Annotated in this window: 377 protein-coding genes, 3 tRNA genes, 1 other RNA gene, 6 pseudogenes and 1 riboswitch (2 of these 388 only partly in view); of the genes and pseudogenes, 203 read left to right on the forward strand and 184 right to left on the reverse strand. The window is 45.5% G+C overall.

What is annotated here, in order from left to right; translation table 11 throughout:
- From mnmG to hemE, 5 genes are all read right to left on the reverse strand, one after another.
- A protein-coding gene (gene mnmG / locus H3S82_RS01355) for a tRNA uridine-5-carboxymethylaminomethyl(34) synthesis enzyme MnmG (RefSeq protein ID WP_198233413.1) crosses the window boundary here: on the reverse strand, positions 1–744 show its beginning. Its footprint begins 1,128 nt before the window's first position; only the first 744 of its 1,872 coding nucleotides appear in the window; its start codon is at positions 742–744; the stop codon falls past the left edge of the window.
- A gap of 234 nt (positions 745–978) precedes the next feature.
- Positions 979–2,286: a tRNA uridine-5-carboxymethylaminomethyl(34) synthesis GTPase MnmE gene (mnmE, locus tag H3S82_RS01360; protein ID WP_198233414.1), complete on the reverse strand. Its 1,308-nt coding sequence runs from the start codon at positions 2,284–2,286 to the stop codon at positions 979–981.
- Positions 2,287–2,652: 366 nt separating this feature from the next.
- Positions 2,653–3,918 (reverse strand): transcription termination factor Rho, encoded by a 1,266-nt coding sequence (gene rho, locus H3S82_RS01365; protein WP_075869915.1) that lies wholly within the window; start codon positions 3,916–3,918, stop codon positions 2,653–2,655.
- A 141-nt stretch (positions 3,919–4,059) separates the two neighbouring features.
- Positions 4,060–4,605 (reverse strand): protoporphyrinogen oxidase HemJ, encoded by a 546-nt coding sequence (hemJ, locus tag H3S82_RS01370; RefSeq protein ID WP_077973383.1) that lies wholly within the window; start codon positions 4,603–4,605, stop codon positions 4,060–4,062.
- Positions 4,602–5,627 (reverse strand): uroporphyrinogen decarboxylase, encoded by a 1,026-nt coding sequence (hemE, locus tag H3S82_RS01375; protein WP_198233415.1) that lies wholly within the window; start codon positions 5,625–5,627, stop codon positions 4,602–4,604. Before hemE ends, hemJ begins: the two co-directional genes overlap by 4 nt.
- Before the next feature lie 413 nt (positions 5,628–6,040).
- On the opposite strand from hemE, the gene H3S82_RS01380 reads away from it, so the two are divergent.
- The 8 genes from H3S82_RS01380 (at position 6,041) to H3S82_RS01415 (ending at position 14,673) form a co-directional block, all read left to right on the forward strand.
- Positions 6,041–6,862, forward strand: a complete 822-nt coding sequence (locus H3S82_RS01380) for a pyruvate, water dikinase regulatory protein (RefSeq protein WP_077973686.1) — start codon at positions 6,041–6,043, stop codon at positions 6,860–6,862.
- 21 nt (positions 6,863–6,883) lie between these two features.
- Positions 6,884–7,480 (forward strand): Maf family nucleotide pyrophosphatase, encoded by a 597-nt coding sequence (locus H3S82_RS01385; protein ID WP_198233416.1) that lies wholly within the window; start codon positions 6,884–6,886, stop codon positions 7,478–7,480.
- 1 nt (position 7,481) lies between these two features.
- The gene (locus tag H3S82_RS01390) at positions 7,482–8,339 is read left to right on the forward strand and encodes a shikimate dehydrogenase (protein ID WP_198233417.1); all 858 of its coding nucleotides are present in this window, start codon (positions 7,482–7,484) and stop codon (positions 8,337–8,339) included.
- Positions 8,340–8,927: a dephospho-CoA kinase gene (coaE, locus tag H3S82_RS01395; protein WP_198233418.1), complete on the forward strand. Its 588-nt coding sequence runs from the start codon at positions 8,340–8,342 to the stop codon at positions 8,925–8,927.
- 341 nt (positions 8,928–9,268) lie between these two features.
- The gene (gene dnaQ / locus H3S82_RS01400) at positions 9,269–9,970 is read left to right on the forward strand and encodes a DNA polymerase III subunit epsilon (protein WP_198233419.1); all 702 of its coding nucleotides are present in this window, start codon (positions 9,269–9,271) and stop codon (positions 9,968–9,970) included.
- 646 nt (positions 9,971–10,616) lie between these two features.
- Positions 10,617–13,565 carry a DNA polymerase I gene (gene polA, locus H3S82_RS01405; RefSeq protein WP_198237090.1) on the forward strand — a complete coding sequence of 983 codons (2,949 nt, stop codon included), beginning with the start codon at positions 10,617–10,619 and terminating at the stop codon, positions 13,563–13,565.
- A 121-nt stretch (positions 13,566–13,686) separates the two neighbouring features.
- On the forward strand, positions 13,687–13,839 hold the full coding sequence (locus H3S82_RS01410; protein WP_188317740.1) for a hypothetical protein: 153 nt from the start codon (positions 13,687–13,689) through the stop codon (positions 13,837–13,839).
- A 255-nt stretch (positions 13,840–14,094) separates the two neighbouring features.
- Entirely contained in the window at positions 14,095–14,673 is a 579-nt protein-coding gene (locus tag H3S82_RS01415) for a hypothetical protein (RefSeq protein WP_198233422.1), read from the forward strand.
- Between the two features lie 47 nt (positions 14,674–14,720).
- On the opposite strand, the gene H3S82_RS01420 is transcribed toward H3S82_RS01415, so the two are convergent.
- Positions 14,721–14,918 carry a DUF2892 domain-containing protein gene (locus H3S82_RS01420; protein ID WP_077969633.1) on the reverse strand — a complete coding sequence of 66 codons (198 nt, stop codon included), beginning with the start codon at positions 14,916–14,918 and terminating at the stop codon, positions 14,721–14,723.
- Between the two features lie 251 nt (positions 14,919–15,169).
- Entirely contained in the window at positions 15,170–16,390 is a 1,221-nt protein-coding gene (locus H3S82_RS01425) for an argininosuccinate synthase (protein ID WP_198237091.1), read from the reverse strand.
- A 184-nt stretch (positions 16,391–16,574) separates the two neighbouring features.
- Between H3S82_RS01425 and H3S82_RS01430 the strand changes: the two genes are divergently transcribed.
- Together H3S82_RS01430 and H3S82_RS01435 are read left to right on the forward strand one after the other, a co-directional pair.
- Positions 16,575–17,216 (forward strand): LysE family translocator, encoded by a 642-nt coding sequence (locus H3S82_RS01430; protein WP_198233428.1) that lies wholly within the window; start codon positions 16,575–16,577, stop codon positions 17,214–17,216.
- Between the two features lie 164 nt (positions 17,217–17,380).
- On the forward strand, positions 17,381–18,067 hold the full coding sequence (locus H3S82_RS01435; protein WP_198233425.1) for a fumarylacetoacetate hydrolase family protein: 687 nt from the start codon (positions 17,381–17,383) through the stop codon (positions 18,065–18,067).
- Positions 18,068–18,334: 267 nt separating this feature from the next.
- On the opposite strand, the gene H3S82_RS01440 is transcribed toward H3S82_RS01435, so the two are convergent.
- Entirely contained in the window at positions 18,335–18,886 is a 552-nt protein-coding gene (locus H3S82_RS01440) for an SH3 domain-containing protein (protein ID WP_077969639.1), read from the reverse strand.
- Positions 18,887–19,077: 191 nt separating this feature from the next.
- Between H3S82_RS01440 and H3S82_RS01445 the strand changes: the two genes are divergently transcribed.
- Positions 19,078–20,085: a D-glycerate dehydrogenase gene (locus tag H3S82_RS01445; protein ID WP_198233426.1), complete on the forward strand. Its 1,008-nt coding sequence runs from the start codon at positions 19,078–19,080 to the stop codon at positions 20,083–20,085.
- Positions 20,086–20,567: 482 nt separating this feature from the next.
- Here the strand turns inward: H3S82_RS01445 and H3S82_RS01450 are convergent, their stop codons facing one another.
- Both H3S82_RS01450 and H3S82_RS01455 read right to left on the reverse strand, forming a co-directional pair.
- On the reverse strand, positions 20,568–21,440 hold the full coding sequence (locus H3S82_RS01450; protein ID WP_198233427.1) for a 3-hydroxybutyryl-CoA dehydrogenase: 873 nt from the start codon (positions 21,438–21,440) through the stop codon (positions 20,568–20,570).
- Positions 21,441–21,455: 15 nt separating this feature from the next.
- Positions 21,456–22,016 carry a cob(I)yrinic acid a,c-diamide adenosyltransferase gene (locus tag H3S82_RS01455; RefSeq protein ID WP_078038762.1) on the reverse strand — a complete coding sequence of 187 codons (561 nt, stop codon included), beginning with the start codon at positions 22,014–22,016 and terminating at the stop codon, positions 21,456–21,458.
- A 221-nt stretch (positions 22,017–22,237) separates the two neighbouring features.
- Here H3S82_RS01455 and H3S82_RS01460 point away from each other — a divergent pair, with 221 nt between their 5' ends.
- Together H3S82_RS01460 and H3S82_RS01465 are read left to right on the forward strand one after the other, a co-directional pair.
- On the forward strand, positions 22,238–23,203 hold the full coding sequence (locus tag H3S82_RS01460) for a YihY/virulence factor BrkB family protein (RefSeq protein WP_198225532.1): 966 nt from the start codon (positions 22,238–22,240) through the stop codon (positions 23,201–23,203).
- Positions 23,181–23,666 carry a YaiI/YqxD family protein gene (locus H3S82_RS01465; protein WP_246785220.1) on the forward strand — a complete coding sequence of 162 codons (486 nt, stop codon included), beginning with the start codon at positions 23,181–23,183 and terminating at the stop codon, positions 23,664–23,666. The genes H3S82_RS01460 and H3S82_RS01465 overlap by 23 nt, the downstream gene beginning before the upstream one ends.
- 70 nt (positions 23,667–23,736) lie before the next feature.
- On the opposite strand, the gene H3S82_RS01470 is transcribed toward H3S82_RS01465, so the two are convergent.
- A complete protein-coding gene (locus tag H3S82_RS01470; RefSeq protein WP_369459058.1) occupies positions 23,737–24,297 on the reverse strand; it encodes a TlpA disulfide reductase family protein in 561 nt (186 codons plus the stop codon).
- 175 nt (positions 24,298–24,472) lie between these two features.
- Between H3S82_RS01470 and argH the strand changes: the two genes are divergently transcribed.
- The 6 genes from argH (at position 24,473) to H3S82_RS01500 (ending at position 31,487) form a co-directional block, all read left to right on the forward strand.
- Positions 24,473–25,873: an argininosuccinate lyase gene (gene argH, locus H3S82_RS01475; RefSeq protein WP_198233406.1), complete on the forward strand. Its 1,401-nt coding sequence runs from the start codon at positions 24,473–24,475 to the stop codon at positions 25,871–25,873.
- Positions 25,874–25,958: 85 nt separating this feature from the next.
- The gene (locus H3S82_RS01480) at positions 25,959–26,147 is read left to right on the forward strand and encodes a lipoprotein (RefSeq protein ID WP_077969654.1); all 189 of its coding nucleotides are present in this window, start codon (positions 25,959–25,961) and stop codon (positions 26,145–26,147) included.
- The gene (gene lysA, locus H3S82_RS01485; protein WP_198233405.1) at positions 26,148–27,422 is read left to right on the forward strand and encodes a diaminopimelate decarboxylase; all 1,275 of its coding nucleotides are present in this window, start codon (positions 26,148–26,150) and stop codon (positions 27,420–27,422) included. It abuts the gene before it with no gap.
- 150 nt (positions 27,423–27,572) lie between these two features.
- Positions 27,573–29,978 (forward strand): TIGR02302 family protein, encoded by a 2,406-nt coding sequence (locus H3S82_RS01490; protein ID WP_198233404.1) that lies wholly within the window; start codon positions 27,573–27,575, stop codon positions 29,976–29,978.
- Positions 29,979–30,803: 825 nt separating this feature from the next.
- Positions 30,804–31,187 carry a DUF305 domain-containing protein gene (locus tag H3S82_RS01495; protein WP_255519350.1) on the forward strand — a complete coding sequence of 128 codons (384 nt, stop codon included), beginning with the start codon at positions 30,804–30,806 and terminating at the stop codon, positions 31,185–31,187.
- An 84-nt stretch (positions 31,188–31,271) separates the two neighbouring features.
- Complete coding sequence (locus H3S82_RS01500) at positions 31,272–31,487, forward strand: hypothetical protein (protein WP_198233403.1); 216 nt, start codon at positions 31,272–31,274, stop codon at positions 31,485–31,487.
- 11 nt (positions 31,488–31,498) lie between these two features.
- On the opposite strand, the gene cysK is transcribed toward H3S82_RS01500, so the two are convergent.
- Both cysK and H3S82_RS01510 read right to left on the reverse strand, forming a co-directional pair.
- Entirely contained in the window at positions 31,499–32,470 is a 972-nt protein-coding gene (gene cysK / locus H3S82_RS01505; protein WP_198233402.1) for a cysteine synthase A, read from the reverse strand.
- A 266-nt stretch (positions 32,471–32,736) separates the two neighbouring features.
- The gene (locus tag H3S82_RS01510; RefSeq protein ID WP_198233401.1) at positions 32,737–33,693 is read right to left on the reverse strand and encodes an aldo/keto reductase; all 957 of its coding nucleotides are present in this window, start codon (positions 33,691–33,693) and stop codon (positions 32,737–32,739) included.
- A gap of 258 nt (positions 33,694–33,951) precedes the next feature.
- Between H3S82_RS01510 and H3S82_RS01515 the strand changes: the two genes are divergently transcribed.
- Positions 33,952–34,278 carry a hypothetical protein gene (locus H3S82_RS01515; protein ID WP_246785221.1) on the forward strand — a complete coding sequence of 109 codons (327 nt, stop codon included), beginning with the start codon at positions 33,952–33,954 and terminating at the stop codon, positions 34,276–34,278.
- Between the two features lie 17 nt (positions 34,279–34,295).
- Positions 34,296–35,069 (forward strand): methyltransferase domain-containing protein, encoded by a 774-nt coding sequence (locus H3S82_RS01520; RefSeq protein ID WP_198233400.1) that lies wholly within the window; start codon positions 34,296–34,298, stop codon positions 35,067–35,069.
- A 247-nt stretch (positions 35,070–35,316) separates the two neighbouring features.
- On the opposite strand, the gene H3S82_RS01525 is transcribed toward H3S82_RS01520, so the two are convergent.
- Together H3S82_RS01525 and H3S82_RS01530 are read right to left on the reverse strand one after the other, a co-directional pair.
- The gene (locus H3S82_RS01525; protein ID WP_198233399.1) at positions 35,317–35,766 is read right to left on the reverse strand and encodes a cyclic nucleotide-binding domain-containing protein; all 450 of its coding nucleotides are present in this window, start codon (positions 35,764–35,766) and stop codon (positions 35,317–35,319) included.
- 113 nt (positions 35,767–35,879) lie between these two features.
- On the reverse strand, positions 35,880–36,563 hold the full coding sequence (locus tag H3S82_RS01530; RefSeq protein WP_077969668.1) for a response regulator transcription factor: 684 nt from the start codon (positions 36,561–36,563) through the stop codon (positions 35,880–35,882).
- Between the two features lie 73 nt (positions 36,564–36,636).
- On the opposite strand from H3S82_RS01530, the gene H3S82_RS01535 reads away from it, so the two are divergent.
- Positions 36,637–37,251 carry a L,D-transpeptidase gene (locus tag H3S82_RS01535; RefSeq protein ID WP_198233398.1) on the forward strand — a complete coding sequence of 205 codons (615 nt, stop codon included), beginning with the start codon at positions 36,637–36,639 and terminating at the stop codon, positions 37,249–37,251.
- A gap of 600 nt (positions 37,252–37,851) precedes the next feature.
- On the opposite strand, the gene H3S82_RS01540 is transcribed toward H3S82_RS01535, so the two are convergent.
- The 3 genes from H3S82_RS01540 to H3S82_RS01550 all read right to left on the reverse strand — a co-directional run bounded on the left by H3S82_RS01540 (position 37,852) and on the right by H3S82_RS01550 (position 40,249).
- Positions 37,852–38,814 (reverse strand): acetyl-CoA carboxylase carboxyltransferase subunit alpha, encoded by a 963-nt coding sequence (locus tag H3S82_RS01540; protein ID WP_198233397.1) that lies wholly within the window; start codon positions 38,812–38,814, stop codon positions 37,852–37,854.
- A gap of 80 nt (positions 38,815–38,894) precedes the next feature.
- On the reverse strand, positions 38,895–39,833 hold the full coding sequence (locus tag H3S82_RS01545; RefSeq protein ID WP_198233396.1) for a site-specific tyrosine recombinase XerD: 939 nt from the start codon (positions 39,831–39,833) through the stop codon (positions 38,895–38,897).
- On the reverse strand, positions 39,830–40,249 hold the full coding sequence (locus H3S82_RS01550; RefSeq protein ID WP_198233395.1) for a hypothetical protein: 420 nt from the start codon (positions 40,247–40,249) through the stop codon (positions 39,830–39,832). Before H3S82_RS01550 ends, H3S82_RS01545 begins: the two co-directional genes overlap by 4 nt.
- Before the next feature lie 134 nt (positions 40,250–40,383).
- On the opposite strand from H3S82_RS01550, the gene H3S82_RS01555 reads away from it, so the two are divergent.
- The 3 genes from H3S82_RS01555 (at position 40,384) to H3S82_RS01565 (ending at position 44,649) form a co-directional block, all read left to right on the forward strand.
- Positions 40,384–40,953: a shikimate kinase gene (locus H3S82_RS01555; protein WP_246785222.1), complete on the forward strand. Its 570-nt coding sequence runs from the start codon at positions 40,384–40,386 to the stop codon at positions 40,951–40,953.
- 13 nt (positions 40,954–40,966) lie between these two features.
- Positions 40,967–42,082 carry a 3-dehydroquinate synthase gene (gene aroB / locus H3S82_RS01560; RefSeq protein WP_198237093.1) on the forward strand — a complete coding sequence of 372 codons (1,116 nt, stop codon included), beginning with the start codon at positions 40,967–40,969 and terminating at the stop codon, positions 42,080–42,082.
- Positions 42,083–43,281: 1,199 nt separating this feature from the next.
- Positions 43,282–44,649 carry a serine hydrolase gene (locus H3S82_RS01565; RefSeq protein WP_077969681.1) on the forward strand — a complete coding sequence of 456 codons (1,368 nt, stop codon included), beginning with the start codon at positions 43,282–43,284 and terminating at the stop codon, positions 44,647–44,649.
- Positions 44,650–45,103: 454 nt separating this feature from the next.
- Here H3S82_RS01565 and grpE read toward each other — a convergent pair whose 3' ends face one another.
- From grpE to hrcA, 6 genes are all read right to left on the reverse strand, one after another.
- Positions 45,104–45,790, reverse strand: coding sequence for a nucleotide exchange factor GrpE (gene grpE / locus H3S82_RS01570; protein WP_198233391.1), 687 nt, complete (start codon positions 45,788–45,790; stop codon positions 45,104–45,106).
- Positions 45,791–45,941: 151 nt separating this feature from the next.
- A complete protein-coding gene (hemC, locus tag H3S82_RS01575; RefSeq protein WP_198225518.1) occupies positions 45,942–46,895 on the reverse strand; it encodes a hydroxymethylbilane synthase in 954 nt (317 codons plus the stop codon).
- Positions 46,896–47,150: 255 nt separating this feature from the next.
- Positions 47,151–47,918, reverse strand: a complete 768-nt coding sequence (locus tag H3S82_RS01580; protein ID WP_077969687.1) for an ABC transporter permease — start codon at positions 47,916–47,918, stop codon at positions 47,151–47,153.
- A 65-nt stretch (positions 47,919–47,983) separates the two neighbouring features.
- Positions 47,984–48,769, reverse strand: coding sequence for an ABC transporter ATP-binding protein (locus H3S82_RS01585; protein WP_210326718.1), 786 nt, complete (start codon positions 48,767–48,769; stop codon positions 47,984–47,986).
- A gap of 47 nt (positions 48,770–48,816) precedes the next feature.
- Positions 48,817–49,887 (reverse strand): ABC transporter substrate-binding protein, encoded by a 1,071-nt coding sequence (locus tag H3S82_RS01590; protein WP_198237094.1) that lies wholly within the window; start codon positions 49,885–49,887, stop codon positions 48,817–48,819.
- Between the two features lie 170 nt (positions 49,888–50,057).
- Positions 50,058–51,128 carry a heat-inducible transcriptional repressor HrcA gene (gene hrcA, locus H3S82_RS01595; protein WP_078040279.1) on the reverse strand — a complete coding sequence of 357 codons (1,071 nt, stop codon included), beginning with the start codon at positions 51,126–51,128 and terminating at the stop codon, positions 50,058–50,060.
- A gap of 107 nt (positions 51,129–51,235) precedes the next feature.
- Here hrcA and rph point away from each other — a divergent pair, with 107 nt between their 5' ends.
- From rph to hemW, 3 genes are read left to right on the forward strand one after another with little or no spacing between them, the layout of a single operon-like run.
- Complete coding sequence (gene rph, locus H3S82_RS01600) at positions 51,236–51,955, forward strand: ribonuclease PH (protein WP_198214323.1); 720 nt, start codon at positions 51,236–51,238, stop codon at positions 51,953–51,955.
- Positions 51,956–51,968: 13 nt separating this feature from the next.
- A complete protein-coding gene (rdgB, locus tag H3S82_RS01605; protein WP_198214322.1) occupies positions 51,969–52,613 on the forward strand; it encodes an RdgB/HAM1 family non-canonical purine NTP pyrophosphatase in 645 nt (214 codons plus the stop codon).
- A complete protein-coding gene (gene hemW / locus H3S82_RS01610) occupies positions 52,613–53,773 on the forward strand; it encodes a radical SAM family heme chaperone HemW (protein ID WP_198232429.1) in 1,161 nt (386 codons plus the stop codon). Before rdgB ends, hemW begins: the two co-directional genes overlap by 1 nt.
- Before the next feature lie 118 nt (positions 53,774–53,891).
- On the opposite strand, the gene mce is transcribed toward hemW, so the two are convergent.
- Genes mce through H3S82_RS01630 form a run of 4 tightly spaced genes read right to left on the reverse strand, consistent with a single transcriptional unit; the run spans position 53,892 to position 60,031 of the window.
- Entirely contained in the window at positions 53,892–54,299 is a 408-nt protein-coding gene (gene mce, locus H3S82_RS01615; protein ID WP_198232431.1) for a methylmalonyl-CoA epimerase, read from the reverse strand.
- Positions 54,300–54,342: 43 nt separating this feature from the next.
- Entirely contained in the window at positions 54,343–56,481 is a 2,139-nt protein-coding gene (gene scpA, locus H3S82_RS01620; RefSeq protein WP_198232432.1) for a methylmalonyl-CoA mutase, read from the reverse strand.
- 2 nt (positions 56,482–56,483) lie between these two features.
- Positions 56,484–58,490: an acetyl/propionyl/methylcrotonyl-CoA carboxylase subunit alpha gene (locus H3S82_RS01625; protein ID WP_198232434.1), complete on the reverse strand. Its 2,007-nt coding sequence runs from the start codon at positions 58,488–58,490 to the stop codon at positions 56,484–56,486.
- Positions 58,491–58,498: 8 nt separating this feature from the next.
- Positions 58,499–60,031 (reverse strand): acyl-CoA carboxylase subunit beta, encoded by a 1,533-nt coding sequence (locus H3S82_RS01630; RefSeq protein WP_198232435.1) that lies wholly within the window; start codon positions 60,029–60,031, stop codon positions 58,499–58,501.
- 276 nt (positions 60,032–60,307) lie between these two features.
- Here H3S82_RS01630 and H3S82_RS01635 point away from each other — a divergent pair, with 276 nt between their 5' ends.
- A complete protein-coding gene (locus H3S82_RS01635) occupies positions 60,308–61,726 on the forward strand; it encodes a short-chain fatty acyl-CoA regulator family protein (RefSeq protein WP_198237095.1) in 1,419 nt (472 codons plus the stop codon).
- A gap of 589 nt (positions 61,727–62,315) precedes the next feature.
- Here the strand turns inward: H3S82_RS01635 and H3S82_RS01640 are convergent.
- The gene (locus H3S82_RS01640) at positions 62,316–63,305 is read right to left on the reverse strand and encodes an aldo/keto reductase (RefSeq protein WP_198232439.1); all 990 of its coding nucleotides are present in this window, start codon (positions 63,303–63,305) and stop codon (positions 62,316–62,318) included.
- A gap of 132 nt (positions 63,306–63,437) precedes the next feature.
- On the opposite strand from H3S82_RS01640, the gene H3S82_RS01645 reads away from it, so the two are divergent.
- On the forward strand, positions 63,438–64,328 hold the full coding sequence (locus tag H3S82_RS01645) for a LysR family transcriptional regulator (protein WP_198232440.1): 891 nt from the start codon (positions 63,438–63,440) through the stop codon (positions 64,326–64,328).
- Positions 64,329–64,736: 408 nt separating this feature from the next.
- Here H3S82_RS01645 and H3S82_RS01650 read toward each other — a convergent pair whose 3' ends face one another.
- Positions 64,737–66,653 carry an AMP-binding protein gene (locus tag H3S82_RS01650; protein ID WP_370541270.1) on the reverse strand — a complete coding sequence of 639 codons (1,917 nt, stop codon included), beginning with the start codon at positions 66,651–66,653 and terminating at the stop codon, positions 64,737–64,739.
- A 202-nt stretch (positions 66,654–66,855) separates the two neighbouring features.
- Here H3S82_RS01650 and argB point away from each other — a divergent pair, with 202 nt between their 5' ends.
- From argB to lepA, 4 genes are all read left to right on the forward strand, one after another.
- Positions 66,856–67,761: an acetylglutamate kinase gene (gene argB / locus H3S82_RS01655; RefSeq protein ID WP_077969725.1), complete on the forward strand. Its 906-nt coding sequence runs from the start codon at positions 66,856–66,858 to the stop codon at positions 67,759–67,761.
- On the forward strand, positions 67,758–68,444 hold the full coding sequence (locus H3S82_RS01660) for a pyrimidine 5'-nucleotidase (RefSeq protein ID WP_078038789.1): 687 nt from the start codon (positions 67,758–67,760) through the stop codon (positions 68,442–68,444). The genes argB and H3S82_RS01660 overlap by 4 nt, the downstream gene beginning before the upstream one ends.
- Positions 68,445–69,341, forward strand: coding sequence for a DMT family transporter (locus H3S82_RS01665; RefSeq protein ID WP_198237097.1), 897 nt, complete (start codon positions 68,445–68,447; stop codon positions 69,339–69,341).
- Between the two features lie 289 nt (positions 69,342–69,630).
- Positions 69,631–71,436: a translation elongation factor 4 gene (lepA, locus tag H3S82_RS01670; protein WP_077969731.1), complete on the forward strand. Its 1,806-nt coding sequence runs from the start codon at positions 69,631–69,633 to the stop codon at positions 71,434–71,436.
- A gap of 829 nt (positions 71,437–72,265) precedes the next feature.
- Here lepA and dapD read toward each other — a convergent pair.
- The gene (gene dapD / locus H3S82_RS01675) at positions 72,266–73,114 is read right to left on the reverse strand and encodes a 2,3,4,5-tetrahydropyridine-2,6-dicarboxylate N-succinyltransferase (protein ID WP_198232443.1); all 849 of its coding nucleotides are present in this window, start codon (positions 73,112–73,114) and stop codon (positions 72,266–72,268) included.
- Between the two features lie 98 nt (positions 73,115–73,212).
- On the opposite strand from dapD, the gene H3S82_RS01680 reads away from it, so the two are divergent.
- A complete protein-coding gene (locus H3S82_RS01680) occupies positions 73,213–74,055 on the forward strand; it encodes an LOG family protein (RefSeq protein ID WP_198234982.1) in 843 nt (280 codons plus the stop codon).
- 458 nt (positions 74,056–74,513) lie between these two features.
- Here the strand turns inward: H3S82_RS01680 and H3S82_RS01685 are convergent, their stop codons facing one another.
- Positions 74,514–74,819 (reverse strand): hypothetical protein, encoded by a 306-nt coding sequence (locus H3S82_RS01685; protein WP_198232445.1) that lies wholly within the window; start codon positions 74,817–74,819, stop codon positions 74,514–74,516.
- Positions 74,820–75,350: 531 nt separating this feature from the next.
- Here H3S82_RS01685 and dnaK point away from each other — a divergent pair.
- Positions 75,351–77,273 carry a molecular chaperone DnaK gene (gene dnaK / locus H3S82_RS01690; protein ID WP_077969743.1) on the forward strand — a complete coding sequence of 641 codons (1,923 nt, stop codon included), beginning with the start codon at positions 75,351–75,353 and terminating at the stop codon, positions 77,271–77,273.
- Positions 77,274–77,474: 201 nt separating this feature from the next.
- The gene (gene dnaJ, locus H3S82_RS01695) at positions 77,475–78,635 is read left to right on the forward strand and encodes a molecular chaperone DnaJ (protein WP_198232447.1); all 1,161 of its coding nucleotides are present in this window, start codon (positions 77,475–77,477) and stop codon (positions 78,633–78,635) included.
- Between the two features lie 185 nt (positions 78,636–78,820).
- Here dnaJ and dapE read toward each other — a convergent pair whose 3' ends face one another.
- The gene (dapE, locus tag H3S82_RS01700) at positions 78,821–80,008 is read right to left on the reverse strand and encodes a succinyl-diaminopimelate desuccinylase (protein WP_198232448.1); all 1,188 of its coding nucleotides are present in this window, start codon (positions 80,006–80,008) and stop codon (positions 78,821–78,823) included.
- A gap of 165 nt (positions 80,009–80,173) precedes the next feature.
- On the opposite strand from dapE, the gene H3S82_RS01705 reads away from it, so the two are divergent.
- From H3S82_RS01705 to tenA, 7 genes are all read left to right on the forward strand, one after another.
- On the forward strand, positions 80,174–81,478 hold the full coding sequence (locus tag H3S82_RS01705; RefSeq protein WP_078038795.1) for an MFS transporter: 1,305 nt from the start codon (positions 80,174–80,176) through the stop codon (positions 81,476–81,478).
- A gap of 36 nt (positions 81,479–81,514) precedes the next feature.
- A complete protein-coding gene (locus H3S82_RS01710) occupies positions 81,515–82,699 on the forward strand; it encodes a M20 aminoacylase family protein (protein WP_198232450.1) in 1,185 nt (394 codons plus the stop codon).
- Positions 82,700–82,748: 49 nt separating this feature from the next.
- Positions 82,749–83,912, forward strand: a complete 1,164-nt coding sequence (locus tag H3S82_RS01715) for a M20 aminoacylase family protein (RefSeq protein WP_198232451.1) — start codon at positions 82,749–82,751, stop codon at positions 83,910–83,912.
- Positions 83,913–84,279: 367 nt separating this feature from the next.
- Positions 84,280–85,452 carry a M20 aminoacylase family protein gene (locus tag H3S82_RS01720; RefSeq protein ID WP_246785223.1) on the forward strand — a complete coding sequence of 391 codons (1,173 nt, stop codon included), beginning with the start codon at positions 84,280–84,282 and terminating at the stop codon, positions 85,450–85,452.
- 142 nt (positions 85,453–85,594) lie between these two features.
- A complete protein-coding gene (locus tag H3S82_RS01725; RefSeq protein ID WP_077969753.1) occupies positions 85,595–86,305 on the forward strand; it encodes a L,D-transpeptidase in 711 nt (236 codons plus the stop codon).
- Positions 86,306–86,480: 175 nt separating this feature from the next.
- On the forward strand, positions 86,481–86,843 hold the full coding sequence (locus tag H3S82_RS01730) for an MliC family protein (RefSeq protein WP_198232454.1): 363 nt from the start codon (positions 86,481–86,483) through the stop codon (positions 86,841–86,843).
- On the forward strand, positions 86,843–87,523 hold the full coding sequence (gene tenA, locus H3S82_RS01735; protein ID WP_198232456.1) for a thiaminase II: 681 nt from the start codon (positions 86,843–86,845) through the stop codon (positions 87,521–87,523). The genes H3S82_RS01730 and tenA overlap by 1 nt, the downstream gene beginning before the upstream one ends.
- 174 nt (positions 87,524–87,697) lie before the next feature.
- Here the strand turns inward: tenA and H3S82_RS01740 are convergent, their stop codons facing one another.
- Together H3S82_RS01740 and H3S82_RS01745 are read right to left on the reverse strand one after the other, a co-directional pair.
- Positions 87,698–88,384 (reverse strand): M48 family metallopeptidase, encoded by a 687-nt coding sequence (locus tag H3S82_RS01740; RefSeq protein WP_225867937.1) that lies wholly within the window; start codon positions 88,382–88,384, stop codon positions 87,698–87,700.
- Between the two features lie 329 nt (positions 88,385–88,713).
- Entirely contained in the window at positions 88,714–89,487 is a 774-nt protein-coding gene (locus H3S82_RS01745; RefSeq protein ID WP_198232457.1) for a carboxylesterase, read from the reverse strand.
- 322 nt (positions 89,488–89,809) lie between these two features.
- Between H3S82_RS01745 and infC the strand changes: the two genes are divergently transcribed.
- The 3 genes from infC (at position 89,810) to H3S82_RS01760 (ending at position 93,091) form a co-directional block, all read left to right on the forward strand.
- Positions 89,810–90,346, forward strand: a complete 537-nt coding sequence (infC, locus tag H3S82_RS01750) for a translation initiation factor IF-3 (protein WP_198232524.1) — start codon at positions 89,810–89,812, stop codon at positions 90,344–90,346.
- A 216-nt stretch (positions 90,347–90,562) separates the two neighbouring features.
- A complete protein-coding gene (locus H3S82_RS01755; RefSeq protein ID WP_198232459.1) occupies positions 90,563–92,014 on the forward strand; it encodes an amino acid permease in 1,452 nt (483 codons plus the stop codon).
- A gap of 111 nt (positions 92,015–92,125) precedes the next feature.
- A complete protein-coding gene (locus H3S82_RS01760; RefSeq protein ID WP_198232461.1) occupies positions 92,126–93,091 on the forward strand; it encodes a hypothetical protein in 966 nt (321 codons plus the stop codon).
- Between the two features lie 140 nt (positions 93,092–93,231).
- Here the strand turns inward: H3S82_RS01760 and H3S82_RS01765 are convergent, their stop codons facing one another.
- A complete protein-coding gene (locus H3S82_RS01765; protein ID WP_198225496.1) occupies positions 93,232–94,923 on the reverse strand; it encodes a rhamnan synthesis F family protein in 1,692 nt (563 codons plus the stop codon).
- A 300-nt stretch (positions 94,924–95,223) separates the two neighbouring features.
- Here H3S82_RS01765 and H3S82_RS01770 point away from each other — a divergent pair, with 300 nt between their 5' ends.
- On the forward strand, positions 95,224–97,047 hold the full coding sequence (locus H3S82_RS01770; protein ID WP_198232463.1) for an ABC transporter ATP-binding protein: 1,824 nt from the start codon (positions 95,224–95,226) through the stop codon (positions 97,045–97,047).
- 196 nt (positions 97,048–97,243) lie between these two features.
- A complete protein-coding gene (locus H3S82_RS01775; RefSeq protein WP_198232465.1) occupies positions 97,244–98,257 on the forward strand; it encodes a zinc-binding alcohol dehydrogenase family protein in 1,014 nt (337 codons plus the stop codon).
- A 192-nt stretch (positions 98,258–98,449) separates the two neighbouring features.
- Here the strand turns inward: H3S82_RS01775 and H3S82_RS01780 are convergent, their stop codons facing one another.
- From H3S82_RS01780 to H3S82_RS01820, 9 genes are all read right to left on the reverse strand, one after another.
- Positions 98,450–99,301: an NlpC/P60 family protein gene (locus tag H3S82_RS01780; protein WP_198232467.1), complete on the reverse strand. Its 852-nt coding sequence runs from the start codon at positions 99,299–99,301 to the stop codon at positions 98,450–98,452.
- A complete protein-coding gene (locus tag H3S82_RS01785; RefSeq protein ID WP_246785224.1) occupies positions 99,301–100,692 on the reverse strand; it encodes a M17 family metallopeptidase in 1,392 nt (463 codons plus the stop codon). Before H3S82_RS01785 ends, H3S82_RS01780 begins: the two co-directional genes overlap by 1 nt.
- Positions 100,693–100,699: 7 nt before the next feature.
- Positions 100,700–101,695, reverse strand: coding sequence for a type I pantothenate kinase (gene coaA, locus H3S82_RS01790; protein WP_077969781.1), 996 nt, complete (start codon positions 101,693–101,695; stop codon positions 100,700–100,702).
- On the reverse strand, positions 101,688–102,011 hold the full coding sequence (locus tag H3S82_RS01795) for a phosphoribosyl-ATP diphosphatase (RefSeq protein ID WP_077969783.1): 324 nt from the start codon (positions 102,009–102,011) through the stop codon (positions 101,688–101,690). Before H3S82_RS01795 ends, coaA begins: the two co-directional genes overlap by 8 nt.
- Positions 102,008–102,802, reverse strand: coding sequence for an imidazole glycerol phosphate synthase subunit HisF (gene hisF, locus H3S82_RS01800; protein WP_077969785.1), 795 nt, complete (start codon positions 102,800–102,802; stop codon positions 102,008–102,010). Before hisF ends, H3S82_RS01795 begins: the two co-directional genes overlap by 4 nt.
- Positions 102,799–103,557: a 1-(5-phosphoribosyl)-5-[(5-phosphoribosylamino)methylideneamino]imidazole-4-carboxamide isomerase gene (hisA, locus tag H3S82_RS01805; protein WP_078040281.1), complete on the reverse strand. Its 759-nt coding sequence runs from the start codon at positions 103,555–103,557 to the stop codon at positions 102,799–102,801. The genes hisF and hisA overlap by 4 nt, the downstream gene beginning before the upstream one ends.
- Complete coding sequence (gene hisH / locus H3S82_RS01810) at positions 103,554–104,204, reverse strand: imidazole glycerol phosphate synthase subunit HisH (protein ID WP_198232469.1); 651 nt, start codon at positions 104,202–104,204, stop codon at positions 103,554–103,556. Before hisH ends, hisA begins: the two co-directional genes overlap by 4 nt.
- Positions 104,205–104,208: 4 nt before the next feature.
- Positions 104,209–104,805: an imidazoleglycerol-phosphate dehydratase HisB gene (gene hisB / locus H3S82_RS01815; protein ID WP_077969792.1), complete on the reverse strand. Its 597-nt coding sequence runs from the start codon at positions 104,803–104,805 to the stop codon at positions 104,209–104,211.
- A gap of 200 nt (positions 104,806–105,005) precedes the next feature.
- Entirely contained in the window at positions 105,006–106,013 is a 1,008-nt protein-coding gene (locus tag H3S82_RS01820) for an asparaginase (RefSeq protein WP_198237150.1), read from the reverse strand.
- A 264-nt stretch (positions 106,014–106,277) separates the two neighbouring features.
- Here H3S82_RS01820 and hslV point away from each other — a divergent pair, with 264 nt between their 5' ends.
- A complete protein-coding gene (gene hslV / locus H3S82_RS01825; RefSeq protein WP_075869579.1) occupies positions 106,278–106,835 on the forward strand; it encodes an ATP-dependent protease subunit HslV in 558 nt (185 codons plus the stop codon).
- Positions 106,836–106,914: 79 nt separating this feature from the next.
- Positions 106,915–108,225 (forward strand): ATP-dependent protease ATPase subunit HslU, encoded by a 1,311-nt coding sequence (hslU, locus tag H3S82_RS01830; protein WP_075915317.1) that lies wholly within the window; start codon positions 106,915–106,917, stop codon positions 108,223–108,225.
- A 95-nt stretch (positions 108,226–108,320) separates the two neighbouring features.
- Here the strand turns inward: hslU and H3S82_RS01835 are convergent, their stop codons facing one another.
- The gene (locus H3S82_RS01835) at positions 108,321–109,337 is read right to left on the reverse strand and encodes a YeiH family protein (protein WP_198232477.1); all 1,017 of its coding nucleotides are present in this window, start codon (positions 109,335–109,337) and stop codon (positions 108,321–108,323) included.
- Positions 109,338–109,441: 104 nt separating this feature from the next.
- Between H3S82_RS01835 and H3S82_RS01840 the strand changes: the two genes are divergently transcribed.
- Both H3S82_RS01840 and H3S82_RS01845 read left to right on the forward strand, forming a co-directional pair.
- Positions 109,442–110,323: a LysR substrate-binding domain-containing protein gene (locus tag H3S82_RS01840; protein WP_198232479.1), complete on the forward strand. Its 882-nt coding sequence runs from the start codon at positions 109,442–109,444 to the stop codon at positions 110,321–110,323.
- A gap of 84 nt (positions 110,324–110,407) precedes the next feature.
- The gene (locus tag H3S82_RS01845; protein ID WP_149867383.1) at positions 110,408–111,232 is read left to right on the forward strand and encodes a transporter substrate-binding domain-containing protein; all 825 of its coding nucleotides are present in this window, start codon (positions 110,408–110,410) and stop codon (positions 111,230–111,232) included.
- Positions 111,233–111,488: 256 nt separating this feature from the next.
- Here the strand turns inward: H3S82_RS01845 and H3S82_RS01850 are convergent, their stop codons facing one another.
- The 6 genes from H3S82_RS01850 to H3S82_RS01875 form a co-directional block, all read right to left on the reverse strand.
- Positions 111,489–112,226, reverse strand: coding sequence for a hypothetical protein (locus tag H3S82_RS01850; protein ID WP_198232481.1), 738 nt, complete (start codon positions 112,224–112,226; stop codon positions 111,489–111,491).
- A 671-nt stretch (positions 112,227–112,897) separates the two neighbouring features.
- Positions 112,898–113,386: a signal peptidase II gene (lspA, locus tag H3S82_RS01855; protein WP_198232483.1), complete on the reverse strand. Its 489-nt coding sequence runs from the start codon at positions 113,384–113,386 to the stop codon at positions 112,898–112,900.
- Positions 113,383–114,234: an RNA methyltransferase gene (locus H3S82_RS01860; RefSeq protein ID WP_078038818.1), complete on the reverse strand. Its 852-nt coding sequence runs from the start codon at positions 114,232–114,234 to the stop codon at positions 113,383–113,385. The genes lspA and H3S82_RS01860 overlap by 4 nt, the downstream gene beginning before the upstream one ends.
- 1 nt (position 114,235) lies before the next feature.
- Positions 114,236–115,165 carry an RsmD family RNA methyltransferase gene (locus H3S82_RS01865; protein ID WP_198232527.1) on the reverse strand — a complete coding sequence of 310 codons (930 nt, stop codon included), beginning with the start codon at positions 115,163–115,165 and terminating at the stop codon, positions 114,236–114,238.
- A 688-nt stretch (positions 115,166–115,853) separates the two neighbouring features.
- Entirely contained in the window at positions 115,854–116,189 is a 336-nt protein-coding gene (locus H3S82_RS01870) for a lipopolysaccharide assembly protein LapA domain-containing protein (RefSeq protein ID WP_198225482.1), read from the reverse strand.
- Between the two features lie 4 nt (positions 116,190–116,193).
- The gene (locus tag H3S82_RS01875; RefSeq protein WP_078040284.1) at positions 116,194–116,475 is read right to left on the reverse strand and encodes an integration host factor subunit beta; all 282 of its coding nucleotides are present in this window, start codon (positions 116,473–116,475) and stop codon (positions 116,194–116,196) included.
- Positions 116,476–116,880: 405 nt separating this feature from the next.
- On the opposite strand from H3S82_RS01875, the gene lptC reads away from it, so the two are divergent.
- The 7 genes from lptC to H3S82_RS01910 all read left to right on the forward strand — a co-directional run bounded on the left by lptC (position 116,881) and on the right by H3S82_RS01910 (position 123,500).
- Positions 116,881–117,528, forward strand: coding sequence for an LPS export ABC transporter periplasmic protein LptC (gene lptC / locus H3S82_RS01880; protein ID WP_078038820.1), 648 nt, complete (start codon positions 116,881–116,883; stop codon positions 117,526–117,528).
- A gap of 56 nt (positions 117,529–117,584) precedes the next feature.
- Complete coding sequence (locus H3S82_RS01885) at positions 117,585–118,241, forward strand: LptA/OstA family protein (RefSeq protein ID WP_198232487.1); 657 nt, start codon at positions 117,585–117,587, stop codon at positions 118,239–118,241.
- 73 nt (positions 118,242–118,314) lie between these two features.
- Positions 118,315–119,052 carry an LPS export ABC transporter ATP-binding protein gene (gene lptB, locus H3S82_RS01890; RefSeq protein WP_149867498.1) on the forward strand — a complete coding sequence of 246 codons (738 nt, stop codon included), beginning with the start codon at positions 118,315–118,317 and terminating at the stop codon, positions 119,050–119,052.
- 875 nt (positions 119,053–119,927) lie between these two features.
- Positions 119,928–121,490: an RNA polymerase factor sigma-54 gene (rpoN, locus tag H3S82_RS01895; protein WP_198232489.1), complete on the forward strand. Its 1,563-nt coding sequence runs from the start codon at positions 119,928–119,930 to the stop codon at positions 121,488–121,490.
- Between the two features lie 153 nt (positions 121,491–121,643).
- The gene (hpf, locus tag H3S82_RS01900; RefSeq protein ID WP_077969828.1) at positions 121,644–122,228 is read left to right on the forward strand and encodes a ribosome hibernation-promoting factor, HPF/YfiA family; all 585 of its coding nucleotides are present in this window, start codon (positions 121,644–121,646) and stop codon (positions 122,226–122,228) included.
- Between the two features lie 124 nt (positions 122,229–122,352).
- Complete coding sequence (ptsN, locus tag H3S82_RS01905) at positions 122,353–122,820, forward strand: PTS IIA-like nitrogen regulatory protein PtsN (protein WP_198225478.1); 468 nt, start codon at positions 122,353–122,355, stop codon at positions 122,818–122,820.
- 50 nt (positions 122,821–122,870) lie between these two features.
- The gene (locus tag H3S82_RS01910; RefSeq protein WP_198232491.1) at positions 122,871–123,500 is read left to right on the forward strand and encodes a hypothetical protein; all 630 of its coding nucleotides are present in this window, start codon (positions 122,871–122,873) and stop codon (positions 123,498–123,500) included.
- A gap of 424 nt (positions 123,501–123,924) precedes the next feature.
- Here H3S82_RS01910 and H3S82_RS01915 read toward each other — a convergent pair whose 3' ends face one another.
- The 4 genes from H3S82_RS01915 to H3S82_RS01930 all read right to left on the reverse strand — a co-directional run bounded on the left by H3S82_RS01915 (position 123,925) and on the right by H3S82_RS01930 (position 126,829).
- Positions 123,925–124,356, reverse strand: a complete 432-nt coding sequence (locus tag H3S82_RS01915) for a hypothetical protein (RefSeq protein ID WP_198232493.1) — start codon at positions 124,354–124,356, stop codon at positions 123,925–123,927.
- A 26-nt stretch (positions 124,357–124,382) separates the two neighbouring features.
- Positions 124,383–125,612, reverse strand: coding sequence for a 23S rRNA (adenine(2503)-C(2))-methyltransferase RlmN (gene rlmN, locus H3S82_RS01920; protein ID WP_198232495.1), 1,230 nt, complete (start codon positions 125,610–125,612; stop codon positions 124,383–124,385).
- Between the two features lie 150 nt (positions 125,613–125,762).
- Positions 125,763–126,260: an invasion associated locus B family protein gene (locus H3S82_RS01925; RefSeq protein WP_198232496.1), complete on the reverse strand. Its 498-nt coding sequence runs from the start codon at positions 126,258–126,260 to the stop codon at positions 125,763–125,765.
- A 179-nt stretch (positions 126,261–126,439) separates the two neighbouring features.
- Positions 126,440–126,829 carry a YkvA family protein gene (locus tag H3S82_RS01930; protein ID WP_198232497.1) on the reverse strand — a complete coding sequence of 130 codons (390 nt, stop codon included), beginning with the start codon at positions 126,827–126,829 and terminating at the stop codon, positions 126,440–126,442.
- A 244-nt stretch (positions 126,830–127,073) separates the two neighbouring features.
- Here H3S82_RS01930 and H3S82_RS01935 point away from each other — a divergent pair, with 244 nt between their 5' ends.
- From H3S82_RS01935 to H3S82_RS01945, 3 genes are all read left to right on the forward strand, one after another.
- The gene (locus H3S82_RS01935; RefSeq protein WP_198232498.1) at positions 127,074–127,895 is read left to right on the forward strand and encodes an ImuA family protein; all 822 of its coding nucleotides are present in this window, start codon (positions 127,074–127,076) and stop codon (positions 127,893–127,895) included.
- Positions 127,783–129,381 (forward strand): DNA polymerase Y family protein, encoded by a 1,599-nt coding sequence (locus H3S82_RS01940; RefSeq protein ID WP_198232499.1) that lies wholly within the window; start codon positions 127,783–127,785, stop codon positions 129,379–129,381. Before H3S82_RS01935 ends, H3S82_RS01940 begins: the two co-directional genes overlap by 113 nt.
- 156 nt (positions 129,382–129,537) lie before the next feature.
- A complete protein-coding gene (locus H3S82_RS01945) occupies positions 129,538–132,738 on the forward strand; it encodes an error-prone DNA polymerase (RefSeq protein WP_198232500.1) in 3,201 nt (1,066 codons plus the stop codon).
- A 665-nt stretch (positions 132,739–133,403) separates the two neighbouring features.
- On the opposite strand, the gene H3S82_RS01950 is transcribed toward H3S82_RS01945, so the two are convergent.
- Positions 133,404–134,936, reverse strand: coding sequence for a YifB family Mg chelatase-like AAA ATPase (locus H3S82_RS01950; RefSeq protein ID WP_198225470.1), 1,533 nt, complete (start codon positions 134,934–134,936; stop codon positions 133,404–133,406).
- A 335-nt stretch (positions 134,937–135,271) separates the two neighbouring features.
- Here H3S82_RS01950 and H3S82_RS01955 point away from each other — a divergent pair, with 335 nt between their 5' ends.
- The 4 genes from H3S82_RS01955 (at position 135,272) to H3S82_RS01970 (ending at position 143,886) form a co-directional block, all read left to right on the forward strand.
- Positions 135,272–137,236, forward strand: coding sequence for an autotransporter assembly complex family protein (locus H3S82_RS01955; protein WP_198232501.1), 1,965 nt, complete (start codon positions 135,272–135,274; stop codon positions 137,234–137,236).
- The gene (locus tag H3S82_RS01960) at positions 137,236–141,930 is read left to right on the forward strand and encodes a translocation/assembly module TamB domain-containing protein (protein ID WP_198232502.1); all 4,695 of its coding nucleotides are present in this window, start codon (positions 137,236–137,238) and stop codon (positions 141,928–141,930) included. The genes H3S82_RS01955 and H3S82_RS01960 overlap by 1 nt, the downstream gene beginning before the upstream one ends.
- A 78-nt stretch (positions 141,931–142,008) precedes the next feature.
- Positions 142,009–142,548, forward strand: a complete 540-nt coding sequence (gene thpR / locus H3S82_RS01965) for an RNA 2',3'-cyclic phosphodiesterase (RefSeq protein ID WP_198232503.1) — start codon at positions 142,009–142,011, stop codon at positions 142,546–142,548.
- 318 nt (positions 142,549–142,866) lie between these two features.
- The gene (locus H3S82_RS01970) at positions 142,867–143,886 is read left to right on the forward strand and encodes a glycosyltransferase family 2 protein (protein WP_198232504.1); all 1,020 of its coding nucleotides are present in this window, start codon (positions 142,867–142,869) and stop codon (positions 143,884–143,886) included.
- 1,112 nt (positions 143,887–144,998) lie between these two features.
- Here the strand turns inward: H3S82_RS01970 and H3S82_RS01975 are convergent.
- The 5 genes from H3S82_RS01975 to rfbA are packed head-to-tail and all read right to left on the reverse strand — an operon-like array spanning position 144,999 to position 152,206.
- Complete coding sequence (locus tag H3S82_RS01975) at positions 144,999–148,823, reverse strand: glycosyltransferase (RefSeq protein WP_198232505.1); 3,825 nt, start codon at positions 148,821–148,823, stop codon at positions 144,999–145,001.
- A gap of 32 nt (positions 148,824–148,855) precedes the next feature.
- The gene (gene rfbD / locus H3S82_RS01980) at positions 148,856–149,713 is read right to left on the reverse strand and encodes a dTDP-4-dehydrorhamnose reductase (RefSeq protein WP_198232506.1); all 858 of its coding nucleotides are present in this window, start codon (positions 149,711–149,713) and stop codon (positions 148,856–148,858) included.
- Between the two features lie 15 nt (positions 149,714–149,728).
- Entirely contained in the window at positions 149,729–150,763 is a 1,035-nt protein-coding gene (gene rfbB, locus H3S82_RS01985) for a dTDP-glucose 4,6-dehydratase (RefSeq protein ID WP_198232507.1), read from the reverse strand.
- Complete coding sequence (gene rfbC / locus H3S82_RS01990) at positions 150,760–151,332, reverse strand: dTDP-4-dehydrorhamnose 3,5-epimerase (protein ID WP_198232508.1); 573 nt, start codon at positions 151,330–151,332, stop codon at positions 150,760–150,762. Before rfbC ends, rfbB begins: the two co-directional genes overlap by 4 nt.
- A complete protein-coding gene (gene rfbA, locus H3S82_RS01995; RefSeq protein ID WP_198232509.1) occupies positions 151,325–152,206 on the reverse strand; it encodes a glucose-1-phosphate thymidylyltransferase RfbA in 882 nt (293 codons plus the stop codon). Before rfbA ends, rfbC begins: the two co-directional genes overlap by 8 nt.
- Positions 152,207–152,520: 314 nt before the next feature.
- On the opposite strand from rfbA, the gene ahcY reads away from it, so the two are divergent.
- From ahcY to H3S82_RS02035, 8 genes are all read left to right on the forward strand, one after another.
- Positions 152,521–153,918 carry an adenosylhomocysteinase gene (gene ahcY, locus H3S82_RS02000; protein WP_075869610.1) on the forward strand — a complete coding sequence of 466 codons (1,398 nt, stop codon included), beginning with the start codon at positions 152,521–152,523 and terminating at the stop codon, positions 153,916–153,918.
- A 132-nt stretch (positions 153,919–154,050) separates the two neighbouring features.
- Positions 154,051–156,534 carry an ATP-binding protein gene (locus H3S82_RS02005; protein WP_198232510.1) on the forward strand — a complete coding sequence of 828 codons (2,484 nt, stop codon included), beginning with the start codon at positions 154,051–154,053 and terminating at the stop codon, positions 156,532–156,534.
- Positions 156,531–158,018, forward strand: a complete 1,488-nt coding sequence (gene tsaE / locus H3S82_RS02010) for a tRNA (adenosine(37)-N6)-threonylcarbamoyltransferase complex ATPase subunit type 1 TsaE (protein ID WP_198232511.1) — start codon at positions 156,531–156,533, stop codon at positions 158,016–158,018. Before H3S82_RS02005 ends, tsaE begins: the two co-directional genes overlap by 4 nt.
- 4 nt (positions 158,019–158,022) lie before the next feature.
- Positions 158,023–158,742: a nucleotidyltransferase family protein gene (locus H3S82_RS02015; RefSeq protein WP_198232512.1), complete on the forward strand. Its 720-nt coding sequence runs from the start codon at positions 158,023–158,025 to the stop codon at positions 158,740–158,742.
- Positions 158,739–161,825: a double-strand break repair protein AddB gene (gene addB / locus H3S82_RS02020; protein WP_198232513.1), complete on the forward strand. Its 3,087-nt coding sequence runs from the start codon at positions 158,739–158,741 to the stop codon at positions 161,823–161,825. The genes H3S82_RS02015 and addB overlap by 4 nt, the downstream gene beginning before the upstream one ends.
- Positions 161,822–165,304: a double-strand break repair helicase AddA gene (gene addA, locus H3S82_RS02025; RefSeq protein ID WP_198237098.1), complete on the forward strand. Its 3,483-nt coding sequence runs from the start codon at positions 161,822–161,824 to the stop codon at positions 165,302–165,304. The genes addB and addA overlap by 4 nt, the downstream gene beginning before the upstream one ends.
- Before the next feature lie 79 nt (positions 165,305–165,383).
- Positions 165,384–165,707, forward strand: a complete 324-nt coding sequence (gene trxA, locus H3S82_RS02030) for a thioredoxin (RefSeq protein ID WP_077969890.1) — start codon at positions 165,384–165,386, stop codon at positions 165,705–165,707.
- A gap of 657 nt (positions 165,708–166,364) precedes the next feature.
- Entirely contained in the window at positions 166,365–166,661 is a 297-nt protein-coding gene (locus H3S82_RS02035) for a helix-turn-helix domain-containing protein (RefSeq protein ID WP_077969891.1), read from the forward strand.
- Positions 166,662–166,854: 193 nt separating this feature from the next.
- On the opposite strand, the gene H3S82_RS02040 is transcribed toward H3S82_RS02035, so the two are convergent.
- A complete protein-coding gene (locus H3S82_RS02040) occupies positions 166,855–168,429 on the reverse strand; it encodes a peptide chain release factor 3 (protein ID WP_077969893.1) in 1,575 nt (524 codons plus the stop codon).
- A 245-nt stretch (positions 168,430–168,674) separates the two neighbouring features.
- Positions 168,675–170,339 (reverse strand): lysine--tRNA ligase, encoded by a 1,665-nt coding sequence (locus H3S82_RS02045; RefSeq protein ID WP_198225453.1) that lies wholly within the window; start codon positions 170,337–170,339, stop codon positions 168,675–168,677.
- Between the two features lie 122 nt (positions 170,340–170,461).
- On the opposite strand from H3S82_RS02045, the gene H3S82_RS02050 reads away from it, so the two are divergent.
- Positions 170,462–170,872 carry a tellurite resistance TerB family protein gene (locus H3S82_RS02050; protein ID WP_198232516.1) on the forward strand — a complete coding sequence of 137 codons (411 nt, stop codon included), beginning with the start codon at positions 170,462–170,464 and terminating at the stop codon, positions 170,870–170,872.
- 127 nt (positions 170,873–170,999) lie between these two features.
- Here H3S82_RS02050 and H3S82_RS02055 read toward each other — a convergent pair whose 3' ends face one another.
- Positions 171,000–171,587, reverse strand: coding sequence for a hypothetical protein (locus tag H3S82_RS02055; protein WP_077969895.1), 588 nt, complete (start codon positions 171,585–171,587; stop codon positions 171,000–171,002).
- 443 nt (positions 171,588–172,030) lie between these two features.
- On the opposite strand from H3S82_RS02055, the gene H3S82_RS02060 reads away from it, so the two are divergent.
- The 3 genes from H3S82_RS02060 to H3S82_RS02070 all read left to right on the forward strand — a co-directional run bounded on the left by H3S82_RS02060 (position 172,031) and on the right by H3S82_RS02070 (position 173,344).
- Complete coding sequence (locus H3S82_RS02060) at positions 172,031–172,267, forward strand: Lrp/AsnC ligand binding domain-containing protein (RefSeq protein ID WP_075869935.1); 237 nt, start codon at positions 172,031–172,033, stop codon at positions 172,265–172,267.
- Positions 172,268–172,310: 43 nt separating this feature from the next.
- Positions 172,311–172,682, forward strand: coding sequence for a hypothetical protein (locus H3S82_RS02065; protein ID WP_198232517.1), 372 nt, complete (start codon positions 172,311–172,313; stop codon positions 172,680–172,682).
- Positions 172,683–172,801: 119 nt separating this feature from the next.
- Positions 172,802–173,344 (forward strand): copper chaperone PCu(A)C, encoded by a 543-nt coding sequence (locus tag H3S82_RS02070; protein WP_198232518.1) that lies wholly within the window; start codon positions 172,802–172,804, stop codon positions 173,342–173,344.
- A 214-nt stretch (positions 173,345–173,558) separates the two neighbouring features.
- Here H3S82_RS02070 and H3S82_RS02075 read toward each other — a convergent pair whose 3' ends face one another.
- The 4 genes from H3S82_RS02075 to H3S82_RS02090 form a co-directional block, all read right to left on the reverse strand.
- Complete coding sequence (locus H3S82_RS02075; RefSeq protein WP_198232519.1) at positions 173,559–174,170, reverse strand: alpha-ketoglutarate-dependent dioxygenase AlkB; 612 nt, start codon at positions 174,168–174,170, stop codon at positions 173,559–173,561.
- A gap of 533 nt (positions 174,171–174,703) precedes the next feature.
- Positions 174,704–175,231 carry a peptidoglycan-binding protein LysM gene (gene lysM, locus H3S82_RS02080; protein ID WP_198232520.1) on the reverse strand — a complete coding sequence of 176 codons (528 nt, stop codon included), beginning with the start codon at positions 175,229–175,231 and terminating at the stop codon, positions 174,704–174,706.
- A gap of 118 nt (positions 175,232–175,349) precedes the next feature.
- The gene (gene arfB / locus H3S82_RS02085; RefSeq protein WP_198225446.1) at positions 175,350–175,787 is read right to left on the reverse strand and encodes an alternative ribosome rescue aminoacyl-tRNA hydrolase ArfB; all 438 of its coding nucleotides are present in this window, start codon (positions 175,785–175,787) and stop codon (positions 175,350–175,352) included.
- A gap of 80 nt (positions 175,788–175,867) precedes the next feature.
- Positions 175,868–177,463, reverse strand: coding sequence for a phosphoenolpyruvate carboxykinase (locus H3S82_RS02090; protein WP_077969905.1), 1,596 nt, complete (start codon positions 177,461–177,463; stop codon positions 175,868–175,870).
- Positions 177,464–177,833: 370 nt separating this feature from the next.
- On the opposite strand from H3S82_RS02090, the gene H3S82_RS02095 reads away from it, so the two are divergent.
- The 7 genes from H3S82_RS02095 to H3S82_RS02125 all read left to right on the forward strand — a co-directional run bounded on the left by H3S82_RS02095 (position 177,834) and on the right by H3S82_RS02125 (position 184,084).
- Positions 177,834–178,556, forward strand: a complete 723-nt coding sequence (locus H3S82_RS02095; protein ID WP_077969906.1) for a response regulator transcription factor — start codon at positions 177,834–177,836, stop codon at positions 178,554–178,556.
- Positions 178,557–178,696: 140 nt separating this feature from the next.
- The gene (locus H3S82_RS02100) at positions 178,697–180,484 is read left to right on the forward strand and encodes a sensor histidine kinase (RefSeq protein WP_198232521.1); all 1,788 of its coding nucleotides are present in this window, start codon (positions 178,697–178,699) and stop codon (positions 180,482–180,484) included.
- 29 nt (positions 180,485–180,513) lie between these two features.
- Entirely contained in the window at positions 180,514–181,005 is a 492-nt protein-coding gene (locus tag H3S82_RS02105; protein ID WP_198232522.1) for an HPr kinase/phosphatase C-terminal domain-containing protein, read from the forward strand.
- Positions 181,006–181,135: 130 nt separating this feature from the next.
- Positions 181,136–181,543 carry a PTS sugar transporter subunit IIA gene (locus H3S82_RS02110; protein WP_198232523.1) on the forward strand — a complete coding sequence of 136 codons (408 nt, stop codon included), beginning with the start codon at positions 181,136–181,138 and terminating at the stop codon, positions 181,541–181,543.
- A 22-nt stretch (positions 181,544–181,565) separates the two neighbouring features.
- A complete protein-coding gene (locus H3S82_RS02115; RefSeq protein ID WP_077969910.1) occupies positions 181,566–181,844 on the forward strand; it encodes an HPr family phosphocarrier protein in 279 nt (92 codons plus the stop codon).
- A 499-nt stretch (positions 181,845–182,343) separates the two neighbouring features.
- Positions 182,344–182,967, forward strand: a complete 624-nt coding sequence (locus H3S82_RS02120) for a trimeric intracellular cation channel family protein (protein ID WP_198225440.1) — start codon at positions 182,344–182,346, stop codon at positions 182,965–182,967.
- Positions 182,968–183,064: 97 nt separating this feature from the next.
- Entirely contained in the window at positions 183,065–184,084 is a 1,020-nt protein-coding gene (locus H3S82_RS02125; RefSeq protein ID WP_198233528.1) for an NADP-dependent oxidoreductase, read from the forward strand.
- A 78-nt stretch (positions 184,085–184,162) separates the two neighbouring features.
- Here the strand turns inward: H3S82_RS02125 and H3S82_RS02130 are convergent, their stop codons facing one another.
- The 5 genes from H3S82_RS02130 to def all read right to left on the reverse strand — a co-directional run bounded on the left by H3S82_RS02130 (position 184,163) and on the right by def (position 188,886).
- Positions 184,163–185,017, reverse strand: coding sequence for a transporter substrate-binding domain-containing protein (locus tag H3S82_RS02130; RefSeq protein WP_198233527.1), 855 nt, complete (start codon positions 185,015–185,017; stop codon positions 184,163–184,165).
- A gap of 88 nt (positions 185,018–185,105) precedes the next feature.
- Positions 185,106–186,038, reverse strand: a complete 933-nt coding sequence (gene ppk2 / locus H3S82_RS02135) for a polyphosphate kinase 2 (protein ID WP_295962607.1) — start codon at positions 186,036–186,038, stop codon at positions 185,106–185,108.
- A gap of 643 nt (positions 186,039–186,681) precedes the next feature.
- A complete protein-coding gene (gene truA, locus H3S82_RS02140; protein WP_198233526.1) occupies positions 186,682–187,425 on the reverse strand; it encodes a tRNA pseudouridine(38-40) synthase TruA in 744 nt (247 codons plus the stop codon).
- A 1-nt stretch (position 187,426) separates the two neighbouring features.
- Positions 187,427–188,356: a methionyl-tRNA formyltransferase gene (gene fmt / locus H3S82_RS02145; RefSeq protein ID WP_198237099.1), complete on the reverse strand. Its 930-nt coding sequence runs from the start codon at positions 188,354–188,356 to the stop codon at positions 187,427–187,429.
- Positions 188,356–188,886, reverse strand: coding sequence for a peptide deformylase (gene def, locus H3S82_RS02150; protein WP_198237100.1), 531 nt, complete (start codon positions 188,884–188,886; stop codon positions 188,356–188,358). Before def ends, fmt begins: the two co-directional genes overlap by 1 nt.
- Before the next feature lie 101 nt (positions 188,887–188,987).
- Here def and H3S82_RS02155 point away from each other — a divergent pair, with 101 nt between their 5' ends.
- Positions 188,988–190,178, forward strand: a complete 1,191-nt coding sequence (locus tag H3S82_RS02155) for a DNA recombination protein RmuC (RefSeq protein WP_198237101.1) — start codon at positions 188,988–188,990, stop codon at positions 190,176–190,178.
- A 238-nt stretch (positions 190,179–190,416) separates the two neighbouring features.
- Here the strand turns inward: H3S82_RS02155 and H3S82_RS02160 are convergent, their stop codons facing one another.
- Entirely contained in the window at positions 190,417–192,015 is a 1,599-nt protein-coding gene (locus H3S82_RS02160; protein WP_198237102.1) for an autotransporter outer membrane beta-barrel domain-containing protein, read from the reverse strand.
- Positions 192,016–192,185: 170 nt separating this feature from the next.
- On the reverse strand, positions 192,186–192,848 hold the full coding sequence (locus H3S82_RS02165; RefSeq protein ID WP_198233565.1) for a hypothetical protein: 663 nt from the start codon (positions 192,846–192,848) through the stop codon (positions 192,186–192,188).
- Between the two features lie 183 nt (positions 192,849–193,031).
- Between H3S82_RS02165 and H3S82_RS02170 the strand changes: the two genes are divergently transcribed.
- Positions 193,032–193,619 (forward strand): hypothetical protein, encoded by a 588-nt coding sequence (locus H3S82_RS02170; protein WP_198234907.1) that lies wholly within the window; start codon positions 193,032–193,034, stop codon positions 193,617–193,619.
- Between the two features lie 136 nt (positions 193,620–193,755).
- On the opposite strand, the gene H3S82_RS02175 is transcribed toward H3S82_RS02170, so the two are convergent.
- Positions 193,756–194,373, reverse strand: coding sequence for a hypothetical protein (locus tag H3S82_RS02175; RefSeq protein ID WP_077969922.1), 618 nt, complete (start codon positions 194,371–194,373; stop codon positions 193,756–193,758).
- Positions 194,374–194,856: 483 nt separating this feature from the next.
- On the opposite strand from H3S82_RS02175, the gene H3S82_RS02180 reads away from it, so the two are divergent.
- The 4 genes from H3S82_RS02180 (at position 194,857) to H3S82_RS02195 (ending at position 197,982) form a co-directional block, all read left to right on the forward strand.
- On the forward strand, positions 194,857–195,777 hold the full coding sequence (locus tag H3S82_RS02180) for a DMT family transporter (RefSeq protein ID WP_198225433.1): 921 nt from the start codon (positions 194,857–194,859) through the stop codon (positions 195,775–195,777).
- Between the two features lie 180 nt (positions 195,778–195,957).
- Positions 195,958–196,536, forward strand: coding sequence for a hypothetical protein (locus tag H3S82_RS02185; RefSeq protein ID WP_198233511.1), 579 nt, complete (start codon positions 195,958–195,960; stop codon positions 196,534–196,536).
- Positions 196,537–196,791: 255 nt separating this feature from the next.
- Positions 196,792–197,382 carry a DUF992 domain-containing protein gene (locus H3S82_RS02190; protein ID WP_077969926.1) on the forward strand — a complete coding sequence of 197 codons (591 nt, stop codon included), beginning with the start codon at positions 196,792–196,794 and terminating at the stop codon, positions 197,380–197,382.
- A 231-nt stretch (positions 197,383–197,613) separates the two neighbouring features.
- Positions 197,614–197,982, forward strand: coding sequence for a hypothetical protein (locus H3S82_RS02195; RefSeq protein WP_149867390.1), 369 nt, complete (start codon positions 197,614–197,616; stop codon positions 197,980–197,982).
- An 8-nt stretch (positions 197,983–197,990) separates the two neighbouring features.
- Here H3S82_RS02195 and H3S82_RS02200 read toward each other — a convergent pair whose 3' ends face one another.
- The 6 genes from H3S82_RS02200 to H3S82_RS02225 form a co-directional block, all read right to left on the reverse strand.
- Entirely contained in the window at positions 197,991–199,301 is a 1,311-nt protein-coding gene (locus tag H3S82_RS02200; protein ID WP_198233512.1) for a hypothetical protein, read from the reverse strand.
- 282 nt (positions 199,302–199,583) lie between these two features.
- The gene (locus H3S82_RS02205) at positions 199,584–200,954 is read right to left on the reverse strand and encodes a hypothetical protein (protein WP_198233513.1); all 1,371 of its coding nucleotides are present in this window, start codon (positions 200,952–200,954) and stop codon (positions 199,584–199,586) included.
- Between the two features lie 227 nt (positions 200,955–201,181).
- A complete protein-coding gene (locus tag H3S82_RS02210; protein ID WP_077969932.1) occupies positions 201,182–201,682 on the reverse strand; it encodes a hypothetical protein in 501 nt (166 codons plus the stop codon).
- 33 nt (positions 201,683–201,715) lie between these two features.
- On the reverse strand, positions 201,716–202,045 hold the full coding sequence (locus tag H3S82_RS02215; RefSeq protein WP_198225428.1) for a hypothetical protein: 330 nt from the start codon (positions 202,043–202,045) through the stop codon (positions 201,716–201,718).
- 763 nt (positions 202,046–202,808) lie between these two features.
- On the reverse strand, positions 202,809–203,057 hold the full coding sequence (locus H3S82_RS02220; RefSeq protein WP_077969936.1) for a DUF1150 family protein: 249 nt from the start codon (positions 203,055–203,057) through the stop codon (positions 202,809–202,811).
- Between the two features lie 17 nt (positions 203,058–203,074).
- Positions 203,075–203,503: an Hsp20 family protein gene (locus H3S82_RS02225; RefSeq protein WP_198225427.1), complete on the reverse strand. Its 429-nt coding sequence runs from the start codon at positions 203,501–203,503 to the stop codon at positions 203,075–203,077.
- A 115-nt stretch (positions 203,504–203,618) separates the two neighbouring features.
- Here H3S82_RS02225 and nth point away from each other — a divergent pair, with 115 nt between their 5' ends.
- The 10 genes from nth (at position 203,619) to glpK (ending at position 215,626) form a co-directional block, all read left to right on the forward strand.
- A complete protein-coding gene (nth, locus tag H3S82_RS02230) occupies positions 203,619–204,359 on the forward strand; it encodes an endonuclease III (protein ID WP_198233541.1) in 741 nt (246 codons plus the stop codon).
- Positions 204,360–204,564: 205 nt separating this feature from the next.
- Positions 204,565–205,617, forward strand: coding sequence for a bifunctional transcriptional activator/DNA repair enzyme AdaA (locus tag H3S82_RS02235; RefSeq protein WP_198233542.1), 1,053 nt, complete (start codon positions 204,565–204,567; stop codon positions 205,615–205,617).
- 137 nt (positions 205,618–205,754) lie between these two features.
- Positions 205,755–205,958: a 50S ribosomal protein L35 gene (gene rpmI, locus H3S82_RS02240; protein WP_075869939.1), complete on the forward strand. Its 204-nt coding sequence runs from the start codon at positions 205,755–205,757 to the stop codon at positions 205,956–205,958.
- A 26-nt stretch (positions 205,959–205,984) separates the two neighbouring features.
- Complete coding sequence (gene rplT / locus H3S82_RS02245; RefSeq protein WP_075869652.1) at positions 205,985–206,386, forward strand: 50S ribosomal protein L20; 402 nt, start codon at positions 205,985–205,987, stop codon at positions 206,384–206,386.
- 87 nt (positions 206,387–206,473) lie between these two features.
- A complete protein-coding gene (locus H3S82_RS02250) occupies positions 206,474–207,295 on the forward strand; it encodes a serine/threonine protein phosphatase (protein WP_198233532.1) in 822 nt (273 codons plus the stop codon).
- 15 nt (positions 207,296–207,310) lie between these two features.
- Complete coding sequence (gene pheS / locus H3S82_RS02255; protein ID WP_078038876.1) at positions 207,311–208,396, forward strand: phenylalanine--tRNA ligase subunit alpha; 1,086 nt, start codon at positions 207,311–207,313, stop codon at positions 208,394–208,396.
- 42 nt (positions 208,397–208,438) lie between these two features.
- On the forward strand, positions 208,439–210,853 hold the full coding sequence (pheT, locus tag H3S82_RS02260) for a phenylalanine--tRNA ligase subunit beta (RefSeq protein WP_198237103.1): 2,415 nt from the start codon (positions 208,439–208,441) through the stop codon (positions 210,851–210,853).
- 886 nt (positions 210,854–211,739) lie between these two features.
- Positions 211,740–213,242 (forward strand): glycerol-3-phosphate dehydrogenase, encoded by a 1,503-nt coding sequence (gene glpD / locus H3S82_RS02265; protein ID WP_198233236.1) that lies wholly within the window; start codon positions 211,740–211,742, stop codon positions 213,240–213,242.
- A 56-nt stretch (positions 213,243–213,298) separates the two neighbouring features.
- Positions 213,299–214,072, forward strand: coding sequence for an MIP/aquaporin family protein (locus H3S82_RS02270; RefSeq protein ID WP_198233237.1), 774 nt, complete (start codon positions 213,299–213,301; stop codon positions 214,070–214,072).
- A gap of 45 nt (positions 214,073–214,117) precedes the next feature.
- Positions 214,118–215,626 (forward strand): glycerol kinase GlpK, encoded by a 1,509-nt coding sequence (gene glpK, locus H3S82_RS02275; RefSeq protein ID WP_198233238.1) that lies wholly within the window; start codon positions 214,118–214,120, stop codon positions 215,624–215,626.
- Positions 215,627–215,742: 116 nt separating this feature from the next.
- On the opposite strand, the gene H3S82_RS02280 is transcribed toward glpK, so the two are convergent.
- The 8 genes from H3S82_RS02280 to H3S82_RS02315 form a co-directional block, all read right to left on the reverse strand.
- The gene (locus H3S82_RS02280) at positions 215,743–216,024 is read right to left on the reverse strand and encodes a hypothetical protein (protein WP_075869658.1); all 282 of its coding nucleotides are present in this window, start codon (positions 216,022–216,024) and stop codon (positions 215,743–215,745) included.
- Between the two features lie 513 nt (positions 216,025–216,537).
- Positions 216,538–217,557: a complex I NDUFA9 subunit family protein gene (locus H3S82_RS02285; RefSeq protein ID WP_198233239.1), complete on the reverse strand. Its 1,020-nt coding sequence runs from the start codon at positions 217,555–217,557 to the stop codon at positions 216,538–216,540.
- Positions 217,558–217,673: 116 nt separating this feature from the next.
- Positions 217,674–218,993, reverse strand: a complete 1,320-nt coding sequence (locus H3S82_RS02290; protein WP_198233240.1) for a folylpolyglutamate synthase/dihydrofolate synthase family protein — start codon at positions 218,991–218,993, stop codon at positions 217,674–217,676.
- Between the two features lie 6 nt (positions 218,994–218,999).
- A complete protein-coding gene (gene accD, locus H3S82_RS02295) occupies positions 219,000–219,896 on the reverse strand; it encodes an acetyl-CoA carboxylase, carboxyltransferase subunit beta (protein ID WP_198233241.1) in 897 nt (298 codons plus the stop codon).
- Between the two features lie 38 nt (positions 219,897–219,934).
- The gene (gene trpA / locus H3S82_RS02300) at positions 219,935–220,765 is read right to left on the reverse strand and encodes a tryptophan synthase subunit alpha (protein WP_198233242.1); all 831 of its coding nucleotides are present in this window, start codon (positions 220,763–220,765) and stop codon (positions 219,935–219,937) included.
- A 16-nt stretch (positions 220,766–220,781) separates the two neighbouring features.
- On the reverse strand, positions 220,782–221,948 hold the full coding sequence (trpB, locus tag H3S82_RS02305) for a tryptophan synthase subunit beta (protein ID WP_083639792.1): 1,167 nt from the start codon (positions 221,946–221,948) through the stop codon (positions 220,782–220,784).
- 64 nt (positions 221,949–222,012) lie between these two features.
- A complete protein-coding gene (locus tag H3S82_RS02310) occupies positions 222,013–222,663 on the reverse strand; it encodes a phosphoribosylanthranilate isomerase (protein ID WP_198237104.1) in 651 nt (216 codons plus the stop codon).
- A 67-nt stretch (positions 222,664–222,730) separates the two neighbouring features.
- Positions 222,731–223,435, reverse strand: coding sequence for a sulfate transporter family protein (locus H3S82_RS02315; protein ID WP_198233244.1), 705 nt, complete (start codon positions 223,433–223,435; stop codon positions 222,731–222,733).
- Between the two features lie 112 nt (positions 223,436–223,547).
- On the opposite strand from H3S82_RS02315, the gene H3S82_RS02320 reads away from it, so the two are divergent.
- Positions 223,548–224,552 carry an adenosine kinase gene (locus H3S82_RS02320; RefSeq protein WP_078038887.1) on the forward strand — a complete coding sequence of 335 codons (1,005 nt, stop codon included), beginning with the start codon at positions 223,548–223,550 and terminating at the stop codon, positions 224,550–224,552.
- Positions 224,553–224,895: 343 nt separating this feature from the next.
- Here the strand turns inward: H3S82_RS02320 and H3S82_RS02325 are convergent, their stop codons facing one another.
- Positions 224,896–226,200 (reverse strand): serine hydrolase, encoded by a 1,305-nt coding sequence (locus tag H3S82_RS02325; RefSeq protein ID WP_198233245.1) that lies wholly within the window; start codon positions 226,198–226,200, stop codon positions 224,896–224,898.
- Between the two features lie 162 nt (positions 226,201–226,362).
- Positions 226,363–227,739, reverse strand: a complete 1,377-nt coding sequence (coaBC, locus tag H3S82_RS02330) for a bifunctional phosphopantothenoylcysteine decarboxylase/phosphopantothenate--cysteine ligase CoaBC (RefSeq protein WP_198233246.1) — start codon at positions 227,737–227,739, stop codon at positions 226,363–226,365.
- Between the two features lie 247 nt (positions 227,740–227,986).
- Between coaBC and H3S82_RS02335 the strand changes: the two genes are divergently transcribed.
- Entirely contained in the window at positions 227,987–228,742 is a 756-nt protein-coding gene (locus tag H3S82_RS02335) for a S1C family serine protease (protein WP_078038890.1), read from the forward strand.
- Between the two features lie 361 nt (positions 228,743–229,103).
- Here the strand turns inward: H3S82_RS02335 and ubiB are convergent, their stop codons facing one another.
- A complete protein-coding gene (gene ubiB / locus H3S82_RS02340) occupies positions 229,104–230,684 on the reverse strand; it encodes a 2-polyprenylphenol 6-hydroxylase (protein ID WP_198233247.1) in 1,581 nt (526 codons plus the stop codon).
- Positions 230,685–231,467 carry a bifunctional demethylmenaquinone methyltransferase/2-methoxy-6-polyprenyl-1,4-benzoquinol methylase UbiE gene (gene ubiE / locus H3S82_RS02345; RefSeq protein WP_198233248.1) on the reverse strand — a complete coding sequence of 261 codons (783 nt, stop codon included), beginning with the start codon at positions 231,465–231,467 and terminating at the stop codon, positions 230,685–230,687. It lies immediately after the preceding gene.
- Positions 231,468–231,629: 162 nt separating this feature from the next.
- Between ubiE and upp the strand changes: the two genes are divergently transcribed.
- Complete coding sequence (gene upp / locus H3S82_RS02350; RefSeq protein ID WP_075869670.1) at positions 231,630–232,256, forward strand: uracil phosphoribosyltransferase; 627 nt, start codon at positions 231,630–231,632, stop codon at positions 232,254–232,256.
- Between the two features lie 637 nt (positions 232,257–232,893).
- Positions 232,894–233,166, forward strand: a complete 273-nt coding sequence (locus tag H3S82_RS02355; RefSeq protein WP_198233249.1) for a PepSY domain-containing protein — start codon at positions 232,894–232,896, stop codon at positions 233,164–233,166.
- Here the strand turns inward: H3S82_RS02355 and H3S82_RS02360 are convergent, their stop codons facing one another.
- Positions 233,167–233,673: a Fur family transcriptional regulator gene (locus H3S82_RS02360; RefSeq protein ID WP_198225411.1), complete on the reverse strand. Its 507-nt coding sequence runs from the start codon at positions 233,671–233,673 to the stop codon at positions 233,167–233,169.
- 161 nt (positions 233,674–233,834) lie between these two features.
- On the opposite strand from H3S82_RS02360, the gene H3S82_RS02365 reads away from it, so the two are divergent.
- The 6 genes from H3S82_RS02365 to H3S82_RS02390 all read left to right on the forward strand — a co-directional run bounded on the left by H3S82_RS02365 (position 233,835) and on the right by H3S82_RS02390 (position 239,532).
- Positions 233,835–234,755 carry a metal ABC transporter substrate-binding protein gene (locus H3S82_RS02365; protein ID WP_077969993.1) on the forward strand — a complete coding sequence of 307 codons (921 nt, stop codon included), beginning with the start codon at positions 233,835–233,837 and terminating at the stop codon, positions 234,753–234,755.
- Complete coding sequence (locus H3S82_RS02370; protein WP_370541201.1) at positions 234,752–235,588, forward strand: manganese/iron ABC transporter ATP-binding protein; 837 nt, start codon at positions 234,752–234,754, stop codon at positions 235,586–235,588. Before H3S82_RS02365 ends, H3S82_RS02370 begins: the two co-directional genes overlap by 4 nt.
- Positions 235,589–235,593: 5 nt before the next feature.
- Positions 235,594–236,445: a metal ABC transporter permease gene (locus tag H3S82_RS02375; protein WP_077969995.1), complete on the forward strand. Its 852-nt coding sequence runs from the start codon at positions 235,594–235,596 to the stop codon at positions 236,443–236,445.
- Positions 236,442–237,350, forward strand: coding sequence for a metal ABC transporter permease (locus tag H3S82_RS02380; RefSeq protein WP_198233250.1), 909 nt, complete (start codon positions 236,442–236,444; stop codon positions 237,348–237,350). Before H3S82_RS02375 ends, H3S82_RS02380 begins: the two co-directional genes overlap by 4 nt.
- 61 nt (positions 237,351–237,411) lie before the next feature.
- Positions 237,412–238,188 (forward strand): glycosyltransferase family 25 protein, encoded by a 777-nt coding sequence (locus H3S82_RS02385; RefSeq protein WP_198233251.1) that lies wholly within the window; start codon positions 237,412–237,414, stop codon positions 238,186–238,188.
- 723 nt (positions 238,189–238,911) lie between these two features.
- Positions 238,912–239,532, forward strand: a complete 621-nt coding sequence (locus H3S82_RS02390) for a L,D-transpeptidase (RefSeq protein WP_077970002.1) — start codon at positions 238,912–238,914, stop codon at positions 239,530–239,532.
- Between the two features lie 249 nt (positions 239,533–239,781).
- Here the strand turns inward: H3S82_RS02390 and H3S82_RS02395 are convergent, their stop codons facing one another.
- Positions 239,782–240,165, reverse strand: coding sequence for a YbaN family protein (locus H3S82_RS02395; protein WP_198225407.1), 384 nt, complete (start codon positions 240,163–240,165; stop codon positions 239,782–239,784).
- Between the two features lie 172 nt (positions 240,166–240,337).
- Between H3S82_RS02395 and H3S82_RS02400 the strand changes: the two genes are divergently transcribed.
- Entirely contained in the window at positions 240,338–240,730 is a 393-nt protein-coding gene (locus tag H3S82_RS02400) for a septal ring lytic transglycosylase RlpA family protein (RefSeq protein WP_198225406.1), read from the forward strand.
- Positions 240,731–240,780: 50 nt separating this feature from the next.
- Here the strand turns inward: H3S82_RS02400 and H3S82_RS02405 are convergent, their stop codons facing one another.
- Positions 240,781–241,353 carry an HdeD family acid-resistance protein gene (locus tag H3S82_RS02405; RefSeq protein ID WP_198233252.1) on the reverse strand — a complete coding sequence of 191 codons (573 nt, stop codon included), beginning with the start codon at positions 241,351–241,353 and terminating at the stop codon, positions 240,781–240,783.
- 191 nt (positions 241,354–241,544) lie between these two features.
- Between H3S82_RS02405 and H3S82_RS02410 the strand changes: the two genes are divergently transcribed.
- A complete protein-coding gene (locus tag H3S82_RS02410) occupies positions 241,545–243,005 on the forward strand; it encodes a phospholipase D-like domain-containing protein (RefSeq protein WP_198233253.1) in 1,461 nt (486 codons plus the stop codon).
- A gap of 186 nt (positions 243,006–243,191) precedes the next feature.
- Here the strand turns inward: H3S82_RS02410 and H3S82_RS02415 are convergent, their stop codons facing one another.
- Positions 243,192–244,070, reverse strand: coding sequence for an endonuclease/exonuclease/phosphatase family protein (locus H3S82_RS02415; RefSeq protein WP_198225404.1), 879 nt, complete (start codon positions 244,068–244,070; stop codon positions 243,192–243,194).
- A gap of 220 nt (positions 244,071–244,290) precedes the next feature.
- Here H3S82_RS02415 and H3S82_RS02420 point away from each other — a divergent pair, with 220 nt between their 5' ends.
- The gene (locus H3S82_RS02420) at positions 244,291–244,650 is read left to right on the forward strand and encodes a DUF2794 domain-containing protein (protein WP_077973394.1); all 360 of its coding nucleotides are present in this window, start codon (positions 244,291–244,293) and stop codon (positions 244,648–244,650) included.
- A gap of 181 nt (positions 244,651–244,831) precedes the next feature.
- On the opposite strand, the gene H3S82_RS02425 is transcribed toward H3S82_RS02420, so the two are convergent.
- The 3 genes from H3S82_RS02425 to H3S82_RS02435 form a co-directional block, all read right to left on the reverse strand.
- Positions 244,832–245,602 carry a Bax inhibitor-1/YccA family protein gene (locus H3S82_RS02425; RefSeq protein WP_198233254.1) on the reverse strand — a complete coding sequence of 257 codons (771 nt, stop codon included), beginning with the start codon at positions 245,600–245,602 and terminating at the stop codon, positions 244,832–244,834.
- Between the two features lie 165 nt (positions 245,603–245,767).
- The gene (locus H3S82_RS02430) at positions 245,768–248,344 is read right to left on the reverse strand and encodes an ABC transporter permease (protein WP_198237105.1); all 2,577 of its coding nucleotides are present in this window, start codon (positions 248,342–248,344) and stop codon (positions 245,768–245,770) included.
- Positions 248,341–249,030 carry an ABC transporter ATP-binding protein gene (locus H3S82_RS02435; protein WP_198233256.1) on the reverse strand — a complete coding sequence of 230 codons (690 nt, stop codon included), beginning with the start codon at positions 249,028–249,030 and terminating at the stop codon, positions 248,341–248,343. Before H3S82_RS02435 ends, H3S82_RS02430 begins: the two co-directional genes overlap by 4 nt.
- 73 nt (positions 249,031–249,103) lie before the next feature.
- Between H3S82_RS02435 and H3S82_RS02440 the strand changes: the two genes are divergently transcribed.
- Positions 249,104–249,823 (forward strand): arylesterase, encoded by a 720-nt coding sequence (locus H3S82_RS02440; protein WP_198233257.1) that lies wholly within the window; start codon positions 249,104–249,106, stop codon positions 249,821–249,823.
- A 179-nt stretch (positions 249,824–250,002) separates the two neighbouring features.
- Positions 250,003–250,506 (forward strand): MmcB family DNA repair protein, encoded by a 504-nt coding sequence (locus tag H3S82_RS02445; protein WP_077970018.1) that lies wholly within the window; start codon positions 250,003–250,005, stop codon positions 250,504–250,506.
- A 226-nt stretch (positions 250,507–250,732) separates the two neighbouring features.
- Here H3S82_RS02445 and H3S82_RS02450 read toward each other — a convergent pair whose 3' ends face one another.
- From H3S82_RS02450 to hrpB, 3 genes are all read right to left on the reverse strand, one after another.
- Positions 250,733–251,293 carry an ActR/PrrA/RegA family redox response regulator transcription factor gene (locus tag H3S82_RS02450; RefSeq protein WP_077970019.1) on the reverse strand — a complete coding sequence of 187 codons (561 nt, stop codon included), beginning with the start codon at positions 251,291–251,293 and terminating at the stop codon, positions 250,733–250,735.
- An 83-nt stretch (positions 251,294–251,376) separates the two neighbouring features.
- On the reverse strand, positions 251,377–252,669 hold the full coding sequence (locus H3S82_RS02455; protein WP_198233534.1) for an ActS/PrrB/RegB family redox-sensitive histidine kinase: 1,293 nt from the start codon (positions 252,667–252,669) through the stop codon (positions 251,377–251,379).
- Positions 252,670–252,785: 116 nt separating this feature from the next.
- The gene (hrpB, locus tag H3S82_RS02460) at positions 252,786–255,281 is read right to left on the reverse strand and encodes an ATP-dependent helicase HrpB (protein WP_198237151.1); all 2,496 of its coding nucleotides are present in this window, start codon (positions 255,279–255,281) and stop codon (positions 252,786–252,788) included.
- Positions 255,282–255,428: 147 nt separating this feature from the next.
- Here hrpB and H3S82_RS02465 point away from each other — a divergent pair, with 147 nt between their 5' ends.
- From H3S82_RS02465 to gyrB, 3 genes are all read left to right on the forward strand, one after another.
- The gene (locus tag H3S82_RS02465; protein WP_198233433.1) at positions 255,429–256,424 is read left to right on the forward strand and encodes an ornithine cyclodeaminase family protein; all 996 of its coding nucleotides are present in this window, start codon (positions 255,429–255,431) and stop codon (positions 256,422–256,424) included.
- On the forward strand, positions 256,421–256,774 hold the full coding sequence (locus H3S82_RS02470) for a RidA family protein (protein ID WP_077970022.1): 354 nt from the start codon (positions 256,421–256,423) through the stop codon (positions 256,772–256,774). The genes H3S82_RS02465 and H3S82_RS02470 overlap by 4 nt, the downstream gene beginning before the upstream one ends.
- A 594-nt stretch (positions 256,775–257,368) precedes the next feature.
- Positions 257,369–259,798 (forward strand): DNA topoisomerase (ATP-hydrolyzing) subunit B, encoded by a 2,430-nt coding sequence (gene gyrB / locus H3S82_RS02475; protein WP_198233432.1) that lies wholly within the window; start codon positions 257,369–257,371, stop codon positions 259,796–259,798.
- A gap of 1,178 nt (positions 259,799–260,976) precedes the next feature.
- On the opposite strand, the gene pncB is transcribed toward gyrB, so the two are convergent.
- From pncB to H3S82_RS02490, 3 genes are all read right to left on the reverse strand, one after another.
- Positions 260,977–262,281, reverse strand: a complete 1,305-nt coding sequence (gene pncB, locus H3S82_RS02480) for a nicotinate phosphoribosyltransferase (protein ID WP_078040292.1) — start codon at positions 262,279–262,281, stop codon at positions 260,977–260,979.
- 117 nt (positions 262,282–262,398) lie between these two features.
- A complete protein-coding gene (locus tag H3S82_RS02485) occupies positions 262,399–270,993 on the reverse strand; it encodes a GH36-type glycosyl hydrolase domain-containing protein (protein WP_198233431.1) in 8,595 nt (2,864 codons plus the stop codon).
- A 330-nt stretch (positions 270,994–271,323) separates the two neighbouring features.
- Positions 271,324–273,618 (reverse strand): NADP-dependent malic enzyme, encoded by a 2,295-nt coding sequence (locus H3S82_RS02490; protein WP_077970029.1) that lies wholly within the window; start codon positions 273,616–273,618, stop codon positions 271,324–271,326.
- A 375-nt stretch (positions 273,619–273,993) separates the two neighbouring features.
- Here H3S82_RS02490 and mutS point away from each other — a divergent pair.
- Positions 273,994–276,663, forward strand: a pseudogene (gene mutS, locus H3S82_RS02495) (DNA mismatch repair protein MutS); the annotation flags it as partial.
- 308 nt (positions 276,664–276,971) lie between these two features.
- Here mutS and H3S82_RS02500 read toward each other — a convergent pair.
- From H3S82_RS02500 to H3S82_RS02525, 6 genes are all read right to left on the reverse strand, one after another.
- Entirely contained in the window at positions 276,972–278,144 is a 1,173-nt protein-coding gene (locus H3S82_RS02500) for a thiolase family protein (protein WP_198233429.1), read from the reverse strand.
- Positions 278,145–278,146: 2 nt separating this feature from the next.
- Positions 278,147–279,700: an AMP-binding protein gene (locus H3S82_RS02505; RefSeq protein WP_198232584.1), complete on the reverse strand. Its 1,554-nt coding sequence runs from the start codon at positions 279,698–279,700 to the stop codon at positions 278,147–278,149.
- A 149-nt stretch (positions 279,701–279,849) separates the two neighbouring features.
- Entirely contained in the window at positions 279,850–281,688 is a 1,839-nt protein-coding gene (gene ilvD / locus H3S82_RS02510; protein WP_198225391.1) for a dihydroxy-acid dehydratase, read from the reverse strand.
- A 143-nt stretch (positions 281,689–281,831) separates the two neighbouring features.
- Positions 281,832–282,467, reverse strand: a complete 636-nt coding sequence (gene bluB / locus H3S82_RS02515; protein ID WP_198232585.1) for a 5,6-dimethylbenzimidazole synthase — start codon at positions 282,465–282,467, stop codon at positions 281,832–281,834.
- Between the two features lie 502 nt (positions 282,468–282,969).
- Positions 282,970–283,045, reverse strand: a tRNA-Ala gene (locus H3S82_RS02520).
- 138 nt (positions 283,046–283,183) lie between these two features.
- Entirely contained in the window at positions 283,184–283,585 is a 402-nt protein-coding gene (locus tag H3S82_RS02525; RefSeq protein WP_198232586.1) for a TIGR02300 family protein, read from the reverse strand.
- A gap of 302 nt (positions 283,586–283,887) precedes the next feature.
- On the opposite strand from H3S82_RS02525, the gene aroA reads away from it, so the two are divergent.
- The 3 genes from aroA (at position 283,888) to rpsA (ending at position 287,711) form a co-directional block, all read left to right on the forward strand.
- Positions 283,888–285,216, forward strand: coding sequence for a 3-phosphoshikimate 1-carboxyvinyltransferase (aroA, locus tag H3S82_RS02530; RefSeq protein ID WP_198232587.1), 1,329 nt, complete (start codon positions 283,888–283,890; stop codon positions 285,214–285,216).
- Positions 285,213–285,860 carry a (d)CMP kinase gene (gene cmk / locus H3S82_RS02535; protein ID WP_198232588.1) on the forward strand — a complete coding sequence of 216 codons (648 nt, stop codon included), beginning with the start codon at positions 285,213–285,215 and terminating at the stop codon, positions 285,858–285,860. Before aroA ends, cmk begins: the two co-directional genes overlap by 4 nt.
- 150 nt (positions 285,861–286,010) lie before the next feature.
- A complete protein-coding gene (rpsA, locus tag H3S82_RS02540; protein WP_077970046.1) occupies positions 286,011–287,711 on the forward strand; it encodes a 30S ribosomal protein S1 in 1,701 nt (566 codons plus the stop codon).
- A 744-nt stretch (positions 287,712–288,455) separates the two neighbouring features.
- Here rpsA and secB read toward each other — a convergent pair.
- Both secB and H3S82_RS02550 read right to left on the reverse strand, forming a co-directional pair.
- Positions 288,456–288,935, reverse strand: coding sequence for a protein-export chaperone SecB (gene secB / locus H3S82_RS02545; RefSeq protein ID WP_077970048.1), 480 nt, complete (start codon positions 288,933–288,935; stop codon positions 288,456–288,458).
- Positions 288,936–289,059: 124 nt separating this feature from the next.
- Positions 289,060–289,581 carry an FxsA family protein gene (locus H3S82_RS02550; RefSeq protein WP_198232589.1) on the reverse strand — a complete coding sequence of 174 codons (522 nt, stop codon included), beginning with the start codon at positions 289,579–289,581 and terminating at the stop codon, positions 289,060–289,062.
- A gap of 184 nt (positions 289,582–289,765) precedes the next feature.
- Between H3S82_RS02550 and H3S82_RS02555 the strand changes: the two genes are divergently transcribed.
- Together H3S82_RS02555 and H3S82_RS02560 are read left to right on the forward strand one after the other, a co-directional pair.
- A complete protein-coding gene (locus H3S82_RS02555; protein ID WP_198232590.1) occupies positions 289,766–290,455 on the forward strand; it encodes a Tim44/TimA family putative adaptor protein in 690 nt (229 codons plus the stop codon).
- 64 nt (positions 290,456–290,519) lie between these two features.
- Positions 290,520–291,077 carry a Smr/MutS family protein gene (locus H3S82_RS02560; RefSeq protein ID WP_198232591.1) on the forward strand — a complete coding sequence of 186 codons (558 nt, stop codon included), beginning with the start codon at positions 290,520–290,522 and terminating at the stop codon, positions 291,075–291,077.
- A 333-nt stretch (positions 291,078–291,410) separates the two neighbouring features.
- On the opposite strand, the gene H3S82_RS02565 is transcribed toward H3S82_RS02560, so the two are convergent.
- The 5 genes from H3S82_RS02565 to H3S82_RS02585 form a co-directional block, all read right to left on the reverse strand.
- Positions 291,411–292,364, reverse strand: a complete 954-nt coding sequence (locus H3S82_RS02565; RefSeq protein WP_198232634.1) for a DUF1402 family protein — start codon at positions 292,362–292,364, stop codon at positions 291,411–291,413.
- Positions 292,365–292,497: 133 nt separating this feature from the next.
- Positions 292,498–294,567 (reverse strand): transglycosylase domain-containing protein, encoded by a 2,070-nt coding sequence (locus H3S82_RS02570; RefSeq protein WP_198232592.1) that lies wholly within the window; start codon positions 294,565–294,567, stop codon positions 292,498–292,500.
- Positions 294,568–294,971: 404 nt separating this feature from the next.
- Entirely contained in the window at positions 294,972–296,012 is a 1,041-nt protein-coding gene (locus tag H3S82_RS02575; RefSeq protein WP_198232593.1) for an Hsp33 family molecular chaperone, read from the reverse strand.
- A gap of 182 nt (positions 296,013–296,194) precedes the next feature.
- A complete protein-coding gene (gene argF, locus H3S82_RS02580) occupies positions 296,195–297,118 on the reverse strand; it encodes an ornithine carbamoyltransferase (protein WP_198232594.1) in 924 nt (307 codons plus the stop codon).
- 10 nt (positions 297,119–297,128) lie between these two features.
- The gene (locus H3S82_RS02585; protein ID WP_198232595.1) at positions 297,129–298,328 is read right to left on the reverse strand and encodes an aspartate aminotransferase family protein; all 1,200 of its coding nucleotides are present in this window, start codon (positions 298,326–298,328) and stop codon (positions 297,129–297,131) included.
- 572 nt (positions 298,329–298,900) lie between these two features.
- On the opposite strand from H3S82_RS02585, the gene H3S82_RS02590 reads away from it, so the two are divergent.
- Both H3S82_RS02590 and H3S82_RS02595 read left to right on the forward strand, forming a co-directional pair.
- On the forward strand, positions 298,901–299,467 hold the full coding sequence (locus H3S82_RS02590; RefSeq protein WP_077973402.1) for a GcrA family cell cycle regulator: 567 nt from the start codon (positions 298,901–298,903) through the stop codon (positions 299,465–299,467).
- A gap of 155 nt (positions 299,468–299,622) precedes the next feature.
- Complete coding sequence (locus H3S82_RS02595; RefSeq protein WP_369459004.1) at positions 299,623–300,729, forward strand: PLP-dependent cysteine synthase family protein; 1,107 nt, start codon at positions 299,623–299,625, stop codon at positions 300,727–300,729.
- A gap of 515 nt (positions 300,730–301,244) precedes the next feature.
- On the opposite strand, the gene H3S82_RS02600 is transcribed toward H3S82_RS02595, so the two are convergent.
- Positions 301,245–301,856 carry a transglutaminase-like cysteine peptidase gene (locus H3S82_RS02600; protein WP_198225382.1) on the reverse strand — a complete coding sequence of 204 codons (612 nt, stop codon included), beginning with the start codon at positions 301,854–301,856 and terminating at the stop codon, positions 301,245–301,247.
- A gap of 342 nt (positions 301,857–302,198) precedes the next feature.
- On the opposite strand from H3S82_RS02600, the gene H3S82_RS02605 reads away from it, so the two are divergent.
- Positions 302,199–303,299, forward strand: a complete 1,101-nt coding sequence (locus H3S82_RS02605) for a GNAT family N-acetyltransferase/peptidase C39 family protein (RefSeq protein ID WP_198232596.1) — start codon at positions 302,199–302,201, stop codon at positions 303,297–303,299.
- Positions 303,300–303,305: 6 nt separating this feature from the next.
- Positions 303,306–304,781, forward strand: a complete 1,476-nt coding sequence (locus H3S82_RS02610) for a RimK family protein (protein WP_198232597.1) — start codon at positions 303,306–303,308, stop codon at positions 304,779–304,781.
- 253 nt (positions 304,782–305,034) lie between these two features.
- Here H3S82_RS02610 and H3S82_RS02615 read toward each other — a convergent pair whose 3' ends face one another.
- From H3S82_RS02615 to ccmA, 5 genes are all read right to left on the reverse strand, one after another.
- Positions 305,035–305,637, reverse strand: a complete 603-nt coding sequence (locus H3S82_RS02615) for a DsbE family thiol:disulfide interchange protein (protein WP_198232598.1) — start codon at positions 305,635–305,637, stop codon at positions 305,035–305,037.
- A 5-nt stretch (positions 305,638–305,642) separates the two neighbouring features.
- Complete coding sequence (ccmD, locus tag H3S82_RS11150; protein WP_246785225.1) at positions 305,643–305,858, reverse strand: heme exporter protein CcmD; 216 nt, start codon at positions 305,856–305,858, stop codon at positions 305,643–305,645.
- A complete protein-coding gene (locus H3S82_RS02625) occupies positions 305,855–306,625 on the reverse strand; it encodes a heme ABC transporter permease (protein WP_198232599.1) in 771 nt (256 codons plus the stop codon). Before H3S82_RS02625 ends, ccmD begins: the two co-directional genes overlap by 4 nt.
- Positions 306,626–306,716: 91 nt before the next feature.
- Complete coding sequence (gene ccmB, locus H3S82_RS02630) at positions 306,717–307,382, reverse strand: heme exporter protein CcmB (protein ID WP_198232600.1); 666 nt, start codon at positions 307,380–307,382, stop codon at positions 306,717–306,719.
- Entirely contained in the window at positions 307,382–308,005 is a 624-nt protein-coding gene (gene ccmA / locus H3S82_RS02635; protein WP_198225375.1) for a heme ABC exporter ATP-binding protein CcmA, read from the reverse strand. The genes ccmB and ccmA overlap by 1 nt, the downstream gene beginning before the upstream one ends.
- A gap of 298 nt (positions 308,006–308,303) precedes the next feature.
- Between ccmA and acnA the strand changes: the two genes are divergently transcribed.
- The 11 genes from acnA (at position 308,304) to H3S82_RS02690 (ending at position 321,872) form a co-directional block, all read left to right on the forward strand.
- Positions 308,304–310,997, forward strand: coding sequence for an aconitate hydratase AcnA (acnA, locus tag H3S82_RS02640; RefSeq protein WP_198232601.1), 2,694 nt, complete (start codon positions 308,304–308,306; stop codon positions 310,995–310,997).
- A gap of 210 nt (positions 310,998–311,207) precedes the next feature.
- A complete protein-coding gene (gene rpsT, locus H3S82_RS02645) occupies positions 311,208–311,474 on the forward strand; it encodes a 30S ribosomal protein S20 (protein WP_077970082.1) in 267 nt (88 codons plus the stop codon).
- A gap of 905 nt (positions 311,475–312,379) precedes the next feature.
- Positions 312,380–313,879, forward strand: coding sequence for a chromosomal replication initiator protein DnaA (gene dnaA / locus H3S82_RS02650; protein WP_198237106.1), 1,500 nt, complete (start codon positions 312,380–312,382; stop codon positions 313,877–313,879).
- Between the two features lie 197 nt (positions 313,880–314,076).
- Positions 314,077–315,195 carry a DNA polymerase III subunit beta gene (gene dnaN / locus H3S82_RS02655; RefSeq protein WP_077970092.1) on the forward strand — a complete coding sequence of 373 codons (1,119 nt, stop codon included), beginning with the start codon at positions 314,077–314,079 and terminating at the stop codon, positions 315,193–315,195.
- Between the two features lie 7 nt (positions 315,196–315,202).
- Entirely contained in the window at positions 315,203–316,486 is a 1,284-nt protein-coding gene (gene recF, locus H3S82_RS02660; RefSeq protein WP_198232603.1) for a DNA replication/repair protein RecF, read from the forward strand.
- Positions 316,487–316,540: 54 nt separating this feature from the next.
- The gene (aroQ, locus tag H3S82_RS02665) at positions 316,541–316,978 is read left to right on the forward strand and encodes a type II 3-dehydroquinate dehydratase (RefSeq protein ID WP_077970099.1); all 438 of its coding nucleotides are present in this window, start codon (positions 316,541–316,543) and stop codon (positions 316,976–316,978) included.
- Positions 316,979–317,249: 271 nt separating this feature from the next.
- Entirely contained in the window at positions 317,250–318,230 is a 981-nt protein-coding gene (cyoA, locus tag H3S82_RS02670; RefSeq protein WP_198232604.1) for a ubiquinol oxidase subunit II, read from the forward strand.
- 80 nt (positions 318,231–318,310) lie between these two features.
- Positions 318,311–320,329 (forward strand): cytochrome o ubiquinol oxidase subunit I, encoded by a 2,019-nt coding sequence (cyoB, locus tag H3S82_RS02675; RefSeq protein WP_078038939.1) that lies wholly within the window; start codon positions 318,311–318,313, stop codon positions 320,327–320,329.
- Positions 320,326–320,997 (forward strand): cytochrome (ubi)quinol oxidase subunit III, encoded by a 672-nt coding sequence (locus tag H3S82_RS02680; protein WP_077970105.1) that lies wholly within the window; start codon positions 320,326–320,328, stop codon positions 320,995–320,997. Before cyoB ends, H3S82_RS02680 begins: the two co-directional genes overlap by 4 nt.
- Positions 320,997–321,452, forward strand: coding sequence for a cytochrome o ubiquinol oxidase subunit IV (gene cyoD / locus H3S82_RS02685; RefSeq protein ID WP_077970107.1), 456 nt, complete (start codon positions 320,997–320,999; stop codon positions 321,450–321,452). The genes H3S82_RS02680 and cyoD overlap by 1 nt, the downstream gene beginning before the upstream one ends.
- Before the next feature lie 249 nt (positions 321,453–321,701).
- Entirely contained in the window at positions 321,702–321,872 is a 171-nt protein-coding gene (locus H3S82_RS02690; protein ID WP_198232605.1) for a hypothetical protein, read from the forward strand.
- 889 nt (positions 321,873–322,761) lie between these two features.
- Here the strand turns inward: H3S82_RS02690 and dps are convergent.
- On the reverse strand, positions 322,762–323,250 hold the full coding sequence (gene dps / locus H3S82_RS02695) for a DNA starvation/stationary phase protection protein Dps (protein ID WP_077970111.1): 489 nt from the start codon (positions 323,248–323,250) through the stop codon (positions 322,762–322,764).
- Between the two features lie 900 nt (positions 323,251–324,150).
- Here dps and tsaB point away from each other — a divergent pair.
- From tsaB to truB, 16 genes and pseudogenes are all read left to right on the forward strand, one after another.
- Positions 324,151–324,819, forward strand: coding sequence for a tRNA (adenosine(37)-N6)-threonylcarbamoyltransferase complex dimerization subunit type 1 TsaB (tsaB, locus tag H3S82_RS02700; RefSeq protein WP_198232606.1), 669 nt, complete (start codon positions 324,151–324,153; stop codon positions 324,817–324,819).
- Positions 324,816–325,307, forward strand: a complete 492-nt coding sequence (rimI, locus tag H3S82_RS02705; protein ID WP_198232607.1) for a ribosomal protein S18-alanine N-acetyltransferase — start codon at positions 324,816–324,818, stop codon at positions 325,305–325,307. The genes tsaB and rimI overlap by 4 nt, the downstream gene beginning before the upstream one ends.
- A gap of 31 nt (positions 325,308–325,338) precedes the next feature.
- A complete protein-coding gene (gene miaB, locus H3S82_RS02710; protein WP_198232608.1) occupies positions 325,339–326,703 on the forward strand; it encodes a tRNA (N6-isopentenyl adenosine(37)-C2)-methylthiotransferase MiaB in 1,365 nt (454 codons plus the stop codon).
- A gap of 131 nt (positions 326,704–326,834) precedes the next feature.
- Positions 326,835–327,971, forward strand: a complete 1,137-nt coding sequence (locus H3S82_RS02715) for a PhoH family protein (RefSeq protein WP_210326716.1) — start codon at positions 326,835–326,837, stop codon at positions 327,969–327,971.
- Positions 327,968–328,438, forward strand: coding sequence for an rRNA maturation RNase YbeY (ybeY, locus tag H3S82_RS02720; RefSeq protein WP_077970121.1), 471 nt, complete (start codon positions 327,968–327,970; stop codon positions 328,436–328,438). The genes H3S82_RS02715 and ybeY overlap by 4 nt, the downstream gene beginning before the upstream one ends.
- Positions 328,439–328,557: 119 nt before the next feature.
- Entirely contained in the window at positions 328,558–329,565 is a 1,008-nt protein-coding gene (locus H3S82_RS02725) for a hemolysin family protein (RefSeq protein WP_198232609.1), read from the forward strand.
- Positions 329,566–329,697: 132 nt separating this feature from the next.
- Complete coding sequence (gene lnt / locus H3S82_RS02730; RefSeq protein WP_198232610.1) at positions 329,698–331,320, forward strand: apolipoprotein N-acyltransferase; 1,623 nt, start codon at positions 329,698–329,700, stop codon at positions 331,318–331,320.
- A 116-nt stretch (positions 331,321–331,436) separates the two neighbouring features.
- Positions 331,437–331,850 carry a helix-turn-helix domain-containing protein gene (locus H3S82_RS02735; RefSeq protein ID WP_077970127.1) on the forward strand — a complete coding sequence of 138 codons (414 nt, stop codon included), beginning with the start codon at positions 331,437–331,439 and terminating at the stop codon, positions 331,848–331,850.
- A 287-nt stretch (positions 331,851–332,137) separates the two neighbouring features.
- Positions 332,138–333,403 carry a methionine adenosyltransferase gene (gene metK / locus H3S82_RS02740; RefSeq protein WP_077973406.1) on the forward strand — a complete coding sequence of 422 codons (1,266 nt, stop codon included), beginning with the start codon at positions 332,138–332,140 and terminating at the stop codon, positions 333,401–333,403.
- Positions 333,403–334,122, forward strand: a complete 720-nt coding sequence (locus H3S82_RS02745) for a tRNA (guanosine(46)-N(7))-methyltransferase TrmB (protein WP_198232611.1) — start codon at positions 333,403–333,405, stop codon at positions 334,120–334,122. Before metK ends, H3S82_RS02745 begins: the two co-directional genes overlap by 1 nt.
- Positions 334,123–334,316: 194 nt before the next feature.
- Positions 334,317–335,009, forward strand: a complete 693-nt coding sequence (gene rimP, locus H3S82_RS02750) for a ribosome maturation factor RimP (protein WP_077970131.1) — start codon at positions 334,317–334,319, stop codon at positions 335,007–335,009.
- 42 nt (positions 335,010–335,051) lie between these two features.
- Positions 335,052–336,695, forward strand: coding sequence for a transcription termination factor NusA (nusA, locus tag H3S82_RS02755; RefSeq protein ID WP_198225362.1), 1,644 nt, complete (start codon positions 335,052–335,054; stop codon positions 336,693–336,695).
- Positions 336,696–336,712: 17 nt separating this feature from the next.
- Positions 336,713–337,346: pseudogene (locus H3S82_RS02760) on the forward strand (RNA-binding protein).
- Complete coding sequence (gene infB / locus H3S82_RS02765; RefSeq protein WP_198232612.1) at positions 337,343–339,976, forward strand: translation initiation factor IF-2; 2,634 nt, start codon at positions 337,343–337,345, stop codon at positions 339,974–339,976. Before H3S82_RS02760 ends, infB begins: the two are co-directional and overlap by 4 nt.
- A 185-nt stretch (positions 339,977–340,161) precedes the next feature.
- Positions 340,162–340,560, forward strand: coding sequence for a 30S ribosome-binding factor RbfA (rbfA, locus tag H3S82_RS02770; protein WP_077973407.1), 399 nt, complete (start codon positions 340,162–340,164; stop codon positions 340,558–340,560).
- 6 nt (positions 340,561–340,566) lie between these two features.
- The gene (gene truB / locus H3S82_RS02775) at positions 340,567–341,529 is read left to right on the forward strand and encodes a tRNA pseudouridine(55) synthase TruB (RefSeq protein WP_198232613.1); all 963 of its coding nucleotides are present in this window, start codon (positions 340,567–340,569) and stop codon (positions 341,527–341,529) included.
- Between the two features lie 580 nt (positions 341,530–342,109).
- On the opposite strand, the gene H3S82_RS02780 is transcribed toward truB, so the two are convergent.
- Positions 342,110–343,741: an MFS transporter gene (locus H3S82_RS02780; RefSeq protein ID WP_198232614.1), complete on the reverse strand. Its 1,632-nt coding sequence runs from the start codon at positions 343,739–343,741 to the stop codon at positions 342,110–342,112.
- 531 nt (positions 343,742–344,272) lie between these two features.
- On the opposite strand from H3S82_RS02780, the gene rpsO reads away from it, so the two are divergent.
- From rpsO to H3S82_RS02800, 4 genes and pseudogenes are all read left to right on the forward strand, one after another.
- Positions 344,273–344,542, forward strand: a complete 270-nt coding sequence (rpsO, locus tag H3S82_RS02785; protein WP_198232615.1) for a 30S ribosomal protein S15 — start codon at positions 344,273–344,275, stop codon at positions 344,540–344,542.
- 207 nt (positions 344,543–344,749) lie between these two features.
- Positions 344,750–346,885 (forward strand): annotated as a pseudogene (gene pnp / locus H3S82_RS02790) (polyribonucleotide nucleotidyltransferase); the annotation flags it as partial.
- A gap of 556 nt (positions 346,886–347,441) precedes the next feature.
- Positions 347,442–348,443: a class I SAM-dependent methyltransferase gene (locus H3S82_RS02795; protein WP_198232617.1), complete on the forward strand. Its 1,002-nt coding sequence runs from the start codon at positions 347,442–347,444 to the stop codon at positions 348,441–348,443.
- An 85-nt stretch (positions 348,444–348,528) separates the two neighbouring features.
- Complete coding sequence (locus H3S82_RS02800; RefSeq protein WP_198237159.1) at positions 348,529–348,675, forward strand: hypothetical protein; 147 nt, start codon at positions 348,529–348,531, stop codon at positions 348,673–348,675.
- Positions 348,676–348,973: 298 nt separating this feature from the next.
- Here the strand turns inward: H3S82_RS02800 and fabI are convergent, their stop codons facing one another.
- From fabI to fabA, 3 genes are all read right to left on the reverse strand, one after another.
- A complete protein-coding gene (gene fabI, locus H3S82_RS02805; RefSeq protein WP_077970157.1) occupies positions 348,974–349,792 on the reverse strand; it encodes an enoyl-ACP reductase FabI in 819 nt (272 codons plus the stop codon).
- A gap of 47 nt (positions 349,793–349,839) precedes the next feature.
- Positions 349,840–351,060 carry a beta-ketoacyl-ACP synthase I gene (fabB, locus tag H3S82_RS02810; RefSeq protein WP_077970159.1) on the reverse strand — a complete coding sequence of 407 codons (1,221 nt, stop codon included), beginning with the start codon at positions 351,058–351,060 and terminating at the stop codon, positions 349,840–349,842.
- Between the two features lie 61 nt (positions 351,061–351,121).
- Entirely contained in the window at positions 351,122–351,631 is a 510-nt protein-coding gene (gene fabA, locus H3S82_RS02815) for a 3-hydroxyacyl-[acyl-carrier-protein] dehydratase FabA (RefSeq protein ID WP_077970160.1), read from the reverse strand.
- Positions 351,632–351,915: 284 nt separating this feature from the next.
- Between fabA and irrA the strand changes: the two genes are divergently transcribed.
- Positions 351,916–352,341, forward strand: coding sequence for an iron response transcriptional regulator IrrA (irrA, locus tag H3S82_RS02820; protein ID WP_198232618.1), 426 nt, complete (start codon positions 351,916–351,918; stop codon positions 352,339–352,341).
- Between the two features lie 335 nt (positions 352,342–352,676).
- Here the strand turns inward: irrA and H3S82_RS02825 are convergent, their stop codons facing one another.
- The 6 genes from H3S82_RS02825 to ffs form a co-directional block, all read right to left on the reverse strand.
- Positions 352,677–353,654 (reverse strand): cation diffusion facilitator family transporter, encoded by a 978-nt coding sequence (locus tag H3S82_RS02825; RefSeq protein WP_077970163.1) that lies wholly within the window; start codon positions 353,652–353,654, stop codon positions 352,677–352,679.
- On the reverse strand, positions 353,655–354,899 hold the full coding sequence (locus H3S82_RS02830; RefSeq protein ID WP_198232620.1) for a lytic murein transglycosylase: 1,245 nt from the start codon (positions 354,897–354,899) through the stop codon (positions 353,655–353,657). It abuts the gene before it with no gap.
- 3 nt (positions 354,900–354,902) lie between these two features.
- Positions 354,903–355,508 (reverse strand): recombination mediator RecR, encoded by a 606-nt coding sequence (gene recR / locus H3S82_RS02835; protein ID WP_075869749.1) that lies wholly within the window; start codon positions 355,506–355,508, stop codon positions 354,903–354,905.
- Between the two features lie 448 nt (positions 355,509–355,956).
- Positions 355,957–356,280: a YbaB/EbfC family nucleoid-associated protein gene (locus H3S82_RS02840; protein ID WP_198232622.1), complete on the reverse strand. Its 324-nt coding sequence runs from the start codon at positions 356,278–356,280 to the stop codon at positions 355,957–355,959.
- 5 nt (positions 356,281–356,285) lie between these two features.
- Complete coding sequence (locus H3S82_RS02845) at positions 356,286–358,265, reverse strand: DNA polymerase III subunit gamma/tau (RefSeq protein ID WP_198232623.1); 1,980 nt, start codon at positions 358,263–358,265, stop codon at positions 356,286–356,288.
- Between the two features lie 190 nt (positions 358,266–358,455).
- An RNA gene (gene ffs, locus H3S82_RS02850) (signal recognition particle sRNA small type) lies at positions 358,456–358,553 on the reverse strand.
- A gap of 68 nt (positions 358,554–358,621) precedes the next feature.
- Here ffs and H3S82_RS02855 point away from each other — a divergent pair.
- Together H3S82_RS02855 and nudC are read left to right on the forward strand one after the other, a co-directional pair.
- On the forward strand, positions 358,622–359,032 hold the full coding sequence (locus H3S82_RS02855; protein WP_246785226.1) for an HIT domain-containing protein: 411 nt from the start codon (positions 358,622–358,624) through the stop codon (positions 359,030–359,032).
- Positions 359,033–359,050: 18 nt separating this feature from the next.
- On the forward strand, positions 359,051–359,965 hold the full coding sequence (gene nudC, locus H3S82_RS02860) for an NAD(+) diphosphatase (protein WP_198232625.1): 915 nt from the start codon (positions 359,051–359,053) through the stop codon (positions 359,963–359,965).
- Positions 359,966–360,350: 385 nt separating this feature from the next.
- Here nudC and H3S82_RS02865 read toward each other — a convergent pair whose 3' ends face one another.
- Both H3S82_RS02865 and H3S82_RS02870 read right to left on the reverse strand, forming a co-directional pair.
- The gene (locus tag H3S82_RS02865) at positions 360,351–361,211 is read right to left on the reverse strand and encodes a prephenate dehydratase (protein WP_198232626.1); all 861 of its coding nucleotides are present in this window, start codon (positions 361,209–361,211) and stop codon (positions 360,351–360,353) included.
- Entirely contained in the window at positions 361,208–361,948 is a 741-nt protein-coding gene (locus H3S82_RS02870) for a 3-deoxy-manno-octulosonate cytidylyltransferase (protein WP_198232638.1), read from the reverse strand. The genes H3S82_RS02865 and H3S82_RS02870 overlap by 4 nt, the downstream gene beginning before the upstream one ends.
- Positions 361,949–362,065: 117 nt before the next feature.
- Here H3S82_RS02870 and H3S82_RS02875 point away from each other — a divergent pair, with 117 nt between their 5' ends.
- From H3S82_RS02875 to H3S82_RS02900, 6 genes are all read left to right on the forward strand, one after another.
- Positions 362,066–362,611: a cytochrome c family protein gene (locus tag H3S82_RS02875; RefSeq protein WP_198232627.1), complete on the forward strand. Its 546-nt coding sequence runs from the start codon at positions 362,066–362,068 to the stop codon at positions 362,609–362,611.
- A 59-nt stretch (positions 362,612–362,670) separates the two neighbouring features.
- Complete coding sequence (locus H3S82_RS02880; protein ID WP_198232628.1) at positions 362,671–364,494, forward strand: extracellular solute-binding protein; 1,824 nt, start codon at positions 362,671–362,673, stop codon at positions 364,492–364,494.
- Between the two features lie 168 nt (positions 364,495–364,662).
- Positions 364,663–365,769, forward strand: coding sequence for a microcin C ABC transporter permease YejB (locus H3S82_RS02885; protein WP_198232629.1), 1,107 nt, complete (start codon positions 364,663–364,665; stop codon positions 365,767–365,769).
- The gene (locus H3S82_RS02890; protein ID WP_198232630.1) at positions 365,769–366,929 is read left to right on the forward strand and encodes an ABC transporter permease; all 1,161 of its coding nucleotides are present in this window, start codon (positions 365,769–365,771) and stop codon (positions 366,927–366,929) included. Before H3S82_RS02885 ends, H3S82_RS02890 begins: the two co-directional genes overlap by 1 nt.
- Positions 366,926–368,551, forward strand: a complete 1,626-nt coding sequence (locus H3S82_RS02895) for an ABC transporter ATP-binding protein (RefSeq protein ID WP_198232631.1) — start codon at positions 366,926–366,928, stop codon at positions 368,549–368,551. Before H3S82_RS02890 ends, H3S82_RS02895 begins: the two co-directional genes overlap by 4 nt.
- A gap of 435 nt (positions 368,552–368,986) precedes the next feature.
- Positions 368,987–369,220 (forward strand): hypothetical protein, encoded by a 234-nt coding sequence (locus H3S82_RS02900; protein WP_198232632.1) that lies wholly within the window; start codon positions 368,987–368,989, stop codon positions 369,218–369,220.
- A 160-nt stretch (positions 369,221–369,380) separates the two neighbouring features.
- Here the strand turns inward: H3S82_RS02900 and H3S82_RS02905 are convergent, their stop codons facing one another.
- Positions 369,381–370,148 carry a molybdopterin-synthase adenylyltransferase MoeB gene (locus H3S82_RS02905; protein WP_198232633.1) on the reverse strand — a complete coding sequence of 256 codons (768 nt, stop codon included), beginning with the start codon at positions 370,146–370,148 and terminating at the stop codon, positions 369,381–369,383.
- A 98-nt stretch (positions 370,149–370,246) separates the two neighbouring features.
- On the opposite strand from H3S82_RS02905, the gene gshB reads away from it, so the two are divergent.
- The 7 genes and pseudogenes from gshB to H3S82_RS02940 all read left to right on the forward strand — a co-directional run.
- A complete protein-coding gene (gene gshB / locus H3S82_RS02910; RefSeq protein WP_198237107.1) occupies positions 370,247–371,185 on the forward strand; it encodes a glutathione synthase in 939 nt (312 codons plus the stop codon).
- Positions 371,186–371,326: 141 nt separating this feature from the next.
- A complete protein-coding gene (locus tag H3S82_RS02915; RefSeq protein ID WP_198232795.1) occupies positions 371,327–372,376 on the forward strand; it encodes a PstS family phosphate ABC transporter substrate-binding protein in 1,050 nt (349 codons plus the stop codon).
- Between the two features lie 56 nt (positions 372,377–372,432).
- On the forward strand, positions 372,433–373,917 hold the full coding sequence (gene pstC, locus H3S82_RS02920; RefSeq protein ID WP_198232796.1) for a phosphate ABC transporter permease subunit PstC: 1,485 nt from the start codon (positions 372,433–372,435) through the stop codon (positions 373,915–373,917).
- A complete protein-coding gene (gene pstA, locus H3S82_RS02925; protein WP_198232797.1) occupies positions 373,914–375,206 on the forward strand; it encodes a phosphate ABC transporter permease PstA in 1,293 nt (430 codons plus the stop codon). Before pstC ends, pstA begins: the two co-directional genes overlap by 4 nt.
- A 68-nt stretch (positions 375,207–375,274) precedes the next feature.
- Positions 375,275–376,033 (forward strand): phosphate ABC transporter ATP-binding protein PstB, encoded by a 759-nt coding sequence (pstB, locus tag H3S82_RS02930; protein ID WP_198232798.1) that lies wholly within the window; start codon positions 375,275–375,277, stop codon positions 376,031–376,033.
- A 17-nt stretch (positions 376,034–376,050) separates the two neighbouring features.
- Positions 376,051–376,773, forward strand: coding sequence for a phosphate signaling complex protein PhoU (gene phoU / locus H3S82_RS02935; protein WP_077970200.1), 723 nt, complete (start codon positions 376,051–376,053; stop codon positions 376,771–376,773).
- A gap of 876 nt (positions 376,774–377,649) precedes the next feature.
- Positions 377,650–378,417 (forward strand): annotated as a pseudogene (locus H3S82_RS02940) (cell wall hydrolase); the annotation flags it as partial.
- A gap of 760 nt (positions 378,418–379,177) precedes the next feature.
- Here the strand turns inward: H3S82_RS02940 and H3S82_RS02945 are convergent.
- Both H3S82_RS02945 and H3S82_RS02950 read right to left on the reverse strand, forming a co-directional pair.
- Complete coding sequence (locus H3S82_RS02945) at positions 379,178–381,547, reverse strand: membrane-bound PQQ-dependent dehydrogenase, glucose/quinate/shikimate family (protein ID WP_198232800.1); 2,370 nt, start codon at positions 381,545–381,547, stop codon at positions 379,178–379,180.
- A gap of 393 nt (positions 381,548–381,940) precedes the next feature.
- A tRNA-Gly gene (locus H3S82_RS02950) sits at positions 381,941–382,014 on the reverse strand.
- Positions 382,015–382,279: 265 nt separating this feature from the next.
- Here H3S82_RS02950 and H3S82_RS02955 point away from each other — a divergent pair.
- The 5 genes from H3S82_RS02955 (at position 382,280) to H3S82_RS02975 (ending at position 387,679) form a co-directional block, all read left to right on the forward strand.
- Positions 382,280–383,485: a DegT/DnrJ/EryC1/StrS aminotransferase family protein gene (locus H3S82_RS02955; protein ID WP_198237108.1), complete on the forward strand. Its 1,206-nt coding sequence runs from the start codon at positions 382,280–382,282 to the stop codon at positions 383,483–383,485.
- A gap of 8 nt (positions 383,486–383,493) precedes the next feature.
- The gene (locus H3S82_RS02960; RefSeq protein WP_198232802.1) at positions 383,494–384,429 is read left to right on the forward strand and encodes a glycosyltransferase; all 936 of its coding nucleotides are present in this window, start codon (positions 383,494–383,496) and stop codon (positions 384,427–384,429) included.
- Positions 384,413–385,369 carry a WxcM-like domain-containing protein gene (locus H3S82_RS11270; protein ID WP_198232803.1) on the forward strand — a complete coding sequence of 319 codons (957 nt, stop codon included), beginning with the start codon at positions 384,413–384,415 and terminating at the stop codon, positions 385,367–385,369. The genes H3S82_RS02960 and H3S82_RS11270 overlap by 17 nt, the downstream gene beginning before the upstream one ends.
- A complete protein-coding gene (locus H3S82_RS11360; protein WP_198221258.1) occupies positions 385,366–385,776 on the forward strand; it encodes a GtrA family protein in 411 nt (136 codons plus the stop codon). The genes H3S82_RS11270 and H3S82_RS11360 overlap by 4 nt, the downstream gene beginning before the upstream one ends.
- A 61-nt stretch (positions 385,777–385,837) precedes the next feature.
- The gene (locus H3S82_RS02975; RefSeq protein ID WP_198232804.1) at positions 385,838–387,679 is read left to right on the forward strand and encodes a glucosyltransferase domain-containing protein; all 1,842 of its coding nucleotides are present in this window, start codon (positions 385,838–385,840) and stop codon (positions 387,677–387,679) included.
- Positions 387,680–387,823: 144 nt separating this feature from the next.
- Here the strand turns inward: H3S82_RS02975 and H3S82_RS02980 are convergent, their stop codons facing one another.
- Positions 387,824–388,921, reverse strand: a complete 1,098-nt coding sequence (locus H3S82_RS02980; protein WP_210326714.1) for a 2'-deoxycytidine 5'-triphosphate deaminase — start codon at positions 388,919–388,921, stop codon at positions 387,824–387,826.
- 79 nt (positions 388,922–389,000) lie between these two features.
- Positions 389,001–389,066: riboswitch (SAM riboswitch) on the forward strand.
- Positions 389,067–389,216: 150 nt separating this feature from the next.
- Between H3S82_RS02980 and H3S82_RS02985 the strand changes: the two genes are divergently transcribed.
- The 3 genes from H3S82_RS02985 to H3S82_RS02995 all read left to right on the forward strand — a co-directional run bounded on the left by H3S82_RS02985 (position 389,217) and on the right by H3S82_RS02995 (position 393,221).
- Positions 389,217–390,410 carry an O-succinylhomoserine sulfhydrylase gene (locus H3S82_RS02985; RefSeq protein WP_198232805.1) on the forward strand — a complete coding sequence of 398 codons (1,194 nt, stop codon included), beginning with the start codon at positions 389,217–389,219 and terminating at the stop codon, positions 390,408–390,410.
- Between the two features lie 164 nt (positions 390,411–390,574).
- Positions 390,575–392,440, forward strand: a complete 1,866-nt coding sequence (gene mutL / locus H3S82_RS02990; protein WP_198232806.1) for a DNA mismatch repair endonuclease MutL — start codon at positions 390,575–390,577, stop codon at positions 392,438–392,440.
- A 541-nt stretch (positions 392,441–392,981) separates the two neighbouring features.
- Positions 392,982–393,221, forward strand: coding sequence for a DUF2093 domain-containing protein (locus tag H3S82_RS02995; protein ID WP_075869960.1), 240 nt, complete (start codon positions 392,982–392,984; stop codon positions 393,219–393,221).
- A gap of 68 nt (positions 393,222–393,289) precedes the next feature.
- Here the strand turns inward: H3S82_RS02995 and lpxK are convergent, their stop codons facing one another.
- The 10 genes and pseudogenes from lpxK to H3S82_RS03045 form a co-directional block, all read right to left on the reverse strand.
- On the reverse strand, positions 393,290–394,312 hold the full coding sequence (lpxK, locus tag H3S82_RS03000; protein ID WP_198232807.1) for a tetraacyldisaccharide 4'-kinase: 1,023 nt from the start codon (positions 394,310–394,312) through the stop codon (positions 393,290–393,292).
- The gene (gene waaA / locus H3S82_RS03005; RefSeq protein ID WP_198225331.1) at positions 394,302–395,624 is read right to left on the reverse strand and encodes a lipid IV(A) 3-deoxy-D-manno-octulosonic acid transferase; all 1,323 of its coding nucleotides are present in this window, start codon (positions 395,622–395,624) and stop codon (positions 394,302–394,304) included. The genes lpxK and waaA overlap by 11 nt, the downstream gene beginning before the upstream one ends.
- An 11-nt stretch (positions 395,625–395,635) precedes the next feature.
- Positions 395,636–396,391 (reverse strand): lysophospholipid acyltransferase family protein, encoded by a 756-nt coding sequence (locus H3S82_RS03010; RefSeq protein ID WP_198225330.1) that lies wholly within the window; start codon positions 396,389–396,391, stop codon positions 395,636–395,638.
- A 226-nt stretch (positions 396,392–396,617) separates the two neighbouring features.
- A complete protein-coding gene (locus H3S82_RS03015; protein WP_077970212.1) occupies positions 396,618–396,863 on the reverse strand; it encodes a DUF4170 domain-containing protein in 246 nt (81 codons plus the stop codon).
- A gap of 45 nt (positions 396,864–396,908) precedes the next feature.
- Complete coding sequence (locus H3S82_RS03020; RefSeq protein WP_198232808.1) at positions 396,909–397,709, reverse strand: 3'(2'),5'-bisphosphate nucleotidase CysQ; 801 nt, start codon at positions 397,707–397,709, stop codon at positions 396,909–396,911.
- Complete coding sequence (locus H3S82_RS03025) at positions 397,696–399,027, reverse strand: TldD/PmbA family protein (protein ID WP_198232809.1); 1,332 nt, start codon at positions 399,025–399,027, stop codon at positions 397,696–397,698. The genes H3S82_RS03020 and H3S82_RS03025 overlap by 14 nt, the downstream gene beginning before the upstream one ends.
- Positions 399,028–399,462: 435 nt before the next feature.
- On the reverse strand, positions 399,463–400,791 hold the full coding sequence (locus H3S82_RS03030) for a pitrilysin family protein (protein ID WP_246785227.1): 1,329 nt from the start codon (positions 400,789–400,791) through the stop codon (positions 399,463–399,465).
- A gap of 8 nt (positions 400,792–400,799) precedes the next feature.
- Entirely contained in the window at positions 400,800–402,272 is a 1,473-nt protein-coding gene (locus H3S82_RS03035) for a M16 family metallopeptidase (RefSeq protein ID WP_369458988.1), read from the reverse strand.
- Positions 402,273–402,298: 26 nt separating this feature from the next.
- On the reverse strand, positions 402,299–402,856 hold the full coding sequence (rsmD, locus tag H3S82_RS03040; protein WP_198232831.1) for a 16S rRNA (guanine(966)-N(2))-methyltransferase RsmD: 558 nt from the start codon (positions 402,854–402,856) through the stop codon (positions 402,299–402,301).
- A gap of 583 nt (positions 402,857–403,439) precedes the next feature.
- A pseudogene (locus H3S82_RS03045) lies at positions 403,440–404,780 on the reverse strand (pseudouridine synthase); the annotation flags it as partial.
- A 175-nt stretch (positions 404,781–404,955) separates the two neighbouring features.
- On the opposite strand from H3S82_RS03045, the gene H3S82_RS03050 reads away from it, so the two are divergent.
- Both H3S82_RS03050 and H3S82_RS03055 read left to right on the forward strand, forming a co-directional pair.
- Positions 404,956–405,405 (forward strand): nucleoside deaminase, encoded by a 450-nt coding sequence (locus tag H3S82_RS03050; protein WP_198232812.1) that lies wholly within the window; start codon positions 404,956–404,958, stop codon positions 405,403–405,405.
- Entirely contained in the window at positions 405,405–406,238 is an 834-nt protein-coding gene (locus tag H3S82_RS03055; RefSeq protein ID WP_198232832.1) for an aldo/keto reductase, read from the forward strand. Before H3S82_RS03050 ends, H3S82_RS03055 begins: the two co-directional genes overlap by 1 nt.
- Before the next feature lie 714 nt (positions 406,239–406,952).
- On the opposite strand, the gene H3S82_RS03060 is transcribed toward H3S82_RS03055, so the two are convergent.
- From H3S82_RS03060 to H3S82_RS03095, 8 genes are all read right to left on the reverse strand, one after another.
- The gene (locus H3S82_RS03060) at positions 406,953–407,582 is read right to left on the reverse strand and encodes a hypothetical protein (RefSeq protein ID WP_078040306.1); all 630 of its coding nucleotides are present in this window, start codon (positions 407,580–407,582) and stop codon (positions 406,953–406,955) included.
- Positions 407,583–407,844: 262 nt separating this feature from the next.
- Positions 407,845–410,760 carry an isoleucine--tRNA ligase gene (gene ileS / locus H3S82_RS03065; protein ID WP_198232813.1) on the reverse strand — a complete coding sequence of 972 codons (2,916 nt, stop codon included), beginning with the start codon at positions 410,758–410,760 and terminating at the stop codon, positions 407,845–407,847.
- Between the two features lie 242 nt (positions 410,761–411,002).
- Positions 411,003–411,752: an outer membrane protein gene (locus tag H3S82_RS03070; protein ID WP_198232814.1), complete on the reverse strand. Its 750-nt coding sequence runs from the start codon at positions 411,750–411,752 to the stop codon at positions 411,003–411,005.
- Positions 411,753–412,260: 508 nt separating this feature from the next.
- Positions 412,261–412,998, reverse strand: coding sequence for an outer membrane protein (locus tag H3S82_RS03075; protein ID WP_077970224.1), 738 nt, complete (start codon positions 412,996–412,998; stop codon positions 412,261–412,263).
- Between the two features lie 200 nt (positions 412,999–413,198).
- The gene (locus H3S82_RS03080; RefSeq protein ID WP_198232815.1) at positions 413,199–413,819 is read right to left on the reverse strand and encodes a ribonuclease D; all 621 of its coding nucleotides are present in this window, start codon (positions 413,817–413,819) and stop codon (positions 413,199–413,201) included.
- 10 nt (positions 413,820–413,829) lie between these two features.
- The gene (locus H3S82_RS03085) at positions 413,830–415,212 is read right to left on the reverse strand and encodes a dipeptidase (RefSeq protein ID WP_198232816.1); all 1,383 of its coding nucleotides are present in this window, start codon (positions 415,210–415,212) and stop codon (positions 413,830–413,832) included.
- A gap of 143 nt (positions 415,213–415,355) precedes the next feature.
- Entirely contained in the window at positions 415,356–416,231 is an 876-nt protein-coding gene (gene mutM / locus H3S82_RS03090; protein ID WP_198232817.1) for a bifunctional DNA-formamidopyrimidine glycosylase/DNA-(apurinic or apyrimidinic site) lyase, read from the reverse strand.
- A gap of 563 nt (positions 416,232–416,794) precedes the next feature.
- Positions 416,795–418,039, reverse strand: coding sequence for an aminopeptidase (locus H3S82_RS03095; RefSeq protein ID WP_077970231.1), 1,245 nt, complete (start codon positions 418,037–418,039; stop codon positions 416,795–416,797).
- A gap of 250 nt (positions 418,040–418,289) precedes the next feature.
- On the opposite strand from H3S82_RS03095, the gene H3S82_RS03100 reads away from it, so the two are divergent.
- Positions 418,290–419,234 (forward strand): 2-hydroxyacid dehydrogenase, encoded by a 945-nt coding sequence (locus H3S82_RS03100; RefSeq protein ID WP_198232818.1) that lies wholly within the window; start codon positions 418,290–418,292, stop codon positions 419,232–419,234.
- A 439-nt stretch (positions 419,235–419,673) separates the two neighbouring features.
- Here the strand turns inward: H3S82_RS03100 and moaA are convergent, their stop codons facing one another.
- From moaA to H3S82_RS11330, 7 genes and pseudogenes are all read right to left on the reverse strand, one after another.
- A complete protein-coding gene (moaA, locus tag H3S82_RS03105; protein WP_198232819.1) occupies positions 419,674–420,681 on the reverse strand; it encodes a GTP 3',8-cyclase MoaA in 1,008 nt (335 codons plus the stop codon).
- Positions 420,682–420,693: 12 nt separating this feature from the next.
- Positions 420,694–421,635, reverse strand: a complete 942-nt coding sequence (locus H3S82_RS03110; protein ID WP_210326712.1) for a peptidylprolyl isomerase — start codon at positions 421,633–421,635, stop codon at positions 420,694–420,696.
- 26 nt (positions 421,636–421,661) lie between these two features.
- Positions 421,662–422,384 (reverse strand): respiratory nitrate reductase subunit gamma, encoded by a 723-nt coding sequence (gene narI / locus H3S82_RS03115; protein WP_077970234.1) that lies wholly within the window; start codon positions 422,382–422,384, stop codon positions 421,662–421,664.
- A 13-nt stretch (positions 422,385–422,397) separates the two neighbouring features.
- Positions 422,398–423,096 carry a nitrate reductase molybdenum cofactor assembly chaperone gene (gene narJ / locus H3S82_RS03120; protein ID WP_198232820.1) on the reverse strand — a complete coding sequence of 233 codons (699 nt, stop codon included), beginning with the start codon at positions 423,094–423,096 and terminating at the stop codon, positions 422,398–422,400.
- On the reverse strand, positions 423,096–424,634 hold the full coding sequence (narH, locus tag H3S82_RS03125; RefSeq protein ID WP_198232821.1) for a nitrate reductase subunit beta: 1,539 nt from the start codon (positions 424,632–424,634) through the stop codon (positions 423,096–423,098). Before narH ends, narJ begins: the two co-directional genes overlap by 1 nt.
- On the reverse strand, positions 424,631–428,377 hold the full coding sequence (locus H3S82_RS03130; protein ID WP_198232822.1) for a nitrate reductase subunit alpha: 3,747 nt from the start codon (positions 428,375–428,377) through the stop codon (positions 424,631–424,633). The genes narH and H3S82_RS03130 overlap by 4 nt, the downstream gene beginning before the upstream one ends.
- Positions 428,378–428,401: 24 nt before the next feature.
- Positions 428,402–431,115: pseudogene (locus H3S82_RS11330) on the reverse strand (nitrate/nitrite transporter).
- A gap of 207 nt (positions 431,116–431,322) precedes the next feature.
- Between H3S82_RS11330 and H3S82_RS03145 the strand changes: the two are divergent.
- The 3 genes from H3S82_RS03145 to msrA all read left to right on the forward strand — a co-directional run bounded on the left by H3S82_RS03145 (position 431,323) and on the right by msrA (position 433,137).
- On the forward strand, positions 431,323–432,024 hold the full coding sequence (locus tag H3S82_RS03145; RefSeq protein WP_198232825.1) for a cyclic nucleotide-binding domain-containing protein: 702 nt from the start codon (positions 431,323–431,325) through the stop codon (positions 432,022–432,024).
- Positions 432,025–432,152: 128 nt separating this feature from the next.
- Positions 432,153–432,491, forward strand: a complete 339-nt coding sequence (locus H3S82_RS03150; protein ID WP_198232826.1) for a hypothetical protein — start codon at positions 432,153–432,155, stop codon at positions 432,489–432,491.
- Positions 432,484–433,137, forward strand: coding sequence for a peptide-methionine (S)-S-oxide reductase MsrA (gene msrA, locus H3S82_RS03155; protein WP_198232827.1), 654 nt, complete (start codon positions 432,484–432,486; stop codon positions 433,135–433,137). Before H3S82_RS03150 ends, msrA begins: the two co-directional genes overlap by 8 nt.
- A 280-nt stretch (positions 433,138–433,417) precedes the next feature.
- On the opposite strand, the gene H3S82_RS03160 is transcribed toward msrA, so the two are convergent.
- Genes H3S82_RS03160 through H3S82_RS03170 form a run of 3 tightly spaced genes read right to left on the reverse strand, consistent with a single transcriptional unit; the run spans position 433,418 to position 435,008 of the window.
- Entirely contained in the window at positions 433,418–433,621 is a 204-nt protein-coding gene (locus H3S82_RS03160; protein WP_370541271.1) for a SlyX family protein, read from the reverse strand.
- Positions 433,621–434,043, reverse strand: coding sequence for a group III truncated hemoglobin (locus H3S82_RS03165; protein ID WP_078038999.1), 423 nt, complete (start codon positions 434,041–434,043; stop codon positions 433,621–433,623). The genes H3S82_RS03160 and H3S82_RS03165 overlap by 1 nt, the downstream gene beginning before the upstream one ends.
- 5 nt (positions 434,044–434,048) lie before the next feature.
- Positions 434,049–435,008, reverse strand: a complete 960-nt coding sequence (locus H3S82_RS03170) for a hypothetical protein (RefSeq protein ID WP_198232828.1) — start codon at positions 435,006–435,008, stop codon at positions 434,049–434,051.
- Positions 435,009–435,231: 223 nt separating this feature from the next.
- Between H3S82_RS03170 and H3S82_RS03175 the strand changes: the two genes are divergently transcribed.
- Positions 435,232–435,307: transfer RNA gene (locus tag H3S82_RS03175), tRNA-Thr, on the forward strand.
- Between the two features lie 520 nt (positions 435,308–435,827).
- Here H3S82_RS03175 and H3S82_RS03180 read toward each other — a convergent pair.
- From H3S82_RS03180 to H3S82_RS11365, 6 genes are all read right to left on the reverse strand, one after another.
- Entirely contained in the window at positions 435,828–437,027 is a 1,200-nt protein-coding gene (locus tag H3S82_RS03180; protein WP_198232974.1) for an NnrS family protein, read from the reverse strand.
- A 4-nt stretch (positions 437,028–437,031) separates the two neighbouring features.
- Complete coding sequence (locus tag H3S82_RS03185; protein ID WP_198232973.1) at positions 437,032–437,763, reverse strand: ATP-binding cassette domain-containing protein; 732 nt, start codon at positions 437,761–437,763, stop codon at positions 437,032–437,034.
- Complete coding sequence (locus tag H3S82_RS03190; RefSeq protein ID WP_198232972.1) at positions 437,760–438,575, reverse strand: ABC transporter permease; 816 nt, start codon at positions 438,573–438,575, stop codon at positions 437,760–437,762. Before H3S82_RS03190 ends, H3S82_RS03185 begins: the two co-directional genes overlap by 4 nt.
- On the reverse strand, positions 438,575–439,561 hold the full coding sequence (locus H3S82_RS03195; protein ID WP_198232971.1) for an ABC transporter substrate-binding protein: 987 nt from the start codon (positions 439,559–439,561) through the stop codon (positions 438,575–438,577). The genes H3S82_RS03190 and H3S82_RS03195 overlap by 1 nt, the downstream gene beginning before the upstream one ends.
- Positions 439,562–439,667: 106 nt before the next feature.
- On the reverse strand, positions 439,668–441,134 hold the full coding sequence (locus tag H3S82_RS03200; protein ID WP_198237110.1) for a TonB-dependent receptor domain-containing protein: 1,467 nt from the start codon (positions 441,132–441,134) through the stop codon (positions 439,668–439,670).
- A complete protein-coding gene (locus H3S82_RS11365) occupies positions 441,092–441,994 on the reverse strand; it encodes a TonB-dependent receptor plug domain-containing protein (protein WP_198232969.1) in 903 nt (300 codons plus the stop codon). The genes H3S82_RS03200 and H3S82_RS11365 overlap by 43 nt, the downstream gene beginning before the upstream one ends.
- A 299-nt stretch (positions 441,995–442,293) precedes the next feature.
- On the opposite strand from H3S82_RS11365, the gene H3S82_RS03210 reads away from it, so the two are divergent.
- The 5 genes from H3S82_RS03210 (at position 442,294) to H3S82_RS03230 (ending at position 449,525) form a co-directional block, all read left to right on the forward strand.
- On the forward strand, positions 442,294–443,961 hold the full coding sequence (locus tag H3S82_RS03210) for a hypothetical protein (protein WP_198232968.1): 1,668 nt from the start codon (positions 442,294–442,296) through the stop codon (positions 443,959–443,961).
- A gap of 252 nt (positions 443,962–444,213) precedes the next feature.
- On the forward strand, positions 444,214–446,286 hold the full coding sequence (locus H3S82_RS03215; protein WP_198232967.1) for a tetratricopeptide repeat protein: 2,073 nt from the start codon (positions 444,214–444,216) through the stop codon (positions 446,284–446,286).
- Between the two features lie 106 nt (positions 446,287–446,392).
- Positions 446,393–447,070: a YaiO family outer membrane beta-barrel protein gene (locus H3S82_RS03220; RefSeq protein WP_370541272.1), complete on the forward strand. Its 678-nt coding sequence runs from the start codon at positions 446,393–446,395 to the stop codon at positions 447,068–447,070.
- Positions 447,070–448,098, forward strand: a complete 1,029-nt coding sequence (locus H3S82_RS03225; RefSeq protein WP_077970277.1) for a HEAT repeat domain-containing protein — start codon at positions 447,070–447,072, stop codon at positions 448,096–448,098. Before H3S82_RS03220 ends, H3S82_RS03225 begins: the two co-directional genes overlap by 1 nt.
- Positions 448,095–449,525 carry a glycosyltransferase family 2 protein gene (locus H3S82_RS03230; protein ID WP_078039010.1) on the forward strand — a complete coding sequence of 477 codons (1,431 nt, stop codon included), beginning with the start codon at positions 448,095–448,097 and terminating at the stop codon, positions 449,523–449,525. The genes H3S82_RS03225 and H3S82_RS03230 overlap by 4 nt, the downstream gene beginning before the upstream one ends.
- A 72-nt stretch (positions 449,526–449,597) precedes the next feature.
- On the opposite strand, the gene H3S82_RS03235 is transcribed toward H3S82_RS03230, so the two are convergent.
- From H3S82_RS03235 to H3S82_RS03245, 3 genes are all read right to left on the reverse strand, one after another.
- Positions 449,598–450,599 carry a 4-hydroxyproline epimerase gene (locus H3S82_RS03235; RefSeq protein WP_198232965.1) on the reverse strand — a complete coding sequence of 334 codons (1,002 nt, stop codon included), beginning with the start codon at positions 450,597–450,599 and terminating at the stop codon, positions 449,598–449,600.
- Position 450,600: 1 nt separating this feature from the next.
- Positions 450,601–451,842, reverse strand: coding sequence for an FAD-binding oxidoreductase (locus tag H3S82_RS03240; protein WP_198232964.1), 1,242 nt, complete (start codon positions 451,840–451,842; stop codon positions 450,601–450,603).
- Positions 451,843–451,979: 137 nt separating this feature from the next.
- Positions 451,980–452,945 (reverse strand): dihydrodipicolinate synthase family protein, encoded by a 966-nt coding sequence (locus tag H3S82_RS03245; RefSeq protein WP_198237111.1) that lies wholly within the window; start codon positions 452,943–452,945, stop codon positions 451,980–451,982.
- A 200-nt stretch (positions 452,946–453,145) separates the two neighbouring features.
- On the opposite strand from H3S82_RS03245, the gene H3S82_RS03250 reads away from it, so the two are divergent.
- The 6 genes from H3S82_RS03250 to H3S82_RS03275 all read left to right on the forward strand — a co-directional run bounded on the left by H3S82_RS03250 (position 453,146) and on the right by H3S82_RS03275 (position 459,362).
- On the forward strand, positions 453,146–453,793 hold the full coding sequence (locus H3S82_RS03250) for a GntR family transcriptional regulator (protein ID WP_198232962.1): 648 nt from the start codon (positions 453,146–453,148) through the stop codon (positions 453,791–453,793).
- A 749-nt stretch (positions 453,794–454,542) separates the two neighbouring features.
- Positions 454,543–455,355 (forward strand): transporter substrate-binding domain-containing protein, encoded by an 813-nt coding sequence (locus H3S82_RS03255; RefSeq protein ID WP_077970286.1) that lies wholly within the window; start codon positions 454,543–454,545, stop codon positions 455,353–455,355.
- A 161-nt stretch (positions 455,356–455,516) separates the two neighbouring features.
- Positions 455,517–457,331, forward strand: a complete 1,815-nt coding sequence (locus tag H3S82_RS03260; protein WP_198232961.1) for an aconitase X — start codon at positions 455,517–455,519, stop codon at positions 457,329–457,331.
- Entirely contained in the window at positions 457,318–457,983 is a 666-nt protein-coding gene (locus H3S82_RS03265) for an amino acid ABC transporter permease (RefSeq protein WP_077973414.1), read from the forward strand. The genes H3S82_RS03260 and H3S82_RS03265 overlap by 14 nt, the downstream gene beginning before the upstream one ends.
- A 13-nt stretch (positions 457,984–457,996) precedes the next feature.
- Positions 457,997–458,647: an amino acid ABC transporter permease gene (locus tag H3S82_RS03270; RefSeq protein WP_198232960.1), complete on the forward strand. Its 651-nt coding sequence runs from the start codon at positions 457,997–457,999 to the stop codon at positions 458,645–458,647.
- Complete coding sequence (locus H3S82_RS03275) at positions 458,640–459,362, forward strand: amino acid ABC transporter ATP-binding protein (protein ID WP_198232959.1); 723 nt, start codon at positions 458,640–458,642, stop codon at positions 459,360–459,362. Before H3S82_RS03270 ends, H3S82_RS03275 begins: the two co-directional genes overlap by 8 nt.
- A 533-nt stretch (positions 459,363–459,895) precedes the next feature.
- On the opposite strand, the gene H3S82_RS11370 is transcribed toward H3S82_RS03275, so the two are convergent.
- The 3 genes from H3S82_RS11370 to H3S82_RS03285 form a co-directional block, all read right to left on the reverse strand.
- Entirely contained in the window at positions 459,896–460,033 is a 138-nt protein-coding gene (locus tag H3S82_RS11370; RefSeq protein WP_370541208.1) for a hypothetical protein, read from the reverse strand.
- 15 nt (positions 460,034–460,048) lie between these two features.
- Positions 460,049–460,243 carry an antibiotic biosynthesis monooxygenase gene (locus H3S82_RS11375; protein ID WP_370541209.1) on the reverse strand — a complete coding sequence of 65 codons (195 nt, stop codon included), beginning with the start codon at positions 460,241–460,243 and terminating at the stop codon, positions 460,049–460,051.
- Positions 460,244–461,070: 827 nt separating this feature from the next.
- Positions 461,071–461,373, reverse strand: partial view of an MFS transporter gene (locus H3S82_RS03285; protein WP_198232958.1) — the 3' end only. It continues 909 nt past the right edge of the window; only the last 303 of its 1,212 coding nucleotides appear in the window; its start codon lies off the right edge, out of view; its stop codon occupies positions 461,071–461,073.

Raw genomic sequence — 461,373 nt, forward strand, 5'->3', positions numbered from 1 at the left:
GGTTTTGTGATTCGTTCGGGTAACCGCACAGTCAATTTGTGGTTGGCGAATTGTTTCGGTTAAAAATGAAAATGGTACAGGATCGTCGTCAGCAGTCTGCTTTGGAAGATTGTCCCAATCAATTGTCTTTTTACTTAACCTTGAAGGGGTACCGGTTTTCAATCGCCCTAACCGGATACCATATTGTCCAAGCCGTTCACCAAGGAGATTGCTCGGTTCTTCGCCCATTCTCCCCGCAGGCCATGTCTTTTCGCCAATATGTATAAGCCCACGCAAAAATGTACCCGTTGTCAAGACCACAGCACCGGCTTCAAGCTGCCCATGAGCCTTACAGATAACGCCCGTTACAGCGTTATTTTTTACAATAATATCAATGACTTCGTCTTCTATGACCGTGAGATTTGGCTGTTCCGAAATCAATGTCTGCATAGCTTTTTTGTATAATTTTCGGTCTGCCTGTGTACGCGGTCCCCTAACGGCTGGTCCTTTTCTCCGGTTAAGCAAACGAAACTGGATTCCGGCTTCATCTGCTGCACGCCCCATCAGCCCGTCGAGTGCATCAATTTCTCTCACAAGATGTCCTTTTCCGAGGCCACCAATTGCGGGATTACAAGACATTGTTCCAATTGAAGCAAAATGGTGGGTAACGAGTGCGGTTTTTGCACCCGTACGAGCCGCTGCAGAAGCTGCTTCGCATCCGGCATGTCCGCCCCCAACAACAATCACATCAAATTTATCAGTCAATTTATTATCAACACCATTATTTTAATCACGTTTCACGTGAAACAATAGAAGAAACACCTTTTTCCGGAGAACTTCTAACCAATTAATAGTTCTCTAACATATGAGATGTTTCACGTGAATCATTATTTTTGAAGATTGAACATCTAATTTCCAAAATGTTTCACGTGAATCCTTATTTTACTGTTTCACGTGAATCAATTTTTCGAAAATCAAGTTCCAATTATTTTGAACGACTCATTTGCCTATGCAAAATTGCGAAAAAATCACGTCCAAAATATCTTCCACATCAATATCGCCGGTAATACGACCCAGTGAATCTGCAGCAAGTCGTAAATGTTCCGCTCTTAGAGATAAATCGCGGTCTTCATATCGAATCGCGTGATCAATTTCGGAGATCGCCGTTTTCAAAAGCATTAATTGCCTTTTGCGAGCAGTGACGACTTCTCCGACATCATATGAAAAACTCGAGCAGAAAGAAGCAATCGCTTTTACAAAAGCATCAAATCCTTCACCGGTTTTGGTCGAAAACTGGATCGGCCATTTTTCAAATGACCCCTTTGCCAAATCAACTTTATTTCCCACATGCCAAATTTCCGCGCTTGTTTCTGGAAGTTTGATTGCAACCGGATTTGACAAGTCATCAACCAGCAAGACAAGATCGGCGTCTTTTAGCCGATTATAGGCAACCTCTATACCGAGTTTTTCAACCTTGTTCTCTGTCTCTCGCAATCCGGCTGTATCGGTCAATAGAATTTGATATCCATCAATTACAATACGCGTTTCCAAAGCGTCCCGTGTTGTACCCGCCTCGTCGGTTACTATAGCAACATCAAAACCTGATAACTTATTGATAATACTAGATTTTCCTGCGTTTGGTGCACCTGCTATGACAATGTTTATACCGTCCCGCATGGAAGCTACGCGTTCACTTTTCTCGACAAATTCGGAAATTGACCGGCTTAAATTTCGTAAATTATCCCAAACAATCTCGCTCACAGAACCCGGAACATCTTCCTCATCGGAAAAATCAAGCTCCGCTTCTATCATGGCGCGGGCTTTGATAAGATCGTTTCGCCATTCTATATAAAGCGCTGCAAGTTTGCCCGTCGCTCCCATTATGGCTAGTCTTCTTTGGCTTTCGGTTTCCGCTTCGATTAAATCAGCCAGCCCTTCTGCTTCTGTCAAATCGAGCTTGCCATTGATAAACGCCCGCCTTGAAAACTCACCAGGTTCTGCCAAACGACATGAATCGAACTTCGCAAGCTCGTTCAAAAACCGGTCAACAACGGCCTTGCCGCCATGAAGATGAAATTCGGCACAATCTTCACCGGTAAAACTATGTGGTGAGGGAAAAAACACTGTTAATGCATTGTCCAGAAATTCGCCTTCTCGAGACGTAAGTTTGCCATATGTCATTAAACGCGGTGCCGGAACCTTACCGAGCAATGTCTTGACGATCGTTTTGGTCATATCTCCCGAAACGCGAATGACTGCGACCCCAGAGGGAAGTTTTCCGCTTGATAAAGCAAAAATAGTATCCACTGTTGTTATCCTCGTTCGTCAAAATGTCTTATTGAAGCTATGTCCCACATTTAGCAACGCAGAAACGCATTATAAAAAGCCGGCCAATGATCTACAAATCATTTGAAGCAGAACTTTATAACCATTTTTGACAAAAACTTCGTTCCGCTTCGCCATACCAATTATGCTACCGCAGATATATAAAAACCGCCCGAAAAATTTTCCGGACGGAAAAAGCTACATATGTATGTTTTGAAAAACACCTGTCAGACATGACCCGACGGGGAACATTCTCGATCAAGTGATCGGAGATCAGCAGTTCTCCGATCATGTATTTCCAAATCATGTATTTCCAAATCAGGTATTCCCGAATTACGTATTCCCGAATTACGTATTCATTGAGTCGAAAAATTCGGCATTGGTTTTTGTCTGCTTCAATTTATCAATCAAAAATTCGATCGCGTCGGTTGTGCCCATCGGAGCCAAAATACGACGCAAAACAAATATTTTCTGCAAATCCTGACGGGAAACCAACAAATCTTCCTTGCGGGTTCCGGATTTCAAAATATCCATTGCCGGGAAAATTCTCTTATCGGCCACTTTCCGGTCGAGCACAATTTCAGAGTTACCGGTTCCCTTGAACTCTTCGAAAATGACTTCATCCATACGGCTACCTGTATCAATCAATGCCGTAGCGATAATTGTGAGCGAACCGCCTTCTTCAATATTGCGGGCTGCACCGAAAAAGCGCTTGGGGCGCTGCAGAGCATTGGCATCAACACCGCCGGTCAATACCTTACCTGATGAAGGAACGACAGTATTATAAGCGCGACCGAGACGGGTGATCGAATCGAGAAGAATGACAACATCGCGTCCCTGTTCAACAAGGCGCTTTGCCTTTTCAATGACCATTTCAGCGACCTGAACGTGACGGGATGCCGGTTCGTCGAATGTTGAAGAAACAACTTCGCCTTTCACGGAACGCTGCATATCGGTCACTTCTTCCGGACGTTCGTCAATAAGCAACACAATCAGAAAACATTCCGGATGATTGGCCGTAATTGAATGGGCAATGTTTTGAAGAAGAACTGTCTTACCGGTTCTTGGTGGTGCAACAATCAGCGCACGTTGTCCTTTACCTAAAGGCGAGATGAGATCAATAACCCTTGCCGACATATCCTTGTTTGTCGGGTCACTCAACTCCATTTTCAACCTCTCGTTCGGATAGAGAGGTGTCAAATTATCAAAATGGATTTTGTGACGGATTTTCTCCGGATCTTCAAAATTGATCGTATTGATTTTTAATAGCGCAAAATAACGCTCGCCTTCTTTAGGACTGCGTATCGGTCCTTCGACCGTATCGCCGGTTTTTAATGAAAACCGCCGGATTTGGGAGGGTGACAGATAAATGTCATCGGGGCCCGGAAGATAATTGGCATCGGCCGAACGTAAAAATCCGAAGCCGTCCAGCAAAACTTCCAGAACACCTTCACCGATAATTTCAACATCCTGAAGGGCAAGCTTCTTCAAAATGGCAAACATCAATTCCTGTTTGCGCATTAACGAAGCATTTTCGACTTCCAGTGTTTCGGCAAAAGCTACAAGTTCAACCGGCGTTTTGCTTTTCAGCTCTTGTAGTTTCATCTGTTGAATATTCTGCATCCAATATAAACTCTTGTGATTATGGAAAAATATTTTCCTTGAAAAAGTGCCTTATTCAGAAACTTTGGAAAATAAAAAAGGAGGGTAAATTCCATCTACCCCCCTTGCCTTAAGAAATCAAGCCATTTTCACTCAGAACGGTTTTACAATGACATCAATCACAGCGATGATCATGAGCACTGTGGGCACTTCATTCAAAATCCGCCATGTCTTTTCGGAAAAGTTATTTCTATCCTCGGCAAAATGGCGAACTCCGCGGGATAACAATCCGTGATAGCCGGAAAGAATAACCACAACGAGAAGTTTCAGATGCAGCCAACCACCCTGAAGTGCATAAACTTCCCATGCCAACCAGAGTCCCGTAACCCACGATGCAATCATCGCAGGATTGATAATTGCCCGCAACAATCGTCTTTCCATAACTTTGAACGTTTCGGATTGTTTGGATCCCGCTTCTGCCTGACAATGGTAGACAAACAAACGTGGCAGATAAAACATACCGGCCATCCAGCAGATGATAGAAATCACATGAAAAGATTTAATCCATAACGTCGATTCCGGATATTTATCAGGATTCACGTGAAACAATGCCCATAAAACAACCACGACAATCAATAGCGAAACGATGGCGCGAAGCCAGATTGTCCCCGTTGTCATATGCGTTTTAGAATTCGTCATTTGTTAAAATTCCTCACCAGTTTGACCAGTCTTTCGACGTTTTTGATAGGCGTTTGTGGTGTTATTCCATGCCCCAAATTAAAAACCAAGGGTCCATTCCCGAGATTTTCCAGAATAGTCTCTATTCCTTTTTCAAGAGCAGTACCACCCGAAACCAGCCGCAATGGATCAAGATTTCCTTGTACGGGTGTTATTTCTTGTAGTTTTTTGGCAAAGGAAAGCGGTATAGACCAATCAAGTCCGATGGCCGTTACCCCTGTTTTTCGAGCAAAATTTTCGTAAAGTGCACCGGCACCTTTTGGAAAACCGATTATCGGAACTTCCGGAAAAACTTTTCTAATCCGCCGGACCATCCGGTTTATCGGATAAATAACATATTCATCAAAACTCTGTTCATCCAGAACGCCGGCCCAGGAATCAAAAATCTGTAAAACCTCAGCTCCCGATTTGACCTGATTGACAAGATAGTCAGCCGAAACATCGGCAAGAAGTTCAAGAAGAGTTTTCATTGCTTCCGGATGATTGAAGCCGAACAATCTGGCAGGGGCCTGATCCGGAGTGCCATGTCCGGCAATCATATAGGTTGCAACAGTCCATGGAGCTCCACAAAATCCGATCAGTGTTGTGTCATGAGGTAAAGCATTTTTGAGAAGAGAGAGAGTTTCAAAACTCGGGATCAGTTTTTCCTGAGCCTTTTCGACATTTAAATTTTCAATTTCGTTTACCGATAGAGGATCAAGAATTGGTCCCTTTTTTTCTTCAAAACGTAAATTCCTTCCTAAAGCATGGGGTACAACGAGTATATCCGAAAAGAGAATTGCTGCATCAAAACCGAATCGTCTGATCGGTTGCATTGTGACTTCAAAAGCAAGTTGAGGGTTATAGCAAAGATCAAGAAAGCTTCCCGCTTTTTCCCTAACTTCTCGGTATTCCGGCAGGAATCTTCCAGCTTGCCTCATCAACCAGATTGGTGGGGGAGATATTGTTTTACCACTTAGGACTTCAAGAACTTTTTTTGTCATGGCTTATGTTGGCTTTTCCAAAGGAGGGTTTCAATAAAGAAATTATTTTGAATCTTGGATTTTGATTCTTAGAGTCTGTGTTTTCTGTTAATTATTTATTAACCTTTTTTTATCCACAGAATTGGCGAGATTTTTGTAAGCCGGAAAAACCTGCTCACAGCAACCTTATATTTACCCGATTAATTTTAATTTGATACATAAAAACAGCGACTTTCTTCAAATTGTGAAATAAAAATCGTAAAGCCGTTGAAATTCCAAAACAGAAGGTTTTCCCCGTAATTCAATTGCCCGCTTTTGAATTTCCCACAATGGCTTGGCTTGTGTATAACATCATGGAGTTATCCTCACATTTTTTTGGTGTGCACAAAATGATTGTTCATTTGCACATCTATCAACAAGGGCCTGTGAATCCTGTGACAAAAGAAAAATTGGACTTTCATTTATATATGATTTCTGATGCGACCGGAGAGACTCTCCTCTCGGCAGGTCGCGCAGTGGCCTCCCAATATGTAGAAGCAAACGCTATTGAACATGTTTATCCGCTTATTCGCAATGAAGCCCAGTTGCAGGAAGTAATCGGCCAGATCAACCGTGAGCCGGGAATTGTGCTTTATACGATTGTGGATGAAAAAATCGCACATTTACTGCATTCGGCATGTGAAAAAATGGGTGTGCCTTCGGTTTCTGTTCTTGATCCGGTTTTCAAAGCATTCCATTCCTATTTGCGGTTGCCGGCAAACAGGCGCGCCAGTGCCCAGCACGAGCTTAATGCAAATTATTTCAAACGAATCGAGGCGCTCGATTACACAATGGATCATGATGACGGCCAATTGCCGGATGGCTTACAAAATGCCGATGTGATTCTTGTAGGAATTTCGAGAACGTCAAAAACGCCGACGAGTATTTATCTTGCCAATCGTGGCATCAAAACAGCCAATGTTCCACTGGTTCCGGGTGTTGAACCACCCAATCAGCTCTTTTTGTCGAAAAAACCTATGATCGTCGGTCTTATCGCTTCTGCCGACCGGATAAGTCAGGTGCGGCAAAGTCGTAACATTGGTGGCGGGCTTTCAACAGAAAGCTATATTGACCGGGCAAATATCGCGCAGGAACTCAATAATGCCAAACAGATTTGTATGCGTAACAATTGGCCGGTTATCGATGTTACACGCCGTTCTATCGAAGAAACAGCAACTGCGATTCTCGAACTTTACCTGCGCGATCATCAAATCTGAATTTTAATAAAAAGAAAAACCATGTCTCATAAACCGCTTATTCTCGCATCTTTAAGCCCGTTCAGAAAATCGATTTTGGAAAATGCTGGTCTCGAATTTGATGTTGAAGGAGCAAAAATAGATGAGCGTCAGCTCGAAAAAACTCTAGGTAAAATCACACCGGAGGAGCTTGCCAAAGAATTGGCAATAAAAAAGGCAGAAGATGTTTCCCGCCGGTTTCCAAATGCACTTGTTATCGGATGCGATCAAACACTGGAGCTTGAAGGAAATGCACTTCATAAAGTGGCAAATCTTGAGGAAGTGCGTCAGCGTCTTGCCGCCTTATCAGGTAAAACACATTATCTTCATAGTGGCATCGCTTTGGTAAAAGCCGGTAAAGCCGATTGGGTCGGGCTTTCAACGGCGAAAATGATTGTCCGTTCATTATCGCCCGAATTTATTGATTATTATATCGATAAAACAGGAGATGACGTTCAATCAAGTGTCGGTGCCTATCAGGTTGAAGGCTTGGGTATCCAGCTATTTGATAAAATAGAGGGTGATTATTTTACCATTATCGGTTTACCCCTCTTATTATTGTTGCAGAAATTACGCGAGACAGGAATCATCATTCGATAAGATGACAAATTTAATACCAGAAATACCCCATGCTTTTGTAACCGGTTATCCGGTCGGACACTCCCTTTCACCTCAAATTCATCGCTTTTGGCTCAAAAAATATAACTTGGCCGGAACTTATGATGCAGTCGAGGTTAAGCCGGAAAATTTTGAAACATTTATCACTTCGTTGCAAAAAAAAGGTTTTTGCGGTGGCAATGTTACGCTGCCTCATAAAGAAGAAGCCTTTCGCCTTTCCGAAAAAAAAGATCAGGCTGCAACAAGGATAGGAGCCGCCAATACATTATGGTTCGAGAATAACATACTTTGTGCAAGCAATACCGACGGTTATGGTTTTGAAGCCAATCTTGACGATTTTGCTCCCGGCTGGGGTGGAAATGCGGCACTTGTCATCGGCGCTGGTGGAGCGGCGCGCGCAGTGATCTATACGCTTGAACAACGCGGGTTCGAGAACATTTATCTTGTAAACCGGACGAGATCACGTGCCGACAAGCTTGCCGGTTATTTTGGTCATCAGGTAAAAGCACGCAATTGGAACGAAATTGATGATCTCGTTCCTCTGGCAGATCTAATCGTTAATACGACCTCTCTGGGGATGACAAATAATCTTATTAAAAAAGACAGCGAACCGTTTATTCACCTTGATCAGGCAAAGCCGTCGGTTCTCGTGACAGATATTGTTTACACGCCTTTGATGACGCCAATTCTCTTACAGGCCAAAGCTAGAAACCTCAATTATGTTGACGGAATCGGAATGTTGCTTCATCAGGCTGTACCGGGGTTTGAACGGTGGTTTGGAATAAGACCTGTTGTGGACGATGAATTACGACAAGAAATACTGGGTAAAATGGGCCAATAAATGATTATCCTCGGGCTTACAGGTTCTATCGGCATGGGAAAAACGACGACAGCCGGCTTTTTTGAAGAAGCCGGTGTTCCCGTTTATAATGCTGACAGGGCTGTTCATGAACTTTATGAAAGTAAGCCGGTTATTGAAGATTTAAGCCGTATTTTCCCTGATTGTTTGACAGATGGCCGGATAGACCGGTCAAAATTATCAAAAACAATTGTCAAGGATCCGTCAAAACTTGTCCTTTTGGAAAAGTTCATTCACCCGCTGGTGCGAAAAAAGGAAAAAGACTTTGTAAAAATGCACCGCGATCGGGGTGACCCGCTTGTGGTTCTCGATATTCCTTTGTTATTTGAAACAGGGCCTGAAGGGCGGGTTGATAAAATAGCAGTTGTTTCGGCACCAACCGAAATTCAGCGGCAACGAGTACTTGCCCGAAGCGGCTGGGATGATGAAAAATTAAACCGTATTTTGTCGCGTCAGATATCGGACGAAGAAAAGCGAAGGCGTGCCGATTTTGTTATTGATACGGGCAAAAGCCTTGATGACGCCAGAGAACAGGTAAAACATCTGATTTCCCGTTTGACATTGAAATAAACCGCCCGCCCATGAGAATGTGGATATTTTCGGCGCTGTTTTTGTAAAATTGAAATGACGGCTCAATCGCGAATTTTAGCAACGTTATATCCGGATTATCCATAGTTTCTTTCAAAGATATATAAATGTAAAAATCGTCAAAATGATTTTGCGTCGACTATTTTTGATAGCTAACCTTCCGGTCGTATTCACGCGAATATAGGCGCCAACAGTACCGGAAACAGGATTTGTTGTTTATTGCGTCTTCAAAACGCAAGAAAGATGGAAAATAATCCATTAAGAAGGTGTAATTCGTGCAAAAATGCCGGAGCAATTTAAAGGGCTGATGAGAGCAGATTTTTATGAGAGAAATTATTTTTGATACTGAAACAACAGGCCTTCACAAAGAAACAGACCGTATTGTCGAAATCGGCTGTGTGGAGATGGTTGATCGCTATCTCACTGATAAAACTTTTCACGTCTATCTCAATCCGCAAGGGGTGATTATTCCCGACGAGGTTGTAGCAGTCCACGGTCTTACCAATGAGCGCCTCAAGGACGAGCCGAAATTTGAAGAAATAGCCGATGATTTTCTTTCCTTTATCGAAGGCGCGACATTAATTGCCCATAATGCAAACTTCGACCTTGGATTTTTGAATGCAGAATTGGAGCGTATCCATAAGCCCCTCATCAGTGTTGATCGTATTATTGATACATTGGCAATGGCGCGACGGAAATTTCCGATGGGGCCTAATTCTCTGGATGCTTTGTGCAAACGTTTCGGTATCGATAATTCACGCCGGACGCTACACGGTGCTTTGCTCGACTCTGAAATTCTTGCCGATGTTTATATCGAACTGATTGGCGGCAAACAGGGGGCTTTGGGATTTGATGGAGCAAATTCAGATAGCAAATCCAACGAAAATGATGATCAGAATAAAATTGTTCTGAAAACGCGCCCCAAACCTTTGCCAAGCCGTTTGAGCGAAGAGGATAAGGCGGCCCATGACGCATTGCTTGCAAAAATCGGCGAAAAAGCCATGTGGAGCCACATAAAAAATTGAAGTGTCGGGAAAACCGGCAATCGGAGAGACCGGAAATATCCTGATGCCAGCCAAGTTGGTTTTCATAAAATCTGTAATGAAGATTATATCGGCATCCGGACTATCCGGAGTTTATGATAGCGGGATATAGCACTTGAAAATTTAAGGAAAAAGCGGACTTTGATTTTAACGCCCGCATTCAAATCTGTATGATTATTCAAACTTCAATAATAATTTTTTTCGCATCCCTTCGTAAAACCGCGCTTCAAATCGATCTGATCAATATCTTCAGGGGCTATTTTCGGAAAATCAGTTTAAAAAAATAGACCGTTGCGGAGAGGGGGGAACCACAACGGTCTTTTTTACTGCACTCACTCAACAGTCCGGAGAGGGAAAGTAGACTGTTGTATCCGGTAAACGGCGGGGGACAAAGCCGGACAACCGGACATATCGACGCAGTGTCGATAGGTCATATAAAAGAATTTAAAAATGGCTTTTCAAGGGCAACTATATTAACATTTTGTAACAAATGCGTGAAAAATGTTTAAAAAGGCTAACGATAAATTTTGCCTGCACCACATTTTCTATCGTTTGCTCATGGGCTTTTCGGGTTCAATGTGCTTTTAAACTTATATAATGTTTTTAAAATTCAATGTCAGGATTGACGATGCAAAAAAATGATCACCTTTTTCTCGTTGACGGTTCAAGCTATATCTTTCGCGCCTATCATGCCTTGCCGCCATTAACACGGAAAAAAGACGGTTTGCCGGTTGGCGCGCTGGCCGGTTTTTGCAATATGCTGTGGAAATTGCTGTGCGATGCGCGTGATACTGCAGTTGGCGTGGTGCCAACGCATTTTGCGGTCATTTTTGATTATTCGTCGGAAACATTCCGGAAAAAGATATATCCCGAATATAAAGCGAACCGCCCTACTCCGCCCGACGATCTTATTCCCCAATTCAGCCTTATCAGGCAGGCAACCCGCGCTTTCAATCTGCCATGCATTGAAAAAGAAGGTTATGAGGCAGACGACATCATTGCAACTTATGCTTCTGAGGCCACCCGAAGTGGTGCAAAAACCACAATCATTTCTTCCGACAAAGACCTCATGCAACTCGTCAATCAACAGGTTGGGATGTATGACAGCATGAAAGACCGCCCGATCGGAATTGAGGAAGTTGTCGAGAAATGGGGCGTTCCGCCTGAAAAGATGATTGATTTGCAATCGCTTACAGGTGATTCGACCGATAATGTTCCCGGTGTGCCAGGTATTGGCCCGAAAACAGCAGCCCAGCTTCTTGATGAATTCGGCGATCTTGATACGCTTTTGGCTCATGCCGGCGATATCAAACAAAAGAAACGTCGGGAAAATATTATCGAATTTGCCGATCAGGCAAGATTGGCGCGTCAGCTTGTAACCTTAAAAACCGATGTTCCGCTTGAAACCGGTCTTGATGGCCTCCTGTTGGAGCCAACCGACGGGCCGCGCCTTATCGGCTTTTTGAAAGCAATGGAATTCAATTCTTTGACGCGCCGTGTTGCGGAAGCGACCAATTGTGATGCAGCTTTGATCGAGCCGGTCAATCTTGAGGTTGAATGGGGAAAAAGTGCCCATGGGCCTGATCTTGAGGAAGGTTCCGATGTTGGCGGAGCGCCGGACGTGCGTGGCAATGTTCAAGAAGAACAAAAAAACGGCTCCGACGAAGCACAAGAAAACACCCCGCAGCTTCTTGCAGAAAAACGTAAAAAAGAAGCGCTCACAGAAAAAATAGATACGACCGCTTATCACACTATAACCGACGAAGCCGAACTGAAACAATGGCTCGACCGGGCAAAGGAGCAGGGGTTCTTTGCATTCGATACCGAAACGACCTCGCTTGACCCGATGCAAGCGGAACTTGTCGGCTTTTCTATAGGTCTTAAACCCGGTGAAGCGGCTTATGTGCCACTTAACCATGTCGATGGTAGCAATGATTTGCTGGGCGGTGGACGCTTAAAGGGACAACTTGATACACAAAAAGCGGTCGCTTTATTGAAGCCGGTATTGGAAAATCCGGCGATTTTAAAAATTGCGCAAAATATGAAATATGATTGGCTGGTGATGCGACAGTATCATGTCACAATCCGGTCTTTCGATGATACGATGTTGCTTTCCTATGTTCTGGATGCCGGAACATTGACCCATGGAATGGACGCATTGTCCGAACGCTGGTTGGGGCATAAGCCGATTACATTCAAAGAGGTTGCCGGAAGTGGAAAAACGGCAACCGGTTTTGCTGCTGTCGATTTGAAACGGGCAACCCAATATGCGGCCGAAGATGCCGATGTTACGTTGCGACTTTGGCGGGTTTTAAAACCCCAAATTGTCGCCCGCGGTGTTACCCGTGTTTATGAGCGTCTGGAGCGGCCATTGGTAACTGTTCTTGCCCGTATGGAAGAACGCGGTGTTCTGGTTGACCGGCAGTTACTGTCGCGATTATCCGGTGAGCTTGCCCAGTCGGCAGCAGCATTGGAAGATGAAATTTATCAACTTGCCGGAGAAAAATTCAATATCGGCTCGCCGAAGCAATTGGGAGAAATTTTATTCGGCAAAATGGGTTTGCCGGGAGGCTCGAAAACCAAAACTGGCCAATGGTCGACATCGGCTCAGGTTCTTGAAGATCTGGCAGCAGAGGGGCATGAATTACCCCGCAAGATTGTTGATTGGCGCCAGCTCACAAAATTGAAATCGACCTATACCGATGCACTCCCGAATTATATTTTACCTGAAACAGGGCGCGTTCATACGAACTATTCAATGGCTGCAACGTCAACCGGACGGCTTGCCTCGTCAGATCCGAATTTGCAAAATATTCCGGTTCGCACACCGGAGGGAAGAAAAATCCGTGCCGCTTTTATAGCCGGTCCCGGTAATTTGCTACTGTCTGCCGATTACAGCCAAATTGAACTGCGTGTTCTTGCCCATGTCGCCGATATCAAAGCTTTGAAAAAAGCATTTGCAGACGGCCTTGATATTCATGCAATGACCGCATCGGAAATGTTCGGTGTGCCGATCGAGGGTATGCCACCGGAAGTTCGTCGTCGTGCCAAAGCGATCAATTTCGGCATTATTTATGGCATTTCCGCTTTCGGACTTGCCAATCAATTGTCGATTCCGCGCGAGGAGGCAGCCCAATATATCCGCACTTATTTCGAACGTTTTCCGGGCATTAAAGACTATATGGAAAAGACCAAAGCTTTTGCGCATGAGCATGGTTTTGTCGAGACAATTTTCGGACGGCGTGCACATTATCCGGATATCAATTCCAAAAGTGCACAAGTGCGGGCTTTTAACGAGAGGGCTGCAATCAACGCACCAATTCAGGGGGCTGCCGCCGATATTATCCGTCGTGCCATGATAAAAATGGATGATGCGCTGAAGGAAGCCGGCTTATCGGCCAAAATGTTGTTGCAGGTTCATGATGAACTGATTTTTGAATTGCCTGAAAGCGAAGTTGAAAAGACCACCGCACTTGTAAAAAATGTGATGGAGAATGCGACAATGCCGGCACTATCCTTATCTGTGCCACTTAAAGTCGATGCACGCGCAGCTAAAAATTGGGATGAAGCCCATTAAAATGAGCCATATCGAAAGTATTATTCTGCTTATTGTGAATTGAAAACCGGCTGATGCTGCACTTGAAATAGAAAATAATGCTCCATATTGCTCCCTATTACTTTCACTAGGGAGCAATTTGATGAACCGCAATTTCCTTTTTCTTATTATCGGCGTTCTTATCGTTGTTGTTGCGGGCTTGGGTTATAAATTTTACCAACAGAAACAACAGCAAAAACCATCCGGCATCGAAATGACAATCGATAAAAATGGTGTTTCGGTCGATCGTCACTAGTGTTCCGATAAAACAATATTTAAAGAATGATAACAGCTAAAGGCAACGTGTTTTTCACTCGTCATAAATCTTGTAATTGCATTGTTGTTCACACCCCCGTCCCGATCAAGATAATAATATAGCTCGATTGGGTTAAGGATACTATTCTCTAAAAGAGGGAAGTCTGGTATCTTAAAAAAGCTTTTTGAAAAGGCGGAATTATTCACAGAAGTTTTGTAATTACTCGAACAGCAATTTAGGGAAGAAGTAATAGAAATGTTAAGTTACATTTTTTCTATTAAAGGTTTTGTTCTTTCACTGGATGGACTTCTACTTTCGTTCCTGATTGGTGCTGTGCTTGCCTATTTTACCAATATCAGTTTGAAGACGCTTTATCGCATTCCCTATATGTTCATGCTTGCCGTTGCGTTTTTGGGCTATGTTTTATTAACTTATGCAATCAATTTGCTAGTGTTCAGATTAATTGGCACATTGCCACTGGCATTTCTGGTATTGCTAGCAGCTGTCCCGCCATTTCTGTTCGGTTATGTCGCCATGTACCTTTCTGTTTCCCGTGCGCGGGACGGATTCGGTAAAAAAGGCGCTGCCTGGCTTCTGGTCATACCACTTCTCAATCTTGGCTTATTCATTGTCACGCTTGATGATGATCCGGAAGACAAAGAAGAAAAGCCGATCAACCGGAACCCGATTGGAACACCGGCTTTTATGAATGGTGCAACCGGTGTCATCGTCGCAACAATTATTTTCATATTGAGTTTCACAGGCGGAATGATGTTGGTGACTTATCCGAGCATCTACCGAATTCCGGAACTACTGTACATGGGAACCCGCTAACGGAATGATGTTTTTAGGTTAATGTACCAAAGCGGCGAATCTTTTTATCAGTGTTTCAACGGGCAGCTTGACAAGCCGAATATTTTGTAAAGCGGGCAAAAACCGATAATTGCGGTGAGAAGTGGTATAAGGCCGATCAAGCCAAACCAGCGCGCACCACTATCAAGAAAGAAAATAAGAGAAAGTAGAACAATACCGATAATGATACGGATAATGCGATCAACGCTACCAAGATTTTGTGTCATCCGAGAAGCCTTTCCAATTTAGTTCTCTTGTAGATTTAGGCCAGCATAAGGAAAAAAACAATCCATCCGCACTTATTTTGGCTTTTTACATATGGGTGGGAGTTTATGAAAACTGCTTTATTGGCTTGTTGTTTGTTTTTCAGAGCGTAGTTCTTGAATCTTGGCTGGTAAATTATGCAGGCGACAAAACGACAATAAAAAGCTCCGGAAGATTCATTCCGGAGCTTTTGTAAAATATGGATAAAATCTGCTTATTTGCGGTCGCGCGCAGCAAGAGTGCGAAGACGCAAAGCATTCAATTTGATGAAGCCGGCGGCATCTTTCTGGTTATAGGCACCGTGGTCATCTTCAAATGTCACAAGCGAACTCGAATAAAGCGATTTGTCACTCTTGCGACCTTCAATGATGACATTGCCCTTATAGAGTTTCAGCTTGACTTCCCCTTCAACATTTTCTTGCGACAGATCTATTGCTGCCTGCAACATTTTGCGTTCCGGAGAGAACCAGAAACCGTTGTAAATCAACTCGGCATAACGCGGCATCAATTCGTCTTTCAGATGCGCTGCACCGCGATCAAGCGTGATCGATTCAATAGCGCGGTGGGCTGCGAGCAGAATTGTACCACCGGGAGTCTCGTAGACGCCGCGTGACTTCATGCCAACAAAGCGGTTTTCAACCAGATCGACACGACCAATTCCGTTATCATGACCATATTTATTAAGTTCGGTCAGCAATGTTGCCGGCGACATTTGTTTGCCATTGATTGAAACAGCGTCGCCTTTCTTGAAGCCGATGGTGATAATGGTCGGTTTATCGGGTGCATTTTCAGGAGAGACAGTGCGCAAATGCACATATTCTGGAGCCGGAAGTGACGGGTCTTCCAACACTTTGCCCTCTGAAGACGAATGTAGCAAATTCGCATCGACCGAAAACGGCGCTTCGCCCTGTTTATCTTTCGTCACGGGAATCTGGTGCTTTTGGGCAAAATCCAGAAGTTCTGTACGGCTCTTGAAATTCCAGTCACGCCATGGCGCAATGATCTTGATGTCGGGGTTCAAAGCATAAGCTGAAAGTTCGAAACGAACCTGATCATTGCCTTTACCTGTTGCACCATGAGCAATCGCATCGGCACCGGTTTTTTTGGCAATCTCGATCAGATGTTTTGAAATGAGCGGGCGGGCAATCGATGTTCCAAGAAGGTAGACACCTTCATAAACTGCATTGGCGCGAAACATCGGAAATACGAAATCGCGAACAAATTCTTCGCGCAGGTCTTCCATGAAAATCTGTTTGGCACCAAGCATTTCGGCTTTGCGGCGTGCCGGATCAAGCTCCTCTCCCTGCCCCAGATCGGCTGTAAAGGTGATGACTTCAGCACCAAGCTCGGTTTGCAACCATTTTAATATGATTGAAGTATCAAGGCCGCCTGAATAGGCCAGTACAACTTTTTTAACGTCTTTCCACTTTTCCATTTTTTCTGTCCGATAATTAATGGCCCCAATTGATTGACCCGATTGAATTGATATGAGCTGTTTTATCAGGAGATAGCAACCATGCAAGCAATCAAAAATTTTTTCTTACATAAAACTTATAAAAACAGATTGAAATGGTTTGATAAAACAATAAGACAAAGATGATTAACGAGAGATCATGATCATGTCTTTCTTGCCAGACGCCCATGTGTTTTTGGAATTTGCCGGTGCAGCAATCATTTTGACACTCATTCCGGGGCCGGATATGGCGCTTTTTGTCGGCCGTGCTATATCGCAGGGAAAAGCGGCTGGCCTTGCCTGCATTGCCGGTTGTACAACAGGCATTATTATTCAGGTTTTTGCGGTCTCTGTCGGCCTCTCGGCGTTGATAATAGCCTCGCCAATGGCGTTTTTTATTCTCAAAGTGGCCGGTTCCGTCTATCTCTTATGGCTTGCACTACAAGCGCTTTTGAACCGGTCGAATTTTTTTGTCGACGGAAAAAAGCAGAAGAAACTCAGCGTAAAACGGAATTACCTTACCGGTCTTGCGATCAATTTGTTAAATCCGAAAGTTCTTCTCTTCAATTTGACCTTTTTGCCGCAATTTGTCGACGCGCTCGACCCGCATGCACCTGAAAAAATATTTTTTCTCGGAGCTTCTTTCATTCCGATATCCCTTCCTTTCACGGTTTCGATGGTTTTGGCTGCCGACAAATTTGCCAAAGCCTTAAAAGAAAATCCCCATTTTATAAGAATACTTGATTTTTTAATGGCCGGAATTTTCACAGCCTTTGCAGTCCGGCTGATCGTGACCGAAGTTAAATAAATATCGGCTTCATCTCATCGGGGAAAATGGCTATAAATTTGAAGGTTGCAAAAATTTGTATTCGGAAAAACGGTTAAAAACTTTATAAAATTCAATTTTCCATTGAATCCCGTTATCCGGCTTTTCCGGCCTCGAAAATTTCTTTTAAACGAGAGGATAAAGAAATGAGTGATTTCATATTTACGCCACCTGCAATTGTCGGTATCCCGATCAAAGGGAGTAATAAAGTTTTTCCGGTTCACAGGATTTATTGCGTTGGTCGCAATTATGCAAATCATGCAATAGAAATGGGGCATGACCCGTCAAAGGAAGCACCGTTCTTTTTCCAGAAAAATCCCGATAATCTGGTATTTGATGGTGTTTTCCCTTATCCGCCGAAAAGCCATGATGTCGAACATGAGATAGAGCTCGTTGTTGCTCTTCAAAAAGGTGGACAAAATCTGACAACGAAAGAGGCGCAGGATTGTGTGTTCGGTTTTGCTGTCGGCCTTGATATGACAAGGCGTGATTTGCAGGCAGAACTTAAAAAAGCGGGGCGTTCATGGGAAACGGCAAAAGCTTTTGAACATTCGGCTCCCTGTTCTCATTTGATTGAAAAATCTGAAACCAAAGACATGAACGAAGGTTCGATTACCCTTTCGGTGAACGGAAAAGGTCGCCAATCGGGCAATTTGAACGAGATGATCTGGAAAATTCCTGAAATGATTGCCTATTTGTCGCAATTATTTGTGTTGCAGGCGGGAGATATTATCATGACGGGAACGCCGGCAGGCGTGGGGCCGGTGCAAAAAGGTGACGAATTGGTTGGCCATATTGACGGGCTGGATGATCTGGTCGTGAAAGTGAGTTGAGGGGTGAGACACGCACATCCCAAAAAGTGTGAAACGGTTTTTGGATAAGATGTGCGTGCACTTAAAAAGCCACATCCCAAAAAGTGTGAAGCGGTTTTTGGATAAGATGTGCATATATTTTAAAAGCTGCATCCCGAAAAGCCGGTATGGTTTTTTTGAAAACTGTGAGCGTTAAACCGACTTCCTGATAGATTAAGGACGCGACGGACATGAAAACCGGATGATTCTGGCGGGCGCAATTTGAAAGCCGCTATCAGTGGCGGAACATCAGTTCTTGACGGTCTCTCCGGGATAGGCACCCCAAAGTTGATCTTGGGCAACATAGCCGCGTGTATGGTTGACATCAAGTTCGCACCATTTACCGTCACATTTATGAATTGTGGCGATAACACCGGGCTCGAGTTCGGCAGCGAGTGGTGCATTTTCACTCGGTTCCCGACGCATGGGGGCAAGCTTGGATTTGTCTTTTTGCCAAGGCGTTATCATTGCTGTGCGATGGCCCGATAAAAGGGACTGATAGACCCAACCTTCATCGCCATCCGAGTCGCGAATTTTACGCCATTGGTCATATTCCTGTGTAATTTCCACAGGCAATCCCTGTTTTTGATAAGAGAACACAACCGTATAATTACGTCCGGGACCAACGCGTACGTTGACACGCGCCGGTTTGATAGAAACAAAACGCGGCAATGGCAAACCGCTAGGCCCCACATTTTGGGAAGCTTCCTGAGCCGCTTCTTCTTCTGCAAAGCCGGAAGCGGGAAAAAATAACAAAGACAAACCCGTCAAAACCGAACAAATGCTTGCCAGGCAAAACATTCTTCCGAGGTTCGAAAAACGGAATTTGCTGAAACTGTCCACCGTATGTGCCTCTCTTCTCTTGTGTTCAATCAATTCTTTTCTGCTATAAGCAGACCAGACTCATGACAGCCTGTTGATCCTATGCCATAGTGCTGGTTAAAGAGGTCTCAATAATCGCGAAAAATATTGGAAATATTTCGAGGTTTTCTATGCAGGGGAAAAAATTACCGTTGGTCATTTTGACACGCAAGCTTCCGGAACAGGTTGAAAGACGCATGTGCGAGCTTTTCAATACCGAGGTTGTCAATCAAGATCGGCCGATGTCACGACAGGAACTGGTTGATGCTGTAAAACGCGCAGATGTTCTCGTGCCGACAATTTCCGATATTATCGACAAGGACCTTATCGATCAGGCGGGAGATAATCTCAGGATGATTGCCAATTTCGGCAATGGTACCGATAATATCGACATTAACGCGGCAACCGGTCGTAGTATCCTTGTGACCAACACCCCGAATGTTCAAACAGAAGATACCGCCGATATGGCAATGGCACTGATACTGGCGGTGCCGCGTCGCCTTGTCGAGGGTGCCAATGTATTGAATGAAAGCGGTATCTGGCCGGGTTGGTCGCCGGACTGGATGTTGGGACGGCGTATCTACGGAAGAAAACTCGGCATTATCGGCCTCGGGCGCATTGGTACAGCGGTTGCGCGCCGCGCCAAAGCATTCGGGCTTTCGATCCACTATCATAATCGCACCCGCGTCAGCGAAAAAATCGAAGAACAGCTTGAAGCGACCTATTGGGCCGATCTTGATGATATGTTGAAGACGATTGATATTCTTTCAATCAATTGCCCGCTTACCGAGAAGACCTATCATCTCCTTTCAGCCGAACGTCTTGCTTTGATGCAGGAAACAGCCTACGTCGTTAACACGGCTCGTGGTGAAATTATTGATGAAAATGCCCTCGCCCGACAGATAGAAAATGGCAAACTTGCCGGCGCAGGTCTTGATGTTTTCGAAAAAGAACCGAATTTCAGTCCGTCTCTTGCCAAATTGGCAAAGCAAGGCAAGGTGGTGCTTTTGCCGCATATGGCATCGGCGACGGTCGAAAGCCGGATCAATATGGGGGAAAAAGTCATCATCAATATCAGAGCTTTTATCGACCACCATCGTCCACCCGATCGCATTATCCCTGAAAAATTGCGTAGCTGATTCGTTTTTTAGCGAGTGTTCGACCTTTATAAAAAGCGGTGTAGCTAAAAATTTAAGGCACGCGGTTTGACACATCTTACCAAGCGTTATGACTTGAAAGCACTTGAGTTCGGTGACCTATGTTTTGTTGCTTACCGGTTTTAAAACTGATTATGTTTTGTTTTTTTCCGTTAAGCCAACTTCACAAAAGCCATCAGCTTTACATGTCATCAAATTCCCGAAGTGGACTATCTTCGAGTTTCCAAAAAAATGCAGGGTTGAAAGACCATTTGGAAAAGGCTTTTTCGACAAGTCTTGTTGTTTTTCATGAACCGGTCATTGAAGGATTTTGTCCGGAAACCGGAAAAGAGTTGCCTTAACTCTTTTCCAAGGTGCAATGGTTTATTTCATTATGAGTCGTGAGATTTCTGAAGTCCAAAGCCGTAATTTTATCGTCTTTGGTTTTTGATAGCGCTTTATGCCTTCTTGCTTTTCAAGAAAACTCAACGTGTGGGGACTGGTGTCTCACCGCTATAGTCGTAAAAACCGCGGCCGCTTTTGCGCCCCAACCAGCCGGCCTCGACATATTTTATCAATAACGGGCAGGGACGGTATTTCGAGTCTGACAATCCTTGATGCAAAACATGCATAATAGCAAGACAGACATCAAGCCCGATAAAATCGGCAAGTTCCAATGGACCCATCGGATGATTGGCACCGAGTTTCAAAGCTGTATCAATTGCATTGACATCACCCACGCCTTCATAAAGAGCGTAGATCGCCTCGTTAATCATCGGCACCAAGACACGATTGACGATAAAGGCCGGAAAATCTTCGGTAACAGTAAAAGTTTTTCCGATTGAAGTGACAAAATCGCAAATTGTCGAAAAGGTCTCTTCGCTGGTTGCAATGCCGCGCACCACTTCAACAAGCTTCATTTGTGGCACCGGATTCATAAAATGTGTGCCAATGAATTTTTCCGGACGGTTTGTGGTTGCAGCGAGACGGGTAATCGAAATGGTAGAGGTATTGGTCGCAAGAATTGTTGAAGGTGAAAGATTCTCGCATAGACTAATGAAAATATCTCTTTTAATATTCTCGTCCTCACTTGCTGCTTCAATGATAAGATCGGCATTTTTCAACTCATCCAAAGTCAGTCGGGTTGAAAGCCTTTTGATTGTATCAAGGCGGCTTTTCTCGCTCATTTTTCCGGCTTTGACGAGATGGGCAAGGTTTGATTTTATCGTCGAAATGGCATGTTCAATCTGTTCGGACGAAATATCGTAAAGAAGAACCTCGAAACCGGCAGTCGCAACAGCTTGGGCAATTCCTCCCCCCATTTGTCCTGCTCCGACAATAGCGACCGTCTTTATCATGCGCTGATTCCTCCTCTAGCGATTCTTTCCCGGCACCCATAATACATCATTTTTACCACAATCATTAGCATAACGGGCAGCAACAAACAGAAAATCCGAAAGCCGGTTGATATAGCCCAGAACATCTTTGCTGACATTTTCCTGTTTACTCAACGCAACAATGGTCCGTTCGGTACGTCTTGCGACAGTGCGGGCAAGGTGTAGAAAGGCGGATGCTTTGGACCCGCCCGGTAAAACAAAGGATTTCAGTGGCGAGAGTTTTTCATTCAACCTGTCGATTTCATCTTCAAGCCGTTTTGTCTGGGTGGAGAGAACGCGTAAATCTGTTTTATTTTCGCTCTGTTCAGGAGTTGCCAGATCGGCCCCAAGATCAAACAGGTCATTTTGTATTTCTTCGAGCATTTTGTCGAGATCGCTTACCGTCTCGAGACGGGCAAGTCCGATCGTCGCATTGGTTTCATCAATCAGGCCATAAGCATCAACGCGCAAATCGGCTTTCGAGCGTCTGGGGCCATTAACGAGGCCGGTTGTACCATCATCACCTGTACGCGTGTAGATTTTATTGATTTTGACCATTTTGGACTCCTCGGAAAATCATCTGTCTCATTTAAAAATATAGATAGATTGGCTTGTGGCAAAGTCCATTAAAGCAGTGTGATGTGATCAAATGACGGGAAAACATTGAATTAGCTATTGTAACGCTTGTATAGATTGCGTTCTCAATTAAAATAATTTTATTACGGTAGTCTGTGCGTTTAGCCCGTTAGTACGGGTTGATTAACGGGAAAGACATTGATTTGACGCTGAGACCCTTACGCTTTTGTTGGCGCATTTTATATAACGCTGTCAGCCACTATTTCCGTGATTCTGGCAGTGCTTTTGCCAGTCATATAGCTTTGTCCGGTTTGATGGCACTGTTTCCTTTCCTGATTTTTGCAACATCACTCGCAAGTTTTATTGGTGCACGTGCCTATACCCAGCAAAGTGTCAATGCGCTTTTGAAAATGCTTCCCGATGCTATTGCCGGTCCGATTGTCAAGGAAGTCGTCAATGTCATGACCATTCAGCGCGGTGGTCTGTTGACCATTTCGGTCATCGGGACGGCCTATTTTGCTTCAAACGGCGTGGAAGCATTGAGAACTGCACTTAATCGTGCCTATCGCGTGGTCGATCGACGCAGCCTGTTTTTTTGCCGGTTTCAAAGTCTGTTTTTCGTTATCGTCGGCACGATAGGGTTGATGGTTATCAGCTTTCTTCTGGTGCTGGCACCGCTTGTTATCAATATTCTTCAACATGATTATCCGGTTATTGGCCAATATGTCGGCACAATCCGCTTCTGGCGTTATGCCATTGCGGTGGTTGTTCTGTTAATCAGTCTGTTGATTGCCCATAAATGGCTTCCTGCCGGAAAACGGAAATTGGCCGATATTTTGCCCGGTATCGGCGTAACCATGGTGGTTTGGGTCTTGGCCTCGATGCTCTTTGCACAATATCTGGCGACATTTGCCAATTATGTTTCCACTTATGCAGGGCTCGCTTCGATCATGGTGGCAATCATTTTCCTCTATATGTTGAGTGCCATTTTTATTCTTGGTGGCGAAATCAACGCAGCCATTATGTTTTATCGCAACCGTCAGCAACAGCCTGGCCAATTGGTGCGCGCCATTGAACAAAAAGAGGAAAAAGAAGAAGGGCTAAAACAGCAAAATAATGACGGACAACAAAATAATGACGGACAAAATGATCATAAAGTTGTTTCTTGATGGTGATGCCTGTCCTGTCAAAGCTGAAGCCTATCGGGTAGCCGAACGTTATCATATCAAGACTTTTATCGTCTCGAACAGTTTCATGAAGATCCCGAACGAGGATTTTCTCGAAGCTGTCATTGTTGATCAAGGGTTGAACAAAGCAGACGACTGGATTGCAGAAAAGGCCAATGAGGCGAGTATTGTTGTTACCAATGATGTGCCATTGGCCGATCGTGTGGTCAAAAAGGGTGGAGTGGCGATTTCGCCTTCCGGCCGGCTCTTTGATGCGGCCACAATCGGCGCGGCATTGGCCACCCGCAATCTCTTTGAAAATCTCAGGGAAAGTGGTGTTGTAACCGGTGGACCGCGCCCGTTTTCCGGCCGTGACCGCTCGGCATTTCTGGGGGCACTCGATTTGGCTGTGCAACGCAAAAAACGTCAAGGTTTTGAGCCTGATTTTAGCAAAAACCGGCTTTGACCGGTTTGCAACCGGTCAATTTTACATTTTGATTATTTTTAAAGTGCCGTTCCGGATAGAGAACCGATGATCAGTCTTTTTTATCGGCTTCCACGGCAGCTTTCATCAGTTTTTCCGAATCGGCATTGCTCCATGGAGCCGAACCGTTATAGGATCCGAGCAGGCAGCCATTTTTGTCAATCAACATGGTGACAGGAAGCCCCATAGCGAGACCCTGTTTGCGCACTTCATTAAAAACATCCATCGACTGGTCGCGATAGAAAACAATATTGTCGGCTTTGATGCTTTTTAGAAAGTCTTTCACTTTTTCATCGCTTGCTGTTTTATCAATATTGATTGCTATGACATCGAATGAGTCATTACCAAGAGAACGTTTGAGATTTGCAAGTTCCGGCATTTCGGTGCGGCAGGGTACACACCAGCTTGCCCATAGGTTCACAAGTAAGGTTTTGCCGGAAAATTCTGCCAATCTATGATTTTTGCCGGTTTCATCTTTGAAGGTGAGTTTGGTTGCATCATAAGGCTCTTCGGCAAAACGCATATTCTTGAAAAACCCGTCTGCCGACTGCTTCAATTTATCGATTTTTCCGGAATTTGCTGTGCACCCCGAACCGGTTTCGGCTTGAGCCACAGAAATCAGTGATGGAAAAGAGTAAACTTGGTTGTCAGACGCCGTCATTATCGCGTATATGCTCAGTGTGCCAAGTGCAATCTTGGAAATTATTTTCCGGAATTTTCTAGAAAATTTTACGTTTTCGGGAATTCTTGCAACCATTTTTTCGTCCTTTCGATGGGGGCTAACATATATGAATAACAGTGGATCAAGCAACCAGATGTGGGGTGGACGTTTTGCCTCGGGTCCGGCAGCCATTATGGAAGAGATCAATGCTTCGATCGATTTCGATAAAAAGCTTTATAAAGAAGACATAAAAGGCTCATCTGCCCATGCGGCTATGTTGGCCGCACAAGGCATTATATCGGCAGCCGATTATGACGAGATAGAAAAAGGTCTGAAAACGATCCTTTCCGAAATTGAAAGCGGCAAATTTGCTTTTTCCCGAAAGCTTGAAGATATTCATATGAATATCGAAGCGCGCCTTGCCGAACTTATCGGTTCCGCCGCCGGAAGGCTCCACACAGCCCGGTCGCGAAACGATCAGGTCGCGTTGGATTTTCGCCTTTGGGTGAGAAATGAAACAGACAAGACCATTCAATCCATCAGGCATTTAATCGAGACCTTGCTGCAGCGGGCCGAACAGGAAGTTGAGACGATTATGCCGGGATTTACCCATTTGCAGGTTGCTCAACCGATAACTCTGGGCCATCATTTAATGGCCTATGTCGAAATGTTCGGGCGGGATTTATCCCGCATGTATGATGCCCGCGAAAGAATGAACGAATCACCTTTGGGTGCAGCGGCTCTGGCCGGTACCAGTTTCCCGACAGACCGTTTTATGACCGCTAAAGCACTCGGTTTCAGAGAACCTACCAGAAATTCGATCGACAGTGTTTCCGACCGCGATTTTGCATTGGAATTTCTGAGTGCTTCGGCAATTTGCGCAGTCCATCTTTCGCGCCTTGCCGAGGAAATTGTCATCTGGTCGACAGCACAGTTCAATTTCATACATTTGCCTGATTCTTTTTCGACCGGTTCGTCCATTATGCCGCAAAAGAAAAATCCCGATGCGGCAGAACTGGTCCGTGCGAAAACCGGACGGATCAATGGGTCACTGATTGCTTTATTGACCATTATGAAAGGCCTTCCGCTTGCCTATTCGAAAGATATGCAAGAAGATAAAGAACAGGTTTTCGATGCAGCTCAATCGTTGGAACTTTCGCTTGCCGCAATGGCCGGTATGATTGCTGATATAGAAATCAACAAAAACATAATGAAAAAGGCGGCCGGTACCGGCTATTCGACGGCAACCGATCTTGCTGATTGGCTTGTTAGGAAATTGGGAATACCCTTCAGAGAGGCTCATCATATAACCGGTCACGCTGTGGCTTTGGCAGAAAAGAAGAAGTGCGATCTTGCTGACCTCACCCTTGAAGATCTGAAGACAATTAATCCCGATATTACGGCAGATGTGTTTGACGTTCTGAGCGTTGAGAAATCGGTTCAGAGCCGCAAGAGTTACGGCGGTACAGCCCCTCAGGAAGTACGTCGCCAAATCGACTATTGGAAAAAACGCCTTGCCAAAGCTTGAATTTGACCATTACACAAAGAGTAGATTAAATAGAGAATAGATCAGATAGAGCGTAAAGCTTGCTATTTTTGAAAGAGACGCGATCATGAAAAAAACTCTGACCGGTTTGGTGGTTGTCACAATCTGTGGCGTGGCTTTGGCCGGTTGCGGACGTAAAGGTCCGCTTGAACCGCCACCGTCCACGATGATTGAGGACTCTAACGGCAAAATGGTTCAAAAACCGAAAGTAGAAAAACCGTTTATTCTTGATCCATTGATTAAGCAGAGGCACTAATTGCAGGCTTTTCAATATTGTAACGGTCATCTTTACGCTGAAAAAATTGCTGTTGCCGATTTGGCAAAAAAGGTGGCAACGCCTTTTTATTGTTATTCGGCTACAGCCATTCAGCAACAGTTTGAACAGTATCGTCAGGCCTTTGCCGACACCAATGCGCTTGTCGCCTTTGCACTGAAAGCCAATTCCAATCAGGCTGTCCTGACCCTTCTTGCAAAACAAGGCGCCGGTGCTGATGTTGTGTCTGGTGGAGAAATGCGTCGTGCGCTTCAAGCCGGTATTCCTGCTGACAAGATAGTTTATTCCGGTGTTGGCAAAACCGTTGAAGAAATCGACTTTGCCCTTGGTCACGATATCCACTGTTTCAATGCCGAATCGGAACCGGAATTACAACAATTGTCCGCCCGCGCCGTAGCGATTGGGAAAAAAGCACGTGTTTCTTTGCGCATAAATCCGAATGTTGACGCAAAAACACATAAGAAAATTGCTACCGGCAAATCCGAAAACAAGTTCGGCATTCCTATTGCGGTCGCACGCGAGGTTTATGAGCAGGCAGCAAAACTCCCCGGTCTGGATGTTCATGGGGTTGATGTTCATATCGGTAGCCAGATTTGCGAATTGCAGCCGTTCGAGGATGCTTTTTCACTCGTTGCGGATTTTGTCCATGTTCTGCGGGGCGAGGGGCACGACATCCGTCATGTTGATGTCGGCGGTGGGCTTGGCATTGTTTATCGCAAGGATAACTTGCCCCCGCCCTCGCCGGCCGAATACGCAAATGTTGTCAAAAAACATTTCGCACCGCTTAATGTCCAGATCATCATGGAACCGGGTCGTAATATTGTCGGTAATGCAGGCATTCTGGTTACATCCATCATCTATATAAAACACGGAGCCGGAAAAAATTTCGTTATTGTCGATGCAGCAATGAATGATCTTATCCGCCCGACTTTATATGATGCCTGGCACGACATCGTGCCTGTAAAAGAGCCAAAGCAGAGTGATGAACCGATGATGGCCGATATTGTCGGTCCGGTTTGCGAAACCGGCGATTATATGGGGCTTGCGCGCTATCTTCCCCGCCCAAAAGCCGGAGATTTGTTGGCTGTTTGGAGTGCGGGAGCATATGGTGCGGATATGGCAAGTACCTATAATACACGTCTATTGGTACCGGAAGTGTTGGTGAGTGATAACCATTTTGACATTGTTCGTCCGCGTATTTCATATGAAGAGCTGATAGGGTTTGACCATGTACCGGAATGGGTGAAAAACTCTTGAGGTTTGAAACAGATATTTTCGAGTGAAGGTGATATAAAATATTCGCAAAGGGTCTCGCCTTTGTTTGTTTCATTGCTATGATGTGGCAAAACCGGTGCGAAGGGAAGAACATATATCTTGCGGAGTGATAAAGGCCCTTTTCATGGAACTATGGCAGCGCTTGTAAGAGCACGGGCTTCGGCGTGGTGTATCCTGACATTCGAACGGTTGTGGCCACGCATTCTTCCAAGCATTCTTGCCTTGTTGATATTGTTTTCTTTGGCATGGCTCGGCATTTTCGATCGCCTCTCCTATTGGCCGCATGTTATCCTGTTATGGATTTTGCTTTTTATCGCTGTCGGTTCCCTTTTCTTTGTTTCCGGTTTCCGTTTTCCCTCTTTAAGCGAAATCGATCAGCGGATAGAAAAAGCGAGCGGACTGCAAAATCAGCCACTCGAAGCGCTTTATGATGCACCGGCAAATAGCGAGGCGAATGATTTTGTAAAAGTTCTATGGAAAGAACATCAGCGGCGTATGGCTGCCGAACTCAAAAATCTGGAAGCAGGCATGCCCGACACCGGAATTACCCGTGCCGACCCGTTGGCGCTGCGGGCATTGGTTGTCCTTTTTGCTGTTACAGCTTTTGCTTATTCATTTGGTTCCTCCGGAGGGCAAATGGGTGATCTCTTGGATTTTTCGCAACCGGTCGATTTATCAAAAATGCGCGTGGATGCTTGGGTCACTCCTCCCACCTATACCGGCGAAGCCCCTGTTTATTTGACCGAAGCCAATATCCGGAACGCCAAAGTGCCGGAAGGTAGCAAACTGACTATTCGTGTGGTCGAGGGTGGCGATGCAACATTGAAGTCGACCGAAAGCCAATCTGGCAAGACTGTCAATATTACTGCACAAGGTAGCTTTGACACTATAAAGCAGAATAGCAAAACATTCGAGACTGTGCTCGCCAAGTCGAGCAATGTGACATTGAGAACGCGCCATTATGACAGAAATTGGCATTTTGATGTTGTTGCCGACCGTGCCCCCACTATCAAATTGACCAAGGAACCGGGACGTATTCTCAATGGGTCACTGGAACTCAATTATTTTCTTGATGATGATTATGGTGTCGAGAAAGCTTACGTCGAAATAACACCTACATCCACTATCAAGGAAACCGGACACCCTCTTTATGATGCACCGGAAATCAAATTGATGATTCCGCGTGGTGGTAAAGGGGATGCGCGTACCGTGCAGGATGTCAGTATCCATCCTTGGGCAGGTTCGGAAGTGCGTTTGACACTGGTTGCAGAAGATGGCGCCGGTCATCAGGGAAGAAGTGAAACGCGCACCATGACATTGCCGCAAAGAAATTTCGGCAATCCGCTTGCCCGTGCCGTGGTTGAACAACGTCGACTTCTGGCTCTTGATACACTTTCCCGCGATCGGGTTCTTGATATGTTGTCGGCCTTAACGTTGCGGCCGGAAGAAACGATCGACAATTTTACCCATTATCTGGCATTGCGGAGCATATGGACGCGACTCCATCTCGCAGAAACCGACGAAAACTTGAAAAATGTAGCCGATTTTATGTGGCAGACAGCCATCGGTATCGAGGGAGACAATGTCAATCAGGCTGAAAAAAACTTGAAAGCGGCTCAAGCAGCCTTGCGTGATGCTTTGAGAAATGGTGCTTCGCCAGAGGAAATCGAACGTCTGACGGACGCATTGCGTCAGGCGATGAATGACTATATTGCCGCCCTTGCCGAACAACAACAAAACGGCGGTCTTGGACAAAAGCCATCTCAACAGGCACAAAATCTTTCACCTAACGAACTCGCCGAGAAACTGAAGCAACTTGAAGATATGGCCAAATTGGGTAACCGCGCTGGTGCCGAGCAGCTTTTGTCCGAGCTCGAACAACTCATGGACAATCTTCAGGTAAGTCGTGGCGGATCAGGAGAAGGGGGAAGCCAAACAAGCGAAATGCAAAAGCAGCTTGATGAGCTTGGTAATTTGATGAGGAAACAGCAAGAAACCCTCAATGATACCCATAAGCTTGAAGCTGATCGTGAACGCGGCGAAAAAACGCCGGAGGAATATCGCAAAGATCTTGATGACCTGAAAAAGAGACAAGATGAACTGCAGCAGGAATTGAAAAAATTCGGCAAGGATTTATCCGATAAAGGGTTCAAGTCGGGCGATGGATTAAAAGAGGCTGAAAAAAAGATGGACAAATCCGGTGAGGCTCTTCAACAGGGAGATGCTGCCGGATCCGAAGGTCAGCAATCGCAGGCTTTGGATGCGATGCGCGATGGCGCAAAAGAACTGATGCAAGAAATGCAGGAAGCCATGAAAAAAAATGGCGAAACAGGAAAAGACGGAGACGGCTCGTCCAAAGATCCACTCGGACGAAATCTTGGTTCAGCCGGACACCAGTCGGAAAAAGATGGACTTTCTCAAGAAAGTGATATGCAACGGGCAAGGCGTATTCTCGATGAAATCCGGAAAAAGTTGGGACAATCCGCGCTGCCTGATAGTGAAAAAGACTATCTTGAAAGATTACTGAAATTTTATTGAGCTTTTGACCGCCCGTCGCCACAGCATGTTGTTTTAAAACAGGCTTTTATCTACTCCCGCCGTTTAGTTTCTTGTCGCAATTTCAGTTTTCTAAAAGCGCAAAGGCGCGTGTTTGTCATCAGTCGACACAAAACGGAACAAAAATTCAAACGGCAATTTCAATCCGGTTTCGATAGATTGGATAAAGTGCTTAAAGAATAGTTATGTTTGCGTGAGCGCACGAGAAAATCATTTTGTTATCCGTAGTTCTAAAGAAGAAAACAAAATTACATAAATTTTTTTAAGAATTTTATTTGAATGGACGACTTTTAAAGCACTTATCGGCATTCGCATTGATAAATAGATAGAACAGATAAACATTATATTAAAAGACTATATCTGGTATTTTGCTTATATATGAAATAGCCGTTCGACAGTGATTTTAATGGATTCCGATACTCACGCACCCAAAGAAGACGTGCGATAATGACTGTAAAAAAGTCATTATAAAATTCGTGCGGCATTTCCGGTAAAATCGATATGTTTTTTTAGAAACCCAATGGAAGCGGCTCTTACGAAAAATAGATGACCTGTCGAAACCACGGATTCATGTTGGCTACTGCATGAGAAAAAGTTTAAGCGGTTTCGAATATGGACGCGCTTGAAAACAGCCTAAGAAAACACAAGAAAAAGGGCATTTTTTAAAATTGATCTTCAATTCGATTTTGTTCAAAACGTTAATACAAATCTGAAATGACTATTAATGGACAAATAAATTGCACTATTCCGTTCTAAACATGGAACTATATTCTATTTAATGCGTTTCAATAAAAAGAGGATTTGAAAATGAAAAAATTTATCGCAACCTTATGCATTTGTTGTGCGTCAGTCAGCTATGCAGCAGCGCAAAGTGAGAACAGTAACATGATGGATATGGCAAAAGGCGCAGCTTCGACCGCATCTCAGGCTTTATCGGCTTCCTCGTCGGCTTTGGATAAAGTCAATGAAACGATGATGAAAAATATGTCGATCAAGATGAGCGGTAATGCCGATGTTGATTTTATAAAGATGATGTTGGCTCACCACCAAGGTGCTGTCGATATGGCAGAGGTCGAATTGAAATATGGCAAAGACCCGGAAGCCAGAAAGCTCGCCGAGACAATTATTGCCGCTCAACAAAAAGAAATTGCCCAAATGCAGGATTGGTTGAAAGCGAACGAAAAGAAATAATTTTCCTGAACAAGCCTACATGCTGGGGAGGCTTTTTAAAATGACAATGCGTCAAGCTTCTCCAACTATGATAGGCCACGTTTCATGGACGATAAAACACGCTCCTCACAATTACGCCCCGAACAACAAGCGCTACGCCAGGATCTGGCCACTTTCTCGAGGGGAAGTGCAAGGCACTTCCGTCCGAGGCGTGCGTTTTCGACAAATCGTATTGCTTCGTCCATTCCGACAAAGTCTTTTGTTGGCCAAGCAGGACGAATCAACGGGCGTAACCGGTTGAAATCCGCCCGCGAGGTTTGACTGGCAAAGTTTTAATCGAGTCCTTCAAACAATTGGGTTGAAAGATAGCGCTCGGCAAAATCCGGAATGATGATCACTATGTTTTTTCCGGCATTTTCGGGGCGCCTTCCTATTTCGATTGCTGCTGTCAAAGCGGCACCTGCTGAAATTCCGACAGGAATACCTTCAATATGTGATAGATCGCGGGAATTTTGAAAAGCATCATCACTTGAAACTGTGACAATTTCATCAATGATTTTAGTATTCAGTATCTTTGGAACAAATCCTGCACCGATGCCCTGAATTTTATGGGGTCCCGGTTGCCCACCCGACAATACCGGCGAATCTTTAGGCTCTACCGCCACAACTTTGAAATCGGGTTTGCGTTGCTTGATGACTTCCCCGATACCGGTGATAGTACCACCTGTACCGAATCCGGCTACGAGAAAATCGACATTGCCATCCGTATCATTCCAGATTTCCTCGGCCGTTGTCTGGCGATGGATTTCAGGATTTGCCGGATTTTCAAACTGTTGCGGAATGACTGCATCCGGATTATTGGCGGCCAGTTCTTCGGCTTTGGCGATAGCGCCTTTCATGCCTTTTGCACCTTCGGTCAATACCAGTTCGGCACCGAGAAACTTCAATAATTTGCGGCGCTCGACGGACATGGTTTCCGGCATTGTCAAAATCAGTTTATAACCTTTTGCTGCCGCCACAAATGCGAGCGCAATTCCGGTATTGCCCGATGTCGGTTCAATCAATACGGTTTTCCCCGGCTTTGCTTTTCCTTGTTTTTCAAGGGCTTCGATCAGAGCAAGGCCAATACGGTCCTTGACACTGGCCAAAGGGTTAAAAAATTCAAGCTTTGCAAGAAGATTGGCCTTAACACCTTTCTTTTTGGCGAATTTGTCAATCCGGACGAGTGGTGTATTACCAATTGTCTCCAAAACAGAGCTATAAATAAAGCCGCGTCCTTTTCGAGATGAATTTTTATCAGTCATGACCGGTCTCCCTGGTGAAATTATCCGGATTAATCAAATAGGCTAGGAATGCTCGTCGCCTTTGTTTTGATAAATACTTGTCTTGATAAATATCAGGATAGAACCAATTCCTAGAATGATATAGCGATTATATACTTTAGGAGCGATTAAAATAAAAATTTTTCCTACAAAATTAGAAAACTCTAGAAAAATAACCCAGATGAAAAGAACGGAGAAGTTACCGGATTATTTTCTCCGTCCTTTCCGATTTGATGTTTGGCAGAGCTTTAATAGCTGCTTGCCTCATTAAGAGCGTCAATATCCTCTTTACTCAAATTTATCATTGTTGCTTTGACGAGGCTATAAAGTTGGTCAAGCTTTGTGGCACTCGCTATTGGCGCCGTTACGGCGGGTTGCGCAATAAGCCACGCCAACGCAATCTCGGCTTGTGTCACATTATGTTTTTCACTGATCGTATCGAGAGCGTTCAGAATGCGCATCCCGCGTGGATTGATGTATTGTTCAACTCTCGAGCCGCGTTTATGTCCGGCAAGATCGGCTTTTGAACGATATTTGCCCGAGAGAAATCCGGAAGCAAGACTATAATAGGTGATCACACCGAGACCGTATTTTTGTGCAGTATCGGCCAATTTTCCTTCGAATGTGTTCCGGTCATAAAGGTTATATTGGGGTTGCAATGTTTGATAGCTGGGAAGATTGTTCTTCTTGGCTGTTTGCATTGCATTTTCAAGTTGCTCTGCCGTTATATTGGAGCAGCCGATAGCGCGGATTTTTCCTGCTTTCAAAAGCTTGCCATAGGCCTCGAGAGTTTCTTCAAATGGTGTATGAGGATCGAACCAGTGTGACTGATAAAGATCAATGACATCGATATTCAAACGGCGTAAAGAATCTTCTACAGCCTGTTCTATCCAGCGGGCGGAAAGGCCCTTATGGCCAGCTACGCCCATATCCGAACCGACTTTGGTGAAAATATAGAATTTGTCTCGCTTGGACGGATTTTGTTTTAACCACTTCCCGATGATGGTTTCCGATTCACCGCCTTTATTGCCTTCAACCCATGTCGAATAGGCGTCGGCTGTATCAATAGCGTTCAATCCGCTTTCGGCAATTGCATCAAGCATCGTGAAAGATTGCTTCTCATCCAGTGTCCAACCAAAGACATTGCCTCCAAAAACAAGGGGAACAATATTAAAACCTGTATTTCCTAAAGCGCGATGTTTCATAAAACGTCCTTTCATTGTTTGTTGGATTTAACCGAACGCAAATTAATCGCGAGCAACGGCGTCTTTTAAAAGTAGTCACGGTTTTGGCTTGAGGGAAAGTGTTTCACAGTGTTTTGATAGTTTTCATGGTTTTGTCAGAATTTAACCTTAAATTCACGATTATTTTCTTTTTCGAATAAAGTTTGGTATGGTCACACGAGTAAAATGCGTGAAAGTCGAATGATTGGATTAAATTTCATGGGCAGGCTGGATAGTTTTATGTCTGTTAAAACATTAGTTCTTCCGTGCCTTTTGATGTTTGCCGGTTGTGCAACGCAAGCCACGGCATGGAGCGAGAAAATTACCACTCAAAAAGTTGAACTGCCAACAGAATGTGCCGGCTGGCAGAAAATCGAAGTAAAGACAAGGACGCGCTATTTTATGATGAAAGAAGATCAGCGTGCTCTGGTCGATATTGATGCGCATAATTTACGAGGGAAAAATCTGGGCTGTTGGGACAGAAATGTACAATCGTCTTCGGCACAGCCTTTGATACAAAGCCCTCAGCCCCAGTCAGGTGCGTTGACTTCAAGTCAAGCACAATAACGCTTTAGGGTTGCTATTTGGACATATTGACGTTCAGATCATTTTACGAAACACCACTTGGCGAAAAGGTTTTTTCGACCATTACCAATAAACTTGGATTAAAAGACCGTGATGTTTCCGGCGAGCGGGTGATGGGGCTGGGTTATGTCACCCCCTATCTTCAATGGCTTAAACCACGGGCAGAGAGGTGTTTTGCTTTTATGCCGGCGCGTCAAGGAGCCTGTGTGTGGCCTTCTGCAGAAAAAGTTGCAACGGCTTTGGTATTTGAAGAAGATTTGCCTTTGCCGGATTCTGCTGTTGACCGGATTATGCTCGTCCATTCACTGGAATTTGCCGAAAATGCCCGCGAAATGCTCAGTGAAATGTGGCGTGTATTGGCACCGAACGGGCGCATTATCATCGTTGTTCCCAATAGACGCGGTCTTTGGGCCAGAAATGATCATACACCCTTTGGTAGTGGCCAACCTTATAGCCGTCAGCAATTGTTATTATTGTTACACGAAACCAATTTTAGCGTCGTCAATATTAGCGAAGCGCTCTATTTTTCCCCATCCGGTCGTGCGTTGGCTCGCGGTTTTTCAGCAATTTATGAGCCATTGGCGAGGAACTTTTTTCCGTATTTTGGCGGAATTATCGTCTGTGAAGCCCAAAAACGCCTGTTTCAGGGATTGCCGGTACATCGTCGCCAGTCGCGGCGGGTATTTATACCGGCTCTGTCGCCCCAGATTACCAATCGTAAACCTTCTCATGCTGTCGAAATCAGAAGCGACCACGAGAGTTCGGATTGGTAAAGCCTTGCTTGATTTGTCGCACCGATAGGCAGTACCTAGTTTATTGATTTTGCCGGTGCGAGATAGGAAACGCCCAATGAAATTCCTCTATTTCTCAAAGGGGTTTGCCCTGTTTTATCGGGAAGACCGGCTTTTAACCTGAAGGCTCGTTTTTTAAAGACGCGCTTCTTTTCAGAATTTATCGGTATTTCCCGTTTCGCAACCATGGTACATCCGGCATTTTCTGTGTGGAAAAGCGGGTTTTAGCCTATTTGAGTTCGGACATCCGGTTGATATTGTTGGCAAGCTCGTGAATTCGCTCGTTCACATAGTCATAAATATAACGGGTAATGTCAGGAAACTCCTTGATTAACCGGAGGAATACTGTGCGTTCGATTTCCAAAACTTTTGAATTGGATTGTGCAATAGCTGTAAACGGACGATTGATCTCGGTTACCAAAGCAAGCTCGTTGATGAGCGCATTTCTATTGATGATTTCGATCGGTTGTCCGGAATTGTTGTTTTGCCGGTAAAGATTGACAGTTCCTGAAAGAACGACATAGGCACTTTCGGCAAGTTCGCCTTCTTTGAAAATCATTTCCCCCGAGGCAAATTCCTGTCGCTCGGCTCCGAATATCAACAAGCGCAGTTGTTCCGGTGTCATTTTGTTGAAAAAGTCGAACTTTTTCAATAAAATAATGTCATCATTAATTGCCACCGAAAACTCCCGACTTTCATAAACTGGCCTTTTATTGTGGCCAATCCATTTCATGAGATTTCTTTGGAGCGTAAGCTTAGGTGAATAAACTGTTTGACAGTATTCACCAATGTTTACGGATTCAATCTATAGCCACCGCTATCGGTTATCAAGATTTGCGCATTAGCGGGATCTTTCTCGATTTTTTGGCGGAGGCGATAAACGTGAGTTTCCAAAGTATGGGTGGTTACCCCTGAATTATAACCCCAAACTTCCTCCAGCAGAGTATCACGGCTTACAACACTGTCTCCTGCACGATAGAGGAATTTTATGATGGCGGCTTCTTTTTCGGTCAAGCGGATCTTGCTGCCCTTTTCGTCAATAAGCAATTTTTGTCCGGGCTTGAATGTATAAGGCCCTACCTGGAAGGTTGCATCTTCGCTCTGTTCATGTTGGCGCAATTGCGCACGGATGCGAGCCAGCAAAACAGCAAATCGGAACGGTTTTGTTACATAGTCATTGGCACCGGCTTCAAGACCGAGAATCGTATCCGAATCGGTATCATGACCCGTCAGCATGATGATCGGTGCGCGGAATCCCTCCTGACGCAATTTCTTTACAGCTTCACGGCCATCAAGATCGGGTAGACCGATATCCATAATAATAAGATCTACATTTTCGTTTCTGGCGGTTTCAAGACCTTTTGCAGCCGTACTTTCCTGAAGAACATTGAATTCTTCATGCATTTGTAGTTGCTCTACCAGAATAGAGCGCAGATCCTCGTCATCATCTACAATCAAAAGGGTGCGATCGGTCATTTTCTGTCCTTATAAAAAACGCTATCGGGCGTTATGTAATAATTGCAGTCACAATCACGAAAAACTGAACATCATGCAAGTGCCTTTAATCAGAAATCCGCTAAAAACACCAAAAATTGTTTCGTTTATCGCTGTGCGCAAGAAATGCGGTACAACAACAAAAGGAATCTTGGCAATCGGCCAATATCGTTTTCTGTGCGCTTTGGGCAGAAACGGTTTTTCAGCCCGAAAACGCGAAGGTGACGGCGCAACACCCATTGCTGTTATGCCAATTCTTGGCGGTTTTCAAAAGAATGATTTACATAGTTTACCACATCATGCGTTAATGCTCCAACGTGTAAAATTAACTGACGGATGGTGCGATCAGCCATGGGATGCCAATTATAATCGTCCGGTAAAGTTGCCTTACAGAAATAGCGCTGAAAAACTTTGTCGCAGAGATGAGCTTTATGACATGGTATTGATACCGGATTGGAATATCCGTTGCAGAATTCAAAACAATGGCAGTGCCATTTTTTTTCATCTGGCAAGGCCGGGGTTTGCTCCGACAGAGGGGTGTATTGCTGTCTCGCGGCGCACAATGGAGCGAATCCTGCCTTTTATATCCCGAAAAACAAAAATAATGACATTGGGAACCATAACGAGATCAAAACCTGCAAGTGTACGCGCGAAAAGTCGCAAACGATAATATTCGTTGCTTGATTTGGGCAAGAGCTCCCTCTCCGTTATTGGCCGCGATATTTGACCAGAATGATGTGACCGGCACTTTCTGTTCATTTCGCAATACCCATTGGAAAGCAGCAATAGTGTCGGTGAGATTGAGTGACCAATTCGCAAGATTATTATAGATATTTTGGATAAGTCTATTTTTGAATCGGAAATTCAAAAGATAAATGAATATTCAAAATAGAGTAAATTCCTGAAAATTCTTAGTGCATTTTCGCGTATAAAATAGGTGAGTGAGAAAACTAGTCTATGAAAATACTAATGTTGAATTATCGATATTTTATAGATAAAATTCATCAATAAAATTGATATTTTACATGAAAATTTTTCTATCGGGAAAACAGAATTGAACAGAATGCTGGAGTCACACTCTGCCGGTTCAGTAATCGGATATCTTTGAAAACAAATCACCCTCTGGATAAAGTGCTGGTCGGGAAGTTTCCAAACCCGATGTTTTCACGTGAAACACAAGAACAATAATCCTCAATCGGGATTATAAGGGATAGATGTCGGCTTATCCGACTTAGAAATAGTCGCTTCGATTATTACAGGCTAATTAATATTATTTGTTGGCAAGCGAGCGGCCAATTTCCAGATATTTATCCCAGCGTTCTCTTTTCAGAGTGTCACCATCTTTTTCGGCCATGCCCTTCAATGCCGCTTCGATTACCTGACCGGCTGCGTCAATGGCTTCTTTCTTATTGCGGTGTGCACCGCCCAGAGGTTCAGGAATAATACCGTCAATAATTTTCAATTTATAGAGATCTTGAGCGGTAATGTGCATAGATGTCGCTGCATCTTTTGCCCGTGTAGCATCGCGCCACAAAATGGAAGCCGCTCCTTCGGGAGAGATGACAGAATAGATTGCGTGTTCAAGCATATAAACTTTGTTGGCAGCCGCAATTGCAATAGCACCGCCTGAACCGCCTTCACCAATAATAACAGAAACGACAGGCACTTTTAACCGCAAGGTTTCTGCTGTTGATTGGGCAATGGCTTCGGCTTGTCCGCGTTCTTCTGCACTTACTCCCGGATAGGCACCGGCGGTATCGACAAGGGTAATAACAGGAAGCGAAAAACGATCGGCCAATTCCATGATGCGCACAGCCTTGCGGTAGCCTTCCGGACGGGCAGAGCCAAAGTTGTAGCGCAATCTCGATTGGGTGTCGTAACCTTTTTCTTGTCCGAGATAAGCTATTGCCTGACCATTGAAACGGGCAAAACCTGCTTGAATTGCTTCATCTTCGCCATATTTCCGGTCACCGGCCAGAGGTGTCACATCGGTAAAGAGTTCTTTTGAATAATCCAGAAAATGCGGTCTATCCGGATGGCGCGCAACTTGCGCCTTTTGCCAGGGCGTAAGTTTTTTATAAAGATCGCGCAAGGCCGCTTGTGAGCGTTCTTCAAGACGGGATATTTCATCCCCCATATCGACGCTACCTTTTTCCTGGGCTATTTTCTTCAGTTCGAAGATTTGCCCTTCCAGATCAGCAACCGGCTTTTCGAAATCAAGATAATTATACATCGGCTCCAACTTTTTATGATACCATTTTTGTGGTTTGTTTTAAGCTTTAACGGTGTCTTATAAATAACATAACATTTTCTTTACTCTGCATGAGAGCGCTCGGCAAGCGGGTGATGCTCATTTACAAGACTTTGCAGCTTTTCTTCAAGAACGTGGGTATAGATTTGTGTCGTAGATATATCCGAATGTCCCAGCAATTGTTGGACAACACGCAAATCGGCACCATGCTGTAACAAATGGCTGGCAAAAGCATGGCGGATAACATGTGGTGAAATGTTATGGGCATTGATTCCGGCATCTATTGCAAGAATTTTAAGTTCGCGCGCAACAACTTGTCGCGCAATATAACCCTGTTCGCTATGGGCAGGAAAAAGATAGGGACTGTTGCTATCCGTTGATTTATCCCGCAATTCAAGCCATTTCCTGATTGCTTCCTTGGCTTTTCCGGACAAGGGCACCATTCGTTCTTTTGACCCTTTACCGCGGATCAATATAAAATCCGGCGCACCGCGAACAATCCGGACAGGCATAGTGACAAGCTCGCTGATACGTAAACCTGTCGCGTAAAGCAGTTCGACAATGGTATGAAGCCGCATCGCTTTTTTATGCTCGGCCGCAGTGAAATCGGCACGTTGAGCATTTTTTTCAGCAAGATCACGCAGATTGTCCACCTGTTTTTCGCTGATAATCTTCGGCAAATTCGGGTGTTTGCGCGGGGATAGAAGGTCGCCTGAAGGGTCGTCATTGCGTAAACCTTCTGCATAAAGAAACTGGAAAAACTGACGCAACGTCGACAAACGCCTTGCTTGGGAGGTGGCAGCAAAACCGTCTTTTTGCATGGATGCCAATATTTTCGTAAGTTGATCCCTGCCTGTATCAATAAGAGATGTTCCCGCTCCTGCCAGTTCTTCATTTGCCCATAAAAGATCGCGTCGATAGGCTTCGAGTGTATTTTTCGAGGCGCCGCGTTCGGCGCTCATCATTTCAAGAAAATTGTCGATTGTTGCAGAGAGGTTCATTTATTATCCTTCTTTGTATTCGAAGGCGCGGACATGTCAGGAGTTTCCGGACGGGAAGGCAAATTTCCGGTAGTCTGTCGAGCTTTCCGGAGATTAACATTATTTGAACCGTGGTCCGTCACATCATTCGGCTTTGTGTCAGCCTCTTTGCTATTCTGGTCACTGGACAATTGCCTTTTGTTTTCCTGAACCTTTGGGTTTACCTCGCCATTTGCGGGTTTTTCGTCGCCTGAAACTTGAGACCCTGATACCGGAGACAAAGCGGAGCGATCACGCAAATGCAGATTTTCCGGTTGAATTTCGATTGTTATATCGGTGGTTACCGGTTTTACGATATAAACAAGTCCGACCATTGCAGCATAAACGAGTGCAACCAGAATGGCAAAAGCGATGAATAAACGAGTAAGAGTGGGCATACCGGCGCAAAATTATCCAAAATTGAAAAAGTTTTAAACACTATCATGCCTTATAAAGATTAACAGGGATTGACTTATTCCGAGATAAATGTCGAAACGAAATTATGAAAAGCAGATTTTCAAAAACTGGTCCAATGGCAAAAACCGCGCATCGACTGTTGTCTCATCTCGATGGTCGCTCGCTTGTGCTTGTCGGGCTCATGGGAGCGGGCAAATCCACAATTGGTAAACGCGTTGCGACCATGTTGGAGCTTCCTTTTCATGATGCGGATTACGAGATCGAGCAAGCAGCACGTATGACAATACCGGAATTGTTCGAAAGTTATGGCGAGCCTGCTTTTCGGGATCTCGAACGGCGGGTGATTCTCCGTTTGCTGAAAGAGGGGCCCATGGTGCTGGCTACCGGTGGCGGTGCCTATATGAACGGGGAGACACGTAAAGCCATTGCCGAGAAGGGTATTTCTATCTGGCTTCACGCCGAGCTTGACGTATTGATGGAGCGGGTATCGCACCGTCAAAATCGCCCCTTATTGCAAAGACCTGATCCGCGTGCCTTTATGGAAAAATTGATGGCGGAGCGTTATCCCGTCTATGCTTTATCAGACATTTGTGTAAGCAGTCGGAAGACGCGTCGTGACGTGGTTGCCCGTTCTGTTATACGCTCTGTCGAAAGTTATCTTTCAAAACCTGAAAAACCGCAATAAAAGGCAGCTAAAAATGGAAAATCAGACAGTTCAAGTAACACTGGGGAAACGTAGTTACGATATTCTGATAGGCCCCGGTCTGGTTGTCTCGGCAGGTCACGAGATTGCCCGCCGTTTTCCGGGAAAACGGGTTGTTGTTGTGACAGACGAAAATGTTGCAGCACTGCATTTGGGAATGTTGACGCAAAGTTTGCGTGATGGCGGAATTGATGTGGTTCCGATAGTGGTCAAAGCCGGTGAAAAATCGAAATGTTTCGAAACACTGCAAAATGTAACAAATGATATTCTTGATAATCGTATGGAGCGCGGCGATTTTGTCATTGCATTTGGCGGTGGTGTTGTCGGTGATCTTGCAGGATTTGCCGCCGGAATAGTGCGCCGTGGAATGAATTTTATCCAGATTCCAACGTCCCTTCTGGCGCAGGTTGATTCGTCTGTCGGGGGCAAAACCGGTATCGACACACGTCAGGGAAAAAATCTGATTGGTGTATTTTATCAGCCGAAACTTGTCATTGCCGATACAGAAATTCTCGACACTCTTCCCGAACGGGAATTCAGAGCCGGTTATGCCGAAGTTGCCAAATACGGATTGATCAATCAACCGGACTTTTTTTCGTGGCTCGAAAAAAATTGGCAAAAGATTTTTCTCGGGGGGCACGAACGGATCGAGGCGATAGCCCGCTCCTGTCGTTCAAAAGCCGATGTGGTCGCCCATGATGAACATGAGGCGGGAGAACGTGCATTATTGAATTTGGGGCACACTTTCGGTCATGCCTTGGAAACGGTTACAAATTATGATTCGAATCGTCTTGTCCATGGAGAAGGGGTCTCTATCGGCATGGTTCTCGCACACCAGTTTTCAAATTATCTCGGTCTTTGTCCTGCCGACGTTGCGACACGGGTGGAAACCCATTTGAGTTCTGTCGGTCTTCCTGTGGCTTTGCAGGATGTTCCGGGCGGCGTGCCGGATGCTGCAACATTGATGAAAATTATCGCTCAGGACAAGAAGGTCGAACACGGCAGTCTGACCTTTATATTAACACGCGGGTTGGGCCAGTCATTCATTGCCAAAAATGTGCCGCCAGAAAAAGTATTGGCATTTCTTAAACAGAAACTTGGCGAAAAATGATTGATCGGAGCGGCTATATTGTTTAATGCTTCCACTGCGATGAAGTCTGCGTAGCTCAGCAGGATAGAGCACAGGATTCCTGAATCATTGAAATTGGGCGCCTCTCAAGGAAACTTTTGAAGCGGATCTGCTCAAAGTCGGGGAACGCTTATGACTTTTCAAAGTCATTGCCAATCCCGAGCCAAGCCCTCAAAAAGGGAAGGTGTAGAGACTGGACGGGCAGCACCTTACGGGTTAAGCTGATGGTGAAGGGACAGTCCAGACCACAAACGGTCATAGCGTGTTGACCGGCGGCGAAAGTCGAAGTGGTATGAATCCTGGGGTCGTGGGTTCGAATCCCACCGTAGACACCATCGTCATGATATTATAAAATTATTGTTTATACGAATTATCCGGAAATTGCTCCCCCTTCTTTTTCCCATCTTGAAATCCGGAACACATAGCGGCAATCGCCTTTATTGCAGAGACTAAGATACAGTTATCTCAAGGATAAATTGTTGAAGGCCATTTCCTTCACAGAAGGTAAAATTTTGTTCCGATTATGAGGATTATCTCGTTTGATAGAAAATCGTTCCTTTTATGAAGAATAAATGAAAATAAGGCTTCTTCGCTTTATCTTTTAAAATATTTCCTTTTGATCACCTGCAACAAAAACCTTAATTGCCATTATGTACATAAAACAAATTGTCTATTTTTTTGAACTACGGGAAGTTTCAATATCGAATTTCAATATCTTTTATAGGCGTTCGTTTTCCGAAATCATGGATTGAAAGCATATAATAAGGTTTATAGGCTCTATTTTTGGAAATTTTTATCAAATTGAAACTATGACATAGATCGGAAAGGTAAAATTTTAATAATTTCCTATACGAAAAAAACGATTTTTAGATAATAGTCATAAAAAATAGAATATTAATAAAAAATAAATAAATATAATTCTCTTAAAATAATAAAAAATAAATTTTTGAGGGTTATTGCGTTATACGCGCGTAACGCAATGACAGAACGCTCAGGTTGATTATCATCTTGAATCCTGTATAACTGGTTTTAGGGGTTATGAACGTTTCAACGTTATTTACTGAAAATTAACGTTGTTACATGGCAAGCTATTAACGTTGTCATTCATATGCCGCATGATGTAACCGGTTTTGTTGTTTGCGTATATTTTTGTATTGCTTCATTTCAGGCAGGGAAGACTGATGCGTTTTTTTAAGGTTTTACGGTTTTCGGTCGCGGTACTTATTGCAGTTGCGAGTGTTCTGTTTTTTGCGCTGGCGCCGGTGCAGGCCAAGTCCAATGCGGTTGAACTTCCGGCAATTGTTGTCGATGCGAATACCGGCAATGTCTTGTTTGCAAACCGTGCTGATGAAATACGCCCGCCTGCATCAATCACCAAAGTAATGACGCTTTATCTCGTTTTTGATGCAATACAAAGCGGCCGTCTGAATTGGAATACCGAAATGCCCGTCTCCCGACATGCAGCCAGCAAACCGAGGATGAAGCTCGGTATGCCTGCCGGTTCAAAGCTTTCGGTCCGTGATGCGGTCAATTCCATGATTGTTCTTTCAGCCAATGATGCGGCTGTTGTCGTGGCTGAATATCTTGGCGGGAGCGAAGAGAATTTCGCTCGTGTTATGACCTTGAAGGCAAGAAGCCTCGGTATGCGCAATACCACTTTCAAAAATCCGAACGGGCTCCCTGCACAGGGGCATGTTTCGACAGCCCGTGATATTGCTTTGATGTCGATTGCCATGCGTGAACATTTTCCGCAATATTATCATCTCTTCAGCCAACGTGAATTTGTTTACCGTGGTCAGGTCTATAAAGGCCACAACCGTGTTCTTGACAGGATTGACGGAGCAGACGGGTTGAAAACCGGCTTTACCGGTCTTGCCGGTTTTACCATTACCACCACAATTGCCAAGGACGGCAAAAAACTGGTTATTGTTGTTCTTGGTGGAACGTCGGGTCGCCAGCGTGACGATGTCGTTGTCTTGTTAGCCAATGCTTATATGGATAGTGCAAGCCGCTCGACCAAAAAACGTATTTTTGCCCAATGGAGTGTGGCTCAATCAGCCTGGCGTGGTCAGCCCCAACCGGCAATTGCGCAATCGGGTAAAAGAAACGCGGAAGTCGTAACTGCTTCTGTTAATTCACGTGGTAATCGGGCGGTCGAACCTGCAAAAACAGTTACTGAAACACGGTCTACTATATCCATTCCGGTCAAAAAAACTGTTAAAATGGAAACCGCTCCGACAACCATGGCTTATGCCGATGAAGGCAAAAAGACTGTTACCGATATTTTGAAAAATGAAATTCAGCTAAGCTACATTGTACAGGTAGCAGCACTACCGGATAAAGCTTCTGCCGACGGATTTTTGAAAACGATACAAAAGTCTTTGAAAGATTCGAAAGTCGCTTCGCTTGGACATGTCGAACCAGCCAAAATTGATGGCAAACAAGTCTATCGGGTGCGCTTTGGTTCATTCGGTAGCGAAAGTGAAGCAAATGCTGCATGTGGCAAGATAACAGCGCAAGCATATTCCTGTTTTGTTGTCGCAAACTGAACACAGCTTCCGTCCTGCTGGGTAGAAAACAAAATCGCATTGTAGTTCGCGTGTGTCCTGCTTCTAACCGGCTATTATGACACCGGTTATTATGACATTTGTCATTGTTGTAGCAGTTTTTCTCACGTGTAAAACGGGTTGCGACTGCGCTCCTATGAACACATGTGCCTTGAAACCGTCAAGACTTCGGGCTTTTCTGTCGTCAATCAAAATTCGCGAAGATTCGAACCAATTGATGTGGTGAGAGGAAAGCGGACTTTCACATCAATATTTTATCGGGTTAAATATTGCGACTTCTCCTCAACATTTGAAATCGTCGCCGGATTTTTAAGCGGAAGGATTAGCCGGAATGACCTATAAAAAAGGCGGGGAAAGCCCGCCTTTTCAGAAATAAAATGTGAATTAGGAGAAATTCTTGACTTCTATTATCGATTTTGATTGAACAAAAATCGGTTCATTCCGGCTTTTTGTCGTTCTGCGGTTCGGTTTTTGCCGTTGCTTCTTTTGGTCCGCCCTTGGAAACACCAACCATTGCGGGACGTAGTACACGGTCTCCGATAACATAACCGGCCTGAACAACCTGTTGAACTGTGTTGTTCGGAACATCGGCATTCGGAATTTCAAACATTGCCTGATGAAAATTCGGGTCGAATTTTTGCCCTTCAGGTTCGATTTTTTTGACGCCATTGCGCTCCAGAGCAGCCATCATGGCGCGTTCTGTCATTTCCACGCCTTCTGCCAAAGCATTGAGCCCTGTATCCTTCTCGCGTGCGCCGTCGGGGATCGCCTGCAAAGCGCGGTTGAGATTGTCCGAAACCTGAAGCATATCACGTGCAAAATTGGCAACGGAATAAGCTCTCGCATCGGCAACATCACGAGCCGTACGGCGGCGTAAATTTTCCATTTCGGCAGCAAGGCGCAGAACTTGGTCTTTCAGCTCGTCATTTTCAGCTTGCATGGCTGCAACCGGATCGGCACCTTCATCGGCAACCTGATCATCTTCGACTTCGGCTTTCGCTTCTTCCTTGCGCTGTTTCAAAAAATCATCGGCTGCGCGTTTCAACGCATCTCTGTCAGCCGGATTCTTAATGTCGCGGTTATTGATATCACTTTCAGCAGATTTCTTTTTTTCCTCAGACATAGGATTCCTACTTTTCGATAATAGTTGTTAAATTCGATATCGAAATTTTAGCGAGAAAAATCAAGAGGCAAACCGCAAAAGGAACGCTTAAATAGGTTCGCCTCCCTGCTTTTAACCGATAAATGATAACCGGATGGAAATTTCACGCAATTCAAGCTTTTAGCAGGCTTTCAACCTTTTTTTTATTGCTATTGACTGTGCAGGCTCGAAGCAGTTCGCCAGCTCCCTTATCAAGCAACCGTTCAGCCAGAACTTTGCCCATTTCTTCCACACCATAAGTACAAGTTGTCGCGTAATCGACAATCTGCTTCAAACCGTCAACGCCGGTTACGGTGGCTTTCATGTAAAGCATTGTGTTTTTCCATGTCGAGCAAACACCCACAGGCAAGTTGCATCCGGCATTGAGATATTTCATCAATGACCGTTCTGCATCGGTTTCAGCACGCGATTTCTTGCATTCAATCGCTTTGAGAAGCCGCAAAATATCTCTGTCACCTTGACGGCATTCTATGCCGAGCGCCCCTTGGGCAACGGCATAAGGAAACATTTGCGGGTTGAGACATTCCATGCTGTCTTCAAAAAGACCAAGCCGTTTCAATCCCGCAGCCGCAAGAATTGTCGCATCAATGCCGTTTTTATCAACAGCGCGGCGCAATCTCGGCGGTACATTGCCACGAACCGGCACAATTTCGATATCCGGGAAAAACGACCTGAGCTGGGCGGCACGACGAATGGAACCGGTGCCGATTTTGTGATGATTGCCGCGAATATCGTCAAATTTCAAGCCGCATAGAACATCACGCGGGTCTTCGCGCTTTGGCACAGAGGCAAGAACAAGTCCCTCCGGCTGAACAGTCGGTAGGTCTTTTAAAGAATGGACAACAACATCGACTTCACGGTTCAACAGAGCTTCTTCACCACTTTTGGTGAAAACCCCGACATTGCCAATATCCTGAAAACTTGTGTGCTTATCTTTGTCACCTACACAGCCAAGCAAAACAGTTTCGACTGTTAATGTAGGATCAAGCTCCCGCAAAAGCTTAGCCACACTTTCCGCTTGCACGCGCGCTAACGCACTTTTCCGTGTTCCAAGCCTTATCCGCATAACTCTAAGCCTATTCCATAAATTCCAATAATCAAACTCTACACTCTTTAGAGCGTTTCTAAGAGTATCTAACTCAACTTGCGCATAAAAGAAAGTTCTCTTCGCTTAAATTGTGTTTCGGAGTGCCATTTTCAAATTTTAAGGCAGTTTTTCCTTAAAATGTCGGGAAAAGGAACAAATCATTCTTCACTTTACCTGTTGATTATAACGTTTTTTTGAAGCGATATGTTGCAGGGCGAATACGGAAATTCCGAATTATCTTTGTCCATCCCAGAAAATGATTCTGTGTTTTGCAAAACCGACCATCAAATGCATGATAACGCCAATAAGTGCCAGAATGACAAGAATGGCAAATTGACCGGCAATATTGAACTGCTCGTTGAATTGCATAAGCATTTTGCCCAAGCCCTTTTGGGCACCGACAAATTCGGCAACAATTGCGCCAATCAGGGCAAAGATAATGCCAAGGCCGAGACCGGCAAAAACAAATGGCAGGGAAGCCGGCAATTTTACTTTCAGCAAAATCTGTATTTCGTTGGCACCGAATGCCTTGAGCATCTGGATTTCTTCCCGTCCTGCCGATTGTAAACCGGCAATCACGTTGATAAGCATCGGGAAAAACGAAATAAGTGCGGCCATAACAATTTTTGATGTAATGCCGTAGCCGAACCATTGCAGAAAAATCGGTGCAAGGGCAACGGTCGGTATCGTCTGGAAAGCGATAATATAGGGCAAAAACGCAAGCTGGAAAACGCGAACTTGAGAAATAGCAACGCCAAGAATTGCCGCAAGCACTATGCCGCAAATATAGCCGAGCAAAACTTCAGCCATGGTAACACCGAGATTATCCCAGAAAAGAGTCGACCTTATCAGCCGGACAAGCTGGTAGAAGATGAGACTGGGCGGTGGCAAAAGATAGGTAGGAACCTCCCATAGCCGGACCGATGTTTCCCAGAAGCCGACAACAAGAATAAAAACAACAACAACAAGCAATGCTTGAAGTGTTTTTTCATTTTTAAACATTGCCAGCCTTTCTGCGGTTTTGCCGATTTCTCAATCACAGGATTTGATGGATATGCAACAGCAGTTCAACAATTCATACTAAAATTTTCAAAATGCTGTCTTATTTGACCTAAAATTTTTCCGACCTTTTTATCGGTTAATTCCTGAAGCTCGCGCGGGCGGGGCAGTTTGACATCGACAATTTCCTCGATATGACCGGGACGCGGGCTCATCACCACCACTTTGTCGGCAAGAAATACCGCTTCGGGAATGGAGTGGGTTACAAAAAGTACGGTTTTTTTGCTTTCAAGCCAGATATTTTGCAATTCGCCATTTAAAACTTCGCGGGTCATTGCATCAAGCGCTCCGAATGGCTCATCCATAAGCAGAACTTTCGGGTCACGAATAAGCGCACGGCAAATTCCCGCACGTTGTCGCATTCCGCCTGAAAGCTCGTTGGGCAATTTGTTTTCAAATCCTTTAAGTCCCACCGTTTCCATGAGCATCAAAGCGCGGTCATGGTACTCTCTTTTGTCAAGATGCATCAATTCGACCGGCAAGAGGATGTTTTGCAGGATTGTACGCCACGGAAGTAGTGTAGGGTCCTGAAAAACAAATCCCACTTCCGGCGAAGGACGGGTAACGGCAACGCCGTTAAGCATCACATCACCGACAAAATTGTCCACAAGACCGGCAAGGATTTTAAGTAACGTTGTTTTGCCGCAGCCGGATGGCCCCACAAGTGCAATAAAAGCGCCTTCGGCAATTTCCAGATTGACATTCTTCAATGCATCAATCGTGCCGTCTTTTTTGCTTATATAGCTTTTGTGCAATCCCTTGATAGTGATAAGGGGCTTTTTGATAGACGGCATAGACGTTTTCTCAATCCTTCAGAACGACAGCCTTCGCTTTAAACGGGTTAGTCCTTTTTAACAATTGTCTTGATATCGAAATTATAAATTTCCGGCATCAAGGAATTGCTCCAGACATCCTTTACATGAAGCAGGCGTTCAGTTGAACCTGTTTGATGCGCAAAAGACAAAACTGCTTGCCAGCGTTCATCGGGAATATCAAGCCATTTTCCCCAACTTGCCGGATCCGGTTTGTCAGCCGGTGTCGAATCGGCAAGTGCTATGGCCATAGCTTCGGCCGTATTTTTGGCATCTTGTCCGGTTGGATTATCAGAACCTCCCAGTTCGGGGAATTCTTTAAAAGCAAGTTTCAAGGCGCTATCGGGATAAAGTTTGGTGTAGATCATGCCTTTATAGGCAGCGCGTGCAAAAGCCGAAAGTTCATGCGGCTTGTCATCGAATATTTTCTGGCTTGTGACCATAGTAACGCTGAAAAGGCGGTTCATTTCTTCCGGTCGTTGCAGAAGATCGAATTCAACGCCGTTTTGACGCATAACGGTAAAACTATCCGAATAGCTGTCGACTGCGTCGATATCCCTCGCATTGAGCGCGGCTGCCGCGCGCGCACCTGCACCAACAGGGACAATTGTAACGTCACTTTCTTTCAAGCCGGCAATTTTCAAATTCGCCCGTAAATCTGCATAAGAAGCCGAAGCGAGGCTAATTACGCCCACCCGTTTTCCTTTAAGATCGGCAATGGATTTGATAGTGGAGCCTTTCGGGACACCGATAAAATAAGGCCATCTGACCGTTATTCCGGCAAATGCCTTGAGTGGCACACCTTTATCAACGGCGGCTGCAATATTGGCAGACGACGCATAGGCAATATCGGCCGAACCGGATGCAACTGCCTGAAGAGCTGCTGTGGAGCCATCGGTAAAGAGCAATGTCGGATTGATATTTTCTTCCTCAAAATAGCCGAGTTGTTTGGGTATGGCATAGGTAAATGTCTCTTCCGCCGGCGTTGTAGTGCTGCGGGCGAGCGCCAGAACAAAATGCACAGGTTCGGCAAATCCGGATAGAGTGAAAAATAAAAACGCATTGAGTAGTACAACGGCATGGATGAAAGCTGCTTTCATGGGATGCTCTCCTTTGTACTTTCCGTAAAACAAATGCAGCCCATAAAACAGATGTGACTTGCGGAAAGGGGCGGTCAATGACAGGGCCTATCCGGAAAGTATCCCATCTCTAGCCGATAAGTGCAATAGAGGGTAAGGTTTTACGACATTTAGCGGCGTTTGATTTACATCTATTTGAGAAGTCGCGAGACAAGTTGGGCAGTATAGTCGACCATCGGAACAATACGGGCATAATTCAAGCGGGTCGGTCCAATAACGCCGAGAGCACCAAGAACATGCTGGTTTGAATCGCAATATGGTGCGACGATCAGGGACGAGCCTGATAACGAAAACAGTTTGTTTTCAGAACCGATAAAAATACGAACGCCTGAACCTTCCTCGGCAAGGTCAAGAAGCTGCATCATGCTTTCACGTGTTTCAAGATCGTCAAAAAGATGGCGCAAACGTTCAATATCTTCTGCGGCTTTCACATCTTCCAGAAGGTTGCCGCGCCCGCGCACAATAAGCTGGGTTTTACGGCCCTGATCTTCGCCGCCCCAAACGGCAAGCCCCTGATCGACGAGATGTTGCGACAATTCATCAAGAGCAGCCTTGGTCTCTTCTCTCTGCCTCGAGATTTCGGCTTTGGCTTCACTTAAAGTACGCCCCTGAATATGCGCGTTCAGAAAATTGGTGGCTTCGCTCAATTGTGACAATGTTACCCCTTCGGGTAAATTGACAATGCGATTTTCCACGTCACCGTTTTGGGTTACGAGAACTGCCATGGCGCGCGATGAATCAAGACGCACAAATTCGATATGTTTGAGTGTTCCTTCATTTTTTGTCGACAACACCAGCCCGGCACCGCGTGACAAACCGGATAGAATTTGGCTTGCACCGGTCAAGAATTGTTCAACCGATTGGCTATGCCCTGCTTCTTCAACCTGTGTTTCTATGGCTTTGCGTTCATCTTCCGGAAGGTCGCCAACTTCGATAAAAGCATCCACAAAAAATCTCAAACCCGATTGCGTCGGCATACGACCGGCAGAAATATGGGGCGAGTAGATAAGCCCTAAATGTTCCAGATCGCTCATAATCGTGCGGATGGTTGCCGGCGAGAGGCTTTGTGGTAATTGTCGGGACAGATTGGCTGACCCGACAGGGTCTCCCTCGTTCAGATAAGTTTCGACAATACGCCTGAATATATCGCGGGATCTTTCGTCGAGACTTTTCAATTCATCCGGAATGGCGGCGTGTTTCATCATATTCCTTCAATGATAGAATTTCTTTCCTTCTATATAAGTTTTGCCAAAGATGGGTCAAATGGTCTAAAGATGCTTGAAACAATACTTCACGGAAAGGAAAATTTATGCGTCCGTCCAATCGTGCCAGCAACGAGATGCGCGCCGTTTCATTTGAACGTCATGTGAACAAACATGCCGAAGGGTCATGTCTGGTCAAGTTCGGTGATACCCATGTTTTATGTACCGCAAGCCTTGAAGAACGTGTCCCCAACTGGATGCGCAATTCCGGTAAAGGTTGGGTTACGGCCGAATATGGCATGTTGCCCCGTTCAACTGGTGAAAGAATGCGCCGCGAGGCTGCTTCCGGCAAACAGGGTGGGCGCACTATGGAAATCCAGCGTTTGATCGGCCGTTCACTGCGCGCGGTTGTTGATTTGAAAGCCTTGGGCGAAATGCAGATTACGATTGATTGTGATGTCATTCAGGCAGACGGCGGAACACGCACGGCATCGATTACCGGAGCATGGGTTGCCCTTTATGATTGTCTGGGCTTTATGGAAACGCGCCAGATGGTCTTGCGCAATAAAGTGCTGAAAGACCATGTTGCGGCAATTTCTTGCGGCATTTATCAGGGAACACCGGTACTTGATCTTGATTATGCAGAAGATTCCAATGCCGAAACCGATGCCAATTTTGTGATGACCGGCAAAGGCGGAATTGTTGAAATACAGGGAACCGCAGAAGGTGACCCGTTCAGTGAGGAGCAGTTTTCAACTTTGATGTCTTTGGCTAAAGGAGGCATTCACGATTTGATTGAATTGCAGAAGAAAGTGATAGCTTCCTGAAAGGTGATTATCGATGAGAAAGCTTGAAGGGAAAAAACTGGTTGTTGCAACCCATAATTCCGGCAAACTCAGGGAAATAGCCGATCTTATTGGCCCGTTCGGGTTTGAAACGACATCGGCGGGCGAATTGGGATTGGAAGAACCGGAAGAAACCGGCACGAAATTTGAAGAAAACGCCTATATCAAGGCTTTTTTTGCTGCCAAGTCGACAGGGCTGCCGGCCTTGTCGGACGATTCAGGACTGGAGGCAGATGCTCTTGACAAGGCACCCGGCGTTTATACTGCCGATTGGGCTATTCAATCTGACGGCCACCGCGATTTCGACAAAGCGATGAAAAAAGTTGAAGATGCATTGGAAAAGAAGGGTGCAACAACGCCTGATAAACGGCATGGCCGTTTTGTCTCGGTGCTTTGCCTTGCCTGGCCGGATGGTCATGCGGAATATTTCCGTGGCGAAATCGAAGGCACTTTGGTTTGGCCGCCGCGCGGCAAAAAGGGTTTCGGTTTCGATCCTATATTCCAGCCGGAAGGCTATGACAAAACATTCGGCGAAATGACGGCAGAGGAAAAACATGGTTGGAAGCCGGGTGATAAACATGCTTTGTCCCACCGCGCAAGGGCTTTCAAACAATTTGCCGAAGCGTTACTGGAAAACTGATGGACGAGCCTTTCGGTATTTACGTCCATTGGCCATTTTGTGCCGCCAAATGTCCTTATTGCGACTTCAATTCCTATGTCCGGTTAAAAGGTGTGGATGAAGACCGTTTTGCCAAAGCTTTTGCAAGAGAGATGGCAACAGTGCGTGAATGGACAGGAGCCCATAACGCGACGACTGTTTTTATCGGCGGTGGTACGCCATCGCTGATGTCGCCAAAAACAGTTGAATCATTGCTAAAAAGTATTGATCGCTATTGGCCGATTGTGGACAATGCCGAAATCACAATGGAGGCCAATCCTTCGAGCGTCGAGGCCGGGCGTTTTCATGGTTATCGTTCAGCCGGTGTCAACCGGCTTTCTTTGGGTGTCCAATCGTTAAACGATGAAGAATTAAAGCGCTTGGGGCGCATTCATAATGTCGAACAGGCACGTTTTGCTATTGGTCTTGCACGCGAGATTTTTCCGCGGCTTTCCTTTGACCTTATTTATGCGCGGCCCCACCAGACATTGCAATCATGGAAAAAAGAGCTGGAAGAAGCAATTGATCTCGCAGCCGACCATCTTTCACTTTATCAATTGACCATTGAGGAAGGCACGGGGTTTGACAGGCTCTATAAAGCCGGAAAACTTAAATTGCCGGAGGCGGATTTGAGCGCCGATCTTTATGATCTCACTCAGGACATAACCGAAAGTCACGGCCTTCCGGCTTATGAAATATCCAATCATGCAGCCGCCAATGCACAGTCGCAACATAATCTCATTTACTGGCGCTACCAGCAATATGTCGGTATTGGACCGGGGGCGCATGGCAGGTTCCTTCCTGTTTCAAATGGCGATTTTCCGGATAAGCGATTGGTAACGATAACCGCAAAAATTCCCGAGCGCTGGTTGGAGCTCGTTGAAAAACAAGGTCACGGTATTGTTGAAGAAGAACATTTGACAAAAAGTGAGCAGGCGGAAGAAATGGTCTTGATGGGCCTGCGGCTTGCCGAGGGGCTTGATCTTGCCCGCTACGAGAAACTGGCGAATCGCGGATTGAACCAAAGTAAAGTTGCCGATCTTCAACAACAAGGTCTTGTAGAAATGGTGGGCAATAGCCGCATCCGTGCAACCAAAAAAGGCCGCGTGGTTTTAAACCATATTATCAGCGAACTCGCGTGAGAAATTCTATCCGGTTTTCCGGATTCGATCGGTTTCTATTCAAAGAAAATAGAAAATATCACTTCTATAAAAATTGCTTTTGAATTCATAAAAAGACGTTTTGGAAGCGTCCTTGGCCTTAAACTTCTTCAAGCTCTACCAATGTTCCATCGAAGTCTTTCGGATGGATGAACAGAACGGGTTTCCCATGTGCGCCGGTTTTAGGATTCCCGTCGCCAAGAATTCGAATGCCTTCGGTAACAAGTTGGTCGCGCATTTTTAGAATATCATCAACTTCAAAACAGATGTGATGGAGGCCACCATTCGGATTTTTTTCAAGAAATTTTGCGATTGGTGAATTATTTCCCAATGGGCTCATCAATTCGAGTTTTGTGTTGGGCAGTTCGACGAAAACAATTCTGACACCATGTTCAGGCAGGTCCTGAACAGGCGACACATCATTGTTCACGGAACGATAAAGTTCGGCAGCCTGTTCGATATCCGGTACGGCGATTGCGACATGATTCAGTCGGCCAAAGTGGTACACTGGAAAAACTCCCTATATAGCCATGCAATATAAATTGGTCTCATCAAATATTACGTAATTTCCCTTGTAAAAGATCAAGGATTTTGCTGGCTGCTTCGACCACATTGGTTCCGGGGCCAAAAACAGCAGCAACACCATTTTCTTTCAAAAATTCGTAATCCTGTCGGGGCACAACGCCGCCACAGACCACGATAATCTTGGAATTGCGGTTTTGCAACGCTTTGACAAGCTGCGGCAACAGGGTTTTATGGCCGGCTGCCAACGAAGAAACACCGATGAGTTGAACCTTGTTTTCAATAGCCATTTCGGCTGCTTCTTCCGGTGTCTGGAAAAGTGGCCCGGCAATGATTTCGAATCCCATATCGCCGAATGCCGAAGCAATGACTTTTGCTCCGCGATCGTGACCATCTTGTCCGAGTTTGGCAATCATGATGCGCGGGCGCTGGTCTGTTGTATTAATTATATCGCTCAAGCGCTGTTTTAATGTTTTATATTCGGGTTCGCTCGCAAATGCTTTGCCATAGATGTTTTTGACCACAACAGGTTTTGCCGAATGGTCACCGAAAACTTTGCGCATTGTGTCCGATATTTCACCGACGGTTGCGCGTGCCCGTGCAGCTTCCACTGCGGCTTCAAGCAGATTACCCTTTCCGCTTCTGGCAATATTTTCCAGATTCTTCAATGTGTCAGTGACTTTCCGGCTATTGCGGGTTTGTTTGATCTTTTCCAGTCGGGCAATTTGTTGGGCGCGGACTTTTGTATTGTCAATTTCAAGGATATCGATTTTCTTTTCTTCATCGGAGCGGAATTTATTAACCCCGACGATAATCTCTTCTCCCTTGTCAACGGCCGCCTGACGGGCGGTTGCCGCTTCTTCGATGAGGCGTTTCGGCAAGCCGTCAATCACCGCTTTGGTCATGCCGCCCATGGCTTCAATCTTGTCAATGAGAGCGGATGCTTTGTCGACGAGTTCTTTGGTGAGCGTTTCGACATAATAGGAACCGGCGAGCGGGTCGATGACCTTGGTAAGGCCCATTTCATTTTGCAAAATCAATTGTGTATTGCGGGCAATGCGTGCCGAAAATTCGGTAGGTAATGCAATCGCCTCGTCAAAAGAATTGGTATGAAGCGATTGTGTTCCACCCAAAACAGCAGCCAATGCTTCATAAGCGGTGCGCACAATATTATTATAGGGGTCCTGTTCTTGAAGAGAAACACCGGACGTCTGACAATGGGTGCGCAGCATCAGGGAAGATGCTTTTTTAGGTGAAAATTCATGCATAATGCGCGACCATAAAAAACGTGCCGCGCGTAATTTTGCCGCTTCCATGAAAAAATTCATGCCGATGGCAAAGAAAAATGAAAGTCGGCCGGCAAATTGGTCAACATCAAGCCCTTTTTTAAGAGCCGCACGCACATATTCTCGCCCGTCTGCAAGAGTGAAGGCCAGTTCCTGTACAAGCGTGGCTCCCGCTTCCTGCATATGATAACCGGAAATGGAAATCGAATTGAAGCGCGGCATTTCATTGGCGGTATATTCGATAATATCGGCAATGATGCGCATAGATGCTTCGGGCGGATAGATATAGGTATTGCGTACCATAAATTCTTTGAGAATATCATTCTGGATTGTTCCTGAAAGATCGCGCCTTGCAACGCCCTGCTCTTCGCCAGCAACAATAAAATTCGCAAGAATGGGTATGACAGCACCATTCATCGTCATCGAGACAGACATTTTATCAAGCGGAATACCGTCAAAGAGGATTTTCATATCTTCGACTGAATCGATCGCAACACCGGCTTTTCCTACGTCTCCCACAACACGGGGGTGATCGGAGTCATATCCGCGGTGTGTGGCAAGATCAAAAGCGACCGAAAGGCCTTTTTGCCCGCTCGCAAGGGCTTTTTTATAAAAGATATTCGATTCTTCGGCGGTAGAGAAACCGGCATATTGGCGGATTGTCCACGGCCTTCCGGTATACATTGTCGCTCTGGGGCCACGCAAAAACGGGTCCAGCCCCGGTAATGTGTCCAAAAGATCGTCGTGAGCGAGATCGTCTTTTGTATAAAGTGGTTTGACATCAATGCCCTCGGCGGTGTGCCAGACAAGTGTGTCGGGAGAAGCTTTAAGCTCCTTTTCAGCAAGTTTTTTCCACTCGCTTATGTCTCCTTTTCCGGTCATGTCTATTCGAACTCCATAATGGTTTCGTCAACACCGAGACTTTGTCCGACTTTCACCGAAATCTCGCCAATTTTGCTTTTCTTTTCCGACCTCAGCATATTTTCCATTTTCATCGCTTCAACGATCGCAAGAGGTTGGCCGATTTCGACTTCATCGCCTTTTTTGACAAAAATCGCGGTAATGACGCCGGGCATCGGGCATAACAACATTTTGGATGTATCAGGCGGCAATTTTTTCGGCATAAGTGCTGCAAGGGTAGCAATATTGGGTTCCCTGACATGGGCAATTGCGTCAATACCACCGTGGCGCAACCTTATGGATGTTCCTTTGACGTCGACCTTCACAACCATGTTCGACCGGTCGGAAACAGAAAATTGGCAAATAGTCATGCCTGGTAGCCAATAGCTTTCAAGGGTAATCTGTTCTCCATCGGCAAATTCCAATTTGGCTCCGGCGTGATCAACCTCAATAACCAAAGGAAAAGACTGGTCGAAGATCGACACGACCCATTCATTTTTTACAATACGCCGGTGGTTGTCGAGTGTGCCGGAAATCATCGCCGCCCGTTCTTGCAATTTAAAATTGATAAATGCAGCAATAGCTGCAAAGGAACGCGCTTCATCCGGCGTCGGCGAGACACCATGAAAGCCATCCGGAAATTCTTCCGCAATATAGGCGGTGGTTAATTTGCCTTGCTGAAAGCGTTTTTGACGCATGACAGCCGAAAGAAATGGCAAATTGTTTCCGATGCCTTCAAGTTCGAAACTGTCGAGGGCTTCTTGCATGGCTTGAATCGCCATTTGGCGATTTTTCCCCCATGTAACGAGTTTCGAAATCATCGGGTCATAATAGATCGAGATTTCTCCCCCTTCATAAACGCCGCCATCGTTACGGATTTTCACTTCATCGTTGTCGTCGGTTGCAACAGGGGGATTATAACGTGTCAGTCTTCCGGTCGAGGGGAGGAAATTGCGATAGGGATCCTCGGCATAGAGCCGGCATTCCAATGCCCAACCATTCCGTTTGACATCATTTTGGGAAAGCGGCAAAGCTTCACCGTCGGCAATACGGATCATCAGTTCGACTAGATCAAGTCCGGTAATCATTTCGGTGACCGGATGTTCAACCTGCAAGCGGGTGTTCATTTCCAGAAAATAGAAATTCCGTTTGCCATCAACGATAAATTCCACCGTACCGGCGGAGTGATAATTGACAGCACGGGCGAGCGCAACCGCTTGTTCACCCATGGCTTTGCGGGTTTTTTCGTCAAGAAAAGGTGAGGGAGCTTCTTCAATCACCTTCTGGTTGCGCCGCTGGATGGAACATTCTCTTTCATTGAGATAGATAATGTCGCCATGCTTATCGCCCATGATCTGGATTTCGATATGGCGCGGTTCACTCACAAATTTTTCGATAAAAATGCGGTCGTCTCCGAAGGATGATTTGGCTTCATTTTTCGACGCCTGAAATCCTTCTCTTGCTTCTTCATCATTCCATGCAATGCGCATACCTTTACCACCGCCACCGGCAGAGGCTTTAATCATGACCGGATAGCCGATTTCACGCGCGATTTTTACAGCATGATCTGCGTTATCAATCAGTCCCATGTGTCCGGGAACAGTTGAAACGCCGGCTCCCGCGGCCAATTTTTTGGAAGTAATCTTGTCACCCATAGCGCGCATGGCATTTGCCGGCGGCCCGATCAATATAATCCCTTCCTGTTCCAGACGATCGGCAAAAGCAGGATTTTCCGACAAAAAACCATAGCCCGGATGAACTGCATCGGCATTGCTCTGTTTGACCGCAGCAATGATTTTTTCAATGTCGAGATAGGATTGGGATGAAGGCGAGGCGCCAATATGAATGGCCTCATCGGCTTGGCGTACATGAAGAGCATTGGCATCGGCATCCGAATAGACAGCGACCGTTTTGATGCCCATTTTTTTTGCCGTACGAATGACGCGACAAGCGATTTCGCCACGATTGGCAATCAGGATTTTTTTAATCATTTGAAGCCTCAAAGCGGGATAGTGTCATGTTTGCGATCACGATTTTCGACTTTTTTATTGCGAAGGGCAGCAAATGCCCGTGCCACTCTTTTGCGGGTGGAATGAGGCATGATCACTTCGTCAATAAAACCGCGCTCGGCAGCAATAAAAGGATTGGCAAAACGTTTTTCATATTCTTGCGTCAGGCGGGCAATCTCCTCTTTGTCATCAAGATGTGACCGGTGGAGAATTTCAGTGGCCCCTTTTGCCCCCATGACAGCAATTTCCGCCGTTGGCCATGCATAGTTGATATCGGCACCAATGTGTTTTGATGCCATCACATCATAGGCGCCGCCATAGGCTTTCCGGGTGATGACCGTCACCATCGGAACGGTTGCCTCGCTATAGGCAAAGAGCAATTTCGAGCCGTGAATGATAACGCCGTTATATTCCTGCGAAGTGCCGGGCAGGAATCCGGGAACATCGACAAGTGTCAGGATCGGAATATTGAAAGCGTCACAGAAGCGTACAAAGCGTGCACCTTTGCGGGCAGTGTCAATATCAAGACAGCCTGCAAGCACCATTGGCTGGTTTGCAACAACGCCGATCGTGCGTCCTTCAATACGGATAAAACCGGTTATCAGATTTTTTGCAAAATTCTCTTTGATCTCGAAAAACGAGCCCTCATCGGCAACACTTAAAATAAGCTCTTTCATGTCGTAGGGCTTTGTGGATGAATCGGGAATGAGCGTATCAAGCTTCATATCGAGCCGTTCGGTATCATCGTAAAAAGGCCGCACAGGCGGCTTTTCTTTGCTGTTTAACGGCAGATAGTCGAAAAGCAGCCGGATATTTTCCAATGCTTCGATATCATTTTCAAAAGCCCCGTCAGCAACAGAAGACTTTTTCGTGTGGGTTGTTGCGCCACCCAATTCTTCAGCAGTAACAATTTCATTGGTGACAGTTTTGACCACATCGGGGCCGGTGACAAACATATAGGATGAGTCACGAACCATAAAAATAAAATCGGTCATTGCCGGTGAATAGACGGCTCCACCGGCACAAGGTCCCATGATAACGGAAATTTGTGGTATCACGCCTGAAGCTTCGACATTGCGACGGAAAACTTCGGCATAACCTGCAAGCGAGGCAACACCTTCCTGAATACGTGCACCACCAGAATCATTAAGGCCGATAACCGGTGCACCATTGCGCGCGGCCATATCCATGATTTTGCAAATTTTTTGTGCATGCGTTTCAGAGAGCGAACCGCCGAGGACGGTAAAATCCTGAGAAAAAACGTAAACCTGTCGGCCGTTGATTGTTCCCCAGCCGGTAACCACGCCGTCGCCTGCGTATTTTTGCTCTTCCATGCCGAAGTCGGTACACCGGTGATTGACGAACATGTCATATTCTTCAAAAGAACCAGCATCAAGAAGAACGTCTATGCGTTCGCGCGCTGTGAGTTTACCTTTTTTATGTTGAGCTTCTATACGACGCTCGCCGCCGCCAAGGCGGGCACTCTGGCGCCGTTCTTCCAATTGTTGCAATGTTGCAAGCATTGTTTCTCCCTCGGTTTTTAAAAACCGCTAAAGCGCATCCCTTTATGGTTTTTTGTGATGCTGTTATGCGAGGAATAGATAGCGAAAAAAAAAGAAAAGGCGCGTTTTCTCTTACCGCAGCCTTTTCTTTTCCTCCCACATGTATTCGATCAATAAAGGCGAAGCCTTTTTCCTCCACAATTCAAAGCTATCACAGCGAAAAAAATAATAAAGCTTGATCGTGTGCGAATGCATAAGTTATAAAAATGCAAATTGTAAATTGCGAAATTGTGAAAAATGGCTATCGGGAAACTCTATATCGGGCGGAAAGTGCGCAAATTGCGGGAAGACCAGCAATTGACGCAAGCCCATTTTGCCGAGCGTATCGGCATTTCTACCTCTTATCTCAATCAGATTGAAAATAACCAGCGGCCGGTTTCGGCAGCGGTTCTTCTATCTTTGGCTGAAAAATTCCATATTGATATTTCCAGTCTTTCTTCCGGCGAGGATGACCGTTTGCTGTCTGCTTTGAGCGAAACTCTGAGCGATCCGCTATTTAGAAATAATCGGGCAGGAATGCAGGAATTAAGGCTTATTACGCAAAATGCGCCGGGTCTTGCGCGTGCACTTATTACGTGTCATCAGGCCTATCGACTGGCTTCCGAACAATTGGCAAGTACCGATGGCCGGTTACAGGCAAGCGGCCTCACGGAAGTTTTACCTTATGAAGAGGTGCGCGACTTTTTCCATTTTGTTGATAATTATATCGACGATCTCGACCGGAGCGCCGAACGGCTCGCCGCCGAGATCGGTATCGGTGAGAGTGATAATCATTCCGCCATTATCCAACGCCTCGAAGAACGCCATCAGGTTCTTATACGCTGGGGCACAGACGATAATGGCATGGTTCGCCAATTTGATCCCAAGAGCCGCGTTTTGACGCTAAATCCCTATGTTGCGCCACAGCAACGCACGTTCCAACTGGCGGTCCAGCTTGCACAATTTGAAGCGGATTCGCTTTGCGACGAGATTATCAAAAAAGCCTCTTTTAAATCGGAAGAAGCCAATCAGATTTGCCGCATCGGACTTTATAACTATTTCGCGGGTGCACTGGTTTTGCCCTATAAACCTTTTCTGCGCACTGCCAATTTGTTGCGGCATGACATCGAACTGCTCGCTGCCCGTTTCAGTGTGTCATTGGAACAGGTTTGCCACCGGCTTTCGACCTTGCAACGTCCCGGTGAAAAAGGCGTTCCGATTTTCTTCGCCCGCATTGACCGCGCAGGCAATATAACCAAACGGCACAGCGCCGTGAAATTGCAATTTGGCCGCTATGGTGCGGCTTGTCCCGTCTGGAATGCCCATCAGGCTTTTGAAACCCCCGGAAATATTATAAGGCAACTTGCCGAAACGCCCGATGGCGTGCGTTATCTTTGTCTGGCCGTACAGGTGGTAAAACGGAACGGTGGCTATCACAGCCCGCATCCCCATTATGCTCTGGCTTTCGGTTGCGAAATATCGAATGCTTCACAATTTGTTTATGCCGATGGTCTCAACCTCGAAAATAACGCCGCTTACGAACCGATCGGTATTTCATGCCGGATTTGTTCGCGGACGGCTTGCCCAAGTCGGGCAGCTCCACCGCTCAAACATAAACTGTCGGTCAATTATAATGAGCGCGATGTATTACCTTATACATTGGAACAAATCGGTTAAACCTGTTTGCCAATTAATGATGCTCTGGAAAGGTTCAGCTCATAAATGCAGGAACGACTGAACCTTTTTTGATAGCGTTAGTCGTTCCAGAAAAATTGTTTTGAAAAGATTAAAAATCCGGACGGCTTAAATGAAGTTTTCGAGGTCGCCCATAATTAGAAATTCAAGAATAAATAACTCAGGCATTCGAGCGGTTTTTGATCAATATGGATGACGGTTGCGGCAATAAGCTGGTCGATGGAAAGATTATGAAGGGAGAGATATATTTCTCCTCGTATTGTTAGCTTATATTATGCGCAAGACATTTCTTTTTCTGTACCGTACTCGGTATTTCGTTTCCCACCGTATTTCGCATTTCCGATTTTTAAAACGACACATGAAACCGGTGTTGCTGCTTGTTGACATTTTATGAGTGTATAGCCGGAAACAGCATAGTGAACTGTTAAAACCGGTCTTCAAATTTATAAAGCGAGAGTGCGAATCCCATAATTTGAATGGTCATTCACACCCTCGATCATTTTCTATTCAGTCGTCTACCGATGAAATTTTAAAAAGCCCGCTTAACCGGCTTTTAAAAACCGAAAATTGATTATTTATCAACCAGTTTCAACCGGCTGTCATCATAACGTTTTCCGGCAACTTTATCAGGGCTGACAATATTTTCGAGCCGCTTGCAATCATCTTTTGTAAGATGAATTTCTGTGGCAGCGACATTGTCTTCCAGATGGCGGATTTTTCTTGCCCCCGGTATCGGTACGATAAAATCACCACGGCTTAGAACCCATGCCAATGCAAGCTGGGCAACAGTGGCATTTTTCTCTTTTGCCATTTTTTCCATTTCGCTAATGATTTGCCGATTTTTTTCAAAAGCTCCTTCCTGAAAACGTGGCAATAACCGACGGAAATCGTTAGCGCCCAGGCTTTTGGTTGTAAAATCGCTGGCGAAAAAACCGCGTCCTAAAGGACTATATGGGACAAAGCCAATGCCAAGCTCGCGGCAGGTTGCCAGAATTTCCTTTTCGGGATCACGTGTCCAGAGCGAATATTCACTTTGAAGTGCACTGATCGGATGAACCTTGTAAGCGCGTCTTATTGTTTCGCTGTTTGCTTCCGAAAGGCCAAGCGCCCGCACTTTACCTTCTTTAACGAGATCGGCCATAGCCCCGACTGTATCTTCAATCGGAACATTCGGATCAACCCGATGCTGATAAAGTAGGTCAATCACTTCAATGCCCAAACGCTTGAGCGAGGCTTCAGCAACTTCACGCACATGTTCCGGCCGTCCGTCAACGCCGGTGGCGTCAATGTGACCATCAGGTTGACGTTCGAGTTTAAAACCGAATTTTGTGGCAATCACCACTTTATCACGAAAAGGTTTTAATGCTTTGCCGACTAGAATTTCATTATTGAAAGGGCCATACATTTCGGCTGTATCAAAAAGGGTAACACCCAGTTCGACTGCGCGGTGCAATGTTTTGATCGCCGATTGTTCGTCATCACCGCCATAAGCATGTGTAAAGCCCATGCATCCAAGTCCGATTTCCGAGACACTCAATACACCGAGTTTGCGTTTTTCCATGCTTCAATTCCTCTTTATTTTTGTCTGTTTGTCTATTTGTTAAAATTCTAGAGGAATATTTATTGTTTGTTTATACTATTTAATTCGCTAAATATGATCTAAAAATTAGAACAATTGAAGGGCACGGGATTTATGGACAGGCAGCAACTCTCCCATTTGCTCATTTTCGAGACAGTGGTGGAAGAAGGCAGTTTCCGGACAGCGGCTAAAAGGCTGAATATTGCGCCGTCAGCGGTATCTTATGCAGTTGGAAAACTGGAAGAAAGTCTGGGTGTCCAGCTTTTCAACCGTACAACGCGCAGTCTTGGCTTGAGCGAAGCAGGCAAGGTTCTTATGCATGAAACCGCTTCTGCTCTAAGAGTGATCGAGGATGGCTTTAATGCCGCCAAAGCAACCCATAACAAGATATCGGGTTTGTTGCGCATAAATACCGGCTATTCGGCAGCCAAATTTGTGATCGCGCCTTATTTGGGGGCGTTCAGCGAAGCTTATCCCGATATTACACTTGATCTCGTCATCGACAATCGTTTCGTCGATATTGTCAAATCGGGTTATGATGCTGGCATCCGTATCCATGAACAAGTCGAAAAGGATATGGTGGCAGCAAAAATAGGAGGAGATTTGCGAAGTGTTCTTGTGGCAACGCCAAAATATTTCGAAACACATCCGGCTCCCCATGATCCTACCGATTTGAAAAATCATAAAGCAATTTTATACCGGTTTAACGAAAAACGGACTTATGTTTGGGAATTCGAAAAGGGGCGGAAAAAATATACAGTTACGCCACCTGAACAACTTATCCTCAACAACCATCAATTGGTGGTTGATGCGGTGCTACAGAATACCGGACTTGCCTATGTTTTCGAAAATTACGTGAAGGACGCAATCAAGGAAGGTAAGCTTATCAAAGTGATGGAAGATTGGACGCCGTTTTTTCCAGGATTTTATATTTATTATCCGCAACAAAAAATGCGTGCAGCGCTGCGTGCTTTTATCGATTTTTTTATCGCGCATAATCGTTGATACGACATGTCATAAAACTCTGAGCAATTAAAAATTTAAAAGTTATAGACGTTCTGATGACAATGTTCTGTGGTGATTTAAAAGTCATGGGCAACAGTCTTGATTGAAACATGATGCCCACCAACATCAGAAAGTTTGTTCAAAAAAATTCTTTCAATCAAGTATTGCTATTTGCCGGTCATTTATAATCGGAAATTTTTTGTTCATGACGATAATGAAATGGCAAACCGCTCATCGGTTTTGATCAATTAAAGTTCGCTTGTCCAAAAACTTTTTACAAAAATTCCATTCCGGAATTTCTGGTAAAATCTACCGGTGTTTGCCGTTCAAAGAGGTTAAAGAGAAGGTAACCGTCGGGATTACCTTCTCGTTTTTTATTTTAATGAAGCCCGTATAATTGACGTTTAATCATCCAAAATGGCGGGTTTTCACCAGTTCTTGAATTTCTTCAAGTGTTGAAGGGTCTTCAATCGTGCTTGGTATTGACCATTCATCACCGTCAACAATTTTTCGTATGACAGCGCGCAGAATTTTACCCGAACGGGTTTTGGGTAATTTACGTACTGTCATGACAAGTTTGAATGCTGCAACCGGTCCGATAATCTCGCGGATGCGGGCAATGCATTCCTTTTCAATGATGGCGTCTTCCCGTTCGACATTATGTTTGAGGACAATAAAACCACAGGGAACCTGCCCTTTCAAATTGTCTTTAATGCCAATAACCGCACATTCGGCAATATCCTGATGTCCTGCCAGTGCTTCTTCCATGCCGCCGGTTGAAAGTCTGTGACCGGCGACATTGATGATATCATCGGTACGGCTCATGACAAACACATAACCATCTTCATCAATATAGCCCGCGTCCGACGAATTATAAAACCCGGGGAAACGCTCAAGATAGGTTTTTTTGAATTGTTCGTCAGCGTTCCACAAAGTTGGTAAACAACCGGGCGGGAGCGGCAGGCGAAATGCCAGATTGCCGAATGTTCCAGGCGCGACCTTGTTGCCGTCATCATCAAGAACTTCAATGATAAAGCCCGGCATCGGGAGGGTTGGGGAACCGGGTTTAATAGGCAAAAGCTCCAATCCCAGCGGATTGGCTGCAATTGGCCAACCGGTTTCGGTTTGCCACCAATTGTCGATAACCGGTACGTGAAAAAGGTTGGTTACCCATTGCAAAGTATCGGGATCTGCCCGTTCTCCGGCAACAAACATGGCTTGCAAATTGGGTAATTTATAAGGTTTTGCATAATTCCCGTCAGGGTCTTCGCGTTTGATCGAGCGAAACGCGGTCGGAGCAGAAAAAAACGAGCGCACATTATATTCTTCACATATACGCCAAAATGTTCCCGGATTCGGTGTACCGATCGGTTTTCCTTCAAAAAGTACGGTTGTTGCACCGACGATGAGCGGTGCGTAAAGGATATAGGAATGCCCCACCACCCAGCCGACATCGGAAGCGGTAAACATAACCTCGCCAGGTTTGACGTTGAATACAGCCCCCATTGTCCATGCCAGTGCTACAATATAACCGCCAATGTCGCGCATAACCCCCTTGGGTTTTCCGGTCGTACCGGAGGTATAAAGAATATAAAGCGGGTCGGTTGCGGAAAGCTCTGCACACGGGACTTTGCGCCCCATATTTTCTTTGAGCACTTTGGCGTAATCGAAATCACGCCCTTCTTTTAAGGTAAAAAGTCCCTCGGGGGCTTTTTGGGTAATCGGCCGTTCATGAACAATGCAATGGTCGACTTCATGTTTAGCCATGTCTATCGCTTGATTAACCATTGCCTGATAGGGAACAATACGGTTCGGTTCAATTCCGCAAGAGGCAGCAATGATAAGTTTCGGCTTGCAATCGTCAATCCGGATCGCAAGTTCTTTGGCAGAAAATCCCCCGAATACAACCGAATGCACGGCTCCAATACGCGTACAGGCAAAAACCGAAGTAAAAACCTGCGGAATCATCGGCATATAGATGAGAACGCGGTCTCCCTTTTTTATGCCGATATCCTGCATAAAGGCTGCGAGTGCCTGCACTTCTTCGTAAAGTTGCTGATAAGTGATTGCTCTTTTAGCATTGCTCACCGGACTATCATAATAGATAGCCACTTGCGCGCCACGTCCCTCTTTGACGTGCCTGTCGACAGCATTATAGCAAGCGTTTGTTTTACCCCCTGTGAACCAACGGCCATAAACTCCGGCATCTTTATCAAACACTTTGTCATATGGTTTGAACCAGTCGATCAGACGGGCAGCCTCACCCCAAAACTTGTTCGGGTGTTTTAAACACTTGTCATAAATCTGTTTGTAAGACGACATTATGCAACCCTCCCAGTTTGCAAATTCCTCAGCCGCGGAATCTAGCGAGTAAAAAATTCTTGTCTAGTGCTAAATTGTACCAATAGAAAAATATCTTGCATTACGATAAGGTTATGTTGTGTTTTAACGGTTCCAGAGCATAAGATTTCTTGTTATGAAAATTGGAAGTACCTATTTTGCTGTACTTCCGAGGAGGGCGATTTTAATGGATGAACCGACTACCAACGCTGCCGATATTGCAGAAAGACAGGCTGCACTGCTTTCCGCAGCTTTGCCTTATATGCAGAAATACGAGAATAAGACCGTTGTGGTGAAATATGGTGGCCATGCAATGGGAGATCCTGAACTCGGACATGCTTTTGCGCGCGATATTGCGCTTCTCAAACAATCAGGCATCAACCCGATTGTCGTTCATGGCGGTGGTCCGCAAATTGCAAAACTGCTGGCTAAAATGGGAATTGAATCGAAGTTCGAAGGGGGACTTCGGGTAACAGATTCAAAAACTGTCGAAGTTGTCGAAATGGTGCTCGCCGGTTCGATCAACAAGGAAATTGTTGCGATGATCAATGCCGAAGGTGAATGGGCAATCGGTCTTTGCGGCAAAGATGGCAATATGGTTTTTGCCGAAAAAGCCAGGAAGACGGTTATCGATCCCGATTCCAATATCGAGCGCATTCTGGACTTGGGATTTGTCGGCGAACCGGTTGAAGTTGACCGTACACTTCTTGATTTGCTTGCCCGTTCCGAAATGATACCGGTCATTGCGCCGGTTGCACCGGGAAGGGATGGCAATACCTATAATATCAATGCCGATGTTTTTGCCGGTGCCATTGCCGGAGCGCTAAAAGCCAAGCGCTTGCTATTTTTAACAGATGTGCCCGGTGTTCTCGATAAAGCCGGAAAACTTTACAAAGAACTGACAGTCAAGCAATGTGAAGAGCTTATGCGTGACGGGACCATATCCGGCGGTATGATACCAAAAGTCGAAACGTGTATTCAGGCAATCAATCGCGGTGTTGAAGGCGTTGTTATTCTGAATGGTAAAACTGCCCATTCGGTTTTGCTTGAACTTTTTACTGAACGCGGTGCAGGTACGTTGATTGTGCCATGATAAACGAAAAAATTTTGTCTAAGCTCACAACCGTGAATGTTTGGGTATTCGATCTTGATGATACACTTTATCCGAGAGAAAGCGGGCTTTGGGCACAGATCGACAAACGTATCAGTGCCTATGTCAAAAAACAGCTCGAACTCGACGATGATGAAGAGGTCAAAAAATTTCGGCAATATTTCAGGCAAACTTATGGTGGCGCTCTACGCGGTATGATCGAAGAATATTTTGTCGATGTAAAAGACTATTTGAGGGATGTTCATAATATCGACTATTCGCCGTTAAAAAAAGATCCGCAGCTTGCCGAAGATATTAAAAGCTTGCCCGGCCGCAAATTCATATTTACCAACGGCGACCGTGCTCACGCGGAACGTGTTCTTACCCACCGTGGCTTAACCGGATGTTTTGACGGCATTTATGATGTCACATTTACCGATTTTTTGCCCAAACCTTACCGGCAAGCCTATCACAGATTTTTAGGACATTTTTCAATCGATCCGGAAAAAACGGCAATGTTTGAAGATAATCTTGCCAATCTTTCAACCTGCAAAGAACTTGGCATGACCACGATACTGGTTGGTCACAAAGAGGATAAAGAAATTCCGGCTTTCGTTGATATTGAAGCACCGGAACTTGAAAGTTTTCTCCATAGCCTTTCGGATTACCTGAACAGGGCAAGCTGAATGGCGGGAGCGAAGGGAAACGCGTTTTATCTCTTGTCGAGACAAGAACTCGCTCTGATCGGCATAACTTTTCTATGGGGCGCAACCTTTCTTATCATCCATCTGGCAATGCGCTCCTGCGGGCCATTATTCTTTGTCGGTTTCCGCTTCATTCTTGCCGGTATTTTTGCCGGCATCATTTTTTGGCGAAGCCTCAAAAATATCAGTATGCATGATATTTTTGCCGGTGCAGTTATCGGCATTCCTATTTTTCTGGGGTATAGTTTGCAAACTGCCGGATTAAAGACCATTGCAAGCAGCCAGTCGGCCTTTATTACCGCTGTTTATGTTCCGCTCGTACCGCTCTTGCAATGGATAATTTTACGTAAAAAACCGCGTTTGACGAGTTTCATTGGAATAAGCTTTGCGTTTATCGGTTTACTTCTGGTTTCAGGGCAAGGAATTCATGCAATAGATTTTTCAAAGGGCGAAATTCTCACACTTTTATCGGCTTTTGCAATTGCCTCGGAAATTGTCTTTATCAGCTTTTTTGCCGGTCGGGTCGATAGCCGACGTGTCACCGTTGTACAGCTTTTTGTTGCGGGCTTCCTTTCCTTTGTGGCAATGCCGGTTAATGGCGAAACTATTCCGGCATTTTCTTGGGTGTGGGTGTCGGCAGGATTGGGGTTGGCTGCGATGAGTGCTCTCATTCAGCTTACAATGAATTGGGCGCAACGCTCGGTTTCACCAACGCGTGCAACAATCATCTATACCGGTGAACCGGTTTGGGCGGGTCTCGTCGGGTGGATTGCCGGAGAGCGCCTGCCGCATCTTGCAATTCTTGGAGCATTTTGTATTATTATTGGTATTCTTGTTTCCGAATTGAAGCCGAAAAGGCGGGCAATGGCGCAAGAATGATAAAAAGCGCCAAAAAATTTCTTTTTAAAAACACATCCGGACTATGGAATGAAAGCAGCTCGCTTGAAAAGCTATGACTTTTTATAAAAAACCTGAAACCGTGCTATTGACGGTTTGAAGTGTTGTTTAAAGACGTTTTCTCAAAACGAAAAAAACAGTCGGAATTTCAGGTAAAAATCGGGCAATTTCAATAAGCTCATCTGTGGAATGAAGAAGATTTCTGCAAACTTGCTTCCCAACATTCATTTCGGCTTTGCGTTTCTTTGCGTTCCTTGCTAAATCGCTTTTCATGACAGTAGATCGCGACCATATTCGGAATTTTTCCATCGTGGCCCATATTGACCACGGAAAATCAACTTTGGCTGACCGGCTCATCCAGATGACGGGTGGCCTTGCGCAGCGGGAAATGAAAGAGCAAGTGCTTGATTCGATGGATATCGAGCGCGAACGCGGCATCACCATCAAAGCGCAAACAGTGCGGCTTCATTATAAGGCAAAAAATGGTGAAACCTATATTTTGAATTTGATCGACACACCGGGGCATGTCGACTTTGCCTATGAGGTCTCGCGTTCTCTTGCTGCCTGTGAAGGGTCACTTCTTGTTGTCGACGCTTCGCAAGGCGTGGAAGCGCAAACGCTCGCCAATGTCTATCAGGCAATTGATAATAATCATGAAATCGTTGTTGTTCTCAACAAGGTTGATCTGCCTGCGGCCGAGCCCGAACGTGTCAAAGAGCAAATCGAGGAAGTGATCGGCATTGATGCGAGCGATGCAATAGAGATTTCGGCAAAAACCGGTATGGGCGTCGACAAGGTTCTCGAGGCTATTGTCCACAAACTGCCAGCACCCCGCGAAGGGGATATTAACAAGCCGCTCAAAGCAATGCTGGTCGATAGCTGGTATGATGCCTATCTGGGCGTGATTGTTCTTGTGCGTGTAATCGACGGGGTTTTGAAAAAAGGCCAGACCATCCGCATGATGGGCACCGGTGCAAAATATCCGGTCGAACGGGTTGGTGTTTTCACTCCCAAAATGGCAACGATTGAAGACCTGGGGCCGGGGGAATTAGGCTTCATTACAGCTTCTATCAAGGAAGTGGCCGATACCCGCGTTGGCGATACAATTACGGAAGATCATCGTCCGTGTGACCATGCTTTGCCGGGGTTCAAGCCCGCGCAACCGGTGGTTTTCTGCGGGCTCTTTCCGGTTGATGCGGATGATTTTGCCGATCTTCGAGCGGCAATGGGCAAGCTTCGTTTGAATGATGCCAGTTTTTCTTATGAAATGGAAACCTCCGCTGCTCTGGGCTTCGGTTTCCGCTGCGGTTTTTTGGGTCTTTTGCACCTTGAAATTATCGAAGAACGGCTTGAACGCGAGTTCAATCTCAACCTCATTGCCACGGCTCCTTCTGTTGTCTATCGCATCAATATGACGGACGGGTCCGTAAAAGAGCTGCATAATCCGGCCGATATGCCTGATGTTGTTAAAATTGCCTCCATTGAAGAGCCGTGGATACGCGCCACAATTATGTCACCGGATGAATATCTCGGTGCAATTTTAAAACTCTGTCAGGATCGTCGCGGGATTCAGGTTGATCTTTCCTATGTCGGTACACGTGCGATGGTTACCTATGACCTTCCGCTCAACGAGGTTGTTTTCGATTTCTATGATCGTTTGAAATCGATTTCCAAAGGCTATGCGTCTTTCGATTATCACGTAACCGATTATCGGGAAGGTGATCTCGTTAAAATGAGTATTCTGGTCAATGGTGAACCGGTTGACGCACTTTCGATTCTCGTGCACCGGTCGGGAGCCGAAAAACGCGGTCGTTCAATGTGTGAAAAATTGAAGGAACTTATTCCTCAACACATGTTCCAGATTCCGATTCAGGCAGCTATTGGCGGCAAGATTATTGCGCGTGAAAATATCCGCGCCTTGCGTAAAGACGTCACAGCCAAATGTTATGGCGGCGACGTGAGCCGTAAACGCAAACTTCTTGAAAAACAAAAAGAAGGCAAGAAGCGTATGCGCCAATTCGGTAAGGTGGAAATCCCACAAGAAGCGTTTATCCAGGCTTTAAAAATGAATGAATAGCACTTGTGACAGTGTTCATTCTGAACGTCGGGCGATGGTGGGGCGACAATCTTACGTGTCTATCACTATCTGTGCATTCAATGTGATCTGCTTACATAAGAAATGATTTTGCAGTGATTCGATTCTCAACCATCGATTTTTTTAAAAATCGGTCGAAAAAGCCGAAACCGGTTTTGTGCAGAATAACGACGTCGGCTTGAACGACGCTCTTTTGCCATTCAATGTCAGAGGGCTATTTTCTTCAAAGGAAAAAAACACAAGTCCGAAATCTATTTTCGTTTGAAAACCGGAGTGATTCGGCATAATTTGAAAAGCATTCAATTTGATCAGGAATTGCCCGATCCAGGCCAAGAAAATTTTTTAATATTTCCAAAAATACAATTTTTCTTTTATCGAAATTCAAAACTTCAATCATAAGGTGTTAATTTGTAAGTTATTCGCATTTGTTAGCGTCTTTGGGTGTTGACGCTTATTAATAAGCCGACTAATAATCGATTTAAATTTTCAGAAGCTACTCGTTTTCCGGCTTTTCATGGGCCGAAAACCGGTTGGGCTTTGGTCATTTTAATGACCTTGGCCCGGCGCAGCAGAGTTACACCCCCGCATACTCTGCTGCACTCTATTTGCCAAGATAAGGTGGAGAAGTTTAAAACTTCTTCGCCTTTCTTTTTTTGAGAATTTTCGATCATCTCGAATAGTCTGGTTCGCGGCTAATCCGGTTCTCCCCCGCTGGTTTATGATTACCGGATAAACGGATAGACTTGGAATTTTTATTCCATTTCCATTTATCCGGATTTTATAAACATGAGCGATTTTTTAACCGGATTTCCTAGTCGCGCAACAAGTCATTGACGGATGTTTTCGAGCGGGTTTTTTCATCGACCCGTTTGACAATGACTGCACAATAAAGATTAGGACCGGCTTCTCCATTCGGAAAAGGTTTTCCTGGCATAGTTCCCGCCACAACGACTGAATAGGGTGGTACTTCGCCATAAGTGATTTCACCGGTTGCACGGTCGACAATTTTAGTTGATTTGCCGATGAAAACGCCCATACCAAGCACTGCCCCTTCACGGACGATGCATCCTTCTACCACTTCGGAACGTGCACCGATAAAGCAATTGTCTTCAATAATTGTGGGACCTGCCTGTAAAGGTTCAAGAACGCCACCGATACCCGCACCACCCGACAGGTGGACATGTTTGCCAATTTGTGCACAAGAGCCGACTGTCGCCCATGTATCAACCATTGTGCCTTCACCGACATAAGCACCGATATTGACGAATGAGGGCATCAAGACAACACTCGGCGCAATATAGGCTGAACGACGCACAATGGCATTGGGGACCGCGCGGAAGCCCGCTTTTTCGAAATTATCGGCATTCCAGCCGTCAAATTTCGATGGCACTTTATCCCACCATGATGATTTGTCAGGCCCGCCCGAAATAAGTCCCATAGCATTGAGGCGAAATGACAGGAGAACCGCTTTTTTCAACCATTGATGAACTTTCCAGTTGCCATTGGTTTCGCGTTCGGCAACGCGCAGTTCTCCTTTGTCGAGCTGATCAAGCACATGGTCAACTGCGTCACGTATTTCTCCCTTTGTCAGGATATTTACTTTTTCGCGTTCATCAAACGCCTTTTCAATGATGGATTCCAGTTGGGACAGATTGGTCATGGCATTAGGTCTCCGTTAAGTAAGTCGAAAGCATCAGCATTTATTCTATCCGGCCTAATGCAAGAAACAATTGTGGTCAATGAAAAGGAAGATCCTGAATGGCTAATGGCGAAAAAAACGGTTGGACACCTTTTCGGCACTCGAAAGAGGATGCCCGTAAGGTTCATGAAGTTCCCGATACTGCCCAAACGCGTTCACCTGCCTATCGCCTTGCCTATGTAGACGAAGATTTCATGATGCGGCGCGAGTTGCGTGCTGTCCGAATCGGTCTGGAATTGATGAAGCCCGAATTCAGTTTTGTTGAACACGGCATCAAGTCAACCGTTGTATTGTTTGGTGGAGCGCGCATTCCGGAACCGGGTAAAGAACCGCGTGCCGCAAAAACCCCCGAACAGAAGAAAAATCTTGAAAATGCCTCCCGTTATTACGACGAAGCGCGAAAATTTTCCCAACTTTGTTCACAATATTCTGCGTCGACCGGTCATCATGAATTTGTCATTATAACCGGTGGCGGTCCCGGTGTGATGGAGGCGGGCAACCGCGGTGCAGCCGATGTCGGTGCTCCCAGTATCGGGCTTAATATCGTATTGCCGCATGAACAGGCACCAAATCCTTATGTAACACCCGATCTTTGTTTTGACTTCCATTATTTTGCGATGCGCAAAATGCATTTTCTCATGCGGGCTAAAGTTATTGCTATTTTTCCGGGTGGCTTTGGTACATTGGATGAATTTTTCGAATCACTCACCCTCATCCAGACAGGTCGTATGAAACGTGTGCCGATATTAATGTTCGGCCGTGAATTCTGGCAAAATGTTATCAATCTCGATTATCTTGCCGAACAAGGGACGATTTCACCTGATGATGCAAAACTCGTCAATTATGTCGAAAGTGCTGACGAGGGCTGGTCGATCATACGCCAGTTTTACCAATTGGTGTAATCGACAAAAATCCTGATTTTCCAATCAACCGACATCCGGAAAATGGAAGATTGTTGCCAATGGATTTGTCTGTCATTGCCGGTTCAGCTTGGCAGATCGGGATGATCGTCGCCGATGAATATCCCTGCCCGTTAAACTCATCGACTAAGTATTGTTTTGAACAGTGTTCTTCGCGTTATGTTTAATCTAAATTGGGTTTATATTTAATCTGAATTGAATGAGTTTAATGATATTTCTTATAAAAAATATTGTTTCTTTAAGAGAAAATTTATAGCAAATTTTATTTTGAATGACTTTAAATGAATTTAAATTATATTGAATGCCATTGAATGGCCGGTTCTTTTAAAAAGCGGTTAGCGGGTTTATTGGTATTTTTCTGTCAGAAGAATAAACGTGAACCAAGAATAGATTAAAATAAAAGGCGGGTAAAACCCGCCTCGCTTATTCATAAAACCGAATTACTTACGCGGTGTACCGTCGTCAGATTCGCCTTTTTCATCATCCTGAATAACAGTCTTGTCCAATGGCGAATCTTTCTTTTCACCAGGAACATAACTGTCTTCACGTGAACCATCACCAAAGTGGCGACCGGCGTTGCCACCACGATCATGATGAACCTCGCCCTCGGGGGCTTTTGCCTTTTGGCCTTCTACGTAGCTATCTTCAACCGAACCGTCACCTGAGCCATTGCGGGCTTCAGCTGCCAATATCATCGATCCTGCTGCCAAAAGGCCAGCCAAAGAGACTGCAAGAACCTTTTTCATTTTAACTTCTCCTGTTTTGAAGCGTTGATGCTCCATGTCATCACACTGCTTGGTTAAACTATCCTGAATTGAATAAACAATAAAGAAATGTTCCAGACAGTGTTTTATTCAAGTCACAAAGCTGTTCCGGGTCATTTAGTTTGTGACAATGGCATAGAAACATAATCGGATTTTATTTGCAAACCGGATTTTTTAGATACCTCGTCGCAGGTGCCAGCCGGTTTTTAGCTTTATAAGTTTTGTGGGTTCTGAAAATAACTTTGGCTCCAATGAAAACAGGGGCTTGGCGGATTGTTACTCGAACCGGAAACAGTTAGAAAGACGAAAATATTGGCAAAAAACCGCTTTCTCATATGAATCTTTTCAACATCTCTTGCACCTCTACAGGGGTGCCCTTATATACGCGTCAACGAGGTTCGTTATGGTTGCCGATTTTTGAGTGGCCATTACGGGCTTTTCATATGATAAGGAGCTGTCTGATTGGAATGCTCGGTAGAGGTCCCGACAGCTTGCTGAATGGAGAGTAGATATATGGCAAAAGTAATCGGTATTGACTTAGGTACGACAAACTCTTGCGTGGCTGTCATGGATGGCAAAAACGCGAAAGTTATTGAAAATTCGGAAGGTGCCCGCACAACACCTTCTATTGTAGCATTTGCAGAGGGTGGCGAGCGTCTTGTAGGCCAGCCGGCGAAACGTCAGGCTGTTACCAATCCTGAAGGCACTATTTTTGCGGTCAAGCGTTTGATTGGCCGTCGTTTTGACGACCCGATGGTTACCAAGGACAAAGAACTTGTTCCTTATAAAATCGTCAAAGGGGAAAATGGTGACGCCTGGGTTGAAGTAGAAGGCAAGAAATATTCACCTTCCCAGGTTTCTGCAATGGTCTTGCAGAAAATGAAGGAAACGGCAGAGTCCTATTTGGGCGAAAAAGTCGAGCAGGCCGTTATTACAGTTCCTGCCTATTTTAATGATGCCCAGCGTCAGGCAACAAAAGATGCCGGTAAGATTGCCGGTCTTGATGTTTTGCGTATCATTAACGAGCCTACGGCTGCTGCTTTGGCTTATGGTCTTGACAAGAAAGACGGTAAGACAATTGCTGTTTATGACTTGGGCGGTGGTACATTCGATATTTCGGTTCTCGAAATTGGTGATGGTGTTTTCGAGGTTAAATCGACCAATGGTGATACATTCCTTGGCGGTGAAGACTTTGATATGCGTCTGGTTACCTATCTTGCCGAAGAATTTGAAAAAGAAAACGGCATTGATCTGAGAAAAGACAAGCTTGCTTTGCAGCGTTTGAAAGAAGCGTCCGAAAAAGCCAAGATCGAACTGTCATCTTCGCAGCAAACAGAAATCAATTTGCCGTTCATTACAGCTGATGCAACCGGTCCTAAACACCTGACCATGAAATTGACCCGTGCAAAATTCGAGTCATTGGTTGAAGATCTGGTTCAACGCACAATCAATCCTTGTAAGGCTGCTTTGAAGGATGCCGGTTTGAGCGCTGGCGATATTGATGAAGTCGTTCTCGTTGGCGGTATGACCCGTATGCCGAAGATTCAGGAAATTGTAAAAACCTTCTTTGGCAAAGATCCGCATAAGGGCGTTAACCCGGATGAGGTTGTTGCCATGGGTGCTGCCATTCAGGGCGGCGTTTTGCAGGGCGACGTCAAAGACGTTCTGTTGCTTGATGTTACACCGCTTTCTCTCGGTATCGAGACATTGGGTGGTGTGTTCACACGCTTGATCGAACGTAATACAACAATTCCGACCAAGAAGTCGCAGACCTTCTCGACGGCTGAAGATAATCAGAACGCTGTGACAATTCGTGTCTTTCAGGGTGAACGCGAGATGGCAGCCGACAACAAGTTGCTTGCCCAGTTTGACCTTGTAGGCATTCCGCCGGCACCACGTGGCGTTCCGCAGATCGAAGTTACATTCGATATTGACGCCAACGGTATTGTCAGTGTTTCGGCAAAAGATAAAGGCACCGGTAAAGAACACCAGATCCGCATTCAGGCTTCTGGCGGTTTGAGCGATGCCGATATCGACAAGATGGTCAAGGATGCTGAAGCCCATGCTGCCGATGACAAGAAGCGGCGTGAAGGCGTTGAGGCCAAGAATCAGGCAGAGGCTCTTGTTCATACAACCGAGAAATCGCTTGCCGATTATGGCGACAAAGTTTCGGCTGAAGACAAGTCGGCCATTGAAGCTGCAATTGCAGATGTCAAGAAGGCCATTGAATCGGATGATGTTGATAGTCTTCCTGAGAAAACCAAGAAATTGTCTGAAGTCAGCATGAAACTTGGTGAAGCAATGTATGCCGCTTCAAAAGCTCAGGCAGAAGCTGATGCTGCCCATGATGCAGCAAAAGAAGAGCACAAAGACGACGATGTTGTTGATGCCGATTTTGAAGAAGTCGACGACAACGACAAGAACAATAAGAAATAATTGCTCTGATGTCCTTGTAAAATTGAAAAAGCCCGACCTTTTATCAAAAGGGCGGGCTTTGTTATAAAACAGCCAATATGCTCGCAATAAAAGCCAAAATGACAACGGTTTTTTAAAACCAGCGACAATTGTTCGAGCGAATTTTGAATATGGTAAATGTCGTCTCGTCAATAAATGGCAGAGGAACTGCAGGAATAAGCGATGAAAGTTGATTATTATGAAACATTGGGCGTTTCACGAGAATGCGATGAAAAAACGCTCAAATCTGCATTTCGGAAACTTGCCATGCGATATCATCCGGACAGAAATCCCGGTGATAAAGAGGCGGAACAAAAATTCAAAGAAATAGGCGAAGCCTATGAGGTTTTAAAAGATCCTCAAAAGCGTGCCGCTTATGACCGTTTCGGCCATGCTGCTTTTGAAAATGGTGGCGGTGGTGGAAATCCGTTTGGGCGTGGTGGTTTTGCTGCGGGCGGTTTTTCCGATATTTTTGAAGATTTCTTTGGCGAGATGATGGGCGGTGCACGACGCAAACGTGCCGATGGGCGCGAGCGTGGTGCCGATCTCAGCTACAATATGGAAGTCACTCTGGAAGAAGCTTATCACGGCAAAACCGCACAAATCAGGGTGCCGGGTTCCATCACCTGTGATCTTTGTTCGGGAACGGGTGCCAAGAAAGGCTCGAAGCCGCAGCCCTGTGCAACTTGTGGCGGGACCGGAAGAGTCCGTAGCGCTCAAGGTTTCTTTTCGATTGAAAGAACTTGCCCGACATGTCAGGGACGCGGCGAAACTATCAAGGATCCTTGCCCGAAATGTCATGGACAGGGGCGCATCGAAGAAGAGCGTACATTGACTGTCAATATTCCCGCAGGCATTGAAGATGGTACACGTATTCGTCTCGCGGGAGAGGGGGATGCCGGAAGCCATGGTGGACCGGCTGGCGATCTTTATATTTTCCTATCCATCAAACCACATGAATTCTTCCAGCGTGATGGTGCCGATCTTTACTGCCGTGTACCTATTTCCATGACAACTGCCGCACTTGGCGGAGAGTTTGAAGTTTCAACGCTTGACGGCTTGAAAACACGGGTCAAAGTACCGGAAGGCACACAAAATGGCCGCCAGTTTCGCTTGAAGGGCAAGGGAATGCCGGTTTTGCGCCAACAGGCAATGGGTGATCTTTATATTCAGGTTGCAATCGAAACGCCGCAAAAATTGAGCAAAAGACAGCGTGAGTTGCTGGAAGAGTTCGAAAAGCTCTCTGTTGATGAAAACTCGCCGCAGTCACATGGTTTTTTTGCCCGTATGAAAGAATTTTTTGAAGGTATTGGCGGCAATAACACAGATAACAGCAAAAACTGACAAGCTCTCCACACAAACGTCATGTTATACGTAACTTGTTAGAAAAGAAGAAAGGCGGAAACATAGTCCGCCTTTTTGGGCTTGTGTTCTGTTATTTGATTATTTGTTCAGCCTTTTTGGTTATTGGCGCGAGTTTTATTTTCAATAAAGAAAGCCGGATATTGAATATCGGGCAAGACCGTTATTCATTGATTGCTGTCATCAGCAAAGAACAGTTCCAGAAATTTTTCATATATTTGCGTGAGTTGTCCAAGATCGTTAATGGAAACACATTCGTCGATCATATGCATGGTTTGCCCGACAAGTCCGAACTCTACAACAGGGCAATAATCTTTGATGAACCGTGCGTCGGATGTTCCGCCCGAGGTCGATAATTCCGGCGTGCGACCTGTCACAGCTTCAATGGCGGCACTCAAATGACTGACCAGCCTTTCGTTTTTTGTCAGGAATACACCACCGGGACTTATAACCCAGTCGATTTTGAACGTCGGAACAAGCGAACCCTTTGTTTCAAGTTTTACCGAGTCGAGCCGCTTTTTTATTTCCTGCTTTAAAGTTTCGGCAGTCCAATTGTCATTATAGCGGACATTGAACCGGATAACGCTTTGTTGCGGAATAACATTGGTGGCTGTATTGCCGGTATCTATGGTCGTTATTTCAAGGTTGCTGGGCTCGAAATTTTCGCTCCCTTTGTCAAGAACCGGATTTTTAAGCGCTTCGCATAATTTTATAACGAGATCGATCGGATTGGCCGCTCTTTTGGGATAGGCCACATGACCCTGATGTCCCGTGACAGTGATCACACCTGAAAGCGAACCGCGCCGGCCAATTTTGATCATGTCGCCTAAATTGTTCGGGTTTGTTGGTTCTCCGACAATTGTGGCGTCCCATTTTTCGCCTTTGTCGGCTGCCCATTTCAAAAGCTTTATCGTGCCATTAATACCGGGGCCCTCTTCGTCATTTGTTATCAATAGGCTGAGCGAGCCTTTAAGCGGATTTTTTTCTAAATAACGGGCAACGGCTGCAATAAAACAGGCAATTCCGCCTTTCATATCAACAGCGCCACGGCCGTAAAGTTTATCGTCTTTGATCGTACCTTCAAATGGCGGAAAGTTCCAAGCTTTTTCCTCACCAACCGGTACAACATCGGTATGACCGGCAAAAGCAAGATGCGGTCCATTTTTACCGACACGTGCATAAAGATTTTCAATATCGGGTGTGTTTTTATCTGTAAAAACTGGTCGTTCAACAGAAAAACCGAGGCTTTTTGCCCATGTTTGAACTTGCGTTAATACGCCGTTTTCATCCGGCGTAACAGATGGACAACGGATAAGTGCCTGCGCCAAAACTACAGGATCTTTGAGTGTCAACATAGCTATTGTCCTTTGTCTGAAACGGTCGACAGTTATTATTCACCAATATGATAATAATTAAGAAAATATATTGTTAATATTTTTGTCAGATTGCCAATGAAATTGCGTGCCTGAATTTCCTCGCTCGGGTTAAATTAGCAGGAAAATTATCAAGGGATAGCCGTTATGACTGAATTGGTAAATACTCCTGACAATGATACAGGGAATGTTACCCTGACACCTGTCGGTAGCAAGACGAAATTGATTGTCGCAGCAGGTGTCGGCAATTTTCTCGAAATTTTCGATTTTACGGTTTATAGTTTTTTTGCCGGAATTATCGGACATGTCTTTTTCAATTCTGAAGACAAGCTGATTTCATTGCTGATATCGGTATCGGTTTTTGGGGTCGGCTTTGTCATGCGTCCATTAGGCAGTATTGTTATCGGTGCCTATGCCGACCGCCATGGGCGTAAAGACGCAATGCTACTGACAATTATATTAATGGCCATTGGCAGTGCCTTGATAGCATTTGCACCGCCTTATAAAGCAATTGGTATTTTTGCGCCCCTGTTGATTGTTATGGGGCGTCTCTGTCAAGGATTTTCAGCCGGTGGAGAAATTGGCGCGGCAACGACGCTTCTTATGGAATCGGCCGAACGTAACAAGCGCGGATTTTTCGTAAGCTGGCAGTTTTTCGGACAAGGCTTGAGTACTTTATGCGGTTCACTTCTTGCCGCCTTATTAATGTCGCGCCTTTCCAATGAAGCCATGGAAAGCTGGGGCTGGCGCGTACCATTTATCTTGTCACTCCTCATTATTCCTGTCGGGCTTTATATCCGCGCCCATATCAACGAAACACATAAGGCACCAACAGTTGAAGCACACACAATACATCCGTTCAAAGAGCTTATCAGCCAACATACGAAACAGATGATTGCCGGTATTTTTGTGATTTTTCCGGGAACTGTCATGATGTATGTTCTGGTGTTCTTTATGCCGAGTTACCTGAAGACGGTCACGGACATCGGAAGCTCCGAAGCGTTCCTTGTATCAAGCTATGCAAGTGTCATTGTTATCGTTGTGACTGTTTTTTCAGGCTTTTTATGTGACCGGTTGGAACGGCGTAAACGCACAGCTATTAACACGCTGATCATCATCTTTATCTCATCCTATTTTGCATTCCACTTTGTACAAAATATTCGCGTTTTTCTGGCTTTTTACACTGTGGCAGTGATTGGTATGTCGATTGTGTTTACCTTATGTGTTCTTTTCATTATCGAAGCATTCGAGAAAAGAATTCGCGCAACTGCAACGTCGGTTATTTATGCTTTCAGTGTTTCAATATTTGGTGGTACAGCACAAATGATTGTAACATTCCTTCTTAAAATATCCGACAGCAATATTATGGCGCCATTCTGGTATCTTGGTGTTTCTCTCGTCCTTGGTGGGGTGGCATATCTGGCTTTCGACGAAAAGCGCCATGAGATTTAATTATGAAATTTAATTATAGAAAATTGGGGAATTCCGATGAGTAATGAAAACCTTTCGCCAGAAGCGAAAAAAATTCTTCAAACCATGAAAGCCTATGTGCCGGAAATGGAAGCAGTGCGCCACGATTTGCATGCGCATCCAGAGACCGCTTATGAAGAGCATAGAACAGCAAAAATTATTGCCGACTTTTTGAAAAAATGGGGTTATGAAGTTACAATAGGCCTTGGCAAGACCGGCGTTGTAGGACGTTTAAAAGTAGGCAATGGCAAAAAATCCATTGGTTTGCGTGCCGATTTTGATGCTTTACCAATTACAGAAATGACAAATCTTGAATATTCGAGTTGTCATGAAGGCAAAATGCATGCTTGTGGGCATGACGGCCACACAACCATGTTGTTAACGGCCGCACGCTACTTTGCCGAAACAAAGAATTTCAACGGGACACTCAACCTCATTTTCCAGCCGGCAGAAGAAGGTTTTGCCGGTGCAAAAGCAATGATTGATGACGGCCTTTTTGAAAAATTCCCGTGTGATGCCGTGTTTGGTATGCACAACTGGCCGGGGTTTCCGACCGGAAAAATTTCCGCGAATACCGGGGCATTCATGCCTTCAAGCGACTTTGTCAAAATCAAAGTGATTGGCAAGGGCGGCCATGGTGCTGTTCCGGATCAGGCAATTGATCCGATAGCGGCAAGTGCGGCGATCATTTCAAGCCTGCAAACAATTGTCTCGCGCAATGTGCCACCGCTTGAAACGGCTGTTGTAACTGTTGGTAGCTTTCATGCAGGAGTTGCTCCAAATGTTATTCCCGATAGTGCGGAAATGTTGCTCACGGTCCGTTGCTTTAATCCGGACGTAAGGGATTTGCTGCAATCGCGTATCGAAAAACTCGCAAAGTTACAGGCTGAAAGCTTTGGTGCAACGGCCGAAGTTGATTATCAGCGTTCATATCCGGTGCTGGTCAACCACAAAACAGAGACGGCATTTGCTATTGATGTTGCGGCAAAAATTTTCGGGTCCGATCATGTTGATGATAATACGCCGAAACGATCGGGAAGTGAAGACTTTGCCTTTATGTTGGAAAAAGTACCAGGATCCTATGTTGGCATTGGAAATGGTGACAGTGCGCCCTTGCATAGTCCCCATTATAACTTCAACGATGAATTGCTCCCTCTTGGCGGGTGTTATTGGGTTTCATTGGCTGAAACATATTTGAAATGACTTTTAAAAGCTACATTCCCGAAAAACGTAGGATATAGGACTTTTATCTATGAAACATATTCGCGAGCATATTGATAAAACGATTGATGAAATGGTGGCGATCCGCCACCAAATTCACCAAAACCCCGAATTGGGCTTTAACGAGCATAAAACCGGCGACAAAGTAGCAAGCCTACTTAAAAGTTGGGGCTTCGACGTTGTACGGGGTGTCGGTAAAACCGGTATTGTTGGCACATTGAAAGTCGGTAATGGCAAAAAGGTAATCGGTATACGTGCCGATATGGATGCTTTGCCGATCGAAGAAGAAACCAATCTCGATTATTCCAGCAAGAATAAAGGGGTCATGCATGCTTGCGGGCATGACGGGCATACAACAATTCTTCTGACTGCCGCCCGTTATCTTGCCGAAACCAAGAATTTTGATGGCACAGTCCGCGTTATCTTCCAGCCTGCCGAGGAAAGCTATGGCGGTGGCAAGAAAATGATTGATGACGGATTGTTTGAAAGATTTCCGTGCGACCGGATTTATGGATTGCATAATTGGCCGGGCTTTCCTTCAGGAACATTGCGTTTTACGAAAGGGCCGATGATGGCATCGGTTGACACCGCTTATATTACAGTTCGCGGCAAAGGCGGTCATGGTGCACGTCCGGAAACAACAATTGATCCGATTGTTGCAGCGTCATCTATCGTTATGGCCTTGCAAACCATTGTTTCCCGTAATGTCCCACCGCTCGAGGCTGCACTTATCACTGTCGGTATGTTCAAAGGTGGCAGTGTTTCCAATGTCATACCGGAAGAAGTCAAGATGGAGCTGACGATTCGGGCGTTTTCGGCAAAAGTACGGGACCTTTTGCAGGAAAGAATTTCTAAATTGGTGAAATCGCAAGCCGAAAGCTATGGAGCAAAGGCCATCATCAATTATGAACGCGGTTATCCTGTTACGGTAAATGATGCCGAATCGATCGACTTTGCTTTAGGAGTTGCCAAACAAGTTGTTGGCGATAAAAATGTCGTCGAAAATGCCGAACCTTTGACCCCGAGTGAGGATTTTTCCTACATGCTGGAAAAAGTACCGGGTGCCTATATCATTATGGGCAATGGTGACAGCACAGGTCTTCATACGCCGCATTATAATTTCAACGATGATGGTATTGCTGTTGGTGCAACCCTGTGGGGTGCGCTGGTTGAAAAATATCTGGCGAGAGCTTGAAAATTGATTTTTTCTTTAATCGAAACATAGGCAACCGCCAGTGTGGGCAATCGTCAGTGCAGGTAACCTCCAGTAATTTCATCGGCTTTCGAAATGCGACGAAAAAAATTTGAAAATTGTGATACGGCTTGTCGGTTTCACCGATAAAAAATGACTGCCGTTTTTTTTGAAACAGGCGATTTTTCACACTTTGTGAAGCGACTTTGTGCTCGCTGGCAATTGACCGGGGCTTTGGAGGCAACACACACGAGCCAATTCGCAGAAGGTAAAAAATAGCTGCTTGCGAAGAAAAAATAGACGGATATTTCTTGATAACCACCTCTTGCGAAATCCATAATTGACATGATCAACAATGGAAACGGGAAAGATGGCAACAGAAGCAATCAAAAATTTGATCCTCTCCTATTTGCCGGAAATGACCGAATTCCGGCATGCCATGCATAATAATCCCGAATTATCCGGAAAAGAAACGGCCACTTCGGCTCGGATAGCGACACTTCTGGAACAGTATGGATATGAAGTAACCCGCCACATTGGTGGCAATGGTATTGTTGCGAGTTTAAAAAATGGCAATGGACCAAAATCGATTGGCATCAGAGCTGATATGGATGCTTTACCGATAAGGGAAGAAACAGATCTGGAATATGCCAGCAAAAATGAAGGTGTGATGCATGCTTGCGGTCACGACGGCCACACAACAACACTCCTTGCAGCCGCGCGTGCTTTGGCGGCCACGAAAAATTTTGACGGAACAGTGCATCTTATTTTTCAACCGGCCGAAGAAGTTGGTGCCGGCGCAAAAGCAATGATCAATGACGGATTGTTTGAACGATTTCCTTGTGATGCCATCTATGGACTCCATAACTGGCCAGGACTCGCACAAGGAAATATACAATTCACCAAAAAGGCGATGATGGCCTCTGTCGATAAGGCAACAATTGTCATTCGCGGTAAAGGGGGGCATGGAGCCCGACCGGAATCTGCAATTGATCCTGTTATTGTTGCCTCTTCTATCGTGATGGCGCTGCAGACAATTGTATCACGCAATGTTCCGCCACTTCAATCCGCCATTATATCGACCGGCTCTATTCATGGCGGCGAAGCCTTTAATATCATCCCTGATAGCGTAACGATCTCTCTGACTGTGCGTAGCTTTTCTGCAGATGTTCAAAATCTTGTTGAAGAACGCATCAAACAAATCGTTGAAGATCAGGCGCAAAGTTTCGGTGCAACCGCATCGGTGAATTATGAGAGGCTTGTTCCTGCGGTGGTCAATCACCCCGAGCATAGTGATTTTGCTCTTGATGTTGCTAAACGTGTTTTGGGAGCGGACAGAGTCGTCGAGACCGAGATACCAACCACTGTAACCGAGGATTTTGCATTTATGCTGGAAGCTCGTCCGGGTGCGTTTTTTTTCCTCGGCAATGGCGACAGTGCAAGCCTTCATAGTCCCCATTATAATTTTAATGATCAAAATATTATCGACGGCGCGGTTTTCTGGTGTGCCTTGGTCGAGGCAAGTTTAAACAACCGGAATTAACCATTCGGAAACCATCATTAGGCATCATTCATAACAAATAGCATGCATTCAATAATGGCAAGAATCGGAAACGGATTGATAAGCCGAATTCGTTTCGAACCAAAATTGGTTGCAATTGTTTGAACACGAGTTCAGGTGCTTTATGAAAAAATCACGCCTCTCTTTTACCCGCCGCAGTTTTTTAATCGGAAGTGGAACAACGTTTGTCGGGTTATTGAGCGGTTGCACGAGTGACGGCATTTTGGGAAGCGGTTACAATAATATGACAACCGGTTCGATCCCGCGCCCGCTCATCGGCATTGATAAAGGTTTTACCTCGCCTGATAAAATGTATGCGGCCGTCCATGAAGGACCATACACGCTTGCAGCAATTCCTTACGACAAAGTGCCAAAACAATTTTTACGCCAGATCGTACCCAACCCGACAGGCGAAGCTCCGGGAACAATTGTTGTTAGCCTCAAAGACCATTTTCTTTATTTCATCCAGCCTGATGGTGATGCATTACGCTATGGCGTAGGTATTGGTGCAGCCGGTTTCCAGTGGTCGGGGCGAGCCAATGTTCAATTCAAACGCGAATGGCCCCGTTGGACACCACCGGCAGAAATGATCGGAAGAAAACCTGAACTTGTTGAATATAAGAACGGCATGGAGCCCGGCCCCACCAATCCGCTTGGTGCACGCGCGCTTTATATCTATCAAAACGGTCGCGATACAGGATATCGTATCCATGGTTCACCGGAATGGTGGTCCATCGGCCAATCAATGTCATCCGGTTGTATCAGATTGATGAATCAGGATATTATCGACCTCTACAATCGGGTTCCGGTTGGAACACCGATCGTAGTAGGTTAGTCCTCATTATATGGGAGGAGGCGTATAATGAGAAGAAAGGGGTGCCCGATTAGACAAGCGGGGGCAACTCCATCGGGCACCTAGGGGTACCAGGTTTTGTCCTGGTGCTCACTTAACGGGTGGTTGAATATAAAGTTCCAAAAAATTTTTTGTCTTTTGGTAAAGGCCTTGAAAAATGTTGAAAAAGACTTTCCTTGCAACGCTTGCTTTTGCTGCTCTTCATGGCTTTGCGGCCAATGCCGAAGAGCCTTCAGTGCATAACCAAACCTATATCTGTGAACGGGGCGTGGCATTGCAGGCAGTTTTTATAAAGGCCAAAGATGGTTCTTATGCAGTCATATCTGTCGACGGAAAACTGGTGGCATTGCGTGAGGATGTTAAAACTGCGGAAAAGCTTTTCATCGCTGTTGACGATCAGGATAATTACCGTCTTCATATAAAAGGGAATGATGCATTCCTGACCTATAAGGATAGCGATCCGTCTAAAGCGGAAAAAGTCGTTTTACAAGCCTGTCAGGCAGATATAGCGGAGGATTGATGGAAAAGCCCGATTTCGACAAAGGCACTTTTGGACATTTGCGAAAAAATGCCGGTGGTTTGTGGCAAGCTTATGTTGAACATTCTTTTGTCAATCAATTGGCCGCTGGAACATTGAAAGAAAAATGTTTCAAAAAGTTTTTGACGCAGGATTATCTGTTCCTCGTTCATTTTTCCCGTGCTTATGCACTTCTTGCGGCAAAATCAACGAATATCGAAGATATTCGGGAAGCGCTTGACGGCCTAAATGATATTGCAGCAGAAATGCCGCTTCATGTAGCCTATGCAAAAATGTGGGGAATTTCGGAACAGGAAATGAGCGGGGCAGAAGAAGCTATCGAAACCATTGCCTATACCCGTTTTGTTCTGGACGTTGGATATTCAGGTGACCGGCTCGACTTGATGACAGCCTTGATTCCATGTGTTGCGGGCTATGCAGAAATCGGTCTGCGCCTTATCGAATCACCAGACACTGTGTTTGAAGGAAATCCCTATTCACAATGGATCAAAAATTACCAAAGTGATGATTACGTTAAAGGCGTGAAAACATTTCTTGATAGCTTCAATAAACTGGCCGAACAAAGTCATGATGAAGTGCATTTCAAGCACTTGAGTAAAATTTTTAACACGGCTACCCGGCTTGAAACAGAATTCTGGAAGATGGGACTGGAAGCCCGCTAATTGCTTTTCTGCGTTTAGAGAAAACAGGATAGACTCTTGCTAAAATAACAAGCCTTTTGCGGCATTTCTGGCTTGTTATAAAGTCTGTCATTATTGTTTAAAATAATCGAATATCAGGCGATCATTTTGCTAAAATCAAGTGAATGAGCGAAGGTTCGATTATCCAAAACACCATTATTCGAAGTCAATAGCATGAAGAGTTTGGCCATTCCGTTTCAACCATGCTCTGTACTCTTTTGTGCGCGGGCACAGTTTTTCACATAAAGACCAGAATTTCGAACTGTGATTCATTTCGATAAGATGGGCGGTCTCATGTGCAACAAGATAATCGATCACTCCAATTGGAGCCATGACAATTCGCCAGGAAAACGACAAATGGCCGTCGGCCGAACAGGATCCCCATCGGCTTTTGGTATCTTTATAGCGGATTGAAACGGGCGTTCTGCCGACCACGGCACAGTGTTTTTTAACAAGAGGGGCAATAATCAGCGCAGCCTGTTTTTTTAAGGCTTCGCGAATGTGTCTTGGAAGATAGCGGCTATCGCCATAAACAATGATTTTTCCGCCTTTACCATCATCATCCGGTATAATAGTGACGTTACCACGTCCTTCTTGATGAATAATGCGATAAGGGTGACCGAGAATAGGAATCGCGGCACCGGGTTTCAACATCGGGGTATCCTGCGGAGGAGGAAAACGCGAAATCCGGCTTTCTATCCACCCCCTATAGCGCTCGATAAAATTTGTTACTTCGGTTTCCGCTGTTGTTGGTGGTACGGTCACGCGAACACCTTTGCCACCTGTTTCTATCCGTAATGTCAACCGGCTTGCCCGTGCACTTCGCACAATTGTAAGCGGCAAAGAACGATCCGACAATTGAAGTGTCAGTTGCAACTTTTTAAGGAGGGATTTGTCAGAGCTGTTTGACGCAAAAAACATGTCGGTTATTTAGGTAATAAAAATCGTTTTTGAAGAGATGGCGAAGATAAACGGAAAAACATGATAAAATCAGCTTTTGAGATGAATTCCCGAACTATTATCCGGTTTTAATTCGTTATTTTGCACGATAGCCCCGTCGGATAGTTATATTTTTTCAAAGTGTTAATTCCGATTTTATCCGACGGCAACGAAATTTCGAGAAAATACAAATCCGACCCTCACCTCTCGTTCTCTAGAGATTAGCGTAACGATCAACGATTGCTGTTTGCAATAAGAGTTTCCGCCCCATTGATAATCGTTGCAATATCTTGAGGGCGAGAAAGATGATGTTCGCCGTCCTTGATCAGCGTTAGAGTAACATTATCGAAAGGCAGATGTTCAACAAGTTCGAGCGTATGCTGATAAGGCACCTCATTATCGGCCATTCCCTGAATAATATGAACGGGACAATGAATATCGATGAGGCCTTCCATAACCAGATTTTTATCGCCGTCATCAAGAAAAATTTTGGTAAAAGGAACAGGTTCCTGCTCGTTTTCATAAGGAACTTCAAAAAAGCCGCGTTCCTCCAGTTCCCGTTTTTGTTTGCTGCTCATTTGCGGGCGAACAAGGTCACGGGTGAAATCCGGTGCAGGGGCGAGAAGTAACAGACCGGCAAGCGGTATGTCTTTCTTGGCCAATTCTTGTGCCATGCGGAGTGCAATCCAGCCCCCCATTGATGATCCGGCGATAATTTGAGGACCTCGGCAAAATTTTTCAAAAAGTGTCAGGCTTTCTTCCAGCCACAACGAAATACTGCCTTGATAGAAATCGCCTTCCGATTCGCCGGTCCCTGAATAATCGAAACGCAAAAATGGATAATTGTTTTTTTGGGCAAATTCGTTCAATGCGACGGCTTTACCACCCATCATATGTGAACGATAACCCGGTAGCCACATGAGACCGGGATGTTTGTCACCTTTCAGAGCGCGTATAGCGAGTTTTTGATGGCCTATAGTTAAAAATTCGAGAGCACCATTTTCCATGAAAAAACTCCTTATTCAGCTCATATCTTTAAACTTGATCACAACATACTTATTCTAATCATAGAAAATCGTGACTTAAACCCTTTATGCCAATTTCAAGCCAATATTCATTAAAAGCTAGGCATTTCGGTTGTTTTTGCACGTTAATTCGGTTGTTTTTGCACGTTAATTTGTATATGACGAAAAAAAGAGATAAGTTTATCCTGATCTCGAACAAACATCTGACGAGTTTTTTTGAATGACGCAAATCATCACGCCGGTTTTTGATTGGGTAATTTATTTCAGAACTGAATAATTGAAACTATTATAGGGAGAATCGACCATTCGCCGACCGTTTAAAACAACGCCAAACCCGAAAGATGGGCCGCGTTCCAATCAGGATATTCGCATTCCTCGTATACAGCTTATTGATCATGAGGGGCATAATCACGGAATAATACCGACACATGATGCTTTGGCTATGGCTGAAGAAGCGGGTCTTGATCTTGTCGAAATTGTTCCAAATGCCGAACCGCCTGTTTGCAAAATAATTGATCTTGGTAAGCTGAAATATCAGAATCAGAAAAAAGCATCCGAGGCTCGCAAAAAGCAGAAGACCGTGGAAATTAAAGAGATCAAGATGCGGCCAAATATTGATACCCATGATTACGGGGTCAAAATGAAGGCGATCAGCAAATTTCTTGAGGGCGGTGACAAGGTCAAAATAACCCTTCGATTCCGTGGTCGCGAGATGGCCCATCAGGAGTTGGGTATGCAGCTTCTAGAACGGGTAAAGATAGATACTTCATCTATCGCGAAAGTCGAGGCTGAACCAAAACTGGAAGGCCGACAGATGATGATGGTGGTCGCTCCAAAATAACACTTAAGATCATTTTAAAAAGCACCGTTATAAACGGTGCTTTTTTGTTAACTTCTGGTTGCAATCGCAAAACAATACATGAAATACTGGGCGCATCGTGTCACGTATTTAGTCTTGTAAGACTTAAAATACGGAAAGTTTGAATTTGTGCCGTTCGGTTAAGGCTTTTTTTTAAATTTAAAAAACCTTACCAGGCGGAAGAGTAAGGAATGTAAAATGTCGGGATGGCTCAGACGGAAACCCGTTCTTCAACAAAATGTTCAACGGGAAAGGAAACTCGTCCCTACATTGGGGTGGCCCCATCTTGTCGCTTTGGGTGTGGGTGGAATTGTCGGCACAGGCATTTATACACTGATTGGTATCGGAGCTGACAGGGCTGGACCGGCTGTACTTTTTGCATTTGTTATCGCCGGAATAGTTTGTGCTTGTGCTGCTTTTGCTTATGCGGAACTTGCGACTCTTATTCCGCTCGCGGGAGGCGCCTACACATATTCTTATGCGGCATTGGGCGAGCTTATAGCCTGGATCGTTGGTTGGAGTCTCATTCTCGAATATTCTCTGGTGGTCAGCACCGTTGCAGTCGGCTGGTCGGCTTATGCAACCGGATTTTTGCACGGCATCGGCATTCATCTGCCATTCTGGCTGACTGCCGGTTATAATGCGATTGATCCTGCCACGAGTGTTCACGGTCTTGTCAATCTTCCTGCAGTTTTCATCGTCTTTGTTATCGCTGCGATGTTGATGATCGGCACCAAAGCGAGCGCAACATTGAATCTTTTTCTGGTGGTTATCAAAATAACTGCGCTGGTTTTATTTATTATTGTTACACTTCCCCATTTTGATCTAGAAAATCTGCATCCATTCATGCCGAACGGATTTTCAAAAGTTATGTCTCCGGATGGTGTGGAGCGCGGTGTCATGGCAGCCGCGGCTATTATTTTCTTCGCTTTTTATGGTTTTGATACAATCGCGACGGCCGCCGAAGAAACCAAAGAGCCGCGGCGCGATCTTTCAATCGGTATTGTCGGTTCATTGATTGCCTGTATCATTATTTATGTTCTGGTTGGCCTCGGTGCTGTCGGCTCCTTGCATTACACGGAATTTGCTCATAGCGAGGAACCTCTTGCCCATATTTTGCGTAGTCTCGGTTCCAATCATATTGCAGGTCTCATCGGTATAGCAGCGGTCGTTGCTCTACCCACTGTTTTATTGGCCTTTTTTTACGGTCAAACCCGTATATTCTTTGTCATGGGGCGGGATGGAACCCTTCCTTCTTTTCTTTCCCACGTGAACGCAAAAACAGGTACACCTGTTGCGACAACACTTTTCACTGCCGTGATCATTGCTGCTATTGCCGGACTTTTCCGGCTTGATGAAATAGCAGCTCTCGCCAATGCAGGTACATTGGTTGCCTTTACTTCTGTTGGCATATGTCTCATTGTTTTACGCAAAACAGCACCCGACGTTCCAAGAAAATTCAAAACACCTCTGGTCTTTATTGTCGGACCGTTAAGTGCCATCGGTTGCATCTACCTGTTCTTCAGCCTGCCGTCAAAAACCCAATATTATTTTCTATTATGGAACCTTATTGGCATCGTATTCTATTTTTGTTACGGGTACCGCAAGAGCAAGCTGGCGGATCACATTACCGTGAGCAAGCAGTCTTGATGGCAAGTTATGATGAACAATCCCTACCTACAAAGCGTTGCAGGTATTATAATAATAATGTTGAAGTAGTTTGGTATGTTTTGCGAGTTTATGATACCGGAGGTTAGTTCAGTGTTTAAGTCGATGAAACTCATTTCCCTTATTATTGCTTTATGCTCGGCTCCAATGGGGGCTCGTGCAGCAGTTTACCAGAAAGTTCCCGGCACAGCAGTTTATATTAGTGTACCTGATAGTTTTACTTTAACGACCGATTTTAGCGGATTTATTGATAAAAAAACCGGTGCTGCGATTGTTGTGGCGACAATGCCTCCGGCCAGTGATCATATAAAACAGCTTTTCAGTGACGAGAGCAAGTTCAAGCCTGCTATGGCAGCCCAGCATTATGATATTGTTTCGCAGTCAGACAAAAAATCGCGCGATGGTTATGCATTGAAAATTTATCAGGGCAAACAGACGGCAGCCAATGGTATTTTTGACAAATGGTCGTCCATGTTATTTGCGCCCAATGCTTCCTATATCATTACTGTTCAGGCACCGGAGAAAGCAAAATTCTCCAATAATGATGCCATGACGATTTTTGGGTCGGTTTCACTTGCCAGTCATAATGATGAATCCGATCAGCTAAGTGCACTTCCTTTCACTTTTGGTGCTCAACCTCCGTTCGAGTTTGTCGGATCTATTATGAACAGCTCCGCAATGTTGACGATTCCGGCCTATATTAAGGAAGACGCCGAGCGTCCTGATATTATCGTGACCAAGGGGCTCGAAAATACCAAAGGGGCGCCACTTGATAAAGTCGTAGATAACTATCTCCAATCGATCAAAGGTACAGTGGATAATGTTGAAGATCGCAAAACATCAACGACAAAATTTGCCGGCCACTCGGGGCTGAAGCTTCAGGCAACCGCTCTTATGAAGGGTGATCCTGTTGATCTCGTTATTTACGCAGCCATTGGAAATGATGGGCGTCCTATTTTTATGCATGCCACCGGAGAAAAAGGTACATTGGCAGCATATAACACAGAAATTGAAAAAACAGCTGAAAGCATCAAATTACGCAATGACGTACAAAAATAGAAATGTCGAACAAAATAGATAAATAAAAATCTGTTCGGGTTTTCTGTCCATAAAACAATCGGAGCTGCTATAACATTCATCAAAAACAGTTCCGATGAATTTTTACCCGTTTTTCAAGATAGAGTGGAAATTCAAAGAGCTTATCGTGTCTTATGGGGCAAATAGGTGGTCACGATGTCATAGCCCTTTTGATAGCATGTCAAAGTAAACATGCGTTCGATCGCATGTAAGAAAGTTCCATCAAGCGCCAAGGGCTCTTGAGGATAGTCGTTCCACTGCAAGTCGAGATTGACAAACGGTTTGAGCACGTCTGCCTTGGCCCAGAACATCGTCCCTGTGGGAAATACTATATATTTTGGCAATGTTTCTATTTTCAGGCGTTTGGCGAGCTCAAGGCCTGCTTGATAATTACCTGCCCAACCGACCGCATATTTATCATCAGGGAAAATCAGCGCTGTTTTTTCATGCGTTTGCATATAATGCAAAATCACATCTGCCATCTTAATCGTTTTGCCATCGCCCAAAAGATTGGTCATAAGAAAGGTGTTCCAATTCGCAACCATCTTCCGGTCGGTTTCGTGAAGACTTTGTTTCGTGTGTATATGACCGATAATCTCATAGTGCTGAACAAGCTCTTTTCCGAATTCGGTGAACAATGGTCCAATATCCCGTCCGCGATTGGGAACCACTTCTATAACGGTTTTCCCTTCATATTTGTCGACAAGAAGTTGAACAGATAATTTATCGCTTTCGTTTTTAACACTAATAAACAGGTCGGGACGTATTTTATTTGCCCTCAATTTTTCAAGTATTGCCTCTAACATATGTGGGTAATAAGCGTGGATATGGAGCGCGATTTTCAATCCAATATCGGGCGAGGAAACAATGTCAGGAGAAGTCAGTACATTCCAGTTCCATTTTCCATCGGGTTTGTCAGATTTTAGGTAATGAACAAAAGGATCGACGCGTTCCTCGCCAAGATCGTGATTTTCGGCGTAAATGCCGGGGTGAAAACCGGCTCTCGGGCGTGCTGCACTTGCTCCGCTTTTATAGTTACGAATGTAATGGCGGGCGTAACGGAAGCGGTTGAACCTAGGTTTATTTTTTCCGCTCCAATAAGGAATATCAAATTCAGGGGAATGGCTTAAAAACCCAGCATCCTTGTTTTCCTGAATAAGTTGTTTTTGAGCTTTATAACCAATGTTAGTGATCCTGGAAATGTAGTTTTGCAACTCTTCGGCATTTTTGCTATCTGGAGGAACAAGATAATCGACACTGTCAGGAAAGGCCCACAAAGCGTTTGTAAGGGTTTTCATAAATGTTTCATAACGATCATAAATGACCCTTGTGGCATAAGCGATGACTCTGTTTAAAGTCTTTCCTTCAAGCGGATGATTTTCTCCAATAAGCAATAGGCTGGCAATATGTTTTTGCCATAGGTAATGCATCAGAAACCGGCCGACATTGGCGTTAATCAGGACAAAACGAATGGGGTGGGCAGATAGCAAAAACCAGGAAAAATAAAATTTGATAGGGTTTTGAAGTTCACGGGGACCGAAATAATAAACCCGCCAGCATTTTTCGATGTTTATTTCCGGAGAAGATCGATAACTTTCCGGTAGAAAAAGAATAATATTAAAATTATCTGTCAAATAGCCGAGATAATCGGAAAGGTGGAAATTCGGGTCATGTGAAGGGTCATAAATAATGGCAACAGAAGGGAGCCTTTTGTTAAAAGGCGCATAACCGACGTGTCTTTTTGCCTTTGCAACAAAGAAACCGAAAGTTTTCCAGAAAAAAGTGTTTAGTTTTCCTTTGTTTAAAAAGCCCATTCCATTATTTCCGATAGTTGAAAGAATTATTTACGAAAATTCGCCTTTCCATGGACGTTTGGCGGCTAATTCGAGCGCCTGTTTCCCGTCTGTACGCTTTTGGGATATCATATTTTCCTAAACGCCATATTATCAATGAGATAATAACATTTATACTGCATAATTGCTCTCAAATCGTATTACAAAGTAGACGGGCTTCTTGCATCCCCCCATTGAAGAGGGTAGGAACGGGAGTGATTGTTGGTGAGGTTGAGAGTTATCCTTCACTAAAAGCAGTGGTTTTTAAAGGTTAAGCTGTTTATGGCCAAAAAAAAGCAGATATCATCATTTGATAAAAAACTCATTATGCGTTTGCTACATGATAATTTTCGCAAACATGCATTCTGGTATATTTGTGCCATCATATCCATGCTGGTTATCTCGGCGACAACCGGTGCAAGCGCGTGGATTATGCGTGATGTGGTTAATCACATCATAGAAGCCAAGGACTTTAAAATCATTGCATTGGTTTCTGCAGCGGTTGCGGGAATTTTTATTCTGAAGGGTTTTTCCACTTTTGCCCAGACCTATTTTTTAAGTAAAGCAGGAAACAGTATTGTTGCAGAACAACAGCGCCGTATTTATTCACGATTGATGCAGCAGGGCGTTGCTTTTTATCAGAATAATTCTTCCTCCGATTTGCTTGTGCGTGTCACGCAAAATGCGAATGCCGCTCGCAGCATTATCGATACGATCGTAACCACATTTGTGCGTGATCTTTTTTCGGTTATCAGTCTTCTTGCGGTTATGCTTTATCAGAATTTTCTGCTGAGCATTGTTGCTCTGGCAGTCGGCCCTCTTGCTTTTATCGGCGTTCGTCAGGTTCTGAAACGCGTTCGGGGACTGATGGAAAAAGAACTTTCCTCTATTGCCGAAATTATTAAAGTTATGCAGGAAACCACAATCGGCATTCGCGTCATTAAGGCCTTTTCATTGGAAGAGTTGATGAAGCGGCGCATGGACAAGGCTATTACCGATGTGGAAATGCGCTCGAATGGTATAGCGATGCTTGAATCGGCAACTAATCCGATTATGGAAACGCTTGCCGGTGTTGCTATAGCCGTGGTTATTTGTTTTTCCGGTTACATGGCAACCCAAAGAGTTGGCGTTCAAGGCGAGCTGATGTCATTTATTGTCGCGCTTCTTCTGGCCTATGAACCAGCAAAACGAGTTGCCAATGTGCGTGTCAAAATTGAATCAGGCATGATCGGTGTTCGTATGATGTTCGAAATTCTTGATCATCCGCTCACCCTTATGGAAAAGGAAAATCCTGTTGATCTTGACCGCTCGAAGGGTGATGTCCGGCTTGAACATGTCGGCTTTTCCTATGTGAAGGACCACATGGTTCTGCATGATATCAATCTCGATATTCCGGCAGGAAAAATGACGGCCTTGGTCGGACCTTCCGGATCAGGTAAATCGACAATGATCAATCTGATCATGCGCCTTTACGATCCACAAGAAGGACGTATTCTTATTGATGGACAAGATATCCGTGATGTAAGCTTCAAATCGTTGCGCGAATTGATGTCTTATGTCGGGCAAGATACGTTCCTCTTTCAAGGCTCTGTCCGCTATAATATCGGGCTCGGGCGTGAAGGGGCAACCGAAGAAGAGATCGAACAGGTCGCCAAGCTTGCCAATGCGCATGACTTTATTATGGATTTGCCGAATGGCTACGATACCGATGTCGGTGATAATGGTGGCAATCTTTCGGGTGGTCAAAAACAACGTATTGCCATTGCACGCGCCATGTTGCGCAATAGCGAAATTCTGATTCTGGATGAAGCAACCAGTGCTCTTGATTCAGAATCCGAATCCCTGATCAAGGAAGCTTTGGCACGGTTGACAACCAACCGTACAACTATTGTTATTGCCCACAGGCTTTCGACAATTTCGCGTGCTGATAAAATTGTCGTTATGAAAAATGGCAAGATTGTCGAACAAGGAACCCAACATCAATTGTTGCAGATTGAAGGTGGCCTTTATAAGCATCTCCATGATTTACAATTCAAGGATCCTGATTTTGACGATATTGATCATGTAGAAACCTCGTCGAAAAATCAGAAAAAAATTGCCAAATAATTCGGGTTCTTTGTAATTCCGGTTCCACTTTGCATGGGCTTCTCTGGCAGACGCAAAATAATGCGATCACAGATTTGTCCGGTTCAATTGGCTTTCTTTCAAAAATACTCTAAATTGGTGGATGAGGAGGCAATTGCCCCCTCATCCATGCCATTTTATAGATGTTTTATATGTTTCTTACCAAAGGAAAACCATTATGAAAGCCGTCGGATATTTCGAGAATTTGCCAATCAATGACGATCGCTCCTTGCAGGATTTAACTGTTGATGTGCCAAAAATCGGTGATTATGACCTGTTGGTTGCCGTGAAGGCTGTTTCGGTCAATCCGATTGACGTGAAAACACGTCAAACCGGCAAAGCTTTTTCCGATGGGCCGAGAATTTTGGGCTTTGATGCTTCCGGCATCGTGCAAAAACTCGGTAAAAATGTTACCGGTTTTCACGAGGGAGATGAAGTTTTTTACGCCGGTGCTATCAACCGGCAAGGCTCAAACAGTGAATTTCAAGCGATAGATAGCCGTCTGGTAGCGCTAAAGCCGAAAAGTCTGGATTTCAAGACAGCCGCTGCTATGCCGCTTACCTCGCTCACCGCTTACGAAATGTTGTTTGATCGTATTGATATTTTGAAGCCGGTTCATGAAGGGAAAAATGCTCTATTGATGATCGCCGGGGCAGGCGGCGTCGGTTCGATTGCCATTCAATTGGCGCGCCACCTCTCCGATGTGGAAATCATTGCAACAGCATCGCGTCCGCAATCGCAGGAATGGGCCTTGAAAATGGGTGCTCATCACGTCATTGATCATACAAAAGATTTTGCCCCACAGCTTGAGAAGATCGGTTTTCCTCATCCGTCTTTCATTTTCTCGACAGCAAATTCTGATGGTTACTTGCCGCAATTTGTCGATATTATTGCACCCGAAGGGCGACTTGGTCTGATTGATGGACCGAAAACATTTGATATTAACCCGCTAAAGATGAAAAGCGTGTCGGTTCATTGGGAATCCATGTTTACCCGTTCTATGTTCGTAACAGACGATATAGCGCGCCAGGGAGAAATACTCTCTCATGTTGCGCGTTTAATCGACGAAAAGAAAATTTTGCCTACACTGTCAAAAGTTCTTTCACCAATCAATGCAGCCACTTTACGTGAAGCGCATCGTTTGATCGAAACGCAGCGGTCGGTTGGCAAGCTCGTTGTCGAGGGATTCTGATTCTATTCGGAAAAGCTCACAGAATATTTCGGGCTTCAATGGCATTAATGATTGTTATTGAAGCCTGTTATTTCTGTTTTATCGGATAAAATAAGAATGATGATGGAAACGTTTTACAAGAAGTGGTTATTCCGGCAAAAGCGGTTATTCCAGAAAAGTAGAGCCTTTGATGAAGTTTCAGAAAATCCTGCATTATAGCCGGCGATAACCGGTTGGTGTTGAATGGTTCTTTGCAATACGTTCGATAGCGTGATCAAGATTTTCTTTTCTCACATCCATTGACGCACCATTGGCATGAATAAGTGTTCCGGAATCAACCATAATGGCTACATGCCCTTTCCAGAAGACGAGATCACCGCGTTGGAGACCATTTTCAGGTGCAATATCTTTCCCGATTGTCGCTTGCTGCATATCGGTATCGCGCAAAACTGTACGCCCCGTCATCATCAGTGCAAGTTGAACAAGGCCCGAGCAATCAATTCCCAAACCACTTTTGCCACCCCAAAGATAGGGCGTGTGAATGAAAGACTCGGCTATCGTCACATAATCATCTTCCACCGTGCTGACAGGCGTAATATGGTTGAAAACAACAAAGCTTCCATTATCAAGCCTCGCATAATGTGTGTCGCGTGTTTCGGCCTCTGAAACCACGCTGATGCGACTTCCCATGGATAAAGGGCTTATCATGGGGCTGCGCAAGTCCGCGTCACGATATTGAAAGGTGCGCGGCACGTTCACCCGATGGGTGGGGTGATTACCAATAGAACCGATTTTTGACTGCTCGATGTAACCGACATAGCCATCTTGTTGGGCTTGAACCCAGCAAAACCCGTTTTTTTCTTCAAAGACTTTTACATCTTCGCCGAAGAGACATTCGCTTTGCCGTTCAGAGAGCGTGTCCGGAATTTTGTAAAGAGCAGCAACAGGCGCTACAATGCGCTTCAAAGAGCCGCGCACAAATCGGGACGCTTCTACCTGCCCACGCAAAGCTTCGTCTGCAAGATCAGGGCGATAGGCATGAAGACGGGGATCAAGTTTATCCATCAAAGGCCTTTCAGAATTGTATAAAGAGCGCGAATCCCTTGCGCTTCACCACCAACCGGGAAGGCCGGTTTCTCGGTCGGTGTCCAGCCATAAATATCAAAATGCGCCCAGTTTACCGCCTGATCGACGAATTTTTGTAAAAACAAGGCAGCCGTAATAGAGCCGGCAAATCCGTCTGTCGTTACATTATTGAGATCGGCGATGCGGGAGGAAAGTTTTTTCTGGTAAGGTTTCCAAAGTGGCAATTGCCATAACGGATCCTGAATTTCCAGCGATATACGGGAGATTATTTGGCCCAATTCATTGTTGTTACAATAAAAGGGCGGAACATCCGGTCCCAATGCGACACGTGCTGCACCGGTCAAGGTCGCCATGTCGAAAAGATAGTCCGGTTTTTCCTCGTCACCATAGGCAAGTGCATCAGCCAGAATAAGCCGCCCTTCAGCATCGGTATTGCCGATTTCGACAGTCAATCCTTTTCTGCTTTTTAAAACATCTCCGGGGCGAAAAGCATTTCCCGAAATCGAGTTTTCGACTGCAGGAACAATAAGTCGCAACCGGATCGGAAGTTTTGCATCCATGATGAGTTTGGCAAGCCCCATAACATTGGCAGCTCCCCCCATATCTTTTTTCATCAGCAACATGCCGTTTGCGGATTTTATATCAAGCCCGCCGCTATCGAAAGCAACGCCTTTTCCCACCAATGTCACTTTAGGGTGGTTCACGTCTCCCCAACGAAGATCAATAACGCGCGGGGCTACCGAGCCGGCGCGGCCGACTGCATGAACCATCGGAAAATTCTGTTTGAGAAGATCATCACCCCAGATACTGGTAACAGTCGCGCTGTAAGTTCTTCCCAATTCACGTATAGCCTCCTCGATTGTGTCGGGCTGCATGTCATTGGTCGGCGTATTGATGAGATCGCGAACGAAAAATGTTGTTTCAATAAGACGTTTCAGTTCAGTTTTATCAATATCGGCAGGAAGGGTAATTCTGATTTTCTTGTTTCCGGTTATTTCAAGATAACGCGCGAATTTATAGCTTCCCAGAGCAAGTCCCAAAAAGAGGTTGAGGGCATTTTCCGGTAAATGTTCAAAATGCCAGTCACCTTCGGGCAATTGTTTAAACAGATTTCCGATAGCAAAAACATCATTCCCGTCGCCGAAGCCCAAATAGACTTTGGAAACCGTTCCGTCATTATCAGGAACGATCAATATGTCACCGCATTTTCCAGTGAAGTGGTTGGCTTTTGCCCACGTGGCTGCAACAGTGTCTTCGGAAAAAAAAGATTGATCATTTTCGCCGACCAGAATGATCGGGTGGCTTTGCCCCGATCGTTCGGTCATAAATTCAATCGGACAAGGCGTTATCGGGGCCAAAATTCGTGACATATTTCACCTATAATTTTCTAAGTGCGACATATTCCACCAGATGATCGCTGCCCTTTCGCAAAATGAGATCGGCGCGTGGTCTTGTTGGCAAAATATTTTCTTCAAGATTTTTCAAATTGATTGTGTTCCACAGATTTTCCGCGACATCCATAGCTTCTTTTTCTGTCATTTTTGAATAACGATGAAAATACGAATCGGGATTCTGGAATGCTGTGAGGCGGAAACGGCGGAACCGCTCCATATACCAATGATAGATAATTTCGGTTTTTGCATCGATATAGATAGAAAAATCGAAAAAGTCGGAAACGAATGGCACGGCTTTTCCATCACGCGGTAAATCCCTGACCTGAAGCACGTTGATACCCTCAACAATCAGAATATCCGGCCGGTCGACAACAATTTGCTCATTTGGCAAAACATCATAGGCCTGATGGGAATAAAGGGGTGCTACAACATCGCCCATACCTGCCTTGATAGCAGAAAGGAAACGTAAAAGTTTGCCGACATCATAAGAATCGGGAAAGCCTTTTCTATCCATTCTGTTTTCAGCTTTCAGGACAGCATTGGGATAGAGAAAACCGTCTGTTGTTATCAGGTCCACCTTGGGGCTGGAGGGCCAGCGTTTAAGGAGTTCTTGCAAAATGCGGGCGGTGGTTGATTTGCCAACGGCAACCGAACCCGCAATTCCGATAATGAACGGTGTTTTTGCGGTGTTTTGCGTGCGCAAGAAACGTTTGCGTTTTTGAAAAAGCATCTGGATTGCTTCGACATGGGTCGAAAGCAGACGGGATAGAGAAAGATAAATGCGTTGCACTTCGTGAAGATCAATCGGATCACCAATAGAGCGTAACCGTTTGACCTCGTCGAAGGTCAGGGTCAATGGAGTATCCGCACGAAAGACAGACCATTCATAGGCCGTGAAAATGCTATAGGGCGAATAACGGCCGAAAACAAAATCACCGAGATCGGCGGTCTGATTGGTGGGCTTTAGCGCGTCAACCATTCTTGCGGGATGCCTTTTCCTCTAGTCCTGATTGAGCGGTGCGTCTTGCCAATTCTTTAACCACGTCATCAAGCTTTATTCCGCGAATATGCCACATAACCAGCAAATGATAGATGAGATCGGCACTCTCGCTGATGAAATGTTTGTCGTCTTCATTAAGTGCAGCGATAACAGTTTCAACAGCTTCCTCCCCCATTTTTTTGGCCGCACGCCCCATTCCCTTTTGTACGAGGCTTGCCGTATAGGAACTGCCATCGTCAACCATTGCACGTTTTGCAATAATATCTTCAAGGCTATGCAAGCTAAAATCAGTCATTCACCTTCTCCAAATTCATCCATGCGTACCGGAATGCCGGCTTTTGCCATATAGTGTTTTGCTTCACCAATGCTATAGGTTCCGAAATGGAAAATCGACGCGGCAAGCACGGCTGTTGCATGTCCGTCACGGATACCGGCCACAAGATGGTCGAGTGTTCCGACCCCGCCCGAAGCAATCACGGGAACGTCCACCGCGTCGGCAAGGGTGCGGGTCAAAGCAATGTCATAGCCTTCTTTTGTCCCGTCACGATCCATAGAGGTGAGCAGAATTTCACCGGCACCTTTTTTTTCAACAAGACGGGCAAATTCGATTGCATCAATGCCGGTCGGGTTTCTGCCACCGTGGGTAAAAATTTCCCAATGCCGGTTTTTACCATCGCCTGCCACCTCTTTGGCATCAATGGCAACCACAATACATTGGTTGCCGAATTTATCGGCAGCTTCAGCTACAAAATCGGGGTTTTTGACAGCGGCGGTGTTTATCGACACCTTGTCGGCACCGGCAAGCAGAAGTTTGCGAATGTCGTTTACAGTGCGCACACCTCCGCCAACAGTGACAGGCATGAAACATTGGTCGGCTGTGCGGGCAACAACATCGAATAATGTTTCGCGATTGTCGCTACTTGCGGTAATATCGAGAAAACACAATTCATCGGCGCCGGCGCTATCATAGGCTTTTGCGGCTTCAACCGGATCACCCGCATCAATAAGATCAACAAAGTTGACCCCTTTGACCACACGGCCGTCTTTGACATCAAGACAAGGAATAATACGCGCTTTGAGTGTCATGATTGCCCGCTCTTTCCGGCTTTTTTATTTGCCTCGTCAATCAATGCCAATGCTTCTTTTGCATCAATATGCCCGTCATAAAGAGCGCGTCCCGAAATTGCACCGTTCAATATGGCAGCATCGGGCGAACAAAGCCGTTTGATATCCTCCATTGAAGCAAGACCACCGGAAGCAATAACCGGTATTGAAACAGAGCGGGCAAGATCAAGGGTCGAATTCCAGTTAATACCGGTGAGGATTCCATCGCGATCAATATCGGTATAGATAATGGCGGCAACGCCCGCACCTTCAAAACGCTTTGCCAGTTCAAGGGCGGAAAGTTCGGACTCTTCAGCCCATCCTTCAACGGCAACTTTGCCACCGCGAGCATCAATACCGACGGCAATCTTTCCCGGAAAAAGTTTGCAAGCTTCACGAACCAGTTGCGGATTTCTAACGGCAACAGTGCCGAGAATTACGCGGGCGAGACCCTTTTTCAGCCAGTTTTCGATATGGGCAAGGGTTCTGATACCGCCGCCAAGCTGGACGGGATTGGTTGTTGCGCGCAATATTGCATCAACGGCCGAACCATTGACTGTAACACCTTCAAATGCGCCATTGAGATCAACAACGTGAAGCCATTTGAAACCTTCCGACTGGAAGTGGTGGGCTTGTGCGGCAGGATCGGCACTATAAACTGTTGCCTTATTCATATCGCCGAGTTTTAAACGAACGCAAAACCCGTCTTTGAGATCGATTGCAGGGTAAAGAATCATGGTTTCCATTCCAGAAAATTGGCAATGAGTTGAAGGCCGAGACGCTGGCTTTTTTCCGGATGAAACTGCGTCCCGAACATATTGTCGCGGATAACTGCTGCTGTGACCGGCCCGCCATAATCGGTGACTGCCAATAATTCATCAGGATTTTGGCAATCAAGTTGGTAGGAATGGACAAAATAGGCATGAAGCCCCTGTTCACCGGTGAGGATGCCGGAAAATAGCGGATGGCTCCGTTTCAATTCGAGCGTGTTCCAGCCGATCTGGGGCACTTTCAAAGCAGCGTCTTGAGGCTTTATCAAAGTGACATCACCCTTAATCCAGTTAAGTCCGTTGGTGACTGTTTTTTCCATTCCACGGGACGCCATGAGCTGCATGCCAACGCAAATCCCCATAAAGGGATAGCCGCCTTTGAGCACCCTTTCATTCAAAGCTTCAACCATTCCCTGAACGGCATCAAGTCCCGCCCGACAATCGGCATAGGCACCGACGCCTGGCAAAACCACGCGGTCGGCTTTCATAACATCTTCTGCCCGATTGGTGAGGACAATATTTGCATTTATGCCATGGTCATGGCTTGCGCGCTCGAAAGCTTTTGTGGCCGAGCGTAAATTGCCGGAGCCGTAGTCGATAATTGCGACTTGCATTTTATCAGCCTTTCAAAGTGCCTTTGGTCGAGGGCACAGCGTTTTTCTGGCGCGGGTCTTCCTCAATTGCAGCACGTAAAACGCGGGCTACCGATTTGAATGCGGTCTCGGCAATATGGTGACTATTCAAACCGTAATGATTGACGATATGAAGCGTAATTCCGGCGTGCTGGGAAAAGGCTTGAAAAAACTCTCTGACCAATTCGGTATCGAAAGAGCCGATTTTTTGTGTCGGAAATTCAACCTTGAAAATAAGAAACGGGCGCCCCGATACATCAATGGCCGCTCTCGTGCAGGTTTCATCCATAGCAAGATCAAGCGAAGCATAACGGCGAATGCCGCGCCGCTCGCCCAAAGCCTGTTTGATAGCTTCACCCAACGCAATTCCGCAGTCTTCAACCGTGTGATGATCGTCAATATAGGTGTCACCGACAGCCTTGATTTTCATATCAATCAATGAATGGCGGGAAAGTTGTTCCAACATATGATTGAAAAATCCTACACCGGTATCAATCTCGAATGTTCCTGTTCCGTCTAGGTTGACCGAAACCGAAATATCTGTCTCGTTGGTTTTGCGTTTTATCGTTGCTGAGCGCGTCATTTTGTTCCCGTTCCAAGAAGCTTGAAAGAAGCTCCACTTGTTGTCATTTTCAAAGCCTGACGATGAGCACAAGGCTTAACGAAGCAGTGTTATTTATAAGCTTTGCCAGCGTCACTTTTGAAGTAAAATATGTTAAATCATTCGTGCAAAATATCCAATTGCTTTCACGTCTTTTTCATCAATCAATCGGTTTTGTGACTTTAAACAGTTTTGACTATCTCGCCGATTTGCCAGTGACCCCATTCTTTTTCAATTGCCTCTTTATCATAACCGGCTGAAAGGAGAGCCCATAATAACAGCCGCGCTTTTAAGGGCGAAAGCCACCCGCCCATCAGCACGCCGTTTTTCATCAGATCAATTTCCGAACCTTTATAGCCATAGGTTCTCTCACTCGTTGGCCCGCTATAGGCCCGTGTTGCCACAATAACCGGCAGAGTGCCCGCATAATTTTTAATAATATCGGCTTCCTCGAAACTGACATGGCCTGAGCCGAAACCGGCAATCACAACGCCCTGATAAATGCCGCTTGAAAATAAGAGTTCAAGATGATCTCCTCCTGAAGAAAGGCAGGCTTCGACAAGCGCAACTTTTTTATCAAGCGTTTTCGGCCGGCTTAGCGGTTTTGGTCGTTTATCGATAGAGTGGAAGAAAACCGGTTTTTCCTCGACAATCACACCAAGCGGGCCGACTAAACCTGATTTGAAAGTTTCAACTTTGAGCGAATGACTTTTTCTTACAAAATAGGGGGAATGGATTTCGTCATTCATCACCACCAAAGCGCCGCGGCCAATGCTTTGTTCATCTATTGCCACGAGCAAAGAGGATAAAAGATTGGCTGGCCCGTCAGCACCGGCTGCCATTGGTGCGCGCATAGCACCGGTAATAACAAGCGGCTGTGGTTTTTGCCAATAAAGTGAAAGGAGAAATGCTGATTCTTCAAGCGTGTCGGTTCCTTGCGTCAGAATGACAGCTTTTGCACCTTCATCAATCTGGTTATTTGCCCAATCAAGAGCTTCAAACAACACTTTGAAGGAAAGCGAACCGCTTGGAAGTTTTGCCAATGTTTCGGCATGTATTGTAGCAAGTTCGGAAATACCGGGAACTGATTTTGCGAGCTGGTCGGCCGAAAGTTCAGGCTCCACTCCGCCGGACTTTCCGGCAACCATGGCAATTGTGCCACCCAATGCACCAATAGCAACTGTCGGCAATGGCATTTTCTGTTTTCCTTTGAGAGTTCGAATTTGCCAAGCATTAGCAGCATTTGATCAAGTCAACAATGCGCTTTGATAACAAGTTATAATCGAGCGGTTCTGTTCAAAAATGAATGTTTTTTTAAAAATCGGGACGGTTTTTAAAATGTCTTGGTCAATATGGTTGAGTTTTAATGTGCGAATTCCTAAATATGCACTCTGTATAGCCGCTTTTCATTGCTTTTAACGAGGATGGAGCGTGTGGATAAAAGGAGTTTACTTGTGACAGAACATAAGCCCGATACAATGTATGGCACGACCATCATTACAGTTCGTAAAGGCAATAAGGTTGTCATTGCCGGCGATGGACAGGTGACATTGGGGCAGACAATCATGAAGGGTAATGCAAGAAAAGTACGCCGCATTGGCAAGAACGGATCGGTTATTGCCGGTTTTGCCGGTGCAACAGCCGACGCATTTACCTTGCTTGAACGGCTTGAAACCAAGCTCGAGCAATATCCTGACCAATTGATGCGTGCCTGTGTTGAACTTGCCAAGGATTGGCGCACCGATCGTTATTTGCGTAAATTGGAAGCGATGATGCTGGTGGCCGATAAAAATGTAACATTGGCTTTGACAGGGCTCGGCGATGTGCTTGAACCTGAAGATGGCATTATGGCAATCGGTTCGGGCGGCAACTTTGCTCTTTCGGCAGCGCGTGCACTGATCGACACCGATATGGATGCCGAAACAATTGCCCGCAAAGCCATGAAGATTGCTTCCGATATTTGCGTTTACACCAATAGCAACTTTATTGTTGAAACGCTTGATGCCGAATAATGATTGAATGTTTCCATGTCGCTTCCTGTCGAAAGAGCATTAAACCTGACAGGAAGTGCGAAAGAGAGAGCACTTTTAGATGAGTTCTGTATTTTCCCCACGCGAAATAGTTTCCGAGCTTGATCGCTTTATTATCGGACAAAAAGATGCCAAGCGTGCCGTTGCTATAGCATTGCGTAACCGCTGGCGTCGTCAGCAGCTTCAAGGCGAAATGCGCGAAGAAGTGATGCCGAAAAATATTCTGATGATCGGGCCGACCGGTGTCGGCAAGACCGAAATTGCCCGCCGCCTTGCAAAACTTGCCGGCTCACCTTTTGTCAAGGTTGAAGCCACCAAGTTTACAGAGGTCGGCTATGTCGGCCGTGATGTCGAACAGATTATTCGTGATCTTGTTGAAGTGGCCATCAATCTTGTCCGTGAAAAAAAACGTGAAGCGGTGAAAGCCAAAGCCCATATCAACGCAGAAGAACGTGTTCTGGATGCGCTGGTTGGCAAAACCGCAAGTCCTGCAACGCGCGACAGTTTCCGCAAAAAATTGCGTGAGGGCGAGCTTGATGACAATGAAATTGAAATAGAGGTTGCCGATAACAGCCCGAATAGTGCCCCCACCTTCGACATTCCCGGTATGCCGGGCGCGCAAATGGGCATTATGAATTTGTCCGATATTTTCGGTAAGATGGGTGGACGCACCAAGACGCGGAAAACCACAGTCAAAAATGCATTCAAACCATTGATCGAAGATGAGTCTGACAAGCTTCTCGATCAGGATCAGATCATTCAGGAAGCGCTTCGTTCCACTGAAAATGACGGTATTGTCTTTATCGACGAGATCGACAAGATCGCAGCGCGTGAAGGCGGGCTCGGTGCCGGTGTTTCGCGTGAAGGTGTGCAGCGCGATCTGTTACCTTTGATTGAAGGAACAACCGTTGCCACCAAATATGGTCAAATCAAAACCGATCATATTCTGTTTATCGCTTCCGGTGCGTTTCATGTTTCGAAACCTTCCGATCTCTTGCCTGAGCTTCAGGGGCGTTTGCCAATCAGGGTCGAACTTAATGCGCTCACACGGGAAGATTTCCGCCGCATTCTTACCGAAACGGAAGTCAGTCTTATCAAGCAATATATCGCTTTGATGGCGACTGAAAATGTGACGCTCGAAATTACCGATGATGCCATTGATGCTCTGGCCGATATAGCAGTGGATTTGAACTCTACTGTAGAAAATATCGGTGCCCGCCGTCTGCAAACAGTGATGGAACGCGTTCTTGACGAAATTTCCTTCACAGCTCCTGATAAATCGGGCACAACCTTCAAGGTTGATGCGGCTTATGTCAAAAAAGCAGTGGGTGACCTTGCAGCCAATGCCGATTTGTCGCGGTTTATTCTGTAATTTCAAAATAAACAGATTGCATATATTTTGTCAGAAACAGCCCTTCGGGGCTGTTTTATTTTGTCTATATCGTTGTGTATGACACTACCGGCCATTTATGACAATTGAAGGAGCGAGATCATTGTCAGACTTGCGGTCGCCAGAATGATGATGGATATGAAAGCTGTCAGGACAACCCGTGGTCCGGATTTTTTCAAAGCCTTTATATCAACACCCAGCCCTAAAGCTGCCATTGAAATAACGGTCAGGATTTTTGCCACAAAAGCCATGGCGTCGAGTGCCAATTGCGGAATGATAGCGCAGGAATTGGCAAGCAAAAGAATGACGAAGCCGATAATGAACCATGGCACCATTTTGCTGAATTTGAGTTTGGTGTTGGCACCGAGCCCGTAAATGAGGCCGATCACGAATATCACCGGCCCAAGCATCAACACACGAACAAGTTTGACAAGCGTGGCTGTCTGTACACTGATAAGCGATACAGGTGCTGCCGCAGCCAAAACTTGCGGCACAGCATAAACAGTCATACCGGCAAGAACCCCGTATTGCGTAAAGCTTAAACCCGCTAACGGGACTGCAAGTGGCAAGACCAGAATAACAACAATACCGAGTGCGGCTGTAAACGCGATTGATGAAGCCACATCCGACCCCTCGGCTTTGATAACAGGTGCGACAGCGGCAATCGCCGAATTTCCACAAATCGAATTGCCACAGGCAACGAGCAAGGCGAGACGGGGGCCAAGGCCCAAAAACCTGCCAATTGCATAGGTTATGGCAATCACACAGGCCACAATGACGATAATACCGACAAGTAATCCGAAACCGGCAGCGACGACCGCGCTCACACTGATACTTGCACCCAATAATAGAACCGCGCATTCAAGAAGAATTTTTGCTGAAAATCCCACCCCTTCCGCATATTGGGATGGAATGCCTTTGACTGTCCGGATGATGGCGCCAATCAGTATGGCAAGAACCAGACTTTCAAGCCAGGCCTCGCCGAAGATGAGTTTTTCAATCTTTTCCAGAACAATGGAAACAGCCGAAATAACCGCGCATAATATAATGCCCGGTGCAAAACGAAAGAAAATTGCCTGAACTCGGCTAGCCATGTTGAAATATCCTTTTTTTTAAAATCTGCTAGCGCGGTTTAATCATGTAATCAATTTTCAAATATGTTATGAATTGTTCGATTTAATCGAACATTGGCACGGCAATGATTACATTTGAACAGATGCGGATATTTCTGGCTGTCGCCGAACGCGAGCATTTGACTGAAGCGGCCAAAGCCCTTTTATTGACACCTTCCGCCGTTTCCAGTGCCATCCATATGATTGAAGAACATTATCAGGTGCGTCTTTTCAATCGCATTGGCCGACGTATCCAATTAAGCGATGCGGGTTCTGTCTTCGTTGAAGATTGCCGCCACACATTGGCGCAAGTCAAACTTGCCGAAACAACTTTGCGTGAATTTAGCGGTCTTAAACGTGGAGCGCTCGGTTTATTTGCGAGCCAGACAATCGCCAATTATTTTTTGCCACCGGTCATTGCAAAATTTCGCAATTTATATCCGGCAATTACTGTCAAAATGTCGATCGGTAACACCGAACAGGTCGAAAATGCTGTTCTATCGGGGGTAACAGACATCGGTTTTGCCGAAGGGACTATAAAAAATGAAAGTCTTCATCGTCAAAAAGTGGCTGATGACGAATTGTTCATTATTGTCGCAAAAAACCATCCTCTTACGAATAAACCGTCGGTGAAGTTTAAAGATATTTCGGCGTTTCCGTGGATTTTGCGTGAAAAGGGCTCGGGAACACGAGCCATTTTCGAGCAGGCACTTTCAAACCATGGTTATGACCTGGCAGATCTTGAAGTGATGCAGACTTTCCCATCGAATGAAGCGGTGCTCTCGGCAGTAGCGGCATCAAATGCTCTGACTGCCATTTCAAAACGTGCGGTTTCGGCTTCGCTTGCCGCAGGACTTGTTGAAAGGTTGAATTTTTTATCGGTAAAACGTGATTTTTTACTGTTACTCAATCCGCAACGCTTCAAAACCAAAGCGGTTGGTGCTTTTATTGATTTGCTTGATGGCTGATTTGGTTAAACCGACAAGCAATAAGGTTAAAACAATGTGGGAAAGAAAACAGTCAGACGAATAATGAACTGCCGGATGGGACCGATGATGAAGAAAACTCTTATGATGCTTTTTTGGGGGTGCTCTTTCTTAACACTGACACATGCCGATGCGTCGAAACTCAATGATGTCCTTGACATTAAAACATTACGCGTTTGCACCACCGGTGACTATAAACCTTATAGCTTTTTGAAAACGGATGGCACTTACGAAGGCATCGACATTTCCATGGCACATTCTCTGGCCAAATCGCTTGGTGCCGAGGTAGAATTTGTGCAAACAAGCTGGAAAACGCTGATGGCGGATTTCCTTGATGACAAATGCGATATAGCAATGGGCGGAATTTCCATTTCGCTTGCCCGCCAACAACAGGTTTATATGTCGGAACCACTTGGAGTGGATGGCAAAATTCCGTTTGTACGCTGTGAAGATGCTAAAAAATATAATACGTTAAGTGCACTCAACCACAAGACTGTTCGTGCGATCGAACCGGCCGGCGGAACCAATGAGGCATTTGTCAGAAAATATATGCCGAATGCAAAACTCGAACTTTTTCATGACAATACGACGATTTTTAAAAATCTCGTCGACAAAAAAGCCGATGTCATGATTACCGATGCATCCGAAGCTCTTTATCAAAAACGGTATTATCCGACTTTATGTGCTGTCAATCCGGATAAACCTTTGGAATTTTTCGAGAAGGGCTACATGCTTCCGAAGGGCGATATCAGTTGGAAGCTTTATGTCGACCAATGGTTGCATTTGATGCAGAAAAATGGCGAATATAATGCAATTTCCGCCCATTGGCTGAAGGTAGATGATGTTGGACATCATGATAAAAAACATGCCACAACCAAACATAGCCACTAAATATAGCTCGCCGGAATAAGATTGGTGTAAACTGACGAAGAACGATATCCCGTTCATTCACCAAAACGGTCTCATGTTGTCTGACGTGTTTTTTAAATTTCTCGATAAATCAACAGAGTTAGCCGGTTGCAGTTGCTGCAAACAGAAGAATATTAAATAGCTCTAAAATGTCAAAAAACGGAAGCATTTTACGGCCTCCGTTTCTTGAACTTTAGTTTATGGGCAAAAAACATTTCTGTCTTTTATAGGTGTTGTTTCAACCAACAATTTTTTTGGCTGGAAATAATAAAAATACGCGTGTTTCATTGCTTGCACGGTCAACCACAGCATTATCGGCAACTTTTGCTCCAACACGCAAGCAATAGCGCAGCATGGGCGGAAGCGAAGAAAATGCTTCATCGGGCTTGATGGCCTCTTCCGGCATAATATCCATGGTCACACCATGGGCAGCACGCAAATGAACGCCTGATTGCGCGCGACAAAAATGATAAAGATAGGAAAGTTCCAAAGCATGAGCGGCAGGATAGCGGCTGTCGAATGCCAGACTTCCAATGACGTAATCGACATTCCGGAGAAGGCAAAAGTTCGAAATCGCCTGCCATAAAAGCCCTTGGGCACGATGGGCCTTCGATTTGTCAAAACATTCAAAAGGAGCAATTGTCAAAAATACCGGTGCATTCTGGCCGCCTTCGACTTCAAAACTTTCGCCGAGACTTGTTCCGTCAAGATTTTGATTGGCACCGAGAACATTCGTAAGTGTCATATAGCAACGTGCAACAGGATTTTGCGGATCAGCTTTATCATTGACAACCATAACCCATTCGTCACGGTCATCCGGCACATTTTCTTTTGCCGGAACCGTTTTTTCAAGGCTGTCGGATATTCTCTGCAAGCGGGCTTCCAGAGAACCGAATGTTGCAAGCAAGAGAGAATCGCTCTTATCGCAATTTTCATTACCCGATGTTTTCAGAACTGTCCTTGCACAAGCTGTCATTTCAATGCTCCTCATTGAAGCGTTGTTGATTTAAAAGCAACCAACATCATGTCCTGCTGTCGATTTAGAACTTTCTTATTGCATGACAATGACGGGAAAGTGATTTTTTCAAGGCAATTCACAATCGGCCTGAAACAGGATTAACAATTGGTAAATATAGGTTTTTTTCTATGTTTATAAGAGCTTGAGATTGGTTAGCCGGTTAAGAACCGCAATTTTATTTCTGTCAAAAAAAAGGCAAAGACAGATGTCGGAGAGCGGATGTGCCAAAAATGGATATGATTTTTTGTCCTTTTTCGTCTCTCATAGGGGCTGTTGACCGATCAAAATCGTTTTGTCGTAACCGTTTTCTAGAAAGACAGGATTAGTGAATTTGGGAAAGACGGGTTTAACGAACCGGAAGTTTTTCAACAAGCTTTAGAGAAAAGAGCGCTCACCCGTTTCGACCTATTTTTGTCTTTCGCGAGACATCCGGGCAGATCAAGGACGCTCGTAATATAGACTCGATATAGAATTATTCGTTGAAGTTGAAACAAGAGAGCGGATGATTTTGATAAACGCGCAATCAAAAATATTTTTCAGCTTTAGACAATATGGATGAAAAGATGCTGACGGGCTTTTAAATTTTTGAGCTTATAAACGGGGAATGTTTCAAGTGGCTTGCGGTTATTCTAGTTTGCTTTTTGCTTTTCCCGTTTCCAGTGCAGCAATTCATCGAGCACGATCAGGACAGCGCCGACCGTTATGAAACTGTCAGCAAGGTTGAAAATGGCAAAGGAGAAAACACCGTCGATATGGAAAGAAATGTAATCTATGACATAGTGAAAACGTATGCGGTCAATCAGATTGCCGATGGCTCCACCGATCACCAGAAGAAAGCCAAATCGCGAGAGTGATTTTTCCGGTCCTGCATTTTTCCATAACCAGATAACGAAACAGATAATGCATAACGTCAATGCAATCAGGCCCCAATCGGAGACTGATGACAACATGGAAAACGCAATTCCGGGGTTGCGGGCATGATAAAGTGAAAGAAATGGCAAAAGGTCGATCTCTTCCCCGACTTCCAATGTATTGACCACCCAATATTTGATCAATTGGTCAAGACCAACTGTGATAACAAGTCCCGCTAAAAGTGTGAAGAGGGATTTTGCCTTCATGAACGAGCCTCGCGCGGATCAAGTGTCAAGTTATGACGGCGGATTTCATAAAGCATGACACCGGTTGCCACAGCAAGATTGAGTGAATCAGCACGTCCCGCTTGCGGAATGCGGGCAAGTTGATCGCAACTATCGGCAAGATTATCCGGAAGGCCTTGTTGCTCGTTGCCCATAAAAAGAATGATAGGTCCCTTTTTATAGTCGATTGTGCGGTAGTCAACGGAACCTTTCAAGTGTGTACCAATGATTTGACCGTGAAATCCGGTGCGCCATTTTAAAAACTCGTCAGCGCTCATTTTAAAAAGCGGAAGCGCAAAAATCGAGCCCATGGTTGCGCGTACCGTTTCAAGGGAATAGGGGTCGGTTGTATCGCCAACGAGTATCAGCCCCTTCGCCCCGACCGCATCGGCTGTGCGGATAATGGTTCCGAGATTGCCGGGGTCACGAATGCGGTCGAGTGCAACATAGACATCCTCTCCCTTGGCGTTAAAGGTCGACATGTCATGCCAGCGTTGTTCGAAAACACCAACCACCATTTGCGGATTGTCGCGCCGTGTTACGGATTCCATGACCTTCTGGTTTGCTTCGATGATGAGACCACCAGCGGCTTTCGTGCGGGCAGCCGTTTTTTCAATCAACGGATTGCCAAGACCGGCTTTTGAAAACAGAAGTGTGCGTATTGTCCAGCCAAGATCAAGAGCATCAATAATAAGCTTCAACCCTTCGGCCATGAAAACGCCTTCACGATCACGGTTTTTTTTAAGCGACAAGGATTTCATATCCTTGATGATCGGATTGGCAAGCGAAGTAATTTCTTTAACCTGACCGTGTTGTCTTTGTGTTGTCATATTAAAAAATCCAGCGGCTAAAAAGAGAAGTGGAAAGCGCCCTTTTTGCCTTTTCTTCACGCAAAATAAGTTCACCCGATTCGATAAGTCCGCCAAGACCGGTAAATTCGTCACGCATCAATTCGTGGATTGCAAAAAATGAGGCACGAATAGAATAGGCAGTCAATATCACGGCAATCGGATTATCAGATAAAATAGCGCGACATCGTTTGACCATTTCGGGCAAATGATCGAAAAGTTGCCAAACCTCGCCATGGGGGCCGCGCCCATAAGCCGGCGGATCAAGTAAAACAATATCGTAATGTTTGCCGCGACGCCCTTCACGTTCGACAAATTTCATCGCATCGTCACAAATCCAGCGAATGGGGCGATCTGTCAAATGTGCAACTTCCTGATTTTCTTTAGCCCATAAAATAGCTTTTTTGGAAGCGTCGACATGGGTGACTTCTGCTCCTGCTCTTGCCGCAATAAGCGAGGCAAGACCGGTATAGCCGAAAAGGTTCAATACCTTAACCGGACGGTTTGCTTTTTTAATAAGTTCTTCCATAAAACGCCAATGGGCATCTTGTTCGGGAAAGACCCCGACATGGCGAAATGACGTAAAGCGGCCGAGAAATGACATTCCATCCCATGAAAGCGGCCATGTCTCTCCAAGGGGAAGTTTCGGAAAATTCCAGCGCCCCATGCCTTCTTCATCGGTATTTCCGGTGAAAATCGCATCGACATCCTGCCAGTCTTTTTCACTTAATGCGGGTTGCCACAAAGCTTGCCCTTCAGGCCGGATAATACGCAAATTTCCGTAACGCTCGAGTTTCAGACCGTTACCGCTGTCAATCAATGCGTAATTCTCGCTTGCTGCCGTCTCGAGAATGACTGGCAATTTTTCTTCGGGGCGTTTTCCTGACGGGCGAGGTAAAAAGCGGCTTTTCACTTCTACTGTGTTTTCACCCTTGTCGTCGCGCGGCAATTCTTTAACTGATCGCACCGCGTTATCCGGTGTGTGCGCTTTATAAAATTTTCCTGAATGATTGGCGCGCACGGCTTTCCGTCTTTCAGGCTTATCTCCTGTTTCGAGGGCCTTTTTCGGACTATAGGGAGCACCTTTGCGCGATATTTTTAATCCGCGTTTTTTTTCTTTTGGGTGTTGTGCTTTCACAATCGGGCGTTTTCCAATAAGTTTCAGGATGTTCTTTGTTTATAAAACATCTTTTTCAAAAAGGTATAGTTTTCTTGCACATTTCGAAAGAAGGATTTAGCTCATGGACAACGCGTTCCACTATCACGACGAGCATAAAATTTTAGCATGATCATTATTTTTAATTTTCGTTTATGCAGTCTTGCAAGATGCGGGAGATAAGCTGTTAATTCCAAAAATTTGCTGAAATTAAAACGGCAAAAGCAAATTTTTTGTGTCGCAAATATTCAAAAACGACAGATAACGGTGACCCAAAAAAGCAAGGAAAAAAACAATAAAATATGCGCATAAACTTATTGAACCGCCAAAGGCTTTTAATCGCCGTATTTTTGTTCAAGGGCGCTGGTTAAAATTTTCAAAAAAAGTCTATGAATAGAAAAGAAAGATGCGTGAAAAAATTCTGCTTGGCCAGCGGGCTTGATATTCAGGAATGATCGACAACGGTGAGATCTGTTTTCGTCAAATCCGGTGTTTTCGACATATCCATTTTTAGCCCTTGCAGTTCGGTTTGTGTGTCTTTCAGGGCTTTACGAAAGCGATGTTGGGTAAACCAGACAGTTATTCCGCCAATAATGATGCCGATTATAAGTGCCAGAAACAGCCAGACAAACAGCGGAGCATGGTAGACAAGGCTGGTATCGGCTGTATCAAAAGGATTGAGGCTTAAAGCAACGCTCGCCCGATTGGCAATGATAAAAGCAATCAGGATAATGCCAACCGGAATCAATATAATCAGACTAACGATCTGCTTTAGGGTCATGATGTCACTCGTTGTTCAAGCGGTCCCTTAATTCTTTGCCGGTTTTGAAAAACGGAACCCATTTTTCTTCAACCGAAACAGATTCCCCCGTGCGCGGATTGCGACCGGAACGTGCCGGCCGATTTTTAACAGAAAACGCACCAAATCCGCGCAGCTCTACCCTGTTTCCTTCGGCCAGAGCCGTGGATATTTCGTCAAATACAGCACTGACAATATTCTCGATATCCCGTTGGAAAAGGTGAGGATTGCGGTTAGCGATAATCTGTACAAGTTCCGACTTAATCAAGACAGCCTCCAATTTTGATCGGCGCAGTGACGATCGCCCCTTTTTAAAATCCAAGGCCAATGACGATTCGCCGATCGATAGTCCCATGACTGGCAGGTATTTTAACTTCCCGTTTAAAAATTCTGCCAGTTGTCCTTAAACATTACAAAATATAATTGACGTGATAGTTTATTGTCTGTCTATCGCATTTCGTCAACGCTCTTTAGTTAAAAAATAAGCGTAATCATATAAAAATCATAGAAATAAGTGTGTTACCAGCTTTTTCCTCCGGTTAATCATACAAAATCGATCAAATCCGGCAAATGTTGAATAGCGTTGAGAATTGCTCTAAATATTGAACTGGTATATGGAACTTCCCCATGGCGGTTATTGTCGCGAAAATGGGCAAAAATTTTTAGGGGTATAATGGACGACAGTTCGGAAATTTTTTCAGCGAGTTATAAATCCGATGCTGTTTTCGATGCTGCTCGGCGTCATTCGGTACGTGTTCATATATTGAAATTTCTGCTGCCCGTCATTGCAATTGTTATTGCGCTGGTTTTCTCATGGTTCACATTTTTTGCAACCCCCGGCACAACTGATTTGGTTATTTTAAACAATGATCAGGGAAGCAACGGGCAGTTGACAATGACAGACCCCAAGCTTGAAGGCTATACATCGGACAACAAGCCTTATTCATTAAAAGCCAACAAGGCCATTCAAGATCCCCGTCATCCGGGCATGATAGAATTGCAACAGATTATTGCCACTCTTCCTCTCGGGCAACGTGGCGAAGCTGCCGTCAATGCAATCGGCGCGTTTTATGATAATGTTAACGGACGCTTGCAATTTGATAAGCCGTTCGAAATCAAAACAAATGACGGGATGGTTGCCAAACTCGATTCAGCCGACGTGAATTTGTCGACAAGCCAATTGAGTACCGACCAGCCGGTTGATATTGTTCGCGGTGGACAACATTTGAAGGCAAACGGTTTACAAATACGTGATAATGGACAAGTGTTATTCTTTAATCGCGGTGTCAGTCTTGTCATCGACAATGCAAATGCGCAATAAGGAATAAAATGCTTGTCTTTTAAAAAAGCGGTGTCGGTTTATTTGAGGATTTTAAAATGAAGCCTTTAAAGCAGTACTTTTCTCACCTTGGTGCAGTCATGGCAACGGGATTGGCTTTCATGAGCCTCGGACAGACGCCGTCATTGGCACAACAAACAAATTTCGGTGTCAATCTTTCAGGTGGAAAAGAGCCTGTCGAACTCAATGCCGATAATCTTGAAATGCGCGATAAAGAAGGTGTCGCTATTTTCAGCGGCAATGTTTCTGTTGTTCAGGGCGACCGTATTTTGCGAACCTCAAAACTGATCGTGCATTATGCCAAGGCCCCTGAAGATGGCAAGAAAGATAAAACCAACGAGGGGAAAGATAAAGAAACCGACGCCAACCAAAATGCTTCGGCAAAACCGGCAGCAGCAGGTGCTGGAGGTCTCGGCTCGACAGGTGTCGAAAAAATGGAAGCCTCGGGAAAGGTTTACATCAAAACAGCAACACAGGTTGCAACCGGTGATGAAGGTGTTTTCGATGGTAAATCGAAGCTGATGGTTTTGACGGGAAAACGCGTCATTTTGGCAGATGGTGACAATGTGGCGACCGGTTGTAAATTGACCGCCCATATGGATACTGGGAAAGCTTTCCTTGAAAGCTGTAAATCAGCGGGACAGAATGGTCGTGTTTCGATCATTATGAATCGTAACGAACAAAACGGAAAATGAGCGTTTTATGTCACAAAGTGATTCGCAAGTGGCTTTTGAACAGATCGCCTATGGAGAAAGTTCGGGCAACAATCTGAAGGAACGCCTCAAAGGGACACTGGCTGCTCGCGATTTAACGAAAACATATCGTGGGCGCAAAGTTGTCAAGGGTGTGTCTTTCGGGGTGCGTGCAGGAGAGATTGTCGGTATTCTCGGTCCGAACGGGGCCGGTAAAACGACATGTTTCTATATGGTGACCGGACTCGTCGAGGTTGATAGCGGTAGCATCGAGATTGACGGTTTTGATGTGACGGATATGCCAATGTATCGCCGTTCACGTTTGGGCATCGGTTATTTGCCGCAAGAAGCTTCCATTTTTCGGGGGCTTTCGGTGGAAGACAACATTAAAGCGGTTTTGGAAGTGGTCGAAAAAGACCGAAAGAAACGTGCAGAAGAGCTTGACGCGCTTCTTGATGAATTCAAGATTGCGCATTTGCGCAAAAGTCCGTCTTTAGCGCTTTCAGGCGGCGAAAGACGGCGTTTGGAAATTGCCCGTGCACTTGCTTCACGTCCCAATTTTATGCTGCTTGACGAACCTTTTGCCGGTATTGATCCGATTGCTATTGCCGACATTCAGCAATTGGTACGCCATTTGAAAAGTCGTGGTATCGGGGTCTTGGTAACCGATCATAATGTTCGTGAAACATTGGGGCTTGTCGACCGCGCCTATATTATCCACGATGGTCAGGTTTTAACCCACGGGCAGCCGGATGATATTGTCACCAACGCGGATGTACGCCGCCTTTATCTAGGCGACCAATTCTCGCTATAATCTTTATATCGCGTGCAACCTCAACCCGATATAAAATTTCGTGCTTTTTGACAGATTGACCGGACCGGCTCACGATTGGGTAAAGCTATTGTCGGTCTGTGGTACGTTATTTTGCGAAAATAAAAATTGTGAGCAGAGAAACACGGATATTAAGCCTGCAACACAATATAAATGGGGTGGCCGGTTTTTGTTATTTCAAAGACTATCGTAAAAAGCGCATTTTCTGGAAGGTTGACGAATTCCGGGGGGCGATTTTCCAATATAGAGCTTTTGAAACGAGGCGACCGCATATTGGAGAAACATGAAGATATAGGCGGTTGCTTCCGGCATTTGGATAAAATGATATCGGCCAAGAATTTATCTGAATTGATGATCCGGATATAGAGGGCTTTTTGCCGGTTCTTCCTAAGTAAAACAATGAAAAGCGTTTTGTTGCCGATAAAGGTTAAAAGTCGGGAGGAAAAGAATTGCCGTGGAATTTTTTTAAAAACCGCTTATTAGCTTTATCATAACGCGCTGTGTAAGTGTTTGGATAGCTTTTTAAAGATCGCCATATAACAGAAAAACAAGCGTCCCGAAAACCTCTTTATCGGGCTGTTTTTTCCTGAAAAATTGGAAAACTAGATCATCAGGAAGCGGTTCGGGAAAGCCATATAATTTTAGTTTTCTGCGCCGACTTGGATAGTCTGAAATCGCGGACAAGGATTGAAGCTTGTTATTTTTCTCATTTTTTAGTTGACAAGCAAGGATCATACCATTTTCGTTGAACAGAAGAATTTTAACAAATTAAACGACCGAGGTTACAAAAACCGGTTCGTTTTGTGTGATGTTCATTGGCCGTTTCGCGTGGGGTCCATTGGGGAGGAATAAGGTTTATGGCACTGTCACCATCTTTTGAGCTTCGTCAGTCACAATCACTGGTGATGACTCCCCAGTTGATGCAGTCGATCAAGCTTCTTCAGATGACTGCTGCAGAACTTGAACATTTTATCGAGGAGGCGTTGGAAAAAAATCCTTTGCTTGAGCGTCAAAATGGACAAGAGATTACAGGAAAAATCGATAACGAAACCGATACCAATAGTGACGCTCTAACCAATAATGTGCTCGACAATTCCTCAGGCGCGTCTGAAAATTTCGAGCAAAATATCGATAGCAATCAAAATCTCTATGAGACACCTGATCCGGAAACATTATCCAATATGTTCGACGGAGGCGACGAGGCTGTCTTTTCGCAAAAATCTTCGTCCGAATATTTTGGTAAAAAAGAATATTCGTCCGATTGGACGACATCTTTCATAGGATCTTCGCCAATCGAAGATGTGAATGTTGTTGAAACGGTTGCATATAAACCTGGCTTGCAGGATTTTGTTGCCGAGCAAATTGGTTTTGCGTTCAAAAATAAAGAGGAGCACGATATTGCTTGCTACCTTTCTTCCGAACTTGATGAAGCGGGGTATTTTACCGGTTCGGTTGATAAAGTCGCAGATGAATTGTCAGTTTCAAAAACATTGGTTCACAATATTCTGAAACGTTTACAGCAGCTCGACCCGCCGGGCATATTTGCCACCTCACTTTGCGAATGTTTGTCATTGCAACTTGAACGGCAAAACCGGCTTGATCCGGCAATCAGTGTCATACTTGATAATCTCCCGCTTTTGGCCAAACGTGATTTTGTCACGCTTTCCAGACTTTCCGGTCTCGAAGAAAGCGAAGTAGTCGATATATTGAACGAGATTCGCAGCCTCGATCCCAAACCGGGGACAGCTTATAGCGCATCGACACCAATCCCTGTCGTGCCTGATGTGATTATTTCCGAGAATCCGAATGGAGAATTTACCGTTGAACTCAATCGCGAGGTATTGCCAAAACTTGTTATTCATCGCGATTATGTCGTCAAAATCGGCAAGGACAATGTTGATCGCAGTTTCATCAGTAATTGCTACCAGAATGCCAACTGGTTGCTCAAAGCACTCGATCAGCGTGAACGCACACTCATCACAGTCAGTGCAGAAATTGCCCGCCACCAGCAAGAATTTTTGCGTCGGGGCATTTCTTTTTTGAAACCTCTCACGCTGGCAACAGTAGCCGAAGCGGTTCACATGCATGAATCGACTATAAGTCGGGTAACTGCCAATAAATATGTGGCAACTCCGCGAGGCACTTTCGAAATGCGCAGCTTTTTTTCAGCGGCTCTGCAATCCACAGATGGCGGGGAACAGTATGCAACCGAAGCGGTACGTCAGCGTATTCGCAAATTGATCGACAGCGAAACTGCCGATCATGTGCTTTCCGATGATACACTTGTCCAATTGCTCAAAAAAGAGAATATCGATATAGCTCGTCGCACCGTAGCCAAATATAGAGAAATGATGAATATTTCATCTTCAGTATTGCGGCGTAGAGAAAAGAAACGCCAGATTTACACAACTACAGATTGATTTTTGCCGATTGACTTATTGTTGATAAATGACTAGAAGCCGGCTTTAAAAAGTCAGTAATCCGGTCTTTTCAGGAAAAGACACGCTTTGAGTTGCTTCCGCTTGAAGATGTCGTTAAACTGCGGAGATCACGAATTATGAACGAGGTTTATAATGAGCTTGCGCATTTCAGGAAAGCATATGGATATTGGTGAAGCTTTCCGTACGCGGATTGAAGACCGTATCAATGATGCGATTTCAAAATATTTTGCCGGTGGTGTCACAGGACATGTTACTGTTGTCAAATCCGGTTCGCGTTTTTCAGCTGAATGCGTATTGCATTTGAGTTCTGGCGCGGTGTTACAGACAACGGGTCAGGCGCAAGATCCTCAAGGCGCTTTCGATGCTGCAGCAGAACGTCTGGAGACGCGCCTTCGTCGTTATAAACGGCGTTTGAAATCACGCAGCAACAAGCAGAATGATAATACCGCTTTTGCCGAATATGCCTATCACATTATGGAGCCGGTGCCCGATGAAGATGAAGGCTTGCCGGAAGATTATGCCCCGACAATCGTTGCAGAAACGTCGATGACATTGCGCGATATGTCTGTCGCCAATGCTGTTGTCGAACTTGATTTGATGGATAATCCGGTGTTGGTGTTCCGCAATGCGGTTGATGGAAAAATCAATATTGTCTACCGGCGGGCTGATGGAAATATCGGCTGGATCGACCCCTCATCCATTACTAATAAAGCCTGAATAAGGAAATTCCTTTTCCCCGTTTTTTCAAATTATGAGGAAAAGGGATTATCCAGACCCTCGATGTTCTTGGCTCGATGTCGCGAGCTTGAGAAAGAATTCGGGATGGAAAAAAGGAAACCACATGGATCTTAGTGATTTGATTGCACCGGAAGCGGTTATTCCTGCCCTTAAGGCAAATTCCAAAAAACAGGTTTTGCAAATTATGGCGGAAAAAGCAGCCTCTCTGACAGGCCTTGACGAGCGAACAGTGCTTGATACGGTACTTCAACGTGAAAAACTCGGTTCGACCGGCGTTGGCAATGGTATTGCCATTCCTCATAGCAAGCTTGCCAATATCGACCACATTGTCGGTGTTTTTGCCCGCCTTGAAACGCCGGTCGATTTCGAAGCGCTTGACGATGAACCGGTTGATCTGGTTTTCTTGCTTCTGGTTCCTGAAAGCGCGGGTGCCGATCATTTGAAGGCACTTTCGAGAATTGCCCGCGTTTTGCGTGATAATGATATGGTACAAAAATTACGCAATACGCGTGATGCGGTTGCCATCCATACTTTTTTGACACAGCATCCGGCCGCCTCGAACGCCGCGTAATATAACGGCTTGCGCCCGCATGAACTTTTCATGCGGGCATTTTATTCTTTTTGTCTGAAAATTTTATATGCAAAGCTTTTGCCAATTATCGTGAGTTGACCGGTAAAGAAGTGGCTGATAGGCTCACATCGCCGGATTTGTGTTTTGTTGTCAGGCAATTTCAATGGCAGGATAAAATAATGACCTCTTTGGCCCATCAGAATGATGATCGCTTTCGTGAGCCGGGCATCGCCGCTCCGCTTACTTTCCTCATTATGTTTGTTTTTTTCATTTATGGCGCATTATTGGTCGGTCTCCTCGGTTTATCAAACTGGATTATTCATGCGTGGAACCTGACATTTTTCATTAATCTCGGAAATTTCGGCGTATTTCTTCTGGCCATTCTTATACCCGCCCTGTGGGCAGTTATTGTTGGCATCTGTGCCTCTATTCCCTATCATATTCTGCGCTCGCGCGGGCACTATCTTATGGCCTCGAAAGTCGCAACAATCATTGTTTTTGCAATGTTCCATATCTTTGCTTTGCCTTGGATTTTATGGCCAATGGTGCGTCGTGCTTCGCCAAAATTACGGCATAAACGCATTGAAAAGCTGCGCCAGATGGTCAGAGACGGAAAGATGAAAGACCGGCTGGCCGAACGCCATCAGCGGCTATTGGCTCGCGGATATCAATTTTCGTGATCCGGTTTCAAAACTTGCCTCCAGTTTCAAGGCTTTTGGCAGGTCTTACGTTTTTCGCTTAGCTCCAAATAACAGAGCTTAAAAAAAAGCCGCTTAAAAATTTTTTGAAATGGTATCACGAAGAGATATGTTTCAATTTTTAAAGCTAAAAAGTTTTAGCCGCTTGGGGGATATGCCCGGAACATCAGGACGCAACAAAACATGGTATCGGTTGGCATTGTGTCGGGTAATCCTCAGGCTCAAAGGGTAGTTTTCAGGTTTAAAAAAGTCCATTCTTGGAAAAATATATCGAGCGTGTTTCACAAAAAATAAATTTGCCAATCGGAAAAATAAAAATTCCGGCGCTATAAAGCAGGACAATCAAGACTAAAAAACCGGGTATGCATATTTTGCAAACCCGGTCACATAAGTGTATTTGCGAAGCCTAGTTGTTTTTGAGGCTTGCCAATGAGCGGCGATTATAGCGACGCGGTGTGATGCACCAGTAAACCCCGCCGGAAACAAGAGCAGCGATGAGATTGATGACAGTTTCACCGAAAGAGAGCGCCGTTCCAGTTGCCCACAGGGAAATGAAATAAAGGATAGCAGCGATAACGGCAGCCAATAGATAATAATGCATCTTATAGAAATGCCGGTGTTCGCCATAAATAATCGCCAGAATAAAGACAACGCCCACAATCATGAAATGCGGCGGAACATCGTAAAGCGGATTATTCGGTGACACTAAATCATGTAATGTTATGTCATGTTCGAGGAGTAATACCGTTAATCCGATTTGCACAATCATAAATGCGGCTTCGGCAAAGATACAACCGACTAAAATCCATGTAATGTGAAATGCAGTAATACTTTTCATGTCACTTCCTATTCGAGCCACCATTTTCAGTCGCCATGTCCGGCAATCATCATGGCTTCAAGTTTTAACCGTTCCGATTTTCTTAAACGTTCCGATTGTGATTTGAGTTGCCCGCAAGCGGCAAGAATGTCCCGTCCGCGCGGCGTCCTTATCGGTGAAGCATAACCGGCCTGATTAATCAAATCGGCAAACCGTTCAATTTGTTCCCAATCGGAGCACTGGTAATTGCTTCCCGGCCAGGGATTGAAAGGAATAAGGTTGATTTTTGCAGGTATGCCTTTCAGAAGTTTGATCAAACCTCTGGCATCGTCAAGGCTGTCATTCACATCCTTGAGCATGACATATTCAAATGTTATCCGCTTTGCATTTGATAGTCCCGGATAAGCACGGCATGCGTCAAGCAATTCCGCCAAAGGATATTTTTTATTGATGGGAACCAATATATCGCGCAATTCGTCGCGAACTGCGTGAAGCGATATGGCAAGCATCACGCCGATTTCTTCACCGGTTTTGAAAATCCCCGGTACAACGCCGGATGTCGACAAAGTGATACGGCGTTTTGAAAGCGACAACCCTTCACCATCCGAAGCAATAAGCAGTGCCTTTTTGACGGCCTCGAAATTATAGAGCGGTTCGCCCATTCCCATCATAACGATATTGGTAATTTTGCGCCCCTCTGCCGGTACAATGGCACCATCTGGCGTGTCTTTATCCGGAAAATCACCGAGCCGGTCGCGCGCTATCAGCAATTGGCCGAGGATTTCTTCAGCCGTGAGGTTACGAACCAGTTTTTGGGTGCCGGTATGGCAGAACGAACATGTCAAAGTGCATCCCACTTGTGAGGACATGCACAAAGTGCCACGCCCCTCTTCGGGAATGTAAACCATTTCAACTTCGACAGGTTTTCCGGCGCCACGCGAAGGAAAGCGCAACAACCATTTACGCGTACCATCGTTAGAAATCTGTTCTTCGACAATTTCCGGACGGGCAATGGAAAAATGCTTTTTCATTTTTTCACGCATGTCCTTGGAAATATTGAACATGTCGTCGAAGTTTGAAACACCGCGTACATAAAGCCAATGCCAAAGCTGGCTAACACGCATACGTGTCTGACGTTCCGGTACGCCTATCTCCTGTAGCGCGCTTGCCATTTCGGCGCGCGACAAGCCGATCAGGGATGCTTTTGTTTCATCCATTCTGGCAGGGCGCAAAAGCGAAGTCGCGCGAATAGGTCTAAGATCGTAGGATACGCTCATAGTTTCCAAAGCTCTGAATAAAGTTCTGTCTTGGCGGATTTAGCATAAAAGCAAGCCAACGTCACCACACTTATGTGCCATAAAACGAGCACTGCACCATGACAATATCATGATGCAGTGCCGAAACGGGTAAAAATTGAAAAATTCGTATTATTTGCATTTCTGTGCAGCGTTGAGTGCTGCGGTAATTCCCTTCAAGGAATAGGTATAGCTTGTATTTGTTCCGCGCTGGGAAACAGCTTTGACAGAAAGATTGGAACCGCTTTTCATGGCTGCAACAAGTTGGTTCTCTGCTGCCGGTGATGCTGCCCAGGCAGAGGAATCCTTGGTAAAGAATTCGAAATTTTTGCCATCGACAGAAACCGTAACTTTGTCCTTCAGGGCATAACCTGCCATGAATTGCGGCTCATAAGTAACCGGATTGCCTGCACGTTTGCTGACGAGGAAATAATTATCGCCATGGTTGACCGATTTGGGTTCTGCAGTAATCGGGGCGGAAAGCACATAACATACTGTACTGTTTCCTGATTTATAGGAATAGGCACCCCATGCATCAAATTGGTTGATGCGTGTAGGTGTCTGTGCCGAAGCAGTTCCGGCAACTCCCATAATCAAGACAGACGCAGCAACAAAAATTTTTCCAAACATCGTATACTCAGCTCACTTTTTGTTTTCTATTGGCAAAGCCGGATGGCTTCAAACCGGCGATTTTTCAAAAATCAGCATATCATTCTCACAACATGCTTTCAGTGTTACATGCAATTTTGACTAGTTTATGGTTACCAAAAAGTGAAGTTTTGTCCGGAAATTACAATTTTAATGAAAAACTATTTTTTTGGCGTTTCAATCGGGGCCTTTTCCAGAGCTTTTCGTGCAGCCTGATAATGTGCGTCGGTGATGTGGGCGCGCACTGCCGAGATCGCAATTGTAAGAACTGCGATATCGTCGGTGAAACCGATTACAGCCAACATATCGGGGATAAGATCGAAAGGCATTACAAAATAGGCGAGTGCCGCAAGAAGAATGCCGCGTACACGTGTCGGTGTTTGAGGGTCAAATGCGCAGTAATAACTGGCAACGACATCTTCCATAAAGGGAATGTGTCCTGCCGCTTTACGAACTGTTTTCCAGAAAGCCGCCCGTACTTTTGCAGCACGACTTTTTTGCGTTTCTTCTGATTCGGGCTTCAAAATTTTTTCGATTGTTGTTTTATCCATCTTAAAATTCCGTCCGCAGAAATGTCCTCAAACTACGCTTTTTAACAATGATAGAAGTAGGAAGTCGTGATAATTTTACAAGTTTCCGGTTTCAGGAATCCTTTTCATGTGCATCCTGAAATTGATTTTTTAAAGGATATTTCAGAATTGAAGAGGCAGTTTCTTTTATAAAATCTCCCACTTGACTCTGATTTATATTCGATTCCATAATGGAACAAAACAAGAACATTGTTGTGAGTCTTTTATGCCGGATATAGCCCAATTACGTCGCCTTGTTGCCCGCATGGAAGGAAAACCTGTCGCTTTTTCTATGGATGACAATAGAAAGGGCAAGGAAAAACATTCCCTTCCTGAAGGCTATTTCTATCTCGGTCACGAAGAGGTGGATTTTGCGGCTGGTCCATTTCCCTCTTATGCCTTGCATGAAGTTATTTCCGGTCCTGCCGCCATGAATAGTGCAACCGGTTTTTCTCTCGGTCTTCTCAAGCGCAATGAAAAGGCAAACTGCCCATTCATCTGGCTGGAAGAAGAAAGTACAGAAATAGAATATGGCATTCCTTATCCTGTCGGAATTTCTGCTTTCGGGCTTGATCCGGCGCGATTTATTCTGGTGCGTTGTCAAAAGGCCGAAGATGTTTTGAAAGCGGCTGATGATGCATTGGCAACGTCCAGAGTGGGCGGTTTATTATTGAGCCTTTCGGGTGCCTGTCGGGCGCTTGATTTTACAGCCACCCGACGTTTGCATCTGGCAGCAGAAAAAGCACATTCACCGGTTGTTCTGGTGCTTGGCAAAGAAGCTTTGAAAAACAGCAATGCTGCTACACGTTGGCAAGTCAAAGCAGCGCCTTCTGAAAGTTCGGGTGCAAAAGCACCGGGGCTAACAAATTACGATGTCACACTTTTGCGAAATAGGGCCGGATATACCGGACATTGGTTGATGCAATGGAACAGCCATGACCAGATTTTTACAAAACCCCAAGAAATACGGCTTAAACGACCGGCTCTATCTGGCACTCGCTTTTCCTCGCCTGCCGATAGACCGTCTGAAGACGGTTTTGCCGCCTGAAAAAGCACCGGATTTCACAAAACCTTTTGCAGTGGTTGGCCGTTCTGTCCACGGACTGAGGCTCGCTCATGTCAATGAGGCGGCGACACATGCCGGCCTTTATCCGGGGCTTTCTCTGGTTCATGCACGCAGCCTTTGTGAAAGAATAGAAACAGTCAATGAAGCAGAAGAGGCCGACAAGGATTATCTTCAATATCTCGCCCGAAATGCCGGCCGGTTTACCCCACTTGTAGCCTATAGCCTTCCCTTTGGTTTGATACTTGATGTGACAGGCTGCGATCATCTTTTCGGGGGGCCACAAAAAATGCTCGAAAAAGTGACCGCTTATTATAAGGGGCTGGGGCTTGAAACACTCTCGGCACTGACAATAACACCGGCAGCCGCGCGGGCTTTTGCCCGTTTTGGTGTCAACCGTTTTGTCACAAAAGAAGATTTTGTTTTAACATTGGATAGGTTGAAATTACCGGCACTTGAAGCAAAGCCGGATGTCCAAATGGCACTTCGCCGTGCCGGATTCCATTGTCTCAAAGATATTCAGGCGGTTTCGCCAAAAGCACTGGCTGCGCGCTTCGGCGAAGTTTTGCCTGCCCGACTTGATGCGCTTTATGGAAAAAGACAGGAGCCGCTTTCATTCATAAACCCGCCCCCGTCCCTTTATTTGTCATTACGTTTGGAAGAGCCATTGATTGATGTAACAATGGTTGAAAAACAGTTTTTTGTTCTGGCAAAAGAATTTTTCAAGCGTTTAACGAAACTCGGTCTGGGATGTCTGATGATAAATATCATCCTTTATCGGGTTGATGGACATATTGACCGGATAGGCATTGAGACCGGTCGCCCTTTGAGCGACCCCGTACAATTCATGTCGCTTCTCGAGGAACGGCTGAAAAGCTTGAAAACACCGCTCGATGCGGGATATGGCTATGATACATTGGCACTTTCGGTAAGCCGTTCCGCTCCCCTTCGTCCCCTTCAGGCAGAGCTTGTCAATGATGATCTGGAACCGGCAGAAATCGGGCAACTGGTTGATCGGCTGTCAACCCGTTTAGGGGCAGATCATGTTCTGGTTGCCGGTACAAAAGAAAGTCATATTCCCGAATACGCAGCTTTTTGGGGGGTAGCGCAGCACCATAAACCGCATACTGAAGCTTTGAAAGCTTTGGATGCACAATTGAAGGCACAAGGATTTTCCTCTCTTCATCCCAATCCGCCCGAACGGCCTATCAGGCTTTTTTGCCCGCCACAGCCCATTGATGTCATTGCTGCTTTGCCGGATGATCCGCCAGCTTCTTTTCGCTGGCGACGGATTATCCATAAAATTCGCCTTGCCGAAGGGCCTGAACGGATCAGTGCGGAATGGTGGAAACATTCGGGTCCTGATCGTGATTATTATCGCGTGGAAGATGAAAATGGCGAACGTTTCTGGATATTCCGTTATGGCGAATATCCGAAAACAAAATGGTTTCTACATGGCTTATTTGCCTGAAATCTTTCAGTTTCCAGAAGCTCTAAAGGCAAGTTTACGCATTATGCGTTGGTTTTTGTTCTCTACCAGAAAGTCCGGTTTTTTGAAAAACATGTCTTTTCGTCCGGTTGAAGAATCTACCAGCAAGGAAACGACCAGACAAAATAAGGCGACAACATGTTTGCATTGTCTGTAAGAAGCAATTTTTCCTTTTTAAAAGGCGCTTCCCATCCCGAAGAGTTGGTTGGCGAGGCGGCGCGCCTTCACTATGCAGGCATCGGTATTGCCGATGAAAACACATTGGCGGGTGTGGTTCGCGGCTTTGCCATGGCACGGGAAGTTTTAAAACTTGCCCCTTCTTTCCGCTATCTTGTCGGTTGCCGGCTGGTGTTTTCGGATAAAACGCCGGATCTTGTTGTCTATCCACGTGACAGAAAAGCTTATGGCATGTTGTGCCGGATGCTAAGCGAAGGAAAAGCAAAATCCGGCGAAAAAGGAGCCTGCCAATTAAAGTTTGAAGATTTTTTATTTCGTGCGCGCGGTTTCCAGATCATTGTCACAGATGGCGAAAAACTGGAAGACACGTTGAAAAACTTGCAACAGGTGGCAAAGGGGCAAGTCTTTCTTGGTTTGCCGATGAATTTTACCGGCAAGGATGCCCGCTATGGCGAATATCTGGCAACAATGGCCAAAAACTTTAACGCCGGCCTCATTGCTGCTGCCGATATTCTCTATCACAGTGAAGAAAGGCGCATTTTACAAGATATTTTAACAGCAATCCGCCTTCATAAAACAATTGACGAAGCCGGCTTTGCACTTCAAGCCAATAGCGAGAAATATCTGAAGCCGGTGAAAGAAATAGAACGGCTTTATCGGAATTTTTCCGGTGCAATCAAGGCGCAACAGGATTTTGTAGCCCCCATTTCCTTTTCACTTGATGATCTTTCCTATTCCTATCCGGACGAGCCGGTTCCTGCCGGTAAAACGCCCCAATCCTATCTGGAAGAATTGACCTGGAAAGGCATGGCTGAAAGGTTTCCAAAAACAGCTTATGACAGCGTAAAACCACTTCTGGAAAAAGAATTGAAGCTTATCAAAAAGCTTCGCTATGCTCCCTATTTTCTGACTGTTTATGACATTGTCAGTTTTGCAAAATCACAAGGCATTCTTTGTCAGGGGCGCGGTTCGGCTGCCAATTCGGCAGTATGTTTCTGTTTGGGCATTACCAATGTCAATCCACAACAGATTGATCTGTTGTTCGAGCGTTTTATTTCCGAAGAACGTAATGAACCACCCGATATTGATGTCGATTTCGAGCATGAGCGGCGCGAAGAAGTGATGCAATATATCTATCGCCGTTATGGTCGCCATAGAGCTGCCATTGTTGCAACGGTCATCTGTTATCGCAGTCGCAGTGCCATTCGCGATGTCGGCAAAGCTTTGGGCTTGAGCGAAGATATTATAGGAGCGATTGCCTCGACTGTATGGGGCACATCCGGCAAAAAAGTAAGCGATGAGGAGATTGCTCAAAGAGGACTCGACCCGACAAACCGGATGATTGGTCTGACGGTACGTCTTGCTCATGAATTGGTCGGCTTTCCAAGGCATTTGTCACAGCATGTCGGCGGTTTTGTTTTGACCGAGCAAAGGCTTGATGAAACCGTGCCGATCGGCCCTGCTGCCATGAAAGACCGCAGCTTCATCGAGTGGGATAAAGATGACATCGACACTGTCAAATTGATGAAGGTCGATATTTTGTCTTTGGGGATGCTGACCTTGATCCGCAAAGCTTTTGATCTTTTGAAACGTCATAAAAATATCAGCCATGGCTTGCATGATGTTCCGCGGGAAGACGAGCACGTCTATAAAATGTTGTCGAAAGGTGATTCGATCGGAGTTTTTCAGGTTGAAAGCCGGGCACAAATGAACATGTTGCCGCGATTGAAACCGAAACAATTCTACGATCTGGTCATTGAAGTGGCTATTGTCCGCCCCGGCCCGATACAGGGCGATATGGTGCACCCGTATTTACGCCGTCGCAACCATATGGAAAAAGTGGTTTATCCCTCACCGTCACCACAATTCGGCCCGCCTGACGAATTGCAGCGTGTTCTGGGAAAAACATTGGGCGTGCCGCTTTTTCAGGAACAGGCAATGCGCATTGCCATAGAAGCTGCCAAATTTACTCCCGATGAAGCCAATCTTTTGCGCCGTGCCATGGCAACATTCCGGCGGGTGGGAACCATTCATACCATGCAGACAAAAATGGTCGAGGGAATGGTGAGGCGAGGTTACAAGCGCGATTTTGCCGAAAATTGTTTCAAGCAGATTGAAGGTTTCGGCGAATATGGTTTTCCTGAAAGCCATGCGGCAAGCTTTGCCCACCTTGTCTATGTTTCGGCTTGGCTCAAATGTCATCATCCGGAAATTTTTGCGACCGCTCTTCTTAACTCCCAACCTATGGGATTTTATGCCCCCGCCCAGATTATTCGGGATGCCCGCAATCATGGTGTCGAGGTTTTGCCGGTCGATGTCAATTATAGCCATTATGACCATTGTCTGGAAAAAAATGGCAATGGTTTTTCCTTGCGATTGGGATTTCGCCAAATCAACGGTTTTGCGATTGAATGGGGAAAAAGAATCGAACTTCAACAAGCCGAAGGGCCGTTTTCTTCGATTGAAGAATTGCATCGTCGGGTGATGTTACCAAAACGCGCCTTCGAGCTTCTTGCCGATGCCGATTGTTTCTTAAGTATCGATAAAGAGCGGCGTTCGGCTTTATGGGCGGTGCGCCGTTTGCCCGATCATGGAAACTTGCCATTATTTGCGGCAGCACAACAATCCGATCTCGGTGAAGAAGACCCGCTTATTTTTACGCCAATGAAATTGAGCGAACATGTCATTACCGATTATGAAACAACGCGCTTGTCGCTCAAAGCCCATCCGGTCAGTTTTTTGCGAAAAGATCTGGCAAAAAAGGGAGTGCTTACCTGTCATGAAGCAATGGAAATTGCCGGTGGATCTTCTGCAACAATTGCCGGTATTGTTACAGTCCGGCAAAAGCCCGGTAGTGCCAAGGGAGTGGTTTTTTTGACAATGGAAGATGAAAGCGGCATTGCCAATATTGTTGTTTGGCCAAAAATAATGGCGCGCTTTCGCCGCGAGGTCATGGGGGGTAAACTCCTATTGATAACAGGTAAAATACAACGGGATTCTTCCGGTGTTACCCATCTTGTTGCCTCTTATATTGAAGATAGAAGTATGGACATTATCAATTTGAGCGAAATTCCCGAACATTTTGCAGCAATTGAAAGCGAACCTGTTGCCCGCCATCCCCGTCAGTTCCGTGCTCTGCCGAAATCTCGCGATTTTCATTGAAATATTTGCCATGAATGAAGACTTTTATGCCTTTCAACTTTTTATTTTGCATGTCTCAAGCCGTTTGATGACAAGCTGAAAAATGTAGGAGCCTGTGAAAGCTTCATCACGTGGTCGGCAGTTGTTCAGTATTTTTAAAACTGTTGTTTCAATCTTTTAAGAAAAACAAAATCCTGTCAAAAATGAATAAGGAAATAGAGGGTTGATCAAGCAAAAGAACGGGTCTGAAAGCCGAAGCTTGCCCCCTGTGTCAGGGTGATCTAAAAGTCCATGAATCCATTTGCTCTATTCATCTTAGTCAAATTAGCAATTTGAAAAATATTCGTGTTTTAAAAAAGCATTTGAATGCATCGATTGTCGGTTGTTTTTTGAAAATAAACAGCGGCAATAAAATCCGGAAGCCTGACTTTCATAACATTCACCCGCAGGTAAAGGTGTGAGGCCGCGGATAAAACCGCATTATGTTCGATCAACCGGTTTTGAAAAAGCTTGAAGACCATTCGGAAGTTCATTTCGTTCCGACAACAAACTCCATATTTCATTTTCGCGAGTTATTATAAATTGTGTGAGGTAACTATGAATTATGCGAGCCTTGTTGTGGAAATTTCGAATGGCGCAAAAAAACGCGCATAGAACGTCATTTTTCACGCTTTGAGCACTACCATTCAAGCTACGGCTTTCAGGCGTTCATTGCCCAGACGATAGGAAACCGCTTCGGCAAGATGGTGTCTGGTAAGATGCGTCTCCCCCTCAAGATCGGCAATCGTACGAGCAACTTTCAGGACACGATGGTAAGCGCGTGCTGAAAGGCGCATTTTTTCGCTTATCGTTTGTAATAATATTGTGGCAGCACCATCAAGAACGGCAACTTTTTCGATCAGATTTGCAGGACAATCACCATTGGTGCGGATTTGGGGCATTCCCAGTTCTGCATATCTTTTAACCTGTATATCTCGTGCTTTTCTAACGCGTTCGGCGACAACGCGGCTTGGTTCTGCTTCTGCCGGTTTGATGAGATCAAGTGCCGATAAGGCCGGCACATCAATTCGTAAATCTATGCGGTCAAGCAGGGGGCCGGAAATACGTGCCTGATAATCAAGCTGGCATTTCGGGCCTTTGGCACAAACATGTCCGGGTTCACCTGCCATGCCGCAGCGACAAGGGTTCATGGCGGCAACAAGCTGGATACGTGCGGGATAACTGACATGCCGGTTGGCACGCGCAACAACGCATTCCCCGCTTTCAAGCGGTTGACGCAAAGAATCGAGAACTTGCGGTGAAAATTCTGGAAACTCGTCGAGAAACAATACCCCATTATGGGCAAGTGAAACTTCGCCGGGGCGTGCTTTAATGCCGCCGCCGACCATAGCTGCCATGGATGCCGAATGATGGGGTGCACGGAAAGGTCGATGAATGGAAACAGATCCGTTCGTTGTTTCTCCGGCAATCGAGGCAATGAGCGAAACATCAAGAAGTTCGCGGGCATCAAGCGGCGGCAGAATGGAAGGTAACCGCTCGGCCAGCATGGATTTGCCAGCTCCGGGAGGGCCGACAAACAACAAATTATGACGACCCGCGGCTGCCACTTCAAGTGCCCGTTTGGCGGCACTTTGCCCCTTTATGTCGGCAAGATCGGGCAAATTATCCTGAACAATATATTGGCGTGGCTGTGGCGGCGACAAAAATTGCGAACCTTTGAAATGGTTGACCAGAGCAAGCAAACTTGAAGGGGCCAAAATGTCAATGTCGGAGCCAGCCCACGCGGCTTCAGGACCACATTGTTCCGGACAAATCAGCCCTTTATCGGAAGCAACAGCGGACATTGCAGCCGGTAGAACACCGCTCACCGGTGCGATAGAACCATCCAGTCCCAATTCCCCCATAACAACGTATTTTTGCCCAATTTCAGGGGGTAAAAGCCCCATTCCGACCATAAGCCCGACAGCGATCGGTAGATCATAATGGGAACCTTCCTTGGGTAGATCGGCCGGTGCTAGATTGACCGTAATCCGTTTGATCGGCATGGACAATCCACAGGCGTGAAGTGCTGCCTGCACACGTTCACGGCTTTCTGCAACCGCCTTATCGGCAAGGCCTACAATGGACATTCCCATTTTGCCATTGGCAATCATAACCTGTACATCCACAGGTAAAGCGTCAATGCCCGAAAAGGCAACAGTCGTAATACGTGCAACCATTTGTCTTGTTCTCATGTGAGTTGTATCAAAATGAGACAATCATTATTTTTACTGAAAATCAAGAACATTTCATGAACATCAAGTATTTTTATGGTGTTCGCCACGATAAGGCACAAATTGCCGGTTAACACTTCATTGACGAAAATGAAGCAAAATCATGTTCGTCAGTATATGATTAAACGCTGGCCTATGCTAACGCATGAACAAGCAGCAATTTTAATGAGCGCGAAGTTAAAGTGCGAAGTAAATTGTGGGTTTGGAATTTTGGAGCGTTATATTTGGTAAATAAGCAGGTAAACAAAGAGTTTGAAGGTTAAGAGTTAAGTGTTTTGGTAATGTCAGTTACAAAATCGAGGTTGAAGGCAGAGAGTGCTCTTGTCGCTCTCATGACCTGCGTTGCGCTGACTTTTTATCAACCACAAGAAGCAAATGCTTTCGATCTTTTTGGTATCCATTTATGGGGTAAAAAAGACCAGAACGATAAAAATGCCGATGTTATCGGTGTTCCAAAACATTATAAGGTCAAAGTTATCAATGCTCCGAATGCACCGGAAGGGGGCGTAAAAATTGTCAAGGCAGCGTCATCTCTCGTTGAAGATGATGATAAGCCGGCCTCCGGTTCTGCAGGACTTTTGGCCAAAGCACGCGGTGATTACAGGAAAATTCTGGCTGCCCTTTATGCCGAAGGTTATTACGGCGGCACAATCAGTATTCAGGTGAACGGTGCGGAGGCAGCCAATATCCGTCCCGATACAGAATTGCCCGACCAATCCGATATCCTCATTACAATCGATACCGGACCGCAATATCATTTCGGTGTTGCAAGCGTTCATGATCTCGCTCCAAAAACCGACGACAAGAAAGACAAAGTTCCTCTTCCGGCCGATTCTGGATATGCGTCAGGGGATGTTGCAAAATCCGGTTCTGTTTTCAAGGCGGAACAACTTGCCATCGAAGGGTGGCGGCAACAAGGTTATGCCAAGGCAAGCGTAAAAAACCGTGATGTTGTTGCCGATCATGCCAGCCGCACTATCGATTCCAATATAGAGGTTCAGCCCGGTCGAAAAGCCAGTTATGGTCCCTTGACAGTTAAAAACGTCAGCGACAAGCCCCGCATGGATTCAGCCTATGTCGCCTGGATGACAGGATTAAAAGAGGGGCAGGAATATGACCCCGATGATATTGCCAAAGCCAACAAGCGCCTCGCACGGCTTGATGTATTTCGTGCGGCCAATGTGAGGGAGGCAGACAAGATAAAGGCTGATGGCAGTTTGCCGCTCAATCTTACAGTACAGGAACGTCCGCTTCACCGGTTTGGCGTTGGTGGCAGCTATTCGACACTTGATGGTGCCGGTCTTGAAGCTTACTGGATGCATCGCGACCTTTTCGGCCATGCGGAACGTTTGCGTTTTGATGCAAAGATAAGCGGCATTGGTGGCAGTCAGGATGACTCCTATAATCCGAAAAACTTCGGTTATCTTTTGGGAACAACTTTCACCCGTCCCGGTGTCATTACGCCCGACACCGATTTTGTTGCAAGCCTTAAAGGGCAGCGTGAGGTTCTTGATAATTATACAACCACAGGCATTACCGGACAGCTCGGTTTGACACATATATTCACCGATGAGCTTTCAGGGCGGATTTATTTCAATGCCGCCCAAACCAAATCGGAAGACGACTATTTCGGCAATCGCGATTTTACACCGGTCGGTTTTTTGGGAGGATTGCTTTATGATAGTCGTGACAACAAGTCCAATCCTAAACACGGCCTTTATGGCGAAGCGGTTCTGGAGCCGATTTACGAAATTCATTATGGAAACTTTATCGGCAAGATGACATTGGAAGGCCGTTCCTATTTTTCGCTTGATGCGAAAGATCGCTATGTTATTGCAACACGTGCAAAGATCGGTTCGATTACCGGTCCGGAAGCGCGCGAAATTCCTTCCGATATGCTCTTCTTTGCCGGTGGCGGTGGTTCTGTGCGCGGTTATGGCTATCGCAATATCGGTATCAGAACCGATACCGGCGATACAATTGGTGGTCGTTCGCTTGTCGAAGGGTCGGCGGAGTTGCGCACAATGGTGACCGATACAATCGGTCTCGTCGGTTTTGTCGATGCCGGTGTTGTGGGGGCTGATTCCACTCCGGATTTTTCGGAAAACACAAAAGTCGGTGCCGGTATCGGTGTCCGTTATATGACAGGGCTTGGACCATTGCGTTTTGATGTGGCAGCACCTCTCGATGGTGCAGTGGGCGACCCTGATTTAGGTTTCTATATCGGCATAGGGCAGGCGTTCTGATGATGAAAAAATTTTCACTTTCAGCTTTTATGACCGCATTGTTCCTGATTTTTACAGGTTTGACAGCGAGTTTTGCCGACACTTCTTCACCCGCCGGTCACGATACGGCTGCGGCGGAAAAGTCATGGGTTTTGTCATTCATTGAAAGCAAAATTTCCTCACCTAACCGGCAAATCCGTTTTGCCGGCATTGAAGGGGCTTTATCGTCGAACGCTACAATCGGCTCGATTACGATTGCCGATCGACAAGGTGTTTGGCTCAAAATCACCAATGCCAAACTTGACTGGAGTCGTTTGGCACTATTGCGCGGACAAGTGTCTATTAATGAATTGTCTGCCGAGAAGATTGATATTTTCAGGAAACCTTTGCCTGATTCTTCGGCACCAAGTCCCCAGTCCAAGGGCTTTTCTATACCGGACCTGCCAGTTGCGATAAGCATCAAATCGCTTGACGCAAAGAAAGTTGCATTCGGAGAGCCGCTATTTAATCTTCCTTCCGAAGTTTCGTTGCAAGGCGGTATAACTCTTGCCGATGGTGATCTCGCGGCTCAACTCGTCATGAAACGTCTGGATAAAGCCGGCAATTTCGATGTGTTGGCCAATATTTCAAACAGCACCAACAAGGCAAAAATCGATATTGAAGTGTCGGAGCCGGAAAACGGCATTGTTGCCAATCTTTTAAAAATAAAGAATCGCCCCGCCGTTGCTTTGATTGCAAAAGGCGAAGGACCGCTTGATAATTTCGAGCTCGGTCTTGCGATGAAAGCCGGTGCCGATCCGGTACTGAATGGCAAATTCAAGCTTCAGGGCACAGAAAGCGGAAAATCGATAAATGTTAACCTGTCAGGGCCGATTGTTCTTTTGATGCCGGACGAATATCGGGCATTTTTCGGGGCAAGAACGGCGCTTGAACTGGCAGCCTTGCTGAAAAAGGACGGCGGCTTTCGTCTTGACAAATTTTCGATCAATGGTGAAGGCGTTCATATAGCAGCAAATGCAGAAACATTGTCAGACGGCTTTTTACGCCGTTTGGCAGTAAAAGCGTCGGTTAAAGCGCAAACCGGTCAATCGATTATTTTGCCTGTCGCCGGAGGCAAAACACGTGCTGATAATATTGCTCTTAATATAGATTATGGGCGGAATGAGAGGTCGATGTGGAGTGGCCAATTTATCGTCAATAACTTTTCAAACGAAAATTTCATTGCCCACGATATAACTGTCGATATGGGGGGCGACTCGGAAAATCTGGATGACGTCAATAATCGTCATGTCGGTTTGCAGATTACCGGCGCAATAAACGGCATGGCAACGCCTAAGAGCAAGATTTCGGATGCCTTGGGAAAATCGGTCAATTTGAAAGTCGATGCCGATATTCTCGCCCATCAGCCGGTTACACTACGCACTGTCAATCTTTCCGCTAACGGGCTCACTTTATGGCTGAAGGGGCAGATCGAGAAGTTTCAATTCAAAGGAAATCTCGGCATTCAAGCCGATACATTGGAACCTTTGGCAATGTTGAGCGGAAAACCGCTTTCGGGTGCAGCCGATATTGAGGCAAATGGCTCAATCGGCCTTGTCGGTGGTTCTTTCGATCTTGATCTTTCCGGAAAAACCGTGGCTTTGAAAACCGGTAATGAAACGCTGGATCGTTTGCTGGCTGGCAATGTAAAATTATCGGGTGGAATAAAACGCGACGAAACCGGAATTACAACACGCCAATTCCTGCTTGGTAACGACCATATCAAGCTTGAAGCGAATGGCAGCTTCTCGAGTGATGAAGCCGATATGGACTATCAGCTTGATCTTTCCGACCTTAATCTCGTCAATTCCCGTATGCATGGTGCAGTCCAATTGCAGGGTGCCGCCCGTGGCCATAACCGTCTTGTTGCTTTAAGTCTTGGAGCAAAGATAAAAGATGCAACTTTGTCGGGTCAGAAAATGCAGGATACGGCAATTTTTGCCAATGCCATTCTCGACAATACGTCACCGATTGCGACCTATTTGAGTGGTTATGTAGACGGTAGCGGCCTGTTCGGGGGTGAAAAACTGAAACTAAGCGGAAGTTTTTCCGATAATGACCAGTTTAAAAGTCTGAACAATCTCGACATTCTCGTCGGCGAAACGCATGTGAACGGCAATCTGAAACAAAATCTGGAAGGGCTGATTGACGGCAATATCCATATTGATGCACGTGATATTTCAACATTGAGTGCGCTTTTGCTCACCGACGGTCATGGCACTATGACAGGTGACTTTAATTTAAGCGAAAGTGAAGGAAAGCAGAGCGGTCGTCTGAAAGCCCATATCGACAAACTGGTTTTTGGCGAAAATCATGTTGAAAGCCTTGATATGAATTTGACGCTCGATGACCCGAAAGGTGCTTTCCGTGTCAATGGCTTTGTCAATGCTTCCGATATTCGCGTTGCGAATTTTGTCGTCAATACCATAAAAGCAACAGCAAAAGATATGGATGGAAAAACCGCTTTTCAGGTTTCTGCGGATGTCCAGAATAATATCAAGGCCGATCTTGCTGGTCGCTTGATCTACCCTGCAACAAACGGGGATGAATCGCAAGATGGGCAAGAAGATAATCGGCGGCTAACCGTCGAGTTTGATTCTATGAACGTTTCGCAGGATGCGGTTCATGCGAAACTATTAAATCCGGCTTCTGTGATTTTGTTTGATAATAGCTATCACATTTCACCTTTGATATTGGATGTGAATGGCGGGAAATTTTCGGTTAAAGGCGATGGCGGGTCAAAACTCGATTTGGAGTTGCAAATGGACCGCTTGCCCGTTTCACTTGCCAATCTGATAAAACCGGATCTTCGTGCAACCGGTACTTTAACCGGTCAAGCCGATATAAAAGGAACGCCGGACACGCCTGATGTTGCCTTTGATATGAAAGGCGAAGGTCTGTCGATCGGCATTCTCAAAGACAAGAAAATCGCACCATTTGCACTTGATGCAAAGGGGAGAACCAATGGCAAATCGGTCAATATTGATACAAGGATTTCCGGTTCCGGTCTTGATGTTGAAGCCAATGGCAAAGTACCGCTGGATGCAGGAAATCTCGATCTTGACATAAGCTTGAAAAATTTGCCCGTTACTCTCGCAAACGGTTTTGTGGCCAATCAGAATCTTGGCGGCACCATCTCCGGTCACGCCCACATCGGTGGACAATTGAAAGCACCGACGGCAACATTCAATCTTTCAGGCCAGGGCTTGAGAGCCGATTTATTGGCAAAAAATGGTCTTACGCCAATCAGTTTGAATGCTGAGGGCCATTATGACAATAATGTTCTTAATCTTGAACAATTCAATGCAAATGGTGCGCAAGGGCTTAATATGTCGGCAAATGGCCGCATTCCGGTAAAAGGTGATGGCATTGATCTTCATGTCAAAGGTTCGTCTCCTATGGCAATTGCCAATCAATTCCTTGCCGAACGTGGAACGCAAATTTCCGGCTCGGCAAATATTGATGCGACCGTTAGAGGCTCCTTTACAAAACCGGAATTGAATGGTCATTTTGCTCTTGCAAATGGTACTTTTATTGATCCGCAAAGCAATTTGCGCCTGAACAATATTGTCGTTGATGCCGGTTTGAGTGGTGAGCGCATTGTGCTCAATCGTGCCAGCGCTTCATCATCTGCTGGAGGTACAATTTCTGCCAATGGTTCTATCTCGACAGATTTTGCTGCCGGAATGCCCGCCGATATGACTGTTCGTCTCAATCATACACGCTATAGCGATGGCGAAATGGTTGTTGCGACCGTTGATGGCACTTTAACAGTGACAGGCGGTCTGTTGAATAATCCGGTGATTGGCGGTGATCTTACAATCGAAAAGGCAGAAATTACCGTTCCGGATCGTTTCGGCGGGGCTGCTCTTATAGATGTCAAACACAAGAATCTTACAAAAGATATTGAAACAACGCTTGAGCGGGCGAAAATAGATACTGGCAGACAAAAAGTTGCAACGGCTCCGGCAAAACCATCCGTCGTCCAGTTGAAATTGCATATTCGTGCACCGAACCAGATTTTTGTTCGCGGCATGGGGCTTGATGTCGAATTGGGTGGCGAAATCGGTTTGTTCGGTCCGGTGAATGAAATTCATCCTGTCGGCGGGTTCCAGATGTTGCGGGGCCGGTTTGAAATTCTTTCTCAACGCCTTACCTTCACCGAAGGAACGGTGACACTCGTCGGCAATCTCAATCCTGAAGTCAATTTTGTTGCAACCACGCAAGGAAGCGATATTACGGTGACGGTAACTGTAAGCGGTACGATCAATGCATTGAGTGTTTCCTTCACTTCGGTACCTGTTCTGCCTCAGGATGAAGTTCTCGCCCGTTTGATTTTCAATCGTTCGATCAGCGAACTCTCGCCCTTCCAGATTGCCCAGCTTGCGTCTGCTGCTGCCGAACTTGCCGGTGTTACCAACACGTCGCTTCTCGGTTCCTTACGGTCGACCACCGGTCTTGATGATCTTGATGTTGTAACAGATAAACAGGGAAATACCGGTGTTAAAGCGGGGCGCTATATTCGCGATAATATCTATCTCGGTGTCGAAGCCGGCTCCGGTGGCAACACGAAAGGCACTGTTAATCTGGATATTTCCAAAAACTTGAAAGCCAAAGGCGCACTTGGCGCACAAGGTGATTCAAGTGTTGGTGTTTTCTATGAAAAAGATTATTAAAACGAGGAATATTGCTTTTGCCGGAAATGGTCTTCCGGCGTTCATTTCATCGTCAATGTCAGCGCGTAAGGAATCATAATGCCCCGACTTTTTGCCGCATTGGAAGTGCCGCATGATGCCGCGTTGTCCTTGTCATTGTTGCGTGGCGGTTTACCTGGTGCACGTTTCATCGAAGTGGAGGATTATCATATCACCCTGCGTTTTTTCGGTGACATGAACAACGAGATGGCTGATGAACTCGTTCACACACTTGATCACATTGAAAGAAAGCCTTTCAATTTGCGTCTGAAAGGCATTGATGTCTTCGGTTCAAAAACGCCGCATTCGATTTATGCAAGTGTAGAACCATGTGAGGAATTATTGTTTTTGCAAAGCGACATTGATCGTATTGCCAAAAGACTTGGCCTCAAATCGGACAAAGGGAAATATATTCCACATGTGACAGTTGCTCGCCTGAAACAGGTGAAGCTTGATGATCTATTGCCCTATCTTTCTTCACATGGCCATTTTGAAACGGGATATTTTCCGGTTAACCGCTTTGTATTGATGTCATCGCACGAGTCAATTGGTGGTGGTCCATATATTATTGAAGACAAATGGGCACTAAAAATAAAATAATTTCGGATATGTCCTGCATATTATAGATATTAATGAATTGTTTTGGAAACTATCAATATTTCCGTAAGCGAACCATAGAGGATTGTCCGGGTACAATTTAAAGCTGAACGTGATTGCAATGCTAACTACCGCGTGTGTTAATAATCTTCGTCTAGGTATTTGGAGTTATGATATCACGTCAAAAAGGAGGTCTAACGCAATATAGCTACGAGTCATTGATCTATCGGGATATTTTTCATATTAATTGAATCAATTTTACCGGTTTTTCATGATGAGTTTGAGTGGGCAATATATTATTTGTTTCAAAGTGAGTGAGAGTTGATTAAATCCTCGTTAAACGAACATGATCGCACTGTTTCTGTTATTATTCCATATTACAATGGATCAAAATATATAGAACGAAGTGTACAAAGCGTACTTGATCAAACTGTTAAACCGAATGAATTGTTAGTCATCGATGATGGATCAATTCAAGAAGAGTCAGATTTCTTAAATATTATTGCAAAGAAAATGGGATTTGCTGTTCTTCGTAAAGAAAACGGTGGGCAGGGGTCAGCGCGAAATTTCGGTGTTGCACATACAAAATCTAAATTTATCTGTTTTCTTGATCAAGATGATTTCTTTTTGCCAAATCATATAAAGCAATTAATGGATGCGGTCGAATGGCAAGATCCGAAATTTGGTTGGGTCTACGGCGATTTATGTGAAGCGGATGAGGAAGGGAATATCGTTCAAACGAATGTTGTCGTCCGGAGTACAAAAGATTCTCATCCTAAAACAAGTATATTGACCATGCTAAGATACGATATGTATGTTCTCCCATCAGCCTCTTTAATTAGTCGCCGGGCTTTTGAAGATGTCGGTGGGTTCGATCCACAGTTTACAGGCTATGAGGACGATGATTTTTTTCTCAGGTTATTCCGCAAAGGATGGACTAATTATTATTTACCGAAAGCTGTGACAGTGTGGTGTATCAATAATAATAGTACATCTTTTAGTATCAAAATGAGTCGTAGTCGTTTGCGTTATGTAAAGAAGATATGTGATAATTTTGACGAAGTTTCCGGCTACGGGCATCGTTATATAAGGGATTGTCTCGTACCACGTTTTATGGGTACTTTCATTAAAGAGGCGAGACAGGCCGTAAAAAAGCCAAAGACACCTCAACAAATCAAGATGTTTGAACACCGCGATGAAATTATTTCATTATTAGACCAATTCATTGACGTTATTTCACAAAAAACAAGATTAAGAGGGCCTGTCCGACGTAAGCTGAAACGCGCTGTATTAAAGATTAAAATAGAAAGAACTATTAAAAAGATATTTTTGAAATATTAATTTAGTTAATCGATTTTCCATAAAACATGTTTATTGTTTCGTAATATACATAAAAAATAAAAAATTTATTTTTCAATAAAGTAATTTCATAGTTTTATATTTACAATATATATGTATTGTTATTAAAAAATCAAAAACGCGATCTGAGCAGAAATAAAATATATAAATTTGTTTGGAAATTGAAATTCTTGTATCGGCGATACAATCAAAAGTGGTCGTTTGTTATATCATGCAAATGAATAAATAAATATATTTTTAATCACAAAATATAAACATATATTCGATATTTATATATATTAAAATTAATTAATAATAACAATAAAGAAAAATATTTAATTAATATATATTTTATTAATAAGTGATTATTTCCAAAAGTAAACCTTGAAAAGAAAGAGGTTACGTGGTTAACGGGTAAAATTTCTCTATCCTTGTGATAATTCTTTTTTGAGATTGTTTCGTGGTCGGTTATTGCCGCACTATTCATATTCTTTGAGATGGAGATGGAACGACTCTTCAGGGTTATAATTGGAGTGGCACAATACAATATGCCGTTTTGCTGTTAAGCTAATTTCTCAACCACATAGAGGCGATGACGTTTTCTGGCAAAAGCTTCTGAACTGTTCCTCTGTTGAGGATAAAATATTTTAAACATCAAAACGCTTTCAGACAATAGAAACAGGTTTGATTGATTGTCATATAATGATCTGAAGCTACAATGCCACCTTCGAGAGGTGAAAAGCGTGGATGTTTTTATTGCGTTTCATTTGCCTGAAGATGGGAAATTTTCCACCTGCACGCCTCGTTCTTTTGTCTTTTAGTTACACCGTTTGTTCTGTTTTTCTTCCGATAGGTAGCTTTTTCGCCCTAATCGTTGTCATTTGACGCAACTAACTATTTTCAAGTCTGTGTTAGCGCCGTACAAAATTGTTTGCCGAGGAAAGGTAAAAATATAATAATTCTGTTTTAAATTTTAAATAAAATTATAAATAATTATATTATTTATAAATAAATTTAAAACGACGTCATATAACACAACATAACCACATATTCACAAATAAATTATGTGGTTATGAAAAATAAAGCATGTTAACTGAATTATTGTTGAACTGACCTCAAGGGCGTTTCTGAGCCAAAAGGTTTTCTACAGCAGTAGACAGATTCTTTTCAAAAACATTCAATGAAAAATATTTTTTAAAGATTTTCTGCCCCTCAAGCCCGATGTTATGCCATTTATCGCTTAATTCTAATGCGTGTTGTAACGCCTTTGCGATACCTTCGGGAGTCGATTGCTCAATTATAAATCCGGATTTGTCGTTTTCTAAATATTGACTTGTTCCGGTTTCCTTTGTGCACATAATAGGCACACCGGCACCTAAAGCATCTATCGAAACTATTGGCAGTGTATCGCTTCGAGATGGAACAATTACAAGATCGGAGGTTTCGGTTTCGATGACACAATCTTCGTGAGATAGTTCACCATTGACCGAGACATTCTCATAGCTTTTTGCATCAACTTCCAACTTTGCTTTGAGTTCTTTTGATAATGTTCGACCAAAAAAACGAAGTTTGAATTTTTTGCGATATTCCGGTGCGAGATATTGCATTGCTGCCAAAAGAAGATCTTGACCTTTCCGATATTCATATGATCCGAAAGTAGACAATAGGAGTTGATCTCCCTTATGGTTTTTGCGTTGAAGTTGAGGAAAACCGGTTTCCAATCGTCCAATCTTATTACTTCGATATTTTTTTATATGCTCAATTGCATAGTCGCTTACACCAACAATATTTTCTGCATCATGTAATATTTTTGCACAATCCGGAAATTTATCAGCCAAATCCGAGACAAGCTCCACTTCATGGATGTACCATAAAACCGGAACAACGGGATCAAGCTGTTTAACAATTGGCCATGTTACAACTGTGTTTGCAATCACGAGATCAAAATTGCGTGCGAGAGATAGTACACTTTCGTGCATTTTTAGCAACAAACTATCTATGATAACGTTGAAGCCTAATGATTGTAGTTCTTTTGCTAAAGGACCGTCCTCGGGACTGGTTATAACAACAAAATACCCCTCTTTTTCCAACGTCTTTGCCATTTCGACAACAACTCGCGGTGCACCGCTATTTGTCAGATCATGACTCACGATCAATATATCGCCCTTCGATTTTTTGTCATATCGTCTTCCTGGATAGATGGAGAAATCTTCGGGCGAGTCATGATATAATAATGATCGCATTAACGGAGTGAAATATGGGTCATTTGCGACTTGTTCGGGCCAACGTTTCAAAAGATAAATATCCGATTTATCAATTTTTGGAGAAACATTCGTTTCAGATTTACCGATTGATAGATGCCCTAAATGAGTTAATTTTGAATCTGGTTGATATATGCATGTTTGCCCTAATTCACGTATTTTAAAGCATAAATCCACGTCGGAATGAGCAATTGGTGTGTGTTTGCTGTCAAATCCACCGACTTGTGAAAATGTTTTTGCAGAAACAAGTAAACACGCTCCGCAAAGAAGCGAAACTTCCCGTATTTGATCTGCCATATTGAAGTACGGATGTTGAATGTCTGGAACTGCATGAAATGCAGTACCAACCAAACGACGCACCCCGGTGACCATGCCGGCGTGTTGAATAGTGCCATTTGAATAAAGCATTTTGGGAGCTACGGCGCCAACTCCCTTGATCAGAGCCACGTGAACGAGCTGTTTCAACCAATCATCATTTATGATTCTAACATCGTCATTGAAAAATGCCAGAAATTGGCCTTTCGCTTGCATTGCCCCTTGATTACACTTATCAGAAAAGTTGAAGGGCTTATCGTAGCTCACAAAACTTATAGTCTTATTTTCACTCTTTAACTGGTCGATAATTTTCGAGTTTGTAACGACCAAGATTTCATAATTGGTATAATCTGTATGAGTTAGGATAGAATTGAGTGAAGCACGAATATTTTCAATGTTATCCGATGGTATAATAATCGATACCATTGGTTCTTTACCGGCTTCATCCCACTCGATACGATTGCCAAAAGATAACGGCTTTGCTTTACCATTCCAATTTCTTCGATCAGCTGCAGATTGCAAAGCCAGAATGTTGGTAACCCTGGCATAATCCTTACCCCCTGCCGCCCCGGAAGTAGCAATCGCGCGCCAGCCATATAGCGGTTTTGCTATATGATAGATGTTATCGGTTTTCTCTGTCATACGTAAAGCAAGATCATAGTCCTGTGAAAAATCATATCGGCTACGAAAACCACCGATCTCTTTTACGAGAGAAGTGCGGCAAACTGTCAGATGCCCGATATACATGTTATTGGTTAGAAGCACAGGGCTCCAATCCGGCTTTGCGAAAATTTGCAACGGACAGCCATTCTCATCAATGATGCACTCATCCGAATAGACGACATCAGCCTGAGGATGCTCCTTTATACACTCGGCGACGGATTGTAGTGCATCCCAAGTCAATTCATCGTCGTGATCGACAAATGCGATGTAATCGCCCGAGGCGATCTGCAATCCCATATTACTGGATCCGGCAATTCCTAAATTTTCATCGTTATAGATAACTTTTATGCGATTATCGATATCAGAAAATCTCGTTAGAATTTCCCGTATATAAGGTGGTTTTGAAAAATCATCGACCACTACAATTTCAAAATTTTGATAACTTTGCAAAAGTAAAGTTTGAAAAAGACGTTCCAGAAATTGGGGAGGAGTGTCGAATACACTTATAAGTATAGTGAATTTTATGTCGCCATTACGGATGAAATTATAATTATTTGTATAGTCAAACCTATCGCGTACATTTTTTGCAGCAATAGAAAAATTTTTTTCAACCGGAATATCAATGAAACGAGTTGATAACTTATCTGATCCGGTGGAATTTTTCAGTGGCCTTGGCCCTAATCCCACATAGTGTAAGCGCTTTTTGATGCTCTTTTTCCATTTTTTGCAGAAGCGTTTAAACTTGCTTTTTGTTTCTTTATTCGACGTTTTCTGCTGCATAAATAAGCAAGCTTCGTTTTTTCCTTGACCGATTGGCTTGGAAGCTTGCCAGAGCTTGGTATATTTAAACAGATATGAATTATTATCTTTTAACAAGGTGAACATTGGAGGTTCTACAAGAACTTTAGACCGATAATCCGGATTAACTTCAAAAAACATGGAACGTGAAACAACAAGCGGATGTTTTGTATCATTTAGGTTGCGTTCAAGATCCTTTAAATTATTATAAATACTTTGATGATGTCCGGTCAAATATCGTTTATAATTGTGGTCAGCAAAAACCTTATGAAATTTTATTACAACAATTGAATCATAAAAATGTATAGATTCGATACGTTGACTGTATAAATGAAATGTTTTTCCATCTTTCAATGTAGCGATTTCATTTGCCGGTATATATTGATAATTTAATGCGTCAGTCAGGTTTTTTAAAAATTCCTGTGCTGCACCTTTTGCACGAAAACCACCTTGATACGCTGCATCGTAACTGCAATGGAGATCTTCTATTATGAATAATCCCCCTGGTTTCATACGAAGAAAACAATTTTTGAAAGCAGCAATAATATCCTTAGATTTGTGTGACCCGTCATCAATGACAATGTCAAACTGATCATCCTTCAATTTGTCATTAAGCTGTTTTTCATTCGATGCATCGCAGCAGAAAACGTTAATGCCGCTTTCGAAATCCAATTTGGCACATTCAGGATTTATATCAAGCCCGACAAATGTTGAGCCGTCAGGAAAATATTTTTTCCAAATTTCCAGCGATCCGCCGTTCTGTACGCCGATTTCAAGTAAACTTATGGGGCTGTTCTGCTTCAAAAAAACATCAAAAAACTGAGTATATACGTCAATATAGTTTTCCCATTTATCAGACGATTTATTGTCATGATCCCAAAAAATCTTCTTTAAATCCTGCATATTTTTTCCCTATGTTCCAGCGGCATGCCATATTACATTGTAAAATATGTCTTCCATCCAATAATCTGTAATTTGAATGTAGAACGTATTTTCTCATTATTCAGCAATGAATTTTTTGGTCTCGTAGCAGAGGTCCTGTATTCTAAAGAGCTGATAGAACGAATATTGCATAGTTTTTCGCCTGTTTTCTTTGACAGGCTAAACACTTCACGAGCAAAATCGGCCCAATTCGTTTTTCCGTTAGGCACAAGATGAAAAATACCACGCCAGTTTTGTGGTGGAATTTTACCTGTTACTTGCTTGCTGATAGCAATAATATTGTTAACAATAAAATCGGCACTTGTCGGAGTTCCCCACTGGTCGCACACGACGTTTATTTCATCATGCGTTTGCGCCAGCCGGATCATCGTTTTAACAAAATTATTTCCAAATCGGCTATAAACCCAGGCAGTGCGCAAAATGATGTGGTCTGGATTGGCTTCTATTATAGCCCATTCGCCTTCCAGCTTGGAAAGGCCATAAACATTCAGTGGTCCTGGAGCATCATCTTCCTTATAACCATTTTCATTTTGTCCGTTAAAGACATAGTCTGTCGAAATATGAATGATCGGCAAACCATTGTCTTGCCCAACTTCCGCAACATTTTTGGCACCGTCTCTGTTGACAGCAAATGCTTCCTGAATCTCGGTTTCGGCCTTATCGACAGCAGTATAGGCAGCGGCGTTGACAACGATGTCAGGCTTATAAACTTGAACAGCCTTTGCAATTGAAATCTTATCAGTGATATCAAGTTCGGGTCGACCAAGTGCAACAATTTCAACGCCATCTTGTGTTGAATGCAGCATAGATTGCGCAACTTGACCGTTTCTTCCGGTAACCAGAATTTTCACAGTTGTTCCCCCTTTTCAAGCGATTTTTGCGCGTTCTTTTAACGGCTGCCACCACCATTTATTGTCAAGATACCACTGGACGGTTTTCTTCAAACCTGTGTCAAAGGTCTCCTGCGGTTTCCAATGAAGTTCTGTCATGATTTTCGTTGGATCAATCGCATAACGCCTGTCATGTCCGGCTCGGTCTTTAACAAATGTAATGAGTTCCCGATAGGATTTTCCATTCGCACGGGGCTTGAGTCCATCAAGAATGTCACAGATAGATTCGACGACCTGAAGGTTGGTTCGTTCATTATGCCCGCCAACATTATAGCTCTCGCCTATTTTGCCATGACGTACGATTGTTTCCAAAGCCCGTGCGTGGTCCTCGACATAAAGCCAGTCGCGAATATTTTTTCCCTCTCCATAAATAGGCAGTGGCTTTTCATCAAGCGCGGAGAGAATAACAAGCGGAATAAGTTTCTCGGGAAAATGGTATGGACCATAATTATTTGAACAATTGGAAATAACAGTTGGCAACCCATAAGTATGATGCCAAGCGCGCACCAGATGATCCGACGAGGCTTTCGAGGCAGAATAGGGAGAAGACGGGTTATACGGTGTTTGTTCGGTAAAAATACCGCTGTCGAAAGGCAGATCTCCGAACACTTCATCGGTAGAGATATGGTGAAAGCGGAATGTCTTTTGTTTGCTATGGTCCAATTTTTCAAAATAACGGCGCGCTGCTTCCAATAAACGAAAAGTGCCTACAATATTTGTCTCAATAAACGCTGATGGCCCAAGAATTGATCGATCTACATGACTTTCAGCTGCAAGATGCATAATGGCGTCGATTTGTTCGTTTTCCAAAATTTTAAAAACAGCATCACTGTCACAGATATCCAATTGATAGAAATGATAGTTTTGTTTACCAGCCAATGTTTTTAAAGATTGAAGATTTCCTGCATAGGTCAGCTTATCAACATTAAAAACATCATATCCCTTATTAACAAGATGTCGGCACAATGCCGACCCGATAAAACCTGCACCGCCAGTCACAAGAATTTTCACTTTGTCATCTCCGCAAAATCGAAGAGCTCCGCATCTTTCAAAAATGGTGCATTTTTGTCTTTTTCCGAAAGCTCGACATGGGCAAGGTCGATCGGCCATTTGATCGCTATGTCAGGATCATCAAAACGAATAGAACGATCGCATTCAGGAGCATAATAGTCTGTTACTTTATAGACAAATTCACAATTGTCCTCAAGCGTTAGAAAACCGTGTGCAAAACCCGCAGGAATATAGAACTCGTTCCATTTGTCGGGTGAAAGTTCAACACTTGTCCATTTGAGAAAAGTTGACGAACCGCGTCTTATATCAACTGCAACGTCAAATACACGTCCCCGTGTTACGCGAACGAGTTTTGTTTGCGCGTGTGGAGTAAGTTGGTAATGCAATCCTCTTAAAGTACCGGCTTTAGCAGAATAAGATTGGTTGTCTTGAACGAAAATGTCGTTGATACCGTGAGCTGAAAAATCTTTGGCATTATAAGTTTCAGAAAAAAAACCGCGATTATCTCCGAATTTTTTAGGCTGAATTATAAAAACATCGGAAATAGGCGTTTTATTGACTTCAATCATTACCGATCTCCGTAACAAGACGTTTTAAATATTTTGCATAGCCGGTTTTCCCTAGCTGATCAGCCCGTTTTAAAACCTGATCAGCTGTCAGATAGCCGTTATTATAAGCGATTTCTTCTGGACACATCACCTTGATGCCTTGTCGTTTTTCAATCGCTCTAACATAAGACGATGCGTCGTGAAGGCTATCATGAGTGCCCGTGTCAAGCCATGCATATCCACGCCCAAGTCGGATAACTTGTAAACGCTTTTCAGCAAGATATAAGCTATTGATATCGGTTATCTCGAGTTCTCCACGAGCAGAAGGTTTTAAATCTTGTGCAAATGAAACGACATCATTGTCATAAAAATAAAGTCCGGTAACAGCCCAATTGGATCGTGGTTTTTCCGGCTTTTCAACGAGTGATTCTGCCATGCCTGTTTGCTTATCGAAACTTACAACCCCATATCGTTCAGGGTCATCGACACGATAGGCAAATACGGTTGCGCCATTTTTGAGTGATTTCGCTTTTTCAAGCTGGTTCGCAAGGCCGTGACCGAAAAAAATATTATCGCCAAGTACAAGTGACACATGGTTATCGCCAATGAAGTTTTTGCCAATTTTAAAGGCTTCGGCAAGGCCATTCGGATGGGCTTGTTCGGCATAGGAAAAATTAATTCCGTAAGCGCTGCCATCACCCAGTAAATGATGAAACAGCGGGAGATCACGCGGCGTCGATATAATAAGAATATCACGGATTCCTGCCAACATAAGAACACCCAGCGGATAATAAATCATCGGTTTATCATAAATTGGCAAAAGTTGCTTTGAAATTCCCAAAGTTGCCGGATATAGTCTCGTTCCGCTCCCGCCAGCAAGAATAATCCCCTTCATACGCTTAACCTCACTTGAATAGCTTTTTTGAAAACAAGTAAAATGTTATTTAAGTGTTTCACGTGATATATCCACAAAGAATTCGAGAAAAATTTGAGTCATAAATTCCGATATCTATATAACAGTGTTTATCATAAAACCAATAAAGGCGCATCTATATAACCAAAACATAGGCGTAATTTTGGCCGCTTATGTCTGTTTTTTAGTCACCTGTCAAAATTACATTTGGCATAAAGATCTCTTTATATCCCTGTTGCGCCATTGTGCGACATCTGTTAAATCACCGGAAGCTAAAAATCTTCAAGGAGTGCATAATGGCTGCCAAAGAATATATTATCAAGGATATCGGCCTTGCCGACTATGGTCGCAGAGAACTCGATATTGCCGAAACTGAAATGCCGGGGCTAATGGCCTGCCGTGAGGAATTCGGCTCCTCTCAACCGTTGCGTGGCGCACGCATTTCCGGTTCGCTGCACATGACAATCCAGACAGCCGTTCTTATCGAAACATTGAAAATGATCGGTGCAGATTTGCGCTGGGCCTCATGTAATATTTTTTCAACGCAGGACCATGCTGCCGCAGCAATTGCTGCAGGTGGTACACCTGTTTTTGCAGTCAAGGGCGAAACGCTTGAACAATATTGGAGCTATACCGATGCCATTTTCCAATGGCCGGACGGTAAGCCTTCAAATATGATTCTTGATGATGGCGGTGATGCAACAGCTTATATTCTGACCGGTGCCCGTGCCGAAGATGGAGAAGATGTTCTTTCCAAGCCGGAATCCGAAGAAGAGGCAATTTTCTTTGCCCAAATCAAAAAACGCATGAAAGAAACCCCCGGTTTCTTTACCCGTCAACGTGATGCCATCAAAGGCGTGACCGAAGAGACAACGACAGGTGTTCATCGTCTCTATCATTTACAGGAACAAGGGTTGCTTCCGTTCCCCGCAATCAACGTCAATGACAGTGTAACAAAATCCAAATTCGACAACCGTTATGGCTGTAAAGAATCGCTGGTTGACGGTATCCGTCGCGGTACCGACGTGATGATGGCCGGTAAAGTTGCTATTGTTTGCGGCTATGGCGATGTCGGTAAAGGCTGTGCCGCTTCTCTTTCTGGTGCCGGTGCGCGCGTCAAGGTTACCGAAGTTGACCCGATTTGTGCCTTGCAGGCAGCTATGGATGGCTATGAGGTTGTAACACTCGAGGATGCTGCACCGACCGCCGATATCATCATTACGGCAACGGGAAACCGTGACATTGTCCGCCTTGAACATATGCGCGCAGTCAAGGATATGTGCATTATCGGCAATATCGGACATTTTGATAATGAAATTCAGGTTGCTTCACTGAAAAACCTGAAATGGACAAATATCAAGCCGCAAGTCGACATGATTACATTTCCGGATGGAAAACGCATTATTCTTCTTTCGGAAGGACGTCTGCTTAATCTTGGCAATGCAACAGGGCATCCTTCTTTTGTTATGTCGGCGTCTTTCACCAACCAGACATTAGCCCAGATCGAATTGTTCACACGTGGCGAGAATTATAAAAATCAGGTCTATGTTTTGCCGAAACATCTTGATGAAAAAGTTGCCCGTCTGCATCTTGATCGTCTTGGCGTCAAACTGACAACGCTGTCGGAAGAGCAGGCTGCCTATATCGGTGTTTCGGTCGAAGGTCCGTTCAAGCCTGATCGCTATCGCTACTAAAACCGGTTTGGCTGAAAGAAGCTAATCCATATTGTTTTTAAAGGTCGGGCAGAAATGCCCGACCTTTGTTTTTTTGAAGATACTTCACCTGAAAAGCATAGACATGTATGGTTAAGCCTGATTCGGCTAAATATGATCGAGAAATCAACTTTGCAGGCTAGAGGTGGATATAAGAGCAAATTATTGTCGGGGATTTTCTCGAGCCTGGCTGCTTTTGCCTGTTTTTCTGTAACTCCCTTGAAGAGCGATGCTGCAGTCCCTGATGTGCTTTCCGATTTCGGAAGTCATGCACTCCAGATCGCAATTATCGGCGGGATTATTGTTGCGGCATTGATGATTTGCCTCGCCATATTTTTCCGCCATTTTTCAAAAACTTCTTCTGATCAGGGAGATAACAATTCCGATAAATTTCAGGATATCGACAATTACGAGCGATTTCTGATGCATACGGGACAATGTGCGCTTATCTGGAAAACACCGGCTGCTCTTCCTAAGATAATCGGTCATATGGGTACTTTAGATCGGCTGCAAGTAAAGCCGAAAGATATACTGCGTTTTGGGCAGTGGCTTGATGATAATGAAGTCCGTGTCCTTGATGAAGCTCTCAATCATTTGCGACATGACGGGCAATCTTTTGATCTTTATTTGAATACCAAACAAAAAACATTGGTTGAAGCAACCGGCCTTATTGCAGGAACATCTGCAATTTTGCGTTTTCAGGATCTTTCCGGCCAACAAGAACAGCTTGCCAAGCTTGAAAAACATGCCGCTTTTATAAAGACGATGCTTGCAATGCGTAATGTTCTTCTTGAGGCGCTTGATGAACCTGTCTGGCTCGTCAATCGCGATAACAGAATTATCTATGCCAATCGTGCGTTTCAGAAGGCAAGCGGTTACGACCCCGAAAAAGCGCAAGAAACCTCTCTGTTTAATGAAGCAACACGTCAGAAACTCTTAGAAAATAAGCCGCTTTTCAAAGGGCCGGCCTATGCCATTGTCGAAGGGGATCGGAGGCTCCTTGAAGTCACACAAGTGACGTCCGAAGATGGTGTTGCAACATTTGCTCACGATATCAGCGCCATGGAAGAAATGTCGGAAGAAATGAAGCGCATGGCGCGCGGACATTCCGAAACACTTGACCAGATTTCAACGGCAGTTGCCATTTTCGGTCCCGATCAAAAACTGAAATTTGCCAATCAGGCCTTCGCAACGCTCTGGCCGTTGGATACGGTTTTTCTGGAAAGCGAACCCAGTCATACTCTTCTTCTTGATCGTTTGCGGGAAGAAGGCATTATTGCTGAAAAGCCGGATTGGAGAGGGTGGAAGGAAGAGCTTTTTTCTGCTTATCGTTCGGGTGAACCAAGCCAGCAAATCTGGAATTTGCCGGATGGTCGCACGCTCAGGGTTCTCGCAAGTCCTCATCCGCAAGGCGGCGTGACATGGCTTTTTGAAAATCTCACTGAAAAAATAGATCTTGAAAGGCGTTATAACAGCCTCATTGAAATGCAAGGTGAAACGCTGGACCATCTTTCTGAAGGTGTCGCTTTGTTTGGTCCGGACGGGCGTATGCGTCTTTCCAATCCGGCACTCGCCAAATTATGGTCTTTACCCACCGAATTGACCGTTGAAGGAACGCATATTTCAAAACTTCAGGAGAATTGCGCGAAAAAGACAACAAGCAATGCGTGGGATACATTTGGCGCATTTATAACCGGTTTTAGTGAAAATCGGGATGCCATTTCGGGGCGTATGGATTTAACGAACGACGTTATTCTTGATTATGCGTTGGTTCCTTTACCAAACGCACAGACCATGATGACCTTTGTCAATGTGACGGATACGGTCAATATCACCCGTGCATTGCAAGAAAAGAATGATGCATTGCGCAGTGCCGACGCGTTGCGCAGCGAGTTTGTTCGCCATGTATCTTATGAATTGCGCACCCCTCTTACCAATATTATCGGCTTTTCGGATATTTTACAGAGCGGACTTTTCGGCACTCTTAATTCCCGCCAACAGGAATATCTCAAGCACATCGCTTCCGAATCCGGTGCACTTCTTGATATCGTCAATGATATTCTCGATCTTGCCAAACTTGATGCCGGCATTATGGAACTTGATATTAAAGATGTCGATATTGCCGCTTCAATGGCTTTTGCAACAGAACGAACGAAAGAGCGCCTCGGCGCCCGTCCGGTACAAATTGAAGAAAAAATTGAAGACGGCCTCACGACGATTCCGGCAGATCAGGCAAGGTTACGGCAAATTTTTGTCAATGTATTGAGCAATGCGGCCAATTTTGCTCCCGACAATAGTGTCATTACCTTTTCTGCCAAAAAGGACGGAAATGACATTGTCTTTTCTGTCCATGATGACGGAGCGGGAATTCCGGAAGAAATTCTTGATACTGTTTTCAAGCGGTTTTCATCCCATGCCCATCATGGTTCACGTGCCGGAGCAGGACTTGGTCTTTCGATTGTCAAAAGCTTTGTCGAGCTTCACGGTGGCAGCGTCACGATAGAGACCGGAAATGCTAAAGGAACAACCGTTTTTTGCCGCTTTCCAGCCAAACGCTCTTCACCTGCAACGTTGCTTCAATCAGAGGAAACAGAATGATTTTCAGTTTATTTCTTGAAGATGAAAAAGCAACCGAACGCTTCGGCGAGGATTTTGCGCTAGCTCTTGAAAAAGGTAATCTCGTTACGCTTGAAGGAGACCTTGGAACAGGGAAAACATCGCTTTCCCGTTCTATTGTTCGCACATTAGCAGATGATGACGGGATGGATGTTCCAAGTCCAACCTTCACACTTGTTCAAGTCTATGACATGCCCAAATTTAGCCTCACTCATGCCGATCTTTATCGCATTAACGAACCGGAAGAAATTGACGAACTTGGTTTTGGAGAGGCACGAGAGGCCGGGGTTGTTCTTGTCGAATGGCCGGAAAAAGCTCAAGGAGAATTGGGAAAAGCAGATTTTGCCATTTTTCTTGAACATCAGGGAAATGGTCGAAAAATAACGGTTGAGGCGGAAGGCCGTGCTGCCGACCGGCTCAAGCGTTCACTTGAAATAAGAGAGTTTTTAAAATCCAATAATCGTGGCAATTTCAAACGCCGTTATTTTACCGGTGATGCTTCGGCGCGTTCCTACGAGATTATTTATGGCAAGGATGGTCATGAGATTTTGATGAATGCGCCGGCAATGGAAATGCCGGAACAAAGTGGCCAGTCTTATGGACAAATTGCCCATCTTGCGACATCGGTCAGCCAATTTGTCGGCATTGACCGGCTGATTTTAAAAAATGGTTTTGTAGCGCCAGAAATTCTAGCACAAGATTTGGAAAACGGTTTGCTCATTACCGACGATCTCGGGCGGGACGGCATATTGGATGAAGAACGGAAGCCGATTGAAAACCGCTATATCGAATCGGGAAAATTGCTTTCTTCATTTCATCAGAAAGAGTGGCCAAAACATCAAAAATTCGATGATTTGACACTTGATATACCGGCTTATGATCGGAGTGTTTTGCAGGCCGAAGTTTCTCTTCTTCTTGACTGGTATTTCCCTTACTCTACCGGAACAGAGATAAGTCATTCCTTAAAGGAAGAATTCTATCGGCAATGGGAGCCGTTTTTTGAAATTTTTGAACAGGCAGAACAAAGTTTTGTCATGCGCGATTATCATTCGCCCAATATTATCTGGCGGGAGAATGAACAGGGTTTGAAAAAAATAGGTCTCATTGATTTTCAGGACGGGCAAATTGGTCCGACAGCCTATGATGTTGTATCACTCGCCCAGGATGCGCGTGTTGCTATTAACCGCCCGCTTGAGGAGCGTATTATCAAGGCTTATTGCAATGAACGCAAAAAGGGCGCGCGTATCTTTGATGAAGAACAGTTCAAACTCATCTATGCTATTGCCGGTGCGCAACGCGTTTCCAAAATTCTCGGTATTTTTGTTCGTCTTGACAAGCGTGATGGCAAGCCCGCTTATTTGAAACATTTGCCGCATTGCCGCGATTATCTGAAGCGCAATCTTGAACATCCGGCCCTTTCATCATTGCGTCAATTCTATATTGCCTCGAAACTGGTTGAAGAGTGAAAAAATGAAAATAACACATGCCATGGTGCTTGCTGCGGGGCTTGGCACCCGCATGCGGCCATTGACTTTCAAAACACCGAAACCACTGGTAAAAATTGCCGGTCGAAGTCTTTTGAACCGCGCTCTTGACGCCCTGGAAAAAGCTGGCGTCGAGGAAGCGGTGGTTAATGTCCATTATCTTGCCGATTCCATCGAAAGTCATGTCGAAAGCCGTAAAAAACCTCATGTAACCATTTCGGACGAGCGTGCGGAACTTCTCGATTCTGCCGGAGGCGTGGTGAAAGCTTTGCCGCTTTTGGGAGAAAATCCGTTTTTTGTTCTTAACGCCGATACATTCTGGGTCGACCATGGCACGCCAACTCTTGAAGCAATGGCAAATCGTTTTGACCCCGAAAAAATGGATATGTTGCTTATGACGGTCAAACGCGTGCAGGCAGCGGGTCCGGAAAAAGGTGATTTCCTGATTGGTGAAGGTCAAAAACTTGTTCGTGCACCTGCAAATGCACCGGAAGCGGTTATTTATGGTGGTGCACTTATTGTAAATCCGAAAATATTTGCATTTGCAAAAATTGAGCCGCAATCGCTCAATCTCTATTTTGACGAGGCGATAGCCCGTGGTCGTCTTTATGGTTTTCCTTTGGATGGCAACTGGTATACTGTCGGGACAATTGCAATGATTAGCAAGGTTGAGGAGCTGATGCGCCAAAGGGGGGAAATCGCGTGAAAGACAAGCCCAAGCTGTTTTCGATTTCGAGCGGTGCGCCGTTTTTGCCGACTTTTGTTGATGCACTTCTTTCAGGACGCCTGATTAAAGATTTCGGCAAAGGCGGCAATATCCAGAAAGCTTTGGCAGATACCCTTATCTATGTTCCCACTCGTCGCGCCGCGCGCGCACTGCGCTCCTGTTTTGTAGAGATGAGCAAGACACATTCAAGTTTCTTGCCGACAATTCGCCCTTTGGGCGATGTTGATGAAGACACGGCTTTCTTCCTTGATAATGGAGCGGCAGCTTTATCGCTCAATCCGAAAATTGGCGATGTCGAGCGGCTCTTGTTATTAGCGCGTCTCATTCGTCCGTGGCGGGAGAATTTGCCCGCCCATGTGCGCTCGCTCTTCGGGAGTGAAGATATTATCATACCGGCCAATACAGCCGATGCGATCTGGCTTGCCGAAGATCTCGCCCGTTTGATGGACGAGGTCGAGACAGAGTCCGCCGACTGGGCAAAGCTTAAAGATATTGCCCCCGATATGGTCGCCGAATGGTGGCAGGTGACACTTGATTTTCTTGAAATTGTAACAAAAACCTGGCCTGATATTCTTGCCGAACGGCAAAAAATAAATCCGGCAGAATGGCGCAATCAGGCTATTCGGGCGGAAACTGAAAGACTTTTGCGTAACAAACCGCGTGATCCGGTTATTGTGGCCGGTTCCAATGGCTCGATTCCGGCTATTGCCGATTTGCTGAAAGTAGTTAGCGGATTGGAAAATGGTGCGGTTGTCCTGCCCGGTCTTGACCTTGCCATGGATGATGCCCAGTGGGCAGCACTTGATGAAACGCATGATGACCCCTCTATTTTCGGCCATCCGCAATATAGCTTCAAAAAATTGTTCGACCGCATGAAACTGACAAGAAATGTCGTTGACGAGATCGGAGCGCCTTCGGAAAACAAGAAAAAACGCGCTGCAATATTATCTGAAGCATTGCGACCGGCTGTCACTACCGACACATGGTCACAATTGAAACGTGATGGTTTTGATGAAATTTTTGCCGATGTCTCTTTGATCGAGGCCGCCAATGAGCGTGAAGAGGCTTTGGCAATTGCAGTTGCGCTAAGGCAAGCAATTGAAGACAAAAAGAAAACGGCCGCACTTGTGACGGGGGACAGAAATCTTGCCCGACGTGTTGTTGCCGAACTCAAACGTTTCGGCATCGAGGCCAATGATTCCGGCGGCGTTCCTTTAAGCGAAGTGTTACCGGCAACTTTGTTGCGGCTTATTTTGCAAACTTTGTTTCAACCTGGTGATCCGGTGGCTTTTCTGTCGCTTTTGAAACACCCTTTGACATCGCTTGGATATGAACGCGGAGCTTTACGAAAAATTGCCGAGCGTTTCGAGCTCTTTGCATTAAGGGGGGGAACCGGAAGAATCAATATTGCAACCTGTGAGCAGTTTGTTGAAGAGCGTCTTCTTGCTCTCACAACAGATGAAAACGAAACGAGCGATATTGATACCGATATGATCGAAGAAGCAAGAAATCTTGCGTCTTCACTGGTGAAAGCCGTTCAGCCATTGGTGGCATTGATGGCAAAAAGCGAACCGCAGTCGGTGAACGAAGTTGCCCGTGCTACGACTGAAGTTCTGGAAAATTTCGGGGCTAACGAGCAAGGCTCGTTTCACGCGCTTTATGCAGGAGAAGCGGGAAAAGCCATTATATCTTTGCTGCGTGATCTTGTTGCCGATCAATCCGGCCTCACATTCGATATTTCCGAATTGCCGGCGATTCTTGAAGCTTTAATGGCTGCACGCTCGGTGAGCCCCTCTGCCGGTGGTCATCCCCGTCTTTTTATCTGGGGTGCACTGGAATCGCGTTTGCAAACGGTTGATACAATGGTCATCGGGGGGTTGAATGAAGGCTCGTGGCCAGCAACAGCTCGCAATGACCCGTTCATGTCGCGGCCAATGAAGATGACTTTGACACTTGACCCTCCCGAGCGCCGGATCGGTTTGGCTGCCCATGATTTCCAGATGGCTATGGGCATGGATAAAGTCATTATGAGCAGGGCATTGAGAGTTGATAATGCCCCTTCTGTGCCGTCGCGCTGGTTACAAAGGCTGGAAACCGTTGTGGGCGCCAAAGCGAGCGCTAATATGCGTGCTCATGGCGGGGTTTTTGTCCACTGGGCGCGGGAACTCGATCGTCGCAAAAATGTCGATTTTATTGCGCGCCCATGCCCCACACCGCCATTGAAACAACGTCCGAAACATTTTTCTGTTACCGAAATCGAAACATTACGCCGCGACCCTTATGCAATTTATGCCAAAAAGGTTTTGCACCTGAAGCCGCTTGATGACCTAATCCATGATCCGTCGGTTGCCGAGCGTGGCACACTTTATCATGCAATTGTTGCGGGCTTTTCAATGCTGAAAATTGATCCGGAAAAACCGGATGCACTGCAAAAATTTCTTGAAATTGCCCGTGCCGAATTTGACCGGATGCAACTTCCACTTGATGTTGAAGCTATATGGTGGCCGCGTTTCGAAATTCTTGCGCCATCAATCATCGCCTGGGAAAAAGGCCTTTCTCCGCGTGAAAGATGTGTCGAAATTTCAGCCCGTCCGGTTCATATTGTGCCGGAAGGAGCAACCCTTTCAGGACGTGCCGACCGCATTGATGTGTTGGACGGGCATTTTGCCGAAATTCTTGATTTCAAAACCGGCTCGACTCCTTCCGTGAAGCAGGCAGCAACACTCATGGCACCGCAATTGGCGTTGGAAGCAGCGCTTTTGTCGCGCAATGCTTTTGTTCCACTTAAAAATATCAAACCGACCGAACTTGCCTATATCCGTTTGAATGCCCACGGCGAAGTAAAAGAAGAGCGTATATCTTTCACGGCCAAAAAAACCGCAATCGAACTTTCCGAAGAAGCATGGGCAAGATTGGGTGAACTTGTAGAATATTATCAAAATCCCGCCCATGGCTATTTGTCGCGAGCAATGCCACCTTTGACCACTTATGAAGGCGATTATGACCATTTGGCACGGGTTCTTGAATGGTCGGCCGGTTCTGATACGGCAGGTGACGAATGACCAAACGCGAAATTCCTGAAGATGCCATTAAAAATCAGACGGCCGCTTCCAATCCGCAAAGCAGTGCGTGGGTATCTGCTAATGCCGGCTCCGGCAAAACCCATGTTTTGACGTTTCGGGTTATAAGGCTTTTATTGAATGGCACCGAACCGGCGCGGATTTTGTGCCTCACTTATACCAAAGCAGCCGCTGCTGTCATGCAAACGCGCATTTTCCAGACTCTTTCCGGCTGGACAGAGCTTGATGATGACAAATTGACAGAGGTGTTGATCGCGCTTGAGGGTAAAAAACCCGATACAAAAAGGCTTGATGAAGCGCGCAGACTTTTTGCCCGTGCTCTTGAAACACCGGGTGGGTTAAAAATCCAGACGATCCATGCTTTTTGTGAAGGCCTGCTTCACCAATTTCCTTTGGAAGCCAATATCGCCGGCCATTTCGAGATGATGGACGATCTCAAGCGTGACGAGTTTTTCAAAAATGCGCGCCGTGACTTGCTTGAAAAAGCTTATTTGCAAAAAAATAGTTCTCTTCATGACGCATTGATGCTGGTTTTGAAAACAGCAGGAGAAAATGGACTTGTTACGCTGTTAGACGAAGCAATTGAAAAACGGCAGGCTTTAAGGGCGTTTCTCACGCGTGTGAGTGGACCGGATGGCAAGCATATTCTGGAAAAAGCATTACAAATATCTCCGGAAGATACGGAAGAAAATCTCACTGATGAAATCCGTAAAACGGCGCTTCATTCGGAGGAGACTATTGAGGCATTCAAAAGTCTCGGCCACTCTTTCGCCCAAGATTTTGTTGAAAGATTGGAGCTTGTAGAAAAGGCGGATAATAGCGAGAGCATAAAATTTATCGAACTTGCCTATTTTACCCGTGGAAATCCGCGAAAAATAAGCAATTTGGCATCAAAAAAACTTCTTGCAGCTTTGCCATGGCTTGCAGACGATTTGTTAAAGCGTCAGGAAAAGCTCGCTTCCTATCTCGACAAGTTGCGACGTGTACGACTGGTACGGCTCAATTTGGCAGCCTTCAAGCTCTGTTACCGGCTTTTGGCGCGTTATGAAAGTTTGAAGAAGGCAGAAGGTTTGCTTGATTTCGATGATTTGATCGAGCGGGCGCTTAATCTGTTAAAACGCGACGGTGCAGGCCAATGGGTACAATATAAACTGGATAGGGGCATTGACCATATTCTGGTTGACGAAGCGCAGGATACAAGCCCTTCCCAGTGGAAGATAATCCAGCTTCTTGCACAGGAATTTTTTGTCGGGGAAGGACAAAGAGAGGTTAACCGCACTGTCTTTGCTGTTGGTGACGAAAAACAGTCGATCTATTCCTTCCAAGGGGCAGTGCCGGAAGATTTTGCAACGAATGGTCGCATTATCGAAAGAAAAGCCGAAGCCGTCGGCAAATCTTTCGGCCACATACGTTTGAATTATTCCTTTCGTTCGACAGCCGATGTTTTAAAAAGTGTTGATCGGGTATTCGAAAAGCCTGAAAATTATAAAGGTCTTTCAGCCGAAAATATCAAAACCGTGCATGAGCCGGTTCGCCGCAACGACCCCGGTGAAGTTGTGATCTGGGACAATATTGCGCCGACCGATGTGGAAGAGCCGGAAGACTGGCGCAAACCTGTCGACCAGCTTCATGCACCGGCTGTTCGCCTTGCCGAAGAAATAGCAACGACGATCAGCCATTGGCTTCATCATCATGAAATGCTTCCGGGTCAGGGAAGAGAAGTTAAAGCCAGTGATATTATGGTGCTGGTGAGAAAACGGGACCAGTTTGTTCCCGCTTTGGCGCGCGCTTTGAAAAACCGCAATGTTCCGGTTGCCGGTGCCGACCGCTTGCGTCTGGCAAGCCATATTGCCGTGCGTGATTTAACGGCGCTCGCCAGATTTGTCCTGCAACCGCAGGATGACCTTTCTCTCGCATCTGTTTTGAAAAGCCCGCTCTTCGGACTTGATGAAGATGATCTCTATCATATTGCTATAAACCGTGAAGGAAGCCTGTTTAGTAGCCTTGAAGCCCATAGTGAAGAGAAGCCGGAATTTGCAACTGTTCTGGCTTTACTCAAAAAATATAGAAACCTTGCCGATAAAACCCCTGTCTATGAATTTTATAGTCATATATTGAGCGAGGATCAGGGACGAGCAAAAATCCTCGCCCGATTGGGTTCGGAAGCAAGCGATGTCCTTGATGCGTTCATGGATTATACTTTATCCATCCAGAAAACCGGTTTGCCCGGTTTGCAGGCTTTTCTGGAAACAATCAAGCTTTCCGATCCGGAAATCAAACGTGAACTCGACCAGAATCGTGAAGAAGTCCGTATTATGACTGTTCATGCGGCAAAGGGGCTGGAAAGTGCGATTGTCTTTCTGGTCGATTCCGGTTCGCGTATCTGGAACGCGCAACATGAACCGAAATTCATCGAAATTGATGATCATGGCAAGAAGAGCTTTTTGTGGCAGCCCGCAAAAGAGTTCAAAACATCATTCGGTGACAATTATATCAATACGTTAAAATTGAAAGCCGAAGAAGAATATAGGCGCCTTCTTTATGTTGGCATGACACGGGCAGAAGACCGCCTTATCGTTTGTGGTTATCGGGGAAAGAATGCTGTTGGCGGGACATGGAGTGAACTTGTCGGTGAAGCATTGAAGCCGGTTTCGGAAGAAATTGCCGGACCTTCACCCGACATCAAGGCATGGCGTTATTGCGTGGATGACAACCGCGCAAGTGTCGAAACAAAAACTGCGGAAGATGAAGCAGTCGTTCCCGCTTTTCCTCTCCCTTCCTATTTCCATAAACGCATGGAACCGGAAACCGATTTACCTAAGCCGCTTACCCCTTCAGGTGCTTCACTTGACATTGACGAGAATGCACCGGCGGCAAAAAATAATGTTACGATTTCGCCGGTTCTGGGAGAAAAACCGGCAAATTCTTCATTTGCTATCGAACGCGGGACAATCATTCACCGGCTTTTGCAGTATTTGCCGCAAATTCGGGAAGAAGACCGGCAAAGGCTTGCCCGTGCCTATCTTGAAAAAGCTGCACCTGAATGGAGCGAGGAACAAAGAGAGGATGCTTTCACCCAGACCTTCAAGGTTATGGATGATGAAGCATTGCGCCCCTTATTTGCCAAAGAAGCGCGCGCCGAAGTGACATTGATGGGAACTGTCACAATAAGGGGCAAAAAATACGTCGTTTCCGGGCAGATAGACCGTCTCAATGATGGCGATGACACAATTGTTCTGGGTGACTTCAAAACCGGTCGTGCGCCCAAACGCGAACAGCAAATTCCCGACAGCTACATGTTGCAAATGGCACTTTACCGAACGCTATTGATGAGTATTCACCCGAATAAGACCGTCAGAACATTGCTGATCTACAGTGATGGACCGAAAGTTTTTGAACTCGACGGCAAAAAACTTGATTTTATAATCAATAAAGAAAAAAGTAATTTACCGGTAGGATAATGGTTGAAAAAGCTTGCTCTTGACGGAATCGGTCTGGCACGCCAAATTTAGGCAAATTGGAATCACAAAGGAAAGATCAATGAGCACTGTAAAAGTCGATACCAGCAATTTTGAAAATGACGTGCTAAAGTCGGCAGAACCTGTTGTTGTAGACTTCTGGGCAGAATGGTGCGGTCCATGTAAAATGATAGCCCCCTCGCTTGAAGAAATTGCTACCGAGTTACAGGGTAAGGTCAAAGTTGCAAAAATCAATATTGATGAAAATCCCGAACTTGCAACGCAGTTCGGTGTCCGTTCAATCCCCACATTATTGTTGTTCAATAATGGTGAAATCGTCTCCAATATGGTGGGTGCTGCTCCCAAAAGCCGTTTGGCAGACTGGATTAAAGACGGCGTAAAATAAGTCCGTAGAATTTATTTTAATAAAAACGGCATCCAATTCATTTGGTGCCGTTTTTGTATTTGTGTTATCCGTTTCCCGTTCACATATTTGGCTTGTCAATTTTCGTGTTGGCTTGTCGGCAAAAACTGTTCCGATGCAAATGATTTGGAGCAAAAAAATTGCGGTATCCCGACTTATAAAGCAGAGAGCGTAAAATAGGATTGGCCATTATCCAATCCTGTTTTTTGAGACAAATTTTATAAAAACCACCGTATAAAACCATAATCCGGCTCACTTTTAATCGTTAAACCCCTCGCAATTTCAGAAAAATCAAGAAAGTGAATCAACCGGAGATAGAAAGGCGAGGGCAAGAAAGCGGTTCAATAAGAAAATTCATGAATTTTAGGTTTATTTTCTTTCATTATTGTATTATTTCTCGTTTTTAGTATATCTCTTACTTCTATGGCTGGAGTTATTCTGCCATGAGGATAGAGACTTCAGGTGCATTATGAGCTTTGCCCGGTGAGCCTGGATTATACGGAACGATCGAATTGGGGGGCGGTCGTGTAAATTCCTTTTAATAGAATTTCGAATTTAAACAAACTTGGGCACTTATGTATGTGATAATCCGATGGATTTATCAAAATTACATAATCCCAATTTTTGCGGGATGAGTTAATGATGACTGATATGGAAATTGCCTTTAACGTTTCCTCAGATAACATTCAAACATTAAAGCAGAATGAAATACAAAGTGATCTGAAAATCGGAAGCTTGTTGCGTCATTTTCGTAAGAAAAATGGCATTACCCAAATGCAATTGGCATCAATTGCGGGTATTAGTCCCCAACAAATACAGAAATATGAAAAAGGGGCTGACAGGATTGCAGTGTCAAGATTGATAACGCTTCTCGATTTTTTGGATATCAATTTTGAAGAATTTTTCAAAGCGATGAAGAATCTTAAACAATCTTGATCAAAATAATCAACGACGTCCGGTTGCTTTTCCCCTTTGTCGTTGATTTTCTTCGTTGAACATTATGAAGAAATAGAAATTTATCGAAATTATTATCGGGCAGCTTGAAGCAAGCTTGCACATTCCGAAATGCGAGCTATGCGAGTGCCCGAAAAATCGGAAGCGGCAGTTCTTTAAATTTTGACCATTTAGATCAGGCGCTCCGTATCTGATAATCTTTGATTGTTGCAAACTTGATTTTTGGTGATCGTTCCGCTTCATAATTGAGCGAAAAGTTGTTTTCTGCGAGAAATACCGGATCGCCGTCGAGATCGGATGCAATTGCATCGCGGTGTGTCGAAACAAATTTCTCGAGATCCTCTTTGTTATCGGCCGAAATCCAGCGGCATACAGTAAAGCGTGCCGGTTCAAAACCGACAGGAAGAGAATATTCGACTTTGAGACGCTCGGTCAGAACATCAATTTGCAAAGCACCGATCACACCGACAATCGACGGCGAACCATCGTCAGGCATAAAGAGCTGAACAACGCCTTCTTCGGCCATTTGCTGCAAAGCTTCTTTAAGTTTCTTTGCCTTCATCGGGTCACCCAGACGAACACGGCGCAAAATTTCCGGAGCAAAATTCGGAACGCCTTTGAAAAGAATGTCTTCACCTTCCGTCAGCGTATCGCCAATGCGTAATGTTCCGTGGTTCGGAATTCCCACAACATCGCCGGCATAGGCTTCGTCGGCAATCTGGCGGGAGCGGGCAAAGAAAAATTGCGGCGTTGATAATGTCATGGGTTTACCGGTGCGCACCAGTTTTGCTTTCATGCCGCGGGATAAAATCCCCGAACAAACGCGCAAAAACGCGATGCGGTCGCGGTGGTTGGGGTCCATATTGGCTTGTATTTTAAAAACAAAACCTGTCATTTTCGGCTCTGTCGCCTCGACAATGCGTGTATCGGCAACTTGCGCCCTCGGACTTGGCCCATAGGCAACAAGAGCGTCGATAAGATCACGCACACCGTAATTCTTCAGTGCCGAACCAAAATAGACCGGAGTCATTTGGCCTTCACGGAACGATTTCAGGTCAAATTTTTTACATGCGTCACGTGCAAGAACAACGCCTTCAACAAAAGCCGCACGGTCATTTTCCGGCAGCAACAGGGCTGCTTCTTCGGGGCCTTTGACAGGGCGCGGAGTTTTTTCCTCGTCTTTCTGGCGTACAAGATTGTTATGAAGGTCAAAACTTCCTGCAAAATTTTTGCCCGATCCGATTGGCCATGTCACAGGGGCTGTATCAAGTGCGAGCTTGTCTTCAATCTCGTCCAATATCTCTAATGGGTCGAGTGCTTCTCTATCCATTTTGTTGACGAATGTCACAATCGGAATGTCGCGCATGCGGCAGACTTCGAACAGTTTCAATGTTCTGGGTTCGATGCCGCGGGCTCCGTCAAGAACCATGACAGCGCTATCGACAGCCGTCAATGTGCGGTAGGTATCATCGGCAAAGTCTTCGTGGCCGGGTGTATCAAGCAAATTGAATATATGATCTTCATATTCGAACGTCATAACCGAGGTGACAACCGAAATACCGCGTTCGCGTTCGATTTTCATCCAGTCGGAACGGGTCTGGATGCGGTCTTTCTTGGCCTTGACCTCACCTGCAAGCTGGATGGCGCCGCCGAACAATAACAATTTTTCGGTCAAGGTTGTCTTACCGGCATCAGGGTGCGCGATAATAGCAAATGTGCGGCGCCGCGCGACCTCTTGTGCCTCGTTCATAACTCACTCCTGTTGCTTCGTTATCCAAGCGACCCGATTGTTTTTATAACCGGCCGGTCGATAATAAAATTCCGCTTCTTTTACCTCTTTTTTTAAAAAAGAGTGAGGAATTTGTGTCCTTTATCTAAAAATTTTCAACAAATTGGCGGCAAGCTTGAAGTTTGTCTTCGAGAACTGTACCGGATTGTTTCAAAATCATAATGAAAGGGGTGAAAAGCCCCTTTCATGGTGAGTTTCGACCTCTTTTATTCGTTGACAAGTTTTCCGGCGAGCGCGTCGGCAATCAAGCTCCGCGTTTCATCAATGCCATAAAGGGCAATGAAGGAGCCAAAACGCGGTCCCCGTTCCTGACCGATCAAAACTTCATAAAGCATTTGGAAAAATGAAACAGAAACGCCAGGCCCCCCGTCAGGGCTTTTTTTGTTGTGGTCCTGATAGCGCTCTGTCACACGACCAATGTCGAGAAGTGCATTCTGGATGGTGTGGGCATCGGCATCTGCCGGCAAGTTTGCAAGCGTTTGGTCGATTTTTTCCAAAGTTTCACGCTCGACAGCATCGGGTGCACGGAATTTTTTGGTCGGTTTGACAAAATCATTGAAATAGCGGATTGCAAAACCGACAAGACTGTCAAGTTCGGGCTGGTTTTCAGGTGTAGCACCCTTGGCATAACGCGAAATAAAGCCCCATAAGACATCGGCATTCTCGGCATTCGATGCACTCACGAGATTGAGCAACATGGCAAAAGGCACCGGTAAATCCACTTTGGGCGGATTGCCATTATGCATATGCCAGACAGGATTGTTAAGCCGGTCTTTCCAGCTTTGCTTCGGATAGGCTGAAAGAAAACTGTAATATTCGTCAACAGCCTTCGGTATCACATCGAAATAAAGCCGCTTGGCAGTTTTGGGTTTCTGATACATGTAAAGGCCGAGGCTTGAGGTGGGCGCATAGGTAAGCCATTCGTCAATTGTCAGGCCATTACCTTTCGATTTTGAAATTTTTTGTCCTTTGTCATCCAGAAATAGCTCGTAATTGAAACCTTCCGGCGGTGTCCCGCCAAGGATACGACAAATTTTTGAAGACAAAGCCACTGAATCAATCAGATCTTTGCCAGCCATTTCATAGTCGATGCCTAAAGCCGTCCAGCGCATAGCCCAATCGGCTTTCCATTGGCATTTGACCTTGCCACCGGTAACTTCAGTTTCAATTTTTTCACCGGTTTCCGGCTCGATATAGGTGATCGTACCCTTTTTGGCATCATGGGCAATCATCGCAACTTGCAAAACTTTTCCTGAAACAGGAGAAATCGGCAAAAATGGCGAATAGGTCGCGCGCCGTTCTTCACCCAATGTAGGAACAATGACAGCCATGATTTTATCGTAATTGGCAAGCATTTTAAGGAGCGTTTCATCGAAACGCCCCGAAGTATAATAATCGGTTGCGCTGGCAAATTCGTAATTGAAGCCGAAACGGTCAAGAAAAGCGCGAAGCCGCGCATTATTGGCGGCACCGAAAGAGGGATAATCTTTCGTAAACGGGTCGGGTACTCGCGTTAACGGTTTACCAAGATAAGTCTCCATCAGTGCACGGTTGGGGACATTTTCCGGCACTTTACGCAATCCGTCCATGTCGTCGGAAAAACATAACAATTTGGTTTTGACTTTATTTTCCGTCAACACATGAAAAGCGTGGCGCACCATTGTTGTGCGCGCAACTTCACCAAAAGTTCCGATATGCGGCAAACCGGAGGGACCGTAACCGGTTTCGAACATCACTGTATCAGGGTAGCCCTTTTTCTCGTAACGTTTGACAATCTTGCGCGCTTCTTCGAACGGCCATGCTCTGGATTCGGCTGCCGCATCAATGACATCCTGATTAAGATTTTCTGCCACGAAATTGTCTGTTGCCATGGGGTTTTATCCTGAATTTGAATCGTTTAAGAAAGCTCTATGGCTCAAACAGCTTTTCGTCAATCATTGTAAGAAAAAAAGCGGAAAAAACTATAGACGAAGAGAGTAAAAGGGAGGAACTTATGGAAAAACTGACAGCACACGAAGCGTTAATATATATCATGGTCACAACCTCTGCCGCTGATGCGGCGGTGAGCGACGATGAACTGGAATTGATGAGCGAAATTGTTGCGCGTTTTCCGGTTTTTAAAGGGTTCGACCGGAAGCGTCTTGATCAATTGGCTGCAAAATGTTGTTCTTATCTTGCTCTTGAAGATGGAATTGAACAAATACTTGAAGTGACCGGCAAGGCACTTTCTCCAAAGCTTCGTGATACTGCTTATGCTCTCGCTGTTGAAGTTGCGGCAAGCGATCTTGATGTCAGGCAGGAAGAATTGGTGTTTTTGCAAATTTTACGCCAGCAATTCGAGCTTGAGGATTTGACTGTCGCGGCAATCGAGCGTTCAGCGAGAATCCGTTTCAGAAAAGCTTGAAGATACATAGTCGAAGAAAAAAGAGAACTGATCCCCTAAAATTCATTCCGGCCAAGACTGACCTAATTTTAATTTGGAATCGCGAAATGGGCTTTTCAATTTGTTTATTTCACTCAATCACTAAACATTATTTCACGAATGGCGAATATATCCCCGGATCCTGATCATCTTCCGGATTGCCAGTAAGGTCATCGCTCAAACGCATTTGCTTGAACTCTTTTTCTTGCGAGTTGAGAAAAGCTTTAAGAGCAGTGCTTACACGTGCAGCCGCATCGCTGTCGCTATCAATCATAGCATCAAGAAAATCTTTCAATGAAATACCGATAAGGTCAAATCCGAGGTCTTTTTCAACAGCCCGAAGATCATAACTATTTCGCGGAGAATATAAAATTTCTTTCAAATAGGCTGCGGCTTCCTGAATTGGCAAACCATGCGGTTTTTCAAGGCCGAATTTTTCCGAAAGCACATAGAGAAGCTTTTCTTCTTCATCCTCGATCTCTTCGGCACTTTTCTGGTTATCCAGAGGTTTGAAGCGATTGGCAACTTGACGTGCGCCATTTTCGGCCTGTGAAGAGGTACTCGGTGTTACAGCATTGAATGTTTCTGCAAGAGTGTCGGAACTTGAATCACCATCAAGATTTTTTGCACGACGGTTGGTCAGCTCTGTGGCGGCTGCTACCGTGACATAAAGTTGCACAGGAATGGGTGGTATCATGGCAATTCCCTATCCGGCATTGGAAAGCCGAAGAATAAACGATTGTGGGAATAGGTGCAATTGCTTTTAAATATTAATATTCAATATAAATTACGAATAGGGAATTCAAAATCCGTTAACATAATAATATTTATATAAAATATGTTTAGTCGTGAATTATTAATTCATTGGGCTTGATCTCACTATTAAAATAAAATTTTAAACTTTAAATTGAATATCGGAATTTGTGTTAAGTTTTAAGGGTAAAATATTTATTTTTTTAATCTAACCCAATAAAAGCCGGACGAAATCGTTTAATAAATTATCCTATCGTAAATTGACGTGCCTACAGACGTATTTTCCAGCGCGAGACCCTCGATGAACATGTTTTCATCCCCTGAATGAAGAAACTGTGTTGATTTCTTCTCGATTTCATGTGTTTGTTTGGCTAAAGGAGAATGAACATGAAGCCAATATTTATCCAGTTGCAGTGTGCACCGGGTACAGCTTACGATGTGGCCGACATACTTTATGAGCGCGAGATCGTTTCGGAACTCTATTCCACAAGTGGTGAATTCGAGCTTCTGGCAAAAATCTACATCGAAGAAGGCAAGGATATCGGTAAATTCATCAATGACAATATTCTTGATATACCCGGTATCACACGGTCTTTGACAACGCTCACTTTTACTGCATTCTAGACCTCTTAACCATGAAAATAGCGAGAAAACACCGGGTCAGCTGATGCAGTTGGTAAAGCATAAGCATCAATTTTTTATATTTGTGCTCGTTGCTGTTATGACAATTCAATCAGTTGTCATGGCAAAAGCCGGTGCGCTTGGTGAATATGCTGTTCGCGATGCTTACGGCGGCATTATTTGCGCGTCCGCAGCCGGAAAAGGTCGTTCATCCCAAGATCATTTCCCTGTCCCTGCTTGTTGCATCGGCGGGTGTATCCTTTCTGCCGCTCTTCAAATATCCGGACCGGTTAATGTCGTTCTTGAAATATCCAAGTGTTCAAGCGAGGCAATGGCTGTCATTCGGGTTTTGTTGCTTCCCTGCGAGCGGCCATCATTTGTTTATGATGCACGCTCGCCGCCCCATATAATTTCCTGAGCCGATTTACTATCATTTGCCAATTTTCAATTCCGTTCATCGGACTGAGAAAAGATCTTTGGCAAATGGTCATAAACATCTTCAACACGAATTCATATTTTAAATATCAGGAGTTATATATGTCTTACGCTTTTCAAAAATGCTCGATTTTGATCAGGACAAGCTTTGCTGTTCTGGCAGCTTTTGCCTGTTTGTTTCTATCCTTGTCGCTCGGTAGTGCTTTTGCCAACGATTATAAAATTGGTGATATTGAAATTACCAATGTTTGGGCACGTGCTACGCCAAACGGGGCAAAAGTTGCCGGTGGTTTCTTTACCATTGTCAACCATAGTAAAGATGCTGACAGGCTGGTGTCTCTCTCATCGGAATTATCCGATAAAGCACAAATCCATTCAATGGAAATGGCTGACGGTGTCATGAAAATGCGTCATCAGGCGGATGGTGTGGTCATTCCGGCCGGTGGAACAGTCGAATTCAAACCGGGCAGTTTCCACGTCATGTTTATGGATCTCGACAAAACCTTGAACAAGGGTGACGAATTCAAGGCAAAAATGGTTTTTGAAAAAGCCGGCACTGTCGATGTGGTCTTTACTGTTTCGGGCATTGGTGCACAAGCACCCGATTCAATGCCTGCCAATCATGAAGAACATAAACATCATTAAAAGACTACTTTTCGAATTAAAGTTTTCACGAAAAAATAAAATGCGTGACGGATTTCTGTCACGTATTTTTGTTGATCAAGATTTTTATGCAGGCGTTTTAAAAAAAAATCGCTAATTTAAGACGTTATCAGGAGAAGTTTTCACGTGAAACGCTATTCCATGATAGGCAAGGGGCTTCTTTCAGGAAGCAAGCTTTGCGGGCAATATTTCCAATTCACCCGACAGGCGTAATACGTCGCAAAGTCAGGTTGATACGGCCGGGGACTTTCAAAAGTGTAGAAGTTTCAGGATAAATCCGGTCAACCCCATGAAATGCAAGACGCATATCACCGCCAAATAGAATAACATCGCCGCTATTCAGCCGTAAGGAATGGGTTTTCCCGCCTTTGACTGGCGTTCCGATACGAAAGAGACATGTATCGCCCAAGGATACTGAAATGACCGGAGCGGCAAGTTCTCCCTCATCCTTGTCCTGATGCATTCCCATGCGTGCATCCGGCGCATAAAAATTAATGAGGCAGGCTTCCGGCGGAGCGCCAAATCCGGATAATTTTTGCCATAATTCCCGAAGTTGTCGGGGAATTTCCGGCCAAGGTTTTTGCGTTTGAGGATGCGTTTCCTGATAACGATAGCCGCGATCTTTATCGGTGACCCAACCCAGTTTTCCGCAATTGGTTTGCCGGACACTCATCGGCTTTCCGGTTTTTGGCATTCTGGGAACAAATAATGGCGCTTGCCGGACGATTTCTCTCACCTCGTCAACCAGTTTTTCCTGATCGGTGCGATTGAAATAGTTCGGGAAATAATCAAAGCCATAAAAATCCATTCTTTGAAAATAAACAGACTGTGACCGCTCTTCAAGATGCCGAGCAACATTCGCCTTGCCCGATCTTCAAGACGAATTGGTTCCTGTTTTTAAAAGCCTGCATTGGTCAATTTTTAGGAGCTGTTTCATTTCCCAATAGCTTTTTCGAAAATTGCTTCAGGTCTTCCGCTGCAGCCTTCCGCTATCCTCACCGACAAGATTTACGCAGTTGTCGGGGAGGAGAAAAATACCCACGCATCTTGTCCGAAAACCGTTTCACACTTTTCGGGATAGGTTTTTGAATGCCCACGCATCTTATCCGAAAACCGTTTCACACTTTTCGGGATGCGTTTTTGAGTTCCCACGCATCTTATCCGAAAACCGTTTCACACTTTTCGGGATGGGTTTTTGAGTGCCCACGCATCTTGGCCGAAAACCGTTTCACACTTTTCGGGATAGGTTTTTGAGTGCCCACGCATCTTGTCCGAAAACCGTTTCACACTTTTCGGGATGCGTGGGGGTGTAGGGTGTGGTGTAAAAATAAGAAAAAATAATCAGGCCTGATTAAGGTCGGGAATGCGAAGCTTTTGACCGGGGAAGATTTTTTCAGGTGATTTCAACATAGGCTTGTTTGCTTCGAAAATAATCTTGTTTTTATCGCCATGACCTTTGCCATAAACTTCTTCGGCAATCTTCCACAAAGTATCGCCCTTTTTCACTTCGTAAAAATGTGGTTCTGCCGGTTGTGAACCTGACGGTTGAGAGGCCGAAGAGGTTTGCGCAGTGCTCGCTTGTGCCGTTTGGTTGCTTGCCGATTTTTGGCCATTCTCTACTTTGAGATTATCGGTATTGACCGATTCAATGCTGTGAAGGTTGCCAACCGCAAGAATTGCTTTTTCCAGTGTTGCCTGATCTTTGACAGCGCCGGTCAGAATTGCTTTGCCGTTCTCGACAGCGACTTTAACGTTTTCTGTCCCGAGATTAAGGCCATCCAAAGCTGTTTTAATGCTTTGTGCGTCAGGGGCTTGTTCCCCGATCCCAAGTTTTTCACCAACCGATTTTACGAAATTAAAAAGTCCCATTGCATTCTCCTTTCAAGAAAATGCGCGTCTTGCCCTTTTGAAGAGGGAGCGGCACATTGTTAGAGCGGAAACCCGTGTTCCGTCTTTCAATGAAAGACATAGAGCAGGAATTTAAATTTCAATCAGGAGTTACTTTTGAACGAGCCTTTTTCACCTCTGAACGAATGTTTTTGGCTTTCAATCTTCGTTCAATCGAGCCTTTGGTCGGTTTGGTTTTCCGTCGCTTTGGCGGCGGTGGTTCAGCGGCTTTTTTGACGAGTGAAACGAGTCTTGCACGCGCATCTTGCCGGTTTTTTTCCTGTAAGCGGAAACGCGATGCTTCGATGAGAATTTCTCCATCTTTCGTCGCTTTTTGACCGGCCAATTTTATGAGGCGGATGAATATATCGTGGGGAAGGCCTGCCCGATAAGCGAAAAAGCGCAATTGTACAGCCGTAGCAACCTTGTTGACGTTCTGCCCTCCCGGTCCCGAAGCACGAATAAAATTTTCCGCTATATCGCTTTCGCGTATGCGGATTTTCGCATTGATAAAAAGTTCGCCTTTTTCGCTATCCATTTTTGCAATTATAACGTGGATGCGCCAATAAAAAAGCCCGGCTACAAGAACCGGGCTTTCATTTAATTTATTTTTTTAACTCAGGCCTTAGGGGCTGCGTTTTTCACTTCATCATCAACATGCGGAATGAATTTCTCGAAGTTTTTGATGAACATGCCAGCAAGTTTCTTAACCTGTTCGTCATAGGCAGCTTTGTCTTTCCAGGTCGAACGCGGGTCAAGAATTTTCGAATCCACTCCGGCAACGGCCTTCGGTACCATAAAGCCGAAATTCTCGTCTTTGCGGAATTCGACATTTTTGAGCGAACCATCCAACGCAGCGTTCAGCAATGCGCGCGTTGCCTTGATCGGCATACGGCTGCCAACACCGTAAGGACCACCGGTCCAACCGGTATTGATGAGCCAGCAATCAACATGGTGTTCGGCAATTTTCTTGCGTAACAGATTGCCGTAAACGGAAGGATGACGCGGCATGAATGGCGCACCGAAGCATGTCGAGAACGTTGCTTCCGGTTCGGTTACGCCTTTTTCGGTACCAGCAACCTTGGCGGTATAGCCGGAAAGGAAGTGGTACATGGCTTGTGCCGGTGTGAGTTTGGCAATCGGCGGGATAACGCCAAAAGCATCGGCGGTCAGCATGATGATGTTTTTAGGCTGTCCACCCTTACCCGTTTTACTTGCGTTATCAACAAAATAGATCGGATAGGCGGCACGTGTATTTTCAGTCAGAGAACCGTCATTGAAATCGGGCTCGCGGTCTTTGTCGAGGACGACGTTTTCAAGAATAGTACCGAAACGCTGGGTTGTGGAATAGATAACCGGTTCCGCTTCGGCAGAGAGCCGGATGACCTTGGCATAGCAACCGCCTTCAAAATTGAAGACGCCGTCATTGCCCCAACCATGTTCGTCATCGCCGATCAATGTGCGGCTTGCATCGGCCGAAAGTGTTGTCTTGCCGGTTCCCGAAAGGCCGAAGAACACAGCGGTATCGCCTTTTGGCCCTTCATTGGCTGAAGAGTGCATCGGCATAACGCCTTTTTCAGGCAGAATATAGTTCAATGCGGTGAAGACCGATTTTTTCATTTCACCGGCATAGGATGTACCGCCAATCAGAACGATAAGACGGGTTAGATCGCAGGCAATCACTGTCTCGGAGCGTGTTCCATGGCGCTTCGGATCGGCACGGAAAGACGGCAGATTGATAATTGTCATCTGCGGAACATAGGATTCCAGAGCTTTGTCATCCGGACGGATGAGGAGGTTGCGGATGAAAACGGCATGCCATGCATATTCTGAGGCAACGCGCGCCCTGATGGAGTTTTCATGATCTGCACCACCAATAAGATCTTCGACAAATAAATCGCGCCCTTTTGCATGTTCGACAAAATCGGCAAACAACTGGTCGAAATGTTCCTGACTCATCGGCTTGTTGTTGTCCCACCAGATATTGGGTTCGGTCTCTTTTGTGCGAACGATGAACTTGTCTTTTGCTGATCGGCCCGTAAATTGGCCTGTATAGGCAACAAGCGCTCCTTCGGCTGTCAATTTCGCTTCATTGCGACGAATTGCTTCTTCATAAAGAAAAGGCGGTTTAAAATTATAATAAACATTGCCCAGATCTTTAAAACCGAAGCTTTTGAGTGAAGCCTTTGGATTGAATATACCAGTCTCTTTCATAGTACCTCCGCTATTGCCTTTCGAAGCAAAAATGCCCCACACGATTGTGAGTGTGCCCTCCAAAAATCAGAAAACGCATTAAATATCAAATATTTAATCGATTTAAAAAAATTTAATTTTTTTAAAAACTGGGTTAATGAAACTTCAAGCGCTGTTTGGCGTTTACAAAATTAAAAACGGAAAGGGTGTTTTTCCTCGGTAAATCAAAGACTTTCGTGAGCTTTGCCACAATTTGTACCACATTTGTTTTGCAAAAGCGTTTTCAACAACCATATAAAGAAAATGTATGTTTAATAAGCAATGTGGATGTTTCGAAGCTTCTCAAAGAAACGTTCTAAAAATAAAAACCGCAAGAAAGAGTCGGAAAACTATGAAAGATATTGCAACCACGACACAGACAATTGCACTTGTCGATGACGATCGCAACATTCTGACATCAGTGTCGATAGCCCTGGAATCGGAAGGCTACCGTGTCGAGACCTATACGGATGGCGCTTCTGCCCTTGAAGGCTTGATGGCGCGTCCACCCAATCTTGCTATCTTCGATATCAAGATGCCGCGTATGGATGGCATGGAGTTGTTGCGGCGCTTACGTCAGAAATCGGATTTGCCGGTGATCTTTCTTACCTCGAAAGACGACGAGATCGACGAGCTTTTCGGTTTGAAAATGGGTGCTGACGATTTTATTACCAAGCCATTTTCACAACGCCTTCTTGTTGAACGTGTCAAGGCGGTTCTAAGGCGTGCAGCAGCACGCGGTGAACCTGTGAAAGCCAATGCGCAGGCCGCAACCTCTATCGAACGGGGCGATCTTGTTATGGATCAGGAGCGCCACACCTGCACATGGAAAGGTGAACCGGTCATTCTGACAGTGACCGAGTTTCTTATTTTGCAAGCACTTGCCCAGCGCCCCGGCGTTGTCAAAAGTCGTGATTCGCTGATGGACGCTGCTTATGATGATCAGGTCTATGTTGATGACCGCACCATTGACAGCCATATCAAAAGGCTGCGTAAAAAGTTCAAGCAGGTTGATAACGAGTTTGAAATGATTGAAACTCTTTACGGAGTTGGCTACCGGTTTCGCGAGGTATAAAACAGGTAATAAAGTGTAACGATTATCCCGCTCATCAAAGCCGGTTATTTGGTGAATAGCGGGATAGGTCAGTTTTTTAACAGTCGGCAAAACCATATGTTCTGGCATATGGTTTTGTTCTGAAAGGTGCGGGCGACCGGATGGTTTCCGAGGAAGCAACAGCGGGCACAGAGGAAAAGACGAAAAAGGGGCAACATTCCCGCAAGACAACCCGTTTCGGGCGCTTGCGCAGGCGTGGCCACTATCTGTTCGAGCAGCTTCTTTTTTCGAGTCTGACACGCCGTATCGTTATTCTCAACCTTGCAGCTCTTTGTGTGCTCGTTGCCGGCATTATGTATCTCAACCAGTTTCGGGATGGTTTGATCGATGCCAAGATCGAATCATTGCGCACGCAAGGCAAGATTATTGCGGGTGCCATTGCCGCTTCGGCAACGGTTGACACCAATTCAATTCTGATTGATCCGGAAAAACTCATGGAGTTGCAAGCCGGACAGAGTATCACTCCGAAAGCGGAATCGACAGATAATTGGGATTTTCCGATTAATCCGGAACGTGTCGCGCCGCTTTTGCGCAATGTCATTTCGCCGGAGACAACACGTGCCCGTATTTATGATCGGGATGCCAACCTGCTTCTTGATTCAATGGTACTTTATTCGAGTGGTCAGGTTTTAAGTTATAACCTTCCTCCAATTGCCGAAGATAAGCCCGGTCTTATCGAACGGTTCAGAAACTGGCTTACCAACACGATTTACGGCAATGATATTGCTGTTGACAAAGACCAACTGGGCGGAAACGGTGCTGTCTATCCGGAAGTTGTCAAAGCCATGAACGGAATTCTGGCAACAGCACAAAGGCGTAATTCGCAAGGCGAACTGGTTGTTTCTGTTGCTGTTCCGGTGCAGCGTTATCATTCTGTGGTTGGCGTTTTATTATTGTCAACAGCCGGATCCGATATTGACAATATTGTCACGGCGGAGCGGCTGGCAATTTTTAAAGTTTTTGCGGTGGTTGCGGCTGTGCTTCTGGTCCTCTCGCTGTTTCTTGCTTATACGATCGCCAATCCTTTGCGCAAATTGTCGGCAGCAGCCGATCGTGTCCGTCATGGCACCAACAAGCGCGTTGAAATTCCGGATTTTTCGGACAGGCAAGATGAAGTCGGGCATTTGTCAACATCAATCCGCGATATGACCGATGCGCTCTATACACGTATCGAGGCGATTGAACAATTTGCAGCCGACGTCAGCCATGAATTGAAAAATCCGCTAACGTCGCTCAGAAGTGCGGTGGAAACCTTGCCGCTTGCCAAAACGCATGAAGCGCGCGAACGGCTTTTTGATATTATCCAGCAGGATGTGCGCCGCCTTGATCGTCTCATTACCGATATTTCGGACGCATCACGCCTTGACGCGGAACTTGCGCGTGAGACATCCGACAAGGTGGACATGGTTGCTATGCTTGAAAATATTGTGAGAGCCGCGCGAGAGGTTCGTCGCAACAAAGTTTCGGCAACAATCGAACTTGATATAAAGCCGCGTAGCGGTGGTAAAAAATATATTGTTGCCGGTCATGATCTGCGGCTCGGACAAGTCGTTTCCAATTTGATTGAAAATGCCCGCTCGTTTATTCCGCATGAAAACGGGAAGATAAAACTTGCGATGCATGCGGAAGGTTCTAAACTCGTATTGACGGTTGAAGATAACGGACCCGGAATCCGTGCCGAAAAGATAGACCGGATTTTTGAACGTTTTTATACTGATCGGCCAGGTGCTGAATCCTTCGGGAAAAATTCAGGCCTCGGGCTTTCGATCAGCCGCCAGATTATCGAAGCCCATAATGGTACTTTGACAGCAGAGAATATCTATTCCGACAAGAAACCGGATAAAAAGCTGGGTGCCCGTTTCATCATTGTTTTACCGCTCGAAAAATAGCAATTTGCTTTTAAAACAAGGAAGAAGCTGTGTCTGAAAGCGTTGAACACTCCCTCACACTTCACGCAAACTGTTTAATCCTCGGTAATAAAGGTGTTTTGCTTAAAGGTGAATCGGCTTCCGGTAAATCGGCACTGACTTTGGCACTCGTCGAACGTGCGTCATGGTCAGGAAATTATGCTTGCCTCGTCAGTGATGACTATACGGAATTATTTTTAAAACAGAAAAAACTCTATGGGCGGGCACCGGAGAAACTCCGCGGCGGTATCGAGATCAGGGGAGCAGGCTTATATCGCATGGCGTTCGAGCCTGAAGTGGTAATCAACTTTGTAGTGAGCTTATCGAAAGAGGCAAAACGTTATCCCGAGGATGATAAAATAACTTATTGTGGCATTGAAGTACCACTTTATATTCTTCCTGATTTGAATACTGCTGACAGCTTGACAATTTGTCAGGCCATTGAAGCATTTGCTTTCAAAGAACCTTGGCAAAGACCGGATTCGCCTGTCAAATCATGTTGAAAAACAATATTTTTTTATATAGTGCGAAAATTTTTCTTGGCACAGAAGAAAACCCCTGCCAGAATATAAAACCCACTGTTGAGTGCCAAGGAACAAGACCGGTGGGACGCTGGTGACAGGAGCATTGTGAATGATCGGACTCGTGCTTGTAACGCACGGCAGATTGGCTGAAGAGTTTTTGCATGCGGTAGAGCATGTTGTAGGTTCTCAGGAGAAATTTGCCACTGTGTGTATTGGCCCTGAAGATGATATGGATCAACGTCGTAAGGATATTGTTGCAGCCGTCGGTTCGGTCGATGATGGACAGGGCGTCATTATCCTTACCGATATGTTCGGGGGCACACCCTCCAATCTCGCCATTTCAATTATGCAGGAAGGTAAGATCGAGGTGATCGCCGGTGTCAATTTGCCAATGCTTATCAAACTCACCTCGGTGCGTCAGTCGAACGATATCAAATTGGTTGACGCTTTGAAAGCCGCGCAGGATGCCGGACGCAAATATATCAATGTTCCCAGTATGTTGTTATCAGATGAATAGATAATGAGTTGTGTGCGGGAAAATGGACAGCTCCTTTAAACGACAATTGGTTATTTCTAACAAACGTGGTCTCCATGCTCGTGCATCGGCAAAGTTTGTACAAACTGTCGACGGTTTTGACGCTGTAGTCGAAGTGGAAAAAGATGGCCAGACCGTTGGTGGCAATTCGATTATGGGATTGATGATGTTGGCCGCCTCGCAAGGGAGCACCATAGACGTGACAACACATGGGCAACAGGCAGAAGAAGTGCTTGATGCCTTGGAAAAACTTGTAAACGACAAGTTTGGCGAAGAAAGCTGAAATCCTTTTAACTTTTGTTATGGATCACTTCTGCCCTGACAATTCATTACAGTTCTCGACGTTTTGACGCAGTATAACGCATTAAAAACAGCTTTTTATCAGAGCTTAGTTCCATCTCTCCCGTTATCCGCACCAGAAATTATTTTTACCGGCGAACACGTTTATTTTTTAAAAATATTCCGGTTTTTTTGTATGGCCTTGTTGGCAATCTTGTTCCGTTTGAAAACGTGTCTTTCATCAACAAGTTACACCGTTTTGTAAGGCGGGTTAAGAAAGTCCGGTTGTGAAGTTTGAAGAACGTCAATAAATATAATCCGGCTCGGAGCCAACAGAGATAATTTTTTAAAGACCGATCATTCAATTCGACTTTAAAAAGATTAAATGACCACAAGGCTTACGAGTGCTCGCCGGTGTTTGGTTGCCACTTTCGAAGTGCTTGCACTAAAATGACAAGGTTTAAAAAGCTGCCAATAGTTGCGGAATTTGAGAAGGTAGACATATGCTTCTTCATTCGATTGACGTTATCGGGACTTTTGTGTTTGCATTAAGCGGTACCAGTGCCGGTATAAGGCGCGGTTTTGATTTCTTTGGCGTATTTGTGGTTGCAATGGCCACCGCCTGCGGTGGCGGTATCATGCGTGACCTGTGTTTGGGAGCAACACCACCGGTAGGTCTCACCAATATCGAATATTTTATTGCAATAATAGGTGCAGTCTTGCTCGGCATTTTTTGTCAGGGATTGATTATCAGGATGGAAAAACCGACCCTTTGGCTTGATGCCTTGGGGCTTGGTTTTTTTGCGGCCTTCGGTTCGGATAAAGCTTATCAGGTAACAGGTAACATCCAGATAGCGATCATTCTCGGCTGTGCAAGCGCTGTTGGTGGTGGATGCGTGCGAGATATTCTGACCGGTCGCACGCCGATCATCTTCAGTAAAGAAATTTATGCAAGCGCCTCTATTGTCGGTTCTGCCATCGTTCTTTTGGGCTCGGCGCGGCTTATCTCTCCGGTTATTGCAATCTGGACCGCAATTGCGGTTTGCACCTTTATCCGCATCATCTCTATCCATTATCAGATCAATCTTCCTCCCATTACACTGAAAACGCCAAATCGTCCGAAATAGTGCGGTAACGCTTGAGGATATCGCTACTTAACGTTTGTTGACAGCCGGCTTTCTTCAGTTCATCTTTTGATTAGAAAATATGAAAGGAAAAACAGTAATGGAAGAAATCCGTTCAACACAAGTTGTACTCGCGTCCCGCCCGCATGGAGTGCCTGTCAAAGAAAATTTTGCATTCGAAACAGTGAAGCTTCCGGAGCCGAAGAGTGGCGAAGTGTTGATAAAGATTCTTTATCTTTCTCTGGATCCTTACATGCGTCAGCGTATGTCGGATGAGCCTTCCTATGATGAGCCGGTTGCGATCGGTGATGTTATGATCGGTGGCACTGTGGGGGAAGTTGTCAGCTCGAATCACAAAGATTTCAAGAAAGGCGATAAGGTTTTATCGGCAAGTGGCTGGCAAAGTTACAGCATTGAAAAAGGTGAAAAGCTGAAAAAACTCGACAATTTTGACGCGCCATTATCAACCGCTTTGGGTATTCTTGGTATGCCGGGTTTTACTGCCTATGCCGGAATGCGCAATATCGGTAAACCGAAAAAGGGCGAGACAGTAGTTGTCGCAGCAGCAACCGGAACTGTCGGGTCCATGGTTGGGCAACTCGCAAAAATCGCAGGTGCCAAGGCAGTCGGCATTGCTGGCGGGCCGGAAAAATGTTCCTTTGGTCGTGATGTGCTGGGATTTGATGTCATGCTTGACCATAGAAACACCGATTTTGCTGAACGCCTCGCCAAGGCCTGTCCGGAAGGTATTGACGTTTATTATGAAAATGTCGGCGGCAAGGTGTGGGACGCAGTGTTTCCCCTTTTAAATCCTTTTGCCCGTATACCTGTTTGTGGTTTGATTGCCCAATATAACGGCGTCAAGAATACGGGCCACGATATTGATCGCGTACCGCAATTGATGAGAGCGATCCTTATAAAAAGTTTGCTTGTTCGCGGTTTTATCGAACGGGAATTCGAACAGCAAAGACCCGAATTCATTGTTCAGGCACAAGAATGGTTGAAAAAGGGGAACCTTAAATATCGTGAAGATATTACCGAAGGTTTGGAAAATGCACCTGAAGCTTTTATCGGCCTTCTTCAGGGTAAAAATTTCGGTAAAGTCATCATCCGCTTATAGTGGTACTCTAAGCTTGATAATGGTGCTGGCAAACAGCACCATTATTCGAGGACTTTTCAAAGGCTTTTCGAAGAGTTCTCAATAAAAACCTATCGGAAAATAACGTAGATAGAGTTCCGTGAGTTTTCCTTTGCGTTCCAGCGATTTCAATGCGTAATTTAGCGCGTCAACCAGTTGCGGATTATCTTTCTGAACCGCAATTCTAAGGCCACTTTGTAAGAATTGTGGAGCAATATAGGCATCTCCTACGAAGCGACAACAATTTTCCGATCGGGGATCGTTCAACCATTGCGAAAATCCCATTCCATCGCCGAATGCAAGATCAATGGTTTTGGCTTTTAACGCCGCCCGCAAGCTTTCATCATTCTCGAACGGCTGCCATTTGACATCAGGGAAATAGGCGGCAAAAAGGGCTTCATGAGCACTTTTATGGACAATGCCTATTTTGTATTTCTTCAAGTCTTTTTCGACAGGCTCGGTGAGCGCAATATTTCCCGAACTTACAAATCGTGCCGGAAACCTCAGATAACTCTGCGTAAAAATCAGGCTTTTGGTGGTCTCCGGTGTTTCGTTCATACCGGCAATAATCGCTTCACCCTGATGATTATTTATATGTGAAACAAGTTCGTCCCACGGTAGAGCTTCTACCTCACAAACCTGTTGCAGCTTCAATTCCGTACAGATAGCTCGTAATAGATCGATATTATATCCTGAAAGCCTTCCGGTACGATCAACAAAATTGAACGGAGGAAAATCGACAGTGGTCAGGAATCGAAGTCTCGAAAGAGTGCCGAGATTGGGGTGGTTCAATCGTTCCTGTGCATCGAAAAAATGCGGTAGAACGGCTGTTTCGTCCGCCTTACCCGTTGCCGGCCAAAGGGTGCAGAGCGAAAAGAAAATCCACGCGGTAAACGATATTTTACGAAAAAGCATAACATTTATCCGCTTAACACAAATGGTATGAAATCGACAATAAAAAGAACAGGCACGTGTTCTATTCATGCCTGTCCGGTTTATTTATTCAGATAAGATTTTCGCTGGCATGACGCAAAAATTCCGGTCCTGTGCCAATAATTTTTTCGTCTTCCGGACCGATTGCCGAAATATTACGGTCGGCATAGGGAATAGACAAAAGTACACGGCGGATTACCGCAAGTCGTGCCCGTCTTTTATCGTTGGATTTAACAATAGTCCAAGGTGCCATGGCCGAATGGGTGCGCTCGATCATGCGGTCGGCAGCCTTGCCATAATCATCCCAAAGGGTAATTCCGGCTTCATCCATTTTGGAAAATTTCCAGTGTTTCAGCGGGCTATGGCGGCGTTCATGGAAACGTTTCAATTGCATTTCCTGCCCGATATCGAGCCAGATTTTGAAAAATCTTATGCCATCAGAAACAATCAATTTTTCAAAAGTCGGAGCTTCGGCAAGAAATGTTTCAACTTGTGCAGGTGTTGCAAATTTCATCACCGATTCAACACCTGCGCGGTTATACCACGAACGGTCGAATGTGACGAATTCACCATGGGTCGGAAAATGACGCACATAGCGCTGGAAGTACCACTGACCGCTTTCGGTTTCATCAGGTTTCGGCAAAGCGACATTGCGCGCAGTACGAGGGTTCATATATTGGCGAAGTGTGAAAATTGTACCACCTTTACCGGCGGCATCACGTCCTTCGAACAAAGCAACAACTCTTTCGCCGGTTTCGAGGAGCCAGGATTGAAGTTTGACAAGCTCGATTTGCAGGTCCTGCAATGTTTCTTCATATTCCTTACGCGGCATTTTTTTGTCGTAAGGATAGTTTCCCGATGTCAAAGCATTTTTCTGGATCCATTCGGGAAGTTTCGGTTCGTTAATATCAAAAACGCGTTTTTTCCCCGCAACCGTAAGTTTGATACCGACATCATCTTTGTCATGTTTTGTTTGGTCTGATTTTTTTGATTTTTGAGCCACAATAATTCCCTTATCAATAAAACAACCGTTTTCATAAACACAGTCAAAAAGCCAATTATTGAAACCGGTTGGAAGCTATGTTCAAAATAAAATCCCTCTGAGTGCAATGTGCCAGGCACAAAAATACTACCCAATAAAATGACTATAAAACTTCATCTTCAAAAAAGAAAATGGCTTTTCGGTTCTTTTGTTGAAAAAGTTAAGACGGTTTTTTCAAATCATCAAATGACATGGGGAAAAATTAAAAATTCAAACCGGATGAAGAGGCCAATGACCTTTCCCTTCTGTTTCCGGTTTTTCAGAATTCTTTAACTTGTCATACTTGAATCTTAAAACGGCGCGCTCAAAAAAACGGATTTGGAAGGTCGGATTGATTTTTTGATAGGAATAGATTGGAGACGCGGTTTTTGCCCTTATCACAACCGCATCTGTCGGGAATTTGTATCGTCAAATGTGGCTGTTCGGATGCGTTTTATGGATGTTTCACTGTAGCTCGAAAGGCAAGAACATATTTATGAAAGTTTTATAGCTTTGCTCAAGCTTGCAATGTGAGAGGCGACGATAAACACACCGCATCAATCGATTTTTTTTGAGCACTGCTTTAAATTTTAATCGGGCTTTCGAACTTTGCCTTCGACCGTTCCTAATAATCTACTTTTGTCAGATAAAGTCCGGATGGAGGCGCAACCATACCGCAACGCTGGCGATCTTTGGCATTCAATGCATCTTCAAGATCATCTGCACTCCAGCGACCAATACCCACTTCCATCAAGCTTCCGGCAAAAGAGCGTATCTGGTTATGAAGAAAAGAACGGGCGCTTGCATAAATATGAATTTCTTCGCCGATACGTTCAACATCAAGCTGGTCAAGGGTTTTTACCGGGCTTTTGGCTTGACATTCGCTGGAGCGGAAAGTGGTGAAGTCATGAAGTCCCAAAAGTCGTTTTGCCGCTTCGTCCATTTTTTCGGCATCAAGTTTTTTGGGCACCCACCAGACGCGGTTTGCTTTGAGGACCGCTGGCGCCCGTCTATTCAAAATAATGAAGTGATAGTGGCGCTTTCGTGCAGAAAAACGCGCATCGAAATCGGCATCTGCTTCTTCCGATTGCAAGATAGCGACATTTTCTTTGTTAAGGGTCAAATGCGCGTTAATGGCATCCCGTAAACGGTCGGCTCGAATATTTTTTTCAAGGTCGACATGAGCAACCTGACCTGTCGCATGGACACCGGCATCGGTACGACCTGCACCGAAAATTGTCACTTTTTCACCTGAAAACGCAAAAACGGCTTCTTCAATGGCAGCTTGAACGGTTCTTAAGCCATCCTGTCTTTGCCAACCGCAATAATTTGTCCCGTCATATTCAATTGTTAATTTGAAACGCGCCATATCAATAGACTTTTGTTACATGAAAACCATGCAAGAAAGTTTCAGCATCCATGGCCTTGCCACCGGCTTTTTGAAGCCGTGTAATTTGCAAACGACCTTCGCCACAATGGATTGTCAAAGTTTCAGAGTCGACATGACCAGCACCAATGGAGGGACCTTCAACAAGTTTTGCTTTTAATAACTTGACGCGTTCCTGTTTGCCGGAAATTTCCATCTCGCACCAGCTTCCCGGAAAAGGCGATAGCCCGCATATACGTTTTTGTAGCTCTTTTGCCGGTTTCGACCAGTCAATGCGGGTTTCATCCTTGGTGATTTTTTTTGCATAAGTTGCCCCTTCCGATTTCTGGGGGGTCAGTGTCAGATCACCTTGTTCCAGTTTTTCCATGGCTTCAACCATGAGAGGTGCGGCAATTTTTTCCAATTCGTCATAAAGTTCGCCTGCGGTCATATCGGGGGCAATGTCGATTGATTTTGAAAGTGCGATAGGGCCGGTATCAAGGCCTTCATCCATTTTCATAATCATCATACCGGTTGTTTTATCACCGGCCATAATTGCCCGCTGGATGGGAGCCGCACCACGCCAACGTGGCAACAGTGAAGCGTGACCATTAAAACAGCCAAAACGCGGCGCTTCAAGAATGGCTTTTGGCAATAAAAGCCCGTAAGCCACGACAATTGCCGCATCCAGATTGAATGATGAAAAACGTTCCTGCTCATGCCGGTCTTTCAAGCTTTTCGGAGTAAAAACCGGAATTCCCAATTTTTCGGCTGCCGAGGCAACCGGTGTGGGGGTAAGCTCCAATCCGCGCCGGCCTGCCGGTCGTGGTGGCTGGCTATAGACAGCCACAATATCGTGGCCTGCCTGATGAAGTGCTTCAAGGACGGGAACCGAAAATTCCGGCGTTCCCATAAAGGCAAGCCGCAACGGCATTATAATCGTGCTCCGCTTTGTGCTTTTTCTTTGGCCAGTTTTTTAAATTTGCGAATGACCATATCACGTTTCAGTCTGGATATATGGTCGATAAACAGAACGCCGTTGAGGTGGTCAATTTCGTGTTGCAAACAGGTTGCGAGCAATCCGTCCGCCTCGATTTCACTCTCTTTACCCTCGCGATCAAGATAGCTTACGCGTACACGTTTCGGCCGTTCGACTTCTGCGTAATAGTCGGGAATGGAAAGGCACCCTTCTTCATAAACATTCGGTTCGTCGGAGCGCCACAAAATTTGTGGATTGATAAAAACCCGAGGTTCTTTGGGCTCGTCTTTACCGGCAACATCAACCACCAACAGGCGTAACGGTTCTCCGATCTGGATTGCTGCCAGTCCGATGCCGGGGGCTTCATACATTGTCTCCAGCATATCATCGGCCAGTTTTTGCAACGGTTGATCAACGCGCTCGATCGGTTTTGAAACCTTGCGCAGAATAGGATCGGGAAGAATAACTAATGGTTTTATTGACATAAAGAAGAGGTAATCAATCACATTTCATACGTCAATGTGATAATGTTGATTTTCGCAGCCTTTTGATCGCTTTGTGACCGGAAAACCGCTAATCTTGAAAAATGTTTGATTCGTCTTCACATTCTTTAATCACAATTGCGGGTTTCGATTTTAATCTGATGGATTGCATGCTTCTGATCCTTGCTGCCATTCTCGTTATTTTGGTTGTTACGATTATTGGCGGTAACAGGCGTCGTTCGATTCTTGCAACCCAGGTTGCAGAACGGGCAAGAGACGCCGAAATCCACATGAACGAGCTTTTGAAAACACAAGCCGAAATGCAAGGGCGCATGCAAACAATGGCCGAGATATTCGGTCGTCGGCAGGCCGAACTCAACCAGTCGATTCGTGAACAATTGACCGGCATGAGCAATAATCTTGGCCAGACAATCAATGCACAGACAAAATCGACTCACGAAAATCTTGCCAGATTACAGGAAAGACTGGCAATTATTGATACGGCGCAAAACAATATCCAGTCGCTTGCTGGCCAAGTTGTCCAGTTACAAGCGATTTTGAGCAACAAGCAAACCCGCGGTGCATTCGGGCAGGGTAGAATGGAAGCCATTATTTCCGATGCGTTGCCACCCAATGCTTATGCTTTTCAAGCAACGCTTTCCAATGGCACACGGCCGGATTGTCTGGTCTTTATGCCAAATCATGCCCCGTCATTGGTCATTGATGCAAAATTCCCTCTGGAAGCCTGGAATAATATGCGCGAGGCACCGACGCCTCAGGAAAAACAGGCTGCCGAACGCCAGTTCCAGACCGATATGGATACGCATATAAAAGCGATTTCCGGAAAATATATCATTCCCGGAGAAACGCAGGATACAGCTTTCATGTTTGTGCCTTCGGAGTCAATCTTCGCTACAATCCACGAAGATTTCGAAGGAATCGTTCAAAAAGCCAATCGTGCGCGTGTCATCATTGTTTCACCGTCTCTTCTGATGTTATCGATTCAGGTGGTGCAAGCCATTATGAAAGATGCCCGAATGCGCGAACAGGCACATTTGATACAAACCGAAGTCGGGCGCTTGATGGAAGAGGTTGTGCGGCTTGATGATCGGGTAACCAAATTGCAAGGTCACTTTAAAAACGCTTCCAAAGATGTGGACGAAATTCTTACGACCACCGGAAAAATCAAAAACCGTGGAGACCGTATTGAACAACTCGATTTGAAAGAGCCGGAAAAGACCAATAGGCCATCAACAGAGCCTGCGCAGCAATTGGGGCTCGATATTCAAAAATAGCTGAGAGCCAAGCAAGCTGCCAGAATTTCATCAAGAGAACTGCCAGAGTTCAAAAATCAATATAGAGAGATATTTCGCCCCGTTCGCCACTGACATATTAACAGTGACGCGTATTGCGGCGATATTAAAAGGCCACATGGACAGGCTGCATTAGAAGGTTGCATGAAAAGGTTGCGGCATAGACAGCGAAATCTCTGCCGCAACCTTGTGTTTTATTCACGAACGCCGGATGAAAGTGTTACCAGCGGTAACCAATACCGACTTTACCGGAAATTTCGTCACGTTTACCGGCAACGCCTTTAACACCGGCATTGGCAACCCAGCCTTGCATACCCTGATTTTGCTCGTATTTGCCGCCAATTTCAAAGACGGCACTTGCCCCGCTGAAGTCAGGCTTGTCAACGCGATAGCTGTCGAGTTTGCCTTCGATCTCGCCATCAAGTTCCTGTTCCCAGGCTGCACCTGCATAAAGCTTTGCTTCTTGCGTTACTTTATGGTCGACACGTGCTCCCAAATGTGTGCGCACGGAGTTCGCACTGTCGAAGCCTAAATGTTCGTCAGCTTTTGTTACGGTGCTAAAATCTTCAATTCGTGTCCACAATAAACGGCCGTTCAAAGTAAGTTTGTTGTCAGGCGAAATTTCGAGTTCTTTACCACCGCCAATATGGAAACCGTAATAGTTCGAGCTTTTATCGTCGAAGCGGCCATTCACAATGTCGCTGCTCTTGAAATCCCGTTTGACACGTCCACCGCGTCCCGACCCGTCGATAAACCAGCCATTATCCCAGGTTTGTTTCGCGTAAAGACCGGCACCCGTGTAGCTGAAGTCACCTTTTCCATGAATGCTTTGATGATAGGTATCATAGTCGCCGTCTCCATGCTCGACAAAGACAGTCGCAAGAAGATTGCCTTGATCTTCATGGTAACGGATACCGGCGCCGCCCATCAAATGATAACCGTCATTCTTGATGTGGCTTCCGGTTTCTACTTTTTGTCTGAAACCGCTACCTTGTAAAAAAGCTACCCCTTCAACAGTTTCGCCAAATTTTTTGACATCCATCGGCAAAACATAGTCATCAATTGATGCAATCTGGTCAGCACCATAATTAAGGGCATTAAGTGCGGCAGCATTGCTTTGGAAATAAGCATTGGCTTTGGCACGGTTAATGGTTACTGCACCATGGTTGTCGGTATAGATGTTGCCTTTTCCGTCATCTTTTCCGATAAGGTCGGGCTTATTGTTATCACCATTATTATTGGCTTTATCCTGATTATTATTGCTGTCATTTTCACTACCGGCATTGTTTCCTGAATTGTCGTCACCGGTGTTGTTCTGGTTGTTTCCGGAATTATCGGCTTTATCGGTTCCCTCGCCGTTATTTTCGGGCGCCTTGTTTCCTCTGAGCGAAGCAACCAGATTTTCTCTCTCTGTCGAAATATCAAAGTTCCAATTTTTAGCGCCATTCGAGACGCTCGCTTCTGTAGTTTTGGAAATTCCTACAACATCGCCTTCAATCAATCTGATCTGATCACCCGGGCTTAAACGGCGCAAATCGGCGCCGGCAAGTTTCAGCTCGACTGCGGCATTATTGATTGCAACTTTGCCATTACCTGTCATCCTCAATAAGGAATCGCCATTTTGAACGTTTTCAGGGAGATAGAAAATTAAGTTCGAATTTGAACCTAAAGTCAGATCGTTTGTAATCGAAAATTTTGCAGGATTTATAAAATCGCCACCGGTGATACTCTCGCTATTGAGATCAGTTACTTTATTTCCGATTGTCAGTGACGAAATATAATATTCGCCATTTCCTGTGATTGTGACTTTGCGGCCCATGCCGATTTTCATATTGCCTAATTTGACACCATCGTTATTATTGCTGGTCCAAGTTTTGGTATTAACGAGATTGATAGTAACATCGCCTTCTGTCGCGTCAAATTCCCCGGTTCTGAATAAGAGTTGTCCATCATTGCGTTCAAGATTTATCTTCGCTTCTTTGTCCGCTCCTACGATAATTTTATCCGTCGTAAAACTAACATTCCCCCCTTACTTTTCTGATTACCGGAACCCCCGGCACGGCCACTCGTCAGACTTATAGTATCATTGAAAGTAATCTTTCTATTGTCACCGGTTAGCGTCGCATCGCCGCCGTCCCCGCCGATGCCCAAAGCACCCGTTGTGTTTTCTCGATCTTGACCTGGTTCACCACCGTTACCGGCTTCAAGGATAATACTTTCAACTGTTATATCTTGCGTTAACTCGGCGCTGACTTTGCCGCCTTGTCCACCTGAACCATCACGTTTTTCATCCTCAAAACCCGTTATAGCAGAGGATACTGTAACGCCGAGTGTGTTCGCCTCTTCCGAAGTCAGATCATTTTTTCCAGACATGCTGTCAGAACCACCTAATCCGCCTTTGCCGCCGGTTGGTTCTTTTCCGGAATCACCATAATTTGGAACTTCAGGTTTAGTAGAAGTGATAAGACCACCCGCACCATTGCCGCCAAGTCCAGTCAGCGACCCGCCACCGCCGCCGCCACCGGACAGATAAATCGATTGTGCCATAACCGGTTGGATAGCTGTCAGGGAAAAAATGCTAATTCCTAAACTTCCTGCGAGTGCCGTGGCTCCCAACCAATTGGAACGAAATTTTCGACTTAAGCAGTACATGAGAAATGACCTCGGAATGAATAAAATTGAGTTCAATTCTCTTTTTCAAGTCTAAACAAAAGGTTGCAATCGCCGCTCGTTAACACGTAAACGGGAGAAAACTTGAAATCATGGTTAATGAACATCTTAATAATCTGTTAAGAGGAGCATTATATCTTTACCAATTAAAAAGAGGTATTGATCATGAAGCGCATAGTGTTTCTCGTGGCGCTTGTAGCGGTGCTGGCCGGTTGTGCATCACGGGCCCCCACACATACAAATAATGTTTGCGCCGTCTTTGACCAAAAGGATGGTTTCTTCAATAACTGGGAGAAATCGGCCAAGAAAGCTGAAAGCCGTTATGGCATTCCGATGCCGATTATCATGGCAACGATGAATACCGAATCAGGCTATAAGCATAATGCACGCCCTCCCAGAAAAAAGTTGTTCGGATTTATTCCATGGAAGCGGCGTTCTTCCGCCTATGGCTATTCGCAGGCTCTCGACGGGACCTGGGAACATTATATCCGTGCGACAGGCAACCGTGGAGCAAAGCGTACCAATTTTGCCGATGCAGCCGATTTTATTGGCTGGTATCATAGTCAAAGCGTAAGGCTTAATGGCATCAACCCGAATAACGCCTATGCTCTTTATCTCAATTATTATATGGGCCATAGCGCTTATGCCCGTACAGGCGGAAGAGCAAGCAGTGCTATTTTGTCAGCCGCAGAAAGAACAGACCAGATGGCTCGCCGTTATGACCAGCAATTGCGCCGTTGCGGGCGCCGTTAGATAAGAAATACTGTGCTGTTATCCTTAAAAACGGGATTTGGCCTATTGATATAAAATCGGGTAAAAAATGGGCGCATGACCAAACAGGATCATGCGCCTTTTCTTTGTGCTTAACGCGGGAAAAACTTTCCCGGAATCATTTATATTTTTTCATTTCAAGTTTATGACGGGCAAGAGCAGCATTGCGATATGTATCAAGCTCGTTGATCAATTTATCCCGATTGGTTTCAAGCCGGAAATTGAAACCGGAAATCATCAATTTCTTTTTTGCCTTGTCATAATAGGAGCCGCCACGACATTTTGCATTTTCTTCAGGTAAAAATCTGTCGTCTATAACAAATTCCATACCGACGGCGATGTTCATCGAATTGCTTTTTGAAGAATTGATCTGGAAATCTGTTATTCCGCGCCATGGCACAGGCGTTTTGAATACGGTGGTTTCCAATCCTTCCGGCGCCAATACCATATAGGGGATACGGCGACGCATCATTGTGCGGATCAGAATGACAAATAACAAAAGAGCCAAGGCACCAAGAATGACCGTTGTCATCATCTTTCCTATTTGAAAATTCTGATAGGCAGTGCCAGTAAGCGCAATTCCCAATACAAGAAAGGCAAGAGGAATAAATACCCCACCTTCCCAAACTGTAATTCGGCCATTCGCCTCACTGATGATAGATTTAAGGCTTTTTTCATCATTGGGAAGTTTGACATCATTGATTAAATGGGTTTCTTCGAGTTTTTTATCGGCCAATTTTTTCTCCCAATTTTTAAAGCCGGAATCTGCGCCGTAGTTTTCGATTTTAAAACGACGCGTTAGCCATATTTCTGACAGTCATAAAATTGTTATAAAGCGGTCTCTTCATATTTACTATAATTTTGTTATACGCGCGGGTGCAATTCTAAAACGCTATCGTCATTTTTATTGCAACCGGGGACAAATAGTAACAATTGACGTTTGTATCACTATATAAAGCTCGAAAGTATTTTACGTCTTTGCCATCTTCGGGCTTTATGGTGAAACACAACCCGATAGGGGCAACGCAAGCGGCTTAACCCACTTGGCAAAGATTTTTAAAAGGGATGGTTTTTTAAAAGGCTTGGCCGTTTTATCCGGTTAACGGTGGGCTACTTTTTATAGTGAAAGAGATTGCAATGGACAAAATTTGACTTATCTGTCAATCCTCAGTTTCTGAACTGCGATTCTTTAAATAATTTGGCTTCGTGAGACTGTTCTATGAACTGGTTTAAAGCGGTAAAAATGTCTGATCATATTGTCCTCATCGGCATGTTGTTAATGCTGTTGGGTGACTTCATGTTCGCGGCCAATGACGCCATGGGTAAATGGCTGGTTGCAACATTTTCGGTTGGTCAGGTTTTGATGTTGCGTTCAATTGGTGCATTCCTCATTCTGGGGCCGATGCTTACCACCGTCACCACACAAAATTTGTTCAAGCCCAAAAAACCGTTTCTTATTTTGCTGCGAGTGATTTTCGCTACAATGGACACGGGGCTGTTTTATGCTGCGGTCGCTTATTTGCCTCTTGCAGATGTCGTGACATTTTATATGGCAGGACCGATCTATGTCGCAGCCGTTTCGCACTTTTTCCTGAACGAACGTATTGGCTGGCGTCGTTGGCTTGCAATCTTTGTGGGCTTTATCGGCGTTATCATTGCGCTTCGTCCTTCGTCGGCTATGCTTTCATGGCCATCGATCTTTGCGCTTCTCGGCAGTTTCGGATTTTCGATGGTTATCGTTTTGAGCCGTGTTTTAAAAGATGTCACCGATACTGTCCTTGTTACGTGGCAAACAATCGGTGCACTTCTTGTCGGACTGGTTTTAACAATCAATCATTGGGTTGAACCGACAATGTTGCAGTGGGGTGCTATGGCGCTTTTGGGCATTGTGTCTTGCTGTGGCCATCTTTTAATCGCCCGCTCATTAAAACTTTCGCCTGCATCTGTGCTTGCTCCTTTGCAGTATACACTTCTACTCTGGGGCATTATTTTCGGAATTGTATTTTTCGACAATTATCCCGATCGCTACATTATTATCGGGGCAGCAATCATCATTTTTGCGGGACTTTTTATTTTCCACCGCAAACAGGTGGTCGACCACAAAATCCCCAAAGAGGATATCGCCAGAATCAAACAGTGAAAGGCATATTATTTGTTTTAGAAAAGTGGTTTTCACCGGAACATTACTAAGATTTAATAAAGTTCAGACTAAAGGCTCTTTTTTTATCGAAATTTTGCCTTATTATAAGTTCATTTAGTTACTTGTACAAACTTGTCATAAGGACATGTTATTTTATTCATTTGTAAAGGGAGTATTAAATTGAAAAAAATACTGCTTGCGTCAGTGTTTGCTTCGTCAATGCTTGCACCGGCTTTTATTTCTTCTGCCCTGGCTGCTCCAACACCGCCGCCAGCTCATGGTGAACATCAGCCAAAGCCGCCTCATCACAAGGGGCCGGAAGCCGAAGGCCCGAAGGGGCCAAGAGGGCCGGAACATTTCAAAGGACCACACGCAGGATTGCACATGGCCGAGAAACTTTCGGCAATGGAAACGGCTTTGGGAATTCGCTCGAACCAGTTGGATGCCTGGCGCAAATATACGTCCAGTCTTGTCGATTTGGTTGATGTTACTCCGCCGCCGCCGCCCGCTCCCGATGCAAAACCTGCTCCCGATGCTGTGAAACCTATTTTTGGTGAACCCATTGCCGATAGAGCCATTGATCGGGCGGAAAAAGCCAAAAAATTCAAAACAGCAGCCGAAGAACTACGCAAAGTATTGGACGCTGATCAATTGAACAAGTTGGAACGCTATGCGTTGCCACATCCGGGACCAAAAGACGGGCCTGAAGGTCCGAAAGGTTCGGATGCTCCGGAACCTCCGGCAGAACCACATCCGTAAGCGGTATGTCAGACATCGCTGCATTCTCAGTGATGAAACTTTATTAAAGCACTAAATTTACGCCCGGTCGAAAGACCGGGTTTTTTTATCCGAAAATGTGATTTTATAATCAAAATAGCTGCGACTTCACAGATATGTAATAATTTATTAAACTATTTCAGTTTCTGCGCTTAATACCCTATATTTGCATCGGAACTCCGTTTTGGAACTTTTTGGTTTTGAACGAGTTAAGCGTTTTAGGAAGGAACGTGAAAGATGAAATATCAAAGAACAGTTTTAACATCGCTGGCCTTTGCGGCCACTGCATTATTGTCTCTACAAACACAAGCCGGTGCAACCGGTCTGGTTTCGGGTACGCTCACTTGCGATAGCAAGGGCGGAATCGGGCAGTTTGTAAGTTCTTCAAAAGAACTCAATTGCGAGTTTATTCCGATAAGTGGACATTCGATCAATGATCATTATGTCGGTCGTATCGAAAATTATGGTCTTGATTTGGGTGTAACGGGACGCACAAAAATGACATGGTGGGTTCTTGCAACCTCCCCGAATGCCCACTCAAACGGTTCTCTTGCCGGTAATTATGGTGGTGTCGGTTCGAGCATCAGTCTTGCGGCCGGCGCTGGCAGCCAGCTTCTCGGATTTGGTCCGGCAAACGGACTTACACTTCAACCATTGAGCGTTGATGCCCATGAAGGTTTGAACCTCGCTCTTGGTGTATCCAAGATGTCTTTGGCACCAGCCTATACACAGCAACATGTTGTCTACCATCATAAAAAAGCGGTAGTCCATCATAAGAAAGTTAATGCTCATCACAAAAAAGCCGTTTCTCAACATAAAAAGCACTAAAAAATTAGTGTTTTAGAGAAGCTGCTGTTCAGTTGTTATCGAACTGGCAGACGGTAAAATGTGATCATCGACAAAGAAAAGAGTTGTCAATGACCACATATTTATAGAATTAAAATTCGCCTATTTATTTCCAAGCGGCCGGTAAAATTACCGGCCGCTTTTTCATGTCTCCACCTTCGCGCAAGTTTGGTCGTTTAAAAAGATATTATCGATGTTGCGAGGTGAATGGAAATGGTCAAACTTGATATCTATGATAATGATAATTTTGGTCATCCGGTCATTTATGATGACCCGGATCAGGAAAATGGCCGCCGTGACAAAAAAGAAAACGCTATTTGCCTGACTGCACTCTTCGTTTGTGTTCCGCTCTTTATTATTGCGGGGTTATATGGTTTGTCGGATTTTATTGTTTATGTAAAAACCGGTGTCGGACATCTGACAACCTTGGCAGAAATGTTTATGCTTTCGCAAGGCACGGTTAGCGAGACAAGCTGGCTAGGCGAAATTCTGAATTCTCTACCTGTTTGCATTGTATTTTTTCTGCTCGGTATTTTTGTACCCTTCGCTATTTTGGAAGTCTTTTTCAAACTGGAAAAATGAATGTCTGATCAGCGCAATGAAGAAGGACAGTTGGCCATAACAAATCGTGCAGCTTGTTTAAGACCCGGCATATCGGAAAACTCGACATTGGCAATTCCATCCAGAGTTTCAGGAACATTTTCGCCTTTTAGATAAGGTACATCGACATGCCAGTCTTGCAATGACGTTTTAGGGAGTTCGATCGTATAGACCACACGCCCTTCCGAAAGGTTGACCTGCATCCGGTTAATATCAACAGGCATTCCCCAAATTGTTAAAGTCGAGACAGTCTGCTGGTAATTCTGGAAGTTTTCAGCAGTAAACCGCGTTGGTCCGCTTATTTCCAGAAATGTTGTTTTATGGCTATCACAATAAAGCCGCGCTGATGTTTTTTTATCATTGCTTATTGCTATTGCAACAAGTGCATCTGCTGTCGGAGCAAGTTGCCATTTTCCGATAACATCGGGAGAAAAATCGATGTTATAAATCCGGATTTCCTCGGCAGAAAAAACATGAGAATTGGCATTATCCCAGTTTAAAAAGGCAATGAGGGGATCAAAACCCATCTCTTGTGAATAATCTGCTATATAAGCAATATCGGCCAGTTGTTGCTGACGTACACTGACCTCTTGACCGGAACTTGTTCCAGCCCCGTCGAGTGGCGGCCGGTAGGTCCGCAATTCCAGTTTTCCATTTCCGACATTACGCGCTCTCCCTCCCAGAAAAGCCCATAGACAGGCTTCCCGACATATTCCTTCGATTCGTTCAGACGTGCTTTTAATGGTGTTAGCCGCTAAACCGGAATTATTGTTTTCATCTCCTTCTTTTTCGGAATTTTGATCGGGAGATTTCTCCGGATTCTGGTTTTCGACCTTTATAACATTGACCGGTTTATCAATCGTCTCGGCAATGGTTGTATCGAAATTGTGTTTTCTGATTTCCCGTCCCAGTGCAATTGCAGCAAGAATATCTCCTCCATCAGAGTGAAATGAAACCAACAATCCGTTTTTTGTCGAGAGGGGGTCATCAAGCTTGTTTTCTTCGAGAAAATGGGTGAATTGGGATGGCGTATCGGAAACAATATTACCTTCCGCACTAATCCATCTGCATGTCGGGCACTGACCGTCATCGACTTTTCGAAGTGTAAAGACCATCGGTCTGCCCGGCGGTTCGCTCATTGTGTTTTTTGTTGGCGACAGATTTTCGGATGCCTGATTATTTTCAACCGGTGTTGATCCGGAAGGAGTATCGGTTGCCTTGTCGTTATTTTGGTTCTCCTGACCAAAGGCGAGAGAGCACAAAGTAAGACACATAAAAACCGCAGCCACGACAGGTTTCATAAAGAACACTCCACCCGGAAATATTAATTTTCGGTTAATTTGTACCACTGGTACCGGTGTTCTGCAATGTGTCGGGCATATGAGTCGTGTGAATTGGGCTTTGATAAACAAAAATGCGGTCAAGTTTACAACTATACATAGTTTTGCCCGAAAATTTGTACCTTAAACGGTCAATTTCGGGAAATATCTCTAGTCCTTAGCCGGAATAGACATGACTTTGGCAATTGATAAACAGGATTGAATGTGGAAACACGTCGTCAACCGTTTTTGAGGGCATCCTGATTACGGCAATTTACGAGGGAAATTTGACGACCGGACAACCTGTTTACAAAGGCTTAGAATATAATAGCCGAAAGCCGAACAAGGGGCCAGAAGCAGCATTGACCAACCGACAAAGTCGAAGAAAATGCCGAAATTCACGCCGAGATAGCTCACCGGTAGAAATAGGCTACAGAAAGCGCAAATAAGCGCGGACAAAAATATCGAATTGAAATCGATTTCACGTTTGATAAATGCGATGATTGCGACGCATCCGGCAAAAACAATACCGGCATCGAGATAAGCAAAGGAAAGATTTGCAGTAAAAAAAGAGGCAGGTGGAAAAGAAAAAAGCAATGCCCGCCATAAAATTGTTCCTGATTGCCAAAGAGGTGGGGCAGAAATAAAAAAGATGAAAAAAACGAATAAAGCGAAATAAACTCTGCTTCCAAGATGATAACGCGGATTTGGCCGAATTGTAGTTTTAAGACTTTTGCCGTTAAAAGGAACACCCGATAAACATAACAATCCTCCACCGATCACAGTGAGGCTGATAGCAGTTAAAAGATAAACGGCCAAAATATAAAGACCGGTTTGCTGCCAATCGGATTTGGAGACAAATATACTGTCGACAATCCAGAAACTTAATGAAATTGCGATTGTTACAGCAAAGAGCCAACGCCAGGTGAGCGTACCATAGAGACGTAATTTCCGGACACCACAAAAGATGGTAAGGCTTACAAGCATAAGTCCTGCAGTGTTTATTTTTCCGGATATCATCCCGCGAGCTCCAAGATAACTCAAATCATCCCCCACCATGACCCATAATGTGACGATGATATAAAGCACTGGTCCATAAATTGCATAAATAACGGTGAGCTTCATGGCATCAACAAGCCGCGCACGTTCTTCCTCTTTGTAGCGTCTGGTAAGGCCACTCATGTTCAGTATTATCCAGAACAATCCTCCGGCAAAAAACCAGGCGGCCATCCAATAGGGAAACGATTCATTGGAAATGCCGACAGACGAAAGTAACTGAGGAAAAGACAGCTTCATAATGCGAATGGCACCATCGAAAAAAAGTGCCATCAAAACCGAGGTAATTAACGAAAATTTGAGTGAAATACTTCCCCAGCTTGCGCTTCTCAATCCCAAAATAAATGCAATCAGACATGCGGTGATAAAACTTGGCAAGTAGATTTGATAAGGCCTGAAAAAGGCTATGGTCAGGGAAAAACCGAATGTCTTGAACCACCCGCCAAGAAGCAGGAAAAAAAATGACCATGCCGTGGGCAAAATGACGAGAGCTGCAAGAACGACAAGTATAGCTTGGAGAAAACGGGCCTGCAGAAAACCGACCGGCCTGAATTTTTTGTCGGTTTTTTCGCGTAGCAAGATAAATATCCTTTTCTCTGTTCCGGCAAAGCAGGAATAATATAACGTTATTTTAGAATTAAAATCACTTGGTTATAAAAAACAGTGCAGCGGTTTTAATGTTTACGAAACTCTACGCTCTTTTCAGGTTTTTCCTGAATTCGGCCTTGTCTGTTCAATTGAATTTGTCTGCTGCATTGACTGGGATTCATGCCGTTTTTTAGATAAAGCGGTTAAAGCCTGCAATATTATTGCTCGACCGGTTTATCTAGTCTGAAACCGGTTGCAAGAATCCAGCAAACCCAGCCGACAAATATCCATTGGATGAAACCATAAGAGAGCCTGCGAAGAATATCTTCACTTGTTATAGGCTCTATATTTGGCTCAGAAATAACAATCTGCGACATAACAATATAGAATATTTCCACGCATAAACTGACAAGAATGGTGCGCCAAATGGATGCTGAAAGTGACAGCCCCAGTCCTCGTGAGGGGGGAAGAGAACAAAATACACCGCTTAAAAATACCGAAGGCATGTAATAGGAATAACCCGATAAAAATCTCGGACGCACTTCGTTACCGAAAACATCAAAAATCTCTACGAGCAGATTTGTGCCGCCAACCCAATGATGAAGAAGATAAACTCCGGCAATTGTCTGCACGGCCGGCCCAAGCAACAGAAAAATTGTAATAATACCGAAGCCCCGCATGGGGTAGCTATAAAGGGGTGTTTTATTATGATTTGTCATAACGCTCACAAGTCATCGAATTGTTAGATGACTTTAGGTTTTCGTTTCGGTCTGTGCAAGCCAATAAATACAATAGACGAGATAGACAAAACCGATCGGTACAATGACATAAAGGAACGGTGTGAGCAAAACATAAACCAGAATAGAGCCGAGAGGCAGCGTAACGCGAGCGAGGTTAAGATAGAAAGCTATACCGGTTGCTGCAACGAGATAGATGACACCTGCATAGGTAATAACAAAAACGAGCGGCAGCTTTTTCAACTGGTAGAGATAGACTGTCGGAAAAATTGAAAAGATTGCGGCAAACAAAAGATTTTCAGCAAGAAACAGACCGAATGCCACAAAACTGTTGAAATTTTCCATTATCGCTAAAATGAAACGGTCATTGAAAAAACGGGAATATAGAAAATAGTTCGTCAGGCAACGACACACAAATAGCGCAAGTCCCCCGAAAAATGAAAAAATAACAAAAACTATGACTGCCTGCTTTCGCAAAATTATCCCCGTTGCACTAACATTCACAAGACAAATTATAAAACTTGTTTCATTCAATTCAATAAAATTCTCAAGAATGCTGATTGTTCTGATTTAATACGAGCTTATCGAACAATTGTTTAAAAAACGTAATTTAAATAAAATTATATGAACGATGAAAAATTTGTAAAAATTCGTTATTAGCAATAAAATTATCAATAATAATATACTGAAAATTTCTAATATGATAATATTAATAAAACATATTTTCTATATTTTTATGAAAAATATAGAAAATATAGTTTAGTAAAGTCTATAAAAAGATATTGTTGACAATTGTAAATTTTTTTATCAGATTAGAATTGTCCTGTTATCCAATCATGTGAATGATAATCAACAAAGCGAAAAATCGTCACGATGATAATATTAAATATATTTTTACAAGATAACTGGTTTTCTTTTTGGATTTTTAAAAGTTGGGAATTTGAAAACGGGTAGGTTTTGATTACAGATCTTCGGGTATTATCTGTCGCGCCTTGTTCCCTCATCTATTTCTGAAGGAAAAATGTTGATGATCAATAATACCCGATTTTTATGACGAAGGAGTTCACCTGAAAAACAAGTTCAATTCAAGCAAACGTCCTTTTGTAGATTATTGTAAGGTTACTGTCCTTAATTCCTGATCATTTGCACCTTCCAGAGCCTTGGCACGGACATCGGAAAGAATAATCGGTTCGCCACCGGCTCCGAATAAGGCCCATAAAGAAATGCCTGGTGTCATTGGTGGCATATTCGGAAATTTCTTACTTAATTCATCGGTACGAATTTTGCGCAGATAGGCGATTTCGCCCTCACCGAGCAAAGCAAATTCCTGCATGGACAAAGATTTTTCGTTTTTCATTTTCTTCTCCTGTCGCATTACTCGTCGTCTATGGCACTGATCGTAATGCGTTTGACGCGCTTCTCGGGAGCCGGTCTTTCAAGATCTATTGAAAGTAAGCCGTTTTTGAGCTCCGCAGCCCCTACCTTTATTCCATCTGCCAGCACAAAAGCCCGCTGGAATTGGCGAGAGGCAATACCTCTGTGGAGATATTCGAACTCCTCATCGTCAGTTTGCCGACCGCGGATAATAAGCTGATTATCCTCTACCGTAACATCAAGGTCTTCCGGAGTGAAACCGGCGACTGCCAATGTAATTCGCAGTCGTTCATTTGGTTCCTCACCGGACAAACGCACAATGTTATAAGGAGGATAGCCATCGCCCGATTTATTCAAACGGTCGAGCGTCTTTTCCATTGTTTCGAAGCCTAACAGCAACGGGTTGGAAAAAGGTGTCATGCGTGTCATAAGGTAGTCCTCTTCGAAGCGACTATTGAACAGAAAACCCGTTTTGGCATTTTCTGCCTTTAGCTGTTATATGGAAATTTCAAGATCGAAGTTCAAGACAGGTTTTTAAAAGCGAATGACGGGTGTGAAGGCTGAAAGGTCAAAAGTTAGGAAAATAGCGGGAACTGCCTATAAAGCCGAGGAAATCGAAGAAATTTTTCGCCGGTTTTCGGTTCAGCGACCAAATCCGAGAAGCGATCTTGTCTATGAAAGTCCGTTCACTTTGCTTGTGGCGGTGGTTTTGTCGGCACAAGCGACAGACGCAAGCGTGAATAAAGCAACAAAGCCGCTTTTTGCTGTTGCCGATACGCCCGAAAAAATGGCTGCTCTCGGAGAAGACGGCATTGCCGGTTATATTCGCACGATCGGCCTGTGGCGGGCAAAAGCCAAAAACGTCTATGCGCTTTCAAAAATATTGAACGAAAAATATGCCGGCAAAGTGCCTGATATGAGAGAAGCGTTGATGGCACTCCCAGGTGTCGGGCGCAAAACTGCAAATGTTGTGCTCAATGTTGCTTTCAACCAGCCGACAATGGCCGTTGACACCCATATTTTCCGGTTTTGTAACCGGACAGAACTGGCACCGGGAAAAACGCCTGAAGAGGTAGAAAAGAAACTTGTCAAAATAATACCCGAAAAATATATGGCCCACGCCCATCATTGGTTGATTTTACATGGGCGTTACATCTGTAAAGCCCGTAAACCGGATTGTGTGCATTGTATTATCGCCGATATTTGCAAGGCAGCCATTAAAACAAATTCTATTCCCGCACCGCTTGTTGAAGTGAAAGGCAATGGCGCTCCGGTTCCGGTTTAATGGCAAAAAAGATTAATCCTGTTTGCGGCAATCCGGATAGCCGATGAAAAGACAAAAATTATACATTATTTCCATAGTTAATCTTGATCGTTTGAAATGCCAGTAAAATAAAAGATGGGTTTGGCTGGCTCGGTTTTTAAATCTCATAAAATGATTGCCCGTTTTTCGGCGCACAATTGCTTTTTTTAGGCTTATACAAATGGCCATGACACTTCTAACCAATAATACAGATCAGCTTTATGAAGCTCTGATCAACCGTGATCGCTCCTATGACGGGCATGTCTTTGTTTGCGTGACAACGACAGGTATTTTTTGTCGTCTGTCATGTCCGGCGCGAAAGCCCAAGCGGGAAAACGTCTTTTTTTGTGATAGTGCGGCTGCATGTCTCGAACAGGGCTATCGGCCATGTCTAAAATGCCATCCGCTCGAAGCAGGTGGTCACGTTGATCCGCTTTTTCGTCATTTGATGGCAAGACTTGATGAAAATCCCGATCACATATGGTCGGAAGACGATATTGTACGGATGGGATTTGATCCTTCCACGGTGCGGCGCATTTTCAAGCGCCAGATAGGCATGACATTTCTCGAATTTGCGCGCTTGAAAAGAGCAAGCCGTGGTGCAGCGCTGCTTTCCCATGGTCAGCCGGTGATTGAAGCACAACTTTCCGCCGGTTACGATTCGGGTAGTGGCTTTCGCGAGGCAATCCTCAAGCTCATCGGTCATCCACCAAAAGCCATACGAAACCGCACTCTTTTAAAAGCGACGTGGATTGAAACGCCGATAGGCGAAATGCTTGCTGTCAGTGACCAACATGTCTTGCATCTCTTGGAGTTTTTCGACCGCAAGGGGCTGTTGACAGAACTGAAAAAATTGCAAGCAGTCACGCGCTCTTCCATCAGTTTTGAACGAACCAGTGTCATCGACAAGGTAGAAGCCGAGTTGGCCGATTATTATCAAGGAAAAAGCTGCCGTTTTGAAACACCGCTTGCCAAAGTTTCTGGTGGCTTTGCACCTCTTGTCTGGGAGGCTTTGCGCAAAATACCGGCGGGAGAAACACGCTCTTACAGTGAATTGGCGCGCGCTTTGGATAGACCGACAGCTATGCGGGCTGTGGCGCGGGCAAACGGGCAAAACCAGATTGCAATTATCATCCCCTGTCATAGGGTGATCGGTGCAGATGGGACGCTTACCGGTTATGCTGGCGGTTTATGGCGTAAAGACTGGCTTTTGCGCCATGAAAAAAAGTATTTTACATAAAAGTCTGCTTGCTATTTTTTAGGCTCTGTTTTATGAGAACCCAGTTCAAGCCGTCCGGCAGGGCATGCCGTGACGACTTTTATGCTTGTTCGTACTTTGGTCAGTACGAACATCAATCACAACAATGGAGAAGCAAAATGCCCAAAATGAAGACCAAATCGGCTGCCAAAAAGCGGTTCAAAATTACTGCTACAGGCAAAATCAAGGCAGCTGCCGCAGGCAAGCAGCATGGCATGATCAAACGTTCCAACCAGTTTTTGCGTGATGCACGTGGCACCATGGTTCTTGGTGCACCCGACGCCAAGAAAATCATCAAAAACTATTTGCCGAACGGCCTTTAAAAGTTAGCTCTTAAGGAGATTATGACATGGCACGCGTAAAACGCGGCGTAACTGCACACGCCAAACACAAAAAAGTTATTAAACTTGCTGAAGGTTTCTACGGACGTCGTAAAAATACGATCCGTACAGCCAAAGCTGCTGTCGACCGTTCACGGCAATATGCCTATCGCGATCGCAAGAATCGCAAGCGCAGTTTCCGCGCATTGTGGATCCAGCGTATCAATGCTGCTGTCCGTCTTGAGGGCTTGACCTATGGCCGTTTTATTGACGGTCTTGCCAAGGCAGGAATCGAGATCGACCGCAAGGTTCTTTCAGATATTGCTATTCATGAGCCCGCAACATTCTCCAAGCTTGTTGCTTCGGCAAAAAAGGCATTGGAATATTTGAAGAAAACCACACCGAATGCTTTTGAAGGCGCCGTCAAGTAAGCCGGTCGCGTTCCTTTAAAAAACAGAACATTCTTTCGGAACCCGCACTGGTTTAAGCCGGTTGCGGGTTTTTGTTTTTGAGGCGTTATGAGCGAGATAAATCCTTTCATATCCAAGCCACTGAGCGATACTGACAAGAAGCTTTTTCAATCTTGTGAGGGCAAGCGCATTGCCAGCGTCATGCGCGATGGCAAAAAGGTCTGGATCAAGCGGCAGGGAATCGAAAAGCGTCCGTGGGGCAAGCGGCTTCATGGCAGTTTATCGTTTTTATTACCGGCAGCTTTTATGAAATCTTCGCCATTGCGTGACGCTCTCGCCATGAACGGACAGGAAATACGTAAAATCGAAAAATTCAGGAAGGCAGGTATAGCAGTTCCCGAAGTTCTTGCTGTCGATGGACCGGCTTTGATGATTTCCGATGTTGGCCAAACGGTGCAAAAACGCCTTGATTTTTTAAAAAAGAACGATGGCGAGGCACACGAGAAATTATTGATTCAATGCGGTGAAGCTTTAGGAAAAGTGCATCACGCAGGACTGGTCCACGGCAGGCCGCATCCGCGTGATATGTTTATGGCAGGAAATGAGCTGGGTTTTTTCGATTTCGAGGAAGAGCCGGAAGCCGTGATGCCAATTCCCACAGCGCAGGCGCGTGACGCGTGGTTGTTATTTTTTCAAGTGTCGGCACAATCGCTTGAAAAAAATAAAACCGATCATGTGGCTTTCGAGGCGTGGAAAAAGCAGGTTTCCCCTGAAACCTTGAAACAACTTGAAAAAATTGTCCGGTTTTTTTCTATTTTTATTACTCCGTTGAAGTTGGCAAGGTTTATTTATCTTGGTGGTGATGGCAAACGTATGTTAAGCGCTACGGAGTTTCTTTCTTCCAATTTGAAAAACAGACATCCACTTTAAAGAACAGGCAAAGACATGAACGACATTGATAGTCTGGAAAAAGAAATCTGTGCGGCAATCGACGCTGCACAAGACGAGCAGGCACTGGAAGCAGTGCGTGTCAGCGCCCTCGGGAAAAAGGGCAGTGTTTCGGAAAAACTTAAAAGCCTCGGTGGTATGAGTGCCGAGGAGCGCCAGAAAGCCGGACCGGTGATAAACGGTTTGAAAAATCGGGTTTTAGAGCTTTTGGGCGAAAAACGTACGGCATTGAAGCGGGCAGCAACGGAAGCGCGGCTCAAAAACGAAACAGTCGATGTTACATTGCCGGTTCGCCTTTCCCCTGAAGCGCGTGGTCGTATCCACCCTATTTCTCAGGTGATTGACGAGATTACCGCCATTTACGCCGATATGGGCTTTTCCATTGCCGAAGGGCCGGATATCGAGACCGATTATTATAACTTTACCGCACTCAATTTTCCGGAAGGCCATCCTGCCCGCGAAATGCATGATACCTTCTTTTTCAATCCCGACGAGAAAGGTGAAAAGCGGCTTTTGCGCACGCATACATCGCCTGTTCAGGTTCGTACGATGGAAAAACAAAAACCCCCAATTCGCATTATCATTCCGGGAAAAACCTATCGTATGGATTCGGATGCCACCCATTCGCCGATGTTCCATCAGGTAGAAGGGCTGGTTGTGGATAAAAAGTCGACCATTGCCAATATTATGTGGGTGCATGAAGAATTCTGTAAGGCGTTTTTTGAAGTACCTTCGTTGAAGATGCGTTTTCGCCCTTCGTTCTTTCCTTTCACCGAACCGTCTATGGAAGTCGATATTCAATGTGACCGCTCCGGTACAGAAGTAAAATTCGGCGAGGGCAATGACTGGCTCGAAATATTGGGCTGCGGCATGGTGCACCCGAATGTGTTGAAAAATGTCGGTTTCGATCCGGATGAATATCAGGGCTTTGCCTGGGGCATGGGAATCGACCGTATCGCTATGTTGAAATATGGCATGCCGGATTTGCGGGCATTTTTTGATGCCGATATACGCTGGATCCAACATTACGGTTTCCGTCCGCTTGATGTGCCGACGCTTTTTGGCGGTCTCAGCAATTCATAAACTCACACCCGCGTCTTGCGTTTTGAAAAGAGGTTTTGAACAATGAAATTTACTTTGTCCTGGTTGAAAGATCATCTGGAGACAGACGCATCGCTCGGCGAGATTTGTGACCGGCTTACCGATATAGGCCTTGAGGTTGATAGCGTCGATGACCGCAAAAGCTTTGAAGTTTTTGTAATTGCCAAAGTTTTGACAGCCAAAAAACATCCCGATTCCGATCATTTGCAGATTTTGACTGTCGATACGGGGGAGAATAAGCCACTTCAGGTGGTTTGTGGTGCTCCTAATGCTAAAGCGGGGTTGATCGGGGTTTTCGCTCCTCCGGGAGCTTATATTCCGGGGCTTGATGTCACATTGTCGGTCGGAAAAATCCGTGGTGTCGAAAGTTTCGGCATGATGTGTTCCGAACGCGAGCTTGAACTTTCAAATGAACATAACGGCATTATCGAACTCGGCTCCGATGCACCTGTCGGCAAATCATTTGCAGCCTTTTATGGTCTGAACGACCCGCTTATTGATGTCGGCCTCACGCCGAACCGGCCGGATTGTACAGGTGTTTATGGCATTGCCCGCGATCTTGCAGCAAGTGGCATCGGCAAATTGAAGCCGCTTCAAGTTCCTTCTATTTCCGGTGAAGGAGAGCCATCGGTCACAGTGTCGCTCGATTTTGGTGACGCCGCACCTTTGTGTCTCGGCTTTTCATGGCGTGAAATTCGCGATGTTAACAATGTCCAGTCACCCAAATGGATGCAACGCCGTCTCACTGCTATCGGGTTGCGCCCGATCAATGCACTTGTCGACATGACCAATTACATCACGGTCGATCTCGGGCGTCCGCTCCATGTTTTCGATGCCGATAAGGTAAAAGGAAAACTTGTTGTCCGTCGTGGGCAGAAGGGTGATAAACTCCTTTCCCTTAACGGCAAGGAATATGATTTGGGGCCGGATAATTGCGTTATTGCCGATGATAATGGCGCCCAGTCCATAGGTGGCATAATGGGCGGCGAAGCAACAGGATGCGATGAAAACACGAAAAATGTTATCATTGAATCGGCTTTGTGGTATCCGCGCAATGTTGCAGCAACGGGGCGCGCTTTCGGCATTGTTTCGGATGCACGTTACCGTTTTGAACGCGGTGTCGATCCAAAATTTATGGAACCGGGACTTGCCTTTGCTACCGAGATGGCCATGAAACTTTGTGGTGGCAGGCCTTCAAAAGCCCATACAATCGGGGAAAAGAGCGTTGAACAAAAAGTAATTAACTTCCCGTTTGCCGAAATCAAGCGTTTGACCGGTCTGGAACTAAGTCACGAAGCGGCAACAACCATATTACAGCACCTCGGCTTTGTTGTGGAAGGCAAAGGCGACGTTGTCACGGTAACCGTACCAACATGGCGACCCGATATTGATGGCAAGGCCGATCTCGTCGAAGAGGTTATGCGTATCCATGGGCTTAACAATATCAAGCCGGAACCGTTGGAACGGCCGTCTTCTGTAAGCGGGCAAATTCTCACCACAATACAGATCAGGCAGCGTTCCGCACGTCGTGCTCTGGCATGTCGCGGTTTGATGGAAGCAATCACCTGGTCGTTTATTTCGGAAAAACAGGCCAAGGCATTTGGCGGCGGCAAGCCCGAATTGAAGCTATTGAACCCGATTGCTGCCGATATGTCGGATATGCGTCCTTCACTGCTTCCGGGATTGATTGCGGCTGCCCAGCGCAATGCCGATCGTGGCATTCCCGATCTCGGCCTATTTGAAATCTCGGCAACATTCGAGGGCAATACGCCCGAGACACAAAGACGCGTTGCTGGCGGTATCCGCCGTGGTACCTATAAGCTTGATGGTTCGGGTCGTTTTTGGGCCGGTTCTGCCAAACCGGTCGATGTTTTTGATGCCAAGGCCGATGCACTTTGTGTGCTCGACGCTTGCGGGCTTGATGCTTCAAAGGTGCAGATAGAAGCGGGTGCGCCTGAATGGTATCATCCGGGGCGTTCGGGCGTTATCAAATTGGGGCCGAAGATTATTCTTGGTACGTTTGGCGAATTCCACCCCGATACGCTTGAGGAACTCGATGTAACAGGACCATTGTGCGGTTTTGAAGTCTATATTGACCGTATTCCCGAACCGCGCAAGAAGGCAACCAAAACACGCCCGCCTTTGGTGCTGTCGCCATATCAGATGATACGGCGCGATTTTGCTTTTGTTATGGATAAATCTGTGAATGCTGCTACGGTCATTCGTGCGGCAAGCGGTGCCGATAAAAAGCTTATCCAGTCTGTCGAGATATTTGATGTCTTCGAGGGGGCGAGCCTTGGTGAAGACAAGAAATCGATTGCGATCGAAGTGGCAATCCAGCCGCATGAACGCACTTTGACAGATGAAGATATTGAAGCTCTGGCGAAAAAAATTATCGATAATGTTGCGAAATCGACCGGAGCGACATTGCGCCAGTAATTTTTCTTGATCTTAAGGGTCGAGAGAAGAATTTCTATAAAAAAAGTGAGGGGCGAAGCTTATTTGCCCCTTCATTTTATCGGTCGATGTCGAAAGAAACTAGTCGTATAAAACCGGCTATTCTCTTTCGAATTTTTGATATTCGAATATAAAAATAGCCTTTAATACTGTTATTTTTGAAATATTTTCGAGCCAAATATGCCCCTCCCGACCGAAAACAGATTTTGTCTTTTTCATAAAAATAACGAGTACTTTAAAAAACGGAACGCTTTGTCTTGATGTCGCCGGTTGAAAGCGAATAGACGTTTTCTGCGCTTCAGGTGATCGGAGCTAGAAATGGCTGAGACACGGCTCATAATTGTTCCTGATCAATATGTGTTTCTTGCGTCACTAAAAAATCGAGGCTTTTCTATCGGGGATGGTCATCCATATTCCGAATTAAAATACGATTCTCTGGAATTTTTGGCTCTGGAATTTTTTGGCACTATAAATTTTGGCACCGGACTTTTTTGGGTCGATTTGAAAAAGCCGTTAAACCGTCATTACAGTTTTTGGGCCCTTATTTGTTGGGAGGGATTTTTCCGTTCGATAGAAAGGGAAATGCGCTTCCTTTAATTCTTTAAGGCTCATAATTTTTATTCGATAGAAGAGGAGGTTTCTCCCGAATTTGTTGACCCTTATGGAAGAAATTACAAAACCGTATAAAACCGGAAGTTGATAAAAAGCATTTTCACGACATTAAATTTTCGTTTTTTGATCCCGATCAACGATGGATTTCTTCTGACCTGGCGCATGTGGTGATTTTTTCGCTTTACAGTTGACATTTGTTTTCTTCCATATTCTATCTTTTAAAAAACAAAAACCATCCTTGTCGAAAGTCGATTAAATGAAAAAAGAAAAACACTATGATCTTTTTGTTATAGGTGGTGGCGTCAACGGTTGTGGTGTCGCCCGCGATGCTGTTGGCCGTGGCTATTCCGTCGGTCTGGCGGAAATGAATGATCTTGCGTCAGGTACGTCCAGTGCCTCTACCAAGCTTATTCATGGTGGTTTGCGCTATCTCGAACAATATGCCTTCCGTCTGGTCAGAGAAGCATTGATGGAACGTGAGGTGATCTGGCACATGGCACCTCATCTCGTTCGTCCTTTGCGCTTTATACTGCCTTATAACAAAGGATTGCGTCCTGCATGGATGCTGCGTTTGGGTTTATTCATTTACGATCATCTGGGAAGCCGTCATCAGGAATTGTGGCGGACCAAGGTTCTTGATCTTACCAAAGAATATAGTGAATCTCTGAAACCGGGTTTCGTTAAAGGGTTCGAATATTCCGATGCCCGTGTTGATGATGCGCGTCTGGTTGTTGCCAATGCCCGTCATGCGGCAAGACTGGGCGCAGACATTATGGTGCGCACCGAAGTTGTCTCGCTTAAAGCCGATGGCAAGAAATGGAAAATCGGCCTTAAAAACAAATTGAATGGTGAAGAGTGGACAGTCTCTGCCGATTATCTTGCAAATATGGCGGGCCCATGGATTAATCACGTCTTGCAGGATGCTTTGGGCTTTAAAGGCCATCCGCCGGTTCGTCTGGTTAAAGGGTCCCACATTGTTGTGCCAAAACTTTATCAACATGACCGCGCTTTTATTTTCCAGAACAAGGATGGAAGAATTGTTTTCGCCATTCCTTATCAGGAAGATTTTACGCTGATTGGAACAACCGACTGCGATTATAAAGGTGATCCGGCGAAGGTTCATATTAGTGACGAAGAGATTGATTATATCTGTTCGGCTGCAAGCGAATATTTCACCAAACCGGTTTTGCGCGATTCTATCGTCTGGGCTTATTCGGGTGTTCGCCCGCTTTATGACGACGGTGCTTCAAAAGCACAGGAAGCAACGCGCGATTATGTTTTGAAAGAAATGCGGGAAAATGATGGTGCTGTCATGCTGAATGCGTTTGGCGGCAAAATCACCACTTTCCGTAAATTGTCGGAAGACGCTCTGGTCTTTATCGAAAAAGCTTTGGGGAAACGCAAACCTGCATGGACTGCCGAAGTCAGCCTTCCGGGTGGCGATTTCCCGCATGATTCGCTTTCAGTCATGGAAGCGAGAGTTGCCAGTATTTTACCGGACCTTGATGCAAAAACCCATCGCCGTCTGGCAAGAAATTATGGCACCGAAGCCCTGGAAATTTTTGACAATGGCAAAAAAGACAAGGGACAACATTTTGGCCACGGCCTTTATGAGGCCGAGGTTCAATGGATGATGCGTGAAGAATGGGCGAAGGATGTCGACGATGTCTTGTGGCGTCGCTCGAAACTTGGCCTCTATTTTAATGACGAAGAAAAAGAAGCTTTAAGACAATACCTTGAAAAACATAAAAGCAGTTAAAAGGTTCGCCGTCTACTGAAGTAAAGCTGGTCAGACTGCAAACCAGGGGAGAAAACATGTCTGATGTGAATACTTTACGTGATGAATGCGTTGCGGAATTTGCCGGCACATTTTTATTTCTGGCCCTCGGTATGGGGTGCGTTGCAGGATTGAAATTGGCCGGCGCCGCTTACGGACAATGGGAAATCAGCATTATCTGGGGGTTGGCTGTTGCACTTGCAGCCTATCTGACCGGAGGCGTCTCGGGGGCTCACCTCAATCCTTCAGTCACTTTTGCATTGGCTTTCTTTGGAAATTTTCCAAAACAAAAAATTTTACCTTATGTCATTTCGCAATTTTTGGGTGCGTTTGTCGCAGCCGCCGTTGTCTATGGACTTTACTATAATCTCTTTACAGCAAAAACACTTGATACAGCCGGTGTTTTTACCACTTTTCCAAATCCCCACATCACTCTCTCACAAGCCTTTATGACAGAATTTTTTATCACGGCTGTTTTGGTAGCAGTGATTTTAGGTTTGAGTGATGATGGCAACGGTTTGCCGCGTGGTGCCTTGGTTGCATTTCTTGTCGGTATACTGGTTGCTGTGCTTGGCGGTGCTTTTGGTCCGCTGACAGGATTTGCAATGAATGCCGCACGTGATTTTGGGCCCCGCCTCTTTGCTTATTTCGCCGGTTGGGGCAATGGCGTTATGACAGGCAATAGGGAAATTCCATATTTTCTCGTGCCGCTTATTGCTCCCGCCATCGGAGGATGTGTGGGTGCAGCCTTCTATACGAAACTGATCGGCGAGCCTCTTGCCCGCAGACAATCGAAATCATTGGCAAGATAATTAGCAAGATAATTGGTCATTTTTCTATAGGACAGGGAGGCTTTCATGGCCGAAAAGAAATATATAGTCGCATTCGATCAAGGTACGACCAGTTCACGCACTTTGGTGCTTGATCACGATGCCAACATCGTCAGTGTCGCACAACGCGAATTTACCCAGATCTATCCCCATCCCGGCTGGGTCGAACATGATGCGCGCGAAATATGGGCGACACAAAGTTCAACTTTGACAGAAGCTCTGGCAAAAGCCGGCATTAGCTCGGATGAAATAGCAGCAATCGGAATTACCAATCAGCGTGAAACGACTGTTGTTTGGGAAAAAGCAACCGGCAAACCGGTTTATAATGCCATTGTCTGGCAGTGTCGGCGTACCACAGATATTTGTGCGAGACTGAAAAAAGAAGGGCTTGAGGATTACATCAGAGAAAATACCGGTCTGGTTATCGACCCTTATTTCTCCGGAACAAAAATCGCCTGGATATTGGAAAATGTAGAAGGTGCAAGGCAGAAAGCCGATAATGGCGAACTGCTCTTTGGCACGATTGATACCTGGCTCATCTGGAATATGACGCAAGGGCGCGTTCATGTTACCGAATATACCAATGCTTCGCGCACTATGCTCTTCAATATCCATAAACTGGATTGGGACGAAACAATGCTCAAAGCATTGAATATTCCCCGTTCCATGCTGCCGGAAGTCAAAGCATCGTCCGAAATCTACGGTCAAACCAATATTGGCGGGCGCGGTGGTACACGTATTCCGATTGCCGGAGCCGCCGGTGACCAGCAGGCCGCATTGTTCGGTCATATCTGTGTTGAAGAGGGGCAGGCCAAAAACACATACGGTACCGGTTGTTTCATGTTGATGAACACCGGCAAAAAGGCGGTCAAATCAACCCATGGTCTGGTCACAACGCTTTGCTGTGATGCACAAGGAAAACCTGCTTATGCTCTGGAAGGCTCGATCTTTGTGGCAGGCGCTGCCATCCAGTGGCTTCGCGACGAATTGAAGTTTTTCACTGATTCTGAAGATTCGGAATATTTTGCCGAAAAAGTGGGAACTTCGAATGGCGTTTATGTGGTGCCCGCATTTACCGGCCTTGGCGCGCCTTATTGGGACCCGTTTGCCCGTGGTGCCATTTTGGGCCTGACAAGGGGTGTCAACCGCAACCATATCACCCGTGCAACGCTCGAATCGATTGCCTATCAGACAAAAGATGTTCTCACCGCTATGTTGGCAGATGCACAGACAGATCTGAAGACATTGCGTGTTGATGGCGGCGCTGTTGCCAATAATTTTCTTATGCAGTTCCAATCCGATATTTTGCAAAAACCGGTCGAACGCCCGCAAATATTGGAAGTGACAGCATTCGGCTCGGCTTATCTTGCCGGTCTTGCGGTCGGCTATTGGTCGAGTTTGGATGAATTGCGGAAGGTTGCAACAATAGAGCGTGTCTTCAAGCCTTCCAAAGATGTGGCAAAACAGGAAAAACGTTATGCCGGCTGGCGAAAAGCTGTCGAGCGGGCATGTTCATGGGATTCGGTTCTTGAATGAAAGCCGCAGGCACTAAGAACGGATAGTTTACTAAGCTGTTTAAAGAATCGGAAAATTTGAAAAAAAGAAAGGCACGTAAAATTTTACGTGCCTTTCCAAATCAAACAAAATTGAAATTATTTGCAACGTGCTTCGAATACTTTGCCGTTACGATCGCGATAATGGCAGTAACGAACGTGATTCTTGGTGCGTGAATAGCCGATCAGGCCACCAGCAACGGCACCGACAGCAGCACCAGCGGCAACAGCTTTGCCACCGTGACCGAATGCAGCACCACCCAAAGCACCAAGAGCAGCACCACCGGCACCCCACTTGGCAACTGTTTTTTCATTCTGCGTACAAGCAACTGTCGAGAATGCGAACATCAAAACGATAAATAATGAACACAATTTTTTCATGGTTTAACTCCAGAACCCTCAATGTGTGTCTATATAGCACAGTCCAAATCGCGCGGCTCTAAAAATAGTTAATGTTCTATTAAAAATCATTATTGAAATTGCAGATATGCAACAGATGCGACATTAGGAGAGTAACGAGGAGAGAAATACAAAAAAATTGGCAAAGAAATTTTTCAATATGACAATAAAACAACCTTACGTTTAGAAAAAGACATTTCATTTGTGCGGAAGTTTTAAGAATAATGTCATGCTTTATAGCTTAACGGTTCAATGAACAGCGTCAAAATATCCGATAAGAAAAGCGACTTATTGAAACAACAGAACCCTTATTATTAAAACGGTAGAAAGCATATTATTAAAACGACAGAAATCCTACCATTGAAATGAAATAAATCAGAATGATAGATTGCGAGCAATTTGCAAAGTCTAGATGAATAGACGATGAAAAATAAAGGGCGCTGTTTTATCAGCGCCCGTTCTATTTGTGCATTCCAAACCGAAAAATTCAGATCTTCAGATTTTTACATCTTTTCTGTAATTCTTCGTATTCTTGGCAAATTGACCATGAGGACGGAAGCGCCACAAATAGGAAGGCAAAACAGCTTCCATTGCTCTTGGTGTAATGCCGACACCTTCCAATGTGCGTCCTTCAAGCTTTGCTTCTTCCGAAACAATGCAATCTTTTTTGAGCATTTTGATCTGTTCGGAGGTTGTCACTGTCGGGATCATCGGAATTTTTCCAAGGAGCCCAAAAATTCCGCCGATAAGGCTTCCAATTCCGAAGGGCACGGAAACCAGAGCTTTTTTCCGCATGATAACTTTGAGCATTTCTTCAATAGCATGCCGATAGGTTATGACTTCTTTGCCACCCAGTTCATAAATCTTGCCTGCCGGAACATTTCCTTCAATTGCCGCAACAACGAAATTGGCAATATCACCCACATAAACCGGTTGCAGTTTTGTCTCGCCACCGCCGAACATTGGCAACATCCATGTGAAGCGCGACATATCGGCGAGTTTGTTGAAGAACGAATCTTCCTGACCAAAAATCACCGATGGCCGCATGATAATGGCACCTTTATGGGCTTTTTGAACGGCTTGTTCACCAAGTGCTTTGGTTTTCGGATAGGAAAGGTTGGAATTGATATCGGCATTCAAGGCCGACATATGAATGAGAGGAATACCGGCACTTGCTGCAAGTTCGGCAACATTTTTTGCACCTTCAACCTGCACATTTTTGTAATTGTTTTTGCCTTGCGAATAAAGAAGGCCGGGTAGAAAAACGGCTGCATCAGCGTCAATCAGTGCACGTCCGACAGATTCACGGTTACGCACATTGGTCTTCATCATTTGCGTTTGACCGACTTCACCGATTTGCAACATATAATAGGCAACTTCAGGCCGACGCACAGCAATGCGAACCCGATAGCCACGTTTTGTCAATGTTTCGACCACATGGCGACCGACAAAACCTGAACCACCAAAAACGGTAATGAGTTTCGGGTATTGATAAAGTTCGGTACTGAGCGTCATAGGGTGCACTCCTCAAAAATCTTCAATCTTTGCCTTTATATGGTTTAGCTTGTTTTGGCCCGAACGCAAGTCTTTTGAACTATTCTCATTAAATGTTGAAGAGATTAACAATCGTTTTATTCCGGTGGTGTCCCATTTTTCTTCAAAAAGTCACCGGCCATATAAAGCGAACCTGCAACAAGAATGGTTCTTTGAGGTGCAAGTGCTGAAATTTTTTGGAAAGCGTCTTCAATTGATGTCGTAGTTTCCGCCTCCAAACCGGCCGAACCGACAACTTTAGCCAATTCTTGAGGCGCTACACCACTATCGCTTGACAAGACCGGTACGGTGTAGACCTTATCGACAAGACCTTTGAGTTCTTTGAAATAATGGAAGGAATCTTTTGTGTTGATCATACCGGCAACCATGGTTACCGGTCCCATTCTTTTTTCTTTCCAATGCCTAATTTCTTGCGCAATGACCTTCGCACCTGCCGGATTATGCCCGCCGTCAAGAAAAACTGTCATCGTTTTTGGCAAAGAATCAATGAGCTTGCCGACTTTGATGCGCTGCATTCGCGCAGGCCAGACAATATTTTCCATAGCTTTGGCAATATCCTGATCGGTCAATTTGAAACCGGCATGGATTAGAGCTTCAATCGCGCTCGCTGCATTACTGATTTGATGGTCGCCACGAAGTGACGGAAGCGGAAGTTCTTTAAGGCCCTCTTCGTTTTGAAAAACCATATGCCCATGATCATTATAGGCCTCAAAATCCTGACCATAAATGACGAAAGGAGCATGGCGTTTTTGCGCAATGTTTGTCAAAACGTCGACAGCACCATCGCTTTCCTGCTTGCCAATAACAAGCGGGACACCTTCTTTGATAATGCCGCCTTTTTCGAAAGCAATTTTTTCAACCGTATTACCGAGCAAAGCAACGTGATCGAGCGATATGGGCATAATAAGAGAAACGGCCGGCTTTTGAATGACGTTGGTTGCGTCGAAACGCCCACCCAGCCCCACTTCAAGAATGACAGCATCTGCCGGATGTTCGGAAAAAAGCAAAAAGGCAACGGCCGTTAACAATTCGAAAACTGTAATCGGTTGGTTCCGATTGGCTTTTGTTACCCGCTCTATTGCATCGGCGAGAGTGTCGTCATCAACAAATTTGCCACCACCTTGTTCACCCAACCGGTAGCGCTCGTTCCAATGAACAAGATGGGGAGAGGTATGGACATGAACGCTATATCCGGCACTTTCAAGAAGCGCACGGCAAACCGCCGCCGCTGACCCTTTTCCATTGGTGCCCGCAATATGGATAATTGGCGGCAATTTCAAATGCGGATTGCCGAGATTTTCCAAAAGCCGCGAGATACGGTCGAGCGAAAGGTCAAACCCTTTCGGATAGCGCTTGAGAAGGCTATTGATAAGCGTGTCTACCCGATTTTCGGTCATTTCATTTCAAGCAGCTTTACTACCGTGATGTTTGCCAGAATGATGTTCAGGTGCCGGCAATTTCATCATTAGGCGCAAAAGCTTGGCAATGGTCGATTTCAACTCAAGCCGTGAGACCACCATATCGACCATACCATGTTTGAGGAGATATTCGGCGCTCTGGAAACCTTCCGGCAGCTTTTCGCGAATGGTTTGCTCGATCACGCGGGGACCGGCAAAACCGATCATCGCACCGGGTTCTGCGATATGGACATCACCCAGCATGGCATAAGAAGCGGTAACACCACCTGTCGTCGGATTGGTCAGAACAACAATATAAGGAAGCTTTGCATCCTTCATCATCTCGACCGCTACAGTCGTGCGTGGCATTTGCATGAGAGAAAGTGTGCCTTCCTGCATACGGGCACCGCCAGAGGCTACAAACAGCACCAAAGGCCGTTTTTCCTGAATGGCTGTTTCGAAAGCCTTGATAATGGCTTCACCTGCCGCCATGCCAAGCGAGCCACCCATAAAGGCGAAATCCTGCACGGTCGCTATAATAGGAAGGCCTTCAATAGTACCGCGTGCATTCATAATATCGTCGTCAACACCGAGTTTTGAACGATAATCTTTCAAACGGTCGATATAGCGCTTTTCATCGCGGAATTTCAGGGGGTCGATGACAACTTTCGGATTTTCTAAAAGTTCATAGGCACCATCGTCAAAAAAGCTTTCCAGACGGGCTTTTGCAGGTATGCGCATGTGATAGCCTGAGTTTGGAACGACATATTGGTTTTTTTCCAGATCCTTGTGAAATACCATTTCACCGCTGGCAGGGTCTTTGACCCATAAATTTTCTGGCATCTCACGACGACCAAACATCGAGTTGATCTTCGGACGAACATAATTGGTAATCCAGTTCATCTATGTCACCTTATCCTGTTTGTTGGCAAAGCTTCAATTCAGCCTTTTCTGGCTTCCAATACACCTGCACTCAATTGCTTTACAAGGTCACTTGCCGCTTTTGCCGCATCACCTTTCGGGTGGCCATTTTCATCAAGAGTAGAAGCAATGGCGTTGACAATTGCACTTCCAACCACAACACCATCGGCAGCACGACCGATTTTTGCAGCTTGTTCTCCGGTTTTGATACCGAAACCGACAGCAATTGGCAAAGATGTGTGTTTTTTAATATTTTTCACGGCTTTGGCAACAATATCGGTGTCGGGCAGGGCTTGACCTGTAATGCCGGTCATCGAGACATAATAGACAAAACCGGAAGTGTTTGCCAGTACTTTCGGCAGCCGCTTATCATCGGTTGTCGGTGTCGCCAGACGAATGAAATTGATATCCGCTTTGACTGCGGGCAAGCAAAGTTCGTTATCCATTTCCGGCGGCAAATCAACAACAATCAAACCGTCGATATCGGCTTTTTTGGCATCGATCAAAAATTGGTCGACGCCATGGACATAGATCGGATTATAATATCCCATCAGCACAATTGGTGTGGTCTGGTCGGTTTTGCGGAATTCACTAACGAGTTTTAAAGTTTTGTTGAGTGTCTGGCCTGCTTTTAGCGCGCGCAGACCTGCAGCCTGAATGGTCGGGCCGTCCGCCATCGGGTCGGAAAACGGCATTCCAAGCTCGATAACATCGCTACCGGCTTTCGGAAGTGCTTTCATAATTTCAAGTGAGGTGTCAAAATCCGGATCCCCTGCCATCATATAGGTTACAAGAGCCGGACGATTGTTATTCTTGGCTTTTTGAAATGTTTCTTTGATACGTGTTGTCATAGCCGCTCTCTCAAACTCACATATTCATGCCAAGAAGTGTTCCGACAGTGTGCACATCCTTGTCACCACGACCGGAAAGATTGACAATAATAATCTGTTCTTTATCCATCTTCGGCGCTTCCTTGATGGCTTGCGCAACCGCATGCGAGGATTCGAGTGCCGGTATGATGCCTTCAAGGCGTGTCAAAAGCTGGAAGGCTTCCAATGCTTCTGTGTCAAGAATTGGCACATATTCAACGCGCCCTTTGTCTTTTAGCCACGAATGTTCGGGCCCCACACCGGGATAATCAAGACCTGCAGAAATCGAATGGCCTTCCAGAATCTGGCCGTCGTCATTCTGGATAAGATAAGTGCGATTGCCATGTAAAACCCCCGGACTTCCGGCAGTCATCGAAGCGCAATGTTCGTTCCCTTTAAGGCCACGGCCACCTGCTTCAACGCCGATAATTCTGACAGTTTTATCGTCCAAAAAGGGGTAAAACAGGCCGATTGAATTCGACCCGCCACCAACAGCAGCAATTAGCAGATCGGGAAGGCGACCTTCGCGCTCGAGGATTTGCTCTCTTGCTTCTTTGCCGATGACGGATTGGAAATCCCGAACCATTTCCGGATAGGGATGCGGGCCTGCAGCCGTGCCGATCAGATAATAGGTATCGCGTACATTGCTTACCCAATCGCGCAAAGCTTCATTCATAGCGTCTTTCAATGTGCCGTTACCGGCTTTGACCGCATTGACCTTGGCGCCGAGAAGTTCCATGCGGAACACATTGGGTTTTTGCCGTTCGACATCGGTCGAGCCCATATAGACAACACAAGGCAGGCCAAAGCGCGCGCATACGGTGGCTGCTGCAACACCATGTTGTCCGGCGCCGGTTTCGGCAATGATACGGGTTTTGCCCATGCGCCGCGCAAGCAGAATTTGTCCCAGACAATTATTGATTTTATGGCTACCGGTGTGGTTCAGATCTTCCCGCTTCAAATAGATTTTTGCTCCACCAAGATGTTTGGTCAAACGTTCGGCATAATAAAGTTTCGACGGACGGCCTGCATAATTGGTGGAAAGATTTTTCAGTTCGATATTGAAAGCCGGGTCATCCTTGGCCTCGTTATATGCTTTCTCCAATTCCAGAATAAGCGGCATCAAAGTTTCGGCAACAAAACGCCCGCCATATATACCGAACATCCCCGCTTCATCAGGGCCTGTTTTAAAGGAATTGATTTCAGCCGACTTTTCCACGTCAGTCTCCTTAATTTTCAACGGCTTTTTTGACAGAATCAAAAAAACCTTCAATCAATTTTGTGTCCTTAACACCGGGGGCACTTTCAACGCCACTTGAAACATCAAGAATGTCGGGAGCGGCAATCCTTATCGCTTCTTCCACATTTTGCGCATTCAATCCACCGGAAAGCACGGTTTGACTATCTTCGTCAAGCGACTTTAACAGCGACCAGTCAAAAGAGACGCCATTTCCTCCCGGCAATTGTGAGCCTTTTGGAGCTTTGGCGTCAAATAAAAACATATCGGCTATACCACGATAGGCAGAAACATGATCGAAATCCGATTGCTCACGGATGGAAAAAGCTTTGATAACCGGCAAGCCAAAAGTTTTGGCAAGCTGTTTCACGCGTTCGGGTGATTCATGTCCGTGAAGCTGAAGAATGTCGGGTTTGACATGAGTAACAATGTCTGAAAGCAATTCATCATCAGCATCGACAGTAACAGCAACAAGCTTGACCGGCTTTTTGACAAGCGGGCGCAATAGCTCTGCCTCTTCAATTGAAAGATGACGCGGGCTTTTGGCAAAAAAGATAAAGCCGATATATTGCGCACCGTTGTCGATGGCAGCTTTAATTGCTTCAGGTGTTTTCAATCCGCATATTTTTACAAGAGGCTTCATGATCTCTTGTTGTCACAAAAGTCGGATAAAGTCGAGAAGATGTTGAAAATGTCGGTAATCTATCTCGTTATTGACTGATTTTTTTAGACAGACTTTTGTGGAGATAGGTCATCATTGCCGCAGCAAAAAGCGGCGTCAGCAAGTTTAGCACCGGCACAGAAACAAAAAGTGCAATGATAACACCGCCACAAAATACATAAATTGCATTCTGTTTATAGAATTGGCGGGTGTCAGCCTCTGTACGGTGTCGGCAAGCGGCAAATTCGAAATATTCGCGGCCGAGAAGATAGCCATTGATCACATAGAAAGCGAAGAGATTTACGCCGGGGAAGAAATAGAGAATCAGCGCAATGATATTACCGACAATGCTTAAAGCCAGAAATTTCAGCGAGATGACAAGCGAACGGCCAAGCGGCATTGCAACGCCGACCGGATCGTTGGGATAATCTGTTTTCTCAATGATTTCGGCTGCATCATCCATAAAATAACCGCCGATCAAGGATGCAATCGGGGCAATTAAGAGTGCCATAAGCAGAGCGAGCCCCACCGAAAAGACGATCACGGCAACAAATCCGAGCCAGCCCGCCCAATCGGGAAAATCAGGCATATATTGTTGTAGGAACGGCCAAACATAATAAAGGAATAATTCGCGCAAGCTGAACCATAAAATTGCCAATAAAAGCAATGTTGCGCTCAACGCTTTCCATAGCATTGAGCGGAAGGGCGGGGTAAAAAGGCGCGAGAAAGCGCGATAGGCTGCGTCAAAAATCATGGGGATATAGATAGAAAGCAGACAAAAAGAAACAAGAGGGGCTTTAGCGCACTGGTTTTTTGTGTTCTGAACGAGTAATGAGCGAGGGAGAATAAAATACGGAGAGAGCGAGATGGCACATTATGATGTTTTGGCAATCGGCAATGCAATTGTCGACGTGATTGCCCGTACGGACGAAGATTTTCTGGTCAATAACGGTATCATCAAAGGGGCAATGAATTTGATTGATGCGAAACGTGCCGAACTTCTCTATTCGCGTATGGGGCAGGCAGTCGAGACATCGGGCGGCAGTGCAAGCAACACTGCTGCAGCACTTGCCAATCTTGGTGGCAAAGCTGCTTTTATGGGCAAAGTGGCAGCCGATCATTTGGGGCAGGTTTTTGCCCATGATCTTCGTGGTCAAGGCGTTGTTTATGATACGCGGCCTCTGGAAGGTCGTGCGCCGACTGCTCGTTGCATGATTTTCAATACACCCGACGGCGAACGCTCCATGAATACCTATCTTGGAGCTTGTGTCGAATTCGGGCCGGAAGATGTCGAAGCAACGAAAGTTGCCAATTCCAAAGTTGTTTATTTTGAAGGTTATCTGTGGGATCCGCCACGCGCAAAACAGGCTATGCGATTGGCTGCAAAAATAGCCCATGAAAATGGAAACCAGATGGCAATTACCCTTTCTGATTCCTTCTGTGTAGATCGTTATCGTGGCGAATTTCTTGAACTCATCCGCACAGGCACGGTCGATATTGTGTTTTCAAACGAATCGGAACTGCTTTCGCTTTATGAAACTTCATCATTCGATATGGCCATTACCGCTATTCGTAACGACGTTCGCGGCTTTGCCTGCGTCACGCGCAATGCCAAAGGCTCCATCATTACATCGCGGCAAGAAACATTCACGGCCGGTATTTATCCGGTTGAACGGGTTGTTGACCAGACCGGTGCCGGTGATGTTTATGCGGCCGGTTTTCTCTACGGCTATACCAATGATATGTCGTTTATAGATAGCGCACGGCTTGGCGCTCTGTGTGCCAGTACCATTATTCAGCAAACCGGACCACGTGCACAGTTTTCATTAAGAGATGTTGCAACGCAAGCGGGGCTTATCCAGGCCGGATAAGTCGGGTGACACTTATTCGGACGGTGGGTTTTTACCTTGTCTTCCGTGCGTAGCAATAGCGTTGGAGCTTAAGCTTTTTACGCGCGTAATATACCCGACAATAATTGGGTGAGTGAAAGAACACTCTCAAAAACAAGGGGTCCTTCTGGTCGACAGGAAGGCCCCCCTTTGAATTTTTGTTCACCAATGCAAAATAGCGATTCTGGCAAAGAATAAAACAAGTGTGGGGGGGTAAAACAAGTGCGGGAATAAAACAGATTTGGGAATAAATCAGCTTTGCCCGCTTTTGCCGTTTTCCATGAACACTTAGTTTTCTATGAAAGCTTGGGTTTTCTATGAACACTTATTGGTTGAGACTGTTCGAAATTGCATTGAACATCAATGAAGCTTCAAGTGGCTCGGCAGAAAAAGATGGTTCGGCTTTTTCCCATGTTGACCATTGGACAATCACCATATTCTCCTGCTGGTTGACAACCAGCATCTGCCCGTAAATTCCCAAGCCCCACATTGTTTCGGAATTGCTCAGACCAAGTTTCGGCGAAACATTTTCTGCTGCTTGAGGCACGGCATTGTTCCACCATTCAAATCCGTAACTTCCTTCCGGATGATTTTCAGTAACGGAATTTGTTGCTTTGTTCCATGTGCGTGCGTCAACAACCCAATGATCAGGCAGTATCGTTTTGCCTTCAGGAAGGAACCCGTTATAAAGTACAAATTGTCCGAATTTTCCCCAATCTTCCAGCGTCGCATTGAAACCGTGAGCGCCGGTATCATGCTTTCCTTTTTGATAGCTGTGCCATACACCGTCACTGACCATACCGTAAGGTTTCCAGATTTTTTCCTGTAAATATTGGGCAAGGGGCATCTTCACAGCTTTTTCCAAAGTGTCGCCTAAAAGCCAAGCACCACCTGATGAATATGACCACACTTTCCCCGGAGCAGCCTGTTTAACGCGTTTTTTGTTGATCACAAGGTCATGGACGCAAGAATAGGCATTGTCCAAAGCTTCACATTGAGTAAGTTTGGCAAAATCGGAATTGTCATCTTCATAATTTTCATCCCATTTGACACCGGATGTATGTTGCAACAATTCTCTTATGGTGACATTTGCCCACACAGTGCCTTTTACGTCGGGATTATAGCGAACGACCTTATCGTCGAGGGATTTGATCTTCCCTTCTTTGAGAGCCACGCCGACAAGGGTTGAAACGACGGATTTACCGACAGATCGGGATGTCCACAAAGTTTGGGGTGTATTGCCGCGGCCATAAAATTCCAACACTACAACGCCGTTTTTTATCACCATTAATCCGGCAATCTTGTTGCGCGCTACATATTCCTGAAGATTATAGGAATGGCCGTCAACAGTGTAGGAAACACTCGACATATCACGAATTTGTCGCATCAATGGACGAGGGGTTGCGTGTTTGAAGACATCACCGGGATAAGCGCGATAATCATTGCGAAAGCCGATCATCCGGTCTTCCATGTTCCATTTCAACATATTTTTGACATCGGGCAATTTTTCATCCACCGGTGTGGGGCATTCTGTAAGTTCCGGAACTCCGCAAGGGGAGCTCGCATAAGCATTCGGAAATAAGCCAAGCCCCGCCAATATGACGCTTAATCCAAATAATTTCGTTTTCATTCTTTCCAATATCCTTTTTAACAACTTTTAAATTATGTAAGTTTTCAATTGTGTTTTGGTAGTACGCTTCCAATTTCCAACACATTGTAAAAAGACAATTTTGATAAAAATTGCGAAATGTAAATTTATCAGAATAGAATTATTACCGCAAAAATTCTTCATTCACGAAAAAAATGTTGCTATTTTTTCGCCAAGTTTTTTAGCAACTTCTTCTTTGTTCATTTTCGGCCACGCTTCGACAGCGTTACGGCTCACACATGAAATTCGGTTATAATCGCCACCCATAACGCTGTTTCCATCTTTATCGACAGAAACATCGTTGGCCAGAATGAAATCGGCACCTTTTTTATCGAGCTTCTTTTTCGCATTTTCGATAAGATTATTGGTTTCTGCGGCAAAACCGATAACGAGTTTCGGCCGGTTTGCAGCATGGCCGATTGTGGCAAGAATATCCGGATTTTCAACCATTGTTAATGTGGGAGCAGATTGGCCTGATTGTTTTTTGATTTTTTGCGTAGCACTTTCGGCACTGCGCCAATCAGCAACGGCAGCAACAAATATGGCACCATCGGCAGGCAAAGCGCGTTTGACTGCATCAAGCATTTCTATTGCCGTTTCAACATGAATTGTTTCAACGCCATACGGGTCGGGAATGCTGACGGGGCCGGAAACGAGTGTGACACGGGCTCCAAGATGTTGGAGAGCTGTGGCAATTGCGTGCCCCTGTTTACCGGAAGAGCGGTTGGCAAGATAGCGCACCGGATCTATCGGCTCGTGGGTAGGGCCTGATGTAACAATGATATGTTTGCCCGAAAGCGGCTTTTCCGAAAAACCGATAATGGATTCGACAGCGGCAACAATTTCGAGCGGTTCGCTCATACGCCCCCGTCCGGCTTCACCCCGTTCGGCCATTTCGCCGCTCTCTGGCCCGATCATTTTGATTCCGTCTGCAAGCAACCGGTCAACATTGCGTTGTGTTGCCGGATGTTTCCACATTGCCGGATTCATCGCTGGCGCAATAAGAATCGGGGAATTGGCGGCAAGAAGAATAGCTCCCGCAAGATCATCGGCAATACCATTTGCCATTTTTGCAATCCGGTCTGCCGTTGCAGGAGCTACGACAATCAGGTCGGCAGAACGGGCAAGCCTGATATGGCCAATATCATGTTCTTCATGGCGGGAAAAAAGATCGGTAAAGACATGGCCGCGCGAAAGGCTACCTGCGGCAAGAGGCGTCACAAATTCTGTTGCCGCTTTGGTCATCACAACAGTAACATTTGCTCCCCGCTCTTGTAATCGGCGAATGAGATCAAGCGCTTTATAAGCCGCAATGCCTCCCGTTATAATGAGGACTATTGTTTTTGATTGCAGTGATTGCACATCTTTGGCGCTGGGTTTTTCCGGAAATATTTCTGAATTATTGCCGGACATCAATAAATGTCGCGCTTCTTCTTCCATAGAACGCTTATTTTTTGCAGCGTTGAGACGAAGTTTTTCCTTTGCTTCATCCGGTAAATTGCGAATTGTGATGCTCGCCATAAAAACCTCTTATGCAATCAATGCAATCAAAATTTAATCAGTCTTTTAATGCGTTTTTGAACTGTCGGCAAGCGGGAGGCGTTTTTTCGGTTCATTTTTCGAATGAAGAGTCCGCCGGGCTTTTAATAGATATTATTTGTGGAACCGGTTTTTTATCAATAGTTTTCTGGAAAAATAGTTTTTCCGCGATAAATCTGGACATGTGTCATATTTATAAAGAATAAATTTATATATTGAGGAAAAAATTATGCGTTATTCATTTTCCTTTTTTTCATGCCTTACAGTTTTTTCGTTCATAGTGTTCAATCCTGCTTACGCGCAACCGCCAGCTTCTACAGGGAGCGGTTTTGCTGTGACGAATAACGGGTGGGTTTTAACAAATGCCCATGTGGTAAAAAATTGCCAATATGTGAAAATCGGTGATTTTGGAACCGGAAAGGACATCCGTATCGATTCTCATGATGATCTTGCTCTCATAAAGTTACCTGACGGAGTGAAAACAAAGCCCCTCTATCTCAGGCGGAATGTTATCAGGCTTGGCGAAGATATCATCGCACTCGGATTTCCTCTTGATGGTCTATTGTCGGACTCGATAAAAATGACGACCGGTAATGTCAATTCGCTTTCAGGCGTTGAAAATGACATCCGCTATCTCCAGATTTCAACCCCGATACAGCCCGGAAGCTCCGGTGGCCCTGTTATCGACCGGCAAGGTCATGTCATAGGCATCACCACATCCGGTTTGTCGAAAACTTTTGCCGATGAGTCGGGTTTTATCGCACAGAATGTCAATTTTGCAATCAGAGCCAGAGTAGCCGAGCTATTTTTGGAAACCGAAGGCATTGCTGTTTCCTATGCCGACGAAGATAAGGGCGGATCATTTCGTTCAACAGCCGACATTGCTGAATCAACATCTCCTTCGGTTTATAAAATTTTGTGTTATGGCGAAAAAAATAGCGGGACGGATGACGCCGTTCGCAGTGATGGAAAAGAACAGAAATAACGAGCTTCCGGTTGGCCGCTCCGAACTTTGTTTTTTGGTCTTTTCCTCTTGAACACGAAAATGACGGTGAAAATATTATCCTTTTCCGCAATCCGAAAATATTAATCTCAACTGCGTTTTTTAACCTCGCACATTGTCTGTTAAGGCCGGTAAAACAAGTCAAAGGCATATGACCCGATATTAGAATAGCGTTCGCGGCAGCGTGACGCAGAAATAATCGAGCCGAATAGAAGCTCTGAATATGTGCCAAATATATGCGCCATTTTAATGGCGCTGACATAAGCGTTGACACATTCCGGAGGAGAGAAAAACTTCTCCCGTCAAATGATGATTTTGCAGTCTATTAGATTAGTCCGGCAGGTTATATGACAAGCTTATAAGTGATGATCACCATGCAAACGGCGATTAGGATGACAGCATAGCGGCCAAATCGATTTTGTTTTCCCTGCATCAGGGCAAATCTTTTCAGCGTATCATCATCAAGATGAAGGCCTTCCTGCGCCATTTTATCAGCACCCTTCTGGATGCGTTCGACGCTTCGGACAAGTTCCGGTGTTCTACGGGCAAAAGTAAGGAGCGATTGCGCACCTTCGGTCAAATCTTTTGCCATGCCGATGGGCCCAAGATTTTTTGTAATCCACTCTTTTACAACAGGTTCGGCCGCTTTCCACATATTGAAATGCGGATTAAGCGAACGGGAAACACCTTCCACAACCACCATGGTTTTTTGTAACAGCAAAAGTTCCGGCCGTGTTTGCATGTCGAAAAGTTCGGTCACTTCAAACAGCAGGGTCAGCAGTTTTGCCATGGAAATTGTTTCGGCCGATTGACCGTGGATCGGTTCGCCGATGGCGCGGTTCGCCTGTGCAAAGCTTTCCATATTTTGATGGGGAGGCACATAGCCCGCTTCAAAGTGCACATTGGCAACACGCCGATAATCACGGGTAATAAAGCCATATAAAATTTCGGCAAGAAAACGTTTTTCCTGTTTGCCAAGCCTTCCGGTAATGCCCAAATCGACAGCGACAATACAACCGTCTTTATCTACAAAGAGATTTCCCGGATGCATATCCGCGTGGAAAAAGCCGTCGCGCAATGTGTGTTTCAGGAAGGATTGCATGAGCGTAACGGCAAGAGCATCAAGGTCGAAACCGGCAGCTTTAAGCCCCTCGATATCCGACATTTTGATGCCGTCAATCCATTCCATGGTCAGAACATCACGCCCTGTCCGCTCCCAATCGACTGCGGGAACACGAAAACCTTTGTCATTTTGTGTGTTCTCGGCAATTTCGGAAAGTGCCGCCGCTTCAAGGCGCAAATCCATCTCGATTTTTGTGGTTTGTGCCAATGTGTCAACAACGCTTACCGGCTTTAGCCGTCGGGAAGCCGGCACATAGCGTTCCTGCATTTCGGCTGCAAGATAAAACCCCTCAAGATCTTTGGCAAACCGCCGTCTTACACCGGGGCGGATAACCTTGACGGCCACTTTACGCAGACTCCCGTCGGGGTTCCTCACCGTTGCGGGGTGAACTTGCGCCATCGAGGCGGCTGCAATTGCCGGACCGAACTCGACAAAAAGATCATCTATTTTGCGGCCGAGCGACCCTTCAATTTGGGCAACAGCCTGTTCATGAGGAAAGGTATCGACATGATCTTGTAGTCGCGACAGATCTTTTGCAACTTCCGAGCCGACAATATCAGGACGTGTTGCAAGAAACTGGCCGAGCTTGATATAGGAAGGCCCGAGTTTGTTTATTGCCCGTGACATATTTTCGGAGCGATTGGTTTGTTTACTTCTTTTTCTGGCAAACCAGCCAGCGATACGATGGAAAAACGCCATTGAAGCAGGTAAGCCATCGCTTGGAAGTGCGCTCAGCACACCCTCTCGTGCCAGAACAAAACCGACACGTAAAAGACGTAAGGATGCGGCAAGTTTCGACATTCAAACCTTCCAGCCAGAGTGCATGGCAGCAATGCCACCGGTAAGGTTACGGTAGCTTACATGGGAAAAACCGGCTTCCCGTATCATTGCGGCAAAATCTTCCTGCTTGGGAAATTTGCGGATTGATTCAATAAGGTAGCGGTAAGATTCTTTGTCACCGGCAATCATTTGGCCAACGCGCGGTATGCCCTGAAACGACCAGATGTCATAGAGTTTATCAAGAATCGGCATTTGAACTTCCGAAAATTCCAGACACATAAATCGGCCACCCGGCTTCAAAACGCGATAGGCTTCCGACAAGGCTTTGGCAATGTGGGGAACGTTACGGATGCCGAATGCAATCGTATAAGCATCGAATGTATTGTCTTCAAAGGGCAGTTTTTCTGCATTCGCCTCGACAAAATCAAGATAGGGCAGGAGGCCGTTTTTCTTTGCTCTTTCGCGCCCCACTTCCAGCATGGAACTGTTAATGTCAAGAACCGTTGCATAGGCGTGGCGACCGGACGCTTCAACAATACGGAAAGCAATGTCACCCGTACCACCAGCCACATCGAGAACTTTATACCCGTTAAGATGCGAGGGGTGAAGCCATGCAACAAATGCATCTTTCCACAAGCGGTGCATGCCAACCGACATGACATCATTCATGATGTCATATTTTTTGGCCACAGAATGGAAAACCCCGTTAACCATCGACTGTTTTTCCGATTCGTCGACCTTCTTGAAACCGAATGTTTCTTCCATCCCGCCTTTTGCGCCGACGCGCTCTGTTTCAGCAGTCATATTTGTGACCTTTCAAATTTATACCGTCTTTTTTCTAGCCTAACTTGCCCGTTTAGGGAATGGGCTCTGATGAAAAAGTAGCGCTGCAGACGCTTCGCCCTTTTCATTCCACTTTAATGGTTTTATACGACATATAGAATGCTGTAATGAGGAGAAAAGCCCATGGGTTTAACAATTGTTTCCCACCCTCTTGTCCAACACAAATTGACGATGATGCGTCGCAAAGAAACATCAACTGCCGAATTTCGCCAGCTTGTGCGGGAAACAGCATTCTTGCTCGGCTATGAAGTCACGCGTGATCTGGAGCTTGAAACTGTTCACATCGAAACACCGATGGAAGAAATGGAAGCGCCGATGCTCAAGGGTAAGAAACTCGTTCTTGCCTCGATTTTGAGAGCGGGTGAGGGGCTGCTTTTCGGTATGCTCGATCTTTTACCGTCTGCACGTGTTTGTCATATCGGCCTTTACCGTGATCATAATACACTTGAAGCAGTCGAATATTATTTCAAAGCCCCCGAAGATATTTCCGAGCGTCTGGTTATTGTGGTCGACCCTATGCTTGCAACGGGAAATTCCGCAGTCAAAGCCATTGAACAACTGAAAAAACATGGTGCTAAAGAAATAAGGTTTGTGTGCATATTAAGTGTTGAACAGGGAATCAAACAGTTGCAAAAGGCCCATCCCGATGTCGATATTTTTACCGCATCGGTTGATCGGGCACTTAATCCCGCTTCTTATATTCTTCCCGGTTTGGGCGATGCGGGTGACCGTATGTTCGGGACAAAATAGCACTATTTAAGGCAATAGAGAGTGTAACAAACTTTGTCTGCAGAATATAAAAAAGCACAACAAATGCTTGTTTCATGTTCTGCCATCGCGTCTTTTAATATGCTAATTTCGGTTCTTTCGGGTTTTGTCTTATAATCTCTGAGACAAGGCTTCAATCTTTTGCAAAAACAATGAAACCCGCTTTTTAAAGTAATAGCCCGAATTAAAATACAAATTTTGTTTGCAGTCCCGCCAAGCATTATCAGGTAAAAAGCCGTTACATCTATGAAAATGCTTTTTCATACATATCATTAATAAAAGCCTTGATTGTTCGGTCCGGCTGTCAGAATTCGGGCGGTGATATGCCAGACGGGACCAAGAGTTTTCTTTTTTAAAACGCGGATAAGATTATTCAAGGATTTTTATAGCTACGCGAAAATTGTTCCAGGCAACTTGGCTCGGATGCAAAAGTTCTGATCGGTTAACAATTCTTTTTGCGATTTTTAATCAGTGAGCGGGACTATTGGTAGTGGGGTTGTGGTGAGGCACTACCCTTGCATCGCGTGGAATAAAAACCATATGCAATAAGCGGGTACCAAAAGTTTTATGCAATTTCTGGTGGTACAACGGGTGAACAATACGAATGGAGGATTAAAATATGACAATGAACAAAATTCGCATGATTGCACTTGCTGCTGCCACTGCGACTATTGGTTTTGCCGGTTTTTCAAGCTCGTCTTTTGCAGCAGAAAACGGGCGTATCAGCTGGTCGGCTTTAACCACAAAACTGGAGCAAAGCGGTTTTAAAATTCACGAGCTTGATGAAAAGCACGAAGGCTGGAAAGCCGAAGTTACCGACAAAAACAACCAACGTCTCAAGCTTTATATTGATCGTCAGGGGAATATAACCCGCCAAAAAGTCGATGATTGATTATCGGGCGTAAACGGCGTCTAATTTTGTAACCGGTTTTCCTGAAACATTCGGGAAGCCGGTTTTTTTGACAAGATGAATAGCAACGTCAATATGGCTTATTTCAAAGCCTTCAGGTGGAAGCGGAAGTTTCTGGACGACCGGCTCATGTCCGTAAAGCGCAATTACCTCTCCGTTCTGATAGTAGAAAAAACTGCTGTTACGACAATTGACGATAAAGAACGATTTTTGTCCCGAAGATGCAACGGGTCGAACCAGCCCTGCTTTTGTGAAGTGGTGCAGGGTATTATATATTGTTGCAAGAGAAATATCTTCACCCGAGAAAGCAATGTCTTCATAAAGTTTGCTTGCATCAATCAACCGGTTATTTCTCCCGAAGATATGTGTTGCCACAATTAATCTTTGATGCGTTACACGAAGCCCATATTTTCCCAGTAAAGCCGACAATTGTTTTTCATTTTTTATTTGTCCGGCGTCGGATTGAATGTGCTGTACCTCACCCGTCATAAATTCTCCCCTGAAAGTGCAATGATTGGCCAAAATGCCGGCCAAATCATTTTGTTTAACTGCTAATGATTTGCAGTTGCAATTATAACAATGGTCTGATACGCAGTAAAGTAATTGCAAATGATTTGCAATAAGAAAAATCAGCGAGAGGAATTTTGAAAATGAAACCTGCTTTTTTGCAACAGGTTGGTCTCAAAACAATCATATTTGCGCTCATAGCGATATCTATCAGCGCTTTTTCGACAGCGAGTAGTTATGCAGCCCAGAAATTCAAAGCTGTGACAACATTTACCGTTATCGCCGATATGGCAAAAAATGTTGCAGGAGATGCAGCCGAGGTTCAATCCATAACCAAACCCGGTGCGGAAATTCACGAATATCAGCCGACACCGCAAGACTTGATGCGGGCACAAGGTGCCAATCTTATTTTGTGGAACGGATTGAATCTGGAATTATGGTTCGAGAAATTTTTTGACAATATTCACGATGTGCCGGGTGTTGTCGTTTCAACCGGTGTTGAACCTATGAGCATCAATGAGGGGCCATATAATGGCAAACCCAATCCTCATGCATGGATGTCGCCTACGTCCGCTTTGATCTATGTTGACAATATACGTGATGCATTTGTCAAATATGATCCGGAAAATGCCGAAACCTATAAGCAAAATGCAGAAATTTACAAAGCCAAGATCAGGGCAACAATTGATCCGATCAAGCAAGAACTGTCAAGTTTGCCGGAAGAACGGCGCTGGTTGGTTACAAGTGAAGGTGCTTTCAGTTATCTCGCCCGCGATTTCAATTTGAAAGAACTTTATCTATGGCCGATCAATGCAGACCAGCAAGGCACGCCCCAACAGGTCAAACATGTCATTGATGCTGTGAAGAAACACAATATTCCGGTCGTTTTCTCGGAAAGCACAATTTCGGATGCACCGGCAAAACAGGTAGCCCGTGAAACCGGTGCCAAATATGGTGGTGTGCTCTATGTCGACTCGCTGTCCGAAGCTGACGGCATTGTCCCCACTTACATTGATCTTCTGAAAGTCACGAGTTCCACCATTGCCAAAGGACTAGCCAAATGAACACCCAGATGAATACAGTGGGGATTTCGGCATCACATATTACGGTAACCTACCGTAATGGTCATACGGCGCTTCGCGATTCAAGTTTTGAAACGCCGACCGGTTCTATTACGGCATTGGTTGGTATCAACGGTTCCGGCAAGTCGACGCTTTTCAAAGCCATCATGGGGTTTGTCCGTTTATCGCGCGGCAACATCACTATTTTCGATATGCCGGTGCGTAATGCACTGAAGAAAAATCTTGTTGCTTATGTCCCTCAAGCGGAAGATGTCGATTGGAATTTTCCGGTGCTGGTTGAAGATGTCGTTATGATGGGCCGTTATGGTCACATGAATTTTTTGCGCCAGCCCAAAGATGTCGATTATGCCGCTGTGACAGACGCTTTGCAGCGGGTAAATATGCTGCCCTTCCGCAAACGCCAGATCGGGGAATTGTCCGGCGGGCAAAAGAAACGCGTTTTTCTTGCCCGCGCTATAGCGCAGGAAGCAAAGGTCATTTTACTCGACGAACCTTTTACCGGCGTTGATGTCAAAACCGAAGATCAAATCATCGCATTGCTTAAAGAAATGCGCAAAAGCGGCGCTGTTATGCTTGTTTCCACGCATAATCTTGGCTCGGTGCCGGAATTTTGTGACCGCACGGTTTTGATAAAGGGCACGGTTTTGGGGTATGGCCCGACGTCGGAAATTTTTACCGAAGAAAATCTCACAAAAACCTTTGGTGGCGCATTACGACATCAGGTGGTCACCCCTCAACAAACATCCGCCGGAGTGGATATTGTCAGCGATGACGAAGATCCTCTTGTGCTTTCTCCTTATCAGCAAAAAATGTAACCACAATGATAGACCAGTTTTTGGAACCTTTTTCATATGATTTTATGATAAACGCCATGTGGGTTTCCGCATTGGTGGGCTGCGTTTGTGCTTTTCTTTCCGCTTTTTTGATGCTCAAAGGCTGGTCGCTAATCGGTGATGCACTTTCCCATTCGATCGTTCCCGGTGTTGCCGGAGCCTATATGTTGGGCTTGCCATTTTCTCTGGGTGCGTTTTTTTCAGGTGGGCTTGCTGCCGCTGCCATGCTGTTCTTCAACGAGCGAACAAAATTGAAAGAAGACACGATCATAGGTCTTATTTTTTCATCCTTTTTCGCGCTCGGGCTGTTTATGAAATCGTTAAAGCCGATGGCGGTGAGCATTGATACAATCGTACTCGGCAATATTCTGGCGGTGAGCCCGACAGATATTTTTCAGCTAGCAATGATCGGCGTTATTTCACTCATTATTCTCTCCATCAAATGGAAAGATATGATGGTGACTTTCTTTGACGAAAATCATGCCCGTTCAATCGGTATAAATACCAAGGGGCTGAAAATTTTGTTTTTTGCATTGCTTGCAGCTTCAACAGTTGCCGCCATGCAAACAGTTGGAGCCTTTCTGGTCATTAGTCTTGTGGTCACCCCCGGGGCAACTGCTTATCTGATAACCGACCGTTTCGAGCGCTTGATTGTTCTTTCGGTTATTATCGGAATTCTCACAAGTATCATCGGTGTATATGCAAGTTATCTTATTCATGCGCAGACCGGTGGCGTCATAGTATTGTTGCAGGCGACGCTTTTCGCGCTCGCTTTCATTTTCGCACCCAAACACGGTTTTATCGCTGCACGCTTGCGCGCAAGGAAAGTTCAACAATGATGGACGCACTTTTATTTCCCTTCCAATTTCCTTTTATGATCAGGGGGATGCTGATCACGATGATTGTTGCCATCCCCATGGCGATGCTCTCAAGTTTTTTGATTCTGAAAGGCTGGTCGCTATTGGGCGACGCCATTTCACATGCCGTTTTTCCCGGCGTTGTTGTCGGTTATATGATGACGCCTGCCGCTATGTTTGTTCTGGGACTTTTGCCCTTTGTCGCAATCGAGGCTGTCGACCGGTCCGATGTTACTATGGCAATGATGGCCTTCGGTGCCTTTCTTGCAGGCATGGTTTGTGCTGTTCTCACCGGTTTTTTGGGAGCAAACAGCCGTATCAAGCAAGACACAGTGATGGGGGTGGTGTTTTCCTCAATGTTCGGTTTGGGGCTCGTCTTGGCAACCAGTATAGAAAGCGAACTTCATTTGAATCATATCCTGTTCGGCCATTTGTTGGGTGTCAATTGGTTGGACATTTTGCAAACATTGATCATCTCCTTTTTGGTCACAGCAGTGCTTGGAGCCAAATGGCGCGATTTTTTGCTGTTTTGCTTCGATCCGGTTCAGTCAAAAGCGGTTGGCCTTAATGTCGGCTTTCTTCATTATGCTTTACTCACGATGATTTCCCTTACGATCGTTGCCGCGCTCAAAGCTGTCGGAATTATTCTGGCAATCTCGCTGTTGATAGCTCCGGGTGCAATTGCCTATCTTTTAACCAAACGGTTTTCATATATGTTGTTGATTGCGATACTGATTGCCGTGGCAAGCAGTTTTCTGGGCGTTTATTCAAGTGCTTTTATTGGTTCGGATGCAGCGTCAACGATTGTATTGATCATGACAATACTATTCATAGTGGTATTCTCTGTCATATCATTTGCCATACGTAAAAAAGCACCTACTGCTTGAGTATCGCCGACATTTAGTGATAGAAGCAAAGGTGAATCTTGTCACCGGAGCTCTAAACTCTATGAAACGATATGTGATTAATCTTGACCGTTCAGAGGAGCGCTTAACACATATAAAAAGCGTCTTTACCAAAGAAGGTCTCGATTTTACACGCGTTAAGGCTGTTGATGGGCGCAATTTGTCGCAAGAAGACTATGAACGGTTAACACAAACGTCTATCTGGCCCAAACCATTGACCAAAGCAGAGGTGGCCTGCTTTCTCAGTCATCGTGAATGCTGGCGTTTAATTGCCGAAGGTGATGACCCTTATGGAGCAGTGTTCGAGGATGATGTGAAACTGTCTCCTCATGCATATCTGTTTTTGACAAAATTCGATTGGATTCCGGAAGGTTGCGATATCGTTAAACTCGATACAGCTGAAATCACATGCGTATTGGGAAAATTCAATAAAGAATTGCTTGATGGATATAAGTTGGCGCCGCTCATCACAAAACATTATTGTTCTGGGGGGTATATCATTTCCAAAAGTTGCGCCAAACGACTTTATGACGTGAATACACAGATCAAAGCACCCGTCGATGAAATCATGTATAATCCGGAATGCGGTATTTTCCCCACCCTGAGCATTGAACAAATGTTTCCGGCTGTTGTTATTCAAATCGGCCTTTCCAGTACGATTTTGTCTGAAAGAAAGACAATAAAAGGTCCCAAACATTCGCGAAGAACAATACCGGAAAAAATAAGGCGCGAATTAAAACGGTTTAAAAAACGCTATCTCGTTCCTTGGGCTTTGAAGACGTTCCGTGGCTGTTTCTGGGGCATCGTTCCCTTTCGTTAAAGATAACCATTTGAAAACACAGACTTTTCTATATGCATAACAGCTATGCAATATTGTCTATTGTTGTTCGGGGAGCGTTGAAATATTTTACCTCTCGCTGGATTACTCCTCCTCCCAAATCCAGCAAGTTGAATGCAGCACCTCCTCCTCCCATAGCTGCATTCGGAATCAAAGGCTGCGCATCTCCTCCCGCGCGGCCTTTTTCTTTTCCGATATAATTCTGTTCGGTCCCCCGCTTTTGGGGCGTTGATCAGATCTTTCCTTTATCACTTCACGTTCAAAAAGATTTCGCGCAATTGCTGTTTTCCAATTGAGAGTTCCGTCAATCTATAAGGCTCCGATTCTCACAATCGATACGGCTAATACGCAATCTCCAATAAATGCTACGAAGAAAGAGTATTCTGATCCAGTAAAATTGTTATTTCGAATTCACAATCAGGCGATCAATACCGGAAAAGATTTGAATCATATAATCCAAAATGGGTTTTTTATTTATATTGAATTTAAAATAAAATATTTGATTTATCCGGATATGGTCCGAGATTTTTTTGTCAAGGTAATTGAAACAAAAAAGTGGGCAAAAAATTTAATGTCCAAAAGTTTTGTCTATCAAAATAATGCAAACTGTATATGGTTAACATCCTGTTAATAATCGGAGATTTAATTGAGTGACACGAATGTGATTCGTGCTTGCTGCTTGAACCTGTTGAGTTGAGAGGGAATATGCGCGTGAAATCTATTTTGCTTGCCGCAAGCCTGCTGGCAAGTGCAACACTAGCCGGTTGTACGACTACAGGGGGATCGACATCGCCCCTTTCGGCCTATTCACAAGTAAATGATGGTGGGTTTATTATACCCGCGCTCAAGGCAAACGAGATCAAGCCGGAATTTCGTCGCCAGATCGTTGCTTATCCGACGGATGAGAAACCCGGTACGATTATCATCGATACGGAAGCCAAGTTTCTTTATTACATAATGCCGGATGGGAAAGCCATGCGTTATGGCATCGGGGTCGGGCGTGACGGATTCCGCTGGTCGGGAAATGCAACAATCGGTCGCAAAGCCAAATGGCCTTACTGGGTACCGCCACAGCGTATGCTGGTGCGTCAACCCGAATTGAAGGAATTTGCTGGCGGTATGGGGCCGGGATTGAAAAATCCGCTCGGTGCACGCGCACTTTATCTCTATAAGGATGGTAAAGACAGCATGTTCAGACTACATGGTACGCCTGAATGGTGGACTATAGGCACAAATGTTTCGTCGGGATGCATTCGCCTCATCAATCAGGATATAATCGATCTCTATAATCGGGCCGAAATAGGTGCCAAGGTTATTGTTAAATAAGGATTGACAAATTTTTTTTGAATAGAAGCGCGGGGTTTCCCGCGCTTTTTTATTTTTATGGTGACTTTGGTAAAGGGTCATTGAAAAACCGGATTTGTGAAAATTTTCGTAATGGAAAAGTTCTGGATCATTCGGAGAATGTGGCAATAGAAATCAGGCGGACAAAATTCGCAGAAGCCGAAACCCATAGTTGGTATAACAGTTTTATCGCGAGTGAGAAGGGGCAAGTCATCAGTCGCAATGAACGATTTATCTTGACGGACGAGTTAAGATATAAATTGAAATCAACACCAATACGACAATAGTCGCCACAGCCAACCAAAGAACCGGTTGGGCAATGAGCATAAACGAACAAAAGCCCACAGCCATTCCGCCAACCGCGAGGAATTTGATAAACGGTGATATGACCCCCTGTTCTTCCCATTGCTTGATCGGGGGGCCAAAAACCTTATGACTGTGAAGCCAATTATGAAAACGCGGAGATGAGCGGGCAAAACACCATGACGCGACGAGCAAAAATGGCACCGTCGGCATGATCGGAAGAACAGCTCCGATAAGTCCCAGAACAATCATCAGGCAACCGATCACCAGATAGACAATCCGTAACGGGCCCGGTGTGTTGAATTCTTTCATCTTTTATCTACGCTTGTTGAAAACTCATAGTTGTATAACAAATTGCCCCAAATTAGGTCAACTAATTGATAAAAATGGCAAAAATGCCTTTTCATGGCCATGTGAACAACACAACCACAGGTTATATCAGTTTCTCGTTTAATGACCCGAAACTCTAACCAGTTAGCAGGATATGTGTTTTTTAACCGATAAAAAAAGACTTCTTCCGTTCCTGACAGCAATTTTTGTTGTCTGTTTTTTCAATCAAGGACATGCGAGCTTAAGTCATGGCCATATCAGTCATGGTAGTCAATGTGGTGGTGCATCGTGGTATGCATTGCACTCGAAAACGGCTTCAGGTGAAAAGATGAATCCGTTCGGAATGACAGCCGCGCACAAAACATTACCGCTCGGAAGCAAAATTCGTGTCACCAATAAGTTCAATGGAAAATCCATTATCGTCCGTATTAATGACCGAGGCCCGTTCATTGCCGGACGTATTCTGGATTTGTCCAAGGGTGCAGCCGCCGAGCTTGGTTTTGTACAACATGGACTAACAAATGTCTGTTATGAACGGTTAAGCTGAGATAAACGTAAAAAAGGGGAAGAGCAATCTTCCCCTTTTTTATTCGATCTTTATAGACCCGAATTTTTGAGCGAATGTAAACCGATCGCAAAACCGATCCAGCCCCATCCCTGAAAGATCAGATCGATTGACAGGAACAATCCCAAAACCCATAGCGTATTAGCCGGCCAGCCGGTGGTGATGATAAGACCGGCAACAGCTGTAATGATACCGGCAGCAATAATCCATCCGTGCCCCTTCAATTCCCGGCTCTGAAAGCCGATAATCACACGGATGACACCGGCAACAACAAGCAAAAAGCCAAGTAGAAAAGTAAACACAGCCGCAGCCAAAATCGGTTGCACGAGGCAGACAATGCCGCCAAATGTATAAAGCAGTCCAGCCAGTAGCCAGTAGAAAAAACGCCCCCAACTTTTAACGCTGAAAGCGTGAATGACTTGCACAATGCCGCCTACAAGCATCATAATGCCGATATAAATTGCAACAGCTTCTGTGGCAACAGATAATGTAAATGCTGCTACAATACCGACCAGTAGAAGAATGATTCCAAGAACCAAAAACCAGCCCCATTTCGCCGATAGCTCTCGCGCGCCTTCCAGCGGATTCCAATTATTTGAACTCACGACGGTATTTCCTTTTCAAAAATGACTGTTTCAGAAGAATGCTTTTTATGGCATTGCTCTTTAATTCCGGCAATACCATTTTCGCGTCACCTTTAGCATAGAATATAAAAAAGAAATAACATAGAAATAAAGACGGTTAATCATCTTTGCGGTTATCAACCTGTATAAAGACCGGTGAAAGTACGTAACATATGCATGTGTTTATTGAAAATTATTGGCCGCATATCCTTGCCATATTATCTTTTTTGCTGGGGCTTGGTGCCGCAATCCATGCAACTATGACCAAACAGGAAGTCCGCACCGCGATCGGATGGGTCGGTGTTATCATGCTCTCTCCCATTTTAGGTGCTGTCATTTACGGTATTTTCGGTATCAACCGGATGCATAATAACGTCGTTTATAAACGGCATCGTCACGCTTGGGGAAAAGGCCGCCTGCGTTCCGGTAATTTCGATTGTTCGGATATTTATATTCTAAACCGGTTCGGACGCCTTGCCATGCCGATGAAAAGACTGGGCGATCATGTAACTCCCGGGCGAATGACTTATGGAAATCACCTGACAGTTCTTGATAATGGCGACGAAGCTTATAGTGCAATGCTCGACGCAATCGGTGCAGCAAAACATTCCCTAATCCTTGAATGTTATATTTTTGATCGCGATAGTATGGGAGAGCTTTTCGTTAAAGCCTTGTCGGCAGCGGTGCGTCGTGGCGTCGAAGTGCGCGTTCTTATTGATGCTGTTGGCGCCCGTTATTCAATACCGTCTATCGTGCGCGATTTGCGGCGCGAAAAAGTTCCGGTTGCAGTCTTCAACGGAAATATCATTATCGGTTTGCGGCTGCCTTACGCCAATTTGCGCACGCACCGAAAAATTCTTGTTGTTGACGGGAGCGTTGCTTTTACCGGAGGAATGAATATACGGGCCGGTTTTTCCCAGACATTCAGCGGCGAAAAGACAGCAGATGATACCCATTTTCGTGTAGAAGGTCCTGCTGTTGCCGATATTTTTTCAGTTGCAGCCAATGACTGGGCTTTTGCAACAAAAGAAAATCTGGATACAAAAATCTGGGCTATCCAGCCTGTTCAAAAGGTTTCCGATGAAGATGTCTGTATTCGCATGGTCCCGACAGGTCCTGATCGCTTGATCGAAACCAACCAGCATATGTTGATCGGGGCATTTTCACTCGCTGAAAAGCATATCCATATCATGACACCCTATCTTTTGCCGGATAGGGAATTGATCAGCGCATTGGTCACGGCCGCCCGTCGTGGCGTGGAAGTGGATATTGTTGTTCCCGGAAATAATAATTTGAAACTCGTTGATCGGGCGATGCGTGCGCAGTTCGACCAGCTGTTGCGTGACGGGTGTCGTATTTGGCGTGCGAACGGCCCTTTTAATCATTCCAAACTCATGGCTATCGACAATCAGTGGAGTTATGTCGGCTCGTCAAATCTGGATTCTCGTTCTTTAAGACTCAATTTCGAAATCGATATGGAAATATTCGATGAGTCGCTTGCACGTTATTTGTCAGAAAAAATCATTCGCGAAAGAGAAGACGCCCGCGAGGTAAAATTGGAAAATCTCGTCAATCGTCCCTTTTTGTTGCGTCTCATTGACAAAATTATCTGGTTGGGCTCACCCTATCTTTAGCACGAGAGCGCCCGCATATTTTATCGAATATATAAAACAAAGAGCCCGAGGCGATCAATTTGCGGGTCTCTGCCACACCTTGCATCAGGCGAAAACATTCGGCCAAAGGACAAAAACCGGAGCACGGTAAAAACAGCGGAAAAATTCGATTGTCTTTCAAACCAGCCGTCGGTTTCTTGGCAAAATCTATCTCGTGGTCTGTGCTGTCCGCTCTTTGAGGAGTTTTGTTGCCCCTTCAAGGTCGATTTCCGCCTTGATAGGCAAATGGTCGGAAGCGAGCCTTGCCAATGGCGAATTATGGATTTCTATGTTGGAAACAAGCTCGTGTGGATAAGCAAAAACACGGTCTAGCGCCAGAACCGGAAAACGGGAGGGAAAGCTTGGCAATGTGCCGAGCCGTAAATCAAAGAACGGCGCAAGGCTTTTAAGCGAGGATGTTCTGCCCAATCGCCATTCATTTAAATCGCCAATCATAATTGTCGGCATGATTTCGCGTTTTTCCAGAATGGACAAAATGAGTTTTGCCTGTTGAATTCTAGAATGATGTAATAGCCCGAAATGGGCTGCAACAATACGGATAAGCCCGAGAGGCATGTCAAGTTCAACAATCAGTGCACCACGCGGTTCAACGCCGGGCAGTTTCAGTTGGACAATATCTTTTACCTTACCATTGCGCATGAAAAGCGCATTGCCATGCCAACCAAGCCCTCGTGGAGACATGGTATTGATCGGCACACGTTCCAATCCGGTTTCCGATTTTAAAAGTTCCGGATCAAGCAAGCCTATTCTTTCGCCAAAACGCTTGTCGGCCTCTTGAAAAGCCATAATATCGGCATTGAGCTCGGCAACGACATGTACAATTCGTGCGGGATCAAACACATTGTCAACGCCGACACATTTATGAATATTGTAGGATCCTACAACCATATCATAAGTGTCGCGATCGGCATCTTTTGGACGATGTCCATGGCGGTTGCGGACAGCCTGTAACAATCTGGTCTGGAGCGCTTTTTGATTTAATTGGCTTGGCCAATGGAATTTTTTATTTTTAAGGATATCCATCATTTTTTTCTGAAAGCAGAGTTGCCCCGCTCGAAAGCTTTAACCATAATATGAAGTGACAGCTTTGAAACTACAAGTTAGGTCGCTTGAAGTTGAAAACTAATACCATCTATTTTTTCATTAAACTATGATAAAAGATTTAATTGTTGCGAGAAAAATTGCGTAACCATTTAAAATGGGACAATATCTTCCGTAAACGGTGAAAGACAAAACTATGGCTGATATGAGCGACGATGAAGCAATAATAATCGAAGCTTTTTCACAGAATACTCACAGAAAACATTCAGGACCTGTTGCTTTCAACCGAATTGAACTGAATGCGATATTGCGTGTTTATGGTCAGATGGTTGCCGCCGGTGAATGGCGCGATTATGCGATTGACCATCTTGATGACAGAGCCGTTTTTTCTATATTTCGCCGTACTGCCGAGGTACCGCTTTATCGTGTCGAGAAAAATCCGAAATTGGCGAACCGACAGGGTGCTTACAGCGTCATTGCGGCAAGCGGTTTGATTTTGAAACGTGGCAAAGAACTTCGCAATGTTCTGAAAGTGTTTGACAAAAAACTTTTCAAAATTGTTTGAGCTTTTTTATTGGATTTATCTTCTTTTGAAGAGCATCGGAAAATCGTTGCATTTACCGTTTAAATTCTATCGGAAGCCGCACGCGTTATCGGATAAGCAAATTCCGGCACTTTTAAATTTGCCAAAAGAAAACCCCGTCTCGAAAAAGGCGGGGTTTAAAAATCGTTTTATAGTTCAATTATCAGGAGTTGCGATTCTGACCGAGGAATTGCAACAAGAAAACGAACATATTGATGAAGTCGAGATAGAGTGTCAAAGCACCCATAACAACCTTGCGGCCGCGTGTTTCTTCTGCATCGCCTTCATAATACATAACCTTGATTGTCTGTGTGTCATAAGCGGTAAGACCGGCAAAAATAAGAACACCGATAATCGAGATTGCAAATTGCAATGCGTTCGAGCCAAGGAACAAATTGACGACCATGGCAAGTAAAAGGCCAATCAATCCCATAAACAGGAAAGACCCCATGCCTGTCAGATCGCGCTTTGTTGTGTAACCATAGAGCGAGAGGGCACCAAAAGAAGCCGCAGTGATAAAGAATGTCTGCGTAATGCTTGCAGGTGTATAACGCAAAACGATTGACGAAAGCGACAAACCGACAAGGGCTGCATAGACGAAAAACAATGCGCGCGCCGAACTTGTGCTCAACGACCCGATTTTGAAGCTTAGAAAGAAAACTGCAATGAGCGGAGCAAACATCACAACATAAGCAAACGGTGAATTATAGAAAGTAACACCGAATGATGTGAGATGGACGCCATTGGGTAACATATAAGGTGTCGGATCGCTTGTTGTTGCAAGTGAAGCAATAACAAACGCTGCAATACCTGTTATAACAAGCCCGATTGCCATCGCGTTGTAAACGCCGAGCATATAACTGCGCAGTCCCTGGTCAATGGAAGCATCGGCCTGAGTGACTGTCGTCGGGCGAAAGTTTCTGAAATCAGCCATATAAATAATCCTTTAGCTTGTGTTCCGGACGGTGTCGGAAAATGGCTGGAAAAACTGTCTTCCCCCATTTCAATCCCGGGCGCCGCTGGCGGAACCCCAGCATGCCTAACCGATATTATGGGCATTAATATGATAAATTACAAGTCTTTCATTATTTTCAGCACATTACAATTCTTTAAGAAAACGGGATGGCTTTTCACTCAAAATGTGCCAGGTTCCAATGAGACCAAACCCGATTGTGAGAATAACTGCGGCAAGGACGACCATGACACCCGAGCTGAAGAAAAAATGGGTATTGGTTATCTCCATTTTATAGCGGCCAATCATTGTGCCGGCTATTGTTCCGGCAACAAATGCAAAAACCGCCGTTGCAAGTCCGAGAATTGTATATTCGGCAAGGTAGGCCTTGAGGAGCATTTTGCGGGTTGCGCCCAAGGTTTTCAAGACCACTGCATCATGGATACGTGACCTGTTGGTCGACGAAAGTGTGCCGACAAGGACAAGAATTGCGGCAAGAATTGCGATTGCGGATGATGCACGGATTGCAATACCGATTTCATCAACGATTTTTCTTGCGTCATCAAGAACCTGATGAACCGGTACGACCGTAATTGAAGGGAAACGATTTGCAATGTCGCGCATCAATCCCGCTTCATTGATGCTATGGTTTTTCCCCGCTTTGAAAGTTGCAAGGTAAACATGTGGTGCAGCTTGCAAAGCTTGTGGCGAAAAAATCATCACGAAATTCATATTGAATGAATCCCAATCGACATCACGGAAACTGGTAATGCGGGCTGTTATTTCCCGCCCCGACACATTGACAGTGATGGTATCACCAAGTTTCAAAAACAGCCCGTTTGCTTCCCTTTTGGAAACAGAAACCTCAATTGCATCACTTCTGTCATTTTTCCACCATTGGCCTTCCGAAAGCACGGTGTTTTCCGGCATAGCCGCCGAATAGGTAATATTCCGGTCACCGCGCAACACCCATTCACTGTCTTCTTTTACCTTTCTGTTCTTCACCGGTTCACCGTTTATTTTTGTGATACGGGCGCGCAATGTCGGCATGATCTTGAAACTTCCTGACGGATCCTGATGATGCAAAAAGTTTGAAAAATCGTCTGCATCACTTTTCAGAATATCCATAAAGAAGAAATCGGGAGCCTTTTCGGGAACCGAACCGGACAATTCCGATCTCAAATTGCTGTCGATTGTGGAAAGCGTGACAAGCAGTGTCAAACCGAGCCCGAGTGCTAGAACAACCGAAGGGGTAATGGATTGCGGCCGATAAATATTGGCTATAGCAACGCGCAAAATGGTTGAATGGACATGGGCGCATTTGCGCGCGACAAAAATAATGGACGAGGAAATCGCTCTTAAAACCAGAAAGACAATAATGACCGCGATGATAAATATAAAAGCAAGTTTTTTGTCGGAGGCTGTAGCGATTGCAAGAATTGCGGTTACGAGAAGCAATATTGCTGAAATGAGCAGCGCAGATTTATTCGGTTTTTTGACTGTCGAAATGTCGAAGGGACGAAGAAGTGTGGTTACCGAAATAAAGCCGGCTCGCGATAAAGGCAGTATCGCAAAGGCAGAAACTGTCAATAATGCAAAAATGACTGCAAGGATGAGACTGGTTGGTGAAAAATGCGCATGCCCGAAAAATGGCAAATAGTGACTGATGACAAAACTTGCCACAAAAGGAATGATTGCCGCGAAAACGAGCCCGATCACAATTCCAATCAATGCGATGAGCATGATTTGTGAAAAATAAATTTCTTCAATGAAACGCGAACGCGCACCAAGTGCTTTGAATATGGCGATTACCTTGCGTTTTTTATCCATATAGGCACTGACAGAATTGGCAATGCCAACGCCTCCGACGACGAGCGCAGTAAGCCCGATAAGAGTAAGAAAACTGGTAAAACGTTCGATATTTTTTTGTAAAACAGGAGCAGCATCAACACGGCTGCGGATTGCCCAACCATTTTCCGAATAGTCTTTTTCCTGGTTATTCCGAAGGTTTTCTAAGCTGCTGTCAGACGGATTATCGAGTTTTATTCGATAGACAAAATTATGCAAACTTCCGGGAATGATAAGACCCGTTTCGCGTAAAGCATCAATCGACATAAAAACGCGGGGCCCAAGCTGAAAGCCTTCCGACAAGAGGTCGGGTTCATCCTCGACGACTGCGCGAATCGTAAAGTCACGATCGCCAATTCTAATTTTTTCACCAATGTGAAGCTGGAGCCGGTCAAGCAAAAGTTTCTGGATAACGACACCAAAATCACCAGGGCCACCAGAACCCCTAGAGCGTTTATCATCTTTTCCGAACAATTCGTCGTTTGTGGCTTGAGGCGCGGTTTTCAATTTTCCATAAAGCGGGTAGAAGCTGTCGACAGCCTTAATTTCGACCAATGTGCCATCATTGGTATCCACACGTCGTGCCATAGAGCGCATGAGAATATTTTCGGAAATTTTTCCCTGCGCTTTGAAAAACGCCAATTCTTTGTCATTTGCTTCGCGCTGTGTATGGCTGAAACGAATATCTGCGGCAAGAATTACCTGCCCCTGATTTTTAATTTCATTGCTGATATTTTTTGAAACGCCATCCACCCCGCCAATGGCGGCAACCCCCAATGCAATCAGGCAAAGGAAAATATAAAATCCTTTAAGGCCGCTACGCATTTCTCTCAAACAGAAACGCCATGCCAGACAAAGTTCTTGAAATCTTTTCATGCCGGCATCACGCTTTCATTTTCGATGCGACCGTTTTTTACGTGAATTTGACGTTGACAACGTGCTGCAAGGCCAAGGTCGTGAGTAACAAGCACGGTCGTCAATCCATGTTCTTTTGCGCGTTTGAATATGAGGTCGGCAATTGTTTTACCGGTGTCGGCATCAAGATTACCTGTCGGTTCGTCGGCAACCAATATACGGGGATTGGGGGCGAGTGCGCGGGCAATGGCAACGCGCTGTTGTTCGCCACCTGATAATGTTGCCGGATAATGATGAAGCCGCCCGCCAAGTCCGACGCTCTCAAGTTCTTTTTTTGCAATAACGAAAGCTTCCTTGTTTCCCGCAAGTTCGAGCGGAACGGCCGCGTTTTCCCAAGCCGTCATATTGGGGATAAGTTGGAAGGATTGGAAAACAATGCCGATATTTTGCCCGCGAAAAATCGCTGCTTCATCTTCGCTCATCTTGTCGATGCGCGTATCCGCAATGGTTATTTCACCGCTATCGATTTTTTCAAGTCCGGCAAGCACCATAAGCAATGTCGATTTGCCGGAGCCGGAGGGGCCGACTATACCCACGGTTTCACCTTGATTTATCGTAAGTGACAATTCCTTTAAAACGTGAACGCGCGAGCTTCCTTCACCAAGAGTAAGATCGATATTTTTCAGTTTAACGAGTGAACTTGCCACAAATAACTCCTGTTCTTATGCCATAAGCTGATTTAAAATATAACTATACTTCTCGTAAAGGAATTGAGAAATAATGTTGCGATCATTCATTTGCGCATTTATCGGCCTTTCTTTTGGCTGCATTGCGAGTTTACCTCTATTTGCTGAAGAAAGCGGGCAAATACAGGAACCGGCACGGGAAGACACTGAAACAACAGTTCTTGATGATGATTTGACGCCGCCACGTCCGTTCCAGATTGTCGGCTTTGGCGATAGTCTCATGGCCGGCTATAGGCTCCCCGTCGACAAATCTTTTACCGCCGCCCTTGAAGCGGCCTTGCAGGCAAAAAATTATAATGTTTCAGTCATCAATGCGGGCGTTTCCGGCGATACAACGACAGGCGGGCGTGAACGTCTTGACTGGTCGGTACCCGAACAAACGGGTCTTGTCATTCTGGAGCTTGGTGCCAATGACATGTTGCGCGGCATAGACCCGAAAGTTACGGAAGAAAATCTCGATTTCATGTTGTCACGATTGAAAGAGCGCAAAATTCCGGTCATATTTGTCGGTATGAAAAGCGCTCCCAATTATGGCAAGGAAAAAGCGCAGCAATTCGAGTCGATCTATCAACGTCTTGCCGATAAATATCATGTCACCTTCTATCCTTTCTTTCTGGATGGCGTAGCAGGGCATCCGGATCTTCAATTGGATGATGGCAAACATCCCAATGAAAAAGGCGTTGCTATCATTGTCGAAAAAATGTTGCCGATGATTGAAAAGACATTGAATGAATTGGGCGTTCATCACCAATAATTTGGCATGAGTAAACAGGCATCGATAAAATCTGGTCTCTAGCATTAGGACAAACAAGTGAATTACCGGTAAGTGTGTTTGTAAATTGTGTTATTCAAGGCTCGTATCAATCAAAAGATAAGAGCAAAACAGGAACTGGCGGGTAGGAATTCAAAAAGGAACAAGTAAACTTTCTCGTTATGCCGATTATCAATCTTCATAAAGAACATCCATTGGACGACGGGCGCCAATCAGAAAAAGCCCTGATGGTTCGCCACGGCGTTCAAAGACTTTTTTTGCGACTGGGTATTCCCGTTTTAAGCGAGTTGCCACTTGCCGACGGAAGGCGGGCCGACCTTGTAGGAATCACACGTAAAGGCGAGGTGATTATTGTCGAGATCAAATCTTCGATAGGCGATTTGAAAGCCGATCATAAATGGCCGGATTATCGTAGCCATTGCGACCGCCTCTATTTCGCCAGCCACAACGAAGTCCCGATGGAACTTTTTCCTGAAGATTGCGGGTTTATTCTGGCAGATGGTTTTGACGGCTATATTATGCGGGAGGCGCCGGAACACCGTATGTCGGCAGCAACACGCAAAGCCGTTATGTTGCGCTTTTCAAGGGTTGCAGCGCGAAGACTTACCCGGGCCGAACTCGAAGGGTTTGATCTTGCGGGCGATGATGACGAAAAGGCCGGATGAATTCACGGGAAATCTGAAATCCGGCCGTTTACACCTCATAGTAATTCTATAGGATTCTCGGACAATTCCGGACATTCTTGGTGACAAGTTTTCGGCAAAAGATTGGGTGTCGGAATAAACGGCATTTATCAGAGCGGCACCGGTATCAGAGCGGCACCGGTATCAGAGCAGCACCGGCGCAAAAGTGCCAAGCGGCATTCCGGTTTTTCGTCACGATAATTTAATTTCAGCGCGGTGCACGCTTTGCCAGAATGCGTTGCAAGGTGCGCCGATGCATGTTGAGCCTGCGTGCCGTTTCAGAAACATTGCGGTCACACATTTCGTAGACGCGTTGAATGTGCTCCCAGCGTACCCGATCTGCCGACATCGGATTTTCGGGAACGGGAGCTTTTTCACCGGCATGGCGGGTGAGGGCTCCGAATATGTCATCGGCATCGGCAGGCTTCGAGAGATAGTCGATTGCCCCGAGTTTCACAGCATTGACAGCAGAGGCAATATTGCCATAGCCGGTCAATACAATCATATGGGTGTCGGGGCGGATTTTGCGAATTTCTTCAATGACATCAAGACCATTGCCATCGCCCAATTTCAGATCGACCACAGCATAAGCCGGTGGACTATGGCGTACATTGGCAATCCCGTCCTGCACTGATTCGGCCGTCGTCACGGTGAAGCCACGTGCTTCCATAGCGCGCGCCAAACGATGAAGAAACGGCTTGTCGTCGTCAACCAGAAGCAATGAAGCGTCAGCTCCGATTGCGTCCTGATCATGTGCAGTATCAGTCATGCAATGTCCTTTATCCGGTCGTTTTGAAAATGTACCTTCTGGTTGTCAACATTAGCCTTGACTGCGACAAAATGTCAAATCATCTAGGACTTGGTTAAGCCCTTTCTGCTCCACGCCAGATAAACCTCTGCACCGAACTGTTTTTTCGGACTATTTCTGAAACGCAAGACTGCTCCCGATCTTTCGAGAAGCGTTTTGGCAATAAACAATCCAAGCCCCAATCCTCCGCCCTGACTATCTGTATGACGGCTCGTGGTATAGGGTTCGCCGATACGATCGAGAATAGACGGGTCGTAACCATGGCCATCGTCAATAATGGTGAAGGCTACATATTTTTCATTCCATTTATATTGGATGATGACTTTGCTGCGCGCAAAATCAACGGCATTTTCCAATAGATTGCCAAGGCCATAAAGTATGCCGGGGTTTCGTGGAAAAACCGGTTCTTTGCCAATCGTCTCACCCTTTTCGATAACAATATCGATGCCGAATTCGCGAAGCGGTTCCGAAACTTCTTCTAGAAGTTCCAGAAGAGTGAGATGTGAAAGATGTTCTTCACCTTCGCTGGAAAGTGTTGTCAAACGTTTCAATATATTCCGGCACCGCTCTGTCTGGCTTAACAGAAGGCTCAAATCATCGCCGATTTCCGGATCATCCTTTAATCCGTTATACATTTCCTTGACGACAAGCTGGATTGTTGCAAGCGGAGTACCGAGTTCGTGGGCCGCAGCCGCAGCAAGGCCATCCAGTTCGGATAGATGTTTTTCGTGCTGCATAATGAGTTCGGTTGCGCTCAATGCATCGGCGAGACTTCGGGTTTCTTCTGCAACCCTATAGCCATAGGTCGTCGTAAATATGAGAGAGGAAACAATTGCCGTCCAGATACCGTCAACAAGAAGCCTTGGCGTTTCAATTGTTCGTCCGGAATACCAGGGTAAAGGTTCCGAATAAGTCGAGAGAAAACTTGCCAGAATGATAACGAGCAGATTGAGAAAGATAATGTGTTTTCCGGGTAGAGATGTTGCAGATATGACCGCCGGAGCAATCAATAAAACCGAGAAGGGGTTTTGCAAACCGCCTGTCAGATAAAGCAAAGCGGCATATTGCAAAATATCGACCCCCAGAATGGCCGTAGCAACATTGGAAGATAGCCGGTCATTGATCGAATAAAAGAATGTCAGAAAAATATTGAGCCAGATGGATGCACCGATCAATATTGCGCAGGGGACAATCGGGAATTTGAATCCGAGATAGACGGAAACAAAAGCAATCGTTATCGTCTGGCTGAAAATTGCAAGCCAGCGGATGCGAATAAGCGTTGTCGAACGCAAGCGGCGCGAATAGGTGGATGTGCGTCGAAAAAATTCCTTTTCCATCAATTTTGCCCTTGCCAATTTTGCCTTTGCGAAGTGAGCTTGTCTCTTTATTCGGAAAACCGGTTAAACGAAACAATGTTCTTTCATCATGTTTAAAGCCGATATTCGGCTTCATTTCAACTGCCGCGCGGTTTTGCACGCCGCGTCGGGAGTGCAGAAAGCGGATCTTCCGGCCACGGGTGTTTCGGATAGCGCCCGCGCATTTCAGCTCTTACATCCGCCCATGAACCGCGCCAGAAGCCCGGAAGATCACGCGTGATTTGTATTGGCCGGTGGGAAGGGGAAAGAAGTTCGAGAACAAGCGGTATATGCCCATCGGCAATGGAAGGATGTTGACTTAACCCGAATAATTCCTGAACGCGAACAGAAATGAGTGGTGCTTCCCCTTCATAATTGATCGGAATGTGAGACCCTGTCGGTACGGTAAAATGGGTCGGGGCTTTTTTGTCTATTTCGTTTTGAAGCTGATAAGGAACAAGAGATATAAGCCCATTATAAATGACTTTCCCGCTTATTGTATCAATCCGTGCTTCTCCGTGAAGAAACGGCAACAGCCAGTTGTCGAGCTTTTTCAAAAGTTCTTCATCCGACATATCAGGCCATGGTTCGCCCAAACCGCGGTGTAACCATTGAAGACGGTGTCTTAATGCAACGGTTTCTTTTGTCCATGGGAGGAGATCAAGCCCGTAATGCCTTATAGCCTTGATCACAACATGATCGGCTTCTTCACCGGAGGGGAGGGGAAGCGGTTTTTCGCTAAAATTGATTGCTCCAAGTTTTTGAATTTCTCGTGCTCGGAAAGAACGCGATTGCACATCGAAAGCAAGATCTCTGTGGCGTTCTATTTTATCAGCCAGAACATTGCGGATTGTTTCTTCGTCGATTTCTGCGGCGGCAAGAACACGCGCTTCTTCGGCTTTTCCCATCATATCGGCAACCACCAGATAATCTGCTTTGAAAAAGCGTGAAAATTCATCAACGGCAACACCTCTTCCATTGGCAAGCAAAAAACGTCCCTTATTGCCCCTTGCTTTTGCAACGCGGTCAGGCCAAGCAAAAAGAAGGAGCCGCCCTGCTTGATCGACAGAAAGTGCGGCCGAATTTTCAAACCCGACTTTGCTTACGGGCCGGCTATCGAGTGATTGTCTGTTAACAAGGCGTTGAACGAGCAAGCGCGCTTTTTTCGCCCTGTCGGATTTGTCAGTGCGGAATTTTTCAATTCTGCGCCCGATATCGTTGTCGTTTCCGCCAAGTCCCCGTTCGGTCAATATAACGGCAATCTCGCTTGCCAAACGGGTCTCTTCTATGGTTTTTGTTTTGATAAGCATGGCAGAAAGACGCACCGGCAAAGCCGTTTCACGCATCTTTTTGCCGATTGGTGTGATGCGGCCGGTTTCATCAATTGCATCAAGTTTTTTTAAAAGTTCGCGCGCTTCAACAATTTGAGGTTTTGGCGGCGGGTCAAGAAAGACAAGCTTTGATAAATCGGTAATTCCGAAGGCAGCACTATCAAGCACAAGGTTGGAAAGATCGGCTGAAAATATTTCAGGGGTCTGGAAATCCTGAAGCGATGAGGTTTGTCCTTCGTGCCAAAGGCGCACAGCAATGCCACGCGCTGTTCTCCCCGCACGGCCGGCGCGCTGGTCGACCGAAGCGCGTGAAGCTCTCACTGTTTCAAGTCTTGTAACGCCTGTTGACGGTTCAAAAACCGGCACACGCGAAAGCCCGCTATCAATAACAACGCCGATACCGTCAATAGTAAGCGACGTTTCGGCAATGGAGGTTGCAAGAACAACTTTACGGTGCCCCTGATCAGCGGGTTTGATTGCTATATCCTGTTCTTTGATGTCCATTGCTCCGTAAAGAGGCGCAATAATAGTATTTTTATCAACCGTGTCGGCAAGCAATTGTGCGGTTTTTTTTATTTCTCTTTGTCCGGGAAGAAAGGCGAGAATACTTTCAGGCTGTGACGACAACCAGTGGCGGATGGCTTTTGCCATAGCTTCTTCGATAGAGTCTGTGGCCTTTCGTGGTTGATAGACAATATCGACGGGAAAGCTTCGCCCTTTTGATTCAATGAGAGGTGCTCCCCGAAGGACTTTTGCAATTCTTGCTCCATCAAGTGTTGCCGACATGACAAGAATTTTTAAATCGGGGCGCAACCCCTCCATGATATCAAGCGTCAATGCCAAACCGAAATCGGCATCAAGACTGCGTTCATGAAATTCGTCAAACAAAACGGCTGCCACTGACGATAGTTCGGGATCGTCGAGAACCATGCGTGAATATACGCCCTCGGTCACCACAACAATGCGTGTGCTTTTGGAGATTTTTTTATCAAAGCGCATGAGATAGCCGACAGTCTCACCGACTTTTTCACCAAGGCGGGATGCCATTTGTCGTGCTGCAGCGCGCGCCGCCAAGCGCCTGGGCTCAAGCAGGATGAGTTTTTTGTTTTTGCACCAGTCCTGTTTTAACAGATGAAGTGGCACGAGTGTGGTTTTTCCAGCACCCGGCGGGGCAACGAGAACAGCTTTACCATGCGAACCGAGAGCTTTGTCGAGCTCGGGAAGTGCTTCGGTAACTAAAAGGCTTGTGTTGTCTGCGGTCATAAGGTGTTTGTGGATAATTGTTGGCTGATCTTGAATGTGAATAAAAGAAATAGACTTTCGCATATGAAATGCCAATAAATAAAACAGTGCCGATAGTTAAAACGTTGGAGGCGCTTAAAAAACGGTCGGGGAGTTTTAAAAAATATTATGGATAGGGTGAACGCCAACAGAAACGAAACAGCAGACGCTTTGCCATTCAAAGACCTGATTGATGCATTGGACAAAGGTTTTGCTATGGGGTGTGCCAAGCCCGAGCGCCAACATCTGAAATTGGGAAAACAACAAAACAACCCGCCGATCATGTTGTTGATGCCGGCTTGGACAAACTCCGAAGTCGGACAACAATTTCTGGGCGTGAAAATTGTCAATGTTTTTCCTGACAACCGTTTGAAAAATTTACCCGGTCTCACGTCGACTTATATTCTTTATGATGGCGATACAGGCGAAGAGCTGGCAATATTTGACGGCAATACATTGACAGCCAGACGAACGGCAGCAACATCGGCTTTGGCCGCGCGTTATCTATCCTCGCCACGATCGGAAAAATTGGCTATTATCGGTGCCGGTGAAGTTGCACAATTATTGGCTGATGCATTTTCTGCTGTCCGGCCTATCAAGAAAATAAGCATTTGGAACCGGACGAAAAAATCCGCTGAAAAATTGGGAAAACAGCTTGAAGATGCAGGCTTTTCTGTAACCATAGCGGGTACTGCCGAAGAGGCTGTCAACGGGGCGGATATTATCTCGGCAGCCACACTTTCAAATGAACCGGTTATTCACAAAAATTGGGTAAAGAAGGGCGCCCATGTTGATCTTATCGGTGCTTTTACGCCGCAGATGCGAGAAGCGGATGATGATCTGATACGCCACGCCAAACTTTATATTGATACAGTTGAAGCCCTTGAAGAGGCAGGCGATTTATGTATTCCGATCGGCAATGGCACAATAAAAAAGGGCGATATTCTAGCGACACTAAGCGACCTTGCTTTATCAAAAGAACCGCCGGAACGAGGTGATGACGATATCACCCTGTTCAAGGCAGTAGGGTCCGCTCTTACAGATCTTTATGCGGCAAAACTTGCTTTTGAAACATTGTCTGAACGCCGTCGGGGTGAGAAAAATATTCGAGAGGAGACGATATGACTATAAAACGGATTGATGCGAATAAGAGGATGAGCGAAGCCGTCATCTATAACGGTATGGTTTTTCTTTCAGGGCAGGTCGGCAGTCCCGGAAAAACCACCAAAGAACAAACAATCGAGGCGCTCGCGTCAATCGATCAATTGTTAGCAAAGGCAGGAACCGATAAATCCCGTTTATTATCTGCAACAATCTGGCTTGCCGATATGGTGGATTTCGACATTATGAACGAGGTTTGGGAAGCATGGTTGGAAAAAGGTGCGGCTCCGACAAGAGCAACTTGTGAAGCGCAACTTGCTTCTCCTCTCTATCGGGTGGAAATAATCGTCACGGCTGCATTGGAAAAAAATTAATGGAATGATTGAGTTTTAAAGCCTTGAAGACAAATATTCAGGGCAGACAAACGCGAACGCTTTTTTCCGATATTGGCGGAAAGAGTGATGGTGGCGCAATCTTGTTTTTTCTCGGCAATAATAGGCTTCTTTCCGGAAAATCCGGAAAGGGGCGCTTTTGCCGAACTTGAAAGAACACCCTAGGAAAACAATTTTTTCAAACGTGTCCGAAACAAAGAAATCTAACAGCAAGCGTCATTACGTTGATTTTATATGTTTTAAGATGAAATAATTATGGCCGAAAATTTTTAAGCGTGAAACGATCGTTTTACATCACGATAAAAAGCAATTCGTCACGAGCCGACATGAAAGAAATTATATTTATTCGAGTCATTCTTGCAGAGATGATTTTGATAAGTTTTGGTGCTTTTCTAAAATTAAGCCACATAGACTATAAAGCTCTTCCTGTAGAGACCGGTTGAACCGTCTATCCACGGGAAAAATGCTGAAAAAACTTGGTAAATCAAGGCTCATGGCGTATAAATAAGGAGCTTATCCGCCTTGATTCGTAAGGCGGCTTAACATCTTGTTTTTAAAGCAGAAATGGACTGACTTATGAGTGATCAAACAACGCAGCATCACGAAGGCGATTATGATGCCGAATCCATTAAGGTACTTAAAGGCCTTGATGCCGTGCGCAAACGTCCGGGTATGTATATTGGCGATACTGACGACGGTTCAGGTTTGCACCATATGGTCTATGAAGTTGTTGACAATGCGATTGACGAGGCATTGGCCGGCTATGCAACCCTTATCACAGTCACACTGAATGGGGATGGCTCTTGTACAGTGACTGATAACGGGCGCGGGATTCCGACAGAAATTCACCCGACAGAGGGTGTTTCGGCTGCTGAAGTCATTATGACGCAGCTTCACGCTGGCGGTAAATTCGACCAGAATTCCTATAAAGTTTCCGGTGGTCTTCACGGGGTTGGCGTTTCGGTCGTCAACGCGCTGTCGGTCTGGTTGAAATTGCGCATCAAACGCAAGGGTAAAATTCATGAAATGAGTTTCACCCATGGCGAACCGGATGCTCCGTTGAAAGTTGTTGGCGAATGTGGCGATGAAACCGGTACAGAAGTTACTTTTCTTCCCAGTACCGAAACATTTACAATGGTCGAATTCGATTTCGATACGTTGGAACGGCGCCTTCGCGAGCTCGCTTTTTTAAATTCGGGTGTTCGTATCCGTTTGACAGATCGCAGACACGCCGATGTGCGTGAAGAAACATTGCATTATGAAGGCGGACTTGTCGAATTTGTGAAATATATCGATCAGTCCAAAAAGCCGCTCATTGCCGAACCTATCTATATTAACGGCGAAAAAGACGGCATGACTGTCGAAGTGGCCATGTGGTGGAATGATTCCTACCATGAAAAAGTTTTGTGCTTTACCAACAATATTCCCCAACGTGATGGCGGCACACATCTGGCCGGTTTCCGTGGTGCATTGACGCGTCAGGTCAACGGTTATGCAGAAACATCCGGTATTGCCAAAAAAGAAAAGGTTACTTTGACAGGGGATGATTGTCGTGAAGGTTTAACGGCAATATTGTCGGTAAAAGTACCGGATCCGAAATTTTCTTCACAAACCAAGGATAAGCTTGTTTCTTCCGAAGTGCGGCCGGTGGTTGAAAACCTCGTCAATGAAGGGCTTTCCAATTGGCTTGAAGAACATCCCACCGAGGCAAAAATTCTGATCGGCAAGGTTGTAGAAGCAGCCGCAGCCCGTGAAGCCGCGCGTAAAGCTCGTGAATTGACACGCCGTAAAGGTGCTCTGGATATATCATCACTTCCGGGTAAACTCGCCGATTGTCAGGAACGCGATCCGGAAAAATCGGAAATTTTTATCGTCGAAGGTGATTCAGCCGGAGGCTCTGCAAAAAGCGGAAGAGCACGCCAAAATCAGGCTATTTTGCCTTTGCGTGGCAAAATTTTGAATGTTGAACGCGCCCGTTTTGACCGTATGTTATCGTCGGATATGATTGGTACTTTGATTACCGCACTTGGTACATCAATCGGCAAGGATGAATTCAATCCCGATAAATTGCGTTACCATAAAATCATTATCATGACGGATGCCGATGTCGACGGCGCCCATATTCGTACGCTGTTGTTGACGTTCTTTTTCCGTCAAATGCCGGAATTGATCGAACGGGGCTATGTCTATATCGCCCAGCCACCGCTTTACAAAGTAACGCGTGGCAAATCTTCCCAATATATCAAGAATGAAAGCGCTTTTGAGGAATCGTTGATTGAGGCTGGCCTTGAAGGCAGTGTGCTGGAACTTGCCAATGGCGAGATGCGCGCCGGTGCCGATTTGCACCAATTGGTAGAAGATGCACGTGTGATAAGAAATATGCTTCATGGTTTAAATACCAGATACAACCGTACTGTTGTCGAACAGGCGGCAATTGCCGGTGCACTTAATCCGGAAGCTTTGTCGACAAAGGAAAAAGCGCAAGCAACGGCTGATCATGTGGCCGCCCGCCTTGATTTGATTGCCGAAGACATGGAACGTGGCTGGACGGGACATGTTAATGACGATGGCGGCTTGCGTTTCGAGCGGGTTCTGCGCGGTGTAAAAGATGTTGTCGTTCTCGATATGGGGTTGATTGCTTCGACCGATGCCAAGCGGATTGATAATATGTCCCATCATCTTGACGAAATTTACGGAAAACTTCCGGTTTTGCGTCGTAAAGACACGACAGAAACGATTTCGGGTCCGATTGCTCTTCTCGACACCATTTTTGCCAATGGCAAGAAGGGGCTCACAATGCAACGTTATAAAGGCTTGGGTGAAATGAATGCCGAGCAGCTTTGGGAAACCACACTTGATCCCAATGCACGGTCACTTTTGCAGGTCAAAATTGGCGATGCACAGGACGCCGATGCAGTTTTTGCAAAATTGATGGGCGATGAAGTGGAACCACGCCGTGAATTCATTCAGGACAACGCTCTGAACGTCTCGAATCTTGATGTTTGATCGGTGTGAAACAGGCCTGAAAAGCTTATGATGCCGGAAATGAACAACAGTTGATGAAAGTTACCAGTACATAAACGGCAATTTTCAAATTCGGATTAAATCGCATTTCTCGTATAAAATTTTTTTCAAAAGCCGGCCTTTTCAGGGCCGGTTTTTTATTGTCTTCAAAACAGCACAAATTCATGCCCGCGAAACGGGGAAGCTTTTTTAAAGAAAAAAAGCGCTTTGAGCTATGAGACCTAAAAGTCTTTTTGCAGCCAGTCATTGGATTTTGAATGACAATTGCCAAAATGACAATTGTCAAAACGCCATGGGGTGTAATTTATGAAACGGCAAAAAGTGGTGTGGTTAAAAAATAACGTTATTTCAAATGATGATTGCACCACCCGTTATGACGCAATCCCGTTTCTAACAATTCATTTAAAAGGCACAAGATACTAATTAGCTTACTTCACTCTATCGTTCCGGATAACTGAAATAACCGGCGTCTTTGATCTAATGAGCTGAACAGAATGTTTCAATTATTATGATGAAATTATTCTTTTTCGATTTAGTTTTGTCCGGAATTTTTTTACTGGTTAACAATGTCAAAATATAAAAGCCGCGTTAGGTGAAACATACTACTCGGCCATTGTTTCCTACCTAATCAATTTTTCGGCCAACATATAGCCCGATAGAAGGCAAAATGCGTGACAGGCATAAATGGCAGAAATAGGCAGGGGGCGCGGTGGGCAAGAGGTAAAAGTCTTGGGTAGGGTAGCGAAACCTCTTTTCTACCAATGATGAGTGATCCGGAGAACTTATTCTTGGCAAGCAAGCAGAAAGTCTCGTTAGCTTTAGCGAACATAGACAAGGGGCGGCTGAGATTTTGAAATCCTGAAAGTGAAACGAAAAAGGCAGGTGAAAATCTAATGGTTATTGATGAGATATCACCATTGAAAAACAGTTTTTCGCTAAACTTTTACTCAAGCTTTTGGCTCTTACGCGCCTTGATGGCTTGATGTAAAACGGAAAATAAGAGTTGCAACAGACCGGAAACAAAAATCGGGTGTCATGTTAGTACCCCCGCTACGCCATCTCCTCATCGTCGCTTATATGGGTACAAAAACCCTCCCGCCATATGAAAGTGACGGGAGGGATAAAATCAGCAGCAATGAAAATGAACGGAAAAGAGCTTTTTAAACCCTTACCGGTTTCGACACACGTTCTTCATTGCCAAAGAACTGCAAATAACGGCGAATTTCACTTGGCTCACCAATGGCTTTTTCAGGATTATCCGAAAGTTTGACAGCCGGTCGACCGTTCGCATGGGTAACCTTGCAAACAAGTGAAATTGCATCAAGTTCCTTGATGTCATCGGGAGCACAACCGGCAAAATCATTGGTCAGATTGGTTCCCCAGCCGAAGCTCATGCGAACGCGCCCTTGAAAATGTTTGTAGGTTTCTTCGATTGTATCGACATCCAATGCATCGGAAAAAACAATAAGTTTTTCACGAGGGTCTTTGCCGTGGTCTTTCCACCACTTGATAATGCGCTCACCCCCCTCGATTGGCGGTGCACTATCCGGACGGAAGCCGGTCCAGTCTGCCACCCATTGAGGCGCATTGCGTAAGAACGCCGCTGTGCCGAAAGCGTCAGGCAGTGCAACCAGAAGATTGCCGCCATAATAACGGTTCCAATCCTGCATAACCCGATAAGGAGCTGTGCGCAGTTCCTCATCATTATTGGCAAGGGCTGCAACAACCATCGGCAGTTCATGGGCATTGGTGCCGATTGCTTCCAAATCATTGTTCATGGCCAGAAGCACATTGGAAGTACCGGTAAATGACCGCCCGATCCCTTCTTTCAAAGCTTCGACACACCAGCGTTGCCATAAAAACGAATGGCGGCGGCGCGTACCAAAATCGGATATACGAATATCAGGATATTTTTTTAACCGCTCGACCTTGCTCCACATTTTGGCTTTTGCCCGCGCATAGAGAATGTCGAGTTCAAATCGTCCGAGATTGCGCATGGCTGCACGCGAACGCAATTCATTGATGATCGAAAGCGCAGGTATTTCCCACATTGTGGTGTGGGTCCATGGCCCCTCGAAATTCAAAATATATTGCCCGTCTTTACGTGTCAGCTCGTATTCAGGCAATTGGAAACCTTGAAGCCAATGGAGAAAATCGGGTGTGAAAATCTGTTTGCGACCATAAAATGTATTACCGGCAAGCCAGATCATTTCCTTTTTGGTAAATTTCAAAGTGCGGGCATGGTCAAGCTGCGCCCGCAATTCTCCCTCATCAATTTCATCGGCAAGCCGCACCGTTTTTGTCCGGTTGATCAGTGAAAAAGTAACATCGACATCCGAATAAAGTCCCCAAATCATTTGCAACATCAGGAACTTATAGAAATCGGTATCAAGCAGTGATCTTATAATCGGATCAAGCTTCCAGGTGTGATTATATACACGTTCTGCGATATCAGTTTGCGCCATAGCACTTTCAATCTGTTTGTTGCCTCTACCCAATGGGAAGAACGTTACCTTGATAAAAGAACAAAAGGAAGTAAAGCCTTCGCGAGGAACTTCAAGGAGTTTTTAAACCCCTTGAAGTTATTTATCGATCGTCAGATTAATTTCATGATGTCCTGTCTTTTTCAGACCGATGCCGTTTTCAGGTTTGTCGACCTTCTTGTCATCAACTGTCAAGCCAAGATTTTTACCGCGATTAACTTTGATAACATAGGTTGCGCCGTCAAATTTTACGGTTGCTTCGTAACCCGGCCAATCTTTTGGCAGACATGGTTTGAGATAAAGTTTGGAACCATTGCGGTTGATGCCCAGAATAGATTCTGTAGCAGCACGGTAAAGCCATCCGGCAGAACCTGTATACCATGTCCAGCCGCCTTGGCCACGCCGTGGCTCGACCGAATATATATCGGCAGAAATCACATAAGGTTCGACGCGATAGATGTGAGGTTTTTTCCCGTGCGAAATCGGGTTGATCATCGAAAAGACCTGATAGGCCTTGTCTTTGTCTCCGAGTTTGGCAAGTGCCAGAATGCTCCAGATTGCACCATGGGTATATTGGCCGCCATTTTCGCGAATGCCAGCCGGATAACCCTTGATATACCCCGGTTCAAGTTCGGTCTTGTCAAAGGGAGGCCAGAACAGACGGATGAGCTCTCCTTTCTCGTCCAGCAAGTGCTCAAGCATGGACTGCATGGCCTGTTTTTGATGTTCTTCCGTTCCCATGCCGGAAATAACACTCCACGATTGGGCGATCGTATCAATCTGGCATTCGTCGTTGGTGTGTGACCCCAAAGGCTCTCCATTATCGAAATAACCACGACGGTACCATTTTCCGTCCCATCCGCTCACCTCAAGCGCTTTGGTGAGCTTCTCCAGATGATGCGTCCATTTTTTGACGCGTTTTTCATCCTTGCGTTCTTCGGCAATCGGAATGAAAGCCTTGAGAGCTGTTCCGAGGAACCAGCCGAGCCAGATACTTTCACCTTTGCCGCCGATACCGACGAGGTTCATCCCGTCGTTCCAGTCGCCGCCCAGCATTAACGGTAGGCCGTGTTTGCCGGTGCGTTTGATTGCAAGATCAAGGGCGAGTGCGCAATGCTCGTAGAGTGTGGCAGTTTTTGGCGAAATGGCTGGCTGGAAATAGCTGTCATGTTGGCCTTCCTTGAGTTTGTCGCCATCGATAAAGGCAATATCTGTATTGAGAAACTCACGATCGCCTGTGGTATTGACATAAAGCGCAGCACCATAGCCGAGCCAGGCCACATCATCGGAAATCAATGTTCTGACACCGGCGCCGCTATCGGGCAGCCACCAGTGTTGCACATCGCCTTCAGGAAACTGGCGTGATGCGGCATTGATAACCTGTTCACGGGCAAGTTCCGGCTTGAGCAGCAAGAGTGACAATGTGTCCTGCAACTGGTCACGGAAACCGAATGCTCCGCTTGCCTGATAAAATGCGGCTCTTGCCATGATGCGGCAGGCATAGGTTTGATAGGGAAGCCAGTTATTGACCATGAGGTCGAATGAACGGTCATTTGTTTTGACCTGTAGGCCGGAAACAAAATCTGTCCATTGTTTTTTCTCTTTTTCAAGAACAGAGGTAAATGTTTCTTTCCGGACGCTATCAAGGAGTTTTTCTGCTTCCAGACGATTTTTGGCATTACCGAGATAGAAGATAATCTCTTTCTTTTCACCGGCTTTCAATTCGATGTCAAAAGCAAGTGCGGAGCACGGATCACGTCCGGCTTCAACCGTGTTGGACAGCGGCTCGCCTTGACGGATCGCTTGCGGATGTTTGACAGTTCCGATCGAGCCGATGAACTCCGTTCTGTCGGCCGTATAGCTTGAAGGCGTGCTGCTTGCCGCAATGAAGCTTACTTCTTCGGACTTCTCCGTATGATAAGGATTGCGAACAAAAAGCGCACCGCGTTTTTCGTCATAATCGGGAATGATGAAGGGAGCAGCTTTTGCCCTGACTGTGCCCAATACCCATTCGACATAATCGTAAAGTCTCAGGCTTCTCGGGCTCTTGTCTTCGTTTTTGATGACAAGACGCGATAGCCTTATCGGGCGTTTATTATCGACAGTGTGGGTCAATTCCAGACTTATCGTTCCGTGTTTCGATGTGAATGTCGAATAGCCAAGGCCGTGGCGCGCTTCATAGAGTGCGCTATCATCACATTCGACAACCGAAACCGGCGAGAAACGTTTTAACGAGTGACGGTCAACAATGTAGAGAGCTTCGCCCGGACGGTTGACAACAGGATCGTTCGCCCATGGTGTCAATTGATAATCGCGGCTATTGCCCGACCAGGTAAAACTCGACCCTTCTGCCGAAACGTGGAAACCGAAATGCTCGTTGGAAATAACGTTAATCCATGGATTTGGCGTTGCATTTCTTCCTGAAAGACGAATGACATAGCTGTTGTCCTTGTCGAAGCCGCCATAGCCGTTCCAATAGGCAAGGTCTTTGCCATCCGGAAGCGGGCAGGATTTATGCTGGTCGCCGATGATACCGATTGATGTAAATTGGCCCTGTTCAAGCGGCATAACAATCTCTTCGTGTTTGCCGCTTTTTCGTTGCGCAGCTTTGCCATTGTTATGCGTCTTGGCAGATTGAGCAGTTTCCTCATCTTTATTGCGATGGGAAAGGTCGGAATCGATATTTTCCATGCGCTGCATCTGTTCGGACAAGGAGCCATTCTGGGCTTGTAAAACAATGCGGGCACTGGCAAGCAAAGTCTTGAAACTCTGCTCGTTCATCTGGTCACGGCGGACAGTGAAAATATGCTGGCGTCCGTCTGCTTCGGCGGTGCGGTTGCGATAACCTTCGCACATCCATTCAATGGCGCGCTGGGTATCTTGCGCATAAGAAAAAGCCCGTTCGTTCAAAATGACAATATCGACAGTCAATCCGCGCATCCGCCAATATTCATGCGCTTTTAAAAGTCCGCGCAAGACTTCGAGATCGGCTTCATTATCAAGCCTGAGCAGGAAGATCGGAAAATCGCCGGATATTGACATCGGCCACAAATCGGATTGTTTGCCAAGGTTTTCAGCGAGCGCCTCCGAAGGCAAACGCCACGTGCGATCCGGATAAATAAGGGAAGTCGCGTATTTCTGGTAAATGACGGATTCCTTTGGCTTGATACCAAGCTGGTAAAGCGACACTTGCGACCGGGTCCAGGCAAGCGAGAATTCGCGCTGGAATACATTCGGTTGACGGTAATATTCAACTTGGGATGCAAGCTTTTCTTTCGAATTTGCTGCAAATGTCCAGAAGATAAGTGCGGCTTTTTTATGTGCCGGAACCCGAACACGACATCTTATTGCTGCAATTGGATCAAGCACACAACCCTCTGTTCCGGTGAGAGTGGCACCACGGTCGAAAGCAGCCGGACGACGGATAGAGCGCCCGCGGCCGATGAAAACACGCCTGTCGGTCTCGGCTTTCGCATCACGAACAGAACCGGATGTATCGGTGACAAAATGGGCAACATGGATTTCCGGATCTTTCGGGTCGCGTTTACGCCTTTTGGCATAAATTGTTCCGCCTTGATCGGCAATTTCGGTTTCCACAAACATGCGTGCGAAGACCGTATGGGCCGCATCTGTCTCGGGTGTTGTCAATACCAGTTCGGCATAGGACGTAATTTCAAGAATGCGATCTTTGGAAGTGGTGTTGATAAGCTCGATACGTCGACCTTCACCATCACCTTCGGATGCAACAATACATTCCACAGTCGATTTTATACCATCGACCGTTTTTGTATATTCGGCCTTTTCGTCGGTGAAAACCGCTGAAGCTTCTTCATCGGCAACGCGCGTTGGTTCACCCGTTGCCGACCACCAGCGGCCGGAAGCAGGGTCACGCAAAAAGATGAAAGTGCCTTGCTGGTCTTCGGCTGCATCGGGCATGAAACGGGTAACAGCAATATTGTTCCAGCGGCTATAGCCGGAACCTTTGCCGGTCAACATGACCGAATAATTGCCATTTGACAAAAGCACTGTCGAACGTGGTTTGGTGAGCGGGGCTTTGATAACGCGAACCGGTGCGTCTTCAAAACCGCCAGCATCACTGCGCATCGGATTAGCCGTTTTTGCATGAACCATAGGAATTTCACGCGGCGCTTTTTCCTGTAACAGAAGCTGTGCCGCTTCAATCACCGGATCGCTATGGAAACGGTTTCTCATGCGGCCATCGAAAATGACATTGTCAATTGCGAGAATAGACATGCCGTGGTGGTGCGCATAATAATTCTTGACGACGGCATATTTTTCGCCTTCACGCACACGCGCCGGTGTGAAATCAACCGAGTCATGGAAACCGTATTCGCCGAGCGCACCGAGCTTGCGCAAACGTGCAAGATTGGCGACTGCTTCTGTCGGCATATATTGGGAAGCGAGAATGCTTGCATAAGGCGCAATAACAGCATTGCGCGAAAGGCCACGTTGAAGACCGAGACTGGGAACACCAAAGTTGGAATATTGGTAGTTCATCTGTTGGTCACGGGCATTAAACGCTGCTTCCGAAATGCCCCATGGCAACCCGCGTTCATTGGCATATTGGATTTGTCTACGAACAACAAGCCGGTTTGTCTGGTCAAGGAGCGATCCCAGAGGCTCGCGCATGACAAGCGGTGGCATTAAATATTCGAACATCGAACCCGACCAGGAAAGCAGAGCACCTTTCCAGCCGACCGGTACCAGCATACGACCAAGGCGGAACCAATGTTCAACCTTGACATCGCCTTTGGCAATGGCAAAGAGGCTCGAAAGACGGGCTTCCGAAGCAAGCAGATCGTAACAGCTTTCGTCAAGCTCGTTTTCCTGAACACGATAGCCGATGGACATGAGACGACGTTCCTTTCGTTCAAGGAAATCGAATTTCATATCAAAGGCAAACTGCCGTGCTCTTGCAGAAAGATCACTTAAAGTCTTGCGTAAAGCCTCCGTATCATGATCGGCGGTCGCGTCATGTGTGTGAGCTTCGCATGTTTCGATCAAACATTCGGCCCATGAAACAGCATGACGGGATTCATCGCTTCCGATTTCACCATCAAGCTCGCTTGTGAGACGGCCTATATCGTTTGCCGCAATTGTGAGATTTGCCGTGCGGAATGTTGCCGTTTCCGGTTCATCCATAATCGAGCGGACAGCCCTGCGGAAATTGGCCATGCGTTCATCAATTCTTCTGCGAAGCGGGCGCAGGATGCGACGGTCATCGGGGATGAGGTTTAATGTTTCCTGCAAAATGTCATTAACATCAAGGAGGCCTGCAAGATCGCCTTGTAGGAATACGGATGGTGCTTCAGACCATTCTTTCAAGGCTGCAGCCAGTGTTACGAGATGGCCGGCAAGATTGCCCGAGTCGACAGTCGAGACATAGCTTGGTACAAGGGGCCGCAAAGTGTCGGTTTCATACCAGTTGAAGAAATGCCCGCGGAATCTTTCCATTTTATCCATTGTATCGAGTGTGCGTTCGATACGCTGGATGGCATCATCGAAACTGACCCAGCCGAAATCACGTGCAGCGACTGTCGAGAGCAGATAGACGCCGATATTGGTTGGCGAGGTTCTGCGTGCCAGAACCGGTACCGGATCTTCCTGATAATTGTCGGGGGGAAGAAAATTGTTATCGGCATTGGCAAATGTTTCGTAATAATGCCAGGTGCGGCGTGCAATGCGACGCAATTCATTTTTATCGGATGGCCGGATTTCAAGCGAATCCTGAAAGGCAGCCGAACGGCTTACAATCCAGGCGATAAGCGGTGAAAAGAACCAGGCAAGACCAAAGGGCAGGGCTACAAAGACAGCAGAATTATGAAGTGCTGCCGGAAGCGTAATCGAAACCACACCAATTAATGTCGCCGGCCACATGGTGGTGACATAATAGGAGAGCGTATTGGGCGAAGAACGCGTTGCTGCCGATGTTTTCCATTCAAGCAGATGTTTGTGTGAAACAAACATGCGATAGAGGGTACGGATAATCGCATCAACCATATAAAATGCCGAATAGGCAAGGAAGGTCGTGCGAAGCGCAACATCTGCTGTGCTGGTTGCAATATTTGTCAACACCGATTGGAAGTGGCCACGTAACGAATTGTCCATACTTGTCGGCATAATGTTGCGCAGAACGCCGAGTGTGGGGGCAATAAACATGCCCAAAAGCAGAAATAATTGCCAGAAAACCGCCGTATGAAGCGGCAATATGCACCAACCGAAAAGCGAGGCAATAATCCACATGAGCGGTGTCAGCGAACGCCGCAAATTATCCTGCATTTTCCAGCGGGTAATAAGGTTGATATTGTGACGGGTGAAGAGATAGGGCAGCAATTGCCAGTCACCACGGATCCAGCGATGATGACGGGCAACATCGACATTATAGGCCGTCGGATAATCTTCAACCACCTCGACATCGCTCACAAAGCCGACGCGTGCATAACCGCCTTCAAGAAGATCGTGGCTCAACACACTATTTTCGCGCACTTTGTCAGCAAGTGCTATTTCGAATGCATCAATGTCATAAAGGCCTTTGCCGGTATAGGTACCTTCGCCCAAAAGATCCTGATAGGTATCGGATACGGCGAAAACATAAGGGTCTATGCCGCGATTGACCGAAAAGACACGCTGGAGGAATGAGGCATCATCACCGGTGGTAAGCGAGGGCGTCACCCGCGGCTGAAGAATGCCATAACCACTTTTGACAGTATGTGTTTTCGGGTCAATGACCGGACGATTCAATGGATGATTGAGCTTTCCGACAAGACGGGTGACCGCCTCGGTGGTGAGCCTTGTGTCGGAATCAAGCGTCATGACAAAGCGACAATCCATGGGCAGACGTGGGTCTGTCGGGAAGAAACTGGTGTCACGGTCACCGCGCAAAAGCAGATTCAACTCATGCAGCTTGCCGCGTTTACGCTCCCAGCCCATATAGCAATCTTCGCTAGGATTATACAAACGATGACGATGTAAAATGAAAAATAGTGGCTGTCCGTCACCGCGATAATACCAGTTAAGATCAGCAATACCTTTTTGTGCATATTCGAGAAGATCACGATCGTCGGCTGTTTCTTCCTTTTTCGAGTCGGCCCAGTCTGTCACCAATGCAAAATAAATGGCCCCTTGCGGGTTTGAAAGATAGTGAACTTCGAGATTTCTTATCTGCTCGTCAATAGAATCGCGCGAGGTTATCATTGTCGGAACAACGACGAGCGTTTTGGCTTCTTCCGGAATGCCGTCTTTATATTCATATCCGATCAATCGCCGTGGTTCGACAGTCCAGGCAACAAGAGTATTGAAGAGCGCAAAAGCGGTATCCATTGTCGGGAAAAGCGCAAGCGCTGTGAAAGTGAGCGACAATGCATGGCTCAAGCCGGTTTCCCTCAGTAATGCATAAACTGCAATGAGAATGAGAATGGTGAGAACTGAAACCGGAATGGCAATGCTGAAAATTTTCATCGCGCGGAAGGCACGCATGAAACGGGTCGAGAACGGGCAATCATAATTGCAAGCCTGTTCAAAAGCTTCTCGTCCGGGCCCCACGAGGTACCATGCAACCGATGCTCCAGTCGTGACACCGTCTTTTTTTGCATTCTCCACCATGTCGAGTGCTTTTTTTGTCACCTCGAGTTCGCTTAATGGCGAACGACGGGCAATTTTTTCGATGATGACGCGATAGGTATTGCGCGATGGAAAGTCGATTTCTCCGAAATCGCTGTTTTCACGCAACATGAAATCGACATGGCTGACCGTTTCGAACCAATATGTCCAATCAACGTCATCAATCGCTTTCAGGGCACGGATGATATTGCCCATGGTTACACCGCCGGTTGATTGGCGCGAATGTTCTTCGGCAGTTGCCGATTCAGGGTCGCTGCCATGACGATGTAACTGCTCTTCAAGCCAGTTCAAGGCTATCGTTGAATCAACAGAAGCGCCACGCAAACGATAAAGAAGATGGGCGGCAAAAGTCGGGTCGGCAACAAGCGCTTCGTAAGTTGAAAAAATGTTCTGAAGTGCATTGTCATTTTCAGCTAGAGCCATTAGGTCAGCGGCCTGGTTTGCAAATCGCCGCATCCGGCGGGCTTTTTCAATGCGCATGGAAAGTCGCCGCGCATTTTCAATGAGAACCATACGGACAGCCGACGGCAAAGCCCATAATTCGCCAATCTGGAAATCGGCAACCTGTTGGTAACCATTGACCATGGCCGTTAAAGTTTTAAGCGAAAAACTGCTGTCGGTATGGGCGACATAAAGCCAAGCCAGTGCGAAAATTCTTGGCAGTTCATTTTCGCCTTTATAAGGGGGAAGCTGTTTGACGAATGCACGCGGAAAATCACGCCGCGCCTGCTGGATGGTCTTATCAATCGTATAATGGTTGTCGAGCAGCCATTGTGCTGCCGGTGTGATGGCCTCGTTATTGCGAGCTGCGGCATCGGTCGAGCGGAAGGTGTGAAGAATGAGCTTGGAATTTTCGGTGAGCCGTTCTCTGAAATCGAATGGCGTATATTCCGGCAAAACAATTTTTTTGCCCTCGGCCATTTCATGGGCCAGTTGCTGTAGCTCGTCTTCCGACTTGAATGTCGAACGGATTGGAAAAGCTGTATCAGGAAGGTAGCGTACTTCCGTTTGCTGAGAAAGAAGCCATTTGATTGATGATGCAGTTTCCGCCATATTATTTGATCCTTGCTTTAAAAAGCTCACGCGACAGAATTTAGCCTGTTTTTTTACCGATAAACTATATCTTTTTTATTAAGCCCAATTTTCAATTTTTTTGGTAAACGCCAAACACTTTATATTACATGCCGATAAAAATAAGACATAGTGTTAAAAATTGAATTAAATTGCGCTGCTACGGGGGAAAAATCAGCAAGCCAAGGCATTTGTTTAATAAAACGCTTCCCCGCCATATCTGTGAGTCAGCTATAAAGTTCAAGAATTTATTTATAAAGCAATTAATAAAAGCCCCGTTAGAGAAAACGGGGCTTTAAAATCCGGATAGATCTATTTTGTTGTGTTATAGGCTGCCAATGCTGCCATCGTCACTATGTCGGAATCACGTGCGCCCAAGGGAACAATCTGGGCCGATTTTTCGAGACCGACGAGAATAGGTCCGATCAAGGTTGCCCCGCCGAGTTCCTGCAACATTTTGCTGGCAATTGAAGCAGAATGGTAGCCCGGCATAACCAGAACATTGGCCGGTTCGCTCAATCCCATGAATGGATATTGCTCCATCATTTTCGGATTGAGCGCAACGTCGGCACTCATTTCGCCATCAACTTCGAAATTGACATTGCGTGCGCGAAGCAATTTGACCGCTTCCTGAATACGTTGGGCGCCTTCACCCTTCATGTGACCGAAAGTAGAATATGCCAGAAGTGCAACGCGTGGCTTATAGCTCATATCACGGGCAAAATTTGCAGCTTGCTCGGCAATATCGGCTAATTCTTCCGGATTCGGGTGTTCGGAAATTGCCGTGTCGGCAATAAAAACGGTGCGCCCGCGGCAAATTGCCATAGAAATACCGACAACCCGTTCGCCGGCTTTCATGTCGATAACGCGGCGGACATCGGCAAGTCCGGTTTCATAATTTCGGGTAACACCGGTAATCATCGCATCGGCATCGCCCATTGCCAACATGCATGCGGCAAAATGGTTGCGATCATTATTGATATAGCGGTGGCAATCTCTCAATAGCCAACCTCTTCGTTGCATTTTGCTATAGAGATAATCGGCATAAGCATCTTTCCGATCGGACAGGCGGGCATTGGCAATTTTTATTCCGGATCTGTTAAGGTCGATACCGGCTATATGTGCTCTTTTTTCAATAATATCTTCATGACCAACCAGAATGGCACTACCGAGGTTCTGGTTGACGTAAGAAACGGCTGCCCGCATGACCTGTTCTTCTTCACCTTCGGCAAAGACAATCCGTTTGGGATTTTGCCGTACGCGATTATAAACACCGCGCATTGTTGCGGCTATCGGGTCACGCCGCGCAGCCAAATCCCGTGCATAAGCTTCGAGATCAGCAATAGGCTTACCGGCAACGCCGCTTTCCATTGCCGCCTTGGCAACTGCAGTCGGAATGGCAGATAACAGGCGTGAATCAAACGGTACCGGAATGATATAATTCGGACCGAATTTCAGTCGGGTGCCCCGATAGGCTTCGGCGACATCGTCAGGCACTTCTTCACGGGCAAGTTGGGCTATGGCTTTTGCCGCCGCAATTTTCATTGTTTCATTGATCGTGCTGGCGCGGACATCCAAAGCTCCGCGGAAAATATAAGGAAAGCATAAGACGTTGTTGATCTGGTTCGGATAATCCGAGCGGCCTGTTGCCATAATGGCATCATCACGCACCTTGGCAACTTCTTCCGGCGTAATTTCAGGATCAGGATTAGCCATAGCAAAAATGATCGGTTTTGGAGCCATGGATTTGACCATTTCGGGCGTCAGAACACCCTTGGCCGAAACGCCAAAGAAAACATCTGCCCCATCAAGTGCTTCGGCGAGTGTACGTTTGTCGGTCTTGACGGCATGGGCCGCTTTCCATTGGTTCATATTTTCTTGCCGACCTTCATAAACAACGCCTTTGGTGTCGCACAATATGACATTTTCCGACTTGAACCCCATGGCCTTTATGAGTTCAATGCAGGCAATTCCTGCAGAACCGGCACCATTACAGACGAGACGTGTATGTTTCATGTCCCGACCGGTGAGGTAAAGCGCATTGATGAGACCGGCTGTAGCAATAATAGCCGTACCATGTTGGTCGTCATGGAAAACCGGAATATTCATTAACTCTCTTAAACGGCTTTCAATGATGAAACAGTCCGGAGCCTTGATATCTTCCAGATTTATGCCGCCGAAAGACGGGCCGAGATAACGGACCGAATTGATGAAAGCATCAACATCGGTCGTATCGATTTCGAGGTCAATTGAATCGACATCGGCAAAACGTTTGAACAATACGGCTTTGCCTTCCATCACCGGCTTGGAGGCGAGAGCACCAAGATGACCAAGGCCCAAAATGGCTGTGCCGTTGGAAATAACAGCAACGAGGTTGCCTTTGGCTGTATAATCATAGGCAAGAGCCGGATTTTGCGCAATGGCTTTCACCGGAACTGCAACACCCGGTGAATAAGCTAAAGCCAAATCATGTTGGGTTGCCATGGGCTTTGTCGCAATAATTTCGAGCTTTCCCGGACGCCCGCGACTGTGAAAATCCAGCGCTTCCTGATCGAGAGAACTGTAACTTGTTGATTTGTCGTTGTTTTTTTGATTCTTTTTGCTCATTTTTCTATCATTTTCTGAGGTAGCGAGTTTGTTCGCTCCATTTAAGCCGGTATATATGTGATAATAAACGGAAATTATGGATTATATTTAAAAAATAGTCCAAGTTTTTTTATTGCTTTTGCATATATTGTCCGGACGTTTCGAACAACAAATTCTGATGACATTTCAATCGACAAGAGTTGGGTATTAAAACACATATTGAATGGCATGACACATAGTTTGGATGCTATAGCTTGAAATATTCCGACAAAGCATTGCGGTTTAAAAAAGCTCTTTGGTGACAAGCCGAAAGCAAAGGTTAAAAAAGGCATGGCAGAAGAAGTAACCCGGGAAATGGCGGCAGAAAAGCCGGAAAGAAAACATAATCGCTCTGATGATCGTATCACGCCGATGATGGAGCAATATATCGAGATAAAGGCGGCAAATAGCGATTATTTGCTGTTTTATCGCATGGGTGATTTTTACGAGCTTTTTTTTGATGATGCCGTTGAAGCTTCCAAAGCATTGGGGATCGCGCTTACCAAACGTGGCAAACATCTTGGTGAAGATGTGCCAATGTGTGGCGTTCCTGTTCATGCTGCTGATGATTATTTGCAAAAACTTATTGCCTGCGGTTACCGCGTGGCCGTCTGCGAGCAGATGGAAGATCCCGCTGAAGCGAGAAAACGGGGTGCCAAATCGGTTGTGCGACGCAATGTTATCCGCCTTGTCACACCGGGGACTTTGACAGAAGACAAACTGCTTGATCCGGCACGCTCCAATTATCTTATGGCGCTTTCACGCATAAAGTCGGGAAAAGATCAGGAATTTGCGCTTGCATGGATTGATATTTCGACCGGAATTTTCAAAGTAAGCCGTGCCCATGCCGACCGGTTGCTTGCCGATATTATGCGCATTGACCCGCAAGAACTGATTGTTGCCGATAGTGTTTTCCATGACGAGGCATTGAAACCGTTATTCAACATTCTTGGCCGTATCGTCACACCGCAAGCAGCAAGCCTCTTTGATAGCAATATGGCCGAACGCAATATTTGCGACTATTTCAAACTGGCAACACTGGAGGGGCTCGGACACTATGATCGTGCCGAACTTTCGGCCATTTCGGCGGCAATCGGTTATGTTGAAAAAACACAGATCAATGAACGTCCCCCCCTTATGCGTCCTTTAAGGGAAGACGAAAATGCCTCTTTGTTTATTGATCCGGCAACCCGCAACAATCTGGAATTGACACGAACACTTTCAGGCCAGCGCGATGGCAGCTTGATGAAAGCGATTGACCGGACCGTCACCGGCGGCGGTGCAAGGCTTTTGAGCGAACGCTTGATGGCGCCGTTGATTTCACCGGTAACAATCAATGAAAGGCTTGATTCGGTTGCCTATTTTCTCAATGATATGCGGTTTGCCGAAAATTTGCAGGCTATTTTGAAGAGCGCGCCGGATATGCCGCGAGCACTTTCACGCCTTGTTCTTGGTCGCGGCGGCCCGCGCGATATGGCTGCAATCCAGCGCGGCTTTGCTGTTATTTGCGATGTGAGACATCTGTTTGCGGGTAAACTTCTACCGCAAGAATTAAGTGATGCTTTTGCAACTCTTGAAAAATTGCCGGTTGATTTACACAGTCACCTTGATCGCATACTGGCCGATGATTTGCCCTTGTTGAAACGGGACGGGGGATTTGTTCGCGAGAATTATAACAAAGAGCTTGATGAATTAAGAACCTTGAGGGATCAATCGCGCCGGTTCATTGCCGAATTGCAAGGCCGTTATGCGGAAGAGACGGGCGTTAAAGCGCTTAAAATCCGCCATAACAATATTCTCGGTTATTATATCGAAGTCACCGCGCTTCAGGCACCCGCACTGACAGAAACGGCTGAAGCAAAAAGCCGTTTTATCCATCGCCAGACAATGGCGAATGCCATGCGTTTTACCACAACCGAACTTGCCGATCTTGAAAGCCGCATTGCCAATGCAGCCGATCGTGCTTTGACAATCGAACTTGAATTGTTCGAGAAGCTTGTCGCAGAAATTGCAGATCAAGCCGATTTTATCCGGCAAGCCGCTATGGCACTTGCTGTTTTTGATGTTTCCGCCTCCAATGCTTCTCTTGCCGAAGAACAGGGCTATTGCCGCCCGATTGTCGACCAGTCGCTCGATTTCGAGATTGTCGCCGGACGCCATCCGGTGGTCGAACAGGCATTGAGAAAGCAGGCCAAGGAACCGTTTGTGGCCAATAATTGTGATCTTTCTCCCAAAAATGGTGCGAAATACGGCGCCATTTGGCTTCTCACCGGCCCCAATATGGGTGGTAAATCAACGTTTTTGCGTCAAAATGCCTTGATTGCGATAATGGCGCAAATGGGGTCGTTCGTTCCTGCTGGTTCTGCCCATATCGGTGTTGTCGACAGGCTTTTTAGCCGCGTTGGTGCAGCCGATGATCTTGCCCATGGGCGGTCAACTTTTATGGTTGAAATGGTGGAAACAGCAACAATTCTCAATCAGGCAGGCGAGCGTTCATTGGTCATTCTCGACGAAATCGGCCGCGGAACGTCGACATTTGACGGGCTTTCAATTGCCTGGGCAGCCATTGAATATCTTCATGAAGTCAATCATTGCCGTGCAATTTTTGCGACCCATTTCCATGAAATGACAGCGCTCACCGAAAAACTTGATCGTCTTCATAATGTGACGATGAAAGTCAAAGAATGGAATGGCGATGTTGTTTTTCTTCACGAGGTGGGAAACGGCGCGGCAGATCGTTCTTACGGTGTGCAGGTGGCAAAACTTGCAGGCCTTCCGGCCGCTGTTTTGTCGCGGGCAAAAGATGTTCTCCACCAATTGGAAAAAGGCGAAGTCGCCGGTAAAGCCACAAAATTGATAGATGATCTTCCACTTTTTTCCGTTGCTTTGGCACGCGAAGCAGAAAACAGCCGTCAAACTTCAAAAATTGAAGAAGCCTTGAAGGCAATCAATCCGGATGAGCTTTCGCCAAGGGAAGCCTTGGAAGAACTCTATCGCCTGAAACAACTTTCATTGGCTGAAAATTAACGGGAAGGGTCAGAAATTAACGTTCTGAATCGTCAAAACCATGTGTGTTTTTTAAAGCGCTTGAAGAGCGGGCAAAGCCCGCTTTTTCACATTTTTTAATAAGATCGGATGGTTCAACAAGAACGGGGTGATGTTAAACGGGGATATATCAAACAATCATCCGGAGGCTCTCAATTCACATGAACCAATGGTTATTGATCGCATTGGTCTTGAATTGTTTGCCTGACCGCCGAAAAAAGCCGGTATTTAAAAAATCCGGTTTCGGCTTAAAATATCAAGATAGTGCTTCCGCTCAAGCGAAGTGATTTTTAAGCGTTGTGATATGGCCTGAATGCTGCACTTATTCCCATTCCTCCACCGATTCCCATTGTTGCAAGGCCAAGGGCATCGTCAGCCTGATTTTTCATCTGGGAAAAAAGCCGTATCGTCAAAAAAGTGCCCGACGCGCCGAAAGGATGCCCAAGGGCGATTGCGCCACCATCACGGTTGATTTGTTCTTCCGATATATCCAATTCGTCAATGGCGGCAAGCACTTGTGCTGCAAAAGCTTCATTGAATTCAATGACTTTAAAATCCGAACAATTGTCGAGCTTCATTCTTTGTAACAACTTTTTTGTCGAAGGAACCGCTCCCATACCGGCAAGATTGGGATCAACACCGCTTACAGCACTGTCAACGAACACAATCCCGTATTGAATACCCAATTGTTTGGCTTTTTCGAGAGATGTCACCAGAACAAGTGCCGCTCCGTCATTCAAAGGGCAGGAATTTCCGGCCGTGACTGTTCCATCTGTTTCAAATACCGGTCGCAAATGCTCCAAAGTTTCAAGTTTCAAACCGGCTCTCGGGCAATCGTCAGCGGAAAATAAGCCTTTTGCTGTTTGAAGTGCTATGATTTCATCATCAAAACGATGGTCTGCCTGAGCTTTCAAAGCTCGTCGATGGCTTTGAAGCGCAAAACGATCTTGTCTTTGTCTCGATACACCAAAATGTCGGGCAATATTTTCAGCCATGTTTCCCATATCGGGGTCACCGACGCTATCCGGTGAAAACCGTGCACGGGAGAAAAATTGCGGCAATTCGCGCGGCGTTTTCGGGCGTTTTATGCGCCAAGGCGCAGTTGATACACTTTCTGCACCACCGGCAAGATAAATGTCACCCGCTCCCGCTTCAATAAGTCGGCACGCCATAACCACCGCTTCAAGACCTGAGCCGCATTGTCGATCTATTGTTACACCCGGAATTTCGACAGGCAGTCCGGCGGTTAAAGCGGCAAGGCGCGCGAGATTTCCCCCGCCGCCCGCAGCATTACCGATCATAACATCGTCAATTCCGGTTTTTTCGATCTTTGTGCTTTCGACGAGTGCCTGAATGAGCGGGCTTAGAAGATATTCCACGTCAACAGATGAAAGCGCACCATATGCGCGCGCTATAGCTGTTCTTGCGACCGCAATAATAACTGGTGTTCTGCTTTCATCCATTTTTAAAGCCTTGTGATTTCGGGGTTGCCCTCTTCAACCATTTTTTTCACGATGACACGCGCGATTTTTCCGCTCCATGTCATCGGCCAATGATTGATTAAATAGAAATCTTTCGGAATTTTGAATTTTTCCATTAACGGGCGGCAAAACTCGCGCAATTCATTTTCAGTTAAAGCAGCATCTTTGAATGAAACAACGCTGACAAGACGTTCGCCATAAACGTTATTGGCAATGCCGAACGCAATCGCTTCACTGATTTGAGGAATAGTTTTCAATGCGGTTTCTATTTCGGCAAGATAAATATTGTTGCCGCCCGAAATAATCATGCCACCGGCACGACCCATCACATAAAGCTCGCCATTTTTATCCATCATGCCGAGGTCGCCAACCGTTGCACCATATTGGTTACGGACAAATGACTTGCCATTGTCACCCCATAAATATCCGTCCGAGATCAAATCGCTTTCGACAAAAATCGTGCCGATTTTATTAGGCGCGAGCGGTGACAAATTTTCATCGCGTATTGTGACTTTGACACCGGGAAACGGTTTTCCTACCGGCGACATGGAAGTTTCATGCGAAAGCGTTCGGGGCGTCATTTTGTTGACTGCAACAAAACTTAATTCGGAGGCGCCATAATATTGTAAAATCTCCGCATTCGGGAAAAGCGCGCGGGCATCGTCATAATGCTGACGATCGAATTTTGAAGCTCCGGTCACAAGTTGCTTTACTTCTTTAAAAACCAACTTACGCTCACCCGCCCGTTGTTTCAATTCGTTGAGCATGGTTGGAACGCCGACAAAACGGTTGGCAGTCTTCAGAAGCTCCAATACTTCATCGACATTGAATTTCCTGACGCTTTCAAATGTCTGGCCGCTATCCAGCGTTTCAATGAGCGCGTAAAGGCTCACGCCATGCGCCATGGGACCGGGGGCAACCGCTTTATGTAGTTTTCCAAGGCCGAAGAACTCACGTCCGGTAACAAGCGAGTTTCGCCAACTTTGACGGTTTCTGATAAATGCTTTGGGAAGCCCTGTTGTGCCGGATGTAAAACCGATGAAAAACGGCCCGAGCGGTAAATCGGCTATTGCCCGATCAGGAACGATTCCTTCCAGAAAACGGTCATAAGTTGATGGGGTGTCAGCACCTTTTTCAACATAAAGCGCTGGTAGATCAAGGTTGCGGGCAATTTCTGCAATGACGCAGTCTTTATTCTCGCAAATGACAATGTCGGGACTAAGCCGACGCATGATTTCTTCAATCTGGTTCGATGGTGTGGCAACAGAAAGAACAGCAACGCAATGCGGGCTTGCCGAACCGCCGACAAAAATTTCACCAAAGCGGAAATGGTTCGGGAGTGCGAGCAGAACCAGCCGACCATCATCCGGTAAACCGAAACGGTCAGGGTGGCGTTTTTCCAGATTGAAAAGCTTGCGCCTGAAAGTTTCGGCGCGTTGGCAGAGTGTTTTATAGGTGATTTCATTTCCGGCGATCGAAATCGCAATTCTGTCGGGTGTCAAACTGGCATGTTTTGCCAATATATCAATAACGGGCATTCGCTCCCCTAGCTGTTCGGGAATAATTTGAGGCCGATTCCGCGTTTGAACGTCGCGGCATATTTTAAAATGACACTATATTTTTTAAAATGATCATAAAACTCTCCCGTTACAATTCAACGGTCATAACGGGAGAGAAAATTTTAAAATCAGATTTGACGAACAGCACCTTTGGCTGCCGATGTTGTCATGGCTGCATAAGCGCGTAATGCCTTGGAGACTTTGCGTTTGCGAACCTCTTCCGGCTTCCAGGCTTTGTCGCCTTTCTGTTCCATTTCCTTGCGACGTTTGGCAAGTGTAGCGTCATCGACAGCAAGATGGATTTTGCGATTTGGTATGTCGATTTCGATTGTATCGCCTTCTTCGACAAGGCCGATTGTGCCGCCTTCAGCAGCTTCCGGTGAAACATGGCCGATGGAAAGCCCTGACGAACCACCGGAAAAACGACCATCGGTAATGAGGGCACAGGCTTTTCCCAAACCTTTCGATTTCAGATAGCTTGTCGGATAAAGCATTTCCTGCATTCCGGGGCCACCGCGTGGACCTTCGTAACGGATAAGCACAATGTCCCCCGGTTTGATTTTGCCGTTCAAAATAGCCACCACTGCGGAGTCCTGACTTTCAAAAATCCGTGCAGGACCTTTGAATTTCAAAATCGAGTCGTCAACACCGGCAGTTTTGACGATGCACCCATCCTTGGCAAGATTGCCGTAAAGAACGGCCAGGCCGCCATCCTTCGAATAGGCGTGGTCGACATCGCGGATAACGCCTTTTTCGCGGTCAAGGTCGACTGTTTCATAACGCCGTGACTGGCTGAATGGTATTTGTGTGGGAATACCACCCGGAGCTGCACGATAAAATTCATGAACTTCGGGATTATTTGTCTGTTTGACATCCCATTTACGCAAAGCATCCTTCAAGGTTGCTTCATGAACGGTTGCAACTTCGCTGTGAATAAGACCTGCACGGTCAAGCTCACCCAGAATTGCCATCACGCCGCCGGCACGGTGGACATCTTCCATATGCACATTGGCAACGGCCGGAGCGACTTTACAAATAACCGGAACATGGCGCGAAAGCCGGTCGATGTCCGACATGGTAAAATCAACTTCGCCTTCTTGCGCAGCGGCTAGTAAGTGAAGAACCGTATTGGTTGAACCGCCCATTGAAATATCAAGCGTCATTGCATTTTCAAAAGATTTGAATGTTGCAATCGAGCGGGGAAGAACACTGTCATCATTCTGTTCATAATAACGCTTGGCGAGTTCAACAATCCGGTGGCCGGCTTTTTCAAAAAGATGTTTGCGGTCGGCATGGGTTGCGAGCATAGAACCGTTACCGGGAAGCGATAGGCCAAGGGCTTCGGTCAGGCAATTCATCGAGTTTGCTGTAAACATGCCCGAACATGAACCGCATGTCGGGCAAGCTGCCCGTTCCATATTGGCAACTTCCGAGTCGCTGTTATGGTCATCGGCTGCCGCAACCATGGCATCAATAAGATCAACCGCAAGGTCTTTGCCTTTCCATTTGATCTTTCCTGCTTCCATAGGGCCGCCGGACACAAAAATCGTTGGAATATTGAGCCGCAAAGCCGCCATTAGCATTCCTGGAGTAATTTTATCGCAATTGGAAATACAGACCAGAGCATCTGCACAATGGGCATTGACCATATATTCGACCGAATCGGCAATGATCTCGCGGGAGGGAAGAGAATAGAGCATACCGTCATGCCCCATTGCGATACCGTCATCGACAGCAATTGTATTGAACTCTTTGGCAACGCCGCCAGCTTTTTCCACTTCACGCGCGACAAGTTGGCCTAAATCTTTAAGATGGACATGGCCCGGAACAAATTGCGTAAAGGAATTGGCAATCGCAATAATCGGCTTACCAAAATCTCCGTCTTTCATTCCTGTGGCACGCCATAAGCCACGGGCACCGGCCATATTCCGGCCATGAGTAGAAGTTCTTGAGCGATAGGGAGGCATTTTGAATTTCCTTGAATAATTCCAATGTAGCAACGGTTTTGCCGCACAGATCATATAAACGCAAGGATTTTAAACGTTTTTTCGTTCAATGCTTAATCACATTTAGATTAGAATCAAAAACAATTGGAAAAATTTACGCAATATTATTTCGCATTCTGGGGCCACTCTTCTTGGTAAACAAGGCTTTCGAGCGGTACGCGTTTGCGCCAGCCTTTTTGTTCGAGTTCGGGGCTATCGTAAAAGTGGCTGACATAGCCGATACACAGATAGGCGATAATGTCTATTTCGGCGGGAATCTTTAACAATTCCTTCAGCTCGTCATCATGATAGATCGAAACCCAGCCGACGCCGATGTTTTCAGCCCGTGCTGCAAGCCATAAATTTTCGACAGCACATACGCAACTATAAGCCGACATTTGCGGATTATGAAAACGGCCAAGACCGGTGCGGCCATCACGCGAGCGGTCACATGTGACAACCAGATTAAGAGGTGCTTTGACGATACCCTGTAATTTCAGACGGTTATAAAGTTCTCGCCTTTCGTCATTAAAAATTTTTGCCTCTTCGGCTGCCGCCCGGTCAAAAATTTCTTTGACTTGGTTTTTTCGCTTTTTGTCGCGGATAAGAAGGAAATTCCATGGTTGCTGGAAGCCTACCGAAGGCGCTGAATGAGCCGCTTCAAGGAGCCTTTTAATAACAGCCTCTTCGAGTGGTTGAGGCAAAAATTCGTCGCGCACATCGCGCCGTTCATGAATAACTTTATAGATATCTTCCAACATAAATTCTGTGCCGAACTCCTTATTGATCGTTCCGATGGTTGAATGAAAATCGTTCTCTTGGCGGCGTAAGAACGCTTTCCGAAATTTATTAGCCGTCTAACAAATGCCTTATAATTAATAATGTGAACCAATCAAGTTTATCGCCGCTCTCGTGAGCCAATTTGAAAGCACAAAAATAGTCGAACATGTTTTCGGTCATGATTGGGGCAGGCAAGATTTTAAAAAATCAACAATCGTTTGCCAATAGTGTCAAACTGTCTCTCAAGGAAAAAAACGGTGATTTTTTTAAACGGGAATTAGCGGGATAGAAAAAGCAATGAACAAGACCGGTTGGGAATGGAAAGATAAAGCCGCTTTGAAGAAACCGGTCTTCATTCAAGGAAGTTAACTGGCAAAGAAGTTAACTAGCAAAAAAGTTAGCGGGCAAAAAAATTAAACAGCAAAATTTCGGGAATGTAGCGGGATGAGTCCCTATTTTTTGAAGCGGGTAAATTTTGAAGATTGGTGGAGCTAAGCGGGATCGAACCGCTGACCTCTTGCATGCCATGCAAGCGCTCTCCCAGCTGAGCTATAGCCCCATTCAGGATGAGAAGGTCACGTTGTGACCCTCAGGGATAAAGACAAACTGTCTGGCGGCTTCTTAAATTGAGTGGCGCCAAAGATCAAGAGGGAAATTGCAATCTTTATAAAAGAAAACAATTTCCCTTTAATTCTCGTCAGATGTCGTCGTCTTTATGAACTTTATTGCCGCCGGTGATAATGCCGCTCACGTCGTCATCCTCGTCGTCTTCATCATCCGGCAAGAATGCGTCGTCATCATCGTCACCAAGGTCGACATCTTCATCGTCGCCGATATCGGGTATATCTTCGCCGCCTTTGTTTTCATCATCGGCATCTTCAAGCGAGATGAACTCGGGCTTTTCTAATGCCGTCTCAAGGTCTTCCGTCTCTGTCTCCTCTTCCTCATCTTCGCCCTTAGCATCGGCTGTGGCGTCGAAATAGGATCTGGGGTAGGAGATCCCAGTATAAGGCGAAATAATCGGGTCACGATTGAGATCATAGAATTTCTTTCCCGTTTCCGGGTCTATTCTTTTGGTTCCAAGTTCAGGTTTTGCCATGGACCGAGCCTCTTTTGGTTGGTCGTGCTGTTTCTATTTGCTATATGCTTATAAAAATAGACACGCGCCTTTGTTTGAAAGCATTTTAACCGGACACGAGCATTTACGCGTCCATAAAAATGCCGTTGAGATTAATCAAAAAATCCGTTCACGGTGCTTAAGCGCAAAAATATGCTTTTGTCAAAGATAAACAATAAGAACCATGTTCAATTTCCTTGAAGCGATGTATTTTTTCATGACGTATGAAACTCGTTATGTTAGAAGCATGCTTTTCCTGTATATAAAGAAGAAATACGTTTGCCATGTCTGAACCGCTTCCCGCTACCTCGAAAAAATCTGCCGATCTTTCCGGACATATCCGGATACCGGGCGATAAATCCATTTCCCACCGTTCATTGATGTTCGGTGCTCTGGCAAGTGGAGAAACCCGCATTTCCGGCCTTTTGGAAGGTGACGATGTTATTCACACTGCCAATGCCATGCGGGCAATGGGAGCAAAAATAACTAAGGATAATGATGTTTATGTTATCCACGGAACCGGAAACGGTTGCCTCTTGGAACCTGAACAACCGCTTGATTTCGGCAATGCCGGAACCGGAGCAAGATTGACGATGGGGCTTGTCGGCACTTATGCGATGAAGACGCGATTTATAGGTGACGCATCTTTGTCAAAACGGCCTATGGGGCGCATCCTTGATCCGTTACGGCTGATGGGCGTGCAGGTTGAAGCCTCGGAAGGCGATCGGTTGCCGTTGACATTATGGGGCGCAGTAACGCCCAACCCGATTACCTATCGTGTTCCTATGGCATCGGCACAGGTGAAATCGGCCGTTTTGCTTGCCGGTCTCAACACTCCCGGCATTACCACCGTCATCGAGCCGGTCATGACACGTGACCACACCGAAAAAATGCTTGTGGGCTTTGGTGCCGATCTTGAGGTTGAGACTGATAATGACGGTGTGCGCTATATCCATTTAGAGGGGCAGGGGGAATTGCACGGGCAGGATATTACCGTACCTGGCGATCCGTCTTCGGCAGCATTTCCGATTGTGGCGGCCTTAATTACCGAAGGTTCGGATATAACAATAGAAAATGTATTGTTAAATCCCACCCGTACCGGATTAATCACCACGCTTTTAGAAATGGGAGCCGATATAAGCTTTGAAAACAAACGCCAGACCGGCGGGGAAGAGGTGGCCGATATTCGCGTGCGTTCCTCCCGATTAAAGGGCGTAAAAGTGCCAAAAGAGCGCGCACCGTCAATGATTGATGAATATCCTGTTCTGGCAGTTGCTGCCGCTTTTGCCGAGGGAAAAACAGTTATGGAAGGGCTTGCAGAACTGAGAGTCAAGGAATCGGACCGGCTTTCAGCCGTCGCCAATGGTTTGAAGATAAATGGTGTTGATTGTGAAGAGGGAAAAGATTTCCTGATCGTGACTGGCGAGCCTTCGGCAAAAAATATTGGCGGTGGAACAGTCACAACACATCTTGATCACCGTATCGCCATGAGCTTTCTGGTGCTTGGTCTTGGAGCCGGAAAACCGGTAACAATTGACGACAAACGCATGATTGCAACAAGTTTTCCGGAATTTATGGGACTGATGGCGAAATTGGGAGCGCATATCGAATGAACCTGAAAAAGCCGTTTATTATTGCAATTGATGGGCCGGCCGCTTCGGGAAAGGGCACATTGGCGCGAAAACTTGCCTCCCATTACGGGTTTTCCTATCTTGATACAGGTTTGACTTATCGTGCGGTTGCCGATGAGCTCTTAAAACGTCATTTGCCACTTGATGACGAGGATATTGCTGTAAAAACCGCTTCGTTGATTGACTTTTCTTCACTTGATCGGGCGCATTTATCCGAACATGAAATCGGTGAAGCGGCTTCGAAAGTGGCGGTAATGGGGCGTTTGCGCAAGACATTGGTCGACATGCAAAAAGCTTTTGCAAAACAAAGTAAAGGGGCGGTTCTTGACGGGCGCGATATTGGAACAGTCGTCTGTCCCGATGCCGATGTCAAGCTCTATATTATTGCGACACCTGAAGTTCGCGCCGAACGGCGCTATAAAGAAATGATGGAGAAAGGCGAGAAAGCCGATTATAATGCCATTCTTGCCGATCTCAAACGGCGTGACGAACGCGATATGAATCGTGCCGAAAGCCCGTTGAAACCTGCAAAAGATGCGCACTTGCTTGATACAACAAAATTGAGTATAGAAGGCGCGTTTACTGCCGCTTGTGCTATGATTGATCCAATTTTGGCAAAACGGTAAAAGACTTTAAGAGAAATGTTATTTCCGGCCATGCGCCAAACTACCCCGCAAAGAGCGGGCGGCAGGAAAATAACATCGTTTTAACACTAACCCGGCGCGCTCGTGCCTTATTTCATAATTCTATCAAAAGGCACTTCTTCAGGAGTTTCTATGTCACAATACAATCCCACAAAAGCGGATTTCGAAGCCCTTTTGGCTGAATCCCTCCAGACCCATGATCTCGTCGAGGGTTCGGTTGTCAAAGGCCGCATCATTGCAATTGAAAAAGATATGGCAATCATTGATGCCGGTCTTAAAGTAGAAGGCCGCGTTCCGTTAAAGGAATTCGGTGCCAAGGGTAAAGACGGTTCGCTCAAGCCCGGCGATGAAGTCGAGGTTTATGTTGAGCGTATCGAAAACGCTATGGGTGAAGCTGTTCTTTCACGTGAAAAAGCCCGCCGTGAAGAGAGCTGGGTTCGTCTGGAAGAAAAATTCAACGCCGGTGAACGCGTTGAAGGTGTTATCTTCAGTCAGGTCAAAGGTGGTTTCACGGTTGATCTTGACGGAGCAGTTGCTTTCTTGCCGCGCAGTCAGGTCGATATTCGTCCGATTCGCGATGTAACGCCGTTGATGCACAATCCGCAGCCTTTTGAAATTTTGAAAATGGACCGTCGTCGTGGCAATATTGTTGTTTCACGCCGTACAGTTCTTGAAGAAAGCCGCGCCGAACAGCGTTCTGAAATCGTACAGAACCTTGAAGAAGGTCAGGTTGTTGAAGGTGTCGTCAAGAACATCACCGATTACGGTGCATTCGTTGACCTTGGCGGTATTGACGGCCTCTTGCACGTTACCGATATGGCATGGCGCCGTGTCAACCATCCGTCTGAAATCCTGTCGATCGGTCAGACTGTAAAAGTACAGATCATCCGTATCAATCAGGAAACGCATCGTATTTCCTTGGGCATGAAACAGCTTGAAAGTGACCCGTGGGAAGGCATTAGCGATAAATATCCGGTTGGCAAGAAGATCAAAGGTACTGTTACCAACATTACCGATTATGGTGCTTTTGTCGAAATCGAGCCGGGTATCGAAGGTCTTATCCACGTTTCAGAAATGAGCTGGACCAAGAAGAATGTTCACCCCGGAAAGATTCTTTCGACCTCTCAGGAAGTCGAAGTTGTTGTTCTGGAAGTGGATCCGGCAAAACGCCGCATTTCTTTGGGTCTCAAGCAGACATTCGAAAACCCGTGGACAGCTTTTGCCAACAAATTCCCAGTTGGTTCTGTTGTTGAAGGTGAAGTCAAGAACAAAACCGAATTCGGCCTCTTTATCGGCCTTGAAGGCGATGTTGACGGTATGGTTCACCTTTCCGATCTCGACTGGAACCGTCCTGGCGAGCAGGTTATCGAGGAATACAACAAGGGCGATGTCGTCAAGGCTGTTGTTCTTGATGTTGATGTTGATAAAGAACGTATTTCACTTGGTATCAAGCAGCTTTCCGGCGACAAGGTCGGTGAAGCCGTTGCTTCCGGTGAATTGCGCAAAGGTGCTGTTGTGACTTGCGAAGTGACTGCAATCCACGACAATGGCATTGATGTAAAACTGGTCGACCATGATCTCGAAACAACGATCCGTCGTTCGGATCTGTCGCTTGATCGTGATGAACAACGTCCGGAACGCTTTACAGTCGGCCAGAAGGTTGATGCACGCGTTACCGCATTCGACAAAAAGACCCGCAAAATCACAGTTTCAATCAAAGCTTTGGAAATTGCCGAAGAAAAAGAAGCTGTTGCACAATATGGTTCATCAGATGCCGGTGCTTCACTCGGTGACATTCTGGGTGCCGCATTGAAGAAGCAGGAACAGGAATAATCCTTCCGATCCTGTTATCGTAGGTGACTGCGATGGCTTTGAGTCAAAATCAGGAAACCCGCCTTTTGAGGCGGGTTTTTTATTGGCTTCGGATTTGATTGATGTTTCCCGATTGAACAATAATTTCCGGTTTTGAAGCAGGAAATGTCGTCCGTAATTTGATGAAACGGATGGAAAATGAAACATTGGAATATCAGGTTAAAAAACAGGATTAGCTTCAAAAATATTCATGAAAAATATAATGAGGAGAAAAACAAAATAAATTTGCCGCAATTGTAACACCGGTATTTCAGATTTTTTGATAAGCAATGCCGCCACTTAATTTATGCGAGAAATAGAGGGTAATTTACGGGAACAATAGAGGCTCAGCCGAGATGGCAAGGCCACATTTGTTACTCCGGTTGCTATGCTAAAGCACGGTTGAACCGGTGTTCATGCTTGGGCCAAAGAATAGAGCTGTATTCTCAAAAAGGGATTAGCCGGAATCTAAGGGATTAGCCGGAATCCGGACCGATCTGTCTTGAAAATATAACCCATTTGAAGAATGCAATAGATATCAGACAGAAAAACAGGAAAACCGGCCGGTAGAACCGGCACAAATATATATTTTTCAGAAATCTCGTTATAAAATTTTTTAGGGAAGCTCGTCGACTGTTCGGCAATATCCGGTAGGAAATCTAAAGCCATAAAAAATTCCCGCGAATTTCGCGGGAATAATGGAATGATCGAAGAAACTTTAAATTCTTACGAAGGATTGGACTTTTGTGCTTTTGCCTGTTCTTCGGCAATGCGCTTCTGGAATAGTCCTGCAAAGTCGATCGGGTCGATCATCAAAGGAGGGAAGCCGCCATTACGTGTTGCATCGGCAACAATCTGGCGTGCGAAAGGAAAGAGCAAACGCGGACATTCAATGAAAACCAACGGCATGATGTGTTCTTGCGGGATGTTCTTTACGCGGAAGACACCACCATAAACGAGTTCGACGTTGAAGAGCATATCCTTGCCTTCACCGGCTTTGGCGGTAAGCGAAAGGACAACATCATAGTTACCATCTTCCATAGGATTGGCGTTGACATTGATTCCAATATTGATTTCGGGAGCTTTGTCTCTTGGTCGTAATGCCTGCGGGGCATTCGGGCTTTCAAATGAAAAGTCTTTCAGATATTGGGTGAGGACCGTAAATACGGGAGCTTCGCCATTTTTATTTGCATCGCCTTCGGCCATAATGAAAACCTTCTGTGATTAGCGCCAAAACGCGCCTTGTGTGGTTAGAGATAATATGGGCTAGCATGTCACGCGCATTGTTGCAATAAATGGGGCTAGCCTTTCACCATTTTTCACTCAATGATCAATTTAAACGCTTGTTATCGTCATCTTTTCGCCATGGCGAATGTTCCGGGTCGGATGAATGATAATCCTCGGCATCAAGATCGATTGTTTGCGAATGGTTGTTATCGTAATTGTTTTTTGTAAAACCGGATGAAAAAGAGGTGCGGACTATCATCTTTTTCGACACCCATTTCCATAAGAGATCGCGTATTTGCGGGATAAAAAGCAAAAGGCCGATAATATCGGTTACAAAACCCGGAATGATCAACAGGATAGCGGCTATAATAACCAACGCTCCGTGGGCAAGTTCACGATCAGGCATATGACCGGCGGCAAGCTCGCTTTGCATTTTGGTAAGAAGCGTAATTCCCTGAACGCGCAAAAGAACAAATCCCGCAACCATTGATAAAATGATAAGACCTAAAGTTGCGAGAACGCCGATCTGTTTTCCGACAATGATGAAACCGGCAATCTCGATAAAAATTGCGATGAGCAAAATCACACCGGCAATATTGGGTGTGTTACGGTAGATATTTCCCACCAACGCTATCCTTTCGACGGTTTTTTATGAGTTTAATGCGCTCTATAGTACAATTCCTTCTTTAAATAGGGATTAAAAAGCCATATTTGAATGATGGCTTTTGCTGTTCTATATGTTTATGTCAATGATTATTGCCACACTCTTCGTAGTGGTGCCCCTTTAATTTTGGAGATTGGCCGCAAAGATGGATTTCGACATTGTACTGGTTATTGCCCTGGTTATTGCCGTAGTGGTGTTTTTGCAGCTACGCAGTGTGTTGGGAAAACGTACGGGCTTTGAAAGACCGCCTTTCGACCCTTATTCACGCCAGCCGGAAAATGCGGAAGAAAAGGAAAACGATACGGTTGTTGCATTGCCGAAACCGGAAGCAAAAGCAGCCGACGATTTTTCCGATATTGATAAAATCGCACCTGAAGACAGCGACCTTAATAAAGGCTTGCGCGCTATCCGTAAAGAAGACGCAACATTTTCGCCAAATTCATTTCTGGATGGGGCAAGGGTCGCATATGAAATGGTTGTAACAGCCTTTGCAAAAGCGGATAAAAATACCTTGAAATCACTTTTATCCGATGATGTCTTTGCTGGATTTTCCTCCGCCATTGATGAGCGTGATAAAAAAGGTGAAACTGTCAAATTTACATTTGTCGGCATTGATAAAATTGAAATTATTGATGCGTCGTGTGAGGCAGATATTGCGCAACTGACCGTCAGGGTCGAGAGCGAGATTATCTCGGCAACTTACGATGATAGCCAGAAACTTATAGATGGTGACCCGCAAACAATAGCTGAAATCAAGGATATCTGGACGTTTGCACGCAATGTCAAATCGCGCGATCCGAACTGGAAAATTATCGGCACAGAAGATGGTGAGTAATTTTCTCTAGAAACGCTAGGTTCAGCCGATCACATTGGGCGTATAATTTGAAGGTTGAATGACCATGGCTCGTGACAATAATCGGGATGAGTTTGATCGGCTGAAACTTGAAGACCGCATTTTATGGGATAAAGTGAGAAGTACTGCAATTCCCTTGGCAAAATCGGAGCGTTTCACTCTTGAGATCAAGGATATGCCGGCCGTTTTCTCAATGGAGCTTTTACGGCAGACCAGACTGAACACTATAACCGATGATAAGAGTGATCGGAAAGCAGCTCTGCCGAAGCTTTTTCCTTTTGATAAACCGACTTACCGTAAAATATCGCGCGGGCGTGTCAATATCGAAGGACGTGTCGACCTCCACGGCCTCTATCGCGATGAAGCCTATTCGTTGCTCCTTAATTTTCTACAATCAGCGCGCCATCGTGGTTTACGACATGTCCTTGTTATAACCGGTAAAGGGTTGTCACAGGGCAGCGAAGGTGTTTTGCGGCAAGCCGTTCCCCATTGGCTGGAGACTGCACCTTTCCGCCAGATTATATCTTCCTTTGAAGATGCTCCGCGAAATCACGGTGGTAAAGGTGCGCTTTATGTGCGCTTGCGGCGGCAATCAAAAAACTGATTTGATAAAACTGTTTTGCCTATTTTCTTGATTGTCAGGAATTATTTTCTGTCTCTCATAATTTCCTTGGTAGCGGATATAATTGACGTTCAAGCAGATGCGGTGATTTCAAAACAGATAGTTTTGATTGGCTGATGAACCTATCCGAGCTTTGAAAAAATTATCGTTTTCAATTTCTGGTAGGAAAGAGAAAATAACCGGAAAGCTTTTGAAACAGGCAATATGAAATAAGATCTGCCGAAATTGGATCATGAAAAGAATTATCAGATCGCCGGATTATGTAACAGTGAAGATATAGAGAAAATAGCAGAGAGAGCAATAATGAGGAGGTTTTTAAAACAGCTTTTCAAGATCGCCGATTTTGCTGTTTACAAACCAGCCGTAATAATTTTCTTGCGGCAATTTGGGTTGTTCCCCATGTGCAATGGCTTGCTTGTTATCTTCTGCCAATGCGCGTGCCCGTGCTTCCGCACCTCCGGTATTATAAAGTGTTGCAGTCAAACCCGGATTATCCGAAATATCAAAACCGGCAATCTGGCGGTAAGCGTCGATGGATTGGCGGATTGTTGCGGCAATATAGGGAATTGTCTGGTCGGGATCCATAATAGTTTTATAGACTTGTCCGCCATTTTCTGCAGAAAGCTTGGGCAAACCGGAAATCCGGTTGACACGGTCGGACATCATCAAAGCTGTGAGCGGGTTAACCTGTCCCAGTCCGAAGGTCTGTCCGGCAAAAAACGGTTGGAAAAAAACCGCGCTAAAACGGTTATCGGGATATTTTTTGCCGTCAACCGTTTTGCCACGAAAATCCTTATTCCAGATATTTTCACGGCATGTCCACAATCTATAGCTATCCGGGAGACCATTGCATGAAGAAAATTGCGGGCGTTTAACAAAATCGGTTACGTCTTCGCCATTATAGGCAAATTGTACGCCCTGATTAAGATAGGACATGCCTTTCACATAATAGGTCTGCAAGCGGTCATAGACATCAACATTATAAGTGTGTTCGCCGATGATTGCGCCAGCGATATGAATAGGGGCAATGCCATAATCTTTTGCAGTTGCGATAATGCGTGCCCTTAGTTTTGTGTCATTTTTCAGGAGATTATAGATTTTCGTATATTTTGCGGCATAGCTTGTTGAAAGTTCGCGCGTGCGTTTTGCCGAAGCGCCGGGAACGGGCGGTTGCACCGCATTACGATTACCGGGAGGAACGAGTGTGACGGCCTCGGCATCGGTGAGCAATGATAAAATCAACGGGATAATCAAACACAGCTTCTTCATGAATATTGGCATGTGCTTACCCTATCTAAGATTGCAAAGGTTTGTTCGTTAAAGGTCTAGTCGTTACAAGAGCATTTTTATAGAGTCGATAGTAAATTGCTAGAGATATCGGATATTTTTAGCGCGTTACGCACTACCGCCCACGTAAAAAGTCAAAAAATGAACGTTTTTTTTGTGGAACAGGTTGTGCCTCACTCACATCTGCAGGCGGGCGGGGCGCCCAATAATCGTCACTACTTCCCGGTTCAGGCGGCGGAGCCGGATAAGGCGTTGTCGACGGTTGTTCGCTTTCCGGCAAAATATCATTGCCTCCGGGAACCGCATTTTGCAGGTTATAATTGCCCGGAAGTGGCAAAACCGGCAAGGATTTTTCGGCAACCGTCATATAGGATTTCCAAGCGCGCACGGGAAGCGAACCGCCGGAAATTGTTTTCATCGGATGACCATCGTCATTTCCGAACCATATGCCTGTCACATAATCTGTTGTATAGCCGATAAACCATGCGTCGCGAAAATCCTGACTCGTGCCGGTTTTTCCGGCAGACGGACGGTCGATCGCGGCTTTTCGTGCAGTACCGTTCTCGACAGTCTGTTCAAGCATCGCATTCATCATGCCGACAATATCTGATTGAACGACGCGATTGGCCGTAATTTCACCAAAATCATATATGGTTTTACCGTTTGTATCTTCTACTTTCGAGATAAGTCTTAATTGCGGCTTATAACCACCATTGGCAAAAGGCACAAATGCGCCGGTCAATTCAAGCAAGCTCACTTCCGACGTGCCAAGTGCGATAGAGGCATTGTCCGAAAGTGCCGAATGGATACCGAGACGGTGAGCCACTTCGATAACCTTGTCGGTACCGACCTCCATAATCAATTGGGCGGCAACAGAGTTCAGCGAATGGGATAAAGCGGTGGTCAATGTGACTTCACCCATATATTTGCCGCCATAATTTTTTGGCGTCCAGTTGCCAATTCTGACCGGTGCATCATTACGGATTGTATTGGGGGTCCGACCGGCTTCAAGTGCAGCAAGATAGACAAAGGGTTTGAAGGTTGAACCGGGTTGTCTTTTTGCATCGGTCGCGCGGTTGAACTGGCTTTGCGCGTAGTCGACACCGCCCACCATGGCGCGGATTGCACCGCTTTTATCAATCGATACAAGTGCGCCCTGGCTCACGTCGCGTTTTTCTCCATTTTCGGAAATTTGTGTGCGGATTGCTTCTTCGGCAGCCCTTTCAAGTGTCATATCAAGCGTGGTTTCGACCACAATATCCTTATCTGTCTCGCCGATGAGAAACGGTAATTGTTGAACAACCTGATCGGCAACATAGTTTTCCGAGCCGGTCCAATAGGATTGAGCCCTTGCCATCGGTTCGGCTTCTGCCATAGCTACTTGTGTGTCACTCACCATGCCTTCTTCTTTCATGGCAGCAAGAACAAGTTTGGCACGGTCATTGGCAGCTTTCGGATCACGTGCAGGCGAAAGGCGTGAGGGTGCTTTTAATAATCCTGCCAGAGTTGCTGCTTCCATCAAATCAATATCTTTAGCCGATTTTCCGAAATACCGCCTTGAGGCTGCTTCGACACCATAAGCACCTGACCCAAGATAAACACGGTTCAAATAGATTTCCAGAATTTGATCTTTGGTATATTTATGCTCGAGCCAGAGCGCCAGCAGCGCTTCCTGCACCTTTCTTTCCAATGTTCTATCGGGAGAAAGAAACAGATTCTTGGCCAATTGTTGGGTAAGTGTCGAGCCTCCCTGTTTGCTGCGGCTATGGATGATATTGGTTACCATTGCGCGCGCAATTCCGATCGGGTCAACGCCATAGTGGTCGTAAAAGCGGCGGTCTTCAATTGCTACCACGGCCTTCGGTATCCACGGGCTCATTTCTTTCAATGAAAGTGCTTCACCACCTGTTGTTCCGCGGTTGGCAATCAGAAATCCATTGCGATCAATAATGCGCACATTTGGCGGCCGTTGAGGGATATTCCATGTTGAAGCTTGCGGCATTTTAAGTGCGACATAGCCGACATAAGCAGCGACAGCTATCGCGCCCCAGATAGCAAGAATGAAACACCATTTGATCAGACGGAACATGAGCCCATGCTTTTTTCGTTTTTCCCGCGACTTGCCCCTTTTTGCGCCGGAACCGCCTTGCGGCGGCAATGCACGGTCTTCATCAGTCAAGCGCATATCAGAAACGCTCCGATTTTTTCAAGACTAGCATTTTTATTGAATATTGCCGACATGGAAAGACTTTTAAAAAATTTCAAGAACCTGAGCGTTAAACCGGAAACCGGATTGAACATTTCGCTGTTTTGCTAGCATAGAAGAATGATTCCGGCAATTTTAAGTAAGATCGATTGCACTATCCAATCATTTCAAAAGCTTCAAGCACTTCCTCACTATTATTTATGATCTGTTATATTTTTCTCTAGAAGTGATTTTATCGAAAAGTCCGGTAATAGATCGGCTCCTGATTTCCGTTAAAATACGATAAATCAGCTTCAAGGGATTGTCCGGTTGCTTACGGTCAATGAAGTTTAAAATGGCAATGGAGCCGAATGGCGTTTTAGCCAATCGGCTGCATTGAATTTTCAATTTTGTTTTGCCTTCAGATCGGCAACATTATCTTGTCCGGTTTTGCGAAATTCTTCCGGATTGAAATTATAAACTGTCGAACAGAATTCACATTTTACAGTAATTCTGCCGTTTTCAACGCTGGAGTTGATCTCCTCCGCCGTGAAGGTATTCAAGACATTTTCTATTTTTTCACGCGAGCATGAACATTGATCAAGAATAGCTCTTGCGTTGAACACCCTGGCGCCGTGTTCATGGAACAATCGGAACAAAAGTCTTTCCGCGCCCACCTGAGGATCCGTCATCTCGGAACTTTCAATCGTGTCAACAAGTGCCTTGACTTCTCTCCAATGATCAAGATCGGTCTTCTTATCTATTTTTTTGTTCGTTTGGCTTTCGATGGAAGACTTCGGAAGATGTTGGACAAGCACGCCGCCGGCGCGCCAGCTCTCTCTTGAATGGCCATTTTCATCACGGTCGAAAAGTGTCGCAACGCCAAGCTTGACTTCGGTTGGAATCTGCTCGGATTGTTTGAAATAGTTACGCGCTATTTCTTCAAGGCTCGAACCGTCAAGTGCAACAATACCCTGATAGCGTTGCATATGTTCGCCCTGATCGATTGTGAGTGCCAAAGTACCTTTGCCAAGAAGTTCTTCAGGGGCATCATGGCCGGAAGCAACAGCCTCTTCGAGTTTCTTGTCATCAAATCTTGCATAAGCGCGCAAACTGGATGGAGTTTTAAAATCGCATACCAGGAGATTGACCGGCCCGTCGGAGCTGGTCTGCAAAATGAATTTTCCATCAAATTTCAATGATGTACCGAGTAAAACGGTTAAAACCATTGCTTCAGCCAATAACCGCGCTACCGGCTCGGGATAATGGTGGCGCGACAAAATGCTGTTGACGGCAGTTCCCAACTGCACCGCGCGCCCACGTGCATCAAGGTCTTCCACCTCGAAAGGCACAACTGCATCATCGCCAGCAAAATTGAAATCACCAAGGGAAGGGCTCTTTTTACCTTGAGCCGGTTGGTCGTTTACATTCGTTTCTTTTGTCAAAACCGCGTTTCCTTAAAGACTGCCAGAGCGTTCTTGCCAAAATGGTTCTGATTGATTTTACTTTAAAAAGCAAAGATGCTCCGGCACAATGAAGTCTCTGAACATTGTTCAGATGAATACTTCATAATGCCTGAAGCTGATAAAACAGTAGAACCTTTTGCAAGTAGCCTTATAGATAGGTATTATTTTAACGCCTGCAAGCACCACTCCAGAACAGCCTTTTGGGCGTGCAAGCGGTTTTCAGCTTCGTCAAAGACAACAGAATGTGGTCCGTCAATGACCGCGTCGACAACTTCTTCGCCACGGTGGGCCGGAAGACAATGCATAAACAAGGCATCCGGTTTGGCCAAATCCATCAACGCTTCGTTAACCTGATAAGGCTGGAATACACTGTGTCCGCGGGCCCGGAATTCTTGCCCCATTGAAACCCATGTATCGGTAACAATGCAATCAGAATTTCTGGCGGCCTCTTCGGCATTATTGGTGAGAACAATGTCCGCACCATTTTGACGAGCCCAATCAATATATTTTTGCTGCGGTTCGCTGCCTTTGGGGGTTGCAATTCTCAAATTGAATTTGAAAAGTGCGGATGCTTCAATGAATGAATGCAAAACATTGTTCCCGTCACCCATCCACGCAAAAGTTTTGCCGGTGATTGGTCCGCGATGTTCTTCATAGGTCATAATGTCAGCCAAAATCTGACAAGGATGGGTATCATCTGTCAGGCCATTAATGACAGGAACACCGGCATATTCTGCAAGTTCCAGCATTCTGGTGTGAGCCGTTGTCCGTATCATGATAATGTCAACGAAGCGGGAAAGTACGCGAGCTGTATCGGCAATCGTTTCACTATGTCCGAGTTGCATTTCCGAGCCGGTGAGCATGATCGTCTCGCCGCCCAATTGATGCATCCCGACATCGAATGATACGCGTGTACGTGTTGACGGTTTCTCGAAAATCATGGCGAGTGTTTTGCCAGTAAAAGGTTTTTCCGATTGGCCTTTTTTAAGAAGTGCCTTGACCTTTTTGGCGTGCTCGATGATGTTGCGGGCAGTTTCCGGCGAGAGAATGGACAAATCAGTAAAGTGGCGAATATTCTTCGTCATAATATCAAGCCTATTTTTGTTTGTGAGCATTAGAAACGAGTTGGATTGCTTTTTCAATCCGGTGAAGGCCATCGCGAATTTCATCTTCGGTGACAGTCAATGGCGGTAAAAGACGAATAACATTGTTTCCTGCACCAACGCCTAAAAGTTTTTCATCACGCATAGCAGCAATAACTTCAGTGTTTTTAACAACACATTTAAGCCCGGTTAAAAGCCCTACTCCACGAATTGACTCTACGACATCGGGAAAACGGTCAATAATGGAAGCCAATCCTTGTTTGAACAGATTGGCCATGGCATTGACATGGTCGAGAAAACCGTCGGCCAACATGACATCAAGCACCGCATTGGCCGCTGCCATTGCAAGAAGATTTCCACCAAATGTCGAACCATGGGTCCCCGGTGTCATGCCTTTGGCTGCCTCTTTTGTTGCGAGACAAGCACCAATTGGAAAACCGCCGCCAAGACCCTTGGCAAGCGCCATGATATCCGGTTCTATGCCCGACCACTGATAGGCAAAAAGTTTGCCTGTCCGCCCCATGCCGGTTTGGACTTCGTCTACAATGAACAACAATCCGTTTTCATCGCAGATGCGGCGCAATAATTGCATGAATTCCTTTGGCACCGGACGCAACCCGCTTTCGCCCTGAATAGGCTCGATGAGCAGTGCAGCAGTCTTTTCACCGATTGCAGCCCGCAATGCTTTTTCATCGTCGAACGGAACTTGAATAAAACCTTGAGCTTTCGGGCCAAAACCTTCAAGATATTTTTCCTGCCCTCCGGCGGCAAGTGTCGCCAGTGTGCGGCCATGAAAAGCACCCTCGAAAGTGATGATTTCATAGCGTTCGGGATGTCCACTTACATATTGATAGCGTCTTGCGGTTTTGATGGCGCATTCTATCGCTTCCGCCCCCGAATTACAGAAAAAAACTTTATCGGCAAAGCTGTTTGCACAAAGTCTTTCAGCAACTTTTTCCTGTTCAGGGGACTCGAACAGATTTGATACATGCCAGAGCTTGTTGGCCTGTTCTTCAATGGCTTTGACAAGCTTGGGGTGGTTATGACCAAGAGCATTGACCGCAATACCGGACGTAAAATCGAGATAGCGCTCGCCGTTATCCGAGATAAGCCAGGCACCGTTTCCTCGTGTGAAGCGCAAACCGATACGTGCAAAAGTATCATAAAGTGGTTGCGCATTGTTTTGGGTCATTGCCTGGTCTCCTATCCATTATATAATTTATGCCGGATACCAAAAACCGGATAAACCGATTTTGGCGATAGCATAAACGATCATATCGCTGTTTTTCTGAACGAAACGTTAGGTTTTTGAAAAACAGCGCTTTTATGCAAGATAAAACATCAACAGCGCCGTGTTTCATCACGACGCTGTCGAAGTTATTCATTTTTACTATCCTGCCTGTCTGGAAAAAAGTCAATTGATGCCTTTGAAACACCATAATCAAAATTTATCTTGCAAAAATTGATTTTTGCGCCTGCAAATTTTCCTTTTTTGAAAAAAGTGATTCGCAAGTTGGGGAAAACATCGCAAAACACCTATATAAGCATAGGTAGACTCTTGTCAGGGAGTCATCGCGTATAGTAGTACTTTGGGTAAAACTGGAACATTTCGGTTCTGTCGGGTAAATATCATAACAAGTATGACTGTTTTTGCGCTTTTTAGCGCATTGATGGATTCCGGCAAAAATCGAGATGACAAAGTGAATGGTCATGCCACCTGAAAGTGAAGGGGCGTTGATAGAAATTAAGAAACGGAGTGCCGGTATGAACTGGACAGATGAACGTGTTGAACTTTTGAAAAAGCTTTGGAGTGACGGGTTGAGTGCCAGCCAGATTGCTGCCCAGCTTGGCGGAGTTAGCCGTAATGCCGTTATCGGTAAGGTTCATCGATTGAAATTGTCAGGACGTGGCAAAACAACAAAAGCAACGCCACGCACAAAGAAGCCGGTCGAAACAGTTGTCAATAATGGAACACAGGCACCACGTGCTCCCCGCAATACGCCGGTAGCACCGGTTGCCGCTGCTGTTGCGGCTTCAGCCAAAAAACCACAGCCTTCAACGATCGGCGCCACAGCTTTGAAACTGGATTTTGTTGCCGATGCGGTTTCCGAAGTGGAAGAACAGCCTTCAACGGATGTTGTTGTGCCGATGTCACGACATTTGAGCCTTTTGCAATTGAGTGAAAATACATGCAAATGGCCTGTTGGCGACCCGCTGTCGGATGACTTCTATTTCTGCGGTGCCGATGCGGGAGAGTCAGGTCCCTATTGCGCTTTCCATGCAAAACTTGCTTTCCAGCCGGTTTCGGAACGCCGTCGCGTAAGAGCTTGAATGCCGAACTAGAAGAGCATAAAATACTAATAATAAGCAAAACCTTGGAATGTTTATTCCAAGGTTTTTTTATTTATTAGAAAAAACGAACTGTATTTTCTTCAAATTTAATATTCAATTCTATAATTTAAATCTCTCCAAAAGGAAGATTTAAAGTGAATAAAGTTGATTCAATCGTAAGCTATGACGCGCCGCATTCTTGCAGTCAGGAATGGCTTAAAAAAGCAATTGAAATTATCGAAGCGGAAATAAACCGTTCGGCCGATACCCATCTCATCCGTTATGATTTACCGGCTTCATGCGGGATAACGCTCTATTTGAAAGATGAATCCTGCCATCCGACAGGAAGTTTGAAACATCGTTTGGCGCGTTCGCTTTTTCTCTATTCTCTTTGTAATGGAAAAATTGGGCCCAAGACGACTATTGTCGAAGCTTCGAGCGGTTCGACAGCCGTGTCGGAAGCCTATTTTGCAAAATTGATCGGCGTTCCTTTTGTGACGGTTATTCCGAGGACAACGTCACCGCAAAAAGTCGCAGCCATAGAAGCATATGGCGGCAATGTTCATTTTATAGATGATCCGAAATCGGTTTATGTAACAGCTCAAAACCTCGCTGATGAATTGGGGGGCTATTATATAGACCAGTTTACCTTTGCCGAACGGGCAACAGATTGGCGTGGCAACAACAATATTGCCGATTCAATTTTCTGCCAGATGTCCAAAGAACCGCATCCCGTTCCGCAATGGATTGTTGCAAGTGCAGGCACTGGCGGAACATCGGCAACATTGGGGCGATATATAAGGTATCGCAAATTTTCAACGAGACTTTGTGTGGCTGATCCGGAAGCTTCGGTTTTTCACCTCCATTATGCCGACCGGTCGATAAAGGAAATAGAGTCATGTCGTTCGGTGATTGAAGGTATCGGGCGCGCCCGTGTCGAGCCGTCATTCATGCCGGATGTGATAGACCGGATGATTTCGGTTCCCGATCAGGCAAGCCTTGCAGCCATGCGTGTGATAAGCCGCCTTATCGGTCGCAGTTGCGGCGGGTCAACCGGAACCAATGTCTATGCAGCCGCAGAACTCATTTCCGATATGATTAAAAATCATCAGCGTGGCTCGCTCGTAACATTGATTTGTGACAGTGGGGAACGTTATCGGTCGACCTATCTTGACGATCAGTGGCTTGCTAAAAAAGGTTTTGATATTTCCGGTGATATGAAACGTCTGGAACAACTGTTTGTAGAAGGGAAACCCTTCTGATTGTTGCTTTTGCCTTTAGCCGGTTTTGATGGCGCAAGCCGGTTGAACCCATTTTGCAGGAAGCCGGTTTGCCGGAAGTCATTTTTCAGGCTGAAGCAATTTGAGTGTGCTTCGGGGTGCCCAGCGGATGCTCTAAGAGTAAAGCCCCCATCAGTTTGAAAAATTTTGCCGGGACAAAATTTTGACCGACAAAATAATGGTGTTGAGTACTTTACCACCACCCGATCAATGATGGTGATTGATCACAATGAAATTTTATTCCGCTTGAAAAATGACAATTTCTTGGATGGGCGACAAGTTTTTAACTTTTCGGTCGTTCTATTTTATCCGGTAAACATCTTGCAAGGGACAAGACAAGTTTGACAATGGCGATGAGCACGAACACATATAGTGCATGATTGGCAGTCTGTTCTGGCACCTTTTCAGCACAAAAAGTTTTAAAAACAAATAGCCGAAGAGGCGCGAGTTCAACTGTCGAAATTAGCAATGGCAGCGAATGGCAGTGAATTGTTTTTTCAATTTCCGGTATTGTTGACCGAGCTCACAACAATATCGTCACGTTGTTCGATGCTGACCCACTTTCCGGGAGATTGTGTCGATTGACGTTTGAGATATGTATATTCGGTGTCTTTCCAGTTGAAGACTTCATCACGCAAATTGTCGAGTACAAAATCACCGCGATCTGTCCGTACAGTTAAAACAGCATGGCCTTCGCCGTCAGGTTTACGCACAACGGTGATAAGCAGACTGGCAAGCGGTATACCTTTGTCATGTAATTCTTTCTGCTTTTCAAGAACATAGTCTTCGCAATCGCCGGCGTTCACCGGATAGGTCCAATATTCTTCCCTGCCGTAAAGTTCCATGTCTGTTGCGGGAGTAATACGGGCATTAACACTATGATTGACATCCAGCATCATATCCCAGACATTTTGAGTTAACTTTACCGGTTGGAGAATGGTGTTGCGTATTTTGCATTCTTGCGGCAAGCGTTCACAAAATTCGTAGTGCCCTATGGGCTGCGACGTTTGGCCACTTACGGTCATAAATTCACCAGCCGCTTTTGCTGCGGATGTCAGTCCGACAAACGTTAAAAACGCCACTCCGAATAATCTGAACGCAAACACCATTTTTGTACTCAATTTAACTTTGCACGATAAAGATCGTTAACAAAAGGTTAAAGTCCAAACTTGCTTGCTAGTCAATGACCGGAATGCAACACTTTATTAAGATTTAAATTATGGTTAAATTTGTGAATTGTTTATTTTCAATGAGTTAGCCTATTGATATGGTTAATATAGTTTTTTATGTCGAAAAAAACGTTATTACAGGATGGTTCATAAAAAGCGTGTGATAGTTTTTAGTGTTTTCTTGAAAAAGCTGAAATATAGCCTATTCATGCGTAAAAAATCACTTATATGGATGGTGTTAAGCCTTGAAGGCAAAGGCATTCGGGAACTGAGAGTGTGTGAATGGGCAATTTGATTAAACGAAAAGCAACTATAGACGATATAGATGCACTTGTAGCTATCGAAGAAGCCTGCTTTGACAGCGACAGAATATCGCGTCGTTCTTTTCGTACATTAATTGATCGTCCGACAGCAAGAACGATTGTTGCCGAAATTGATGGAACAATTATCGGCTATGCAATGATTTTGTTTCGTAAAGGCACAGCACTTGCGCGCCTTTATTCACTTGCTGTCAAACCCGGTGGCAAAATAAAAGGTGTCGGCTCCGGGTTATTAGAGTCGGCAGAGCAGGCGGCTTTTGATGAAGGGCGCGTTTATATGCGCCTCGAAGTTCGCGAAGACAATGAACGCGCAATCAAGCTTTATGAACGTTTTCATTACCGGCCGATCGGCCGTTATCTTGATTATTATGCCGATCATACGCCGGCTTTGCGTTATGAAAAAACCTTGCGTGGTGATACGCCGGTTGAAACATCAGTTCCCTATTATCAACAGACTTCGGAATTTACCTGTGGCGCTGCCTGTCTGATGATGGCGCTCAAATATTTCAATCCGCAATCGCGCCTTGATCCTGTGTTCGAGCTTAGACTGTGGCGGGGTGCAACAACGGTTTTCATGCTTTCGGGGCCGGGGGGGTGCGAGCCTTTCGGGCTTGCTGTTCTTGCCCATAATTATGGTTTGAAAGCTGAAATCATCGTCACAAGTTACGAATTTCTATTTATCAATTCGGTGCGCGATCCCAAAAAACGCGAAATTATGGAAATTGCCCAGACCGATTTTCGCGAGCAGGCTGATGCAGCACACATTCCGGTGCGGATTGCTGCTTTTACGCTGGATGATATTCGTGCTGCTTTGGCACGAGGCGCTCTGGTTCTTGTGCTCATCAGTTTCTATCACATGTTTGGTGAAAAAATTCCTCATTGGGTGCTGGTTCATGGAGATGATGGAAGCCATATCCATATCCATGATCCATGGGTGGAGGAAGATGCAGGCGAGACAATTGCTGATTCTGCAAATTTGCCTTTGAACTATCAAGTGTTTGATCATATTGCGCGCTTTGGAAAAGACGGTTTGCGCGCAGCCGTCATATTGGAGAAAAGCTAGTTTTCTATGACTATTTGTGTAATTCTTGCTGGACGAGTGTCTGACGTAGATAATGGTGCAACGACCCACAAGGTCATGACCCATCGTGATTATTTGGCCAATCCGGCATTATTTGCCGGTCAGCGTCCCCGTATTATCAACCTGTCACGTTCCTACCGTTATCAAAGCCGCGCTTATTATTGTTCGCTGCTTGCCGAAGCTCGCGGCCATCGTGTGTTACCGTCTGTGGAAACCATGATCGACCTGTCGGAACGACGGTTATATAAAAAATCTATTCCCGAGCTTGAAGATTGTCTCAACAAAGCCCTGAAAGGAGACGGTACACGCGCACCGGAAATTATCAGGGTATTTTTTGGCATTACCGATAGTTCAAATGATATTAAAGGTGACCGATTTGAGAAATTCGGCCACCTTTTGTTTGACTGGTATCGGGCTCCGGCATTGGAAGTTCACGTTATACCGGGTGAATGGGCACGCATTCACAAAATTGGTTTTGCCAATTGGCAAAAACTTGAAGGCGAAAGTCGCGACGCTTTCTATAATGCGATGGAAACTTATACGACACGGGCCTGGAAAGAAGCCCGTCACAAAGTGCCGCCACGTTGGACTTTCGCGGTTTTATGCAATCCGGAAGAAGAATTGCCACCAACAAACGTTGCCGATTTGAAGCATTGGGCAAAAATTGCCGCCCGCCTTGGTGTGGAAGTCGAACCGATCGGGGCAAGAGATCTTGCCCGTCTTGCCAATTTCGATGCGCTGTTTATTCGTGAAACAACCAATATATCCAATCATACCTATCGTTTTGCCCGTCGCGCGGAACAGGAAAATATGCCGGTTATCGACGACCCGATGTCGATGATCCGCTGTACAAACAAAGTCTATCTTGACGAGTTGATGCGCGCGAATGGTGTGCCGGTTCCCCCCACAGTGATGATCGGTGGCAATGATGATCTGGTAAGAGCGGCAGATACGCTCGGCTTCCCGATGGTGTTGAAAATTCCGGATTCTTCGTTTTCACGCGGGGTGAAACGCGTTGGCTCGATGGGAGAATTACGCCGCCTTGCCCATGAGTGGCTCAAAGATAGTGATCTTTTGCTGGCACAAAAATATTTACCGACCAAATTCGATTGGCGTGTCGGTGTGTTGGGTGGCAAGCCGCTTTTTGTTTGCCAGTATGAAATGGCGCCCCACCATTGGCAAATTATTAAACATGATCCGAATGGTGGTGAACCGCTGGAAGGTGGTTTTAAAACCTATTCTATTCCGGATGCACCGCCGGCAGTTGTCGAAATCGGTTTGAAGGCGGCCCGTTGCATTGGCGATGGCCTTTATGGTGTTGATATTAAAGAAACCGATGAAGGTATTGTGGTCATTGAAGTCAACGACAACCCCAATATCGAACACGGGGTCGAAGATCTGGCCGAAAAAGACGATGTCTGGATCAATCTCACACGCTGGTTTATCGAGCGCCTTGAACGTTGATTTGAAGACCTGAAGAGAAAAACCGGCAATGTGTTGCCGGTTTTTTCATATCTCGTCAGAATTCCGTTTATCTCATTGCCAAGCAAAAACGGGGGCTTCTTCCGTTTCCTTAAAACATCGTTTTTGAGTGGAACTATGAGTGAATTCCCGTTCCCCTTCGATCACAAAAACAAAAATTGAAAATCACAAAGGCCGATATGATAACATCGCTGTTTTGGCGCAAATGACGCTCTGTCCGTTTTCAGGCCCGTCGTCAGGGTGCAGAATTATCGGACGAAGAAAGCTTGCTATTCAGTGCCTTTTCAATTTGTGGCAATGTTTCATCTTTATAGATTTGCGGTGTTAATGGCCCGATATGTTTATATATAATTATGCCTTCACGGTTTAAAAGAAAAGTTTCCGGTGGTCCGTATACCCCCCAATCAATTGCTGCGCGGCCGCTCGGATCAAAGCCGACAAGCTTGAACGGACTTCTGAAATTATCAAGGAAGCGTATCGCGTTTTCTTCTTTATCTTTGTAATTGATGCCGACAAGGTCAAAGCGATTGTCTTTCGAGATTTCGATAAGGGTGGGATGTTCGTCACGACATGGTGGACACCATGACCCCCAGAAATTGACAAGTGTGACGCGCCCCTTGAAATCTTCAGGGTTGAAGGAGCCGGTTTGACCAAGTAGGGGCAAAACTGTTGCAGGCGCAGGTTTGCCGGCAAGTGCATTGGGAACAAGATTGGCCGTGTCCGGATTGGTTGTTTCCATATGGTTAAACATGATAACAACCAGAACAACAAACAGGATGAACGGCCCAAAAAGGGCGATCATCACCGGAACACTCATTTTTTTCTTGGGCGCGTCCATGATCTTCACGATTTCACTTTGTTGGCACGGATGGCATTTGACTGTTCAAGTTTTTGAAGCCGGGCTTTTTGATGACGACCATTAAGAACAATGTATAAAACCAGCAATAACAGGACAACGGCCGAGACAACATAGCTCATGGTGACAATCTGGCTATGGTCGAAATGGCCCAGAAATATGTCAATACGATCGGAAATGCCGGTTGCATTTTCAGTGGTCATTTTACGTTTTCCTTCTGACGCAGGCGTCGAGCAGCCATTCTTTGCATTGTTTCCACACGCCGACGAGTAATTTCGGTACGCATGCTCGCAAGATAAAGGGCAAAAAAGGCCAATGTGAAACCGATAGCCATAGTAAAGAGCGGCCATAACATGGCGCTATCAATAGCCGAGCCGCCTTTACGGAGAATAGAGGCGGGTTGATGAAGTGTGTTCCACCATTCAACGGAGAATTTGATAATCGGTATGTTAATGAAGCCGACAAGTGTCAGGATAGCCGCAGCTTTTGCGCCTTTTGTTGCATCGTCGAACGCGCGTGAAAGCGCGATAATCGCAAGATAAATCAAAAACAATACGAGCACGGAAGTAAGTCGGGCATCCCATTCCCACCATGTGCCCCATGTTGGCCGCCCCCAGAGAGAGCCGGTTATAAGGGCAAGAGCAGTAAAAGTGGCACCAATCGGAGCAGCACTTTTAAGCGATACGTCGGCAAGCGGATGGCGCCAGACCAAAGTTCCCAGTGCCGAAACGCTCATCAGCGTGTAGCAGCACATGGAAAGCCATGCAAAAGGCACATGAAGATACATGATGCGTACTGTCATGCCTTGCTGATAATCGTCGGGCGAGCGCATGACCATGAAAAGGCCACAGGCGAGAACAATAACAGCAACAAGGCTAAGCCACGGCAGAACTTTACCGCTCAGCCCCATGAAACGGGTCGGGTTGGCCAATGATTGCAACCAGTTTGTCTTCTTTTGTATCAATTCCATGATATCCCTTATTATCGGGTTTTGCTTTTGTCGCAATTATCTTTCTTCATAGAGACCAACATATGACACCAATCTGACAAAGATGTGATGTCTAGTCCGATAATGAAGCAAGTGTCAAAGCTGCTGCCAATGGACCAAGAATCGAAAAGAACAGTGACAGAGCGATCAAAAACAGTAACGGGTTTATAAACGAAATGCCCGGAGCGGTGGTTGCATAGGCTGCGGATACCCCGAAAATCATAACCGGCACAGCAAGCGGCAAAACAATAACCGATATTAATACGCCGCCACGCGGTAGCGAGGTTGCTAGCGCCGCACCGACTGCACCAATCAGGGTAATCGCAGGTGTACCACATAAAAGTGTGAGCATAAGACCGCCTATTGCTGTTCCACCAAGACCGAGCATCAATCCAAGCACAGGAGTAAAAAGAATGAGAGGCAGAATAGTTCCACACCAATGCGCCAAGCATTTTGTAAAAACGATCAGACTCAAGCTTTTTCTGTGTCGGGACAATATCAGTTGATCAAGGCTGCCATCATCACGGTCGGTCTGGAACATGCGGTCTAAACCGAGCAAAATTGAAAGAAGCGCTCCAACCCACAGCATTCCCGGACCAATGCGTGACAAAATTTCCTGATCAGGTCCGACAGCAAACGGAGTTATGATAATAATTGCTGCAAAAAACAGAAGTCCCGTCAATAAAGAACTTCCCGGACCAAAAGCAATTCGCAAATCGCGCAAGAAAAGAGCTTTCATCAACTGTCCTCGAAATCGGGAAGGTAATCGTCAAGGAGAATATGACGATTTTCTTCTATGCCAAGCGGTAAATGGGTTGCAGCAATAATCATGCCCGAACGGTTTCTATGCTCTTCCATAATCTTTGCAAAAATTGCACTTGCATGTTTGTCGAGTCCTGATGTCGGCTCGTCCAGGAGCCATAAAGGCTGATGGGATAATAACAATCGCGCAATGGCAACGCGCCTTTTCTGTCCGGTTGAAAGGACACCGAAGGGAAGATGCTCGATTCCTGAAAGTTCGACTTGATCGAGTGCTTCCATCGGCGACAACAATTGCGCTGAATCGAAATTCGACCAGAATTCGAGATTTTGCAAAACGGTCAAATGCGTTTTCATGGCGTTTTGACTGCCAAGATAATGGCTGACAAGAGCAACGGGAAAGCGTTGATCACCTTCTTGTGCTGCGACTTCTCCTTCATTGGCGGGCAAGAAGCCTGCAATGATTCGCAGCAAAGTCGACTTGCCGATACCATTTGGACCGGTGATTGTGAGCAATTCTCTATCGTGGATTGTAAAGTGCAAGTGTTGAAACAACACTTCTTCACCACGTTTTGCACTCAGATCAATTGCTGTTATTTCCATGTAACCACCGGATTTTGCTTAACCTTTCTTAAGATGGCCGGAGCCTTTAAACAAGTAAACACATTTTTTTTAATGGATTACGTCTGGAACAGTTCCAGAAAAGGACTTATATCAGATTTACCATACCAGCGGTCGGTGTGGGACAATTTTTGGGCCGGTCTCCAAATCTGCTTGTTCTGGCGGTTGAGGAACGGACAGCGGAAATGACTGCACCCGCACCGTAGCTGCGATCTTGACCCGCAGTTTGTGGCGTTCGTTCCAGGAGCTAAGGCTCGCACAAATATAAGGACGAACAGTCGTGTCTCAAATAGATAGTTTTAAGTGCCGCAAAACACTCCATGTAAATGGCAAGGACTATATTTATTACAGTCTGACAGAAGCCGAAAAGAACGGTCTGCCTGACATTTCCCGCTTGCCATTTTCAATGAAGGTTCTGCTAGAGAACCTGTTGCGGTTTGAAGACGGTCGCACGGTCAAGAAAGACGACATTTTAAATATCGCCAAATGGCTAGACGACAAGGGAAAAGCAGGTGCTGAAATCGCCTATCGCCCTTCACGCGTTTTGATGCAGGATTTTACCGGCGTTCCAGCGGTTGTCGATCTTGCCGCGATGCGTGACGCAATGGTGAAACTTGGTGAAAATCCGGAAAAAATCAATCCGTTGGTTCCGGTTGACCTCGTCATTGACCACTCGGTAATCGTTGACGATTTTGGTAATCCGCTCGCTTTCGAGCATAATAAGGAACTCGAATATAAACGTAATGGCGAACGTTATCGTTTCCTGAAATGGGGGCAACAAGCCTTTCGGAATTTCCGGGTTGTTCCTCCGGGGACAGGTATTTGCCATCAGGTCAATCTTGAATATCTTGCCCAATGTGTTTGGACGAGAGAAGAAAATGGCCACACAATAGCTTATCCCGATACCTGCGTTGGTACCGATTCCCACACCACAATGGTCAACGGTCTTGGTGTTCTCGGCTGGGGCGTTGGTGGTATTGAAGCTGAAGCTGCCATGCTTGGCCAACCGGTTTCGATGTTGTTGCCGGAGGTTATCGGCTTCCGCCTGACAGGCAAACTCAAGGAAGGCATTACAGCCACCGATCTTGTTTTGACCGTAACACAGATGTTGCGTAAAAAAGGCGTGGTCGGCAAATTTGTCGAATTCTTTGGTCCGGGTCTTGAACATATGACTTTGGCCGATCGTGCGACAATTGGCAATATGAGCCCTGAATATGGCGCGACATGCGGCTTTTTCCCGATTGATCAGGAAACCATCCGTTACCTCAATATGACAGGTCGTAAAGAAGAACGGATTGCACTTGTCGAAGCTTATACAAAAGCTCAAGGCATGTGGCATGATTCCCATACAGCCGATCCGGTATTTACCGATACAATCGAACTTGATATGGGAACGGTTGTGCCGTCTATGGCAGGGCCGAAACGTCCGGAAGGGCGCTTGCCGCTTGAAGAAGTCGGCAAAAGTTTTTCGACAGCGCTTCACAACGAATATAAGAAAACAACCGGTGAAAAAACTCGTTATCCGGTTGAAGGCGAGGATTTCGACATTGGTCACGGAGATGTTGCTATTGCAGCGATCACCTCTTGCACCAACACATCCAATCCGAGTGTTCTGATTGCGGCAGGTCTACTTGCCCGAAACGCGGTTGCCAAAGGCTTGAAATCCAAGCCGTGGGTTAAAACTTCACTGGCTCCGGGCTCGCAGGTTGTTGAAGCCTATCTGGTCAATTCCGGACTGCAAAAAGATCTTGATGCTTTGGGCTTCAATCTCGTCGGTTTCGGTTGCACAACCTGTATCGGTAACTCGGGTCCTCTGCCGCCGGCGATTTCGAAAACCATCAATGACAAGGGATTGATTGTTGCAGCGGTTCTTTCAGGAAACCGTAACTTCGAGGGACGTGTTTCTCCTGATGTTCAGGCAAACTACCTTGCTTCACCGCCACTTGTTGTTGCCCATGCTTTGGCTGGAACCATCACCAAGGATCTCACAAAAGAACCTCTTGGAACCGGCAAGGATGGCAAACCGGTTTATCTGAAGGATATCTGGCCAACTTCGCAGGAAGTTCAGGAATTCATCGAAAAGAATGTTACCCGCAAGATTTTTGAATCAAAATATGCGGATGTCTTCAAGGGCGATGAAAACTGGCAGAAAGTCAAGGTTCCTGCAGGTGAAACCTATGCTTGGGACAAAGACTCGACCTATGTTCGCAATCCTCCCTATTTTGAAAACATGCCGAAAGTACCTGCACCGCTCAAGAATATTGACGGAGCTCGTATCCTCGGACTTTTCGGGGACAAGATCACGACAGACCATATTTCGCCTGCCGGTTCTATCAAGGTTGATTCTCCGGCCGGTAAATATCTGATCGAACATGGTGTAAAACCTGCCGATTTCAACCAGTATGGTACCCGTCGTGGTAACCATGAAGTGATGATGCGTGGCACATTTGCCAATATCCGTATCCGTAACTTTATGCTTGGCGAGAATGGACGCGAAGGTGGCTACACCATTCACTATCCATCCAAGGAAGAAGAATCGATCTATGATGCTGCTATGCAGTATAAGAGCGAGCATGTGCCACTCGTTGTCTTCGCCGGCATCGAATATGGTAACGGGTCATCACGTGACTGGGCGGCCAAAGGAACCAATCTTTTGGGCGTGCGTGCGGTGATTGCTCAATCTTTCGAGCGTATTCACCGGTCCAATCTTGTTGGTATGGGAATTGTACCGTTTGTCTTTGAGGATGGACAGAGCTGGCGTTCATTGGGGCTGAAAGGCGATGAAGTCATCACGATCGATGGCATCAACGATCTGAAGCCACGGCAAAAAACTGTTGCCAAGGTCAAATTCGGTGACGGCAGCGTCAAGGAAGTTCCGCTTCTTTGCCGGGTCGATACTGTTGATGAACTTGATTACCTCCATAATGGCGGCATTTTGCAATATGTTTTACGCAACCTTGCCAAAGAAGGCTGATTGGCAACTCATAAAACGATAAATGGGTTATAAAACACATAAACGGGTCGTAAAATTACGGCCCGTTTATTTTTAACCGACAATTTCAGAGAATCTCATTGACGTACCCAGCGAAATTACGCTATAAGCCCGCCAAGATTAAGCGGCTCTCGGCCGCAGTTTGTGTTTCTAGGCTTAAAAGCCGGTCAATAAGAAGAGAGAGATAGACTTATGGCGAATACACCTTCGTCCAGAAAAGCAGTGCGTAAGATTGCAGCACGCACAGAGGTTAGTAAATCCCGTCGTACACGTGTTCGTTCATTTGTACGCAAATTTGATGATGCAGTTGCTGCCGGCAATAAGGCGGCTGCCGAAGTTGCTTTCAAGACGGTTGAACCGGAATTGATGCGTGCTGTCACAAAAGGTGTTCTGCATAAGAATACGGCTTCGCGCAAAGTTTCACGTTTAGCCAAAAAGTTGAAATCACTTTCTGCCTGATTGTTTGAAAGAACGCTTCCGAGGAGTTTTTTCTCGGTTGAGCGGGTTTGTAGATTTTCAAAAACCGGTGCCTTTCGGGTGCCGGTTTTTTTCGTTTTTATTTTTTTTAGGGCGGTGGAATAATTAACCGTAAAAATGATTAATTTTAGAAAGAAATATCATTTTATTTTTTTGTAAAAAAACCTTTAAAAACAATTACCTAACAGCCTTATCCACAATGACAAAAAAGCCTTGGAACGCTCATATTTTGTCAAGCTTTTTTTTTTAATTTTTTTTTAAGGGATTTTGTCGACCGGCAAGCGCCATAGCCGTTTCGAAAAAGCTTATTGATTCAAAGTAATTACGCGCTGTTCCTGTTAACGAATATCGGAAAAATAGAATAGGAACGCAATTTCCAGTTGAGTTTTACCCCTTGCATTTATGGACGGCGTTTTTGTATGGTCTAACTGCAATTAATAACTTTCCAGCCTGCTGCCTTTGAGTCTTCTCTGATCGGTTGACGATAAGCGGATAACAAAGGTAGTAACGCTATCAAATGAAAATGCTCTTTGTTTTTTCTAAGGGGTTGAAGTCGTGAAACTTGATGGAACAGAACATGTTTTTGTCACCACCAGGTTTGGTACAAGTAGATGGAAAGGGAATTACGAAACAGAGCGATCTTGGTTGCCTTATGTGGTTTGGCATCGAGGTGGCGCTTGTTGTTAAGGGGAAGTTCTTGGGGTGAGTTGAGTTTTTCGTGTTGAATGGATGTGTTTTTGGTTTGTTAAGAGGGTTAACAAACGTGTCGGTCTGTTTTTCGCGGAGTAGTTTTATTTTTGGTTATTCAAGGCAAGGATGTTTGGACCGCGAGCGTGTTGTAACCGTTCGGTTTTCATTTGTCTTTGTCAGAGAGAATGTTGCGTAAGATGTCAAATTTGAATGGGATTGTTTCTGGTGAAACCAAAGTAAATGATGATGTTCATCATTTGGTTGCACAAGATGAAGGGGACGAACTTTTTGCACGTGTTATGGCACAGTTGAAAGTTCATGTCGGTAATGAGGCTTATACGAGCTGGTTCGGTCGTCTGCAACTCGATGAATTCAGCCGTAGCCAAGTACGACTTTCTGTTCCGACAGCTTTTTTACGTTCATGGATTACCAACCATTATGCGACGATTCTGACCGAGCTATGGCGCCAAGAATGTCCGACGCTGTTGCGGGTTGACGTTGTTGTGCGCGGAATGAATCGTGTGGTTAAACATCATACTCCGCGAAAAGAAGAAGAGACGCATGTTCAAAACCATCAGGAAAACATGGTTGTGTCGTCTTCTCATGGCCGCATAGAGCGTTTTTCCGGAGAAGCCCAACAGAGTGTTTTTGGCTCTCCACTTGATTCGCGCTATACCTTTGATACCTTTGTTGAAGGTCCGTCCAATCGCGTGGCTCTTGCTGCAGCCCGTTCGATTGCCGAAAGCCATAAAAGTGCTTTGCGCTTCAACCCGCTTTTTATTCATGCGGCCGTAGGCTTGGGAAAAACCCATCTTTTGCAAGCAATTGCTGCTGCCGCTTTGCAGCGTCCAACGCCTGTTCGCGTCATCTATTTGACCGCCGAATATTTTATGTGGCGTTTTGCAACGGCGATCCGCGATAACAACGCTTTGTCATTTAAAGAACAATTGCGAGATATCGACCTGCTTATTATTGACGATATGCAATTTTTACAGGGCAAATCGATTCAGCATGAATTCTGTCATTTGCTCAATATGTTGCTTGATAGTGCAAAACAGGTTGTCGTGGCAGCTGATAGGGCGCCAGCCGAGCTTGAATCATTGGATGTCAGGGTGCGCTCACGTTTGCAGGGTGGTGTTTCGCTCGAAATTGAGTCGCCTGATTATGACATGCGGCTCGAAATGTTGCGCAAGCGCTTGAAAGCAGCCCAACATGATGATCCGTCTATTTCGATTCCCGACGAGGTTCTATCCCATATTGCAAGAACTGTTTCCGGTTCGGGGCGCGATCTTGAAGGGGCATTTAACCAGCTTCTGTTCCGTCAATCTTTTGAGCCGGATCTATCGCTCAATCGTATTGACGAATTGTTGGACCATTTGACGCGCTCGGGTGAGCCGAAGCGGATTCGTATCGAAGAAATCCAGCGTGTTGTGGCTCGTCATTATAATGTTTCCAAGCAGGATTTGTTGTCGAATCGCCGTACGCGGACAATTGTTAAACCGCGTCAGGTTGCGATGTATCTTGCAAAAATGATGACACCACGCTCGCTTCCGGAAATTGGCCGTCGCTTTGGCGGACGGGATCACACAACTGTCCTTCATGCAGTGCGCAAGATTGAAGATATGGTCGGTGCCGATCAGCAATTGGCCAAAGAATTGGAGCTCTTGAAGCGCCTGATTGACGAGCAATCGGCTTGAACAGGCCTTTGAGAGAACAAGTCTCAATAGACTCTGTCAGAGAGTAGTATCTTGTATTTTATGCAAGAATATTGCCAATCTGGTTTTTATCTGTTTTTCTTGTCGGGTGATTCCTTGGCTTAAAAGGAATCACTACATCTTGTTTTATTCAGTTAGAACCCTTTTTAATTGGCAGAATAATTTAGAGAGTGTCCAATATGCGCATTACAGTCGATCGTAGCCATCTGTTAAAATCTCTCGGCCGTGTTCATCGTGTTGTCGAACGGCGCAATACGATTCCTATTCTGTCCAATGTGCTTATCAATACAGTTAATTCCGGTGTCGAATTGCAGGCAACCGACCTTGATCTTGAGGTCACTGAAACAACATCTGCAAATATCGAACAAGCAGGTTCGACAACTGTTCCTGCCCACCTTCTTTACGAGATCGTGCGCAAGCTTCCCGAAGGTGGCGAGATTATGCTTTCGGTTTCCGATGACGGCAACGCTATGCAGGTCGTTTCCGGACGCTCGAACTTCCGTTTGCAATGTTTGCCCAAAGAGGACTTTCCGGAACTTAATGCCGGAGATTTCAGCCATAGTTTTAGTTTATCGGCTGCGGCTTTAAAACGATTAATCGACTGCACACAATTTGCTATTTCCACAGAGGAAACGCGTTATTATCTCAATGGTATCTATTTTCACGTCATTGACGATAAAGGCCTGAAAATACGTACAGTTGCGACCGATGGTCACCGTCTGGCCGAAGCGGAAACCGACGCACCGTCAGGTTCTGAAGGAATGCCCGGTGTTATTATTCCTCGTAAAGCCGTTGGTGAATTGCAGAAATTGTTGGGAGAGGAAGCCGAAAGCGAAATAAAGATAGAGGTTTCCGAAACAAAAATACGTTTCACAATTGCTTCTGTTGTGCTGACGTCGAAATTGATAGACGGGACATTTCCCGATTATCAGCGTGTCATCCCCTTGGGCAATGACAAAAAGCTGACGATCAACCGTCAAAGTTTTGCTGCGGCAGTCGACCGTGTATCGACCATTTCCAGTGATCGCGGGCGTGCTGTTAAATTGACAATCGAAAATGGGCAATTGACACTCACGGTTAATAATCCGGATTCGGGAAGTGCGGAAGACCAGATTGTTGCCGATTATGAAGGTGAACCGTTGGAAATCGGTTTCAATTCAAAATATCTTCTTGATATTATGGCTCAACTCAACGGTGAAAACGCGGTATTCATGCTCGCTGACGCGGGCGCACCAACGCTTATTCGCGATAGTGACGATGCTGACGCACTTTACGTTTTAATGCCAATGCGTGTTTAGAGAACGAATGGTAGATGAACCAGGCAGAAGCGCTGCAAAAGTTTTTATCCGGCAGCTCAAGCTGACCAATTATCGTAATTATCAAAATTTTTCTGCCGATTTTTCCGACCGGATTGTGATCTTCACCGGACATAACGGTGCCGGTAAAACCAATTTGCTGGAAGCCCTGTCGTTTCTTTCGCCAGGGCGAGGCTTGCGCCGGGCAACTTACGATAGTGTCATTCGTGCCGGTCAGCCATCCGGTGCAGTCGAACAAATAGCGTCGGAAGATCGGGATTCGACCGGCTCATTGCAGGCTGAACAGAGGCTTCAAAACGATGCTACCGGATTGGGAAATGCACCAACCGGTGATGATGCAACTCCTGTCCAAAAGGGAGCGGACGGATTTGTCATTTTTGCCCAATTGCATTCGGCGCTTTATGGAAATGTCAATATCGGTACGGCAAGTGACACTGCCTCGAATGGTCGCAAAGTGCGAATTAATGGGGAAAGTGCTGCTTCTGAGAGACTCACCGAATATTGCAGGGTGAGCTGGCTTGTTCCATCCATGGACGGTTTGTTTACCGGTCCTGCAAGTGACCGAAGGCGTTTTCTCGATCGCATGGTTCTGGCAATTGATCCCGCGCACGCTCGCCGCGTGTCGGATTTTGAAAAAGCAATGAGAGCCAGAAACCGGCTTTTAGTGGATGGAAATCGCGACGAATACTGGTTCAATGCATTGGAAACGCAAATGGCAGAACTTGCTGTTGCCATTGCGGCAGCGCGTATGGATGTCGTGAGACTCATTACAAATATTGATAATTTCGATGCAGAAAACACATTTCCGGTACCACTGCTTGATCTTGAGGGAACTATTGAACATTCATTGATGAGGCAATCGGCTGTAGATGTCGAAGAAGACTATAAACAACGCCTCCGCGATAAGCGGGAGCTTGATCGCACGGCCGGACGAACGCTTGAAGGGCCGCATAGAAGCGATCTCCTGGTCTTTTATGCCAAAAAGAATATGCCGGCGGCGCTGTGCTCCACAGGAGAACAAAAAGCCTTGTTAACCGGACTCGTTCTTTCACACGCCCGATTGACAGCAGAAATTTCGGGTATGACACCGATTCTTCTGCTTGACGAGATGGCCGCCCATCTTGACCAGAAAAGGCGGGCAATATTATTCGATAGCCTTGATAAGCTCGGTGGCCAAACTTTTATGACCGGCACCGATAGCGAGCTTTTTTCGGCATTGAAGGGGCGTGCGGAATTTTTCGAGATATCCGGTGGACAGTTTACCAAAATTTAAGAAAATATCACCGACGTTAAGTAAACTCGTTCGAATATAGAGGGGATACTGACCATGGCAAAAAAGATTACAGTACTCAACGGACCAAATCTGAACTTTTTAGGACGACGTGAACCGGCAATCTACGGTCGTGAAACATTGAAAGACATTGAAAATATGACGCGGGAATGCGCTCGTTCCCACGGGTTTGATGTCGATTTTTTACAGAGCAATTGCGAAGGCGAATTGGTTGGCTTTATTCAGGCAGCAATCGGCGAAAGCGTCGCAATAATCATTAATCCGGCGGCCTATAGCCATACTTCAATTGCCATACTCGACGCATTGAAAATGTTTGAAGGGGTGGTTGTAGAAGTTCATTTGTCGAACATCCACAAAAGAGAAACCTATCGTCACCATTCTTTTGTATCGGAAAGAGCCGATGCTGTTATTGCAGGCTGCGGAAGTGATGGTTACCGGTTTGCTGTTGAATATATCGTTCAGCACGATTTGTGAATCAAAAATCGTCGGAAAAACCGCGCAATATTGACGCAGGGGGGGACAAAATACTTGCGAATTTTTACCCAAAGAGTAAGACGTTGCCTAGATGATGCCACAATTGTCTTTGTGGCAACGTCAGTCCAAGTCGGGCTTCTATGTCTTTTTGGGACAAATATTCTGCCTGACGGGGAAAGTTGGAGAAGCGGAAAAGTCCGCTTTTTCGTGACGAATGAATAGAAATACCCTCGTGCAATAATATGCAATGCATATAAAGAGGCAGGTAGGAATGAAGAACTTTGGTAAACTAACAGGGCTGCTGGGCGTCTTAACATCCGCTTTGCTCTTGTCGGGTTGTGAATTTGATGTTCTTTACCCGGCGGGCTATGTGGCGCGCCACGAGCTAATATTGATTACTACATGCGTTATCGTAATGGCTTGTATTGTCATTCCCGTGATGATCGCCGTTGTCGCTTTCGCAATTAAATATCGTGCTACCAACACCCAAGCAGAATATCTGCCGGATTGGGGGCACTCCAAAAAAGTGGAAACCTTCATGTGGGGGATTCCGATTCTTGTTATTATTATTTTGGGTAGCTTGACAGCTTATTTCACTTATAAGCTGGAACCCTCAAAGCCGATTGATAAAGCTGTTGCTGGAGCGCAAGAACCACTCCAGATCGATGCAGTCGCACTTGATTGGAAATGGTTGTTTATCTATCCGCAATATGGCGTAGCTTCGATCAACGAGATCTATGCTCCCGAGAACCGTCAGGTTCTCGTGCAGTTGACTTCGGAAAATTCGGTTAACGCTTTCTGGGTCCCGCGTCTTGGTACAGTGTTGTATGCAATGCCACAAATGAATGCGAAGTTGCATCTTATTGCTGACCGTCAAGGTGTATTCAAAGGTTCTTCCGCCAATTACAGTGGCGACGGTTTCTCGGAGATGCACTTCAAATGGAATTCTGTTGACCAAGCAAGTTTTGATAACTGGATTGCCAAAGCTCGTGAAAGCAAAGAAACGCTTGATCGTGCTGGATATCGTCAGCTTTCCTATTCGCCGAAAATGGGCGATACTGCCGGTAAGCAAAAAGACGCTGAGGTTCGCTATTTCTCGCAAGTCGAAAAAGGTCTATACTATCGCATCGTGAACCGCTGCGTAGATAAAGACACGACTTGTAACGAAGATCAGATGAAACTTGCTGCAGCGAAATCTCTGTGGGGTGAACTCTGCTCCGTATTTGATCCCGGTGTGGTTCAGAAGAAATAAAATTATCGAGGAAGGGGCATCTACCTTCTCGAAAGGTAACGTCCCCTCCAAACCGAAATTCATTTAATATGGGTTGAAAAATGTTTGGAAGACTTACAGACCCTGTAGCCGGAGCGTTTCACGCGCTAACGAATGAGCCGATCGTCCTTTACACCTGCCTTGTTGTAGTTGCATTGGCCGTCGTTATTCTTGCCGCTATTACGCTGCTCGGCTGGTGGGGAATATTGTGGCGCAATTGGATCACATCTGTTGATCACAAGCGCGTCGGCATTATGTATATTGTCCTCGCAATTGTCATGCTTGTCCGTGGCTTTGCAGATGCTATCATGATGCGTACACACCAAGCGTTCGCGCTTGGATCAGAGACTGCGGGTTATTTACCGCCTGATCACTTTGACCAGATTTTCTCGGCACACGGCACAATCATGATTTTCTTCATGGCAACGCCGCTATTGTTCGGTATTTTGAACTATGTTCTGCCGCTGCAACTTGGTGCTCGCGATGTGGCCTTTCCATTTGCCAACAACCTTGGCTTCTGGATTACATGCGCCGGTGCGATTCTGATCAACATTTCACTCGGTATCGGTAACTTTGGCCGTGGTGGTTGGTTGATGTATCCACCTTTCTCGGAATTGTTGAATAGCCCTGACACAGGTGTTGACTATTATCTGTGGTCACTACAGCTATCCGGTATTGCGACAACAATGGGTGCTGTCAACTTTGTTGCCACTATCGTCAAATGTCGCGCTCCCGGAATGACAATGTGGAAGATGCCGGTATTCTGCTGGTGCGCATTGGTTTCGAACGTTCTTATCCTTATCATTTATCCGCCGTTAACAGTTGCTTATGCACTGCTCGCCGGTGATCGTTACCTTGATATGAACTTCTTCACCAATACAGCCGGCGGTAACCCGATGGTTTGGATCAACTACGTTTGGATTTTCGGTCACCCGGAAGTTTACGTTCTGGTTGTTCCTGCGTTCGGTATCATTTCCGAAATCGTTCCGACATTCTCGTCAAAACGCCTTTTCGGTTACACCTCGATGGTTTGGGCCGTCCTTGTTATCTTGATCCTGTCGATCATCGTCTGGGGACACCACTTCTTCACAATGGGTGGCGGCGAAGCCGTTAATACCTTCTTCGGTACTGCAACCATGATTATTGCTATTCCGACCGGTGTTAAGGTCTTCAACTGGCTCTTCACAATGTATAAGGGACGCATCCGTTTCGAACCTCCGATGTTGTGGTGCATGGGTATGATGTTCACCTTTGTTGGTGGTGGTCTTACTGGTGTTCTGCTTTCGATCGTTCCTTCGGACTGGCAGTTCCACAACTCCTTGTTCCTGGTTGCCCACTTCCACCACACAATTCTTGGTGGTGTTGTGTTTGCTTACCTCGGTGCATTGGCGTTCTGGTTCCCGAAAGCTTTCGGTGTCAAGCCGAACCGCGCATTGGGTATTGCTTCGTTCTGGTGCTGGTTCATCGGCTTCTACGTAGCATTCTTCCCGATCTACGCAGTTGGTTTGATGGGGGCAACACGTCGTTTGCAGCACTATGTCGAACCAAGCTGGCAGCCTTTGTTCATCACAGCAGCGATCGGCGCATTTATCATCCTTCTTGGTATCCTGTGCTTTGTTCTGCAGGTATTGATTGCCATCTGGTATGGCATCAAGCATAGAGGCAAATTGCCGATCACACAGAACGATCCGTGGGGCGATGCCCGTACTCTGGAATGGTCAATCTCTTGCCCGCCTCCTGCTTACAACTTTGCTACAGTCCCGGTCGTTCAAGCAGACGATGCCTATTGGGATATGAAACAACGCGGTGAGCATCGTAAAACTTCGGGCTTCGAGAAGATCCATATGCCTTCCAACACGATTGCAGGCTTTATTTCCGGCATGTTGATGTTGGTACTTGGCTTCTCTCTCGTATGGCACATCTGGTGGCTGGCTGTAATTACGTTCGTTGGCTTCATTTTGACCATTCTGCTTCATTCGCTTAATGGAAACCATGCAGGCTATTACATCTCGGCTGAAGAAGTACAGAAGACTGAAGACGAATTCAGCGCTGTTCTTAAAGCACAAGGAGTAAAAGCATGAGCGCTACAGCAGTAACAACCGCTCACGCGGAAAACCACCACGACGGTAGTTCGACAATGGTCTTCGGGTTCTGGGTTTATATCCTTTCCGACCTGATCATCTTCGCAACTCTGTTCGCTACATTTGCAGTGTTCGCCTCCGCTTACGGCGGCGGACCTGCCGGTAAGGATTTCATCAGCCTCAATTACGTGCTTTGCGAAACAGCTTTGCTGTTGTTCTCGTCAATCACTTATGGCATGGCAATGGTGCAGGTTCGTAATGGTAATATCGGCGGGGTAAAAACCTGGCTTGCTATTACTTTCATTCTTGGCCTCGCATTCATTGGAATGGAATTGAATGAATTCCATGAGCTTCTCTTCGGGAAGGAAAATGTTTTCTTCTTTGATCCGAATGCTTATGCGGGTGTTGATCCTGAAACCGGTGTTCGCACATTCGGTAAAGAAGTTCTGTCGGCTTATTGGTCGTCATTCTTCATGCTGGTTGGCACACACGGTATTCACGTTACGACCGGCTTGATCTGGATGGTATTGATGTTCTTGCATCTTGGCCGTCACGGTTTGGATAAAGATAACAAGACTCGTTTGTCGTGTCTTTCTATCTTCTGGCACTTCCTTGACATTATCTGGGTTGGTGTCTTCACAGCCGTCTATCTTTTGGGAGCACTATAATGAGCGAACATGAAGAAGCACACGGTGTAACAACCGGCAAATACATGGTCGGATTCATTCTGGCTGTTATATTGACCCTCGCTTCATTCATTCCTGTTATGCAAGGAATGCTTGATAACTGGGCAGTCAGCACCAAGGTTATATACCTCATTGGCATGGCTCTCATTCAGATATTCGTCCAGATCGTTTTCTTCCTCCACCTCAACGAAGGTCCGGATGCGAAGTGGATGGTCGGCTCAATGTGGTTTGGTGCGCTCTGCGTATTCATCGTTCTCGGTGGTACATGGTGGGCGATTTCTCACCTGAACTACAATATGATGGGCGGTTCGGGCCGTATTGTTCAGCCTGATATTATTGATCAGGTTCCGGGTGGTAGTCCGGTTGCACCTTCAACAGAAGCTGCACCTGCGACAGAAGAAGCTGCTCCTGCTACACCGGCAGCACCTGCACAATAATACGATTTTGTAATATAAAGCAGTTGAAAGCCCCGCTACCAAGCGGGGCTTTTTTCGTGTTTTTAGTAAACTGCGCTCAATGGCCGGACGTTTAGCTAAAGCCTATTTTAAACATCGCCATAAACCCGATTTTCGCACGCTATTATAATTCCGGATAAAGAGTCGCCATAAGACCGTGTAGCTGTCCGCCCGCGCACCTAACACCAATGCGAAAATCCACTGCAAATAGACCAATTGACGTTTAATGAGATGTCGGAACGTAATGCACAACGATGTTTGAAGAGGGTGGCTATTGCACAGACTGTCCGGAAAAGACCACCATCACAGAGTGTCCGGAAAAGTCCGCCATGCATCGACTATCCGGAAATGTGGGGGCTTTGTGCCAATAAACTTGCCCATCCCATCAGAGAAGGAAAATGATCGGCCCGAACATGAGGGCTTTTCAAAAATGTGCTCACCGGCCACCCCTACCCAAATGTTTAAGAAATGGCTGTTAATAAAATAAGACCGGACAATCTTCAGCCCACCACGAGCCTGACTTGACCGAGAGGTAGCACGCTATTGATGAAAAAGGTATTTCTTTCGAGGGCGAAGATGATTTCGAGCTTAAGATCAACAGCGGAAAATAGGTTTGGCATGGCTAGGACCTGTTCATTCTTATGAAAAACAACAGCAAAAACTATCGTCTTCTAAGATAACAGACATCGGTTTTTGGGGAGACGGAATTTACAATCGCCAAACCGACTATATTTTTTTCAAGCTGTTTCAAGCGGCTGATAAGAGAGCAATATTATTCACGAACGGGCAAGAGCAGCACCTTTGCCTTCGCATCGGTTTTCTCCTTGATGTTACCAATGCCGAAAAATATCATTTTAAAGCAATATGGATTTTTGAACTTTTTGCTAAAGGATTTTTTGTGCAGCCGCGCGGGATAATTAAAAATATCGGTCGCGCGTCGATTTCTCGAACCACTTAACCCTCTAATTTTTAATGTTGAATTGAGATAAACAATTTTCGGTCTTCCGAAAATATCTCAAAATAAACGGACGCGTTATCAATTAAGGTTCATGAGTATTTGTCAGAATGAGACGGTCTCAAGCCTGACAAGTTTAGTTTTCCGCGTAATGAATGACTATTGGTTTAGCAAAAACACAACAATTTTAATATGCGGTTCTGATCCAAATTGTAGGAAAAGGGAGGTTATCAGTCAAGGCCTTGAATAAATAGTTATCAGTCGAGGATATAAAAAGGAAGCAACAGCGGTTGCTTCCTTTGAATCCTGAATTTCCATTCTTTTGGCAGAATGAAATTAAGCTTCCTGAACATGTGATTCAAGGAACCACAAGCTCTTATCAAGTTCACGTGATGCTGCGGTAAAGATATCGGCAGTGTCTGCATCCCCTGCGTCATCTGCTTCGTCAATTGCTTTGCGCATATCGTTGGCAGCATCGCCATAACGTTCGATCAAGGCCAAGAGATGATCATGCACTTTATAAATATCTGTCGGGTAAGCTTTGAGCTTGGACGTACCGGCAACTGCTTGAACGGTACCCAAAGCAGTTCCACCCAATTGGGCAACGCGTTCGGCAATAATATCGACATGTTCGTCAATTGCATCTCTAAAGCCGTCCAACATTTCGTGGACACCAATAAAGTTGGACCCCTTCAAATTCCAGTGGGCCTGTTTTGTAACGAGTGCCAAATCGATAAGCGTTGCGAGGTTCTTGTTCAACAACGCAATGGCTGTTGTTTTTGTATTTGAAGGCATATCGTTACGAGTTTTGTGTGTTTTAACCATAATAATCTCCGCTTGAATTAATTCGCGTATCTATATAACGCACCAAACGCCTGAAAGTTCCGCTTGGAATTTCTACCAGTGTCAAGCTGTTCCAGTGGTAGTGCGGTGATGCCTTTATAGAATACACCTTATAAAAAATAATCCAACAGAAAATATATACAATAAATAAGTTAATTTTTGAAATATTTTACCATTATAAATCGTATAACCTAAACTTATGGATGTTTCATAAAAAATTATAATGAACTTATATTTTTTAATTATTTTAATTCTAAAAAATTTTGCCGATTGATAAAATGGGAAATAGCTATTATATATAAGATATATTATATCTAATATAGAAAATTATTATGAATGATATATAATTATTGATTGACCGAAAAACAAGGTTTCATTGATGATCCGTAAAAAAATTTGGAATTTTATCATTTAAAATATCCAAATAGGACGTAATTTTTTGATGAATTTTAAACACAAAACAATTTATATAAATAAATAATATTCATATAATTCTGAAAATTATAATTATTAAAATCACTTGAAAGTTATTTTTATAAAGAATTAAAAATCAATACGAAATTTTATATAAAATGCATAACATTCTAAAAACGATAACCTTTTCTAAAGTCACACCTCGAATTGTTCATTGCATATATATTTTTGGCTGACATTTTTGTTCCAAGTCCGATGCTTTTGTTCTAAACAAAAATACAAGCTCTTCGAAAATAAAATTTGTGAAATATCGCCCGGCAATTTTTGTTGATTTTTGCCATATTTCGTTCCCGTTTTGAAAAAAAATTTTTGATCATTTTGATCTATCAGCCAAGAAAAGTTCAAAACCTATTGATTTAAGGTTATCGGTTCTTTTGTTTCGGTGAACAATGGTCTAATAGACAGAAAATGATTACGCTTGCCATAGATACAGCTTCTTTAAATTGCGCCGTTGCATTGATGCAAGACGGCAGGGTTGTTGCGCGCGTAAGCGAAAAAATCGGTAAAGGGCACGCCGAAAAGTTGATCGGGCAAATCATCGAGGCGTGCAGTCTAGCAAAAATAGAGTTGTCATCTATCGACCGTATTGCCGTCAATATCGGTCCGGGGTCGTTCACAGGCGTGCGCATTGGTGTGGCAACGGCAAGAGGCCTCGCTCTGGCACTTGTAAAGCCCGCAATTGGTGTAAGTTCACTTGAAGCAATCGGTTTTGAAGCACATGGACATTTTCCAAAAAGTCATATTATTGCTTTGATAGATGCCGGCCGCAACATGGTGTATCGGCAGGATTTTGATGAAAATTTTCAGCCTCTTTCCCCTGCTATAGTGCAAAATTGCGAAGAGGTTGTTGCTGGGCTTGATGAGAAGGCAATTCTTGCAGGCCCCTTTTCCAAAACTATAGCGCATTTGGCTGGGGTCAAAGAAAGTTCTGTTTATTTTCTTGATGCTCCGGATGTGGCAAGCTTTGCAAAATTGTCGCAAAACAAACCGTCCGACGGTTCACCGAAACCGCTTTACTTGCGCGAGGCAGATGCAAAACCGCAAATGAGTTTTTCCGTGCCAAGGAAAAAGGAATGAGGTCAGGACTTTTTTCAAAACCGGAATATATTGTCACTTCGATTACATCAGATGATAGTGATATTTTGCATGATATACACAAACAGTCATTTTATCATGCGTGGGATGAAACAGTTTTTGCGTCATTTTTGGCTGATCCGCAAATTTCAGGTTTTATCGTGAGCCCCAAGGGCAAGCCCGGAAAGGTTTTGGGTTTTGTCCTCTGCCGGTTGGTTATCGACGAGGCAGAAATTATTACTATTGCCGTTCATCCCCGATTTCGCCAAAAAGGCTTGGGAAAAAAGCTTTTGGATGCAGTTTTCCGCTATCTCTATCAGCAGCGGGCGAAAGTGCTTTTTCTGGAGGTTGATGAAAACAATAGCGCGGCACTTGCACTCTATAAAGGTTTTGGTTTCTATGAAGTTGGTCGTAGACCCGGTTATTACAAAACAGACAAAGGTCATAGTGATGCCTTGATCATGCGTAGAACCATTCAGCAAAAAGATTGAGATTTACCAGAAAACCGGATAAAAATATCCTATGAGCGAAGCAAACAAAAAAATCGGCAATAGCCGCAAGGTCTTTATCAAGACTTATGGCTGTCAGATGAATGTTTATGATAGTGAACGCATGGGCGACAGTCTTGACAGTGAGGGGTATGTGGCAACAGAAACTCCCGACGATGCTGATCTTATATTGCTCAATACATGTCATATCCGTGAAAAAGCGGCTGAAAAACTTTATTCCGATCTCGGTCGTTTAAGAGTTATGCGCGAAGAAAGGGATCCTTCGCGGCCATTAACAATAGGTGTAACAGGTTGTGTTGCTCAAGCCGAAGGGGCCGAAATTTTGCGCCGTGCACCAACAGTCGATCTGGTTGTAGGGCCGCAAACTTACCACCGGTTGCCTGAATTGTTGCGCAAGGTCCATGAAGGACAAAAGGTTGTTGAAACCGAATATGCAGTGGAAGATAAATTTGCCCATCTTCCACACCATAATCGGCGGGCTGTCCAGAAGCGAGGGGTTACTGCATTTTTGACGGTTCAGGAAGGCTGTGACAAATTTTGTACATTCTGCGTGGTTCCCTACACGCGCGGGTCGGAAGTTTCTCGTCCGCTAGACCAGATCATGAGCGAGGCACGTGAACTTGTCGACGCCGGGGTAAAAGAAATCACCTTGCTTGGACAAAATGTCAACGCCTGGCACGGCGTTTCGGCAGACGGAGATGTTTTGCATCTCGGAGACCTTCTTTATCAGCTTGCCAAAATTGATGGGCTTAAACGTCTCCGCTATACAACAAGCCACCCGAGGGATATGGACGACAGTCTTATAGCTGCTCACAAAAATCTTGGAATGTTGATGCCTTATCTTCACCTTCCGGTTCAATCAGGCTCCGACCGGATCCTCAAAGCGATGAATCGTCAACATAAAGCGGATGATTATCTGCGTCTTATTGATCGCATTCGTAAAGCACGTCCCGATATTGCATTTTCAGGCGATTTCATTGTCGGCTTTCCCGGAGAAACCGACGAAGATTTCGAAGCGACGATGAAGCTTGTTCAAGAAGTAGGATATAGCTCTGCCTATTCATTCAAATATTCGCCACGTCCGGGAACACCCGGGGCAACAATGAAAGGCCATATAGAGGAGAAAGTAAAAGACGAGCGCCTTCAGCGCTTACAAGCCCTTATTCTCGATCAACAACATCAATTCTTGCAATCGAAAATCGGTCAGCGGATTGAAGTCCTCGTTGAGAAAGTTGGTCGCCATGAAGGGCAGATGGTCGGTCGCTCGCCCTGGTTGCTGCCTGTTGCTGTTTCAACAAATGCAAAAATTGGCGAAATTATCGCGGTTGATGTAACAGACGCATCATCCAACAGTCTCCTTGGCCGTGCAGTCAATTGAATATTTTTTTCAAGTTCGGCGGGATTTCATGGCGGGTTCGGTGGCGGATGAGGTAACGTGAATAAAGCAGGTTTCCTTTTCACTATAATTTTATATATTCTTACCCAAATATATTTTTTCAGGAGACAAGGTTGAAGAATTCAACCGAAACAAAAAAGACGGTCAAGACAGTTAAAAACGGGCGAGCGAAAGAGCCCGATAAAAGTGGTGTCGACGATGCTTCTGTTAAAAAAGGCGCATCCGATACAGATCATATTGTCCTGGTTTTCGAGGATAACCAGCAGGCAAATATTGTTTTTGGCCAATTTGACGAAAACCTTGCCCGCATCGAACAAAAACTGGGTCTGGATATCCGTGCACAGGGAAATGAAGTATCAATCCGGGGAGACAGGCAGGATATCGAAATTGCCCGCCGGTCTCTCGACCAGCTTTATGAACTTGCAAAAACCGGTTTGCAACCGGGTTTGTCGGATGTGGATGGTGCAATAGCAATCGCCTCTTCTGTGAACGAGAAAGCCGATCGGGAAAAGTCTGAAAATAGTTCGCGGAAAGTGACGCCAGCCCATATATCAACGCGTAAAAAAACAATTTATGCACGCACACCAATGCAGGATGCCTATATGCGGGCGTTACAACGTGCCGAGCTTGTTTTCGGCGTTGGTCCGGCGGGTACAGGAAAAACCTATCTTGCAGTGGCACACGCGGCAATGTTGCTCGAGCGTGGACTTGTAGAGCGTATCATCTTGTCACGTCCTGCCGTTGAAGCCGGTGAAAGATTGGGCTTTTTGCCCGGTGATATGAAGGAAAAAGTCGATCCTTACCTGCGTCCTCTTTATGATGCACTTTATGACATGATGCCGGCCGAAAAAATCGAACGTGCCATGGCGGCAGATATTATCGAAATCGCTCCGCTTGCTTTTATGCGTGGTCGGACACTTGCCCACTCTGCCGTTATTCTCGACGAGGCACAAAATACAACATCAATGCAGATGAAAATGTTTTTGACCCGTCTTGGGGAAGGGTCACGTATGATCGTGACAGGCGACCCTAGCCAGATCGATTTGCCTTTCGGACAAAAATCGGGGCTTACCGAAGCGATGCGCATTCTTGGCAGTATTGACGATATTGTGACGGTGCATTTTACCGAGGCAGATGTTGTGCGACATCCATTGGTAACAGCTATTGTTACTGCCTATGATCAGGACGCCCGTCTGCACTCGAAAAATCGTGCTCAAGATAATAATATAGCAAAGAACCTGGAAAAATGACAGTGCATTATGACATGGCAATCAATGCTGAAGGCTGGCAAAACGAGGAGACTTTAAGACGGCTCGTTGACAGTGTATTGCAAGCGACATTGCAGGAGCTCGGCTTTGACAAGATTGATAGCGAACTGAGCCTTGTTTTTACCAATGATGCCGATATCCGCGAAATAAACGGGAAATGGCGCCACATTGACAAGCCCACCAATGTTTTGTCATTTCCGGCTTTTGCTCTTCAACCCGGACAAGAGCCCGGAGAGATTTTGGGTGATATTGTCATTGCGCGTGAAACGGTTGCACGTGAGGCGGCGGAAGAACACAAGAGCTTTGACGATCATCTGAGCCATCTTGTTGTTCACGGTCTCCTTCATTTGATGGGGTATGATCACCAGAATGATGAAGAAGCAGAGCAGATGGAAACGCTGGAGAGAAAAATTTTAGCCTCTCTTGGTATTTCGGATCCTTATCTATGATTAAATAAAGCCAAGTGTTGCTATTATGCGTCTATACATATATTAGAGAAATATATGTCCTAGTTTAATAACAAGAAAACTGACACAATTTACTTCGCATATTGTAATTTTAAGAAGCCATGACGGAAAAAACAGATAGTTCAATTGACGAAGAGTCCGGTAGGTCATCAACAGGGCAAAACTCTTCACGGTCGCAATCAGGTGAAAAGAAGTCTTTATTTGCCAATCTCTTTTCTTTTTTGCGCTCGCGTAACAATTCGACTTTGCGTGAAGATCTGACAGATGCCCTTTCCGAGGGAGAAGGCGAAACAAACGCTCTTTTTTCGCCTGAAGAGCGCCTTATGCTCAATAATATTTTGCGTCTTCGGGAAACGCGCGTCGAAGATGTTATGATTCCCCGTTCCGAAATCGAAGCACTTGATATTTCGACAACTTTGGCTGAAGCACTGATAGAATTTGAAAAATCGGGCCATTCGCGTATGCCGGTCTATTCGGAAAGCCTCGATGATCCTCGCGGGATGCTGCATATCCGTGATGTCTTGAATTACATCACAAGGAAAGCGCAAAACGGGGAAAAAGAAGGGGTTCTCAATTTTTCCAAAATTGATTTTTCACAAGCTGTCGGTAATCTTGAACTGATACGAAGCGTTCTTTTTGTTCCGGGATCCATGTTGGCCGGACAATTGTTGACGCGTATGCAGGCAACGCGAACGCAAATGGCGTTGATTATCGATGAATATGGAGGAACAGACGGTCTCGCTTCTATGGAAGATATTGTCGAACTGGTTGTAGGTGATATCGAAGACGAACACGACGATGTCGACATGTCCATTATCAAAGAAGCAGAAAATAGATGGCTTGTGGATGCGAGCGCTGATCTTGATGAGGTCGGAAAAGCGTTGGGACCAGGGTTCAAAATTGGCGAACACGGAGATGACGTTGATACAATTGGCGGGCTCATCGTTTCGACTCTAGACCGGATACCGGCGAAAGGTGAAGTTATAGAAGCCGTACCCGGTTACCAGTTCCGTATTCTGGAGGCCGATAAACGCCGCATTAAACGGATCAGGATTCAACCGTTACAAAATCACCCGAAACAGGAGGGTGCGGCTGTTCCATCCGATTAAGCAACTATTGTTTTCAATCTTCTTTTCTGGAAGTGGCTAAGATTCAATAGACGTTTACGAATAAGCACTTCGAAGTGGTTTGTTTATCTTGTGTCGAAATTTTAGGGATGGAAAGATACGAGGGGAGCAGGAATGCGTATTTTGGCAACAGCCATCTCTTATATGAAGACATTACGAGGGCCGAAACGACAGCTCCTGAGCTTTGTGTGTGGTGGAATTACCGCTTTTGCATTAGCGCCGTTTTATCTCTTTCCTCTGGCTTTTTTTACTTTTCCGGTCCTTGTCTTATTGCTTGATAATGTCGCTTGTAAGATGTGTCGGAAGCAACGTTTCAAGCTTGCCTTTTTCACGTCTTTCAGCTTTGCCTTCGGTTATTTTGTTTTTGGTCTTTGGTGGCTTTCGAGCGCTATGCTCATTGACCCCGTAAGCTTCGGCTGGGCTATCCCGTTAGCAATATTCGGGCTACCATTTTATCTTGCACTTTATTGGGGATTTGCTGGCGGCGTTGCTATTGTCTTTTGGCGTGAAGGACTGTCACGTATATTTGTTTTGGCACTTGCTCTGGGAGTGGCAGAGCTTTTGCGCTCCATTATGTTTACCGGTTTTCCATGGAACGCAATCGGTTACACAATAATGCCGACACCACTTTTTATGCAGTCCGATGCAGTGGTGGGTTTATATGCAATGAACGCACTTGTCGTGCTTCTTTATTCGCTGCCAGCCAGTCTGTTTGACAAGAGCGGGCAATGGCTTGCACTTGGCATAGGCCTTGTTCTTTTTTGTACCCACACAGGATTTGGTATTGTCCGCCTCCATAATGCGCCTCCTATAGAAAGTTATGAGAACGCCGATCGATGGGTAAGATTGGTACAACCGTCCATCAAACAGGATGAAAAACTTGATAACGAAGTGCGCTATAGAATGTTTGATGCCCATATGCAACTGAGCGAACAACCGCTTGCAGACGGTGCACATGAACCCGCTTATATTGTATGGCCGGAAACTGCCGTGCCCTATATTCTCAATTATGTTCCTGAAGCAAAGATGCGTATTGCATCACTGCTTCGGTCGGATCAATGGGCAATTGTCGGGGCGGTACGCAGCACTGGCCGGCCGAATGATGAAAATAATAAATATTTTAATACCATATCTGTCATTGATAGTAATGGTGATGTTCTTGCGTCCTCGGACAAGGTGCATCTCGTCCCATTTGGTGAATATTTGCCTTTCCAACAAGTGTTCGACCGGATAGGCCTCCACGCTTTGGCGGTAATGGCAGGCGGCTATAGTAATAGCCCGATACGAAAAACTGTGACACTGCCTGATGGATTTGTTTATCTGCCGATGATCTGTTACGAGGTCATATTCCCGAACGGTATGGGATATGAAGGCGATAAACCGCAAGCAATTTTGAATGTTACCAATGATGCATGGTTCGGCGTTACTCCCGGTCCTTATCAACATTTCGATCAGGCACGTTTACGCGCTGTTGAATTGGGAATTCCTCTTATTCGTGCAGCCAATAATGGCTTATCGGCAGTCGTTGATCCTTATGGGCGAATCGTCAGATCATTGGACCAGAATGCAGTCGGTGTGATTGATGCGCCAATTCCTGCGGCGATTGTTCCGATATGGAACAAAGGTCCAAATTTTTTGCACGCTTTTGTAGCCTTTCTTGTTATACTGACATTTAGTATAATGTTCGGTTATGTAAAAAACGGTCGTTCGATTGACAAGTTAGAACCAATGAGATGATATGAGGAAAAATTGTGGTCCAGCGGGGGACCGATATTAAAACCCATGAACAATAATCATATAAATCGGTTTGAATTTATGAAGATGGATCAATATTGACGCGAGAAAGTTGAATTATGGCCTCACTCAAAAAAACACCCGCCCCGACAGACGTATATGTGGGTAGCCGTATAAGATTACGGCGCAACATGCTTGGGCTCAGTCAGGAAAAGTTGGGCGAGCAATTGGGGATTACCTTCCAGCAAATACAGAAATATGAAAAAGGTACCAACCGCGTTGGTGCGAGCCGTCTTCAGGCTATTTCCGAAATTCTGGACGTGCCGGTATCCTATTTTTTTGAAGAAGCTCCCGGTACCCGTTCGGCAGAAGGGTTTCGCGAAGACGACAATAATTTTATGGACTTTTGTTCAAGTAACGAAGGCATTCAACTTCTTCGTGCGTTTACCAATATAAAAGATCCGAAAGTTCGTCGTAAGATTATCGATTTGGCAAAGGCATTATCCGAAGACGAAACTCTTAATCAGCTTTAAATGTTTTTGAAAATTGATTTAGGACACGCAGAATCGTTTTTGTTTTTTAATTTTTATTATTGATTTTGTTTGCTGCTTTGTTGTCCACAGTGATGGATTAAAGCTTGATCAGACACTGAATGATGTCGGGATATTGTGTGTTGAATGCGTTTATCACATTTATTTCGTTCTCTTGACCAAAACAGCATTGACGCAATTCAACAAGCTTGGCAAATAAAGCAACTGTCGTTTTTCTTTCCGGAGAGTCCGGCGAGAAAGTAAACGTCGTCTTTCTAGAGGGGTTTCCCGTGTCTCATCAGAATTATCTTTTTACCAGCGAATCGGTATCGGAAGGTCATCCCGACAAAGTTTGTGACCGCATTTCAGATGAAATTGTTGATATGATCTACAAAGAAGCAGCCAAAACGGGTGTTGACCCCTGGTCTGTCCGCGTTGCTTGTGAAACTTTGGCTACGACCAACCGCGTTGTTATCGCCGGTGAGGTTCGTGTGCCCGATACACTTTTGAAAAAAGATAAAAATGGCAAACTTGTTCATGACAAAAATGGAAATCCGGTTATCAATCCGTCACGTTTCCGCTCGGCAGCACGTCGCGCCATCCGTGCTATCGGTTATGAACAGGAAGGTTTTCACTGGAAGACAGTGAAGATTGATGTTTTGTTGCATTCCCAATCTGCCGATATTGCTCAAGGCGTGGATAATGCTTCCGACCGTCAGGGCGAAGAAGGTGCGGGAGATCAGGGTATCATGTTCGGTTATGCCTGCCGCGAAACACCGGATTTGATGCCGGCACCAATCTATTATGCCCATAAAATTCTCGAGACGCTTTCGATAGCGCGCCATCTTGATGAAGGCGAAGCAAGCAAGCTTGGACCGGATGCTAAAAGTCAGGTTACAGTTCGTTATGAAAACGATAAACCTGTGGAAGTGGTCTCCATTGTTCTTTCAACCCAGCACACTGATCCGACATGGGATTCAAAGAAGGTTCGCTCGGTTGTCGAGCCTTACATCCGCCAAGCATTGAGCGATATAAAAATCGCCGATAATTGTAACTGGTATATCAATCCGACGGGAAAATTCGTTATTGGCGGGCCTGACGGAGATGCCGGCCTTACAGGCCGTAAAATTATTGTCGATACTTATGGCGGCGCTGCTCCTCATGGTGGTGGTGCATTCTCCGGTAAGGATACCACAAAAGTAGATCGTTCGGCTGCTTATGCAGCCCGCTATCTTGCCAAAAATGTTGTTGCCGCAGGACTTGCCGATCGCTGCACAATCCAGCTTTCATATGCAATCGGTGTGGCCCAACCTCTTTCGATCTATGTCAATTTGCATGGCACAGGTAAAGTTGATGAAAGTGCTGTCGAGGCAGCTATTCGACAACTTATGGATTTGTCGCCTTCGGGAATTCGCAAGCATCTCGAACTTAACAAGGCAATTTACGCAAAAACATCGGCTTATGGGCATTTTGGTCGCAAACCCGGACGCGATGGTTCTTTCTCGTGGGAACGGACAAATCTCGTCAAGGCGCTGAAAGACGCAATCAAGGCGTAATGAGTGAACATAAAGAAAGGGCAAGTGAAGCTTTTTTCGGGCGTCGTCGTGGCAAGACATTGCGTGCGGGCCAGACCAGACGCGAAGAAACTTTACTTCCCCTTCTTAAAGTGGATTTGAACAAGCCTGCACCTGAAAGACTTGCCGACTTATTTGCTAGTTCCGGTGCCACAAAAAACAGTTGCGAAAATATACGCATTGAAATCGGATTTGGTGGCGGAGAACATCTTGTTCATGAAATGGACAGATTTCCACAAACAGGTTTTATCGGCATCGAACCATTCATCAATGGAATGGCCAAAATGCTTGCAGCCTTGGAAGGGCATGAGCAGAGGCTGCAACACATCCGGCTTTATGATGATGATGCGACCAGATTGCTCGACTGGTTACCGGAATCATCAATTGCCGGAATAGATCTTTTTTATCCTGATCCGTGGCCCAAGAAAAAACATTGGAAGCGCCGCTTTGTGAATATGAGAAATCTGAACCGCTTTGCACGGGTTTTAAAACCGGGGGCGAAATTCCGGTTTGCTTCGGATATTGATACTTATGTGAATTGGACATTGTTTTATTGCATGCGCCATCCGGATTTTTATTGGACAGCCAATGGTTCGAAGGATTGGAAAACGCCTTTTGAAGCTTGGCCGGGAACGCGCTATGAAGAAAAAGCATTGCGGGAGGGGCGCACGCCCGCTTATCTCACATTTGTCAGAAAATAGCAGTCACTGTAGCGGATTGTTATCGGACAAGTTTTTCCGGAATTGTTTTGACATGCCGTAATGTTGTACTTGAAAAAAACAATTATCGAGTGTATAGTATAGAAAATTCTTGATCATTTGATGAAGAGTGGGTTTTCCGAGCCCGCTCTTTTTTGTTACCAAAATGATCTGTTTGATATTTGGAATAGATAGGCATGAGCGAGAGCGGACAGGCAGTTGATTTGGATGAACCGCGCCTTTTTGAAGAAAAAGGCGTTGAGGCACGAGTGGTTGCAATTGTTGCACCGGTGCTAAAACCTCTTGGTTACCGGATTGTCAGGGTGCGGTTGTCAGGTCTCAACGGCCTTACTTTGCAAATCATGGCCGAGCGGGGTGATGGTACAATGACCATCAAGGATTGTGAGGAAGTGAGCAGCATTGTCTCACCTATTCTTGATGTGGAAGACATCATCGAACGGAAATATCATCTTGAAATTTCTTCGCCCGGAATTGACCGTCCCTTGGTCAGAAAATCCGATTTTTCACGTTGGCAAGGTCATATCGCAAAAATCGAAACGTCGATAATGATTGATGGGCGAAAGAAATTTCGCGGGACAATTAGCGATGTTAATGACGATGGATTTGTTCTCAATACCGACAAGGCAGCTTATGGCGAAGCTTTGGCTGTGCAACTTCCGTTTACCGATATTGCCGATGCGCATCTGGTTTTGACCGACGATCTGATCCGTGATGCGCTGGCAAAAGACAAGGCATTGCGCCAGCAACTCATTCCCGATGATGACCTCGGGTCCGATAAGGATTCTGAAAAAGCGGATAATTCGGGCAAGACACAAAAGAATTTGAAGGGCGGGGACAGTCGAAAAAAGTCCAAGCCGGAAAAGAAATAATTTAATCGATGCCGTGAAGCGGCACTAAAAAGGAGAGAATCAATGGCTATAAGCGCTAATAGGCTTGAACTTCTGCAAATTGCAGATGCCGTAGCCCGCGAAAAGTCGATTGACCGTGAAATCGTTATTTCTGCGATGGCTGACGCCATCCAGAAGGCTGCCCGGTCACGCTATGGTCAGGAAACCAATATCCGCGCAGATATCAATTCCAAAACCGGCGAAATCAAGTTGCAGCGTTTGCTGGAAGTTGTCGACACGGTTGACGATTATGCAACACAGATTTCTCTGGAAGATGCAAAAAAACGCAAACCCGATGCAGAGATTGGTGACTTTCTGTCGGATCCGCTACCGCCAATGGAATTCGGGCGCATTGCTGCACAGTCGGCCAAGCAGGTCATCGTCCAGAAAGTGCGCGAGGCCGAGCGCGATCACCAATATGAAGAATATAAAGACAAGGTTGGCGAGATCGTTTCCGGCACGGTCAAGCGCGTAGAATATGGCAATGTCATTGTCGATCTTGGACGAGGTGAGGCAATTGTCCGTCGAGACGAACTCATTCCGCGCGAGTCGTTCCGTTATGGCGATCGTATTCGCGCCTATGTCTATGATGTCCGGCGCGAACAACGCGGGCCGCAAATTTTCCTATCACGTACCCATCCGCAATTTATGGCCAAACTTTTCACCATGGAAGTTCCGGAAATTTATGACGGGATTATCGAGATCAAGTCGGTTGCACGCGATCCCGGTTCACGTGCGAAGATTGCTGTCGTCTCGCGCGATGGCTCGATTGATCCGGTTGGCGCCTGCGTTGGTATGCGTGGTAGCCGCGTTCAGGCTGTTGTCAACGAGCTGCAGGGTGAAAAGATCGATATTATTCCGTGGTCTCCTGATGCGGCAACATTTATTGTCAATGCATTGCAACCGGCAGAAGTGGCCAAAGTGGTTCTTGACGAAGATGCAGAGCGTATCGAAGTTGTTGTGCCTGATGACCAGCTCAGCCTTGCAATCGGCAGGCGTGGTCAAAATGTCCGTCTTGCTTCGCAACTCACTGGCTGGGATATTGATATCCTCACTGAACAGGAAGAATCCGAAAATCGGCAGAAGGAATTTGCAAAACGCAGCAAATTGTTCATGGAAGCTCTGGATGTTGACGAGATGGTTGCACAAGTTCTTGCGTCCGAAGGTTTTGCTTCAATCGAAGAAATTGCCTATGTCGATCCGGACGAAATCAGCTCGATTGAAGGCTTTGATGAAGAAACCGCTTCCGAAATCCAGCAGCGTGCAAAAGATTATATCGACAAGCAGGAAGCCGAACTCGACAAGAAACGTAAAAAACTCGGTGTTTCCGATGAATTGCGTGAATTGCCGGGCATGACAACTGCGATGATGGTTGCCGTCGGTGAGGATGGTGTCAAGACAATTGAAGACTTCGCCGGTTATGCGGTTGATGATCTTGCCGGTTGGCGCGAACGTAAAGATGGCGAAACACAGAATTTTGCCGGCGTTTTTACGCCGTTCGACATAAGCCGTGCCGATGCCGAGGCTATGGTTGTTGCTGCTCGTCTGAAAGCTGGCTGGATAACTGAAGAAGATCTTCATAACCAAGATCAGGAACAGACAGAAGAACAGGCAGAAACACCGGTGGATGCCGAAAAAACTGCGGAAACAGAAACACCGGCTGAATAGGAAAGATGGGCTGATTGATGAATGACCGTACATGTATCCTGACAAGAAAAAGTGGTGAGGCGCAAGAGCTTATCCGCTTTGTTGCCGGACCGGACGGTCATCTTGTGCCCGATATAAAAGCCAACTTGCCGGGGCGGGGAGCATGGATTTCCGCCTCCCGATCTGTCCTTGAAGACGCAATCAGGCGCAAGGCTTTTACACATAGCCTGAAGACTGATATTATCGTAGATCAGGGGCTTGTCGAACTTGTAGACAGACTGCTGGTCAAGGCGGCACTCGGTCGTCTTGCTTTGGCTCGAAAGGCCGGTGCAGTTGTAACCGGTGCGACAAAGGTCGAACAGGCAATACGTTCGGGGGAAGCATGTCTTGTTTTACACTCGAAAGAAGCGGCTTTTGATGGTAAACGCAAGATCGATCAGGCAATCTACTCGGTCAGACGACCGGATAAGCCAGACATTCCGGTTGTAACTTTATTCAACAGTGATGAAATGGGTGTGGCTTTTGGTGATAATCCTGTGGTACATGCTGCATTATTGAATTCGAAGCTTGCACAGGGATTCATGAAAACGGTGCAAAAACTTGTCGCCTACCGCGATGGTAAGCACTAGGCCGGAAAAGAAGACGGTAGAAGCCGTGAAGGAAACGGAATGACGGAAAACAATAACGACAAGAAAACAGCCAAGAAAACGCTGACCTTAAAACGCCCCGGGGTTGAAACCAGCACAGTCAAGCAAAATTTCAGCCATGGTCGCACAAAGGCGGTCGTTGTCGAAACGAAACGGCGAAAAATCACCCGTCCGGACGAAAAGGTGGAAGTCAAGCACGTTGTGACCAAGCCACGCGTTGCCCAGACAACAAAGCCGCGTATTGAGACGCCGCCGAAAGTTTCCGCACAACACCCTCATAGCAACCTTTCATCGGCTGAAATGGAAGCACGTATGCGGGCTTTAGAGGAAGCACGGCTTCACGCTGAAGAAGAACATAAACGCGAAGAAGAAGAACATAAACGCGCTGCAGAAGAAGCAAAGCGTCGTCAGGCTGAAGAAGCCAAACGCGCCAAAGAGCGCGAAGAGCTTTTACGCAAACAGGCTGAAGAAGACGCCAAAGCCCGCGCTGCCCACGAGGCTGAAAAGTCTGGAGGACACAAGCCCGAAGTTAAAAGGCACGAAGTTCATAAGGTCAAAGAAGGTTACCGTCCAAAGACCGATAAACAGGCAGCCAATCGCCCGATTGAAATTGATATTGCTCCCGTTACCAAACAACGCGCAGCCGCCCCTGTTACAAAACGCAATATTGTTGATGATGACGAGGATGATCGTCGTTCGCGCCGTGGCGGTGGTAATAAATCCGAAGTCCGCGCTCCCAAAGCAGTAAAAGGTGGTGATGAACGTCGCCGCAGCAAACTGACATTGAATAGTGCACTTGACGAGGAAGGCAATTCGCGCGGCCGGTCAATGGCTGCCATGCGTCGGCGTCAGGAAAAATTCAAACGCTCGCAAATTCAGGAACCGCGTGAAAAGATTTCTCGCGAGGTGACAATTCCTGAAACCATTACTATTCAGGAACTTGCCCAACGTATGACCGAACGGTCTGTCGACGTCATCAAATATCTGATGAAACAGGGTCAGATGTTGAAGCCCGGTGATGTCATTGATGCCGATATGGCGCAATTGATTGCCGAAGAATTCGGCCATACGGTAAAACGCGTTGCAGAATCGGATGTTGAAGAAGGTCTCTTCAATGTTCCGGATGATCCGGCAAAACTGAAACCGCGTCCACCGGTCGTCACGATTATGGGCCACGTTGACCACGGCAAGACATCGCTTCTTGATGCCATACGCCATGCCAATGTTGTTGCCGGTGAAGCGGGTGGTATCACCCAGCATATCGGTGCCTATCAGGTTGAACAAAAGGGACAGAAGATAACCTTTATCGATACACCGGGACATGCGGCCTTTACGGCTATGCGTGCCCGTGGTGCGCAGGTGACCGACATTGCGGTTCTGGTTGTTGCAGCCGACGACAGTGTCATGCCGCAAACGATTGAATCCATTCACCATGCAAAAGCGGCCGGTGTGCCGATTATTGTTGCTATCAACAAGATTGATAAGCCGGCTGCCGACCCCCAAAAGGTTAGAACCGAACTCTTGCAACATGAAGTATTTGTCGAAAGCATGGGTGGTGATACACTAGAAGTCGAGGTTTCGGCAAAAACCGGCAAGAATATCGACAAGCTTCTTGAAGCAATTCTGCTGCAGGCGGAAATTCTCGACTTGAAAGCCGATCCTGATCGTACTGCTGAAGGTGTTGTTATCGAAGCGCAGCTCGATCGCGGTCGTGGTGCTGTTGCAACGGTACTTATCCAGAAAGGAACATTGCATCCTTCCGATATTATCGTTGCCGGTAACGAGTGGGGTCGAGTTCGGGCCCTTATCAATGACCGTGGCGCCCATATCAAAGCGGCAACTCCGTCAATGCCGGTCGAAGTTCTCGGTATGCAAGGCACTCCGCAGGCCGGTGACCGTTTTGCAGTCGTCGCCAATGAAGCACAGGCTCGCGAGATTGCCGAATATCGTCAACGTCTTGCCCGTGAGAAGGCGGTCGCGCGGCAGGCAGGCTCGCGCGGTTCTCTTGAACAGATGATGAACCGGATGCAGACAAGCGGCATGAAAGAATTTCCGCTGGTCATCAAAGGGGATGTTCAGGGCTCTGTCGAAGCCATTACCTCAGCACTTGAAAAACTCGGCAATGACGAAGTGCGCGCCCATATCGTCCATGCCGCTCCCGGTGGTATTACGGAAAGCGATGTATCATTGGCTGCAGCATCGAACGCCGCCATTATCGGCTTCAACGTTCGTGCCAATAGTCAGGCACGTGATGCAGCCGAAGCCCAAGGCATCGAAATTCGTTATTACAATATCATTTATGATCTTGTTGACGATGTGAAGGCAGCAATGTCGGGTATGTTGACGCCGGAACGCCGCGAAACTTTCCTTGGCAATGCCGAGATTATCGAAGTCTTCCACATTTCCAAGGTTGGAAAGGTCGCAGGTTGCCGTGTTACCGAAGGCAAGATGGAGCGCGGCGAGGGTGTACGCCTTATCCGTGATCATGTTGTTGTCCATGAAGGCAAGCTCAAGACCTTGAAACGCTTCAAAGACGAGGTTGCCGAAGTTCCTGCCGGTCAGGAATGCGGTATGGCCTTCGAGAATTATGATGATATACGCGTTGGAGATATTATCGAAGCGTTCCGCGTTGAAACCATTAAACGCTCGCTCTAATTCAATACATGTTTGGCCATATTATTCAATGATATGGCCAAACGGAAAATCCCGTCTGATGAACGAAAGTCGCGCCGGTTTTCAAGCGGTGGTTGACCGCTTTATTCTGTTGCAAATTGATCGTTTTGAAAGATTTCGGGATATCGATTGACAAATATGTGCCTGAAAAATCGAAGGTAATCGTTATGAAACATGCTGGTCCATCCCAAAGGCAATTGCGTGTCGGCGAACAGGTTCGCCATGCTCTTGCTTCCATATTCCAGCGGGGAGTTATTCTGGATCCGGTGCTTGATGGTGTGGTGCTCAGTGCAACCGAGGTGAGAATGTCGCCGGATTTACGCGTTGCAACCTGTTTTGTTGCGCCACTTGCCGATGCAGATCCGGAAGAGGTGGTAAAAGCGCTCAATCATCATGCAAGATTTATTCGTGGCGAGTTGGGGCCCGAGTTGCGGCAATTGAGATATATGCCGGAATTCCGTTTCAAGGTGGATACGAGTTTTGACAATTTTGCAAAAATCGATGCCTTGTTGCACTCGCCGGAAGTGGCCCGCGATCTTCATCACGATGACGAGGAAAAGGAATAGAATTTTATGGCGCGTCAGCGAAAGAAAAAGGGCCGTCCGGTTTCGGGCTGGGTTATTCTTGATAAGCCGGAGGGTATGGGGTCGACCGAGGCTGTTTCAAAGATCAAATGGCTGTTTCAGGCGGAAAAAGCCGGTCACGCCGGAACCCTTGACCCGCTTGCTTCGGGCATGTTGCCAATTGCCTTGGGAGAAGCCACGAAAACTGTTCCCTATGTTGTCGATGGTACAAAAGTTTATCGCTTTACCGTTGCCTGGGGTGAAGAACACAATACCGATGATATGGAAGGCGTCGTGACAAAAACGTCCACCAATCGCCCAAGCAAAGAAGAAATATTAGCGATTTTGCCTCATTATATTGGCACAATTCTGCAAACCCCGCCGCAATTTTCGGCAATCAAGATTGATGGCAATCGTGCTTATGATCTGGCACGGGAAGGTGAAAAAATCGAAATTCCGCCACGTGAAGTTGAAATCGATAGCCTCGAGTTGATTGATATGACACCGGAAGGCCATGCGATTTTCGAGGTGGAGTGTGGTAAAGGGACTTATGTCCGTGCTCTTGCCCGCGATATGGGAAGAGAACTGGGATGCTATGGCTATATTGCCAATTTGCGTCGTATCGAAGTTTCGCCTTTTGTCGAAGATGATTTTGTGAGCCTCGAAGATTTGGAAGAAGCCGCGCCGGAAAGAGGCGAGGCCGACGAGAATGGCATTTATCCGCCATGCGATTTTTCCGCACTTGACGAACTTCTGATCGAAACCGGTGCGGCGCTCGAATTTCTGCCGCAATATCCGTTAAGCGACGAGCAGGCTTATCGTGTGCGAATGGGAAACCCGGTTTTAATGCGTGGACGAGGTGCCCCCGTTGACGAAGATGAGGTTTGTGCGACGTATAAGGGTAAATTATTGGCAATCGGCATGATCGAAAAAGGCCAGTTCAAGCCCAAGCGCGTTTTCACAACCGGCTGAGTTGAGGACTAAAAAGCCTGAAGATTGCTGTTTGCCTTTCTCCCATTCAATGAGGTTTTATAGAGAAGCTGAATTTTTTAGCGATAATACCTGATTTTGTGGGGGGCGGTGAACAGCGATTATCCAGCTTGTTGCAAGTCGCACACTCGAGTTTGTTGTAGCTTCAGTTAGTTCGGCACCCGCTTTCTATTTCACAATCGATATTGTGCTCATATATTGGCTTGCCAAACGCGATTTTACCTTCAAACAATTTCTATTTTGAAAGAATTAATAAGCTGCTCTGAAAGTGGAGCAGCAAACGACCTGAACCGGAATGATCAAGCGAGTCAAAAATTTAGCACCGATATTCAAAACATTATTTTGAAAAATCCGATCTGTGACGGCTTGTTCCGGCGTCAACGGAGTGTTGTTTTAAATGACGGATGGGATTGGCAAATATGTCTCCCAGTCCGACATTCCGGCGTCGGCTTTTTATGAAGCCGGATATGGAGGGTAGAATAGGTTATATGCCGCTTGGGGTATATGTCGCTTGAAGCGTTTATCGGAAAGCGCAATTGCCTATTCTCCACCCTATATCAGCCTAGTGCAGATGGTGGGCGGAATGTTTGACTTGTATCTGGTCAGCTTCCGGCACTGTGTGACGTTCAATCATCCGGTGCACTCGCAAGCCTTCGGGAATTTGGCTAAGCTGGCGTAATTTTTCTGTCACGTCGGCATCGGCTTTGGTGCGGCGGCGATTGTGCCGCAAATAATCCACCCATGTCGGCATATGATAGGTTTCAACCCAGCGATTAGGATGCTCGAGATCGCGCAACAGTGTCCATTGTCTGGCGCCGTCACGCAATCGGATACGCCTCCTCAACGACATTGTTTTGAGAAATTCTGCTAGATCTTCGTCTTTAATCTCGTAGTCGATCAGAACCATAATCGGGCCGCTTCTTGCCTGAAGATCAAGATGCAATTCCGGTTCGCGAAATTGGTCAAGTGGATCCAGATTGATGCTCGGTATTTCAAAGATGGTAAATTTCAGTCCCATCAATGCACCCACAATAAGGAATGCAGCGCATATATAGAGGGAAATGACAGGTGAATAACTGTCAGCCAGACTTCCCCATAACCAGCTTCCGACGGCCATACCGCCAAAAGATGATGTCTGATAGAGAGCCAAAGCGCGTGAAACAACCCAGCGTGGCGTTGATAATTGCACCGAAACATTGAAGAGCGAAAGCGCCAGAACCCAGCACATACCGGCCGGAAAAAGCACAATATGAGCAATGATTGACGAGTCACTCAAAGCGAGCAGAAGGCAAGACAAGGCATAACCGACAAATGAACCGGCAACGATAGCTTCCGAGGAAAAGCGCCGTCTGACCCAGGAATTGATAATGCCGGCAGCAATTGCTCCTACTCCGAAAGAACCGAGCAATGTCCCGTAAATGAGCGCTCCGCCATCAAGTTTTTCGTGGGCAATAATGGGAAGAAGAGCCAGAACCGATATGGCACCAAGGCCGAACATGAACGCCCGCGTCATGATGTTTAGAAGATGCGGCGACATCAAAACATAGCGTAATCCGTCAGACATTGCTGCAACGAGTCTTTCGCGCGGCAAACCGTTATTTGCGTAATCGGGTTTCCAGAAAAACAGGGCGCCAAGAAGCGGAATATAGCTGAAGGCATTGACGACAAAAGCGGCCGCTCCGCCAAAGGCGGCAACAATTGCACCGCCGGTTGCAGGCCCGACGCTGCGCATCAAATTGAAGCCCACACTATTTAAAGTCACTGCTGCGGAAATATCTTCGCGTGGCACGATGTCGCCAACGGTCGCTTGCCAAGGGGGATTATAAAGCGCGGAGCCACAGCCGATCAGAAATGTGAAGGCGAGCAAAAGCCAAGGCGTCAGAAGACCGAAACAGGTGAGAACCGCAAGGAGAACCGAAACCGCCATCATCAACAATTGCGCGGTAATCATGATCTGTCGACGGTTGAAATTATCGGCAAGGGCACCGGCGAGAAGCGAAAATATCACAACTGGTAAGGTGTTCGCACCCTGAACAAGTCCCACCATTGAATGGGAGGTGCTGATTAATGTCATAATCCAGCCTGCACCGACTGTCTGGATAAGCCCGCCAAGATTGGACACAAGTGTCGCCGCCCACAGGCTTCGAAAAGCATGGCTTTTGAATGGCGCAAGTGTCGAGCTTTTTTGTTGCATCGGGTTCCGGAACAAAGCTATTGTTCGTTTCAATCTAGGCGACAGCCGTAAAAGCCGCAAGCCTGATAAGGGGTGTTGCACCACTGCACTGTGAAAATCCACACATCTATTTCAGATAATATATCTGTTTTTGATAATATTCGTTGATGGGCACGGTTAAAAAGAAAAGTAGCAACCCGAGAACGTAAATGTTTGATTTTCATCAACATATTTGAATTATATTTTGTATATCCATCATTACGGATAGCAATTTTTTAAAAGAATTAGAAAGAAATATCGTTTCATAAATAGTTTCATTACCTATTCTTGTGTTTTTAATGTTTATTGACAAAAACCTGCTGATAAAGAAAAGTTCAAGAAAAATAGTCGAAAACTTTATCAAGCGAATAGCGGGGCTGGTAATTAACGCATAATTCCTATATATGAAGCGGACGTGCAGGTGTTTTTGCATCTGTCGTTTCATCGACCCTAGCTGGACGACATCCCGGCCGGGGCGTCTACAATGTCCCATTTTTTTGAAAGGATGAACCGATGTCGATTACTGCTGAACGTAAACAGGCTTTGATCAAAGAATATGCAACCAAGGAAGGCGATACAGGTTCGCCGGAAGTGCAGGTTGCTATTTTGTCAGAACGTATTGCCAATTTGACCGAGCATTTCAAAACCCACAAAAAGGATAACCATTCCCGCCGTGGTCTTTTGAAACTTGTTTCCCAACGTCGTCGTCTTCTCGATTACCTGAACGGTGTCGATGAAAAGCGTTACCAATCGTTGATTTCCAAGCTCGGCTTGCGTCGCTAAACAATCAAGGCGGGAAATCATAAGGTTTCCCGCCTTTCAATTTCTACAACTTGAAAAAGTCGCAGAAATCGAGGAACCGTCATGGGGCAGGATTGCCAGCCGCATCGGGAAAACATCGGATGCGCCTCGTTGTCTTGCCCACGACATGACTAAAGAACTGGACCGTTGAAAGGAATTTGTCCTCTCACGGTTAATCAAGGACAAGAAATGTTTTTTAACACTCACAAAGTAGAGATTGACTGGGCAGGTCGCCCGTTAACTCTTGAAACAGGAAAAATTGCCCGTCAGGCTGATGGTGCAGTTATGGCAACCTATGGCGAAACAATCGTTCTCGCCACTGTGGTTTCCGAAAAGGAACCCAAGCCCGGACAGGATTTTTTCCCGCTCACCGTCAACTATCAGGAAAAGACTTATGCAGCCGGTAAAATACCGGGAGGCTATTTCAAGCGCGAAGGTCGTCCGAGCGAAGGTGAAACATTGATTTCACGTTTGATCGACCGTCCGATCCGCCCGCTTTTTGCAGAAGGCTACAAAAACGAAACACAGGTCATCATCACTGTTTTGCAGCATGACCTTGAAAACAACCCCGACATTTTGTCGATGGTTGCAGCTTCTGCTGCTTTGACCCTTTCAGGTGTTCCTTTCATGGGACCGATTGGTGGCGCACGTGTTGGCTATATTAACGGCAAATATGTGTTGAACCCGAACATTGATGAAATGCCGGAATCAAAGCTTGATCTCGTCGTTGCTGGCACATCCGATGCTGTTTTGATGGTTGAATCGGAAGCACAGGAACTTAGCGAAGATGTGATGCTCGGCGCTGTCATTTTCGGTCATAACGGTTTCAAACCGGTCATTGATGCAATTATCAAACTCGCTGAAGTTGCCGCCAAGGAGCCGCGCGAATTTGCTCCGGAAGATTTGAGTGCTTTGGAAAAGAAGATGCTCAAATTTGCCGAAAAGGATTTGCGCAAGGCCTATCAGCTTACTGACAAACAGGAGCGTTATGCCGCAGTTGATGCAGTCAAAGCCAAGGTTGACGCGAAATTCATGCCGGAAGGCGAAGAAGAACCGGAATATAATGCGGAAGAAATCGCAACTGTCTTCAAACATTTGCAGGCAAAAATCGTTCGCTGGAATATTCTTGATAACGGCAGCCGTATTGATGGTCGCGATTTGAAAACAGTCCGTCCGATTTACACAGAAGTCGGTATTTTGCCGCGCACGCACGGTTCGGCATTGTTTACCCGTGGCGAAACACAGGCCGTCGTTGTTGCAACTTTGGGAACCGGTGAAGACGAACAATATATCGATTCGCTCACCGGAATGTACAAGGAAACCTTCCTTCTCCATTACAACTTCCCGCCATTTTCGGTTGGTGAAACCGGCCGTATCGGTTCTCCGGGACGCCGTGAAATCGGCCATGGAAAGCTCGCATGGCGCGCAATTCACCCGATGCTTCCATCGCAGGAAAGTTTCCCCTACACAATCCGAGCTGTTTCGGAAATTACCGAGTCTAACGGCTCGTCATCCATGGCAACCGTTTGCGGTACATCCTTGGCATTGATGGATGCCGGTGTTCCACTGCAACATCCTGTTGCCGGTATTGCTATGGGCCTCATCAAGGAAGGTGACCGTTATGCGATCCTTTCCGATATTCTCGGTGATGAAGACCATCTTGGCGATATGGATTTCAAGGTTGCCGGTACAGAAAATGGTGTCACTGCCTTGCAGATGGATATCAAGATCAACGGCATTACCGAAGACATTATGAAGGTGGCTCTCGGACAGGCCAAAGAAGGCCGTATCCACATTCTGGGTGAAATGGCCAAAGCTTTGACCGGAGCACGTGCCGAATTGGGTGAATATGCTCCGCGTATCGAGATGATGAATATTCCGGTCGACAAAATCCGTGATGTTATCGGTTCCGGCGGCAAGGTTATCCGCGAGATTACCGAGCAGACCGGTGCCAAGATCAATATCGAAGATGACGGCACGATCAAGATTGCATCTTCCGATGCCAAAACAATTGAAGCTGCCAAACGCTGGATCCATTCCATCGTTGACGAGCCGGAAGTTGGACAGATCTATCAGGGTACTGTTGTGAAGACAGCCGATTTTGGCGCCTTCGTCAATTTCTTCGGTCCTCGTGACGGTCTGGTTCACATTTCCCAATTGGCTCCCGAACGCGTCAACAAGACGACAGATGTCGTCAAAGAAGGCCAGAAAGTTTGGGTCAAGCTCATGGGATTTGATGAACGTGGAAAAGTCCGCCTGTCGATGAAGGTTGTCGATCAGGAAACAGGGCAGGAAATTCCGCGCGAAGAAGCTCCAAAGTCTGAAGATGCCGACCATGCTGAAAAACATGAAAAGCATGAAAAGGGCGAAAAGCACCACGAAGACAATGCTGAAAAGGGCGAGAGGGATGAAAAATCCGATAAGCCCGAAAAGAAACATCGTCGTAAAAAGAATGCCGATAAAGACAAAGAATAGTCTTTGAAACAATGTTCTATGGAAAAAGCCGCTCATGACGAGCGGCTTTTTTTGGCAATAGGAAACAAAGGAAAACGAGGTAAAACAATTTAAATCAAGGGAAATCAAACCGGCTTCTTTTCTTTTGATGACCAGTTTGAAATGAAAAAATTGACCCGCAAGTCCGATTATTTTTTTCAAAAACGGTTCATTCAAAAGTTGATTATTTCTTAAAACAAGTTTTTTGATAACGAATATCTTCAAAGAATTTGTGGCAGAAAACGAAAGTCTATTGTTGCAAAGCCTGGTGGCCGAACATTGTTCCGGTTGTTGTTTTCAATTTTGAAATTGCGCCTTCTTAAGCATAACGATAAAGGAACAACAATGCGGGCTTGTTAAAAAGCCTCCTTAAAAAAGCGAGTTCAAAATGTCGGTTTTTTTGCCTTTTTACCAGAACGTTATAGAACATCCACATCCGGAAAGTTTGTGGTGCGCATTCGGTTTGACAGAAAAACCGGAACAGGATTGGGCCAAATCACTCGAAATTATCCAGCCTTGGCGGGCGGATTTTTTAACGCTTCAACAGGCGGGCTTTCAATGCTTGCCTGAATTGTCCGATCAAGCAAAGAAATTTTCCGGCGGTCTTCTGGAGCTTAACAAGCATAAAAAACTGAACCAAAACCGGTTTCTCACGCTTTTGCGTGTAGTTGAAGCCGGCGGCACAATTATTGTCAGTGGCGATAAATTGTCCGGCGCCCAATCCTTTTTGAAATGGGTAAAGTCTATTGTTCCCGTAACACAAAAGCTCTCAAAAGCGCATGGCATTGTTTTCTGGTTGACTGTGCCGGAGGATCTTCCGGAAAAAGAGCTGGAAACGCTACAACAGCTTCCGCAGAGTTTTGAAAATGCCTTCACAACACAGGCAGGCATGTTTTCAAACGGGCGCATTGACCAAGGTTCGCAAATGTTGGTCAAACATATGGAGAGAGTTGTGTTTGGCAAAACGGCCGATTTTGGTGCCGGCTGGGGCTTTCTTTCCTATGAAGCGATCAAACATGCAAAAAAGCTTGTTGAGCTTGATCTTTATGAGGCCGATTATAATTCACTGGAAGCGGCGAAAACACATATAGGCAGCCTTCACACGTCCCTTAAGGTCGATTATTTATGGCAGGATATTACAAGCGAGCCGATAGATCGGATTTATGATACAATCCTATCGAACCCTCCATTTCATGACGGGCGCGCGGCAGATGTCTCATTGGGGCAAAAATTCATAAGTGTTGCAGCGCAAAGGTTGAAACCCGGTGGTTGCTTTCTCATGGTAGCAAACCGGCAATTGCCTTATGAAACGACTTTGCAAAAATGTTTCCGGAAAGTACTGCTTCTTGAAGAACAGAACGGCTTCAAAGTGATTGAAGCGCGCAAATGACGTTTATGAAAAGGGTTTAAAGAGGCGGGTGAAAAGACTTCGTAAACGTGTTTGATTATTTGTCGGAACTATCCGGAGTGCCGATTTGGTAATAAGTCGGGAAAAAGCAAATCCACTTCGCCGCAAGACAAAATGGCAAATAGAAACGCGTATCAAAAAACGCGAATTTGCCATCATAGACATACGGTCATTGACAGATTTGAAAATGAAGCCGGATCGTATTCTTCGCTAGAGAGGGCAACCAATAGGATAGGCGATCGCGTTCTAACGCGATTTTAGCTTCAAGGCTGTATTTTGATAAATTGGGGAACGGGCTCGAAGTTAAATGCGGCAATCAATGCCGGTAAATACGAGTATAAAGGTGTCTTACCGCACTGGTGTGACGGTTCTCTGCTATCAAGGAATCAATCTTGTCAAGGAGGGGCAGAAAGCCAGACCAATTAATAAAATGCAAGAACCAGCGTCGACAAGAAAACGGCAGTGGCAAAAGCAAATCCCACCAATCGACCTGAAATGAAACGCGGCGAAAATTATTCGCCGCGTGATTCGTCACTGTCTTTGAGCTCTTCCAGTATCGGCATGGACATAATATTATAGCCGCAATCGACATAATGAATGTCACCGGTCACACCGGAAGCCAAATCGGATAACAGATAAAGTGCCGATTTGCCGATTTCATTAATATCAACTGTGCGACGCAAAGGTGCATTGCGCTTTTGGTAAGAGAAAATTGCACGCGCTGCTCCAATACCATTGCCGGCAAGTGTGCGAACAGGACCCGCAGAAATTGCATTGACACGGATATTCTGCGGCCCGAAATCGGCCGCCAAATAGCGCACCATGGCTTCAAGTGCGGCTTTCGCAACGCCCATAACATTGTAATTAGGTACAACATGTTGGGATGCACCATAGGTCAATGTCAGCAACGCGCCACCGTTAGGCATCAGTCTTCCTGCGCGCTGGGCAATTTCGGTAAAGGAAAATGCAGAAATAACCATTGTGCGACTGAAATTTTCCCGCGTTGTCACATCGACATAGCGTCCTTTAAGCTGCGATTTGTCCGAGAAACCGATCGCATGAACGACAAAGTCGAGTGTGCCCCATTCTTTTTCCAGTCGATTGAAAACAGCATCGACCGAATCGATATTTTCAACATCGCATTCAAGCAAAAGCTTGGATCCGAGTTTTTCTGCCAAGGGGTGGACACGCTTTCCAAATGCATCTCCTTGATAGGTAAAAGCCAGTTCAGCCCCCGCTTTTGCGAGCTGACATGCTATTCCCCAGGCGATTGAATGGTCGTTCGCGACGCCCATTATGAGGCCGCGCTTGCCCTTCATCAAACCTTCCATCATATTCTCCGTAAGCCTGTGGCACTCTCGTAGCGAAAGTGTCCGGTTTATTCGTAACGCTGGAAAACCAGCGTTGCATTGGTTCCGCCAAAGCCGAAAGTATTTGACAGGACTGTGTTCAGTTTTTGGTTATCAAGACGTTTGCGTACAATCGGCATATCCGCAAACGCCGGATCAAGCTCATCAATATGAGCGCTTTCACAGATGAAATTATTTTTCATCATAAGAAGGGAATAAATTGCTTCCTGCACACCGGCAGCTCCAAGTGAATGTCCGGTTAGCGATTTTGTTGCCGAGATCGGCGGGCACGAATCACCCGAACCGAAAATCTTGCGGATCGCCTCTATTTCCGGTGGATCGCCAACAGGTGTGGATGTGGCATGGGGATTGATATAGTCAATTTTATTTTTGACAGTCGATAAAGCCATGCGCATGCAGCGCTCAGCCCCTTCACCGGAGGGAGCGACCATATCGTAACCATCGGATGTTGCACCATATCCGACGATCTCTGCATAGATTTTTGCACCACGTGCTTTGGCAACTTCCAGCTCTTCAAGCACCAGAACGCCGGCGCCTCCGGCAATGACAAAGCCGTCACGGCCGGCATCATAGGCACGTGAAGCACTTTCAGGCGTTGCATTGCGTTTACTCGACATTGCCCCCATCGCATCAAAGAGCACCGACAATGTCCAATCAAGATCTTCGCAACCACCGGCAAAAACACGATCCTGCTTGCCAAACTGGATAAGTTCATAGGCATTACCAATGCAATGGTTGGATGTCGCGCAGGCGGATGAAATCGAATAGTTCACGCCTTTGATCTTGAAAAAAGTCGCCAATGTTGCCGATGCAGTCGAACTCATCGCTTTTGGCACAGCAAAAGGACCAACGCGTTTGGGGCCTTTTTGGCGGGCAATGTCGGCCGAGTCTACGATTGTCCGCGTTGAAGGCCCGCCGGAGCCCATAATAATACCGGTTTTCGGATTGGAAACTTCGTCGGATGAAAGCCCTGCATCGGCAATTGCCTGATCCATAGCGATATGGTTCCAAGCAGTTCCCCGCCCGTGAAAACGCATGGCACGCCGGTCAACCAGTGCCTCAATGTCAATCTGCGGCATGCCGTAGACCTGGCTGCGGAAGCCCAGATCTGCATATTCTTGCGAAAAACTGATACCGGATTTCGCTTCGCGCAAACTATTGAGGACAGCTTCAGGGTTATTCCCGATTGATGAGACAATTCCCATACCGGTTACAACTACTCGACGCATCAGTATCTCCTTGGGTTCATATAGAACTGGCCTCTATCGCCCTTCCTATTTGAAAGAATACTCACTCTTCCTTGAATAAGGCTACACGCAAATCGGCTGCCTTATAAATTATTTCACCATCAGCTTTGACAAAGCCATCGGCAATACCGAGAACGAGCCGACCACGCATGACACGCTTGAAATCAATTCCATATTCGACAAGTTTTGTCTTCGGGGTAACCATTCCGGAAAATTTCACTTCTCCTGTTGATATCGCACGTCCCTTGCCGGGTTCGCCCAGCCAACCGAGGAAAAAACCGGTGAGTTGCCATAAAGCATCAAGCCCCAAACAGCCAGGCATGACCGGATCACCAATAAAATGGCAGGCAAAAAACCATAAATCCGGTGTGATATCGAATTCGGCACGAATCAGACCTTTGTCGTGTTCACCGCCATTTTCACTGATTTCGGTAATACGGTTGAACATCAACATTGGCGGAGCCGGCAATTGTGCATTGCCTTTTCCGAACATTTCACCGCGTGCGCAGCTTAAAAGCTCTTCATACGTGTAGCTAGACTTTTGTTCAGCCATTGTTACTCCATCCGTCAGCACTTTATAACTCTTAGCGCTTTTTTACGACATACTCTTAGAGCATATTCAACAATGTTGAAACCGCTTTTCGACAGTTTTTGATGACAAATCGTGATCTCGGTCAATTTTATTTGCGATATTGATGTTAATAAGCCGGTAGAAGTGGGGAAAAACGCGGTTTTAAAGGTGATGACAATATTCAAGTATACTTGATTGCAAATGCTTTTCAGTATATATAATTTAGTCGGAATTGGTGGGAAACATCAAACAACGCGGAAAAAATAGTGATTTATCATTCGCCGGTAGAATTGGAAAAACGCTTACGCGAAATAGGATTGCGGCCAACACGGCAACGCATGGCTTTGGCTGATCTATTATTCTCTAAAGGAAACCGTCATATTGCCGCTGAAGAATTGCATGAGGAAGCGGTGAAGGCTTCGATTCCGGTTTCTCTGGCAACAGTCTACAATACGCTTCATCAATTTACCGAGGCAGGGCTTTTGCGGATTATCGCCGTTGAAGGTTCGAAAACTTGGTTCGACACCAATACATCCGATCACCATCACTTCTTTCTGGAAGGCGAGAACGAGATTGTGGATATTCCTTCGGGCCCCGAAGGAAAACCAATTGTCGGCAATTTGCCCGAACCACCGGAAGGCATGGAGATTTCCCATGTCGATCTTATCGTAAGATTGCGCCAGAAAGATTAAGCCGGATAGACGGTCAAAGACTATCTTTTCGAATTATATTTACTGCAGAAATTCTGGTAACATGAACCGGAACTTTCGAACTGCTAAAAGCATATTCTGGCAGCACGCGCAGGCATAAAACAGTGCGGGTTTTGTTAAGTGCCGGTTTTGTTAAAGGCGGACGGCAGCGGTTTTCACTGTTCTTTTGAATGCTCATATCCTGTTCGACAAAATAGCCGAGTATGTCGGACAGATGAGGATTATTATATTATTGAGTTCATAGTAATTTTTTAAAATTTTATTTTGTCGGATTAAAACCGGAAAGATCGGCTTTGTAGAGGCGGTGGGGCTGTTTTCTACTCTTCATCGCTATCATTATTGTCTTCGTGGTTTGCTTCGATTTTTTTCCGTCTTCTCGCCCAGATACCGGCTGTTTGCGGCTTTACGAAAAAACCCACCACTTCCGGTCTTGCAATAGCCAAATTCCTTTCAATACGCAGTACGCATTCTTCTATCTTTGGTGCGGTCAGTTTGTCCTCGAATTCGAGACTGACATTGACAACCACCTGATTGGGACCCATTTGCTGGGTAATAATTCCGTTGACTTTTTGCACGTCGGGGTCGGCAGATACAATGTTGAAAATTGCTTTTTGCACCTCGGGAAGGGCAGCCTCGCCAAGCAGCAATCCTTTACATTCGCGTGCAAGAAAAATTGCTGTGACAGCAAGGATGACGGAAATTCCAAGTGAAGCGATACCATCAAAAATAAAATTGCCGGTAAGAATTGAAGCGGTAATGCCGCTTAAAGCAATCGCGATACCTAAAAGTGCCGCACTATCTTCGAAAAGAATGGAAAAAACAGTCGGGTCCTTGGAACGGTGAACAGCAGCAAGATAGCCAAGTTTACCTTTTGTGCGGCGGAAATGTCGCAAAGCCAAAAGCCAGGACGTTCCTTCAAAAAACACCGATAGACCCAAGACAATATAGTTGACGGTTACATTATGGATTTCCGCAGGGTTGAGAACGTGTAAAACACCTTCAAAAAAGGATACGCCGGCGCCCAATGCAAAGACCAGCAAGGCAACGATAAAACTCCAGAAATAAAGCTCCCGTCCGTGGCCGAAAGGATGCACACGATCAGGTGGAATGGATGCACGCTTGAGACCGTGCAATAATAATAATTCATTGCCGGTGTCGACAATCGAATGCACACCTTCTGACAACATAGCCGAAGAACCGGTGAAAGAAGCGGCAACAAATTTGGTAAGCGCAATGAGAAGATTGCCTGCGAGTGCCGCATAGATGACTGTTTTGGAACCGGAATGTGATGCCATTTAGCGAATATCCGCAATTAAAGAACGACTCGGAAAACAGGTCGGCTTCTGTCCGTGTTTTTGCTGCCATAAGCCAATTGAGCGGCGGGTTTTGAAACCTGCAAAACCATCGGCTTTGCCGATATCATATCCTTGCGATTGCAATTTTGTTTGCAAGTTTAAAACGTCCGATTGATAAAGCTCGTCAATTTTTTGCCATGGCTCGATAAAGCCACGTTTTCCCTCAATTCCGTCAGAGACTGTAGCGATAAAAAGCGCATAAAGGTCGCTCATATTATAGGATTTCAACACATAGAAATTGTCGGTTACAAGAAAGGCTGGCCCTAGACGTCCCTCCGGCATCAGGAGATAGAGCGGACGACTTTTATCAAGCGCGGGGACGTTTTTATCGGACAGCGGTAACACGCCGAGCTTTTGCCATTCGCTTAACATTTTCCCCTGATCGGGCCCTTCCAGAAAACAGCCGACAGTTTCGGGAACTTTAACTTCATAGCCCCAACCGGCATTCGCCTTGTAACCGTTAAGCTTGAGGTAGTTTGCAATAGAAGCGAGAGTATCGGGTGTTGATGTCCAGATATTACGATGGCCATCACCATCAAAATCGACAGCGTATTTCAAATAGGATGTTGGCATGAATTGCGGTTGGCCTAACGCACCCGCCCATGAACTTTTCATGGAAGCCGCATCCATGTAATGGTCCTGTACAATCGTCAACGCAGCGATAAGCTCGGTTTTGAACATGTCTTTACGTGTGCTCATAAACGCTTTGGTTGCGAGAACTTCAAAAGCATTATAGGGAATTTTGACACTACCATAATTGGTTTCTCGTCCCCATATGGCAAGTGCAACCGAGGCCGGAACGCCATATTGTTTTTCTATTTTTTTTAAAGCTCCACGATTTTCTGACAATTGTGTTTTGCCGTCACTAACAAGGCGAGCAAGTGTTTTTGCCGAAAAATAATTGGCCGGTGCGCTGAATTCCGCCTGATGTTGGCGCCTTTGCGCTTTCGGTTTTTCTCCCGGAATCACAAGGTCGGGTAATGCGAGATTGGGCACAACTGTGGAGAGGGCTTCAGAAAATGTTCCGGCCGAAATTCCTGATTTGAGAGCCTCTTTATAAAAGTCCTTGTTAAGCCAATCGGTAAATTGCCCGTTGATCGCATCACGATCAATGGCGGAGGCATTTGCCACCAAAGCAGCAAAGAGAAGGATAAATGCTGTAAAAAAACGGAGCGTTTTCAACATTCTTCAAAGACTCGTCCTTGCTCGTAGGGCTGCAGCCAAAGTACCATCATCAAGATAATCAAGTTCACCGCCAACAGGAACGCCATGTGCCAAACGCGTAATTTTCACCGGATAGGGGTGGAGCTGGTCAGTGAGATAATGGGCTGTTGTCTGGCCTTCAATCGTTGCATTGACCGCAAGTATCACTTCCTTGACATTGCCTTCGGCCACACGGTTCACAAGACTTGCAATGTTAAGATCATCCGGCCCAATGCCATCAAGAGGCGAAAGGTGCCCGCCCAGAACATGATATTTGACCTGCATGGTGCCCGCCCGTTCCAGCGCCCAAAGATCGGAGACATCTTCGACAACAATGATTGTGGATTGATCGCGCCTCGGGTCGGTGCAAACTGAACAGGGGTCGGATGTATCCACATTACCGCAGACAGAACAGATACGTATCTTTTCGGCAGCATCCTGCATGGCAAGGCCTAGCGGCTTCAATAAAGCTTCTTTTTTCTTGATCAGGAAAAGTGCAGCCCGTCTTGCCGAACGTGGCCCGAGACCGGGAACACGTGCAAGAAGTTGGATGAGCTTTTCTATTTCTGGACCCGCGAGATGTTTCGACATGGATGAACTCTTTTAAAAATATATATGCAAACTTCCGGAAAATACCAGTTGTTGAGTGAAACCGGTAAATCGGGCTCTTTTTTGATAGGAAGAGCGGGAAGGAATGGCGTAAAACAAGGAACGTTTAATTAAAGTAATTGCTTCAAGCAATTTTTCTTCACGCCATTTCTTGATTACGTTTCGACAGCATGATTATCCAGTTTAATTCTCCCTTTGTGAAAAACGCAAAAGCATTTTCATGCAAGATACACTCATTCACATATCAAGCCGCAAGACATGAAGTACAGGGTTGTAACGGAAGAATTGAAGTCTGGCAGCTATTTGACAGGCCGTTTACCGGTTGTGGTTGGTTCACCGAAAACAAAAGCCGTTGTTCTTTTAATAAAACAAAGCTTTTGTGATGGCTTCTATTTGTCTTCATCTCTCGGCGAGAATCGACGCAAATATATCAGAACGGCAGTTTGAAACCGGGAGGGATTGGTAGGCCGGCAGTAATTTCTTTGGTTTTTTCAGCCATTGTATTTTCAATTTTTGCTTTGGCTTCATTATGGGCAGCCATAATCAGGTCTTCGAGAATTTCAACCTCATCAGCTTTTACCAGTGAAGGATCAATCTTGATTGCAGAAATGGTTCCCTGACCGGTCAAAGTCACGCTGACCAGACCACCGCCGGATGTTCCTGTTTCCTGAATATTTGCCATTTCTTCTTGCATGGCCTGCATTTTTGCCTGCATTTCTTTGGCTTTTTTCATCATACCCATCATGTCACGCATGGGATTTACTCTCCTTGGTCATTTTCGTCGTCTTCACCAGTCATATCGTCATTATTGGTCAAATCAAGGCCATCGTCGGATTTGTTGACACGCACATCGACAATTTTTGAACCGGGGAAATATCTCAAAATCTTGGCAATATCGGGGTCGGCTTCGGCATCGGATAGAAGTGCCTGATGGGCTTTCTCGTCCTCTTCACGCAAAGTTAATCCGCCGCCTTCGTTGACGACCGTTACTGTCCAGCGTTCGCCTGTCCATTCTCGGAGCATTTTGGCTATGTCATGAGCAAAAAAACGTGGCATACCTTCGGCAGGTTCAAACTCGATACGGCCTTGGCGGAACGAAACCGGACGCACAAATTCCTTGACCAGCAGTTTGAACTGCATGTCATTATGTTTGTCGGCAAGATCGACAACATCCTGCAAGGAATGAAGAATAACCTTGTTTACTTCCGGCTCGCTGTTCTTTTCGGCTGTTTCATTATTTTTTGCGGTGTCTTGCAAAGCCTGTTCGTCCGGCTCCAAAGCGGCCGAAGACGTGCTCACCAGTTGCATGGTTGGTGCTTTTTGCGGGGAAGGGCCTTGAAAATTCCCCTGTTCCGTCCGCGTATTATTGTGAGCGCTATTGTCACTCTCTGCACGGGCAGTTTCATGACTTTCGGTTTGGTTGGCATTGCTATGGCTAGTTGAATTATCCGCCAAGGTATTTTCTTGTGCGGATTTTTGTTCAGAAATGTTTTTTCCAGAATCAACATTCACACCATGCGAATCATCTGCAGCTTTTCCTACATCGGAACTTTGCGGAAGCTTGATGGCAGGCTTTCCCTCGCCAAGGGCTTTCAGCGCCTCGTCAAGCGTTGGCAAATCGGCAGCATGTGTGAGGCGGATCAGAAGCATTTCGGCAGCATCAATAGGACTTGCAGCCGAATCAACCTCTTGTGTGCCTTTAAGAAGCATCTGCCAGGTGCTCGAGAGAACGCGCACGGACAGTTTTTTGGAAAAATCAAGCCCGCGTTCCCGCTCTTCCTCGACAAGCGAAATATCATCAGCAATTTCGGGCGTAAAACGCAGTCTCGTCACCAGATGATTGAAATCGGCAAGCTCGTTCAAAATGACAAGCGGGTCGGCACCACCGTCATATTGATCGCGAAATTCTTTCAAAGCGCCGGCAACATCGCCTTTCATAATCATTTCAAAAAGGTCGATAATGCGGGTGCGATCGGCAAGCCCCAACATGGTACGCACAGAAGCGGCATCGACTTTGCCGCCACCATGGGCAATGGCCTGATCAAGAATTGAAAGCGCATCGCGAACAGAACCTTCTCCGGCACGGGCAATCATAGCAAGAGCACTGTCTTCGGCCTCGATTTTTTCAAGATCGGAGATTTTTCTCAAATGAGCTGCCAGAACATTCGAATCAACCCGCCGCAAATTATAGCGTTGGCAACGCGACAAGACAGTCACCGGAACTTTGCGGATTTCTGTTGTGGCAAAAATAAATTTTACATGCGGCGGTGGTTCTTCCAATGTTTTTAACAGACCATTGAAGGCCTGTGTCGAAAGCATATGGACTTCGTCTATAATATAGACTTTGAAACGGGCGGCAACCGGACGATAGCGAACCTGTTCGATGATTTCTCTTATATCGTCAATACCGGTATGGGATGCCGCATCCATTTCGATTACGTCGACGTGCCGGCCTTCCATAATGGCTTTACAATGTTCGCCGAGCTTGTCCATATGGATTGTCGGTTTATCGATTGTGTCGGTCTTGTAGTTGAGTGCACGCGCAAGAATGCGGGCTGTCGTGGTTTTTCCAACGCCACGAACGCCTGTCAACATCCATGCTTGCGGTATCCGTCCACTATCGAATGCGTTTGTAAGTGTGCGCACCATCGGCTCCTGACCGATAAGGTCGGAAAAATTTTGCGGCCGATATTTTCGGGCGAGGACGCGATAACCTGTCTCTGCCTCAGTGCTTTCCATGTGTTCTTCCAGTTTCCGAAATGTAATTTTCCTGAATGTGAACTTTGACGACGTCTGCGTCAACCAATTGTGTTGAATATAGGATTTCAGAAGGGAATTTTCGACAGTTCAGGCAATTTTTCACAATGCCATTGCCCGAATTTTCCAATAAACAAGACGTGACCTGAATAAGATGTGATTGGTATAATGAGTGGGAGGCTGGCACTGTGACCCGTGCCGAAGCTCGTTAGGGCTGCTTCCTTCCGGACCTGACCCGGTTGGCGAGTGGCTCGTCCACCACCAACCTCCCGGCGTTCATATCGCTAATTTGAAACAAAAAAGCAAGTCGTGAAACGAAAAACATGGAGATAAATACGTTGCAACAGCCATTTAAACTTGATCCACGTTTGGAAAAAGACAGTTTTTTCATTGTCGAGCTTGCCTTATCCGATGTCCGGCTCATGAATGATTCCCGCTGGCCATGGCTCGTCGTCGTCCCCCGCATTGCCGGAGCAGAAGAAATACATCATCTTTCCGTTGATGATGAACAGGTCCTTGTTGCCGAAATGAACGAGGTTGCCGTAGCACTTGAAGCCATCACCGGATGCGATAAAGTTAACACAGCCGCTATCGGCAATGTCGTGCGACAACTCCATGTGCATATTATCGCGCGCAACGAAGGCGATATAAATTGGCCGAAAACGGTCTGGGGATACGGAGAACCCGTTCCCTATAGCGATGAAGCCGCTCATAAGCTTATTCGTAAGCTGCAACTGAGGCTCGATTGAATTAAGGCTGGATTGAATATGACATCTTCTGCAATTGCATTTATCGGAAACCCTATCAACCGTCAGCTTGAGAAGCGTACGGATACAATCGTGGCCGAGCAAAGAAACCATCATGCGCATTTTATTGTGCTCAACGGTTTTTCAATCGTCTATCGGAATATTAGCGGGATAGCCGATCTCTATCTTGATGAAAAATCATTAGAGCTCTTCAAGCCGCAATGGGAAGAAGCCTGCCTGCTTGGTTGGGAAGATGAAAATCCGGTTATTGCTTTGCCGGTTGAAGAATTTGCCGGTCAACCCCCTTCACCATTCAATCAGGTGGGGTTGAGGGAAGCTTATAGCCGCGCACTTTTTAGCCAGACACAATCGGGCGTTCTCGCACAAGCCTATTCATTGCTCATGTGGCACAAAAATAACCGTTTTTGTTCGCGTTGTGGGAAGCCCAGCCGGATTGCGGCAGGTGGTGCAAAACGCATCTGCACGGCTTGCGGGACCGAGCATTTTCCACGAACAGATCCGGTTGCCATCATGCTTGTCCATTTTGGGGACAAGTGCCTGCTTGCCCGCACACCGAGTTTTGAAAAGGGGCGTTATTCCTGCCTTGCCGGTTTTGTCGAACAGGGCGAGACATTGGAAATGGCAGTGCGTCGGGAAACACGCGAGGAAATGGGAATACCGGTGGGCAAGGTGGTCTATATTGCGTCCCAACCTTGGCCGTTTCCGCATTCTTTGATGCTCGGTTGTCATGCCGAAGCGCTCGACGACAAGATTACCATCGGCTATGACGAGATGGAAGACGGGCGCTGGTTTACCCGTCAGGAAGTCGCACTCATGATGGCCGGTCGCCATGAACAAGGCCTGCATTTGCCACCCCGCGCAGCAATTGCCAATTTTTTGATAAGGGAATGGCTGGAAAAGAAGTTTATCGACTAGGATATGGTTTTTGGTGGCGGTGGTTTTTGTGAACTTTGAAAAATCGCCGCTATATAATTTAGCCGAGTGCCTCGAAATTATCCGCTTGTGGTTTTTGTTTGAAACAGCTTGTCTTTACGGCTCGCAACCGAACACTCTGACCGAACGGAAAATACAAAAACCACTTTTGTTTATCTCAAGCTTTGAGAGCGGCTATTTCTCTACCCCTCATCATTATGGCCAAAAAATTCTTACCCGATTGTCTTCAATCTATAAACAGTATGGCTTGCCAAAAGCAGGATAAAAGTCCGGCTGAAAATTCATTCTCGAAACGCACAAACAACACCCCACAAATTTCTGCCGATTTCTGTGATTTACGAGCACCGTCCCGCTGAGCCGGTGAACCTCACCCATAGATTTTCGTGTCGCGGACAGGACTTGCCGGATAGACACCGACTATTCTGACCTTGGTCGAGAAGAAGCCTAGTTCTTCCAAAGCAAGGCGCACCATCGGCTGATCGGGATGGCCTTCAATATCGGCAAAAAATTGAGTTGCGTTGAATGTGCCGCCAACCTGATAGCTTTCAAGCTTTGTCATGTTGACGCCATTGGTCGCAAAACCTCCCATGGCTTTATAAAGTGCTGCCGGAACGTTGCGCACACGGAAAAGAAAACTGGTCACGACCTTTTCGCCGTTTTCCGGTTTTGGTGCGCGTTTCTCTTCCCGCGAGAGGATAACAAAACGCGTTACATTATTTTCCGAATCTTCAACATTTTCTTCAATAATATCCAGGCCGTAAAGTTTAGCAGCAAGTTTTGGTGCAAGGGCCGCCTGTGTGCGGTCACCTGCCTGTTTGATGAATTTGGCAGCGCCCGCCGTGTCGGATGAAACGACCGCCTGCCAATGATTGTCGCGGATAATTTTGCGGCATTGTCCCAATGCATGGATGTGGCTATGAACCGATTTTATCTCTTCACGTTTGACACCCGGCAGCACCATCAATTCAAAATGGATCGGTAAAAAATATTCGCCAATGATGAAAAGTTTTGTTTGCGGCAGCAAATGGTGAATATCGGCAACACGTCCGGCAAGTGTATTTTCAATCGGAATCATGCCAAGGTCGGCTTCTCCGCTCTCGACCGCATGCAAAGCATCTTCAAATGTCGTGCAGGGTAACGGCTCCATATCCGGAAATACGTTCCGGCAAGCCGTATCGGAATTGGCGCCGTAATCACCTTGGAACGCTATTTTATTGGTTTTTGTCATTTTCCCGCTCTGATCATTTCTCTTGCGTGTTCGAGATCTTCAATTGTATCAACCCCTAAAGGCACGGTTTCGATAATTTCGGCATCAATACGCATGCCTGCTTCAAGCGCACGCAATTGTTCAAGGCTTTCCCGCTTTTCAAGATAGGAAGGCTGTAGCGAGACAAAACGCTGAAGTGCCTTGCGCTTATAGGCATAAAGGCCGATATGGTGGTAAAGCGGCCCTTTGCCATAGGGTGCGGTCGCGCGGGTGAAATAAAGGGCGCGCAATCTGGTTTTTCCGATCGGCGAACCGACGATTTTTACGACATTCGGATTGAACTTTTCCTCTTCAACCGAAATTTCAGCCCCCAAAGTGGCAATATCCGTTTCAGGGTTTTCAAGTGGTTCCAATGCTGCGGCAATTTCATGCGGCGCAATCGTCGGCAAATCACCTTGTACATTGACGATGACATCAAAACGGTTATCAGGATCAAGAAGCGTTAATGCCTCACAGATGCGATCGGAACCCGACTGGTGGTCGGGACGTGTCATGACAGCTTCCATTCCATGTGCTTTGACAGCATTGGCAACCTCTTCATGGTCGGTTGCAACAACCACTCTCCCGAGATTTGCCTTATTGGCGCGTTCGGCAACGTGAACAATCATCGGCTTTCCGGCAATATCGGCCAGAGGCTTTCCGGGAAGTCGTGTTGAAGACATGCGGGCAGGAATAAGTATAAGAGTAGAAAAAGCCATCATCATCGTCCTGAAGATTATTATCCCAGTTTATTGTATCGATTTATAGATGTTGCGTTGATGACGCAAAAGACTTAAATTTTCAACATCTATAAAATTTAAGCGACCGAATTTTTTATGAAGGTATCCACTGTCAACGACCTTATTGCCGCCTGTCTTCTCTGGGCTGTTTTTCTTTTTGTGATCGTTTATGGCAGTGACCTTGTTTATGACCATCAGCAACCTGCAAAAATCGTTTATCCTATTAGTGGTGAGGAAGCACCGGTTACCGAAAAGGTAGAGCCGAAACAACAAATATCACTGGCGACAAGGCTTCAACAGGCTGATATAGAAAATGGCCGCAAAGTATTCGGCCAATGTGGTTTATGCCATACACCGGCAAAAAATGGCCCTGCGCGTGTCGGCCCACCTTTATATGGAGTAGTCGGAAGGCCATTTGCTTCCGTTTCCGAATACACCTATTCGCGCGCTATGCGGGCAGAAAATGGCAAGAGATGGGACTTCGCAACGCTTGACGCCTATCTTGCTTCCCCGCGTAAATATATTCCCGGAACGGCCATGGCTTTCAATGGTGTGAAGGATGAGAAAGACAGAGCCGATCTTATTCTTTATTTGCGTAGTCTTTCCGATGAACCGGTTGAATTGCCACATTTAACCCCTTAAGAATAACAATCAATAAAATCTGTTTTCTATTGGCTATATTGAAATCGATTGGGGATTTGATGAAACTCGGATTGGCTTTTTGTCTCTTTTTCGCCCTTAATAGTATAGCTATCGCCGATCCCGAGTGGCGCACGAGCCTGTCTCTTGGAGTTGAACCCAAATATGGCGCCAATTTTACCCATTATGATTATGTCAATGTGAATGCGCCCAAAGGCGGCACTTTTAACGATAGTCGCACCGGCACATTCAACAGTTTCAACCCTTATATTGTCACGGGTACACCTGCAGCGGGTTTTTCTTCCCGCGGCGGTGGGGAACAATATGACACACTGATGGCACCTTCGACCGAAGAAACGTCGGTCAACTATCCCCTTATTGCCGAGGCTGCACAATATCCCGACGATTTTTCGTGGGTAAAATTCCGCTTGAACAAAAAAGCCCGATGGCATGACGGTCGCCCCATTACCGCCGAGGATGTGGTGTGGAGCTTCAATGTTTTGAAAAGCAATTCGCCATTTTTCAACAATTATTATCATTCGGTCAAAAAAGCCGAAAAAACCGGTGACAATGAAGTCACGTTTGTGTTTGAAGAAAAAGGCAATCGCGAACTCCCTTATGTGATGGGGCAAATGCCGGTTTTACCTCAACATTGGTGGGAGGGGACCGATGAAACGGGTAAAAAAAGGGATATTACTGCGCCAACTCTCGAAATACCTTTGGGATCAGGGCCTTACGAAGTTGAAAGTTTTATAGCCGGAAAATCGATCACGTGGAAAAGGGTTGAAAATTATTGGGCAGCCGATCTTCCCGTTAATCGTGGGCGGTTCAATTTCGATAAAGAGCATTATAGCTATTTTCTTGATCCGAACGCTGCATGGGAAGCCTTCAAAAAAGGTAATCTCGTCGACTGGAATTTGGAAAACCGTATCCAGCGCTGGAACCAGAGCTATGATTTTCCTGCGGTCAAAAACGGGCAAGTTATCCGGCGCAGTTTCGCCTTTCACGGCTCGGGACGTATGCAAGGGTTCTTTATCAATACCCGCCGCCCGCAATTTGCCGACCGGCGCGTGCGTCAGGCACTCAGCCTCGCTTTTGACTTCGAGTCTCTCAATAAATCGTTGTTTTTTAATGATTATCATCGTATCTTAAGCTATTTTGACGGGCTTGATCTCGCGGCAAAAGGTTTGCCGCAGGGAAAGGAACTTGAAATTCTTGAAACGGTTAAAGATGAGGTGCCGGCCGAAGTCTTTACCACCCCCTTTTCCAACCCCGTTTATGACAAGCCCGATTCATCAAGGCGCTATCTGACAGAAGCCATGCGTTTGTTGAATGAAGCCGGTTGGCATCTGGAACAGAACCGGCTTGTCAATAAAAAGGGTGAAGTTTTCACATTGGAAGTGATGTTGAGTGACATGGCATTCGAGCGTGCAACAGCACCTTTTATAGCCAATCTTCAACGTTTGGGAATCGATGCATCCATGCGTGTGGTTGATGCTTCACAATATCAAAATCGTGAAGCAAATTTCGATTTCGATCTTGTCATCAAGGTCATCGGCCAAAGCGATTCACCCGGCAATGAACAATTGGAATATTGGGGCTCGAAAGCCGCTGATCGGCCGGGTAGCTATAATGTTGCGGGTATTAAAAATCCGGCCGTCGACAAACTTATCGAACGTGTCATCTATGCAAAAGATCGTGAGGAACTCGTTGCTGCAACCCGTGCTCTCGACCGTGTTTTGTTGTGGAATTATTATGTTATTCCCCAATGGTATGCCGAACATCTCAATATTGCCTATTGGGACAAATTCGGCATTCCCGAACCGCAACCGGAAGCAAGCGGCGTTGATATTCCCTCATGGTGGGTAAAAAACGACAAAAACTAGAACTGCGGTGGGCTAGAATTGCCAAGAACCGGAATTGCTGAAAAATCAGCTGTTTGTCATTTGTTTACCATAAATGTTCCAGAATAGGGGTTCAATTGAACGCACCGGTTTGATTCGCATGTTGCGAGCCTAACAAAACTCATACCGGCAAAAGGATGAAAGAGAGATATGGCGGCCTATATAGCGCGGCGTTTGCTGCTGATTATACCGACATTGATCGGCATTTTGACGGTGACATTTGTCATTGTGCAATTTACTCCCGGTGGCCCTATCGAGAATATTATTGCACAATTGCAAGGGACCGGTGGCGATGCCATGGGGCGGGTTGCCGGCGGTGGTGGTGACCTCGGGCTTTCATCAGAGGTAACGTTACAGGGTAGCGACGCGAGTGCCAAATATCGTGGTGCACGCGGCCTCGATCCGGAGTTTATTGCAAAACTCGAAAAGCAGTTCGGTTTTGATAAACCTCCGCTTGAACGTTATTTTACGATGTTGTGGAATTATATCCGTTTCGATTTCGGGGATTCCTATACGCAAGGGCGTTCTGTCGTAGATCTTATCAAAGGTGCCTTGCCGGTTTCGATTTCTTTAGGGCTATGGCAATTGTTGATTTCTTACGCAATTTCCATTCCTCTCGGTATCCGCAAGGCCGTCAAGGATGACTCCACATTCGATATATGGACAAGTGCTGTTATCATTATCGGCTATGCAATACCGAGTTTCCTGTTCGGTATTCTGTTAATGGTGCTTTTTGCCGGAGGGTCATTCTTCGACTGGTTTCCATTGAGCCATTTGACATCGGAAAATTTTGATGAATTGTCGCTTGGCGGCAAAATTCTGGATTATTTCCACCATCTTGCTTTGCCACTCACAGCAATGGTTATTTCGGCTTTCGCCACCACAACATTGCTGACCAAAAATTGTTTTCTGGAAGAAATCAGAAAGCAATATGTGGTGACGGCACGGGCAAAAGGTTTAAGCGAACACGCTGTTCTTTACGGGCATGTTTTCCGCAACGCGATGCTTGTTGTTATTGCAAGTTTTCCGGCAGCTTTCATTGCGTCATTCTTCACCGGTTCACTGCTTATCGAAATGCTATATTCGTTAAACGGAATGGGGCTTTTAAGCTATACATCCATTGTCAATCGTGATTATCCGGTCGTGTTCGGTTCGCTCTATATTTTCTCGTTGATCGGTCTTGTTGTGAGCCTTATTTCCGATCTCACCTATATGCTTGTCGATCCACGTATCGATTTCGAGAAGAGGGACGTTTGATGAGCGAGCAAACTTCCGGACAGACAATCGGCGTGGCAAAGCCAGTAAAACCCCGCCGCAACAAAAGGCCGTTTTTGTCGCCGCTTAATGAACGGCGCTGGAGAAACTTCAAGAAAAACCGTCGCGGCTGGTGGTCGTTGTGGATTTTCCTTATTCTTTGCCTGTTTTCTTTTGGTGCCAATTTCATTGCAAATGACCGGCCGATTATCGCATCCTATAAAGGCGAACTGCTTTTTCCGGTGCTTTTCGACTATCCCGATTCCAAGTTTGGCGGTGTCCTTGCAACGGTCGATTTCCGGGAAGAATATATCAAAAAAGAAATCAACGAACATGGCTGGGCAATATGGCCGCCGGTGCATTATTCCTATGATACAACAGTCGGCAACAAGCCTGTTGCGCTGGCTCCGCCATTCTGGCTCCAGAGTAAAGACGAGCGTTGCAAAAATTATGCTCTCGGCGCAAAGGATCCCGAATGCACAATCGGAAACTGGAACTGGCTTGGTACAGATGACCAGACACGTGATGTTTTTGCGCGTGTGCTTTACGGTTTTCGTGTTTCCATATTGTTTACCGTTATTTTGACGGCGGTTTCTTCGATTATCGGCATTGCTGCCGGTGCGGTGCAGGGATATTTCGGCGGTTGGGTCGATCTCATTTTCCAGCGTTTCATCGAAATCTGGTCTTCGGTTCCCGCGCTTTATCTCATCATCATTATGGCGGCGGTTCTTGCCCAGGGCTTCTGGGTTCTGCTAGGAATTATGTTGCTGTTCCAGTGGGTGGCGCTGGTTGGCGTCGTGCGTGCGGAATTTTTGCGGGCCAGAAATTTTGAATATGTCAATGCGGCAAGGGCGCTGGGCGTGCCGAATATCACGATCATGATACGCCATCTTCTCCCCAATGCCATGGTTGCGGCACTTACCTATTTGCCGTTTTTGTTGACAGCCGGTATCTCGACTTTGACCGCGCTTGACTATCTCGGTTTCGGTTTGCCTCCGGGGTCGGCCTCGCTTGGAGAACTCATGCGGCAGGCAGCAACCAATCTCAATGCTCCGTGGATTGGCATTACCGGCTTTGTTGCTATTGCGGTCATGTTGTCGCTTCTGGCTTTCATCGGTGAAGCCGCCCGTGATGCTTTCGATCCGAGGAAGACATTCCAATGACAGCTTTGCTCAGTGTTCGCGACCTTTCAGTGATGTTTCGTCAAGATGGCAAGGAAACACTTGCCGTCGATCACGTCTCGTTTGACATCAATTCCGGTGAAACACTCGCGCTTGTCGGCGAATCGGGTTCGGGAAAGTCTGTAACCGCGCTTTCTATTTTGAAGCTTTTATCCTATCCGATGGCAAGCCACCCTTCAGGCGAAATCTTTTTTGACAATAAGGATTTGATAAAGCTTGATGAAAAATCTTTGCAGAAAGTTCGCGGTAAAGACATTGCAATGATTTTTCAGGAACCGATGACCTCGCTCAATCCCCTTCACACGGTCGAACGGCAGGTAAGCGAGGTGATGAAAGTTCATGAGGGCATGTCGGATAAAGACGCTCGCCAACGCACGATCGAGCTTCTCACTCAAGTGGGGATCCGCGAGCCGGAAAAACGCTTGTCGTCATTTCCCCATCAATTATCCGGCGGTCAGCGGCAACGCGTTATGATTGCAATGGCACTTGCCAATAATCCGAAACTTCTTGTTGCCGACGAACCGACAACCGCACTTGATGTAACAGTACAGGCGCAAATTCTCGAACTTCTTGAAAAGCTCAAGCAAGAGCGTTCGATGTCTATGCTCTTTATTACCCATAATCTCGGTATTGTGCGTAAATTTGCCGACCGTGTTTGTGTCATGACTGGGGGCAAAATTGTCGAGACAGGAAAAACCGCCGATATTTTTAATCACCCGCAACATGACTATACCAAAAAACTGCTTGCCGCAGAGCCGAAAGGAAATCCGCCGAAAGCCGATAAAAACGCTCCTGTTGTCATGGAAGGGGAAAAGGTCAGGGTCTGGTTTCCTGTTAAAAAAGGGTTTTTCCGCCGCACGGTCGATTATATCAAGGCGGTCAATGATATTGACGTGACCATACGTGAAGGACAGACATTGGGCGTTGTTGGCGAATCCGGTTCGGGAAAAACCACGCTGGGTCTCGCGCTCACACGTATGATCTCTTCACAAGGCCATATTCGTTTTAACGGGAAAGATATTGAACATTTTTCCTTCAAACAGATGCGACCTTTGCGCCGTCATATCCAGATTGTTTTTCAGGACCCGTTCGGCTCGCTGTCGCCAAGAATGTCGGTCGGTGAAATTATCGCCGAGGGGCTGCTCATTCACGAGAAAAATCTGAATTACGAAGAACGCGATGAGCGTGTTGTCCGCGCGTTAGAAGAAGTCGATCTTGATCCCGAGACGCGCAATCGTTATCCGCACGAATTTTCCGGTGGTCAACGCCAACGCATCGCGATAGCCCGCGCCATGGTTCTCAATCCACGTTTTGTGATGCTCGATGAACCGACATCGGCTCTTGATATGAGCGTTCAGGCACAAGTGGTCGATTTGTTGCGCACTCTTCAACAAAAGCACAATCTTGCCTATCTCTTCATCAGCCATGATCTGAAAGTTGTCAAAGCCTTGGCCAATGATCTTATTGTCATGAGAAATGGTCAAATGGTCGAACATGGACCGGCGGAAGAAGTGTTTTCATCACCGAAAACCGAATATACCAGAGCTTTGATGAATGCCGCTTTCGATTTAAGTGTCGATAAGAATGACATTGATGAAGCTTGATATTTATCAAGCGTGAATGTGGACAAGCAAAGCAAAACTGCAATTTCTGGTTATAAAAACTGATCGGCCATTTTTTAATCGGCAAACTTTTCTGGCCGGTCGAGTTTTTGCTTTCACATATTTTGAATTTTTCTTGTGTTTTCTTTGGGTGAAATAAAAATCGGAGCAATAAAACATCAGCAGAAACATCAAGGCGAAAGTGCATCACATGGCTAAAATAGCCCGGTGAAATAACAATTCTCAAAATTACTTTTTTGTTCAACAATGCGCATAAGAGAGGATTTTTCGGGTTTCAAAACCGGCAATTGTCGGAAGTGTTTTGCCGAAGTTATGAAAGAGCGATAGAGCCTTTCAACGAAATAAAGCCTGAAGTCTTGAAAAGTTTTTAATCCGCTCAATGTCTTTTAGCTGTAAGACTTTCAGGAGAAAGACATTATGACAAAAGCACATAAAAATGGGCATAAGTCACCCGAACATAAAAACAGGCCAGAAAATAGACATGAGCGCCGTCACGAGACTATGCCAGATGGTACTGCCTATAAAACCAATGAAACGCTTCTCGATGCGGGTAATCTTGAAGATTATAACGGTCCATTATCGGATTCCGACAGTCCATTATTGGAAAAGAACATTGCTTCCGATAATTTATCGACCGACAAACAGAAATAGTCCTTTCAGAATAACTGGTCCCGACATTCAAAATAGCCCGACTTTACTGGAAAGACGGGGCTGGAACGACAGAGTTGGAAAGACGCGGCTAAAAATAGTGCTTCAAGAGGCGTTGTTTTAAAAGAACAAGGCATTGTTTTAAACAAGACAAACAGCGTTTTTATTTTTGTGTCGAGGCTCTTTTTTTATAGCGGATTGTTTCGAAACGGGCTGATAACCCGTCGTAAAGGAGCAGCCTTCCGACAAGCGGTTCACCGCAACCGGTAATGATTTTTATGGCTTCCATGGCTTCTAACGAACCGATAACACCGGGAAGAGCACCGATGACGCCTGCTTCTGCACATGTCGGTACAACGCCTTTGGGTGGCGGGGTCGGAAAGAGATCGCGATAGGATGGGTGTTCACCGCCAAGATAGGGCATGAGTACGGTTAAAGACCCGTCAAAACGACCGATTGCACCGCTTACAAGCGGTTTTTTCAAAATTTCGCAACTATCAGCGAGAAGATAACGGGTGGTGAAATTATCCGAACCATCAATGACAAGATCGAATTTGCCGATAATTTCGGTAGCATTTTCTTCCGTTAGTCTTAAAGGATAAAGGTCGAGTTTGACATGCGGGTTGATCGCTTTAAGCGTTTCGGCAGCACTTTTAGTCTTTTTTTCACCGATTGCCGAAGTTTTGTGGATAACCTGCCGTTGCAGGTTTGAAAGCGAAACCACATCATCGTCGACAATGCCGAGAGTGCCGACACCGGCGGCTGCAAGATAGGTTAAAACCGGCGCTCCAAGTCCGCCCGCACCGACAACCAGCACTTTTGCAGCTTTAAGTTTCTGTTGACCGGCACCTCCGATTTCCGGCAAAAGAATGTGGCGTGCATAGCGCTCTATTTCTTCCTTGTTTAATTTTTCGTCTGGTGCTTGCGTCATGCCTTAACCCTTGTCATATTTCATTCCTATCTAGTGACTCATGGTACGATTGACCAGCCCGCTTTGATTACCCGCTTTGATTATATGAGGCAAATCTTATGAAAATAGCTATCCAGATGGATCATATCTCGACCATCCATATCAAGGGAGATACAACATTTGCTCTGGCATTGGAGGCGCAAAGGCGGGGACACGAGCTGTTCCATTACACACCCGACCGGCTTTCCATGTTGAATGGCGAAGTGACCGCCCGCATTGAAGCGTTAAAAGTGCGGGACGCAGAAAACAATTATTACGAATTGGGTGAGGCAAAGCGCACGCCGCTTCAACAAATGGATGTTGTGCTGCTCAGGCAGGATCCACCATTCGACATGAATTATATTACGACCACGCATATTCTTGAACGGATAATGGATAAGACTTTGGTCGTGAATGATCCGAATTGGGTACGCAATAGTCCTGAAAAACTCTTTGTTACCGAATTTCCTGACCTAATGCCGGAAACGCTCATCACCCGTGACGCCGAAGAGGTCAATGCTTTTCGCTCCGAATTCGGTGATATCATTATCAAACCGCTTTATGGAAATGGCGGAGCAGGGGTTTTCCTGTTGAAAAAGGACGACAAGAATCTCGGCTCGCTCCTTGAAATGTTCAACGAGCTTTATCCGGAAGCTTTTGTCGTGCAGCGTTATCTGAAAGATGTGAGTGCCGGCGACAAGCGCATCATATTGATTGACGGGGTGGCCGTGGGGGCTATCAATCGCGTTGCAGCCTCGACCGATGCCCGTTCCAATATGCATATTGGTGGACGGGCAGAGAAAACCGAGCTTACTCGCCGTGACCTAGAAATTTGTGAACGGATTGGACCTTCCTTGAAAAAACGCGGTCTTCTCCTCGTCGGAATAGATGTCATCGGCAATTACATGACCGAAATCAACGTTACTTCGCCAACAGGGGTGCGCGAACTGAAACGTTTTGGTGGTGCCGATGCCGCAAAAATCTTCTGGGATCATGTGGAAAACAAATTAAAAGGTTGAAAAAGCCGAGATAAAGATAGTCAAAAATGGCTTTAGACTGTATGAGGTTTTTAACAGACACTGCAACAAGCATTATGAGAGAAATAACAATCCATTGTTAGCCTTGTTAAAAAAAGCTGCCGGTTGTCCAGGAGTGCATGGATGAACAGATTGCTTGCAACGGTTGTGGGGGTGGTATTGGTCACAACCAGTTTGTCGGGTACTGCCTTGGCTCGCGATTATATCCAAGTGTCCGGCTCATCGACAGTTTTACCCTATGCAAAAATAGTTGCAGAAACATTCGGAGAAATTTTTACCAATTATCGTACACCTGTTATCGAATCGGGTGGTTCGGGGGCCGGTATAAAAGAATTTTGCCGCGGTATCAGTGAAAATACAATCGATATTGCCAATGCTTCCCGATCGATGAAAAATACCGAATTGAAAGCCTGTTTTGATGCCGGTGTCACCGAAGTCGAAGAAGTCCGCATCGGCTATGACGGGATTGTATTTGCAAGCGATATTCACGGTCCTAACATCGATTTGACGCCTGTCGATGTTTATAAGGCATTGGCAGCAAAAATCGTTGTTGAGGGGAAACTTGTTGCTAACACTTTTAAAAAATGGAACGAGATTGACCCGAAATTACCCGATTGGGAGATCAACGCATATATCCCCGGTGAAAAACATGGCACAAGAGAAGTCTTCGAGGAGAAATTGATGGCTGAAGGCTGCAAAAAAAGTGGTGCAGCCGAAAGCATGAAAACTCTTTCGATGGATGACAAGGCAGTCACCGCCGCTTGTATAAGCATTCGCAAGGATGGAAGGGCTATTGATATTGATGGCGATTATTCGGAAACCCTTGCCCGTGTCATGTCGAATAAAACAGGGATAGGGGTTTTCGGACTGGCATTTTATGAAAATAATGCAGACAAGCTGAAAGTTGCTACCGTTAATGGTGTTACTCCCAATGTTGACACGATTTCGAGCGGAAAGTATCTGGTTTCCCGTCCGCTGTTTTTCTATGTCAAGAAAGCCCATTTGGGGGTTATTCCGGGCATGAGAGACTATGTCGAATTTTTCTTGTCTGACCAGATGATCGGACCGGATGGACCGCTTGCAGATTATGGCCTCATTCCCGCTCCTGATAGCGAACGGGAAGCGCAAAGGGCTGCATTCGAGAGTGGAACTGTCATGTCAATTGACAAATGAAGTGAGCAAACGCGGGAAATTCCCGCGTTATTTTTGAAATAAAACCGGAAAATGGAATGTCCATATCACTATTAGTCTTGGTTATTTTTGCTCTTGGCATAGCCGGGTTTGTCATTTCGGGAAAGCGTGCCGCTTCAATCGAGAAACAAGGTAAAAAATTGCATTCGCGGCCATATTACTTTGGCTGGTGGACATTTTTGCTGACGGTCGTTCCGGCTTTTCTCGTTCTTATATTGTGGGAATTGGGAAGTGCCATCTATCTTGAAGAACGCGCTTCGACCGAATTGACTGAAATTATAAAAAGCGGAGAGTCGTTAAATCACAGTTTGGCATTAAGCACGGTTGACAGTCTTACCCGCGCTTTTTCGTCCGCCCAAACCGACATTGCAGAGCTTGATCTTGATCATCCGGCATCCCCGCTCACTTATAAAACATTAAGTGGTGATATGGCAAAGAAAGGTATTATGCTGCCGAGCGAGGGAGCAGATAGCCTTATTCCGGTTGCGATAGACTGGTATAAAGGGGCAACGAAGTCCCATTTCTATTGTTTGATTGTCACATTGGTTATTGCAATCGTCGGCCTGTTTTGTGGTATTTTGGGCGTGGGCGAGAAAAAACGCGCCCGCAACAAAGTCGAGAAGATGGTGTTTGCAGGTCTTGTTATTGCCTCTATCGTGGCCATTCTTGCAACCATCGGCATTTTCTTTTCAATGCTGTTCCAAACAATCAGTTTTTTCAAAGTTGTGCCGTTGTCGAATTTCTTTTTCGGTACTGTTTGGGACCCGCGTTTCAGCGCAAGCGGTTCAGCCGGTGCTGTCGGGCAGTTCGGTTTGCTGCCGCTTCTGGCCGGTACACTTTATATTGCCTTGGTTTCAATGATTTTTGCGGTTCCGGTGGGGCTTTTTGCGGCAATATACATGTCGGAATATGCTTCCCGCCGTGTGCGTGCAATTATCAAACCGCTATTGGAGGTTCTCGCCGGTATTCCGACAATTGTTTACGGGTTTTTCGCTCTGGTTACTGTCGGGCCGTTCTTGCGGGATCTTTCAATTGCCATTGCTGGCGGACAAGGTTTCATTATGTCGCAAAGCATTTTGACTGCCGGTCTCGTTATGGGAATTATGTTAATACCTTTTGTATCCTCGCTTTCCGACGATATTATATCGGCAGTACCGCAAGCTTTGCGTGATGGTTCATACGGGCTTGGAGCCACGCAGTCGGAAACCATTAAAAAGGTTGTCCTTCCGGCAGCATTGCCGGGGATTGTGGGTGCAGTGTTGCTCACCGCATCACGGGCTATCGGCGAGACGATGATTGTCGTTCTTGCAGCCGGTGTTGCTGCAAATCTGACCCTCAATCCGTTCGAGGCCATGACAACCATGACAGTAAAAATCGTCAATCAGCTCACAGGCGACCTTGAATTCAATTCGCCGCAGACATTGGTTGCATTTGCGCTCGGTATGACGCTCTTTGTACTGACACTTTTGATGAATGTTTTTGCGCTTTATATTGTGCGTAAATATAGGGAACAATATGAATGAGTAACGTTGTTAAAACGCCAAGACGCGACATCGGATTAAAGCGCCGTTATCGGGCGGAACGGCGTTTCCGCGCCTATGGGCTTTCAGCAATCGGGGTCGGGCTGTTATTTCTCGTTATTCTTTTGTGGTCGATTATTGCTCAAGGGGTGAGTGCGTTTCAACAGACAACGATGACCTTGCCTGTCTATTTCGATGAACACATTATTGACCCGAAAGGCGAAAGGCTTACAAATCCCAAAGTTCTCATCACTGCAAATTATCCGCTGCTTGTGCGCAATACTCTCGCAGACAAGCTTGGCGTCGATAAGAATAACCATGGCGCAATGCGTGAACTCAACCGCATGATTTCAGGTGGTGTGCGTGTTGAAATACGTAAGCTTCTTATTGAACATCCCGATTATATCGGTAAAACCCGCACGATTGATGTGTTAGCCGCTGCCGATATCGATTCTGCTTTCAAAGGGCAGATCGACCTTTCTGTTCCAGAACAAAATCGTAAGGTCACCAATCGCCAGATCGGGTGGATGGAAAAACTCGCTTCCGACGGCACATTGCATAAAGCTTTCAATAAAGGGCTTTTTACTTTCGGGGCTTCGAGCCGGCCGGAAACGTCAGGACTTGGCGTTGCCATTATCGGTTCGGCTTATATGATGGCAATCGTGTTGATATTGTCTTTGCCGATTGGAGTTGCAACAGCCATTTATCTTGAAGAATTTGCCCGCCGCAGCAGGTTCAATGATATAATAGAGGTGAACATCAATAATCTTGCAGCTGTGCCGTCTATCGTTTTCGGCTTGTTGGGGCTTTCCATTTTTATTAATTTTCTGCATCTGCCGCGCGCCTCGTCAATTGTCGGGGGGCTCGTATTAACGCTCATGACGCTGCCAACCATTATTATTGCAACGCGTGCCGCTTTGCGGGCGGTTCCACCTTCAATACGGGATGCAGCGTTGGGACTTGGTGCATCAAAAACGCAAACCATTTTTGGTCATGTTTTGCCGCTTGCTTTGCCTGGAATTCTCACCGGTACAATCCTTGGTCTTGCAAGGGCTTTGGGGGAAACAGCGCCACTTTTGCTGATCGGCATGGTCGCCTTTGTTGCAAATTATCCCGCAACCCCGATGGAACCCGCAACAGCCCTGCCTGTACAAATTTACATGTGGGCAAATGAACCGGAACGTGCCTTTAATGAACGCACATTCGGAGCGATCATCATTTTGATGGCGTTTCTCGCTATCATGAATATAGCCGCTGTATTGCTGCGCCGTAAATTTGAGCGGCGCTGGTAGAATAAAAGTTGAACATATTGATTTAGCGAGCCTGTTCTGGCTCAAGACGAAATAGGATTAGGTCGATAATGAAAATCAAGATGCGTGGTCAGGATGTCAAAGTGTTTTATGGCGCCAAAGAAGCTTTGCATGGTGTCAGCCTTGATATTCCGGAACATCAGGTTATGGCATTGATTGGTCCGTCCGGTTGCGGGAAGTCAACGTTCCTGCGCTGTCTCAATCGTATGAATGATACAATTGACGGGGCAAAAGTCACCGGCCTTATCACTCTTGACGGGCAGGATATTTATGATCCGGATATCGACGTTGTCGAATTGCGCGCCCGTGTCGGTATGGTCTTTCAAAAACCCAATCCTTTCCCGAAGTCCATATACGAGAATGTCGCTTATGGGCCGCGTATTCACGGGCTTGCCAAATCACGCAAGGAACTTGATATGATCGTTGAACAAAGCCTTATCAAGGCCGGTTTGTTCGATGAGGTAAAAGACCGGTTGAACGATGCCGGAACCGGTCTTTCAGGTGGGCAGCAGCAACGCTTGTGCATTGCACGCGCCATTGCAGTCAGTCCGGAAGTGATCTTGATGGATGAACCATGTTCTGCACTCGACCCGATTGCAACGGCGCGCATTGAAGAATTGATTGATGATTTGCGCGAGAATTTTACGATTGTTATCGTCACCCATTCAATGCAGCAGGCTGCACGCGTTTCGCAATATACGGCGATGTTCCATTTAGGAGATCTCGTTGAAGTGGGCGAAACCGAGATGATGTTCACTTCACCAAAAGAGCAACGTACACAAGATTATATTACCGGTCGTTTCGGTTAAATTCAGGGAGCACGCTTATGCCAATCAATCATACCGTCCGTTCATTCGATGAGGAGTTGGGCTACCTTGAAGCAAAAATTGCCAAAATGGGAACTTTTGCTAGCGAGATGATCGAAGAAGCAGTCAATGCTGTTGTGAATAATGATCTGAAGCTCGCTAAAAAAGTCATTTCCGATGATATGTTTCTTGATGAAACCGAACGCGAAATTGACGAAAAGTCGGTGGCAATTATCGCCAAACGCCAGCCAATGGCAGTGGATTTGCGCGAAATTATCGGTGCAATGCGCATTGCTGCCGATTTGGAGCGCGTTGGAGATATGGGGAAAAACATTGCAAAAAGGGCGGCCGCGATTGTCGAAAGCCGGCAACCGGCAAGCTTATATCATGGCCTGCAATCATTCGCGACATTGACACTTAATCAGCTCAAGGAAGTTTTGGACGCTTATGCAAGCCGCTCGCTTGAACGGATTGATGCCGTGCGTAACAGGGATGAAGAAATTGACGCTATGTATACGTCGCTGTTTCGCGAGCTTCTCACTTATATGATGGAAGATCCGCGCAATATTACCGCTTGCACGCATTTGTTATTTTGCGCCAAAAATATCGAGCGCATTGGCGATCACGCAACCAATATTGCCGAGGCATTGCACTATATCATGACCGGTACATATTTGAGCACAGATCGTCCGCGCGATGATACGACCTATAAGGTTGGAGCAGACGAAAAAACTGAAAAATAGCTGAAGCTGTGCCCAAAAATATCGATTATTGAAATAGCTTCCGGAAATAGATCATATCGGGCGGATAGCTGCGATCTGTCGTGGCTCCTCCGTGTCCTTCGGTTTATTGCCTAAAATTTACTTCTCTCAATAGGAATTTACCTGTCTGAATATATGCCCAATTTTCTCATTGAGAATTTTGTAATCAACCCGCATAGGTTTCAATGACTGTTTTCATTTTCATGAGCACGCAACTTACTCATAACAACAGTCTAGCGAAATGCGTTCTTTTGTTTTGCGAACCGAACCGCAAATACCGCTTGGATTTATCCGGAGCAGGTTTCCTCCGCAATATTCACCAATGAAATTTTATTATGTTCGGCTATGGGCTTTTAAGCTCATTAATAACAGTCTTATTTTAAACGAAAGATGATCTAAAACAGTCTTCCCGGTCGTTTTTTGCCTTGTTCTGCCCGATTTTGTCGATGAAATTCATTTATCGGCTACACTTTGTGGATTTAGCGTTAATAATAAGTGAACAGGCAGCCTTGTCGGGCCGTAGCAAGACGACTGAAAAGTCGGGAGCGGATATTTTTAAGATAGTTTATGAATTTAAAAATATATAAATAAAACAATGGCTTATAATAATTATTCAGCTCTCCTTTTATCATTCAACGACAATTTTTAAAATAATGCTCCAAGAACCCAAAAAGAGTGCCTTAAAACGCAATTAATAGTTTTTAAAAGGTTTAAAGTCATAGTGATTTTAAAGCTTTTTACCTCTTAAAACGCGCATTGACAAAAGTGACGCGAAAAATCTGCCTTCATTTGGCCTTTTTTTGCTTTTGTTTTTAAGCGGTCGAAAAGAAAACGAAACACAGGAATGGTATTGGAAAGATGAAAAAACTCCGTTGGGCAAGTACCGCTGCTATTATGCTCGCACCGCTCGTCGTTACTGGATGTGCATCAAACCATTTATTCGGTCACAAAAATACCAATCAACCAGCCTCGTTTCCCCTGACAGAACGTACTTGCCTGATGCGGGCAATGTATTTTGAATCAAACCGCTCAAGCCGCGACGGTATGATTGCTGTAGGAACTGTGGTCATGAACCGTGTGAATTCGACAGCCTATCCGAAGACAATTTGCGGCGTTGTTGGGCAACCCAACCAATTTGCTCCCGGTGTTTTGACAAAACCGATGAGTGAACCTGCTGCAATGGCAAGAGCAGGTGAAGCCGCTGACGCAGTTTTGCGTGGCGAGCGTGCCAAAAAAAGTAAAAACGCGATGTTTTTTCACACCGCCGGATTAACCTTCCCGTATAAAAATATCCATTATGTGCAAGTCGCTGGTGGTAACGCATTTTATGAAAAGCGCGGTCGCAATGGCGAACTGCAAGTTCCGGCAAATGATGCACCTTATGATGTAGCGTTTGCTTTTGCTCAAGAAAAGAACGGCAATGCACCGCAATTCACAACACCGGGTCGGGGTGCTCAACCGGCAGCGCCGAAAGCGGTTTCGGAACCGGCACCTGCACTACCGGTCAAGACAGCTCCGACAAGCGAACCTGTGATGATTGCTCAGGCGCAACCTGTACCGGTTGAAGCTAAGCCTTTTTCATCACAGAAGAGCGTAGCTACGCATCAAACGAATACTGTTGTAGCTGATGCAAAACCGGCAGCTTCGCATGCAAAACCGGTTGCAAAGGTTGAAGAACCCTATCTACCTTTCCAGACCGCTCCTACACCTGCGCCAAAACAGGTTGTGGTTGCCGATGCGCATTATAATTATGCTCCGAAGCCGGCGGCCCGTTCGGTGGACCATACACAAACAGGTTCGACAACTGTTGGTTATCCGACCCCGTCAAAAGAGAAAATTGACGAAATTGGCGCTCTTTTGCAAAAACAGGATAAGAACAAACGGTTTTGATAGGCTGTCTGCAATAGCCTGATTGCAGAGGTATTTTTACACTCAACCTTATGTATCAAGCCCGCAATGAATTGCGGGCTTTTTATTGGGGCAATTGTTCCCAGCAGTTTTTCCCGACTAGTTTTCGAACTCTGTTATAGTTTTCAAACTTTCATCATATGTTCAAAACATTTGCACCTGCCGGTGAAGTTTAAATCGCACAGTTTTTCAAAGGAAATATAAAAAGTAATATTCGTCTTTGCATTGTTTTTATAGAATTAATTAAATTCATAAAATAATAAATTAGTAAAACAATAAAAATATACGATGAATTTAGTTTTTTAATTAATTACGTGAATTATAACTATTAATCCTTATTTTTTATATTAAAAAATAATATTGGATAATGTTTTAAGAAACCCGCCACATGAATGCGGCGGGTCCGGTTTTATATGGTTCCAACACTGGCGATATTTAAAACGCTTGGGAACCGGAAATTTTTATAGCCTTATCACGGCTAATCCTTCAAAGCATAGGCAATGACATAGTCACCCCGTTTCGGGTTTTGACGGGCACCACCTGCGGTAATGACAATATATTGTTTGCCGGTTTTTGGCGAAATATAAGTCATAGGGCCGCCCTGGCTGCCGACAGGCAAACGCGACTTCCAGATTTCTTTGCCTGTGCGGCTATCGAACGCACGCAAATAGAAATCCTGCGTTCCGGCAAAGAACACAAGGCCGGATTGTGTTGCTAAAGAGGGACCAAGTGTCGGCATTCCGATAGGAACGGGCACACCGAGTGCGATATTGAGTGGCCCCGTGTCTCTGACAGTGCCAACCGGAACCTGCCAAACAATTTTGCGGGTTTTGAGATCAATTGCCGACATTGTGCCAAAAGGCGGCTTCTGACAGGGGACGCCAAGCGGCGAAAGGAAGCGCATGCGCATAGCACCGAAAGGTGTTCCGGCCATGGGGACAATGCCCATTTCAATGCCGGATGCGCTTTCTGGAATATCTTTGCGCTCGACAAGATAATTGGCAAGGCCGAGCCTCATATCATTGACGAAAACATAGTTCAATGTCGGATCAATCGAGACAGATCCCCAATTCATACCGCCGAGTGAACCCGGCATTTGTAATGAATAATCAAGCCCCGGAGGGGTGAACACACCCTGATGACGCATTTTGGCAAATTCGATCCGGCATAGAAGCTTGTCGAATGGCGTGGTACCCCACATATCGGCTTCTGTTAAAGTTGCATTGCCGAATGACGGCATCCCGACAGAAAAGCGCTGCGTTGGCGAATAACGTTCACCGGCAACATTCCCCTGCGGTACCGGTTTTTCTTCGACATCCGCAATCGGTTCGCCGGTTTCACGGTTAAGCAGGAAGACCTCTCCCTGCTTGGTGACCTGAACAAGTGCCGGTACGATATTGCCATCATTATCGGGTGCGTCAAGCAGGACAGGTTGTGCAGGCGTATCAAAATCCCAAATGTCATGATGGACAAATTGGTAATGCCAGCGCACTTCGCCGGTCTTCACATCGACAGCCACAACGGAAGACGAGTATTTGTCGTCTTCGGCTGTGCGATAGCCGGCCCAGAAATCGGGGGTTGAATTGCCTGTCGGTAAATAGACAAGTCCGAGTTTTTCGTCATATGACATTGCCGCCCAGACATTCGGTGTTCCACGTGTATAGGTTTGCCCTTCCGGCGGAAGTCCGTGAATATCGGGATTACCCGGATCCCAAGCCCAGACAAGATGACCGTCGTTCACATCATAGGCTCTGACAACGCCCGGCGGTTCATCGGTCGAGAAATTGTCGGCCACGCGCCCGCCCACAATGACAACGTCACCGGCAACAAGTGGTGTCGATGTTTGTTGGTAATAACCGGGTTTTACTTCACCCATACCGGTTTTAAGGTCGACAGTGCCTTTATCTCCGAATTCTTCGCAAGGCTTTCCAGTTGCTGCATCAAGCGCGATGAGTCTTGCGTCTCCCGTTGGCAAAAACAGACGTGCCTGACAAGCCGCATCAGCTTTCACAGCTTTGATTGACTGTGCCTCATGATAACCCAAACCGCGGCAACGTTGCCAGTTCGGTCCTGTTCCGTGAGGGTCGAACATCCAGTTCTGTTTACCGCTATCAACGTCGAATGAAAGCACCTTGCCATAGGCTGTACAAACATAAAGATTGGTGCCGATCTGTAGCGGGGTATTCTGGTCTTCTGCCCCCGAGCCGTTACTTTGAGGAATGTCACCGGTATGGGCAATCCAGGCCACATCAAGTTTTTTGATATTGGCAGGCGTTATCTGGTCAAGGGCTGCAAAACGGCTACCATGATCGTCATTACCCCAGCTTTTCCAGTCTTTTTGTTCATTAGCCGGTTGCACCGGTCGTACAGGCGTGGCTTTTTCTGCCGTATGGATGACATTTTTCGGTATAAACGAACTCACAATTGTTGCCGCCATACCGATAAACACCAAACCGGCTAGAACAAGAGATGCAGAGCCTGCGATTTTCCCCCGTTTTTTTGCCATCGGTCTATAGGCAAGTAACACCAGAAAAAAGGCCACAGACAAAGCAAAGAGATTGGAAAATTGCTGCCAGTAATCAAGCCCCGCTTCATGATAAGACCATAATGCGCTCATCACGAAGATAAAAGCGAAGATCCATACACTGAAACGGTTGAGCCGGATCATGAACAAACCCGACAGAAGCAACAGGATACCAAGCGCCAGATAATACCATGTGCGGCTGCCAAGATAAATAAGATAGCCGCCAAGAAGAGTGAAATAAAGCCCCGCTGCCAATACCAGCAAACTTAACAGAATAACCAGACAAACGGTTATTCTCGAAGGGCCATTTTTGAACTTTATCATTTGAACTTCCCACGTATTGGAACCAAATTCGGGGTTTTTCAGATTGTTGTTTTTGCTAAGCTTTTGCATAAAGTCAAAACAACGTCAATTCGGCAGCCGTTCATATGAGTGTGATGAATGATGGTCTTTATAAGATAAATATATAACAATATTTTATACAAAAAATTTTCTCTTCAATAATTAGATAAATTTAACATAAGTTTAGATATGTTGTTTCGTATAATATATTTAAATAAAGTAAATATAGAATTATAATAATTATAAAACACAATATAAAAATTCTGTTTTTTAAATCACGAAAATGATTATATTTTGTTTAAAATTATTATAAATTAAAAAATATAAGTAGCGAGAAAAATACGAGATAAAGGCAGCAGGAAACAGTCAAAGAGCTGGAGCGGGTAGCGGGAATCGAACCCGCGCGTTCAGCTTGGGAAGCTGACAGGCTACCATTACATCATACCCGCAAAATGCGTGACACACGGATGCAATCTTTAATGCTTTTTGTCAAGCACCCTCTCATCAAAGTGGTTTAAATAATGTGCGAAAATGAGTACCTCATTATAATTGTTTATAATAAGGTACCATTCGCTATTCACTTTACTCGTAAAGCAACTTATCGGATGGGGGAGAGGTTCATTAATGGGACACTCTTTGTCGGTAGAGTTTTTCGTTGCGTTTGTAAAATAGAATGTTTAGAAAATTGGAAATAGCTAAATAAAAAATCGATTTTTGAGCTTTAATCGTATTTTAGCGTATAAATTGATTTTCGGGTTGGATTGGCAAAAGGTTGTAGTTGATAACATGAAAAATACCGTTTTGTTCAACAATTTATCAGAGTTCTCAGGGAAATTTTTTGAGGAGCGTTTTGATGCAGCCCGGCGCGTTATTTCATCAGGTTGGTGGTTGAATGGTAAAGAAACGAGCCTCTTTGCAACGGAATTTGCTAACTATTTAGGAGTCGAATTCTGTTTACCATTGGCTAACGGTACAGATGCATTGGAAATCGCAATGAGGACTATGGGAGAGGTGAGAGGGGCACGGTACGACGAAGTCGTTACTGTAGGTAATGCAGGGGGCTATAGTTCGATTGCATGCAGACTTGTCGGTTTGAAACCCGTTTACGCGGATATAGATTCCAAAAGCCTGTTAATGGATATGGATTCTGCATTGTCATGCGTAGGCCCTAAAACTGCATTTGTTGTTGTGACGCATCTATACGGCGGCGTTGCGGACGTTAAAAAGCTACGTAAATTGCTTGATGACGCAGGTCACCAAGATGTTCTTATTCTGGAAGATTGTGCACAGTCCCATGGTGCTAGGCTCGGAGAACAAAAGGTTGGTACGTTGGGTGATATGGCGACTTTCAGTTTTTACCCGACAAAAAATCTTGGCGCAATTGGTGATGCCGGTGCCATTGTTAGCAACAACAAAGATCTTATCGGGATCGCGCATTCGTTGAGCCAATACGGCTGGACAGCAAAATATTCAATAGATAGGGCTTATGGTCGAAATTCACGTATGGATGAGATACAGGCAGCATTTTTGAGGTTGTCTTTACCTGAGCTCGATGGCTGGAATACACGTCGGATAGAAATTATCCATCATTATAAAAAATATCTGCCGTCCAATGTAACGGTTGTTGAAAGTCCAATTTATAATGTTGCACATTTATGCGTTGTGCAATGTCAAAAACGTGACGAACTCGGCGGTTTTTTGAAAGAAAATGGCGTCCAGACGGCTGTTCATTACCCAATACCTGATTTCGAACAGCCGGGTTGGAAAAAACTCCCGCAAAGATTGGCTCCACAAGGAGTCGAAATTACAAGGAAAGCTTGTGAAAATGTCTTGTCTTTGCCTTGTTATCCTTCTTTGCCAGATCAATCAATCGATCTTGTGGTAAAACTCGTCAATGATTGGAACAACAAAAACAAATAGGGATATAAATGTATTCTTTAATTATACCCGTTTATAAAAACGAATCCAATATACCCGATTTGTTAAAAGTTTTAAATGAGTGGAACCAAAAAACTTCCTTTGAATTGGAGGTCGTCTTTGTCGTCGATGGCTCGCCCGACAATAGCGGAAAAATGCTTCTTGATGCACAATCCGATATGCTTTTTAATGCCCAAATCATTTTTCATAGCAGGAACTTTGGTTCCTTTAATGCAATTCGTACGGGACTCGAAAAAGCAAAAGGAAATATATTTTCAGTGATGGCTGCGGATATGCAAGAGCCGATTTCACTTGTAGAACAGATGTTTGAAAAGCTCGCATCGGATAAAGCAGATATTGTTTTTGGTGTCCGTAAAAGTAGATCTGATGGTGCGGTAAAAACATTTTTGTCGAATAGTTTTTGGTCGATTTATAGAAGATTTGTATTTAGAGATATACCAAAAGGGGGAATAGATATATTTGGCTGTAACGATAAAGTCAGACAATCTGTTCTTGATTTTTCCGAAGCAAATAGTTCATTGGTTGCGCAACTATTTTGGATTGGCTACCGCAGAGCGTTTGTTGAATACGAACGCCGGAAAAGAGAAAAAGGAAAGAGCGCATGGAATTTTTCTCGCCGTGTACGCTATATGATGGATAGTATATTTACATTTTCAGATCTTCCTATTCTTTTGATTTTATGGATTGGGATCATTGGTAGTTTGATCAGCTTCCTGATAGGAATGGTCGTTCTTTTTGCAAGATTGTTTAATTTTATTCACTTGCCAGGATATACTGTTATTGTAGTATTAATATGCTTTTCAACTTCAGTCACGCTGATGGTGCAAGGCGTATTGGGCGCCTATTTATGGCGAACATTCGAAAATAGTAAAAGACGCCCCCTATCTCTCGTTAGTAAATGCGTTACGCATGTCTATAAAGGGTGAAATTATGTCGGTTTTCAAGCATCCGAATGCATTATGCGAATCTCAATCAATAGGCGATGGAACGCGTATATGGGCGTTTGCACATGTCCTGGCGGGAGCAAAAATAGGCAAAAATTGTAATATCTGTGACGGGGTGTTCATCGAAAACGACGTTATAGTCGGCGATAATGTCACGATAAAATGTGGCGTCCAGCTATGGGACGGTACACGGATAGGGAATAATGTTTTTATAGGTCCTAACGCATCTTTCTGTAACGATCTTTATCCTCGTTCCAAGCAATATCCGGAAAAATTCGAAGGCGCAATTATAGCAGACGGTGCTTCGATTGGAGCTAACGCAACACTTCTTCCCAATATTCACATCGGAAGAGGAGCTATGGTCGGTGCTGGAACGGTCGTCACGCGTGATGTTCCACCTTTTGCACGCGTTGTAGGTAATCCGGCTAAAATAATCGGCTACGAAAACAATATTTCGCTTGAAGAAGTTAATGCACTTGTGAAAACCGGAAAACTGGCTGTTGGTCAACAGATTGACTTAGGCGTTAACGGTTGTTTTATTGAAGGTTTGCCTCATTACTCGGATTTGAGAGGCGAGCTCGTACCTCTCGAGATGAAAAAAGGTTTACCCTTTGAACCTGTACGGGTTTTTATGGTTTACGGGGTTTCAGGACAGTATGTTAGAGGTGAACACGCTCATCATAAATGTGGACAATTCCTGATTGCTGCGCATGGAAGTGTATCTGTCATTGTTGATGATGGTAAGCAGCGCAAGGAGTTGCAGTTGGCCGAGCCGAATATCGGGCTCTATCTCGCCCCTATGACGTGGGGTATCCAATACAAGTTCTCATCGGATGCTGTCTTGTTAGTTTTAGCATCTCATCCATATAACGAAGCAGATTATATTCGCGATTACGACACGTTTCTTGGTTTTGTTAAATGAAGAACACTTTTTATGATATAGCAAAGTTAAAGAAGAATATATTTCTTTTTTTAATTGCCGGTTCGATAAATACGATTATAACAATAGTTGTATATCAACTATTTTTATTTATTGTTTCCTCATCAGTATCTTATTGTATTTCATGGTGTGTCGGAGTTATTCTTGTTAGTGTAGTCTATCCATACTTCGTTTTTAGCGTAAAGAAAGAGAACCATTCAAAAACAAGCATTCAGTTCGCAATAATTTATATCATCTGTTTTTTTCTCGGTTTGGCTTGTAATCAGATATTAATATTTATATTTAATATCCCTCGGTTATCTATTTTCTTTACGTTGTGTTTTACCTCTTCAATATCATTCCTCCTGATGCATTTTGCTGCGAGTCACTCCTATGAAAACAAATACTAAAGCAATTAACGATGATCTGTCCAAATATTATCCGTATTTTCTTTTGTTTGGACTTTACATAGTGCTTTATCTGCCATGCCTCACAACCTATACATTAAGTGCTGATGATGAAATTGCTTTTTGGCGGACGACTCCAGAAGTTTGGTTAGCGCAAGGACGAATTGTAGGTTTTTTTCTTGAAAAATATATTATAAAACAATCAGTTATTATATTCTATAATGAATTCTTTTTTGGCATTTGTGCAACCTTGTCATATGCCTTTATTTTGCGAGCATTCCGTCATTACCAAATTGGCGTTTTTGATGTACTTGCATTTGGTATTTTTTGTGCTTTTCCAGTCTGGTATTTTCTATTGGAATTTTATTCCAATATACCGGCTGTTTCCATTGGTATTCTTTCGTGTGGACTAGGTATATTTTTTCTATCTGACTTCATTGAAACATATCGCAAAAGATATTTTATTTATACAGTATTATGTTTTTTTGTTTCGATATCAAGTTACCAAGCGTATTTTTATTGTTTAGCAGTCATAATATTTTCAATGATTTTAGTGAAATTTAATAATTTTACTAGAAAATCATTAAAGTCACTGTTAATTTGCATTTTAGCATTATTTGTATCAACCCTAATTTACGGATTGATGTTTAAAATACTTCTTATTATATATAATGTAAACGTTGGTTATATAGGGTCATTTTTAGATATAAAGTTATTTACTAACGATCCACTTGGACGACTATCAATTGTTTCTCATGATATTTATAAGTTTGCTATTAAAAATAAACAAATTTTTAACTTTTATTTTTTTGGCGTAACTATAATAGTGTTGTTGTATTTTATAAATATAACCTTAAAAAGAAAAGTTTTTAATGTAATTATTTCTATTGCTATAATAACAATCCCATTTATACAACACCTTTTTAGCTCCATATTCCTTACTCGCCTAGGACTTGCGATGCCCTTTGTGGTTTGGTTCTTTTCATTTTATCTCTATCATCATTCTAAATCGCTTGTAAAATTTGTGGTCGTACTTGCCACCTGTTTGACGCTTATACAAAGCGTCTATTTTGTCTCTTATTACACAACAAATCAGAAGCTGGCTTATCAATACGATGTTGCGTTAGCTGGAAAAATTTACGATCGACTTATTGAGAAGGGTGGTGATCTGCATACGCCGATGGTGGTAGACGTTTATGGTTCTATCGCATTTAAAACTAACTTAGAAAGAGCACCTTGGATGTCGTCGGGCGGGTCATTTTTTGATATACCGTACGGTAGTATTGAGAGAATTGTCGCTTTTATGAAGTTAATTGGTTACAACAATATTGTTCCATCAGCGGAAGATAGCGATAAAGCACGGTATTTTGAGGAATACTTAAAAATGCCAAGCTGGCCAGCAAAAGATTCGGTAAGAAAAGTTGATAATGTGTTTCTTATTAAACTTTCAAATCAGCCTAATTCAAAATACCTCAACATGAGCAATGTCATTGGTACCTTAGACAAATCCGTTTTCCATTATGATAATCGCGAGTCCATTTCGGAAAATCATCAAATGTTTGAATTAAAAGAAGTCAGTCTAGGTCATTTTGTTGCAACTGGTAATGATGCACAAATCTTTATTAATTTAGATCGTGAAAGGATTAAGGGGTGTACTACTTTTCAAGTAAAAGCAGATTTAGATCTTGAAAAAGCTTCCGTCTTTCAAGTGTACTTTCTGAAGGCGGATGATCAGCAATTTAATGAAAAAAGCACCTATATTCAGCCTCTGCTGCATCCTGGGCATCAGGATGTTACGGTTATTTTAGATTCGCAAAACGGCTTTAAAACTTCAATTCGCCTTGATCCAGTGAATAATATTCAGAACTTTAAGATCAACAAGCTTGATATCAAGTGTGTCAGATAAAGCGGTTAAACGAATATAAGCACCGGCAGATTTTAGTTATCGGTCAAACATTGCATGTATAAACACCATTGCCACGTCAGTGGGTAGCAATGGTGTTGCAGATGGTGGTTGGTTCAGGACTCTATTTTGTCTGCTCCGGTAAGTTTATTCGGCACATTTGAAATGTTTTGAGAGCTTCAGTCCTTGGGCTTGATAATTGGAACCGAGATCGCGACCGTAAAGTGAATTGGGCCGTTTGAGCATATGTTCATAGACAAGATGACCGACGATCTGTCCATGCTCGAGAATGAAGGGAACTTCATGGCTTCTTACTTCGAGAACCGCACGAGCACCTTTGCCGCCCGCTTCATTGCTGCCAAAGCCGGGGTCGAAAAATCCGGCATAATGAACGCGGAATTCGCCAATTAAAGGATCAAACGGTGTCATTTCGGCAGCATAAAGCGGCGGAACGTGAACTGCCTCACGCGAAACCAGAATATAGAATTCGTCAGGATCAAGAATAAGTGAATGCGAGCCGCGATCATAGATCGGTTCCCAAAAATCGAGCACTTCGGCGACGTTGCGTTTATCAACGTCAATAACACCGGTATGATGTTTGCCACGGTAGCCGACAAGCCCTTTATCATTACCGGTTAAATCAATCGAAAGTCCGACGCCGCTTGCCGTGATCGTGGGATGGTTGTCGGAAACCAGCATTTCCTTTTTATGAAGGGCAATAAGCTCATTTTCGTTAAGTGTGCTGTTGCCTTTGCGAAAGCGGATTTGTGACAATCGTGAACCGGTGCGCACAATCACTGGGAAAGTGCGCGGGGAAATTTCAAGGTAAAGTTTTCCGTGATAGCCGCTTGTTACTTTATCAAATTCTTGTGCATGGTCAGTAATGACGCGGGTAAAAATATCGAGCCGTCCGGTTGAACTTTTTGGATTGGCTGAGGCCGATAAATCACTTGACAGCGAAAGTGTTTCAAGCAGCGGCACGATATAGACACAACCCGTTTCAAGCACTGCACCGTTTGTAAGGTCGAATTCATGCAGTTTGAATTGTTCAAGCTTATCAATCACTTGTTTTTCAGGACCTGGGAGAAAAGAAGCGCGGACACGATAGGCCTTTTTGCCCAATCGCAAATCGAGACTGGCCGGTTGTATCTGATCTTTGTCTAACGGGCGATCCGATTTCAAAATATTGTTTTCAAATAAACCCTGAATATCGCTATCTGCCAGAATGCCGCTTGAGCGTGCCATGATGACTACCTTTTCCTGTTTTCCATTCTCTCTTTAACCTGTTCACGGATTGACGCAAGCGGTTGAAGGGCATATGGAAGGTTTATCCCGTGGTGATTTGGGCCGGCCGGCTTGCAGCCACGCTTGGGGTTATGGAATATAAACGCGTTCGGATGACAACGTAAAGTCTTCGATGCTGATTCCATTCAATCCTCTTGAAATGCTAAAAGGCCGTAAGATCAAGCGGACTTTTGGCATCTTGTTTTTCAATCTTTACCATGACGGCAAAGGTTTTTTTGATGAAAGCAGGTGACTTATGACACTTAATCCGCATCGTAAATACCGTACCGCTACAGAAATGGTTCATGCGGGGACTCAACGCTCTCCTTATGGAGAAGTCTGTGAAGCGATTTATTTAACCCAAGGCTTTACCTATCCGAGTGCCGAAGCGGCCGAAAAGCGTTTCGACGGAGAGGATCCGGGCTTTGTCTATTCACGTTATGCAAATCCGACCAACGATATGTTTGAAAAACGTATGTGTGCGTTGGAAGGGGCTGAAAGTGCACGCGCGCTTGCTTCGGGAATGGCTGCTGTCTCGACAGCTATTTTATGTTTTGTGAAAGCCGGCGACCATTTTGTTGCAGCCCGTTCCATGTTCGGTTCCTGCCGTTATATCATTGAAAAAGTTTTGCCTCGTTATGGTGTCGAGGTTTCAATCATTGATGGGCGCAAAATCGAAAATTGGGAAAAAGCAATTCGCCCCAATACACGCGGGATATTTTTTGAAACACCGGCCAATCCGACTTTAGAAATAGTCGACATTAAAGCGGTTTCGGAACTTGCCCATAAAGTGGGCGCCACTGTGATTGTCGATAATGTATTCGCAACACCACTTTATCAAAAGCCGCTCGAACTTGGTGCTGATGTCGTTGTCTATTCGACCACCAAACATATTGACGGGCATGGGCGCTGTCTCGGTGGAATGGTTTTATCGAGTGAAGAATGGATGACAGAAAATTTTCAGGACTTCTTCCGTCATACGGGGCCCGGAATGAGCCCCTATGTCGCATGGCTCATGTTGAAAAGTCTCGAAACGCTCCCGCTTCGTGTTGAAGAAATGACACGCTCGGCAGCAAAACTTGCCGATTTTATCAGCGGGCATAAGGCGGTCGCAAAATGTGTTTATCCGGGACGTGATGACCACCCACAAAGGGATATTATAAAAAAGCAGATGACAGGTGGTTCGACAATGATTGCCTTGGAATTGAAGGGTGGCAAAAAGGCCGCTTTTTCCTTCTGCGATCATCTGACAATTCCGCTTATTTCCAATAATCTTGGAGATACACGCTCCATCATGACTCATCCGGCAACCACAACCCACCAGAGCATCGGTCCCGAAGCACGTGCCGAACTTGGTATCAGTGACGGATTGTTGCGCTTTTCGGTTGGTCTCGAAGATGTTGACGATTTGCTGGAAGATGTCGAACAGGCATTGAACGCGACACTCTGATAAATCCGTTATCCGGATTGTTCAAAATATGAGCGCGAGCTTTTTTAAAAAGCTTGCGCTTTTTTAATATGGTTTCAATCAGGATTATCTATTCAAGGGAATAATGCCGGAGCACAAATGTGCTTTTGCTATACGCCGGTTCATAAATTGGTTATAACGGCTTCATGACAATACATCATCTCAGTGAAACCGTAATTAACCAGATTGCAGCGGGCGAAGTGATCGAGCGTCCGGCAAGTGTGGTCAAGGAACTCGTCGAAAATGCTATTGATGCCGGTGCGACACGGATTGAAATTGTGACAGCCGGCGGCGGAAAAAGCCTGATCCGCGTGTCCGATAACGGGTGCGGTATTGCCGAGGACGAACTTGAACTGGCAATTTCGCGCCATTGCACATCCAAACTTGACAATGATGTTCACGACATCCATTCACTCGGATTTCGTGGTGAAGCTTTGCCGTCAATCGGGTCGGTTTCAAAGTTGAAACTGGTGTCACGCACAGCTTCTTCGGAACATGCGGCTGAAATCGTTGTCAATGCCGGACATGTTGATGGGCCGCGTCCCGCAGCCGGTAACGCGGGAACAATTGTCGAAGTGCGCGATCTTTTTTACGTCACACCGGCACGTCTCAAATTCATGAAAACAGATCGTTCCGAAGCCAATGCGATAACCGATATTGTCAAACGGATTGCCATTGCATTTCCGAATGTCCGTTTTTCGCTTTCCGGTACAGATCGCTCGATGCTTGACTATCCCGCGACCGGTACAGGTGAAGAGGCACAATTACAGCGTATTACCCAGATTATGGGAAAAGATTTTGCCCCCAACGTTATTACTCTTGATGCGGTAAGAGAAGGGGTGGAGCTTAAAGGCTTCGCAGGCATACCGTCATTCAATCGGGGTAACAGTCTTCATCAGTTTGCTTATGTGAACGGTCGACCGGTGCGCGATAAATTGATATTTGGCGCCATTCGCGGGGCTTATGCCGATGCAATGGCGCGCGACCGCTATTCGATTTGTGTGCTTTTCATCAATCTTCCTTCATCCGATGTTGATGTCAATGTCCATCCGGCAAAGGCGGATGTGCGTTTTCGTGATCAGGGGCTTGTGCGAGGGCTTATTGTTGGTGGCATTCGCGAAGCTTTAAGCCATGCCGGCATTCACCCTGCAACGACGGGGGCGGATGCAATGCTTAAAAGCTTTCGTCCTGATGGTGTCCCACCTTCATCATCTGTTCCGCCGCACCAGACCTATTATAATAATAGAGCTTTTTCTTATGATTCTTTTTCAAGAGCGCCTGTGCCACCGGCAGCGCAAATGGTCAACCAACCGCTTTATAATGCGCCTTTATCAGGCTTCAATGAAGACTATGGAAATGTGTTGGGCGATCTCGATCAACCAACAACAGATAGTCGTCCGGCAATGGAAATTCCAAGTGTCGAGGAACAGCGTTTTCCCCTTGGTGCAGCACGCGCGCAAATCCATAAAAACTATATCATTGCCCAAACTGAAGACAGCCTCGTTATCGTCGATCAACATGCAGCACATGAGAGGCTGGTTTATGAAGCTTTGAAAAAGGCACTTTATTCCAAGCCTTTGCCATCCCAAATCTTGCTTATTCCCGAAATTGTGGAATTGCCGGAAGAAGACGCAAACCGGCTTTTGACACATGCAGAGACACTGCAAAAATTCGGCTTGAAAATTGAACCTTTTGGCCCCGGTGCTGTCGCGGTCCGCGAAACACCTGCCATGCTGGGCGAGGTGGATGTCAAAGGCCTTATTGCCGATTTGGCTGATGAAGCAGCCGATTATGATACAACAAACGGGCTTAAAGCCATGCTCGATTATGTTGCGGCAACCATGGCCTGCCACGGTTCGGTGCGTTCCGGCCGCTTGTTGCGTGCGGAAGAGATGAATGCGCTTTTACGCCAGATGGAAGCGACCCCGGGGTCGGGAACCTGTAATCATGGACGCCCGACCTATGTCGAGTTGAAGCTTACCGATATTGAAAGATTGTTCGGCCGCCGTTGATTGTTTTGATTTTGAAAGGCTACGGGTGTTTGTTCGTCATCGAGATTTAAGAACAGATGATTTTAGGTTGAAAAGCCGGTCTGCGGCTTTGTCTGCCAATTTTATACGCCCGAACACGCTTTATTATGCGCCCGAAATTATGCAACCGGAATTATGTGTCCGAATTAAACCGGGAACGCTTTGGATGATCGGGGGCTCGCGTTTATTTCTAAAAAACAGCTTCTCCCGTCCGTTTATTGTAGAGTCATTTGTTGAAATTGGTTGATCTGGTTTTCTCCTGATAACAAAAACCGTCCGGCTTCCGGTTCGGGCCGTTTGTGCCCGATAGGCGCAGAAAACTTGGATGGAAAAAATCTTGAACAGAAACGAAAATCGCCTCTATGAGATTAGATATGGGAGATAAAACTTAACTCTCTCCAAATGCACGATATGTTTGAATCGAGATCAATAGTTTCGTGAGCGGAGGATTTAAGGCTTTTATAGTTTCACCCGACGCTTTATAATGATTGCCAATGAGCAATCTGAAAGGTTTAGAATAATGATGTTTCCTGGTGGTGAACGCGAGGCGCAACTCCATTACCTGAGTGGCGATTATGAAGTTTTAACACACGGAACTTATGTTTTATGTGCAATTACAGGCGAGAAAATTCCGCTGGACGAGTTGAGATATTGGAGTGCACCACGTCAGGAAGCTTATGCAAGTTGCGAAATTTCCTATCGTCGTGAACTTGAATGTGATCCCCGTCTACGTAAACTTTTGGGCACAACACTTAAAAAATAAGCGTTATTGCCGGTTTATGCATTGAGTTTAATAAATAAAAGCGCCGATGTGGGGCGCTTTTTGTATTTTTACTCCTCAAAAGAACGGTTTTTGAACGCTTCAAGCGTTTCATTTATCCGTTGCTTACAAAAATCCGGATCATCAAAAGAAACTTCGATATCAAACACAACAAGATTTTCAAGCTTCTTGTCCTGTCCATCGGTTTTTAAACGGGCGAAATCCTTTGCAGTGGTAGCAATGGAAAGGTGTTTTGCCTTTGCCGAGCCGATAATGTCATCAAGGTCGAACTCTGTATAAAAATGATGATCGGCATAAATCCGCGTTTGTTCAACTTTGCCTTCCAATTCGCCAATCGAACGGAAAAATTTTTTCGGATTTCCTATGCCGGCAAAGGCGAGAAATTTTTTGCCCGAAACAGCATCGCTGGCAGAGGGCACAAGATGGGCAAAGTTTAAAGGTTTTGCTGCACGGGCTGCCATATGGATAACCTCGTTACCTTTGTCACCATTGCCGATCATCAGTACACTATCGGTATAGACAAGTTGGGTTACAAGCGGTGCACGGAGCGGCCCCGCCGGAAATACTGCATTGTTCCCCAAGCCATGCATGCCATCCACCACCATCAAAGCATAGTCGACGAATAGGCGGCGACTTTGAAAACCATCGTCCATCAGGATGAGATTGCATCCTTGTTTTTGTAAAAGTTTTGCAGCTTCCAATCTGTCGGTTGCTACAGCAACCGGTGCATGTCGGGCAAGAAGCAATGGTTCGTCACCGACTTCGCGAGCCTTGTCAAATTCGGGGTCAACCAAATGCGGGCTATGTATTTCACCACCATAACCACGCGAAATAATTCCCGGATTAAGACCTAGTTTTTTGGCTGCTTCCGCAAGGCTGATGACGACGGGAGTTTTTCCCGTTCCACCAAGCGTAAAATTGCCGACACACAAAACCGGAAGATCAATCACCGGAATATTTTCCCGTTCCATTCTACGGCGGGCAAAAAAACCGTAAATCCACGAAACCGGCAGCAAAAGCCAACGCATCAATTTTTGGTCGTTCCACCAGAAATTGGGTGCTTCACCAACCATGATTGGTATCCTGATGATGAAGTTTTGCCTGCATGATCAACGGATCAATAAACGGGCGGAGCACTTTTAACGTGCGCTCGAGCGCTCCGCTCATATTGGTAGCCGTGTCATAGGCGGCTTCGATCATTTCATAGCGTAACGGTTCATGGGTCAAAAGTGTGTTGAGCTGGACAGCCAATTGCGTGGCATCTTCAACGACTCTTGCAGCATTATTGGCAAAAAATACATCGAACGTATCTTTGAAATTTTCCACATGCGGGCCTGTCAGTATGGCAGATCCTAAAAGTGCGGGTTCAAGCGGATTGTGCCCGCCGGTTTCTGTTAAAGATTTGCCGATAAAAGATACTTTTGCAAGTTGCAAAAACACGCCCATCTCGCCAATTGTGTCCACGAGAACAATATCTGTATCGGCGGTGGGCATTTGTTTTTCACTATGCCGGACGACATTGAGGGACTTTTTAGCAAGTTCCTCCATAATCTCGTCAGCCCGTTCAGGATGACGGGGCACAATGATTGTCAAAAGATTGGGCAATCGTGTTTTTAAAGCAAGATGAACTTCGGCAGCAATATTCTCTTCACCTTCATGGGTGGAGATGGCCGCCCAAACCAGCCGGTTATGCAGACTTTCCCGATATTGCATTAACAGGTGTTTGTCGGCTGCCGGTGCAATGTCGGCTTTCAGATTTCCCGAAACAGCAACTGTTTTGACACCGAGCGCATGATATTGTTCGGCATCACTTTCGCTTTGTCCGATGGCCGCATCTATCTGTCTGAAAATGTGCGAAGCGAGAGCCGACCGTTTTTGCCATGAATGGAATGAACGGCCGGACATATGTGCATTGACCATAACTTGCGGAATGTGGCGGCGCGCAAGTCCGCTAATGCGCAATGGCCAGATTTCGGATTCACAAACGAGTGCCAGATCGGGTTTCCAGTGATCAAGAAATCTTCTTATCGCCGGTTTGATGTCGAGCGGCGCAAATTGATGAATAACCCGACTGCCAAACCGGTTTTCAATGAGACTTGCAGATGTAACTGTGCCGGTTGTCAAAAGCACGTTGATATGAAGCTGCAAGATGCGTTCAATGAGGGGAACGAGTGCCAGCGTTTCACCAACACTTGCGGCATGAAGCCAGATAAGCGGTCCTTCGGGACGCTTTTTATCGGTGCGCCCCATACGCTCGCGTTTTCGATGCGGGTCTTCCTTGCCGCGTGCCGCCCTTAAAGATAGATAGAAGGGAACGAAAGGTCGGATCAAGCCGCCCGCAACGCGATAAAGATATAATGCTGTTCGCGCCTTGAATTCTTTCATGATTGCCCCCGTTATTTCCCTTCCCTAAGACGTTTTTCTGCCTCGTCCGTCAGACGGTTCATAATATCGGAAAGTTCGATGCGTTTTTGCTCCATGAGGTCATCATCGGCATCTTCAGGAACATAGAATGCATCTCCCATCAGAAATATGGAATGTCCGAAAGGGAGCGGAATTACGGTTTTGTCCCATGTTTTTTCCAAAATTTTTACATGAGAAAAGGAATAGATATAAGGGACAATGGGGCGGCCGGATATTTTGGCAAGCAATATGATACCCTTACCGGCTTCGCGCGCTGTTCCATGAGCAATATCAGCAATCATTGCCGCCGTTTTACCCTCTTGCAAGGCGCGTTTTAACGTGAGAAGCGCCCTCGCACCGCCTTTATCGGTATTCTGGTGTTTGGATCGTCCGCCCGAACCGCGCACTGTTTCAAGCCCCAGTTTTTCACCGACCCGTGCATTGATCTCGGCATCAGCAGAGCGCGAAAACATGGCAATGATATGTTCTTTTTTCGGGCGCAAAAACGGCCCCATAATATGACGCCCATGCCAGAATGTAATAATGAACGGGTTATAGGCATCATGAGCCTTTTGCGGGTCATCCGAACCTTTAAGCCGTGGATTGGTCCAATAAACCAGACGCAAATAATTGGCCATAAGCGATACAACAATCGCTTTGGTTACACGGGCGTTCATCAGTGGATAGCGGATTTTACGCCACAAGCGGTTCAATATATCCGATTTTTTTTGTTTTTTCTTTTCAGTCATTCAACTGTCGAACCAATCACTTTTCACGAGGCTGGCCGCAATCCTCTTATTTGAAAATAATATAAGCCCGCGAAGGCATTTGAAAAGCCAGTCCGAGACCACGAAATGTCATTGTCATAATCTCCGGCCAAGATCAAGACATGGCAATCAAATGCTCTGCGAAGAATGCGAAAATGCTTCAAAAAGTGTTAAAACTGTATTGGTTCGTTTCAAAATTGGCAAATATCTATTTGCTACCGGAATGTTCAGGATCGAGCAGGCGATGAAGGTGCACAATATAATAACGTTGCAAAGCATTATCGACACTTGACTGGGCTTTTGCTCGCCAGGCAGCTTCGGCAGATTTGTAATCGGGGAAGATTCCAACGATATCAAGATTATCGAGATCACGAAATTCGTTGCTATCGAGATTCTTCAATTCTCCACCAAAGACCAGATGCAACAATTGTTTTGGTTCACCTGTCGCGCTCATATAGACCTCCTATTATTCTCTACCCATTCTCGAGTCGTTAAACGATTATCCCAATCGAATTTTACGGACAATATCTATCACGTTATTAAGCTCGCTGTTCATGCCTGCAATCAAAAAATCGTGTTCGAAAGGCGCTTTTCCATAAAGCGGCTCTTTGTCGTCCATATCCTTTATTGCACCGCCACATTCCAGCAAAATAAGATCGGCAGCGGCAATATCCCAATCATGGCTGTCAGGTTTGACAAGAACGATGTCGATCTTTCCTTCTGCAGCAAGTGCAATACGATAGGCAAGTGAAGGCAGGTAATGGGCAAAATTGACCTGTGATTTGAAGGTTTCCGGAAGCTTGGCTTCAAGTTTTCCGGTTGCAGAAACAACGAGTTTTCCCTCATGACTTTCCAGAAGCGGAAGCTTATTGCCATTAAGGCTTGCTCCTTTACCTCTTTCAGCTTTATAGACCGAACGGGTTGCAGGACAATCAAGAACGCCAACTTGCGAAATTCCGTCTTCTATGACGGCGACAGATACACACCAATGTTTCGAACCGGAAAGAAAACCACGTGTTCCGTCAATCGGATCAACCACAAAATATCGTTTATAGTCGCTATGCGGGCGTTCATCTCTGGTTTCTTCCGATATCCAGCCATAATCGGGGCGGGCCTTCAACAAGAGTTCTTTGAGAACTTTATCGGCAGCAAAATCGCCTTCGCTCACCGGTGAATTTCCCGGTTTGATCCAGACTTTAGGGTCGTGTCCGAAATAGCTTAAAGCCGTCTTTCCCGCTTGATGGGCAGCATTGACGATAAGCTCCAGATCTTCCGAATTGGTTGTACTATTTGCCTGCAAGGGTCATTCCTTCAATCAACAGAGTGGGTGCTGCCGTGCCATAGCGACGGTCAATATCACTTGCCGGTGTAAGATGAGCCAACATATCAAGTAGATTGGAGCCTAGCGTTACTTCACTTACCGGATAAGCAAGCTCGCCATTTTCAATCCAGAAACCTGAAGCGCCACGGCTATATTGACCTGTCACAAGATCGACACCATGGCCAACCAATTCGGTGACGTAAAATCCGGTTTTGATTTCCTGCATGATTTGTTCCGGCGTTTTATCGCCCGGTTCAATCGCAAAATTGGTACTTGCCGGTTGCACCGATGAAGCAGACCGTACACCGTGACCGTTGGTTTCAAGATGAAGTTCGCGGGCAACTGATGAAGATAAAAACCAGTGCTTGAGGACGCCATTTTCAATGACATTGAGCGGCGTTCCCTCGACACCCTCGCCATCAAAAGGACGGGAAGCATTGCCACGTTTTTTCAACGGTTGATCAGTGACCGTAACTGTCGGCTTCATAATTTGTTCGCCCATGCGGTTTTGCAACAGGCTGGTTTTGCGTGCAACGGCGGCGCCATTCACCATTGAGGCAATGTGGCTTGCAATACCGCGTGCCATGCGCGGTTCGAAAATAACATTGACAGTTCCGGTTTTTGGCTTTCGCGCATTTAACCGCCGAACCGCACGTTCACCGGCATTTTTCCCGATTGTTGTTGTCTTATCGAGAGCGTCGTGGTGAAGAGCTGTTGTATAATCATAGTCACGCTCCATCGCCGTGCCTTCACCGGCAAGTGCGCTACATGAATAGGAAAAGCGACTTGATTGATAACTGCCGCAAAAACCGTCACTGGTGACAAGAACCAGACCGCCGCTCCCATAAGCAGAGGTTGCACCGCCCGAATTGGTAACACCTTTTACCGACAATGCTGCATTTTCAATCTCCAAGGCCTCTTCTGTCAGGCGTTTGCTGTCGGGTATAAAAGGATCGTAAAGATCAAGATCTTTCGGATTTTTAACAAGGAGAGAGCGATCAGCCAAACCTTCAAAAGGATTTTCAGGTGAAACTTTGGCCATGGCAACCGCCCGTTCGGCAAGGCTTATCGGGTCGGCCGAAAGGTTTGCCGAAATACTCGCTACCCTTTTGCCGACAAATACCCGTAACGAGAAATCATCACTTTCCGATGCTTCGGTTGATTCCACTTTGCCAAGACGCACCGATACGCTTACCGAACGTGAGCCGATGATGACTGCATCAGCACTATCGGCGCCGGCTTTGCGTGCTGCTTCGACCAATGCCGAAGCTTTATCAATTTGGCTATCATGGACCATAGAAGATTCCTCTCGATCATTTTGTATGAGATTTTATAAAAACTTAAGCTATAAAACTCAATTCTTTTCATTAAATATAGGTAAAATCTCGGAGATCAGGCACTGTGATGAAGACCCTCACAATTTTTTAAACTTTATGCAGAATGAACAGCAGTTTTCAGAAATATAACGGCGACTATGTTCAAAATTATAAACCGGAGATCAATTGATTTCAGTAAAAATGGTCCGGCACTCTTCGTGAAATTTATATATTCTTATGTTTTAACGCGAACATTTGAGATTGAAGCAAAAAAATAAAACCGGATGAATGCATTTTATTAAAATGCCGACCCTTTTAGTCGAGTCGGCATTATAGAGGAGTCGATAGAGCGGCTCGCCAACAAATAGACAAAACCGGTCGCTTTCTTGATTTTTAGAGAATCAAGACCCGCTTGTTCAACCTTTTGACGGACCAATAACCAATAAAGCCGGTTCCGGACGAAGTAGCTTTTCTGCGATTGCTTTGACCTGATCACGGGTTACAGCCTCGATAAGTGCGCGTCTTTGATCAATATAATCAATCGGTAATTTTTCATCCTGCAAGCCGACGAGTGTTGCTGCAATTTCCGAGGATGACCCCATATTTTGCACAGCATAAGAACCGATCACGTAACTTTTTGCATCTTCGAGTTCTTGTTCGCTCACACCTTCATCGGCCATTCTTTTCACTTCATTACGAATGGTGGCAAGGGTTTTTTGAGCTTCGCTCGAACGGGTGCCGGTAGAAATAGCCAAACTTGCCGAATGGTCATAAAGCATCAAAGACGAACCGACAGTATAAGCAAGGCCGCGTTTTTCACGTACTTCCGAGAACAGGCGCGAGGTAAGACCGGGCCCACCCAGAACATAATTCATCAAATAGGCAGCAAAAAAATCCGGATCATTACGTTTGATACCGGGGTAAACAAGCATCAAGGATGTTTGTGGCAAATCATAATTGACATTCGCCATACCACCCAGATTAAGTTTTGCTTCTTCTACTTTTTGAAGCACGGCTTTCTCTGGCAAGTCGCCAAATATTTGATCAATGATTGTCGCGGCATCGTCGGGTGAAACAGGGCCTACAATGCCGATATGGATATTGTCGCGGGCAAACATATTGTGATGTGCCTTGACGAGATCATCATGATTTATACTCATCAGCGTTTCGGGTGTTCCTTCCCCGCGACGGGCATAAGGATGCTTGCCGTAGATCAAGGTCAAAAGGCGATTTTGGGCAATGGTTTTCGGGTCTTTTTCAGATGCTTTGAGTTCAGCCACCAATTGTTCACGAATACGATCAATAGCGTCATCATCAAAGCGGGGCTTCTGAACAGCAAGTGCAAGCAGGTTGAAAGCCTCTTTGCGATTATCAGCGAGCACTTTCATGCTGCCGCGCATCCGGTCACGATTGACCGAAAATGCCATTTCTGCACCGAGATCATCAAGCCGCCCCTGAAAGGACTGGGAGTCAAAATCACCGGCACCTTCATCAAAAAGTCCGGTCATCAGATTTGCCAAACCTTCTTTGCCTTCCGGATCCTGTGTTGTTCCACCACCAATAGAAAATTGGATTGCTACAACCGGCACAGTTCTGTCTTCAACAAGCCAGCCATGGATTCCTTTTTTTGATGTCACATTTTCTATATTCAAGGCACTTGCGGTTGTTACTCCCAAACCGAGGCCCAAAAAAAGCGAGAATGCGAGGATTGAAGCACAATGAAAAATATTCGATTTCTTGTTCATAGCAATCCTCATTTGTTTTTCTTGCTTTGATTGATATTTGCGGATGTTCCTTCGCTAGCCGGAGGTAACAAATAGCTGGTAACGCTTTTGTCGGGATCAAGATAGCGATTGGCGACCGCTTTTATATCATCTGTTGTCACTTCTTTCAGTCTATCAGGCCATTCAGTTACATCTTCTATCGTCATCCCGACCGAAAGGGAGCTACCGTAAATTTGCGCGAGACCGGAAGGGCTGTCCAGTGAAAAAATCATATTCTTGATAAAGCGGTTGCGTGCCTGATCAAGTTCGGACTTTGTAACACCATTTTTCCGTATTTCGGTAAGTTCATGAGCAATTTGTTCTTGAACATCTTCAAGACTTGCACCTCCCCGAGGCATTCCGTAGAGGTAAAATACACCGTCGTCGACTGCATTGCCGCTATAATTTGCGCCCACTGACGCGGCCGAACCGGTTTTTACAACCAATGACTGGTAGAGCCGTCCACGCGGTGCACCACCGAGAATCTCTCCAAGCAAATCGAGTGCTTGAGCCTCTTTTTTGTCTTTTGCATTGTGATAGGAAGGAACCACCCACATTTTTTGGAAACTTGGCTCGGTGACACGCGGGTCGTGCATTGTCACTGTGCGCAGCGTTTGCTTTTCAGGCTCCTGAGGGCGAATACGCGGACCAATCTGTGAACGGACAGGTAGTTTCCCGTAGATCTCTGTCGCGAGTTCACGCACTTTCTCGGCCGTAACATCACCGGAAATAATGAGGGTTGCATTGTTCGGGGTATAATATTTGTTATAGAAAGCGATCGCGTCATCGCGTGTCAGCTTTTCCATTTCCTGTTTCCAGCCGATCACCGGATTATGGTAGGGACTGTTCATAAATAATGTTGCCCGCGTTTCCTCGGCTAGCATTGCATCCGGATTATTATCGGTACGCATACGTCTTTCTTCAATGATCACGTTTCTTTCCGGCGCTATCACTTCGTCTGTCAAAACCAGATTTTCCATCCGGTCTGCTTCAAACTCCATAATTGTTTCGAGATAATCGGAAGCAACGCTTTGATAGTAACCGGTGTAATCATAATAGGTGAAAGCATTTTCTTCGCCGCCGATTTTGGCGATGAATTTCGAAAATTCGCCATCTTTATGATTTGCTGTGCCTTTGAACATTAAATGTTCAAGGAAATGGGCAATGCCTGTATGCCCCTTCGGTTCGTCGGCAGAACCGACATGATACCAGATCATTTGCGTGACAACCGGTGCCCGATGATTTTCAATCACGACAACTTGAAGGCCATTTTTCAAGGTGAAGCTTTGTGTCGGGCCCGATTTTGTGATTTCCGGAAGATCCGGACTGGCTGAAACAGTCATTTTTTGTTGTATAACAGTTGATTGACTATGTTGTTGCGCATAAAGGGGAAGAAGCGCGGTAGAAGACAGGATAGCGCCAAGCGCCGCTTTTAACATTGTTTTTCTCATGAATTCAGGCACAGGCAAATCCTCTCGCGAATGTATGATCACAATTGTAACATATATATATAAATAATTGTGCCACCATAATGGCGCTCGTCGTCAAGCTTAAAAATGTCGGGTAAGCGAATTGTGGCTTCTTTTGTCTCTTCAAGCACAAAAAGCGCATTGTTTCTTACCCATTGGCCTTCGATAGCGGCAGAAAAAGCTTTTTCTCCCAGACCATGCCCATATGGCGGGTCGGCAAAAACAACGTCGAAGGGTTGCATTGTTCCGATCCGCCCTAAACGGGTTGCATCACGGCGCAATAGTCGGGTAACGCCTTGTAATCCGAAGGCTTCTATATTTTCATGGATTAATCCGCGCCCCTCAACCGACTGTTCGACAAAAGTGCATGTTTCTGCACCGCGCGAAAGTGCTTCTATGCCGAGCGCTCCGGTTCCTGAAAAGAGATCAAGCACGCGTTTGCCATTCCAGAAATTCTCTTGTCGCGATCCCAGAATATTGAACAGGCTTTCACGCGTGCGATCTGTTGTCGGACGGATTGCCTGTCCTGTGGGCGTTGCAAGATGGCGTCCGGAGAACTTACCGCCGACGACCCGCACCTGATCCTCCATTTGACCGTCCGGAACGTTGGCTACGGGAACGTTCTCCATCGGAACGTCCACTTCCTTTGGCGCTGCCCTTACGATCTAGAAATTTGCCTGCTTTCTCGGGCTTGCCGGTAAAAGCTTTCTTCCCGCTGCGGTCATTTTTTGAAGAAAATGCTTTTTCGGAACGGTTGCCGGAAAAACCGGATGATCTTTTCTGGTTCTGTACATCCCTATTTTTCTTCCCGTCATGACGGCGTGGAAAGTCGAATCCACCTTCGTGATATTCAGAAGAACTGCGATAGTTTTTTCGAGGGTGATCAAACTTCCGTTCAGGGGCATTAAATTCCCGCTTTTCGGAAAATTTCCGCTCTGTATTATATTTTCTTGCCGGTCTTTCGCCAGCTCCCCCTGAATGATGCTGAAACTGTTTTTTCCCGCCTTCAAAACCACGGTCGTGACCATAGCCGGACCGCTCTTTTATTGATCCAGCATAATTTCCGGTTTTCTTATAATCCCGATTTTTTCTATCGCCCCGTGGCGCATCATCGTCTTCAAACGAGCGGTCTTTCCGGAATTTCTGTTTGAAATCCGGTTTGCGGTTCGATTTGTCGAAATGTTTCTCACGGTGGTTGAAATGTGTGTCGCTTTCACCCTGTGAAGCGCGATGAGGATGACGGCGAGCGGCTCTTTCTTCAAAACCGTTGTCGTTTATTTCCTCTTCGTCTCTCATGCGCCAGAATTTTTTATGCGCGGTTTGAGGGCGGGCGCCGGGAGCCATCCAGACATTGGCGCTCCGCAATCGTTGCGGTTCTGCTTCAGGCTTTTTCTCGAAAGCTTTTTTAAGCGGGGCAGATTTACTTGCGAATCTACCGCCCCGTTTATTGAAACTGTCCGGCCTTGTTGAAAGCTGGTCGCGGCCACGTTCGGCAAAATCGGCTTTTTTCCAGCGTCTATTAAAGCGGGGTGCTTCCGGTGTTGAAGAAATCCAGCCGTCGTCTGAAACCGTCGGCTTTTCACGCGGCTTTTGTTCTCCAACAACAGGGGCATTGGAAAAAGGCTTCAAAATTGGCAAATCGAAATCGGCATTGGCTTCTTCGATAAGGCGTTCGCCCAATTGGTCGCGCAGTGTGCGCCCTTTCAGTTCACGTACAGCGCCTTCTTCAAGATCGGCAAGTTGAAATGGACCGAAGGAGATGCGGATAAGGCGCGTGACAGTCAAGCCCAGAGCGCCCAGAATATTCTTGACCTCGCGGTTTTTACCTTCTCTTAAAGCCACTGTCAGCCAGACATTTGTTCCTTGTTCGCGCTCAAGTGTTGCTTCTACAGCACCGTAAAAAATGCCATCTATGGCAATACCATCTTTCAATTTATCAAGATCGGCTTGCGTGACTTTGCCATGTGCACGGACACGATATTTGCGCACCCAGCCGGTTGATGGCAATTCAAGAACCCGCGCAAGTCCCCCGTCATTGGTGAGGAGCAACAAACCTTCGGTGTTGATATCGAGTCGCCCGACCGAAAGTACGCGTGGCATACCTTCCGGAAGACTGTCGAATACAGTTGGCCGACCTTCCGGATCGCGGTTGGTTGTCACCAGTCCGGCGCGTTTATGGTAAAGCCAGACGCGGGTGCGCTCAATGGGGGGCAAAGGTTTGCCATCAACGGTAATTGCATCGGTGCGTTTGACATTGAACGCGGGGGTATCGAGAACCTTGCCATTCACCGCAATACGACCTGCGGCAATCATGGTTTCGGCATCACGCCGCGAAGCTATTCCGGCACGTGCCAATCTTTTGGCAATGCGTTCACTGCCATCGCCTTCATCACCGGTTTTGACCTTCGGGTTTTTTTTGTCTTTTTTTCCACGTGGGTCAAAATTATTTCTTGTGTCCCCCCGGTCATTTTGCGGTTTCTTATTGCCGCGATCATATGTCATCTCACATCATCCTTTAGAAGCACCGGGGCGCATTGTTAATTTTTTACCGCTCTAGCTTATTTTTTTCTGATATGGAATCTCTTTCGTCAGTTGTTTTTGATAAACTGTCATAAATGACACAAACGGCGGATAAAATCCAATTGTTCCGGTTCTTCAAAATAATTGAAAGGCAAAAATGACAAAAACGCCGATGGAAATAGCACTTGAAGAGGCAATTTCGGCAAATGCCAATGACGAAGTGCCGGTTGGTGCCGTTATTGTCAAGGACGGCCAAGTGATCGCCAAGGCTTCCAATCTCACGCATAAAAAGTTTGATCCGACAGGTCACGCGGAAATGCGGGTTATTCGTTTGGCATGCGAGGCGCTTCAAAGCGAGCGATTGGTCGATTGCGACCTTTATGTGACTTTAGAGCCCTGTACAATGTGCGCGGCTGCCATATCTTTTGCCCGTATCAGGAGACTTTATTTTGCTGCAAGCGACGAAAAAGGTGGTGCGGTTGAACATGGTGTCCGCTTCTATAGCCAGCCAACATGTCATCATCGTCCGGAAGTTTATTCGGGCTTGGGCGAAAGACAGGCTTCCAATTTACTGAAAAATTTTTTTGCTGGAAAAAGGGAAGAATGATGAAAACAGTAACATTCCCGAATGGTTCGACTGTACCGGCTTTAGGACAAGGTACATGGGGTATGGGGGAGGGGATTTCTCCCGCAGACATTGAAGCCGATTCTCTGCGTGCCGGCCTTGATCTCGGACTGAAGCTCATTGATACGGCTGAAATGTATGGAAATGGTGGTTCCGAAAGAGTGGTTGGCAAAGCACTTGTCGGGCGACGTGACGATGCCTTTGTCGTTTCAAAAGTTTTGCCAAGCCATGCTTCACGAAAAGGAACAATCGAAGCATGTGAACGCAGCCTTAAAAATCTGAAAATCGAAAAAATCGACCTTTATCTTCTTCATTGGCAAAGCAGCGTTCCTTTGAGCGAAACCGTGGAAGCTCTGGAAAAACTTGTTACACAAGGCAAAATCGGCGCATGGGGGGTTAGCAATTTCGATACCGCACTCATGGAAAATCTTGCAGAAATAGCAGCAAAAGGACACATTGCGACCAACCAGATACTCTATAATTTGTCACGTCGCGGGCCGGAGTTCGATCTTATCCCATGGTGTGAAAATCATAATATTCCGGTTATGGCCTATGCACCGATTGAGCAGGGCCGCATTATGAAAGACCGTGATCTTCTGGACATTGCCGGAAAGCTCAATGTTGCACCATCGGTTCTTGCTCTTGCATGGGTTATCCGCAATCCGTTGATGATTGCTATCCCGAAAACCTCGTCAATTAAACATTTGCGTGAAAACGCCAAAGCGCTTGATCTCTCACTTGATCACGATGTCCTGCGAGCGCTCGATAAAATATTCTTGCCACCGACACGAAAACAGCCGCTCGAAGTTATTTGATAAAATTAAAGTTTGAAAGTCGAACGCTTCGAACGATCGGGCGGAGAATGGTGAGAAACACCGTATGTTAAGAACGACTATTTTTGACCTTGTGAAGCGAAGAAGACTTAAAAATGTCGAATTTGGAGGGGGGAAAGCACCTGTTTTAGGAAGTTTCACCCTTTCTCGAATAATCTCTTGCCCGATCATCATTTTGAAACCTTTACCGGAAATCCGTTTTGATAGAAGATTGACTTTGCTTCTGAAACAGGCAACTGAATTGAACAGAGAACACTAATTTTATCATGCGTTTTACGAATAAAAATGAACGATAAGGCTTTCACCCGAGGCGGGCTTTCGGGGGTGGCCAACTAGAGCCATTTATTGAGAAAAATAGATTTCATATGCACCAATCGCCATAGCCGTTTGATAGGGCGAAAGCTTTTCAATCCGGTATCGGCGCAACGATTGCGTCACCAAGTTTGGAGTTATTCACATTGTCGATTGAACATGTGATGAGTTAGGTCAATGGAACGAGTGCTGAAAGCGGCATTATAACATCAGGGTAAGACGCCATGAAAAGAATAACAGAATTAGTTTGTTCCTGCTTCGGTCAGCAAACGAACAATCTTCGTGGTCTTCAAATAAATAAAATCGAACTTTCCCCTATCGGGAGCCGACCGAAGTGTCTCGACAAAAGAATAAAGATTTCAGGAACGGGGTCAGCCTTTATATTTAGAAAGGCCACCAGCTCTTTTTGCCGGAGCTTTCTTTGAGTGCTTTTTTCCTCTCACGCTCTTTTTTCGCCTCATCCTCACCTTTATCTCCAACGGGTGCGGATGCAGCCGGTTGACGATAACTCAAAGGCGGTTCGCTTAAATATTTGCGTGTGGTTGGAGAGCCGCCTTCATTTTCTTTTTTGCGGCGTAAATATTCGGCACGTTGTTCCTTATCGTTATTGACTTGCTCGTTGCGATGAATACCGTCAAGCCATTCCGTCGATCCGGTAGGTTTTGTTTCTTTGCCGCTATCAGGAACAATCGGGGAAACATAATTCGGATTGTTCTGGTTCGCCGTTGCTTCGTCGCGCAATCTCTGCCGCTTCTGTTCCGGCGATTCCGGCCAATCCGGTGTTCCGGTCTGGGCGACGTTGGTTTGCGGTTGTGGCAGGACGCCTTTTGTGCCGGGAGCCGGACGGACAAGCTCCGGACGCGGCTTGGTGTCAACCTGATTTTTATTGGTGTTAGATCTGATTGATGCAATATTCGAAAAATCGTCAATCAGTTGCTTTCCGGTGGATTTATCTGTTCCATAAGTCGGACTGGAAACACCACATCCTGTCAGCATAAGACCGGCCGTAACCATACTCGATACAATAAATGCTACTTCGCGTTTCTTCACTGCTAATCCGTTTTCCCGGCTGTGCCGCCAAAAATTGCTTTCACCATTCCACCCTGAGGCGGATAACAACCATGATTTTGTGCCGTTCATTAGCACCTATAGTCCATTTCCATATCATGACATATGCCTCTACGGCAATCCCCACCAACCAGGAAGTAGTGAAGTTCACTCAAGAGACAGTCTTCACTGGCAAAGAGGAAAACTTTGCCAGTGTTTTTTATTGAGATCAGATTTTCCCGAGTGCGTGGAGTTCATGTAAGGCGGCGGCATCACGTGCTGACACATCCGGATATTCAGGATCACTTCCGACATCCTGTGTATAGCGCCAGGAACGCGCACATTTTTTACCGTCAGCTTTATGAAATTCCACCGCAACGCCCTTGACATCATCGAGCTTGAAAGCATTTTCCGGGGCTTCGGCATTGGTAATAACAATATCGCTGGTGATCGCAATTTCCGCCATATCCATACCTTCGACAGCTTTCAACAAATCAAGGTCGGAAATATAGACAACGGGTGCTGCTTCCAAAGAGGAGCCAATATGTTTTTCAGCTCTTTCAAGTTCAAGTGCGCCCGTTACCACTTTACGGACCTGACGGATTTTGTGCCAGCGCTCGTTCAATTCGTTATCACACCAGCTATCCGGTGTTTTGCGGAATTGTTCGAAGTGAACCGATTTGCTTTCCGGATGCCGTTCAAGCCAGGCTTCTTCCATTGTGAATGGCAACATCGGTGCAAGCCATGTGACCATGCGTTCAAAAATCTCGCGGACAACATGGATTGCGGATTTGCGTTTTATAGAAGAAGGCGCATCGCAATAAAGCGAATCTTTCCGGATATCGAAATAGAAAGCCGAGAGGTCAACGATTGAAAAATCGAGCAATGCACGGGTAATGCGTTTGAAATCGAAACCGTCATAAGCTTCGTTGACAAGCCTGTCCAACTCGTAAAGGCGATGCAGCATAAACTTTTCAAGGTCCGGCATATCTTCATAGGCGATATTTTCGCCCTCGTCATAGGCAAGCGTACCGAGCATCCAGCGAATAACATTGCGGAGTTTCCGATAGGAATCGACGTTGGTCTGAATGATATTTCTTCCCAGACGCTGATCTTCCCAATAATCGGTTGTCATGACCCAAAGGCGCAAAATATCGGCACCAGAAGTGTTGATAACATCTTGAGGCGCGACGGTATTCCCCAATGATTTCGACATTTTCTTGCCTTGTTCATCGAGCGTAAATCCGTGCGTCAAAACAGTATTATAGGGCGCTCTTCCGCGCGTTCCGCAGCTTTCCAGCATGGATGAATGGAACCATCCGCGGTGTTGGTCGGATCCTTCAAGATAAAGATCGGCCGGCCATTTCAAATCAGGCCGATCTTCAAGGGTAAAGACATGTGTGCAGCCCGAATCGAACCAGACATCAAGAATGTCATGAACAGGCTGCCAATCTTCTTTGGCATGTTCACCGAGAAAACGCTCTCTCGCACCTTCCTTGAACCAGGCATCGGCACCTTCTTTTTCGAAAGCATCGACAATGCGTTTGTTGACAGCCTCGTCTTTGAGAATTTCACCGTTTTCCTTGACGAAAATTGCAATGGGAACACCCCATGCACGTTGACGGGATAATACCCAGTCAGGGCGATCTTCCATCATGGCACCAATACGGTTCTGTCCTGCCGGTGGTACAAAACGTGTATCCTGAACGGCCTTGAGAGCGCGTTCGCGCAATGTGGTTCCGTCAGAAAGTTTCTTGTCCATGTAGACAAACCATTGTGGCGTGTTGCGGAAGATAACGGGCTTTTTCGAGCGCCAGCTATGCGGGTAAGAGTGCTTGATACGCCCGCGGGCAAAGAGCATGTCTTTTTCAATCAACAGAGCGATAACGGTTTTATTGGCATCACCATATTTACCGTTATCATCAATAACACGCGAAGCACCGCCTTCGCGATCTGGGCCGAAGCCCGGAGCATCTTTAGTGTAATAACCGGCATCATCAACCGGAAAGGGGATGGATGAATCGATGCCGAGACTTTCGATTTTCCCTTTATTTGCAACCCATACTTCAAAGTCTTCGCGCCCATGGCTTGGCGCTGTATGGACAAAACCGGTACCGGAATCGGCCGTGACATGGTCTCCATCGAGCAGCGGAACTTTGAAGGCGTAATCATTAGCAAAACCTTTGAGCGGATGCGAAAGCAGCATCGTATCAAGCTCGGAAGGATTCAATGAGCGAAGCTTTCTGAAAGTCAGTTTTGCTTTTTTTGCACTTTCTTCAGCGAGCGCTTCAGCAAAAATCAGTTTTTCACCGGGCTTCGGGCCATAATCATTTTCAGCGTCTACAACTTGATAAAGTCCGTAAGGAATGCGGGAAGAATAGGCAACGGCACGGTTACCGGGAATTGTCCATGGTGTCGTTGTCCAAATGACGACAAAAGCCCCTGACAAATCATCAGCCTTGGCTTTCAGAACCGGAAATTTGACCCAGATTGTATCGGATTCAACATCGTGATATTCGACCTCCGCCTCTGCCAAAGCGGTTCTTTCAACGACCGACCACATAACGGGTTTGGAACCGCGGTAAAGCTGGTCAGACATGGCAAATTTCATCAATTCACCGGCAATACGAGCCTCCGCATGGAAAGCCATGGTTGTATAGGGATTTTTGAAATCGCCGATAATGCCAAGCCGTTTGAATTCTTCCGACTGGATTTTAACCCAATGTTTGGCAAATTCCCGACATTCCTGACGGAATTCGTTAATCGGAATATCGTCTTTATTCTTGCCCTTTGCCCGATATTTTTCTTCGATCTTCCATTCAATAGGCAGGCCATGGCAATCCCAGCCGGGTACATAATTGGCATTATAGCCACGCATCTGGAAAGACCGCACGATGGTATCTTTCAAGATCTTGTTCAATGCATGCCCGATATGAATGTCACCATTGGCATAAGGAGGACCATCATGCAAAACATAAAGGGGACGATCAACTGCCTGTTTGCGTAGTGCTCCATAGAGATCCATGTCTTCCCAACGTTTGACAATTTCCGGTTCTTTTTGCGGCAGTCCCGCACGCATCGGAAAATCGGTCTTAGGCAGATAAAGGGTTTTTGAATAATCCATGGCTTGGTCTTTATTTGACATGTTAAAAATTCCTGTAGGCGTTACTGTTTTGCAATCATTGAACTCCCGACCTTCCATACCATTGCAATGTTCAAGCAAGGGTGAAGATCGGGCTAATAATTCGTAACGTCCAAAGGTCGGGGTCATATACACTCATGATGCATGGCTTTATCATGAGATGAAACAGAAAGAAAACTGAAAAATCGAGAAAAAGAAAAGGCCCCGTAAAATACGGAGCCTTTCCAAAACAAAGTTCGTTTAAATTAGAACTTGTAAGCAACACCAACGCGGAAATCGTTGGTCTTGTAGTCAACATTGTATTTAACGTTGTTCTTGCTGTAGTCTTCGTCACCGAAGTCGGTGTAACGATATTCAGCACGCAAGATGATGTGGTCTGTCATAGCATAGTCGAAACCAGCGCCGATTGTCCAACCGACGAGTGTGTCGCTATCGCTAGCTGAAAAGCCAGATACAACCTTGCCAGCAGAATCCTTAACGCGGAAGTTCGAATCAACCTTGGCATAAGCAACACCACCGGCGATGTAAGGCATCCAGCGGTCAACTGCATAACCGATACGTGCACGGGTTGAACCAGCCCACTGTTCTTTCAACTTGCCGCTGAGCGTACCGGTTGTGCCGCCAATAAATGGTACAGAACTCTTGTCGTTCTCGTCCATGTCGCCCCATACCCAGTCGGTATCGGCACCGATGACAATGTTGTTGCCGAGGTCATAGTTATAACCGGCATAGATGCCACCGATGAAGCCTGACGGATCGGGTGAGAAATTCTTTCTACCGTCGAAATTGGTAGCGCTTGTACGATATTTACCATGAAGGTCTGTATCTGACCAGGAACCACCAATCTGGGCACCAGCGTAGAAACCGGTCCAAGAGAAAGCAGGAGCTGCAACAACAGGAGCCGGCTCCTGATTTGCTACAACGTCAGCAGCTTGTGCTGCAGAAGCTGCTGTAAGAGCAGCTGCGGAAGCAGCAATAAGATATCTAATTTTCATTTTTATTCTCCAATGCAATAAAATGCCGTCTGAACTTATATAGTTTATCCGGATAAGAATTGCTGTAGCACGAAAGACACACCTCGCAAAAACTGAAACAAAAACCTCAATAAAATGCGAGGAGGGTTGAAAAATATAGAAAAAATGCAGGTCGTTTCTTTAAAAAAGTGTCGAAAACGCTTTTTGACCAGAATCAAAACCGGGCTTTACGACGTCGATTCGCAAATTTTCCGTTAATTTTTCAAGACGGCGACTTATATGCCAAATCGATTTTTGTGTCAAAGAGAAGAGACCAGAGCCGTTTCCCATGTTTCATTTTTATGGAATAGCCCTGCATTTTATCCGGTTTTGTGACGAACTTTCCATTGAATGCAGGTCTTCTGGTTCTATCAATAGGCAAAACAAGAGATAAAAAGGAGTCAAAACAAGAGATAAAAAGGTTGAACAAGATAATAAAAAAAGCCCCACAGTTTTCTGCGGGGCTTCTTTTTTAATTCTTCAAAAAGAATTAGAACTTGTAGGCAACGCCAACGCGTACATCGTTGGTCTTGTAATCTACATTATATTTGAAGTCCTTGTTGCCGTAGTCTTGGTCACCGAAGTCGGTGTAACGATATTCAGCACGAAGGATGATGTGGTCGGTCATAGCATAATCAACGCCGGCACCCAGAGTATAGCCGGTCAAAGTATCGCTATCGCTGACCTTGCTGTTACGAGCACCCGAGAACTTGGCGTCCGAGTCGATCTTGGCATAAGCAACACCGCCAGCAAAATAAGGCATCCAGCGATCCATTGCGTAGCCGATACGAGCACGGGTTGATCCAGCCCATTTTTCTTTGATCTTGCCATTAACTTTGTATTCGCCTTCTTGGCCTTTGAGGTAGGTCGCGCTGTCGCTTTCGTCCATATCACCCCATACCCAGTCGGTATCGGCACCAATTACGATGTTGTTGCCGAGATCATAGTTGTAACCGGCATAAAGACCACCGATGAAACCTGACGGATCCGGAGAGAAGGATTTACCGAAGCCGGCAAAGTTCTGTACGTTGCTACGGCCTTTGATCTTCTGGTCTGTGTCAGACCATGAACCACCGATTTGACCACCAGCATAGAAGCCGGTCCAGGAGAAAGCAGGAGCGGCAACAACCGGAGCCGGTTCCTGATTCATGACAACGTCAGCAGCTTGTGCGCTAGAAGCAGCGGTTAAAGCCAAAGCCGAAGCAGCAACGAGATATTTTATTTTCATTTGTTAACTCCACGCGAAATGTATTGCGATTGAGTTCAATATAGTTTGTGTGGTCATAAAGTCTGTAACAAAAATGCCACAGCAAGTCGAATGAGCATTTTTTTAGGCCTTTCGGACCAAAAGCTCTTCAGTATGGTAAACAAAGTATAAAAAAACGCCGGAAAACCGGCGCTTTTTAATTTGTAAATATGATTTGCGAATCAACTATGGGCAAAAATATCGACGTCGGGAAAGCCGATAAGATCAAGTTCCGACCTTGACGGCAGGAATTCGAAACATGATTTTGCCACACTCTCGCGTCCGTCCCTGATCAACCTTGCCGAAAGTATCGCTTTTAATTGATGGAGATAGAGAACATCTGTTGCGGCATATTCAACCTGAGCCGGTGAAAGCTCGTCAGCACCCCAGTCGGAGGATTGCTGTTGTTTGGAGATATTGATCTCGAGGAGTTCGGCGACCAAGTCTTTCAAACCATGCCGGTCTGTATAAGTCCGGGTGAGTTTCGAGGCTATTTTTGTGCAGAAAACCGGTCTCGGCATGACACCGAATGTCAAAGCCAATACAGCAAGGTCAAAACGTCCGAAGTGGAATATCTTGGTAATATCCGGATCTCTAAGGATTTTTACAAGATTGGGCGCTGTCTTTTGCCCTTTGGCAATTTGTATAACATCGGCTGTGCCATCTCCCGGTGAAATCTGGACGACGCAGAGCCGGTCGCGATGGGGGTGCAGTCCCAAAGTTTCAGTGTCAATGGCAACTTCCTTGACATTATAATGTTTCAGGTCAGGCAAATCGCCTTTGTGAACGCGTATTTTAGCCATTCTTATTATCCTATTCATTACTCAAGGCAGTTAAAATTCTTGCCCAGGATCGCTGTCCTTTATGGAATGATTTGAGATTATATTTTTCATTCGGCGAATGGATGCGATCGTCATCCAATCCGAAACCGACAAGCAGCGATTCCATTCCGAGGAAAGATTGGAAATCACCGACAATTGGAATCGAGCCGCCCATGGCTGCAAGAATAGCCGGTTTGTGCCATTCTTCGGTCAAAGCTTTCTTGGCGAGTTGAACAAGGGGCGAATCATAGGCCAGTTCGATTGCTGGTGAAGCCCCATGATCTTTGAATTCGACAGAGCAGTCAGCCGGAATTTGCGAGCAAACATAATCACGAAATGATTTTCTGATTTTTTCCGGATCCTGTTTGTGGACAAGTCTGAAAGAAATTTTTGCACTGGCTTTGGCAGCAATTACTGTCTTGAAGCCTTCTCCTTCATAGCCGCCGCTGATGCCATTGACCTCGGCGGTCGGTCTTGCCCATACGAGTTCAAGGACGGAACGGCCTTTTTCGCCCGCCGGAATCGATAAGCCGACAGGTCCTAAAAATTCTTTAGGACCACGATTGAGTGCATTCCAGGATTTCAAGACAGCTTCCGGTGTTTCTTCAACCCCGTCATAGAATCCTTTAAGGGTTACATGGCCGTTTTCATCGTGCAGGCCTGCAATAATTTTTGCAAGAATTTGAATAGGATTTGCTGCAGCACCGCCAAAATGACCGGAATGAAGATCGCGATCGGCACCATGGATAATGATTTCGTCACTTACCATGCCTCTTAACGCAATGGATATGGACGGTGTATCGGCATCCCACATGCTGGTATCACAAACCAGAGCATAATCGGCTTTCAACTCGTCTTTATGGGCATGTAAAAACGGTTGTAGTGAAGGAGAGCCGGATTCTTCTTCCCCCTCGAACAGAATTGTGATCGCAATCGGAAGGCTACCGGTTTCCTTCTTGAAAGCACGGCAAGCCTCGACAAAGGTCATAAGCTGTCCCTTGTCATCACCGGCGCCGCGCGCGGCAATAACCTTTTCACCGTTTAACTGTTTTATTTTCGGGTCAAAGGGATCATCTTCCCAAAGGTTAAGGGGGTCAACCGGCTGTACATCATAGTGACCATAAAACAGAACATGGGGTGCATCTTTTGTCGGACCCGGATGGTGGGCGACAACCATAGGATTGCCTGTGGTATCGCGGCGCGAAGCTTCAAAACCGATCGATTTCAAGTCATTGACCAGCCAATCGGCAGCTTTGCGGCAATCCTCTTTATATTTGGGGTCAGTGGAAATAGAAGGAATACGTAAAAGTTCGAAAAGATGTTCGAGACTATTATCAAGATTTGAATCAAGACGGGATAAAACTTTGTCAAGCATGGAGTGCACCTGCGGTTTGTTGATTGGAAAACAACTTTAAGCCTCTTAAGCCGTTTTGCAAGTTGTTAACATCATTTTTGGCATGTTCACGTCGCTCTTCTTATAGTCGATACGATATTTTCTGCTTTTACAACTTTCCGCCGTTATGTTTGACAATGGGGGCAATAAAAACTCGAACGACCGGATTGGACAATGCGTTTTATTGGGTTTCCGCATTGGAGACACGGTTCTCCTTCTCGGCCATAGACCGAAAAATGGTGTTGGAAATAGCCGAGCGAACCATCTGTATGGACATAATCGCGCAAGGAAGAGCCGCCTGCCTCTATCGCCTCGTTGATAACATCACGAATATTTTGTGCAAGGATTGCCGATTTTTGTTGCGCTGCTGCCGATTTTTTCCCGAGTGTTAGCGATTTCCGTTTCGGAGAAAGGTGACTTCTCCATAAGGCCTCGCAGACATAAATATTTCCAAGTCCGGCAATGATGGTCTGGTCAAGAAGTGCGGCTTTAAGAGGGGCAGACCTGTTACGTAGAACCTCGTTAAGATAGGCACCGGAAAGACTGTTTCCGGTTGGTTCGGGGCCTAAATGGGCCAATAATTTATGGTGTTCAAGGTCAGCCGTTTTTGTCAACAGCATAAAGCCGAAACGGCGTGGATCATTATAGACGGCATGTAAAAGCTCGCCGTTTTCTGTTCTGATATCCATTTCAAAATGGTCATGTGCGGCAAGCTTGTTTTTTTCATGATAATAGGAACCGGGTGTTCTATTTTCGACACGCCAGGAACCCGACATACCCAAATGGCTTATGATTGTTTCCTCATTATCAAGATAGATAAGCAGATATTTTGCCCGTCGTCCGAGGCTGATAATTTCACGCCCCGTAAGAAGGGATTGAAAATTTTCCGGAAATGGAAAACGTAAATCCGGCCGGTTTTGTTTAACGTTTATTATCTTTGCATGGGTGAAACTTGGTTCGAGACCACGTTTGACAGTTTCAACTTCAGGAAGTTCAGGCATATCCGATTGTTCTTGGGTTCTAAGCGGGAATTTGTTTCAGCCGCTCCGGTTCAGGTATATAACATTGTTTTTTTACAAAATAATCGTTGCGAAAGCCGATTTTAAGGTAAGACAAAAAATTTTCTCACGAAAAAAAGAATGTTGTAAATGACGGAATGTCATTTTTATTGAACAATAAATCATCAACTTTTTAAAACTGTCATCGGATCAAGGTTTACCGAATATGCACTCATTAAAGCGGTTCATGAAAAATCGGGTTATTAATTAATGTCACTTTAATATGGACGATTGAATTGGCAAATTAACCAATTGTTAACCTTTTTCTGTCAATTTCTAAGTACAAATAAATGTTATCATCTTGAAAAACAGAGATAACGACCACAGATAAGGCTTAACAACGCGATGATTGACCACGGATGTACTGGCAGTCAACGCATAACGGAAGGTCGGGTTTCCCCCGGCCTTTTTGTTGTTTTTAGTTATTTTAAAAACGGATTTCGAATTTTTAGCAAAAAACGAAATCCGTATTTTTTAAATCGGGTTGTTCAAAAAAATGGGCGCAATTATGCCCATTCGCCTTTCCTGAAAACCGGAACTTTTTTCCCGTCAGCAGTGATACCGTCAATATCGATTTCTCCGGACCCGATCATCCAGTCGATATGAATAAGGCTTTTATTGCCACCCTGTTTTTCGATTTGCTCTTTAGAAAGTGCGGCTCCTTTCAAGAAGCATTTCGAATAGCACTGCCCAAGGGCAATATGGCAGGCGGCATTTTCATCAAACAATGTGTTATAGAACAACAGACCGCTTGCAGAAATCGGCGACGAATTGGGAACGAGTGCAACTTCGCCCAAATGGCGAGCACCTTCATCGGTATCAAGGATCTGTTGCAATACTTTTTCGCCTTTCGAAGCGTGCGCTTCGACAATGCGCCCCTTTTCAAAACGGACTTTGATTTTGTCAATCAATGTGCCTTGATAGGATAGGGGCTTTGTCGAGCTTACATAACCTTCAACACGATGGGCGTGTGGCGTTGTGAAAACTTCTTCGGTCGGAATATTCGGGTTGCAGATAACGCCATTTTTTGCTTTCGAGGCGCCACCTTGCCATTCGTGGCCATCAGCAAGGCCGATGGTCAAATCTGTTCCGGGACCACTATAATGGAGAGCGGAGAAGCGTTGGTCGTTTAGCCATTTTGCATGTTTTTTCAAATTGGCATTATGGTCTTTCCATGCGCCGATTGCATCCGGTTTATCAACACGGGAAGCAGCAAATATCGCATCAGCAAGTTTTTTTGTCGCCTCGATGATTGGTAAATCGGGAAAAACCACAGCCGCCCATGACGGATTGGGATAGGAAACGATATTCCAGTTGATATCAAAGCCCGCAATTTTTTCGAGCGCCGGTTGATAGGCAAGAGATGTAGCTTTATTGACCCGTGAAACTTTGGCAGGGTCTTCGTTAGCAAGAAGCGACGGATTATCTCCAGCAATAGCAAGTCGTGCCGCACCGTTTGCATAGGCTCTTGCCATACCTTCATAAAGCCAGCTTGCTGCCTTGTCGAAACTCTTGTCATGAGCATCTTTGAAACGGCCAAGCGTCATTTCTTCATCACTGAAAATAGGGGTAACGACACCGGCGCCGGCTTTATAAGCATGATGGGCAATCCGGCGTACGAGTGGAAGTGCAGCAAGCGGGCTTGTGAGAACGAGATCTTGACCTTTCTGCAGGTTGAGACCGACCTTGACAGCCACTTCTGCGAGCCGGTCAAGTTTTTGAGGATCGATAACAGATTGGTCTTCATTCATTGCGAGGTTTTCCTTTTAAAATTAAAAATCGCGAAACGACGTGTTTTTCGAGCAAATGATAATAGTTTTACCCGCTATGTCAAAGCGACTTTGGAAACATAGAGACAGGAAAAACGGCAAAATCGGAGCAATGCTTATCAGGACTTTTAAATCATTGGTGGTATTTGAATTTTTCGATAGACATTACAGTTTTTCATTCATTAATATCTTTCCTTGAAAAATATTTTAATAAAACCAGAGGGAGAATAATGTGAAACAGGATATATTGGTACTAAGTCCGCTTGAAGAGCGTCAAATGAAAGACATCGACAAGCGCTATCACTTGTTGCGCGCGGATCTTGCAAAAGATAGAGCCGATTTTATTGATAAAAATGCACAAAATTGTCGAGCAGTCATCAGCTCAGGCAATATTGTTTTTGACAAAAATCTGATTTCAAAATTGCCTCAGGTCGGGCTTGTCGCCTGTGTAACGGCGGGGTTTGATCAGGTTAATCTCAAGGATTTGAAAGAGCATAAAATCCATTTAACCAATACGCCGGATGTATTAACCGATGACGTTGCCGATGTCGCATTGATGTTGATGCTTGCCGCCCGTCGCAGGCTTGTTTTTGGCGATCATTATGTGCGTTCCGGCGAGTGGGCCAAGAAAGGCCCGATGCCGCTCACAGAAACGACTGCCGGAAAACGCGCCGGTGTCGTCGGTCTCGGGCGGATTGGACACGCTATTGCCAAGCGGTTTGAAAGTTGCGGGCTCACAATCGGTTATTACGGACGCCATAAAAAACCGGATGTCGCTTATCAGTTTTTCCCCTCGCTTGTCGAACTTGCCAAGTGGTCGGATATTCTGGTTGTTGCAGTAACCGGCGGCAAGGAAACTGAAAAGCTCATCTCCAAAGAGGTGATTGCAGCACTTGGAAACCGCGGTTCCCTTATCAATATCTCTCGCGGCACGGTTATCGACGAAGACGCCATGATTAAAGCCTTGCAAAGCAAAGAATTGGAAACGGCCGGTCTTGATGTCTATCTTAACGAGCCGAATATCAATCCGGCATTCTATAAGCTCGAGAATGTGGTTCTCTATCCCCACCATGGCAGTGGTACTGTTGAAACACGCGACAGAATGTCCGATCTTGTGGTGGAAAATATCGACGCCTTTTTTGCCGACAAACCCTTGCCTTCAGAAGTTAAACTTTGAGGTTGAATTTCTGTCGGGGAAGAGAAAAACGGTCTCTTGGCGGTTAGTTTAGGAATGCTTTTAAAAAAGCGCATTCTTTACGAAATTTATCACCGAAAAAGTTGGTAAACGGGAATATAAGCACTGTAGCCCGATACAGTGCTTATTTTATTTGATGGGAAGATTGATTGAACAAGTTTTTTGCCTGTTTAAAGCCGCTGGAAAGAGGTTTTGAAACTTTCCTGTTTGATCAGATAAAAGACAAAAAAATCTGGTTTGATCGTCTAGCTCACACCGCAGAGGATGCGCTTGAAAACGGGCGCTGGTAATTTTGACCATCACCAAGAAAACGAACGAATTTTAGAGTTCGTGCCCGACGACCAATTCCGGTTACAAATAACGATGTTTTCCGTACTGTTTAAGCGGCTCTGTCAGCTTTTATGTCGCAGGTGAACTGCAATCAACCGCCGAGCTCCGACATGTGACGGCTTAATCCACAAATGCCATCTTTTTCGATTGAAAATTCATGCCCCTTCGGCTTGCTGTCAATTGCTTTCAGGATAAGTTCTGTCAGTTTTTCATCACTTTCCGAGCTTCTGATAGCTTCACGCAATTCGACCATGCCGGATTGCCCCATGCAAGGATAAAATTTACCGGTCGAACCGATGCGCACACGATTGCACGAAGCACAGAAATCGCATGAAAGCGGGGTAATGAAACCAAGTCTACCCCCTGTTTCCTTGACTGTTACATAACGGGCAGGGCCGCCTGAACAATGGGCATCCGGAACCAATGTCCAGCGTTGTTCAAGACTTTTACGCAAAGCGCCGAGTGACAGGAATGTTTCATAACGGTCATGACCGGTATAGCCCATAGGCATTTCTTCAATAACTGTAAGATCCATACCGCGCCCGTGGGCAAAACGGATGAGATCGTCAACTTCACCGAGAAAGCCGCCACGCATGGCAACAGCGTTCAATTTAACTTTCAATCCGGCTTTTTGTGCCGCGTCAATGCCGGCAAGCACATGGGCAATGTCACCGCGACGGGTCAATTGGTGATAGCGGACAGGGTCAAGTGTATCAAGAGAGACGTTGACACGTTTGACACCATTTTGAACAAGTGCCTCGGCATAACGGGCAAGCAATGTTCCATTGGTTGTCAACGTTAATTCTTCAAGACCATGTCCGAGATGCTTCCCCAGCATTTCAAACAATACCATAATGTTGCGCCGTACCAGTGGTTCACCACCGGTAAGACGGATTTTTGTGACACCAAGATCAATCATCCGGCTTGCAACGCGGTAGAGTTCTTCGATTGTCAGAAGCTCTTTTTTGGGTAAAAACACCATTTCTTCCGCCATGCAGTAAACACAGCGTAAATCACAACGATCGGTTACAGAAAGTCGCAGATAGCTGATCTTCCTGCCAAAAGGATCAACTAACTTTGATTCTGGTGTTTTTTGCACTCTCTAAACTCCTTACTGGACAAGAGGTCCCTCACCGGATTTCAAATCAATACCCGTGATATGGGATTTTCCGGCCAAAATTGCTATATATTGTTGAACAGCTTTTGACCAGCTTGACGCCTCGAGCCAGGCAGCAATTTTTTCTTTTACCAATTCCAGCGGAAGAATTTCTCCCGGGATAATCTGGTTTATTTCGACAATATGATAACCATAACGGCTCTCGATTGGTTGCATCAATAGCCCCGTTTTTTTTGCCTTTTTCAAAGCATTTTCAAATTCCGGCACAGTCGACCCGCGTGTTATCTGACCAAGATTGCCACCTTGAGCTGCTGAAGGGCAGGAAGAAATATCTTTCGCAATTGTGGCAAAGTTTTGCGGATTTTTTTTCACCTGTTCCAAAATGGCATAAGCTTTCTCTCGTGCTTGATCGAAAGCTTTTTTGTCTTTCGGATTGGAGCTAACAAGAATGTGTCTGACTTGCCAGATCGTTTCGGTTGAAAAGCGTGACGGATCACGATCATAAAAAGCTTTGCAATCTTCTTCACTTGCTTCAGGTGTTTTTATTTCACTCTCGAGAAGGGCAGAGATTGCCGCATCAAGCTTTGTTTGCTGGCCACTGTCTTCTCCCGCGTTATCTTCACCAGCACTCTCTTCCCGTGCACTGTCTTCATTATCGGGAACAAGATTTTTGTCTTTTGCTTCCTGCCACAAAAGTTCACGGATAACCAATGAACGCGCAGCTTCAAGAAGCGCTTCACCCGGCGTTGGAGCCGGATGATTTTGTGCTTCTTGCAGAATATCGACTTCGGGAATGACAACGCCATTGACGCTCACCTCTTTGAATAGCGGCTTGGCTTTTGGCGGAATTCTCGTGTCGATTTCCTGCTTTGTGGGGGAGGGGGGAACCACTATTTTTTTTAATCCCGAATGTTCGACTTTTACCGTTGTCGCCATAGACAATTACTCCTTTATCCGCAGTTTTACTCCGTTACTTCTCTACGGATGTGAACGGGCAGGCGGTCTTTTTTACGAACAACCTGATATCCCGTGCGCCAGATATAACGCACCGGCGCACTCAGCATATGAACGAGACGTGTAAACGGGAACAAAAGCAAAATGGTAAGACCGAGGAAAAGGTGCAGTTTGAATACAAAAGCCACATCGGTGATATAGCTTGAAGCTGCAAGGTTGAAGGTGAATATTCCCTGTGCCCAGTCCATCAGCTTGACCATTTCATGACCGTCGAGATGCTGCATCGAAAAAGGTATGGTTGCAAGGCCGAGGAAAAGCTGTGCCCACAACAGAAGAATAATCAATGTATCTGTTGTGCTTGACGTTGCCCTGACCCGCGGGTCGAACAACCGCCGGTGGGCAAGCATTGTTGCGCCGATAATGGCCATGGCTCCGGCAATGCCACCGGCTGTCATGGCAACAACCTGTTTGAAGCTATGGCTGACGCCCAAGGCATCCCAAACAGCAATAGGTGTGAGAAGCCCGACAAAATGGCCTAGAAAAATAAACAACACACCGACATGGAAAAGAACAGAACCCCACATCAATTGTTTACGACGCAACAACTGGCTGGAACTTGCCCGCCATGTATAAGGCTCGCGGTCATAACGGACAATCGAGCCAAGTGCCAGAACAGTCAAAGCGATATAGGGATAGACCCCGAATATGAGTGTATGGAAAAAGTGCAACATTGTCTCTCTATCCTTAAATTTGCGTAGAAGCATCGCGGTGCTGGGCGCGGATGCGACGTTGTAACCGGTCGGGCCCGCAATCATTTTCACCCTGGTTGCCACCGAAAGTAATGGCTTCCTCTTCCCAGATACGGTCGAGAGCCTCAAGGTCATTCGGGTCATCTTCTTTACGGCTGACGATTTCGGCTGTTAGTGCCTCGTCGGCTCGTTTACCAGACAGGCTTTCGAGTGCCACGAATGCAGCAGCATAAACCGACCCGCGTTTTTGCAATCTTTGCCGGATTGCGGAAATGATGTGCAAGGTTTCGCCGAGAAGATGGCGTGCTTCCTCGTCACTTCTTGTTGACAGAAATTCCAGAAACATCGGCAGATAATCCGGCATTTCGTGAGCATCGATTTCAAAACCGGCTTGGTCATACATGTCCTTGAGGTCGACCATAGCCTGTCCGCGATCGCGGTTTTCACCGTAAACATGTTCAAAAAGATGGAGCGACAAAGACCGCGTTCTGTCAAAAAGCAAAACGTAGTCTTCCTGTACTTCATAAATGTCGCGATCGGAAATTGCCGAGACCAGACTTTTTAGCCCGACAATTTCTGCCGCATCAAGATCGGAAAGCTGATCGAGCGTTGCTCTGATGAGGTTTCCCGATTGCTGCAATTCTTCTTCCGGATAGCTTAAAAGTAAGGAAATGATTTTGAGATCGGAATTCATTACGCGCTCTCCTTCAATAAGTCAGTCGGTGTTGTGACGACTTTCTTGCCCTTTGAACCGAAAAGATCACCCTTTGAATTGCCGCCCGAACATCCGTTGCCGAATGAAAAGCCGCAAGACCCACGCAGATCATAGGCATCTTCACTCACTTCACGATGTGATGTCGGAATGACAAAACGGTCTTCATAATTGGCGATCGCCATGACCTGATACATGTGTTCGATCATTTCAGGTGTCAGGCCGACTTTTTCCGCATATTCCGGACGATATTCACCATCGACAGATTTGGCACGCATATAAGCGCGCATGGCAAGCATACGTTCAAGTGCCGAAACAACCGGTGCTTCTTTTCCGGCAGTCAACAAATTGGCAAGGTAACGCACGGGGATGCGCAACGAGCGGACATTGGGAATGAAATCGTCCATTTCAAGCTTGCCGGCTTCGGCAGCCGATTGCAGCGGCGAAAGCGGCGGAATATACCAGACCATCGGCAAAGTGCGATATTCAGGGTGAAGCGGAAAAGCTACTTTCCATTTCATTGCCATTTGATAGACAGGCGAATGTTGGGCAGCTTCAATCCACTCGTCACTGACACCGTCTTTACGTGCCTGTTCGATAACAGCAGGGTCATTCGGATCAAGGAAAATCTTCAATTGTTCCTCATAAAGATCCTGTTCGCCTTCTGTAGCGGCAGCATCGGAAATCTTGTCGGCATCATAAAGCATCACACCAAGATAACGGATACGCCCGACACAAGTTTCCGAACAAACTGTCGGCATACCGCTTTCAATGCGCGGATAGCAGAAAATGCATTTTTCCGATTTTCCCGAAGACCAGTTGAAATAGATCTTCTTATACGGACAGCCGGAAACACACATACGCCAGCCGCGGCATTTTTCCTGATCAATGAGAACGATGCCGTCATCCTCGCGCTTATAAATTGCACCTGAAGGGCAAACGGCCACGCAGGCAGGGTTAAGGCAATGTTCGCAAAGACGCGGCAAATACATCATGAATGTATTTTCAAATTCGCCGTAAATTTCTTTTTCGACATTGGCAAAATTGTAATCTTCGGAGCGCTTGGAAAATTCGCCACCAAGGACATCTTCCCAATTCGGCCCCCATTTGATTTTATCCATGCGCTCGCCGGTAATCTTGGAACGCGGACGGGCAACCGGCATGGTTTTTGACTCTTTTGCCGTTTGCAAATGCTCATAGTCGAAATCGAACGGTTCGTAATAATCGTCAATCTCCGGCAGATCGGGATTGGCAAAAATTTTGGAAAGAACACGCCACTTTGCGCCCATGCGCGGACGTATTTTGCCATTCGATTTTCTTATCCAGCCGCCATTCCAGCGTTTCTGGTTTTCCCAATCTTTGGGAAAACCGATGCCGGGTTTGGTCTCGACATTGTTGAACCAGGCGTATTCGACGCCTTCACGGTTCGTCCAGACATTTTTGCAGGTGACAGAGCAGGTATGGCAACCGATACATTTATCGAGGTTTAAAACCATACCTATTTGCGCGCGAACCTTCATTCTGCGGCCTCCTTCATTGCCGAATTTGCTTCACCATCCATCCAATCGACATGGTCAAGTTTGCGTACCACCACAAACTCGTCGCGATTGGCGCCGACAGTGCCGTAATAATTGAAACCGTATGATTGTTGGACATAGCCGCCGATCATATGGGTCGGTTTGGTAATAACGCGAGTCACCGAGTTATGGATCCCTCCGCGTTGTTTGGTTAAAGGCGAGCCCGGAACATTTACGATTTTTTCCTGGGCGTGATACATGAAGACCGTTCCGTCTTTCATGCGCTGTGAAACGATGACACGGGCAACAAGCGAGCCATTGGCATTGAAAGCTTCCACCCAGTCATTATCGACAATACCGGCCTTTCGAGCATCATTTTCAGAAATCCAGACAACCGGTCCGCCTCTGTTCAAAGTCAACATCAACAGATTGTCGGAATAGGTCGAATGGATGCCCCATTTCTGGTGCGGGGTTATGAAGTTCAAAATCAGATGCGGCTTGTCACCGGCCTTGGCTTCGATTGCTGTTGTCACCGTTTTGGTGTCAATCGGCGGGCGATAAACGCAGAAACCTTCGCCAAAGGCACGCATCCACAAATGATCCTGATAAAGTTGCTGACGACCGGTGATAGTGCGCCACGGGATCAATTCGTGCACATTGGTATAGCCGGCATTATAACAGACTTTTTCTGATTCAAGACCGGACCACGTGGGTGACGAAATGATTTTACGCGGCTGGGCAACAATGTCGCGATAACGGATCTTCTCGTCTTCCTTGGGCAAAGCCAGATGCGTGTGGTCACGTCCCGTATGTTCACCCAAAGCTTCCCATGCCTTGACAGCAACTTCGCCATTGGTTTCCGGTGCGAGAGTCAAAATGACTTCGGTTGCATCAATATCGGTTGCAATGCTTGGCATGCCTTTTGTGGCACCCTCATCTTCAACAACGCCATTGATACGGCCGACGAGATCGACTTCCTCTTCGGTTTTCCAGTTGATACCTTTGCCACCATTGCCGACTTTTTTCATCAAAGGACCAAGGGCGGTAAAACGCTTGTAGATGTTCGGATAGTCGCGTTCGACCACTGCAATGGCCGGCATAGTTTTGCCGGGAATGGGTTCGATTTCGCCCTTTTTCCAATCCTTGACATCGAATGGCTGACCAAGCTCGCCTGCGGTATCGTGCTGGCTCGGAGACAAAACGACATCTTTTTCAACGCCCAGAACCTCCTTAGACACTTCGGAAAATTTCTCGGCAAGGCCCTTGAAAATATCCCAGTCGCATCTTGCTTCCCAAGCCGGATCGACTGCGCTTGAAAGCGGGTGGATGAAGGGATGCATGTCCGACGTGTTAAGGTCGTTCTTTTCGTACCATGTTGCAGTGGGCAACACGATATCGGAATAGACACAGGTTGTAGACATACGGAAATCGAGTGTTACGAGAAGATCAAGTTTGCCTTCCGGCGCTTCGTCATGCCAGACGGCTTCTTTGGTCTCGACCCGTCCCTGATCTCCCAAATCCTTGCCCAAAACGCCATTGGCAGTGCCAAGGAAGTGTTTAAGGAAATATTCGTGTCCTTTACCTGACGAACCGAGAATGTTCGAGCGCCAGACAAACATGTTGCGTGGCCAGTTGACCGGATCATCCGGATCTTCGCACGACATTTGCAGGCTGCCCGATTTCAGACCGTCAACGATATAATCTTTCGGGTCTTTACCGGCAGCTTCCGCTTCTCTCACAAGGTTGATCGGATTTGCTTTCAATTGCGGTGCCGACGGCAACCATCCCATGCGTTCGGCACGGATGTTATAGTCAATCAATGCACCATCCCACGGCCCTTCGGGAGCGGTTGGCGACAACAATTCGCTCACTTTCACAGTTTCATAGCGCCATTGATCGGTATGGGCATAGAAAAACGACGTGCCGTTCATTTGGCGTGGTGGGCGCGACCAGTCAAGACCGAAAGCAAGTGGAGCCCAACCGGTTTGCGGGCGCAATTTTTCTTGTCCGACATAGTGGCTCCAGCCACCACCGGATTGGCCGATACAACCGCACATAACGAGCATATTGATAATGCCGCGATAGTTCATATCCATATGGTACCAGTGATTGATACCCGCACCGAGAATAACCATCGAGCGACCTTTGGTCTTTTCGGCATTGCGGGCAAATTCCCGAGCAACTGTTATGATTTTGTCGCGCGAAACGCCCGTGATCTTTTCTGCCCATGCGGGAGTATAAGGAATATTTTCATCATAGGAACTTGCACAGTTTTTGTCTTTGAAACCGCGTTCCAAGCCGTAATTGGCAACAAACAGGTCAAAAACGGTAGCGACGACAACCTCGCCTTCCGGCAATTTCAATTTGCGGGCAGGGACTTTGCGCGTCAAAACACTATTATGATCGGTGCCGTCATCGAAACTGTGTTCGCGACTTGCGAAATAGGGAAAATCGACATCGGCAACGGCGTCATGCTCGCCTTCAAGCATGAAGCTCATTTCCAATGTGACCTCACGACCCTTGCCATCTTTCGATTCTAGGTTCCATTTGCCTTTTTCACCCCAACGGAAACCGGAAGAGCCGAGCGGTGCAACATATTCACCGCTTTTCATATCAACGGCGACAGTTTTCCATTCGGGATTATTGGTTTCACCGAGCTTATCGGCAAAGTCGGAGGCACGCAGCAACCGGTCAGGAATGAAGTGGCCATTTCTGTTCACCAGTCTGACGAGCATCGGCATATCTGTGTAGCGCTGGCAATAATCTTCAAAATATTCAGCCTGACGCTCCAGATGGAATTCGCGCAAAATAACGTGACCGAGCGCCATGGCAAGTGCTGCGTCGGTTCCTTGCTTGGGATGAAGCCAGAGATCGGCAAACTTGCTTGCTTCCGAATAATCGGGTGAAACAACCACCGATTTTGTGCCTTTATAGCGGGCTTCCGAATAAAAATGAGCGTCCGGTGTGCGGGTTTGCGGCACGTTGGAGCCCCAAAGCATAAGGAAACCGGCATTATACCAGTCGGCAGATTCAGGCACATCTGTCTGTTCGCCCCATGTCATTGGAGACGCAGGCGGCAAATCGCAATACCAGTCATAGAAAGACATGCATACACCGCCGAGAAGTGACAGGTAACGCGAACCGGAAGCATAGGAGACCATGGACATTGCCGGAATCGGCGAAAACCCGATAATCCGGTCGGGACCATATTTCTTGATTGTGTAAGAATTGGCAGCAGCGATAATCTCGTTGACTTCGTCCCACGTAGAGCGAACAAAGCCACCAAGCCCGCGCACCTTCTGGTATTCGGACCGTTTTTCAGGATTTTCCTGAATTGCAGCCCATGCACCGACCGGTGTTTTTACCACGCGTTCCTTGCGCCACAATTTGATAAGACGCGCGCGGATAAGCGGATATTTTACACGGTTTGCCGAATACATATACCAGCTATAGCTTGCGCCTCGCGGACAGCCACGTGGTTCATGGTTGGGCAGATCAGGGCGGGTACGCGGATAATCGGTCTGCTGGGTTTCCCAAGTGACAATACCACCCTTGACATAGATTTTCCACGAGCACGAACCGGTGCAATTAACACCATGCGTCGAGCGCACGATTTTGTCATATTGCCAGCGTTTGCGATAAGCGTCTTCCCATGAACGGTTTTCATCGGTTGTAACACCATGTCCATGAGAAAACGGTTGTTTTTTTCGTGCCAGAAAATTCAGGCGGTCGAGTAGTAGACTCATCAATGGTCTCCTTAACTTACAGCGTTATTTTTGTGTCCGACGACCTTCGACATGGAGGATTGCTCCGTTACGGATGTAACAGAACCATGTGATGGCGAGGCAAATAACGTAAAAAATCATAAATCCCCAAAGTGCGGCTTGCGGGCCACCCGTTGCATCTTTGGATAGTGCAAAACTTACGGGTATAAGAAAGAAGGCATAGGCAGCAATGGCGGCGGTAAAGCCGGTGATTGCAGCCGATTCACGGTCGCTTTGATGGCGCTTTTGTTCTTCCGTGGCATTTGGCATGGTTTTGTCGATAACACGGCTCATAATAACCGGTATCATCTGGAAGGTTGAAGCATTGCCGACACCGGTTGCAAAGAACAAAACCATGAACGCAGCAAAGAAATCGGGGAAAGCAACGGCGCTACCGGGATTTGCAACAAAATAAAGCGCGGCTCCCAGAGCAAGCATCATCAGGATAAATGCCCAGAAGGTTACACGACCACCGCCGATTTTATCGCTTACGCCACCAAAACCCGCACGTGCAAGTGCCGAAATCAGTGGTCCCAAGAATACATAGTTCACCACATTTACATCCGGAAAGGTCAACCGCATTAGAAGTGGAAATGCAGCAGAAAAACCGATGAACGAGCCAAAAGTTCCCATATAAAGAATACACATCAGCCAGTTATCTTTACGTTTGAAAATAATGGCCTGATCGGAAAATGAAGCCTTGGCATCGGCAATGTCGTTCATTCCGAACCAGCAGCATATGGCTGATAAAGCAATGAAGGGGACGAAAACAAAGGCACCGTTTTGTAGCCAGAGCTCGGAAGTGTGACCATTCGCTTCTGTTACAGTGAGCGGGTGGCCGCCTAACCAGCCGAAAGCGTTGGTGGCAATAACAAGCGGTACAACAAATTGCACAACCGACACACCGAGATTGCCTAAACCGGCATTAAGGCCGCTGGCTTTGCCTTTTTCGGCTTTCGGGTAGAAAAACGAGATATTCGACATGGAAGAAGAAAAGTTTCCGCCACCGAAGCCGCACAACAATGCAAGAAGCGCCATCACCCAATAAGGGGTATTGACGTCCTGCACAGCAAAACCGATTCCGAGTGCCGGTATCAACAATGAGGCGGTTGTCAGTGCCGTCCAGCGGCGGCCACCGAATATCGGCACCATGAAGGAATAGAAAATACGCAATGTTGCTCCGGAAAGACCCGGCAAAGCGGTAAGCCAGAACAATTGTGTCGAGCTGAATTTGAAACCGGCACGCGGCAATTCAGCCACAACCACCGACCAAACCTGCCAAACAGCAAACGCAAGAAGCAGAGCCGGAATAGACAACCAGAGATTCTTGTTGGCAATTTTGCGCCCGTAATTATTCCAGAAACTGCTATCTTCGGGATTCCATTCGGTTAATACATAACCTTTATTAATTTGATTGGACATGCGAATTACTCCTGAAATTCAGGCGTTTTTTGCCCGAGCTCTACCAATTTGCGGTGGTTCATCATAAGGATTGAAACATGCATCCAGATGAGTGCCGCGAGTGAAATGACAAATAAAATCATGAAGCAGGTTGAATAGATTCCGGTGATGTCGAGGACTTCACCGAAGAGAATGGGCAGGATAAATCCGCCAAGTCCGCCCATCATACCGACGAGGCCGCCAACGGCACCGACGCTTTTCGGGTAATAAACAGGAATATGCTTATAAACAGCCGCTTTCCCGAGAGCCATGAAGAAGCCGAGTATGGCAACGACAATCGCAAAACCGACAAGGCTGATAGCAAATGTGAAGGTGAATGGACCTTTCGCCGTTTCAACCGTGTATTGTGTCGGAGGATAGGAGAGGATGAAACATGTAATGGTACACATTGTCAGTGTCCAATACATGACACGACGTGCGCCATATTTATCGGAAAGATAACCGCCATAGGCACGGAAGAGCGATGCAGGTATCGAATAGAGTGCTGCGATAACGCCGGCAAGCCACAGGTCGATTGAATAAACATCCTGCAAATAGTGCGGCAACCATGTTGCCAAAGCGATATATCCACCGAATACGAAGAAGTAATAGAAGGAAAAACGCCACACTTGCAGTTTCTTCAAAGGAGCCAGTTCAAGCAAAGCACTTTGCGGTTTTCTGCCAGAACGGCGTTGTTCGACGAGCACAGGATCATCGGACGTAAAGAGCCAGAAGATCACAGCCGTGATAACGAGCACAAGTGCCCAGATATAGGCCACACCTTCCCAGCTTCCCCACCAGCTCATCACCCATGGCGCACCAAGCTTGGTGACGGCTGCACCAACATTGCCAGCACCGAAAATACCCAGTGCCAGACCCTGTCTTTTGGCGCTGAACCAGCGCGAAACATAGGCAACGCCCACAGAAAATGTGCCGCCGGCAATGCCAATCCCGAGAGCCGCTATCAACATCCATGTGTAGGTGTGGGCAAAAGTGAGAAGAAATGTCGATAAGGCCGAAGCCAGCATCGATAAGACAAAAATAATGCGTCCACCGATCTGTTCGGTCCAGATGCCAAGTGGAATACGCACAAGTGAACCGGTGAGTACGGGGGTCGCTATGAGGAGTCCGAGTTCCGACTGGCTCAAGCCCAATTTTTTCTGTATCGCAATGCCGATAATTGAAAAAATTGTCCATACCGCAAAACACACGGTAAAGGCCAGAGAGCTCAGCCATAAGGCCTCTGACGAGCCTTTGATCGGGGTGTCAGTTTGTTCCATTTTTACCACCAGATAAATTCTTCCTTTTTGTTGAGGGGGTATGTAGTAATGAGTGAAATAGGGCACCTTGATCAAAATCAAATGAGTTTTATTTAAAATAAAAGAAAAGCTTATTTTAAAATAATGATGATCACGTCTTGAAATATTTATCGACTACACTTGATAGATGTTAAGAACAAAATGAAATATGTTAATTAGAGGAACGAAATGAGATCAGAAGATCGGTTAAAAATTCAAAATCTCGATATTTTTTCGCAAGCGAGCGAGAAAACATTCGATTCTTTAATCGGCCCGGGTTTTTTCCAACGTTTTCCTCCGGGGGTGGTTCTCGTCAATGAAAACACGATGCAGGATTTTCTCTATATATTGGTCGATGGTCAGGTCGAGATGTATGCGACCAGCCATGGGCGTGTAACAATTCTCGATATTATCCAGCCGGTAAGTCTCTTCATTCTCGCAGCAATTTTGAATGATGATGTTTGCCTTCAGTCAGCCCGCACACTAACCGAAGCAGAAGTTCTGATGATTCCGTCAGCCCGTTTCAGGGAGGCAATCGACAATGATACTGCTTTTATGCATGCGGTTGTTCGCGAACTTTCGCGTCGCTATCGTACGACCATCAAGGAATTGAAAAATCAGAAATTGAGAAATGGCAGTGAACGGCTGGCAAACTGGATTTTGGCTGAAGCCGATACGCAGGTCGAGGCCAATTATATCGATATTCCGTTCGAGAAAAAACTTCTTGCCTATAAACTCGGCATGACTCCTGAAAATCTTTCACGGGCATTTGCAACCATTGCAAAACATGGTGTCAATGTCGACGGATCACGAATAGTCTTTACCGACAGACAAAAATTTATCGACTTTGCCCACCCTGACAAGCTTATCGACAAACGGGAGCCTGTCTGATTATAACTGACCTCATGATGAGAACCGGATTTGCCATGTTCTACGGCTTTTAATAGTATGCTGTTTTTGTTCGCCTGAATAAAAACTTTCGTTTGAATGAAAGCCATTGTCAGTCAAGGATTGTTTCTGTGCGTTTAATGCGTCGATTGTTTCGTTTTGTGTCGTTTATATTTCTGGTGATAACGATTATAGCGCTTGTTATCGACGCAGCCCGTTCAGTCGGTGCATCAGAAATTGTGTTTACGCCGGCCCGGTCTGCACTGATGTTTATATTTAGTTTGAGCGCACAGGAATTTGATAACGTTATTGCGCATCTTTCAACTCCATATCTATCTATAGCTGCTAGAATGATCACTCTTTGTCCAACATGGATCATTTCGGGAGCTTTTGCGTTGGTGTTTTATAGTGTTGGATATGATCGTGAGGCCGTTTTGGAAAAGACAGGTTTTGGTGAAGAAAATGTTTGATATTTTGTCGCTTTCGGAAAAACTCACTATGCCGAAAAAAGAAAATGCACTTGTCGGCAGAAGTGAACCAATCGAAACCTCGGAAAAACATTTCGTCAACGGCCACAATCTGAAAGGCCCTTATCCTGAAAATATTCACCATATTATTGTTGCAATGGGCTGTTTCTGGGGCGTTGAACGGCTGTTCTGGAAAATGCCGGGCGTTTATGTGACGGCTGCCGGTTACACCGGTGGCTTCACACCAAACCCGACTTATGAAGAAGTTTGTACGGGTAAAACCGGTCATACAGAAGCGGTACTCGTCGTCTATGACCCGAAGATACTGCCTCTCAATGAAATATTGAAAACTTTCTGGGAACAGCATGATCCCACGCAAGGTATGCGACAGGGGAACGACATCGGCAATAATTACCGTTCGGCTCTCTATCTTTCCAATGAACATGATCTGGAAATTGCAAAAAAAAGCAAAGCGCAATTTGAAAAAGCACTGCAATCGAAGGGATTGGGGCCGATTACAACCGAAATTGCGTTAGAAGGGCTGTTCTATTTTGCCGAAGGTTATCACCAGCAATATCTCGCAAAAAACCCTAATGGCTATTGTGGACTAAAGGGAACCGGTGTTTCTTGCCCCGTTCCACGAGGCTGATTGTGCATAACCTATCGGAGCAATTCATGAATTTATCGGTTTTTGGAATATAGGACGCCGGGATATTGGCAATATATGTCCTGATATTTTCCGGTCAAAAATAGCAGGCGAAAGCTCTGTTCTAATTTTTGGCAAATAACCTGATTATTCTGAACCATATTAAAAACTAAATTCACGCCAATAAAAACGTGACGGCGAATATTTAATATGGTCGGGATAAACGCGCTGTTTCCAGATTTTTCAGTATCAATATTTTTCGAGCAAGAACTGTTGAACAATTTCACCAATGCGGTGGTCGGGTGACAGGAATGTCAGGCTGGCTTTGTTCTTCAAGTTCCAGAAAGCGTTTGGTTAGTGCTTTTAATTTTTTATCCATAAGGTCGATTGTTTTCCATTGTTCGGCGAGAACAGTAGAAAGCTCGTCGACAAGTCGCTCTTGTTCGGCAAGTTTGATTTCGACCTCGGTAAGACGATCTTTTTCAATCACAATGCGTGATCCTTATTTCTGATATAGCGTTCGCCGGGTTGTAAAAGAACCTTATTGTTGAAGGCAAGGCCCAACTCGAGACTGTGGGCGATCTGGGTTGCTTTTTTCATGAACAATTCGGCATCTACCCTCACGCAAAGTTCTTCAACAGTATTTTTGAAAATTTCGAGCCAATGGTCGAAATGCGCAGCATCAATCGGTAAAACGACATGCTTGGGCATAGGGCGTCCGTTATAACGGTTGGTATGCAACATGACCGAAGACCAGAAGGCGAACATATTTTGTAAATGGGGCTCCCAATCGTGAATATGCTCTTCAAAAATAGGACCCAACATATAATCTTTTCTGATCCGCGCGTAAAATGTGCGCACAACGGCTTCAATCAATGTTTCATCTACTGCTATCGGTTCTTGTGCCATAAATCTCAATCTGTTGCTTTGATTTTCATACCGTAAATATCAATGCCATGACCTTCACCCATAAGGTCGCTTGTCAAATAAAGTTTTGCTGAACCTGATCCTTCGGCCGGTATTGTTAGGTCAAATAATAGGTCGTTCCGATTTGTCGGAACTTCAAAACGCCGCCTTCCACAGTCGGCATTATTGCCGAGGTCACACGTTATACTCATCTGGCTTGGCTCTGTTCCATCACTTTTTGCGTTGATATCAATGAGCACCTTTTTACCACGTAAGCCTGACAGAGCGCCTGCGCCAATTTCGATGACGACAACATCTTGCTCGCTATTTGCCGAAATATGGGTATATGGTATTCCGGCGTCATCACGTATATCGACCGACGTGCGGCCGTAGACTGTGAGCGCCGAGGCATCACCCGGACGGAAAAATTTAATCCAACCATCATTGTTTTCGGTTTCTTGCCGGAAAGGTTGCATCAACGTGGAACGCGGCTTTTGTTCAGCCACATCCTTTTGATGTTCAACAAGAGCACGGCCTGAAAAACTGTTAAAAAACGACCACGCGGTGAAGCCTAAAACCATAATAATTGCAAGAATCGATGGAGCAACAATCAGCAGAATTTTGGAACGCCGTCTTGTTCTAGCCCGATGCAAACTCCGGTTATCGAAATTTGTCGCCCCGTTTACTTCTATTTTTATCTGTTCTTCAGGGCCTTCTGCAGCGAGTTCATTATAGTATTGCGTTTTTTCTTCGGGAGCCTGAACAATGTAATCCTGTTCTATGCTCCGGATAATTTGCATCAATGCATCGCGTCGCTTGGAACGACTCTCGTTGCTCAAATCATGTTGAGCCAACAATGCACGCTCGTGGGCGTTCCATGCAGATTCATAAATCTGCCGCCTTTGAGCAACATTGCTGGCGTCAATTCTAAGCAATGCATTGCGGATGGCTTGCTCGGCACTAGCCAAAAAAATTTCTCCTCAAACTAAAAATATTTAGATCTAGAATAAGCATCAGGTGGAAAATAGGCAAACCAATTCTACTGTTGATGATTTTAAAAAAAGCTTGTGTTTTGACATTGTGTTGCCGGTTCATAACGAAAATTACCCAAAGATAAAATTGGGCGCTTGCTTTCAGACGATCTTTTGGCTATCACCCGATACCGGTTCTGTCTTGAAGACAAGAATCTGTGCCGCATTAGCTCAGTTGGTAGAGCACGTCATTCGTAATGATGGGGTCGCTGGTTCGATTCCGGCATGCGGCACCAATAAAAATAATGTAAGTATTTGTTTTTATTATGTTTTTTATTTCTGATTTTTAAGATATCGACACTTTAGCCAAAAATGTAACACAAAACGTAACACATTTTAAAAAAAGAAAACGGAAAAATAATAATATTTACAATGCGTTATAAAGAAGTGTACTGCCAGTATGCGGCACCACGAATATTTTCCGAATGTACTTAACTGATAATTTTAGTTTCTACCCTCAAAATCTATCGGCCAGATCAAAAATTTCTTATTTTGTGTTTATTTTATTGATATTTTTATTCAATAAAATAAATAAAAATATTTTATATATATTTATTTTAGTATTTATTTTTATCAATTATATATTTTATTAATTTTCATTAAAATAAAAAATTAAACATATATTCAATATGAACTATATTTATAATATATTTTTTTGTAGCGATCGTTAATTTTTATGTTTTACGTCGTCAATTGTTTTTTAGAAGTGCCGTAATTTATAGATGTCTATCAGGCTAATCAGGCGACCGTATATGGTCAGTTATTTACAGGATGTCCAAGGAGCGGCAGATATCCCCATAGCCAGAGGAGAAAGGCCAAAGACCAGAAAATAGCAGCCCATGCATAATGGTGACTGCCGATAGCGAAGAGATCGGTTATTTCCGGTAGGACGCGCATGGCGGCGGCGAGTATAATAAATGCGATAGCCGCTTTTGATTGCCAGGGGATCGGTATTAATTTCCGTCCTGAATGACGTAAACCGGCAATTGTAAAAACACCCATGACGCCAAGCCCCAATGTCGCAATGGTCAATATATGTAAGCCTGCATAAATTGGTATGCTTTCGTTAAAGCCGGAAAGACCGATAAGAAAAAAACCGATTGCCGCGCTGACATTGGCAAGCGCTAGGCATAAGACTTCTGCTTTTAATGCAGCCTTGCCGATAAACCATTCTGCAGTTCTGTCCATAAAACCGGCACTGGCAGCAAAAGCGAGATAATATTGCATTTGTGAAGACGGCAGAAAAAGCATCGAGAGAGCATATAAGACTGTCAAAAATGCAGATAGATTGCGTCTGCCCGGATGCGGGCGATAAGGGCTTGTTTCACCTGAAGGATCCAATGAAAGATTGGTGACCACAGTGTTGATGCGCGAGATTGCCAAGGAAAATAGAACAACAAAAACAGCGATAATCGTCCACAATATGCGGGACGATAGTTCCGTTTCTTCGCGCCACCATAAAATTTTCAATACAATTTCAAGTGTAAAAAGAACAATAAGCCATAGCAAAAATGACAAGCTTTTCCATTTTCTTTTCGAAAGAATTGGCAAGCCGACATATAAGATCATAAGTGCCAGAAAGCCGAAATCGAACACACTGCCGATGACCATCAGGTAATCCGAACCCAAAAAACCGACAATGCGACCGGGAAGCCATAATAAAAGCAGAAAGAAAAGTCTCATGCCATTTAACGGCTTTGTTTCTGTCCATTCGGCAACGGCTGAACATAAAAATCCAGCAAGAGCCGCCGAATAAAAGCCGAAAATCATCTCGTGCGCATGCCATTGCTGAGGGAAAATATAGCGTGTACCGGGATAGTCGAGTTGATAGATAATTACCCAGATAAACGGCATGAGTAGAGCATAAGAGGCCGATACCGGAAAGAATAAAAATACGCCTTCGGTAAAAAAGGGATTATGAGCAATGACTGCTTTTATCTTTTTGCCAAGCCCCATTGCGTTAATCCCTGTCTCTATAAAGAAGGTCGTAAAAATCCCGATCTTTGGCGAATTGTTCGCTCATGTCGAATATTTCCCGTTCGCTTCGCTTTCCCGGTTCACCTTCGACATGTCTTTCAGCGACAATTGTTGCAGGATCGCCACCGACCAGTAACAAACGGTGAGCAATGCGCAGTGCTTCGTGAAGGTCGTGGGTAACAAACAATGATGAAAAACCTTGGCCTTTTGCCTCTTCAATAACAATGTCCTGAAGGTTACGCCTGAGGCCGATATCAATTGCCGAAAACGGCTCGTCGAAAAATATGATATCGGGATTAACAGCAAGTGCGCGCGCAACGGCTGCGCGCTGGCGCATGCCGCCCGATAAGGCGGCCGGATATTTTTCAAGATCGGTTATTTTTAAACCGACTTTTTTTGCACAATCGGAAATGAAATCCTTTTTTCCGGATGGTCGGTGTGAATTTTTCAAACCATAAGCAATATTTTCATAAGTTGTTTTCCAAGGGAGCAATCTCGGTTCCTGAAAAACAATTGCCTGTTGGCGATAAGTTTTTCTGATTTGGCCTTTGTTAGGCGTCAACAAGCCTGCAGCAATCTGCAATATTGTGGTTTTTCCGGCACCCGACGCACCGAGAATAACCAGCGTTTCGTGGTCATTGACGTAGATATTGACGTTTTCAAGAATGCGTCTTCCAAGATAAGAAAACCCGATATCCTGCATTTCAATTCTCATTTTTTAACGCCCCAAGGCTCGGATGCATGTCGCCAGCTTTCAAAAAATTCCCGTATCGGATGAATAATACCGAATTCGGTTATCAGGGCAAAACACACAATGATCATAATAATGGCCGTTACTTCAGGAACATCAAAAGTGCTGCGCGCTTCAAAAAGGAGGCCCCCAAGCCCGCCGGAATAGCTTAAAAGTTCGGCCATTACGGCGACTTTCCAGGCACTTCCGGCCGAAAGCGACAAGGCCGGAAAAATATAGGACACCATTTGCGGAAATGTGATTGTGCGAAATCGTTTGAATATGCCGATGTTAAAAGCACGCGCCATATCGTCGAGCGAGCGGTCGCGTGTGGCAATTGCCTGAACGCTATTGATAAATATGAGAGGGAAGGACGCAACAGCAATTGTCATAATAACCGAGCCGCCACCATTTTCAAACCAGATGAGCGCAAGCACAATCCAACCTATTGGCGGCACACCGAGAAGAATAATAATGATCGGCCGCATCAGGCGAATTGCGGCAAATGAATAACCGCACAATACGCCACCGACAATTCCGATCGAAGCAGCAATGATAAAGCCTATAAATGAACGTTCGGCCGTCACTTTCGCCATCTCGACAAATTTATCCGTTTGGACAAGCAAGATCATAGCTTGCAAAGTTTGTTGCGGAGAGGGGAGCACATAACTGCCATAAAGTTCATGGGCCAATTGCCAGAAGGCAAAAAAACAGAAGCAACCGGCAAGCCCTGCAAAGCCTCCCCAGAAATAGTTTCCAAGCGACACAAGATGGGAAATGGTCTTATGGAAACGCATCAGGCATAAAATCCGTCATCAGGCAGTTTTCCGCCCATAATTGCGGAATTTTGTTCAATAAGAACATTGAAAAATGTTTCCAGCGCCGGTTTGACTTCGCTTGCGCTATGAACAACAAGATGACTGAAAGCGACGGATGCTGCAATCAGATGTGGCGGAAAATCAAGGAGACCGCTGATCTCTTCGGCTGCTTTTTCGGGGTTAGCTTTAATTTTTTCGAGTGCAGTTGAAAAACATGCATTGAGCGCTTCTATTTTCTTCTTTCCCTCATCGCCTTCGAAACCTTTGCCGACAACAAGGCCGGCTTGCGGAATGGCATCAGTTTTCGAAACTTTTTCCCAAAGCTTTTGAATATCGAGAGCACGAACAATTTTTTTAGGGGATACAGAGCTCATGGAAATCACGGTCGAGGCAGCAGGTTCCACAATGACTGCTGCATCAACCCGTCCGATCATGAGAAGCGGCATAGCTTCGGGGAGGCTCCCCGTATATTGTATGTCGATTGCATTCGGTTTGATGTCATATGCCTTTAAAATTGCTTGCATAATATAGTCGGGCATATCGTTTTTGAATGGTACAGCAAGTTTTTTGCCGACAAGATCCTGAAGTGTTTTTATATTGGATGCTTCCGGTGCGACGATATAAAGAAGCCCGTCTGTCAGAATATTCGCCAATCTTACACCAAGGCCTTTATTATATAAATTTGCGCCGCTATAACTTGGCAAAATGGCCATATTGATTGAGCCGGAACCGAGTCCGGCCCGGATCTGATCGGGATTATTCCAGACTTTGAATTGGCAACCGGGTAAGAGTTGATCAAGCATGCCGGTTTTTACTGCATAAGCAGCAACGAGAGATGGCCCGGCAGGAGGCCCCCAAATGACGGGTTTATTTTCTTCTGCAACCACATTGGCGGGAAATGCGCAAACAACGGGAAGAAGTGAAGCACCAATTAAAAAATGACGGCGTGTTTGGGTAAGCATCATCCACCTCGATTGGCAAATACCGGACCAAAAATAACACAATGGACGGTCAGGTATTTTGATTAAAATTTAAATTTTAAATAAGAGTTTATCCCTCAAATTAAAAATTTCAAAACTTTGCTTTTATTCCGGCAAAGAAACCTCTTCCCTCCCCGGGGAGGAATGCAGCTTGATCAGGGGTTGCGCGATCGGAAATAATGGTGGATGACGCATATTTTTCGTTAAAAATATTCGTTATTTCACCGAAGATACGAAGGTTTTTGTTAAGGCTATATTCGCTTCTCAAATCAACAACAACGTAATCATCCGAATAAAGTGTGTTCATATTATCAACGGGTGTTCTTGTCGGTACCCAATGGATATTACCCTGCCATATCCACGGCTCGGTCGGGTGATATTGAATCATGGTATTGATGATGTTGCGTGGTGCACCGGCAAGATAATTGTTATGACGTAACGGGTCATCATGAAATGTAAAGCGTTGATAGGTATAGGCAATACGCGCTGTTATCGAAGCGTTGATTTCCCAGCCGATTGCAGCATCAATGCCAAAATGGCGGGTTTTATCGGCGTTAACCGCACCGAGCGGCGCTCCACTGACATCACGCAAGCTCAGTAATTCGTCATTAACCCATGAATAATAGGTCGATAAATCCCAGGAATAGCCTTCAAAATTGCCTCGCCATCCGCCTTCCAGAGTGGTTGCTGTTTGATCATCAAGATCGGGTGTTGCAAACATTTTGGACTTCAAATTGGGCATAGCAGGATTTGGACGGCCGGCACTGGTGTTCGGAGTGCCGTTAACTGTTGCGAGAAGATCATCATGCGTCGGAGGCTCGAAGCTGCGGCTTAATGCAGTGTATAAAGTTTGTCTTTGGGTGAGGGCGTAGGTAATGCCCAAAGCCGGACTTAATCCCGAATAAGAACGGTTATAGCTTGTATTTTCCGCAGGAACTGCACCGTTCGGCAAAAGCCGATCCGGCATACGAGGATTATATGCTATTGTTGGCCGGGTATTTTTCCGCCATTCGTCGTCATTGTCACGACGTGCATGAGCATAAGAGAGTGATGGCGAAATAGTAAAGCGTTGAAAAAGAGGAATATTCATACCGGCAAAAAATGACACTGTCGTTGACTTTAATTTATTGTCACCGAATTTGTCGCCCTTTCCGCCCGAAAAATTCAAATAATAATCGCGATCCATAGAACCATTGGTGTAATTGCCGGCAAGTTCTACAAGTGGCAAAGGATTGCTTTTATCAGGGGTGTATGCGTAACGGAATAGTCCGGTAAAATCACCGCCATCGCTCTGTCTGACACCGGCGGATATAGGAAAACGAAACATATCTTCCGTATTTGTATAGCCCAAAGCAATATCATAAATATGGGAGCCGAGCTCGATTGTTGAACGGTTGCCGATGAGATATTGGCTGGCATCCCTTCTTGGCCGATCGCGCCAAACATTGGGGCCCGGATTTACAACCCCTTGTGGAGTAACTATAGGACCCGACCAGCTCATTTCCGGATGTTTTTTTATTTCATATTTTGGAATTGGTCCTGAAACATCGAAACCCAAATCGGTGTATCCGGCAAAAAACGCGTTGTCGTGATATCATTTACTCTAAAACCGATATTGCCGGATAGGCCTGTCCTGTCAGAGGAATTGTAATCCCGAAAGCCTTCCCGGTTATTATGTTCAAATGAAAAAAAGCCGTCACGCGTTTCGTCGGAAAAACCGACTTGCCCGCCAAAATTATATTGGCCGAAACTTCCACCACTTCCCGATAAGACTGCCCCCGGTTCGCTCGTTCCTGTAGGTGATACACTGTTAATGGCGCCTCCCAATACAGTGGCGCCGATACGGTTGGCCATATAGCCACGATAAATTTCAAGGGTTTCGGCGTCTCTCGGATTGGCTAAACCGGCTATATATGAGCCATCGGCACGGTTGAGTGGCAAGCCGTCGCGCATAACAAGGATACCTCTCTCGACCGGATTTTGCTGAAGGCCTGATCCACGAATTTGTATGCGGGGTTGATCATTTCCTCCGAAAAAATTCTGAACCACAACTCCGGGCGTTTGTTCCAAAGCACGTGCCATTGTCAAATTACCAGAAAAAGGCATTTCATTTTTGTCAATGACGCTGACGGCTCCCGCCATAGAAGCGAAACGTTTACTCAGGATTGCATGAGAGTTCTCTCTGCTATCAAGTATAACCGGTTTTAGAATGACCGGAGCACCCGGACTAGCCGTTTGCCCCCAACTATCCTCTCTCGATAGCAGAACAAGTGTTGTTGTGATGAGTAATAGCAGCTCTGTTTGAATAACTGACGCAGTTGTTGTCTCCGATGGTTGTGAAATCCATAGCTGGAGGAAACAAGCTGCTGTGAAGCAAATGAGATTGTTTCCGAAAGATCGGATGTTGCTTTTGCTCACCAAACCATGGTAACTTTATAAAACATAAAAAATAAAGTGTTATTTAATAATATTTGATGGAAATTTGATTCTATTTATTAAAGTAGTATTTCTCCTTGAATTTGTTATCTAATTATTTTTGAATAAATAATAATATATATTTATTATAATTTTTTTCATTTTGAAATATTGAATATAAAAGTTATTTCATGAATTTGTTGGTTTTGCAGGAGGAAAATTTTTAGAAGGTTGTTCAACTTGAATGACATTGTTATATAGTTTGCAAGATAAAAATCAGCAACAATTCGGGGAACCAGGTTATGGGAAGATTTCTCCATTCAACATGGATATTGGCTTTATCGGCTCTTCTCTTGTCGGTCTTTCATATGAGTAATGCGATGTCCGATACATTATGTTTATATAGCGCGACAGATAATGACGACGAGGCTACAGATAGTGCTTGCCCGCATATTGATACCACATCCGGTTTTTATTTATCGTGGGTAGGAACGATAGATAGATCCGAACAAAAACCGGCCTTAATCCAATTGGAAGGTGAATATAAAGCAAACCGGTTTTTCCCGTCAAACACAGTTCTGACATTCGCTCCAATGCCGGCTGCTAATGACACAAAAATAAAAAGTGGAAATGCCGAACATCAGGATACACCCGAAGGGCAAAATCATAATTTGTTAAGTCGGATGGACTGGTCTTTATTTTCGCCGGAAGGACGCGTTAGAGTTCAGGAAAAAAATGGAATTCTAAGTTTGACTTGTCATTCCGGAAAAGAGCATGCCGGTGTGGCTCTGAGTGCCCCGTTCGGAAGCTTTCCGCAAACAACCAATTCATCGTTTATAATAAGTGGCAGAGCAGACGGTCGTTTCAAATTGGGGTTTGCAGACAAAACTAATTTTGTAGCGGATGATGCAAAGACTTTTCCTGTTCATTCTGAAAAGCAATCAAAGACTGATGATCAGTCGGATTTCGATTTGTTTGAACTGCCATCTTCAGAAAAAAACAGTAGCAAAATTATAATCGAATGCCCAGAAGAGGCCGCACATTTCGATATTGCCGCTATAACGATTAAAACTGCAACGAGTGAAAATTCAATCGCTACCTGGGTTTGGCACAAACAGAATTGGCTTCACTCACCCGCCGGTTTACTTGATTGGGCGCAACAATATCATATCAACAAGCTTTATGTTCAGGTCGATATTCAGGATAATGTCATTGTCGATGAAGAACAGCTCGTCGAGTTTCTTGGTGAGGCGCATAAAAGATCGATTGATATTTATGCAGTTGAAGGGGATGCGGATATGATTGTCGGAAAAGGTCAAGATCTCGCATTTCAAAGAACTCAATCCTTAGCGGCATTCCAGAAACGGCTTCCGGAAAATGCAAAGTTGGCGGGACTGCAATTTGACATAGAGCCTTATACCGATCCGAAATATTCGGGAGACCCATCCAGAATGTGGGTTAACTGGGCAGCAACTCTTATAAAAATGCATGAAATCTGGGGCGGACCAATTGATGTCATCATTCCGTACTGGATACAGAATAGCAGTGCCGGGAAAAATGCTTTGGAAAGTATCAAGGATCTGGGGAGTTTTACGGTTATGATTTACCGCACCAAGGAAACGGAAATAAATGCTATTTCTGCGCGCTGGTTAATGTGGGGGGAAAAATTCAATACAAAAATTTCTGTCGCGTTGGAAAACGGACCGGTTAACGGGCCAGCAAAACTCTATTTCACGCCTGCAAAAGAAACAAACAAACAGAATTACGGATCTGTTTTTCTCGTTCTTGCAAGGACTGCAAATGGAGGAGATAAAACAGTCTATCAACTTGGCCATATCGAACAACCGGACGCTGCCAAAATAAGCTTTCTCAAGCGGACAGAAGACTTAAGCGGCGTTGTTTTACGGCTAAGTCCGTATTTCAAAGCTTTTAGCAGTTTCAACGGATTAGCAATTCACGGTCTTCTTTGATTGAGGCAATGACTAAAGACCGAGGTTACAACGGTATGCCAGAATAATATCAACCTATGATATAGTCTTTCAGGACAATTCCGATTTGAAATCATAGCAAGTCGAAAAGTTTTTAAGAGCAATCTCTGGAAAAACAAGATAAAAGATTTATTTAGAATTAGGTCATATTTTGTGGGTCGCAATATATACAAATAAAAAATTCTTGTTAGAACACGAGTGTAATTTTTTTCTGACGAGAAGCATGGTGGTTAAGTGGCATGCCATAGAGGCGAAGATAAACTTTTTTTCAGACTGCTGATAACGATTATTTCGTCTTCAGGAGTATATTTTACCGCGTCGGCATTTGCGCAGGTGCCGTGCGGAGCACAGGCAAATGATAAGTTTTGGCCAGTTCGCAACCATCAGAAACTGGCAGATGCAAAATCCATGGCGCTTGATGGAAAGCCTTTGAATTTTGATATTCCATTGGAAAAAGCGTCACCACCCGGAGTTAAAAGCCGCTCTCTAATTAATAGTGATGTCAAAGTTCTTTTTGAACAGGGCTATCAAGCGCGACGAGAGGGTCATTATAAAGAAGCAATAGAAAAACTGGAAAAAGCTTCTGCTTTATCACCCGACAATCCAGATATTTTAAGAGAATTGGGGTTATCTTTCATGGGGCTCGGCGAGCTTGACAAAGCCGAGCCGATATTTCGTCAACTCCTTGAAATGGTTCCGGATGATATCGAGGCAAAAACCGGTTTGGTAAAAATAGATTACGCTCATAACAATCTTGAAGAGGCAAAGCATTACACTGAAGAAATATTGGCACTAAAGCCGGATAATGAGGAAGTGAAGTCGCTTCAAACAGAAATATTGAATGCCATAGTTTTTCAGAAAAAGCTTGAACATACGACCAGAGCGAGTTCCGTTATCCGTTCGCCATCCATAAATGATTTGAAATCAATAAATCTGCACTTTGGCAAAAAAGATTATGACAAAGTTGAGAAAAATGCCGGATCAGACAATTTACCCGACACTATAAGTGAAAACCGGACGAGCAATTATTTTCTAAGACTTTCTGCCGCCATCCGGTCAAATGTTCCTGATCGTAGTGTGGCTGGTGATTTGGCCAAACGCGGTTTTATATTTCTCACTATGGGCAAAGTGGAGGAAGCTCAAGCAGATTTCGAAAAAGCTCTGCGTTTAGCGCCAACGCTGAGCTTGGCACAACTGGGAAAAGCCGCAATATTGTATTGGCAAGGAGATTTCTTTGCAGCCAAGGAAATGGTCGATCATGTCATAGCGATAGAGCCGGAAAATTCAATTGCGCGCGACTTCAAATTCCGCATAGACGCTGCCATAAAATTTTCACAGACGGAAGATAAAATTAAGAACGAAAACCTGTCTGGAGAACCATTGAGTGATGTTTCGGACAATGAACAGAAAACTGTGGGGCAGTTATACGAAATTGGCAGCAATGAACGGAAAGCCCAGCATTTTGACCTTGCCAAACAGCATTTTGAAGCTGCTTTAACTCTCGAACCGGACAATGCGGATATCCTTGTTCAATTGGGGCTCACACTTCTTGCGCTAGGAGATCTGGATGCGGCAAAAGAAAATTTTAGTCGGGCTTTAATGATAGCACCAGATTACATTGATGCGAATTTTGGCTTGGCACGTATCGCCTATTGGAAAGGCGAACTTGATAAAGCAAAAGCTCTTTGCGAAATGGCATTGTCGCAGTCACCCGACAGTGAAGAATTGACGAGCCTGTTAAAAGACATTGAACGCGCGATCGCTTCAAAAAACAAAATCGCCAAACATGGCGGTACCGGCAATTCGTCCAATGGAACGGGAAAAGATAACCCGCAGCTCTTCGAGAGTAATCATCTCGCTCAACAAGCAGCGCAAATTGTTGCTTCAGGAAAAAACTTCGCCCATGCGGAAGCTCTTTATCGACAGGCTTTATCATTAACGCCTCAAAATGTTGATCTGTTAATAAAGCTCGGCAATGTTCTATCATTTCAGAAGAAATTTGCTGAAGCCGATAAGATATTTGACCAGGCTCTCGAAATTTCGCCGGATGCTCTTGAAGCCTCGCTTGGAAAAGTGAATGTAGCGCTTTGGCAAAATGATTATTCGCTAGCCAGACATCGTATTGATGCATTGTTGCTTCGTTACCCTGAAAACGAAGAGGTGGCTTTGTCCGACGCGTCGCTTTATATGGCGGAACATCAATATAAGCGGGCAATCACAGTCTATAACCGCATTTTGGAGAAAAACAGCAAAAATCTTCAGGCATGGTTAGGCAGGGGGGGATGCCAAACGTGGCCTTTTACGTGATCGGGAAGCCGTTAATGATTACGATCAGGCCCGTATAATTGCTCCTGACAATAGAGAAACTCTCGAGCGTATTCAAAGGCCTATCCGTAAACGGTGGCGTCTTGACATTGATAGTACTTATAGCGAGTTGACTGCACCTTATAAAAACTGGCGGGAAGGTGGCGTGGCGCTTTCCTATCAATTGTCAGAAGCAACGATATTGACTGGCCGGTTAGGTCTTTCCAATCGTTTCAATATGGATGACCAGCAGTTCGAGCTTGCAATTGCCCATCAATTCCGACCGGCTGTTTGGGGTTATTTGGCTGGGGTTGTCACACCGGATGCAGATTTTCTGGCACGATATATTTTACGCGCGGGTGGTAGCAGCAATATTGGTAGACTGGGAAAAGTGGGCATGCTCGGAGCGACACTCGATACCAAAAGCGAATGGTATGACAATGGCGTTGTCAAAACTATAACTCCCGGCTTGAGGCAGACTTTCTTCAAAGATCGTATGACCATATTTGCCCAATGGATTAATGTGTTTGACCAGAAGAACAAACATTCGGGAGGCTATCTTTTGCGCGCAGAGACCAATCCTGTCGACCGGTTTCACTTTAATATAGGATATTCGAGTACTCTGGAATCGTCAGGTGATGTTCTTATCCCGACAAAGACGATATTCGGAAATATCGCGTTCGATATAACAGAAGACTTAACAATTGGTGCTAACCTGTCCAAGGAACAGCGTACGAATGCTTATAATCGCTTGGTTTATGGTTTGAATTTGACGCGGCGTTTTTGATGATCAACATTAACATTCAATGGATAATGGGGGCAATTTTTATAGGCCTTTTTTATGCTTGCCTGGCAGTGTTGATGCTGGTCGTCATGATCGTCTTTCATTTCAGGATGGTCAACAACCGCAAGCAGATGATCAAACTCAGAGAAAAATTCGAGACCTTTTTGGATAGTCTGGAAGAGGGCGAAATATCTTCAAAACAGAAGAAAAAATTTTCAACGCGGCAACTTATGCGTCTTGTGCCTTACTTCCGGGCTATTCCGGATAAAAAAAAGCATCAATTGGCCATAGAATATTTTATTCAAACAGGTTTGGTTAAGGTGTTAGCCAAAAAAATGCGTTTTTCTTTACGTTCGAAGCGTGTGCAAATTATCGAAACTCTTGCATTGTTTCCGGATAAAACTGCTCAACAAGTTTTGCATGACGGGTTAAAGGATGTTTCGCAAAAAGTTCGTCTCGCTTCGGCTATCGCTTTAATGGAGAATGATGCTCCATGGTGGCTCTATGATGTTGTTTCAAGCCTGCCGAACTCCAAAACAAACGTAAGTAAATATTTAAGACCTGATGTGGAAAATGAAAGTCGTGTTGAAAAACTGACCAATGTGGCCAGTCTAACAATTATGCCACCGCTCATGCGCTGCGATGCAATTAATATCTTGGCCCAAAATGCCGGCTTTGAAACTTTATCGCTAGCAATGACACAAAAAATTAATATTGCGAGCAACAACGATTTATCTTCTTCCAAAGAATACAGAGAACCAATTTTCAAAATACCTGAAGACGATAAGGCTGATGACCGGTATAACGAAACCGTTTCGTTGAATGACGAGGAAATCGATATCGAACAATTTAACAAGGTATTTGCAAATCTTCTGGATGATGATGCGTTACCGGTACTTTATGCGGCAGGCAAGGCATTACTCAAGACGGGAGATCGTGGGCACGAAATATTGGAACATACCAGACAGAATGGAAGCCCACGGGCAAAAAGGGTAGCTGCTTTTTTTCTGAGGAGCGAGAAAATAGAATGATTGACTCGCTAAAGTTCTGGCTTTTTACCGTAACATTTTCCATTATATTTGTTTTTTTCAGTTTGTGGGTCATTATCATGCTCGTTCAGCTGTTTTTGGCTCTTTATGCCTATTTCAGTCGTGCCTCAGTGCCGAAGAATGGTCTTCTTTGGCACCGTTATTTTGATACTGCACCGCCAATTTCGATCATCGTTCCGGCTTATAATGAGGAGAAAAACATTGTCCAGTCGGTTTATTCTCTCATCTCGCTGGACTATCCTGCTTTCGAGGTCATCATCGTCAATGACGGCTCCAAAGACAACATGCTCGACGAATTGATCAAAGAATTCGAACTGGAAGAGAGCAACAGAGAATATGAAACAATTCTGGCTTTCAATCCCATCCGTAATATTTATGTTTCGAAAAAATTTGGTCGTCTTGTCGTCGTCGACAAAGAAAATGGTGGTAAGGCAGACGCGCAAAATGCCGGAATTAGCGTTTCGCGTATGTCGCTTCTTTGCATGGTGGATGCCGATACTATTCTGGAGCCGGATGGCCTTTTGCGCATGGTCCAGCCTTTTATTGACGATCCGGCGCGCACAGTTGCAGTGGGTGGGAGCGTAATGATAGCCAATGGCTCCAAAATCAGTTCCGGCCGATTGACGCGCGTTGCCATACGCTTCAATTTTCTTGTTTATTTTCAAATTCTGGAATATTTGCGCGCGTTTTTAATGGCTCGTGTGGCGTGGAGTTACGTCAATTGTTTAACATTGATATCGGGTGCTTTCGGCGTCTTTAGCCGACGTGAGGTTATGGCTGTTGGCGGTTATACACGGGGATCCGTCGGCGAAGATTTTGATTTGGTGATCAAGCTACATCGATATATGCTGGAAAACAAACGCGATTATCGTATTACTTTTGTGCCCGATGCTGTTTGCTGGACGGAAGCGCCGGAAAGTCTTTCTGTTCTTGCCAAACAACGCACGCGTTGGCAAAGAGGCGCTTTGGAAGTTTATTTTCGCCATCAGGACATTATGTTCAACAGACGCTATGGACGCATCGGTTTTGTCGGCATGCCGATGGTGTTTGTTATAGATGTTGTAAATCCACTGCTGGAACTATTCAGCTATATTCTTTTTCCGATTGTCTTTTATTTCAAAGCCATGACGTTCGAGTTTTTACTCTCATTCATTTTTATGGCGTTTATGTATGGAATATTCGTCAGCTTGTTTTCAATATCGCTTGAACAAATGCATCTCGGTTTTTTGCGTAAAGCAAAATACATATTTATTCTTTTTCTATCTTCAATCATTGAATGTTTCGGCTATCGTCAAATCAATACATTCTGGCGGATAAAAGCCGCCGGAGAATATTTTTCAGGAAAAACGTCATGGGGCGAAATCAAACGCACCGGTTTTGACGAGGTTAAGAAAAAAACAGCCCAATAAATTTTTTGCTCCAGCGTATAAAGCCGCTGGAGCAACTGTTTTAAACATGGTTCTTCGTAATTATTTCTATGCTTATTTAACGACGAAACCATGCTTATATGGATCACGATCGTCGATAAATATGGTGTTGAAGCCTGTCATTCTGGCCCATCCCGCAACGGATGGAATAATGGCCGGAAGCCCCTCTACATCGGTCAATTTTTCAACACGGCCTTCAAAAATAGAACCGATGATTGATTCATGGACAAAATTATCACCGGCTTTCAGAATTCCCTTGGCTGTCAATTGTGCCATTCGTGCCGAGGTTCCGGTCCCGCAAGGCGAGCGGTCAATGGCTTTATCGCCGTAAAACACAGCATTGCGTCCATTGGCTTCGGGCTTTGTCGGTTTTCCTGTCCACATAATATGGCTCAAGACATTGATTTCGGGTTTTTGCGGATGCTGGAAGCTGTAGAGTTCATTCAGTCTTTTCCGCAATACAGGACTCCATGCGATAAGCTGCAACGCATTATAGTCGGCCATATCGGTGTAATTTTCTTGTGGTTCGACAATGGCGTAAAAATTACCACCATAAGCGACATCCACTTTAAGAAGACCCAAGTCCGGACATTCGACCTCAAGGTCCCGTTTGTAAAGGAAAGCAGGCACATTTGTCAGGCGAACTTTTTCCACATAAGGGCCATTTTGCTCATATGTAATGTCGACTTTTCCAGCAGGAGTATCCAGACTGAGTTTTCCCGGAATGCGCGGCGTAATAAGTCCATATTCGATGGCCATTGTAACGGTTCCGATTGTGCCATGTCCGCACATGGGCAAACATCCGGAAGTTTCGATATAGAGAACGCCGATATCACAATCATCGCGTGTTGACGGATAAAGAATAGAGCCGGACATCATATCATGCCCGCGCGGTTCGAACATCAAACCGGTTCTGATCCAGTCGAATTCACGTAAAAAATGCAGGCGCTTTTCCATCATGGTTTTGCCTTGCAGAAGCGGACCGCCACCGGCAACCAGACGAACAGGATTACCACATGTATGACCATCAATACAGAAAAACGAATATTTCGCCATGTCAAAACCTCCCGGCACGAAATGGATAAATTGAAAGAGCAGGCTCTTTATGTTCAATGAGATTGTATATGAGACGGGCGGTCGCTGCCGATTGTGTCAAGCCAAGATGGCCATGACCGAAAGCATATAATATTCGCCGGCTGTTTTTCGCATAATCGATAACCGGTAAACCATCGGGGATCGACGGCCGATACCCCATCCATTCCACCCCGTTTTCGAGCTTCAAATCGGGGAAAAATTCCTTCGCTTTTTTCAGCATGGCTTGGGAGCGTTTATAATTGGGAGGTAGATCAAGTCCGCCCATTTCAACGGCCCCGCCAACCCTTATACCGGTACTGAGCGGAACAACAACAAAACCATGACCACCGAATGTTACCTGATGTTGAAGCTTGAGACTATCAACCGGTAATGTCGTATTATAACCGCGTTCGGTATCAAGCGGTATATTATCCCCGAGAGACCGCGCAAATGTGTTTGACCACGCACCACAAGCAACAACCACAAAATCGCTTCGGATTTTTTCAGAGCTGGTTGTCAATGTAATGCCGCCTTCATCCTGTGACAGAGCAAGAACCGGCAATTTGATAAATTTTGCGCCCAGTCCGCTCGCATAGGACCACAGGGCTTTACCGAACAATTTCGGGTCCTTCACATTGCGCCAGGAAGGAACATAGGAAGCTTTTACAAATTGTTTCGAAAGGCCGGGAACCATATTGTGCAATTCGTCAGAATCGATATGGCGTACTTTTATGCCGAAACTTTCACGCCAATTCCAACTAGGAAGTGCTGCCTGAAATTCTTTTTCGCTTTCGTAAACCTCAAGTTCACCTTCGGTTCCGAGTTCGTTCAAAAGTTCGGCTCTGGCGAGCAAGCCCATCATTTCTTTCTCTGCAAGGCGCATGATTGCTACTTGCGCTTTGATGGTTTCCAATTGGGCTTTTTTTCGGCTTGCCTTCAAGAAACGAATGAACCAAGGCATAAGTTTTGGCAAGTATGTCGGACGGATTGTGAAAGGTCCCAAGGGATCCATCATCCATCCGGGTAGTTTTCTTAATATGCCTTTTGAGGCAATCGGTAATACGTCCGTAAAGGCAAATGCCCCCGCATTTCCTGCACTTGTTTCTTCACATATCCCGCTTCTGTCGATGACGGTAACGTCATATCCGTTTTCAGAAAGAATGGCAGCCGTAGCGACGCCGACGATACCGCCTCCGATTATTGAAACCGACTTTTTCGCCTGCATCGCTTGTTATCCTCCCCCGACCATTATGATTTTTGTCTTTCGGGCTGATGCAATCATGTAAATTTTTAATCTGGCCGGCGTCACAAATAAAAATTTGCTCACGTCTTATCCGGCCAGATGTTATTCAGAAAAACTATTTATGCGACTTTGTATTTTTGAACTGCTCCCGGCAATTCACTCCATTTCTTATACCATGTATCAAACAGCTTAAGCTGCTTTTCGACAAATCCACGCTGGCTTTCTGTGAGTTCGTCGGTTTCATTGAAATGGAGCTTATAAGCTTTGTCGCCTTTCAAAACCATCATATGTTTGAAAAATAGCACGAGATCGGGGCCGGCATCGAATGACGAAAGAATAGCCAAAGCCTGCTCGAGTTCTTCAGCACGTTGGCGTGCTTCGACATCTCCCTTTGCTGCGGCTTCACACAGACGGCATAGGTGGATGACTTCTTTCGGCAAAACATTTCCGATGCCGGTGATCGCGCCTGTAGCGCCACAATTGACATAACCATGGACAACTGTTGTATCAACACCGATCATAAGAGAGACATTATCGTCACGGCTTGTAATGTTTTCGGCGGCGTAGAGCATATCGTCAGCCCCGCCGAATTCTTTGAAGCCGATCAGGTTTTTATGTTCTGCCCGTAAAGCGAAAAAAAGATCGGCGCGCGTAGCAAATCCATAATAAGGACTGTTATAAATCACGGCGGGAAGATCGGGTGCTGCCGATAAAATAGCTTTGAAATGGTTCTTCTGGGCGGCTAATACACTACCACGCGAGAGAACACGCGGAATAACCATCAAACCTTTTGCACCGACCTTCTGGGCATGACGCGCATGTCTTACCGCGGTTTTCGTATTAACCGCACCGGTGCCGACAATGACCGGAATTCCGGCTTTAACCAGGCTTTCAACACCCTCCATACGCTCTTCATCGGTCAACAGTGGCCAGTCGCCCATTGATCCGCAATAGACTACAGCCGACATCCCTGTGGCGATAAGCTCTTTTGCTTTTGCAACAAGAGCAGAAAAATCCGGCGTCCGGTCTTGTTTGCAAGGCGTCATTAATGCAGGGATGATCCCTGAAAATATACTAGAATCCATAATATTCCCCTTGTTTGGCGCTTGCGCGGTTCCTCTTCACAAAGCGACCGTAAAATTTTATTTGTTGATATCAAAATTGACAGTGGCACTCAGCGCCGCAATCACAGATATATTGATAACTACCCAATGTTATGAGGTATTGATATATCAAAAAAATATCATATAAAATACGCTTGTCAAGTGATATATTAAAGGTAGATATGGAAAATATGAAAGTAATGGCAGTCAATGAAAGTCAGGCGGACATAGCTTATAGAAGTCTGGAACGCATGATTGTGACATTGGCTCTCGAGCCGGGCATGGTGGTCAATGAACGTTCACTGATTGATGCAACCGGAATGGGTCGCACTCCTGTCAGGGAAGCTATTCAGCGCTTGGCATTGGAAGGTTTTTTTGAAATTCGCCCCCGTTCAGGAGTTCGTGTTGCCGATCTTGAACCACAGGACTTCGGTCGTGTGCTTGACGTACGTCAGGGGATAGAAGTTCTGCTTGCACAGGATGCCGCGCGTTTTGCCGGAGCCGTTGACATTGATCGAATGAAAATGGCGGCAGAGAATTTGAAAAAGTCGGCTGAAGAAAATGATCCTTATAACTTTTTGGATGCGGACAAGCTTTTTGATGAAACATTAGGTAAAGCCGCCGGCAATATATTTGCAGTTCGTGTCGTCGAACCTTTGCAAACCCACTCCCGACGTTTCTGGTTCCGTCTCTACCGCGGACAGGAAGCTATTATAAACTCTGCCAATGCCCATATTTCACTGATTGAAGGGATTGTCAGCGGTAAACCGGATGTAGCTGGCAATAGAGCAATGAAACTGATGGAACATTTACGAAAAATGGTCCCGTGATTTCTAGACTATTTTGATGCTTAAATCACGTCTCTTATAAAAATCTTGTATGAGAACCGATATAAGCCAAGTGCTGATGTAGCCAAATACTGATATAGGTCAGATATGGATCAGGCCGATCCCGGCTTCCTTTTCTTATCAATTGATAAAAAGCGGGAAGCCGGCCTTGACGTTCTCCCCCACCATGGAAGAGACGCAGACAGATTTTTGAAATTTACTGCCCCTTGGTCCATTTGATAGTCAAAACGGAAGCGAAATTTAAAAAATTTCGGGTTTGATACTATTTGCCTTCTATGATGGAGCGCCCCCCACGCCCTTAAAAATTGTGGTGGTTTGGAAAGCCTCCTTACTATCGCGACCTTGATAAATATCTTCACTAGAGATCATCTTTTCGAAGAGGCAAAATTCATTTCATTTTTTTACAAACAATCTGCAAACGGAATTTTCATTCCGCGAGTAATGTCAGCGTAACAGTCTGTTTCTATTGTAAAATCAAATGGTAAATGGTGATTGGGTATTGTTATTTTTTTGCTTTGAAACAAAACATAAAATTGCGTTTTTACACAAGTTGAAAATTCTTGGTTGCACTTTAAAAACAACTGTGATCTTATAAAGATATATCAGTTATAGATCAACAGACAAAACTATATAACATTAAGTGGGAACAACCATCATCAGAAATGGTCCGTCTGGAAGTCTTAATTTGATAGCGAGCAACAAGTGAGCGATGACAAAATGGGAGCATAGACATGAAAAACATCACACGCATTTCCGCTATAGGTTTAGCTTTGGCTACCGGTATCACAAGTGAAGCTTTGGCAGATAAAGTCGACGATATTATCAGTGCCGGAACGTTACGTTGTGCCGTAACGCTTGATTTTGCTCCCATGGGATCACGTGATGCAAATAATCAGCCGATCGGTTTCGATGTTGATTATTGTAACGATTTGGGCAAAGCCCTCGGCGTTAAAACCGAGATTGTGGAAACGCCTTTTCCTGATAGAGTGCCTGCTTTAATGTCGGATCGGGCCGATGTTGTTATCGCTTCGACGTCGGACACACTTGAAAGAGCAAAAGTCGTCGGTTTTTCTATACCTTATATGGTCAACCGGATGATCGTTCTTACAAGAAAGAATACGGGTATCTCTTCTTATGAGGATTTGAAGGGCAAGAAACTCGGTAATACCGCTAGCACTTATGAAGAGGGAAAACTCAAAGCCGACATTGAAAAATGGGGTGGTGGCAGCTATAGCTCCTATCAATCACAAAACGATACAATTCTTGCTGTCGCCCAAGGGCATATTGACGCAACGGTCTTGACCGAAAGCGTTGCGCAACTCGCTATCAATTCAGGTAATTACCCTGATCTCGTTATCACCGGTGTAGCCCCTTATATTCCGGACTATTACGCCATTGCGACAAAACGTGATGAATTCGGTTTCATCAATTATCTTAACCTGTTTGTTCACCAGCAGGTACGCACCGGTCGTTACGCCGAGCTTTATAAAAAGTGGTTCAAGAACGAACCTGTCGATCTTACAATACCGCTCGTCTATCGTTGAACCGCCAGTCTATCGTTGAACGGTTGGTCTATTGTTGATCGAAACGCGAAAAAGGACGGGTGGTCAAACACTCGTCCGGAAATAATCAATGAAATTTTGTGAATGAAGAGAATTGATGAGGCGTCTCATCTCTACTCCGGATTACTGTCCAGGACATTCTGATGCAAGGATCACTCCAATATCCAGACCCGACTTTTATTTCGGGAACAACCTATATTGATGGGGATGCTTGTGGCGAAGTTCTCTATACGGAAACGCCATTAAGTTTTTGGGGCGGAATAGATCCGCAGACTGGGAAAGTGATTGATAGCCATCATCCGCTTTCAGGCCAAACTATCTCGGGCAAGATATTTGTTTTGCCATCAGGGCGTGGTTCATGCACGGGGAGCAGTATTGTTCTGGAACTGCTTCTTAACGGTAAAGCACCTGCGGCACTTATTCTTTCCGAAACAGATAGTATATTATTGGCTGGCGTTCTCGTTGCCAAAATTTTCTTTGGTCGTTCTCTTCCTGTAATGGTGGTTCAAAAGTCAAAGTTTCAGCGGATTGCCGCAATGGAACGGGTTAAGCTTTGTCATAATGGATTGATGGCAGCCGGAGAGGCTGATGAGGAGAATGTTCATCCTGAAGAACTTTCGCTTACAGAATTTCCGTCACTTGATTTGACATCATATGATCAGGAATTGCTTTCGGGAAAACATGGCGAAGTTGCCCGACTTGCCATGACAGTTATTTGTAAAATGGCTGTTTTTCAAAATGCGAAATCTCTCATCAATGTGCAACAAGCACATATTGACGCCTGTATTCATACCGGCAAAGGCGCTCTCGCTTTTTCGGAAAAGCTGAAAATGCTTGATGCCAGAGTGGCCGTTCCGACAACGCTGAATGCTATTTCGATTGATCTTCAAAATAGAAGCCGTCAGCCGGTTCCAGAAAAGATTGCCCTTCCGGCGAAGCGTCTTGCCGAAAATTATTTGGCAATCGGAGCCGAAGAAAGCTTTACCTGTGCTCCCTATCTGCTTTGTTCCGCCCCATTGAAAGGGCAGGAAATCGGTTGGGCAGAATCGAATGCAGTTGTTTTTGCCAATAGTATTATTGGGGCTCATAGCCAAAAAAATCCGGACTTTATGGATGCTTGTATTGCAATTACCGGACGCGCACCGAAGACAGGCTGCCATCTAAAAGCCAACAGGATGCCAACCATTCGAATTATTGTTGAAAAGCCGGACGTAATTGATGACTCTTTCTATCCTTTGCTTGGCTATCAGACAGGGCTGATTTCGGGGTCGCATATCCCTTTGATCAACGGTTTATCCGGACTTCATCCAAATCGGGATAATTTGAAAGCAATGTCTGCGGCATTCGCCACAACCTCTTCAGCTCCGATGTTTCATATTGAAGGTATAACAGCAGAAATTTCCGATAACCGCGATTGGCTTGATCTTGATTTGGAAACTTTTCGCATCGGGCGGGAAGAGCTATTAGAGGCATGGCATGTCCTTAACGGGAATGCGGGCAATAAAAATGCCGATAATGCACCAGCGTTTGACAAAATTGATCTTGTAGCACTCGGCAATCCCCATTTTTCGCTCGAGGAAGCATTTCTTCTTGCGAAACTTTGTCAAAACAAAACCAGATCTCACAATACAGGTCTTTACATTACTATGGGCCGGCATTGTTTATCAGAACTTGAAAAGCATCACTCTTTCCAAAGTCTTCAAGATTTTGGTGCCACAATCATAACAGATACATGTTGGTGCATGATTGGTGCACCAATTATCAAGAACAATCATAAAACTATTCTTACAAATTCGGGGAAATATGCCCATTACGGAGCAGGATTGACAAAATGCACTATGCGTTTTTCCGATCTTGCCAATTGCGTTCAAGCGGCAGTCGAAGGAAAATTTGAAGTAAAACCACCGTATTGGCTTACGGGTCATGGAAACGAAAGTAAAAGCCATGTTCAATTATAAATTCCAGTGGGGTACAGTTTGGCAACATATCAACCAGCTTTTGGCAGGAGCGTGGGTTAGCCTTTATACAACAGCCATTTGTATGGTCTTATCAATCCTCATAGGGTTGGTTCTGTTGGTTATGAGGCGCTCTACCAATCGTCCGCTTGCAGCAATTGCCATTACCTGGATATCGATTGCCCGTAATACGCCGGCGCTTTTACAGCTTTATTTTCTATATTTCGGTTTTGGCGCTTTCGGCATTTTTATTTCATCCTGGTGGGCCTTATTGATTGGTATAACGTTTAACAGTGCCGGATATTTGGCAGAAAATTTCCGTGGAGGTTTGCAAGCCGTTCCTGAAACGCAGACACGCGCCGCTCGTTCATTGGGAATGACGGCCTTCCAGTCCTTTCACCTTGTCGTGGTTCCCCAACTTTTGCGGGTTGTCTATTATCCATTGACCAACCAGTTGATCTGGGCCCTTCTGATGACATCGCTCGGTGTTGTTGTCGGATTGGACAAGGATTTGATGGCTGTTACCAAAACTTTGGCCGACTCTTCCTACCGCACATTCGAATATTTCTTCGCCGCAGCAGTCATTTATTACATCATGTCAAAAATGCTGCTTATCCTCGCCAGATTATCGGCATGGAAAATTCTGAGATATTGATGGAGAGGGACAGATGTTTACAACAAAACTTACCTGGAGCGATCTTGTCTATCTTTCAAATGGTGCTCTTGTCACAATAGAATTGACTGTGGCGGCAATGGCTATCGGTACGGCTTTAGGAATTATATTCGGTTTCATTCGCGCTGGAATGCCGAGAATATCCATGCCTCTAGCCTGGTTTCTGGATATTCCCCGTTGTGTACCTTTGCCAATACAATTTGTCTTGTTCAATTCTTTCAAGACGGTTATCGGCATAAAATGGAGTGCTTTTACAGTCGCCTGCTTTGTACTTGGCCTTTACACGGCTTCTTACTGTACCGAAGTTGTGCGGGGAGGCATTTTGGCGGTGCCGGGAAATTTGCGTAGAGCGAGCCGTTCTCTTGGTTTGAGCTGGTGGCAGGATGTCTTTTATATTGTCATACCGCTTGCGGTCAGAGTAGGCTTTTCCGGTTGGCTCAATCTTACCCTTTCGGTCATGAAAGATACCTCTCTGGTTTTCTGGATAGGAATTATCGAGCTGCTCCGCGCTTCCCAACAATTGAATATCAGATTGAACGAGCCATTCGTAATCTTCTTTCTGGCAGGCGTTTTTTATTACGTCATTAGTTGGGTCGTTTCCAACATTGGTTCGCGTTTTGAAAATAAATGGGTGATAAATGATTGAGATTGATAATGTTCATAAATCCTTTGGTGCCTTAAAGGTTCTCAAAGGCGTTTCAATGACTGTTAACAAGGGTGAAGTTGTTTCCGTTATCGGCGGTTCGGGATCAGGAAAGTCGACATTGTTGATGTGTATTAATGGTCTCGAAAAAATTGATAGCGGCGCGATTAAAGTCGACGGTACGGATGTATTTTCTCCATCGACCAATCTTGACAAATTAAGACAGAAAATCGGCATTGTTTTTCAACAATGGAATGCATTCCCACATTTGACTGTTATAGAGAATGTTTCATTGGCTCCTCGTAAAGTCTTGAAAATGTCAAAAGAACAGGCAAGGGAAATTGCCATCAAACAGTTAGAACATGTCGGTTTGGGTAAAAAACTTGATGTGTATCCGAATAAATTGTCCGGTGGACAACAACAGCGTATGGCGATTGCCCGTGCACTTGCCATGTCTCCGGATTATATGCTTTTTGATGAGGCGACCTCCGCTCTTGACCCGCAACTAGTTGGTGAGGTTTTGGACACTATGCGCCTGCTTGCAGAAGAAGGAATGACAATGGTTCTTGTTACCCATGAAATTTCCTTTGCAAGAGATGTTTCGAACCGCGTGGCGTTTTTCCACCAAGGACAAATCCACGAAATCGGTACGCCCGACGAGGTCATCAGAAATCCACAACGTCCGGAAACAGTCGCTTTTCTCCAGTCTGTTCGCTAATGATAATATAAAGATATGTTTGAAAAAACATATCTATTGTCACCGGAAAGAATTCATCTTTTACGAAAAATTTGGCTTGCGAAAAACATCAAGTCGAAAGTAAAATTTTTATTTTATGTTAAAATAATGTCTATATTCATGTGTGAACTATATTTTATTGTTTTTAAAACAATTTATATTTTTATTTTCATTAAAACCGGAAAAATTAAATTATTATGATTAATATTTTATCTGTTGATTTTAAATTGAAAATAAACCGGAAAAAATATTTTTATAATTTGAAATGTAAAGTATTTTCAGTCACCTATATTTTTCTGTAATCGTCTTTATCCTTTAACATTATCTCTTGCAGTAAATGGGAGAGACAAGCTTAGAGATGCATAGAGCATGACTTTAAGGGCAGTCAATTTAAATTGAGAAGCCTTTGATCAAAGCTTTGTCTTGTCATTTGTCCATTTTGTAACCCTTCTGCAAAACAAGGCAAGGTTCACCATCAAAAATTCGATGTTAAATCGAAATCGAACATGGATTAGTCAATTTTGTGTTCCTACTTTGTCAAAACTGTAGTCACGTTCCACTTTTGCAACGCGAATGACGCAATGCGAGTAAAATATTTCCCGACCGAGTTTCGGGGCAAGTTTATGGTCGACATTTGCTTTCCAAGCTTTCATGCTCGCTTCATCTTTCTAGAACGAATTGGTAATGCCAAAACCATCATCGCCACGGGCACTTTCAGCGCCAAGACAACCCGGTTGCTGAAACGCCAGTTCTTCCATTGCCTTCGCCATTTCTGCGTAACCATTATCTCCTTCTGTTCTTCGGGAAGAAAAAGCAACAATGTAATAGGGCGGATTGGGCGTTTCCGAAAAATACTTCGTCATTTGAATTTTCCATAATGCTAATAATTTGTAATATGTGAAATCTCTTGTTGATACTTTTCACTATCATTTATTTCGCCAAAAATGGAAGCTGCTGCTTCTTTATTTTTGACCGTTATGACGTTTGTCCTTTTTGTGACTAAAAAGGAATTTAAGTAAGGTTCAGAACATTAATCTTTTTACCCTCAAGCGGCGAAAATTGTTCAGGAATAGAGATGTTCATGTTCATGGCAGTCGTATATGATTTCTGTCAATACGACCATTGGAGAAGTTTTTAGCCGCAGCTCTGGAATGCGAACTCAATAAAGAATGAAGAATGGAAGTTCTTTTGGGAAACATGATCTATATTTAAAGAATTGATGTCAAACGGTTTTTACAACATAAGATCCGTTTGATTCCAATTCTACTTTGAGATTGCGGAACTTCATTTTCCATCCAAGGTAATCAAGTAAAAGAGCAAGTACAGACTACCGAAAAATTTTCCGTTCTGGTCGCAGCGTGCTTTATTGACGGATTGTGCATTTTCTTTTCCGGGTTGAAATGCAATTGCTTTGAACTTTTCTGCCTTTATTCAATGTGGCTCATGCTGTTAGCTATCCAAAGCGGAAAGCTTGCTTTAGACCCGTCAGTTTATTCCAAATCCTGTTTTTCTTCATTTTTTCTCATTACAGCTCATAACAGCTTGATCAAACGGGCGCCGCAATTTGTTTTTTGTGAGGCATTCTGATAGTGAAATGTGTTGCAAGCAGCAAAAATGTTATTTGATATTATTAAGGTTGATTTTGTTAACAAAAATACGGTGCGCCTGCATTTTTCCTAACGTTTTTCCGTTATATTTTTTTAAATAAAACAAATGCTATCCAGCATAAAAATATGAGACCGAGAATAGGTGAAATCAAAAAAGTTGTTTTAAAGCCCAAGTGAGCGGTAATCTGACCGGCAATAATAGCAGCAATACTATTTGTCCAGCTTTCCATGCATTGCGTAGCTGTGAAATCGGTTCCAGCCTGTTTTAATGATGACCAATGCATGAACAGGGTAAAAAATGCTACATATGAAATGCCACTTGCCAAACCGCTAATAAAGCTGACCACTAAAACGGAAATTAGGGATATCTGCGGTAAAAGAGCTAG

Origin of the sequence: Bartonella sp. M0192 (assembly GCF_016102305.1) — a bacterium.
Classification (GTDB): Bacteria; Pseudomonadota; Alphaproteobacteria; order Rhizobiales; family Rhizobiaceae; genus Bartonella; species Bartonella apihabitans.

Bases quoted from the DNA above. Each gene is read 5' to 3' on its own strand.
- hemJ (WP_077973383.1), bottom strand. From the start codon at position 4,605: ATGACGAATTCTAAAACGCATATGACAACGGGGACAATCTGGCTTCGC.
- hemE (WP_198233415.1), bottom strand. From the start codon at position 5,627: ATGACAAAAAAAGTTCTTGAAGTCCTAAGTGGTAAAACAATATCTCCC.
- H3S82_RS01385 (WP_198233416.1), top strand. From the start codon at position 6,884: ATGTCTCATAAACCGCTTATTCTCGCATCTTTAAGCCCGTTCAGAAAA.
- H3S82_RS01390 (WP_198233417.1), top strand. From the start codon at position 7,482: ATGACAAATTTAATACCAGAAATACCCCATGCTTTTGTAACCGGTTAT.
- coaE (WP_198233418.1), top strand. From the start codon at position 8,340: ATGATTATCCTCGGGCTTACAGGTTCTATCGGCATGGGAAAAACGACG.
- dnaQ (WP_198233419.1), top strand. From the start codon at position 9,269: ATGAGAGAAATTATTTTTGATACTGAAACAACAGGCCTTCACAAAGAA.
- polA (WP_198237090.1), top strand. From the start codon at position 10,617: ATGCAAAAAAATGATCACCTTTTTCTCGTTGACGGTTCAAGCTATATC.
- H3S82_RS01410 (WP_188317740.1), top strand. From the start codon at position 13,687: ATGAACCGCAATTTCCTTTTTCTTATTATCGGCGTTCTTATCGTTGTT.
- H3S82_RS01415 (WP_198233422.1), top strand. From the start codon at position 14,095: ATGTTAAGTTACATTTTTTCTATTAAAGGTTTTGTTCTTTCACTGGAT.
- H3S82_RS01420 (WP_077969633.1), bottom strand. From the start codon at position 14,918: ATGACACAAAATCTTGGTAGCGTTGATCGCATTATCCGTATCATTATC.
- H3S82_RS01425 (WP_198237091.1), bottom strand. From the start codon at position 16,390: ATGGAAAAGTGGAAAGACGTTAAAAAAGTTGTACTGGCCTATTCAGGC.
- H3S82_RS01430 (WP_198233428.1), top strand. From the start codon at position 16,575: ATGTCTTTCTTGCCAGACGCCCATGTGTTTTTGGAATTTGCCGGTGCA.
- H3S82_RS01435 (WP_198233425.1), top strand. From the start codon at position 17,381: ATGAGTGATTTCATATTTACGCCACCTGCAATTGTCGGTATCCCGATC.
- H3S82_RS01440 (WP_077969639.1), bottom strand. From the start codon at position 18,886: ATGTTTTGCCTGGCAAGCATTTGTTCGGTTTTGACGGGTTTGTCTTTG.
- H3S82_RS01445 (WP_198233426.1), top strand. From the start codon at position 19,078: ATGCAGGGGAAAAAATTACCGTTGGTCATTTTGACACGCAAGCTTCCG.
- H3S82_RS01450 (WP_198233427.1), bottom strand. From the start codon at position 21,440: ATGATAAAGACGGTCGCTATTGTCGGAGCAGGACAAATGGGGGGAGGA.
- H3S82_RS01455 (WP_078038762.1), bottom strand. From the start codon at position 22,016: ATGGTCAAAATCAATAAAATCTACACGCGTACAGGTGATGATGGTACA.
- H3S82_RS01465 (WP_246785220.1), top strand. From the start codon at position 23,181: ATGATCATAAAGTTGTTTCTTGATGGTGATGCCTGTCCTGTCAAAGCT.
- argH (WP_198233406.1), top strand. From the start codon at position 24,473: ATGAATAACAGTGGATCAAGCAACCAGATGTGGGGTGGACGTTTTGCC.
- H3S82_RS01480 (WP_077969654.1), top strand. From the start codon at position 25,959: ATGAAAAAAACTCTGACCGGTTTGGTGGTTGTCACAATCTGTGGCGTG.
- H3S82_RS01490 (WP_198233404.1), top strand. From the start codon at position 27,573: ATGGCAGCGCTTGTAAGAGCACGGGCTTCGGCGTGGTGTATCCTGACA.
- H3S82_RS01495 (WP_255519350.1), top strand. From the start codon at position 30,804: ATGAAAAAATTTATCGCAACCTTATGCATTTGTTGTGCGTCAGTCAGC.
- H3S82_RS01500 (WP_198233403.1), top strand. From the start codon at position 31,272: ATGGACGATAAAACACGCTCCTCACAATTACGCCCCGAACAACAAGCG.
- cysK (WP_198233402.1), bottom strand. From the start codon at position 32,470: ATGACTGATAAAAATTCATCTCGAAAAGGACGCGGCTTTATTTATAGC.
- H3S82_RS01510 (WP_198233401.1), bottom strand. From the start codon at position 33,693: ATGAAACATCGCGCTTTAGGAAATACAGGTTTTAATATTGTTCCCCTT.
- H3S82_RS01515 (WP_246785221.1), top strand. From the start codon at position 33,952: ATGTCTGTTAAAACATTAGTTCTTCCGTGCCTTTTGATGTTTGCCGGT.
- H3S82_RS01530 (WP_077969668.1), bottom strand. From the start codon at position 36,563: ATGACCGATCGCACCCTTTTGATTGTAGATGATGACGAGGATCTGCGC.
- H3S82_RS01535 (WP_198233398.1), top strand. From the start codon at position 36,637: ATGCAAGTGCCTTTAATCAGAAATCCGCTAAAAACACCAAAAATTGTT.
- H3S82_RS01540 (WP_198233397.1), bottom strand. From the start codon at position 38,814: ATGTATAATTATCTTGATTTCGAAAAGCCGGTTGCTGATCTGGAAGGG.
- H3S82_RS01545 (WP_198233396.1), bottom strand. From the start codon at position 39,833: ATGAACCTCTCTGCAACAATCGACAATTTTCTTGAAATGATGAGCGCC.
- H3S82_RS01550 (WP_198233395.1), bottom strand. From the start codon at position 40,249: ATGCCCACTCTTACTCGTTTATTCATCGCTTTTGCCATTCTGGTTGCA.
- H3S82_RS01555 (WP_246785222.1), top strand. From the start codon at position 40,384: ATGGCAAAAACCGCGCATCGACTGTTGTCTCATCTCGATGGTCGCTCG.
- aroB (WP_198237093.1), top strand. From the start codon at position 40,967: ATGGAAAATCAGACAGTTCAAGTAACACTGGGGAAACGTAGTTACGAT.
- H3S82_RS01565 (WP_077969681.1), top strand. From the start codon at position 43,282: ATGCGTTTTTTTAAGGTTTTACGGTTTTCGGTCGCGGTACTTATTGCA.
- grpE (WP_198233391.1), bottom strand. From the start codon at position 45,790: ATGTCTGAGGAAAAAAAGAAATCTGCTGAAAGTGATATCAATAACCGC.
- hemC (WP_198225518.1), bottom strand. From the start codon at position 46,895: ATGCGGATAAGGCTTGGAACACGGAAAAGTGCGTTAGCGCGCGTGCAA.
- H3S82_RS01580 (WP_077969687.1), bottom strand. From the start codon at position 47,918: ATGTTTAAAAATGAAAAAACACTTCAAGCATTGCTTGTTGTTGTTGTT.
- H3S82_RS01585 (WP_210326718.1), bottom strand. From the start codon at position 48,769: ATGCCGTCTATCAAAAAGCCCCTTATCACTATCAAGGGATTGCACAAA.
- H3S82_RS01590 (WP_198237094.1), bottom strand. From the start codon at position 49,887: ATGAAAGCAGCTTTCATCCATGCCGTTGTACTACTCAATGCGTTTTTA.
- hrcA (WP_078040279.1), bottom strand. From the start codon at position 51,128: ATGAAACACGCCGCCATTCCGGATGAATTGAAAAGTCTCGACGAAAGA.
- rph (WP_198214323.1), top strand. From the start codon at position 51,236: ATGCGTCCGTCCAATCGTGCCAGCAACGAGATGCGCGCCGTTTCATTT.
- rdgB (WP_198214322.1), top strand. From the start codon at position 51,969: ATGAGAAAGCTTGAAGGGAAAAAACTGGTTGTTGCAACCCATAATTCC.
- hemW (WP_198232429.1), top strand. From the start codon at position 52,613: ATGGACGAGCCTTTCGGTATTTACGTCCATTGGCCATTTTGTGCCGCC.
- scpA (WP_198232432.1), bottom strand. From the start codon at position 56,481: ATGACCGGAAAAGGAGACATAAGCGAGTGGAAAAAACTTGCTGAAAAG.
- H3S82_RS01625 (WP_198232434.1), bottom strand. From the start codon at position 58,490: ATGATTAAAAAAATCCTGATTGCCAATCGTGGCGAAATCGCTTGTCGC.
- H3S82_RS01630 (WP_198232435.1), bottom strand. From the start codon at position 60,031: ATGCTTGCAACATTGCAACAATTGGAAGAACGGCGCCAGAGTGCCCGC.
- H3S82_RS01635 (WP_198237095.1), top strand. From the start codon at position 60,308: ATGGCTATCGGGAAACTCTATATCGGGCGGAAAGTGCGCAAATTGCGG.
- H3S82_RS01640 (WP_198232439.1), bottom strand. From the start codon at position 63,305: ATGGAAAAACGCAAACTCGGTGTATTGAGTGTCTCGGAAATCGGACTT.
- H3S82_RS01645 (WP_198232440.1), top strand. From the start codon at position 63,438: ATGGACAGGCAGCAACTCTCCCATTTGCTCATTTTCGAGACAGTGGTG.
- argB (WP_077969725.1), top strand. From the start codon at position 66,856: ATGGATGAACCGACTACCAACGCTGCCGATATTGCAGAAAGACAGGCT.
- H3S82_RS01660 (WP_078038789.1), top strand. From the start codon at position 67,758: ATGATAAACGAAAAAATTTTGTCTAAGCTCACAACCGTGAATGTTTGG.
- H3S82_RS01665 (WP_198237097.1), top strand. From the start codon at position 68,445: ATGGCGGGAGCGAAGGGAAACGCGTTTTATCTCTTGTCGAGACAAGAA.
- lepA (WP_077969731.1), top strand. From the start codon at position 69,631: ATGACAGTAGATCGCGACCATATTCGGAATTTTTCCATCGTGGCCCAT.
- dapD (WP_198232443.1), bottom strand. From the start codon at position 73,114: ATGACCAATCTGTCCCAACTGGAATCCATCATTGAAAAGGCGTTTGAT.
- H3S82_RS01680 (WP_198234982.1), top strand. From the start codon at position 73,213: ATGGCTAATGGCGAAAAAAACGGTTGGACACCTTTTCGGCACTCGAAA.
- H3S82_RS01685 (WP_198232445.1), bottom strand. From the start codon at position 74,819: ATGAAAAAGGTTCTTGCAGTCTCTTTGGCTGGCCTTTTGGCAGCAGGA.
- dnaK (WP_077969743.1), top strand. From the start codon at position 75,351: ATGGCAAAAGTAATCGGTATTGACTTAGGTACGACAAACTCTTGCGTG.
- dnaJ (WP_198232447.1), top strand. From the start codon at position 77,475: ATGAAAGTTGATTATTATGAAACATTGGGCGTTTCACGAGAATGCGAT.
- dapE (WP_198232448.1), bottom strand. From the start codon at position 80,008: ATGTTGACACTCAAAGATCCTGTAGTTTTGGCGCAGGCACTTATCCGT.
- H3S82_RS01705 (WP_078038795.1), top strand. From the start codon at position 80,174: ATGACTGAATTGGTAAATACTCCTGACAATGATACAGGGAATGTTACC.
- H3S82_RS01710 (WP_198232450.1), top strand. From the start codon at position 81,515: ATGAGTAATGAAAACCTTTCGCCAGAAGCGAAAAAAATTCTTCAAACC.
- H3S82_RS01715 (WP_198232451.1), top strand. From the start codon at position 82,749: ATGAAACATATTCGCGAGCATATTGATAAAACGATTGATGAAATGGTG.
- H3S82_RS01720 (WP_246785223.1), top strand. From the start codon at position 84,280: ATGGCAACAGAAGCAATCAAAAATTTGATCCTCTCCTATTTGCCGGAA.
- H3S82_RS01725 (WP_077969753.1), top strand. From the start codon at position 85,595: ATGAAAAAATCACGCCTCTCTTTTACCCGCCGCAGTTTTTTAATCGGA.
- H3S82_RS01730 (WP_198232454.1), top strand. From the start codon at position 86,481: ATGTTGAAAAAGACTTTCCTTGCAACGCTTGCTTTTGCTGCTCTTCAT.
- tenA (WP_198232456.1), top strand. From the start codon at position 86,843: ATGGAAAAGCCCGATTTCGACAAAGGCACTTTTGGACATTTGCGAAAA.
- H3S82_RS01745 (WP_198232457.1), bottom strand. From the start codon at position 89,487: ATGGAAAATGGTGCTCTCGAATTTTTAACTATAGGCCATCAAAAACTC.
- H3S82_RS01755 (WP_198232459.1), top strand. From the start codon at position 90,563: ATGTCGGGATGGCTCAGACGGAAACCCGTTCTTCAACAAAATGTTCAA.
- H3S82_RS01765 (WP_198225496.1), bottom strand. From the start codon at position 94,923: ATGGGCTTTTTAAACAAAGGAAAACTAAACACTTTTTTCTGGAAAACT.
- H3S82_RS01770 (WP_198232463.1), top strand. From the start codon at position 95,224: ATGGCCAAAAAAAAGCAGATATCATCATTTGATAAAAAACTCATTATG.
- H3S82_RS01775 (WP_198232465.1), top strand. From the start codon at position 97,244: ATGAAAGCCGTCGGATATTTCGAGAATTTGCCAATCAATGACGATCGC.
- H3S82_RS01780 (WP_198232467.1), bottom strand. From the start codon at position 99,301: ATGGATAAACTTGATCCCCGTCTTCATGCCTATCGCCCTGATCTTGCA.
- H3S82_RS01785 (WP_246785224.1), bottom strand. From the start codon at position 100,692: ATGTCACGAATTTTGGCCCCGATAACGCCTTGTCCGATTGAATTTATG.
- coaA (WP_077969781.1), bottom strand. From the start codon at position 101,695: ATGGTTGACGCGCTAAAGCCCACCAATCAGACCGCCGATCTCGGTGAT.
- H3S82_RS01795 (WP_077969783.1), bottom strand. From the start codon at position 102,011: ATGACTGATTTTAGCTTGCATAGCCTTGAAGATATTATTGCAAAACGT.
- hisF (WP_077969785.1), bottom strand. From the start codon at position 102,802: ATGACACTCAAAGCGCGTATTATTCCTTGTCTTGATGTCAAAGACGGC.
- hisA (WP_078040281.1), bottom strand. From the start codon at position 103,557: ATGATTCTTTACCCTGCAATCGATCTCAAAGACGGGTTTTGCGTTCGT.
- hisH (WP_198232469.1), bottom strand. From the start codon at position 104,204: ATGCAAGTCGCAATTATCGACTACGGCTCCGGCAATTTACGCTCGGCC.
- hisB (WP_077969792.1), bottom strand. From the start codon at position 104,805: ATGACGCGCTCAGCAACGATAAAACGCAAAACCAACGAGACAGATATT.
- hslU (WP_075915317.1), top strand. From the start codon at position 106,915: ATGAGTTCTGTATTTTCCCCACGCGAAATAGTTTCCGAGCTTGATCGC.
- H3S82_RS01835 (WP_198232477.1), bottom strand. From the start codon at position 109,337: ATGGCTAGCCGAGTTCAGGCAATTTTCTTTCGTTTTGCACCGGGCATT.
- H3S82_RS01840 (WP_198232479.1), top strand. From the start codon at position 109,442: ATGATTACATTTGAACAGATGCGGATATTTCTGGCTGTCGCCGAACGC.
- H3S82_RS01845 (WP_149867383.1), top strand. From the start codon at position 110,408: ATGATGAAGAAAACTCTTATGATGCTTTTTTGGGGGTGCTCTTTCTTA.
- H3S82_RS01850 (WP_198232481.1), bottom strand. From the start codon at position 112,226: ATGACAGCTTGTGCAAGGACAGTTCTGAAAACATCGGGTAATGAAAAT.
- lspA (WP_198232483.1), bottom strand. From the start codon at position 113,386: ATGAAGGCAAAATCCCTCTTCACACTTTTAGCGGGACTTGTTATCACA.
- H3S82_RS01860 (WP_078038818.1), bottom strand. From the start codon at position 114,234: ATGACAACACAAAGACAACACGGTCAGGTTAAAGAAATTACTTCGCTT.
- H3S82_RS01870 (WP_198225482.1), bottom strand. From the start codon at position 116,189: ATGACCCTAAAGCAGATCGTTAGTCTGATTATATTGATTCCGGTTGGC.
- lptC (WP_078038820.1), top strand. From the start codon at position 116,881: ATGGACGACAGTTCGGAAATTTTTTCAGCGAGTTATAAATCCGATGCT.
- H3S82_RS01885 (WP_198232487.1), top strand. From the start codon at position 117,585: ATGAAGCCTTTAAAGCAGTACTTTTCTCACCTTGGTGCAGTCATGGCA.
- rpoN (WP_198232489.1), top strand. From the start codon at position 119,928: ATGGCACTGTCACCATCTTTTGAGCTTCGTCAGTCACAATCACTGGTG.
- hpf (WP_077969828.1), top strand. From the start codon at position 121,644: ATGAGCTTGCGCATTTCAGGAAAGCATATGGATATTGGTGAAGCTTTC.
- ptsN (WP_198225478.1), top strand. From the start codon at position 122,353: ATGGATCTTAGTGATTTGATTGCACCGGAAGCGGTTATTCCTGCCCTT.
- H3S82_RS01915 (WP_198232493.1), bottom strand. From the start codon at position 124,356: ATGAAAAGTATTACTGCATTTCACATTACATGGATTTTAGTCGGTTGT.
- rlmN (WP_198232495.1), bottom strand. From the start codon at position 125,612: ATGAGCGTATCCTACGATCTTAGACCTATTCGCGCGACTTCGCTTTTG.
- H3S82_RS01925 (WP_198232496.1), bottom strand. From the start codon at position 126,260: ATGTTTGGAAAAATTTTTGTTGCTGCGTCTGTCTTGATTATGGGAGTT.
- H3S82_RS01930 (WP_198232497.1), bottom strand. From the start codon at position 126,829: ATGGATAAAACAACAATCGAAAAAATTTTGAAGCCCGAATCAGAAGAA.
- H3S82_RS01935 (WP_198232498.1), top strand. From the start codon at position 127,074: ATGCCGGATATAGCCCAATTACGTCGCCTTGTTGCCCGCATGGAAGGA.
- H3S82_RS01940 (WP_198232499.1), top strand. From the start codon at position 127,783: ATGACCAGATTTTTACAAAACCCCAAGAAATACGGCTTAAACGACCGG.
- H3S82_RS01945 (WP_198232500.1), top strand. From the start codon at position 129,538: ATGTTTGCATTGTCTGTAAGAAGCAATTTTTCCTTTTTAAAAGGCGCT.
- H3S82_RS01950 (WP_198225470.1), bottom strand. From the start codon at position 134,936: ATGGTTGCACGTATTACGACTGTTGCCTTTTCGGGCATTGACGCTTTA.
- H3S82_RS01955 (WP_198232501.1), top strand. From the start codon at position 135,272: ATGTCAGTTACAAAATCGAGGTTGAAGGCAGAGAGTGCTCTTGTCGCT.
- H3S82_RS01960 (WP_198232502.1), top strand. From the start codon at position 137,236: ATGATGAAAAAATTTTCACTTTCAGCTTTTATGACCGCATTGTTCCTG.
- thpR (WP_198232503.1), top strand. From the start codon at position 142,009: ATGCCCCGACTTTTTGCCGCATTGGAAGTGCCGCATGATGCCGCGTTG.
- H3S82_RS01975 (WP_198232505.1), bottom strand. From the start codon at position 148,823: ATGCAGGATTTAAAGAAGATTTTTTGGGATCATGACAATAAATCGTCT.
- rfbC (WP_198232508.1), bottom strand. From the start codon at position 151,332: ATGATTGAAGTCAATAAAACGCCTATTTCCGATGTTTTTATAATTCAG.
- rfbA (WP_198232509.1), bottom strand. From the start codon at position 152,206: ATGAAGGGGATTATTCTTGCTGGCGGGAGCGGAACGAGACTATATCCG.
- ahcY (WP_075869610.1), top strand. From the start codon at position 152,521: ATGGCTGCCAAAGAATATATTATCAAGGATATCGGCCTTGCCGACTAT.
- H3S82_RS02005 (WP_198232510.1), top strand. From the start codon at position 154,051: ATGATCGAGAAATCAACTTTGCAGGCTAGAGGTGGATATAAGAGCAAA.
- tsaE (WP_198232511.1), top strand. From the start codon at position 156,531: ATGATTTTCAGTTTATTTCTTGAAGATGAAAAAGCAACCGAACGCTTC.
- H3S82_RS02015 (WP_198232512.1), top strand. From the start codon at position 158,023: ATGAAAATAACACATGCCATGGTGCTTGCTGCGGGGCTTGGCACCCGC.
- addA (WP_198237098.1), top strand. From the start codon at position 161,822: ATGACCAAACGCGAAATTCCTGAAGATGCCATTAAAAATCAGACGGCC.
- trxA (WP_077969890.1), top strand. From the start codon at position 165,384: ATGAGCACTGTAAAAGTCGATACCAGCAATTTTGAAAATGACGTGCTA.
- H3S82_RS02035 (WP_077969891.1), top strand. From the start codon at position 166,365: ATGATGACTGATATGGAAATTGCCTTTAACGTTTCCTCAGATAACATT.
- H3S82_RS02040 (WP_077969893.1), bottom strand. From the start codon at position 168,429: ATGAACGAGGCACAAGAGGTCGCGCGGCGCCGCACATTTGCTATTATC.
- H3S82_RS02045 (WP_198225453.1), bottom strand. From the start codon at position 170,339: ATGGCAACAGACAATTTCGTGGCAGAAAATCTTAATCAGGATGTCATT.
- H3S82_RS02050 (WP_198232516.1), top strand. From the start codon at position 170,462: ATGGAAAAACTGACAGCACACGAAGCGTTAATATATATCATGGTCACA.
- H3S82_RS02055 (WP_077969895.1), bottom strand. From the start codon at position 171,587: ATGATACCACCCATTCCTGTGCAACTTTATGTCACGGTAGCAGCCGCC.
- H3S82_RS02060 (WP_075869935.1), top strand. From the start codon at position 172,031: ATGAAGCCAATATTTATCCAGTTGCAGTGTGCACCGGGTACAGCTTAC.
- H3S82_RS02065 (WP_198232517.1), top strand. From the start codon at position 172,311: ATGCAGTTGGTAAAGCATAAGCATCAATTTTTTATATTTGTGCTCGTT.
- H3S82_RS02070 (WP_198232518.1), top strand. From the start codon at position 172,802: ATGTCTTACGCTTTTCAAAAATGCTCGATTTTGATCAGGACAAGCTTT.
- H3S82_RS02075 (WP_198232519.1), bottom strand. From the start codon at position 174,170: ATGGATTTTTATGGCTTTGATTATTTCCCGAACTATTTCAATCGCACC.
- lysM (WP_198232520.1), bottom strand. From the start codon at position 175,231: ATGGGACTTTTTAATTTCGTAAAATCGGTTGGTGAAAAACTTGGGATC.
- arfB (WP_198225446.1), bottom strand. From the start codon at position 175,787: ATGGATAGCGAAAAAGGCGAACTTTTTATCAATGCGAAAATCCGCATA.
- H3S82_RS02090 (WP_077969905.1), bottom strand. From the start codon at position 177,463: ATGAAAGAGACTGGTATATTCAATCCAAAGGCTTCACTCAAAAGCTTC.
- H3S82_RS02095 (WP_077969906.1), top strand. From the start codon at position 177,834: ATGAAAGATATTGCAACCACGACACAGACAATTGCACTTGTCGATGAC.
- H3S82_RS02100 (WP_198232521.1), top strand. From the start codon at position 178,697: ATGGTTTCCGAGGAAGCAACAGCGGGCACAGAGGAAAAGACGAAAAAG.
- H3S82_RS02110 (WP_198232523.1), top strand. From the start codon at position 181,136: ATGATCGGACTCGTGCTTGTAACGCACGGCAGATTGGCTGAAGAGTTT.
- H3S82_RS02115 (WP_077969910.1), top strand. From the start codon at position 181,566: ATGGACAGCTCCTTTAAACGACAATTGGTTATTTCTAACAAACGTGGT.
- H3S82_RS02120 (WP_198225440.1), top strand. From the start codon at position 182,344: ATGCTTCTTCATTCGATTGACGTTATCGGGACTTTTGTGTTTGCATTA.
- H3S82_RS02125 (WP_198233528.1), top strand. From the start codon at position 183,065: ATGGAAGAAATCCGTTCAACACAAGTTGTACTCGCGTCCCGCCCGCAT.
- H3S82_RS02130 (WP_198233527.1), bottom strand. From the start codon at position 185,017: ATGCTTTTTCGTAAAATATCGTTTACCGCGTGGATTTTCTTTTCGCTC.
- truA (WP_198233526.1), bottom strand. From the start codon at position 187,425: ATGGCGCGTTTCAAATTAACAATTGAATATGACGGGACAAATTATTGC.
- fmt (WP_198237099.1), bottom strand. From the start codon at position 188,356: ATGCCGTTGCGGCTTGCCTTTATGGGAACGCCGGAATTTTCGGTTCCC.
- def (WP_198237100.1), bottom strand. From the start codon at position 188,886: ATGTCAATAAAACCATTAGTTATTCTTCCCGATCCTATTCTGCGCAAG.
- H3S82_RS02155 (WP_198237101.1), top strand. From the start codon at position 188,988: ATGTTTGATTCGTCTTCACATTCTTTAATCACAATTGCGGGTTTCGAT.
- H3S82_RS02160 (WP_198237102.1), bottom strand. From the start codon at position 192,015: ATGGGCCGCAAAGTCACAATCACAGGAAATGGCGAATATTATATTTCG.
- H3S82_RS02165 (WP_198233565.1), bottom strand. From the start codon at position 192,848: ATGTACTGCTTAAGTCGAAAATTTCGTTCCAATTGGTTGGGAGCCACG.
- H3S82_RS02170 (WP_198234907.1), top strand. From the start codon at position 193,032: ATGAAGCGCATAGTGTTTCTCGTGGCGCTTGTAGCGGTGCTGGCCGGT.
- H3S82_RS02180 (WP_198225433.1), top strand. From the start codon at position 194,857: ATGAACTGGTTTAAAGCGGTAAAAATGTCTGATCATATTGTCCTCATC.
- H3S82_RS02190 (WP_077969926.1), top strand. From the start codon at position 196,792: ATGAAATATCAAAGAACAGTTTTAACATCGCTGGCCTTTGCGGCCACT.
- H3S82_RS02195 (WP_149867390.1), top strand. From the start codon at position 197,614: ATGGTCAAACTTGATATCTATGATAATGATAATTTTGGTCATCCGGTC.
- H3S82_RS02200 (WP_198233512.1), bottom strand. From the start codon at position 199,301: ATGAAACCTGTCGTGGCTGCGGTTTTTATGTGTCTTACTTTGTGCTCT.
- H3S82_RS02210 (WP_077969932.1), bottom strand. From the start codon at position 201,682: ATGACAAATCATAATAAAACACCCCTTTATAGCTACCCCATGCGGGGC.
- H3S82_RS02215 (WP_198225428.1), bottom strand. From the start codon at position 202,045: ATGGAAAATTTCAACAGTTTTGTGGCATTCGGTCTGTTTCTTGCTGAA.
- H3S82_RS02220 (WP_077969936.1), bottom strand. From the start codon at position 203,057: ATGAAAAACGAAAAATCTTTGTCCATGCAGGAATTTGCTTTGCTCGGT.
- H3S82_RS02225 (WP_198225427.1), bottom strand. From the start codon at position 203,503: ATGACACGCATGACACCTTTTTCCAACCCGTTGCTGTTAGGCTTCGAA.
- nth (WP_198233541.1), top strand. From the start codon at position 203,619: ATGACGGGTGTGAAGGCTGAAAGGTCAAAAGTTAGGAAAATAGCGGGA.
- H3S82_RS02235 (WP_198233542.1), top strand. From the start codon at position 204,565: ATGACACTTCTAACCAATAATACAGATCAGCTTTATGAAGCTCTGATC.
- rpmI (WP_075869939.1), top strand. From the start codon at position 205,755: ATGCCCAAAATGAAGACCAAATCGGCTGCCAAAAAGCGGTTCAAAATT.
- rplT (WP_075869652.1), top strand. From the start codon at position 205,985: ATGGCACGCGTAAAACGCGGCGTAACTGCACACGCCAAACACAAAAAA.
- H3S82_RS02250 (WP_198233532.1), top strand. From the start codon at position 206,474: ATGAGCGAGATAAATCCTTTCATATCCAAGCCACTGAGCGATACTGAC.
- pheS (WP_078038876.1), top strand. From the start codon at position 207,311: ATGAACGACATTGATAGTCTGGAAAAAGAAATCTGTGCGGCAATCGAC.
- pheT (WP_198237103.1), top strand. From the start codon at position 208,439: ATGAAATTTACTTTGTCCTGGTTGAAAGATCATCTGGAGACAGACGCA.
- glpD (WP_198233236.1), top strand. From the start codon at position 211,740: ATGAAAAAAGAAAAACACTATGATCTTTTTGTTATAGGTGGTGGCGTC.
- H3S82_RS02270 (WP_198233237.1), top strand. From the start codon at position 213,299: ATGTCTGATGTGAATACTTTACGTGATGAATGCGTTGCGGAATTTGCC.
- glpK (WP_198233238.1), top strand. From the start codon at position 214,118: ATGGCCGAAAAGAAATATATAGTCGCATTCGATCAAGGTACGACCAGT.
- H3S82_RS02280 (WP_075869658.1), bottom strand. From the start codon at position 216,024: ATGAAAAAATTGTGTTCATTATTTATCGTTTTGATGTTCGCATTCTCG.
- H3S82_RS02285 (WP_198233239.1), bottom strand. From the start codon at position 217,557: ATGACGCTCAGTACCGAACTTTATCAATACCCGAAACTCATTACCGTT.
- H3S82_RS02290 (WP_198233240.1), bottom strand. From the start codon at position 218,993: ATGACCGAAAATCGGGTAGACACGCTTATCAATAGCCTTCTCAAGCGC.
- accD (WP_198233241.1), bottom strand. From the start codon at position 219,896: ATGAACTGGATTACCAATTATGTTCGTCCGAAGATCAACTCGATGTTT.
- trpA (WP_198233242.1), bottom strand. From the start codon at position 220,765: ATGACAACACGTATCAAAGAAACATTTCAAAAAGCCAAGAATAACAAT.
- trpB (WP_083639792.1), bottom strand. From the start codon at position 221,948: ATGTTCGGTATATATGGCGGGCGTTTTGTTGCCGAAACTTTGATGCCG.
- H3S82_RS02310 (WP_198237104.1), bottom strand. From the start codon at position 222,663: ATGAAGCCTCTTGTAAAAATATGCGGATTGAAAACACCTGAAGCAATT.
- H3S82_RS02315 (WP_198233244.1), bottom strand. From the start codon at position 223,435: ATGATTTTTGACGCAGCCTATCGCGCTTTCTCGCGCCTTTTTACCCCG.
- H3S82_RS02320 (WP_078038887.1), top strand. From the start codon at position 223,548: ATGGCACATTATGATGTTTTGGCAATCGGCAATGCAATTGTCGACGTG.
- H3S82_RS02325 (WP_198233245.1), bottom strand. From the start codon at position 226,200: ATGAAAACGAAATTATTTGGATTAAGCGTCATATTGGCGGGGCTTGGC.
- coaBC (WP_198233246.1), bottom strand. From the start codon at position 227,739: ATGGCGAGCATCACAATTCGCAATTTACCGGATGAAGCAAAGGAAAAA.
- H3S82_RS02335 (WP_078038890.1), top strand. From the start codon at position 227,987: ATGCGTTATTCATTTTCCTTTTTTTCATGCCTTACAGTTTTTTCGTTC.
- ubiB (WP_198233247.1), bottom strand. From the start codon at position 230,684: ATGTCGAAACTTGCCGCATCCTTACGTCTTTTACGTGTCGGTTTTGTT.
- ubiE (WP_198233248.1), bottom strand. From the start codon at position 231,467: ATGACTGCTGAAACAGAGCGCGTCGGCGCAAAAGGCGGGATGGAAGAA.
- upp (WP_075869670.1), top strand. From the start codon at position 231,630: ATGGGTTTAACAATTGTTTCCCACCCTCTTGTCCAACACAAATTGACG.
- H3S82_RS02355 (WP_198233249.1), top strand. From the start codon at position 232,894: ATGACAATGAACAAAATTCGCATGATTGCACTTGCTGCTGCCACTGCG.
- H3S82_RS02360 (WP_198225411.1), bottom strand. From the start codon at position 233,673: ATGACGGGTGAGGTACAGCACATTCAATCCGACGCCGGACAAATAAAA.
- H3S82_RS02365 (WP_077969993.1), top strand. From the start codon at position 233,835: ATGAAACCTGCTTTTTTGCAACAGGTTGGTCTCAAAACAATCATATTT.
- H3S82_RS02370 (WP_370541201.1), top strand. From the start codon at position 234,752: ATGAACACCCAGATGAATACAGTGGGGATTTCGGCATCACATATTACG.
- H3S82_RS02375 (WP_077969995.1), top strand. From the start codon at position 235,594: ATGATAGACCAGTTTTTGGAACCTTTTTCATATGATTTTATGATAAAC.
- H3S82_RS02380 (WP_198233250.1), top strand. From the start codon at position 236,442: ATGATGGACGCACTTTTATTTCCCTTCCAATTTCCTTTTATGATCAGG.
- H3S82_RS02385 (WP_198233251.1), top strand. From the start codon at position 237,412: ATGAAACGATATGTGATTAATCTTGACCGTTCAGAGGAGCGCTTAACA.
- H3S82_RS02390 (WP_077970002.1), top strand. From the start codon at position 238,912: ATGCGCGTGAAATCTATTTTGCTTGCCGCAAGCCTGCTGGCAAGTGCA.
- H3S82_RS02395 (WP_198225407.1), bottom strand. From the start codon at position 240,165: ATGAAAGAATTCAACACACCGGGCCCGTTACGGATTGTCTATCTGGTG.
- H3S82_RS02400 (WP_198225406.1), top strand. From the start codon at position 240,338: ATGTGTTTTTTAACCGATAAAAAAAGACTTCTTCCGTTCCTGACAGCA.
- H3S82_RS02410 (WP_198233253.1), top strand. From the start codon at position 241,545: ATGCATGTGTTTATTGAAAATTATTGGCCGCATATCCTTGCCATATTA.
- H3S82_RS02415 (WP_198225404.1), bottom strand. From the start codon at position 244,070: ATGATGGATATCCTTAAAAATAAAAAATTCCATTGGCCAAGCCAATTA.
- H3S82_RS02420 (WP_077973394.1), top strand. From the start codon at position 244,291: ATGAGCGACGATGAAGCAATAATAATCGAAGCTTTTTCACAGAATACT.
- H3S82_RS02425 (WP_198233254.1), bottom strand. From the start codon at position 245,602: ATGGCTGATTTCAGAAACTTTCGCCCGACGACAGTCACTCAGGCCGAT.
- H3S82_RS02430 (WP_198237105.1), bottom strand. From the start codon at position 248,344: ATGAAAAGATTTCAAGAACTTTGTCTGGCATGGCGTTTCTGTTTGAGA.
- H3S82_RS02440 (WP_198233257.1), top strand. From the start codon at position 249,104: ATGTTGCGATCATTCATTTGCGCATTTATCGGCCTTTCTTTTGGCTGC.
- H3S82_RS02445 (WP_077970018.1), top strand. From the start codon at position 250,003: ATGCCGATTATCAATCTTCATAAAGAACATCCATTGGACGACGGGCGC.
- H3S82_RS02450 (WP_077970019.1), bottom strand. From the start codon at position 251,293: ATGACTGATACTGCACATGATCAGGACGCAATCGGAGCTGACGCTTCA.
- H3S82_RS02455 (WP_198233534.1), bottom strand. From the start codon at position 252,669: ATGGAAAAGGAATTTTTTCGACGCACATCCACCTATTCGCGCCGCTTG.
- hrpB (WP_198237151.1), bottom strand. From the start codon at position 255,281: ATGACCGCAGACAACACAAGCCTTTTAGTTACCGAAGCACTTCCCGAG.
- H3S82_RS02465 (WP_198233433.1), top strand. From the start codon at position 255,429: ATGGATAGGGTGAACGCCAACAGAAACGAAACAGCAGACGCTTTGCCA.
- H3S82_RS02470 (WP_077970022.1), top strand. From the start codon at position 256,421: ATGACTATAAAACGGATTGATGCGAATAAGAGGATGAGCGAAGCCGTC.
- gyrB (WP_198233432.1), top strand. From the start codon at position 257,369: ATGAGTGATCAAACAACGCAGCATCACGAAGGCGATTATGATGCCGAA.
- pncB (WP_078040292.1), bottom strand. From the start codon at position 262,281: ATGGCGCAAACTGATATCGCAGAACGTGTATATAATCACACCTGGAAG.
- H3S82_RS02485 (WP_198233431.1), bottom strand. From the start codon at position 270,993: ATGGCGGAAACTGCATCATCAATCAAATGGCTTCTTTCTCAGCAAACG.
- H3S82_RS02490 (WP_077970029.1), bottom strand. From the start codon at position 273,618: ATGAGCAAAAAGAATCAAAAAAACAACGACAAATCAACAAGTTACAGT.
- H3S82_RS02500 (WP_198233429.1), bottom strand. From the start codon at position 278,144: ATGGATGAAAGCAGAACACCAGTTATTATTGCGGTCGCAAGAACAGCT.
- H3S82_RS02505 (WP_198232584.1), bottom strand. From the start codon at position 279,700: ATGCCCGTTATTGATATATTGGCAAAACATGCCAGTTTGACACCCGAC.
- ilvD (WP_198225391.1), bottom strand. From the start codon at position 281,688: ATGCCTCCCTATCGCTCAAGAACTTCTACTCATGGCCGGAATATGGCC.
- bluB (WP_198232585.1), bottom strand. From the start codon at position 282,467: ATGTTGGAAGATATCTATAAAGTTATTCATGAACGGCGCGATGTGCGC.
- H3S82_RS02525 (WP_198232586.1), bottom strand. From the start codon at position 283,585: ATGGCAAAACCTGAACTTGGAACCAAAAGAATAGACCCGGAAACGGGA.
- aroA (WP_198232587.1), top strand. From the start codon at position 283,888: ATGTCTGAACCGCTTCCCGCTACCTCGAAAAAATCTGCCGATCTTTCC.
- cmk (WP_198232588.1), top strand. From the start codon at position 285,213: ATGAACCTGAAAAAGCCGTTTATTATTGCAATTGATGGGCCGGCCGCT.
- rpsA (WP_077970046.1), top strand. From the start codon at position 286,011: ATGTCACAATACAATCCCACAAAAGCGGATTTCGAAGCCCTTTTGGCT.
- secB (WP_077970048.1), bottom strand. From the start codon at position 288,935: ATGGCCGAAGGCGATGCAAATAAAAATGGCGAAGCTCCCGTATTTACG.
- H3S82_RS02555 (WP_198232590.1), top strand. From the start codon at position 289,766: ATGGATTTCGACATTGTACTGGTTATTGCCCTGGTTATTGCCGTAGTG.
- H3S82_RS02560 (WP_198232591.1), top strand. From the start codon at position 290,520: ATGGCTCGTGACAATAATCGGGATGAGTTTGATCGGCTGAAACTTGAA.
- H3S82_RS02565 (WP_198232634.1), bottom strand. From the start codon at position 292,364: ATGAAGAAGCTGTGTTTGATTATCCCGTTGATTTTATCATTGCTCACC.
- H3S82_RS02570 (WP_198232592.1), bottom strand. From the start codon at position 294,567: ATGCGCTTGACTGATGAAGACCGTGCATTGCCGCCGCAAGGCGGTTCC.
- argF (WP_198232594.1), bottom strand. From the start codon at position 297,118: ATGACGAAGAATATTCGCCACTTTACTGATTTGTCCATTCTCTCGCCG.
- H3S82_RS02585 (WP_198232595.1), bottom strand. From the start codon at position 298,328: ATGACCCAAAACAATGCGCAACCACTTTATGATACTTTTGCACGTATC.
- H3S82_RS02590 (WP_077973402.1), top strand. From the start codon at position 298,901: ATGAACTGGACAGATGAACGTGTTGAACTTTTGAAAAAGCTTTGGAGT.
- H3S82_RS02600 (WP_198225382.1), bottom strand. From the start codon at position 301,856: ATGGTGTTTGCGTTCAGATTATTCGGAGTGGCGTTTTTAACGTTTGTC.
- H3S82_RS02605 (WP_198232596.1), top strand. From the start codon at position 302,199: ATGGGCAATTTGATTAAACGAAAAGCAACTATAGACGATATAGATGCA.
- H3S82_RS02610 (WP_198232597.1), top strand. From the start codon at position 303,306: ATGACTATTTGTGTAATTCTTGCTGGACGAGTGTCTGACGTAGATAAT.
- H3S82_RS02615 (WP_198232598.1), bottom strand. From the start codon at position 305,637: ATGGACGCGCCCAAGAAAAAAATGAGTGTTCCGGTGATGATCGCCCTT.
- ccmD (WP_246785225.1), bottom strand. From the start codon at position 305,858: ATGACCACTGAAAATGCAACCGGCATTTCCGATCGTATTGACATATTT.
- H3S82_RS02625 (WP_198232599.1), bottom strand. From the start codon at position 306,625: ATGGAATTGATACAAAAGAAGACAAACTGGTTGCAATCATTGGCCAAC.
- ccmB (WP_198232600.1), bottom strand. From the start codon at position 307,382: ATGAAAGCTCTTTTCTTGCGCGATTTGCGAATTGCTTTTGGTCCGGGA.
- ccmA (WP_198225375.1), bottom strand. From the start codon at position 308,005: ATGGAAATAACAGCAATTGATCTGAGTGCAAAACGTGGTGAAGAAGTG.
- rpsT (WP_077970082.1), top strand. From the start codon at position 311,208: ATGGCGAATACACCTTCGTCCAGAAAAGCAGTGCGTAAGATTGCAGCA.
- dnaA (WP_198237106.1), top strand. From the start codon at position 312,380: ATGTCAAATTTGAATGGGATTGTTTCTGGTGAAACCAAAGTAAATGAT.
- dnaN (WP_077970092.1), top strand. From the start codon at position 314,077: ATGCGCATTACAGTCGATCGTAGCCATCTGTTAAAATCTCTCGGCCGT.
- recF (WP_198232603.1), top strand. From the start codon at position 315,203: ATGGTAGATGAACCAGGCAGAAGCGCTGCAAAAGTTTTTATCCGGCAG.
- aroQ (WP_077970099.1), top strand. From the start codon at position 316,541: ATGGCAAAAAAGATTACAGTACTCAACGGACCAAATCTGAACTTTTTA.
- cyoA (WP_198232604.1), top strand. From the start codon at position 317,250: ATGAAGAACTTTGGTAAACTAACAGGGCTGCTGGGCGTCTTAACATCC.
- cyoB (WP_078038939.1), top strand. From the start codon at position 318,311: ATGTTTGGAAGACTTACAGACCCTGTAGCCGGAGCGTTTCACGCGCTA.
- H3S82_RS02680 (WP_077970105.1), top strand. From the start codon at position 320,326: ATGAGCGCTACAGCAGTAACAACCGCTCACGCGGAAAACCACCACGAC.
- cyoD (WP_077970107.1), top strand. From the start codon at position 320,997: ATGAGCGAACATGAAGAAGCACACGGTGTAACAACCGGCAAATACATG.
- H3S82_RS02690 (WP_198232605.1), top strand. From the start codon at position 321,702: ATGTCGGAACGTAATGCACAACGATGTTTGAAGAGGGTGGCTATTGCA.
- dps (WP_077970111.1), bottom strand. From the start codon at position 323,250: ATGGTTAAAACACACAAAACTCGTAACGATATGCCTTCAAATACAAAA.
- tsaB (WP_198232606.1), top strand. From the start codon at position 324,151: ATGATTACGCTTGCCATAGATACAGCTTCTTTAAATTGCGCCGTTGCA.
- rimI (WP_198232607.1), top strand. From the start codon at position 324,816: ATGAGGTCAGGACTTTTTTCAAAACCGGAATATATTGTCACTTCGATT.
- miaB (WP_198232608.1), top strand. From the start codon at position 325,339: ATGAGCGAAGCAAACAAAAAAATCGGCAATAGCCGCAAGGTCTTTATC.
- ybeY (WP_077970121.1), top strand. From the start codon at position 327,968: ATGACAGTGCATTATGACATGGCAATCAATGCTGAAGGCTGGCAAAAC.
- H3S82_RS02725 (WP_198232609.1), top strand. From the start codon at position 328,558: ATGACGGAAAAAACAGATAGTTCAATTGACGAAGAGTCCGGTAGGTCA.
- lnt (WP_198232610.1), top strand. From the start codon at position 329,698: ATGCGTATTTTGGCAACAGCCATCTCTTATATGAAGACATTACGAGGG.
- H3S82_RS02735 (WP_077970127.1), top strand. From the start codon at position 331,437: ATGGCCTCACTCAAAAAAACACCCGCCCCGACAGACGTATATGTGGGT.
- H3S82_RS02745 (WP_198232611.1), top strand. From the start codon at position 333,403: ATGAGTGAACATAAAGAAAGGGCAAGTGAAGCTTTTTTCGGGCGTCGT.
- rimP (WP_077970131.1), top strand. From the start codon at position 334,317: ATGAGCGAGAGCGGACAGGCAGTTGATTTGGATGAACCGCGCCTTTTT.
- nusA (WP_198225362.1), top strand. From the start codon at position 335,052: ATGGCTATAAGCGCTAATAGGCTTGAACTTCTGCAAATTGCAGATGCC.
- infB (WP_198232612.1), top strand. From the start codon at position 337,343: ATGACGGAAAACAATAACGACAAGAAAACAGCCAAGAAAACGCTGACC.
- rbfA (WP_077973407.1), top strand. From the start codon at position 340,162: ATGAAACATGCTGGTCCATCCCAAAGGCAATTGCGTGTCGGCGAACAG.
- truB (WP_198232613.1), top strand. From the start codon at position 340,567: ATGGCGCGTCAGCGAAAGAAAAAGGGCCGTCCGGTTTCGGGCTGGGTT.
- H3S82_RS02780 (WP_198232614.1), bottom strand. From the start codon at position 343,741: ATGCAACAAAAAAGCTCGACACTTGCGCCATTCAAAAGCCATGCTTTT.
- rpsO (WP_198232615.1), top strand. From the start codon at position 344,273: ATGTCGATTACTGCTGAACGTAAACAGGCTTTGATCAAAGAATATGCA.
- H3S82_RS02795 (WP_198232617.1), top strand. From the start codon at position 347,442: ATGTCGGTTTTTTTGCCTTTTTACCAGAACGTTATAGAACATCCACAT.
- fabI (WP_077970157.1), bottom strand. From the start codon at position 349,792: ATGGAAGGTTTGATGAAGGGCAAGCGCGGCCTCATAATGGGCGTCGCG.
- fabB (WP_077970159.1), bottom strand. From the start codon at position 351,060: ATGCGTCGAGTAGTTGTAACCGGTATGGGAATTGTCTCATCAATCGGG.
- fabA (WP_077970160.1), bottom strand. From the start codon at position 351,631: ATGGCTGAACAAAAGTCTAGCTACACGTATGAAGAGCTTTTAAGCTGC.
- H3S82_RS02825 (WP_077970163.1), bottom strand. From the start codon at position 353,654: ATGGCATCACATTCCGGTTCCAAAACAGTCATCTATGCGGCACTCGCA.
- H3S82_RS02830 (WP_198232620.1), bottom strand. From the start codon at position 354,899: ATGTTGAAAACGCTCCGTTTTTTTACAGCATTTATCCTTCTCTTTGCT.
- recR (WP_075869749.1), bottom strand. From the start codon at position 355,508: ATGTCGAAACATCTCGCGGGTCCAGAAATAGAAAAGCTCATCCAACTT.
- H3S82_RS02840 (WP_198232622.1), bottom strand. From the start codon at position 356,280: ATGCGTGACATGATGGGTATGATGAAAAAAGCCAAAGAAATGCAGGCA.
- H3S82_RS02845 (WP_198232623.1), bottom strand. From the start codon at position 358,265: ATGGAAAGCACTGAGGCAGAGACAGGTTATCGCGTCCTCGCCCGAAAA.
- nudC (WP_198232625.1), top strand. From the start codon at position 359,051: ATGACATCTTCTGCAATTGCATTTATCGGAAACCCTATCAACCGTCAG.
- H3S82_RS02865 (WP_198232626.1), bottom strand. From the start codon at position 361,211: ATGACAAAAACCAATAAAATAGCGTTCCAAGGTGATTACGGCGCCAAT.
- H3S82_RS02870 (WP_198232638.1), bottom strand. From the start codon at position 361,948: ATGGCTTTTTCTACTCTTATACTTATTCCTGCCCGCATGTCTTCAACA.
- H3S82_RS02875 (WP_198232627.1), top strand. From the start codon at position 362,066: ATGAAGGTATCCACTGTCAACGACCTTATTGCCGCCTGTCTTCTCTGG.
- H3S82_RS02880 (WP_198232628.1), top strand. From the start codon at position 362,671: ATGAAACTCGGATTGGCTTTTTGTCTCTTTTTCGCCCTTAATAGTATA.
- H3S82_RS02885 (WP_198232629.1), top strand. From the start codon at position 364,663: ATGGCGGCCTATATAGCGCGGCGTTTGCTGCTGATTATACCGACATTG.
- H3S82_RS02890 (WP_198232630.1), top strand. From the start codon at position 365,769: ATGAGCGAGCAAACTTCCGGACAGACAATCGGCGTGGCAAAGCCAGTA.
- H3S82_RS02895 (WP_198232631.1), top strand. From the start codon at position 366,926: ATGACAGCTTTGCTCAGTGTTCGCGACCTTTCAGTGATGTTTCGTCAA.
- H3S82_RS02900 (WP_198232632.1), top strand. From the start codon at position 368,987: ATGACAAAAGCACATAAAAATGGGCATAAGTCACCCGAACATAAAAAC.
- H3S82_RS02905 (WP_198232633.1), bottom strand. From the start codon at position 370,148: ATGACGCAAGCACCAGACGAAAAATTAAACAAGGAAGAAATAGAGCGC.
- gshB (WP_198237107.1), top strand. From the start codon at position 370,247: ATGAAAATAGCTATCCAGATGGATCATATCTCGACCATCCATATCAAG.
- H3S82_RS02915 (WP_198232795.1), top strand. From the start codon at position 371,327: ATGAACAGATTGCTTGCAACGGTTGTGGGGGTGGTATTGGTCACAACC.
- pstC (WP_198232796.1), top strand. From the start codon at position 372,433: ATGTCCATATCACTATTAGTCTTGGTTATTTTTGCTCTTGGCATAGCC.
- pstA (WP_198232797.1), top strand. From the start codon at position 373,914: ATGAGTAACGTTGTTAAAACGCCAAGACGCGACATCGGATTAAAGCGC.
- pstB (WP_198232798.1), top strand. From the start codon at position 375,275: ATGAAAATCAAGATGCGTGGTCAGGATGTCAAAGTGTTTTATGGCGCC.
- phoU (WP_077970200.1), top strand. From the start codon at position 376,051: ATGCCAATCAATCATACCGTCCGTTCATTCGATGAGGAGTTGGGCTAC.
- H3S82_RS02945 (WP_198232800.1), bottom strand. From the start codon at position 381,547: ATGATAAAGTTCAAAAATGGCCCTTCGAGAATAACCGTTTGTCTGGTT.
- H3S82_RS02960 (WP_198232802.1), top strand. From the start codon at position 383,494: ATGTATTCTTTAATTATACCCGTTTATAAAAACGAATCCAATATACCC.
- H3S82_RS11270 (WP_198232803.1), top strand. From the start codon at position 384,413: ATGTCTATAAAGGGTGAAATTATGTCGGTTTTCAAGCATCCGAATGCA.
- H3S82_RS11360 (WP_198221258.1), top strand. From the start codon at position 385,366: ATGAAGAACACTTTTTATGATATAGCAAAGTTAAAGAAGAATATATTT.
- H3S82_RS02980 (WP_210326714.1), bottom strand. From the start codon at position 388,921: ATGGCACGCTCAAGCGGCATTCTGGCAGATAGCGATATTCAGGGTTTA.
- H3S82_RS02985 (WP_198232805.1), top strand. From the start codon at position 389,217: ATGACACTTAATCCGCATCGTAAATACCGTACCGCTACAGAAATGGTT.
- mutL (WP_198232806.1), top strand. From the start codon at position 390,575: ATGACAATACATCATCTCAGTGAAACCGTAATTAACCAGATTGCAGCG.
- H3S82_RS02995 (WP_075869960.1), top strand. From the start codon at position 392,982: ATGTTTCCTGGTGGTGAACGCGAGGCGCAACTCCATTACCTGAGTGGC.
- lpxK (WP_198232807.1), bottom strand. From the start codon at position 394,312: ATGGTTGGTGAAGCACCCAATTTCTGGTGGAACGACCAAAAATTGATG.
- waaA (WP_198225331.1), bottom strand. From the start codon at position 395,624: ATGAAAGAATTCAAGGCGCGAACAGCATTATATCTTTATCGCGTTGCG.
- H3S82_RS03010 (WP_198225330.1), bottom strand. From the start codon at position 396,391: ATGACTGAAAAGAAAAAACAAAAAAAATCGGATATATTGAACCGCTTG.
- H3S82_RS03015 (WP_077970212.1), bottom strand. From the start codon at position 396,863: ATGAGCGCGACAGGTGAACCAAAACAATTGTTGCATCTGGTCTTTGGT.
- H3S82_RS03025 (WP_198232809.1), bottom strand. From the start codon at position 399,027: ATGGTCCATGATAGCCAAATTGATAAAGCTTCGGCATTGGTCGAAGCA.
- H3S82_RS03030 (WP_246785227.1), bottom strand. From the start codon at position 400,791: ATGAACAAGAAATCGAATATTTTTCATTGTGCTTCAATCCTCGCATTC.
- H3S82_RS03050 (WP_198232812.1), top strand. From the start codon at position 404,956: ATGACAAAAACGCCGATGGAAATAGCACTTGAAGAGGCAATTTCGGCA.
- H3S82_RS03055 (WP_198232832.1), top strand. From the start codon at position 405,405: ATGAAAACAGTAACATTCCCGAATGGTTCGACTGTACCGGCTTTAGGA.
- H3S82_RS03060 (WP_078040306.1), bottom strand. From the start codon at position 407,582: ATGGTTACGGCCGGTCTTATGCTGACAGGATGTGGTGTTTCCAGTCCG.
- ileS (WP_198232813.1), bottom strand. From the start codon at position 410,760: ATGTCAAATAAAGACCAAGCCATGGATTATTCAAAAACCCTTTATCTG.
- H3S82_RS03070 (WP_198232814.1), bottom strand. From the start codon at position 411,752: ATGAAAATTAGATATCTTATTGCTGCTTCCGCAGCTGCTCTTACAGCA.
- H3S82_RS03075 (WP_077970224.1), bottom strand. From the start codon at position 412,998: ATGAAAATAAAATATCTCGTTGCTGCTTCGGCTTTGGCTTTAACCGCT.
- H3S82_RS03080 (WP_198232815.1), bottom strand. From the start codon at position 413,819: ATGGCTAAAATACGCGTTCACAAAGGCGATTTGCCTGACCTGAAACAT.
- H3S82_RS03085 (WP_198232816.1), bottom strand. From the start codon at position 415,212: ATGCTTGACAAAGTTTTATCCCGTCTTGATTCAAATCTTGATAATAGT.
- mutM (WP_198232817.1), bottom strand. From the start codon at position 416,231: ATGCCTGAACTTCCTGAAGTTGAAACTGTCAAACGTGGTCTCGAACCA.
- H3S82_RS03095 (WP_077970231.1), bottom strand. From the start codon at position 418,039: ATGAATGAAGACCAATCTGTTATCGATCCTCAAAAACTTGACCGGCTC.
- H3S82_RS03110 (WP_210326712.1), bottom strand. From the start codon at position 421,635: ATGGCGACAACGGTAAAAGTCGAACATTCGGGATTAAAAAAAATAGTG.
- narI (WP_077970234.1), bottom strand. From the start codon at position 422,384: ATGTTGCACTTTTTCCATACACTCATATTCGGGGTCTATCCCTATATC.
- narJ (WP_198232820.1), bottom strand. From the start codon at position 423,096: ATGAATTCCGATCTCAAAATCATTTCCTTACTTTTAAGCTATCCGGAA.
- narH (WP_198232821.1), bottom strand. From the start codon at position 424,634: ATGAAGGTTCGCGCGCAAATAGGTATGGTTTTAAACCTCGATAAATGT.
- H3S82_RS03130 (WP_198232822.1), bottom strand. From the start codon at position 428,377: ATGAGTCTACTACTCGACCGCCTGAATTTTCTGGCACGAAAAAAACAA.
- H3S82_RS03145 (WP_198232825.1), top strand. From the start codon at position 431,323: ATGAGATCAGAAGATCGGTTAAAAATTCAAAATCTCGATATTTTTTCG.
- msrA (WP_198232827.1), top strand. From the start codon at position 432,484: ATGTTTGATATTTTGTCGCTTTCGGAAAAACTCACTATGCCGAAAAAA.
- H3S82_RS03165 (WP_078038999.1), bottom strand. From the start codon at position 434,043: ATGGCACAAGAACCGATAGCAGTAGATGAAACATTGATTGAAGCCGTT.
- H3S82_RS03180 (WP_198232974.1), bottom strand. From the start codon at position 437,027: ATGGGGCTTGGCAAAAAGATAAAAGCAGTCATTGCTCATAATCCCTTT.
- H3S82_RS03185 (WP_198232973.1), bottom strand. From the start codon at position 437,763: ATGAGAATTGAAATGCAGGATATCGGGTTTTCTTATCTTGGAAGACGC.
- H3S82_RS03190 (WP_198232972.1), bottom strand. From the start codon at position 438,575: ATGCGTTTCCATAAGACCATTTCCCATCTTGTGTCGCTTGGAAACTAT.
- H3S82_RS03195 (WP_198232971.1), bottom strand. From the start codon at position 439,561: ATGATGCTTACCCAAACACGCCGTCATTTTTTAATTGGTGCTTCACTT.
- H3S82_RS03210 (WP_198232968.1), top strand. From the start codon at position 442,294: ATGGGAAGATTTCTCCATTCAACATGGATATTGGCTTTATCGGCTCTT.
- H3S82_RS03225 (WP_077970277.1), top strand. From the start codon at position 447,070: ATGATCAACATTAACATTCAATGGATAATGGGGGCAATTTTTATAGGC.
- H3S82_RS03230 (WP_078039010.1), top strand. From the start codon at position 448,095: ATGATTGACTCGCTAAAGTTCTGGCTTTTTACCGTAACATTTTCCATT.
- H3S82_RS03235 (WP_198232965.1), bottom strand. From the start codon at position 450,599: ATGGCGAAATATTCGTTTTTCTGTATTGATGGTCATACATGTGGTAAT.
- H3S82_RS03240 (WP_198232964.1), bottom strand. From the start codon at position 451,842: ATGCAGGCGAAAAAGTCGGTTTCAATAATCGGAGGCGGTATCGTCGGC.
- H3S82_RS03245 (WP_198237111.1), bottom strand. From the start codon at position 452,945: ATGGATTCTAGTATATTTTCAGGGATCATCCCTGCATTAATGACGCCT.
- H3S82_RS03250 (WP_198232962.1), top strand. From the start codon at position 453,146: ATGGAAAATATGAAAGTAATGGCAGTCAATGAAAGTCAGGCGGACATA.
- H3S82_RS03255 (WP_077970286.1), top strand. From the start codon at position 454,543: ATGAAAAACATCACACGCATTTCCGCTATAGGTTTAGCTTTGGCTACC.
- H3S82_RS03260 (WP_198232961.1), top strand. From the start codon at position 455,517: ATGCAAGGATCACTCCAATATCCAGACCCGACTTTTATTTCGGGAACA.
- H3S82_RS03265 (WP_077973414.1), top strand. From the start codon at position 457,318: ATGTTCAATTATAAATTCCAGTGGGGTACAGTTTGGCAACATATCAAC.
- H3S82_RS03270 (WP_198232960.1), top strand. From the start codon at position 457,997: ATGTTTACAACAAAACTTACCTGGAGCGATCTTGTCTATCTTTCAAAT.
- H3S82_RS03275 (WP_198232959.1), top strand. From the start codon at position 458,640: ATGATTGAGATTGATAATGTTCATAAATCCTTTGGTGCCTTAAAGGTT.
- H3S82_RS11370 (WP_370541208.1), bottom strand. From the start codon at position 460,033: ATGAAAGCTTGGAAAGCAAATGTCGACCATAAACTTGCCCCGAAACTC.
- H3S82_RS11375 (WP_370541209.1), bottom strand. From the start codon at position 460,243: ATGACGAAGTATTTTTCGGAAACGCCCAATCCGCCCTATTACATTGTT.